We start from the raw sequence: 451087 nt of genomic DNA on the forward strand, positions 1-451087 counted from the left end.
GATGGGTAATGGGGCCCCACAGGCTTACTGATCCTAACCAAACTCCGAATACCGAGGAGTACTAGATGGCAGACACACTGCGGATGCTAACGTCCGTAGTGGAGAGGGAAACAACCCTGACCTACAGCTAAGGCCCCTAATTCATGGCTAAGTGGGAAAGCAGGTGAGACGTCCAAAACAACCAGGAGGTTGGCTTAGAAGCAGCCATCCTTTAAAGATAGCGTAACAGCTCACTGGTCTAAACAAGATGTCTTGCGGCGAAGATGTAACGGGGCTCAAGCCATGAGCCGAAGCTTAGGAGTGCGTATGCACTGGTAGCAGAGCGTAGTGTGACATAGTTCCACTCCTCTTTAGCACCGCTTGCGGTGTTTTGGAGGAACGGAGCTTTCGATGAAGCGGGCGCGTGAGCGATCCCGTGGAGAGATCACTAGTGAGAATGATGACATGAGTAGCGACAAACAGTGTGAGAGACACTGTCGCCGAAAGTCCAAGGGTTCCTGCTTAAAGTTAATCTGAGCAGGGTAAGCCGACCCCTAAGGCGAGGCCGAAAGGCGTAGTCGATGGGAACCAGGTTAATATTCCTGGGCCAGGAGGATGTGACGGATCATGAAGGTTGTTCACCCTTATCGGATTGGGTGGGCCGCTGATTGGTTCCTGGAAATAGCCCTCCATCAGATCGTACCCTAAACCAACACAGGTGGGCTGGTAGAGAATACCAAGGCGCTTGAGAGAACTACGTTGAAGGAACTCGGCAAAATACCTCCGTAAGTTCGCGAGAAGGAGGCCCAGTTTCTACGCAAGTATTGGCTGGGGGCACAAACCAGGGGGTGGCGACTGTTTACTAAAAACACAGGGCTCTGCGAAGTCGCAAGACGACGTATAGGGTCTGACGCCTGCCCGGTGCCTGAAGGTTAAAAGGAGAGGTGAGAGCCTTGAATTGAAGCCCAGGTAAACGGCGGCCGTAACTATAACGGTCCTAAGGTAGCGAAATTCCTTGTCGGGTAAGTTCCGACCTGCACGAATGGCGTAACGACTTCCCCGCTGTCTCCAACGTAGACTCAGCGAAATTGAATTGCCTGTCAAGATGCAGGCTTCCCGCGGTTAGACGGAAAGACCCCGTGCACCTTTACTACAGCTTCGCACTGGCATCAGGCACAGCATGTGCAGGATAGGTGGTAGGCTTTGAAGCAGGAACGCCAGTTTCTGTGGAGCCATCCTTGAGATACCACCCTTGTTCTGCTTGATGTCTAACCGCGGTCCGTTATCCGGATCCGGGACCCTGCGTGGTGGGTAGTTTGACTGGGGCGGTCGCCTCCTAAAGCGTAACGGAGGCGCGCGAAGGTTGGCTCAGAGCGGTCGGAAATCGCTCGTTGAGTGCAATGGCAGAAGCCAGCCTGACTGCGAGACTGACAAGTCGAGCAGAGTCGAAAGACGGCCATAGTGATCCGGTGGTCCCGAGTGGAAGGGCCATCGCTCAACGGATAAAAGGTACGCCGGGGATAACAGGCTGATACTGCCCAAGAGTCCATATCGACGGCAGTGTTTGGCACCTCGATGTCGGCTCATCTCATCCTGGGGCTGGAGCAGGTCCCAAGGGTACGGCTGTTCGCCGTTTAAAGAGGTACGTGAGCTGGGTTTAGAACGTCGTGAGACAGTTCGGTCCCTATCTGCCGTGGGTGTAGGATACTTGAGAGGAGTTGCCCCTAGTACGAGAGGACCGGGGTGAACGATCCACTGGTGGACCTGTTGTCGTGCCAACGGCAGTGCAGGGTAGCTATGATCGGACAGGATAACCGCTGAAGGCATCTAAGCGGGAAGCCCCCCTCAAAACAAGGTATCCCTGAGGGCCGTGGTAGACCACCACGTCGATAGGCCGGAGATGTAAGCGCAGCAATGCGTTCAGTTGACCGGTACTAATTGCCCGATAGGCTTGATTTGATCCAGTAGAAGCGAGATTTATCGCGGTGCGTGAAATCACGCACGCACCCTACGGACAAAAGCATACACACCAACATGCGTGTTTGACTTGGATTTCAGAGGTTTTTCTTGGTTTGGTGGTCATAGCGAGAGCAAAACACCCGGTCCCATCCCGAACCCGGCCGTTAAGTGCCTTAGCGCCGATGGTACTGCGTCTCAAGACGTGGGAGAGTAGGTCACTGCCAAACCTAGTAAAACCTCTGAGATGTATCTCTCTTACGATTTCTTCCCCAAACCAGCATCCTGACGCAAACGAGAGACGATGTCGCGTTTGAGCCTTTCGTCCGCGACGCATCGAAGTCGCGGATCAGCGCGACGTTTCACGTGCTCGGCCCTTTGTTGTAGCAAAGCGGCATTGGGGCGCGAGGATGAGCACTATTCCGACATCGGCGGATGACGCCCAACAGAACCGTCCGCTTGCGGGGATCCTGTTTCTGGTCCTGGCCTGCACGGTCTTTCCCGTTCAGGATGTGATCATCAAAAGCCTGAGTGACACCTTTGCAGTGCATCAGATCGTCTTTCTGCGCGGTGTCTTTGCCCTACCCCTGGTGGCGGTCATCGCGCATTTCGACGGGGGGTTGCGCCCGTTTCGGATTGGTCCGTTTTTTCTACAGATGGCGCGGGTAACATCGGCGTTCAGCTCTTACCTTTTTTATTACATGGCCTTGGCTACGCTCGGCATGGCCGAAACCGCATCCATCACCTTTTCAACTCCGATCTTCGTGACCGTCTTTGCCATGTTCTTTCTTGGTGAAAAAATCGGTGCTTTTCGTTGGTTCGCCGTGATCTTGGGTCTCACCGGGGTTGTGGTGATCGTACAGCCCGGGGCGGGGGTGTTCGATCCCGCGGCTGTCTTGGCATTGCTGGCGGCTGTTACCTACGCCATGTCTCTGATCCTGACACGCAAGATCGGCAACAGGGCCAAGGGTGGCTCGATGACGCTCTTCACCCTCTTTGTCTTTGTGATCTATGGAGGTTTGCTCGGACTGCTCTTCAGCAATGTCGAAGGCAGCTCGCCGCATCCCAGCTTTGCATTTCTCTATCGCGCCTGGATATGGCCGGAGCTATGGCATTGGTTTCTCTTTGCCGGACTTGGCTGTATCGCTGCCATCGGCTTCTTTTCACTCGCTCAGGCCTACCGGTTGGCCGAAGCGTCGGTGGTGACGCCTTTCGAATACACTTATCTGCCCTGGGCGATCCTCTGGGGGTTTCTTATCTTCGGCACCCTGCCCGACATGAACACATGGATCGGTCTCGTGATGATCGTCGGAGCTGGCCTGTTGATCGTTTTCCGCGAGGCCTCAAAAGGTCGGAAACTGGTTGTTAGGCGCGGTCTTGGTATCATGCGGCAGCGGTAGCTGCTTATCTCAGTCATCAGCCTGTCACACCCCCGTCGGCATCAAACGTCCAATTCCTCCACAAACCGCGCGTTCTCCTGGATGTACTGAAACCGCAGTTCCGGCTTTTTGCCCATCAGCCGTTCCACCAGATCGCCGGTTTCCCCCGGTTCGTCCTCGTCAATCGTCACCCGGATCAGCTTACGCGTGGCCGGGTCCATCGTGGTTTCCTTAAGGTCTTTCGCGTCCATCTCACCCAGCCCCTTGAAGCGGGACACGTCAATTTTTCCCTTTCCGCCCAGACCCTTGGCCAACCATTCGTCGCGCTCGACCTCATCGAGGCAATACTGCCGTTTCGCCCCTTGCGTCAGTCGGAACAGCGGCGGACAGGCGAGGTACAGATGCCCCGCATCAATCATCGGGCGCATTTGGGTAAAGAAGAACGTCATGAGAAGCGAGGCGATATGCGCCCCGTCGACATCGGCGTCGGTCATGATGATGACCTTGTCATAGCGCAGATCGTTGAGGTTGAACCGCGTGCCCAACCCCACGCCGAGCGCCTGTGTCAGATCGCTGATTTCTGCGTTCGAGCCAAGCTTGGACGACGCCGCACCCAGCACATTGAGGATCTTGCCGCGCAAAGGCAAAAGCGCCTGTGTCTTGCGGTCCCGCGCCATCTTGGCCGATCCGCCCGCACTATCGCCCTCTACGATGAAAAGTTCGGTCCCCTCGCGGGTCGCCGCAGAACAATCCACCAGCTTACCCGGAAGGCGCAGCTTTTTCGTGGCCGTCTTGCGCTGGGTCTCTTTCTCCTGCTTGCGGCGCAGACGCTCTTCGGCGCGCAGCACCAGAAAATCAAGGATCGCCCCGGCGGATTTGGTGTCGGACGCAAGCCAGTTGTCGAAATGATCTCGAACCGCATTCTCGACCAGTCTCTGTGCCTCTGTCGTGGCCAGGCGGTCCTTGGTCTGGCCGACAAACTCAGGCTCACGGATGAAACAGGACACAAGGGCACAGCCCCCGGTGATCAGATCGTCGCGGGTGATCTGCGCGGCTTTGCGGTTGTTCACCAGTTCTCCATACCCTTTGATCCCTTTCAGGACCGCCGCCCAGAACCCGGCCACATGCGTGCCGCCTTCGGGGGTGGGGACGGTGTTACAATAGCTTTGCAGGAACCCGTCGCGCGATGGGGTCCAGTTGATCGCCCATTCCACTTTGCCGGGCGTGCCGAAGCGCTCCTGAAAATCGACCGTGCCGGCAAAAGGTTCATCCGCATAGGTTGAGGCGGTGCCAAGCGTTTCCTTGAGATAGTCACTCAGCCCGCCAGGGAAGTGGAACGTAGCCTCAACCGGGGTCTCGCCATCATCGATCTCGGACTTCCAGCGGATTTCCACACCCGAAAACAGATAGGCCTTGGAGCGGATCGACTTGAAAAGCCGCGCGGGTTTGAAACGGTGATGCCCGAAAATCTGTTCGTCGGCATGAAAGGTAACCGTGGTGCCGCGCCGGTTGGGGGCCGCGCCAATCTCCTGCAGCGGGCCGAGAGGGATGCCGCGGGAAAACCGCTGCTCATAAAGCTTCCGGTCGCGCGCGACCTGCACGACCATGCTGTCCGAGAGCGCGTTGACCACCGAGGCCCCGACGCCATGCAGACCGCCGGACGTCTGATAAGCCTTGCCCGAAAATTTGCCCCCTGCATGCAGGGTGCACAGGATCACCTCCAGCGCGGATTTATCGGGAAACTTGGGATGCGGATCAATTGGAATGCCACGCCCGTTGTCGCGGATGGTGATCGCATAATCGGCGTGCAGTTCCACCTCGATCCGATTGGCATGGCCCGCAACGGCCTCGTCCATGGAGTTGTCCAGAACCTCGGCCACAAGGTGATGCAGCGCGCGCTCGTCGGTGCCGCCGATATACATGCCCGGGCGTTTGCGGACGGGCTCCAGCCCTTCCAGGACTTCGATTGAGGAGGCGTCGTAGTCGCCAGTCGCCTCTTGGGCTGTGAGGAGATCGTTCATACCGCTGCTCTTTTTTCTTTGATTGGCTGTATTATGGCAGCGTCGGTCCTGCGGATAAAGACCAAAGCGTATGTGCGCATTATTCCTCTCGCTTGCCGTGAATCGCGCTGATATGATTTCACCGATGCGCGTGGTTCTTCTTTTCTCCCTTCTGTTTGTCGTGTCCTGCGGGCGACCTCTGACCGAGGCGGAGAAAGCGTTTGCGACGGATATTCACGGGCAAAGCCTGGCCCCCGAGCGTGTGCGCTTCGTTAATGGGGCTCTGGTGGGTTCGGTCACGTATCAACGGCAGAAACGCCCGCGTCTGGCCTGCCGCGAGCGCATATTCCCTGAACCGACGTCGGACCTGGTGACCGTCGGACCCGCTGCAGTCGCGCTGCACAATCGGGTCTTTTACACCAAGCCGTTTTACCTTGAGGATTACATGGAGAACTACCCGCAAGAGATAGACCTCTATGCGGCCATGATCTTTGCCCACGAGATCACCCATGTCTGGCAATGGCAGAACCGGCGCAGCACGGGCTACTCCCCGCTGCGCGCGGGGAATGAACATCTGGTCAGCGACGATCCGTATCTTTTCGATATCACGACTGAGACGTCGTTTCTTGAATACGGATTTGAGCAACAGGCTGGAATCGTGGAAGAATATGTCTGCTGTGCCACGTTGGACCCGGACGCTCCGCGCACAAAGCGGCTGGAGAAACTCTTGCGGGGGGCCTTCCCGATGGGGCGCCTTGCCATGCCCAAGAAGGTGACCCTCCCATGGGACGAGGCAGAAACCAAGGGCATCTGCCGCTAGAGGCAATCTGCGTTAATTGGCCCCTTCGTAATCGTTGACATTGGGGGGCGTGCAGCCCGCAACACTGCCCAAACTCAGCACAACCACCAGTGCAATCCTGACATATGCCATAGAGCTTCTCCTTCTCAATGCGTGGCGCTGTCTGCAAATGTCTCGATAACAAGTGTATCACAGTTTCTTGGGCGGCGGTAATTTCCTTGCCGCGCCATGGCCTGCTCCCCTAGGATTGGACATGGGGTTCATCATCGATAACCAACTGATTTTCCTTACGCTGTTCTTCTTTGCGGGCTGCGTTGGAACGGCGGTTTTGCTGCGCCGACGGGCGGGACATCGCGCCTGGCTCATCGCTGATCTGATTTGGGTGGTTCTTGGAGGACTTGGCGCTCTCGGGGCTGTGCTCGCGGGTGTTTACAAAGCCGATAGCGGTCAGATCAACCGCCAGATCGACGTAGCCTATGCCGCCAGTGCCGCCTTTGACCGCGATGCGGCGCGATTTCGGTTGAGCTATTGCGAAGCCCCTCTGAGCGATCAAATCGTGATCTTGTGCGACAAGGCCGATTTTCTGGCGGCGTCCACCGCCGAGAACGCCGATTTGCCGCTTTTCATCGCGATCACCGGAGATGTGAGCCCTTTAAGCAGCCTGCGCCTCTTTGGAGGGGGCGAGGCGGCGCAGGAAATGATGAAAATGGCTGATGCCTTCGATCCCGAGCAGTTTCTGGTGTTCACCGCGCGCAATGAGGAAACGGACAAAGCGCTTCAAGAGATCCGGTCGGATCATCCTCAGATAGCGGCCGATTTCAACATATTGGCGTCGAGTTACGAAGCTCTGATCGCACAGGTGGCCAAGCTTAAAGACGAGTGGGAGTTTCTTCAGGCGAATGCCTATATCCTGCTCATTCAGATCATCGCACTTTGCCTGGTGAGCTTTGCCGCCCCGTTCCGGCTTGGCAAATCGGTTGTGGATATCAGGGACCGCTGAGACTTACTCCTGAATGCTCTCCAGATAGGCAAGCAGGGCCGCCAGGGGGCGCGGTGTCGGGGTGAGTACGCCGTCGCCCACATCCAGCGGAATCGTGTCCCCCTCCAGCAGAAGGCCGAACTCGGGCATTTCCTGTCCGGGCAGGCCGGTCCGGTCATATCCGTCGATGACAGACAAGACCCGTGCCCTTGGAAAGCTTCCGTCTTGAGACAATTGCGTCAGGTCTGACGGCGCGGGGTCAAGCGATGCTGCCCAAGGGCCATCGCCCTTTCCCGATGTGCCATGACACTGCACGCAATTCTCGGCAAAAAGCCGTGCGCCTTCGGGGGCTTCAGGCATGGATGTTTCCGTGCAGGCTATCGCCACAAGGCCAAAGCCAGCCAAAAGGGCAAAGGGGGTTCGGGTCATGCGCGCGCCTCCGGGATTTTCTCCAAGGGTAAATCCATCGCCGCACCCGGCGCAACCGGGAAACCGATTTGAGCTGTTCAGGCCAGCTTGCCCGCCAATGCGTCATCGATGAGTTGCACGGTTTCCTTCACGCCATAAAGCGCGATGAACCCACCAAAGCGCGGGCCCTGGCTGGCCCCCAGAAGCACCTCGTACAGGGCCTTGAACCAATCCCGCAACGGATCGAACCGGTCGCGCCCCACCGCATAAACGATGGATTGCAACGCTTCGTCATCGGCGGGTCCGTCATAACTGGCCAGCTCGCCGCGCAAGGCTTCCAGTGCCTCGCGCTCGGCATCCGTCGGTGCGCGATAGGCTTTGGTTGGCGCGACGAAATCCTCGTAATACTTCACCGCAAAGCCCGCGGCGGCATCCATGTCGGGGTTGGTCTCGGGGCTGGCGTCGGGCGCATAGCGCTGGATGAACCCCCAAAGCGTTTCCTTGTCATGGGCGTGACTGACCGACGCGAGGTTGAGCAGCATCGAGAAGGGCACAACCATATGGCTCTCGGGCACATCGCCGCCATGGATATGCCAGACCGGGTTGTTCACCTGCGCCTTGGCATCCTGCGTGGGGAAGGCGCGCAATTGCTGATGATACTCGTCCACCGCCTTCGGGATCACGTCAAAATGCATCCGCTTGGCGGTTTTCGGCTTTTGATACATGAAATAGCTGAGGCTTTCGGTCGCCGCATAGGTCAGCCATTCGTCGATGCTCACCCCGTTGCCGGAGGATTTTGAGATCTTCTGCCCGTTCTCGTCGAGGAAAAGCTCATAGGTGAAATGCTCGGGCGGGCGGTGGCCCAGCACCCGGCAGATACCGTCATAGATCGGCGTGTTGGTCGAGTGGTCCTTGCCATACATCTCGAAATCCACACCCAGCGCCGCCCAGCGGGCGCCGAAGTCGGGCTTCCATTGCAGTTTCACATGGCCGCCGGTCACGGGCACGGTCCACTCCTTGCCATCCTCGTCGTCAAAGGTGATCGTGCCGTCCTTGGCGTTCACCTCTTTCATCGGCACATACAGAACCCGGCCCGTTTCGGGATGCATCGGCAGGAAGATCGAATAGGTCTGCTGACGCTCCTCCCGCAGGGATTTCAGCATGATCTTCATGATATCGTCATAGCGCTCGGCTGCGCGCAGAAGCACGTCGTCGAACTGACCCGACGCATAGAACTCTGTGGCCGAGATGAACTCATATTCAAAGCCGAACGTATCGAGGAACCGGCGCAGCATCGCATTGTTGTGATGCCCGAAGCTTTCGAACTCCTCGAACGGGTCCGGCACCGAGGTGAGCGGCAGTTGCAGATAGGGCTTGAGTGCCTCTGGGTTGGGGACGTTGCCGGGCACCTTGCGCATCCCGTCAAGATCGTCCGAGAAACAGATCAGCTTGGTCGGGATGTCACTGATCAGCTCGAACGCGCGCTTGATCATCGTGGTGCGCGCCACCTCGCCGAATGTGCCGATATGCGGCAGGCCGGAGGGGCCATAGCCCGTCTCGAACAGCACGTAACCTTTCTCGGGCGGCGCTTTTTCGAACCGTTTGAGCACGCGGCGCGCCTCTTCAAAAGGCCAGGCTTTCGAGGTCAGGGCTGCGTCGCGAATATCGGACATCGGGAGGTCTCCGGGTTGCGCCCCGGCATTTGTCGCGCAGGGCTTCCGCTTCCTATTGCTCACGGGGGGCGCAGTCAATATTCTGCACCGCAACACGGCTTACCAAAAGGACGCAGCATGACCGATCAGCAGCCCCACCCGCTCAGCCCGCAGGATTGCCTGGTGGCCGTGATGATCGCCGTGTCAGCCTCGGATGAGAACATTCGCACGGCCGAACTGGTCAAGATCGAGGTTGCGGTGAACAATCTGCCGATTTTCGCAGATTATGACGTGGACCGGATGAATATGGCTGCCCAGACAGTGTTTGATCTTTTCGCGGTCGAAGACGGGCTTGATGCGCTCTTTGGCCTCATTCGGGACAATCTGCCAGAGCATCTCTACGAAACGGCTTACGCTCTGGCATGCGACGTTGCCGCCGCCGATGGCACTCTGCAAGAAACAGAACTGCGCCTGCTGGAAGAAATCCGTTACGAGTTGAACATCGATCGTCTGCATGCCGCGGCCATCGAACGTGGCGCTCGCGCACGGCACATCGCCGGATGACCCGGCGTCTCCTGGCAGTTTTGACCCTGCTCGCGTCAGCGGGACATGGCCAGGCCGGGGAGGTGAATGTCCAGATTGATCTTTCAGATCAGCAGATGGTGGTCCAGGTCGACAGTGTCAAAAGCTATGTCTGGCCGGTCTCGACCGCCCGCCCGGGCAAGTGCACACCGGTGGGCACCTACAAGGTGCAGTCGATGAAACGGATGCATTATTCGACGCTCTACAACAACGCGCCGATGCCCTGGTCGATCTTCTTCCATGGCAATTACGCCATTCATGGCACCACGCAGACCGATCAGCTTGGCAGCCCTGCCTCGGCGGGGTGTGTGCGTTTGCACCCCGAAAACGCGGAAACCCTTTTCAATCTGGTTCTTGAAAACGGGCGTGACCTTACGGTTATTGAGATAGCCGAATAACCGGGCTGCTATCACCGGATACCGCGGCGGCGCAATTTCCTAGTTTCCATCCGCTGAGAATCCCTTACAAATTGGAGCCGCAGAAAAAGGGGAGGGCGGTGATATGCGCTGCGTTTTCGTCAATATCAGATGCAAGCCGGGCACGTCCTACAAGGTGGCCGAGGAAATCGCGCTGCGGGAGATTCACTCCGAGCTTTATTCGGTCTCCGGCCCTTTCGATCTTTTGCTAAAGCTTTACATTCCTGCCGATGCAGATGTGGGTCATTTCATCAATGAGAACGTGGCCACGATCGATGGGATAGAACGAACCGAGACGACGCTGACTTTCAAAGCTTTCTGAGGCCAGCCAAAACGACAAAAACCTAGGGAGATGACGATGAAACTGAAAACATGGATTGCGGCCGCAGGCCTTGCCGGGATGGCCAGCATGGGGCTGGCCGACGGGCATGGTGGAATGGTCAAGGTGGGCATGATCACCACGCTGTCGGGCGGTGGCGCGGGCCTTGGCATCGACGTGCGCGACGGATTCCTACTGGCGGCCAAGATGGCGGGCAATGATCACCTGGAGATCGTCGTCGAAGATGACCAGCGCAAGCCGGACATCGCGGTGCAACTGGCCGACAAGATGATCCAGTCGGAAAAGGTGGATGTGCTGACCGGTATCATCTGGTCCAACCTGGCGATGGCGGTGGTGCCTGCCGCGACGGCTCAGGGCAAGATCTATCTCAGCCCCAATGCCGGGCCGTCGGCGCTGGCGGGCAAGGGCTGTCACCCGAATTACTTCAATGTCGCCTGGCAGAATGACAACCTGCATGAGGCCGCCGGTGGCTATGCCAATGATGCGGGCTTCAAGAACAGCTTCATCCTCGCACCGAACTACCCGGCCGGTCAGGATGCGCTTACCGGTTACAAACGCACCTATCAGGGCGAGCTGGCCGGTGAGATCTTCACCAAGCTCGGTCAGACCGACTATGCCGCCGAGATCGCGCAGATCCGTGCCTCGGGCGCAGACAGCGTGTTCTTCTTCCTGCCGGGCGGTATGGGCATTTCATTCCTCAAACAATATGCCGATAGCGGTCTGGACCTGCCGGTGGTTGGCCCCGCCTTCAGCTTCGATCAGGGCATCCTGCAAGCGGTGGGTGATGCCGCGATGGGCGTGAAAAACACCAGCCAGTGGAACAAGGACATCGACAATGCGGCCAACAAGGCCTTTGTCGAGGCGTTCCAGGCCGAGTATGGCCGCCTGCCGTCGCTTTATGCCTCTCAGGGTTATGACACGGCCAACCTGCTGCTGAGCGCCATGGCCAAGGCCGACATCAAGGATCAGGACGCCTTCCTTGCCGCTCTGAAAGAAGCGGATTTCGAAAGCGTCCGTGGTGATTTCGCCTTCGCGGCCAATAACCACCCGATTCAGGACATCTATGTGCGCGAAGTGATCAAGGAAGGTGACGTCTTCACCAACAAGATCATCGGCACAGCACTGGAGGACCACTCCAACGTTTATGTCGACGAGTGCAAGATGTAAGCAACGCGTAGCGAAAGCTCTGCCCGTCCCGGACCTGATCCGGGACCTCCATCACGATCAAGAGGTCCCGGGTCACGCCCGGGACGGGTGTTTTCAAGGCCAGCCAAATGACCTTTATCCTCTTTATCGAGCAGCTTCTGAACGGGCTTCAGTTCGGTGTCATGCTGTTTCTGATGGCCGCCGGGCTGACGCTGGTCTTTGGCGTGATGGGGTTGATCAACCTCGCGCACGGCTCCCTCTATATGGTGGGTGCTTTTGCGGCGGCGGCGGTGGCGGGCTGGTCAGGCTCCTTCCTTCTGGGGCTTGCCGCGGCGCTCGCAGCAGCGGCGGCCGCAGGCGCTCTGGTCGAGATGCTCGTCATCCGGCGGCTCTATGACCGCGACCATCTCGATCAGGTGCTTGCCACTTTCGCGCTGATCCTGATCTTTTCCGAGGGCACCCGCTATATCTTCGGGTCCTTCCCGCTCTTTCTCGATATTCCCGACGCCCTGTCGGGCCCGGTGATCCTTCCTGGCGGGATCGCCTACCCGGCTTACCGTCTCGCGATTATCGTCACCGGCCTTGTCATCGCGGCGGGGCTTTTCCTGCTGATTGCGCGCACGCGGCTGGGGGTGCGCATCCGCGCAGGAGAGGCCGACCGCGAGATGATCGCGGCCCTGGGCGTGGATATCTCCAGGCTCTACACCATCGTTTTTGCCCTCGGCGCGGCGCTGGCAGGCCTTGCGGGCGCGCTTGTGGGTGCGATCCAGTCCGTGCAGGTCGGAATGGGCGAGCCTGTGCTGATCCTTGCCTTCGTGGTGATCGTCATCGGTGGGATCGGTTCGATCAAGGGCGCGCTAATCGGGTCTGTCCTCGTCGGGCTCACCGATACGATGGGCAAGCTCCTTTTGCCTGCGCTGTTCGGCCTGTTCATGGACAACTCTTCTGCCCAGGCCACGGGCTCGGCCATTGCGTCGATGCTGATCTACATCCTGATGGCGCTGGTGCTGATCTGGCGGCCACAGGGCCTGTTCGGAGCACGCGCATGAATCGCGAAGGCCTGATCAACGCAGCTCTCTTTCTGGGCCTGCTCGCCGTGCCGCTCTGGGCCTATGCGGCCGATGAGCCGTTTACCATCACGCTCGCGACCAAGGTCGCCATCCTCGCCCTGGCGGGGGTTGGCCTGAATATCGCGCTGGGCCTGGGCGGGCTGGTCAGCCTTGGCCATGCCGCGTTTTTCGGGCTGGGCGGCTACGCGATGGGCGTTCTTGCCAGCCATGCACAGGATTACTCCGCCCTCATGGAGTGGCCGTTTGTGATCGAGGGCACGAAGTCCATGCCGGTCATCTGGCTTGTGGCGGTCCTCGTTTCGGCGCTCGCGGCGCTTGCCATCGGCGCGCTCTCGCTGCGCACATCGGGGGTGTATTTCATCATGATCACCCTCGCGTTCGGGCAGATGTTCTATTACCTCTCGATCAGCTGGCCCGCCTATGGTGGTGAGGATGGTCTGTCGATCTATGTTCGCAATGGCTTTCCGGGGCTCAACACGCTCGATCCGATCCAGTTCTTCGGCATCTGCTTTGCCCTGCTGGCGCTGGCGCTCTGGCTCAATGCGCGCCTGGCGCGCTCGCCTTTCGGGCTGGCGCTCAACGCGGCGCGACAGGTCCCCATGCGGGTTGAAACCGTGGGGCTCAGCCCGTTTCGGCTGCGCCTGATCGCCTTTACCATTTCCGGGGCTATCACCGGGCTTGCGGGCGCGCTTTTTGCCGATCTCAACCGTTTTGTCAGCCCCACAATGTTCAGCTGGCACACCAGTGGCGAGATCATGATCTTCATCATCCTTGGAGGGGTCGGGCGGCTTTACGGCCCGGTGGCGGGTGCCGCGCTCTATATCACGCTGGAGCATGTCCTTGGGGGGCTGAGCGAGTTCTGGCATGTCTACCTTGGCCTGCTGCTGTTGCTCGTCGTTCTCTTTGCACGCGGCGGGTTGATCGGGCTTCTGGCCGGACGGAAGGTGGCGCATGACTGAATCGGTTCTCAGCACGTTTGGCATCACCAAGCGCTTTGGCGCCGTGACGGCGTGCGACGGTGTGACGCTCGATCTGCGGCCGGGCGAAATCCATGCGATCATCGGCCCCAATGGCGCGGGGAAATCCACGCTGATCGCGCAGATCTGCGGCGGGCTCCGGCCGGATGAAGGACGGGTTTCGTTTCTCGGACAGGACGTCACCGCGCTCAGTACCCGCAAACGTGCACAGATGGGCCTTGGCCGCACGTTCCAGATCTCGGCTTTGGCGATGGAAGATACGGTTCTGCAAAATGCCGTTCTGGGCGCATTGGGGGCCCGGGGCGGGGCGCTGGGCCTGTTGCGCCCGGTGCTGGGTGATGCGGACCTGCGCGCGCGTGCCCTGCATGCCCTGGAACGCGCGGGCCTTGCCGATCAGGCGCGCACCCGCACCGCAGAGCTGTCTCACGGGCAGCGGCGTCAGCTGGAAGTGGCCGTCGCCCTGACGCTGGAGCCCCGTGCTTTCGTTATGGATGAACCGATGGCGGGCATGGGCAGCGAAGGGTCGGCGCAGCTGACGCAGTTTCTGTCGGACCTGCGCGCCGAGGCTCCGATCCTGCTGGTCGAGCATGATATGGATGCCGTCTTTGCCCTTGCGGACCGGCTGAGCGTGCTGGTCTACGGCAAGATCATCGCGACCGGGACGGTGGATGAAATCCGCCGCAACCCGGAGGTGCAGACCGCCTATCTGGGAGAACAGGCATGAGCCTTCTGGAGGTGGAGAATCTCGCCGTTCGCTATGGGGCAAGCCAGGCGCTGTTCGACGTCTCTCTGACGCTGGGCGAGGGCGAAGTGCTGGCCCTTCTGGGGCGCAATGGCATGGGCAAGACCACGACCATCAAGGCGATCTGCCGCATGTTGCCTCTGGCGGGCGGCTCGGTCCGCTTTGCCGGGCAGGAGATGTCGCGCCTGCCGTCGCATCGCGCGGCGCGGCTTGGTGTGGGGCTGGTGCCCGAAGGACGACGTTGTTTTCCCAATCTCACGGTGTTGGAAAACCTCACCGCCGCCGCCCGCCCTGGGCATTGGGACGCAGCGCGCGTTGGCGCACTTTTCCCACGGCTGACGGAACGGGCGGACCAGATGGCGGCAACCCTTTCGGGAGGAGAGCAGCAGATGCTGGCGATTGCCCGCGCGCTCATGACCAACCCTCGGCTTCTGATCCTCGATGAAGCGACAGAAGGTCTTGCCCCCATCGTCCGTCAGGAGATCTGGGCGGCTATCGGCACCCTGAAGGAGCAAACCGGCCTGTCGATCCTGCTTGTCGACAAATCGCTTTCCGAATTGAAGCGCCTTGCAGACAGGGCCGTGATCCTGCAACGCGGCGCAAGCGTCTGGTCGGGCGCGTTCGCCGCGCTCGATCACACGACATCCGCGCGCTATATCGGCGTTTGATCCGGGGCTGACATATCGGGGAAAATTGGTTGCGGGGGTAGGATTTGAACCTACGACCTTCAGGTTATGAGCCTGACGAGCTACCGGGCTGCTCCACCCCGCGCCAATTCAGGTGGCCTATGTAGAGGCGGGGAAATGAGTCTGCAATGCCAAAAGCACAGATTTTTGGCAAAAAATTTCTTCCGCTTGATATTGCGGGTCACTCCCACCAGGGGCCGTGATGTTTGCCCTCTTCGCCCAGCCGCTCAAAGCCGTGATGACCGAAGAAATCTCGCTGCGCCTGGATGATATTGGCGGTGCCAAAGCCCTGACGCATCGTGTCATACCAAGACAGCGCTGCACCGAGCGCAGGCACCGCATGGCCTCCGGTGACCGCAGCAGCGACAACCTCGCGCAGCGCCGGGATGCAAGCTGCGAGCCTTTGGGCGAAATGTTCTGACAGGATAAGCTGACCGGCGGGCAGATCACCACGGAACGCTGCGGATATGTCGTCAAGCATCGCTGACCGGATGATACATCCCGCGCGCCAGATCTCGGCGATACGCGCGTAGTCGAGCGGCCAGTCATACTCATCCGCCGCGGCTTCAAGCAGTCGAAAGCCCTGCGCATAACCCAGGATGCGGGCCGCGGTGAAGGCGTCAGCCATAGTGCCCGAGCCCAATGCAATGCCGCCGCGCGCACCGCCAAGGATGGCTTCGGCCACCTGACGCGTGTCCTTCTCCGAGGACCAGCTGCGCGCGCCCACGGCGGCCTCGATCAAGTTGGCCGACTGTCCGAGGCGCACCGCTTCTACGACCGTCCAGCGCCCAGTGCCCTTCTGACCTGCGGCATCCTTGATCACATCGACCATCGGATGCCCTGTTTTCGGGTCGTCATATTGCAGCGCCTTGCCCGTGATCTCGATCAGGTAGGATTTCAGCGGTCCGCGGTCCCATTCGGAAAACATCTGGCCGATTTCCTGTGGCGTCCAGGCCGCGCCATTGCGCAACAGGCCATAAATCTCTGCAATCACCTGCATCTCGGCATATTCGATGCCGTTATGCACGGTTTTGACGAAATGCCCCGCCCCGTCCGGGCCAAGGTGATCGACACAGGGATCGCCCTCGAAGGTCGCGGCAATGGCGCGCAGGATCGGGCCGAGCTGCGCCCAGCTATGCGACGTTCCTCCTACCATCATCGACGGTCCATGCCGCGCGCCCGCCTCGCCGCCCGAGACCCCCATGCCGACAAAATGCAGGTCCCGTTCGGCAAGGGCGGCGGCGCGGCGGCGGGTGTCATGAAAATTGGCGTTGCCGCCGTCAATGATCGTGTCGCCCGGCTCAAGCAGGGGGGTGACGGCGTCGATCATCATGTCCATCGGCTTGCCCGAGGGGATCATGAAGAGGATCACACGGGGGGTCGTCAGCCCCTGCACGAATGCCTCCAGTTCATCATGAGGGTGCAGCTTCGCGGCCAGATCACCCGCTTCGGCCATGAAGGGCGCAATCCACTCCGTCTCGCGGTTGGTAACGGCGACGTCAAACCCGTGCTCGGCCATGTTCAGTGCCAATGCGCTGCCCATCGTGCCAAGCCCGTACACGCCGATCTGTGCTGTGCTCATCCGCTGCCCCTGCTGGCTCCGTCAAAGCTGTAGCCTAGCGGATCACCGGGCAGGTGCAAGCGCGTGGAGTGCCGCCCTCAGACAGTGGCCCCCTTGCGGCGTATGGCGCAGCCGAGGCACCCTGCGGCAACCCCCACGAGGATCGAGATGACAAGCTCGACCGTGGTCACGTTGGCGAAGGACATATCTGCAAAGACCAGCGTTTCCACAACGCCGACAAGCCCGCCGATCAGCGCGGCCAGCCAGAGCTGCCGCGTCATCATGCCGAAGGCGAGCCCGAGGATGCCCGGCAGGCTCAGGATATTTCCGCCGATGGTTCCGAGTAGTTCAAGCATGGCTCTTCCTCGCCTCTATTGGCTGTTGTTGTCCAGGTAGGACTGGATGTCATTGCCCGGAAGGCTTGCGGCGTCGAGATCCTTGCCCCGCTCTGCGTCATAGGCTTCCAGGATCTTGTTGTATTCCTCCTGATAGCCCTCAGGAAGTTTATGGGCGATGCCCTGATGGCAGTCGATGCAGGTCATGCCCTCATCCAGCGCGCGCTGGTGCTCATTCGCGGCGCGATCTTCCTGAAGCGTGAAGTCCATATATTCGAAACTGTGGCAGTTGCGGCATTCGCGGCTGTCGGATTTTTTCATCTTCGTCCAGACGATTGAGGCCATATGCAACCTGCGGTCCTCATATTTCTCGCGGGTCGAGATGCTGCCGATGGCTTCGTGATACACGTCTTTCACGGCCATGATCTTGGCCTTGACCTTGTGATCCCACTCTTTTGGTACGTGACAGTCGGCGCAGACGGCCCGCACCCCGGAATCATTGTTGTAGTGGACGGTCTCGCGGTACTCGCCCAGATTGGTCTCCATCGTGTGGCACGAGACACAGAATTCTTCGGAGTTGGTCATTTCCAGCGTCCAGTGGAAGCCACCCCAGAACAGGATCCCGGCGAGAAAGCCCGTAATCAGGGTGAAGCCAACGCTCAGCGCGGCCACAGGGCCCCAGAACCAGTCCCAGAGGCGGCGAAGTCGGCCACGGTTTTCAGGCGAATCGGCCATGTCATATGCTCCTTGCTTGGGCTTGGGTCAGCGGGAAACGGAAGGCTCAAAGAGGTTCTCAACCAGCGCGGGCGCATCCGCCTGCGGCACGTGACATTGATTGCAGAAGTACCGCGTCCCGGCGATGTGATCGAGTTCGTTGCCTTCCCGGTCGAGATAATGGGTCATCGACAGGGTGGGGGCGTTGCGCTCTCCGGCCTTGGTCCAGTCATGACAGGCCAGGCATTGGTTGGTACGCAGGTCAATCTGGTACTGGTCGATCGAATGCGGGATCAGCGGCGGCTGCTGGCGATAGTTACGCTGCATCCGGTCGTCGATCGTGTCATGGATCTTGTCGACGGCCACAGGCTCGCTCACCTCTGCGCCCCGCAGGGTGCTCAGACCGGCGGATTGCGCCCATGCGAGAGAGCCGCAGACGAGAGCGGATGCGGCGATTGCCAATCCCAACTTGATTTTATGTGTCATCGAATGACCTCCTTTTGCGCGCTCATGCGGTTTGGGGATCCGGCGCTGGTGTGTGGTGATCGGATGGCTCGGCGAGTGTGTCGTCGAACCGGTGAGTGAAAGAGAAAACATTCTCGCTGCACACATCGATGCAGCGGCCGCAATTGGTGCAATCCGGCGCAAGGATCAGCGGTGTGTCACCATCTTTGCCCTTCAGGGCCGGGCTGATCACATGCATTTCCGGGCAGACGGCATAGCAATCCATGCAGTCGTCGCAGGCGGCGCGGGCCTTGGCGCTGACCCGGACCACGCTTTTGCTGCCAACGAGGCCATAGAAGGCCCCGACAGGGCACAGATGCCCGCACCATCCGTGGCGCGCCATCAGTGTATCAAACAGGAAAATCGCCAGCACCATGGCCCAGGTGAACCCCATGCCAAACAGAATACCCCGATGCAGCATCGTCACCGGGTTGACCACCTCCCAGGCGATGGTCCCGGTGATCGCCGAGACGATCAGCGCTGCCGCCAGCACCCAGAGCCGCGTACTGCGCTTGGGTTGCCAGCCTTTGGGCAGGTTCAGGCGGCGGTGCAGCCAGTTGGCCGCATCCGTGACCGGGTTGATCGGGCAGACCCAGGAGCAATAGGTGCGCCCTCCCAGCAGCGCATAGGCCGCCACCACGATCAGCGCGCCGATGATTGCCGTCATCTCGGGCCAGTGACCCGCGACGAGGCTTTGCAGAAACACCAGCGGATCGGTCAGCGGCAAGGTGCCCAGGGTCAGCGACCCCGCAAGCGTTCCTTCGACGATCCAGAGGCCGAACCATGGACCTGCCACGAACAAGGCGAGAAAACCGAGCTGGCTCGCCCGGCGCAGCAGCAAAAAGCGATGCGCGCCGATCCAGCCCTTGCGAGCGATGGCCTCCTGGCCGACGAGGAGCGCTTCTTTGCTCATTGGCTCACCTCCGGCAGTTTGAAGCTCGGCTCAAAGCCGCCGGGCGCGGCGAGGTTGTCAGTGCCCGGGCCGGGCAAGCGGTCAGGCAGGTCAATAAGCCCATCCACCAGCGGCGCACCGCGGGCGTCTTTTTCTTCCCAGCCTTTGCGGTAATGCTCGGCCGCCTCGGCACGGGCGAGCCGCTGCGGCAAGACCTTGATCGCCGCCTCGGGCAGCACACAGCTTTTCTCGCACATCCCGCAGCCGGTGCAGCGGTCCGCATGCACCACCGGCAAAAAGATCGCGTGATGCCCGGAGCGTTCGTTATGCGACAGCTCCAGTGTAATCGCTTCGTCGATCACCGGGCAGACACGGTAACACACATCGCACCGCAGCCCGAGCACATTCAGGCAGTTTTCCTGATCCACCAGAACCGCGATGCCCATCTTGGCATCGTCGATATTGTCGAGCGCGGGGTCGAGCGCCCCGGTGGGGCAGGCGGCAACGCAGGGGATATCATCACACATCTCGCAGGGCACATCCCGTGCGGTGAAATAAGGCGTGCCGGTGGCCGGGCCATCCTCGCCCAGTTCGGCCAGCACCAGCGTGTCATAGGGGCAGTCGCGCACGCACAGCCCGCAGCGGATGCAAGCGGCGAGGAAATCCTCCTCGGGCAAGGCGCCGGGTGGGCGCAGCGCCTCGGCGGGCAGCGCCCGCGCATCCTGCACAAGATAGGCCAGCCCCGTCCCCGCGAGCGCGCAGCCGCCGACCGCGCGCGCGGTATCCGTCAGGAACCGGCGGCGGGCGGCAGAGCTGGGTGCATTGGGCTTGGACATAGCGGCCTCTTTGGTCCGATCAGGCGCGCGTCACCTTGCAGGCGCATTTCTTGAAGTCGGTCTCCTTCGAGATCGGGCAGGTGGCATCGAGCGTCAGCTTGTTGGTCAGCTGCCCCTCGTCGAACCACGGCATATAGACGAGGCCCTTCGGCACCTTGTTGCGTCCGCGCGTCTCGACCCGGGTAAAGATCTCGCCACGGCGCGTGGTCACGGCGATCTCCTGGCCCCGGCGCAACCCGCGCTCCTTCGCATCCTCGGGGTGCATGTAGAGTACGGCAGACGGATAGGCGCGGTGCAGTTCTGGCACACGGCGCGTCATCGAGCCCGAATGCCAATGCTCCAGCACACGCCCGGTGCAGAACCACAGGTCATATTCGTCATCCGGCACCTCGGCGGCAGGCTCGTAGGGGGCAAAGATGATATTCGCCTTGCCATCCTTCTTGCCATAGAACTTCACGCCCGCGCCTTCGGGCACATACGGGTCGTAGCCTTCGCGGAAGCGATAGAGCGTTTCCTTGCCGTCCACCACTGGCCAGCGCAGCCCGCGCGCGTTGTGATAAACGTCAAACTCCGCCAGGTCATGCGCATGGCCCCGGCCAAAGTCGGCATATTCCTCAAACAGGCCCTTCTGCACGTAATAGCCAAAATGCTCGGATTCGTCGTTGTCAAAGCCCTCGGCGGTGTCCGACAACGGGTACTTGTCCACCACGCCATTGGTAAAGAGCACCTCATAGAGCGTCTTGCCCGCAAGCTCCGGCTTCTTGGCGATCAACTCCTCGCCCCAGGCTTCTTCGACAGTGAAGCGCTTGGAGAACTCCATGACCTGCCACACGTCCGAGCGCGCTTCGCCCGGCGCTTTCACCTGCTGGCGCCAGAACTGTGTGCGCCGCTCGGCATTGCCATAGGCGCCTTCCTTCTCGACCCACATAGCGGTGGGCAGGATCAGGTCTGCCGAGATGGCGGTGACGGTCGGATAGGGGTCCGACACGGTGATGAAGTTGTCGGGGTTGCGATAGCCGGGCAGGCCCTCTTCGTTCATGTTGGGCGCGGCCTGCATGTTGTTGGTGCATTGCACCCAATAGGCATTCAGATCGCCATCTTTCAGCTTGCGGTGTTGCAGCACGGCGTGAAAGCCCGGCTTGCCTGGGATCGTGCCTTCGGGGATGTTCCAGGCGGTCTCGCAAATCTTGCGGTGCTCCTCGTTCATCACCACCATGTCGGCGGGCAGGCGGTGGGCGAAGGTGCCGACCTCGCGTGCGGTGCCACATGCCGAGGGCTGCCCGGTCAGCGAGAAGGGCGAGTTGCCCGGCTCGGCAATTTTGCCCGTCAGCAGGTGCACGTTGTACATCAGCGAGTTGACCCAAGAGCCGCGTGTGTGCTGGTTGAAGCCCATGGTCCAGAGGCTCATCACCTTGCGGTTCGGATCGGCATATTGCTTGGCCAGCCGCTCCAGCTGCTCGGCCGGGACGCCGGACAGCTCCGACACCTTCTCGAGCGTGTATTCGCTGACCGCTTCGGCATATTCCTCGAACGTGATCGGCGTCAGCTTGCCATGCTTGCCATCATGGGCCGGGTTGGCGGCTGCTTGCTCCAGCGGATTGTTGGGGCGCAGGCCATAGCCGATATCGGTGGCGGTTTTGGTGATGTTGACGTGGTTCTTGACGAACTCCTCGTTCACAGCACCGTTCTGGATGATGTAATTGGCAATGTAGTTGAGGATCGCGAGGTCGGTTTGCGGGGCAAAGATCATGCCGTTATCCGCCAGCTCAAACGACCGGTGCGTAAAGGTCGAGAGCACATGCACCTCGCAACCGGGTTTGGTCAGACGCGTGTCGGTCAGGCGCGACCACAGGATCGGGTGCATTTCGGCCATGTTGGAGCCCCAGAGCACGAAGGTGTCCGCGTGCTCAAGATCGTCATAGCAGCCCATCGGCTCATCGATGCCGAAGGTCCGGATAAAGGCGGCCACTGCGGAGGCCATGCAATGCCGGGCGTTGGGGTCGATATTGTTTGACCGCAGCCCCGCCTTCATGAACTTGGCGGCGGCATAGCCTTCCCACACGGTCCACTGGCCCGAGCCGAACATACCCACCGAAGTCGGTCCTTTCTTGGCCATGGCCTCTTTCCACTTGGCGGCCATCACGTCGAAGGCTTCGTCCCACGAGACTTCCTCGAACTCGCCGTTCTTGTCGTAGACGCCATTCGATTTGCGCAGGAGCGGCTTGGTCAGGCGGTCTTCGCCATACATGATCTTGGACAGGAAATAGCCCTTGATGCAGTTGAGCCCGCGGTTGACCGGCGCATCCGGGTCGCCCTGCGTGGCCACGACGCGGCCGTCCTTGGTGCCCACAAGAACCGAGCAGCCTGTTCCGCAGAAACGGCAGGCAGCCTTGTCCCAGCGGATGCCCTGAACCTGTGCCGTGGCGGCGGTGGGGGTGGCCATGGGGATGCCAGCAGCGGCGGCGGTGGTGGCGGCGGCGGTGGCCTTGAGGAAAGTGCGGCGCGATTCAGATACGGTCATGGGTCAGGCCTCTGGCTGTTTGCGGGTGTTGGGGGATGGGGCGCACCGGGTCATCGGCGCGCTCCTCGAAATGATGGAAGCTCAGCGTGATCGAGAGCATGCCCGGCAGCTTGTGCAGGGCGACAATGGTCTCGGAGGCAAATTTCTCCTCCGTGTCCTCGACGACGATGACAAACCGGCCATCTTCGCTCTCGGCGTGGATTTCAACGCCCGGCGTGGTCTCCATCGCCGCGCGGGCGACAGCCTCCTGTCCGGGGGCGATGTGGATCAGACATCCGCAGATGTTCATGCGACGGGCTCCTTTGCAGGTTGCTCTTCGGGGGAAACGGTGATGGTGCCGACAGGGCAGGCCGCGACGCAGGCGCCACAGCCGGTGCAGGCCGCGGCATCGACATTGATCGCGCCCACAGGCCCGGCGCGCAGATCGAAGCGGAGCGCTTCGGTCTCACAGAAATCGCTGCAAGCGCGGCAGGAAACCCCTTGGGTCAAAAGGCACGCGCTGCCGATTTCAGCGGTCAGCGTCCAGGGCATCTCGGTGATGTCAAAGAAGACGTCTTCGCCACAGGCGTTGGCGCAATCGGCGCAGAACGTGCATTCACCGCGGGTGAAATCCAGGCCGGGCGTGCCTGCGGGACCGGGAATGAGGATGGCTTCGGGGCAGGCGCGGATGCAATCGCCGCAGGAGGTGCAGCTTTCGCGCACACGGGCTTCGGTTGTCCAAGGCGGGCGCTGCACATGCCTCTTGCGGGAAAGAAAACCGCGGCGCCCGAGGGAAGCTGAGAGAAGCGGCGCCTGGGTCATGACCGCGCCTTTCGCACACAGAACGATCGCGCGCGCATAATGGGATCATGAGTTGCGCCTTCAGAGATGATTGAGCGAATCATCTTTGCTGGGTCCTCCTACCTCGCTGTTCCGAGGCTAGGACTCTGATCCGTTAGAAACCTTGACCTAAGTCAACAAAACGCGATTCCACCGCCAAAGCTTCGCGGTGGGGTGGAATCGTTTTTGTTTACAGAGGGTTGCGCGCAGATTGGCAGGCGTGACGTTTGCGCGCAGGCCGTTCGGGATCAGACGCCGAGGCACCAGCGCATGATCGCCTTTTGCGCATGCAGGCGGTTCTCGGCCTCGTCGAAGATCACCGAATGCGGCCCGTCCATCACCGCACTTGTGGCCTCATCCTCGCGATGCGCGGGCAGGCAATGCATGAACAGCGCGTCCGGCTTGGCATGCGACATCAGCTCTTCGTTCACCTGATAGGGGCGCAGCATGTTGTGACGCCGTTCCTTGGTGGACTGGCTGTCATGCATGGAAACCCAGGTGTCGGTGACGACAAGGTCAGCTCCTTCCACCGCCTTGACCGGATCACGCTCGATGGTCACGCGGCTTCCGGCCTTGCGCGCCAGCCCCATGAACTCATCCTCGGGATCAAGCTGCGTTGGGCCGGTAAAGGTGAAATCGAAGCCGAACTGCCCTGCGGCGTGCAGGAAAGAGGCGCACACATTGTTGCCGTCCCCCGACCAGACAACCTTCTTGCCCTTGATCGGTCCGCGATGCTCCTCATAAGTCATCACATCGGCCATGATCTGACAGGGGTGGGTGCGGTCAGTGAGGCCGTTGATCACCGGCACATCGGCATATTCGGCCATTTCCAGAAGCACGCTTTCGTCAAAGGTGCGGATCATGATCAGGTCGACATAGCGGCTCATCACGCGGGCGGTATCGGCGATCGTCTCACCATGGCCGAGCTGCATGTCCGCGCCCGAAAGCAGCATCGTCTCCCCGCCCATCTGGCGCACGCCCACGTCAAAGCTGACGCGCGTACGGGTCGACGGTTTCTCGAAGATCAGCGCAACCATGCGGCCTTTGAGCGGCTGCTCATCATCCGCTGCACCCCGGCTGCGCCCGTCGCGTGCGGATTTCATCGCGCGGGCCGTGTCGATGATGCTCCGCAGGTCGGCAGGGTCGGTTTTGTGTATGTCGAGGAAATGCGTCATGGTGTTTGCTTTCTGGCGGGCGTCGGGTTGTGAGTATTTGGGGAACAATGAAAGATCATGCGGCGCTGACCTGTCGGGCGGCGGTATCGAGGCGTTTGAGCGCCTCGGCCACCTCTTCCTCGCTGATCGTGAGCGGCGGCAGCAGACGCAGCACGTTGTCGGCCGCAGGCACGGTGATAAGCAGGGCGTCATAGGCCGCGGTCAGCACGTCGGTATTCGGAGCCTTGCATTTCAAGCCCAGCATCAGTCCGGTGCCGCGCACGCTGTCGAAGACCTCGGGGTGACTGGCAACAAGTCCTTCCAACCCTTGCCGCAGAAGCCCGGCCGTGCGGTTCACCTGCGCAAGGAACGCAGGGTCGGCCACGTGATCCATCACAGCACAACCCACGGCACAGCCCAGAGGGTTGCCGCCATAGGTGGAGCCGTGGGTGCCGGCCGTCATGCCCGAGGCGGCGTGTTCGGTGGCCAGCACCGCGCCAAGCGGGAAGCCCCCGCCGATGCCCTTGGCCACCATCATGATATCGGGCTCGATCCCGGCCCATTCATGCGCAAAGAGGCGGCCGGTGCGGCCCATGCCGCATTGCACCTCGTCGAGGATCAGCAACAGGCCATGTTCGTCACACAGATCGCGCAGGCCTTTCAGGCACTGGTCGGGCAGGGGGCGGATGCCGCCTTCGCCCTGCACCGGTTCGATCAGGATCGCGGCGGTTTTGTCGGTGATGGCGGCGGTGAGTGCGTCATGATCGTTCCACGGCAGATGCACGAAACCGGGCAGGAGCGGGCCAAAGCCCTTGGTCATCTTTTCCGATCCAGCCGCGGAAATCCCCGCCGAGGAGCGGCCATGGAAAGACCCCTCGAACGTGATGATCTCCACCCGCTCCGGCTGACCCGCCTCGAAAAAATGCTTGCGGGTCATCTTCACCGCCAGCTCACAGCTTTCGGTGCCGGAATTGGTGAAGAAGACCGTATCGGCAAATGTCGCCTCAACCAGTTTGTCCGCGAGCGCCTGCTGTTGCGGGATGTGATAGAGGTTTGACGTGTGCCACAGCGCCTGGGCCTGGTCGGTCAGCGCCTTCACCAGCGCCGGGTGCGCATGGCCGAGCGCGTTCACCGCGATACCGGCGCCAAGGTCGAGGAAACGTCGCCCATCGGCCTCGATCAGCCAGGAGCCTTCGCCCTTGACAAATGTCAGGGGCGCGCGCGCATAGGTGGGCAAGACAGACGGGATCATGTCGCTCTTCCTTCTGGTCAGAAGCCTTGTGAGTGCCGCAAGGGCAGGCAGGTGTCAATGAGAGAGGGGGCGGTGCCGTGGCACCAGGGATCAAAAGCGGGACGTCAGGCGCTGAGGCGTCGGCGTCGGGGGCAGGGATATGCGTGCGTTTTGATCATGAGTGACCTGTTAACGGGGATTTCCCTGAAACGAAAGAGGTAATCTCGCGGCGATACGCCTACTCCGCGGGTTCAGGCTCGGGTGTCCTTGCGACCGTCGCAGGGCCGACCTTCAGCCGGGCCTGACCCAGACGGGGATGCAGGCGCGTCGCCAGCCAGCCGGTAAGCAGCAAGGCTACCCCGCCCGCAGCAAAGATCGCGCTCAGGGGCGCGACCAGCAGCACCAGCCAGGCAAGACCCGGCGTGGCGATGCCCGACACGTCGCGAAAGCTGGAATAGATTGCGGACATTTCGGTGCGTTCGGACGGCTTGACCGCCAGCAGGAACGGCAGGCCCGCCGAGATGTCGAGAAGGATCAGGTAGAACGACCCGACAAAAAGCAGCAAAACCGCCACCCACGGGGTGCCCGCAAACACCGTGGCGGCACAAAATGACAGCCCGCCCAGCACAAAACCCAGCCTGACCGCGTAGCGTACCGATCGCCGCTGCATCCAGCGCAGCATCAGCGGCGTGACCAGCAGCATCCCGTTGGAGACGGACAGGGCGATCCCGCCAAGGGTCTCTCCCAGGCCGCTTTTGACCGCGAAGATCGGCAGATAGACAACATAGACCCACCACCCGCAACTGCGGATGACCGCAAAGATCCAGCCGGCAACCAGACGCGGCTGGGCAAAGAACCGGGGAAGATAGGACAGCGGGTTGACCGGGGGGGTTCTGCTTCTGGTGATCAGCTTGCCGTTGCCCAGGCGCATCCACAGGAACACGCCCAGCATGGCCGTAGCCGCGGCTGCCGAGATCAGGAATGGCAGCGGCCGCCAGATGCCCAGCAGGAACACCCCCAGCACCGGGCCAACCGTCCAGCCAAGCGCCCCGTAGAACATGCGCGACGTTTCGCAGCGTCCTAGCTCGCTGCGCGCGATATAGTCCAGCACATAGGCGTTGAAACACACAAACAGCATTACCGTCGCCACGGTGATGGCGGTCAGCGCCGGGACGATCAGCGTGCTTTGCGTGGCGGCTGTAATCGCCCCGCCCGCGAAGAGCAGCGTACCGGTGATGTAGATGTGCCTGCGTGCGATGAAACGCGCCGCGAACGGCACCATCAGCCCGGCGGCGAGCGACAAAAGCCCGATCAGGAAATAGGTGCGGGAAACCGCCACAGCATCGCCAAGGGTGCGGTACATCTCGATCGGAAAGACCGAGACGAGGATGCCGCGGGCAATCGCCTCGGTTCCCGACAGGCTCGCGAAGCCCCGGACGCTCGGGGTCGGAGCGTGGCGCAGCCATTCTGGGATACGGCGTTCGTGCATGGGTCATCCGGAAACATCAGACCCCGAACGTACCCCGCCCGGATCACGCCGACTCTCCCGGAAACGACCCAAGGTCGCTTTTGACTCATGGAGCGGCATTTGGATGCGAACACGTCTTGTGTTTGCAGGCGGTGTCGCTAGGTTCGGCGGGCAATTCAGAGGATCAGACCCCCATGACACGCCCCACGAACCGCGCTCTGTCTCCAGCGACCAGACTGGCCCAGGCTCTGCGCTTTGTGGACGAGGCGAGCGGCGCGATCATCCCGGCCATTCATCCGTCGGCGACCTATGCGCGCGACGCGGATCACAACCTGCGCACAGGGCTGATCTATCGCCGCGACGGCAACCCGACGACCGAACTGGCCGAGCGTATCATCTGCGACATGGAAGGCGCGGCCGAGACGATGCTGTTTTCGACGGGTATGTCCGCCGCGCTAGCCGTGATCGAACATCTTCCGGCCGGGGCGCATGTCGTGGTGCCCGATGTCATGTATTATGGGGTACTTGGCCAGTTTCAGACCTATGAGGCCAAGGGCCGCCTGGACGTGAGCTATTACAGCGCTGGCGATCTGTCTGACATGCGCGCGCTTATGCGCCATGGCGAGACCGCGCTGGTCTGGGCCGAGACACCCAACAACCCGAATTGGGACGTGACAGACATTCCGGCCGCCGCCGAGATCGCCCATGCCGTAGGCGCCAGGCTGGTGACGGATTGCACCGCGACGCCACCCCCGTTCGTGCGGGCGCTCAATCTGGGCGCGGATATCTCCTTTCATTCGGCGACGAAATATCTCAACGGGCATTCGGATATCACCGGCGGCGTGCTTTCGGTCAGGGAAACAGGCGCGCATTGGGACGAGCTTCTCAAGGTGCGCAACAGTCAGGGCACCGTCCTCAATACCTGGGATGCGTATATGCTGATCCGGGGCATGCGCACGCTGATGCTGCGCTATGAACGCTGCACCGAGAACGCGCTTGCCGTGGCGCGGCATCTGGAGGGGCATCCGGGGGTTGAAAAGGTGATGTATCCCGGCCTGCCGTCGCATCCCGACCACGAGATCGCCAAACGTCAGACCGGCGGGGCCTATGGCGGGATGTTGTCGATCCTTGTGAAAGGCAACGAGCAAACGGCGATCGACGTGGTCCGCGCCTGCGAGGTGTTCTATCCGGCCACCTCCCTGGGTGGTGTGGAGAGCCTGATCGAGCATCGCAAGACCGTCTCGGGCGACGGCTTTCCGGTGCATCCCTGCCTCCTGCGGCTCAGCATCGGGATCGAGGATGCAGGCGATCTGATCGCCGATCTGGATCAGGCGCTGGAGCGTGCCGGGGCAGGGTGAACCGGCCCCTCTCCTGACCCGCGCGCGGCGGCCTGACTTGCCCAATCGGATTTGACCAGCGCTCGGATTCTGCGCAGGACCGGCCATCCCGACCGACGACGCGTATTTGGCGAGGATGGGGGCGTTGATCCGCAGTGGCCCGCCTGGACAAACCGCCAGTCTCAGTCCTCTCGCTTGATCGAGCCCACTTTGCTGTATTACGTTGGGTAAACCGTATCAGCCGCATTGTCCGGAGGCCCCATGACACCTGATCCGCAGACCAGCCGCCAGATTGCACAAGCGCATTGCGACGCCTGGAGCAGCCGCAACCCGCAAGCGGTTGCCGACCGGTACGCAAAGGATGCGACCATGAGCATGAACCATGGCGAACCGATGACCAGCCAGGCCGAAATCGCGGACATGGCCGCTGGCTTCATGGCCGACTTTCCCGATCTGGTCCTGACCCTCGATACCGTTTTGGTCGCAGATCGCCACATGGTCTATGCCTGGACCTTCGAAGGCCACCACACGGAGACGGGCAATCATGTGAAGTTCTCCGGGTGGGAAGAATGGGACCTGGACGAGAATCTCAAGGTCACCAAGTCACTGGGCTGGTATGACGGCGCCGATTACGAACGCCAAGTCACAGGCGAATGACACTTACCTCCAGAGGGCCGCGGCCCGTGCGCGCCATCGTTTACGGGGTCGGGGAGATGGGGTCGATCGTCACCCGTCTTCTTGTGGAGCGCGGTGTCGAGATCGCCGGCGCCATCGGACGCAGCACAACGAAGGTCGGTCGGGATCTGGGTGAGGTGGCGGGCCTTGGACGACGGCTTGGCATTCCGGTCGAAGCCGATGCCGCGGCGGTTCTTGGCCGTGGCGCGGATATCGCGATCGTCTGTGTCGGCAGCTATCTTGAGACGATGTTCCCGCATTTCGCAGCCTGCCTTGAGAACGGAATTAATGTTGTCACCATCGAGGAAGAAACAGTCTTCCCCTGGACAAGCGCGCCGGCGAGGGCACAGTAACTCGACGCGCTCGCCAGGGCCAATGGCGTCACGCTCGCCGCGTCTGGCGCGCAGGACGTGTTCTGGCTGAATCAGATCACCACCCTGCTGGGCGCAGCACATCGCATCGAACGTGTCGAGGGCCACAGCGTCTGGAATGTCGATGACTACGGTCCCGAGGTGGCACGGCATCTGTGCATCGGCATGCCACGCGCGGATTTCGAACGGCATGTAGCTGAAAACGGTTGGCCTGAATTCGTGGCGCGCCAGACACTTGAAGCGATGATTGCTCGTTTGGGCCTGTCTGTTGACCGGATCAGTTCGAGTGTGACGCCACTCGTCGCCGATGTTGCCGTCGATTGTCGGGCGCTCAAGACCCGGGTCGCCGTCGGCAGCCTGATCGGCACCGTCGATACAACGACAGTCACCACCAGCGAAGGCCCAAGTTTCGAGTTCAGGATGGAGGGCCGGATTCACCGGAACGGCGAAACGGACAGCAACACCTGGCGTATTGTTGGCGAGCCCGATCTGCACTTGCGTAATGACAATGTTCCGACGCGATTTATCACCTGTTCGACAATGGTGAACCGGATTGTCGATGTTATACAGGCGCCTCCTGGCTTGATCTCGCTGGACAAGCTGAACGCCCCGTCTTTCCGCCATACAATCGCAGTCTGACCTGGCCGCGCCGCCCGTTCCACAGGCCGTTTGTCCTTTACGGACCGGCCAGATGACGTAACGGCCCGCTTGCGCCCTGCTTCTCCAATTTGTCAAACTGCCGCGCATGAGGACGCCGCCATGCCCCTGAGTATCCTTTTGCCCATGGTGATCTTCGGCATTGCCGGGATCGCCCTTCTGTTGCATCTGCTGGGCCTGTCGCGCCCGGCCGTTCTGGGCAGTGTGGCAGAGGCCCGGGCCGCCTGGCTCCGGGAATTCCCTGAGGATTGGCCGACCCGCATTCTGCTCAGCCATGACAATCACGCCGCCCTGATCGACACCCCGCAGGGCCACGGTATTGTCTGGCCGATGGGCGCGGACACCACGGCGCGCTATCTGAAAGGGGCCGGGATCACCCGCACCGGGACCGGGCTGCGGATTGATCTGCCTGACTATACCGCGCCGCATATCCTGCTGCAGCTCGATGCTGAAGAACTGAACCAGTGGCCCGGCCTGATGGAGACCAGCGCATGACCGATATGCTGACTTATCCGGATGTCACGCAGCTTGCCGTGCCCTTCTTCATCGCGGCGATCCTGATCGAGCTGACCTGGATCATCATCAAGGGCAAAGGCGGGCGATACGAGACGCGCGATGCCGTGACCTCTCTCATCATGGGGGCGGGCAATGTGGCCTCCACGATCCTGCTTGGCTTCATTGCCTACGGCTTCTTCATGCTGCTGTGGCGAATCACGCCGCTTGATCTGGGCACGTCGGTTTGGGTGATCCTGCTCTGTTTCGTGCTCGATGACCTGCGGTATTACTGGGTGCATCGCTTCGGGCACCGCATCCGCTGGGTCTGGGCCTCTCATGTGAACCACCATTCCTCACAGCATTACAACCTGACCACGGCGCTTCGGCAGACCTGGACCGGTACGTTCACCTTCATGATGATCATCCGCGCGCCGCTGATCCTTCTGGGGTTTCACCCGGCCATGGTGCTGTTCTGCGGCGGGCTGAACCTGATCTATCAGTTCTGGATCCATACCGAAGCCATTGGCCGTATGCCGCGCTGGTTCGAGGCAGTGATGAACACGCCCTCGCACCACCGGGTGCATCACGGCCGCAATGCGCGCTACCTCGATGCCAATTACGCGGGCGTTTTCATCATCTGGGACAAGATGTTCGGCACCTTCGTGCCCGAGCTTGAGCGCGAGAAGGTGGAATATGGCCTTGTGCGCAATCTCGGCACGTTCAATCCCATCCGGGTGGCATTTCACGAATGGGTCGGGATCTGGCGCGATGTCACGCAGCCGGGGCTGAGCTGGCGCGACCGGCTGAATTATTGCATCCAGCCGCCGGGCTGGAGCCATGACGGCAGCCGCGACACCTCGGAGACGATCAAGCGCAAGCATCTTGCCGCCCACCCCGAAGAGGCCGGGACGCCGGGCTTCAAGGTCTGATAACGTATCGCTCCCTTCAGGGAGGTGCGTGAAATCACGCACCCTACGGCGGATCCTGCGTGTGTTTCCTCTGGACAGCCCGGGCGCTGAGTGGCATTGATTTGATCAAATTCCCGACATTCCGGAGACCTGTCCCATGAAAGACGACAATTTTCTGCGTGAAATGAATGCCCGCCACCTGTGGCACCCGATGGGGCACCCCGGTGAAGCCCAGGTAAACGCCCCCAAGATCATCAAAAGCGCCGAAGGCGTCGGCATCACAGATATCGACGGACATCGGGTGATCGACGCCGTGGGCGGGCTTTGGTGCGTGAACCTGGGCTATTCCAACGATGTGGTGAAACAGGCCATCTCGGATCAACTGTTTCAGCTGCCCTATTATTCCTCCTTCGCCGGAACGACGAACCCGCCCGCCATCGAGGCGTCTTATGCGGTGCAGGACTTCTTTGCCGAAGACGGGATGACCCGGGTCTTCTTTACTTCCGGCGGCTCGGACGCGGTCGATACCGCCCTGCGCATGGCCCGGCAATATCACCGCCTTCGCGGCGAGCCGACACGCACCAAGTTCATCAGCCTCAAGAAGGGCTATCACGGTACCCATTGGGGCGGTGCGTCGGTGAATGGCAACAACCGGTTCCGCATTACTTATGAGCCGCTGTTGCCCGGCTGCTACCACTTGCCCAGCCCCTACACCTATCGCAACCCGTTCCATGAGACGGACCCGGCCAAGCTGGCGCAGAATATCGCGGCAGCGTTCGAGGATGAGATCGCCTTCCAGGATCCGTCCACCATCGCCGCCTTTATCATGGAGCCGATCCAGGGCGCGGGCGGCGTGATCGTGCCTGATCCGAGCTTCATGAAACTGATGCGCGAGGTTTGCGACCGGCATGGTATCCTGATGATCTCGGACGAGGTGATCTGTGGCTTTGGCCGTACCGGCGACTGGACCGGCGCGCGGCATTGGGGGGTGAAGCCCGACATGATGACCATCGCCAAGGGCATCACTTCGGGGTATTTCCCGGTGGGCGGCGTGCTGGTGGGCGACAAGGTGGCCGATGTGTTCGAGAACGCCCCTGCCGCCGATGGCGCCATCTGGACCGGCTACACGTATTCTGCACATCCCGTGGGCGCGGCGGGTGTGGTGGCCTGCCTGAGCGAGACACTGCGCCTGGATACCAAGACCAACGCCGCGGCGCGTGGAACGCAGCTTTATGAGGGCGTGTGCAAACTGGCCGAGAAATACGACATCATCGGTGATGTGCGCGGCGGGCATGGGCTGATGACCGGGATCGAGCTGGTCTCGGACCGCGCCGCCAAGACGCCGATGGACAATGACACGATGAAGCGCATCCACCAGGCGACCTATGAGGCGGGTACGATGGTCCGGCTTGGCGCGCATAACATCCTGATGTCGCCGCCGCTGGTGATCTCCGAGGCTGAGGTGGATCAGATCATCGCCTCGCTGGACGCAGGTTTCGCCGCTGCGTGACGCTCTTCGGGCCCTGACGCGCCCGCTTCGCGAAGCCGCCTGTCAGGGCGGATGAGCGGCTGCAATGAAAAAAGGGCCGGTGAGACACCGGCCCTTTCGCGTTTTTACAAAGGCATCAGTGGAACTTCTTGATTTCCCCTGATTTCAGCCGCGAAAGATAGCTGTCCAGCTCGCGCTTGACGATCGGCATCAGGAAGTAGAGCCCGATGATGTTGACCACCGCCATCGCAAAGATCGCCGCATCCGAGAAGTCGATCACCGGGCCCAGGTTGGCCGCCGCGCCGATCACCACGAAGATGCAGAAGATCACCTTGAACACGAGCTCCTTGGTCTTGCCCTCGCCGAAAAGGTAGGTCCACGCCTTCAACCCGTAATAGGACCAGCTGATCATCGTGGAGAAGGCAAACAGGATCACCGCCAGAGCCAGCACATAGGGGAACCAGCTGATCGCGCTGCCAAAGGCCGCCGAGGTCAGGCTGACGCCCGAATTGCCATCCACCGTCGCAATCGCGCTCCCGGCTTCGTTGAGCATGTAGAGACCGGTTTGCTCGTCGATCAGAAGCTGCTGGGTAATGATGATCACCAGCGCGGTCATCGTACAGATCACCACCGTGTCGATGAACGGCTCCAGAAGCGACACAAAGCCTTCGGTGATCGGCTCTTTCGTGCGTACCGCCGAGTGGGCGATGGCGGCAGAACCCACGCCCGCCTCGTTCGAGAAGGCCGCCCGCTTGAAGCCCTGGATCAGCGCGCCGACCATGCCCCCGGCCACACCGAGACCGGTAAAGGCGCCCTCAAAGATCTGGCCGAAGGCCCAGCTGATCTTGTCGACATTCATCAGAATGATGATCAGGGCCGCGGCCACATACATGATGCCCATAAAGGGCACGACCTTCTCCGTCACCTTGGCGATGGACTTGAGCCCCCCCACGATCACGGCAAAAACGACAGCCGCAAAGATGATGCCGGTGATCCAGCCCGGATACTCGCCGACAATTCCCGAAATCTGCTGATGCGCCTGGTTGGCCTGGAACATGTTGCCCCCGCCCAACGCGCCGAGGATACAGAAGATCGAAAACAGGATCGCCAGGATCCGCCCGCCCGGCAGGCCGCGCTCGGCAAAGCCCTTGGTCAGGTAATACATCGGACCACCCGAAACCGTGCCGTCCTCGTATTCATTGCGATACTTCACGCCCAGCGTACATTCGGTGAACTTGGAGGCCATGCCCATCAGACCCGCCAGGATCATCCAGAAGGTCGCGCCCGGTCCGCCAATGCCAACGGCCACCGCCACACCGGCGATGTTGCCCAGGCCCACCGTTCCGGAAAGGGCCGTGGCCAGCGCCTGGAAGTGGCTGACTTCCCCGGCGTCATTGGGATCCGAATAATCGCCCTTGACCAGCGAGATCGAGTGCGGGAACGCCCGGAACTGGATGAAGGCGAAGTAGAGAGTGAAGACCGTCGCCGCGATCACCAGCCAGGCCACGATCCACGGGAAAGACGTCCCGGGAAAGGGGCTGAAGATGAAGCTGACGAACCAGCCTGTCGAACTGGCGAACAACTGGTTGACCTTCTCGTCGACCGATTGCGCCAGAGCGGGAGCTGCAAGCAGGCTCAGTACGCCTGCGGAGGCCGCCGCATGTGTGAGTTTGCGGAACATATGATGACTATCCCTGTTCTGTTTTTCGTTATGTTAAGGAACAACGGTGCAAGGCACCGGCGCGCATTGCACAAGGGCACTGGCAACCGTGCCGAAGACCCTCGCGCTCAGAGACGATTCGCCGTCGCGCCCGACAAAGATCTGAGATCCGCCGCATTCTTCGGTGATGTCGCAGAGCACATCGGCGATCTTGCCGTATCTGATCGCGGTTTCGATCTCGACGCCCTTGCCCGAGACAGCCGCTACAACTGGCTTCATCAGCGCGGTTTCGGCTCGCTCCAACTCTTCCTTGCGGCGCTTGTGCCGTTCCTCCAGCTCGGTCGGCGTGAGAAACGAGTAAGGCGACCATTCGAGCACATGGGCAATCATGATTGACCCGCCCTGCGCGGCGGCCCGCTCGATCGCGAAATCGAGCGCACGGCGCGCGCCATCGCTGCCGTCATACCCGACGACGAATTTTCCGGACATGTTTATCCTCCCTTTGGGTTCAGCGCGTTTCAGCGCCCTGCAATCATACCTCAGGTTGCGAAGCAAAAGATTCTTAACTTTGTTGATGTTCGGAAATTTTTCGGAAATACTTGGGTTATAGCCGACATTAACAGGAAAATTTACAATGGATCGAATTGATCAAAAAATTCTTTCTATCCTCCAGCGGGATGGCCAAACGTCGATGTCGCGACTTTCCGAGATGGTGGGCCTGTCGCTGTCGGCCTGCCACCGGCGGGTAAAGATCCTCGAAAACGATGGCTTGATCTCGCACTATGCTGCCCGGCTCAACCGGCGCGCCCTGGGGCTGGAGGTGCAGGTGTTCATCGAGGTCAAACTGATGTCGCAGCGCCGCCATGACATCGAGGCGTTCGAAGCGGCGATCGCACAGATGGACGATGTGCTTGAATGCCACCTGATTTCAGGCGAGTTTGACTATCTGATCCGCGTCGCCGCGCGCAACACGAGCGATTACGAAGCGCTCTATCGCAACCGGCTCTCTGATATTCCTTCCGTGGCGCAGATGAAAACCCTGCTCAGCCTGTCCACCGTGAAGGAGTTCAAGGGCTATAATCTCGAGACGCTGGCCTGATGCCGACGCTCTGCGCATTTGGTTCGAGGGGTCGGAACGCCCTCAGCCGAACCCTTTCCAGAAGTCCTGCATTTTCTGGGCCATTTCATCCCATGCCTTGTCCGCGCGGTCCTTCATCTCGGCCCATTGTGCCATCTGCGCCTTGCGGGCTTCTTCGAATTTCTTTTCCATCTCGTCGCGCTGCTTGCGCATGGTCTCGATCTGTTCGGCGAACTTCTCCTGGCCTTCGGCCTGCATCTCTCGGGCCTTGGCGGTCATCTCATCGAAATTCGCTTTCCATTCGTCCATCTGCGCCTTGAATTGCGCCTCCCAGTCGATCTTGTCACCCATGGCACTCTCCCATTTTCAAGCGGTCTGAAGCTCAAGCCTATCACAATCGCCGGATTTTGCACCTTGCGAAAGATCAGGCCGCTCCCCAGCCGCCGCCTCCGGGTGTGAACATGCCAAACACGGCGCCTATGGGCAGGTCGATCTCGTCATTGCCTGCCATGTCGCGGCGGGTGCCGTCGGGCAGCTCGGCCCAGTTGACCCCTGTCGCCCCCGGCGCGCCCCCCTGCACGCCGAAGGGCGGGATGATCCGGTGAGAGCACAGCGTCGTGACGGTGACCGGGGCCAGGAACCGCATCCGCCGGTGTACCCCATGCCCGCCGCGCCAGCGCCCCGCGCCGCCTGAGCCCGCACGAATCCCAAACTCCTCCAGCCGCACCGGAAAGCGTTTTTCCAGGATCTCGGGGTCGGTCATGCGGGTGTTGGTCATGTGGCTCTGAATGGCGTCACACCCATCAAAGCCGGGCCCCGCGCCCGTGCCGCCCGCGATCGTCTCGTAATTCTGGAAATCGTCATTGCCCCAGACAAAATTGTTCATCGTGGCCTGCGATCCGGCAATCACTCCCAACGCGCCATAAAGGGCGTTGCAGGTGGCCTGACTCACCTCCGTATTCCCGGCAATAACCGCCGCCGGATAGACCGGGCGCAGCATCGAGCCTTCCGGCACAACGATCTTGAGCGGCTTCAGGCACCCCTGGTTGAGCGGGATATCCGCCCCCACCATGGTCCGGAACACATAAAGCACCACCGCGTCGCAGATCGAGCGCGGTGCATTGTAATTGCCCTTGTTCTGCGGCGAGGTGCCCGTGAAATCAATCGTGGCCGAGCGGTCAGCATGATCCACGCTCACCTTCACCTCGATCGTGCTGCCGATATCCATCGGATAGCTGAACTGCCCGTCGCGCAGCCGGTCGATGACGCGGCGCACACTCTCTTCGGCATTGTCCTGCACATGGCCCATATAGGCGCGCACCACGTCGATACCGTAGGCCTCCACCACCTTCAGAAGCTCCTGCCGCCCGGTCTCGTTCGCGGCGACCTGCGCCTTCAGATCGGCCATGTTCTGCGCGATGTTGCGGCACGGGTAGCGACAGGACCCAAGCACCTCTTCGGCCATCCGTTCCAGCAGAACGCCCTGATCCACCAGCTTGACGTTGTCGATCAGCACGCCTTCCTCGTCGATATGTGTGCTGTCAGGCGGGGCGCTGCCCGGGGTGCGCCCGCCAATATCGGCATGGTGCCCGCGCGAGCCCAGCCAGAAGGCGGGGGTATCGCCCACAAAGACCGGCGTGATCACCGTCACATCGGGCAGGTGCGTGCCGCCGTTATAGGGCGAGTTGAGCATATAGGCGTCGCCGGGCTGCACATCCGGGTTAAGCCGCATGATGGTTTTGACGCTGTCGGACATCGACCCCAGATGCACCGGCACATGCGGGGCATTCGCCACCAGATCGCCCTGATCGTCGAATATGGCGCAGGAAAAATCGAGCCGCTCCTTGATGTTCACCGACCAGGAGGTGTTGGCCAGCGTCGCCCCCATCTGGTCGGCCACCGACATGAAGAGATTGTTGAACACTTCCAGAAGCACCGGGTCAGCTTTGGTGCCCGCCGCCTGCGCGCGCGCCTTGGCCTCCAGCCGCTCCAGCAGCAGATTGCCCATCGCGTCGATCCGCGCGGCCCAGCCCGGCTCGATCACGTTGGTGCCGGTGGCCTCGGTGATCACCGCCGGGCCGGTGACCTGTTGCGCCGGATCGAGCGCATCACGTTCATAAAGCGGCACATCGCGCCAGCCGTCCTCGACATGCATGGGGATATGCGCCTTGGGGGTTCCGTCCCCACCCGGCAGCGCGGCGGCCGGGGCCTGCCCGGTCTGTCCCACCGCTTCCACGCTGAGCATCTCGAACCACACCGCGCGCTCGGGGCTGTGAAAGCCAAAGCGTTGCTGATGCGCCGCCTCAAAGGCGCGAAGCATCTCTTCCTGGGTGCCGAACGGCACCTCCAGCGCCTGATGCGACCCGTCATAGCGCAGATGCGCGCGCGGCAGGGGGGTGATATCGGCGATGCCCTGACTTTCCACCTCTGCCCGCGCCTCGGCAGTGATCTTCTCCAGGGCGGCTTGAGCACCCGCCACGTCCTGCAAAGGCGCGTCATGCTGCACCTCGCGCAGCGCCCGCACCTCCGCGAGGCCCATGCCATAGGCGCTGAGAACCCCGGCATGCGGGTGAATGAGCACCCGCGTCATGCCCAGCGTATCGGCGATCAGACAGGCATGTTGCCCGCCCGCCCCGCCAAAGCATTGCAGCGTATAGCGGGTCACGTCATGCCCGCGCTGAACCGAGATTTTCTTGATCGCATTGGCCATGTTGTCCACGGCAATCCGCAGGAAACCTTCGGCCATTTCCTCGGGGCTGCGGCGCGCCTCGCCGGTCTCTTGCGTGACCGTCTCGGCAAGGGCCGAGAATTTCGCACGGACCACCTCGGCATCAAGCGGCTCATTCCCGTCGGGGCCAAAGACATGCGGGAAATGCGCGGGGTTCAGCTTGCCCAGCATCACGTTGCAATCGGTCACCGTCAGCGGTCCGCCCCGGCGATAGCAGGCCGGACCCGGATCGGCGCCGGCACTTTCGGGGCCGACCTGAAAGCGGCCATCCTCGAATTTGCAGATCGACCCGCCGCCCGCGGCCACGGTATGAATATCCATCATCGGTGCGCGCATCCGCACGCCCGCGACCTCAGTCTCGAAGCTGCGTTCGTAATCGCCCGCGTAATGGCTCACATCCGTGCTGGTGCCGCCCATGTCAAACCCGATCAACCGGTCATGCCCTGCCGCCTCGCCGGTCTTGACCATACCGACGATCCCGCCCGCCGGGCCGGAAAGGATCGCATCCTTGCCCTGGAAAAGCTGCGCATCGGTCAGACCGCCGGAGGATTGCATGAACAAGAGCGCCTCGCAGGCGCGGCCAAGGTCCAAGGCACCGGCCACCTGATCCACATAGCGCCGCAGGATGGGCGAGAGATAGGCATCGACCACCGTGGTGTCGCCCCTTCCCACCAGCTTGGCGAGGCGCGAGACCTCGGCGGAGGTCGAGACCTGGGTAAACCCGATCTCACGGGCGAGGGCCGCCACTTGGCTCTCATGCACCGGGTTGAGGTAAGCATGCAGGCCCGCGATGGCCACCGCCCGGATGCCGGTGTCGTAGGCTGCCTGCAACCGCTCCCGCGCGGCCCCCTGATCAAGGGGGACAAGCACCTCGCCTTCGGCATCCAGACGCTCGATCATCTCGGCCACGTCCTCGTAGAGCAGGTCGGGCCGCCTGATCTCCAGATCAAACAGGCGCGGGCGGGTCTGATAACCGATCTCCAGCAGATCGCGAAACCCTTGGGTGATCATCAGCAAGACGCGCTCGCCCTTGCGCTCCAGCAGGGCGTTGGTGGCCACGGTGGTGCCCATCTTGACCGCGCGAATGACCCCGTCGGCAAAATCGCCATCCTCTCCCATCAGATCGCGAATGCCCTGAACGGCGGCATCGGCATAGCGTTCCGGGTTCTCCGATAACAACTTTTGAGTCAGGACCTCACCGCCCGGCGTCAGCCCCACGATATCGGTGAAAGTACCGCCCCGGTCGATCCAGAATTCCCACGCGCCGCTCATATGCCTTGCTCCTTTGTCTTGCGTCGCCACGTTTGGTGCTATGGTGCGGAAAGTCAACGATAGGGACATTGAAATTGTCCGCCTTATTCGCTCATATGCACCTGTCACAACCCCAAGGATGCACCCATGGACCTGCGCCCGCTTTCCCCTGATTTTGCCGTCTCGCCCCAGATCATGCCCGAGGATGTCGCCGCGATTGCCGAGGCCGGTTTCAAATCCATCATGTGCAACCGCCCCGATGGCGAGGAATGGGGTCAGCCTGATGTCGCCGCGATCTCGGAGGCGGCTGAAAAAGCCGGGCTCGAACTGCGCTGGGTGCCGATCATCTCGGGCATGGTCGGGCGTGATGAGGTGCAGGCTTTCGACGCTGCCATGCAGGAGTTGCCCGCACCTGTCCTGGCCTATTGCCGGACCGGGACGCGCTGCACGATGATGTGGACGATCGTGCAACACGGGCGGATGCCGGACGCGGATATTCTCAAGGCCACGTCCGGGGCAGGCTATGACATGGCCGGGCTTCTGGGCCAGCTCTCGCAGCAAGGATGACCGACTGGGTCGCGCTGGGCCGGGAGGCGGGCGCCTTTCTGGGCTATCTCGTTCGTGACGGGGCCGTTGACGGACCCGCCCGCGCAGCTTCGGAGGCCGAGGTGCTGCGCGCCTTAGGGGCAGAGGGTGCGCCCCTGCGCCGGATCGGAGAGGGGACAGCCACGCGCCTGCCCGCCCGGATTATCCCCCAAACCGCAGGCGACCTGTCCGTGTTGGAGCAGGAGACCCCGCCGGATGTGATCAGCGCCTGGGTGCGGCTCTGGGTGATCGGCCTGCGGGCCGAACGACCCAACTGGGACGGGGTGATCTGCGCGTTTCAGGGCGATGTGGTGCACTGGCTGCACGTCTCTGCGGATGAGATTGTCAGCTCGCAAAGCAGCCTGACGCCGCGCTTGGCGACAGCGTTGGACGTGTCCGGGGCCGCGCCGGACCCCGAGGCGGTCGCGGAGGGCCTGAGCCGTCCCGAGCGGCTGGCACAATGGATGCGCACGGCAGAGGTTACAGGCCGGGCGGACTGCGCGCTTGGCGCGCTGATCGGCGCCGAGCTGGCGGCGATGCGGGCCTATTGGCTCGGGCAGCAGGTGATGGTGATCGGCGACAGCCCCTTGGTGCCGGGTTATGCCGCCGCATTGCAGGTGCAAGGCGTGCCCTGTGAGCGTTCAGCCCCGGCGCAATGGATAACGCCCGGCTTGCTGGCACTCGCGGCGGTCGGGTGAAGCCCCGCTCTACAGGGTTTCGAAATGAATGACGAACCGCGCCCCGTGGTCGGACGGGGCCAGTGTGATGTCGCCCCCCGCGGCCTCAAGCATGGTGCGCACGATAGCCAGACCCATCCCCGTGCCGTCGGCGCTGCGCCGGGTGGTAAAGAACGGATCGAACACCCGGGCCTGATTGCCGGGGGCGATACCCGAACCGTTGTCGCTGACCGTAAGCGTCGCTCCCTCAGCCTGCAGATGCATGAGGTCCGCGCCATGCGCCGCCGCATTGCCCGCCAGATGCCCCAGCACCGCATCCAGCGCCTCGGCGTCAATCGGCAGGCTGGCCTCGCCCTCGAGCTCCACCGCCAGGCCCGGCGGACGCTCCAGCCGGGCCACCGCGTCTGAAACCCGCACCGGCCCGCGCCCCACCGGCTCGCGCGCCACCGCCAGGCGGCGCAGCGCATCGAGCAACTCCTGCAGGCGGCGCGAGCTGTGCTGGATCGTGGCCACCAGCGCCTCTCGGTCGGCCTCGTCGGCATCCTCCAACAGCTCGGCTGCGCCGATCAGGCTGGTCAGGGGTGATTTCAGCTCGTGGGTGACGTGATTGGTATAGGCGCGCAGCCCTGCCTCGCGGTCCTGCAGCGTCGTCTCCATCTCCAGCATGGCCTGGCCCAGGGCCGAGATCTCCGGTGTGCCGAAATGCGGCGGCAAGGGGGTGTCGTCGCGCCCGTCGCGCACCGCTTCGGCATGGGCGGTGAGCGCGTAAACCGGGCGCAGCACCAGCCGCCACAGCAAAAACCCCAGGATCAGGGTGGAGATCAGGGCGACCACGAAGAACAGCAATGTCGTCTCGCCCCAGCCAAGGATGAACCCGGCCAGCTTGAAATAGCCGATCCCGATCATCGGCAGCGTCAGGAACGCCGCCAGCGTCCCGCCAATGACCAGGGCCAGAGGCGGGCGCCATTTCTGCCTTATCCGGGGGCGCATGAACCCATCCTGATGCCAACGCCATGCACCGTCTCGATCGCCGCCTCGCACCCCGCATCGGCAAGCTTTGACCGCAGGTTGCGAAGGTGACTGTCCAGCGTGCGTTCTGAGACATGGATATGCGGGCCATAGACCGCATCGGTCAGTTGCGCCTTGGTGGCGACATGCTCCGGATGGCGCATCAGATGTTCCAGAAGCGCCATCTCGCGCCCCGTCAGGGTGATGCTGGTGCTGTCAAAGCTGCACAGATGCCGCGCCGGATCGAGCCTGAGCGCCCCGTGGCTCATCACCGGCCCATTGCCTGCGCCGCCACGCCCTTCGCTCCGCTTCAGGATGGCGCGGATGCGGGCGATCAGTTCGCGCGGCGAGAAGGGCTTGGTCACGTAATCGTCGCCGCCCAGCTCGAAGCCGAGAATGCGGTCGATCTCTTCGTCCCGCGCGGTCAGGAAAAGCACCGGCGTGTCGTTACCCTCGCCCCGCAGGCGGCGGCAGAGCTCCAGCCCGTCCATCTCGGGCATCCCGATATCGAGCACGATCAGGTCTGCCCGGCCGTTTCGCGCCTTGGCCAGCCCCTCGGCCCCGTCGCCCGCCTCGGCCACCGCATGCCCGGCTTTCTTCAGCGCGATGCGCAGCACATCGCGGATCTGCGGATCATCGTCGATGATCAGGATATCGGCCATCTCACAGCTCCGCCTTTGCCGCGCTCATCTCGCCAAGGCTACGCAGAACGCGCCAGTCGCGAAAGCCCCATTCGCGCCAGTCGGTGATCAGCGGCGCACGCGGTGTGAGGGAATTGTCGCAAAGTTCCGGCGCATGACGGCGGATCTCGGGCAGGGCCGCCGGACCAAGCTGGCAGATATAGATCGGGTCTCGGGGAACGTCATGGGTAAGGTTGTAACGGGCGATGGCCTGGTCGAAGCTCGCGAACATGGCCAGATAGAGCGTCACAAGCCCAAGCACCGCGCAGCGCGTCAGAAGCCATGCGGCAGAGTGATGCTGCCGCACCTGCCAGAAGGTGAGGCACAGGCCCAGGGCAACCACGCCCATCCAGATCCCCGCCGACAGACGCAGACGCGTGAGGCCATAGACCTCGACATAAAGGTCAAGCCGCATCATCGACGACACGACCAGAAGCACCGTTTGCAGGATCCACACCATCAGCGCCGCGCGCAAGGCGGTGTCGGTGCCGGTGAAGGGCCGTGCGGCAAGGGCAAAAGCCCCGGCCAGCAGCGCCGTGATCAGCAGCGGATAAGCCCCGCGATGGGCATAGGTGGCATAGCTCATGCCATCGGGCAAAGCGGCCCCGCCCCAGAGATAGACGGCATCAAGCCCGCTCTACACCGCAAAGAGCGCATTGAACAGGATCAACGAACGCCGCACCGCGTCGGGGTTGAAGATGCCGGGCAGGCGACGGGGGCCATAGACCTCTCGGCGTGCGGCAGGGGTGAGCCGCTGGCGCAGCGCAGGCAGCCGCAGGAAGGGCGCAAGGCAAAGCGCCGCGCCGACCCAGAAACCGACACGTCCGGCATCCGGCAGGCGCAGCTCCCGGGCGTGGTCCAGCCAGTGCCGGGCGATCGGATTCGCCTCGATCAGCAGGCTCATGAACACGACCCCCGCGCCCAGGGGCAAGGCCCAGCCGAGAACCAGCTTGTCCAGCCGGTTGGGCAGCGTGCCGCCGCTGGGCATTGTCCGGGTGAGGGCGCGGGCCGTATCAGCGAGCGCCGAGAACGGGCCATAGGCGGCGAGGCGCAGCGCCCCAAGGACGGCCATGCGCAGACCTTGCCAGCCGCCCATGGCGATCCATGCCCCACCGGTCAATAGCCCGGCCAGCCAGAACAGGACGGACAGCACCTGTGCCTGCTCCAGCACGGGCAGACCAAGCACAACCCCGAGTATCACACCGCCCCAGCCGCGCCCCTCCGCCATGACAAGCGCGGCCAGCAGCACCACGGCGCCGAATACAAAAAGCGACAGGCCCGGTGCCACCCCCCACAAAAGCGCATCGGCCAGCGCCACAAGCGCCAGAAGCAGCAGCGGCCGCTCCATTCGCGCGCGGTTGCCAGGGGCGTCCTTGCCCGGCGGGGCAGGCGGGCGTTTGACCGGGCCATCCATCCACCATCCATCCTGCTGGATCGAAATGGGCACGCCACGTACGAGAAAGGTTTTCATGGATCTGCTCCTTCACTGTTCCTTGTCCTCGGACACAGCGATAGATCCCTCAGGTGCAGCACCACCTGAGCCTTTCAGCAGTTTTTGTGCAGATCGCTCTTTTCCGCCCCGCCCGGCCCGAGCCTGTCTTGGAAAAGGCCGGTCAGGAGGTGCCGGATCGCGCCGAAAGCCGACAGGTCAGAGACGCGCGCCCACGCGCAACCCTTCCAGCACCGCCTCTTCCACCGTGCGCGGGCTGAGTGCATCGCCAATCATGTGCACTTCTCCCGGCCAATTGGCCACAGCCTGCGCAAGCACCGTTTCCGACCGGTGGCCCAGGGCGGCAACGGTTGTGTCCACACCGTCGAACACCACCGGCTCGCCACTCAGCGTATGCTGGAAATAGGCGCTGTCTTCATCCACCCCGTAAAGCCGCGTGTAGGGGGTGATCTCCACCCCCAGCCGGTGCAGCTCGCCCAGCCAGGCATCCCGCGCATATTGCGGAATGCTCTGGCCCGCCGTCATCCCGTTCACCGCCAGCCGCACATGACAACCATCGCGCGCCAACTTCTCGGCGATCCCCAGCCCGATCCAGTCACAGCGCCAGTCGGCGATCACCACGCGTGAGCCGACATTGGCCGTGCCCTGCAGCACGGCCCAGGGCTCGACCACATGCGCCTCCTCCGCACCTTCGATAGCCGGCATATAAGGCGTGGCCCCGGTGGCGAGGATCAGCGCGTCAGGCGCTTCGCTGTCAATCACCTCGCGCGTCACCACCGCGTTGAGCCTGATGCGCACCCCCGCCTGTTCCGCCTCGCGTGTCAGGTTCGGCGTCACCCCGCCAAACTCCGCCCGCCCGGGCAGCATTTGCGCCAGGTTGACCTGTCCGCCCAGCGTGGCATGCGCCTCGTAAAGCGTGACCTCATGCCCGCGCGCCGCCGCCACTGCTGCGGCCTTCAGCCCGGCAGGCCCGCCACCCACGACCATCACCCGGCGCGGCGTCTCGGTTTTTGGCAAATCCCCGAACTCCAGCTCCCGGCCCGTCTCCGGGTGCTGAATGCAGGAGATCGGCACGCCGTTCAGCATGTGACCGATACAGGCCTGATTGCAGGCGACACAGGCGCGGATATCGTCAAGCCGCCCCTCGCGGGCCTTCTGCGGCATCAGCGGGTCGGCAATCATCGCCCGGGTCATGCCGCACATATCGGCCTGCCCGCTGCTCAGCACGCTTTCGGCAATCTGCGGCTGGTTGATCCGCCCCGCGACGAAAACAGGCAGATCGACCTGCGCCCGGATCGCAGCGGCCAGCGGCGCGGTATAGGCGGCCCCATAAGCCATCGGCGGCACGATATGGGTGGAGCCCGCAAGGCTCGATGATGTCCCGGCGGTCACGTTGAGATAATCCAGCACACCGAGAGACGCCAACGCCCTGGCGATCTCGACCATCTCCGCGCCTTCCAGCCCGTCATGCCCCTTCTCGTCGCCGGACAGGCGAATGCCAAGGATCATCTTGTCACCGATACGCTCGCGCACCGCCGCCAGACTCTCGGCCACGAACCGCAGGCGATTGTCGAAACTGCCGCCATACGCATCCGTCCGGTGATTGAGGCGCGGGTTCAGGAACTGGCTCAGCAAATACCCGTGCGAGGCCACCACCTCGACCCCATCCAACCCCGCCTTGCGCAGCCGCGCCGCCGCATCGCCAAAGCCTGCGATGATGTCCTGCACCATGCTGACCGGCATCTCGCGCGGCATAACATGGAAGCGCTCATTGGGGATGGCCGAGGGCGCATGCGCCACGGCATGGGTGCCATCGGCGGCCATCGGCATTTCACGGCCCGGATGGGTGAGTTGACCAAAGACCATGGCGCCATGCGGCTGGCACGCTTCGGCAATGCGCCGGTACCCCGGGATGCAGGCATCGTCATAGGCGCGGATCGCCGGGCGGCCACTATCGCCCGAGGCATGCGCCCGCGCCGCCTCGATAATGATCAGCGCTGCCCCTCCCTTGGCCCGGGCCTCGTGATAGGCCACCATCCGGTCCGTCGGCACACCGTCCTGCAGCATCACCGTCATATGACCTGTGGAAAAGATGCGGTTGCGAAATGTACGCCCGCGTATGGTCAGCGGTGACAGAAGCGTGGGCAGTGTCATTCGGTCCCCTCGGCAGAAGCCTCGTCCCGGGCCTTTTGCAACGCCTCCCGCTGGCGCGCCTTGCTGGCGGCACGCGCGTCGCAGGTGGTGCACTCATAGTCCTCTGCCAGGTCCGGCGCGGGTGGAAGCGTCTCGCGGCGCAGCATGATCGCGGCATAGCCACCTCCCGCCAGCACCGCGAGGCCCACCGCCAGAACGAGCCGCCGCGCGGTCATGCCGTTCCGGTCTCCAGATAATGCTGCATCGGCGCGGTGCTGTTGGCCTCGCCCTTCAGTTCCGCCTCGATAAAGGCAATCGCCGCGTGCTCATGGTCTGTCAGGATTTTCAGGACCGGCACGTCCTCTGCCGGGGCCATAGCCTCCAGCGCCTCGAACTCGTCGATATATCCCGGAAACTCCACCTGCCATTTGCGAAGGAAGTGCAGGAAATCACCGGGACTGTCGGCGGCCATCTTGCGCCCCGACGCGGCCAGCGCCTCGCGAGAGGCAGGGGCCAGATCGTATTTCTGCAAGAGCGGCTCCACCGCGGCGGCGGCATAGGTCTCTACCTCGGCGACCATCTCCATCTTGCGCCGCTCCTCCGGGTCGCTCAGCCGCTCGGCAATGGCATAGAAATACGCCTCGCCCTCGACCTCCTCCTCGTAATAGCGCGTCAGCGTATCGAGGTATTCCTTGGTTGGCGTGCTCATGTCATTCCTCCCTCAAATGCGCGCCCTCGGGCGTCTCGCCTACATCGACGCGGTCATGTTTCAGCGGCTCGTCCGGATCCGGCGCATTGTCCAACTCGCGGGCATAGCGGTGGCCGGCATAGGTGGCCGCCGCGACAATCGCCGGGGCCTCGCAATCGCCGATCCGTTTCAGCGTAAAGGGCAGGCGGTCGGCATCCCCTTCAACGCTGGTCATCAGATCCTGATAAAGCGCATCCACCGGCGCGCGCGCGGTGACCATCACAACCGCAGCGACATCCAGCGTGGTGTTCTCACCGGAAAACACATCGGCCAGGGTCGCGGTCTTGCCGTCGAACAAGGTCAGCTCTTGTGCCAGCGCAAAGCGCACCCCCATCCCCGCCAGATGGCGGCGCACCCTCCAGCGTTCCGAGGTTTTGCCCGCCCATTCCGACACGCTCTCCGACGGGCTTGCCAGCGTGACCGCGTTGCCATTGGCCACCAGCGCCTCGGCGATCACGCCGCCCATGTAATAGCCATCCTCGTCATAGACGAGCACATCGCCCTCGGGCATCCGGCCCGCCATGATATCGTCGGGCGTGAGGATCAGCGGCTCGCTGCCCGGTGCGGCAATATCGACATAGACTTCGCCATTATAGCGGTCCCGCCGCCAGCGTGCCCCGGTGGCGATGGCCACATGATCGGCCCCCACCTCCATCACCTCCTCCACGCCCATCCGGCTATCGAGAAAGACCTCCACATTCACCATTTCCTGAAGCTGCTGGAGCCGGTAATCGCGCACGCGGGCATATTCAGACATCCCCGGAAGGGCGCTCTCGCGGCTCACCCGCCCGCCCAGTTCGGTCGTGGCTTCGGCCAGCATCACCCGATAGCCGCGTTGCCCCAGTGCCCGTGCCGCCTCCAGACCCGCAGGCCCTGCGCCGACGATCAGCACCGAACTGTCGCTGCCCGCCGGCTCGATCCGCTCCGGGTGCCAGCCCTTGCGCCATTCCTCGCCCATGGTCGGGTTCTGCGTGCAGCGGATCGGCGTGCCGGTGCTGTCTCCCGAATAGCAGATGTTGCAACCGATACATTCGCGGATCGCGCTCAGGTCACCTTCTTCGATCTTCTTCGGCAGGAACGGATCGGCAATCGACGGGCGCGCCGCTCCGATGAAATCCACCACCCCGCGCCGGATCTGGCTCACCATCGCATCGGGCGAGGTAAAGCGGCCTACCGTCACCACCGGCTTGGTCGTCATGGACTTCACGAAATCCATGTAGGGCTCCAATGACCCCTCTTTGATAAAGCGCGACACGCCCATCTCAAGGCTGTAATCGGCGATGTTGATATCCCACAGGTCAGGCAGTTCGGCCATCATCTCGAACATCTCGCGCCGCTCGCCGTGGATCGGCTGGCCATCCTTGCCCACCTGTTCATCCGCCGCCCAGCGGACTGCGACGGCACAGCGGTCGCCCACCGCCTCCTTGGTGTCCTCGATCAACTCCCGGATCAGCCTTGTGCGGTTCTCCAGGCGTCCGCCATACTCATCGCCCCGCGTGTTGATCCTCGGGTTCAGGAAGTTCGACAGAAGGTAGGTATGCGTGCAGTAGACATAAACGATGTCAAACCCCGCGTCGCGCGCTCTGAGCGCCGCGTTGCGGTGCCAGCGGCGCAGGTTGCGGATGTCCGTGCGGTCCATCGCGCGGGTCTGGAACGGGTGGCCCACCGCATTCGGAACCGATTGCAGGTCCATCGACACCTCGCGTGTCATCAGGTTGGCGGTTCGGTGACCGCCATACCACAGCTCTGCCCCCGCCAGCGCGCCATGCTCATGCACCGCATCGGTCATCAGCCGGTGGGCGCGAATATCGCTGTCATTCCAAAGCGCGGCCGAGGGTGTCGGCAGATCGTCCGAGCTGGGGTGGATCGAGTTATATTCGGTACACACCACCCCCCATCCGCCTTCGGCCTTGACCCGGCGCATCTCGGCCAGGGTGCGCGGGCGCAGATGGCCCATGCCGGTGCAATGCGGCACTTGGTAGAACCGGTTTTTCGCTGTGACCGGGCCGATCTGCATCGGTTCAAAGAGGATATCGTATCGCGGATCGCGGTCGTGGGTATCGCGGGGCATCTCAGGCACCTCTCGGGAAATCGTCGGACAGCTCGGAAATTTCACGCAGGAAGGGCACGCCATCGCTGGCAGGCGCACCCAGCTCCCGCGCGGCAAGGTGGCCCGCATAAACCGCCGCCGCGATCGTGCCTGGGACAAGGCAATCACCGACCCTGCTGAGTGACGGCAGCCGCGCTTCCCGCAGCACGTCATAGAGATCATCCACCGGCTGCCGCATGGTCACGAGCAAGGCAGAGCCGCAGTCGAGTTCGCGCTCGGCCCCGGTATAGCCACAGGCCACCACCGCTTTGTCGCGGCTGACCTGCTCAACGGTGTGCGAGGTCATCACCCGCACGCCCATTTCCATCAGACGCGCCTGAATCACATGCTGTTCCAAAGTGTTATGCGTCCAGGCCGACACCTCGGCGGCGGGCGTGACCAGCGTCACCTCCACCCCTGCGCCGCGCAGCTTTTCGGCCATCAGCCCGCCCATGTAGTAATGATCGTCGTCAAAGATCACCACCGGGCCATCGACCTCGACACCGGCAAATACATCGTCAGGTGTAAGGATCGTAGCCCCATCCTCGATACGCATGCCCTGCGGGTGCGCCCGGCCGATCCCGTCGCGGTCCCAGAGCGAGCCGGTGGCCAGGATCACGTGATCGGCACCGAACTCGGCAATCGCCTGCGCGTCCATAGGACTGTTGGTATAGGCGTTCACATTGGCCATCTGGCTGATCATGTAGGTCCGGTGATCCACCACGCGGCCCCATTCCGCCAGCCCGGGCAGGCGCCGTTCATGCACCAGCCTGCCGCCCATCTCCTCACCCGCCTCGGCCAGCGTGACGCCATAGCCCCGCTGTCCCAGCGCCCGCGCCGCCTCCAGCCCCGCAGGCCCTGCGCCCACGATCAGCACGGTATCGTCGGCATGTTTGCGGGGCATCCGGTCCGGGTGCCAGCCGCGCCGCCATTCCTCGCCCATGGTGGGGTTCTGGGTGCAGCGCATCGGTGTGAAACTGTGATCCCCCGAGACGCAGATATTGCAGCCGATACATTCGCGGATTTCCTCGATCCGCCCCTCTTCGATCTTCTTGGGCAGGAACGGATCGGCAATCGACGGCCGCGCCGCGCCGATGAAATCCAGTTGCCCGCCCTTGACCAACGAGACCATCGCATCGGGCGAGGTATAGCGGCCCACCCCCACCACGGGCTTGGTGGTCACGGATTTGACGAAAGACACATAGTCGTCCTGATACCCCGACGCCTTGAACCGCGAGGTGGCGCTGTCATGCTCCCAGCCCGAGATGTTCACATCCCACAGATCCGGTTCCTCCGCGACCATCTCGATCAGCTCTCGCCCTTCTCCGTCAGAGGTAAAACCCACATCCCCCAACAGCTCATCCACCGCAAAGCGCACGGCCACCGCCATCGTATCGCCCACCGCGTCCTTGGTATCTGCCAGGATCTCGCGGAACAGGCGCGAGCGGTTTTCAAGCGAGCCGCCATATTCATCCGACCGCCGGTTCCTGTAAGGCGACAGGAAATGCGACATCGTACTGAGCTGGTGCCCGATATAGACATAGACAAGGTCATAGCCCGCGCGTTTCGCCCGCAACGCGGCGTCGCGGTGCCAGCGGCGCAGGTTGCGTATATCCTCGCGGTCCATCGCTCGGGCCTGGATCGGGTCGCATGCGGCGATCGGTATGGCCGACGGCGCCATCACCGGCATCCGGGAGAACTTGTTGGCGGCCATCATCCCGGCATGGTTCAGCTCGATCCCCGCCAGACTGCCGAACTCGTGAATGCCGTCACACATGCGCGCATGAATGGGAATGTCGCGGTCATCCCAAAGCCGCCCCCCGGACCAGGGCGAATGATCGGCGGAGGGGTGGATTTCCACCTCTTCGGTACAGACCACAGCCCAGCCGCCCTCGGCCTTGGTGCGGCGCATCGCGGCCATGGATGACGGATAAACCCGCCCCATCCCGTTGCAATGCGGCACTTGATAAAACCGGTTGCGCGCCGTCACCGGGCCGATCTTCACCGGCTCGAAAAGTACATCATATCGTGGGTCTCGGGTCATGGGTCAGTCCTTCGCCAGTTCCGGCAATTCGCGGCGGAACGGCACGCCTTGCGCGGGCGGCTCTCCCAGCTCGCGCGCATAGCGGTGGCCCGCATAAACCGCCATCGCAATGGTGCCGGGGGCCAGACAATCGCCGATCCGCATCAGCGAGGCGGGCGCGTCTTCGCGCGCGATGAGCGCCTGATACAGCTCGTCCTGCGCCTCGCGCATGGTCACCGGGATCACCGTGCCAGCGGCCAGATCACGCTGCGCCCCGGTATAGATGCAGGACAGCGTCACATGATCCGCCCCGATCCTGGTGAGCGTGTGCAGCGGGATGATCTGCACGCCCAGCTCCATCAGCCGCGCCTGGATGAACCCCTGCTCCATCGTGTTATGCGTCCAGTGCGACACATCCGAGGCCGGTGTCACATAGCTCACCTCATGCCCCGCCACGCGCAGTTTTTCCGCCAGGGCGCCGGCCATGTAATAATGCTCATCGTCAAAGATCACGACTGGCCCCTCGGGGGCAGCCCCCGCCATGATCTCATCTGGCGACATCACCCGCGCGCCTGCCTCCGCCGGGATCGGATAGCCGTGACTGCGCCCGATGCCGGACGTCGCCCATTTGGCACCAGTGGCCAGCACCACATGGTCAGCCCCGAATTCCAGCACCTGATCGGCGGTCAGCCTGCTGTCCAGATACACCCCGACATTGGCCATCTGGCTGATCTGATACTCCCGGTAATCCGCCACCCGCCGCCAGGCCGACAGCCCCGGAAGCTGGCTTTCCACCGCCACACGCCCGCCAACGGTGTTGCCGCCCTCGGCCAGCGTCACCTCATACCCCCGCTGCCCCAGCGCCCGCGCGGCCTCCAGTCCGGCCGGGCCTGCGCCCACGATCAACACGCTCTCTTCCGCATGGCGCGGCGCGATGCGCTCCGGGTGCCAGCCCTTGCGCCATTCCTCGCCCATCGTCGGGTTCTGCGTGCAGCGCAGCGGCACGTGGATGAAATCCGCCGTCACGCAGATATTGCAACCGATACATTCGCGAATGTCCTCGATCCGCCCTTCCTCCACCTTCTTCGGCAGGAACGGGTCGGCGATCGATGGCCGTGCCGCGCCAATGAGGTCGAGCTTGCCCGACTTGATCAGCGACACCATCGTGTCGGGCGAGGTGAAGCGGCCCACGCCCACCACGGGCTTGGTCGTCACGGATTTCACGAAAGAGGTATAATCGGTCTGGAAACTCTCCTCGGAAAACCGTGACGGCTTGCTGTCCTCTTCCCAGGTCGAGACATTGACATCCCACAGGTCGGGGATCTCGGCCAGCATCTCGATGATGTCGCGCCCCTCCGCCTCGCAGGAAATCCCGTCAGAGCCCATCAGTTCATCCACCGCCAGCCGGACGGCCACGCAACAGGTATCGCCGATGGCATCCTTGGTGTCCTCCAGGCATTCGCGCAAAAGGCGCACGCGGTTTTCCAGTGACCCGCCATATTCGTCCATCCGGTCATTGCGCCTGCGTGACAGGAAATGCATGAGCGTCGTCATGTCATGCCCGGCATAGAGATAGACCACGTCAAACCCCGCCGCCTTCGACCGTCGCGCCGCGTCGACATGCATTTTCCGGAACGCCCTGATATCGGCCTTGTCCATGGCGCGGGCCTGGATCGGCTCGGGCATGTCCACGGGCCGCGCGCTCGGCCCCATCGGCACTTCGCGGCTGTAGTTATTGGCCGCCCCCATGCCCAGATGCGCCGGTTCTATCCCCGCCAGCGCGCCATGCGCATGCACTTTCTCGACCATCTTCGCGAGGATCGGAATATCGGCATCGTCCCAGAGCCGCCCCTCGATATATCCCGCCAGCTCCGATGTGTGGCTGATCTCCACCTCCTCGGTACAGACCACACCCCAGCCGCCCTCGGCCTTTACGCCGCGCATCTCGGCCATCGACGAGGGATAGGCATAGCCCATCCCATTGCAATGCGGCACTTGATAGAACCGGTTGGGCGCCGTCACAGGCCCCAGCTTCACCGGCTCGAACAGGATGTCGTAACGCGGGTCTCTTGGCATGGATCAGCCTTTGCAGGATTGGTCTGTCGGTGAAGGGAAATGCTTCGGGAAAGTGGCGGCGAAATACTCCCGCAGCCGCGCCTTGGCATGTTCGCGGGTGAAGTCCTTGGGGTAGATCAGGATATTCAGGCAAAAGCCGTCATAAAGCCCTTCCAGCGTCTCGGCGACATGTTCGGCATCCACATTCGCGTAACCGCCTTCGGCAATGATCTGCTCGCACAGATCGCGCGAGATTTCCCAGCGCTCTTCGTCGATCTCCGACATGATCTTGCGATAGGAAGCGCGATACCCCGCCTCGCCATAAAAGCCGAACCAGACCGCCAGCTTCTTGCGGTTGCAGATGCTGGGATGAAAATGCGCGTCGCCAATGGCCATCAGCTTGGCCTCGGGGGTCAGGTCTGCATTCGCCGCCGACTTCTGCCAGTGATCGCGATGCTCCCGCGCAAGATAGCGCAGGGTTTCCTCGAACAGGTTTTCCTTGTTCTGGAAGTGAAAGTTCACGATGCCCAGCGACAGACCGGCAAAGCCGGTGACCGTGGTCATGGTGGTGCCCGAAATGCCGTGCTTGGCGATCGACGTGATGGTCGCCTCGATCAGCTGCTGACGCCGCACCTCTTTTGATGCGGTGCGCCCGACAGTCCTGTTCGTCTTTGCGGCCTTGGCCGTCACTTCGGTCATATTCCGGTGCCTTCTTTCCGGTTTGGCGTTAGATGAACGCTCCGCGCCGCTCAGGTATCGGCGAGCAGAACCATGGCGTCGTTATTCCAGCTCAGCCAGACGGGCCGCGCGCTCTCGGCATTGATCCCGTCCACACGCTCGCGGTTCTGTGCCGAAACGGCGACGGGCTTGTCCTGGCCGGGGATCGAGACATAGAAATGGCTCCGTTCGCCCAGATAGGCCGCGTTTTCCAGCGTGCCCTGGATGGCGTTTTCGGCCCCCTCGGGCCTGTCATCGCTCAGCCGCAGTTTCTCGGGGCGAATGGCCACCTGCACCTGCGCCGCATTGGCAAAATCCTGCCCCCGCGTCAGGGCCGTCACCTCGCCCAGCCCGCTGGCCTTGACCGGCACATGCTGCGCCCCCGAGGTGGCGGCCGTCACCGTGGCATCGAAGAAATTCATCGTCCCGATGAATGACGCAACCTGGCGGCTCTGCGGCAACTCATAGAGCCCCGTCGGCGTATCAAGCTGAAGCACCTTGCCGCCCGACATCACCGCGATCCGGTCCGAGAGCGTCAGCGCCTCCTCCTGGTCATGGGTCACGAACACGAAGGTGATCCCCACCGTCCGCTGCAACGCGCGCAGCTCAAGCTGCATCTGTTCGCGCAGCTGCTTGTCAAGCGCGCCAAGCGGCTCGTCCAGAAGCAGCACCTTGGGCCGCAGGATCAGCGCACGCGCCAGCGCGATCCGCTGCCGCTGCCCGCCCGACAGCTCATTGGCCTTGCGGTCGCCGTAATCCGGCAGCTTGATGAGCTCCAGCATCTCGTCGACCATCTCATAGCGCTTGGCCTTGCTGAGCTTCTGCTTGCGCAGCCCATAGGCGATGTTGTCGCGCACGTTCAGATGCGGAAAAATCGCGTAGCTCTGGAAAACCATGTTGACCGGGCGCTGGTGCGGCGGCACCTCCGACATGGCCTGCCCGTCGATATAGATCTCGCCGTTTGTCGGGTTCTCGAACCCCGCCAGCATCCGCAGAAGCGTTGTCTTGCCGCAGCCCGACGACCCCAGCAGCGAGAAGAACTCGGCATGGCCGATATCCACGCTCACATTGTCGACGGCCTGGAATTTGCCGAAATACTTGTCGACATTCTGGATGGAAATGAAGGCGTCACCACTCATATTCAGCGCTCCCCTTTGACGCCGCCAAAGGCCGCGTCGCGATTGATCCATTGCCCGACGAAAACGATGATGAACGAGGCGACGATAATCATCGAAGACAGCGCCAGCACCGACGGGAACTCCTGCGGGAACCGCAGTTGACCCCAGATATACATGGGCAAGGTCGGGTCTGTTCCGGTCAGGAAAAAGGCCATGATGAACTCATCGAACGAAACCGTGAAAGTCAGAAGCAGGCTCGCCAGGATACCGGGAAAGACGATCGGGAAGGTCACCCGCCAGAAGGTCCACCACCCGTTCTCGCCCAGATCAGCCGAGGCCTCTTCCACCGATTGATCAAACCCCTCGAAGCGCGGCAGCAGCGTCGCGATGGAGAAAGGCAGACAGATGATGATATGGCCAACCGTCACCGTGTAGAGCGACAGCGGCACGCCCATCTGGCTGAACAGCACCAGAAGCGCCACGCCAAAGATAATCCCCGGCACCACCAGCGGCAGCATGATGAAGCCCACCAGCGGCCCCTTGCCGGGGATGCGGTAGCGGGTGATCGCCTTGGCGGCGAAAATGCCCAGCGTGGTCGAGAAGACCGCAGTTGCAATCCCCACCTTGACCGAATTCATCAGTGCGGCCCAGACGGGCTCCCGCGACATCAGCTCTCCGTACCATTTCAGCGTGAAGCCCTCGATCGGGAACTTCACGTAGATCGAGTCGTTGAAACTGAAGAGCGGCAGGAACAGCACCGGCACGTAAAGGAAGATCAGGAAGAAGATCGCATAGATCTGTAACGGCCGGTTCGGGCGGTTGATATACGAGACGTCTTTGCTCATGTCAGTCGATCCTTCACCAGCTTGGTGAGCACAAGGAAGACCAGCGCAATCGCCGCGATGGTCAGCATCAGGATGATCGCCAGCGTCGCCCCCATCGGCCAGTTGTTGACCGGGCCGAATTGCAGCTGGATGAGGTTCCCGATCATCAGCCCATCCGGCCCGCCCAGCAGCGCCGGCGTGATATAGTCACCCGTGGTGGGGATGAAGATCAGCAGGCAGGCCGAGATGATCCCGGGCATCGACAGCGGCAGGGTGATGCGCAGGAACCGCGCCACCGGCCCGTCGCCAAGGTCTGTCGCGGCCTCAAGCAGCGATTTGTCGATTTTCTCAAGCGACACATACATCGGCAGGATCGCAAAGGCCGCCCAGGCATGCGCCAGCGTGATGATCACGGCATCGGTTGAATAGAGCAGAAACTCCAGCGGCGCCTCGATCAGCCCCAGCCCCATCAGCGCCGAGTTGATCACGCCCTCATAGCCCAGCACCACTTTCCACGCGAAAACCCGCAGCAGGTAGCTGGTCCAGAAGGGCAGGGTCATCAGAACGATCCACATCATCTTGTTGCGATGCACATGGAAGGCGACGTAGTAGGCCATCGGATAGGACAGCACCACCGTGGCCACCGTGGCCCATCCCGAAACCATCAGTGACCGCGACAGCAGCGCGCCATAAAGGGGCTGTTCGGCAGCGGTCTGGTAATTGTTGAGCGTCAGCGATGTGTCAAAGCCAAAGCCGACAGCGGTCCAGAGGCTGATTGTGATCAGAATTCCGAAAGGGATGATGATCCCGATGATCAGAACGAACAGCGTGGGAGACAGAAGGCTAAAACCCTTGAGCGTGTCGCTTTGATTGAAACGCGCCTTCCAGCTGCGCTTGGTCTGCGTTCGGTCCTCGCCCGGCGGGGCGTCGTTTGCGGTTGCGTCTGCCATGGCGGTCCGTCCCTCTCGTCACACACGCCGCACCTGCCCGCTCCTTCGAACGGGGCCGGGTCAGGCGGCTCGGATAAGCTGAAAAAGGCAGCCGCGCGGAGCGGCTGCCTCTGGGTCGTCGGGGATCAGAACCCGGCCTTGATCTGTTCGAACAGGGCGTTCATCTTCGATTCCCACTCCTGCGTCTGCGGCTTCTGGAAGTGGCCGGACCCGAGGATATCCGTCGGGTTCTTGCTGAGCCCGAGACCGACGAGGGTCTCCTCGTCGAAATGGTCGAAGGTGTTTTTGTTTGAGTGGCCATAGCCATAGTCGTTGACCATGAACTTGCCCGATTCCACGCTCAGAAGGCTGTCGATCACGTCATAGGCGCGGTCGACATTGGGCGCGTCCTTGTGGATCATCAGGCCGCAGACCCAGGTCAGCGCGCCCTCCTTCGGGTTGGCAAACTTCACCGGCACGCCTTCCGCCGCCAGCGTCACGGCCGACGAGTTCCAGGTCATCGCCGCGACCAGCTCGCCCGAGGCCAGCGCCTGCTCAAGCGAGGTCGTGTCATCGGTATAAACCCGGATATGCGGGCGCTGGGCGCGCATGATTTCGGCGATCTTCTCGAAGGCTTCGTCGCTGTCGATATTGTCAAAGCTGATACCGGCCTTGATCGCCCCGACCCACCAGGCATCCGCCCCGGCGCCAAGGCTGCCCAGACGGCCCGAATAGCGCTCGTCCCACAGCATGTCCCAGCTTTCCTCGCCATCCAGCTCGACAAGGTCGGTCCGGTAGGTGATCGAGGTCGAGCCCCAGTCAAACGGCACCATCCAGAGGTTGTCGCCATCCTGGTTGCCCTCAAGCTGCGTCAGCTCGGGGATGATGTCGGCGCCATGCGCCAGGCGCGACACGTCAACCGACTGGAACAGGCCGGTGGCCGCCCAACGCGGCACCGCCTGGTTACAAGGGTGCGAGACATCCACGACGAACCCGCCGCGCATCTTGGTCAGCGCCTCTTCGGAGGCCCCGAAAATCGCGAAATTCGGCAATGCGCCGTTCTTTGTCTGATACTCCCCGAACAGCTCGGGAATATCATAACCGCCCCAGGTAAAATACGTGGCCTGGTCCCCGTCCGAGGCGTGCGCCATCTTGCTCAGAGGCACCGTGGCCATACCCACGCCCGCCGCCATCAGCGACCGCGTAAACGCACGGCGGCTCATCTTGCCTTCTTTCACCGCACCCAATTGGTCGAGTACATCCATGTTTTCGTCTCCCTGTGTCTGGCCGACAATCCGGCCTCCTGTTGAGCGCATCCTTTCCGGATTGCGCAAATTTTTATGGCCCTCTCCGGGGCCGATTATGTCACCTCATCCCCTCGCCTTTCGGCGGATTTATGAGCATTCACTGAATGAGTATTCAATGAATGGGTTGATTTCGCCCGCGTGTCAAGAAGACTGTGAACAAGAATCACCTGACAAATGACAGCACTGCTTTCTTCATCTTGGAAAGAAAAAAGATGCCCCACACGCTATCCGGGAATCTGCCGCGCCGCACATTTTTCAGGGGTCTTGCGGCCCTGACCCTGCTCAGTTCTGCTGCGCGGGCCTTGCCAAGCGCGCCGGACGTGGTCGTTGTCGGTGCCGGGATCGCCGGGCTTCAGGCCGCCCACACCTTGCAGGCGGCGGGCCATTCCGTGGCGCTGGTCGAGGCGGCGGGCCGCATCGGCGGGCGCGCCTATACCGAGAGCGACACCTTTGGCGTCCCCTTTGACCACGGCTGTAGCTGGATCAACGCGGGCCATGTCAATCCGTTCACCGCCATTGCCAGGCGCGACGGCTTCACCCTGCTCGATCACAGCTCGGCCAACAGCTCCTATTTCGTCGATGACGCAGCTGCAGATGCCGAGCAGCGCCGGGCCTATGATGCCGCCTGGGGCGCTGTCGAACAGGCGCTGACGGCGGCGGGCCAGGCAGGGCTTGATGTTCCGGCGTCAACGGTCATGCCGCAGGGCAACCCCGATATCGGCGTCGCGCAAAGCTGGACCGGGCCGATGGACTGGGGGGTCGATTTCGATGACCTCTCGACGCAGGACTGGTGGACCTCCGAAGGCGGCGATCCGAGTTTTCTGGTGAAGGAGGGGCTGGGTGCCGTTGTGGCGCATCACTTCCGCGACATCCCCGTTGCGCTCAACACGCCGGTCACCGCCATCGACTGGAGCGGGCAGGGGGTGTCCGTGACCACGCCGCAAGGCACGATCAACGCCCGAGCCTGCATCGTGACCGTCTCCACGGGCGTGCTGAACGCAGGCGGGATCCGCTTCACACCAGAGCTGCCCGCCGAAACAGGTCAGGCCATCGCCGATCTGCCGATGGGTCTGCTGGCCAAGATCACCCTTCTGTTCGACGGCACGCGGCTGGGCTTCGCGCCCAATGCCTGGCTTGATTACCGGGTGCCGCGCGAGATGGCGACACCGGCCTGTTTCTTCCTCACCTGGCCGTTCGGTTTCAACTACATGGTCGGCTTTGTCGGCGGACGTTTCGGCTGGGAGCTTTCGGCAGCAGGGGAGGCGGCGGCGATCGACTTCGCCCTCGGAGAGCTGGAGCGTATGGTCGGCTCGGACGCGCGCAAGCACTTCGTCAAGGGCCACCTGACCCCCTGGGCCAGCAACCCCCACACCCTTGGGGCCTATGCCGCGGCGCGCCCGGGCCGGTACGGCGCGCGCGAGGTTCTGGCGCGCCCGCTGGCTGAAAAACTCTGGTTCGCCGGAGAGGCGACGGGCATGCCCTACGTGGCGCTCTGCAACGGCGCCTATCAGGCGGGCGAGGCGGCGGCCAGGGCGCTCTCCGCGTCAGCCGCCCTGCGCTGATCCGGGCTGCGGGTTGAGCAGTTCTGCCAGACCCGGATGCGGAAACTGCCGCGGCAGGGTAACCGCATAAAACGGCTCGACAATGCCCAGCTCGAACGGCGCGGTGGCCACCCGTCCGCTGGCGATCTCATCGGCCAGAACAACCGACGGCGCCACCGCCACACCTGCCCCCTCGCGGGTCAGCAGGCGAACCATGGCCATATCGTCCACATCGGCGGCGATCCGCGGGCTCAGCCCCAGCCGCGTGACCAGTTCCTCGAACCCCGCCCGCACGGTGCTTTCCGTCGGCAGGATCAGCGGCTCTTCGCGCAACAGCGCCTCCAGACTGTCGTGGCGCATCCGCTCCGGAACGCCATGCAACTGCACCTCCTGCTGGGCCATGCGCTGCGCGGCAAAGGCCGTGCCGGACCGGGCGGGAGGGATTTCGGTGCTCAGCACCACGTCAAGCTCCATCTCTTCGAGATCCTGCAACAGGCGCGCATTGCCGCCCGACTTCAGGATCAGCGGATAGGTGCCCGCCGCCAGAAGGGGCTGCAGAAATCCAAGCTGAAAGTTACGTGACAGGGTCGAAAGCGCGCCCACGCGCATCGGCGGGCGCGCGGTGCCCGCCTGTTCCAGCGTCGCCAGAAGCTCCTGGCCCGCACCAAAGATCCGGTCCGCATGGGCCAGTGCAATCCGCCCGGCTTCGGTCAGTTGCAGGCGCCGCCCCACCCGGTCGAACAGCGCATGGCCCAGCCGCTCTTCAAGCTGTTTGATCTGAATCGACAAGGCGGACTGCGACAGGTTCAGCCGTTCCGCCGCCTGGCCCAGATGCCCCTGATGGGCCACCTCACGAAAATACCGCAGATGATGATAGTTCAGCCGGTCCATATTTCTATTATATAGAACAAAACGGCCACATAAATATATTTTTATTTATCTATAGGCTGGCATAGCACAGGGCAACCCAGATTTGAGGAGCCTGTCTCATGGACATCGTCATGACCATCGCCACCACCGTCGTGGAACAGCTGCAAAAGCCAACCCTGGCGTTTCTTATCGCCGGGATGTTGCTGGCGTCGCTCGGCAGCAAATTCGAAGTGCCCGAACCGGTCTACAAGTTCATCGTCATCCTGCTTCTGCTCAAGGTTGGCATGGGGGCGGGGATCTCGGTGCGCGAAGCGGACCTGATGTCGCTGCTGGTGCCGGCCCTCGGTGCGGGCGTGGTGGGCATCCTGATTGTCCTGATCGGCAGCCGGACCCTGGTGCGCCTGCGGGGGGTCTCCGAGCTGGACGGGCTGGCAACTGTCGGGCTTTTCGGGGCGGTCTCTGCCTCGACACTGGCGGCGGGCATGGCGGTGCTCGATGATCAGCAGCTCTATTACGAAGGCTTCATCGGTGCGCTTTATCCCTTCATGGACATTGCCGCCCTTGTCACGGCCATCGTTCTGGCCAAGCTGGCGCAGGCGCGCAAGGCCACGGCCATCCAGAGTGTTGGCGGCACAGGCGGCGCTGCGCTCGCCGGGGGGCCTGCGGGCGGCGTCGGCGGCAGCGCCCCGATCGGCGGCATGGACAAGGGCCTGCTTGGCGGCATCCTCACCGATACATTCCGCAGCCCGGCCATTTCGGCACTGGTGATCGGCCTTGCGCTGGGCATGTTCTCGCAACCTGACAGTGTCTACAAAAGCTTCTACGAGCCTCTGTTCCGGGGTCTGCTTTCGGTGCTCATGCTCATCATGGGGATGGAAGCCTGGTCACGCCTGTCGGAGCTGCGCAAGGTGGCCCACGCCTATGTGCTCTATGCCCTGACAGCCCCGCTGGTGCATGGCCTTCTGGGCTTTGGTGCCGGGCTTGTCGCCCACCATTTCACCGGGTTCTCCGCGGGCGGCGTGGTGCTTTTGTCGATCATGGCGGCGTCCAGTTCGGATATCTCCGGCCCGCCCACCATGCGCGGCGCTTTGCCCGAGGCCAACAGCTCGGCCTATGTGGGCGCGTCCACCGGGCTTGGCACGCCGGTCGCCATCCTCAGTATCCCGGTCTGGATCGCGCTGGCGGAGATGGTGATCGGGTTCTGAGCGGACAATGTCACGGACATGGGGCAGGGGCGGTCTTCGGGCGGCCCCTGTCGTGTTTTGGCAGGAACCGGCGCCCGCCTGTCGCAATCCGTCTGGACAGGCCCGCACCCCGCTCCTAGCGTCGCGCCATGACCCGCGACCGTACCCTCCTTGGCATCCTCTGCATGATCGGCTTTGCCACCATCGCCCCGGTGATGGATGCCTTCGCCAAGGCCACGCCCGCCTATATCCCGGTGATGCAGATCCTGGCCTTCCGCTTCGGCATTCAGGCGCTGGCCCTGCTGCCCATGGCGGCGGGGATGCGGCTCATGCACCGCCCCGCGGCGCGTGAATGCGGCCTGCACCTCGTGCGCGCGCTGCTCATCGTGGTGGCCACCGGGCTTTTCTTTGCCGCGATCCGCTTCATGCCCATCGCCAATGCGCTGGCGATCTTCTTTGTCGCGCCGTTCATCATCACCCTGCTCGGCGGGGTGCTTCTGGGCGAAGAGGTGGGCCCGCGCCGCCTTGTCGCCTGCGCCATCGGCTTCGCCGGGGCGCTGCTGGTGATCCAGCCCAGCTTCGAAGACCTCGGGCTCGTCGCGCTCTTTCCACTTGGCACTGCGCTCTGCTTTGCCTTCTACATGATCATGACCCGCCGCATGGCGACACGCATTCACCCGATTGCGCTGCAAGGGTACACGGCCTTCGCCGCCTGCCTGATCATCCTGCCGCTCCTGACCGCCTTCAACGGCACCGGCAACGCGCTTCTCGATCCGGCAATGCCGCACGGCCTCGCGGTCTGGACCCTGCTTGGCGTCGGCATAGTCTCGACCATCTCGCATCTGTTCATCAGCTTCGCGCTTCGGCTGGCGCCGGCCGCCACCATCGCGCCGCTGCAATACCTTGAGATCGTGGCGGCCACTGTCCTGGGCTATACCGTCTTCGGGGATTTCCCCGATGCGCTCACCTGGCTTGGCATCGCGGTCATCGTCGGCTCGGGGCTCTATGTTTTCATGCGCGAGCGGGCGCTACAGAAGCGCACCATACCGCCCACTTCGGCGGTCTGATCAGGGCCAATGCGCCGTTGTCCGGCGCAGCGCCTCGACCACCGGTTCCAATGTATGTTCCGGCAGGATCACCAGCATTTTCGGCGCGGTCACGCTCAGTTGCACAGGCCCGCGCGCACGGTTCGACGTGCCGACCCGCCCGTCAGGCGCAAAATTCAGCCCGCCGATCTCCCATTCCAGCCCGTCGGAAACCCCTTCGACCGCCCCCATCGGAAACAGCGAAACGGTCGTGCCCGCCTCCAGCGGCAGCAAGCAGCCGGGAGGGGCCAGAAACACCAGTTCCTCGCGCCCCAGCAAGAGACAGCGCTGCGCCGGGTGGCGCACCAGGGTGTTGTAACAGGCAAGCTGATGATCCAGCCGGTCGCCCGAAAAGCCGATCCCGATCACAAGCGGCGCGCTGACATTGCGCAGGCATTTGTCAAAATCAGTGCTGTCCTGCTCGTCGATCCGGTGCAGGCTCGCCTCTGGCAACGCCGCACAGCTTGCTTCACTGATCGAGTCGAAATCGCCGATCACAGCCTCGGGCCTCAGCCCATGCGCCAGCGCCGCATCCGCCCCCCCATCGGCGGCTACGACATACGGGGCCAGCGCCAGCGCCCGCCGGGCCATATCTTGGTCAAAGGTCGCCCCGCCGATGAGCGTGACTGTTTCCTCTGTGTTAACAATCAAGCGATTTCTCCATGATTATTGGCAATTTGGCAAAGAGAGCCTTATTTTAACCACGAAATGATACGCTAAAATTCTCAGAATCGGGCCGCTTTCGACGCGTCCAGCATGGTAAACAAGGCTTTGCGGGCAAAGCTAAAGCGAGCATTGGAATGATTAACAACAGCAAAATCCTCACAGTCTCTTATGGGACGTTTTCGTGCACTCTGGAAGGGTTTGACGACAGTTTCGGCACGATGAAGGCTATTGCGGAGTATTTCCGTGATCTGGCTGCGGATGACCGGTATTTCGGCGCGGAACCACCGACGCCCGATGCCGAGATGCTGGCCCGGATCGCCGAGCGCGAGATCGCGCGCCGTGTGCAGGCCCATGAGGATGGCGGCAAGATCGTGCTGCGCGCCTCAGAGCCGACCGCTCCGGCCGCGCTTCAGGCGGACCCGGTTGAGCAGGCTCCGCAGGCCGAAGCGCCCGCGCCCGCGCCCGCGGCTCCTGCAGAGGCTCCGCGCTTTACCGCCCCGATGCCCGCGCCGGGCGCTCCCATTGCTGAGCCCGTTGCAGAGCAGCCGGCCCCCGCCGCGGCGCAACCATTCGCCCCCGCGGATCAGCCCACCGAACAGACCGCCGAACAGACCCAGGCGGAAGATGCGGCGGAAGAAGCTGTGTCCGACGCGGATTTCACCGCCAATATCGCCGCGCTCACCGCCAAAGACGAGGCCGAGGCAACCGATGCGCAGGCCGAGGTGGACGTCGAAGATGCGCAGAGCGAACCGGAAGAGGCCGAAACGCCCGAGGCCGAAGTCGCAGACGCCGAGGAACCGACCGACGAGATCTACACCGAGATGGCCGAGGCGGATATGCCCGCAGCGGACTCCCTTGCTGATGAGGCCGGGGACGACGCGTCTGACATGCCTGCCGCACTGGCCGAAGACATGCCGGAAACGGCCGCTGAACCCATCATGCCCGAACCTGTTCAGGCGTTTGAAAAGACAGAAGAAATTACCCATCCAGATCCCGACAGCGTCGCCGCGAAACTGCGTCGTATCCGCTCTGTCGTGGCCCAGTCCGAGCAGGGCTATGGTGACACCGAGTATACCGAGGACGAGCATGCGCAGGACTTCCTGGACGACACTGCTGCGGATCTCGATGCCGCCCTTGCCGTCGATGACGCCGCCGAGCTGAGCGCCGCAAGCGCCGAGGAAGAGGCAGCGGCACGGGACGCAGCCGAAGCCGAGGCCGCAAAGGCCATGTTCGCCAACATCGCCGCTCAGGCTGAGGCTGAGGCGGAGGCCGAGGCGGAGCTTGAAGCAGAGGTTGAAGCGGAGCTTGAAACAGAGGTCGAAGCGGAGGTTGAAGCCGAGCTTGAGCCCGAGGCGGAGCCTGCTGCCCCCGAAACCCTCATCGAAGAGGCCGAAGAGGACAGCACCGTCGAGGACACGCTTGCGCAGCTTCTGGCCGACGCCATGCCCGAGGACACCGACGAAGAGGGTGACGAGGACACGGCCGAAGCCGAGGACGACATCGACAACGTGGCCGAGCGTCCGCTGGATGCACGCGTCGTCAAGATGAAGCGCAGCGTGCTCGAAGAGGCTATGGCCTCCGGCGAGCTGGCCGAGGAAGAGACCGCCGCAACAGAGACCGGCGAAGATACCGTCAACCTGTTCACCGACGAAGCCGGGGACGATATCGAAAACGCGCTTTCGCCCGAAGAAGAAGCGGAACTTCAGCGTGAGCTTGCACAGGTCGAAGCCGATTTCGCCTCGGATGCCGACATGCAGGACGAGGACGACCTTGCCGCCGAAACCGAGGATCAGCCCGAGGCGGCGGCCGAGCTGGATGATGACGATGACGACATGCTCGACGTCGCCGAAGACGACCTGCAAGAGGCGCTTGACGATGCCTCGACCACCGCGGCACGCGGCGTTGACCGGCTTCAGGCGGTTGAAAAGACGTCGGATGTCTCGCGTATCTTTGAGCAGGCGGACAGCCAGCTCGACGCGCCCGATTCAAGCGCGCGCCGCACGGCGATCCAGCACCTGCGTGCCGCCGTTGCCGCAACCCGCGCCGATCAGAATGCCGGCGTGGATATCTCGAACGACAAGGATGACAGCGCCTATCGCTCTGATCTGGCCGACATGGTGCGCCCACGCCGCCCCAGCGCCAGCGGCAGCCATCGGTCCGAACGGCCGGGCATGGAGCGTCCGGCACCGCTGAAACTGGTCGCCGAACAACGGATCGACACGCCGCGCGATCCCGTGCAGCCGCGTCGCATCCGCACCTCGGACATCGCCGAGGAAGCGATGGAGGCCGTTGGCGACGGTGCCGGTGGATTTGCCGAGTTCGCCGAGGAAATGGGCGCAGGTTCGCTGCCCGAACTGCTCGAAGCCGCCGCCGCCTATATGGCCGATGTGGAAGGCCGCCCGCAGTTCTCGCGTCCGATGCTCATGGGCAAGCTCAAAGAGGTCGAAGGCGAAAGCTTCTCGCGCGAAGACGGGCTGCGGTCCTTCGGCCAATTGCTGCGCCAGGGCAAGCTGCAAAAGCTGCAGGGCGGGCGCTTCGCCGTCACGGACGAGACGGAATTCCGCGCCGAGACCCGCAACGCGGGCTGATCGCCGGACACACCTGATTGAAAGACGCCGGTCCCTCGGGGCCGGCGTTTTTTATGGCTCAGTTCGGCCGCAGCCCACCATAGCTGTGCAGCCGCACCTGCTCGGGCGCTTCGCGGTACTTCTTCACGAACCACTTTTTCATCAGGGTCACGTTGGAAAACCCGCAAGCCACCGAAATCTCGTTCATCGGCATCGAGGTCTGCGCCATGAGGTTGCGCGCCCGGTCCAGCCGCAGATCGCGGTAGACCTTCAGCGGCGTCTGCCGCAGCAACTCGCGAAACCCGCGTTCCAGCTTGCGCGGGGACACATCCAGAAGCCCCGCGATCTGCCCCACGGTCAGCGTATCCTCCAGGTGCTCCAGCATGAGCGTCAGCGCCTCGCCGATCACCGGATCGCCCTGCGCCATGCGGGTATAGCGCCAGTGTTCTCCGGCCATGTTCGGGCTTGCCTGCGCATCCGTCAGGCCCAGGTATTTCGACAGGGCGGCGCGGGTGAACTCTCCGTCGCGCGCGCCGATCAGCTCCACCATCATCCGGATCGCCGCTGTCGGGCTGATCGCCGAGCTGAGCGATTTGTGATGACAGGTCGCGGCCTCCACCATGTCGAGGCCGGGCGCCGTTTCCATCACGCCGGGCTGAAAATTGGGATGCACCGACAGTTGCTTTGCGCCCAGCACCCCCGCGCCCAGCGGCACGAACACCGCCGAGCCCACCACGCAGAGCCGCGCGGCATTGCGGATCGAGCCTCGCAACGCGCTCAGCCGGTCAGAGGCGGGCCGCCAGGGCATTTCAGTTCCGCCGATCAGCACCAGGGTCTGTTCCGGGCTGCACGCAGGCCCGTCCAGTGAATCGAGCGCCACCTCGCCCTGCAGATGCTCCCAGCGATAAACCTCTTCGCCAAGCAGCCGGTTGGCCGAACGCAGGACATCGATACAGGCTTCGGCGGCAAAACCGACCCGCTCATCCTGGCTGAGAAACACGAAATCCGAGGACAGGCTACGCTGATTTTGCAGCGGGGCCACGAATGTGGGGCGTGTTGGCTCTAGGTTTTCAAGATACATGTCTGATCTTCCTTTCCCTGGCTCTCACGGGTCCCTGGTCCGCTCGAAGTTTCCGGTTAGCTCGCGTTTTTAATTGATGTTTCAATGGCATGCAGGAATGTCCCCGCTGAGGAACTGGCCGATAGCAGCAGCCAGCCTTCCGCCCCGGTGCGGATGATCACCACGCCCAGATGCTCCATCACCGTGCGCTGTGCTGCATCCACGGCAAAGGCGGCATCATGCAGATCAAGCGGGCAAATCCGCTCCAGCGCACGCACGGCCCCGGGGCCGTTCAGCTCCAGCGCGCACCACACATCGGTCTGATCGGTGGTATAGGCCGCGCCTTTCAGCCGCTCGGCCACCACGCGCTCGGCATCCGGCGTCGCATGGGTGAACATCACCATCGCCAGATCCGGCGAAAGCCGCATCAGCCGCGCACCGTCCTTGGCTTTGGCCGACATGCCCACCTCGGGCAGCGCCACGCCATAGGCCGCTTTCACCGCCTTCCCGGCCGCCGCTTCGCCGCCCAGCGGCAAGGCGATGGACACCAGCGCCACATCGGCGGGCGCTGAGAGGCGCATGTCGCCATAGTCATGATCCACGCCCGCAAGGGGCGGCTCGGCTGTCAATCTAAACTCAGGCACGAAGACGCTCCCCCTCTGGGTCAATGAAATGGGCCGAGCAGATTTCCACCTCCATCTCGGTCCCGTGCACGGGGCTGACCGCGCGCACGATCTCGCCCATGCGCGTATCACCCGCCTTGATGAAACCAAGCCCGATGGAATGGCCCAGGATCGGCGAATAGGCGACCGAGGTCATCCAACCCTGATCATTGGCCATCGTGGCCTCGGCATTGCGGTTGATAAAGTGCGATCCGGCAATCAGCTTCACCGATTTGTCCACCGGCTTGAAGCCCACCAGCTTGATCGCATCCTCGCGCAGCATCTCGGGCCGCTGGCTCAGGACATTGCCGATGCATTCCTTCTTCTGGCTGACCATCCGGCCCATGCCAAGGTTATACGCCGAGGTCTGACCGTTCAGCTCATTGCCCGCGGCATGGCCCTTTTCGATGCGCATCACACCCAGGGCTTCGGTTCCATACGGCACCGCATCGTATTCGGCACCGGCCTCCATCAGCACACCCATCATCGCATTGCCATAGCGCGCAGGCACGGCGATCTCATAGGCCAGCTCGCCGGAGAAGCTGATCCGGAACAGCCGCGCGGGCATCCCGCCACACACCGTTACTTCGCCGCAGGCCATGAAGGGGAACGCCTCGTTGCTCAGGTCGTGCTCTGCGTCCACCACCTTGCGCAGCAGGTTCCGCGCATTGGGGCCTGCCACGGCAAACTGCGCCCAGCCATCGGTGGTCGAGATCAGGTGCACATCCATGTTCGGCCACAGGCATTGCCGCGCAAATTCCAGCCGCCGGAACACAAGCACCGCGTTGGCGGTCGTGGTGGTCATCACGTAATGGTTCTCGCCCATCCGCGCGGTGGTGCCATCGTCATAGCAAATGCCATCCTCGCGCAGCATGATCCCGTACCGCACCTTGCCCACGTCGAGCTTGGCAAACCCATTGGCATAGACCTTGTTGAGGAAGGCGGCGGCATCCTTGCCCTGAATGTCGATCTTGCCCAGCGTGGTCACGTCGCAAATCCCGACCGACCCGCGGGTCATCTCCACCTCGCGGTCAACGCTGTCGCGCCAGCCCTTTTCGCCCTCCCGCGCATACCATTGCGCCCTCAGCCAGTTGCCAACCTCTACAAAGGTCGCACCATTGGCCTCGGCCCACTTATGCGAGGGCGTGAGGCGATAGGGACGGAAATCCTTGCCACGCGCCCGGCCTCCCAGCGCGCCCATCGGCACAGGTGTGTAGGGCGGGCGGAAGATCGTCGTGCCCACTTCGGGGATGGTCTTGCCAGCTTCCTCGGCCAGAATGGCCAGCCCCGAGATGTTCGAGGTCTTGCCCTGATCGGTGGCCATACCCATCGTCGTGTAGCGCTTGAGCAGCTCGACGGACCGGAACCCTTCGGTATTGGCCAGCTTCACATCCTTCACGGTCACATCGTTTTGCAGATCGACCCAGGCGCGTTTCTTGCTGGCCTTCACATGCCAGAAGGCGGCGCAGTCGCGCGGCTCGTCCTCGGCCTCAGGCAGATCTGCCTTGGCCGGGGTGATCCCGATCGCCTCCAGCTGCGCGCTGGCCTGCGCCTGACCCTCGGCCAAAGCGGCGGCGAGCGTCATGGAGCCATTGGCGGCGCCCGCCACGGCCATGCCCACCGGCAGCGTGCCGCCGGGCACAAAGGCACAGAGGTCATCGCGCCATTCCGGCCGCCCGCGCTGGTGACAGGTCAGGTGCACATTGGGGTTCCACCCGCCCGAAACAGCAAGGCAATCACAGGGGATAACCTGCCCATCGGTCAGCGCAACGGACTTCAGCCCCTTGCGCCCCACCGTGTCCATCACCGCAGCGTTCCGGATATGCCGTGCGCCGGGCACGTCACAGACCGCCGCCTTGTCACGGCTGTCGATAATGGCCACCACATGCACGCCCTTGGCGGCCAGGTCCTGCGCCGTGCGCCAGCCATCGTCGTTGTTGGTGAACACAGCCACTTCGCGCCCCGGTGTGGCGCCGAAACGGTTGACATAGGCGCGCACGGCCGATGCCATCATCACGCCAGGCCGGTCATTATTGCCAAAGGCGATGGGTCGCTCGGTGGCCCCGCCCGCCAGCACGGCGCGCTTGGAATAGATCCGCCACAGGATCTGCCTGGGCTTGCCGTCGGAACTGGCCAGATGATCGGTGCAGCGCTCCAGCGCGCCATAAATACCGTGGTCATATGCGCCATAGACGGTGGTGCGGGTCATCAGCCGCACATTGTCCATCGCAGACAGCTCCGCCACAGTCTGCGTCGCCCAATCGGCCCCGCTCTGGCCGGACACCTCCAGCGTTTCGGCATTCAGCCGTCCGCCGGGGCGGAAATCCTCATCCGCCAGGATCACCCGCGCGCCCGACCGCGCCGCCTGCACTGCCGCGCTCAGCCCCGCAGGCCCGGCCCCGATCACCAACAGATCGCAATGCAGGAAGCCCTTGTCATAGATATCCGGGTCTTCCTTCATGCTCAGCCGCCCAAGGCCCGCAGAAGAGCGAATGATCGGCTCGTAAACGCTTTCCCAGAACTTCCGCGGCCACATGAAGGTCTTGTAATAGAACCCGGCACTCAGGAAGGGCGACAGGAAATCGGTCACCGCCATCAGGTCATATTCCAGCGGCCCGCGATGGTTCTGGCTGGTGGCGCGCAGCCCGTCGAAAAGCTCGGTCACCGTGGCGCGCGTGTTCGGCTCCTGATGGGCACCGGTGCGCAGCTGCACCAGAGCGTTGGGCTCTTCGCTGCCTGCGGTGAAGATGCCGCGCGGGCGGTGATACTTGAACGACCGGCCCACCAGCTTCACGCCATTGGCGATGAGTGCCGAGGCCAGGGTGTCGCCCGGATGCGCTTTCATCCATTTGTCGTTGAAGGAAAAGCTGATCTCTTCGCTGCGGTCGATCTGACCGCCGTCGATACGGTGTGACTGGCTCATTTGTCGCGCCCCCGGGAGCGGGCCACGTCGCGGGCCATCTCCACCTTCGAGATTTCATGGGTAAGCGTGTTGCGGGTGATCACCAGCCAGGACCGGTCGCCCTGCTCGTGATACCACAGCTCCTGATGTTCGCCTGCGGGGTTGTCGCGCAGATAGCCATATTCGACGAATTGCGCCATCGCATCCTCGGCCTGCCAATCGGGCCGGTCCATCATGCAGGCATCGCCCAGATACACGAACTCGGCGGCATCGCGGGGGCCAAGAAGCGGGTGATTGATAATCATGTCTCGATCCTCCTCAATGCAGGTTGGGCTGGTTGCCCTGACCTTTTTCGTCGATCAGGTTGCCGGTCATGAACCGGTCCAGCCGCATTTGCGCGGCGACCGGGTGTGGCTCGTCCTTGGCCAGCAGATGCGCATAGCAATACCCGCTTGCCGGCGTCGCCTTGAAGCCGCCATAGCACCAGCCGCCATTGAAATAGAGGCCCTCGATATGGGTCTTGTCGATGAAGGGCGTGCCGTCCATCGACATGTCCATCACCCCGCCCCAGCTGCGCAGCAGACGCGCGCGGCCGATCATCGGCATGATCGCCATACCGCCCTCGGCCACATCCTCGACCACCGGCAGGTTGCCGCGCTGGGCATAGGTGTTGTACCCGTCGATATCGCCACCAAACACAAGCCCGCCCTTATCGGACTGGCTCACATAAAAATGGCCCGCGCCAAAGGTTATCACCCCAGGGAGAACAGGTTTTAACCCTTCGCTGACGAAGGCCTGAAGAACATGAGATTCAATCGGCAGGCGCATCCCTGCGAGGGCGGCCACCCGGCCGGACGAGCCGGCCACGCACATCGCCACCTTGCGCGCACGAATCGCGCCGCGCGTGGTCTGAACGCCCCGGCAGACACCGTTCTCGATGTCGATCCCGGTGACTTCGCAATTCTGGATGATGTCCACGCCCCGGCTGTCGGCCCCGCGCGCATAGCCCCAGGCCACCGCGTCATGCCGCGCCGTGCCGCCGCGCCGCTGATAAAGGCCCCCCTTGATCGGGAACCGCGCATTGTCGAAGTTGAGGAACGGCAGCTCGCGCCGCAGCTGTGCTTCATCGGCCAGCTCGGCATCCGCCCCGCTGAGGAACATCGCATTGCCGCGCCGCACGAAGGCGTCCCGCTGCGCGTCGGAATGAAACAGGTTCAGGATCGAGCGCTGTGAGACCATCGAGTTATAGTTCGTGTCCTGCTCCAGGTTTTCCCAAAGCTTCATCGACATCTCATAGAAGGGCTGGTTGCCGGGCAGCAGATAGTTCGACCGGATGATCGTCGTGTTCCGTCCGATATTGCCTGAGCCAAGCCAGCCTTTCTCCAGCACCGCCACGTTGCGCATGCCGAACTCTTTGGAGAGGTAATAGGCCGTCGACAGCCCATGCCCACCGCCGCCGATGATAATGATATCATATTCCGGCTTCGGATCCGGCTCGCGCCAGGCGGCTTTCCACCCCTTGTTGCCGGTCAGGCCTTCCTTGAATATCCTGAATGCCGAATAACGCATGTAGCTCAGTCCCCGCAGATGGTGTTCCCGAACCATTGCTGGACAAATGCGAATCGACTTCCTCAAAATAGTCGGTTAGATGTCTGTTATGGACACGATTGGTACAAATCCAGCCGAACGCCGTATCGGCATCCTCGTGATCCCCGGATTCGCGGTCATGTCCTACGCCTCGCTGGTCGAGCCGATGCGCGCGGCCAACCTTCTGGGGCGGCGCAGCCTCTACCGGATGATCAATATCGGACTGACGGGCGAGCCCATTCCAAGCTCCGGCGCTGCGGTGGTGATGCCCCAGGCGCAGGTGGGTGATGACCTGCGCCTTGATACGCTTTTTGTCGTCGCGGGCGGTGACCCGACAGGCTTCAGCGACAAACGCACCTTCGCCTGGCTTTCCCGCCAGGCCCGCGCAGGCGTACAGATCGGCGGGGTGTCGGGCGGGCCGATCATCCTCGCCAATGCCGGGCTGATGAGCGGGCGGCGCATGACCGTGCACTGGGAACACGCCGAGGCGCTGGCCGAAATCTCGCCGCATCTTCTGATCGAGCGGACGCTCTTTGTGATCGACCGTGACCGCGTGACGTGCGCGGGCGGCACTGCGCCCATGGACCTGATGCACGCGCTCATCTCACAGCATCACGGCGTGCCCTTCGCGCGGCTTGTCTCCGACTGGTTCATGCATACCGAAATCCGCCCTTCAGCGGGGCCGCAGCGCGGCGGGCTCGTGGCCCGCGTGGGCAGCACCAACGCCGCCATTCTCGATGCCGTCCGCGCGATGGAGGCGCATGTGGCCGAACCGCTCGCGCTGACCGATCTTGCCCAGATCGCGGGCCTCTCCCCGCGTCAGCTCAACCGGCTCTTCACCGAAAAACTGGGCCGCTCGACAATGCGCTATTACCGCGACCTGCGGTTGGAGGCGGCACAGAACCTCCTGGCCAATTCACCCCTGTCCCTGACCGAGATCGCGATGGCCACCGGCTTCGCCTCGCCGTCGCATTTCTCCCGCGTCTATGCCGAAAGCTATGGCAAACCGCCTTCTGTCGGCCGCTGAAATGCCTGCCCTGGACCTGATCCGGGGCCGCCTGCTCATTCAGCTTGCGCGTTGAACACAAACAGGGCTTCGCCGTTGATCTTGTACTCGTTGATCAGCGTCCTGGCCGTCTCCGAGGTCAGCCACCCCTCCAGTGTCTTTGCCGCCTCGGCCTTTACATGCCCGTGTTTCTCGGGGTTCACGGGGATATAGGCATATTGATTGAACAGCACCGGATCGCCCGCGAACAGCAGCGCCAACTCGCCCTTGTTCCCGAAATTGAGCCAGCTCGCCCGGTCCGACATGATATAGGCATTCAGGCCCGACGCCGTGTTCAGGCTCGCCCCCATCCCGGCACCGACGGCGTTATACCACGCCCCGAAACTCTCGGGATCCAGATCAGCCGCCGCCCAGAGCGACAGCTCTTTCTTGTGGGTTCCGCTATCGTCCCCACGGCTCACAAAGGGCACCTCAGTCCCGGCAATCCTGCGCAGGGCATCCGCCGCGCTTTCAGCCCCGGCAATCCCGGCGCCATCCGCCATGGGCCCGATGAAAACGAAATCGTTATACATGATCTCGCGCCGATGCGTGCCATGCCTGGCCTCGACAAAGGCCATCTCGGCCGCCTTGGAATGCACCAGGATCGCATCGACATCGCCCGCCTCGCCCAGCCGCAGCGCCTGACCCGTGCCCACCACCAGCAATTGCACCTCTAGCCCCGTCTCTTCAAGGATCGCAGGCAGCAGAACATCCGACAGTCCGGAATTGTGGAAGCTTGTCGTCACCGCCATCTTCATGGTTTCGGCCTGCGCGGAAACGGCCCAGATCACCGCTGACAGGATTGCAAAAAGGCGTTTCATTCCAAGATGTCTCCCTCAAGAAAGGCTCTGGCTTCTGGCGTGCTGGGATTGGCAAAGAAATCCTCTGCCGGCGCGGTCGCATTTACAGCGCCACCCAAGAGGAAAACCACATCGCTTGCAAGCCGTTTCGCCTGTCCGATGTTGTGGGTCGTCATGATGATCCGCGTCCCGTCCGCCTGCGCCTGCTGCAAAAGCGTCTCGAACTCCCGGGTGGACCGCCCGTCGAGATTGGCACAAGGCTCATCCAGAAAGACAACACTCGGGTGCCGGATCAGCGCGCGCCCCAGTGCCAGCTTCTGTTTTTCGCCGCCCGACAGGCGCGGGGCAGGGCGCTCCAGCGCATCGCCCAGCCCGATCCGGCCCGCCCATTTCTCGACGCGCCGCGCGATCTCGGCCTTGCCCACCCCGCTCAGGCGCAGCGGATAGGCCAGGTTCTCGGCCACCGTCCGGCGCAGCATGATCGGCGTCTGAAACACATAGGCCTGGCTCTGGCGTGCCTCCTCCTCGGGCAGGGACCAGTGCAGACGCCCGCCGCTCAGCCGCTCCACCCCGTGCAGCACCTTCAACAGCGTCGTCTTGCCCGCGCCATTGGGGCCAAGCACCATGGTCACACCGGCCACCCCCAGCTCCAGGCTGACCGGCCCCAGAATCACCTTGCCGCGCCGCTTCACCAGCCCGTCGGTCAGGGTCATGCTCATCGGCCGGATCACCAGCGCCCCTCCCTTTCGGTGCGCGACAGCGCGTGAATGCCAAAGTTCACCGCCACCGCCAGCGCGATCAGCAAAAAGCCCAGCCCCAGTGCCAGCGCGAAATCGCCCTTGCCGGTCTCAAGCGCGATGGCCGTGGTCAGCACCCGCGTGGCATGGTCGATATTACCCCCCACGATCATGATCGCGCCGACCTCGCCAATTGCCCGGCCAAAGCCTGCAAGGGCGGCGGTCAGCAGTGTACGCCGCCCATCCCAGATCAGCGTCGCCACCCTCTGCCGCTTGGTGGTGTTAAGCGAGATCAGCAGGTCATGATATTCTGCCCAAAGCTCGCGCATCGCCTGATGGGTGATCGAGGCAATCAGCGGCGTGATGATGATCACCTGCGCGATGATCATCGCCGTCGGCGTGAACAAGAGGCCAAAAACACCAAACGGCCCCGACCGGCTGAGCAGCAGATAAACGATCAGCCCGACCACCACCGGCGGCAGCCCCATCAGCGCGTTGAGCACCGCAATCGTCGCGCGCCGGTGCTTAAAGCGCCGCACCGCCAGCCAGGTGCCGAAGGGCAGGGCGATGCAGGACGCGATCACCAGCGCCGTCAGGCTCACCTGCAATGACCGCAGCGTGATTTCCACCAGATCCCTGTCCAGCGTCACGATCAGCCAAAAGGCTTGGGTAAGGCCGGCCCAGATCTCATTCATCGCGATGCTATCCTTGCCGGCAGGGGGCGTTTAGTCGAGACGCACCGAAGACGGGCTCGACGTGCGGTCCTGCGACGAGAAGCCCATATTGTCGAGAATGACGTTCGATCCCACCGCGATCACGGCAATGGCCACAAAGGCGCTCAGCATGGCTTTCATGTCTTACTCTCCCCCCGGGGCCGTGGCCTGTCGCAGATAGGCGATCAGGTCCTCCCGGTCCTTTGATTTCACGATACGCTGCATTGGCATCTTCGTGCCAGGTATATAATGGTCCGGACCCTCGTCGAACAAGGCATCAATCGTCTCCTCGTTCCAGATGATCTCGGACCCTTCCAGAATATCCGAATAGGTATAATCCGCCACCGTCCCCGCGCGGCGGCCAAAAAGCTTGTGCAGGCTTGGCCCCGCCTTGCGCGCGCTGCCCTCGGTCAGCGTGTGACAGATCGAGCATTTGCGCTTGAACTGCCGCTCGCCATTCGGAAGCTCCTCGGGGTTTTCCAGGAAGCTGCGCGTCTCGGCGGACATCTGACCGTGCTCGTCCATCGTCTCCACCGGCCAGGAATAGAGAATATCCTCGATCCCGCCCGCATGGATGTTCTGCCCATCCGGCGAAAAGGCCAGCGCCCAGATCGGGCCGTTGCGCGCGGCGCGAAAGTCGCGGGTGATGCGGCGCGCTTCGGTGTCGATCACCATGATATAGCCCTGCCCGTCACCGGCCGCCAATTGCGCGGTGCCGGGGTGGTAATCCATCGACAGGATCGGGCGGCGCTCCAGCGTGAAATCGGCGATCTGCTCGCCCGAGGCAATGTCGATCATCCGCGTGCCGCCATCGACGGCGCCATAGGCGATCCAGCCCTCCGCCTCGTTCAGACTCAGCGTGTTGACCCCGAATCCGTGCTTCACCAGCCGCCGCTTTTCCTGCCCGGTGGCCACATCCCAGATGCGGATCGTCCCATCCACCGAGGCCGAGTAAAGCAGGCTGGCGTCGGCGCTGAACACCACATCGTTCACGCCCTTCTCATGCCCGCGCAAAAACACAGGCTCACCGCCCGCCAGAGGCCAGAGCCCGACCGTCGCATCCCAGCTCGCCGAGGCGAGCCATGCGCCATCCGCCGACATATCCAGCGCCGTGATCTTGGCGGTATGCGCGCCGATCTCGCGGGCCGCGCCGGTGGCGGCCTCCCAGCCCCAGAGCGTGAAATCATCGCCGCCGGCAAACACCGCCCCGTTGCCGGGGATCAGCACCGTGTTGACGGCCGCGCGATTACCCTCAAGCCAGCGCGGCACCGCGCCCTCCCACAGCCCGACCGAATTGTCGAAACTCGCCGTGGCGATCTGGCCCGTGGGGGACACGGCAATATCCATGATCGGCCCGCCATGGCCCTTCAGGGTAAAGAACTCCTGCGCGGGCGCGGGCCCGGCCAGCGCCAGGGCTATCGCAAGCGCCGTGCGCATCTATTCGGCAGGGGTGGCCCCGTCGGGCGCCGTGCCCTTGGCCTTGTCATCGCGCGCCGCCATCGCCTCCTCGGCCCAGATCGAATGGTGCTCGCGGGCCCATTGTTCCTCGACCTCGCCGGTGCCCATGGCATCAAAGGCCCCCTCCATGCCGATCGAGCCGATATAGATATGCGCCAGAATGATCACCATCAGCGCAAAGCTGACAATCGCGTGCCACGCCTGGGCAAGCTGCATCTCCTCATGCGGGGCAAGCACCGTGTTCAGTTCGCCCAGCCCCAGCAGGGCCGAGATGCCAAAGGCGTTCATCTTCTCGAAAGTTCCGGCGAACAGATTGATCTCGAACGGGAAGAGCAGGGCAAGACCGGTCAGCGAGATCGACCCGCCCAGCACGATGCAGGACCAGAAAATCAGCTTTTGCCCGGCGTTGAATTTCTTCGCGGGCGGGTGCGCGTCGGTGAAGATCCCGCCGCCCTTCAGCGCCCAGTTGATATCGGTTCGGTCGGGCAGGTTGTGGATCACCCACATCACGAAGATCATGATCAGCCCCAGGATAAAGGCCCAGGCCACGTTGTTATGCACCCATTTCGAGGCCACCGCGATGGTCGAAAAGGCGTCGTGACCGAAGGCCGGGATCAGCACCTTGCGCCCAAAGAGCGAAATCAGCCCGGTGATGCCAAGCACGATGAACGAGCCCGCCAGAAGCCAGTGCCCGAACCGCTCGACCGACTTGAACCGCGTAACCGTCCGCCCGGTCTTTTCACCGCCGATCCTGATCTTGCCTCGGATCACATAGAACAGCAGCAGCGCCAGAAGTGTGCCCAGCATCGCATAACCGCCATAGGTGGCCAGCGGCCCTTCGCGGAACTGCAGCCACTTCATGCCGCCATCCTGCACCAGAACCGTCGCCGCCGGGCCGCGCACCTGGCTGGTGATATCGGCACTGTCAAAGCGGATGCCGCGCCACAGATCCGGGTCCGACGCGCCGCCCAGCGTGCCAAGCTGCTCGGTCATGGCGGCGGCACTGTCCGGATCGCCCGTTACCGAGCTGCGAAAGGAATTATCCACCTTCTCGCCGCGCTGGCGGGCCATGATGTCCTCCAGCGTCTGCGCGCCGCCAGTGGCCGACCGGTCCGGCGCGGCAGCGCCATCGGCGGCCTCCTGCGCCAGGGCAGGGGTCATCAGGAACACGGTGAGCAGCAGGGCGATCAGGGCGCGAAACATGTCATGTCCTCGAAGTTGTCAATCAGGTCGATGTGTCGGTCAGGTCGAACGGTTTGCATCTAACCTCGGCAAGATTAGGTGAAAAACGTTCTGCCATCAAACGGTTGAGCGGAACGGCCCGAAAAGGGTTTTTGAAAAAGGGCGACCCTGCCAGAGCCGCCCTCTTCCGTGTCCGTCAGCAGGGCGTATCAGCCGCCCTTCTGGTCATAGGCCGTGCCCCAGCCCCAGGCGCCGGAGCCGAAGCCACGGGCCACCACGCGCTCGCGGTAGATGCCCGAGACGACGTCGCCGTCACCCGCCAGCAGCGCCTTGGTGGCACACATCTCGGCGCAGATGGGCAGCTTGCCCTCGGCGATCCGGTTGCGGCCATATTTGGCGAACTCGGCGGTGGAGTGGTTCTCTTCCGGGCCACCGGCGCAGAAGGTGCACTTGTCCATCTTGCCGCGCGATCCGAAATTGCCGGCCTGCGGGAATTGCGGCGCACCGAACGGGCACGCATAGAAGCAATACCCGCACCCGATGCACAGGTCTTTGGAGTGCAGGACGACGCCTTCTTCGTTCTGATAGAAGCAGTCGACCGGGCACACCGCCATGCAGGGCGCGTCCGAACAGTGCATGCACGCGACCGAGATCGACCGCTCCCCCGGCTTGCCGTCATTGATGGTGACGACCTTCCGGCGGTTGATGCCCCAGGGCACCTCATGCTCGTTCTTACAGGCCGTGACGCAGGCATTGCATTCAATGCAGCGTTCGGCGTCTACGAGAAACTTTGCTCTTGCAGCCATGTTTACGTTCTCCTCACGCTGTCCAGATTTTGCAGAGAGTGGCTTTCGTCTCCTGCATCTGGGTCACTGAATCATAGCCATAGGTCTGTGCCGTGTTGGTACTTTCACCCAGCACATAGGGGTCGGCGCCATCGGGATACTTGCTCCTCTGGTCCTCGCCCTGGAAATGGCCGCCGAAGTGGAACGGCATGAAGGCCACGCCTTCGCCGACCCGTTCGGTCACCATGGCCATCACCTTGACCTTGCCGCCTTCGGGGCCTTCCACCCAGACCTGCGCGCCGTCCCGGATGCCAAGGTTGTTGGCGTCGCGGGTGTTGATCTCGACGAACATGTCCTGTTGCAGCTCTGCGAGCCACGGGTTCGAGCGGGTCTCGTCCCCGCCGCCCTCATACTCCACCAGACGCCCCGAGGTCAGGATGATCGGGTAATCCTTCGAGAAGTCCTGCTTCTGGATCGAGGCATACATGGTCGGAAGGCGATAGAACTTCCGGTCCTCGTATGTCGGGTAATCCTCCACAAGATCGCGGCGGTTGGTATAGAGCGGCTCGCGATGGATCGGCACCGGATCCGGGAAGGTCCAGACCACGGCGCGGGCCTTGGCGTTGCCGAAGGGCGCGCATTCATGCGCGATGGCCACCCGCTGTATGCCGCCCGAAAGGTCGGTCTTCCAGTTGGTCTTTTCGCCCGCCACCGCGTCGATCGCGGCGCGCTCCTCGTCGGTCAGCTCGCTGTCCCAACCGAGGTCCATCAGCATCTGCATGGTGAACTCAGGGTAGCCATCCTGAATGTCCGACCCGGCCGAATAGACCCCTTCGGCCAGCAGGTTGTCGCCGTCCCGTTCAACGCCGAAACGCGCACGGAAGGTCAGACCGCCCTCCGAGACAGGCTTGGACATGTCATAGAGGTTCGGCGTGCCCGGATGCTTCATCTCCGGCGTGCCCCAGCAGGGCCACGGCATCCCGTAATAGTCGCCATCCGCGGGGCCGCCATTGGCGCGCAGCGTCGTTTTGTCAAACGTGTGCTGGTTGGCCATGTGCAGCTTGATCCGCTCCGGGCTCTGGCCGGTATAGCCCACCGTCCACATGCCGCGGTTGAACTCGCGGGTGATGCTTTCGACCACGGGCGTTTCTTCGTCTTCCATCTCGATATTGCGGAAGAGACGATCGGCCCAGCCGAACTTGTTGGCGAACTTGGCCATGATGACCTCATCGGGCTTGCTCTCAAAGAGCGGCTCGATGATGCGGTCGCGCCACTGGATCGACCGGTTCGACGCCGTGACAGAACCACGGGTTTCGAACTGCGTACAGGCGGGCAGCAGGTAAACGCCATCCGTCCGGTCATGCAGCACCGCCGACACGGTCGGGAACGGATCGACCACGACGAGCATGTCGAGCTTCTCCATCGCCGTCTTCATTTCGGTCATCCGGGTCTGCGAGTTGGGCGCGTGGCCCCAGAGCACCATGGCCCGAACATTGTTGGGCTGATCCATGTTCCCGGCATCTTCCAGGATACCGTCGATCCAGCGCGACACGGGGATACCCGTCAGGTTCTGGAGCGACTTGTCCTTGCCCTCTGCGTCCTTGATCATGTCGAACTGACCGGCAAGCCAGTCACCATCTTCCCCCCAGACGCGGGCCCAATGCGCCCAGGCGCCTTTCGACAGGCCGTAATAGCCGGGCAGGGTGTGGCTCAGAACACCGAGGTCCGTGGCGCCCTGCACGTTGTCATGGCCGCGGAAGATGTTGGTGCCGCCGCCCGACGTGCCCATGTTGCCAAGGGCCAGCTGCAGCACACAATACGCACGGGTGTTGTTGTTTCCGCTGGTATGCTGCGTGCCACCCATGCACCAGATCACGGTGCCGGGGCGGTTATTCGCCAGCGTCCGCGCCACGCGGCGCAGCTGCGAACCGGGGGTGCCGGTCACACGCTCGACTTCCTCAGGGTTCCACTTGGCCACTTCGGTCTTGATCTGGTCCATGCCCCACACGCGGGTGCGGATGAATTCCTGATCTTCCCAGCCATTCTCGAAGATGTGCCACAGGATGCCCCAGATCAGCGCCACATCGGTGCCGGGGCGGAATCGGACATATTCATCGGCATGTGCCGCGGTACGCGTGAAGCGCGGGTCGCACACGATCAGCGGCGCGTTGTTCTGCTCTTTCGCTTTCAGAACATGCAGCAGCGAGACGGGGTGCGCCTCCGCCGGGTTGCCGCCGATGATGAAGATGGCCTTGGAATTGTGGATGTCATTGTACGAGTTGGTCATCGCACCATAGCCCCAGGTGTTGGCAACGCCGGCCACCGTGGTGGAGTGACAGATCCGGGCCTGGTGATCCACGTTGTTCGTGCCCCAGTAGGCGGCGAACTTGCGGAACAGATAGGCCTGCTCGTTATTGTGCTTCGCCGAGCCCAGCCAATAGACGCTGTCCGGCCCGCTTTCCTCGCGGATTTTCATCATGCCGTCGCCGATCTCGTCGATCGCCTGCTCCCAGCTGATGCGCTTCCACTCACCACCCTCTTTCTTCATCGGGTACTTGAGCCGGCGCTCGCCATGGGCGTGCTCGCGGACGGCGGCCCCTTTGGCGCAGTGGGCGCCCAGGTTGAACGGGCTGTCCCAGCCCGGCTCCTGGCCTGTCCAGACGCCATTGCTGACTTCGGCGATGACTGTGCAGCCAACCGAGCAGTGCGTACAGACGGATTTGACCAGATCAACCGCGCCGCTCGCGGCGGTTGCGGCATTGGCCTGGGTGACAGAGCCGCCCGTGGCCGAAATGGCAGCCAGGCCACCAATGGCCAGGCCCGAGCCGCGCAGAAACGCGCGGCGGTCGACGGATTTTTCCGCCACATCAGACAGGATACCGGTCCGCTGGGGGCGTCGCGCAACCCCATTGGTCTTTTTCCTAAGCATGTTCGTTCTCCCTTGCTGCCTCCAAAAAGGTGGCTGGGTGTTTCAATGACCTCGGCGCAGTCGGGCGTCTCGCAACCAGTCGCGCCAGGCGTCGGGATGACCGGGCCCTAGAAGCGGGCGCTGTCGAGATAAGCGCGGGTATGCGCGGTGTCCTGCATCTTGTCCGATGACAGGTCGACGGGGCTTGCCTCCGCCGTATCGCTGCTTGCGGCCAGGGCCACGGCAGCCACCGGCGCGGTCGTTCCGGCCAGTTTCAGGAAATCGCGGCGGCTCGCACCTTCGCTTTTTTCACTCATGGGATGTCTCCCTCCTCCTATTGTGGCGGGCATCCCCGCCGGTGATGTGCGGCAGCTACCCCGCAGTCAGTCTGAACGCTTCGCGCTCAATCTCCATAAACGCCTTGCCCACGCTGCCGAGCGAGGCATAGAGGACCGAATTCTTCGCGCCTTCGAGGTCGCTGAAAAAGTGGCCCGCCCAGGGGGCGATATGTTTGTTGAAAAACAGTTTCTGATCGTCCAGCGGCGCAGGCTTGCCAAACCGGCCCACGATCATCCCGCCCATCATTTCCATGAGCGAGGCGATGTTGTCCTCGGGCTCGAACACATTCGCGGCCCGGGTGATGCCCCGCGCCGCCATATCCGTCCGCAGCACCGCCAGCGGCTTTTCGTTCAGGAACCCGGTCAGGTAATAGCTCGCATAAGGCAGAAGCTCTCCCCGGCCCAGCCCGATAAAGAGCGCGTTGAACTCGCTCTCCACCTTCTTCGGCTTCGTCACCCGGGCCACCCGCGACAACGCGCCGATGGCCTGGCCCAGGTCGCTCTCGTCTCCGCTCAGCCCGGCGCATTGATCCAGCAATAGCTGATCCGGCGGCGCCGACAGCATCAGCCCAAGGAAATTGTAAAGATCGGCGCGCAGCCGGTCTTCCTGTGCGATCTGGATGTCTTCAGCAGCGCTCACGCGGTCTCCTCGGTTCTGAACTTCATGCGGCGCGGGCGCGCAAACTCGACGCCCTCTGCGCTCGTTTCTTCTGTCTCGATGTCACTTTCCGTTCCGGGGGTGGCGGTCTCGGCCTCTGCCTCTGCCTCATCGGCCATCGCCAGGGCAGGGGTCTCGTCCTCCGTCTCCTCCAGCGGGGCGGCTTCGGCGATGCGGGCCTTTTCTTCGGCCTGCCGTGCCATCTCCTCAACATGTTTGAGCATGCCCTTGCCCACCTGATAGGCGGTCTGCATGTTCTCGATCACGTTGGCCCCGTCGGTAAAATCCTCACCGTAATCGACCAGGCTGTCGACATTGGCCAGCACCGGGTTCGACCGCCACAGCACGCGCAGCGCCCGGCGGCGGATGCGGTCCGGCACGGCCTTGGCCATGAACCGGCTGAAATCGTCGCCCGCGCTCAGGCTCTCGGGGTCGGGCAGATCAAGTTCGGCCAGAATCTCCTCGTCGGTCTTTTCCTCCAGCCGCGCCTGTTCCTCGGCCAGTGCGCGCGCCTCCAGCGCGGCCTTCTCGGCCTGCTCCTCGGCGGCCACCGCGGCCCGGCGCCGCGACCAGAGAGTACCCGCGCCGCTCAATGCACCTGCTCCCGGCGGCTCGGCGCGCGATAGACATCGGCCACCTGCCGGATCCGCGCGTCACCGATCCCGTCTTCCTTCAGGTCGATCCGCTTCTTGTCGCGCTTGCGTTTGACAAACACCTCTTCCTCGTGATGCGCCTCGGCAAAGTCGCGCACCCAGGCGATCAGCCCCTCGGGCATCGGCACCTTTTCGACCTGCTCTTCGCCGGTGTCGGCGTAATCCTGCGCCTCAAAAGGCGAGGCGGTGACCAGCGTGATATCCAGCGGCGCATCGCCCTCCTCGGCGTCGCGCATCACCACGTAGATCGCGGGTACCTCTGCGGACAGCCCCTGAAGATAGGCTTCGGTATCTGTGCGATACAGCTCCAGCGTCAGCGTCGCGGCGTGGTATTCCACCGCATCGCCCTCGCGGCGCAATTCTTTCCAGCTGGCCTCGCCCGCACCGGGCAGAACCGCCACCGCTTTCCACACGTGGCGCGCCCAACGGGTGACCCCCGGCATACGCCGGATCACAACGCCGAGCGGCATCGAGATGGAACGTGTCGCGGTCGTGGTCAAGACATCCCCAGGCAAAGATTACTCATCCGCTCATATTTCTGCCCCAGGCAGGGTCTTTCTCAAAGTGTTTTTTGCCACTTCGGCGATCACAAATTTGCCCTTCTGCGGTGCGGCGAAACTGACTAAAAAAGTCGGATTTTCCGCAGGTCAATATACATTGGCATACCAAGAGGATCGGGCGCAGGTGGACTTTGCTGGCGCAGCATGCCGTCGCCGCAGTTGCACCCTTGCCCGGGCCGCCAAAACGGGTTTACGAGCTACGTTTTTGTTGCATAGCGTCGCAAAAACGCCATGTCAGGTCGCAGAGATTCGGCGTGGCGCAGGGAGAATGAGATGACCAAGAAACTGGTTTTGTGCGACTGCCTCGGCAGTCAGTCGCTCAATGCACAGACGCTTTCGCAGAGCACCGGGATGACCTGCTCGCGCCTCTATTCGGGCCTGTGCATGCACGAGATCGACAGTGCCGCGAAAGAGCTTGCAAGCGGCGATGTGATCGTCGCCTGTCAGCAGGAGCGTGCGCGCTTCGAGGAACTTGCCGAAGAGATCGGCGCCGACATGCCGGGCTTTGTCGATCTGCGTGACCGCGCAGGCTGGGGCGAAGGCGACACAACGCCCAAAATGGCAGCGCTGGCCGCCGAGGCCGCCCTGCCCATGCCGCTGGAGAAATCGGTCGATGTCCTGTCCGAGGGCACCTGCCTCATTCTGGGCGGGCAGGAGGCCTTGCAGGCGGCCTCAGATCTGGCCGAGGTGCTGGCCGTCACAGTGCTCATGCCCGACGCCGAAAACCTGCCCGTGGATCGCCGGTTTGACGTGGTTGTCGGCCGGTTGCGCCAGGCCCGTGGCAGCCTGGGCGATTTCGAGGTGAAATTCGATACCCTGCAAGAGGTGATCCCCGGCGGCCGCGGTGATTTTTCCCTTACAGATCCGAAAGATGGCGCAATATCAGGCTGTGACATCATCCTTGATCTGACAGGCGGCACACCGCTCTTTCCGGCCCCGGAAAAGCGCGAGGGATACCTGCGCGCGGACCCCTCTCGCGCGCCCTCCGTGGCCCGCGTGGTGTTTGACGCGGCACAGCTCATCGGCACGTTCGAAAAGCCGCTTTATGTCCGGCTGGAGCCCTCTCTCTGCGCCCATTCCCGGGCCGAGAAACCCGCCTGCTCGCGCTGTCTCAACCTGTGTCCCACCGGGGCGATCACCTCCGCCGGAGACCATGTCTCGGTGGACCCGATGATCTGCGCGGGCTGCGGTGCCTGTTCGGCGGTCTGCCCCTCCGGTGCGATCAGCTATGACGCGCCGCCGGTCGATACGATTTTCCGCCGTCTCGACACGCTCGCCGGCACCTACCGCAAGGCGGGCGGAACCGCGCCGCGCCTTCTGGTGCATGACGCCCCGCACGGGCAAGAGATGATCTCTCTTCTGGCCCGTTTCGGGGCGGGTCTGCCCGCCGATGTGATCCCGCTCGAAGTCGCGGCTCTTGCAGGCTTCGGCCATGCCGAGATGCTGGCGGCGCTGGCCACGGGCTTTGCCGATGTCAGCATCCTGCTCTCGCCCGGGACCGAACGCGATGTGGTCGAGGCGCAGGCGGCGCTGACCCATGCCGTGGCCGGGGCCGCGTCGGTGACGCTTCTGGACATGGCCGATCCGGACGCTCTGGGCGCCGCGCTGCGTCAGGACGCGCCCCAGCCGCCCGCCCATGACCCGATCCTGCCCATCGGCACCCGCCGCCAGGTCGCGCGTCTTTCCGCCCGGACGCTGGCGCCCGCGGCCGAGGTGATCGACCTGCCCGAGGGCGCCCCCTATGGTGCGGTGCTCGTCGATACCGATGCCTGTACGCTCTGCCTGAGCTGCGTGTCGCTCTGCCCCTCCGGAGCGCTGGGCGAGAACGAGGACATGCCGCAGCTGCGCTTTCAGGAGGACGCCTGCCTGCAATGCGGGCTCTGCGCCAATATCTGCCCGGAAAAGGCCATCACCCTGAAGCCGCAACTCAACCTTACCGATGCGGCGCTCAGCCAGGTCGTGCTGCACGAGGAAGAGCCCTTTGCCTGTATCGAATGCGGCGCGCTGTTCGGGGTGAAATCCACCATTGAGCGGATCACCGAGAAGCTTGCGGGCCAGCATTGGATGTTCGACAAGCCCGACGCGGTGAAGATGATCCAGATGTGCGAGAACTGCCGCATCCAGGCGCAGTTTCATTCCACGGATAACCCGTTCCAGGGGGGCGAGCGGCCCGCGGTACGCACGACGGCGGATTACCTGTCAAAACGCAAGGATCACTGAGCGCGCCCAATTTCTGATACAGAAATTGGTCAAGAAAATGTGCATTTTCTTGCGGCTCAGGTGTCGGGCTGGCGCGCATCCTCCGCGGCCCAGTCATCGATCCATCCTGCGCCAAGTGCCTCGATCAGCGGCTGCAGCTCCGCCTCATAGCGCCGCCATTTGCCCATTGCCCCGGCCGATATCGGCGCGCGGGCCTGGGTCAGCGAGGCGGTTCCGATTGCCCCGTCCCGTGCTTCGGGATGCAGGCAATTAACCTCCCAGCCAAGGCCCAGATGGCCAAGCATCGCCCGCACCTGCGCTTCGGGTTCCGTGACCAGCGCCGCGTAGGATTGCCGCCGAAACGCCGCCCCCAGCCGCGCCTCGTACAGCACCGCGGCCCGTGCGGCGCAGCGGGTCATATGGCCAATGCTTTCCAACGTCCTGGAAAACGGATGCGCTGCGTGAAAATTGGTCACGAAATTCGACAGGCCCACATCCAGCGGATGCCGCGACAGCATGACAAACCGCGCCCCCGGCAGGATGCGCGAGGCAAAGCCCAGCTGAAAGAGGTTGAGCGGTGTCTTGTCCAAGATCACACCCGGAAGACCATCCGGAAAACATGCCGCGCAGCGCTCAAGATAGCGCGCGCCCAGCCGGGCGGCCTGCGCATCATCGGTGCGCGCGACCCAATCCCATGCCCCGGCCCCGCCCAGCGTCGCGCGGTGCTCAGCCAGCACATCGCCTAGGGCGCTGCTTTCCCCGATGCTCCCGGTTTCGGGGTGGCGCAGCAGGATGCTCTCGACCAGTGTCGTTCCCGACCGCGGCATCCCGCAGACAAAGACAACGCGCGGCGCATCCTCCGCCGTGCCGCAGGGGGCAAAACCATCGCCCGGCACCTGACTGAGCCCGCTGACCAGCGCCTCGACCGCGTCCCGGTCGTAGCGTCCGGGCGACAGGGCCTTGGCCCGTGCGAAATTGTGAAACGTCGCGCGCGTCTGGCCCGCGGCCTCCTCGATCCGGCCCAGGGCGTTATAGGCGGTGGCCCGCGCGCCGCGCTCCGCCTTGCGGTCCCGTGCGATCTGGCGCAGGCGTTTTACCCGCGCGCTGCCCCGGTCAAACGGCGCAATACGGTTGAGTGCGGCCAGCGCGTTCACCTCGCGCGGGGCCAGCGTCAGAACCTCCTCGAACGCGGCCTTTGCCTTGGGCATATCGCCAAGCGACAGCGCCATCGCCCAAGCTTGCCCCAGGCCGCCGCGTCGCGCCCCAGATCCCGCGCCACGATCTCGGTCAGGTGCAGCGCGGTGCGGTGATCGCCCAGATGCCAGTAACAGCCCGCCATGTCATCGAGAAGCCCCGCCTCCTCCGGCATCACCTTGACCAGTTGCACAAGCTGGGCCAGCGCATCCTTGTAGGCCCCGCGCGCCATCTGCCCCCGGACAGCCCCGCGCAGCGCCGCATATCCCGTGACCTGCGCTTTCTCAAAGCGGGGTTTTGTCCCCATGCGTCCGTCACCTCATGCCGTTTGTCCGGCCTTGAGTTACGCATGTATTCCTGAAGAACTCGCTAAGCTCACTCGGTCTGAAACGCCCCGCCCGCATCGACCATGCCGCCCAGGTCCGCCGGGGCGATGGCGCTGACAAAGGCGGTGATCGCCTGCAACTCGTCAAGCGTCACTTCGATCGGCGCGATCGGCGACGGCAGGTTCTCCGGAAACGGGTCGGTCACTCCGGGGATCTGGGTGAAGGCCGGGTGCGGCTTCAACAGATAGAACCCCTCGAACCGCGCCAGCCAGTCGGGGAAGGTCCGCATCAGGGCAAAACTGGGGGTCGAGCCGATGGCGCTCATCCGGTTCTTCTCGCCCACCACATGACACCGCCCGCATTGCCGCAGGCTCACCTCCTCGCCCAGCACCGCATCGCCGGTCAGCACCACCTCCGTGACCACCTCCTCCACCGCGACATCCGCCGAGAACAGCGCCACGCCTTCGGGGGCAAAGCCCTCCACCGTGCGCTTGCCCACATCCGAGGTCAGCCAGTCCGCAAAGGTCTGCGCATCCGCATCCTCTCCATGACTGAGATGCCAGATCACCTCGCCTTGCCGGAACACCGCCATCCCTTGCGTGCCCAGCGTCGCCTCCGCCGCGTCCTCGGCAAGGGTGATCCGGATTCCGGTCTTGAGCGAGAAACGCGGCAGAATGTGCTTGAGCAGACCGGTCTCGACCAGCGCCTCAGGCACGGCCAGAGTCAGCGCCTTGTCCTGTGCGGTGGCGATCCCCGGCAGGGCAAAGACCAGCATCGCCGCGATGACCTTCAGTTTTCTCCACATTTTCATCGCCGCCCTCGCCTTGCTCAGGTTGCATTGGAGCGTAAGGGCGCTAAGGTCCGGGCGTCAACGATGAATGACAACCAACAGGGAGCCGACCATGAGCGACGATTTCAACATGTCGATGCGTAAATTTCTCAAGCAGGTGGGCGTGACCTCGCAGCAGGCCATCGAAGAGGCCCTGCGCGATGCGGGCGATACCTCCGGCAAGACCTATCAGGCGAAAGTCGTCCTGACGGTGGACGGGCTCGATCTTGAGCATACCGTCACCGGCACGCTGAGCGGGTCGTAAATGGCGCTCTCTCGGGAGGAGGTGCTGGCCTGCCTGAAGGAGGTCAAAGACCCTTCGGGCACGGATATGGTAAGCGCCGGTCTGGTCCGCGCGCTCAATGTCGAGGGCGCGGCGGTGCGCTTCGTGATGGAGGTGGCCCGGCCCGAGCCCTACATGGCCGTCAAGGACGAGGCCGAAGCCAAGCTCAGGGCGCTGGGGGCGGAAACCGTCGCCATTGTCATGACCGCCCATTCCGACAAGGCCCCGCCGGATCTCAAGCCACAGAAAAAGGCCGAACCGAAGGGCCCCGAGAAGATCCCCGGCGTCGACCGCATCATCGCCATCGCGTCGGGCAAGGGCGGGGTGGGCAAATCCACCGTCTCGGCCAATCTCGCCTGCGCTCTGGCCGCCGAAGGCCGCCGCGTGGGCCTTCTGGATGCCGATGTCTATGGCCCCTCGCAGCCGCGCATGCTGGGCGTCTCGGGCCGCCCGCAAAGCCCCGATGGCAAGATCATCCTGCCGCTCCGGAACTACGGCGTCACGATGATGTCGATCGGGCTGATGACAAACGACGATCAGGCCGTTGTCTGGCGCGGGCCGATGCTGATGGGCGCGTTGCAACAGATGATGATGCAGGTGCAATGGGGGGCTCTGGACGTGCTGCTTGTGGACCTGCCGCCCGGCACCGGCGATGTGCAGATGACGCTGGCGCAAAAGGCCGAGGTCACCGGGGCGATCATCGTCTCCACCCCCCAGGACGTGGCCCTTCTGGACGCGCGCAAGGGGATCGACATGTTCAAGCAACTGGGTACGCCCATTGTCGGCATGATCGAGAACATGAGCACGCATATCTGCTCGGCCTGCGGCCATGAGGAGCACGTCTTCGGCCATGGCGGCGTGGCAGCAGAGGCCGAAAAGCTGGGCGTCCCGCTTCTGGCCGAGATCCCGCTGCATCTCGATATCCGCCTCGCGGCCGATGGGGGCGCGCCGATTGTCGTGTCCAAACCCGACAGCGCCCAGGCGCAGGGTTTCCGGCAGGTGGCGCGCAAGCTGATCGAGGCAGGCAAGGCATGAGCGACCCCAGCTTCCCGCCGCTTTTCTCCGGCCAGCCCGTCGAAGGGGCGATCGACCCCTTTGACAAAGCGCTGGCCGAGGCCGCCCGCGGCTGCGAAGCGGGGCTCGTGGTCTACAATCTCGGGGCCAATAGCTTGCGCGCGGCCATCGTCTTTGCGCCCGAGCAACCGCTCGAAGACGCCATCATCGTCCTGCCGGTCTGTGCCGTGGGGTTCCAGAACGCGCTGGGTGCGCTGGCCCCGCCCGAAGTGGCGGTGCATCTGGAATGGTCCGGCGGCCTGCGTGTCAACGGCGCGTCTTGCGGGCGCCTGCGCGTGGCGGCGTCGGACAGGGATCCAAAGGCCGAACCGAACTGGATCGTGATCGGCCTCGACCTGCCGCTCTGGCCCGAAAACGACGACCCGGGCAGCACGCCTGATGTCACCTCGCTCTATGCCGAGGGCTGCTCGGAGGTCGAACCGGCCCGCCTGCTGGAGGCCTGGGTCAAGCACACGCTCGTGGGCCTCAACCGCTGGAGCGACGACGGCGTCGCCCCGCTGCACCGCGAATGGCGCGGCCTCGCGCATGACATGGGCGAGACGGTGGAGGTGGCAGGCCACAAGGGCATCTTCATGGGCGTCGATGAACGCTTCGGCATGCTCCTGCGCGATGACGACACCACCCATCTGATCCCGCTCACATATCTTCTGGAGGACGGCTGAGCCATGAAACTCGCCCGCGCGATCCATTTCGACGAAAGCGACATGAACGTCTATCACTCGCCCGCCCGCACCGGCGAATGGTGCATTTCCGGCGGGTTCGAGTTTTCCGACTGGACCGAGGACGACCTCGTCGGCAAGGCGCGGCAGGCTTTCTCAAACGGCTGGCTCGGGGTGGAAACCTTCGGGCGCACCACCTTTGTCGCCGTGACACAGATCGAACCGTCCGAGCTGGAAACGCTGACCGACATGCTCGCCCGGCATTTCGTTACCCTCTATGGCGCGCCCTCGATAGAGGCCGCCCGTCCCGTTGCCGCCGAGGAGCTGCGCCATATGGCCGAGCTCTGCGACGAGCACGACCCCAACACCGTGATGACCGTCGCCCGCGAGCTGACCGACGCGGGCGTGCGCGAAGCCTACCGCCTGATCGAACAGCGCGAGGCAGGGCTTGAACAATTCGCCATTCACGGCTCACTCGACGACTGAGCCGCCCCTGAAGGAGACCCCCGCATGCATATCCTTGTGTTGCAACATGAACGTGTCGAACATCCCGCCGTGTTCCGGCAGTTTCTGGCCGAAGACGGCCACAGCTACGACGCCATCGAACTTGACGAAGGCGAAGCGCTGCCCGACAGCATGGACGGCTATGACGCGCTCTGGGTCATGGGCGGGCCGATGGATACCTGGCAGGAGGACATCCATCCCTGGCTGAAGGATGAAAAAGAGTTCATCCGCTCGGCGGTCGCGGAACAGGGCGTGCCCTATCTGGGCTTCTGCCTGGGCCATCAGCTTCTGGCCGAGGCGCTGGGCGGCTCGGTCGGCCCGTCCGAGACGCCCGAGATCGGCGTGCTGGAGGTGCAACTGACCGAGGCAGGGGCTGCGGGCGTGTTCTTCGACGGGCTGCCGGAACGGTTCGAATGCCTGCAATGGCATTCTGCAGAGGTGAAAACCCTGCCCGAGGGCGCCGAGATTCTGGCCACCTCACCCGATTGCGCCGTGCAGGCGATGCGCTGGCAGACCCGCGCCTATTCCATGCAGTTCCATATCGAGATCGAGGCCGACACGGTGCACGCCTGGAACAACATACCGGAATACGCGGGCGCTCTGGACAAGGCCATCGGGGCTGACAAGGTCGCCGCACTCGACGCGGCCTGTGCCGCGCGCATGAAGACGTTCAACGATATGGCCGAACGGCTCTATATCAACTGGCTTCAGGCAACATCGCGCAGGTGAAAAGATTATTCGTACGAATAATCTTAGTATAAGAAAATTCGTACGAATTTTCTCAGGTCTCCGACGCACGGGTCAGCGACAGACGCGCCGTTTCCAGGTGTTCCTTCATGATATTCGCGGCCCGCTCCGGCTCGCGGGTGCGGATCGCGTTCAGGATCTGGCGGTGCTGGGCATTATAGGTGTTGATGGTCTGCTCATCGAGCGTCAGGTGCCGCATTCGGGTCCAGTCATCCTGGCCGCGCACATCTCCGATCCGGTCGATGATCCAGATCAAGAGCCCGTTGCGCGTGGAGTTGACCAGGGCATGATGAAAGGCCGTATCGGCCTCGGAAAACCCCATCGGGTCTTCCACGCTCGCTTCCATCCGCGTGCACAGCTCTTCCATCACGTCAAAATCGGTGCGCCGCCCGTGCAGCACCGCCAGCCGACAGATATGCGGCTCCAGCGCAAAGCGCGTGTCCATCAGCTCCAGCGGCGTCGCATTCTCGATCGCCGATGACGGCGGGGTCTCGGGCTTGTGCGCCACATAGGTGCCGCTGCCCGGGCGAATGTCCACATACCCCTCTTCCGCCAGCCGGTTCAGCGCCTTGCGCACCGTCCCCCTTGCCGCGCCATAGGATTCGGCCAGAAGCCGCTCCGGTGGCAGGCGATCATGCAACTGCATGTTCCCCTTGGAAATTTCCCGCCGGATCAGCGCGGCGATGTCAGCGGCCCCCAGTTTGGGGTCAGTGTCAGGCATGCCGCGCTCCCTTCGAATGTGGACCAAATATAAACCAATAATGCGCTAACGCAGAAATTTTCAAGCACATTGGATCAAAAGCGGTTGACTTTTGGCGCGTCTCCGGGAAATCCTTTCCCCAACGACACCCACCCAGCATGAAGATTCGGTCTTTCATGCGTGATACGGCAGGAAAACACGTCGAAATGCTGCAAGCTGATCCCAGAAACCATCCAGTCATGATGTCAGGTATACAACCTGACCATGCATCTGGAAAGGTTTGGTTCAGCTTTTCTAGACCAATTCTGACCAACCCGTGCAGCACCCTGCACGCCTCGTTTCCCCCCGACCCGGCGAAGTTGCTCCTCGCCACCCCGGGGCAATACCGCATGCGGAGCATTTAATCTCAACAGCCGCGAAGGGGCTTAAGACCCTAGACGGCAAAACGATCAGGGAGAGTAAAATTGGCTACAGATCTTGAGAAGTTTGTCGAAGCGCCGGGACGCGCCGAGAAGATCAAGCAGGTCCGCGAGATGATCGATGCGAAAGGCATCGAATATCTCTACCTGCAATTCGTCTCGGTCACCGGCAAGATCATGGGCAAGGGCATCCCGGCGGATCACTGGGAAAGCGTCGCGATGAAGGGCTTCCAGCTCGTTTATGGCGCGACCGTTAACCTCTTTACCGACCGCGCCGGCAACTACCTGGGCTACGGCCCCGAGGCCGCCGAGCTGGTCGGCATCCCCGAGCCCGAGACCTTCATGCAGCTGCCCTGGGCACCGCAGATCGGCCGCTTCTACTGCACGCTCTTCCGCAACCGCGAGGAAAAGGAAAATCCGGGTGGCTACCTGACGTCCGATTGCCGCGGCAACCTGCGCCGCATGCACGAGGATTTCAAAGCCAAGCACGGCCGCTCCCTGCGCATCGGCACCGAGCCAGAGATGATGTGGCTCAAGTTCGACGAGAACGGCAAGCCGAAAGACGGCTATTCCAAACCGTACTGCTACCATATCGACCAGTTCGAATCGCTGCGTCCGGTCTCCATGCAGGTGATCAAATACGCCCGCATGATGGGCCTCGACATGATCCAGGGCGACCACGAGGATGCGCCCGGCCAGCTTGAGCTGAACTGGATGTTCGATGACGTGCTGCGCAATGCCGACCGTCTGACCACCTACCGTCAGATCTGTGCCCAGGTGGCGCGTGAAAACGGCATTTTCGCCTGCTTCATGACCAAGCCCTTCATGGGTGTGTCGGCCTCGGGCTGCCACCACAACATGTCGCTCTGGCGTGGGGGTGAGGATCAGTTCGTCAAATGCGGCAACAACCCCGATGACCTGCCCGGCATGCGCGAGAACTACATGTATGTCAAAGGCGGCGAGAACACCTTCATGCCCGACGATGACGATCCGCAAATGCCCGGCAAGGAAGGGCTCGAGGCGATCGGCGGCGTGGTTCACCACCTCCAGGCGCTCACCGCCGTGGGCTGCTCGACGGTCAACTCCTACCGCCGCCTGTGGGATACGGGCTTCTGGGCACCGGTCTTTGCCGACTGGGGCTTCCAGAACCGCACCACCGGTCTGCGCGTCTCGGCTCCGGGCCGGTTCGAATACCGCTCGGTGGACAGCATGGTGAACCCCTACCTGATGGGCACCACCCTGCTGGCGGCCATGGATGACGGCATCGACAACCAGCTCGATCCGGGCGAACCCGAAGAGCGCAACATCTACGAGGCCATCAAGGCCGGCAAGCAGGTCAAGAAACTGCCGATGTCCCTGGGCGAGGCGCTCGAATTCCTGGAAAACAGCGAAGTCGTGCAACGCGGCATGCCGGGCGAGATGTACCGCCTGTTCCACGAGTACAAATACGACGAGTACGCGCGGTTCATGTCCACCGTCACCGATTGGGACAACGACACCTACATGGAATGTCTGCCCTGAGGCATTCCGTTCCCTGGCGGCGGGTGTCTCTTCCACCCGCCGCCGATTTGAAAATGAACAACTGAACCTGAAACCCTGAAGGAGGCGCTTTCGACATGTGCGGAATTGCTGGATTGATTCACAAGGGCAAGAGCTCATCGGTCGGGTCTGAAATGACCGCGATGCTGCAGGCGCTCAAACACCGGGGGCCGGACAGCACGGGTTATGCTGTCTATGGCACCCCCACCGAAGGCGACTATATCATGCGCCTTAAAGTGGCCGAAGCCGAGGACATGGAAAAGGGCCGCGGCATTCACCAGGTCATCAAGGACCGGATCGCCGCGGTCGAGGAAATCCTCGCCGAGCATGGCGCCAAGATCAAATCGAAGGACGCGCCCCGCGAATATTCGCTGCGCTACGTGATCACCCATTCCGGTGACACCGGCGAGATGGCCGCGCATATCGAGGAAACCGAAGGCGTTGAGATCCTCTCGATGGGCAACGGCCTTGAGCTGATCAAGGACCTGGGCGACGCCTCCGTGGTGTCCGCCGCTTACGGGCTGAACGACTTCCAGGGCACGCACGCCATCGGCCACACCCGCATGGCGACCGAATCGGACGTCGACATCAAGTCGGCCCACCCCTACTGGGCCTTCCCCTATAACGACGTCAGCGTCGTGCATAACGGCCAGATCACCAACTACTGGATCATGCGCCGCGAGATGGAGCGCAAGGGCCACCGGTTCATGTCGAACTGTGACTCCGAGCTTCTGGCGGTCTACACCGCGCATAACCTCGCCAATGGCGTCAGCCTTGAGGAAAGCCTGCGCCGCTCCATTCAGGAGATCGACGGGGTGTTCACCTATCTGGTGGCCACCAAGGATCAGCTCGGCATGGCCAAGGACACGATGGCCGCCAAGCCACTCGTGCTCTACGAAAGCGACGACCTGATCGCCATGGCCTCCGAAGAGGTGGCGATCCGCGCGATCCTTCCCCAGGAAATCGACACATATGACCCTTACGACGAGGAGGTCCGGGTATGGCAAGCCTGAGCGACGCAGAACTCAATGCAATGACCCAGGAAGAGCGCGCCAAAGCGCTCGGAATGACAACCGAACAGCTCACCGGCAAGTCACTCTATATCGAGTTTGATGAAGATGCCGAAGATCGGTTCACCTACCCCTGGGCCCCCGATGTCGATTTCAACAAACGGACCGAAATCGACACCGACAACATGACCACCACCGAGGTGAACTCGAAGATCCGCGACCTGATGGCCGAGGGTTATGGCACCATCGTGCTCAAGAACCCGCGCGGCAAGCACTCGCTTGGCGTCGGCATCCTGAGCCGCCTGAACCTGATCATCGAAGGCTCCACCGGATATTTCGGTGTCGGCCTGATCGACGGGCCGAACGTGCGCATCAACGGCCGCGTCGGCTGGTCCTGTGCCGAGAACATGATGTCGGGCACCGTGGTGGTCGAGAAAAACGCAGGCTCCACCTTCGGGGCGGCCATGCGTGGCGGCGACCTGGTCTGCAAGGGCTCGGTCGGCTCGCGCACAGGCATCGACCAGAAGGGCGGCACGATCATCGTCGGCGGTGACGTGGGCGCGCTCACGGGCTTCATGATGCAGCGGGGCCGGATGGTCATCTGCGGCAACGCGGGCAAGAACCTGGGCGACTCGATGTATGACGGCACGATCTATGTCGGCGGCGAAATCAAATCCTTCGGGGTGGATGCCGTGACCGCCGAGCTTACCGATCTCGACAAGGCCTGGCTGACGCGCAAGCTGACGCAATACGGCCTGATGCCGGAAAAAGGTGTGGATCACTTCACCAAGGTCGTCGCGGGCAAACAGCTCTGGAACTACGACAACCTCGAGCCGAACGAGAAGAAACTCATCCTGTAAGGTGCGTGCAAGCACACACCCTACCCATACATCGTAGGGTGCGTGATTTCACGCACCTCCCGACGAAAGGAAAACACCATGGCTGACGGAGATCTGCCCAAAAAACCCGCCCTGGCGCGCGATGTGAACCGCATCGGCGACAGTTTCATCTTCCCGCCGCGTGTGATGGACGACATCCACATCAAATCCGAGCTTGGCCGCTACCGGATGCGGGGCTTCTCGCTGTTCAAGAAAATCCCGCACTGGGATGACCTGACCTTCCTGCCCGGCACGCTGACGCGTTTCGTCATCGAAGGCTACCGCGAGAAATGCGAAACCAAGACGGTGATCGGCCCCCGCGCCAAGAAGCCGCTTGAGCTCGATATCCCGGTCTATATCACCGGCATGAGCTTCGGCGCTCTCTCGTATGAGGCCAAGACGGCGCTCGCGCGTGGCGCCACCATGGCCGGAACCGCCACCTGCTCCGGCGAAGGCGGGATGATCCCGGACGAGCGCCGCTACAGCTCGAAATGGTTCTACCAGTGCATTCAGTCGCGCTATGGCTTCAACCCGAACCACCTGGTTCTGGCGGATGGCTGCGAATTCTTCATCGGCCAGGGCTGTAAAGTGGGCCTCGGCGGTCACCTGATGGGTCAGAAAGTGACCGACCAGGTTGCCGAGATGCGCTCGCTTCCCGCCGGCATCGACCAGCGCTCGCCTGCCCGTCACCCCGACTGGCTCGGCCCGGACGACCTCGCCCTGAAGATCGAGGAAATCCGCGAAGCGACCGACTGGCAGATCCCGATCCAGCTCAAGCTGGGCGCGTCCCGCGTCTATGATGACGTCCGCATGGCCGTGAAATGCGACCCGGACAGCATCTATATCGACGGTATGGAAGGCGGCACAGGCGCCGGTCCGCACCTTGCCACCGAAGACACCGGTGTGCCGGGCATGGCCGCGATCCGTCAGGCCCGCAAGGCCATCGACGATCTGGGCAAGCGCGGCGAGATCACGCTGGTCTACGCGGGTGGTATCCGCAACGGGGCCGACGTGGCCAAGGCGATTGCCCTGGGCGCAGATGCCATCGCGATCGGCCACTCGGCCATGATGGCGCTGAACTGCAACAAGGACATCCCCGAGGCCAACTATCCCGAGGAAATCGGGGCCGAGCCGGGCTATTGCTACCACTGCCACACCGGGCGCTGCCCCGTGGGCGTGGCCACGCAGGACCCCAAGCTGCGCGAGCGGCTTGACCCGGATGCGGCGGCGGAACGTGTGTACAACTTCCTGCACACGCTCACCATCGAAGCGCAGCTTTTCGCGCGGGCCTGTGGTAAGACCTACCTGCACAGCCTGGAGCCCGAAGACCTCGCGGCTCTGACGATGGAAGCCTCGGCCATGGCGGGTGTTCCCCTTGCGGGCACCAACCACACCGTTGGCGTCGAAGACTATCACCACCTGTGATGGTGCGTGCAAGCACGCACCCTACGGCAAGATGTAGGGTGCGTGATCTCACGCACCTCCCGAAAGGAGAAAACAAATGGCTGGAACACAGTATCGCGGCTCCGAGATCAAGGACGTCAACCAGTTCCTGAATGACGCCGACGGCCTCGAATCCGAACGTGAAAAAGAAATCGGTCAGCATATCGGCTACCGCTACGACGTGAACCTGGTGCCGGATTACGACCGCCTCACCCCCTTCCTGGCGAAATACATGGAAGTGATGGGCTGGGACGATCTCAACTGGCTCGAAGATGTCCATATGGGCTATGAGGAAGGCGCCGCCGCCGTCTTCGACCGGAACAACAACGGTTGGGTGCGGGTGCCTGAATCGGTCGAACTGCCGGACAACCAGCAGGATCGCGACATGATCGCGCGGGAGTTTCTGATCAAGTTTCAGATGTCCGACCGTCACCCGCTGGTCTCGCTGCGCAAGGCCTATATGAAGTTCGGCCGCTAAGGCCGCATGACACATGCCGCGCCCGCTTGATATCGCCTGCCTTCAGACCCGGCCCATGCCCGACATGGGTTCGGCTCTGGACGAGGCCCTGCCGCTGGCCCGCTCAGCGGTGCAGGCGGGCGCGGATATCCTCTTTCTGCCCGAATATTGCGGCGGGCTGAAAACCGAAGGAGCGGCGGTCACGCCCCCCTCCGCCCCGCAATCCGATCACCTCTTTCTTCAGGAGTTCCAGAGCTTCGCCCGTGAAAAACGGGTCTGGGTCAATCTTGGCTCCATCGCCGTGGATGCCCCCGACGGGCGGGTGATCAACCGCGGCGTGATGATCGACGATCAGGGCGCCATCCGCGGCACCTATGACAAGATCAACATGTTCGACATCCAGCTTTCGGACACCGAAGTGTATCGCGAAAGCGCCTATGTCAGCCCGGGCCACCGGGCGGTGATCCACGACACACCCTTCGCCCGGATCGGCCACACGATCTGTTACGACCTGCGCTTTCCGGATCTGTTCCGCGCGCTGGCCCAGGCGGGGGCCGAGATCATCATCTGCCCCGCCGCCTTCACCAGGAAAACCGGCGAGGCGCATTGGCATGTGCTCAACCGCGCGCGCGCCATCGAAAACACCTGCTTTGTCATCTCCCCCTGCGCAATCGGCCCCGTGCCCGGCGGCGGCGAAAGCTATGGCCATTCGCTCGTGGTCAGCCCCTGGGGCGACGTGATCAGCGATGGCGGAACGCTCCCGGGCGTGGTACAGGCCCGGATCGACCTCGATATGGTCGCCGAGACCGCCGCGCGCATCCCGAGCCTCAGCCATGACCGCGCGTTCTCGCTGGCCAGTGACACGGACAGGAGCGTTGCATGAGTTCTATCGCCACCCAACTCGGCCAGAGCTATTCTGACCACCCCTTGCGACTGACCTTCCTCAAGTGGCAATGCCGGGTGCGACAGCTCAACATGCGCGAGGCCGATGGCCGTCCCGATGACGCGATCATGCCCGCCGTCCATCTCGACGGCGCGGATGAGCCTCTGGGCCATATCATAACGGTCATGAACAAATCTCCCGGTTATTCGGTGACGCCAGAGCTGGAGCATATGGCGCGGAAAACCCATGACCCGGCGCAGCGCCGCGACGCCGCGCTCAAGTTCCTTTCGGCTTCCTACTATCAGAAGGCCGCCGAGTTTTCGGATATACTGACCGCCACCTTCCCCCCTGGCTCAGACGGGGCGGCCACGATCCGGCGCGCCAAGAGCTGCCGGCTCGTGTTCGAGGCCTATGCCCAGCGGTTCGATCTCTCCTGCAAGGTCTGGAAACTGGCGCAGCATAACCTGCTCTACCAGGCCACGATGGCCCATAACCGGCTCTTCAACCCCGCCTTGCCCCCCGACACGATCGTGCTCGGGTTTGAACCGGACTGGAGCGCCAGCAGCAGCGACGCGCCGCGCTAGGGACAGCCGCGCCCAGATTTTTCGTACGAAAAATCTCAATCCAAGAAAATTCGTACGAATTTTCTTGGCGTCCCCATGTGTCTGATGCTGGCATTGCAAACACATTTCGGCTAACATCGAAGCATGAAAGATGGCCCCGATATATCCCGTGTCGCGTCGCTGATCGGCGATCCCGCGCGCGCCAACATTCTGTCCGCGCTCACCAGCGGCAAGGCCCTGACAGCCACCGAACTTGCGCAAGAGGCCGGGGTCACGGTTCAGACCGCCTCGTCGCATCTGGCCAAACTGGCCGAGGGCGGGCTGATCACGCCGCGGAAATCCGGGCGGCACAAGTATTTCTCGCTTGCCTCCGAAGAGGTGGCTCATGTGCTCGAAGCGCTCATGGGGCTCGCCGCCGGGGCAGGGCATCTGCGCCGCCGCCCCGGTCCCCGTGACCCGGCGCTGCGTCAGGCGCGGGTCTGCTACAACCATCTTGCCGGAGATCTCGGCGTACAGCTTTATGACAGCATGCGCGCGCGCGGTTTTCTCGCCTCTGCCGATGACGTGCTGACACTCACCGGCCCTGGCGCACAGTTCGTCACCTCTCTGGGCCTCGACATTGCATCGCTGCCATCGCCGCGCAGCCCGATGTGCCGACCCTGCCTCGACTGGTCCGAACGCCGCACGCATCTGGCGGGTCGTCTCGGACGTGGTCTCTTCGCCCATATGGTCGGGCTTGGGTGGATGACGCGCGAAAAGAACAGCCGCGTGGTGGTGCTGTCCGATTCCGGCCGTGCGGCTTTTCACGCGGCGTTTCCGGTGTCTTGAACATCGCTGAAATCGGCAGGGTCGGTTAATTTTTGACCAAACGGTCGGGATTGTACAATTCACCGGGGTGTTTTGTATAAACTGTACAAAATTCGGGTTCCCGACGCTCAGGCCAGATTGCACAGCCAATAGGTCCAGTCTACGATCCGCCGCATGGCGATTTCGGTTGAAACCTTCTTTCTAGATCCCAACGCGCAGGGCACGTTGCAATCGAAGATTCAGCAGATGATCGCGCAGGGGATACTGTCGGGGCGTTTCTCCAAAGGCGAGAAACTGCCCAGCTCACGCAGACTGGCGCGGCATCTGGGTGTCAGCCGGATCACCGTGACCCTGGCCTATACCGAACTTCTGGCCAATGATTACCTCGAAGCGAGAGACCGATCGGGCTACTATGTCTCTGAAAACGCTCCGGAACCTCCGCAGTTTGCCCCGCAACCTCCGGGCCAGGACATGGTGGATTGGTCGCGCGCGATCGGTCGTCGTTTCACCGGTGGGGCCACACCCGAGAAGCCGCAGAACTGGAGCAGCTACCGCTATCCGTTCATCTATGGGCAGGTCGATGCGTCGCTCTTTGATCATGCCAACTGGCGGCTCTGCGCGCTGCAGGCGCTGGGTCAGAAGGACTTTCAGGCGCTGACCACGGATTACTACGATCAGGATGACCCCAAACTGATCGAGTTTATTGCACGTCACACCCTGCCGCGTCGCGGGATTCTGGCGCAACCTGATGAAATCCTTATCACAATGGGCGCTCAGAACGCGCTTTGGCTGACCGCGCAGGTGCTCCTCACCCAACGCCGGATGGCCGTGGCCGAAGACCCTTGCTATCCTGCCCTGCGCGATATTCTGACCCAGACGCGCTGTCATCTGACCGCTGTTTCGGTGGATGGCGACGGGCTCCCGCCCGAGGCCCTCCCGGACCATGCCGATGTGATCTTTACCACACCCAGCCATCAATGCCCGACCAATGCCACCATGCCCCTGACCCGGCGCAAGGCCTTGTTGAAAAAGGCGCGGGACATGGACGCCTTGATTGTCGAGGATGATTATGAATTCGAAATTTCCTTCCTCGGCGCGCCCTCACCCGCACTCAAATCGCTCGATACCGACGGCCGGGTGATCTATGTCGGCAGTTTCTCCAAGTCGATTTTTCCAGGCCTGCGCCTTGGCTACCTTGTTGGTTCAAAACAGTTTATTCGCGAAGCACGGGCCTTGCGCGCGTCCGTGCTCAGGCACCCGCCCGGCCATATCCAGCGCACGGCGTCCTATTTTCTCAGCCTCGGGCATTACGACAGCCTCATTCGCCGGATGGGCCAGGTGTTTGCCCGCCGCCGCGCCGTGATGGAAGAGGCGCTGGCGGCGAGCGGGCTCAGCGTGGCCGGGCGCGGCGTTTTCGGCGGCAGTTCGATCTGGATGCGTGCGCCCGAAGGGGTGGATATGCAACTGGCCGCCGCAAAGCTGCGTGACCGGGGTGTGCTGATCGAGCCGGGCGCCGCCTTCTTCCACCGGGATGATCCGCCACGCAATTTCTACCGTCTCGCCTATTCCTCGATCTCCTCGGACCGCATCGCCGCTGGTGTGGAACTGATCGCTAACACATTGAAAGAATGTGAGTAAATCTGGGATGATTCCAGATTGCAGCGACGGACGATCTGGCCTTATTTTTCGCTCAATCTGGCCCTAGTGAGCCACACGGGGTTGCCATAGGTTCCCGGCAATCAGGCCGAGGATTCTCCGGCCGTCAGCGCTGAGGGAGACCCGACCGATGAAAATGACCACCGAAGAAGCCTTTGTGAAAACTCTGCAACGCCACGGCATCGAACATGCCTTCGGCATTATCGGTTCGGCCTTCATGCCGATTTCCGACATTTTCCCCAAGGCCGGCATCACCTTCTGGGACTGCGCCCATGAGGGGTCCGGCGGGATGATGGCCGACGGATACACCCGTGCGACCGGCAAGATGTCGATGATGATCGCCCAGAATGGACCGGGGATCGCCAACTTTGTAACTGCCGTGAAAACCGCTTACTGGAACCACACCCCGCTTCTGCTGGTCACTCCGCAGGCGGCCAACAAAACAATGGGGCAGGGGGGTTTTCAGGAAATCGAGCAGATGAACATGTTTGCCGATTGCGTGGCCTACCAGGAAGAGGTGCGCGACCCGACCCGTGTGGCCGAAGTGCTGAACCGGGTGATCCTGAACGCCAAGCGCGCCTGCGCGCCTGCACAGATCAACATGCCCCGCGATTTCTGGACCCAGGTTGTTGATATCGACCTGCCCGAAGTGGTCGAGTTCGAACGCCCCAGCGGCGGCGAGACGGCCCTGGACGAGGCGGCCAAGCTCTTGTCCGAGGCCAAATTCCCGGTGATCCTGAACGGCGCCGGTGTCGTGCTGGGCAATGCCATCGAGGATTCGCGTATCCTGGCCGAGCGGCTCGATGCCCCGGTTTGCGTGGGCTATCAGCACAATGACGCCTTCCCCGGATCGCACCCTCTGTTTGCGGGGCCGCTGGGCTACAATGGCTCCAAGGCAGGGATGCAGCTTATCGCGCAGGCCGATGTGGTGCTGTGCCTTGGCACCCGGCTCAACCCGTTCTCGACCTTGCCCGGCTACGGCATCGACTATTGGCCGAAAGAGGCCAAGATCATCCAGGTCGATATCAACCCCGATCGGATCGGCCTGACCAAGAAGGTGAGCGTAGGCATCATCGGCGATGCCAAGAAAGTGGCCAATTCGCTGCTGGAGCGGCTGTCGGACGACGCGGGCGATGCAGGCCGTGAAGAGCGCAAGGCCCTGATTGCCAAGACAAAATCCGCCTGGGCGCAGGAGCTCACCTCGATGGATCACGAAGAGGATGATCCTGGCACCACCTGGAACGAGCGCGCCCGTGCGGCCAAGCCCGACTGGCTGAGCCCGCGCAAGGCGTGGCGGGCGATTCAGGCGGCCTTGCCGAAAGAGGCGATCATCAGCTCCGACATCGGCAACAACTGCGCAATCGGCAACGCGTACCCGTCCTTCGAAGCAGGTCGGAAATACCTCGCCCCCGGCCTGTTCGGTCCTTGCGGCTATGGTCTGCCGTCGGTTGTGGGTGCCAAGATCGGCTGCCCGGATGTTCCGGTTGTGGGCTTCTCGGGTGACGGCGCCTTTGGCATTGCCGTGACCGAACTGACCGCCATTGGCCGTCCCGAATGGCCCGCGATCACGCAGATCGTGTTCCGCAACTATCAGTGGGGTGCGGAAAAGCGCAACTCGACCCTGTGGTATGACGACAACTTCGTCGGTACCGAGCTTGACGATCAGGTGTCCTATGCAGGCATCGCCAAGGCTTGCGGGCTGCAAGGCGTGGTGGCGCGCACCTCCGAAGAGCTGACCGAGGCGCTGAACCAGGCGATCAAGGATCAGATGGAGCATGGCAAAACCACGCTCATCGAAGCCATGATCAACCAGGAACTGGGCGAGCCCTTCCGCCGCGACGCCATGAAGAAACCGGTCGAAGTGGCCGGTATCTCGGCAGAGGATATGCGCCCGCAACAGGTCGTCTGATCTGAAGTGACCCGCCCCCGCGCATATGGGGGCGGGTCGCCGTGCTCTTGCCAAATCACCATGCAGATGATGGAACTGCAGCTATGATTGAAAGAGCACCATTTCCCTTCCTGGCCGAGACAAAGGCCGATGTTCCCCAAAACCTGCTGACCCTTGCGCGGGGTCTGCCCGTTCCGCGCGTGGCACTTGTAAACGCCGGAAGCCCCTTGCCGCTCAGAGGCCTGCGCGAGGCGACCGAAGCCGGGCTGGCCGAGCCGATCCTGATCGGGGATGAGGTCAAGATCCGCGCTGCCGCAGAGGAGATCGGCTGGGATATCGGCGGGCTCAGGCTGGTCCATGCGCCGCATGCCGCCGCTTCGGTTGAAGCCGCCCGGATGGGGCGCGAAGGCGAGGCGGACAGTATCATGAAAGGCCAGGTGCATACCTCGACCTTCCTCAAGGGGTTGTTGCCCAGTGCCGCCGGGCTGCGCGACAAAGGTGTGCGCTGTGGCCATGTGTTTCATATCACGGCCCCCGGTTCGGAACGGCCCCTGCTGCTGACCGATGGCGCGCTGAATGTCGACCCGACGATCGAGACGCGTCAGGCGTGTTTGACCCATGCGGTCGGGCTGGCGCAGCGGCTGGGAGTGGCGCGGCCCAAGGCGGCGATCCTGTCGGCGAATGAAGACCCTATTCCTTCGCTGAAAAACTCCATGGAAGCCGCCGAAATCGCCGCTTGGGCCAAGACCGCCCTGCCGCAGGCCGAAGTCGCCGGGCCGATGGCGCTCGACCTGATCTTCTCGAAGGCCGCGGCGGCGGTGAAGAACTATGACAGCCCCGTCGCGGGCGATGCCGATGTCATGCTCGTGCCCAACATCACCACGGGCAATGCGCTCTTTAAGCTGATGATGCTTGGCATGGGGTGCTGCTGCGCCGGGATTGTGCTGGGGGCGAAAGTGCCGATCCTGCTAACCTCGCGCTCTCAGGCCGCACCTGCGCGCATCGCGTCGGCCGCGCTTGGAGTGGTGGCCTGCGGAGAGCCTGCATGATCCTTGTCATCAATGCCGGGTCGTCCTCGATCAAGTTCGCCGTTTTCGATGCACAGCTGGTCGAGCAGATCGACGGGATGGCCGAAGGGATCGGCTCCTCCCCCCGGCTGAAGATCGCCGGACAGGCTCAGTCGGCGGCGTTTGCCGACCATGACGGCGCGTTGCGGGCCATTCTGGACGCCCTGGCCGAACAGGGCTGGCCGCTGGAGCGCTTCGACGCGGCGGCGCACCGGGTGGTGCATGGCGGGGTGGAGATATCGCGCCCCGTTGCGGTGACGCCCGAGGTGATCGAAGTAATCGAGGCCTGCGCCGAGCTTGCGCCCTTGCACAACCCCAACAACCTGGCGGGTATTCAGACGCTGCAACGGCTCGCGCCCGATCTGCCGCAATTCGCCAGCTTCGACACGGCGTTTCACGGCACCAACCCGGAGGTGGCGCAGCGCTATGCGATCCCAGAGGTGCCCGAGACCCGCGGTATCCGGCGCTATGGGTTTCACGGGCAAAGCTATGCCTGGATCGTGCGGCACCTGCCACAGATGACAGACGCCGCGCTGCCTGCACGGCTTCTGGCCTTTCACCTGGGCAATGGCGCATCGATCTGCGCCATACGGGACGGCGTGTCGGTGGCCACGTCCATGGGCTATTCGCCCACCGAAGGACTGACCATGGGAACCCGATCGGGCACGATAGACCCCAAGGCGGTGATCGATCTGGTGGATCGGTTTGGAGAAACCAAGAGGGCCTTTGGATTTCTCAATGATGAAAGCGGGCTGAAAGGGCTGTCGGGCGGCATTTCCGACATGCGCGCTTTGCTGGCCAGCGACGCGCCCGAGGCGGCGTTTGCCGTAGAGCATTTCTGCTATTGGGCGCGGCGACACGCAGGTTCGCTGATTGCTGCGATGGAGGGATGCGACGGGGTCGTTTTTACGGGCGGGATTGGTGAGAATGCAGCACAGGTGCGCGCGCGGATTCTGAGCGGGCTGACCTGGCTGGGCCTTGCGCTTGACCACGAAGCCAACGCTCGGAACGCGCCGCGGCTCCATGCAACCGGCTCGGCGGTGCGGGTCTGGATCGTCAAAGCCGAAGAGGAACGCATGATCGCCGCGGATGCCCTGTCCCTGCTGGGCGCAGCGGCCAAGAAAATGTGACATTTTCTTGTAATTTTCTGTGTCAGAAAATTGGGCCGGTGCGCCCGTTCAGCCGCCGCGCACCGTATCAATCATAAGCTGCACATTGTCCGGGTCCGCATCCGGCGTGATCCCGTGCCCCAGATTAAAGATATGCGGCCCGCCCGAGAAGGCGTCAACGATGGCGCGGGTTTCGCGCACCAGAGCATCCCCGCCCGTCACCATATGCGACGAGGCCAGATTGCCCTGCACACAGCCATCGACCTGCACGTGCTTGGCGGCCCATTCGGGGCTGACCGAATTGTCCAGTGCGATACAATCCGCCCCGGTTGCCTTGGCAAACCCGACATATTTCTCGCCGCCTTCGCGCGGGAAGGCGATGACGGGGATGCCGGGATGTCTGGCCTTGAGGGCCGTGATGATCTCGCGCGCGGGGTCCAGCGCGTAGCGATCAAAGTCCTCGCCCTTGAGCGAACCGGCCCAGCTGTCAAAGAGCTTCACGCATTCCGCCCCTGCGTCGATCTGCACTGAGAGATACTCGATCGTCGCCGCCGTGATCCGGGTCATGAGCGCCTCGAACACCTCCCTGTGTTGATCCTTGAGCGCATGGGCCGGGCCCTGGTCGGGCGTCCCGCGCCCGGCGATCATGTAGGTGGCCACGGTCCAGGGCGCACCGGCAAAACCGATCAGAGTGGTCTCGGCGGGCAGTGCACCGGCAAGGTTTCGCACGGTCTGATAGATGGGGTTCAAGGTCTCGTGAATGTCATCGGTCGGTTTGAGCGCCTCGACCCCCGCCATGTCGGTGATCGTGCTCAGCCGGGGGCCTTCGCCGGTCACGAACCACAGATCGGCGCCAAGCGCCTGCGGCACAAGCAGAATATCGGCAAAGAGGATTGCCGCGTCAAAACCATAGCGGCGGATCGGCTGGAGCGTCACCTCGGTGGCGAGGTCACTGTTGTAGCACAAGGACAGGAAATCCCCCGCCTCGGCCCGCGTGGCGCGGTACTCGGGCAGGTAGCGCCCGGCCTGGCGCATCATCCAGATCGGCGGAACATCCTGTGTCTCGCCTGCCAGTGCTCTCAGGATCGTCTTTTGCCCGGTCATGTCATCCTCCGTTTACACGTGTGGTGTCGCCCTTCGCACGGGATGTCAAGCACAGCACGGCTTGCCTTGCGCAATTCACCGATTTAGACGGTAATCATGACAGTTGATCTTCCCTCTCCCGACGCCCCGCTCAAGCTTGGCACACGCGGCTCGCCTCTGGCGCTGGCGCAAGCCCATGAAACCCGTGACCGGCTCATGCGTGCCCATGATCTGCCCGATGAGGCGTTCGAGATCGTAGTGATCAAGACGACCGGCGACAACCGGTCGCTGATCGATACCGATACGCCGCTGAAAGAACTGGGCGGCAAGGGGCTTTTTACCCGCGAGATCGAGCAGGCGCTGCTGGAGGGCGGGATCGACATCGCGATCCATTCGATGAAGGACATGCCGGTGTTGCAGCCCGAGGGGCTGCTGCTCGATTGCTACCTGCCGCGTGAGGATGTGCGCGATGCGTTTGTTTCACCCGGGGCGGCCACGCTGAAGGCGCTGCCCGCAGGCAGCCTGGTCGGCACCTCGTCGCTGCGTCGGCGCGCGCAGGTGATGGCGGCCTATCCGCATCTGAAAGTGGTGGAGTTTCGCGGCAATGTGCAGACCCGGTTGAAGAAGCTCGAAGACGGCGTTGCGGCCTGCACGTTCTTGGCCATGGCCGGGCTGAACCGTCTGGGCTGTGCGGATGTGGCCCGCGCGGCGATTGCCCCCGAAGAGATGCTGCCAGCCGTGGCGCAGGGCGCCATCGGGATTGAACGGCGCGCAGATGACACGCGCGTGGCGGCACTGCTGGAGCCGCTGCATGACAGGCCGACCGGTGAGAGACTGGCGGCAGAACGGGCGTTTCTGGCCGCCCTCGACGGCTCTTGCGAGACGCCCATCGCCGGGCTTGCGGAGCTGGATGGGGGCACGCTCCGGCTGCGCGGAGAAATCCTTCGCCCCGATGGCAGCGAAGTGCTGCGCGATGACCGGACCGCACCGGTGGAGGATGGGGCGGAGCTGGGTCGGGCGATGGCGGCAGACTTGCTCGCGCAGGCCGGTCCCGGTTTCTTCGACTGGCGGGGCTGAGCGCCTGAGAAAATTCGTACGAATTTTCTTGCGCCCGGCGATCAGGTTTCGGGAAGCAGTTTTCCCGGGTTCAGGATTCCCCTTGGATCGAGCGCGGTCTTGATTGCCCGCATGGCGGCGATTGCCTCGGGGGATTTGCGCCGCGCCATCGAGGATTTCTTCATCAGCCCGATCCCATGCTCAGCGGAAAAGCTGCCGCCGAGAGCCATGGCCGTGTCCTCTACCGCTTCATAGATTGCCGAATGCACCGCTGGATCGTCGGTGCTGGGCCAACCGTTGAAATGCAGGTTGCCGTCCCCCAGATGCGCGACCGACAGGATGGTGATATCGGGGTCGAGTGCGCGGGCGCGGGCATCGAGCGTGTCCACGAGTGTTTGCATCTTGTCGAGCGGTACCGCGATGTCATGGTCGATCGACGGCGTATGCAGACGGGCGACCTCGGCGACCGCCTCGCGCCGGGCCCACATCTCAGCCCGCTGCGCTTCGTTCTGGGCGACAACCGCGTCACGCACCAGACCGGCCTCGAACATCTCGGCCAGGATCGTCTCAAGCTGTGCGACCACGGGGATGGTGCCATCGGGCAGCGGGGTGGCATCGCGCGCGGCAATAGCCCCGATCTCGACCATGATATTGATGTCATGCGCCTCATCGAACGGCGCGCGCGCCTCGGGAAACCGCTTCATATGCGCCTTGATATAGGTGCCGGGCATGTATTCGAACGCCTCCACGGCGCGCCCGGTTTCCGCCTGCAGGCGGTTCAGAAGCACCAGCGCCTGATCGATCGAAGGCGCGGCGACCATGGCCGTGGCATAGGCCAGCGGCTTCGGTGCAAGCTTGAGCACGGCGGCGGTGATCACCCCCAGCGTGCCCTCGGCCCCGATCATCAGGTGGCGCAGGTCATAGCCCGAGTTGTCCTTGTGCAGCTCGCTCATCAGGTCCATCACCTCGCCGGTCGGCAGGACCACTTCCAGCCCGAGACACAGATCGCGTGTACTGCCATAGCGGACCACGTTGGAGCCGCCCGCATTGGTGCTGAGCGCCCCGCCGATCCGCGCGGAGCCGCGCGCGCCAAAGGTGAGCGGGAAGATCAGCCCATGTGCCTCGGCAGCGGCGTGAATGTCCGACAGGATCGCACCGGCCTCGACAATGGCGACGCGCGCCTCGGGGCGGATCTCACGGATGGCTGACATCCGCTCCAGCGACAGCATGATGGCCCCGTCGCCCGAGGTGGCCCCGGTCAGCCCGGTATTGCCGCTGATCGGCACCACCGGGGTTCCGGTCTCGTTGGCCCACTTGAGAGTGGCGGCCACCTGCGCGGTGTCACGCGGTTTGACCACCGCCAGCGGGGTCCAGTGATAGGCGTCCATCCAGTCGCGCGAATAGGGCGACATGTCCGGCCCGGTCAGAACCTGCTCGGCGCCAAGGCGCGCGATGAGAAGAGAGACGATATCAGTCATGGACGCCAGTCTGGGGCAGTTTGTGGGCCGCTTCAAGCGGGCCGATGTGCCCGAGGATATTTAATCAATGCACCCCATCGGACACGCTGGTGCTCAGAAAGTCCCGAAGGGTTTTGGCGGCAGGGCTTTCGGCGCGTGCCTTTGACCAGGCGATGCCGACATCCATTGTGGGGACGTCCACCTCCAACCCGCGTGTTTCAAGGCGCTGACCCTCGAGCGACCAGGGCCGATACACCATGTCCGACAGGATGGTGACCCCCATTCCGGCCGCGACCATGGAGCGGATCGCCTCGATCGACGCGGTGCGAAAACTGATATTTGGCTTGAGCCCGTGGCGTGTCCAGTAAGAGCCGGCGGTTTGCGCGGCCTCGTCGACGGTGAGCATGATATAGGGCTCTCGCGCGACATCAGCGAGCGAAACCGACGGCGCCGACAGCAGACCGTGCCCGGGCGGCAGCCAGAGCCTGCGCCGCGACCGAAACAGGGTCTCGTAAGCGATGTCTTTCTTGTTGCGCAGGTTCGAGACCAGAATCACGGCCATATCCAGATCGCCCTCGACCAGGCGATGCTCGATCGCGTTGCGCGGCAGTTCGACCAATTCGATCTCGATCTGCGGATAACTGCGTAAAAAACGGGCATGGTGGCGCGGCATGAAATACCCCGCCACCGTGTAGGTCAGCCCGACCTTGAGCCGCCCTTCCGCCCCGGACTCCACCCGCAGGGGCGATTGTGTCGCCTCGTTCACGGCGGCGATGATGTTGCGCGCATGACTGAGAAAGCGCGCACCCTCGGCGGTCAGGTACACCCCCTTGGCGACACGAGAAAATAGTTTGACACCAAGGGTTTCCTCCAATTGCTTGATCGCTGTGGTGACGGCGGATTGCGAGATATTCAGCTCTTTCGCGGCTAGGGAAACCTGCCCGAAATCCGCCGCGGCGATAAAGTATCGCGCTTGCCTGACCGAAATTGACATGACCGGAGCCTCCGAAGGAATACCGTCATCATTATCAATTTTTCAGATATTAAGAAAACATATTTTTAATTTGAAATACACACGGCCGTTGTCATTCTGTCTCATCACAAGCGCCGATCGGACGCGGCGCATACGCAGGACAGGGGGAGCACATGGCACTGCCGGTTACGCTGAATTGCGACATGGGCGAGGCGTTCGGCCTCTACAAGATGGGCGATGACGAAGCGCTTATGCCCCTGATCAACGTGGCCAATGTGGCCTGTGGCTTTCACGCCTCGGACTTCAATCACATGCGGACGACGGTACAGCTCGCTCGCCGTCACGGGGTCCGGGTCGGGGCGCATCCCTCGCTGCCTGACCTTCAGGGGTTTGGCCGCCGCGAGATGGCAATGACCCGCGAGGAAATGGCCAATTGCGTGATCTACCAGATCGGCGCGCTCAAGGGGTTTCTGGATGCGGATGGCATGACGCTGAGCCATATCAAACCGCACGGCACGCTTTATGGCATGGCCGGGCGGCTGGAGCATATCGCGCATGCCATCTGCGATGCGGCGGACGTGTTCGAAGTGCCGATCATGGGCATGGCGGGCACGCTGCATGAAGAGATCTATACCGCGCGCGGGCATCGCTTCATCGCCGAGTTCTATGCGGATCTGGATTACAATGACGAGGGCGGGCTGATCATCACCCGCGAGCATGACGCCAAGGATGCGGCCGAAGCAGGCGCACGCTGTTTGCGGGCCATCACCGACGGCAAGGTGCAGAGCGTGGGCGGCGTGGACCTGCCGACCAAGGCCGAAACGATCTGCGTGCATTCCGACACCCCGAACGCCGTCGAGATCGCCAGCGCCGTGCGCGCGGCCATCGCCGACCATATCGAACAGAAAGAGGAGAGCTGAGCCATGGCTACCGAAGAGATCAAATCGCCCCTGCCCGGGGTTTTCTATCGCCGCCCCTCGCCGGACGATCCGCCGTACAAAGACGTCGGGGACAGCGTCGCCCCAGGCGATGTGATCGGGCTGATCGAGGTGATGAAAAGCTTTCACGAGGTCAAGGCCGACAAGGCGGGCAAGATCACGCGCTTCGTGCTGGAAAACGAAGATGCGGTGATGGCCGGTCAGACGCTTGCCGAGATCGAGGTCTGAGGGGGCGCTTATGCCGATCCGGTCGCTCTTCATAGCCAACCGAGGCGAGATCGCCGTGCGCATCATCCGCGCGGCGCGCGAGCTGGGGATCGAGACGATCCAGGCGTATTCGGACGCCGACGAAAGCTCGCTGGCCGTGCAGATCGCGGACCGCGCTGTGAATGTCGGCCCGCCGCATGCGACGAAATCCTATCTCAGGGTGGACGGTATGGTGCAGGCGGCCAGGGACGCGGGCGCGGATGCGGTGCATCCCGGCTATGGGTTTTTGGCCGAGAATGCGGAGTTTGCCGACGCCGTTGTGGCCGCGGGAATGACATTTGTCGGGCCCGACGGCGATATGATCCGCATGATGGGCGACAAGGTCAGCGCCCGGCAGGCGGCCATTCGGGCGGGCGTGCCGGTGGTGCCCGGCAGCGAAGGGCGGATTGACGACCCCGACGCGGCGCGCGCGCTGGCCGAGGAGATCGGGTTTCCGGTGATGATCAAGGCCGCGGCGGGCGGTGGCGGGCGCGGTATTCGCATCGCCGACGACATGGCTGCGTTCGAGGCCGAACTGCCCAAGGCGCGGGCCGAGGCCGAGGCGGCCTTTGGCGATGGCGGGCTCTATATCGAGAAGGTCATCGGGCAGGCACGGCATATCGAGGTGCAGGTGCTGGGCGACGGCGAAAATGTCGTGCATTGCTATGAACGCGAATGCTCCTTGCAGCGGCGGCGGCAGAAGGTGTGGGAAGAGGCGCCGGCGGCCTGTCTGAACGATGCCGTGCGCGCCAAGCTGTGCGACAGCGCCGTGGCGCTCGCCAAGGCGGTCAACTATCAGGGCGCGGGCACGGTTGAATATCTCTATGACGATGCGACCGAGGAATTCTATTTCATCGAGATGAACACCCGCATCCAGGTCGAGCATCCCTGCTCGGAATGGATCACGGGGCTTGATCTTGTGGCCGAAATGATCCGCATCGCGGGCGGCGGCAAGCTGCGCCATGCGCAATCCGATATCGAAGCGCGCGGTCATGCCATTGAGGTGCGGCTCAATGCCGAGGATCCGGCGAATAACTTCATGCCCTTCCCGGGCCTTGTGGGTGACTTGCGCCTGCCCGGCGGGCCGGGCGTGCGGTTCGATTCAATGCTCTATTCGGGCTACGCGATCCCGCCGTTCTACGACTCGCTGCTGGGCAAGCTCATTGTCTGGGCCGAGACCCGCGACGAGGCGATCACGAGGCTCGATTCCGCTCTGAGCGAGCTGACCATCGAGGGCGTCAAGACGACCGCCCCGCTCTTTCGTGCGCTGGCGGCCGACGCCACCGTCCGCGAGGGAGACTTTCACACGAAATGGCTTGAGGGCTGGCTGACAGACAATGCCGCCCGGCTGACCTGACCGATAGGAGAGGCACACCATGAAGACAAGATATTCATTTGGCGGGGACGAGCACATCTTCGTCGAAGTGGACGAGGAAATGTCGCTCGACGCGTTTTTCAAAAGCCTGTCGATGACCAATGCCGTGCGCGAGAGCCAGATCAGGGGCGTGACCGAGGTCTGCCCGGCGAACGCGTCGTTTCAGGTGAAGTTTGACCCGGATGTGATCCATCCCGACGATATGCTGAAGGAAATCCAGTCGCTTGAGGCGGCCGCGGAAAAGGCGGATTCGGTGATCAAGACGCGGATCGTGGAAATCCCCGTCTATTATCAGGACCCGTGGACCCATGAGACGCTGATGCGCTTCCGCGAGAGGCACCAGGACCCCAACAGCACGGATATCGAATATGCCGCGTCGATCAACGGATATGGCAGCGTCGATGATTTCATCAAGGCGCATTCCGGCTCGCCGTGGTTCGTCTCGATGGTGGGCTTTGTGGCGGGTCTGCCCTTCCTCTATCAGATGGTGGACCGGCCCCGGCAGATCGAGGTGCCCAAATACCTGCGCCCGCGCACGGATACGCCCAAGCTGACCGTGGGCTATGGCGGGTGTTTCTCCTGCATCTATTCGGTGCGTGGCGCGGGGGGCTATCAGATGTTCGGCGTGACGCCGATGCCGATCTACGACCCGCAGCAGGAGATCAGCTATCTGCGCGAGTTCATGTGCTTCTTCAACCCGGGCGATATCGTCAAATGGAAGCCGATCAACCGCGATGAATATGACGCGGCGGTTGAGGACGTGGATGCGGGCCGCTTCATGCCGCGCATGGCGGATGTGACCTTCGATCTTGAGAAATTCAACGCGGACAATGACGGCTATAACGCCAAGCTGGAGGAGGCACTCAATGGGCATTAAGGTACATAATCCCGGGCTGGCCACCACGATTCAGGATTTGGGGCGTCCCGGTTATTTTCACCTCGGCATTCCGATCTCGGGCGCGATGGACCGCTTTGCGATGCGCGCCGCCAACATGCTCGTGGGCAATGATGAAGGTGCTGCCGGGCTTGAGGCGGTGTTCATGGGGCCGGAGCTGGAGTTCACGTCGGACGCGACCGTGGCCGTGACCGGGGCCGATATTCCGATCAAGCTGGATGGCGAGGAACAGCCTGGCTGGTCGTCGATTGCGGTCAAGGCCGGGCAGGTTCTGAGCTTTGATTTCTTGCGGGCAGGCGCGCGGGCCTATATCGCCGTCTCGGGCGGGATCACGGTGCCGGAATATCTCGGCAGCCGCTCGACCTATGCCATCGGGGCGCTGGGCGGCTTCGAAGGCCGGGCAATTGCGGCGGGCGATGAGCTGCCCACGGGCGACGATGCCGGGCCGGGCGGCGGCCGCACGGTGCCGGTGGAGTTACGGCGCGGCCCGGGCAACCCGGCAGAGCTGCGGGTGCTTCCGGGGCTTTACTGGCACCGGATCACGGAGACCGCCCAAAAGAACTTCTTTGATGATGAATGGAAGGTCGCCCCCGAGGCAGACCGCATGGGTTATCGGTTCCGCGGCGGACGGCATCTGGATTTTGTCGAGCGGGAACAACCGTTTGGCGCAGGATCGGACCCGTCGAACATCGTCGATGGCTGCTATTCCTACGGCTCTATTCAGGTGCCGGGCGGGACCGAGCCCATTGTGCTGCACCGCGATGCGGTGTCGGGCGGCGGGTACTTCATGCTCGGCACGGTGATCTCGGCCGATATGGACCTCATCGGGCAGTTGCAGCCCAACACGCCGTCCAAATTTGTGCGGGTGGATATGGACACGGCCCTGCAGGCGCGGCGCGACAGGCATGGCCTGCTCGACAAGCTGCGCGCGGCGCTGGACTGAACAAAGGGAGAGATAACATGACGACACTTGCAAACACGGCGATCCCGGGGCTGAACACCTCCCTCGCGCGCCAGGCGATCACGGTCCTGCTCGGCGCTGCGCTCCTGACCATCTCGGCCAAGGTTCAGGTGCCGTTCTGGCCCGTGCCGATGACCTTGCAGACGCTGGCCGTCCTGCTGATCGGGGCCGCCCTCGGCTGGCGTCTGGCCGGGGCCACAGTCCTGACATACCTGGCGCAGGGGGCCATGGGCCTGCCCGTTTTCGCCTCCGGTGCGGGTCTGGCCTATATGGCCGGGCCGACAGGCGGGTATCTGGCGGGGTTCCTGCTGGGCGCGGTTGCCGTGGGCTGGCTCTGTGAGAGGGGCATGGGCCGGAGTGTTGGTACGACCCTCATCGCCTTTGGTGCAGGTCTTGGCCTCATCTACGGGCTGGGCGTGCTGTGGCTGACCGCTTTCATGGGGCTGGGCAAGGCGATCGCGGTGGGTGTGACGCCCTTCCTGCCCGCTGAAGCGCTCAAACTGGCGCTGGCCTGTATCCTGCTGCCTGCCGCCTGGAAACTGGTGAAACGCCTCTAGCCCCTGGTCCGGGCCTGCTGGCGGAAGTCCTTGGGGGAGACACCGACATGCCTGCGAAACGCACGCGAGAACTGCGTCTGGTCGGAGAACCCGTGAGCATAGGCGATCTCGGCGATGGTGCGCTGGTTGGCGGGGTCTTTCAGGGCTTGCTGGCAGGCCGAGATGCGCTGATCCCTGATCCACTGGCTGACGGTCTGGTTGGTGTCGCGAAAAATCTCGTGCATGTACCGCACGGAAATACCGCAGGCCGCCGCGATCTGTTCCGGCGCAAGGTCGGGATCCGACAGGCGCGCGCGGATGGCTTGTTCGATCCGCGTCAGATGCGCCACCCGCACCGCCGAGCGACCAGAGGTGAGCGTGCGCGCGTCGTTTTCCACCGCGAGCACCAGAAGATCGATCAACTGACTGCCGACGGTGGCGCGCGCCTCTTCGTTCAGGCTTTCCACCCGCGAGGGGATATGCGCCAGCATATCGGCAAAAAGCCCGCCCGCCCCGTTGCCTGCATCAAACTGCATCGAGCAGAAGCGGCCCGGTGCGCGCAGCCGCCCGCCCAGAACCTTGTCGGAAACCTTGAGCACCCAGAGGCTATTTTCCTCTGCGTGGGAAAATTCATAGGGCTCATGGCTGCGTTCCAGAATGAAACCGCCCGGGTTACAGGTCACATCCTTACCGCTCTGGGAAAAGAACACCTCGGATCGGGCGGGAACGGTAATCAGATACTCCTCGTCCTGCGCGGCCCGCATGTGCTTGGGCAGGCGCCGGTAGCTCAGCGGTTTGGACACCAGCCGCGACAGCGACAGCGCGCCGAGGGTCCAGCTTTTCAGCTCGCCTTCGAAGCGCTCGGAATCCTTGAAGCTGAGATCCAGCGGGAAGTAGGTATTCGCAATCGTCTCGTGCCAGTGCCGCGAGCGGCTGGCGGGTGTGATGCCCTTGGTGGTGACGATACGATCCATCTTTCTCCCTTTGCACCGAGCCTAGGGCAGGGCGCGCGCTCTGGCAAATGTAACCGTCCCCTATGCGCTGAGCGTCAAGTTTTTGCGCGCTCGGTGCCAAGACCGCCTGGCAGGATGCCTTCTAAGCTCGTCCGATCAACGATGCGCCACGGCGTGCGAATGGGAGGAATGCATTCATGACGGCCAAGTCAAAGAAGAAGCCCGTAAAGTCAAAGAAGAAGGTCAAGGTGGACCCGATCACCCTGTCGGTGGTGCGCGGGGTGCTGGAGACAACGCAGCGGGAGATGACGCTGTCGCTGGAGAAAACCGCGCGGTCGAGCGTGTTCAATCTCGCGCATGACTATTCCACGTCACTGTTCAATCACACGCCCGAGATGATCCTGCAGGGGCAGGACATCCCCATTCACCTCGGCTCTCTGATCCCGGCCATGAAGGCGACGGCGGCCTATTTCGGGGATGACGTGCATGAGGGCGATCTGATCCTGCAGAACGACCCGACCTATGGCGGCGGGCACTCGATCGACACCTGCATGTACAAGCCCGTGTTCTGGGAAGGCGAGCTGGTCTTCTGGACCGTGTGCAAAGGCCACCTGACGGATATCGGCGGGCCGGTGCCTGCGGGCTATAACCCCGACGCCAAAGAGATTTACGCCGAGGGTCTGCGTATCCCGCCGATCAAGATCTGGGACAAGGGTGTGCCGCGCAAGGACATCCTGAACATGCTTCTGACAAACATGCGCGCGCGACGCGATCAGGAAGGCGATTTCAACGCCCTGATCGGGGCCTGCCAGGTGGGCGAGCGCAACCTGCTGGCGCTGATCGAGAAATACGGGTTGGAACAGGTGCAGGCCTGTATCGACGAGCTTCTGGACATGGCCGAGAAGCAGATGCGCAGCCTGATCAAATCCGTGCCCAACGGCACCTATGAAGGCACCGCCGTGCTGGAGGATGCGGGCCACGGGTTTGGCGATATGGACATCAACGCCAAGGTCACGATCAAGGGCGACAATTGTCATATCGAGATTAATTCGCCGCCGCAGGTGCCCTATTTCATCAACTCCTACGAGGGCAATTCCTATTCGGGCGTGTACCTGGGCCTGATGATGTTCGCGCAGCTTCCGCCGCCTTATAACGAGGGGCTGTATCGCTGTGTGACGGTGGATATGGGGCCGCATGGCACGCTGTGTAATGCCAAGGAACCCGCCCCGCATATGAACTGTACCACCACGCCGATGGAAACACTCACGGACGCCGTTCGGCTGGCCTTCGAACAGGCGGTGCCCTCGAAAGTGGCCGCCTCCTGGGGCCATGCCAACGGGCTGAACATCGCCGGGTGGGACAAGCGCCATGACGAGGAATACGTGACCATGGTGCTGGCCACGATCATTTCGGGCGCGGGTGCCACGCCGCAACAGGATGGCTGGCATGCCTGCGGGCCGGAATGCTGCTTTGGCGCGCTGACCTCGGGTGATGTTGAGCTGCTGGAATATTCCTATCCGATCATCATCCACAATTATTCGCTGATGACCGACAGTGGCGGTGCCGGCAAGTATCGTGGCGGGTCGGGCACGGCCTGGAAGGTCGAGCCGATGAACGATGACATGACCTTCATCATGTTCGGCGAGGGCCGCCGCATTCCGGCCATGGGGGCGGCAGGCGCGGAAAGCACCATGATCCCGCCCAAAGTCGGCAGCATGGACATTTACCGCGATGGCGAGGTCAAGACGCTGCGCGACAACGTCATTGACGTGATCAAGCCCGGTGAATGGGTGATGAACCGCAACCCCGGCGGGGGCGGCTATGGGAACCCGATGGAACGCGCCATCGACAAGGTGGTGTGGGACGTCAAGAACAACCTGGTGTCAATCAAGGGAGCAAAGGAGGATTACGGCGTCGTCTTCAAGGATGAAGAGACATTGGAGGTGGACATGAAGGCCACGGAGAAGCTGCGCAAGAAGAGCGCGGCCTGAGGCTCATGATCCAAACGCAATCCAACATATTCATCCGAGAAAGAGAGATAACCCATGCGTACTGAATACAGACTTGGCATCGACGCCGGCGGCACCTTCACCGATTTCGTTCTGGCCGACAAATCCGGCAAGGTGAAACTCTACAAGGCGCTCAGCACCCCAGCTGACCCGACACTGGCGATCAAGAACGGCCTGGCGCTGATGTCCGAAGATACCGGCATGAGCGCAGAAGAGATCGTTTCGAAATGTGACCTCTGCATCAACGGCACCACGGTGGGCCTGAACGCGCTTATCCAGCACAAGGGCGGCAAGACCGGCCTGATCTGCACCAAGGGCCATGAGGACAGTATCGAGATCCGTCTTGGCCACAAGGAAGACGGCTATCGTTATGACCCGGAATATCCGCCCGCGGTCATGCTGGTGCCGCGCTATCTGCGCTGCGGCGTGGACGAGCGGGTGCTGTCAAATGGCGATGTGCGCACGCCAATGAACGAGGACGACGTGCGCGCGGCCTGCGAGCTGTTCCTGAAGGAGGGTGTCGAGACCGTGGCGATCAGCTTTGTCTGGTCGGTGCTGGAGCCCTCGCACGAGCGCCGCGCGGCCGAGATCGTGCGGGAAATGATGCCCGATGCGATCCTGACCGTGGGGTCCGAACTGTACCCGCAGGTGCGCGAATATACCCGCACCTCGACGGCGGTGACGAACGCCTATCTGGCCCCGATCATGAAGAAATACGTGGATGCGGTGGATGCCTATTTCCGCAAGCTGGGCGCGCGTTATCCGGTGCGTTACTTCCAGTCCAATGGCGGGCTGGCCATCGGTCAGGCGATGACGGACCGGTCGGTCTATGCGATCAACTCCGGGCCTGCCTCGGCCCCGACAGCGGGTCTGGCCGTGGCCGCGCCTTTCAAGGAAAAGAACGTGATCACCTGCGATATGGGGGGTACGTCCTTTGACATCACGCTGACCAAGGGCGGGGTGACCAACCTCAACAAGAATATCGACTTTCTGCGCTATCGGATCGGTGTGCCGATGATCCAGGTGGAAACCCTGGGCGCGGGTGGCGGCTCGATCGGCTGGATTGACGAGATGGGCCTGTTGCAGATGGGCCCGCAATCGGCCGGCGCCGATCCGGGGCCTGCCTGTTACGATCAGGGTGGCGAACATCCCACCGTGTCGGACGCAAACCTGGTGCTGGGCTATCTCAACCCGGACGGGTTGGTGGGGGGTCGCCTGCCGCTTGATGCCAAGAAGGCGCGCCAGGCGATCAAGACACATGTCGCCGACCCGCTGGGCATCTCGCCCGAAAAGGCCGCCTATGGCATGTACACAATCGTCAACAACAACATGGTCAACGGCATTCGCCGCGTGTCGGTGGAACGTGGCTATGACCCGCGCGACTTCGTGCTTGTCGGGGCAGGCGGGGCCACGGCGGCGCATATCACTGCCATCGCCGAGGAGATGGGGATCGGGACGATCATCCTGCCCAAGCTGGCCTCGGGGCTCTGCGCCTATGGTCAGATCATCTCGGACGTGAAGTACAACTACATGGCCACCGCGCCGCTGAGGCTCGACAATGCCAAGGCCTATGCCCAGATCAACAAACTCTACAAGCAGATCGAGAAACAGGGCCGCGACCATCTGAAAAAGGACGGGTTCAAGGCCGGGCAGATCCGCGCCGAACGCTCCATCGAGATGCGCTATGTGGGCCAGGTGCACGAATGCACGGTCGAGATTGGCAATTTCGAGATCAACTCGAAAACCGTCGATCAGGTGATCGAAGCCTTCCACGCCCGTCACGAGCAGCTCTACACCTATTCGGAGCGTCACAACACGATCGAAGTGGTGAATATCGAAAGCACGCTCTACGGCGCGGTGGATAAGCCCAAACAGGCCAAGATCGGCAAGGGGGCCTCGCCCGACAAGGCGATGAAAGGCCACCGCAAAGCGATCTTTGACGCCTCGGGCAAGGCCGGGAAAACACCGGTCTACGATGGCGGAATGCTGGGCGCCGGGGCCACGATCAAGGGGCCTGCCGTGATCGAGGAAGAGACCACAACCATCGTCGTGATCCCCGGCTGGAGCGCCAAGCTCGATGCCAGCGGGTCTTACGTGATCACCAGAAAGAAGCGCTGAGGAGGGGCCATGTCACATCTTTTGCAGGCACAGAATGTCTCGGTCTCGTTTGACGGGCTGCATGCGCTGTCAAACGTCAACCTTGATATTCCGCCTGCGAAAGTGTCGGGGCTGATCGGGCCCAATGGCGCGGGCAAGACGACGCTGGTCAATGTGCTGACCGGGTTTCAGGCGCCGACACAAGGAACGGTCCGTCATGACGGGCAGGATGTGTCGGGCATGCCCGCGCACAAGCTGCGCCGCCTTGGTGTGGCGCGGACGTTCCAGGGCGGGCGGCTGTTCAAGGAGCTCAGCGTTCTCGACAATCTGGAAGTGACGGGCGTGGGTCTTGGCCTCAGCCGCCGGGCCGCGGCGGCGCGGGCGGTGGAAATGCTCGACTGGGTCGGGATCACGCCACTGATGCAGCTTACGGCCGGGTCGCTTCCCTACACCGACGAGCGACGCGTCGGCATTGCCCGCGCGCTGATGCTGGAGCCGAAGTTCCTGCTGCTGGATGAACCGGCGGCCGGCATGTCGGCGCATGAGGCGGATGAGCTTTCCGAGCTGATCGGGCGGATCGTGGCCGAGATCGGCTGTGGCGTCCTGCTGATCGAGCACAATATCGGGCTGGTGTTGAAAACCTGCGCACATATCCATGTGCTCGATTCAGGCGAGATGATCGACGAGGGCGACCCCGCGCATATCAAATCCAGCGAGAAGGTGCTGCACGCCTATATGGGCACGCAGGCCGATATCGAAGGCGATGTGGAGGCGGCGCTATGAGCCTGCTCAACGTTGACAATATCACCGTGCGCTATGGCCGCCTGACGGCGTTGCGCAATTTCAGCCTGAGCATGGAGCAGGGCGAGACGCTGTTTGTTACCGGACCAAACGGCGCGGGCAAATCAACCCTGCTCAAGGCGATTGCGGGCGTTGTGGCTCCGGCGGAGGGCCGTATCGGCTTTCAGGGGCAGAAGGTGGACGGCAACCCACCGGAAAACATCGCGCGGCTAGGCCTGTCGATGGTGCCCGAAGGACGGCATGTTTTTGGCGCGCTCAGCATTGAGGAAAACCTGATCCTCGGGGCCGGTATGCGCAAGAACCCCGCCCAGGCCAAAAAGACGCTGGCAGAGGTCTATGAGATGTTCCCGGTGCTGGCCGAGCGCAAGGACAGTCATGCGGGCGTGCTTTCGGGCGGGCAGCAGCAGATGCTGGTGATCGGCCGTGCGCTGATGACCGAGCCGCAACTGGTGGCGATTGACGAGCCGTCGCTGGGCCTTGCCCCAAAGATCATTGACCAGGTGTACGAGACCCTCACGCGGCTGCGTGACGAGCGGGGGCTGAGCCTGCTGATTGTCGAGCAATCCACCACCCGCGCCGTCATGGCAGGCGGACGCATGGTGATGCTGCGCTCGGGCGAGAAGGTGCTGGAAGGCGATGCGCGTGAGTTGTCGAAGGGCGACGCGCTCAACGCCGCCTATTTCGGATTTGAGGAGCATTGAGACGATGACAGCGACCCTTCAAATCCTCTTCGATGCGCTCAGCGTGGGGAGCATCTATGCCCTCGGCGCACTGGGCATCGCGCTGATCTTTGGCGTGATGCGCCTCGTCAACTTTGCCCATGGCGACTACATCGCGTTTTGCGTTTTCGTCATGCTCTGGCCTTCGCTGGATGTGGTCAGCATCGTCTTTCTGGGCAAACTGCCGTGGTATCTCCTGATCCCGGTGATCCTCGCCGTAGGGGCGGGCCTCTCGATCCTGTCCGAGATTCTTGTGTTCCGGCGGCTGAGAAATGCCAATCCGGCGACGATGATGATCGCGTCCTTCGCCTTGGGTTTTGTGATCCATCACGTCCTGCTGATGTTCTATTCCAGCCGTCCCAAAGCCATCAACCTGTGGTCCAACCTGTCGCTGCCGGTCGAGATCGCGGGCGCGCGCATTCCGCTTTTGCAGGTGATCACCATCATCATGACGATCGTGATCCTGCTGGCGCTGGTGGCCTTCCTGCGGCGCACGCAGTTCGGTGTTGAGATGCGCGCGGCGGCAGAAGATTTCACCATGGCCCGTATCCTGGGGGTCAAGGCGAACCGGGTGATCCTGGCGGCGTTCGGCGTATCCGGTGCGCTGGCGGGATGTATCGCGCTGATCCTCGCCACGCAGACCGGGGTCGCGGATATCAACATGGGTCTTCCGGTGATGCTGGTGGCGTTCGTGGCCACGGTCATTGGCGGGCTGGGGAGCCTGCATGGCGCGGTGATCGCCGGATTCCTGATTGGCGGCGTGTCGGTTCTGTTGCAGGTCTTCCTGCCGCTTGAAGCGCGGCCTTTCCGCGATGCGTTCGTCTATTCGGCGGTTATTGCCAGCCTGCTCTGGCGGCCGCAGGGCCTGTTTGCGCCCAAATCCTCGAAGGAGCGGGTGTGATGAGCCAGACCAAACACCCCTCCGTTCTGGCCCAGACCTTCCCGACGCCGGTAATCCTGATCGGTCTTCTGCTGGTCATTGCCGGGCTGACCTCGGGTTTCGGCTCCAACATCTTCGGCCGCACGATCACCGAGATGTTCATATCGGTGACGCTGGTGGTGGGCATGTTCACCTTCATCGGCAATTCCGGCGTGATCAGCTTTGGGCATGCGGGGTTCATGTGTATCGGGGCCTATGCCTCGGCCTGGCTGACGATCCCGCCGATGATGAAGAAAGTGCTGTTGCCCGGCCTCACGCCGATGCTGGCCAATGCGGAGTTCGCGCTGATCCTTTCACTGATCGTTTCGGCCCTTTTTGCCGGGCTGATCGCCTTTGTGGTCGGGGCGATCCTGATGCGTCTTTCGGGGATTGCGGCATCGATTGCCACCTTTGCCATGCTGGCCGTGATCAACACGATCTATGCCAACTGGGGGCCTGTGACCGGCGGGACAAGCTCGGTCGTGGGCATCCCGGCGAAGACGGGTGTCTGGCTGTCTTTCGGCGGAGCCACGGCAGCGATTGTCCTGGCATATCTCTATGGCATCTCGCGCTCGGGCCTGGCCTTGCGCGCTGGGCGTGACGAACACGTGGCCGCCGCGGCTTCGGGCGTGAATATCTACCGTGAGCGGCTGATCGCTTTCACGCTTTCCGGAGTGATCTGCGGGATGGCCGGTGTGCTTTATGCGCATTTCCTCGGCGTGGTGAACCCGGATGCCTTCTATCTGGGTGTGACGTTCATTTCGCTGTCGATGCTGGTGGTGGGCGGCATGAGCTCATTGTCGGGGGCGGTGATCGGCGTGGTGCTCATCTCTACCATCATCCAGCTCCTGCGCTGGGGGGAAAAAGGCATATCCGTTGGCGAAGGCACCATCTCTCTGCCCAACGGCATTCAGGAGATCGTCATCGGTATCGTGATGATCGTCATTTTGATGTTCCGCCCATCGGGCCTGATCGGCGCGCGAGAGTTGACGTGGCGCAGAAGCAGGCCTTCGACGGGCCGATCCACCGGCGGGGTGCCAGACCAGACCTGACCCCGCCAAAACGCAACCAAGACCAACAACAAACGATAACTCGGAGGTACCTTATGAAACTCACATCCACATTCACAAGCCTGGCGCTTGGCGCAGGGCTGGCGCTGACCAGCGCCCCGGCCCTGGCGGACGATCATGAGATCGTCATCGGTATGGCCACGGCGCAATCGGGCTGGATGCAGGCCTATGACAAGCCCGCCCGCGAGGCGGCTCTGATCCGCATTCAGGAAATCAACGATGCGGGCGGCCTGATGGGCAAGCAGATCCGCGTGGTTGAGGCCGACACCAAGACAGACCGCGCCGAAGGGGCCAAGGCCGGGCTTGAGGTGCTCGATGGCGGGGCCGAGATGGTCGTCGTCTCCTGCGACTATGACTTTGGGGCGCCGGCCGCTCTGGCGGCACAGGCGGCGGGCAAGATCTCGTTCTTCCTGTGCGCGGAATCGATCAAGGCGGGCATTCCCGGCGTGGGGCCTGACAGCTTCTCGGCCTCGGTTCTTGCCGCGGTGCAGGGCGCCACGATGGCCGAATGGGCCTATAACAAGAAAGAGGCGCGCAGCTTCTACGTGCTGCTCGACACCTGGATCGAGTACAACAAAGGGATCTGCGACGGGTTCGACTGGATGGCACCGCGCCTTGACGGGGCCGAAGTGGTCGGGCGCGACAGCTTTGTGAACGACGATGCCTCGGTCGCGGCACAGATCACGCGGATCAAATCGCTTCCCGAAGAGCCCGATGCGATCATGCTGTGTTCGGTGATGCCGGGCGCGCCCTCGGTGATCAAACAGATCCGTGCGGCGGGGATCAACTCGATGATCCTCAACGGCTCGGGGGTCGACGGCAGCTACTGGCTGGATTCCGTGCCCGGCCTGTCCAACTTCTACGTTCCGGTGCAGGGCTCGGTGCATGGCGATGACCCCGATCCGGCGGTCGAGGCGTTCAACGTCAAATACGAGGAAATGTTCGGCGCGCGTCCGGCCACGCAATACACCTATCCCGGTTACGTTCTGATCGACGTGTGGGCCAAGGCTGTGGAACGTGCAGGCACCACCGAAACCAAGGCCGTGGTGGCCGAGCTTGAGAAGATGGACAACGAGCCCACGCTCTTTGGCCCGCGCACCTTTACCTCGGACCTGCACCATCAGAACTCGGCGCGCTATCACATTGTCGAAGTGAACGATGGCACACCCGCCGTGGTCGACAGCTGGACCATCAGCGAGCCGGTGCCGATGGAGGCGCTGCTGAAGTAAGTCAGCGCTGAGTGAAAAACGAAACAGCCGCCGGGAGACTGGCGGCTGTTTTTCTGTTTCCGCACCCCGGGTCAGGTCCCGGAGGGGCGGTCAGTTATCCAGTGAGCTGATCTGGTGCCGGGCCTGATCGAGCCATTCGGGGCTGATTTCAACCCCCCAGCCGGGTGCGTCGGCCACGGTCGCCTTGCCATCGGTGATCACATAAGGGTCATGGGTGAACAGCCCTTGTTGCCAAGGGTAGTAGTCCAGGCCCTCAATGGAAAACTCCAGATACTTGCCCGCATTGGGAATGGCGCGCAGAAGGTGCATGGTAAAAAGCGTGACCAGCGACAGGTTCGCGGCGTGGGGCGTGATCGGCAGGCCCGACGGCTCGGCCATCTTGCAAACGCGTAGTGTCCGGCTGATCCCGCCAAGATAGAGCACATCGGGTTGCAGCACATCGACGATACGCCCCTCGATCATGCCGCGCCAGTTGGCCATCATGCAATCCTGCTCGCCGCCGGTCACGTCGATGTCGAGCGCATCGGTGACCTGCTTGGTCTGTTCGAACTCCCAGTAGGGGCAGGGTTCCTCGTAATGCGAGATGCCATTGTCCTGCAGCATCCGGCCCACCTCGATCGCCTTGGGCGGCGAGTAGCAGGAATTGGCATCGACCAGCAGCGCCATCTCATCCTCCATCGCCGCGCGCATGGTGGGCACGATTTCTTCGGTGCGGCCGGGCCATTCATCCTGATCGCGGCCCACCTCGGCCCCGATGCGGAACTTGAACGCATCAAAGCCGAGCTCCTGCCGCAACCGCTTGAGCCGCTCGGCCTCGTCTTTCGGCGTGATGTCGCGCTTCATCGAAGAGCCATAGGCGCGGACTTGTCCCGGACTGCCGCCGATGAGCGAGCAGACCGGCTTGCCCTCGCGCCTGCCGATAAGATCCCACAAGGCCGTGTCCAACCCGCCCATCGCCCGGCGCAGGTAAGAGCCGGGGAACTTGTGTTCGCGGTCGCGGACAAGATCGGTGATGGCGTCAATATCGTCTGTGTCCATCCCGAGCGCATAAGGCGCCACCTGCCGGTGCAGCACCTGGGCGGTGATATCGGCATAATAAGGTGCCACCTGCCCCCAGCCCTGCCTGCCATCTTCGGCGGTCACACGGGTAAAGCAGATATACTCGGTGGTGAAGGTTTCGATTGCTGTGATTTTCATGGCACCGTTCCGGACGTTGATCCGGCGTTGACGATAGAGGTGAATTGGTCGCACATTAATATCCATTGTGGCAGCAGTGCTAGACCAATTTTGGAGGTGCCGTGAAACGCAAAGCGGGGATATTACTGTCTTCGATCCATTTGGATCGGACGGCGAACAAAGGTATCGGCGTGCAGCTATACATGGCGTTGCGCGATGTGTTGCTGTCCGGGGCGCTCAAGCCCGGTGACCGGCTTCCGGCAAGCCGAACCCTGGCCAAGGAGGCGGGCGTTTCGCGCACCACGGTGATTGATGCGGTGGATCGGCTGGTCTCCGAAGGGATGCTGGTGTCGCGGGTCGGGGCCGGAACATTCGTGAGCGAAACCCTTGAAAGCCAGCGCCCGGCTCCGGTGCAGTTCGGACAGCCCACCGCACCCAGAAAAAGGCCGCGGCTGGCCTATTCCATCACGCAATCGGCGGAAAACTACGCGCCGCGGGCCTGGCTGCCGCATAATTCCCGGGCGTTTGTCACGGCCTTGCCGGCGCTCGATGCGTTTCCGCAGGCGCAATGGGCCCGCTTGATGGCGCGGCATTTGCGCGGTGATCGGGATTCGGTGATGGGTTATGGCCAACCGCAGGGGTTGCAGGCTCTGCGCAGCGCAATTGCGTCCCATCTGGGAACGGCGCGCGGGATCAATTGCCATGCCGATCAGGTCTTCGTGACTTCGGGCGCGCAACATGCCTTTGCGCTGATCGGGCAGATGTTCGTCAATGCGGGCGATCAGGTCTGGCACGAAAACCCAGGCGCCAAGGGCGCGCGCAACGCATTGGTGGCGACCGGCGCGCAGCTTGTCCCGATCTCGATTGATGAGAACGGTCTTAACGTCGCAGAAGGGCTTGAAAAAGCACCGCATTTCAGGCTGGCCTTTGCCACGCCTTCACATCAGCAACCCTTGGGGGTGGTGATGTCTCTGGCCCGGCGCTTTGATCTTCTGAAGGCGGCGGTGGATGCGCAGGCGCTGGTTGTCGAAGATGACTATGACGGCGAATTTCATTTCGGAACGCGGCCCCAGCCCACGTTGAAAAGCATCGATACACATGGCCGGGTGCTTTATGTCGGCACCTTCTCCAAAACGCTGTTCCCGTCGCTACGCCTGGGCTTCATCGTCGTCCCCGAGCGCATGATCGAAGTGTTTGACGAGGTCTTCGCCTCCTGGGTGTCAGGGCCGGCGACAGTTACCCAGGCGGTCGTTGCCGACTTCATGCAGGAGGGGCATTTCGCAACCCATATCCGGATGATGCGCCGGTTGTACAAGGCGCGCTATGAGGCGTTGATCGAAGCAAGCGCGGCCCTTCCAGACACAATCCGGATACAGCCGGCCGACAGCGGTTTTCACACCGTCGCCTATGTCGATCCCGCGGTGGATGTTCAGGACCTGGTAGCACAGGCCAGCACCCAACGGATCACGCTGACCTCCTTTGATGGATATTGCCTGGCTCCGATCGACAAGAAGGGCGTTGTTTTCGGTTTCGGGTCGGTGCAGCCTGACGATATCCGATCCGGACTCGCAAAGATCGCCGCCTTGCCCGCGTTGCAGGTTTAGGTCAGGGAAAATTGGACTGCCAAAAAAAACACAATGGATATGAGTTGCAGTCCAATATACTCCTAGTTTGATGGCTCGTATTCATGCGCGTTTGACGGGGAGGCGCAAAGAGGATTCGGATGAATAGCCCTGCGTTTCAAGATATTCTCCAGCATTCCTACTGGTTGGACGAGCTTGTTCCGGCGGCGTCGTCCGCCGCGCCTTTGCCTGACCGGGTTGACGTCCTGATCATCGGATCGGGCTACACCGGGTTGAACGCGGCGATCGAGACGGCACGCGGCGGGCGCTCCACGCTGGTGATTGATGCGGGCGATCCCGGTTATGGATGCAGCACGCGCAATGGCGGGCAGATCAGCCCGTCGATCAAGCCTTCCCTGGCGGCGCTGACACGGAAATACGGAGAAGACCGCGCCCGCGCGATCCGGGGCGAGGGGACGACCTCGCTCTACTGGATCGAGGAGCGGGTAAAGGCCGAAGGGATCGAGTGCGATTTCCGCCGTAACGGGCGCTATCACGCCGCGCATACGCCGCAGCATTATGAGGCCCTCGCGCGGGAGTTGGAGACATTACGCAAAACCGAAGGGGTCGCCTGTCATATGGTGCCCAGATCGGAGCAGCGCAGCGAGATGGGCTCGGACGTGTATTTTGGCGGGGCGGTTTATGAAGAGCATGCCTCGGTTCATCCGGCGAAGTTTCACCGTGGCCTTTTGCGCGTGGCGCAGGAGGCGGGGGCAGAGGTTCAGGGGCAGACAGCCGCCACCGCGATCGAGCGCAATTCCAGCGGTTTCAAGGTGCGCACGGCGCGGGGAGTGGTATCCGCGCGCGATGTGATCGTGGCGACCAATGGGTATACCACCGGGCTGACCCCCTGGATGCAACGCCGTGTCATCCCGATTGCCAGCAACATCATCGCGACCGAGGACCTGCCAGAGGAACTGGTCGACAAGCTGATGCCGCGCGACAGGGTCTATAGTGACAGCTGCAAGGTGGTCTATTACTTCCGGGCCTCGCCCGACCGGCGGCGGATCGTCTTTGGCGGACGTGTGGCGGCGCGTGAGATCGCTTTGCCCGATGGCGCGGCGCGGCTCTACGAAAAGATGTGCCAGACCTTTCCCGATCTGCGTGCCTATGGCCTGACGCATACCTGGTCCGGCACGGTGGCATATACCTTTGACGAACTGGCGCATACCGGGGTTCATGACGGGGTGCATTATGCAATGGGCTATTGCGGCTCGGGTGTGGCGATGGCCAGCTATCTGGGGATGCGAACGGGTCAGAAAGTGCTTGGCCTTGCCGAAGGGCAAACCGCCTTTGACCGGCTCACCCATCCGACACGTCCGCTTTATACCGGCAAGCCCTGGTTCCTGCCTGCGGCGATTGCCTGGTACCGATGGAAAGACATGAAGCAGCACGAACGCGCCCTGGCTTCGGCCTGACTGGCGCATCAGCGGGGCGATGCCGACACGCCCTGCGGCAAACCAATGTTCGGCAATTTGAGGACCGTCCATAAAGGGCGGCGGAACCAACTAAGGGAGAAAATAGATGAAAAGAACATCATTTCTGACACTGGGCGCGGCGCTTCTGGCGACCTCGGCCCTGGCGATGGACAAGACAGTGACCATTGCCTCATGGGGCGGATCCTATCAGGAGGCACAATCCAAAGCCCTGTTTGAACCGGCGGCGGCCAACACCGGCATCGAGGTCAAGCAGGAGACCTATGGCGGCATGTCCGATGTGCGCCTGCAGGTCAGTTCGGGTCAGGTGACGCTTGATATCGTGGCGTCGGGCTCCGGCTCTGCGGCACGCGCGGCGGCGGAGGGCCTTCTGGAGAAGCTCGACTATAGCGTGATCGACGTGTCGACCTTCTATGACGGGCTCTATACCGATTACTGTGTTGGCGGCGACGTGTTCTCGACCGTGTTTGCCTACAACACCGAAACCTATGGCGAGGATGGGCCGAAAACCTGGGCCGATTTCTTCGACACCGAGAAATTCCCCGGCACCCGCGCTTATCGCGGCAAGGTTGCCGGCGCGCTGGAGCCTGCGCTCATGGCCGACGGGGTGCCGCCCGAGCAGGTCTATGAGGTTCTCGGCAGTGAAGAAGGCATTGAGCGCGCGATCAACAAGATCCGCGAGCTGAAGCCGAGCATCTCGGTCTTCTGGACCTCCGGCGCGCAGCATGCGCAGCTGATGAAGGACGGTGAGGTGGATATGTCGACCGGCTGGAATGGCCGTTTTGACAACGCGGCCAAGGATGGTGCGCAACTGAGCTATGGCTATGACGGGGCGCTTTTGGACTATGACTGCTTCGCCGTTCCGAAAGGCGCGCCGAACAAGGATGTCGCGATGGAATTCCTGAACGAGATTTCCAAGCCCGAGTATCAGGACGATCTGCCCAAGTGGATCACCTATGGCCCGACCAACCGTGCGGCCTATGAAACCGGTGAAATCACGGCCGAAGTCGCGGCATCCCTGCCGTCCTCGCCCGAGAACGCCGCCAAGCAGCTGCCCGTCTCGCTGGAATGGTATGCCGAATGGGAAACCATTGCCGCCGAGATGTATCAAGAGATGCTGACCGAGTGATCGGCATTATAACCTGACCTTGTTGCGGGCCGCCCGATTGTGGCCCGCAGCCCAGAATACCAAGGATTTTGATGTGAGCGATCAGGCCAAGGGCGCACTGCCGATCACCGTGCGCAACGTGACCAAGACTTATGGGCCCGTCTTTGCCCTCGACGACGTTTCGCTGGAGGTGCAAAGCGGAGAGTTTCTGACCCTGCTCGGACCTTCGGGGTCGGGCAAGACGACGCTCCTCATGGTGCTCGCAGGCTTCACGCGCCCCGACCGGGGCAGTCTGAAGTTCGGCGATGAAGAGGTGATCCGCACCCCGCCGCATCTGCGCAATGTGGGAATGACATTTCAGAGCTATGCGCTGTTCCCGCATATGACCGTGGCGGGCAATGTGGGGTATCCGCTCAAGCTGAGGGGGGTGCCCAAACCCGAGATGGCCCGGCGGATCGAGCAGGCGTTGGAGATCGTGCAACTGGGCGGTTTCGGTGACCGGCGGATCGATCAGCTTTCGGGCGGACAGAAACAGCGCGTGGCGCTGGCGCGCTCCATCGTGTTCGAGCCGCGGATCCTGCTGATGGACGAGCCGCTTTCGGCGCTCGACAAGAAGCTGCGTGACCAGATGCAGATCGAGCTGCGGCATATGCATGAACAGTTGGGTATGACGACGGTCTATGTGACGCATGACCAGCGCGAGGCGCTCACCATGTCCGACAGGATCGCGGTGGTGAACCACGGCCGGATCATGCAGCTGGCCACCCCCCGCGACCTTTATGAGCGCCCGGCAAACCGTTTTGTCGCGGATTTCATCGGGGAAAGCACCTTCCTTCCCGTGACGCGTCAGGGTGGGGCTGTGCATCTGGGGGATATGCCGCTGAAGACGGAGAACCCGGTGCCCGATGCCGCCGAATTGCTGCTTATGGTGCGGCCGGAACGTATTCAACTGCTGACCGGGGCACCGTCTGACGACATGAACGTGCTGACCGGAACGGCGACCGAGGTGGTCTATCAGGGCGACAGTTTCGTGCTTTATGCACGCCTGCCCAGCGGGGATCAGATTGCCCTGCGCGGCGCGGTGCGCTCGGGCACGGTGCAGGCTCTTCCGGCGGTCGGCGATGAGGTGACGCTGGGCCTTGCGGCCTCTGACACGGTGGTAATCGACGGGGCGGCGGCCTGAGATGGCCGCGACCGACATGAACGCCGCCGGGCTGCGCCGGGACGAACGGCTGGAAAGGCTTAAGCTCTTCGGCCTCAGCTCGCCCGCGCTGATCCTCGTCCTGATTATCCTGGTGCTTCCGGTGGGTTGGCTGTTCTATGTCAGCTTTGTCGGCGCGAATGGCGAATTCAGCCTTGAGAATTACGAGCGCATGATCAAGCGGAAGTCCTACATCCGCATTTTCATGACCACCTTTCAGGTGAGCCTTCTGACCACGGCGCTTTGCATCCTGATCGGCTATCCCCTGGCCTATTTCCTGTCGCAACTGCCGCGACGCCTGGCCAACTTGTGCCTGATCACCGTGCTTTTGCCGTTCTGGACCTCGCTTCTGGTACGGACCTATTCCTGGCTGGTGCTGCTGCAAAAGCGCGGGCTGGTCAATGAATGGGCGATTGGCATGGGGCTTTGGGACGAGCCGATCAAGATCGTGCACAACATGACCGGTACGCTCATCGGAATGGTGCATATCATGCTGCCTTTCCTGATTTTGCCGGTCTATGGCGCGATGCGCGCGATCAACCAGGACTATATGAAGGCCGCGGCCAATCTGGGCGCCAGCCCCCGGCGGGCCTTCTGGAATGTATTCTTCCCGCTCAGCACGCCGGGGCTTTTTGCCGGGTCGCTGATGGTGTTCATCCTGTGCCTCGGGTTCTTTGTCACGCCGGCCGTGTTGGGCGGTGGCAAGGTGATCATGGTGTCGATGAAGATCGTGTCGAATATCGAGCTTTTCGTGAACTGGGGGGCGGCGAGCGCGCTGGGCGTGGTGCTTCTGGTGGCGACGATGGTGATCCTCTGGGTGGCCTCGAAGTTTCTCAGGCTTGAGCAGATCACGAGCGGAGGAGGGCACTGATGTTGCGCTGGTTCCGGTCCCCCGCCACCGAGACGCAGGTCACCCATGGTCAGCGGCTCTGGCTTTATGTCTTTGCCGTGATCACCATGATCCTGCTGGTGTTGCCGACGCTGATCGTGATCCCGATGTCCTTCTCGGAAAGCCAGTATCTTGAGTTTCCGCCCGAGACATGGTCGACCCGCTGGTATCAGCATTACTTCAATTCGTCCGAATGGATGCTGGCGACGAAAACATCCTTCAAGGCGGCTTTCCTGACCATGCTGGTGGCCACACCGATCGGGGTGCTTGCGGCCTATGGGCTGCATGCGTCCAACGTGCGTTTCATCAGGGTGGCCTTTGTCCTTCTGATCACGCCGATGATGGTGCCCGTGGTGCTTGTGGCGATCGGGGCGTTTTACGCCTATGTGAAGCTGCAGATCCTTTACACGATGACCGGTCTCGTGCTCGCTCATACGGTTCTGGCGCTGCCGCTGGTCGTGATCGTTACAGGCTCTGCGCTGAAGAGTTTTGACATGAGCCAGGAGGCGGCGGCGCGCAGCCTCGGCGCGCCAAGGTGGAAGGCGTTTCTGACCGTGACCCTGCCGCAGATCCGCTTTGCGGTGATTACCTCGGCCTTGCTGGCCTTTCTCACCTCCTTCGACGAAGTGATCGTGGCCATGTTCGTCTCGGGCGGGGACAACCCGACCCTCACGCGCAACATGTTCAACGCGCTGCGCGATCAGATCGACCCGACGATTGCCTCCATCTCTACCATCATGATCGCAGTGACAACGTTGATGATGGTGCTGGCGCAGATTTTCGGACGTGATAAAAACGCCGAAAAATAGGAGAGCGCGCGATGTTCGAGGCGCGGATGGCGCGGCTGCGCGAAAATCTGGCGGATGCCGGGATCGACGTTGCCCTGATCACCGATGATGACAATGTCTATTACCTGACCGGGTATTACGACTATCTGCATATGGAATTTGGCCGACCCACGATCCTTGTGGTTCCGCGGGACGGGCCGACGCTTCTGATCACGCCGACGATTGACCTCAACTCCGCCGAGGCCCATGCGCGGGTGGACCGGATCGCCGCCTGGAATGACGGTATGGGGGCGGAATGGCGCGCGGAACTGCCAGGGGTGGTTGACGCCTCTTCAGTCATAGGTATCGAACCCGATCACATGCCGCCTCTGGTGCGTCGCTATGTGGACGATCTTGTGCCGCGCGAGGCGATCCGGACAGTCACGCCGATCCTGACGGATATGCGCATGATCAAATCAGCCGAGGAATTGCAGCTGGCGCGCCATGCGGGCCAGGTGGCTACCGCAATGATGCAGGCCGGGCGCGAGGCGATCGGCGATGGCGTGCCGGAATATGAGGTGGCGCTGGCCACGTCTCAGGCCGGGACACGTAAGGCGGCCGCGCTTTTGAATGCACATTACGCGCCGGGGGATATGTCTCCCAATATGCATTTCCTTCAGATCATGGCCTCGGGTGAGGCGATCACCCGCACGCATCACCGCGCCAGCACACGGGTGATGCGGCAGGGCGAGCCGGTGTTTCTGTGTTTCTGCGGAATGACCAATTTCCACCGTTTCAAGCTGGGCTTCGACCGAACGTTCTGGATCGGAGAGCCGGATTCTGCGCAGGTGGCGGTCTACGAGGTCGCTGTGGAAAGTCAGAAAGCCGCGCTTAAGGCGCTGCGCCCCGGCGTGACCGCCGAAAGCGTGCATGCGGCCTATGCCGAGGTGATCCAGGGCGCGGGCTATGAATATCCGTTTCGATGCGGCCGCGCGACGGGCTTCAGTTTTCTGGAGTCGCCGCAGCTCGTGACCGGGGACAGCACGGTTCTGCGGCCCGGGATGGTGCTGGCCGTCGATGGTTCGGTGAGTACACAGAGTTTCCGGGCTCAGGTCGGGGACAGTTTCATTCTGACCGAAGACGGATATGAGCAGATCACGCATCACGGCAAAACACTTGACGAGGTGGTTCTTTAGCGGCCTGCGGACGGCAGCCGAGATTTTTCGTACGAAAAATCTTCACTCAGAAAATTCGTACGAATTTTCTAGCTACCCGCCGTGCCCTTGAAATTTGGCAAGCGGCATATCCTATGCTGATTGAATGCGCGAAAGGCCGGATAAGTGCAGACAGTTTGAATTGTGTTGCTCGTGCGGGCCGCGCTGAGAAGGCGCTCGTCTCCCTGGCGACCGGAGCGATGGCGCTGAGTTCGGTTTTCGCCGCCACCAACGCGCTGCTCATCGGGCCCTCACGTGCCCGCCTCGCGAGGCCGCCTGTCAGGGCGGATGAGCGGTCAGAGTTCCCGCCCCGCCTTGCGCTCTCCCCAAAGCAAGGTCGCACTCGCCCCAAGCCAGGTCAGTGGCCTGGGTGGCAACCGCCGGGGGGCGTCCTGCGCCATCACCTCATCGAGTAACTCGGAGGGTATCCCGGAGGCCAGCTCGGCCATCAACTTGCCGTGCAGCGTGCCCTTGGCCGTACCCAGACCATTCTGACAACAGGCCGAATACAGCCCCTCATCCAGTTCTCCCAGGGCAGGCACATTATTCCAGCTCAGGCAGAGGCGCCCGCCCCAGCGATACTCCATGCCCACACCGCGCAGCATCGGGAAACGCGCGGCAAAGGCGCGGTCATGATCGCGGCCCACCGTGGCGATGCGCGCCTTGCTCACCTCCATCGACGGGTCGCATGTAAACCTGTTTCGGATGATGATCCGGTCTCCGCCCGTGCCGCTGATCCGCCGAACCGTCGTGCCCATCGGGTCTGCGGGGGTCACGCCCCAGATGCTTTGCCCGCCCAGCCGCGCACATTCCTCTGCGCTCAGGGCCCTGGTCATCGACGCGTAGGTGAAGACATGCAGCAGCTGGCCCATGAGTCGGCCAAAGCTGTTGAGGTGGCCGTTGACCGCGAGGATCACAGCGGGCGCGCTCACCGATCCTTTGGGTGTATGGGCTTGCCACGTGCCATTGCGTTCAAGTCGCTGCACGGGGGAATTTTCATAGAGCATCACCCGGTTGGAGGACAGCCCCTCCGCCACCCCGCGCACGAACATTGCCGGGTGGATTATCGCCGTGCCCGGTGTGTAGAGCCCGCTTTGATAATACTCCGTCCCGGTCATTTCGCGCATGTCTTCAGCGTCCAGCATCTGATGCGCCTCTCCCAAGGCGCTCAGGTGTCGGGCATAGTCGAGATTGTGCCGTTGGCCCACCTCGCCTGCCGCCGCATTGGTCTTGCCCGACAAAGCGAAGGCTTCACCGCTCAGCCCATATTCGGCGGCCATATCGGCGGCAAAGGCAATGGCCGCGCGGTTTGCGCGGGTCTGGGCCTTGTCCGCCTCGATCGCGCCGCCGTAATCGTTCGAGGCCAGATCATGCGGCAGATCGATCATGAAACCGGAATTGCGTCCCGCCGGTCCCTCTCCGACGCGGGTGGCATCAAGACACACGATCCGGTCGCGCGGGTGCAGTTGGGCCAGCCGCCGCGTCGCCGCCAGCCCGGCAAACCCAGCGCCGATGACGAGCCAGTCGGCGGTGATATTCTCTTCCAGCGCCTGCGCGGGCGGGGCAGGCGGCAGGATTGCGTTCCACCCGGTCACGCCGGGGTCTCGGGGCAGGCGGGTGACTTTCATGGCAGGCTGAGCTGGGCCATGCGCCCGCCGTCGATGGTATAAATCTGACCTGTCACAAAGCTTGCGTCATCGGAGGCGAGCCAGCAGATGAACCGGGCCACTTCCTCGGGCGCGCCGGTGCGGCGGACCGGGTGAATGCGCCCGATTTCTGCGCGAAAGCGGTCCGGGTCGCCAAGGCTTTCGATAAACGCCACATTCAACGGTGTATCGATCCAGCCCGGCGCCACGGCATTACAGCGTACGCCCTCCGGCCCGTGATCCACCGCGACGGCACGCGTGAGGCCATGCAGACCGGCTTTGGAGGCGCAATACGCCGGGTGCCGCGGGTTCGAGCCCAGCCCCTCGATAGACCCGACATTGACGATGGACCCACCGCCCTTGCGGAGCAACGGCATGGCTTCGCGGATCAGCAGGAAGGGCGCGGTAAGATTGACCTGCAACTGGGTGTACCAGTCGTCGAGCGATGTTTCCTCGACCGTGCCCTCGCGCATCACACCGGCATTGTTGATCAGGATATCGAGCTGCCCGGCCCGCTCTGCGATCTCGGCCAGCACCGCCTCGGGGGCGGCAGGATCGCTGAAATCGGCGATGATAGGCTCATGTTCCGAGGCTCCGCGCTGCGCCGTAAAGACCCGAGCGCCGCCGTCTGCCAGCATTGCCGCGGTGGCCTGTCCCATGCCCGAAGACGCGCCTGTCACCAGCGCCACCTTTCCCGCGAACCGGCTCATATCACGGGTTTCCCGCCATTCACCTCAACGAGCGCGCCGCACATATAGCGCGCCGCATCCGAAGCCAGAAAGAGGATCACATCCGCGATCTCCTCCGGCTCGGCAATATGACCCAGAGGCACAGAGGCGTTGAGCTCTTCAATCGCGCGGTCCGGATCGAAGCCGCGCTTTTCGAACCCCGAGCGCAGCATGGGCGTGTTGACTTCGTTCGGGCAAACCGCATTCACCCGGATGCCCTGATGTGCGTGATCCCGGCCAAGGCATTGGGTGAGCGACGCCAGCGCGGCTTTGGACATCACATAGAGCGGATGGTTCGGACCCGGCCGCACCCCCCAGCAGGAGGAGGTGTTGACAATCGCGCCGCCTCCCGTCTCGGCCATCAGCGGGATTGCGGCCCGGCAAAGGCGAAAGGGCGCTTCAACATTCACACCCATCGTGAGGGCATAATCTGCGTCTGAGGTCTCGGTGATATCGCCCCGCGTAATCACGCCCGCATTGTTGCACAGGATATCGAGCCCGCCGAGCGCCTCAGCCGCGCGTCCGGGCAGCCCGTCGCAAAAAGACCCATCGAGCAGATCGCCATCCAGATGCGCCTCTGCCGCCACTGAACTGCTGTCGCGGTCAGTCACGGCCACATGTGCCCCTTCGGCGCGGAGCATGGCCACCACGGCCTGTCCGATGCCGCCCGCTGCGCCCGTCACAAGCGCGCGTTTGCCGTCAAATCTCATGATCCACCTCATATCTGATCGGCAGCCGGATCGCCCCGGTGTTGCCACTATCGGGCAGCCATTCGGGCACACCGTCATACTCGATCGTCCTGAAGGACCGGCGCAGCGCCGCGAGCGCACTGGCAATGTCTGTTCGGGCAACGAAATGGCCGATGCAATGATGAGCGCCGCCACCAAAGCTGAAATGCTTCTTGCGTTTGGCGTTGATATCAAAGCTGGGATTTCCGCAGATCGCCGGGTCGCGCGCGGAGGCATGCATCAGCAAATGCACCACGGTGCCCCTGGGAATGATCAGGCCATCCATCTCCACGTCATCGGTCGCCTCGCGGGTGGCCCAGGTCGTTGTCGGTCGGGCGCGCAGGAATTCCTCGATGGCGGGTGCGATCAGGTTGTCGTCCGCGCGCAGCGCCGCCCACTGATCGGGGTGCTCAATGAAAAGGGACAAACCCAGACCCAGAAGCGCCTTTGTCGTATCCACCCCGCCGAAGATCGAAATGACAATCGTATTGCGCAGCTCGTCTTCGGTGCAATCGCCGTTGGCGTCGAAATTGGCCACCATGCGCGCCACATAGCTTGTGTCGTCCTGTCCTTTGCGAACGCGCTCCACCAGTTGCCCGGCGAGTTCGAACAGCCGTTCGCAGGCTGCATTGAACCGGGCTTCGTACGCTTTGGCGCCCACGCCCATGGCGAGGCCGAGGTCCGAGGCGTTCTCAGCCACGATACGCCAGTCGCAGCGGTCCATGCCGAGCAGGGTGGCGATGGCCTGACCGGCGAAGGGCATGCCGAACTCCGAGGCAAACTCACAGCGGGTCTTGCCGCGCAGCCCGGCGCAGAGGTCTTCGGCGATGTCGTCGAAAGCGGGCTTGAGCGACAGCACGAAGTCCTCGCTCAGAGCGGGCACCGCCAAGGCGCGCAGCCGTTTATGTGCTTGCCCTTCCTGTCCAATCACAGAGGCGCGCCAGAAATCTGCGAACGGGCCGTCAATCCCCACTGTATCCGGCCAGTTATGACTGCCTTGCCGAAAGCGCCGGTCGCGCAGGATGCGGCCGACCTGCGTATAGCGCGTGACGGCAAGGCCGAAGGGCGTACGTGCGCACCAATGCGCCTCGCGCGCGGCAATCACTTCGGGGCCGCGCGTTGAGAACTGCGGGTCGGCAAAATCAAGATAGGGCAGGGGATCGTTTGTCATTTTACCCTCCAAAAGATGCAACAGGTGTACCGAACTGCTCGGGGTCGATCATGAGGCCCAGGCCCGGCCCATCGGGGAGGGCGATGTGGCCCGCCTCGACGATAACACCGCCCTTTGCGCAGTAATGCCCGTCGATATAGGGCGCGGCAATCCAGACACCGTCCAGCAGGTGTGGGCTGACGGTGGCCCCGACATGCGTGCAGGCGGCGGCGATGATATCTCCGCCCCAGCTGTCATCGCAGGTATGGGGCAGGGCGCGGGCGGCGCAGATATCGCGCAGCGTGGTCATGGGGTGCAGGCCGCCAATCCGCGTCAGCTTCATGCCGAAGCCGTCGACCAGGTTGTCGCCAACCACATCCAGCACGGTGGCGAGATCGGCGGCGCTTTCATCCATATAGAGCGGATGGTGCAGTTTAGGTCGAAGCTGCTTGAGGTCCGCGATGCGCGGGCAGGGCTGTTCGATGATCAGGGGGAGATCGCGGCACGCCTCGCTGAGCCTGATGGCATCGCGCAGGGTCAGCCCCCGGTTGGCATCGACGACGAGCGGCACCCGGCCGCGCGTGACCTCCCAGACCTTGCGGATTGTTTCAATATCGGTCTCCACCGCACGCCCGCCGATCTTGAGCTGGAGCCTTGGGTAGCCCTCGGCCAGTCTCTCACCCGCGCGCCGCGCGGTCTTGTCAGGGCTGGAAAGCCCGAGCGCGTAGTAGGAGGGCAGCCGGGTTCGCGCCACGCCGCCCAGAAGCTGAGCCACAGAGAGGCCAAGCGCCTTGCCGATGAGATCATGCGCGGCAATGTCCACCGCCGCTTTGGCATAGCTATGCCCTGCCAGACGCGCATCCATCGCCCGGTGCAGCGTAAGCGGGGCCAGGTCCACCCCGATCATCCCGTCGCCCATTGCCTCAAGTGCCGCGCGCGCCCCGCGCCCATGCGCCTCGGCATAGGTCGGACCAAGCGGGCAGGTCTCGCCCCAGCCCTCGTGGCCGTCCTCCGAGATCAGCCGCACGAGGGTGCTGTCGAGTGCGCGCACCTCTTGATTGGCCATCGTATAGGGGCCGTCTTTTACCGGCAGTTCATGCTGGTAGATATGCAGCTCCTTGAGGCGCATCAGAGCTCCTGATTGAGCGCGTCGGCGGCCGGGATCTCGCGCTCGCGCCGCGCGATATAGTCGAGCAGGGCCTCGTTGACGCCCGCGTCGAGCTTTGGTTCCTCGTAAGCGTCCAGCAGGTTTCGCGTGTACGTCAGGGCCCGCTCATTGACCTCGATGCCGCCCTCCGCCTGCCATTGCTCGATCGAGTTGTTGTCAAACAGCTCGGGCATGAAAAACGCGCGCTGGAAATTCTCCAGCGTATGCGGGTGGCCAAGGTAATGCCCGCCCGGGCCAATATCGGCCACAGCCGCCAATGCCTCGTCAAAATCATCCCAGCGGATACCTTCGGCCATGCGGTAAGCCATCGCGCATTGCTCCGCATCGACGACGAACTTGGCCATGGAACAATGCATGCCCGCCTCGTTCCATCCCGCCGAATGCCACATGTAGTTGGTCCCGGCCATTTGCAGAGCCATCAGGGTTGTGGCGCTCTCATAACCCGCCTGTGCGTCAAAGGTCTTGGCCCCGCCCAGCGTGTTGGAGGACCGCCACGGCACACGGTAGAATCGCGCCATTTGCCCGATCATCAGGTTCATGAGGGAGATTTCAGGCGTCCCCGCCATCGGGGCGCCGGATTTCATGCTCACGGTGCTCAAATAGTGGCCGTAAATCGCAGGACAGCCCTTGCGCACCACCTGCGTGTAGGCCAGCGCGCTGAGCGCCTCGGCATTGAGCTGCGCCACGGTGGGCGCGACGGAGGCGGGCGTATTGGCCCCGCCCAGCACGAAGGGCGAGCAGAGCACAGGCTGATTGCGCTTGTTGAAGGCGCGCATGGCCCCCAGCATGGTTTCGTCCCAGACGAGCGGTGAATTGCCATTGCAATTGCCGGTGCAGACGGGGTGATCCTCCAGAAACGCCTCGCCGAACAGAATGGCGCACATCTCCATCACGTCCTCGGCGTTCTTGGGCGAGGTGGTCATGCCCATGAAGGTCTTGTCGGAATGCTTCATCGACGAATAAGTGATGCGCAGGTGCCGCTGGCTGATCGGGTGATCATAAGGTTCCACGATATGATGCGCCGAGCTGTGCATCGCCGGGAGCATATGGCTCAGCTTGTGGAAATTCGCGAGGTCGGCGAGCGTCGGGTTGCGGCGCACGTCGTCAAGATCGCGCAGATAGGGCGCGCCGGTCATCGGCACAAAGATCGCGTGATTCCGGCCGAAGGGCAGGTTATTGGCCGGGTTCCGGGCGTGATAGGTGAAGGTTTCGGGGATGGTCTTGATCAGCTCGCGCACCAGCCCCCGGTCCAGGTGCACCCGGTCCCCATCCCGCACATCCGCCCCGGCGCGTTTCCAGTCAGCGATGGCGATGTCGTCGCGGAAGACCACGCCGACATTTTCCAGAATATCCATCGATGCGGCGTCAATCCGCTCGATCTCCTCCTGGCTCATCGGCTCGGTCAGCGGAAGGCCCCGCTTGAGTGCCGGTAGCATGGTGAAATCCCGCGTTTGCCTTGCCTGTTTGCGTGCTCCGCGCCCCCGGCGCATGGTCCCTACGGCGTCTACACTCATATTCATCGTCCCAAGATGCGAGAGAGAATGCCACGCTTGGGCAGGCTCTCCTTGATAAACCCTTCAAACCCGAGCGGCACGGTTTGCACGATCATGCCGGTGGGGTCGTCTCCGTTTTCGGTCACCTGCGCGATGACCGAGGCCGTGGCACTTTGCTGCGCTAGATCGCGCAGCATCTCGCCTGCAATGAGGTCCAGCTTGCGCGCCTGTTTGAACGCGGCGAACTGGCTGGTCTTGGTCAGGCGCTGATCCCTGAAATGCCCGTCGGGGCTGGTGACCAGCACCTTCACACCGGTGGGGCCGTTCTGATCAAGCTGCACCTTGCAGGCCATTTCCGAGACCATATCGAGCAGCAGAAGCTGCCTAGGGTCGCGCGTCATCGGCGCGGCGCGGGATAAGGTCGCCTTGGCCGCGATCTGCACCTCTTGCGGCGTATAGGATATCTGAAAGTAGTTACCCCAATCAGCGTTCACCCCACATCATCCCCGTCTTTCGGATCGCTCAGGTCGATCCAGATGGTCTTGAGCTGGGTGAACTGGTCATGGGCGTGGATGGAATTGTCGCGCCCGCCAAAGCCCGACTGTTTGTAGCCCCCGAATGGCGTGGAGATATCGCCCTCGCCATAGCAGTTCACCGTGACCGTGCCCGCTTTGATCTCGCGCGCGGCGCGGATGGCGGTGCGTACGTTGGCGGTGAAGACCGCCGCGGCAAGGCCGTAGCTTGTGTCATTGGCGAGCTGGATGGCTTCCTCGGTCGAGGCCACTTCAATCACGCTCAGGACCGGGCCGAAGATCTCTTCGCGCGCCCGCTTATCGGAGGCTTTGACCTCATAGACGGTCGGCTCCACGAAATTACCCTTGGCTTTGCCGCCCGCCAGCGCCTTGCCCTTGAGATAGCCCGTTACCTTCTTGCAGTGATCGGCATCCACCAGCGCGCCCAGGTGATTGGCGGGGTCCAGCGGGTCGCCCGTCTTCCAGTCGCGCAGACGGGCCAGAACCCGCTCCATCAGCGGCGCCTTGACAGCCTTGTGCACGATCAGCCGCGAGGAGGCGGAGCAGTTCTCGCCCATGTTCCAGAAGGCGGCGTTGACCACATGTTCGGCCACGTGATCCAGGTTCTCGGCATCCTCCAGCACCACCGCCGGGTTCTTGCCGCCACATTCCAACGTGACCTCTTTCATGTTGCTGTCCGCCGCATAGCGCAGGAAGCGTTTGCCGGTCTCGGTGGAGCCGGTAAAGCTGACCATGTCCACGCCCATATGCAGGCCCAGCGGTTCGCCCACGCTTGGCCCGTCACCGGGCAGCACCTGCAACACCCCGCGCGGCACACCGGCCATATGAGCCACCTCGGCCAGGCGCAGCGCCGTGAGCGAGGTTTGCTCCGCCGGTTTGACGATCACCGAATTGCCTGCCGCCAGCGCCGGGCCGATCTTCCACGCCATCATCAGCAGGGGGAAGTTCCACGGCAGCACGGCGGCGACCACGCCGAGAGGTTCCCTCACGATCATCGAGAGTGCATCATCGCCAGCGGGCGCTGTCTGGTCATAAATCTTGTCGATCAGCTCGGCATGCCACTTGATCGTGTGGATCGTCTCGGGGATGTCGATCAACTGGCAATCGCGCACCGGCTTGCCACTATCAAGGCTCTCCATCACCGCGAACTCGTGCTTGCGGCGCGTGATCAGCTTGCACAGGCGGATAAGCACGTCCTTGCGTTCGGACGGGTGCGCGCGGGACCACTCGCCCCGGTCGAACGCCTCGCGCGCTTTTTGGACGGCAAAATCCACATCCGCCGCCGCTGCTGTGCTGATCTTTGTGATCACCTTCCCGGTCGCCGGGTTCACTGTTTCCATCATCGGGCCCGCGCCCTTGCGGAACTTGCCATCGACAAAGGGTGTCTTGGGAAGGTCCAGATCGGCGGCAATGGCCTTGTATTCATCATGTGTCAGCAGATCGCTCATTTACCCTCTCCTTCGATGGCGGCGATGGCGGTATCCAGCGTGCGGATCACCTCTTCGAGCGCGCGCTTGTCGTCCTTGTTCAGCGGGTGCAGGGGCCTGAGCGGCGGGCCCGCATTGATCCCGCGCAGGGTCAGCCCGTGCTTGATGCATTGGATGAACTTGCCGCCCTGTTCGAGCACCCGCATCAGCGGCATCATCGCGCTCATGATGGCGCGACCCTTGGTGAAATCGCCCTCCAGCACGCAGGCACGGTAAAGCGCCACATGCGCCTGAGGGGCGAAATTGGACCCGGCACAAACCCAGCCGCGTGCGCCCCAGGCGAAAAACTCCAGCGCCTGATCGTCCATGCCGCACAGCAGGCCCAGATGAGGATAATCACGCGCAATCATGTGCAGGCGGTTGATGTCGCCCGAGCTTTCCTTGATCCCGCAGAAATTGGGTGAGCGGCCGAGGCGGTCCAGCGTGTCCTCGTCCATGTTTACACCCATCCGGCCGGGATAGTTGTAGAGCATCACGGGCATATCCACCGCACGATCGATGGCCAGCGCGTGCAGGGCGATCTCGCGGCCCGTGGGCACGGAATAGGGCGGGGTGGCCACGAGGATGGCATCGGCACCGACCTCCTTGGCCATTCTGGCATATGCGATGCTGTCCTCGGTGCGCAGCGCCCCGGTGCCCACGCAATATGGCACACGCCCCTTGATCAGATCCTTGATCCGTCGCGCGAGGAAGGCGCGGGTTTCAAAATCCTGCGCATAATATTCGCCCGTGGTCCCGGCGCTGATGATGCCATGCACACCGCCCTCGATGAGATGCTCCACCGTCTCGGCCAAAGCCTCTTCGTTGACGCTGAAATCCTCGTGCACGGGCGTGACGATGGGCGTCCATATGCCTTCAAATTGCATCGGTTCTGTCCTTCGGTATGGCGATCTCGATCGGCAGCGGATCGGGGCGCACGAAGCGCTCCAACCGGTCGCGAGAGAGATTCCAGTGGTCGATTGTCAGGCCCACCGCATATTCGGCATCCTGCCGGGCGATGGCGTCGATCATGGCGTCGTGCTGTTCTATCGCGAGGGTCACGCGCCGGGCGTCTTCGTCGGAGGTGGGGCGATAGAAGGTCTGGCTGAGCCGGGTGTGGTCGATCAGCATGCGCATGAGCGCGGTGAGCAGATAGGGATTGTGGGACATGCGCCCGATCTGCTCGTGAAAATGGTGGTTGAGCAGGGCGGCTTTACCGGCGTCCCCGGCCTCGGCAGCCTCGCGAAACTTCGCCTGGGTCCGGCGCAGAGGCGCCAGTTCCGCCTCTCTGCGGTTCTCGGCGGCAAGACGCGCGATATTGGCATAGATCAGCGGGGCGGTCTGAAAGAACATCCGCATGGTGCCGAGGTCCATCGAGGCCACGCGTGTGGCGCGGTTCTGCTCTTGCGTGAGATAGCCCTCACCGGCAAGACGTTGAAAAATCTCACGTATCGGTGTGCGTGACAGGCCGTATTCTTCGCAGAGCGCAGCCTCGTCCAGCTCGGAGCCGGGGACGATTGCCTGTGTCAGGATGCGCATGCGCAGGTCTTCGATACAGCGGGATTTGCGGTCTTTGGACATGAGAAAGGCTGACTCGGTGAATTTATACAATTTGTATACAGCAGGTATACGTGAGTCGGTCAATCGTTTTCTTCGGAAACAAAAAACCCGCCTCCGGGTGGGGAGGCGGGTTTGACAGGGTCGGAAGGTGCGTGAAATCACGCACCCTACGGCTTTAGCCGAACACCTTGGTCAGGGCCTTGTCGGTGGCCGAGACAATCTCGTCGATATCGTCCTTGGTGGCGATGAGCGCCGGGCTGTAGCAGAGCGTGTTGTTGAAGCCGGGGATCGACCGGTTGGTCACGCCGATAATCACGCCTTGCGCCATGCAGTCGGCCACGACCGCCTGTGCCATTTTCTCATCCACCGGTTCCTTGCTGGTGCGGTCGGCCACCAGTTCGGCCCCGAGAAACAGACCCTTGCCGCGCACATCGCCAATCACCGCGTGCTTGTCCTGAAGCGCGCGAAGCTGGTCGATCATGTAGTCGCCCATCTTGGTAGTGTTCTCCAGAAGGCCTTCTTCCTCGATAATGGCGATGTTTTCCAGCGCTGCCGCCGGGCCCGCGGTACAGCCGCCAAAGGTCGAGATATCGCGGAAATAGTTCAGCGGATCGGTGGTGTCGTCACGGAACATCTCGAACACTTTTTCGTTGGTCACGCAGCAGGCAATCGCCGCATAGCCCGAGGCCACGCCTTTCGCCATGGTGACGAAATCGGGCTCCACACCATAGTGCTGATACCCGAACCATTCGGTCCCGGTGCGGCCCACGCCACAGACCACCTCGTCGATATGCAGCAGGATGTCGTACTTGCGGCACAGTTCCTGCACGCGCGGCCAGTAGCCCTCGGGCGCGGGGATGACGCCGCCACCAGCGGTCACCGGCTCAAGGCAGAGTGCGCCCACGGTGTCCGGCCCTTCCGCCTTGATCACCTCTTCGATCGCGTTCACCGCCGCCTCGGCATAGGCCTCGCCGGTCAGGTTCCACTGCGCGCGGTATTCCATACAATGCGGCACCCGGATGAAGCCCGGTGCGAAGGGGCCATATTGCGCGCCACGCTCATCCTGCCCACCGGCGGACATCGTGGCCAGGGTCGAGCCGTGGTAATCGCGGTCGCGGTAGAGGATCTTGTATTTCTTGCCGCCATAGCGCTTGTGCGAAATCTGGCGAACCATCTTGAAGGCTTTCTCATTCGCCTCCGAGCCGGAATTGGTGAAGTAGACGCGGCTCATGCCAGGCATCTTGCTGATCAGCTTTTCCGAGAAGAGCGCGCCGGGGATCGAGCCGGTGGAGCCCGCGAAATAGGGCAGCTGGATCAGCTGGTCGCGCACGGCATTGGCGATCCGTTCGCGGCCATAGCCGACATTGACCGTCCAGACCCCGCCGGAGACGGCATCGAGGTGCTCCTTGCCCTTCTGGTCCCAAACGCGCATGCCGCGGCCCTCGACGATGATCCGCGGGTCGGCCTTCGGGTCTGTGCCGGTCCAGGGGGCGTGCTGGATCAGATGATGCCAGACATGGGCGCGGTCGGCCTCGACCACTTGAGTGATGTCGTTGTTAAGAACCTTGCCGTCCATCGGGTTGCTCCATCAGCTAGCGCCCGCGTCAGAAACGGGCCATGGGGAATCGGGAATGATCAGCACGTATCATCGGGCCAGAGAGAGCGCGTTGATAGGTCCAGTGGCGTTTTATAGGTAAGTCCAGCGCGCCGCGCATCTGGCTTATTGGCCGACCGCGTCAGGCGCGGTCATAGCCTTTCTTCTGGGCCTGGTAGAGCTGCGCATAGAGGCCTTGGCCGCTGAGCAACTGGTCGTGCTTGCCCTGATCGACCAACTGGCCGTCTTCGAGCACGAAGATCCGGTCCGCATCCGAAATCGATGACAGCCGGTGCGCCACAACGATGGTGGTCTTGCCTTTGGTCAGCCGGTCGAGCGCTGTCTTGATCCGCTCCTCGGTGGCCTGGTCGAGCGCGCTGGTGGCCTCGTCCAGCAGCAGGATCGGCGCATCTCGCAGGAAGGCGCGTGCAATGGCGATCCGCTGTTTTTGCCCGCCGGAGAGCTGTGCGCCCTTCGGACCGACACTGGCATCGCCGCGCGCGCGGATCAGATCGGCAATCTCGGCATCCTCCGCCGCGCGCCAGATCTCATCGTCGCTGGCGTCAGGATTGACATACCGGATATTGTCCCAGATTGACGCGTTGAAGATCACGATATCCTGCGCCACCACCGAAAACGCGCCGCGCAGGCTCGCGACCTTGAGCTTGTCGATGGGTTGGCCTCCGATGCTGATCTGTCCGGCCTGCACATCGTAAAGCCGCGACAGCAGCGACAGGATGGTCGTCTTGCCGGACCCGGTGGAGCCGACAATAGCCGAGACCTTGCCACCCTCGAAGGTCATGTTCAGCCCCTCGAACAGCGGTTGCTCCGGGCTGTAGGAGAACGCCACATCCCGCAGGACGATATCACCGCCGGTGTTGAACCGGTCCGCCGCATCCGGGGCGTCGGTGATGCTTGGTGTTTCCTTGTAGAGCCCTCTGATCTTGTCGAGCAGAATGAGATTGGCCTGTAGTCCGCCGAAGAACTGCGCCAGAAGGCGGGCGGGGTCAAAGATCATGACCATACCCAGCAGGAAGGTGATGATACCAGCCCCGTCCACGTCAAACTCGGGGCTGAGCACCATGTAGCCGCCACCGCCGATAACCAGAACATAGACAATGGCCGAGCTGAGATCGATCGACGGCATCGCCAGGGACTGGGTCATCTGCACACGGGTGATCATCTTGCGGATCCGCTCGGTCTCGCGCATCAGCCTCTTGGTCTCGACCGCTTCCTGGCTGGCGATTTTGACGGTACGCATGCCATTCACCGTCTCCTCGATCCCGTTCATGTAATCGGCCTGGGCCTCTTCCACCTCGTTCTGACCGCGTTTCACCCGGTCTGAGATGACGTTCATGATCCAGATAACGAAGGGCAGCACCACCACGGCCGAGGTGAAAAGGATCGGGTTTTTCCAGATCAGGTAGGCCGCAACGATGATGACGGTAATCGCATCGCGGACGGCATTGGCCACGGACAATGCGACAAAGACCCCCAGAAGCTGGGTCTGGGTGACGACCTTGAGGATAATCTCGCCCGATTTCGTGCGCTCGAAATAGGCTAGATCAAGCGACATCAGATGCCCGATGAGGTCGCGGCGCATCTCGTAGATGGCGGAGTTCGAGACCCAGACCGTGACAAGCGGGACAAGATACGACATCGCCCCGCGCACGAAAAAAAGGCCAAAGACGATGGCGCAAACCCAGATAAGGTCACGCATCGAACCGCTCTCGAAGATCACGCGCAGCCCGTTTTCCGTGTTCGACAGGAATTGCTGATAGACCAACCCCTGGATGAGCAGCATGAAAAGCACGAGGACAAGCCAGGGCGCCTTGCTCTTGAGATAGCGCTGCCAGAACCAGCGGATATTGTCGCGGTCCTGCGCGGAATAGAGCGGTCCGCGCTTGGATTTTCTTGCTTTGCTCATCAGGGCCTGCGGCGCTTTCGATCGTTTTGGCTGCTCTTAACGGGTTTGGCAGGCACAGTCATGTGAAAAGCTTTGCTGCGTCGACCCCAGATTTTTCGTACGAAAAATCTCGGCATGAGAAAATTCGTACGAATTTTCTTGGTCGGCGATTTACGACGCGCGTCTGACTGCATCGACCACGCTGCCCAGAACGGAGTCGAGCAAAGCTGGGTCCATCGCTTCGCCCATCACCCGGATCAGCGGTTCTGTCCCTGATTTTCGGATCAAGAGCCGCCCGTTGCTGCCAAGGGCTTCTTCGCCAGCGGAAATCGCGGCCTGTACCTCATCCGTTTCAAGAGGCTCCTTTCCGGGCTGATAGCGCAGGTTGATCAGCTTTTGCGGCACCGGTTCAAAAACCCGCGCCAACTCGCTCGCCTTCTTGCCGGTTTCCACCATCCCGGCCAGAAACTGCAGCGCTGCGATCAGGCCGTCACCGGTTGTGGCATAGTCGGTCATCACGATATGTCCCGATTGCTCGCCGCCCAGCGAATGGCCGCCCTCGCGCATGGCTTCCACCACATAGCGGTCGCCGACCGCAGTGCGCTTGAGTGCGATACCACGCGCCTCCAGATGCCGCTCAAGGCCCAGGTTGGACATCACCGTGGCCACCAGAGTGCCCCCCGCAAGCCGTCCCTCATCGGCCCAGCGGCCTGCGATCAGCCCCATGATCTGATCGCCATCGGCCACATTGCCGCGCTCGTCGATGATCACCACCCGGTCGGCGTCGCCATCCAGGCAGATGCCGATATCAGCGCGGGTCTCCACCACTTTTGCCGCTGCGGTTTCCGGGTGGGTCGAGCCGCAATTCTTGTTGATATTGAATCCGTTGGGATCCACGCCCACCGGGATCACCTCGGCACCGAGTTCCCATAGCACCTCCGGGGCGGTGCGATAGGCGGCGCCGTTGGCACAGTCGATCACGATACGCAGGCCATCCAGCCGACGGCGATAGGGAAAGGTCGTCTTGGCATATTCCACATAGCGGCCTCGGGCATCCTCGATCCGCTTGGCACGGCCGATATTCTCGGGCGCGGCCAGGCTTACGCCGTTACGCATTAGCTCCTCGATCGCCTCTTCGGCCTCATCAGAAAGCTTGAACCCGTCAGGGCCGAAGAACTTGATCCCGTTATCCGTGGCCTGGTTGTGACTGGCCGAGATCATCACCCCTACATCCGCACGCAGAGAATGGGTGAGATAGCCGATCGCCGGTGTCGGGACCGGCCCCAGCAGAAAGACGTTCATCCCCGTCGATGTAAAACCGGCCGTCAGCGCGTTTTCGATCATGTAACCGGACAGTCGCGTGTCCTTGCCGATGACGACGCGATGTTCCTGCTTGTCACGGCGGAAATACCGCCCGGCGGCCGTGGCCAGCTTCAGCGCCAACTCCGCCGTCATCGGCCAGCTATTGGCCTGCCCGCGCACGCCGTCCGTGCCAAAGAGTTTGTCACCCATCGTCTTGCCCTCACACCGTTACACCCGGTTTTGCCCTGCATATCGCCAAGCTTGGGGCCTGTCCAATAGGCCTTTGCGGCAGCCAGGCGTTGACCTGCGGCCCTTAACGGCGCATTACGATAGGCAAAGAGCCAGATAAAAAGAGCAGGCACCATGAAAATTGCGATGATCGGCACCGGGTATGTGGGGCTTGTCTCGGGCGTATGTTTCTCCGATTTCGGGCATGATGTCGTCTGCGTCGACAAGGACCCCGAGAAGATCGCGATGCTGGAACGCGGCAACGTGCCGATCTATGAGCCGGGCCTCGAGGCGCTGATGGTCAAGAATGTAGAGGCCGGGCGTCTGTCCTTCACGCTTGATCTCGCGGCGGCCATCGAGGGTGCCGAGGCGGTCTTTATCGCGGTCGGCACGCCCACACGACGCGGCGATGGTCACGCGGATCTGACATATGTGATGGCCGCTGCGGAAGAGATCGCGCAACTCGCCAAGGATTACCTTGTTATCGTCACCAAATCGACAGTCCCTGTCGGAACCAACCGGCAGGTCAAGCATACGGTGCGAAAGGCGAACCCCGAGCTTGATTTCGATGTGGCCTCGAACCCGGAATTCCTGCGTGAAGGGGCGGCCATCGAGGATTTCATGAAGCCCGACAGGGTGGTCGTCGGCGTGCAGTCCGAACGTGCGGCTGAGGTCATGGCCGATATCTATCGCCCGCTATACCTGCGCGACTTTCCCATCGTGACGACCGATCTGGAAAGCGCGGAGATGATCAAATACGCGGCCAATGCCTTTCTGGCCACGAAGATCACCTTCATCAACGAAATAGCGGCCCTGTGCGAACGAACCGGGGCCAACGTGAAACAGGTGAGCCACGGGATCGGTCTTGACGGGCGCATTGGCAACAAGTTCCTGCATGCGGGTCCGGGATATGGCGGCAGCTGTTTTCCCAAGGATACCAAGGCGCTTGCACGGATCGGGCAGGAGGTGGGCCTGCCGATGCAGATCACCGAGACGGTGATTTCGGTCAATGAGGGTATCAAGCGGCGGATGATCGACAAGCTTCTGGACCTGTGTGACGGAAGCTTCAATGGCAAGACGATCGGCGTGCTTGGTGTGACCTTCAAGCCCAACACGGACGACATGCGAGATGCCCCCGCGCTGACGATTATTCCGGCGCTCTTGGGGGGCGGGGCCAAGGTCCGCGTGACCGATCCGCAGGGCCGCCATGAGGGAGAAGCTCTCTTGCCGGGCGTACATTGGGTCGAGGATGCCTATAAAGCCTCGCATAACGCCGATCTGCTGGTCATCCTGACCGAGTGGAACGAGTTTCGCGCGCTCGATCTGAAGCGGATCGCCCGCAAGATGGCGACGCCGAGGCTGGCGGACCTGCGCAACATCTACTCGGCCAGGGACGCCAAGCGCGCCGGGTTTGTCGCGTATGAGAGCGTGGGCCGCGCCCCGTTTCGCCGTAAGCCAACCGGCAACGCGGACTGACCGCCCGGGCCAAACCACGAGGATCCTTCCATGAACAAACCGAGCTGGCTTGAGGGTGTCATTACCGCTGACAGCATTGCCCGTGTCCTGCGTTATTGCCTGATACCGGCACTTGTCTTCTACCTGATCGCGCTGGCGGTCATGTCCGCATCCGGGTTCAACATGATCGAGATCCTGCGCGATCCGGCGCAGCAGACAGGTCAATCCGCCTTTCTCGGTGCGGTGTCGACCCTTGGCACCTGGCTCTGGCTCTCGGCGGCGGTGTTCTGTCTCTTTCGCGTGGCCTCCGGTGCAGCCCCGCTTGAACCGGACCACCGCAGTTTACTGAAACTCGCGGGCGGGTTTTCCTTCTTTCTCGCGCTTGACGATTTCTTCCTGATCCATGACCGCTATATCACCGAAGGTATCCTGATCCCGGCCTACGCGCTCTTTCTGGCCTATCTGATCAAGCGCTTCTGGGCGCTGATCCGAAAGATGGACGGGCTGGCCTTCCTGAGCGCGGGAACGATGCTCTTTTTCTCGGTGCTGGTCGATGCTGTGCAGGAAATCCTGCCCATCCCCTACGGCGCCAGCCAGGCGCTGGAAGAAGGGTTCAAATTCCTCGGGGCGGCGGCCTGGGCCTTCACCTGCTATCGCCTGGCGGCATGGGGGTTGCAACGCCGCTGAGGCGCGTGACCTGAACCAAGAAGAGGCGTGCCCGGTTACTCGGGCAGGACCTTGATGCGGTCGATCTGCCAGATGCTTCGGGAATAGTAGGTTTCCGACTGGTAGCGCGGATCGGCGTCGAATGGATAAACCAGCCAGAGAGGCCCCTTGTCGCGCGTGCTCATCGCCTGCCCGTCCATCCGGTAGGCGATCAATGCGGCACTGTCCTGTGCCTCCTCCACGGGGATCTCGATCATGTAATCGTTGATGGCGATCAGTTCGAGCGTGCCCGAGGTGATGCCTTCCGCCTCAAGCAGCCGCGCCAGCGCGACACCTTCAAAGACCACTTCGCCATCGGTCCATATGGTCGAGGTGGTGAAACCGGTCTCACCCAGATCGGTCAGATCCCGTAGGCTGAATTGACTGGAGGTTTCGGCGCCGTCAATCAGGTGGCAGATTTTGAGCACAGCCTGATCCTGCGCCCCGGCATGTGCAGCCCCGATGGTCAGGAGCAGGGCAGTCAGAACGACTGCCGGAAATCCAAGAAGGGTGCTCCTGCTCATCACAATGTCCACTGCATCTGTTAAATAGGCCCGATTCCAGTGATGTCACATCGGATCAGGCGCGTCACCTGACCGAAAGTATAGGAAGATGATGCGAAAAGCATGGCTGACAAGCCCCCGTCAGACCCGCAACTGCTGTTCCACCAGCGCCACCCAGAAAGAGGAGCCGGGCACAAGCGTCGCGTCGTTGAAGTCGTAATCGGCAGAGTGCAGCGGTCTTGCATGTGCCCCCGTGGTGCCGTTGCCCATCAGAATGAACGCCCCCGGAACCGCTGCCGCCATATGGGCGAAATCCTCCGAGAACAGCTTGGGCGGGCAGTCGGCATCCACAGCATCGGTGATTTGCCGGGCCGCCTGTTCGACGGCGCGCACCGGGGCCGCGGCGTTGATCGTGGGGTCGAAAATCGTCTCGTAACTGACATGCGCGGTCACGCCATGCGCCTGCGCGATCCCCTCTGCGATTTGCCGCATCCCTGCTTCGATGGCCGTATTCGTCTTTGGTGTGAGCGCGCGGGCATCGCCGCTGAGCGTGGCCTGTCCGGGCAGGACGTTGCGGCGCCCATCGGTGACGAATTCCGTCACCGACACAACGCCGTTCTGCGCCGGGTCGAGCTTGCGCGACACGATGGTTTGCAGCGCGCCCACGAGTTCGGCCCCGACGGTGATCGCATCCACCCCCATATGCGGCAGCGCCGCGTGCCCGCCCTGGCCGGTGACGCGGATCTCGAACAGGCTTTCCGAGGCGGTGATCGGCCCGACACGGGTGGCGAATGCGCCGGCCTCCATCCCGGGCAGGTTATGGATCGCATAGACCTCGTCCATTTCGAACCGTTCGGTCAGCCCATCGTTGAGCATCGCCTGCGCGCCAGTACCGAACTCCTCATCAGGTTGAAAGATGAACTGCACCCGACCGTTGAAATCCCCCTGCTCGGAGAGATATTTGGCAGCACCCAGCAGCATTGTCATATGCCCGTCATGGCCGCAGGCATGCATCTTTCCGGGGTGTTCTGACCGATGGGCAAAACCGTTTGCCTCTGTAATGGGCAGCGCGTCGAGCTCTGCACGCAGGCCGATCGAGCGGGTACCGTTGCCACGCGTCAGAACGCCGACCACCCCGCTGCGCCCCACGCCCTCATGCACCTCCAGGCCAAACTCGCGCAGGCGCTCGGCCACGAAACCGGCGGTTTGCGGCACGTCAAGCTGCAGCTCGGGGCGACGGTGCAGCGCATGTCGCCAGGCCGTCATCTGATCTTTGAGCGGTGCGGTTTTCATATCGACCTCCAGGGTTGGCGCCACTCTTGCCAAGATCGTGCGTCGGTACAAGGCTTAAGGGATATGGTCATTTGCCGGAATACCGGCCTATCCTGCGGCGAAGCTGAGGAGGGGAGCGATGAAAACAGCACTTGTGACCGGGGCCGCGCGCGGGATCGGGCTGGCCACGGCCCGGCAGTTTCTCGAACAGGGTTGGCGTGTGATTCTGCTTGACCGGGACGTCCCCGCGCTGACTGAGGCGGCAAAGGGGCTTGACCATGGGCAACCCTGCATCTGTGATGTGTCCCGGCCCGAAGAGGTGCAGGCGATGCTGGCCGAACATTTCCCCGATGGTACAGAGCTTCATGCGCTGGTGAACAACGCGGGTGTCGCGGATTTCGGCCCGATCGAGGAAACGGATTTCGACCGCTGGCGGCGAGTCATGGAGACCAACCTCGACGGGGTTTTCCTGATGAGTCAGGCCTGCACACCGGCCTTGCGCGCAGGACGGGGGGCGATCGTCAACATCGCGTCGATTTCCGGGCTGCGCGCCAGCACCTTGCGCGTGGCCTACGGCACCTCGAAGGCGGGTGTGATGCATCTGACGCAACAGCAGGCGGTCGAACTTGGCGAATACGGCGTGCGCGCCAATTGCGTCTGCCCCGGTCCGGTGGCGACCAAGCTGGCGATGGCTGTGCACAGCCCTGAGATCATCGCCGCCTATCACGACGCCCTGCCGCTCAACCGCTATGGCACCGAGGATGAGATTGCCGCGATGATCACCTTCCTGTGCTCCGAAAAGGCCAGTTTCGTCACCGGACAGATCATCTCGGTCGATGGTGGCTTCGAGGCCACGGGCATCGGCCTGCCCGCCTTGAGAGAAGAGGCATGAGCGCTCCGCGCGAGATCATCGAGGCCGGAGCCGTTGACCTGCCCGCGCTGATGGCGCTCTATCCGCTGGCCTTTCCCGGAGAGGACCTGACAGGGCTGCTCAGCGCGCTGAACCCCGGCAAGGCACCCGTCCTGTCGCTTCTGGCACAGCAGGACGATCAGGTTATCGGGCATATCCTTTTTACCCGATTTGATCATGGGGGCGGGGCACTTCTGGGGCCTCTGGCCGTGCATCCCGCACAGCAGCGTCGCGGTCTTGGCGCTAAGCTGGTGCGCGATGGTCTTGCGCGGCTCAAGGCAGAGGGCACGCGACAGGTGCTGGTGCTGGGCGATCCGGGATATTACGGCCGCTTCGGCTTTCGCCGCGAAAGCCGGGTTCTGCCGCCCTATCCGCTGCCGCGAGAATGGCAGGATGCCTGGCAGTCACTGGATTTGGCCGCGCCACCGCTGGAACCTGGGCAAATCAGCCTGCCGGATGCCTGGATGCACCCCGACCTGTGGGCGCCGTGATCCCCTTGACCGGAGTGGCCGCTGCGATGGCGGAACCGGGTCAGAGAGGGGTGATCAGAATGGCACGGAAATCATTGACATTGGTCAGCGTCGGCCCCGGCACGACCTGATCGTCAAGGGCCGCAAAGAAGCTGTGCGCGTCATTCTCCGCAAGCGCAGCGGCCGGGTCGATGCCACGGCTTTGAGCTTTACCGAGTGTGCCGGGGCCGATCACCGCGCCGGCCACCTCGGCGGCCCCATCCACGCCATCGGTATCGCAGGCAATGGCATGAATGCCCGCCGCACCATCCAGCGCCAGGGCCAGGGCCAGCGCATATTCGGCATTTGGACCGCCGATGCCGTTGCCGGTGCGGGTCACGGTCAACTCGCCGCCCGAGAGCAACAGCAACGGTGCTGTCAGATCCGCCTGCCGCCTCAGCGCCTCATCAGCATGCGCGCGTGCGACGTCGCGGGCCTCGCCTTCGATCGCATCGCCCAGGATTACCGCCCTGACCCCGGCCTCATCGGCCATCTCCGCGGCGGCCGCGAGTGATTGCGACGGGGCGGCATAAACGACGTTTTCCACCTTGCTCAGACGCAAGTCATCAGGCGGGATCGGGTTACCACCGGCCTCAAGAAAGGCACGAATAGACGGCGCGGGTTCAACCCCCCAGCGCTTGAGCGAGGCCAAGGCACGCGCTGCATCGCCCGGATCGCCCACGGTCGGGCCGCTGGCAATATCGCCCGGATCATCCCCTGGCACATCCGAGATCATCAGCGCCAGCATCCGCGACGGATAGGCCGCCACGGCCAGCTTGCCGCCCTTGACCGCCGAGATCTGTTTACGAATACCGTTGATCTCTCCAATCGGTGCCCCGCTGGCCAGAAGCGCGTTGGTCAGCGCCTGCTTTTCCGCCAGCGTGATATCGGCCGCAGGTGCGCAGAGCAGCGCCGAGCCGCCCCCCGAGATCAGCGCCAGAACAAAATCATCCGGTCCGGTCGTCTCCAGCAGCCGCAACATGCGCTGGGTCGCGACCTGTCCGGCGGCATCGGGGACCGGGTGCGCGGCTTCAACGATCTCGATCCCTTCGCAGGGCCGCGCATAACCGTACCGGGTGATCACCAGCCCTTCGCAGGGGCCATAGGCGGCCTCCACCGCTTCGGCCATCCGTGCCGATGCCTTGCCCGCGCCCACCACCACAAGTCGGCCGTCAGGCTTGGGGGGCAGGGCACCGGCGAGACTGCGCATCGGGTCGGCCACTTCCACAGCGCGATCAAAGAGCGCGCGCAGGAGTTGAGAGGGGTCATGCATGGCGGGGTCTCCGGGCGGTATGCGTCCCTGTTAGCGGGGTTTGGCGCTAACATAGCGCGGAATTGCGACATCTGAGAAGCCGAATGCGAGGCTTGGCGCCCGCATTCCACATCCTTCGGGCAGGGGCGCAACGGCGGCTCAGCTTGACAAACACGCCCGCCCAAGCGACAGACGCGGCCATGATGATGACCGCACTTCAGGTGGCCCTTGGGGGCGCGATCGGGGCTGTGCTGCGCTTTGGCGTCGGCGTGGCGGTGATGCGCTTTGCCTCGCCCGGCTTTCCGGTGGCGATCATCGGTGTGAATATCCTGGGCTCGTTCCTGATGGGGCTTTTCGTTATCTATTCTATCCAGAAAGGTCTGGGCCATCTCAATCCTCTGGTGATGACCGGCCTGCTTGGCGGGTTCACCACCTTCTCCGCGTTCTCGCTGGAGGCGTTTACGCTTTATGATGAGGGCCAGGCCGCGCAGGCCGCGCTATACGTGGTACTGTCGGTTGCAGGCTCTCTGCTGGCGCTGGCGCTTGGCGTCTGGCTGGCCCGGGCGGTGTTTGCATGAGCGGCGTGCAGACCCAGACCGTCAGCGCCGATGACGCGGGTCAAAGGCTCGACCGCTGGCTCCGGCGGCTGTTCCCGCATGTGAGCCAGGGCCGGATCGAGAAGATGTGCCGCAAGGGAGAGCTGCGCGTGGACGGTGGCCGGGTGAAAGCCTCGACCCGGCTGGAAGAGGGCCAGAGCGTGCGCATCCCGCCACTGCCCGACACGGTCGAGGCACGGCCCCGCACGCAGACCCGGATCACCGAGGCCGACGCCCGGATGATGCGCGATGCGATCCTCTACAAGGATGACCATATCATCGCCATCAACAAACCGCCCGGCCTGCCCACACAGGGCGGCTCCAAACAGACGCGGCATGTGGACGGGCTGGCCGAGGCGCTGAGGTTCGACCTCGATGAAAAGCCACGGCTCGTGCACCGGCTCGACAAGGACACGTCGGGCGTGCTGCTGCTGGCCCGCACCCGCAAGATGGCGTCTGCCCTCACTGCTGCCATGCGCCACCGCGAGACGCGCAAGATCTATTGGGCGGTGGTGGCCGGCGTGCCGACACCCTATCTGGGCGAGATCAAGTATGGGCTCGTGAAGGCCCCCGGGCGCGGGGCGAAAGGCGAGGGTGAAAAGATGATCTGCGTTCACCCGCGCGAGGTGGAGAGCACGCCGGGCGCCAAGCGCGCGGTCACGCAATATGCCACGCTCTACCGGGTGGCCAGCCGCGCCGCCTGGGTGGCGATGGAGCCCATTACCGGGCGGACCCATCAGCTTCGCGCGCATATGGCCGAGATCGGCCATCCGATCATCGGGGATGGCAAATATGGTGGCTCGGGACAGGAAAACCTGGGCGATGGCTGGGGCGCGCAGCTGGGGGGCATCATCTCTCACAAGCTGCACCTGCATGCGCGCAGTTTTACCTTTGAGCACCCGGAGACGCGCCGCCCAGTGACCATCACCGCCGATCTGCCACCGCATATGGCACATACGTTCGAGACATTGGGGTGGACGCCGGATCTGGCAGCCGATGACCCCTTCGAGGCGCTGACATGAGCCGCCTGCGCCTTGTGGTGTTCGACGTGGACGGCACACTGGTCGACAGCCAGGGCGATATCCTGTCGGCCATGGGCGAAGCGTTTGAACGTGCCGGTCTCGACGTGCCATCGCGTGACGTGGTGTTGTCCATCGTCGGCCTTTCGCTTGATGTGGCCATCCCCCGCCTGGCCCCCGATGCGGATGCCGCGACACAGGCGCGGATGGTCGACTGGTACAAGGATGCCTATATCCGTCTGCGCGCCGCCGGGGGGGTCGAAGCCTCCTCGCCGCTTTACCCGCATGCGCGCGAGGTGCTGGAGGCCCTGCACCGGCAGCCCGAGATTCTGCTTGGCGTGGCGACGGGCAAATCGCGGCGCGGGCTTGATAAACTGCTCGATGGGCACGGCTTGCGCCCTTTCTTTATGACCCAGCAAGTCAGTGACCATCACCCGTCAAAGCCGCATCCGTCGATGTTGATGGCCGCCCTGTCGGAGACCGGCGTTGATCCCGGTGACGCGGTGATGATCGGCGATACGAGCTTTGATATGGACATGGGCCGGGCGGCGGGCATGGGGGCGATCGGTGTGAGCTGGGGCTATCACGACCGCGCCGCGCTGCGGGCAGCGGACCGGATCGTGGATGACTTTCGTGCCTTGCCCGCAGTGCTCGAAGAGCTTTGGGAGCCTGCGACATGAGTGAATGGAAAGCAAAACGGTTCTGGGACGCGGCCAGCGTGGAAGAGGTCGACGGCGGCTTTACCGTCAGGCTCGATGGCCGTCCGGTCAAGACGCCTGCAAAGGCACCTCTGGTGGTGCCGACACAGGCGCTTGCCGCATGTATCGCCGCCGAATGGGATGCGCAGGAGGGCGAGGTCAATCCCACCAACATGCCCTTCACCCGCTCGGCCAATGCTGCCATCGACAAAGTGACGCAACAGCACGCCGAAGTGGCCGATCTGATCGCTGCTTATGGCGATGCGGATCTCACTTGTTACCGGGCTGATTCGCCCGCTGAACTTGTCGCGCGGCAGGCCCAAGCCTGGGATCCCCTGATCGAATGGATACATCAGCGCCATGGCGTGCGGCTGGTTCCGGTATCGGGGGTCATGCATCAGCCGCAGGACATCCGGGCGCTCGAACGCCTCAGCGCGCAGACACATGCGCTCGATGCCTTCGCGCTCACCGCGTTTCACGACCTTGTCGGCATGTCCGGCTCTTTGGTTATTGGGTTTGCAGCGCTTGAAAATCTGCACCCGGCCGAACATCTCTGGGCACTCAGCCGGATAGACGAGACCTATCAGGAAGAGCTTTGGGGCAAGGATGAAGAGGCCAGCGAGTTGGCGGCCAAGAAACAATCGGACTTTCTTCACGCCAAGGCGTTTTATGATCTTTCGCGCCCGATTTGACTTAAAATAAACGTTTATTACCCTACGTAAACATAGCGCCTCCGCCATCGTTTTTCGTGCGGTTGGGGTTGACCTTTATTGATGAATCTCCACAATCGGGTGCGCACTGGCGGGAAAACCCGCTCAGAGTATCGCTCCGGCTCCTCACTCGGGCCGACACGAACCGCCCTCGATAGGGTGGATAATCAGGAAGAGGTAAAAATGAAAAAAACCGTATTTTTTGGCGCGCTGACCGTCGCCGGCCTGGCGGCTGGTGTCGCTGCTGCGGGGACGCTGGATGACGTCAAGGCTCGTGGCAAGCTGAACTGTGGCGTGACCACTGGCCTGGTCGGCTTTGCCGCACCGGACGCAAACGGTAACTGGGATGGCTTCGACGTCGGCGTCTGCCGCGCCGTTGCAGCCGCTGTTCTGGGTGATCCGCAAGCGGTCGAATTTGTGCCCACCACCGGCAAGACCCGCTTCACCGCACTCGCCTCGGGCGAGATCGACATGCTGGCCCGGAACACCACCTGGACGTTCAGCCGTGACGTTGACCTCAAGTTCGAATTCGTCGGCATCAACTACTATGACGGCCAGGGCTTCATGGTTCCCAAGGATCTGGGTGTGAGCTCGGCCAAGGAACTGGACGGCGCAACCGTCTGCATCCAGACCGGCACCACCACCGAGCTGAACCTCGCGGACTTCTTCCGCGCCAACGGCATCAGCTATGAGCCGGTTCCGATCGAAACCAACGCCGAAGCCCAGCAGCAATACCTGGCTGGTGCCTGTGACGTTTACACCACTGACGCGTCGGGCCTTGCCGCAACGCGCGCTGCCTTCGAAGATCCGGCAGGTCACGTTCTGCTGCCCGAAATCATCTCGAAAGAGCCGCTGGGCCCGCTGGTCCGCCACGGCGACAACGAGTGGGGTGACGTGGTTCGCTGGACCCTGAACGCCCTGATCGCAGCCGAAGAGCTGGGTGTGACCTCGGCCAATATCGGTGAGATGTCGGCTGCCGCTGGCAACAACCCCGAGATCAACCGTCTGATGGGCACCGAAGGCAACCTGGGCGAGATGCTCGGCCTCGATGCTGACTGGGCCGTCAAAGCCATCTCTGCTGGTGGCAACTACGGCGAGATCTTCGAGAAGAACATCGGTGAGAACACTCCGGTCGGTCTGGCCCGTGGCCTGAACGCCCAGTGGACCGATGGCGGCCTGCTCTACGCACCGCCCTTCCGCTAAGACCTAATGCAAGAGGGCGCGGTTTACACCGCGCCCTTTTCGCCTCTACCCATAACTAAAAAAATGCCCACCGCTGTGCCTCCACGGTGCAGAACGGATAAAAACACCGGGCTGTAAAACGGGGATCTCTGATGACAACACTGACCGACCCTCCACAGGAGTCGTTCCGCCTGTCCATGCTGTTGAACGATACGCGCTATCGTTCCTATACTTTCCAATTCATCGCTCTGGTTTGCGTCATCGGCCTTGTGGCCTATCTCGCGTCGAACCTCGTGGCGAACCTCCGGGCGGCAGGCCTGAACATCTCATACGAGTTCCTCGGCGAACCCGCGGGATACGACATCAACCAGCGTTTGATCGAATATGACAGCCAGTCGAGCCATTGGCGCGCCTCGGTCGTGGGCATTCTCAACACGCTTCTCGTGGCCTTCCTGGCCTGTGTTACGGCGACGATCCTCGGCGTCTTTGCCGGGGTGCTGCGGCTCAGCCACAACTGGCTTATCCGCAAACTCATGGCGATCTATGTCGAGGCATTCCGCAACGTGCCGGTGCTGATCTGGATCATCATCATTTTCACGATCATGACGGCGGTGCTGCCGTCGCCGCGGGCGTTCCGGGGCGATGATGCCGAAGCATCAATGCTTTTTGACGCCTTCGCCTTTACCAATCGCGGGGTGTACGTACCCAAGCCGATCCTGGACTCGGGTGGCTGGATCGTGGTGATCACCTTCCTTCTGTCGGTCATCGGTGTCTTTGCCTATCGTCGCTACGCGACCAAGCTGCTCTTCGACACTGGTAAGTTGCTGCCAATGGGATGGCCTTCGCTGGCAATCCTTTTTGTACCGTCGCTGCTGATCTTCTTCATTCTGGGCCGCCCGATCGGCCTTGAGTATCCCGAGCTCAAAGGCTTCAACTTCGCCGGTGGTATCAATGTCCGTGGCTCACTGATTGCCCTTTGGTTCGCACTCGCGATCTATACCGGCGCTTTTATCGCCGAGAACGTGCGGGCGGGCATCCAGGCGATCTCAAAAGGTCAGACAGAGGCCGCGGCCTCTCTGGGCCTGCGTCCGGGGCGGATCATGAACCTGGTGATCCTGCCGCAAGCGTTGCGGGTCATCATCCCGCCGCTGATCTCGCAATATCTCAACATCACCAAGAACAGCTCTCTGGCGATTGCAGTTGGGTACATGGACATTACCGGAACCTTGGGGGGCATCACGCTCAACCAGACAGGCCGGGCAATCGAGTGTGTGCTACTCCTGATGGCCTTCTATCTGACCATCTCGTTGGGGATTTCAGCGCTGATGAACGTCTATAACAACTCGATCAAGCTGAAGGAGCGGTAAGATGTCAGATACTCAAACCAACTCCATCGCTTATGTCCGCGACACCATGTTGCCCGAGGCCGAACCTCCGGCGACCGAGCGCGGGCTGATCAAGTGGGGCCGGGAAAACCTCTTTGCCGATGTTCCCAACGCGATCCTGACCATCATCTCCGCGATTGTGATCTACAAACTTCTGGTCGGCCTCATGCCCTGGTTGCTGAATGGCATCTGGAACGCGCCGTCGATCCGCGATTGCCGCGAGATGCTGGACGGGGCGACGGGCGGCTGCTTCGCCGTTCTCACCGAACGCTGGAATCAGCTTCTCTTCGGGTTCAAATACCCGTCCGAGGAATACTGGCGGCCCACACTGGCCTTTGTGCTGCTTTTCCTGGCCGCGGCTCCGGTGATGTTCTTCAAGTATCTGCCGCGTCAGATGCTGGCATTCACCGCCGTTTACCCGTTCCTCGCCTACTATCTCATCTGGGGGGGCACGATCTGGGTGCCGATCTTTGCGGCTCTCGGCTTTGTCGCGGGCTACGTGGCCTGGACCAAACTGGTTAACCGCTCCTTCGCCGCGGGTTTCTTCGGCGCGATTGTCGCAGCCATGGTGGCCTGGTGGATCGGCGGGATGCTGTCGGACGCATTGGCACCCGAGAACCCATTCCTGCCTGCCGTGCCCTCGCGGGACATGGGCGGCTTCATGCTGAACATGATCCTCGGGACGGTCTGTGTGTCGCTGTCGCTGCCGCTGGGCATCGCCCTGGCGCTGGGGCGGCAATCGGACATGCCGATCATCAAGTGGATCTGCGTGATCTTCATCGAGTTCATCCGCGGTGTGCCGCTGATCACGCTGCTCTTTGTTGCCAACGTGGTACTGGCCTACTTCCTGCCGCCGGGCACGACCTTTGACCTGATCCTGCGCGTGATCATCATGATCACCATGTTCTCGGCGGCCTATATCGCCGAGGTGATCCGGGGGGGGCTCGCCGCTCTGCCGCGCGGTCAGTACGAGGCGGCCGATAGCCTGGGGCTCGATTATCCGCAGGCCATGCGGCTGATCATCCTGCCGCAGGCGCTGAAGATCTCGATCCCGGGCATCGTGAACGTGGCCGTGGGCCTGTTCAAGGACACGGTGCTTGTCTCGGTCATTTCCATGTTCGACCTTCTGGGCATGATCCGGGGTCCGATCCTGGCCTCGACCGAATGGAACGGCGTCTACTGGGAGCTGTTCGGTTTTGCCGCCGTGCTCTTCTTCGTCGTCTGCTACGGCATCTCGCAATACTCACAATGGCTGGAGCGCGAGCTTCAGACCGATCATCGTTAAGGAGGCTCAGACATGGCCGAAACAGCAACGCAAATGCAGGTCTCTGACGAGGTCGCCATTCAGATCGAAGGCATGAACAAGTGGTACGGATCGTTCCACGTTCTGCGGGATATCAACCTGACGGTGCAGCGGGGCGAGAGGATCGTCATCGCCGGGCCGTCCGGCTCGGGCAAATCCACGCTGATCCGCTGCATCAACGCTCTGGAAGAGCACCAGCAAGGCAAGATCATCGTCGATGGCACGCTGCTCAGCTCGGACATCAAGAATATCGACACGATCCGGTCCGAGGTCGGCATGGTGTTTCAGCACTTCAACCTTTTCCCGCATCTGACCATTCTGGAAAACTGCACGCTCGCCCCGATCTGGGTCCGCAAGACGCCCAAACGCGAGGCCGAGGAAGTGGCGATGCATTTCCTCGAAAAGGTGAAAATCCCCGAGCAGGCCGATAAATATCCCGGTCAGCTTTCGGGTGGTCAGCAGCAGCGGGTGGCGATCGCGCGCTCGCTTTGCATGCGCCCGCGGATCATGCTCTTTGACGAGCCCACCTCGGCGCTTGACCCGGAGATGATCAAAGAGGTGCTCGACACGATGGTGGAACTGGCCGAAGAAGGCATGACCATGCTTTGCGTGACCCACGAGATGGGTTTTGCCCGTCAGGTGGCAAACCGCGTGATCTTCATGGACCAGGGCCAGATCGTGGAGCAGAACGAACCGGAAGAGTTCTTCAACAATCCGAAGTCGGACCGTACCAAGCTCTTCCTCAGCCAGATTCTGGGTCACTGAGGCATTCTTGCCCCGGGCCTGCTCCGGGGTTGTACCGAAATCGGCGCTCCGCTCTAACCGGCGGGGCGCTTTTTCATAGCCATACCCGCTGTCGTGCCTTCAAGACCTGTACCCGGGTGCGCAGTTCGTCGCTGATCGCACCCTCGCGCGGCGCATCGCGCAGGGTCTCGACCAGGTGGTCCGGCGGCGCAGCGGGGCGCCGGGACCAGCTTAACCCGGCCAGCACCGCGCGGGCCCGCTCGGGCAGGCGGTCCGGGGGCTCTTTGCCGTTCAGCACCGCCCAAACCCCGGCCCACAAACGTCCGACCGTCCAGGGGTTATAGCCCCCGCCGCCAAGCACAAGAACGCGCGGCGACATCTCTTTCAGCCGCGCCACCGCGCGCCAATGGCTGTTGTTGGACAGCTCCAGCCGCGCCAGTGGGTCTTCGGCCACCGCATCTGCCCCGCACTGGATCACGATGGCCTGGGGGCGGGCCCCCTGGACCGCCGGAAGGATCACCTCCTCCAGCGCCAGGGCAAACCCTGCATCCTGCGTCCCGCGCGGCAAAGGCAGGTTGATCGCCTGGCCACCGGCCCGGTCCTCCAACGCGCCGGTAAAGGGCCAGCGGCGCTCTTCATGGGTTGAGATCATCAGCACGCGCGCGTCGCCGTCGAAGGCCGCCGCCACCCCGTCGCAATGATGCGCGTCGATATCGACATAGGCAACGCGGGTCAGCCCCTGCGCCAGAAAGGCCCTGATCGCCAGCACCGGATCGTTGAGATAGCAAAACCCGCCGGCATGATCCGGCATGCCATGATGCGTCCCTCCGCCGGGGTTGAACACGATCCCGCCCTGCGTCAGCAACTCCGTGGCCAGAAGCGAGCCGCCCGCCGCCGTGGCGGGCCTGCGAAACATCTCGGGAAAGATGGGGTTGGACAAGGTCCCGATGTGATGCCGCGCCCGCGCCGCCTCTGTCACGCTGCCGGACCGTTCAGCTTCCTGCAAGGCGGCGATATAGGCCGGGGTATGCCATGCGGTCAGCGCCGACGGTTTGGCGCGGGGCGAGACCCGGAACTGCCCGTCAGGCAGCCAGCCCAGGGCGCGCACCAGGTCTGTCACCACCGGCACGCGCGGGATGCTCAGCGGATGGCGCGCGCCATAGCTGGAGCCGCGATAGATCTCGGAACCAATGAACAGGGGCGCATCCATCCCGCGACAGGGCCGCGCCTCAGCCGGTCAATTCGCGCGGAATGACGAACTCCCGCACGGAACCTGTGCCGGGATCAAGATCGGCCCACCGGTCAATGTCAAACTCGGCAACCAGCGTGGCGCAGGTGGGGTAATCGTAGAAACGGGCATGGTTTGGCGGGGTCTGCACCAGATCATGGGCGAACCCCGCGATACCGGGGTTGTGCCCCAGCATCAGGACGGTCTCTCCGCTTGCCCCTTTCAGCTCGGTCAGCAACCGCGCCTCGCTGGCATGATAGAGCGCATCGGTAAAGATCGCGTCGCAGGCGACCCCGAGCCGGGCAAAGGTTTCCCGCGTGCGCACCGCCGACGAGATCAGCGCCTGATCCGGCAGGATACTCTTGATCCGCAGCCATTCACCCAAAGCCTTGGCCGAGACGCGCCCGCGCCCGTTCAGGGGCCGCTCATGGTCGTCCAGCAGCGGATCGTTCCAGTCGGATTTGGCATGGCGCATCAGGATCAGGGTCTTGATCATAGAAAGGCTTTCATGTGAAAGGCGGATTGTGCCTCGACCCTGCCATAGCTCTGGCTCAGGGGACAAGCACGGCGCACGGCGCAGCCGCGGGACAGGCAGTCATTTCCGTCGCGCAGCAGGTCCGCTTTGCAGGCGGCCACGTCATAGGACGGACCGGAAAGTGCATCGACCGGGCAGGCGCTGCGGCAGGGCTGACCCTCGCAGCTGTCGCAGGGCCGGGGCAGGGTGGGCGGCAGCGCCATCCGGACCTCGAATGCGAGCGCGCCGCGATAGGATACCATCAGCCCCGCGCGGTCATGCACCAGCAACCCCACGGGCGATTGATGCGCGCGTCCGCTATCCCGGGCCCAGCGAATGAAGGGCTGATAGGGCGGCCCGCCAAAGGGAAAGAGCGGGGCCGCGCCCAGAGACTCGGCAAGGGCGGTGATGACCCGCTCGGACCATCTGTCCAAAGGGTCTTCTGCTCCGTCGTTAAATTCAGGCGAGGCGGAAAAGCCTGCCCAGAACCCCGGTTCGTCCGGGCCGAGCAGAACAATGGTTTGGACCGCTTCCGGCAACCCATCCTCAGGCGTGGGGTGCAGCATGCCAAAGATGCTCAGGCCATGTGGGCTGGCCGCCGCGTTGATCCTTTCCGGCGTCATTTGCGCATGAAGGGCAGCCAGAGCGCCCAGCCCAGTCGTGACGGACGGTCGTCCTGCCATTCCAGCCCGATGGTCATCCTGTCATGCCCCCCCTCGGGCTGGGCAATATATGTGCCGAAAAGCCTGTCCCAGATCGACAGGGCAAAGCCATAATTGCTGTCATGCTCGTGGCGGTGAACCGAATGGTGCACGCGGTGCATATCGGGCGTGACCAGCAACCGGCGCAGAACCGCATCAAGCCAGAGCGGCAGGCGGATATTGGCATGGTTGAACATGGCCGTGCCGTTCAGGATGATCTCGAACAGGATGATCCCAAGCGCGGGCGGGCCGAGCAGGTAGACAAGGCCGATCTTGAGGATCATGGACAGCGCAATCTCGACCGGGTGGAAGCGGATGGCCGTGGTCACGTCGATATCGCGGTCGGCATGATGGACGCGGTGGATACGCCACAGCAGCGGAATCTTGTGGGTGATGAGGTGCTGTGCCCAGATCGCGAAGTCGAAGATCAGAACGGTGAGAATGACGGCCCCCCATAATGGAAGATCAAGCGCATTCATCAGGCCCCAGCCTTGCGCCTGGGCATCGATCGCCGCCCCGACAGCAAGCAGAGGAAGAGCCACGGCCATGAGCCGAAGCGTCAGCGTGTCGAGGATCACAATGGCCCAATTGGTCAGCCAGCGGGTCTGGCGCGGCTGGGTGCGGATCCGGCGGGGGGCAAGGGCCTCGATCACCGCAAACAGCGCGAAGAGCCCGAGAAAGACGCCAAGCCTGATGAGCGTTTCGTTTTCCATGACAGGAAGCCTAGCTCAAGAGGCCGCGCGCGCAAGGCGTGATCACGCGCGAATGATCGAGCCCGCGCCGTGATCCGTGAAAAGCTCCAGCAGGCAGGCATTGGGCGCGCGCCCGTCCAGGATCACCGCCGCCCGAACTCCGCCTTCGATGGCGGTCAGGCAGGTCTCGGTCTTGGGGATCATGCCGCCCGCGATGGTGCCATCCTCGGTCATCTGTCGGATCTGGTCGGCGCTGAGTTCGGTCACCACCTCTCCGGCCGCGTTGCGCACACCGTCGATATCCGTGAGCAGCAGAAGCCGGTCGGCCTTGAGCGCCGCCGCGATGGCACCGGCGGCGGTGTCGCCGTTGATGTTGAAGGTCTCGCCATTCTTGCCCGCGCCCAAGGGGGCGATGACCGGGATCGCGTCATCCCGAAAGAGCGTGTGCAGGATGCCGGGGTCCACCTCCGAGGGCGTGCCGACAAGGCCGAGATCGGGGTTGGTCGGTGTGCAGGTGATCAGGTTGGCATCTTTGCCCGACAGGCCCACGGCCTTGCCGCCCTGACCGTTTATGGCTTGAACGATACGCTTGTTGACGCGGCCCGACAGGACCATTTCGACCACTTCCATCGTGGCCTCATCGGTCACGCGCTTGCCATTCACGAACTCGGACTGGATATCGAGCTTGCCGAGCATCTCGTTGATCATCGGACCGCCGCCATGGACCACAACAGGGTTCACGCCCACCTGCCGCAACAGCACCATGTCGCGGGCGAATGTATCCATCGCGGTGTCATCGCCCATGGCGTGGCCGCCGAACTTGATGACGACAATGGCCCCGTCATAGCGTTGCAGGTAGGGCAGCGCCTCGGAGAGCGTGCGGGCGGTGGCGATCCAGTCGCGGTTCATCTTGCGTATCTTCATTGCTGTTCCCTCGGATGGGCGTCACGTAATCCAATTGCGCGCTGACGCGCAAGACCATACCTGACCCCCCTCCTGGCCTCCCCCTCGTGGGGGAGGAAGCGGGACGCGGGCCGACCCCGTCAGATCAGCGCGGCGATGGTGGCCCGCAGGGTGGGGATGCCGTCACCCTTTTCGCTGGAGGTGAGGATCAGCTCGGGAAAGGCCGCGGTGTGGTTTTGCAGGCGTTTGCGGGTCTGGGCCAGGGTCTTTTCAAGCGTGGTGGCGTTGATCTTGTCCGCCTTGGTCAGCACCACCTGGAAGGTCACTGCGGCGCTGTCGAGAAGGCTCATGATCTCTTCGTCCACCGCCTTGATCCCGTGGCGTGCATCGATCAGCACGAAAGCGCGGCGGAGCGTCGGGCGGCCAGAGAGGTATTGTTTCAACAGCCGCTGCCATTTTTCCACCACTGCCACCGGCGCATTGGCAAACCCATAGCCGGGCAGATCGACGAGGTAGCGCTCGTCGCCCAGGGTGAAGAAATTGATCTCTTGCGTGCGACCGGGTGTGTTGGACGCCCGCGCGATGGCCTTGCGGCCGGTCAGAGCGTTGATCAGAGATGACTTGCCCACGTTCGAGCGCCCGGCAAAGCACACTTCAATCCGGTCGGCAGGAGGCAGGCCCGGCATCGCCACGACGCCTTTGAGAAACTCTACCGGTCCGGCGAAGAGCTTGCGCGCGGCCTCTGCCTGCTCCGGTTCGGGCGGCTCGGCAATGGGAAAGGGCAGCTCGATCATAGCAGGGTCACCTCGTCTCCGACCTGGATCCGGCCCGCGCGTGATACGACGGCGTAGATGCCGAAATCCTGGTGGCCGAAATCGGAATTGAGCGTGCCAAGCGTGTCAAGATCTCGTTCACCCGTGGCAGGGTTGGCCGTGGTGGCGAGGCAGCGTTCGATGGGTTCGCAGACTGTCATTTCGGCAGAGCCGATACGCAGGGTGCGATTTTCCCAGCTCAGTTCTTCCCAGGGGGAAAATCCGTCGAAATGGATGTTGCAGCGCCAGCGCAGGGGCGAGATGTCAGTCCCCATCCGGGCCTCAAGATCGGCATGGCTGGCGAGGTTGATCAGGCTTATGGAGGGATAATCAGTATCCGTCATACCGCGTGACGGGACGCGGTGGATCATGGCCGATTGCGCGCGGTTCTCAGGCATGAGCGGGCGCACCCAGTCCAGGAACCGCTCGGTCTCGTGATCCGGATCGAAGGTCAGATCCGGGCGGTCCGGGTGGCTCAGGGTCACTGTGCCCGCGGCCTCGTCGCTCACCGCAGTGATCGCCATCAGTGCAGGCACTTTTGATCCGCGCGAATAGTTCACGCAGGGCGCCCACGCCTTGCCGTCGGTCTGCGCGCCTGCATGGGCGACGGCCCAGCGTCGGTCCCACGGGATCGTCTGCCCTTCGTTCAGCGTGACCGAGGTCACCGCCTCGCGCCCATGGCCCTTGATCGGGTGCCGCCAGAGCGCGCGAACCTCTGCCATCACTTCTTGTCCGGCTTGGCGCCGCGTTTGAAGCCCGACATGATGTTGCCGAACACGTCCGGCTTATAGCCTTGGCTACGCATGATCAGATATTGCTGAATGAAGGTGATCGTGTTGTTCGCGATCCAGTAGAGCACCAGCCCGCTCGCAAAGCTGCCCAGCATGAACATGAACACCCAGGGCATCCAGGCGAGGATCATCTTCTGCGTCGGGTCCGTGGGGGCCGGGTTCAGCTTCTGTTGCAGCCACATCGAGATCCCAAGGACCAGCGGCATGATCCCGATGAACAGCAGATGCAGGATCGAGCCGGTTTCCGGCGCGGCCCAGGGCAGGATACCCCAGAAGTTGAAGATCGATGACGGATCGGGCGCCGAAAGGTCCTTGATCCAGCCGATCCAGGGCGCATGACGCAGCTCCAGCGTGACAAAGATCACCTTGTAGAGCGAGAAGAAGATCGGGATCTGTAAGAGGATCGGCAGACAGCCCGAGGCCGGGTTTACCTTTTCCTTCTTGTAGAGCGCCATCATCTCCTGCTGCATTTTCTGGCGGTCGTCGCCGACACGCTCCTTGATGGCTTCCATTTGCGGCTGCAGCTCTTTCATTTTGGCCATGGAGACGTAGGATTTGTACGCAAGCGGCAGGAGCAGCGCCTTGATCAGCAGTGTCAGACCAATGATGGCCCAGCCCATATTGCCAATGAGCGCGTTGAGCCAATGCAGCACCGCAAAGATCGGCTTCGTCAGGAAGAAGAACCAGCCCCAGTCGATCGAGTCGAGGAAGCGCTCAACGCCCTCTTCGTTCTGGTAGTGGCGGATTGCCTCCCATTCCTTGGCGCCCGCAAACAGGCGGGTGTCGGCGCTGATCGTCTCGCCAGGGGCGACGGTCTGTGTCGGCAGGACAGTTTCCGTCTGATAGATGTTGCGGCGCGGGTCGAATTTCTTGACCGCCTTGAATGCGCTGCCCGGCTCGGGGATCAGCGTGGTCATCCAGTAATGATCGGTGAAGCCGGTCCAGCCATTTTCGGCGACCTGGACCACCTGCGCCTGAGCGCCCTCCCGCGGGTTGAATTCATAGTCGGCGACGTCGTCGTAATCCACCTCGGACAGCTCGCCGTCATGCATGGCGATGAGGCCCTCGTGCAGGATGAAGAAATTCTTCATATCCTGCGGAACCCCGTGACGCGCGAGAATGCCGTACGGGGCAAGAGACACAGGCGCGCCGCCGGTGTTTTCCACTGTCTGCGTGACCGAGAACATGTAGCGGTCATCGACGCTGATCTCGCGGCGGAAGGTGAGGCCCGCGCCATTGTCCCAGGCCAGGGTGACCGGGGTTTCCGGGCTCAGGCTCTTGCCGCTTTCAACCGACCAGATCGTATTCGCACCGGGCACCTGTTCGTGGGTCAGGCCGTTGCCGGGGGCCCAGCCATAGAGCGCGTAATAGGGTGTTTCGCTGCCCACGGGCGACAGCAGCGTGACGATGTCGGAGCCTGGCTCAAGCGTTTCGCGGTAGTTCTTGAGCGACAGTTCGTCGATCCGCCCGCCCTGAAGCGAGATCGTACCTTGCAGGCGCGGGGTGTCGATGGCCACGCGCGGCGCATCGGGGGCGGCGTCCGCCTCGGCGGTTTGCGCGGGGGTTGCCTCTGTCGTGCCGTCGGCGGCGGTGGGTGTCGTGGCCACGGCGGGATCGTTGCTTTCGGCGGTTGCCTCGGTGGCGGACACATCCTGCGGGGTCGGTTCCGGCGGTGGGAACACGACGAACCAGATCAGGATCACGAGGAAGCTGAGCGCTGTCGCAAGAATGAGGTTTTTATTCTGATCGTCCATCGCCGCGTGGCCATTTCCTGTTATCCGCTGTTCCAGCGGTTCAACAGAGTGCGGATCAAAAGGTCAAGGGGGGAAAGGTGCTATTCCTGCGGCGAATGGCGTCTTGCACGCGCGATCAGCCAAATTTCCGCCCGACGATCGGGGGTGTCTTGAGTTTGGTGGCATGGCTGTGGATCCACGCAGCGGTTTTGTCGAACGGCATGGGCCGCCCGATGCCGAAGCCCTGAACATGGCCGCAGCCAAGCTGCGCCAGCATCGTGTGTTCGCCCGCTGTCTCGACACCCTCGGCCAATGTGGCGAGATTGAGCCGCTCCGCCATCAGCAGGATCGCCGAGACCATGCGTTGCTGATCGTGATCCTGGTCCACCTTCATCACGAAGGAGCGGTCGATCTTGATCCGTTGAACCGCGAAGCGGCGAATCGAGGAGATCGAGGCATGACCGGTCCCGAAATCATCCAGGTCAATCACGCAGCCCAGTGCCGACAACCCGTTGATGTTACGCGCCACCGTGTCATCGGGGGAGGTGGCGACGACCGTTTCCAGGATCTCGACCACCAGCCGTTCCGGCGTCAGATCGAACCGGTCCAGTTCCCACTCGACCTTTTCCATCAGCCGCGGATTGCGAAGCTCCGCAGGAGAGAAATTCACCCCCACATGCGGGACATCGATCCCTTGCATATCCCATGAGGTCAGGGCGTTGAGCGCATGATAAAGCACCACTTCGCCCAACCGTTCCATGCGCGCGCTCTGTTCCAGAACAGGCATGAACTCCGCCGGCGAGATAACGCCGCGTTCGGGGTGCATCCAGCGGGCCAGCGCCTCAAATCCGGTAACCTTGCCATCATCCGTCGAGATCTGAGGCTGAAACCAGGGCTGAATCTGCCCGCTTTCCATGGCACGGGTTACTTCGTCACTCTGAATGATCGCACAACTGGCAAGCTCGCGCATGCCGGAGGTATAGCAGCGAATTGCAGAAGGCCCATGGCACCGCGCGTCCTGAAGGGCCAGCCGCGCCGCCCCGGCAAGGGATTTTCCGGAGATATCGACAATCTGGGTGCTGATGCAAAACCCGACGCAGGCCGAGACATAGACTGTGGTGGCATCCAGCGCGATCGGCTCTTCCACCGCGGCCTGCATGCGCACCGCCAGTTGCAGCCCCACATCCAGATCGAGCCGCCGCACCGGAGCCACGGAAACTGCGATGCAGGCGTCGTTCAACATGAACACCGAGTCGCGATTGCGCACGATCGAGCACAGCCGTTCATAGGTCCGTTCCGAAACTCGCTGAGCCGCGTCCCTGCCGAACCGCTCGACAATCGCGTCGTAATCGTCAATCTCGACGAGGATGCAAGCCGCCTTGAGCAGTTTCCCGCGCGCCTGGCGCATGTGTTTGTCAAGTGTTTCATGCAGGATGTCCATCCCGACAAACCCGTCTGTTTCATGCGTGGGCACAATCGCCCGCCGCAGACGACCAGAAAGAGCGAGGCTCAACGGGAGAAGGATCGCACAGGCGACCAGAACCGGTTCGCCCCCTAGCCAGAACCCCGCCAGAATCAATGCCGGAAGAAGGGCATAGATGTGCGGACCGGGAAGATATTGAAGCAAGGGATCCTTTATTTTGCTCGTCAAATGTATCGGCGGCAGACGCATGCTGGATCCTCGAAGTGATGATCTGACCTTAGTTGCGCATTCTCAACGAGCGCTTAACACGCACGTGCCGCGGGCGGAGAATTTGATAAAATTTTATGTTTCCGCGCTTTCTGGCGCTCAGTCGCCGTCCTGTGGCAGATCACGCATCAGCGCTGCGAAATCCTGCAGCTTCGTGTCAAGCAGATGTGTTGGCCGTACATTCATAAGCGCACGGAACATAACTTGCCGCCGTCCGGGCGCGTTTGCCTCCCAGCCATCGAGGATCTGTTTGACCTGCTGGCGTTGCAACCCGTCCTGCGAGCCGCACAAATCGCAGGGAATGATCGGATAGTTCATCGCGCGGGCAAACTTCTCGCAATCGGCCTCGGCCACATGCGCCAGCGGGCGATAGACAAACAGATCGCCCTCTTCGTTGACCAGCTTCGGCGGCATCGTGGCCAGCCGCCCGCCGTGGAACAAGTTCATGAAAAACGTCTCAAGAATATCGTCCCGGTGATGGCCCAGAACCACCGCTGAACAGCCTTCTTCCCGGGCAATCCGGTACAGGTTGCCGCGGCGCAGACGCGAGCACAAAGCGCAATAGGTCCGGCCCTGGGGCACCTTGTCGACCACGATGGAATAGGTGTCCTGATATTCGATCCGGTGCGGCACCTGCATCCGTTCCAGAAACTCCGGCAGCACCGTTGCCGGAAAGCCGGGCTGCCCCTGATCGAGATTGCAGGCCAGAATATCCACCGGCAGCATGCCGCGCCATTTCAGCTCATAAAGCGCGGCCAGAAGCGTATAGCTGTCCTTGCCGCCCGACAGGCAGACCAGCCAACGCGCGTCGCGTTCGACCATGCCATACTGGTCCACGGCCTCGCGGACATTCTTGATGATCCGCTTGCGCAGTTTCTTGAATTCGGTGGTCTTGGGCGCGCCGTGAAACAGCGGGTGGATATCGTCGAGATCGTCAAGCATGTGCAGTGCTCACAGCATATGGCCGGATTTGGCGGCCTTGGTGGCAAGATAGGCCTCGTTATGCGGGTTTTCTCCCACGTGCAACGGCACACGCTCGGCCACGTCGATGCCATGGGCGCGCATCATGTCGATCTTGGCCGGGTTATTGGTCATGAGACGGACCGAGGAAAACCCGAGGCGTCGCAGAATATCCGCGCCGATCCGAAAGTCGCGCTCGTCATCCTCAAACCCCAGCCGGTGATTGGCCTCCACCGTGTCAAACCCCTGGTCCTGCAGCGAGTAGGCTCGCATCTTGTTGGCCAGGCCGATGCCGCGCCCCTCCTGATTGAGATAGAGCAGCACACCCGCGCCTTCCGCCCCCATCTGCGCCAGCGCCCCGCGCAATTGTGGGCCGCAGTCGCATTTGAGCGAGCCCATCAGATCGCCGGTGAAACAGGCCGAATGCAGCCGGGCAAGGACCGGTTTGGCGCGGTCCGGGCGGCCAATCTCGACCGCATAATGCTCCTCGCCGCCATCCTCGGGGCGAAAGACATGCAACCGTCCCGCTTCGGAAACCTGCAGGGGCAGGCGTGCGCTCACGACCGAATGCATCGGGCTGGCCTCGGTCAGTTGCGGGGTTGCTTCGGCTACCTGGATAATGGTCAGCCGTTCGGCTCCGCCAAATGCCTCTCCATCCTCCACCGGCATCAGCACCGCGGCCGGCAGCAGCCGGGCGGATTTGACGAGTTGCAGCGCCAGCCGGGCGAGGTCGGCCGTCCCGTCGCGCGCGGTCATCAGCGGGCCTTTCATCGGCGCGTTCAGATCATCAGCCGGATCGGCCACGCTCAGGATCCAGCCAAGCCCCACGTCATCCGGAATATGCACGCGCGCCAGATCGCCGTCATAGGCACGGGCCTTCAGGGTTTCGGCCCGCCGTGCGGTGATCGCCAGAACGGGCCCGCCGGGCAGGGCGCGCAGGTCGCGCAGCCGCGCGTCGCTCAACGTCTCCGCCGCGACGACAAGCATGGCCTCCGAAGGGCCTTGCAGCACCACGGGCACGCCCATGCGCAAATCGGCACGGGCACGGGCGATCGTTTCGGTGATGTCGGGGGCCAGACTCATATTCGACCTTCACGGGGCAGTGTTCGGCTGATCCTCTACAGGGTTTCTGCAACAAAGTGAAACATTTGGTCGCGGTGCAACACAGGGCCGTGAGAAGACTGTAGCACATCTTGAGAATTGCGTGAGGCGGGACAATCTCCAGTCAAACGCAACCGATGGATGGAACCCAGCCATGGCACAGCTCAAGAAGATTCTTCTGGTCGACGATGATGAAGACCTGCGCGAGGCGCTCAGCGAGCAATTGGTGATGACCGAGGATTTCGACGTGTTCGAGGCCGGCAACGGCGCGGACGCCATGGCGAAGGTCAAGGACGGCATCTATGACCTGGTGATCCTCGATGTGGGTCTGCCCGACACGGATGGTCGCGAGCTTTGCCGACTGATGCGCAAGCAGGGCGTGAAGGCCCCGGTGATGATGCTCACCGGGCATGATGGCGATGCCGATACGATCCTGGGCCTCGATGCCGGCGCCAATGATTATGTCACAAAGCCGTTCAAGTTTCCCGTGCTCCTGGCCCGTATCCGCGCGCAGCTGCGTCAGCACGAACAATCCGAGGACGCGATTTTCCAGCTTGGGCCGTATACGTTCAAACCGGCGATGAAGATGCTCATAACCGAGGATGACAAGAAGATCCGCCTGACCGAGAAGGAAACCAATATCCTCAAGTTCCTCTACCGCTCGACCGATGGCGTCGTGGCGCGTGATGTGCTCTTGCACGAGGTCTGGGGATATAACGCGGGCGTGACCACTCACACGCTGGAAACCCACATTTACCGTCTGCGCCAGAAGATCGAGCCCGAGCCTTCCAATGCGCGCCTTTTGGTCACAGAGAGCGGAGGCTATCGCCTCTTGGCGTAAAGTTTTGACTTAGATCAATGCTGAAAGAGAATCAGTTCTCTAAAAGGTTGATCATACCCGTGCATATGCGGGCAATCATATGCACCTCCCTGTTGGACTGACCCCGGTATCTACCGGGGTCTTTTTTTGCCCGTCTTTGTGCGGGAATGAGCGAATTGCGACATGCGGGTCGCCTTTTGCCAAGACTCGCACCGCTTCGCCGACGACCATGGCGCGTCCGTACCCAACAGCGCGAGTTGCCTTGACCCAGGCCCTGATCCCCAATCACGGCGATGATGCCGGCCACGCCCTGCGCGGCAATATCACCTGTGTCATGGCGGTGTTGTTTTTCGCGGCCGGGTTTCCGGCAGCGGAAATCTTGCTGGAAAATTGGGGGCCGATCTCTCTGATCACGGTGCGCTGTATGCTGGCATGTCTTCTGCTCGTGCCGATCTGGCTCTGGGTGGATGGCTGGCGCAGGGTGGCCCAAGCCCCCTGGCTGCGTGGCCTTGGGATCGGGGCGCTCGGCTTTGGCACCGGTACGATCATTCTGCTGGTGGTCCAGGACTGGACCGATCCGGTCACGGCGGTCCTCGTGGCCGCGACCATGCCGGTAAGCGCGGTGGCGCTTGAAGTCTTGCTCGATGCGCGCAGGCTGACCCGGAACTTCCTGATCGGCTTGGCGCTGGTCCTGCTTGGCGGATTGCTGGCCACAGGGGCCGATCTGCGCCAGGGGCAATATGGCAGCGGCCTTTTGTTCGGACTTCTGGCCTCGATGCTCTTTGCCTGGGGCTCCCGGCAGACGGTCAAGGGCCTGCCCGAGATATCGACCATCGGGCAGACCACGATCACGCTGATCGGTGCGATGATGTTTTGCCTCGCCACCTATGACGTTTTCCTTGTCTTCGGCCTGCCCGGAACACATGCCGCCCCGCTTGACCTTACCGGATGGTCGATGCTGTTCATCTATGCCTGGGGCGCGATGGCAATCAGTCAGATTTTCTGGATCTTCGGTGTCGCGCGGATGGGGGTGGGCATCGCGTCGTTTCATCTGAACGCCGCGCCGTTTTACGTCATGCTGATCCTGGTTGTGATGGGCGGCGCATGGGAGTGGCAGCGCGTGTTCGGCGCGGCCATTCTCGGGCTTGGCGTGATCCTTGCGCAGCGCCGCCGACCTGTCCCGTTGCCGGGCCGATAGCGCAGGAAACCGGTTGCACCTCGCGGGTCCGCATGGGCATGCTCTGCCAAAGCGATTCAAGGAACCCGCCCATGCCCTTCACTCTCGCCACCTGGAACATCAATTCGGTCCGCCTGAGGGCGCCCATCGTGTGCAAGCTCTTGAGCGAGGAGGCCCCCGATGTGCTCTGTCTGCAGGAATGCAAAAGCCCGGTTGATAAAATCCCGGTCGAGGATTTCGCCGCCCTCGGCTATACCCATATGATCGCCCGCGGGCAAAAGGGCTATAACGGCGTCGCTATCCTGTCGCGCCTGCCGATCGAGGAGGTCGGGTCAGAGGATTTCGCCAGCCTCGGCCATGCCCGCCACATCGCCGGGCGGCTGGAGAACGGCACGGTCATTCATAACTTCTATGTGCCCGCTGGTGGCGATGTGCCGGACCGCGAGGTGAACGAGAAATTTGGGCAGAAGCTCGACTACCTGACCGAGATGCGCGACTGGTTCCATTCCGACAAACCCCAGAAATCCATCCTCGTGGGCGATCTCAATATTGCCCCGCGCGAGGATGACGTCTGGTCTCACAAGCAGCTTCTGAAAGTGGTCAGCCACACGCCCATCGAGGTGGAGCATCTGGCTGAGACGCGGGATGCGGGCGGCTGGGTCGATGTCACCCGCGCCGACATCCCCGATGGCCAGCTCTATAGCTGGTGGAGCTACCGCGCCCGTGACTGGGACGCCGCCGACAAGGGCCGCAGGCTCGATCATATCTGGGCCACGCCCGATATCTCGAACGCCGCCCATTCCAGCCGCATCCTGCGTGCCGCGCGCGGATGGGACAAGCCGTCGGACCACGCGCCGGTCTTTGCGACATTCGATCTGTGATGGCATCCCGCAACCCTCTTGCACCCGGTCGCAAATGACCGAAGCCGGGCAGTCCTTTCGCGCCGCCGAGGCCGCCATTGCACAAGCCCTCGCGGATCGGAGTGACACGCTTGACCTCAACGCGCCGGAGTTTCGCGAGCTTGCAGTGCTGCCCCCCTCGATCAGCCAGCTTACCGGGCTTCGCGTGATCGAACTCGACTACACCAAGGTGGCCGATATCTCCGCTTTGCGGCCGCTCACCGGCCTTCGTCATCTATTCCTTGAATGGGTCCCGGTGCGCGATCTTACCCCGCTTTCGGGAATGACCGGCCTGACGCGGCTGACCCTCGGGAACAGTCATGTCGAGGATATTCGCCCGCTGCGTGCCCTCTCTGCGCTGGAGTTGCTCACGCTCAACAACACCGGCGTGTCGGACCTGACGCCGCTCGTCGGGCTGGACCACCTCACCACCCTCAGGATCGAAGAGACCCCCATAGATGATCTGACCCCGCTACTGCGTCTGCCGGGCCTTTGGGACGGGACGGGTGTGCACGGTCTGGGTTTTGCCGGATGCGCGGCGGCGCGGGACACTCCGGAACTGGCCGCGATCGCCTGCATAGAGGACCATGCCGCCCGCGCGGCCGCCTTGCGCAAGTATCTGGAAGCGGCGCAAGGGCAGGATTGACACCAGGAGAAGCGCGCCGCCATTCAGCGCTTCCTCTAGACTTCCCCCGATGCCTCACCCATATAGCGGTGAACACAGTTAAAGGAGCGGTGCCATGCTTGAACTCGGTGGACAAACCCAGGCAGCGGGCGATCTGATCAAGGACGTTTCCGAAGCCGACTTCATGACGGAGGTCGTCGAGGCCTCGCAATCGGTGCCGGTGATCGTGGATTTCTGGGCCCCTTGGTGCGGCCCGTGCAAGACGCTCGGCCCCGCGCTGGAGGCGGCGGTCACCCGTGCCAAGGGTGCCGTGAAGATGGCCAAGGTCAATGTCGATGAAAACCAGATGATCGCGGGCCAGATGCGGGTGCAGTCTATCCCCACGGTCTATGCTTTCTGGCAGGGCCAGCCGATTGACGGCTTTCAGGGCGCGTTGCCGCCTTCGGAAATCGACAACTTCGTGGCCAAGGTCGTCGACGCCGCGGGGGGTGATGCCAGCGGCGGGCTCGATGAGGCGATCGAGGCGGCCGAGCAAATGCTCGACGAAGGTGCGGCGTCCGATGCTGCCCAGACCTTTGCCGCGATCCTGCAGGAGGAGCCTGCGAACGCCAAAGCCTATGGCGGCATGGTCCGCGCCTATATTGCCATGGACGACCTTGAACAGGCCGAAGCGATCCTGAACGGCGCCCCCGCCGAGATCAGTGCAGCCCCTGAACTGGAGGCGGCCCATGCGCAGCTGCAACTCGCCCGCCAGGCGCAGGATGCAGGCCCCGTGGCCGAGCTGCGCGCCGCCGTCGAGGCCGATCCGGACAACCACCAGGCCCGGTTCGATCTGGCTCAGGCGCTTGCCGCCAATGGCCAGAACGAGGAGGCGGTGGGCGAACTGCTGGAGCTTTTCCGGCGCGACCGGGAATGGAATGACGGCGCGGCCAAGACCCAGCTCTTCACCCTGTTCGATGCCCTCAAGCCGAATGATCCCGTGGTCCTGAACGGACGGCGCAAACTCAGCTCGATGATATTTGCCTGACCGGGCAAACAGCCTAGCTTAAGCGTCATGTTCAACCTCGCCGATCTTCCCGATGTGATCCCGGTCTTTCCGTTGCCCGGGGCGCTTTTGCTGCCGCGCTCGCGTCTGCCGCTGCATCTTTTCGAGCCGCGTTATCTGGCCATGTTCGAGGACGTGCTGAAAACCCCGCAGCGCCTGATCGGGATGATCCAGCCCAATACCGTGCCGGGCCGTGACGTGAACGGGTTGCACCTGATCGGCTGTGCCGGCCGCGTGACGCAGTTTTCCGAAACCGAGGATGGCCGCTACATGATCACCCTCTCAGGCGTGTCACGATTCCGCATCATGGAAGAGGTCGACGGCTTCACCCCCTATCGCCGCGCGCAGGTCTCCTGGGGCGGGTTCGAACGCGACCTCGGTCCGGCAGATGAGGATAGGGGCTTTGACCGGCCCGCCTTCTTGAACCTTCTGGGCCGCTACTTCGCGGCCCGGGAGCTTCAAACCGATTGGGACAGCCTCAAAGAAGCCGATGACGAGTTGCTGATCAACTCGCTGTCGATGCTGCTGGGGTTTGAGCCCGAGGACAAACAGGCGCTGCTGGAGGCCCCGTCGCTGACCACGCGCCGCGAGACGCTGGTGACGCTCATCGAGTTTGCGCTGCGTTCGGGCGAAGGCAGTGAAGAGGTGATGCAATGATCGGTGACGCAAAGGGATTTGACCGGCGCATGCTGGAGGCACTGATCTGCCCGGTGACACAGGGCCCTCTTGAATATGATGCCGAGGCGCAGGAATTGATCAGTCGCTCGGCCAATCTCGCATTCCCTATCCGAAACGGCATTCCCGTGATGCTCGTTGACGAGGCGCGCACGCTGGCGTGAGCCGGTCGTACTAGAGCGAAGGTCTGCTCTGCGGACCTTCCAGACATTCGCTGCGGCTGCGCCAAGGTCGGCTCTGGAGGAACGACTGCGTCAAGAGCGGCGGTTGTTGGCTGAAGTGGAGAATGCAACTGCCGGGCGAACGAGATCGTTGTTTTAGCCGTTAAGCCCGCAAATTGAGCTTTGACAGCTTCGGGTGACAGATCGGTCGTCGGGCGGCCCGCAAAATGATCCTACCCATTTCTCCGAGGATGGTGATCAAACCTCACGGTTCTACATCATCTGTTGAGCTGGGTGTCTGCCAGTCTGCGAAGCTCATTTTCTGGCTGGCTTCGACATCCACCAAACGAATTTCCGTTTTCGAAAAAATCAGTTGTTTGTTGATCTTGGGAAAGTGGGCGATGTCGAACCCTGAACTTTCGCCGCCCATCAGATACACAAGGTCGTCGTCGAATGGATTGGTTAGATGATGTGGCGGACCGTACGGCGCGGGGAAAGCCATCATGTCGCCCGGACCGACTTCGATCGTATCTTCTCCGATCTCTGCGCGACCATGACCTGACAGGATGACCAGGAACTCTTCATCCCGCTCATGGCGATGAAATAGAAAGCTTTCTTTGCCAGGAGGCACGCGCGCGACGTAGAGGGCCAGACGCTGCAATCCGAAAATCGGTGCCAGGCGCCTCAGGAAAACGTCCGAAGCGGGATTCAGCGGATGCCGAATGTGCACTTCTTCTAACGATTGGACGGCCGCAGCCGAAAGATGGTTGGCAGTACTGGTCTGCGAGGCCACCGCATTAGCCTCCCTTGACCGACTTCATCGCCCATGCCCGCGCGGTCAATCGCACGGGGCCGCCTTGATCGAGCTTCTCTACAAGGCGTGCCTTCAGGGCTTTACGGTGCTCATCCGAAAGGCTCATGCAGTAGCCGGGCGCCGGGCCCGCACCCAAGGTGAACGGGTGCCAGAACGCTTCGAAATCGGGAAACTCGGTGACGATCTCGATTGGGGCGATTTCGGCATCTGCAAGACCGGCATCCGAACACAATTGGCCCAAACCCTTGGCCGTACAGAAAGGAAACCGCGCACCTTCGTCCAACTCAGACGCCTTTGGATCGAGTGAGGCTGCCGCCTTCCAGAAAGCGTCAATGAACCCTATTCCTCCACCTGGATAATCCCAGACATAGAAAGACAGGATGCCGCCCGGTCTAAGAACACGCTGCATCTCAATAAGGCCTTCACGACGATCGGGAACGAAGTTCAGGACAAGCGCTGACGTGACGATATCGAGGCTTCCATCTTCTACGGGTAGGTTCTGTGCCGTGGCCTGCTTAAAGCTTGCCCGAGTGTCATCGATCGTCTCGCGGGCGTGATTGACAAAGCTCTCGGACGCGTCGGTTGCAAGGATCGAATTCGGCTCATAACCCTGCAATATCGCCGAGGTCAGGGCACCTGTTCCGCAACCGATTTCCAGCCAATCGGCCGACTTTTTCGGTTCAAGCCAGATCAGGAATTCTTTCGCGACCATCCGGCTCCATCGGCCCATATAGTGTTCATAGCTTTGGCCCGCACTCCAAGAGTCGAAATCTGATTGTGTCGGCATCTTAACCCCCCAGAGACAGCGGAACGCGACGTTGAAATCGCAAGCCTTGCATCACTACTATACCACAAAACTGCTTCTAAGTCCGCAACTTGCCCGAAGCCGACCGTTTAGCACTTTTGTCTTACAATCTGAGCATGTTTCTGACGGGCCGCGTATCAAAAACCTTCTTTTTTTTGTAACTCCCGGAAATGCGACCGAAATCAATCAAAAATATTTTGTCACAAACCCTTGGCAAAACTCACTGTGGTTTTGTCATGTTTTTGGCCGCATCCGAGGAGCGGACGTTGGCGTAACGTGCAGCATCTAGTACGTTGGGCTCGACGCAGTCATCCCGACCTCATTGCAGAGCATCGCCTTTAGATAAAACCACCGGACACGGAGGCTGTCCGGCCCGGCGGTCATGGCGTCTTTGGGCGCGCTTACTGAGCCTCGTTCAGCACAGACATGCCGCGCAGAATATCAATGGCATATGCCAGTTGATAATCGTCTTCGCGCAGCTTGGCGGCCTGTTCGGCCTTTTCGCGGTCCTCTTCGATCTGGCGGATCTCATCCTCGCTCAGGCTGTCATTGCCAAGGCTGCCGCGCAGATCGGCTTCTGAACGGTCGAAACGGTTATCAGGCTCGTCACTCTCTTCGGTATTGGCCGGGCGGCGGGGTTGTTCCACAAGGATATCCGGCGATACGCCAAGCGCCTGGATCGACCGGCCCGACGGTGTGTAGTAGCGCGCCGTCGTCAGGCGCATCGCGCCATCCCCGCGCAGCGGCATCACCGTCTGCACCGAGCCTTTGCCGAAGCTTTTCGTCCCCACGACCACCGCGCGGCGGTGATCCTGCAACGCGCCCGCCACGATCTCCGAGGCCGAGGCCGACCCGCCATTGATCAGCACCACCATGGGTTTGCCATTGGCCAGATCGCCGGGTTCGGCATTGAACCGGTCACCATCTTCGGGGTTGCGGCCCCGGGTGCTGACGATCTCGCCTTTTTCAAGGAAGGCATCCGAGACCTTGATCGCCTGCGTGAGCAGCCCGCCCGGGTTGTTGCGCAGGTCGAGCACGATGCCATTGATGGCGTCCATTCCGCCGGCTTCTTCCACCTGCTCTTCGAGCGAGCTGGCAAGGTTGCGATAGGTCTGGTCGTTGAAGGTGGTCACCCGCAGGATCACGGTGTTCTGCTCGGTCCGTGCGCGCACGGCCGTCAGTTTGATCGTGTCGCGGATGATCGAGACGTCAAACGGCTCGCCCTCGCCCTCGCGCACCACGGTGATGACAATCTCGCTGCCCACCGGGCCGCGCATCATGTCCACCGCCTCGTCCAGGGTCAGGCCCAGAACGCTCTCGTTGTCCACATGGGTGATGAAATCCCCGGCTTCGATCCCGGCCTCGTCGGCGGGGGTGCCGTCGATGGGAGAGACAACCTTCACGAAACCCTCTTCCTGGGTGACTTCGATCCCCAGCCCGCCAAATTCGCCGCGGGTCTGCACCCGCATATCAGCGGCGTCATCGGGCGAAAGATAGCTCGAATGCGGATCGAGAGAGGTGAGCATGCCGTTGATCGCGGCTTCGATCAGTTCACCCTCGTCCACCTCTTCCACATACTGGGCGCGGATCCGCTCAAAGATATCGCCGAAAAGGTCGAGCTGTTCGTACACATTCGTCGCCTTGGCCGATTCCTGCGCGAGCAGGGGGGCGGCCACCTGGGTCGAGACAATCAAGCCGGTCAGTGATCCAGCCGCCGCAGCCATCAGGAATTTCTTCATCTCTCAGTCGTCCTTCTCGGTTTGGAACCACGCCTCGGGGTTCACCGGGATATTGTCTTCTCTGACCTCTATATAGAGGGTTTCGGTCTGGGCGGCACCCGTCTCGTTGCTGATTTGCGACAAAATTGCGCCATCCCCCGCGCCATCGCCGCCCATCAGGCCAACCGGGCTCCCGCCTGGCAGAACCTCGCCGATCTTACCATAGACCACGGCAAGCCCCGCGAACACCATCAGAAGTCCCGACTGCGGCTCCAGGATGATCACATTGCCGTAATCCAGAAGCGGCCCCTGATAGCGCACCGTGGCGGCGGCAGGGGTAGTGACAAGCGCGTGCGGACGTGTGGCCATGACGATGCCGGGCCGTGCGATGCCCGCGGCGTCCCGCTCGTCCGCGCGGCGCAGGATACTGCCGCGCACCGGCAGGGGCAGCGTGCCCTTGCGCTCGACCACGCCCGGCAGGCTGCCGGGCGCCTCGTCAATGGCGATCTCGTTCAGGCCGCTGGCAAAACCTTCGAGCGTTTCGGTGGAGGCAATAAGCAACGCGGTCTTTGTCGGATCCTCTGTAAAGCGTCGCGGCAGTTCCGCCCGGTCGGCAATCGCCTGGCTGAGCGCGGTGCGGGCCTGCTGCGCACCGTTCAACCCCTGCTGAAGCTTGTCCGCTGCGGTCTGCTGCAACAGGCGCAGGGTGCTCACTTCCTGAAGCTGTGCGCGCAATCTGGCGGCCTTCTGCTCGAGCGCGGGCGTCACATCCGCCAGGATCATGCCCGAGCGCGCCGTCCCCACCGGTCCTGTCGGATGCAGCAGGAAAACCGGGGCAGGGGCCGACCCGATGCTTTGCAAAACACCCAACAGTCTGGCGATGTCTTCTTCCTGGGCCGCCAGTTCGCGCGCCAGCGTCTCTTCGCGGATCGCGGCGCGGCGCAATCCCTCGCGCACGGCCTGCAACCCGTCTTCATAGGCATGCACGGTCTCGGTCAGTGCCTTGACACGATTACGCGCGCTCTTGGCCTGATCCAGGGCCTGGGCCGCCGCGTTCAGCCGATCTGCCGCCGCGCGCGCCGCTTCGCCCGGATCGCCCTGAGCCAGCGCGAGGCCAGGCAGGCAGAACAGGCAAAGGGCGAGCCATTTCATTGGATCAGGCTCTTGCCGGTCATTTCAGGCGGCTGCTCCAGCCCCATGAGCTGCAAGAGCGTCGGGGCCAGATCCGCCAGGCGTCCGGAGCCAAGCTTTGCCCCTTCCGGTCCGCCAATCAGGATTACCGGCACCGGGTTGGTGGTATGCGCCGTGTGCGGTCCACCGGTTTCAGGGTCGATCATGGTCTCGCAATTGCCGTGATCCGCCGTCACGATCATCGCGCCGCCAACCTCTTCAAGCGCGGCCACGACGCGGCCCAGCCCTTGGTCCACGGCCTCACAGGCCCGCATTGCCGCCTGCAGATCACCGGTATGGCCCACCATGTCGGGGTTGGCATAGTTCACCACGATCAGATCATATTCTTCCCCGATGGCGGCCACGAAATGCGCGGTTACCTCTTCAGCGCTCATCTCGGGCTGCAAATCATAGGTCGCCACCTTGGGCGACGGGGCTACAAAGCGGTCCTCGCCCGGCACAGGCTCTTCCTTGCCGCCATTGAGAAAGAAGGTCACATGCGGGTATTTCTCGGTCTCGGCCAGGTGAAACTGCGTCAGCCCGTGGGCCGAGACCCATTCGGCCAGCGTGTTGCGGATATCGCGCGCCGGAAAGACCGTGTCCATCCATGCGTTATGTTCGCGCGAATATTCCACCATGCCAAGCACCGCCGCCCAGTCCGGGCGGGCGCCCGGGTTGAAGCCTTCGAACTCCGGCTCGGCAATGGCGCGCAGGATTTCGCGCGCACGGTCGGCGCGGAAATTGAGGCAGAACACCCCGTCGCCCGCTGCTGCGCCGACATAATCACCGATCAGTGTGGGCGAGATGAACTCATCGGTTTCCGACCGTGCATAGGCGTTGCGCACCGCGATCTCGGGCGTGTCACAACGCGGGCCGCGTCCCAGGATCATCGTGTCATAGGCTTCGCGGACCCGTTTCCAGCGGTTGTCGCGGTCCATGGCGAAGTAGCGGCCGGACACCGTGCCGATCCGCACGGGCTCCGGCAGACGTTCGGCCAGCACTCCCAGATAGGTCAGCGCACTTTTCGGGGCCACGTCGCGGCCATCGGTCATCGCATGCAGCACGACCGGCACGCCTTCGTCGGTCAACGCCTTCGCGGCGGCAACAATATGGTCGATATGCCCGTGCACCCCGCCATCCGAGATAAGCCCGAGCAAATGCGCCGTTCCACCCGAGGACTTGAGTTTGGCGATGAAACCCTGCAGTGCCATGTTGCTGAAAAAGCTGCCATCCTCGATGGCGAGGTCGATCTGCCCGAGGTCCATCGCCACCACCCGGCCTGCGCCGATATTGGTGTGGCCCACTTCCGAATTGCCCATCTGCCCGGTCGGCAGGCCCACATCCGGGCCATGGGTGATCAGCGTGTTGTTGGGGCAGGTCGCCATCAGCCGGTCAAACACAGGGGTGTCGGCCAATACCGGGGCATTGGCGGTGCTGTCCTCACTGAGGCCCCATCCATCCAGGATGCACAAGACAACGGGTTTGGGCGTGCTCAACTCTTGCTCCTGCCTGCGTTGCAGGGTGTCTATCGTCTAACGCGGCAAGGGTGAAGGCAGGGTAGCGGTAACATTATCGGATTGTTTGCGTCCTATGGTCGCTCAGACCCGGTGATAGGGGCTGCCCGCGAGTATCGACGCCGCGCGATAGAGCTGTTCGGCCAGCATCACCCGCACCAGCATGTGGGGCCAGACCATACGCCCGAAGCTCAGATTGAAATCCGCCCGTGTGCGCAGCTCCTTATCCAGCCCGTCCGCGCCGCCGATGACAAAGGCCAGATCGCCAACGCCATCGTCGCGCCAGCGGCCGATCTGATCGGCAAACTCGGGGGAGCTGAGTGTTTTGCCCCGCTCATCCAGGGCGACCAGCGTGGCCCCATCCGGCACCGCGCGAAGCAAAAGCTCGGCCTCTCCGGCCATGCCTTTGCCTTTCTTGTCCTCCACCTCGCGCAACTCCGCCCAGGTCAGGCCAAGCGGCCTGCCGGTGCGGTCGAAACGGGTCAGGTAATCATCGATCAGCGCGGCTTCGGGCCCGGCGCGCAACCGGCCTACGGCACAGATATGGACACGCATTCAGACGGGTTTGGCGGCGGCTTCGGCCCCCGGTAGCCACATCTTCTCAAGCTGGTAGAATTCGCGCACCTCGGGGCGGAAGATGTGCACGATCACATCGCCCGTATCCAGAAGCACCCAGTCGCCTGCATCCTTGCCTTCGATCTTGGCCTGCACGTTGAGCTCGGTCTTGAGCCGCTGTGCCAGCTTTTCCGACATGGCCGTGACCTGCCTGGTCGACCGGCCCGAGCAGATCACCATGTAATCGCCAATCGCCGATTTTCCGCGCAGGTCGATCTGCACGATCTCTTCGGCCTTGTCGTCGGTCAGTGAAGAAAGGATGCGCGCCAGCTGTGTGTCGCTATCAGCGCGTGGTTCGGGCATCACGGACGCCCCCATTTCAGCGGCCCCGGCCGCGTCAGCGGTAAAAGACAGGACAGTGTCTCCTCCATTTGCACACCGTTCAGGCCCCGGTGCTGGGCGTATACCCAAGGTAGCAAGCGCAATATGACATTTCAATGTCACCATTATCTAAAGATCGCTGCATGGTAGAAAATTGCCACTCTCCGTTTGCTCCAGAAACTCCGAGATCGGCAGATCCTTGATCAGGGGCATAGGTGTTCCGCCGTCCTCCAGCGCCAGATCGACATTGACGGGCGCGTCGGGATCGAGCGTATCCCCGGACAAACACGGCGTCATCGCGACGCTCAGCGTGCCCGAGGCGGCACGGCCCACCTCCGCCTTCCACTGCCTCATTTCGGCCTGCAGCATGCGCATCGGGGCAAGATCAGCCTCGGCGATGCGATAAACCCGCGTGCCATCGGGCAACTGGCGGGCATCCAGGACATATTCCGCCGAAAGGCGCTCACCGGTGTCGGATCGTGTCCCGCCGAAGCCAAGTTTGGCCGATCCTGCCGGAAGCTCGACGCCTTCAGGAATGTCCAGATAGATAGTGAAATCGGCCGGGTCCGCTGTCAGCGGGCTCATGCTGCCCAGCCGCGCAGCCGTGGACATATCGACATATCCACACGCGGAAAGGGCCAAAACTGCGATTGCGGGGGCTGGTAAAGTGCAACGGGTCATACGAATCTCCTTTGACGTAGAAAAATTAATGTAATACAATAAAAAATGATTCTGCTATAGTTAAAATGTGAGGCCCAATGTCACAGCTTTCTTCGCGCACTTGCCGGGTTTCTTTCTGGTTGGGTGTCAGTTGTTACGCCGCAATCGCCCTTATGCTGGGCTACGCGCTGTTCGCGCTCCTGACGCCTGATTTTCTGGTGACCCAGGCGATCGACAAAATCTTTCATGAACCCGTCACCTGGACGATCGGGCCGCTTGCACGCATCCTGCTTCTCGTCCTTGGACTGGTGACGCTTTCCGCGGTGCTCTACACGCTTTGGCACACGGCCCGTCTGTTCAGCCTCTACAGCACCGGAGAGGCGATATCGGCGACCACGTCCGAGACGATCAGCCGGATCGGCATCGGCCTGCTGGCACAAGCAGCGATGTCTTTCTTCGGCACGACACTGACAGGGCTGATCCTGAGCATCGGCGCACCCGAGGGGCGGGGCATCCTCGTCATCGCGATCAAGGGACCCGAGATCGGCTTTGCCCTGGCGGGCGGGCTGATGATGCTGATCGGGCTTGTGATGCTCCAGGCGGTCGAGGCGGTGCGCGAAAACCGCGAGTTCGTCTGATGCGGATCGTCGTTCGCCTCGATGTCATGCTGGCGCTGCGCAAGATGAAATCGCGCGAACTCTCCGAGCGGGTCGGGATCACCGAACAGAATATCAGCCTGCTGAAATCCGGGAAGGTGAAGGGCATCCGCTTTGAAACGCTCGCACGTATTTGTGAGGTGCTGGACTGCCAGCCGGGGGATCTTCTGGAGGCGGAAGAGGGCTAGCTCGCCTCCTCCTTCTCGCCCTCGTCTCCCAGCAGCCGCACTTCACGCTGCGGGAAGGGGATCGAGATCCCATGCTCCTGAAACGCATCCCAAAGCGCGAGGTACACATTACCCCGGATATTGGTCAGCCCGCCGGTTGGGTCCGTAATCCAGAAGCGCAGGATATAATCGACCGAGCTGTCGCCAAACCCGACGATATGACAGACCGGCGCCTTGAAACTTAGCACCCGTTCCACGCCCTGCGCGGCCTCGATCGCAATCTTGCGCACGAGGTGCGGGTCGCAGCCGTAAGACGTGCCAAAATAGATATCGAGCCGCACGAAATCATTGGAGTGCGACCAGTTCACCACCTGCCCGGTGATCAGGTCCTCATTCGGAATAAGATACTCGCGCCCGTCGCGCGTGACCACGCTGACATACCGCGCGCCCAAGCTGTTGATCCAGCCGAACGTGTCGCCAAGGCTGATCACATCGCCGGGTTTGATCGACTTGTCCAGCAGGATGATTATCCCCGACACCAGGTTCGACACCACCTTTTGCAGACCGAAGCCGAGGCCGACACCGATCGCCCCGGACAGCACCGCGAGCCCGGTCAGGTCCACCCCCACGGCACGCAGCCCGATGAAAAAGGCCATGCCATACAGAATGACTTGCAGGAACTTGACCACCAGCACCTGCATCGAGGGGGATATTTCGGTGTTCTTCTTGATCCGGCTTGAGGTCGTGGTGGACACGAACCGCGCCAGCATGAACAGCGCACCGATCACGAAAACAGCCTGCAGCACGATCCAGAGCGAGATCCGCGTCTCGCCCAGATGCACGGCGGCGCTATCGAGCAGCCTTTGCACGTCCTCGGTGATGCCCAGGATGCTCAGCGTCACCCAGGCCCAGCCCGCATAACGCACCACCGTGCGCAGAAAACCATTGCTGATCAGGCGGGTAATGACCGCGATGACCAGCCAGGCCATGGCAAGCTGCGCCGAAACCCCAAGCAGGTAAGACCGGCTTGGCCAGGTCACCTCGCGCATGATCCAGACCAGCGGCCACATCAGCAGGACAAAGAAAATCAGCGACAATCGCCGGTGCAGAAGCACACCGAAACGCATCTTCCATTTCGGCCAGCCCTCGCGCCCGCGCAGCCAGTCATGCAGGCGCGGGCCCACAACCTTCGTGGCGAGCCAGGCCAGAACGACCACACCAAGGATCATCGCCACCTGATAGGCGTTCCAGGGGCGCATCAGCCCCTGGGCAAAGTCCACCCCCTCCTGCCAGAGGTCCAGCGCGATATCCTGCGCCTCGGCCGCCGGTTCCGGGGCCGGTTCGGGCGTGGCGGCTCCTGCCGCTTGGGTTGAGACGTCTTCCTGTTCCATTGCTCCGCAGACTGGCACGGGCCTTCGTCCGCAACAAGCCCGCACTGGACATGGGCGGCAGTTTTGGGTTCACAATCGGGTTCAGTCGAAAGGAGTCCCCTATGACCACTGCCTTGCTCACCCATCCCGATTGCCTCAAGCATGTGACCCCTGACGGCCACCCGGAACGGGTTGCCCGGCTCGACGCGGTCCTGTCGGCACTGGAGGGCAAGGACCTGCTGCGGATCGAGGCGCCTTTGGGTGACGAGGCGCATATCGAGCGGGTCCATCCGCGCGCGCATATCGATCACGTCAAGGCGTCCGAACCCGATGCGGGGCAGGTGCCTCTGGATGCCGATACCTGGATGTCACCGGGCTCCTACGCGGCGGCGCTGCGCGGCGTTGGCGGCGCTGTGAGGGCCGTGGATATGGTGCTGGGTGGTGAGGTGCAGAATGCGTTTTCGGCATGCCGCCCGCCCGGCCACCACGCCGAAACCGCCAAAACCATGGGGTTTTGCCTGTTCGGCAATGTCGCCATCGCTGCCAAACACGCGCTTGAGCATCACGGGCTCAGCCGCGTCGCGGTGGTCGATTTCGACGTGCATCACGGCAACGGTACGCAAGACCTGCTTGAGAGCGATCCGCGCGCGCTGTTCATATCCAGCCATCAATACCCGCTCTGGCCCGGCACCGGCCACCCGAGCGAAACCGGCGTCGACAATAACGTGCTCAATGTCCCTTTGGCCCCGGGCACCGACGGCCGCCAGATCCGCGCCGAGATGGAGGCGAAAATCCTGCCCAGGCTGGCGGAGTTCGCGCCCGAGCTTCTTCTGGTGTCCGCCGGGTTCGACGCCCACCGCGCCGATCCGCTGGCGGGGCTCAACTGGGAGACGGAGGATTTCGCCTGGATCACCGAACAGCTCTGCGACGTGGCGGAGGCCCATTGCGATGGCAGGCTCGTCTCCTGTCTGGAAGGCGGATATGACCTTGCGGCGCTGGCCGAGGCCACGGCGCGGCATGTGGATATTCTGATCGCGCGCGGTCAGGCCGTGTGAAAGGCGCGCTTGGTGTAGCGTTTGCGCGCAGCACTCTCCGCCAGAAGCCAATCGGCGACCACATCGCGCTCGGCATGGCGCGATGCCCCCTTGCGCCTCAGCAGGTAATAACCGGAGCGCGTGCGCACATGGGCCTCATCCAGCGGCCGCACCAGCGCGCCGGTATTCAGATGCCGGTCCACCAGATGCCCCCAGCCAAGCGCAACCCCCAGCCCGTCAATCGCCGCATGCACCGCCAGAGGATAGGTATTCACGGATGTCGAATGCTTGATCTGATCGGGATCGGCCCCCGTGCGCTCCAGCCAGGTCCGCCAGTTCATCCATTCCGTATGACGTGTGCTCACCTCGATCAGATTGTGTGACACAAGCTCTGCAACATCCGCGATCCGGCGGTAATTCTCCAGATAACTTGGCGCACACACCGGAAAGATCGTTTCGCCAAAAAGCCGCTTGGCCTCATAGCCGGGCCAGTCGCCATCGCCGCGCAGAATGATCAGGTCGAACTCGTCCGACAGGCATTCCTCGTCAATATCCGACGACACGAGGTTGATCGCGATATTCTGATTGGCCTCGTGAAACTGGGTCATCCGCGGCATCAGCCACAGCGACGCCACCGAGTTGGTCGCCGACAGCCGCACCGACGAGGGGTTCTTCTTGCCCAGGATATCCTCGGACAGTTTCGCGATGGATTGCAGAGGGCCGCGAATGCCCTGCAACAACACGCGCCCCTGATCGGTCAGCCGCACGGACCGGTGCCCGCGCACGAAAAGTGTGCAGTCGTAATGCAGCTCCAGCAGCTTGATCTTCCGGCTGATCGCGGTTTCGCTCACGTTCATTTCCTTGGCGGCAGCGGCGAAGCTCTCCAGCTCTGCGGCCACCTCAAAGGCGAGCAGATAATCGAGTCGGGGCAGAATGGTGCGGTTCTTCAGCATCACGTGCAGGCGGTTGGCGGGGCACCCGTAAAGTTAAGCCTTCCCGCGGGTTTTGCCAAACTTTTTTTTGGGCAAAGGATAACCAAATTAGATTCTGAAATATGCAGAGCCTTTGTCATACTCAACTCACCAAAAAAGGTCCGGTCTGACATCGGACACATGAAATGGGGAGAAGTATGAAAGCCAAACTCTTGATGACGGCAGCCGCCGTGAGCTTTGCCACCGCCAGCTTCGCAGATGACAGCTCGGATCCGATCGTGATCCCGATTCACAACTGGTCGAGCCAGATTGTGATGAGCCACGTTGTCGGCCAGATCTTCGAAGGCATGGGCAACAATGTCGAGTTCGTCACCACGGACAGCCAGGCCGTCTACGAATCGGTCCGCCTTGGCGATGTCACGCTGGAGCTGGAAGTTTGGGAAGGGGCCTTTGGCGCGTCCTTCCGCACCGCTCTGGAAAAAGGCGGTCTGCATGACGCCGGCGACCACAACGCCGTCACCCGAGAAGACTGGTGGTATCCGATGTGGACCAAGGACGCCTGCCCGGGTCTGCCGAGCTGGGAAGCGCTGAACGACTGTGCCGAACTTTTCGCCACGGCCGAGACGGGCGACAAGGGCCTGTTCCTCGACGGGCCCGTGGACTGGCTGAAGCACGGTAAGGAACGTGCTGAGGCGCTGGGTCTGAACTACGTCGTGAAAAACGCCGGGTCGGCCGCTGCTCTCTGGGCGCATATCTCGGCTGCCGAGGCCGACAAGAAGCCGATCCTGGTGTTCAACTGGACGCCGAACTTCGCCGAAGCCGTGTGGCCGGGTGAATTCGTCGAATTCCCGAAATGGGAAGACGGCTGTGACACCGACCCGTCCGTTGGCCCGAACCCGGATGCGCTGCATGATTGCGGCAACCCGGCGGATGGCTACCTGAAGAAAGCGGCCTGGGACGGCATGCCCGACAAATGGCCGAACGCCTATGCGGTTCTGAAGGAGATTTCCTTCACCAACGCGCAGATCGCCGAAATGGCGCGTCTCGTCGACGTTGAGGAAATGGAGCCCGAAGAGGCCGCCGAGGTCTGGCTGGAAGAAAACGAAGATGTCTGGAAAGGGTGGCTGCCGGAAGGCGCCAGCTAATCCGACCTGATTTTGATCCCCCTGTCCGGCTTGCGCCGGGCAGGGGTCTTCGAACGAAACAAACAATTATCTTTACCCGCCTTTTCTCGTGCTCCTGTCTGTGGTGTGCGACCAGCGGGTTGCCTGAGGACACCAGCCCCCCATGAACAGCGACCGTCCCGTCATTTCCTGCAAGAACGTCTGGAAACTCTTTGGACCCAACCCCCGCCGTTATCTGGCCGGGATGCCCAAAGGGCACAGCTACGAGGACATTCGTGCCGATGGCTACATCGCCGGGGTTAAGGATGTGACGCTGGATGTCGCCAAGGGCGAGATGCTGGTGATCATGGGCCTTTCAGGCTCGGGCAAATCCACTCTTGTACGCTGTTTCTCGCGCCTGCACGACATCACCGGCGGCACGATTGAAATCGACGGACAGGACATCATGGCCCTGCCGGAAAAAGAACTGATCGAGCTGCGCCGCTCCAAGATGGGCATGGTGTTCCAGTCTTTCGGCCTCTTGCCGCACCGCACAGTGCTTGAGAATGTGGCCTTTCCGCTGGAGATGCGCGGCCAGGACAAGCACGCCCGGCGCGCCCGCGCGCTGGAAGTGATCAAACTCGTCGGTCTTGAGGGCCGCGAAGAGTATTTCCCCCGCGAGCTTTCGGGTGGCCAACAGCAGCGCGTCGGCATCGCCCGCAGCCTCGCCATCGAGCCCGATATCTGGTTCCTGGACGAGCCGTTTTCCGCTCTTGACCCGCTTATCCGCCGCGAGATGCAGGACGAGTTCCTGCGCCTTCAGGACATGCTGGGCAAGACCATCGTCTTCATCACCCACGATTTCGACGAAGCCCTGCGCCTCGCGGACCGCATCGCCATCATGAAGGACGGTGCGGTCGAGCAATGCGACACGCCTGACAAGATCGTGCTCAATCCAATGACGCCCTATGTCAAGAAATTCACCGAGGAGATCGACAAGGCCCATGTGGTGCACGCCAATGTGCTGGCTGGCCCGATCAACGGCGCGGCCGTTGAGGGCGACCCCATCCCCGGCCATCTGACCATCCACCAGCTTGCCCGACGCCTTGTGAACGACAGCCGCGATCTGCTCCCCGTGGCTGACAAATCCGGCACCGTTACCGGTGTGATGGAACGGCAAAAGGCGCTCGACGTGCTCCTGGGAGACGAGAAGAATGGCTGATATCGCCGCCTCCCACGTCAATGACCAGGGCCAGGGGCTGACCCGCACCCGCGTGTTGCAGATCATACTGGCGGCGGCGCTCATTCTGACCGCGGCCAAGCCGATCCTGCCCGACTTCCTCATTCGCCTGCCCGAAGCCTGGATTCCACCCTTCGCGCAATGGCTCGACGTGTTCTTCGAATTCATCAAGGGCGATATCGAAACCGGCCGCCCCGGCCTGGTGCACGTCACGCGCTGGTTCGCCGAGGGGCCGCTCGATTTCATGCTGGGCGTGACTGCCAACCTTCTGGAAGGCAAACACCGCTGGCCTTATTTCGAAGACCCGATCCCGTGGTCGGCCATTGCCGCGCTCGCTGCGGTCGTCGGCTACTATCTCGGCGGCTGGAAACTGGCGCTTCTGGCTGGTGGGACGTTCCTTTGGACCGCGCTCATGGGCCAGTGGAAACTGACGATGCAGACGCTCTCGGTGCTGGCTGTCGCCGCCCCCCTGGGCTTCATCATCGGCCTTGTCATCGGTATTGCCGCGTGGAAATGGCGCGCCTTTGACAACGCGATCAAACCCGCCCTTGCGGTGATGCAGACGCTGCCCTTCTACACCTACCTTCTGCCTGCCGTGATCTTCTTCAAAGTGGGGCCCACCGCGGGCGCCATCGCCACCACGATCTATGCCACCCCGCCCATGGTCCTTATGACCACGATCGGCCTCAGAAAGGTCTCGCCCGAGATCGTCGAAGCGGGCAAGATGTCCGGCTGCACGCGCTGGCAGATGCTGACCCGCGTTTTCCTGCCCTCGGCCCGCACCGAGATCCTTGTTGGTGTGAACCAGGTGATCATGCTCTGCCTGGCCATGGTCGTTCTGACCGCCTTCATCGGCATGCCCGGCCTGGGCGGCAAGCTCCTGGCGATGATGAACAGCTTCAAGCTGGGCCGCTCCTTCGAGATCGGGATCACCATCGTTCTGGTGGCGATCATGCTCGACCGGCTGTCAAAGGCCTGGGTGGTCAAACAGCCCGAGCATTTCGAAAAAGGCACCCCCTGGCTCATCCGCTACAAATATTCGGTTCTGGCGGTTGTCGCCTTTGTTGGGTTTTTCGTGGCGGCCCAGTTCGTCGATATCCTCAACGAAGTCGGCCGCAAGCAATCGCTCTCCATGGGGCGCGAGATCGACGCTGTGATCCGCGGTTTCCTCGATCTGGGCTGGGTCAAGGCCTCGACCGAATTCATCCGCTACATCCTGAACGTCTGGGTGCTGATCCCGTTCCGTGACATGCTGCTCTTTATCCCGACCCCGGCCTTTATCCTCTTCGTGGTGGCCTTTGCCTACGGGGTGGGCGGCAAGCGCCCGGCGATCTTTGCAGCGATCTTCTTCTCGCTGGTGGCCCTGTCGGGCTGGTGGGACCGCTCGATCATCACCCTCTATTCGGTGATCTCGGCGGTGTTCATCTCGATGCTCATCGGCATTCCCGTCGGCATCATCGCCACGCGCCACGATGTCTGGGCGGAGCGCATCCTGCTCGCTTGCGACACCGCGCAGACCTTTCCCAGCTTCATCTACCTTCTGCCCGCGATCATGCTCTTCGGGATCACCGACACCACCGTTGTGCTGTCCATCGTGATCTTCACCACCGTGCCGCTGACCCGTTACACGATCGAGGGCTTGCGCAACGTGCCGGTGGAACTGACCGAGGCGGCGGACATGGCGGGATGTTCCCGCTGGCAAAAGCTCACTTCGGTGCAGCTTCCGCTCGCCATGCCGACGATGGCCGTGGGGTTCAACCAGGCGCTGATGTTCGCCTTCTTCATGGTCATCATCGCCGCCTTCATCGGCACGCAGGATCTGGGCCAGGAATTGCAGCGCACGCTTGCCGGCACCGACCTGGGTAAAAACTTCGTTCTGGGTATCAACGTCTCGCTGATGGCGCTGACCTTTGACCTCGCTGTCATCAGCTGGGCCAATGCCCGCAAGAAAGCACTGGGGCTCTGACATGGGAAAACTGGCTGACTTCCGCACCGTGGGGAACTTCGACCCCAAGCATTTCGAACTGATGGAAATGGAGGGCCTGCCCGGCGAAAAGGTGTACTGGCGCAATATCTCCTATGATCGCGAGACGGGGCAGGGCAGTTATCTGATGATCATGGAGCCCGGCACGCGCTGCAACCCGCACCGCCATAACGGCCCGGAAGAATTCTATGTGATCGAGGGCGATCTGGTGGATTGCGACGGCTTTGCCTATGGCGCGGGGGATTTCGTGTCGCTTGCCGGAGGGTCCGAGCATTTCAGCATTTCGCACACGGGCTGCAAGCTGGTGGTCACCCATCGCGGCCCGGTCGACGACATGAGCCTGGAAGAGCTTGAGGCCTCGTCATGAACAAACCGCAGACGATCACCCCGGTGTTCGAGACGCCCTATGAACGCGCCGGGGTCATCACCCCGGGCCTGCCGATCCTGCCGCATGGCACCGAACGGCACCCGGTGCCCGGCGGCGGCTCGCGCGCTGTGCCGGTCTACAAGGGCGATGAGATTTCCGTGCTCGACCGCGATGGTCTGCAACCCGGCGAACTGGTGTTCTTCACCCCTGACGGCACCTCGGATGCGGGCATGCTGGGCGCCCGCGCAGCCGGGCCTGCCAACGGGGTGATCTCGGTGCTGGCCAATGGCTCCCGCTCTGGCGCCAAGGTCGCCAAGGCGCTCGACAGCGCCGGGTTCGATCTGGGCCGGGCCGAGGCGATCCGCATATTCCCCGACGGCTCGCGCCCCGGCGACATGGAGACGTTTCACGCAAGCTGCGACGGGCTGCTGATCGTGGCCGCGCCAGGCGGCATGATGCACCCCGGCGAACAGAACCCGCCGACCGAACTGATCCTCTATATCCGCCGGGCCGACCCAAACGCGGGCAAAGAGGATATCGGCCCGCCCGACCCGCTGGCCGATCCGCTTGTGGATATCAACATCCAGCCGGGCGAGGCTAAAAGCTATGAGGTCAAAAAGGGCCAGTTCATCCAGATCCTGGATGTAAAGGGGCGCGAATGCTCGGATTTTCAGGCCTTCTCCCTGCGCGCCCTCGACAAGGGGCTGGAGCGCGAGATCGACCCGACCACGACCCGCTCCCTGATGGGCAATCTCTATCCCGCGCCGGGTATCTTCTCCAAATACTGGTCCTCGGATCAGGAGCCGCTCGTTGAGATCATCCAGGACACCTGCGGGCGGCATGACACGTTTGGCCTTGCCTGTACCGCGCGCTATTACGACGATCTGGGCTATCCGGGTCATGTGAACTGTTCCGAGAACATGAACACGGACCTCGCCCAATACGGCATTCGCCCGCGTGGCGGCTGGCCTGCGATCAACTTTTTCTTCAACACCATGCTGGACGACACCAACGCCATCGGCATGAACGACCCGTGGTCGCGGCCCGGCGATTATGTGTTGTTGCAGGCGCTGACGGATATGATCTGTGTCTCCACCGCCTGCCCTTGTGACGTGGACCCGGCCAATGGCTGGAACCCGACCGATATCCAGGTCCGCACCTATGGCGCGGGCGAAGACTTCAGCCGCTCCGTCGGCTACAGAAAATCAGCGGAGGCCGACTTGGAAGAGACCAAGAAAACCGGATTTCATGACTGTTTTGCGCGCCATACGCGCGATTTCGTGGAATATGCAGGCTACTGGCTGCCCAATCAGATGACCAACCATGGCGCGCTGGCCGAATACTGGGCCTGCCGCGAGAAGGCCGCGATCATGGACCTCTCACCGCTTCGGAAATACGAGGTGACGGGGCCGGATGCCGAAAAACTCATGCAGTATTGCGTAACCCGCAACGTCAAGAAGCTCGCCGTCGGACAGCTCACCTACACGGCGATGTGTTACGAGCATGGCGGCATGATCGACGACGGCACGCTGTTCCGGCTGGGTGAGGAAAACTTCCGCTGGATCGGCGGCAATGACACCTCCGGGCTCTGGCTGCAGGAACAGGGGCGCAAACTGGGGCTCAATGTCTGGGTGCGCAGCTCCACCGACCAGTTGCATAACGTGGCCATTCAGGGCCCGCTAAGCCGCGATATACTTCGCGAGGTGCTCTGGACCGCCCCCACCAACCCCACGGTGGACGAGCTTGGCATGTTCCGCTTCTGCGTGGCGCGGCTCGGCGATGTGGCGGGCATTCCGGTGGTGCTGGGCCGGGCAGGATATTCGGGCGAGCTGGGCTATGAGGTCTTCTGCCACCCGAAACATGCGGTTGAGGTGTTCGACGCCATCTGGAAAGTGGGCGAACCGATGGGGCTGACGCCCTTTGGCCTCGCCGCGCTCGACATGGTTCGGATCGAGGCCGGGCTGATCTTTGCCGGCTCCGAGTTCGACGACCAAACCGACCCGTTCGAAGCGGGCATTGGCTTTACGGTGCCTCTTAAGACGAAAGAGGATGATTTCATCGGTCGGGCAGCACTTGAAGAGCGCAAGGCGCATCCGCATCGCAAGCTTGTCGGGCTTGAGGTGGAGGGTGGCATCGTCGCCAGCCCCGGCGATTGCGTGCGCATCGGCAAGGCGCAGGTGGGCGAGATCACCTCTGCCATGAAGTCCCCCATACTGGGCAAGAACATCGCGCTGGCGCGCGTGTCGGTAACGCATTCCGAGCCGGGCACCGAGATCGAGATTGGCCAGCTCGACGGGCTGCAGAAGCGGCTCCGGGCCCGCGTCGTGCCCTATCCGCATTTCGACCCGACCAAGGAACGCGTGAAGGGCAATTACGAAAAAGAGCTGGTGCCGGGCGAATAGGCCGAGCCGGAGCGGTGCGTGAGATCACGCACCCTACGGACGGGCATTGCGCTTGGGTAAAAACCGTGCCACGCATCCGCTGACCAGACCTGAACGGACCCGATGCGCGCCGGATTGACCCTCCTTTTGCTGGCCTATGTGCTCAGCCAGTTTTTCCGCGCCTTCCTCGCGGTTCTCAGCGGCGTGCTGGAGACAGATCTTGGTTCCACACCGGATGATCTCTCGGCTGCGTCCGGCCTGTGGTTCCTGACCTTCGCCGCCATGCAGATCCCTGTGGGCGCCGCGCTCGACCGGATCGGCCCGCGCCGCACGGCGGCGGTGCTTCTACTGATCGGCGGGGGCGGGGGGGCCGTGCTCTTTGGTCTGGCCGCCTCGGCTTTGCATATCAAGCTTGCCATGGCGTTGATCGGCGTCGGCTGCGCGCCGGTTCTGATGGCCTCCTACTACATTTTCGCGCGCCAGTTTCCGCCCGCGCAATTCGCCACTCTGGCCGCGCTCATGGTGGGCGCAGGCTCGGTGGGCAATCTCATTGCCGCCTATCCGATGGCCTGGGCGGCGGAAAGCTTCGGCTGGCGCGCTTCGCTCTTCGGGCTGGCCAGTATCTCTATCGCCGTGGCTCTGGGCATTCTGGCGCTTGTGCGGGATCCGCCTCCGCTGGAGGCCGACACCAAGGGCTCGCTGCTCGATCTTTTGCGCATGCCGGCGCTCTGGCTGATCTTCCCGATGATCTTTGTCAGCTACGCCCCGGCGGCGGCCATTCGCGGGCTCTGGATCGGGCCCTATCTGAGTGACACGTTTGGCCTCACCACCGCGCAGATCGGCCAGGCCACGCTGATCATGGGGATGGCGATGATCCTTGGCGCACTGGCCTATGGCCCGCTCGACCGGCTGCTTGGCACACGCAAATGGGTGGTCTTCGGCGGCAGCGCGGCCTGCCTCGCGGCGCTTCTGGGGCTGATCCTCCTTGGCCCTTCCGGTGCGGCGCTTTCCATTGCCCTCTGTGCGGCTGTGGGCTTTTTCGGGATCAGCTATCCGGTGGTCATGGCCCATGGCCGCAGCCTCATTCCGCCACATCTGACAGGCCGGGGTGTGACCCTGCTCAACCTTTTCAGCATCGGCGGGGCAGGGGTGGTGCAATATGCCTCGGGGCCTCTGCATGTGGCGGCGGGTGGCGGGGCGGCGGGCTACACGATGGTCTTTGGCTTCTTCGCTGCACTCCTGGCGCTGGGCATGGTGATCTACCTCTTTTCCAGCGACAAGGTGGGCTGAGGGCCATCCGCGCGCCGATCTGCCGCGGCCTGCGCGCATAAGTCCCTTTCCCCGGGCGCGCGATAGGTTTAAGAGGCCGCAGCCAACCCTGTAAGATGGAGTCAAGAAGATGGGTTATCGAGTCGCCGTCGTCGGTGCCACGGGTAACGTGGGCCGCGAAATGCTGAACATCCTGGCCGAGCGCCAGTTCCCCGCCGATGAGGTGGTGGCCCTTGCCAGCCGCCGCAGCCTCGGCACCGAAGTCAGCTATGGCGATACAACCCTGAAGACCAAGGACCTTGAGGCGTTCGACTTCACCGGATGGGATATCGCGCTGTTTGCCATCGGCTCGGACGCGACCAAAACCTACGCGCCCAAGGCCGCCAAAGCGGGTTGCGTCGTGATCGACAACTCGTCTCTCTACCGCTACGACCCGGATATTCCGCTGGTCGTGCCCGAGGTGAACCCCGAGGCGGTTGAGCAATATACCAACCGCAACATCATCGCCAACCCCAACTGCTCGACTGCGCAGATGGTGGTGGCGCTGAAGCCGCTGCATGATCGCGCGACGATCAAGCGCGTGGTGGTCAGCACCTATCAATCGGTGTCCGGTGCCGGCAAGGAAGGCATTGACGAGCTCTGGGATCAGACCAAGGCGGTCTATAACCCGACCTCCGAAGTCCCGCCCTCCAAGTTCCAGAAACAGATCGCCTTCAACGTGATCCCGCATATCGACGTCTTCATGGAGGATGGCTCCACCAAGGAAGAGTGGAAGATGGTGGCGGAAACCAAGAAGATCGTGGATCCGTCGATCAAGGTCACGGCCACCTGCGTGCGCGTGCCGGTCTTTGTGGGCCATTCCGAGGCGGTGAATATCGAGTTCGAGGAGTTCCTCGACGAGGACGAGGCCCGTGACATCCTGCGTGAGGCGCCGGGCATCATGGTGATCGACAAGCGCGAAGCGGGTGGCTACGTGACGCCGGTGGAATGCGTGGGCGACTATGCCACCTTCATCAGCCGCATCCGCCAGGACAGCACGATCGAGAACGGTCTGAACCTGTGGTGCGTCTCCGACAACCTGCGCAAAGGCGCGGCTTTGAACGCAGTGCAGATTGCCGAAACGCTTGGCGCGCGCTGCCTGAAGAAAGGCTGAGGTTGGTTTAAACTTGGTCGATGACCTGAAGGTCAGGCGCGTCTTCGGGCGCGCCTTTCGTTTTGGACGAAAGGAATTTTTCCTCTAGCCAGGTATGCGCTTGACCGGGAAAGGGGGCTGCAAATCGGCGCATGAGACGCGAATAGCTGAACCCCAGTTCGGATGCCTTGCAAAGCCGCGTGTCCTGTGGCCATCGGTGTAGGGCCAATCCTCCACCTGCGGCGCGCAGGACATAGCCTTTTGCCTTCAACCGTTGATCCAGGTCGCCCCAATCCTGGCTCAACGCCAGATCGCTTGCGAGGCGCGCACGTAAGGGCGCGATGAGCTGCTCGTCCGCCCTGACAGGCGGCCTCGCATTGTGGTGGCGCGAAATTTCCCGCGCCAGCAGATCGCGTACCATTTGTCCAAGGGTCACATCCCTCTCACGCGCAATCGCCGCGGCCGCGTGGAGCATCTCGACGCTGAGTTTCAATTGCATCCGTTCCATGCCGCAACCTCAGCAGATCAAGGTTACCAAAGCGTGAATCCGGACATTCCCAAGAAAATGTCTTGCACCCGCCAAGAAACCCGGCCGACACTGCGTCTTATTCCCAAAAGGAGTTTGCCCCATGATGCGTTTCTTCGCCCTTTGCCTGACCCTCACCAGCCCCGTCGCCCTCTTTGCCGGGGATATTCCTGTTTCCAGCATGGTTAGCGCGGCCACGCTTTACCCCGAAGGCGCGACCATCACGCGTGAGGCGGCGTTCGACGCTCCGGCGGGCGAACATCGGCTGATCCTGACCGATCTGCCCGAAAGCACCCCGCTGGAAAGCATTCGTGTCGCAGTAGAGGGGGCCACCATGGGCAGCCTGACCCTGCGCGAGGATTACGTGCCGCCGCGTACCGACGGGCCCGGCGCCGCCATTGAGGCCGCAGAGGCCGAAGTGGACCGCCAGGAAATCAGGCTGTCGCAAGCACAGGCCGATATACAGGCCATCCGGCTTGAGGCCGATGCCGCGCGCGCGCGCGCTGCCTTCCTGCGGCAACTGGGCGAGGGCGAAGGCGTGGCCGCGCTCGATACCGCCGCGCTGCGCGATCTGCTGGGCATGATCGGAGAGGAGACCCTGACCGCTCTGCAAACGGCGCATGAGGCCGAGAGGCGCGCCGATCTCGCGGCGCGCGACCTGAAAGACATCGAGGAAGAGCTGGAACAGGCCCGCCAGGCCCTGCGCGCCCTCGTGCCCGAAGACGAGGAACGCGCCCTGCTGGCGGTAACGATTACATCGCCGGAACCGACAAGCGGCAGACTGGTGATCACCTACAACACCTACGACTCCCTTTGGTTGCCGGTCTATGACCTCAAGCTGGACCGCGCCGATGAGGTGCTGACCTTCGAGCGCGGTGCTTTCGTGGCGCAGGGAACGGGGGAGAACTGGATCAATGTGGCCCTCACCCTCTCCACCGTCCGGCCGACTGAACGTATCGCGCCCTGGGAGGTCGGCCCGCATCTTCGCAGGATCTATGATCCCGAGGAAGAAGCCCGCGCCCGAGCGCGGGCCGTGGCGGAAACCGACGCCATGCTCGGGGCAGTTGGCGGCGCGATGGAAGAACCATACATCGCTCCTGCTGTTGAGGCGGCTATGTCGGCCGATTTTGACGGTCTCGCGGTCACCTACACCTATCCGCAGCCCGTATCGCTGGCCTCCGGCGCCGATTACCTGCGCCTCGCTCTCGACACGCTCGAGACGGATGTCGAGATCAAGGCCCGCGCCGTGCCGCTCAATGAGGATGTGGCCTATCTCACCGCCGAACTCACCAACGATATGAATGAGCTGATCCTGCCTACACACCTTGCCAATTTCTATCTCGACGGGCGGTTCATGGGGCAAAGCCATCTTGAGATGATCCCCGCCGGGGCCGATGCCGATATCGCCTTCGGTCCGATCGACGGGCTGCGCCTCACCCGCACTGTGCTGAACCGCAACGAGGGCGATCGCGGCATGCTCAGCCGCTCTACCGAACAGGTCGAGGAGGTGCGCATCGAGATCGAGAACCTGACCGGCACGGGCTGGGATGTCGACCTTATCGACCGCGTGCCCTATTCCGAACAGGAGGATCTCGAGATCACCTGGTCGGCCGACCCGATGCCCGACGAACAGGATATCGACGGCAAACGCGGCGTAATGGAATGGGAGCTCTACGTGGGCGCGGATGAGACCTCGACCGTCACCCTCTCGCATCAGATGGAATGGCCCGAAGGCCAGGCCCTGCGCTGAGCGGTCCGACCTCTGCTCCCAACACCCCGTCAGCGGGCGCGGATAACCTCAATTCGTGCCCGGTCCTTTCCCGACCGTAGAGTGGGGTTTATCCCACCCAAACCCTCAGAACCGCTCTGCCCGCAGCACCTGGCAATCGGTGATGCTGACCACGCCGATATGCCGTTTGACCACGGCAAAGGCGGCATCAAGCAGATCGTCCAGCCGCTCGGCGCGGATGATGCACACGACCTGCACCATGCCCGTGCCCCGGCTCACCTGTCCGGCCCGGCTCCACGCGCCCGACCGGCCCGAGCCGCCCAGCACCGGCAGGACGGTATAGCCGGTGACGCCTGCCTTTTCCAACGCATCCGTCAGGCGCGATTGCATCACCGCTTCGATGGTGATTTCCACCCGTTTTGCATCATGGGTCTGCATGTCTCAGCCTCCGGTCACAGCAGTGGCAATCGCCAGATAGAGCGGGATGCCAATGGTCAGGTTGAAAGGGAAGGTCACGCCCAGCGACAGCGTCAGGTAGATCGACGGGTTGGCCTCGGGCAGGGCCACGCGCATCGCGGCGGGCACGGCGATATAGCTGGCCGACGCCGCCAGCACCATCAGCAGGGCTGCACCGCCCGTGGACAGGCCCAGCAACAGGGCAAAACCCAGCCCGAACAGCGAGCCAACCACCGGCATCAGCAGGCCAAAGCCGATACTGCCCACATTGAGCGCCTTGCGCCCCTCGCGCATTCCGCGCCCCGCGACCAGGCCCATATCCAGCAGGAACAGGCACAGCACGCCCTTGAACGGCGCGACGATAAAGCTTGAGATTTCCTCAAGCCCCTCCGGCCCTGTTGCCCAGCCGATGAAGAAGGACCCCACCAGCAGAACGATCGAGCCATTCAGCAGGATTTCCCGCCAGAGCCCCGCATCCATCCGGCCCTCGCCATTTTCGGATTTCTCCCCGCGCGTGATCAGCCAGAGCGCCGACAGGATCGCGGGTGCCTCCATCGCGGCGGCCACGGCCACCATATAGCCCTCCGCGCTCAGCCCCCGGCTTTCCAGCACCGAGGTGGCGGCGACAAAGGTCACAATCGAGATCGAGCCGTAATGGCCCGCCACGGCGGCCGCGTTGAGCCGGTCCATGCCCGACAACATCCTCAGCAGGGCAAACGCCACTATCGGTAACAGCGCCGACAGGGCCACACCGGCCAGAAGGGTCGTGCCCAGCGTGAGGTCCACGCCATGATCGGCCACGCTGACCCCGCCTTTGAAACCGATGGCGAACAGCAGGTAGATCGACAGCGCCTTCGCCGCCGCCTCCGGCACCGACAGGTCCGATCGCGCCAGCGACGCAGCCAGCCCCAGCGCAAATGAAAGCACGATCGGCGAAAGCAGATTGTCTGCGGCAAGCGCAAAAATATCGGTCATTATCTGATCTGTCCCTTGTCGCGTTTGCCCCTGTATGTACTGGGGCGCCGCTTTGCGGAAAAGGGCAGATACGCCTCAGGCCCGGAAAATCCGCTCACAGAAGCCCTCCACGCGCCTAGATGGGTACGAAGTCGTCCGCCTCTGCGCTGTAATGCTCCACCTCGCCCTCGCCGATGTCATGCCAGAGCCCGTGCACCGACAGGTTGCCCTCGGCAATCGCATCGCGCACGAACGGGAAGGACATCAGGTTTTCCAGCGACACGATCACCGCCTGTTTTTCCAGCGCACGGGTGCGGGTCTCAGGGTCTTTGATATCTTTCACCCGCTCATAGCCAGGGCGCAGAATATCCATCCAGCGCCCGACGAAGCTCGACGAATCCTCCAACTCCGGCGCCTTCCCGTCGCACATATCCTCGCAGCCCTTCACGCCGCCGCAATTGGAATGTCCCAGCACGATCACATGCGCCACCTTGAGCGAGGTCACCGCATATTCCACCGCCGCCGAAGTCCCGTGCTGCGCCCCGTCCGGTTCAAACGGCGGCACCAGGTTGGCAATGTTGCGATGCAGGAAGAACTCGCCCTGATCCGCCCCGAAAATCGCGGTCACATGCACCCGGCTGTCACAGCAGCAGATCACCATCGCGCGCGGATGCTGGCCTTCATGGGCAAGGTGGCGATACCAGGCCTGATTGTCTTTGTAGCGCGTTGCTTTCCAGCCTTGATAGCGCTGGATCAGATAACCGGGGAGGGGGCGGACCCTTTGCATGTTCTGACCTCATCCGTTGGGGGCGATCCATTTGATAATCCCAATTCGCTGAAATTTCGAGAGATAAAATTGCCGCGCCGCAAGGATTTGGGAAGAGGTACGAACCTAGTCTGCGCGCGGGTCACGGGACCGGGATCAATTCGGGTGAGTCGTAGGGTGAGAGCGTGGAACAGGTAACATTATTGGAACAGCGTGAGGCGGTGAAACTCGATTCAAACCGTCTCGAAGAGCTGTTTTTGCTATTGGGCGAGGCCAGTGCCGAAGATGTGGTCTGCCGCGCGCTGGAGGAGCTGGCCGCGCGCCTGTCGCATACCGAGCGGTGCTACCGCGAGCTCAGGTTCGACGACATGCGCAAATCGGCCCGCTCGCTGATTGCCATAGCCGAGCAGATCGGGATGCAGATGCTGGCCAATGTGGCGCAGGACGTCACCCGCTGCATCGACCATGGCGACGGCACGGCGCTTTCGGCCACGCTCTCGCGGCTCTTGCGGGTGGGCGAATGCTCCCTGTCGGAGATCTGGGATTTGCAGGACCTCACGATTTGAGGGGTTGCGGGCGGTGCTGGGGCGGCTAGGCTCTGGCGCGACACATTTGTATCGAGGCCCGCCCCCATGTCCCTGAAATTCGCCGATAACACGGCCGACGCCATTCCGCTTCACGTCATCGCACAGGACGCGCTTGAGGACTGGCTTGCGGATCAACCCGCACCGGTGACATCCTGGGTGCAGGCCACAGGCTTTACCGCCGCCCTTGGCAGCGCGCTTGCCATCCCCGATGCCGATGGGGCTGTCTCCATGGCCCTTGTCGGCTATGGCGATGCGGCCCGGCGCGCGCGGGGCCGTTTCCATGTTGCCGGCGCAGTGCCCGGCCTGCCGAAAGGCACCTACCGTCTGCACGGTCTGCCCGCCGATCAGGCTGAGGTGGAGGCTCTGGGCTGGCTGCTGACCGGCTACGCCTTCGACCGCTACAAGGATCAGAAACCGCCCGAGGCGCGGCTCATCGCGCCCGAAGGTGTCGATGCCGCCCGGCTGGAGGTCATCGCCGCCGGAGAGGCGCTGACCCGCGATCTGATCAACACGCCTGCCTCCGACATGGGACCGGTCGACCTCGAAGCCGCCTGCGCCGATCTGGCCCAAAGCCACGGCGCCACCATCGAGGTGATCCGTGGCGAGGACCTTCTGAAGCAGAATTTCCCGATGATCCACACCGTTGGCCGCGCGTCTGCCCAGGCCCCCCGGCTCATTGACCTGCGCTGGGGTGATGCGGGGCCCAAACTCACTTTGGTGGGCAAGGGGGTGTGTTTCGATACCGGCGGGCTGAATTTGAAACCCGGTGCCTCTATGGGCCTGATGAAAAAGGATATGGGCGGCGCCGCCACCGTGCTGGGCCTTGCGCATATGATCATGGCGCTGGGGCTGGAGGTGCAACTGCGCGTGTTGATCCCGGCGGTGGAGAACTCCGTCAGCTCTGACGCCTTCCGCCCCGGTGACATCCTCACCGCGCGCAATGGCCTCACCGTCGAGATCAACAACACCGATGCCGAGGGCCGCCTCGTTCTGGCCGATGCGCTGGCGCTGGGGGCTGAGGACGCGCCTGACCTGATGATCTCCATGGCCACCCTGACCGGGGCGGCACGTGTGGCCGTCGGCCCGGACCTCGCGCCCTATTACGCCGACGATCCCGCCCTCGTGAGCGCGTTGGAGACGGCCGCGGCACAAGTGGCCGACCCGGTCTGGCGCCTGCCGTTTTACGCCCCATATGAGGCGATGATCGAGCCGGGCATCGCCGATCTCGACAACGCGCCCAAAGGCGGCTTTGCCGGGTCCATCACCGCCGCGCTTTTCCTGCGCCGCTTCGCCGGTGACACGCGGTACATGCATTTCGACATTTACGGCTGGTCACCCGACGCCAAGCCCGCCCGCCCCAGAGGCGGCGTCGGCATGGGCGCGCGGGCGCTTTTGGCGGCACTGCCTGAGGTGCTGAAATGACAGACCGTCGGCGGCTTCGCGCCAACGAGCACGTCGCGCATGAAAGCCTGAAAGGCCAGATCGAATCCGATTGTTTTGTCAAAGGCGAAGAGCGTCAGGTCGGTGTCGCAACACTGCCGATCTTCAGTCATCACGTTTCAAATCCTGACGCGGCGCGTGATCGCGAGTTGATCATGGGCGATCGGTTTGTCGTGCTGGAAGAGGATGAACGCTGCGCTTTCGGATTTGCCGAAAAGGACGGATATGTCGGATATGTGGGCAGCCATGCTTTGGCAGTGCCAGAGCCGCTGACGCATATGGTGATTGCGCCGCGAAGCTACAGAAAATTCACGCCCGGTCTGAAATCCACCTCTCGGAGCTTTCACCTGCCATTCGGGGCTCGGCTTGTGGTGACGGATGAAAACGATGGCTGGTCCGAGGTGGTTCTGCACCGCTCGGACAAGCGCCCGCAAGGGCATCTGTTTTATGTGCCGTCTGTGCATCTGGCCCCCCTGCCGGTCAAATTTCCGGATCCGGTTGGCGTTGCTGACAAGTTTCTTGGCACCCCGTATCTCTGGGGCGGCAATTCATCCTTCGGCATCGACTGCTCGGGTTTGGTGCAGGCGGCCTGCCTCGCCTGCGGTATGCCATGCCCCGGTGACAGCGACATGCAGGAGGCCGAGCTGGGCCACCACCTGCCCGAAGATGCCCCCCTTGAACGCGGCGATCTGCTCTTCTGGAAAGGCCATGTCGCCTGGGTTGCGGACCCCGACACGCTGATCCATGCCAACGCCTTTCATATGGCGGTGGCCTATGAACCGCTCCAAGATGCGGTCAAACGAATCGAGGCACAGGGCGACGGCCCCGTGACCGCGCGCAAACGTCTGGGAGGACCCACATGAGCGATCCATTCTTTCACCCCGTCTCGGGCTTCGACCTGCCGCGCTTTGCCGGTGTGCCGACCTTCATGCGCCTGCCGCATGTGCCGCTGGAGCATGAGCGGCTGAGCGATGTTCAGATCGGCCTCATTGGGGTGCCCTGGGATTCAGGCACCACCAACCGCCCCGGCCCGCGCCACGGGCCGCGCCAGCTGCGGGATGCGTCGACCATGATGCGCGCGCAACATGCCGTTTCGGGGATGCGCCCCTTCGAGGCCGCAAATTGCGCTGATCTGGGTGATGTTGGCCCGAACCCCGCGGATATCCTCGACTCGATGGAGCGGATCACCAGCTTTTACAACCGCGTTATCTCAGCAGGTATCCTGCCGCTCACGGCGGGCGGCGATCACCTCACCTCGCTGCCCGTGCTGCGCGCGGTGGCCAAGAAGGATCCGGTCGGCATGATCCATTTCGACAGCCATACGGACCTCTTTCACAGCTATTTTGGTGGGACGATGTACACCCACGGCACCCCCTTCCGCCGCGCGGTGGAGGAGGGGCTTCTGGACCCCAAGCGCGTCGTGCAGATCGGCCTGCGTGGCACGATGTATGACACCGAGGACCGCGATTTTGCCGCCGCCAACGGTATTCGCCTGATCCTGGTCGAAGAGTTCCACGCCCGCGGCGTCGAGGACGTGATGGCCGAGGCCCGCGAGATCGTCGGGCAGGGCGACACTTACATCAGCTATGATATCGACTTCGTCGACCCAACCTTCGCCCCCGGCACCGGCACGCCCGAGGTGGGCGGGCCCAACTCCTATCAGGCGCTGCAGGTCTGCCGCGAATTGGAAGGGGTGAAGATCGTCGGCGCCGATATGGTCGAGGTTTCGCCGCCCTTCGACCCGTCGGGCGGCACCGCCTTCCTGGGGGTGTCGATCATGTACGAACTTCTCTGCGTGATGGCCGGACAGGTGGCGCGCAGCGACTGACCGGGAAGGTGCGTGAGATCACGCACCCTACGACTGATACAAAGAACAGGAGGCCATCTTGGCCAATGACACGCCGCTTCTTGCCGTTCTGATCGACGCCGATAACACCTCGCCCAAACATGCCGGACCGCTCTTTGACGAGATCGCCGGGATGGGCGAGGCGAGCGTGCGCCGCTGTTATGGCGATTTCTCGTCGCAACAGATGAGCGGCTGGAGCAAGGTGCAGGCCGAGTTTGGCCTCGTCCCGCATCACCAGCCCGCCAACACGGTGGGCAAGAACGCCTCCGACATCGCCCTTGTGATCGACGCGATGGATCTGATGCATTCGGGCCGGTTCGACGGTTTCGTGCTGGTCAGTTCCGACAGTGATTTCACGCGTCTTGCCAGCCGCATCCGCGAGCAGGGTCTGGATGTGTTCGGCATCGGTGCGCGCAAAACGCCCGAGGCCTTCCGCAAGGCGTGCAAGCGGTTCATCTATCTGGAAAACCTCGGGGACACCCCGAAAGACGAAGCCACCGGCAAGCCGCAGAAAGCGAACCTGACCGAGGCGCGCGACCTGCTTTTGCGCGCCATGGACAGCATCGACCAGGACAGCGAATGGTATGCGTTGGGCCGTCTTGGTCAGCAGGTCACCACCGCCAATCCCGACTTCGACACCCGCACCTATGGCAAGAAGAAACTGTCGGAGCTCGTGACCGAGATCAAGGTGCTGGAGACCCGCCGCGAGGGCAATCAGCTCATGGTGCGCCGGGTGGATTGAGCCCGCGCGACCCGGGTGGGCGGCGAACACTGTTCCAGATTTCTGGTGCGAGATGGAAAACCATCCCGTTTCCCGGTCAGTAGAGCCGCAAAAGCGGAACACACCTTTTCCTCGCGCCGCTTCCTGATTACGTTCCCCCGCAACGTCACACTCACCTTGGGAGGCCCCACATGGCTACTCGCACCACCAATGGCCGCGGCAAACGGTATGACAGCGTTCTCGAAACGATCGGCGACACGCCCACCATCCGGGTGAACAACCTCGCCCCCGACGGCGTGGAGCTTTACGTCAAGGCCGAGGCGTTCAATCCCGGTGCCTCAGTCAAGGACCGGCTGGCGATCAGCATCATCGAAGCAGCTGAACGCGACGGGCGGCTCAAGCCCGGGCAAACCGTGGTCGAGGCCACAAGCGGGAACACCGGCATCGGCCTTGCCATGGTCTGTGCGCAGAAGGGTTATCCGCTGGTCATCACCATGGTCGAGACCTTCTCCATCGAACGCCGCCGCCTGATGCGGATGCTGGGCGCGAAGGTCGTGCTCACCCCTAAGGCCGAAAAGGGCTTTGGCATGTACCGCAAGGCGGTGGAGCTGGCAGAGGCCAATGGCTGGTTCCTTGCCAGCCAGTTCGAAACCGAGGCGAATGCCGATATCCACGAGGCGACCACCGCGCGCGAGATCGTGGCCGATTTCGAAGGCTCGCGGCTTGATTACGTGGTTACGGGCTATGGCACCGGCGGCACCGTGTCAGGCATTGGCCGGGTGTTGCGCCGTGAACGCCCCGAGACCAAGATCATCCTCTCGGAACCCGCCAATGCCGCCATCGTCAGCAGCGGCACCCCGCAAGAGCGCAACGACGCACATCAGCCCGCGGCCAGCCACCCGGCGTTCGAGCCGCACCCGATTCAGGGCTGGACCCCCGATTTCATCCCGCATGTTCTGCAAGAGGCGATCGACGGCGGCTATTATGACGAGCTGATCCCCGTCTCGGGCCCTGACGGCATCAAATGCGCGCGTGACCTTGCGGCGAAGGAGGGCATTTTCACCGGCGTCTCGGGCGGTTCCACCTTTGCCGTCTCTCTCGAGATCGCCAGGAAGGCCGAGCCGGGCACGGTTATCCTCTGCATGCTGCCCGACACTGGTGAGCGGTATTTGTCCACTCCGCTTTTCGAGGGGATCGAAGAAGGCATGAACGACGAGGAAAAGGCCATTTCCGCCTCTACACCGGGCTACCAGCTCGGCTGAGTTTTGGCCGATGAAACTCTGTTTCGCGTCGCGTTGCTGTTTGGTGGTGATCCGAACTGTGCCCAAGCGCGTAGATGACCACTCCTGATGCGCGGTTGGGGAGGGGCTGGAAAGAGCCCTTTGCGGACACGTGATGTGTACGCATTGCGCGGAATCAAGGGCGAAGCCCGCCGCGCATCGCCGACGCGCCCCCACGCGGCGGCGATTGGGTTCAGCTTGGCGCATCACTCGCAATTCGTTCGGATGTGGCAGGGATAAAGTGCCCTGAATATCGGTTGGATCGCCCCCGCGCGCGTCGGCCATACGCGGCTCAGGGCCCGGAAAACCGAACGGCGGCTTCGTCCGCAAAGCAGCCATCCACAAAACCCACGCAACCCTCTCCAGAGTTTTTCCCACGAACACACAGGCAGGCACAGGCGTCTGTGCATCTGCGCACTTGCAACTGCGGGCCGGGTCGTTACCTGTTGAAGAGCTTTTCAGAAAGGACCACGCCGATGAGCGATCCAACCTATACCCCCCCGAAAGTCTGGACCTGGGACAAGGACAATGGCGGGGCCTTCGCCTCGACCAACCGGCCCATTGCCGGGCCCACCCATGACAAGGAGCTGCCGGTGGGCGACCACCCGTTCCAGCTCTATTCTCTGGGCACTCCCAACGGGCAGAAGGTCACGATCCTCTTCGAGGAGCTTCTGGAGGCCGGTCACGCGGCAGAGTATGACGCGTGGTATATCGACATCGGCGAGGGCGACCAGTTTGGCTCGGGCTTTGTCGAGGCGAATCCCAACTCGAAAATCCCCGCCCTGGTAGACCGCTCGGGCGATACCCCCCTGCGGGTGTTTGAAAGCGGCTCGATCCTGGTCCACCTGGCCGAGAAATTCGGCGCGTTCCTGCCCGCCAGCGGCCCGGGGCGCACCGAGGTGATGAACTGGCTGATGTGGCAGATGGGCAGCGCCCCCTTCCTGGGCGGCGGCTTCGGGCATTTCTATGTCTACGCGCCCGAGAAATACGAATATCCGATCAACCGCTATGCGATGGAAACCAAGCGTCAGCTCGATGTGCTTGACCGGCAACTGGCCAAGCGGCCGTTCATCGCGGGCGATGACTATTCCATCGCCGACATGGCGATCTGGCCCTGGTATGGCAATCTCGTGCTGGGCCGGGCCTATGGCGACGCGGCCACGTTCCTGAGCACGCAGGAGTATGAGCATGTGAACGCCTGGGCCCAAAAGATCGACGCGCGCCCGGGCGTGAAGCGCGGCCGTATCGTGAACCGCAAATCGACCGATACGGAGACCATGCTGCCCGAACGCCACGCAGCCTCCGACTTCGACGGCATCGTGTAGGGCGGGGTTTCACCCCACCATGGTCCGGAAGGTGAGGTAAACCCCCACCCTACGCCTTTTGCGGCAGGGCTTGCGCACATGCCTGTTTGCTCTGCCTGCAAGGCGCAAGCGGTCTTTCCCACCGTTCGCGCCTGCTGCTTTCCGCTTGCCGCATGGGCGGTGTCCTGCGACTCTCAAAACGGAGCCTTTAGCGCCGGAACCGCGTTTTCATGATCAGCAGCTTTACAGACCGCTGGCAGGCCAAATATGCCGAAACCCTGCTGGCGCAGGGCATGCGCGAAACCGGGCACCCACGCCCCCGCCTGACCTTTCGGCTGGCGGTGTGTTGGGTGCTCTCGGTCATCGTGCTGATATCGCCCCTCCTGGTGGGGGGCTTTGGCCTCGCGGTGATCTGGACCACCTTTCCCAGGGTCTTGCCCCTGATCATCGGGCTGATCCTGCTGGGTTTTGCCTATATCCTTCTGCCGCCGATCAACCGAAACCATGCACGCACCTATCGCCGCGAAGAACTGCCGACACTCTTCGCCTTGCTTGATCAGATCGCCGAACGTCTCGGCACCACTGCGCCGGATGGCGTCCATTTCGACACTGTGTTCAACGCCTATATGGGGCAATACCGGTCTGGTCTGTTCGGGCGGCAAGATTGGATCCTTGGCATTGGCCTGCCGCTCTGGGCGGCGGCCAGCGAGGCTGAGAAGCTGGCCATTCTCACCCATGAGCTTGGACACAAGGTCAATGACGATCCGCTGCGACAGGGCGCTTTCTTTCAGGCCAAGTCGGTCCTGACCACCTGGCAGGACACTTTCGAAATGCGGTCCGGCGACGCATTCGGCGGCGCCCTTGCCCAGCTCGTCTTTGCCGCATTTGTCAGCGGATATGATCGCGTGCTCAGCTGGTTCTCGTTTTTCGAATCGCAGCGCGCCGAGTACCGCGCCGATGCGGCCGCCGCGCGGGTCGCGGGACGCCAGGCCATGCAAAGCGCGCTCGTGACCCTCACGCGCTAGGACCTGAGCAACCGCGCCATGCTTGACCTCTACCCTTACCGGGACAACCAGAATGGCCGGATTTTCGACCATATGGGCCACGCGGTCAGCGAAGCCGACCCGGCCCTTGTCACCCGCTATCTCGACTTGGCTGCCGCCGAGAAACACCGGGTCGACAGCTCCCATCCGCCCACGACCCTGCGGCTTGCGTTCCTGGAGGCCCTGCCCGGTGGCTGGGATGCCGACCCGCTCGACGCGGCCCGATGTGGCTTTGAGAGCATCGCGGCAGAGATACAGCCGATCAAGGACGCTTTAGGCAAGGCATTGATGGAAGACCTTCATGAAACCGAGTTTGATCGCTAGTCCCGAAGGGCCACGGGGGAGTATCAACCCCACCCTACACCCCGCCGATTTAACCGGTGGCCCTTCCGGCATTGCGTGATACCTTGGTGACCCATGACACGGCCAGACCCACATATCACGCTCTTGCCCGGCGCGCCTCTGCGACTTGCCCGCTGCCACGAGGCCGAAGGGCCGGGGGCCACCGGCTTTGCCCTGGCTCTGGCCGCAATGCTTGACGGGCCGCTGCTCTGGATCGCGCAAAGCTGGACGCCGGAACAGCTCAACCCCGTGGGCATCAGCCGCTATATTGACCCTGCGCGTCTTCTGCTGGTCACCCCAAAGGATCAGGACGATGCCCTTGCCGTCGCCGAAGACGCCTTGCGCGCAGGGGCCGTCCGCCTCGTGATTGTCGAAGTCACCAAACCGCTCTCGCTTCTGGCTGGGCGCCGCCTGCAACTGGCCGCCGAAGCGGGGCGGACAACCGCGCTCTGTCTCATTCCCGAAGGTGCCGGCTCCAACGCCGCCGATACCCGCTGGCATTGCGCCCCGGTTTTCGACCCTGCGGACTCGACTCACGCGCGGTGGGAAATTATAAAGAACAAAAAAGGAACATTAGCCGCCTTTACCGTGCACTGGGATGAGCAAACGCGTCGTATCTCTCTGGTTTCCCCGCCTGGCCAGTGACCGGGCTCTGCGGGTGCGCCCTGTCTCCGGCCCCTTCGCTCTGACCCTGCACGAGCGTAACACCGAGCGGCTCTATTGCCTCAATTCGCAGGCCGGGGCGCAAGGGCTTTCCTGTGGCATGGGCCTTGCCGATGCCCGCGCCATCTGCCCTGATCTGCAAACCCGCCCGGCCGACCCGCCCGCCGATGCGCGTTTTCTGCGGATCCTTGCCCGCTGGGCCACGCGTTATTGTCCCTGGGTGGGGCTGGATGGGCGTGACGGGCTGTCGCTCGATATCACCGGCTCTGCGCATCTTGTCGGCGGCGAGGCGGCGCTGCTCGATGACCTGCACATGCGCCTCACCCGTGCAGGGCTGCATGTCCGTAGCGGCCTTGCGGACACCAGGGGCGCGGCCTGGGCCATCGCGCATTACGGCAAAGGCATCGCCCCGCCGGGTGCGGCACGCAGCAGCCTCACCGATCTGCCGGTTTCCGCCCTGCGCCTGCCAGAGGCCACCGTCATCGCCCTGCAACGGCTTGGACTGCGCACCATTGGCGAGCTGCTGGATCTGCCGCGCGCCAGCCTCACCCGCCGCTTTGGCCGCGACGTGGTGATGCGGCTCGAGCAGGCGCTGGGGGATCAGCCCGAACAGGTCTCGCCCCTGCCTGACCCGCCCCGCTTTGCCGCGCAGATGACATTGCCCGAGCCCATCGGCCTGACCGCCGATGTCATGGCCGGTACCGGGCGGCTGCTCGAACAGGTCTGCACCCGCCTTGCCGAGGCCGAGGCCGGCGCCCGCGCCCTGCGCCTCACCCTGCGCCGGGTCGACCAGGCCAGTTGCGAGGTCGAACTGCGCCTCGCCCGCCCCCTGCGTGACGCACGCCGCATCCTGCCGCTTTTCGAACGCGGGGTGAGCGCGGTGGACGCAGGTTTCGGCATCGACCAGCTCCGGCTGGAGGCCACCCGGGTCGACCCCCTCCCGGCGCAGCAGCTCAGCCCCCTGCGCTCCGCCGATCAGGACACGCTCAATGACCTGATCACCCGCATCGGCAGCCGCATCGGCCTCGACAATATCCGCCGCTTCCTGCCCGCCGACAGCCACATCCCCGAACGCGCCTTCCTCATCGCTCCCGCGGCCTATTCGGACCCCTCCGGCTCCTGGGTGGCCCTGCGCCCGCGCCCCCTGCGCCTCTTTGCGCCCGAACCCATCGCAGGTCAGGGCCCGCGCCCGCCCCGCCGCTTCCGCTGGCGGCGCATGTCGCTCTCCACCGGCCGCGCCACCGGGCCGGAACGCATCGCCCCCGAATGGTGGCTCTCCGACGAAAGCTGGCGCACAGGGATGCGCGACTACTGGCAGGTCGAAACCCGCCAGGGCCGCCGCCTCTGGATGTATTACACTCCGCAATCCCCCGGCTGGTTCGTACAGGGAGAGTTCGCATGACCTCCCCTTTCATTGTTCCTCAAATACTCAAATCCCCCACTTGCCACAAACACCTCCACCGGCCATATCGCGTAGCACCCGCCACAGACCCCGAGGACGACGCAAAGCGGAGGACGAGAAACAGAGCGTGCGCCTTGCGCACACCTTCGGATCAGACGGGGATGTCATGAGCTACGCCGAGCTCTGCGTCACCTCCAACTTCTCCTTCCTGCGCGGTTCCTCGCATCCCGAAGAGCTGGTGGCGCGCGCCGCCGAACTGGGGCTTCACGCCATCGCCATCACCGACCGCAATTCGCTCGCCGGTGTGGTCCGCGCCTATGCGGCCCTGCGGGAGTTGCAGCGCGCGCTTTCCGAGGCCATCCCGGTACGCTCAACCGTGCAGGTGGACAGCTCTTCGCGCCAGCAGGCTGGCGCGCCTCGCGACGTGCCGCGCCCTGAGACGGCCCGCCTGCCGCGTCTGATCGTGGGTTGCCGCCTCGTCTTGCGCGACAGCCCGGTTCACTGGCTTGCCCTGCCGCGCGACCGCGCCGCCTATGCGCGGCTCACCCGGCTTCTGACCCTCGGCAAACGCCGGGCCGAGAAGGGGGCATGCCATCTTGAGCTGTGCGATCTGCTGGAGCACGGCACCGGCATGATCCTCATCGCCCTGCCGCAAAAGCCCCCCGGCGACAGCGGCGTGCTGAGCCATTTGCGCAAGGCACAGCGCCGTTTTCCGGGCCATGTCTTTCTTGGGGCTGCCCCGCGCTATGACGGCTCGGATGCGGCGTATCTCGAAGCCTGCACGCTGCTTGCGCGCAAGGCCTCCGCGCCGATGGTGGCGGTGGGCGATGTGCTGATGCACCGCGCGGCCCGCCGCCAGCTCGCCGATGTGCTCACCTGCCTGCGCGAGGGGATCACGATCGACACGATCGGCACCCGGGCGCTGCCCAATGCCGAGCGCCGCCTCAAGGGCTATGCCGATATGATCCGTGTCTTCCGCGACCACCCCGGCGCGCTGCGCCGCTCGGTCGAGATTGCCGACCGATGCAGCTTCTGCCTGAGCGAGCTCAGCTATGACTACCCCGACGAGAGCGCCGAGGGAGAGACCCCGCAGGAGCGGCTGGAACGGCTGGCCGGGGAGGGGCTGAGCCGCCGCTATCCGCAGGGTGCGCCCGAGCGGGTGCGGGTGATGATGACGGGCGAATTGCAGATCGTCGAAAAGCTGGGCTTCGCCGCCTATTTCCTCACCGTGCATGACATCGTGAAGTTTGCCCGCAGCCGCGGCATCCTCTGTCAGGGGCGCGGCTCGGCGGCCAATTCGATCCTCTGTTACCTCCTCGGCATCACCGATGTCGGGCCCGAGGTGATCTCGATGGTCTTTGCCCGCTTCGTCTCGGAGCATCGCGGCGAGCCGCCCGATATCGACGTGGATTTCGAACATGAGCGCCGCGAGGAGGTGATCCAGCATATCTATGAAAAATACGGCCGCCACCGCGCCGGGCTTTGTGCGACGGTGATCCATTTCCGCTCGCGTGCCGCGATCCGCGAGGTGGGCAAGGTGATGGGCCTCTCCCAGGATGTGACGGCCGGTCTCTCGGGCCAGATCTGGGGCATGTCGAGCAGTGGCGCGGACCCCGCGCGCATCCGCGAACTGGGGCTCGACCCGGATGACCGGCGGCTGGCGCAGACCATCCGGCTTATCGGCGAGATCATCGGCTTTCCGCGCCATTTGTCCCAACATGTCGGCGGCTTTGTCATCACCCGGGGGCGGCTGGATGAGCTCTGCCCCATCGAGAACGCGGCGATGGAGGACCGCACGGTGATCGAATGGGACAAGGACGATATCGACACGCTTGGCATTCTCAAGATCGACGTTTTGGGCCTCGGCATGCTGACCTGTATCCGCAAGGCCTTTGCCCTGCTTGAGGAGCATGAGAAACAGATGCTTTCCATCGCCACCGTGCCGCAGGCCGACACGGCGACCTATGACATGCTCTGCCGCGCCGATGCGGTGGGGGTGTTCCAGGTCGAAAGCCGCGCGCAGATGAACTTCCTGCCGCGCATGCGCCCGCGCGAGTTTTACGATCTGGTGATTGAGGTGGCCATCGTGCGCCCGGGGCCCATTCAGGGCGGCATGGTGCAACCCTATATCAAGCGGCGGCAGGGGCTGGAGAAGGTGACATTTCCGTCGCGTGCGCTCGAAGGCGTGCTGGGCAAGACGCTGGGAGTGCCGCTGTTTCAGGAGCAGGCCATGCAGATCGCCGTGGTGGCCGCCGGATTCACCCCCGAAGAGGCCGACCGCCTGCGCCGCTCCATCGCCACCTTCCGGCGCATGGGCACGATCAGCAAATTCCGTGACCAGTTCCTCGCCGGTATGCTGAAAAACGGCTATTCCCCCGAGTTTGCCGAAAGCTGCTTCACCCAGATCGAGGGCTTTGCCGATTACGGCTTTCCCGAAAGCCACGCGGCGGCCTTTGCCATGCTGGTCTATGTCTCGTCCTGGCTCAAATGCCACCATCCGGGCGTCTTTGCCTGTGCCTTGCTCAATTCGCAGCCGATGGGGTTTTATGCGCCTGCCCAGATCGTGCGGGATCTGCGCGAGCACGGCGTGGAGGTGCGCCCCGTCTGCGTCAATGCCAGTGGCTGGGACAATGCGCTGGAACGGCGCGCCGACGGGGCGCTGGCGCTGCGGCTGGGGTTCCGGCAGATCAAGGGGTTCCGCGAGGAGGATGCAGGCTGGATCGTCGCGGCGCGCGGCAATGGCTATCGCGATCCGCAAGGTCTGTGGTTGCGCGCGGGCGTGGCCCCTGCCGCGCTGGAGCGGCTGGCCGAGGCCGATGCCTTCACCGATATGGGCCTCACCCGGCGCGACGCGCTCTGGCAGATCAAGGCGTTGCGCGCGCCGGCACCCTTGCCCTTGTTCAACGACCCCATCGAGGGCGAGGGGATTGTGGAGCCCGAGGTGATCCTGCCCGCGATGCAGCTGGGCGAGGAGGTGGTGGAGGATTACGTGGCGCTGCGCCTCAGCCTGCGCGCGCATCCGATGGAGCTTTTGCGGCCCGCCATGCCGGGGCTTTTGCCCCATGCAGAGCTGATCAGCGCGCCGCTGGGCGGGGCGACGGTGTGCGGGCTGGTGATCACCCGGCAGCGGCCCGGGACAGCCTCGGGCGTGATCTTCCTGACGCTGGAGGATGAGACGGGGGTGGCCAATGTGGTCGTGTGGCCAAAGGTTTATGAGCGCTTCCGCCGTGCGGTGATGGGGGGGCGGCTGTTACGCGTCACGGGCTATCTGCAGCGCGAAGGGCAGGTGGTGCATCTGATCGCGCAAAAGGTCGAGGATATGTCAGGCCGACTGGCGGATCTGGGCCATCCGCTGGAGGATGCGGTGGGCGTGACGCGCCCCGGTGCCGATGAGGCCCCGCGCCCCGGTCCTGTCCGCCCGTCTGCAAGGCACCCGCGCGAACAGGCGAAAAAGCTCTTTCCAAGCCGGGATTTTCATTGACGCGGCCCTGATCCGATTGTGCGCGGTTCCCGCGCGCCGGTTTGTCTCGTCCTCCGCCTTTGGCGTCGTCCTCGGGGCGGGTGGAGAGGCGACGCTTTATGCGGAGGGAGGGCGTGTGGCGGGCCGGGCCCCCGGCGGGAGTATTTTAACCAGGAAGACGGAGGGGCTCAGGCGCGCCCGGCCTCGGCAGAGAGGGCCAGCGCGTCGATGCCCAGCGTTTTGAGCGCGGCCTCCCATTTGGTCGCGTCTGCCTCGTCAAAGACCAGCGCGGGATCGGCATCGCAGGTCAGCCAGCCGTTCTGCGCGATCTCGCCTTCGAGCTGCCCTGGCCCCCAGCCCGCATACCCCAGCGCAATCAGGGCTTTCAGCGGGCCGCGCCCCTGCGCGAGATCTTCGAGAATGTCCATCGTCGCGGTCATGGCAAAGCGCGCATCGACGTCCAGGGTCGAGATGGAGCTGTGATAGCCGCGCTCATGCAGCACGAAGCCGCGCCCGCTTTCCACCGGGCCGCCGAAATGCACCGGGCGGTTGAACATCTCCGCGCCGATCGAGATCGAAAGCTGCTCCAGCAGGTCCCTCAGATGCAGATCACCCGTCGGTTTGTTGAGGATCAGCCCCATCGCCCCGTCCGGGGAATGCGCGCACATGAAGACCACCGAATGCGCGAAACGGGGGTCGCCCATGCCGGGCATGGCAATCAGGAGCTTGCCGGTCAGGTCGATTTCGTCGCTCACGCGCCTGGTGTCCTTTGTCACTGCTCCTTTCACAATGGGGGCGCTGCGCCACTTGTGCAAGGGCAGGCGGCACGCGATCCTCGCCCAAACGTGACTTGGCATTTCAATGCAAACCAGCCATCTGGAAGGAATGATGACAAAGATACGCATGATGCTGGGCCTGATTCTGGGTCTTGCGGCACCTGTCGCCCAGGCCGGGCCGCTGGACGATGCGCTTGAGGCGCGGATTCTGCCTGGCTGGCGCATGGCCAACGGGCAGCACATGGCCGCGGTCGAGCTGCACATGGCCCCGGGCTGGAAGACCTATTGGCGCGCACCGGGCGATGCGGGTATTCCGCCCCGGTTTGACTGGCGCGGCTCGCGCAATCTGGGCGCGGTGGAACCGGTCTGGCCCACGCCCATCGTGATCGATCAGGGCGGCGTGCAGGTGATCGGCTACAAGGATCGGGTGATCCTGCCAATGCGCATCAGCCCCGAACGTGCGGGCAAGCCGGTACAGCTCAAGGCCAGCATCGATCTGGGGGTGTGCAAGGATGTCTGCGTGCCGATTACCCTGTCTCTCTCCGAAGCTCTGCCATCGAACGTCAGCAAACCCGACCCGCATATCACCGCGGCCATGGCCGACCGCCCCTATGCGCCCTCAGAGGCGGGTGTCGGGCAGGTGCGCTGCGACGTGTCGCCCATCGAGGACGGGCTGCGCCTGAGCGCGTCGGTCGCCATGCCCTCTGCCGGAGGCACCGAAGTGATGGTGGTGGAACTGGACAACCCGCAGATCTGGGTCAGCCAGGGCGATGCCCGACGCAACGGCGGGCGGCTGAACGCCGAGGCCGAGCTTTACCATGTGGACGGCCGGGCCTTCGCGCTCGATCGGTCCGCCGTGCGGATCACCGTGATCGGATCGAACTACGCGGTGGATATTCAGGGCTGTTCGGCGGGCTGAGACCGGCTGAGCCAGTGGCGCAGTCCGAGAACCGCAAACAGCCCCAGACTGATCGCCGCCGCGCCACCTGAGAACAGCACGAACCCTGCCGCCATCGGGTCTGACAGGGGCAACAGCCCGCTCAGGGCAGGTGGCAACGCTCCGGTAAAGATCACCTGGCCCATCGTTGCCGCCAGCCAGCCGAGCACCATCGCCAGCCCGGCACCAAGGGCGACCCGCACCGGCCCGGCGCGAAACCGCAGGCCCCGGCGCAGCGCCCGGATCATGCGGGCCACGTCACTCTGCATCGCCACCAGCGCCGGCACCATCAGCAGCACCAGGATCAGGCCAAAGCCCAGCCCATAGACCAGGGTGATCACCGTCGGCTTGAGAAACTGCGCCTGCTGCGACCGCTCGAACAGAAGCGGCGCAAGGCCCAGCACCGTGGTCAGCGTGGTCAGCAGCACGGGCCTGAGCCGGTCTGCCGCCGCGTCTATGATCGAGGGGATCAGGCCGCGATCCTTGGCATAGTCGTCAATCGTGGTGACCAGCACGATCGAGTCGTTGATGATGATCCCGGTCATCCCCAGGATACCCACGACCGAGAACATGCTCAGCGGTACATCCCATTGGTAATGCCCATAGATCGTCCCGACGAGTCCAAAGGGAATGATTGCCATCACAACCACAGGCCGGGTCCAGCTGGCAAAGACCCAGGCCAGCACCAGATAGATCCCCAGCAGCGTCAGCGTCAGCCCAAGCCGCGCGTCGTTGAGAAAATCATCCTCCTGCTCGCTCAGCCCCGAAAGACGCCACTCGACCTTCTGTTCGCTGGCGATGGTGGGCAAGATCTCTTCTTCCAGCGCCTGCGAAATGGCCGCGGCGCGCGCCGGATCGTCCTCGGCGATATCGCCGGTCACACTGATCAGGCGCAGCCCGTTCTCGCGCCGCACGGTGGAAAACCCGGTGCGCCGGTCCACGCTGACAATATCGGCCAGCGGGACGTATGCTCCGGCAGGCGTGCGCAACTGCATCCGCTCCAGGAAATCGGCGGTCAGCTCGCCCTCGGGCAGTTCCACCCGGATCGCGGCACTGCGCGGGCCCAGCGGATAGGTCGCCGCCTCGATCCCGCCCAGACGCGCCCGCAACACACGCCCCAGAGCGTCAATGGAAAAGCCAAGCGCCTGACCTTGCGGGGTCAGCTCCAGGATCAGCTCTTCCTTGTCATAGGCAAGGTTGTCTTCGACCGCCGACACCTCCGGAAAGCGCAGCAGCGCCGTTTTCAGCGCCTCCGAGGCGGCCTTCAGATCCTCCGCGCTCGCTCCGAAGAACTGCACATCAAGCGCATCTCCCCCCGGCCCCGACCGCCAGCCGCGGAAGCTGACCGTTTCGGCCAGCGGATGCTGGCGCACACGCTCCTGCAACTCTCCGACAAAGGCAAAGCTGGAATAGGGGCGCAGGTCGGCGTCGATCAGCTCGATCGATATCCCGCCCAGCAGGTCCGGGTCCTTGTTGTCCGCGCCCGACAGGCCGCGCCCGGCATTGCCGCCAATCTCGGCGATGACGAAATCAATCGGATTGGTCCCGTAACGCTCGGCATATTCCGCGCCCAGCTCTTCGGTTGCGCGCTGCATCTCGCGCATCATGGCCAGCGTGTCCGAGCGCTTGGCCGATGGCGCCATGATGAAATTTCCGGTGACGCTGCCGCGCTCGGGCGCGTTGAAAAACCGCCATTGCACATCGCCCTTGATAAACAGAGCCGCCTGGCTGGCCAGCACCAGCAGCAGACCGGCAAAGACCGGGTAGCGCGCCCAGATGACCCCGGCGATGAACGGCCGGAAAAGCCCCTCGCGCACCCGGCTAAAGCCAATGTCCACCCCGCGCGAGACCATGTCGACCCCGTGCCGGGACATGGCGAGAATGGCGCGCGTGCGCTGTGCCGGCGACAGGAACCAGAAGGACAGGATCAGCAGGACAATCCCACCACCCGCCGCGACAGCCGCATTCTGAAGCGTCAGCATATCGGCGTCGGCAAGCCATCCCAGCTGTGTCAGCCCCAGCACCCCACCGGCGAAAAACAACCCTGAAAACAGCGCGGTGACCAGCATCATCGAAAACATCGCCAGCCCCGCCCGCAGGCGGCTGAAACCCGCAGGGGCGCGCGGCTTCAGCGCATGCGACATATGATGCGGCAGGATCAGGAAACACTCCACCAGGCTGGCCACCAGCACGGCGATGACCGTGAACGGCATGTCGATGATCAGATCGCCAAACCGCCCGCCGATGAAGGTGAGGCCAAAAAAGGCGATCAGCGTGGTCAGCGTCGCGGAAAAGACCGGCAGCGCCATGCGTTGCGCCGCGCGTTCCGAGGCTTCCGACGGGCTCTCCTTCAGCTTGCGATAGCGCGCATCGGCATGCTCGCCCACCACGATCGCGTCATCCACCACGATCCCCAGCGTGATGATCAGCGCAAAGAGCGAGACCATGTTGATGGTCAGCCCGCCCACATACATCAGCGCAATCGCCGCCAGCATCGCCACCGGAATCCCCGCCGCGACCCAGAACGCCGTGCGCACGTTGAGGAACAGAAACAGCAGCGTGATCACCAGTCCGAGCCCCATCAGCCCGTTGTCGAGCAGGATGTTGAGCCGCCCTGAAATGGCCTCGGCCCGTTCCCGGATCAGCCGGACCTCCACCCCCTCGGGCAGGGTTTCCTCCATCTGGTCGGCGACCTCCTGCACCCGCCGCTGAATGCGGATGGCATCGCCCTGTTCACTGCGGTCCACCCGGATCGAGATGGCCGGCTGTTCGCCCACGAAATACCGGCGCTCCCGGGTGATCCCTTCTAGCCGCACCGTGGCAATATCGCCGATCGTCAGTTTCGAGCCATCGGGGTTGGAGCGCAGAACAATCCCGCTCAGTTCTGTCGGCTCGCGTTTTTCCACGCCGGTGCGCACCCTTGTGTCGGCCCCGCTGATGTCGCCCGCGGGGTCCGCATCCACCTCCTCGGCGATGGCGGTGGCAATCTCTCGCATGGTGATGTCATGCGAAATCAGGTTGGTCGACGGGACTTCCACGATGGTTTCGGGGGCCGCGACGCCGCGGATCGTGGTGCGCGTGACCCCGGCATTGAACAGCCGTGTCACCAGTTCATCGGCAAACAGGCCAAGCTGGTCGGCGCTCACCGGTCCGGTGATCACCAGGTCGGTCACCCGGTCGCGCCAGGCGCCGCGCTGCACTTCAGGCTCCTCGGCATCTTCGGGCAGGGTCGTGATCTGGTCGAGGGCGGCCTCCACATCGGCCAGCCCTTCGCTCATGTCCCAGCCCGGCTCGAACTCCAGCGAGATACTGGCGCGCCCTTCATTGCTGCTTGAGATCGACGCATTGACCCCGTTCACCGCCAAGAGGACCGGCTCGACCACCTGCATGATCGCGCGGTCCACATCTTCGGCCCCGGCGCCTTCCCATAAGATATTGATCGCCACCCGGTCGACGATCACATCGGGAAAGAATTGCGCCCGCATCTTCGGGATGGCCGCAAGCCCGAGCACGATCATCAGCACCAGAAGCAGGTTTGCCGCCGTGCGATGACGGGTGAAATAGGACAGCAGCCCGCCGGCCGAGCTGGGAAGCGCGCGCGCCATACCCTAGCCGCCGATCCGGCGTTCAAGCCGCTGCACGGTCTGCGCGGGCACCTGCGCCTTGGTCAGCTCATCCAGCAGGCTGGATTTGTCGTCGGGCGACATCTCCGCATCGCTCTCCACATAGGCAATCAGCCGCGCGCGGCGATCCTCGCTCAGCTCCAGCATCGCGGTGTCCGAGGGGGCGGCGTTGACTTCGGTGCGGTCCTCGTTGAGCAGGCGCACCTTGATCCCCTTGCCCAGCAGTGGCGAGCGGTCGGTCACCACGCGCTGCCCTTCCAACCCTTCGCCGCGCACCAGGATGTCATCGCCCTGACGGCGCAGGAGCGTCACCGGCAGCGCATCCAGCCGGTCTTCGGCATCCACCGTCAGCACCGTGCCATCGGCACCCAGCGCCGAAGAGGGCAGGCGCACCACCTCCGCCAGCGCGGGCTCCTCGATGCGCACGGTCACGAAGTCGCCGGGCTTCATCCCGCCGGGGCGGCTCATGCGCGCAAACAGCAGTCGGCCGGTCTGGCCATCCCCCACCGCCGCGCTGTCGCGGCTGATCACCGCATCCGTGGTCAGCTCAAGCCCGAACGCGTCCATGGTCACGCCCACCGGCGCCGCGATAAGCTGTCCTGCCTCGTCCAGAAGGCGCGCATATTGTGCCGTGGAAATGCGAAAGGCCACTTCCAGCGCATCCGGGTCGATCAGGCGGCCAAGCTGCTCATTGGCACTGACCAGCCGCCCCTCCACCACCGACACATCCGCCAGCGTGCCGCTGAATCCGGCCTTGATCTCGGTTTCCGCCAGGCGGCGCTGGGCCTCGGCCAGGGCGATCCGGCTGCGCGCCAGGCGGGTTGCCGCCTGATTGACCCGCGCCTCGGCCTGCGCCACGGCCTGCCGCGCGTTCAGAACGGTCTGACGCGCCTGTGCCGCGGCAAGCTCGGCGGTCTCGACCGTTGCAGTCGTACCGACCCCGCGCGCCTCAAGGTCGATCTGGCGCTGAAATGCGTTCTGGCGCAGCTCCGCCTGCTCCATCGCCGCCGCCAGCTCGTCCTGCGCCAGGATAAGGCCGCGATCGGCTTCGCCAATCTCGAACTGCGCGTCCAGAAGGTCGCTCTCGGCCCGGTCCAGCGCCGATTGCGCATCCGCCGGATCGACCCGGGCAAGAAGCTGCCCCGCCTTCACCTGTCCGCCTTCCTCGAACGCCTCCGAAAGCTCGACAAGCGTTCCGCCCGATCTCGCGCGTAGCTCCAGCTCCCGGCGGCTCTGGACCTCTCCAAAGGCCGTCAACACCGGCCGGATCGTCTCCAGCTTCGCCTCGGCCACATTCACCGCAAAGATCCGCTCGCGGCGTTCCGGCATTCTCGGCTCGGCATTGAGCCGTTCATCGACCGCGGAGAACACCATTTGCCCGGCATAGGCCATCAGCCCCAGGGTGAGGCTGAGCAGGAACAATCCGGTAAGGCTTTGGCGCAGGAAGCGCATGGCATCTGACCCTTTGAGCGGCCCGGTCCGGGGCCTTGCCGTTAATCTATACCGCAGAGGAAAAATGCCAAGCGGTCAGTGTTTTACGCAGGTCGGCGCTATTTCCGTCGCAGATGTTCGTCAAGCCTCGGCATGATCTCGACAAAGTTGCAGGGCCGGTGGCGGTAATCCAGCTGCCATTTGAGGATTTCGTCCCAGGCGTCCTTGCAGGCGCCGGGACTGCCCGGCAGGGCAAAAAGATACGTGCCGCCCGCCACGCCCCCCGTCGCCCGCGACTGCACCGCTGAGGTGCCGATCTTGGCCATGCTGACATGGGTAAAGACCGTCCCGAACGCCTCGATCTCCTTTTCATAGACATCGCGATGCGCCTCGACCGTCACATCCCGGCCGGTCAGGCCCGTGCCGCCGGTCGAGATCACCACATCCACCTCGGGATCCGCCACCCAGGCCCGCAATTGCGCTGCAATATCAGTGCGTTCATCGCGGACGATGCTCCGCGCGACCAGAGTATGCCCGGCCTCCTGCAACCGGCCGACCAGCACATCGCCCGAGCGGTCCTCGGCCAGCTCGCGGGTATCGCTCACCGTCAGAACGGCGATACGCACGGGGATGAACTCTTTGCTTTCGTCAATGCGGGACATGGCGCTCCTCAGGGTAGTTTAACGTTAAACCAATTTGGCGTGGGGCCAAGATTGACCACCTCCGTGGCCCCGATCCGGCCGCGCATGCCCCAGCTGTCATGGATATGGCCGCAAACCGCAAGGCGCGGTTGCAGCCGGTTGATGGCTCCGGCAATCGCTGCTGAGCCCACAGACAGCCCGGTCGAGGTGACATCGGCAATGCCCTTGGGCGGCGAATGGGTCACGAGGATATCCGCCGCCTCGCACCGCCCGAGCATGATTTCGGCATCCGCCTCCGTCATGTCGCAGGACCACTCGCCAAAAGGCGTCACCGGAATACCATAGCCCAGCCCGAACAGCCTGAGCCCGCCGATCTCGCAGCCGGTGCCATGCAGCAGAATCGCCTGCGCCGGACAGACAGCGGCCAGTTCATCGGCGCTTTCGGCATTGCCCGGCACGATCACCATCGGGGCCGTGATCCGGCTCAGCAGGTCCATCGCCTCAGCCAGCCCCTGCCGCATGTTGCAGAAATCTCCGGCTCCGATCACCAGATCGGCCTTGGCGCTCGCCTCAACCAGCAGCGCCGCCCGCCTGTGCGAATGATGCAGGTCGGAAAAGGCGAGGATCTTCATGCGCGTTCCCGCAGCCGCGCCTGCAGGCTCAGCAAATCCGCCCAGGCCTCGCGTTTCGCGGCCGGGTTGCGCAACAGGTAGGCGGGGTGAAACATCGGCAGGCAGGGTGTGCCATAGGCCTCGGCCCACTGCCCGCGCAGCCGGGTAATGCCGCGTTTTCCCAGCCCCGCCTGACACGAGATATTGCCCATTAAAACAATGAGTTCAGGCTTCACCAGCGCCACATGCCGCTCCACGAAGGGCTTGAGCATGGCGATCTCCTCGGGCTTCGGGTCGCGGTTCTGCGGCGGCCGCCAGGGCAGCACGTTGGTGATATAGACGGCCCTGTCGCCCGGCTCCGTGCGGCCCATGCCAATCGCGGCAAACATCTTGTCCAGAAGCTGCCCGGCCCGGCCCACAAACGGCTTGCCCTGAATATCCTCATCGCGCCCCGGCGCCTCGCCGATGATCATCACCCGCGCGCGCGCGTCGCCATCGGCAAAGACCAGATTGCGCGCCCCGCGCTTCAGCTCGCAATGCTCAAAGCTGGCCATCGCCGCCTGCAACCCGGCCAGATCCGCGGCACCTTCGGCCAGGCTGCGCGCCTCGGCCACCGCATCCACCGCAGGCTCCACCGCGGCCGCCGCAACCGGCGCCGCCGCCACAGCCTGCTTCACCGGGGCCTTGTCCTGCAGCTCATAGCGATTGATCGGCGCATCGCAAATCGCCTCCGTCGCCCCCAACTCGATCTGCCAATCGAGCAGCGCACGCGCGGTATGAGGGTCAAGGGTCGATTCCATGCGATGCAATCTAGCCTTGCGGCGCGGCAAGGGAAAGCACGGCTGATCTTGCCCCGCCCGCAAACCAAACCTATAACGCGCCAGACCAAGGCGGAGGCGGCATGACCTATTCACATCCTCACCTGCTCGGGATCGAGCCCCTCTCCCCGCCCGATATCACCGCCATTCTCGATCTCGCCGATCAATATGTCGATCTCAACCGCCGTGAGGTGAAACATGGTGACGCTCTGTCGGGCCTCACCCAGATCAACATGTTCTTCGAAAACTCCACCCGCACCCAGGCCAGTTTCGAACTGGCGGGCAAACGGCTGGGCGCAGATGTGATGAGCATGGCGATGCAGGCGAGCTCGATCAAGAAGGGCGAGACGCTGATCGACACGGCGCTGACGCTCAACGCCATGCATCCTGACCTGCTGATCGTGCGGCACCCGCAATCGGGGGCGGTGGATCTCTTGGCCCAGAAGGTCAACTGCGCGGTGCTCAACGCCGGTGACGGGCGGCACGAACACCCCACCCAGGCGCTGCTCGATGCGCTGACCATCCGCCGCGCCAAGGGCCGTCTGCACCGCCTTTCCATCGCGATCTGCGGCGATATCGCCCATTCCCGCGTGGCGCGGTCCAACATCCTGCTCCTGGGCAAGATGGAAAACCGCGTGCGCCTCATCGGCCCGCCCACGCTGATGCCCTCGGGCATTGCCGAGTTCGGCGTCGAGGTGTTCGAGGATATGGAGGAAGGGTTGCGCGACGTCGATGTCGTGATGATGCTCCGGCTTCAGAAAGAGCGCATGGATGGCGGCTTCATCCCGTCCGAGCGCGAATATTACCACCGCTACGGGCTCGATGCCGAAAAGCTGAGCCATGCCAAGCCGGATGCGATCGTCATGCACCCCGGTCCGATGAACCGCGGCGTCGAGATTGATGGGGAACTGGCTGACGATATCAACCGCTCGGTCATTCAGGAACAGGTCGAGATGGGCGTGGCCGTGCGCATGGCCGCGATGGACCTGCTGGCACGCAACCTCAGAGCGCGGCGGCAGGCCGAGGCGGCGGTGATGGTGTGAGCGACCGCTTTGACATATCCGCCAGCGAACGCGGGCTGGTGCGGCTCTTCGCGCTCGACCTTCCCGGTGAGGAGGTCGGCAAACTGCGCGAGGCTGATCTGGCCGCCATGCTGGGGGTTTCTGCGCTCGATATCGACCAGGTCGATCTCTTTTCCACCAGGGATCTCACCGGCCTGGGCCTCAGCGGGTACATGACCGAGGGTCTGGGCATCCCCGAGGCCGAGATCGCCCCCGACCGTGCCCGGCTCGATGCGCTCACCGGGCATCTGATGGTCGTGCGCTCCGCCGCCTTTCAGGGCGCGGCTGTCACGCTCACACCAAGGGCGCCACTGCGCTGGATCGGCACCTATACCGAAGAGAAGAGCCCGGTGAAGTTTGAGCCGCTCCCCTCCGCCGCGGCCGAGGGCCAAGTGGCCCCCACTGCCAAACCGCGCCCCTCCGATGCGGCCATGTCCGGCCGGGTCGCCATGGTCGCGCTCCTTGTGATCGCGGTGATCACCCTGGCCATGGTTCTGGTGGCCGCCTCATGACCGACAGCACCAGCTACGCCTTGCATCCTACGTCCGAGCTTGCGCCGGGGGAACAGGTGCTGACCTCGTTCCAGGCCGATCGCGGCACCTATATCCGCGATCATGCCTGGATGGCCGCCCTCGGCATGGCGGGCGGTATGCTCGTCCTCTGGGCGCTCGGCAATGCGCATGTCTGGACCGGGGCCGTGGGCGGGCTGGCGGCGATTGCCCTGCGCGGCTGGTATGTCGCCTCGGACGAGCTGGGCGTGCGCTGGGATCTGACCAATCAGCGGCTTCTGGGTCCGCAGACCCGCGCCATTGCGCTTGAGAATATCGCCCAGGTGCGCACCCTGGGCAGCGCCGTTCAGGTGATCAGCCGCACGGGCGAGAAATATCTGCTCAAGTATCAGGCAGACGCCAAATCCGTGCGCGCCCAGATCGAGGCCGGGGCCGGAGGGGCCGATGACTGACCAGAGCCCCAACACAGCTCAGCGCACCAAGCGCATCCGCATCCCGCAGGAGGCAGCGGCATGACCAAAATTCTTTTCACCAATGCCCGCCTGATCGACCCCGAACACGGCACCGACACACCCGGCTGGCTGCTGACCGACGGCGGCCGGATCAGCGCCACCGGCAGCGAGGCCGACACGCCAGAGGCGGACGAGCGGCACGATTGCAACGGCGCCTGCCTTGCGCCGGGCATCGTCGATATCGGCGTCAAGGTCTGCGAGCCGGGCGAGCGGCACAAGGAAAGCTACCGCTCTGCCGGGCTGGCGGCGGCCAGGGGCGGGGTCACCACGATGATCACCCGGCCCGACACGCTGCCTGCTGTGGACACGCCCGAGGTGTTGTCCTTCGCCCTGCGCCGCGCCAACGAGGCCGCCCCGGTCAACGTCCTGCCCATGGCCGCCCTCACCAAGGGCCGGGAAGGCAGGGAAATGACCGAAATCGGCTTTCTGATGGATGCCGGTGCTGTGGCCTTCACCGATTGCGATCATGTGATCACCAACACCAAGGTATTCTCCCGTGCGCTCAGCTATGCCCGCAGTCTGGGCGCGCTCGTCGTGGGCCATCCGCAAGAGCCGGGGCTGAGCGCCGGGGCGGCGGCCACCTCGGGCAAGTTCGCCTCGCTGCGCGGCCTGCCCGCTGTTTCGCCCATGGCCGAACGCATGGGGCTCGACCGTGACATTGCCCTGCTGGAGATGACCGGGGCCGCCTATCACGCCGATCAGATCACCACCGCCCGTGCTCTGCCCGCTCTGGAACGCGCCAAACGCAACGGGCTCAATATCACCGCGGGCACCTCGATCCACCACCTCACGCTCAACGAGTTGGACGTCGCCAATTACCGCACCTTCTTCAAGGTCAAGCCGCCCTTGCGGGCCGAGGACGACCGCCAGGCCATCATCGCCGCCCTGCGCGACGGGCTGATCGACGTGATCTCGTCGATGCACACCCCGCAGGACGAGGAAAGCAAACGCCTGCCCTTCGAGGAGGCCGCCTCCGGTGCGGTCGCGCTCGAAACGCTCCTACCCGCCGCCCTGCGGCTCTACCACTCGGGCGATCTTACGCTGGCGCAGCTTTTCCGTGCGCTGTCGCTCAACCCCGCCCGGCGGCTGGGGCTCAGCGCGGGTCGCCTTACCCCCGGCGCGCCCGCCGATCTTCTGCTTTTCAACCCTGACACCCCCTTTGTGCTCGACCGCTTCACGCTTCTGTCGAAATCCAAGAACACCCCGTTTGACGGCGCGCGGATGCAGGGTAAGGTTCTGGCCACCTATGTCGCCGGACGCAGCGTTTATGAGGCCCCCTGATGCCAGTGCTTGAAACCCCGCTTTTCCTGCTGCTGGTCTGGGCCGTGGCGGGCTATCTGATCGGCTCGGTCTCTGGCGGCATGGCGATGAGCCGGGTCTTCGGCCTCGGCAATCTGCGCGAGATCGGCTCGGGCAATATCGGCGCCACCAATGTGCTGCGCACCGGCAACAAATCCGCCGCCGCCGCGACGCTGCTCATCGACGCGGCCAAGGGCGCGCTGGTGGCGCTGCTGGCCTGGGCGATCTCGGGCGAGGATGCCGCGCAAGTGGCCGGGTTCATGGCCTTTCTTGGCCATTGCTACCCGATCTGGCTGGGCTTCAAGGGCGGCAAGGGCGTGGCGACATTCCTTGGCCTTTTGCTGGCGCTGGCCTGGCCGGTCGGGCTGGCCTGCTGCGCGACATGGCTCGCGGTGGCGGCGGCAACCCGCATCTCGTCCTTCGCGGCGATCTTTACCGCAGCGGTCAGCACGATCTGGATGGTCTTTCTCGGTCAGAGCCAGATGCTCGGCGTGGGCATCCTGCTGACGCTTCTGGTCTTCTGGCGCCACCGCGAGAATATCGCCCGCCTGCGCGCCGGGACCGAACCCAGGATCGGACAGAAATGACCACCGCCTTTCTGGCGGCGTTCGATGCGCTGCCACTGGGGAGCTTTACCGGCAGCTGTGCCGGGCGGCGATATGTGGTGACGCGCTCGGATTTCTCGGGCGGGGCCGCGCAGAAACTCGTGGCCGAAGAACTGGGCGGCGCGGATTACATCAGCCTCAACCTTTACCGACTGGCCTCCGGCGCGCGGCTCAAACCCTGCGAGATGCCCGAGGCGAAAGTCGTGGATTTCGTTCTCAACCTGCGCGCCGACTGACGGCCGGGCCGCGTTTTCTGCACAGAAAACGCCCTCGAAAATGTTCATTTTCGATCCCGGAATTTGTGCAAATTCCGCGCGCGCCCGGCGCTAGGCCTTGCCTGCCGCGTTCAGCGCCTGCGCCTTCAATGCCTCATAGAAGGGCAGATGATGCTCCAGACAGTCCAGCATGCGCGGATGCGTCTTTGCCATGGCTTCGAAATCCGCCCGCTGTTTCGCAACATCAGCCGCACTCAGCGGCCTGATCCCCGACGCGTTCGACACATCGCCATGCCAGCCCTCAACATGATCCCAATCCTCGGGCGCCGGGGTCTGCCAGTCAAAGGCGCGCTCGCGAAATGGCAACCCGATGATCTGCCACCAGGCGGTCATCATCCCGCGCGTGTCGCCGCGCACGTCATCGGCCTCCAGGATGACCGGTGCTTCTCCGCGTGTGACCAGGGCGTTGTAATGACGAAACTGCGCCTCGAGCCCGATCTCTTCCATCGTCGCATCCGGGTCGAGCTTGAAATAGGACAGGATCGAGGCCACCGGGTTACGGATCAGAAAGCTGTTGGTCAGCCGCGCCGAGAATTCCGCGTCTTCCAGCACCTGCTCATAGACGTAAAAGCTCATATCCTTGAAAAACACCGGCCCTGTCTCTGCGCGCCGCATAAGCATATCGCGGATCTCGGTATAGCTCTGGGGCTGATCCTCCTGCATGTCGAACATCGGAAACTGGCGCACCTGCCTGTGCACGTAATAATCATACATGAACGGCTCATGCGCACAGTCCAGATCGCCACGTTCGCGCATCACGCGCTCCATCGCCGTGGACATCGAACGCGGGTGCGACCAGAGCGCGAAAATGGGGTGCATGGGCGGGGCTCCTGATGCGGCTTTCTCCTCAGCTTAGGCAAATTGATCCTCACTGAAAAGTGCAGCGCCGATTGCCCCTCTGCCTTGACACCCCGGGTCCGCTTCGTCACCAAGGCCACACGGCAAGAGCGCAGGAGGCCCGCATGTCCATACCTCAATCCGGTGGCGGCCCCATCGAAGATCATTCCCAGCTCGCGGGGTATCTCGAAGCCGGGTGCAAACCCAGGGACGACTGGCGCATCGGCACCGAGCACGAGAAATTCGGCTATTGCAAGGATACGCTCAGGCCCATTCCCTATGCGGGCGAGCGCTCGGTTCTGGCGGTGCTCGAAGGGTTGCGCGACGGCCATGGCTGGGCCCCGGTGGAAGAGGCGGGCAAGCTCATCGGGCTGGAGAAGGACGGCGCCAATGTCAGCCTCGAGCCGGGCGGGCAGCTTGAGCTCTCGGGCGCACCGCTGGAGACCATCCACCAGACCTGCGACGAGGTGAACCAGCACCTTGCCGATGTGAAGGACATTGCCGACAAGGTCGGCGTGGGCTTCATCGGGCTTGGCGCGGCCCCGATCTGGACCCATGAGGACATGCCCCTCATGCCCAAGGGCCGGTACAAGCTGATGGACGCCTATATGCAAAAGGTCGGCACCATGGGCCGGTCGATGATGCGGCGGACCTGCACCGTGCAGGTCAATCTCGATTTCGGGTCCGAGGCGGACATGGTGCAAAAGCTGCGCATCGCGCTGGCGCTGCAACCCGTGGCCACCGCCCTCTTTGCCAACTCGCCCTTTTTCGAGGGCAAGCCCAACGGGCATAAATCCTGGCGCTCCCGCGTCTGGCGCGATCTCGATGCGGATCGTACCGGCATGCTGCCTTTCGTTTTCGAGGACGGCTTCGGCTTCGAGGCCTATGCCGAGTTCGCGCTCGATGTGCCGATGTATTTTGTTTATCGCGATGGTGAATATATCGACGCGCTGGGCATGTCCTTCCGCGACTTCCTGCGTGGCGAGCTGCCGGCCCTGCCGGGTGAGAAGCCGACGCTGTCGGACTGGGCCGATCACCTGACCACGATCTTCCCCGAGGCGCGGATCAAGAAATTCATGGAAATGCGCGGCGCCGATGGCGGCCCGTGGCGCAGGCTCTGCGCACTGCCCGCCTTCTGGACCGGACTGATGTATGACCAGAGCGCGCTCGATGCGGCCTGGGACATCTGCAAGGGCTGGGATGCGGAAACCCGCGAGGGCCTGCGCGTCGCGGCCTCGGAACAGGCGCTACAGGCCGAGGTTGGCGGCATCCGCATGCACGACCTCGCGCGCGAGGTGCTCAACATCTCCGAGGCAGGTCTGAAGGCCCGGGCGCGCCCCGGCGCGGGTGGCATGGTCCCGGACGAGACCCATTTCCTCAACGCCCTGCGCGAAAGCATCGACAGCGGCAAGGTGCCTGCCGATGAGCTGCTCGATCACTATCACGGCGATTGGAACGGCGATCTTACGCGTATCTACTCTGAGTTCTCTTACTGACGCAGGATGAGGCGCCCCAACACACGCCAGACATGCGCTTCGGTGTCATCCTCCGCCTGACCTGCGTTTCGCCCCCCACCGCTGCGCGCAGGGATCGCCGTGAGATGTCCACCCAAATCCGGCCGCGGTCGGTTGGGCCTTAACAAATCCCGAATTTTGTACAAAACAGGGGGTGATTTTGTACAAAACGTACAAAACTCCAGAAAGGCTGACCTCGCATGAAAATCGCCACCGCCGCCTATCCGCTCGACCCGCTCCGCTCCTGGGCCGATTATGCCGCCAAGATCGAGGCTTGGGTCGCTGACGCGGCCGGGCAGGGGGCTGAATTGCTTCTCTTTCCCGAATATGCCGCGATGGAGCTTGCGGCCCTCGACGGTGCCGATGTGGCCGCCGATGTGGAACGCTCGCTCCACGCTGTTTCGGCCCGGATCGGGGATGCGGATGATCTGCATGCCGATCTGGCTGCAAAGCATAAGGTCCATATCAGCGCAGGCTCCGCCCCGGTCTTCGACGGCACCCTCGGAAACCGCCCGGTGAACCGTCAGCGTCTCTTTTCGCCCACCGGCGGGCGCGGCTTTCAGGACAAGCAGATCATGACCCGCTTTGAGCGTGCACCGATGGATATGCTGCCCTGTGGCCCCCTCAAACTCTTTGACACAAGTCTTGGAAAGATCGGCATCCTGATCTGCTATGACAGTGAATTTCCTTTGCTCGGCAGAAGCTTAGCAGAGGCTGAGCTGCTGCTTGTCCCGTCCTGTACCGAAGCGCTTTCGGGCTATTGGCGGGTGCGGATCGGCGCGATGGCCCGCGCATTGGAAAACCAATGCGTCACGGTCATGTCTTCGCTCACCGGTCCCGGCAACTGGTGCGAGGCCGTGGGCGACACCACCGGCATGGGCGGCGTTTTCGGCCCGCCCGATACCGGGTTTCCGCCCAGCGGCGTCATTGCCGAAGGCACGCTGAACCACCCCGGCTGGACCGTTGCCGAGGTCGATCCGGCCGCCGTTGCCCATGTCCGCGCCGACGGCCAGGTGCTCAATCGCCGCCACTGGGACGAACAGCCCGCACCGGGTCACAGCGTCACATCTGAGCGATTGGGATGATAATTTCCTTGAAAAACTGCGCGAATAGCGCCATTTAGGCGCCATCCGGCCCCATCTCGGGGCCTGCAACACAGGAGAGACCATGGCCAAGGAAGATACGCTCGAATTTCCCGGTGTCGTGAAGGAACTCCTGCCGAATGCGACGTTCCGGGTCGAGCTTGAAAACGGCCATGAGATCATCGCACATACGGCAGGCAAGATGCGCAAGAACCGCATCCGTGTTCTGGCTGGCGACAAGGTGCAAGTTGAGATGACCCCCTATGATCTGACCAAGGGTCGGATCAATTACCGCTTCAAGTGAAACGGGTTTAACCCGTTGTAACTTATGAAGTTTATCCTCGGATCAGGCAGCCCGCGCCGACAGGAATTGTTGGCGCAGATTGGTGTTGTGGCTGACGATATCCGCCCGCCTGATATTGATGAAACCCCGCTGAAAGGGGAGCTGCCGCGCCCCTATTGCATCCGCATGGCGCGCGAAAAGGCCGCGGCCGTTAAGGCTGACCCGGACGATATCGTTCTGACCGCCGACACCACCGTGGCGCTCGGTCGGCGCATTCTCGGCAAGCCCGAGAACGAGGCCGAAGCCAAAGTGTTCCTGCGGGCCATGTCAGGCCGCCGGCACAAGGTGATCACCGCCGTGGCCCTGCGCCGGGCAGAGCAGCTCTGGGAGCGGGATGTTGTGACGGTTGTCAAAATGAAATCTCTTTCAGATCAAGAGCTTGACTGCTATATCGCCACAGGCGACTGGCGCGGAAAAGCCGGGGCTTATGGCATTCAGGGCCCGGCTGGCGCGCTGATTCCCTGGATTCAGGGGTCGTTTACCGCCGTTGTGGGTCTTCCGCTTGCCGAGACGGCAAATCTCCTGCAGGCCGCAGGCTATCCGCTCCATGAGGCTCGTCCATGAAAAACCGGCAAATCGCCCTTGATCACCTCGGTGAGACCGAAGCCGCGGCCCTTCTCGTCGATGGCCGCCTGCAGGACTTTCTGATCGACACGGATCAGCCACGCCCCGGAACGATCTATCGTGCCACCGCGACCCGCCCTTTGAAAGGGCAGGGGGGGATGTTCGTCACCACTCCGGATGGCCCCGGATTTCTGCGCCAGGTCAAAGGCTTGTCCCCCGGACAGCCAATCCTCTGCCAGGTGACGGGCTATGCTGAGCCGGGCAAGGCGCTCCCTGTTACGGCGCGGCTTCTGTTCAAGAGCCGCTATGCGATTGTCACGCCCGAGGCGCCGGGGCTGAATATCTCGCGCAGTATCCGCGATGACGATCGGCGCGACGCGCTCCTGGAGATCGCCCATGAGGAAATGGCCGGCAGCGATATGGGCCTGATCCTGCGGTCGTCATGCGCCGAGGCCGACGCGGACGACATTGCCGAAGATATCCGTGCGATGCATTCCATGGCGCAGGCGGTGCTTGCAGATGCAACCGGCGATGCCGAGCTGCTGGCCGAGGGTGACGGCCCGCACGCGCTGGCCTGGCGGGAATGGGTGGAACCTGCTGAAATCGCAACGCAATCCGGCAGCTTTGAGGCGCTGGGCGTGCTGGACCAGCTTGACGAGCTGGGCAGTGATCTCGTGCGACTGGGGTCGGGGGCGATGTATATTGAACCCACGCGCGCGCTCATTGCCGTGGATGTAAACACGGGCGGTGACACCTCTCCCGCCGCTGGGCTCAAGGTCAACCTGGCCGCAGCGAAGGAACTGCCCCGGCAATTGCGGTTGCGTGGCCTGGGCGGGCAGATCACCCTCGATCTGGCGCCGATGGTCAAGAAAGACCGCCGCGCCTTCGAAAGCGCGCTGCGCACCGCGTTCAAGGCTGATCATGTCGAAACGGCCCTTGTCGGCTGGACGCCTTTGGGCCATTTTGAGCTGCAACGCAAACGCGATCGCCTGCCGCTGAAGGGAAGATTGGCATGAGTTGCCCGATCTGTAGCAAACCGACGGAAACGGCCTTTCGCCCGTTCTGCTCCAAGCGCTGCGCCGATGTGGATCTGGGAAAGTGGCTGGGCGGAGACTATGCCGTTGCCTCGACCGACCCGGAAGATTTCGAGAAGGCGCTTGAAGAGATCGAGCGCCTGCCGCCCGAGGTCGACAAACTGCATTGAAAAAAGTGTCAAACCCCTCTGGACAGGGACATTTCCCTCGCCTAGAACGCCAGCACCCGAACGCCCCCGTGCGTTCACCCGTGCCCGGGTAGCTCAGGGGTAGAGCAGTGGATTGAAAATCCTCGTGTCGGTGGTTCGATTCCGCCCCCGGGCACCATTCAATTATATGATATTGCTCGATATTCATTTCCGAGACTTTCATGGTTTGACAGGTTTCTGGAAGGGTTTGACAACTTTTGATCTGCGTTCGTTCTCCTTTTCCAGCGTCTCCATCTTTATCCGGTTGCGGTCCGCTAGGTTCGCAGACCGGGAGTAGTGGCGGGCCATAGACGGGGTTTTCTGCCCGAGCAGGTCTGCAATCTGGCGTTCCTCAAGCCCCGCCTCACGTAGCGTCGTGGCCACCGTATGCCGCAGCCCCTTGAGGGTCAGGCCGGGTTGAACAGCTTCCTCGGCTTCCAGCTTCTTCTTGAAGCGGTGCCAGACCGTCGAAAAGCCGTTATACGTCCAAGGCCTCCCAGCGGACGTTGCAAGGATCGTCACCGCGTCGTGGATCGGTGCTGCGTCTAGAGCCTTTTGCAGCGTTGGGCCGATGGGAATGGCAACCTCTTCGCCGGTCTTGCCCCGGAAGCCCCAGATCGTGTCGGCGTCGATTTGGCGACGGGTCAGCTTGAGTGCATCGGACGGATCAAGGCCAGTGTTCATGATCAGCGCGACCGCCGCCCGGACGTGGGGCGCGGCCCTTTCCAGCACGACGGCACGTTCCTCAACCGTCCAGGGCCGGTTGGCATAGGGCCGATCCTTCGGACGCGGCTTGGGAATGACGTCCGCTGCATAGTCTCGATCGATCAATCCTTTCGGAATGACATGGCGGAAAACTTGGCTCAGGACGGTGCGGACCATGTTTGCCCGCCGCCAGCCGATCTTGCGCGCCGCCTTGTCATGGATGCCCGACACAAGTGGCGTGGTGATTGCGGAAACCGGCGTGTCGCGGATCGGGTGCAGGAAATCAGCGCATTTGCGATAGTCGCGCTTTGTGGCATCTGCCAGATTGCCAAAGTGCTCAGTCTGGAAATAGGTATTTAACAATCCACCAAGAGTGCCGGGCTTGGGGGCCTGCGCTTTCTTCGTCTCAGCAATAGCCGCAATGCGGGCGCATTCTGCGAAAAACTCAGCCGATCCCAGCGGTGTCTTTTCCAGGTTAATCTTGTGGCCCGTGGCGCGATGATAGCAGCGCCGTTTTCCGTGCCGGTCATTGAAAATCTTGAAACCCTTTACCCTGATTTGCGTCATTACAACTTCCCAAGAATGGCTTCTTGCGTGGCCATCTCAGCTCCTTCCTTCATCGTATCAATCCAGCGGTCCAAGTCGCGCTTGTCCCATGACTTAGTGCCCAAGCGAATTTCGAGCGGTTGCACCGGGCAAGTTGTCTTGAAGTATTTGATGGGTAGGCCGGTGTATGCCGCTGCCTCTGTCTGGCTCAGCAAACGCTTTTCAAGGACGCAGATGTTTAGGTTTGCATTAGCCATTAGTGTGGTCTCGCGATTTTGGCAGCCATGCCATACTCCGCCAAGAAGTGTGGGTCGTGGGCGTGTTGCCTGCAAAGGTCATGCGCCCGCCTCTATATTGGAGCCTGAATGCAGGTCTTGGCCGACGCGATACTCCTGAACCGCGGCGTCAACCTCCGCTTCATTCCAATATACGCGACGGCCCATTTTCATTGGTGCTGGCAAGCGGCCGAGTTTCACGTCACGATACAAGCTGGTCCGTGACCGACCGCCGAGTTTCGCAGATAGCTGTTCGAAGTTGATGAAGTTCATTCTGACGCTCCATGTTCCGTCATGGAGCATCAAAGCATAGATTGCCTTAGCAGTGCTATACACTCAGAATAAATTTGAACGTACATCGAGGGCACGCAAGATCACTTCTTACTCTTATCGCCGGGAATGTGGTTCAGCGGATGAACTTGTGGGTGCATCTTTAAGATAGCCCCGACGTGCGGGGGAACGTCATCGCTTTCTATTCCAAACAAGCTGCTTTCGTGTCCCCGTAGTCCCAAGTCTATTTCGACCTCCCAGCGACCCCAAGGGACTGGCGGTTTGCGCCCTGAACGATCCCGCCGAATTGTCTGGCTGGCCGCCTCGAAGTCTGTATCCTTCAGCCCTTCTCTGGCATACCGCAAAGCATCCAGATATCCTCCTCCGGGCCATTGAATCAGGTCTTCGAACCATAGCTTGATCGTCTTCCGTGGCATCCATTTGTAAAGGAATGGGAGCCTCTGCCAGGCGCGGACGTACTGGTAGGCAGAAGCGCGAACGGTTTGGCGAAAGCTAGTCTTTAGACCTGTGAGATAGAGTTGCTCGGGATCGTGCAACCCGTCAATCTTGCCGCAGAGGAGCTTTGCATATCGATCACTGAAAGTGTGATGAGCCCATGCTGGCAGTGGAGCCAGCCCGTCTCTGGATGCCTTGAGGGCTTGGAGCGGCGCGAGCAAGTCTCCTTTGTCAAAGCAATTTTGAAGTGCCTTTAGTGTTGCTTCGCCACCCCAGGGGATTTCAATCTTCTGACCGTTTTGCACTTCTTGTCCTTACCGCCACCTTACCGGCAGCGTCACTGCGTTTCGAATCGCTTGGGTTCATTATCGACGAGCGCCGGAGGCACGCAAACACTCACGGAGGCAATCGTCAGTTCCTTTCTTCCATCGCCAAGACATGCCGCTACATTTTTTGCACTTCGTGCATCAACGTCTTCATCATAATGAGCGCGGTGATGGCAGTTGGGGCAGATGGCAATGACATATCGCGGGTCATCCGGCCCGCCATCAGTCATATGGCGGATGGGGTAGGCTCCCAAGTACGGTTGACCTTTGGGAGTTATGAACGGAGCGGGTGCCCGGCAGTGCTCGCAATGCCCATCGTCGCGTGCGGACACATAGTCCCTCAAAGCTTTGCTGCGCTCGAATAGGGTCGTAGTTCTGGTTTCTTGAATTGGAGCGGCTTCAGCAGCCGCCAGAGCGCGGCGACATGGCTCGTCTTGGGGCCGGGGGCGGGCGGAGCGGTTTCATCGGCCTCAGCAGCTTCTGCCAGGCCCCCCATGCCATCTGATTTCCCTCCCTCCCCCTTTTCATTATCGCTTACTTAAGTGTTTCTTTGTCGGCATTCGACTTTCTTGCTTTTCTAGCAGTAGAGCATCAGAAACCAACCTTGGTGCACTGGTTGTTTCACGTGTCGTCTTTGCTTGGTAGTAGGCAGCTGGAGTATCGGTGAACTAAAGTTCACTTCGGGGTTTGCTGCCACCCAATCTTTATCATTCTTAGCGCGCCTCAGAGCCGCTCGATGCGCTTTCTATCACTTGCTGGGAAGAGTAAGACCATGCGGTAATCCGGACGGCCGCGCGGCCCGGTTTCAGGCCAATTGTCAGGATGCGGCTTCTATGTGGTCCGCAAATATCCGCAATGCCGCCGCCGCCGCATCTCGTTCATACCGCGCTTGCAGCGTATGGTCATTGACCTGCATTAGGGCTCTAATTTGGTGCGCATCACCAGCCTCACATGCGGCAACAGCTTGTTCGATGATTTCGATGAAGTTTGTTGGGTGGGTCATAGATTGATCCCGTGGGTTCTATGCCGGGTTTTTCCCGCCATTCCTGCTAAATCTTAAATGATTTCCTGCCGATTTGTAAAAAAAATCCTATTAACCTATTGTTATTAATTGTTTAAATGAGGTTCAGGATTTCCCATTTTAATCTTTGAGATAACCATCATCCTTACCTATATAGATGGTCTCCGACAAACTCGGGACGATGCACAGCGACCAAATCGCGGTGCACTCAAGTTCACTGATCCCGTTTGGCCCCAACACCGGACGTTCGTGCAAGGGGCAGTGAATTCACACCCAGAGCCCACAGCGGAAGTAATGATTCCTCGCTGCGCGCGCGCGCAGCACGGAAATTGCTGCGGGCACTTGGATTTTGGCGCGCGAAGGCGGCGGTGAAACCGGCCATTCATTCGGGCTGCTACTAAGTTTGGAGCACAAACCCGCGGGTGGCAGGCCAGATACAATCAGGATTGCGAGTAGCATTCCAACGTCAGCGCGGTGCTGATGCTTGGGTTAGGAGGGCGGCAAGGAGGGCAAATCATGCCTCGATTCCAACTTCCTGCTGTTACCCCGAAACGTAAAACCTGGAACAAGGGGCGGATCGTCGGCCAGAAGCGACCGCTGCTACCAAAACAGGTTTGGGCCATCCGAGCGCGACTGGAGCTGGCGAACAACCTTCGCGATCTGGCGCTATTTAACGTTGCCATCGACAGCAAGCTACGTGGATGTGATCTGGTCAGGCTCTCTGTGGTCGATCTGGTCAAAGAAGATCGCGTCCGAGAACGTGTTTCGGTCATTCAGAGCAAAACCAAGCGGCCTGTTCAGTTTGAACTGACGGAAAACACAAGGGAAACTGTCTTGGCTTGGGTCAAGTCACCCGAGATGTTGGCCTGCTCGTTCATGTTTCCCAGCCGCTTCCACGATCGACCGCATATCTCAACCCGTCAATATGGCCGGTTGGTGCACGATTGGGTGTCGTCGATTGGTCTGGAACCAAGCGGATACGGAACGCATTCGCTTCGCCGAACCAAAGCTGCTGAGATCTATCGAAAAACAGGTAACCTGCGCGCAGTTCAGCTCTTGCTAGGACACACAAAGGTCGACAGCACGGTGCGCTACTTGGGAGTTGAACTCGAAGATGCGCTGAGTATCGCCGAAAATATTGACCTTTAGGCATTGGGTGAGCGGCTGATGCCGCTCGCCTTTGCGGGCCGACCCGCTGCAAGCATCAGGTTTGACGTAAAATGACCAGCGCCGCCAAAATCTATTTGGCGTCCGCTCGCCATAACCATCCCGGACCAGATAAAGTCGGGTGAATTGGCTGCCAGCTCCAAGTGGGCAATCACTCAGACGGCCAACCCTTTTAGCTCAAGTAGCGATACGGATGGCGGCGCAAAGTTCGGGGTGCAGAATCCAGTTCCCCGGTTTCTCTTCGTGTCCGGAAACACCGCGAGAACCAATTAACGCCATTCCATCACAACTGGTTGAAGGCACCTTGGAACCTGACTCTGAAGACAAATATCCAGCAATCGTTCGACCCGCGCTTGCTAGAGCCTTTCTTGCCGAGATAGTGGACTTGTAGCTGCCCGCATTCGCGATCCTCTCCTCTGTCAACCCATCTGCTTCCGCCAGTGACAACGCCATCAACATGGCGCCCTGCGGTTTTGTCAGCTTTACAGTGTTGAGGGCCTCAACGTATTCGTCGGATGTTGGTACCTGTGTCCCGGTGCTTTGATCTGTCCTGCGGTCCTCGCTCCTGCGGATATCACGCGCGTCGATGGCGGAATGCAACGCGGCGATTGCGGCCTCTTCAGTCTCACCAGTTGCCTCGGCAATCAGACCGCGTGCCTTTGTTGGTGGCATTGGGAATGCCCGGGCCATGTATACACCCGCGATATAACCGGACTTGATCTGATATCTACCATACTCGCCCACACGGATCGTCGCAGCGGCTTCTTTCTTGGGCTCCTTGGCCTTCGATTTCTTGGACATACCCTTGAAGATGCCACGCCCCGCATCTGATCTGTTTGGCGCTGTGTAAACTGACATTGGCTGGTCTCCTGAGGATGGCAAGTCACAACGCCAGTTCGGTGGTTACCGATCCGGGCAATGGAACTGCTGCGTTAGTCGGTGGAAGAAAACTAAGAAACAAATGGCCGTCGGGCGATGGGACGCTCCAAAGGAGCGCCCCGTTGCATAATTCAGGCGAGCGCGATGTTGGTTGCGCTTTCGCGGCCATCGCGGCCGGACTCGACGTCGAAGGTCACCTTCTGATCGTCGTTCAGGGTGGTCATGCCCGACTTCTCGAGTGCGGAGATGTGCAAGAACACATCCTTTCCACCTGTGTCAGGTGCAATGAAGCCGAAGCCTTTGGTGGTGTTGAACCATTTCACTGTGCCGTTGGCCATGTGAATTTTCCTTATTTGATCGCTGCCCGCGACATGCGGCAGCCCGGCTTCTTACAACAGTGTCTAGCGCTGTGAGCCGGTAAAGGAAAACAGAGGGTCGAATGGAGTTCAGTAGCTATATATATGTGGTGGCCTCCCGGCTGAGTTACAAGGTGCGGGCCAACTGATCGCCAGTATTTCCTTTGCCAAATGAGCTTTTATCCCCTAAAGATCACAAGCTGCTGGATACCCTGGCAGCCAGAAAAGGAAAGCCGTAATGTCGTTCAACGACTTGGCGAAGAATGAGGCCGCCGAAAAAAAGGCCTCGCAAGAAAAAGATACGAAATCGCAGACTGCAACTAAACGACCTTCTGAAGCAAAGACCGAGCCCACCGACCCAAAAACGGGTTGAAAGGCTGAGCATTTAGGCTTCTCTTATCCAGCGTAAGAGGGTCGGCGTTACAAGCGTTGCGAAAGGTTGCCGCCAAGAACGATCCCATTGATCAGCTTGGCGGTTACCGTATGTAATTTTCGCTCTAATTCTGGACCTTGGGCATTTTCGTGGGTGGCTGCCGCATCGCGGAGAATGCCGACAATCTCGCGCTCCGGCAGCAGATTGCTGTCTTGCAAGGCAAGTAGGAGGGCCTCGCAAATCGAGAAGGCTGCCATGCCTGCGGGGTCTTGTGGGTCTGACATCGGGCATTCCTCTTTCGTTCGTTCTATTACGGCCGAGTTGGGACTTGATCGTCCTAAACTCACAAAGAGTTTGGTATCCCGTACTGATCGAAAGCAGTCTCGGCGCCGAATTCTTCTATGAGTACCCGCCGGTTCGGGAGGGACCGATATGAACATCAAAGCCAGTCCACTCACCCAAAAGCTTTCTGCGTTCGTTGCACTGTCGGAGACTGAACTGGTCGTTCTTGAACGCTTGCACCAGAGAAGGAAGTCTTTCTCAGCAGGGCGCGATTTGGTTCACCAAGGCCAATCCGAACAGGCGGCCTACATCCTGGCGTCGGGTTGGGTCGTTTCTTACAAGATCCAGCCTGACGGGTCGCGGCAGATTGTTGATTTCCAGATACCGGGGGATTTTCTGGGGCTGCGCAGCGTTCTTTTGCACACATCAGATCATGGGATCGAACCCATCGTCGATATCGAGGCTGCGGAAGTTCTGGTGAGCGATCTTCTGCAAGCCTTCGCAGAGACACCCCGGCTGGCCACAGCCGTTCTCTGGGCCGTGTCGCGCGACGAAGCGATGGTTGTCGAACATCTGGTTGGGCTGGGGCGGCGCAATGCGGATGCGCGCATGGCGCATTTCCTGCTGGAACTTGGCGTGAGACTGTCACTTGTCGGTATGGGAAGTCGGCAAGGCTATGCCTGTCCGCTCACACAGTATCATCTGGGGGATGCGTTGGGGTTAAGTGCTATCCACGTCAACCGCGTCCTTCGCAAACTCCGCGAAGGCGGGCTCGTCTCGTTTCAGAGCGGGCTGGTCACGTTCGATGACTACGAGGGGCTGGTTGCGTTGGCGGATTTCGATCCGGCCTATCTCGATCAGTCACGGCCTCTTTTGCCGTGAAAAAGCCGCCCTAAGTTTGGGCGGCCCTGTCGTCTTTTCACAGGCCATACCGACATTACATCAAGGCGCGGCTCGCTTGCTTGAGCTCGTTGTGGGCCTCTTCGTCGTTTTCGGCTTCATGTGCCTTTTCAGCGGCCTGATAGTGCTTCAGCGCTGCGGCCTTCTTGGGGCCTTCGGGTGCCTTGTCCCAGGCAGCCTTGACGGAAGCCATGTGTTTCACGGTCTGGTTTTCCTCAGTTTGGTTTTCTACACTCATGGAATTGTCCTTTCCTGGACGGTCCGAGAATAAGAGGCGCAGAATGCATACAGTTCTATTGAGGAACTGCATGTGCCCCGCGCCTCTGAGCTACTCGGAAATAACCACCATGACTTTCGGTGGGTTGGTTCACCTAACCGGTTTCTCGGTGTCCTTGCACTGACGCAGGTTAGCCCGTCTGAGCCAGATAGAAGAACCACGTTAGAACCACGAATCCAACGAGGGCCATCGTTGTCCATGAGATCGATATTTTAGGAGAGTTGTTGGTGCCTGCTTCGCATGGTTTCGAAACGCGAAGCGGCGCGCGTTTTGGCAGCAGTAAAACCAGCTTCGCCGCTCTGCCCTCGCTTGCCAAAGCCAGCGCCGGAATATCGGTAATCGCTTCAAAATGCGTTGTCAGCCGAACTTGCGCGTCCTCCCGAGCCAAACGTGCAAGCTCACGCGCCTCGGTCCACGGCTCGAGGTCAAGGCGTGCAAGAGCTGACAAGACCGTCACGGCTGCACCGGTTCGGTCCTCCCCCAATTCCGCGAAGAGGAAGGCATCGTAGTCACTGCCATCTGGGTGAAGGACGTCTGAGGCGGACATGGGTTTCCTTTCGGCGTTAGATTGAGGCGAAGACTTGCACGGAGGTGTCTGAAGCCGCGAAACGGCTTTACCTCTTACCCTGACAGTAAAGAACCGGACGGGGGCTAACCTCGATCAGCTTCATCCCGCGCGGGTTCGGATAGTGTGCACTCAATTGCCTTGCCTTGGCGTTCTTTTCGACGTTCGCCACGACGGCGACGGCGGAAAGTCCAGCATCTTTTCAATGGAGACCCGGGATGTTCATGCGTTCGACCAGATCGATGGTGACGTTATCAAATGACTTCACAATTGGCGAAAGCCAGCAGGAGCTTCCGGCCGGAACGTATGAAATCGTTGTTGAGGAAGAACTAATACAAGGCCTCAGCTTCGAGGCTTACCGGCGCACCGCGACTTACCTGATGGTCCGGGGACGCGGCAGCAATGCGGGTCAAACGACGATGCAAATGACCACAAACGAGGAACTCGAACATGCGATGGCATGTGATCGAGCCCTCTCCGAAACCACCAATGACAGCGAAGCGGCGCTTTCCCCGCAAAAGGACACGACATGACAACACCTGAATGGCTGAAACCCGGCATCTACGGCGCGCTTCTTGGCGCGGCGTTTGTCGGCATCGTTGGATTTTCCTGGGGCGGCTGGATGACCGGTGGCGGCGCAGAGGAGATGGCCAACAAGATGGCGAAAGAGGAAGTGATCGCGGCGCTTGTGCCCTTGTGCCTCGATATGTCCCGCACCGACAATGAACGCGTTGCAAAACTGGCTACGATCCGCGAGGCATCGTCATTCAAGCGGCGTGAAGCTGTTATGGAAACCGGCTGGGTGACGATGCCCGGAACAGATGGCCCGAACCGCGATCTGGCACAGGCATGCATCGAAGGTCTCGACCTTGATGCATCGTAATGACCTAAAACTGTCGCCTGTTTCGTCCAAGAGCGCCTTAGGCGTGCTCGCCACGGTGTTTTTCACGGAATTCCTTGCGCTCGCCTTTGTCGCGTTCATCGCGATCGGATCGCCGTCTTTCGCCCAATCTCAATCGGCCCCGATGCCCGCGAATGCGCGGCCCAAAAGCTATGGCGAGGGATGGGAGTGTGATCGTGGATACCGGCGTGACGGCGATGCGTGTCTTGCCATCATCGTTCCGGAGAACGCCTATGCCACCAACCGGACCTATGGCAAGGGCTGGGAGTGTCTGCACGGATTTCAGGAGGTCGATGACGCGGCTTGTTTTGAGGTCGTCGTTCCCGAAGGCGGCTATCTCGACCCGTCGGGACAAAGATGGAGCTGCCTTCGTGGCTACATGAAGGTCGACGACATTTGCATCGAAGTCGTTGTGCCGGACAATGCGTATCTGTCGGCTGACTCTTATGGCGCCGCTTGGCTTTGCAACCGTGGCTACCAGATCGAAGGCGACACATGCGTCGCAATCGCGGTCCCGGAGAACGCCTTTCTGAATGGCTCCGGATACGGGCAGCCCTGGACATGTGAGCGGGGCTACTTCGAACGCGATGACACCTGCGAGGCTGTTGTCGTCCCGGAGAATGCTTATTTCGACGATGCAAGCTATGGCCCAGGCTGGAAGTGTAATCGCGGCTTTGCAGAGTCCGACGGCGGCTGCACAGAGATCGACCTCCCCGAAAATGCGCATCTCAACCGATCGGGAAACGGGTGGGAGTGCCATAGGAATTTTCAGCGCTCGCGAGGGCGTTGCGTCCTGAACGACTAGCGCTCGCAATCCAAATTGAAACACGGCTCACCCGCCCGAATGCTTCATGTGATCGGACCCGGGAAAACCCGCTCGGCAAAGGAATAATCATGGAAACGGACAATGCAGAAAACACGATGACAAGGCTGTCAAGCATGGGGCCGCAAGCCCCGCTTGACCTGTCCGCTTCCCGTCGATCTCACACCAGCAAAGAAGTAACAAAAGGGGTGCCCACAGCGATTGTCTATTGCGAGGGGAACTTCGGGCAGATCGACGGGAAAACCGCAAACGGGCTTGTCCGTCACAGCCAAGCCTACCGCATTCTTTCGGTCATAGACAGCAGACTTGAAGGGCGCGACAGCGGGCAAGTGCTGGACAATGTGAGTAACGGCATCCCCGTCCTTGAAGATATTGAGGCTGCGATTGCGCGTGAAGCAAGTATCCCAGACACGTTGATCTATGGGATGGCCCCCTCTAAAGGGAAGATGTCACCGACTGATCGAGAGATCGTGCTGGATGCCATCGCGCTCGGCATGAACATCGTCAGCGGTCTCCACGAATACCTTGGCGATGATCCCGAGATTTCAAACGCCGCTGATGCGGCCAACGTGACGATCCGAGATATTCGCAAACCCCGACCAAGCAAGGACATGCGTCTTTTTGACGGATGCGTGTCCGAGGGGAAGGCAATCCGCATTGCCGTACTCGGAACGGATTGTGCAATTGGCAAGCGGACGACAGCGACCATTCTGGCCAGGGAACTGAACGCGCGTGGTATCAAGACCGTCCTCGTCGGCACCGGCCAGACGGGATTTATGCAGGGCGCAAAATACGGCATCGCCATGGACGCCGTGCCACCGCAGTTTTGCTGCGGGGAACTTGAACGCGTGATTGTCGCGGCGTCTCGCGGCGACGAACCCGATGTCATCCTGATCGAAGGACAAGGTGCGCTCAGCCACCCGGCTTTTTGCACGTCAGCATTCATTCTTCGCGGCGGCCAGCCGCACGGTGTTGTACTTCAACATGCGCCCAAACGCGCTCATCGCTGCGACTTTCCCGGCATGCCGATGCCCGGGCCGAGAAGCGAAATCGCCCTCATCGAAGCTTTTGCTGACACTCGGGTGATTGGTATCACACTCAATCACGAGGCGATGACGGGCACCGAGGTCGATCGTGCAATCGACAGTCTTTCACGGGATCTTGGCATTCCGGTGACGGACGCGCTGACCCGGCCGGAAGTGCACCTGGGCGACATGGTCTTGGCCGCCTTTCCGCAGTTGCGGCCCGCACCTCTCGCGGCCGCGGAATGACCTCGCCGCGAGTGGAAATTGATCTGGGCAAGATCCAGGCTAACGCGCGATGTCTCGTCCGCCGCCTTGGCGACCGTGGAATCTCGGTCACCGGCGTGACCAAGGCCGTCTGCGGGCATCCTGACGTGGCCGAGGCGATGCTGGACGGTGGCGTTGTCGGTCTGGCCGACGCCCGCATCGCAAACCTCTTTCGGATGCGGACCGCGGGGATCAATTACCCAATTTCGATGATCCGCGCGCCGCTGCTGAGCGAGATGAAAGACGTCATCCAGCATTGTGACGCGAGCTACAACACTGAGATCGACACGATCCTGAAGCTTGGCGCAGCCGCAAAGAAACTGGGTACCTCGCACAATCTAATACTGATGATCGAAACGGGGGATATGCGCGAAGGCATTTTACAAGAGAACCTTAATAACTTCGTCACTCGGGTTATCGCCACACCCGGTGTTGCACTCAAAGGCATTGCTGCAAATTTCGCCTGCATGGGCAACGTGGTACCGACAGGCCGCGACATGGCCATGCTCTCGCGACTGGCAACTCAGGTCAAAGGTGCCTGCGGACCTTTGGTAGAGCTTGTGTCAGGCGGCGGCTCGGCCAATTTGCCATGGGCACTAGGCGAAGGTTCGACCGGGCGGGTCAACAACCTGCGACTGGGTGAGGCGATCCTGTTGGGCACCGACCCTGTGACAGGGCAACCGATCACTGGACTTCATACGGACGCGTTTACCCTGTTTGCCGAGGTGATCGAAACAAGGGTCAAACCGAGCGCAAGACCACATGCGTCAATTGCTCCGGAGCTTGGGATGCTCAAATTGGTTCAGAGTGATGCCTACAGAACGCGTATTATACTTGCTGTCGGACAGCAGGACACCGACGCTAGCGGTCTTACATTTCCTCCAGGAATTGCATTTATCGGCGCGACCAGCGATCACACCGTTATCGGCACATCCAATTCCACCATGTCCGTCGGCTCCGAGATGAAAATGGGCATGAACTATGGCGCCCTCACGCGGGCGATGAGCGCCCCAGATGTCGCAAAGATTGTTCATTGCAAGAAAATGATGAGGGGAAGTTCCCGAAATCGAGAGTCCCACTCTGTCTTGACACTAGTTTGACCTCCAAAAGATCGACCCGGAGCCTTTGAACGTCATATCTCGCCAACTTGTTTTACACCGCGCCATAGTAAAACGACCGGTCAATACACATATAAAAATAAGCCGCATTCAAGATTTCGAGCCTGTTCGGGGCCCGGGAATTCCTGCGGAGAATCCCAGAAAGGATGAAGAACATGTCTTTCAAAGACCTGACGACCAGAGCTGCTGCCGCACTGAAATCCAAACCTGCGGAACCGTCGAAAAAAGAACCGGCAATCAAGGCGCCGGACACTGCCGCGAAACCGGGTTCTCCGGGTCCGAAAAAAACCTGAAGCAGGCACCCGAAGAGGCTGTTTTTGCTCAATGTCGTGAAAAACTGCTCAATTGAAAGGATCAAACGCAATGGACGACCAAACAGCCAAGACCGTCGCGGTTTTTGACCGGCCTTTCAAACTTCCCGGCTTCGACGAAACGCTTCCCGCCGGTGAGTATGATATAGAGACAGAACTCGCCTCACCACCTGATCACAAGGACCCTCAAGCCTGGAAGGCCTCTGTCGTGGTCCATCTGCATCCACGCCTGTCCCATCCGGGATTGACGCGAAGCCTTTCTGTGTCTCTGGTCGATCTCGACCATGCCCGCGCGAAAGACAAAAAGTCCGGCAAGGACCTCTCACAGGTCTTTCTCGAAGAGATGCTGGCCGATCCGATGGTGCAACTCGTCATGCAGGCAGACGGGGTGTCCGAGGCGCAATTGCGCCATCTCTACTCGGGAACCCGGACGACAAAGACAGACAAGGATGTCCTCGATACCAAGACTGAAACCGGAACCGAACAGAAGCGGTTGCCGGACCGTTCGAAAATTCATGACGCCGAAAACGAAGGGATGCCATGCCGACCGCGCATGTCATCCGTTTCCGATTGACCTTGAAAGCGTAATTTCAGGGGCCAAATGAACGCGAGGATCTGATGCGATCAAAAGTCGAAGACACCCTGATGGATCGCCCCATCCGCGCGGTCGGCGATGTGCCGAAGCTGCGATTTTGCTTGCGTTGTGATGCTTCGTTCTGGAGCGAAGGCTTCGGCCAGCGCATCTGTGCAAGAGGCAAAGGTACGACAGCATGGCGCGCGGCAGTGCCCGAAGGCGTCAGCAAAGGTCGCTCTCGCTCCGGCGGTCGGTCGACTTAGGTCTGCTGCATGCCGACGATCACGATCGCACACACGACCACCTATCGTTATCGCGCCGCCGTGGTCCTTGGACCGCACAGGCTGATGTTGCGTCCTCGTGAAACGCGGGACCTCGCATTGACGGCTTTCGATCTTGAAATCACGCCGAAGGCCCGCATCGACTGGTCCCACGATGTCGCCGGAAACGCTATTGCCATCGCCAACTTTGATGTCACGACGGATGGGCTTTCGATCCGGTCCCACACGACCGCTGTCCTCACCGCGCCCGACTGGCCTGTCTTCCCGATTGCGGCCTCTGCGACGTCCTACCCGTTCCTTTACTCCACCGAAGACTGGACAGATCTCGGGGCGCTTTCTGCGCCACAATACCAAGACCACGAAGGGCGCTTGTCAAACTGGGTCGAACAATTCGTGATGCGCAGGCCAACGGATACGCTGTCGCTTTTAAAGGACATCAGCAATGGCATCACAGCTCAAATCGCATATGAGATCCGCGAGAGCGAAGGCACGCAAGGACCACTCGAAACCATCGACCGGGGCTACGGTTCGTGTCGCGACTTTGCGGTCCTCTTTGCCGAGGCTATCCGAACGCTGGGATTCGGGGCTCGTCTGGTGTCCGGCTACCTCTACGACCCCAGTGATGATCGACGCGGATCTGCTGGCTCGGGTTCTACGCATGCATGGGTCGAAGTCTTCGTTCCCGGGGCCGGTTGGATCCCGTTCGACCCAACGAACAGGTCAGTAGGGTCGGCCAACCTGATCCCGGTGGCCGTTGCGCGGAACATATCACAGGTCGCTCCGGTAACCGGCAGCTTCCAGGGAGAAGGTAACGATCTGCTCTCGATGGAGGTGGTTGTGCGTGTTGAGGATCAGTGATTACGCTGGTAAGAACTGGACATCCATTCGCCGACTATCATGCGGCGTTCGGACGGTTTGTCCGGGTGCCATTTTTGGTAGGGCAAAAGACCGCTTCGGCGAAAATGGCTGCAACGCGGCGAAACGTATGTCGCAGATGCGAGCGGTTTCTGCGTCAGCGAAAGCTGCAAGAGAATAAGTCCGCTTTGTCCGCGACTTTCTCGTTCGTTTGCGGCGTAGCGAACGGTCGCGTCTCCCAGACTCGCCGTTCGTGGATCGTGCCGCGAAGGTGCAGGCCGAGCCCAAAGCCGACCTTAAAGTGAAGGGCAAGTTTGCGGCAGATCGATGCGCGGAACGTCAAGTTGACCATTCTCTTCTTCTAGAGATGGAGCGAATCGCGCATGATCCGACACAGCCCCTCGCTGCGCGGATCACGGTGATCTGCTCCCCTTGGAGTCCGCGTTTATAAGTTAGCTCTGTTCAGGGTTTGGTCCTCTCTTGACCGCTGGTGATACTCCCACGGAGTGAGCCCGTCGAGGCTCGAGTGTGGTCGGTGATGATTGTAGTCTTTGCGCCATGCCGCAATCATGCGGCAGGCATGGCGCAAAGACGGGAACAGGTGTTCGTTGAGGCATTCTTCACGCATCCGCCCGTTGAAGCTTTCGACCAGGCCGTTTTGCATTGGCTTGCCGGGTGCGATGTAATGCCAATCGACTTTGCGGTCTTCCTGCCATTTCAGTATGGCGTTCGACGTGAGTTCGGTCCCGTTGTCGCTGACCACAAGGCAAGGGTGACCGCGCAGCTCTGCGATCCGATCCAGCTCACGGGCGACACGCGTACCGCCGATGGATGTGTCCACCACGGCGGCCAAGCATTCCCGGCTGAAGTCATCGATGACGTTCAACACGCGGAACCGTCGCCCATCCTCAAGTGCGTCCGACATGAAGTCGAGCGACCAACGTTGGTTTGGGCCTTGGGGGATCGCCATGGGCGTCCTGGTGCCCACTGCGCGCTTGCGTCCGCCCCGTTTACGAACAGTTAACCCTTCTTCGCGGTAGAGCCGGTACAGTTTCTTCCAGTTCACCTCCCAGCCTTCACGCTTCAGCAGGATATGTAGGCGGCGATATCCGAACCGACGCCGCTCAGAGGCCAGTTCTTTCATCCTTGTGCGCAACACGGTGTCCGCCGGACGCTTCGACGTCCGGCGATATACACGTGGATCGATCCCGGCCAACGCACAGGCGCGCCTCTGATTGTAACCCTTAGTCTTCATCGCCCAGTCCACAGCATTCCTCCTCGAACCGGGCCTCAGAAGTTTTTTCCGAGCATCTCTTTCAGCGTCGCCACATCCATCATCTGCTTGGCCAGCATCTTTTTCAGCTTGGCATTCTCACTTTCCAGCGTCTTCAAACGCCGCGCATCGGACACTTCCATGCCGCCATACTTCGACCGCCATTTGTAGAAAGTCGCATCGCTGATCCCATGCCTGCGGCACAGCTCCTTCGCACCAAGACCGGCCTGATGCTCCTTCAGAATGCCAATGATCTGCTCTTCGCTGAAACGGCTTCTCTTCATCGTCTGTCTCCTCAGTTGGAGAACAGGTTAACCAAAATTCGAGGACTTTTCAGGGGAGCAGGTCACCTGCAACCTCTCCGTTTGTCAGACGCAGGACAGTTATATCGAAGCGTTTAGCATCGGCGTCCTTCAAGGCATCCCTTCGTTTTTGAATCCCCGTTAGATGAACCGATCCATCTATCTCGACCGCCAACCGAATTTCTGGAAAGTAGAAGTCTACGATCCACTTCCCGCTTATAATGTGTTCTCTTACGAACTTTCCGCGCAGCACACCGTTGTTCAGTTCATTTAGAAATCGAAGAAATTCTCTCTCCGCCGGCGTCGGGTTGGCGCGCCGATAGTCGGCATATTTCTCTATGTGACTGCGTTGAAAAACATGGTCGTGGAAGTTCTTTTCACCGATGACGTATACTCGCCGACCAGTTTGCGCTGCCGGAAGTTTTTTGACCTTCTTTGTGCCCTTGGCGAAGGTCTGCTTTCCTTCGCGTCGCGCGAACCATGCCTCCTGGAGTAGCCCCCTGAAAGTGGTCCACCAACTGGGATAGATTATCCCGCAAATTGGAGGATCAGCGATGGCTGGAAAACGAGAGAAGCCCGAAGAGATTGTTTCGAAGCTTCGACAGGTTGAAGTTCTGCAGGGGCAAGGCGCGACGATTGTCGAGGCAGTGCGCCAAATCGGCGTGACGCAACAGACGTTCTATCGATGGCGAAAGCTCTATGGCGGGATGCAGCGGTCTCAGCTTGCCCGTCTGAAAGAGCTGGAGAAAGAGAACCAAAGGCTGCGTCGAGCGGTGTCCGATTTGACCTTGGATAAGCTCATCCTGACGGAAGCCGCAAAGGGAAACTTCTGAGCCCTTCGCGTCGCCGGAAATGCGTCGACCATGTGCGGCAGGAGCTTGGCGTGTCTGAACGCCGCGCCTGCCGCGCACTTGGGCAGCATCGATCGACGCAGCGCAAGGTCCCCCAAGGCCGTGCTGATGAAGCGCGATTGACCGACGACATCATTGAGCTGGCCGACCAGTACGGGCGCTATGGGTATCGCATGGTCACTGGTTTGCTGAACAACGCTGGGTGGTGTGTGAATCATAAGCGGGTTGAACGGATATGGCGGCGTGAAGGGCTGAAGGTTCCACAGAAACAGAAGAAGAAAGGGCGGCTTTGGCTGAACGACGGATCATGCGTGCGTCTCAGGCCCGAACGACCGAACCACGTTTGGTCCTATGACTTCGTGCAGGATCGAACCGCTGATGGGCGCGTCTATCGAACGCTCAACATCATCGACGAATACACCAGGGAGGCGCTGATGATCCGCGTCGATCGCAAACTCAACTCAACCGATGTGCTGGATGCACTGACCGACCTGTTCATCCTGCGTGGCCCGCCGGAGTGGATAAGATCCGACAACGGACCAGAATTTATCGCTCAGAAGGTGCGAGACTGGATCGCCGCCGTCGGAGCAAAAACGGCCTACATCGAACCAGGGTCGCCTTGGGAGAATGGATATTGCGAAAGCTTCAACGCCCGTTTCCGCGACGAGCTACTCAACGGCGAAATCTTCTATACCTTACGCGAGGCTCAAATCCTGATCGAGCAATGGCGCGTCCACTACAGCACGGTCAGACCCCACAGCGCATTGGGTTACCGCCCACCCGCGCCCAAAAGCATCGTTCCAATGGACCAGAGGCCCACGATGCACTAACAATTAAACCGGACCACCCGAAGGGGGCACGCCACGCTCGGGATTACCCGAGGTTGATCTGAAGTTCGAGCTTGCCGAACTTGTCATGATAGATCCCCCAGAAGTTCTGGGTGATATCGGAATAACGGTCATGGACGGCGCGTATTTCTCGACCATGCCCTATCCGCCCCAAGGTTGCTATTCGCTCAGCCATGTGCGCTACACGCCCCAGATCCGCTGGCAATCCAGTGAGTATCCGGTCTCACCCTACGAAGTGCTCGAGCGCGCACAACGGCCGTCCTATGCACGCCAGATGATAGCAGATTCCCAGCGCTACTTGCCTTGCATGGCGCAAAGCGTAGAGCGCGGTTCGATCTTCGAGGCGAAAGCAATTCCTACAGCCTCAAAAATCAGTGATTCTCGTCCGATCATATTTCACAAGGGACATTCCGACAGCCGGGTCACCACCGTTCTGGGCGGGAAAATCGACAATATCTATGACCTGTTCAGCGCAATTCGGGAAAACCTTCCGGAGTGTGCGGCGGCTCATGGCCGACTGGTCGTCGGGCGGCAGGCTGTATGAGCGGGCTTGGCCAGTACACGCTTTTTTTCTTCGTCAGCCTAATGGGCTTGTGCATTGATGTCGCGATAGCTTGGCTTGTTCACACGATGGCCGGGGTCGCCCTTCCGCTTGCGGCGCTGATCGGTTTCAGCGTGGCCGCGGCCTTCAATTATGTGCAGCACGCGCGCTGGACCTTTTCTGGATCGCGCCGGAGCCTTCGGGGATTCACGGCCTACCTGGCGCTGCAGACGGTGGCGGCCGGTCTGCGTATCGCGCTGGTGGCATGGTTCGAATTGGTGCCCGCGCTGGCACCATATCCGCTGATCACTCTAATCGCAGCAACCGCAGTGACGTTCCTTGTCAATTTCGCGCTGTCGCTCACCCTGATCTTCCGTCCCGCTCGGAATGAAGTGACTGAACAGGATAACGAATGAGTTCTACCTCAAACACACCGCCTTCGGATAGCAGACGGGACTGGCAATTACCGGCGCACGAAATCACTGTCTTTGGGCCCAAGCAGGCAGATTACGCGCTCGTGATCCCAGTCATCAATGAGGGAGAAAAGATTCGCAACCAACTGCGCGAGTTCGAGGCGGTCCAGCCACCGGTGGATCTGGTAGTCGCGGATGGCGGATCGACCGACGGGTCGCTCAACGATGGTATTCTGGATCAGGTCGGCGCGCGTGCGTTGCTGACCAAGACGGGGTCGGGCAAACTGAGCGCCCAATTGCGCATGGCTTATGCATGGTGTCTTGACGAGGGCTATTCCGGAATCGTCACGATGGACGGAAATGGCAAGGACCGGGTCGACCAAGTGCATCGCTTCGTGACCGCCCTGAAAGATGGCGCAGATTACGCGCAAGGTTCACGTTACGCCACCGGCGGTCGGGCAATGAACACGCCGCTGGACCGGGAATTGGGAAACCGGTTCGTGCATGCGCCAATTCTCAGCCTTGCTGGCGGTAAGCGGCTGACCGACACGACCAACGGCTTTCGGGCCTATTCGTGGTGCTTCTTGCTTGACCCGAAAGTGGCACCATTTCGTGAGGTCTTTTCCAATTATGAATTGCTGTTCTATTTGACCAAACGTGCCGGTCAGCTTGGCTACGCCGTCACGGAGGTTCCAGTGGACCGCAGCTATCCGGATGCCGGACCGACTCCGACAAAGATATCCGGCTTCAGGGCACGCTGGACGATCCTGTGCCAGACCCTGGCCGCCGCTTGCGGCCGTTACGACCCCTAACACTGCGTACAGGTCATTGCCCGCAAAAAGCAAACGATGAGTATGGACGTGACGATCACCATGTTAAAATTCAGGATAACTGGGTCCCTGCCCCTGGGGCCCGAACTCAGTGAATCTCAAAGTGTCTGACCTCAGCACCATTCTTGAAAGAAATTCTTTCTAGTTCATATGTAAGCAAATGACAGCTTCGTCTGCACAGTGTGAGTGCGTCCTTGGCAGCATTGTGCAGTCGCAGATAATGTCTCCTGTGACGGACCGCGCTGCAGCATCGGAGACTTGAGTTGGATGTCGGCTCAGGCGCAACGTCTTTGAGTGCATTAAGTTGTTTTGCAACCGGGAAGCGCAAGTGCAGGCGTAACGGCATGTTGTCGCCGGTTGACCATGAGCAAACGCAGCTCAAACTGGAAAAGGCAGGTGTCCAGGATGCTTGGGGCATCCCACCGACCCCACAACGCCGACAGAGCTGTCGCGGGGCCGGGGGAATGGTTTAGGCGGGTGTGAACATGTCTTTGAACTGCTCGCGCAGCTCTTTCTTCTGAACCTTTCCCATGGTGTTGCGGGGCAGTTCGGGAAGCACGACCAATCGTTGAGGATGTTTGAACCGTGCAAGCGACCCGCTGATGTTCTTCTTGATACTTTCAAGATCGAGATCGCCCTGATTGTCGGCAACAAGGACGCCGACCACCGTTTCGCCGAAATCAGGGTGGGGAACGCCGATGACCGCGCTTTCGAGGACACCCGGTTCATCGTCAAGAAGCAGTTCGATCTCTTTGGGGTAAATGTTGTAGCCGCCCGAGATGATCAGGTCCTTGTTGCGCCCGACGATGTGCAGATAGCCGTCTTCGTCGACCCGGCCCAGATCGCCCGTGATGAAGAAGCCGTCTTCGCGCAGTTCTTCGGCGGTTTTCTCGGGCATCTGCCAGTAGCCTTTGAAGACATTCGGCCCGCGCACCTCAATCTCGCCAATCTCGCCCTGCGGCAGCGTCTTGCCGGTTTTGCTATCGGTGATCTTGACCTCGACACCGGGCAGCGGAAACCCGACCGTTCCTGCCCGGCGCTCGCCATCATAGGGGTTTGAGGTGTTCATGTTGGTCTCGGTCATGCCGTAGCGTTCCAGGATTCGGTGACCGGTGCGGGCCTCAAACTGGGTGTGCGTTTCCGCCAGCAACGGTGCGCTTCCCGAAATGAAAAGGCGCATGTGTTGGGCAAGCTCGCGGGTGAACCGCGGATCGTCCAGAAGCCGTGTGTAGAAGGTGGGAACGCCCATCATCGTGGTGGCCTGTGGCATCAGGTCCAGCATCACATCGAGGTCGAATTTGGGCATGAAGAGCATCTTGCCACCCGCGAGAAGCGAAATATTCGTCGCCACAAAAAGCCCGTGGGTGTGGAAGATCGGCAGCGCATGCAGCAGGGCGTCCTTGTCCGTGAAACGCCATTCTTTGGTGAGCGCCTCGCAGTTTGACAAAAGGTTGCCCTGGGTCAGCATTGCGCCCTTGGAGCGCCCTGTTGTCCCGGAAGTATAGAGGAAAGCGGCAAGGTCGTCCTGGCTGCGGTCGACGGTCTTGAACGACACGGGCATGTCATGCGCGCGGCTCGTAAAGGTGCCGCTGCCGTCGGCATTCATCGTCTCCAACACAGCGCCGCAGGCTTGGGCGATCGGGGTCAGCGCCTCGAAGCGATTGGAATCGCACAGGATCAATTGGGCACCGCTGTTTTCGGCGAAGTATGAAACTTCATCCGCGGTGTAGGCGGTGTTCAATGGCAGAAAGACAATGCCTGCCTGAGCGCAAGCGGCGTAGACCGCAAGCGCCTGCGGAGATTTGGCAATCTGCACGGCGACGCGGTCACCGGGCTTTACCCCGAGTTCCATCAGCAGATTGGCATATTGCGCCGCCATCTGAAGGAATGCGTCGTGGGTGATCACGGTGCCATCAGGCAGTTGCAGGAATGTGGTGGATTTGCCCTGATGTTGTCCGAAGAGGGTGTCGTAGAGAGGATTTGTCATCTTCAGTCTCCTGCGCTTTTGGCGATCACGGTGGCGCTCAGGGCCTTTACAGCGTCCGAGGCAACGACGGTTTTTTCACCAACGAATTGTTCGTGGTTTTGGGAAATCTGGGACAGATCGTAAAGGTAATTGACCATCGTCCCGCCGGATTGCCGTCGGCCATTTTCCGAGATATCCGCATCGGAATGCACGGCATGGACCAATGCGCCGTTTCCAAGGTGAAACCGTGCAACCGGATCATAGGGCATTCCGTCAGGTCGCTTGGCGTCCAAAAGGTAATGGGCCGCCAGTGCCCGCGCGTCGGCCGGTGTATCAGCAGTCAAGCCAGCATGGTCCAGCCAGCGGTTTAATCCGGGAATGGGCGACAGGGTGACGAAGGTGGTCAGCCCCGAAAGTTCTTTGGACAGGTCCGATACGACCTGTTTGATCAGCGAATTGCCGAAGGAGATTCCGGCCAAACCCGCCTGGCAATTCGAGATCGAATAGAAAACGGCCGTATCGGCGTCATGCGCGTCGATGGGCATGCGGTCATCGGCAAGCAGATCCTGGATTGAATTCGGAATGCCCTTGGTCAGGGCCACTTCCACAAAGATCAGCGGCTCATCGGCCATGGCCGGATGGAAGAACCCGAAACACCGCCGGTCTGCCGGTTTCAGACGCCGCCGCAGATCATCCCAGCTGTCGATTGCATGCACAGCCTCATACGCGATGATCTTATCGAGAATGTCCGCGGGACTTTCCCAGTTGATCGGCCGCAGCACAAGGAAGCCGCGATTGAACCAGGACGAAAAGAGGTGCTTGAGGTCCACATCCAGAGGTTCGAGGTTGGGATTATCCCTTGTTATCGACAGCAGATCCTTGCGCATGGCCACCAGTTTGCCGGTGGCCCCCGGCACCTGATTGAGACGGCGTGTCAGTTCCTGGCGTTTCGGCTCACAGGCAGAGGCGAAGGCGCGATAAGTCGCCTTGCTCGGGTTGTCCTTGTAGCTCTGGAGCGTTGCCGTGACATCGTCGGGGTCGATCTCCAGCTCATGGGTCATGAACTCGAAGAACGCCTTTTTCTCGGGCTCCGACATCTCCGCGTAACGATCGAGGATGTTGCGGGCCAGAGTGACACCCGAAACCTCGCCGTGGCTCGTCAACAGGGCCTTGCAAAGCTCCGTCGTCGTTCTGTCGTCAACCTCGGCGGAGAGGGCCTTGCGATACCGCCGCTCGAAGACCGTTGAGAGAAGATCGCCAAAGTAGCTCATATCGCCTGTCCCATGATCACATCGGGCAACCAGGTTGCAAGACCCGGGAAGAAGCAGAGCAGGATGATCGCAATCACCATGCAGGCCACGAAAGGAAGTGAGCCTTTGAGGATGGTCTTGAGCGAGATATCCGGTGCGATGCCGTTGATCACGTAGAGGTTCAGACCCACCGGTGGCGAGATCAATCCGATCTCCATGTTGATCGTCAGAACGACCGCGAACCAGATCGGGTCAAAACCCGCGGCGGTGATGATCGGCAACAATATGGGGGCGGCCATCAGGATCACGGCAACCGGGGGCAGGAAGAACCCGGCCACCAGCAGGAACAGCATGACAAACCCCATCAGCACCCAGCGGTTCACATCCAGCGTGCCGATCCACTCGGCAATCGCCTGGGTAATGAACAGGCTGGAGAGCATGTAGGAAAACACCCCGGCAGCGGCGATGATGAACATGATCATCACGCTTTCCTTGGTACTGTCGCGCAGCACCACCCAGAGATCCTTTGGGTTCCACAGCTTGTAGATGATCATCGCGATCAGCAGGCACAGCAGAGTACCCACGGCCGCAGTTTCAGACGGTGTCGCGATACCGCCATACATCGCATAGAGAACACCGATGATGATCGCCAGGAACGGCAGAACACGGGGCAGGATCTCGAACTTTTCTTTCCAGGTATAGATACGGGCGGCCAGCAGCGCTTTGTCGCCCGACTTCCAGGTCGAGTAGAGCGACCAGAGCATGAAGAGCAGAACCAGAAGCAGCCCCGGGATCACACCGGCCAGGAACAGACGACCGATGGAGGTTTCCGTGGCGATGCCATAGACAATCATCGTCACCGAGGGCGGGATCAGGATGCCAAGCGTGCCACCGGCGGCGATGGAGCCTGCGGCGACGCCATCCGGATAGCCGCGTTTGCGCATTTCAGGAATGCCCATTTTGCCAATTGCGGCACAGGTCGCGGGGCTGGAGCCGGACATTGCCGCAAAGAGCGCACAAGCCCCAAGGTTCGAGATCACAAGCCCACCCGGCACGCGGGTCAGCCAGCGCTCCAGAGCCTCATAGAGATCTGCCCCGGCGCGGGTCGACGCGATGGACGAGCCCATGATGATGAACATCGGAATGGCCAAAAGTGCAAAATTGTCGAGCTTGCCGAACAGGATTTCAGGGATCAGTTCCAGAGAGCGCAATCCGTCGAACACAAGCAGGAAGCCGGATGAAACGATCAGCAATCCCAGGGCGACTGAGACCCCCGAGAAGAGCACCATGATTGTCGCAATGGCAACTATGCCGCCAAGTAGGATCGGGTCCATCACACGTCCTCCAGACCAAAGGGGGTGTCGATTTTGAGAAGGACGGCCACCAGGTCAGCGATCAACTGAAGCAGGAACAGCCCGAAGCCAATGGGAATAGACAGATAAGGGATCCACAGCCGCACACCCCAGACCGTGTCGGATTTCCAGTTCCGCTCATAGGTCAGGTGCCAATGCTCATAGCCGTAGAAAAGCACAACCGATACAATCGCAATCGAGAGCGTCATCGTAAGCAGGTACATGTAAAACCTGGCACGCTTGGGCAGTGATAGCGGGATCAGATCAACGTTCACATGACCCCGAAGAAGCTGCACATAGGGCAGTCCGATCAGAGTGGCCCCAATCGCGAGGTAAATAACCGCCTCTGTTTGCCACACGGTCGATTGGTTCAGAACGAACCGGACGAAGATCATCTGGCAGGTGATGGCGACAGCGGCGACAATCATGGCGGCCGAGCACCATCCTGCCAGTGTCGAAAGGGCTGCAATCGTGCGAAGAAACCGATTGTTCCCGGTGCGCGCGGCAACAGCAGAGCTTTGGCCAGCCATGTCAGCTTTCCTTCTGGTAACTAAAGTTTTTTGCGAAAGATCAGGGGGTGGCCGCCACACTCAGGCGACCACCTGGCGAAAGGTCACTCGACGGCGAGTGCCATATCGAGAAGCTTTTGCCCGTCGGGAACGTCTTCGACGAATTGCTTGTAAGAGGTTTCCTTCGCCAGCGCACGCCATGCGTCGAAATCTTCTGCTGACATCTGAGCGATCTCAACGCCCGCTTCCTTGAAGACCTCCACGGACGCGGCATCCTGTTTCTTGGCTTCTTCAAGATAGTAGGCTTCCGCCTTTTCCGCCGCGGCGAGAAGCGCGGTCTGCTGCTCTTCCGTCAGCCCTTCGAAGGTCGATTTGTTCATCAAAAGCGGCTGATACATGAACCACAGGGCCACATCCTCGGTCGCCGGTGTGTAGCATGCCACTTGTTCGTAAATCCGGTAAGACACGAACGAAGACGACGACGTGTTGGCGGCGTTCAGAATGCCCGTTTGCATGGCGTTGTAGATTTCCGAGGACGCCATCGATGTGATCGACGCACCGGCGCCAGCCAGCATTTGTTCGAATGCCTTGCCTGCCGCGCGGGTCTGAAGGCCTTCAATATCGGCAGGTTTGGTAATGCATTTGTCTTTGCCGACAAAGCCACCGGCGAGATAGCCGTGCACCAGGACCATGACATCGTCCTCAGCCATCTTCTCTTCGAGCGCTTGCATATAGGGAGAGTTGCTCAACCGCGCCGCGTGATCGTGGTTTTTCACAAGGCCCGGCATCAGCGTCAGATTGAACGCGGGCTGCTGGCCGCCGGCATAGCTGAGCGGAAGAACGGTCATGTCAAGCTGGCCGCGGCTGAGCGGACGGTACTGCTCGCGCGGTTTGAAGAGGGACTTGGAGCCAAAAATCTTGATCTCGAGGTCAACACCAGCCGCGGCCACTTCGTCGGCAACGATCTGTGCGACCTGGTGGCGGATATCCTTGTTTGACCACTGGTGCGACAGGCGCAGCTCCGTTGCATTCGCGACGGTGGCAAGCCCCATCGCTGCGACCATGGCCACGGTCGTTAGGATTTTCGTTTTCATAGGTTCCTCCCTTTGATGATTCGGCACAGATGTGTCGAAAAGATGGGGCACCATCGCGCATGATGTATTTTGCGTCAAGTTTTTTGTATACAAGATGAATGATCTTGCGTTCATTTGGTGGACTGTGGTATGTGATCGGCATGAGCCTGAAACGTGCAGATCAAATTGCCGATGCCCTGGAGCATCTTGTCTTCGCTGGAGAATTCAGCGATGGCGAACGTCTTGATGAGATCAGGTTGGCTGATCATTTCAACGTTTCGCGCACGCCCATCCGGGAAGCTCTTCAACGTTTGGTATTGTCCGGCATGGCCGAGCAGATCCCCCGGCGGGGAGTGTTCGTTCGGCAACCCGGTCCTGTTGAACTTCTGGAAATGTTCGAAACCATGGCAGAGCTTGAAGCCGCCTGCGGACGTTTTGCAGCAGCACGAATGACGGATGAGGGCCTGGAGCGGCTGGTTCGCGCCAATGAGGGCTGCAAGACGGCCATCGAACACGAAGACACAGACGGCTATTATGCGGAAAACGAGGTGTTCCATCAGGAAATCTATCGCGGGTCCGCGAATTCCTTCCTGCAAAACGAGGCCACCCGCCTGCAAAACCGGCTGAAACCCTACCGCCGTGTTCAACTGAGGTTTCGTGGGCGCATGTCGCAATCACTCGACGAGCACAGCGCCATCATTGACGCGATCAAGGCAGGAGACAGCGAACTCGCTGCCAGCACCCTTCGTAGCCATGTCACGGTACAGGGCGAGAAGTTTCAGCAGTTGATGGCGGGCTTGAAGCAGTAGATTGAGCTGAGAAACAACGCCCCGTCCCGGCCCCGTAGCGAGGATCGAAGAGGCGTCCTGATCAAATACCTTCTGCACAACCGGCATTTGTCATCTTGAAGGTAGGGCGGCAGGCCAAAAAATCCGGGCATCGCAACGCCTTAAAGGTGCAATTCCCGGTGAAAATCTTGTTGTAAAGGCCATGCCGCCGCAATTTCATCCGAAATGAGGCGTATTCCCACCATATCTCTGTGTGAGTGTTAACCAAGCAGTTCGTAACACAGGCATTGTGCGGTTCGGATCATGGCAATTCTTGATGTTTTTCTTCCAGCCGCGTCGGGTCGCGAACCCGATGACAGGCTGCTTCAGAATCTCAAGGACTACACGTCGATTTCGTTTGCCTTGATTTGGCAGCGCCAGGCAATTTTTATTGCCGCCTCGTTGCTGACCGCCTTCTACTTCGATGCTGCGAATGCCGCTGTTTTCTACTGCACGATCGTGTTCTGCGAAATTCAGGACATCGTGATCGCACGGCGCGTCAAACGGCTTGAGCCGCACGAGCATGAGGCGATCCGAACCAACTTCATATGGATCATGCTCAACACGATGCTGAGCTCGGGCGCAATTTGCCTTTATGCGGTATCGGTTGCCCTGAAACAGGACACAGGCGGGCATTTTACGCCGCTCTTCTTCCTGTTTGCTGCCGCTCTCTTTGCGGCGATGAACAACCACCAACTGGTTAAGGTTCTGACACTCCGTCTTGCGATGTACGGGATATCCTTCCTGTTTATCGTGTGTTTCGATATCTGGGTGACACGGCCGAGCCTTGAGTCAGAGCTGTGGCTGCAATTCTTCACGATTGTCTTCGTGATGTACTTCCTGATCGACTGCTCGATTGTCTATCTCAAACTCTATCGCAAGAACCTGGCGCAGCTCGAAGCCTTGCGGCAGGAGCACGAGCTTACCAAGGCGGCCTATGTCGCCAAGACGCAGTTTATCTCGACGGTCAGCCATGAGCTGCGTACGCCGCTCACCTCGATCAAGGGCTCGCTGGATCTGATCAATTGCGGTGCCTTGGGAGAGGTGCCGGAGAAGATGAAAACCGTGGTGGACATCGCCACCAAGAACAGCGAACGGCTTTCGAACCTGATCGACGACGTGCTGGATGTACAGAAGATCGAAGCGGGCGAGATGTCATATAGCTTCAAGATACTGGACGTACGCGATTTGGTAGAAGACGCTGTGGCCAGCAATGAGGGCTATGCCGCCAGGTATAACGTGACCCTGGAATACGATCCGCTGGGAGAGGCGCCGCTTCTGATCGAAGGCGACGAAAAACGCCTGATGCAGGTGATGTCCAACATGATCTCAAACGCCGCGAAGTTTTCGCATGAAGGTGGAACGGTCACCGTCGGATGCCGACAGCAGAATGGCAAGATCCGTATCTTCGTACAGGATCGCGGTTATGGCATTCCCGCAGGCTGCGAGGACAAGGTATTCGATCGGTTCAGTCAGGTGGATTCGTCCGACCGCAGATCGGTCTCGGGAAGCGGCCTGGGCATGAACATCTCCAAAGAGATCGTCGATCACCACAAGGGCAACATCGCCTATGACAGCACGCTTGGCGAAGGGACCACTTTCTATGTCGAGTTTCCCGAGGTGCTGAAGTTCAACTGAGGTCGGCCTTCAGAGGGGTTTCGCGTTCAGAATCATCGGACCTTCGGGGCGCATCGTGAAGGTGAGCACCGGCCGCGGGATCGGGATATCGGACAGCGAAAACGCGATGTTGCGCAGCACACTGGCCATGAGAACCATGATTTCCGTTTCCGCATATTGCGCGCCAATACAGACCCTGGGGCCATCGCCGAACGGAATGAACTGGCCACGCGGATAGGTCGTGTTGAGAAAACGGTCGGCCTTGTAGGCATCTGGCGCATCCCAAAGCTGATCGTTGCGATGAAGCGAATAGACCGGGAAAAAGAGCGCATCGCCCTTCTTGAAGGTGATGCCCTTGATGGTCAGGGTCTCAGCGGCGTCGCGTGCAAAGAACGCGGCAGAAGGATAAAGCCGCAGGGTCTCACGGATATGAGCGCGCAGGAGCTTCATCTCCTGAACATTTTCGAAGGTGATCGGATCGGTTGGATTGATCGACCGGATCTCGTCCCGAATAGCGCCCTGCACATCGGGGTTCAGCGCGAGCAGATAATAGCCCCAGGCCAGCGCATTGGCGGATGTTTCATGCCCTGCGACCACAAAGGTGAGCAGGTTGTCGACCGTCGTTTCGATATCCTCGAAATCCTCTTGAAGCGCCGCGATCATGAGATCGAGGAAATCCAGCGGGATGGGCCTGTTTTCCGCACGGCGGTTCTCGATCACTTGCCGGGCCAGCTTGCGCATATCCGTGACCGGGCGCTTGCTTTCAAGCCATTTCCTGCGCGGGATCCATTTGGGCAGCTGCATCAGATCGAAGAGTGAAATCGAGGAAATATATTCGAAATAGTTCTTGAGGCCTGCACGGATTTCCGCGGCGGACACCTCCTCGTTCCCCGAAAAGATCACGCGTGAAATATTGGTGAGCGTCGAGGCAGGTGCCATCTGGGTGACATCGACATGCCCCTCACCCTGTGCCAGTGACGCCGCCACCTCAAGGCCGGTTTCAGCGAAATGCTGGGCCAGCATGGGCAGGTTCCGGGCGGCAAAAAGAGGAGAGTACCGCTTGCGCTGTTGCTTCCACTTCTCGCCCTCGGACAGGATCAGCCCATTCCCGACGGCCGAGCCGATGATGTCTTTGGTGAACTTCGCCTTTGGAAACGACCGTCCCGCTCCGACAAGGAGCTCGGTGATGATCGCGGGGTCGCAAAGATAGTGAATATTGAGCGGGCCACGCAGATAGGTTTGGTGAAGGGTCTCGGCCGGAATGACCTCAAGCATGTTGCGGCCGGCGAGCCGCGCAAATTCCAGCAAGCCGACAGGTTCTGTCGCCAGCTTTGCCGCAATTGGCGCTGCATCGCTGGATAACGTTTGGTTCATCGCCCGGGGCCTCAGTTGAATTCTGAAACAAGATGCGCCTCGTGGCTCGGTCATGCTTGAGCGCGGCACGGCACGCCTGACAAAGCCCGGAGTCACAGGGGAACTCGTTAATCGTAATCCAAATCGAGTCTGGAGAGCCGCGGTCACGTTTCCCCAAAGTCATAGTTAGTAGACGCCGCCAAAGAAGCGGCGCAATTGAGTGGTGATAAAAAGGTTAACGACCTGCGACCACTAGAGCAAGACCAGCAGGACGACAGATCAAAGATATTGCTGGGACGACCCGGTAGGGCTCACCGGTGCATCATGAAGTTCTCTTCGCCATAAAGCTCGTTCAGCACCGTTTCATAGATGCTTCTCTGATCCTTTGCATGCGCGGATTGCGCCGCGTTCAGCTCATAGGCTTCGGCGTTCTGTTCGGCCTTGCACAGCTCATTCTCAAGCTGCTGAACTGCAGTGACCGCTTTCTGGACCGCATTTGCGGCTCCGGTGCGGGACAGCACACGCAGGCCCACAGGATTGCCGACGAGAACTTCGATCCGGTCATCGCTGATATGCTGACGGATCTGCGCCCCCAGATATTCACCGAGATTGTTCGAACTGACGATGAAATCCGAAACCTTCCGTCCGTGGATGATCAACAGGAAAACACCGCCTCCCCGATAGGAGAAGACGCAATCGAGATCGCTGATCGCGCTTTGGATACCGTGAGCCATTTCCCGGATCACTGAGCGAAAACCGGAACAGCCGGCCAGATCGTAGAACAGCTTGGCGTCATGCAGCATGATCGAAATCGCCTGCGAGCTGAACAGCTTGCGTCGCGCCAGTTGTGCAACGTAGTTGTCAAACTCGATATAGCGCAGCGACTGCTTCACACCTTCCAGCGAGAGCGGATCCTCGAAATTGAACTCGCGTTCCTGCGCCCAGCCACGATCGGGGCCAAGGCGGTGCTGTTCTTTCACTTCGGCCTTGCGGCGCGCCTCGACCTGCGCATGAGCGCGCTTGATCCGGCTGCGCAGCTCCAGAAAGTCAAAGGGCTTGTTGACGTAGTCCGACGCGCCTTCCAGGAAGGCGTGGTCGATGTATTTGCGGTCACTCATTGCCGTCAGCATCAGGATGGGCGTATCGGCATATTCCGGCAATATACGGATTTGCTTGAGAAGCTCGATTCCGTCCATTTCCGGCATTTGGATATCAAGCAGGAAACAGTCAAACGGCTTCTCGGAATCCATCACCCATTCAAGAGCGTCGGCTGCCGAACTCGCGATTTCCACATTGTAGTTCTCAAGCGTTTCCAGCGCGGTCTTCACCAGCTCGAGAATGCTCAGTTCGTCGTCCACGACAAGGATTCTGAACGCGGTGCGATCTGCCGCATTCTCCTCGAGTTTCTCCAGAAACCGGTCTTTCTGCTTCACTATATCTTGCATGCCCTTGCCCATCCATCGGGAGTTTGGACATCTTTTATCGCTGATAACTGTGCGGAATTTGAGGCGAAATTAATACGGATTTACAGCGTTTTAGTCGAAATAGGTCTAAATTTTGGCAGTGTTGAAAAAGCGGAAACAACTTGTTCCGGTTCGCAAACAGCGTCGGTGTGGCTGTCTGAAGCCCCGATAAAGGTTAAAGCGTGAAGTTCCGGGCTTCGAAAAGCACCGATTGACTGCTCGTGCCATCAATGGAAAACCGTGTGCCGATCGGTGTGGCCGAGACGCCGATCCGCCGTGCCCAGCGAGACCAGATCGCAGGCACCACGCCGAGGATATAGGACCCTCCGTTTTCCACCGCGGTCTGGCTCATCGACCGAAAGAGAAGCGCCTGAACCTTCAGGCGCTCTGTCGCGGGGACGGCATCGGTTATGAAAAACCGGGTCGCCTCCCAGACGTTGTGCTCCACCGGGGCCGGAAAAAACAGGATATCCGTGGGCAGATCTTCAAGCAGTCCAAGCTGCGCATCGCGCAGCATGTAACTGTAAATACCGCATTTTGCAGTGGTTGGCAGCATACGCACGCCGCCCAGGATCTGGCCAAACTGGTGCAGGATGACCCAGCGCGCGAAGGGGGTGTCGTACTGGTCGAACTCCATCCCGTCGGCCTCGGACACACTCCAGTCAAACTTGTCAATGAAGATGGATTTTCGCGCTTCAAGGTAGCGGGTGAGCAGCGTACCATGCTCGTGCATGTTGCGAAAGCACAGCGTATCCGTACTGATCCGGTCAACCGTATCAGTTTTTCGGTAATCCAGGTGCGCATTGTTACTAGTTACTTTTGGCCTAGGCTCGCTGTTGCGAACGTCGGCAGAAATTTTATGAGCGCGTAACGTTTCGTGGGTACTGGCCTCTGCCTGAAAAGGCAGCCACGTGCGGTTCATACCTGCTCGCTATGCTATTTGTTACTGCCTTATTCTTGCCATTTTTCGAGGAATCTTGTCCACCTGCGCAATGATCTTTCGCGCAGTTGGTCCCATAAATGTGACCAACTGATCCAAAAATGTCGCAACACCGGGAGGGTTGCGCTTAAAATATCGGGATGTAAGCGACTCGGTGTACCGAGATCAGCACGCCTGGCTGGCTTTTTGTCGTCCGTAGACGGTTTTCCAATGCGCCATCGCCGACGTGACGCTGGAAACAGGAAGGGCCGCCACGATCAGATCGCGCCCGTCCGAGACCACAAGGGCCTGAACATCGGTCGAGATGGGAAAAGCCGCAAGGTTAGGGCTCGGCCGGTCCAGTTGGCGATGCCCGTTTCTCGCCGCGTGTTCGGCCCGGATTTTTTGCTCAAGCGCGGTGAGGCATTTGAAAAGCTCCGGGTCCGGGGCATGCGCCACCGGCTCACTGTCGCCGGCGTGGAAGATCCACCCCTGCGAAACCGGATGCACAGTCTTCAGGAACGCCTTCAGGCGGTTCTTGAAGTAAGGTGTTTCGCTGAACTCGGTCAGATGCCGTGCCGAGCAGGCGTCGCTGCCGGTCGAGACATTGCTCGCGCGGCCCATCAATCTCAGCACAAGAAGCTCAGATCGGGCGCTGAGCGCCCTGAGTGCCCGCGCATAGGTATTGGCCACGGCTTCGGGTGTGGCCTCCGTGCCCGCCTCTGTTTCGACCTTTCGGCCTTCGATAACGAGCGAAAGCAGACGGCGATTGGACGCGATCATGGTTGCAACTTTACGCTCTCCTGAAAACAGGGCGTAGCGCCGTGGCAGGACGGTTTCATCAATCTCGCGCGCCAGGCCCTCGATCAGGTCCTTGAACCCGGAGGCCGAGAGGCTGGCCTCGCCAAGGAGCATCTCGTCCGGCAGCGTTAACCGCTCCACCACCGCGCGCAGGCGATGAGCCATCACGCGGTCTTCCGATTTGAGGGCTTTGGATGTCCCATGCATCAGGCCGCCCTCGACATCTCAAGCAAAAGGCGCTGCGCCGCGCGAACGATCAGCGGCACATCTGCGGCGGTGTCGCAGACGCAGCAAATCACGTCCGAATCCTGTGTGATCGACCGCACGAAGATGCGCACCTCGTCCGGTGTCGCGACAACAACCAGGTCATTGCCCGCGCAGACAAAGTCGGACAGGGCAAAGTTGAAGTCCGCCTGATGCAGGATTTCTTCCAGATACTCGTGTTTGTAGGGTTTGGATGCGCTGGTGCGCAGGGCAAGCCCGCTCGACAATTCCCCAAAAGAGACAAGTGTGCATCCTGGCACACTCTGGCGGAGTTCATCCAAACGATCCGAAAGACTCATTCAGCCCTCCTTTGGGGCGTCCCTTTCAAGTCAGGTTAACCAGATCACCCGGCGCCGGGCGCGTGGTGCGTCCCCTCATTTCCGTCAACACGCGCACGCGCTTGGGCACCACGCTGGTGGCCCCATAGTCCGCAGGGGCTTGCGCGGGTGTTTCAGGCTGCTGCTCAGCCTTGGTATGATCGGCGGTTTCGGACGGTTCCTCCACCGGTGCGGGTTGTATCTCCATAGGCTCGGCTGACCGGGGCTTGGGGTTGGGGTTCACCAGATATTCAACCAGGATGTCGATGAAATCCGCAGCCCCGCTGGCTGTCCATTTCACCTCATCTTCGCCTGCGGCGATGGCATCGGTGATCGACAGTGGGAACACATGCCGGAACTGGCCTTCGGTTTCCTTGCGCACGCGCATCAGAACCCGCTCCAGGTCGCGCTCCGAGCGCAGCTTGTCGACCTGTGTCACAACGAGAATATTGTCACCATTGGTACGCGCGGAAATGTCCTCCCAGGTGGCCGCTTCGGACTGCCGCCAGGCCTGCGTGGCCTGAGTGCACCAGACAACGCTGTCCACTTCATCCATCACCGACATCCACACATCCGACGACATGTTCGGATCGGAAATACCGGGCATGTCGATCAGATCACAGATTTCCAGCGTTTCCGAAGGATTGTAGAGCTTGATCATCCTCGTGTCTTCGATCCGCACCTGATCGATGTCCTCGATGTCGATCGGGGTTTCGGTCCCGTCATGGCCGACGGCGAAAGCCGCGCTCTTGCCGTGGGTGATCCAGACCGGCGGCAGGCGCGTTGCGGTCACCTTGACCGGAACCGGGGCATCGCCGAGAAGAAGCTTTGACAACGTGCTTTTGCCGGCGCTGAATTCACCGATCAGCGCAAGGCGCGTTTTGTGGGGAGGCAGCCCCATGCTGGCGTTTGCGTTCTCCAAGGTCGTCTCCTTCGTCATCGGGCGTAGCGGCGCAGGGTGTCGAGCACATCATCCAGGCGCTGACTGTGACGTGCGTGATCGGTTGTGTTGAACAGCTCCTGAGCGCCGCTTTTGCGGTGCTGACCTGAAATCAGGTCGTTCAGAATAGCGCCCTGCTCCTGCAGGAAGTGTTCCAGTTCGACACTCAGCGCCTTGCGGATATCTGCTGTCTGGACGTCCTTCATCTGGGTCATGAAGTCTTCGGTTTCGGCGCTGATCAGCTTGCGGAACTGCTTGGCAAAGGCTTTGTAACCACGTGTGCGCCTCCACCACATGCTCCACCATTTGTCATTGAAGTCGAGGGCGATGGTCTGCCCCAGAGCCACCGGAGACGGGATCTGAGGGACATCGGGCGCGGCAATCTCAATCCCTTCGACCGCCGGTCCGAAGCCCCGATACAAGAGCATCGCCACGTCGCCCAGGGCCTTGTCATAGATGTCTTCGGCGGTTTTGCGTGCCTTGTTCCCCATCGAGGAATAGGCCGAACGCAACAGGATGCGCAGCCCCGCTGGGTCGTATTCCCAGACATGCTCTTCGCCCCTGTTCTCCAGATGGCCAAGCAGGGAATGTGTCGCCCGTTCGATGAAAGTGGCATGCGCCCGGTCAGCCCGGTCATGATAATGCGCGAAAAGCTCCGAAAGGCTCTCTTCCAACATACCGAGACTGCTGCGTTGCACTTCGTCAAAGGCGCTGCGGATCTCGTGCATGGAGATGTCCGAGGTGAAGTTGTCGCCCTGAACAATGGCGCTGCGTACGGCCTTCTGAGAGGTTGCAATCGCCACGGCGGACGCGGCGATCTTCTTCAGAACCGGTTGCCCGAGGCTTGCGACGGTCTGTTCGGACAAGGCCCGCATGAGGCGTGGCAGCCCGGACATTTCCCAGATCAGTTCCTCTGCGGGCTCCTCGATCAGCGTGGAGCCGAGCACAGCCTTGGTCAGCGAGAGCAGCGCATCGGCGCTTGTCTCGTGCATTCCGTCGATCTCGCCGGTCAGAACCTTGTTTGCCCAGTAGGCGCTGCCAAAAATGATCTCGGCATTTTCCGGGCCGTTATGCGTCTTCAGCGTTTCGCGAATGCTGGCTTCGATCTCGACCATCTGGCTTTCGGGATTGGAAAGCTCGTCGATACGGTTCACAAAGATGATCACCTCGCGCGATTTGAGGTTGGTGATCATGCGGATCAGGGCCATATCGACCGAGGTCAGGGCCTGCGCGGCAGAAAGCACCACCACACAGATGCGGCTGTCGCGGACTGCCTTGATCGTGACCATCTCGCGCATCATGAAGGTGTCGTTCACCCCCGGCGTGTCGCGGATGCACATCCGATAGGGGACAGTCTGGCAATTCAGGTAGAGCTCGGCAGAGCGGGTGATATCCGCAAAGCGTCCTTGCTCATCAATGGCCGGGTTTGGCGAGTCGACGTCGAAATCATCGCCCAGACAGATGTAACGCTCCAGGAGATTTTTGTCGAAATAGCTGTATTCATGCTCCTGACCCATGAGCAGTTCAAAGTGCCGCCCCAGCTTCTTGCGCGATTTTTCACGCATGGCGCTGATCTGTTCATGGATTTTGGTAAGCTCGCTTTCGGCACCGGCGCGATCTGCCAATTCACCGAGCCGCCCGCCCTTTGTCGTCAGCCGGTCCCACTCGTCTTCGGTCATGAACTGGAACTTGGCGCCGGTCTCGGCGCGTTCCTCGGCAGGGGTCAGGTGCAAAGAGGTCACCACCGATGTCCAGGGGTTGACGTCCGACGGCAGCAAATCGGCCCAGCCCGCCATGGCGTTGATCAACGCGGTCTTGCCCGCCTTGACCTGACCGAGCACGGTGACACTCGGCTCGAAGGAGGTCAGCTCCTTTTGCAGCCTGCGGAGGGATTTGCGCGAGTCTGAACCGGTGATTTGTTCAAGTTGCTTGAGCGCAAGCTCAAGCTCCTGCGCGTCGCTGGCGAAGGCGGCAAGCGTCTCCATACCCGCCCGGAGGCGGCTCGGGCCCGATGACGAACGGATCTCAGTCGCGGGATCAAACTTCACTTCGACGTTCATTCAACACCTGTTTTCCTTGGCCTACCGGGGCGGCATGCTCCCAACCTCAAACCGTTTACGCACTACAACTTAAGGCAGAAATGGCATCCGATTGTGGTGATAGTTTGGCAGCTGTGAGGGTAAATCTTGATAGAATCCGAGATCATCCAGCAAGCTTTTGGGACAGCTCTTTGCGCAATTGCAGCATCAGAGTAACCGCATCCAGAGCCGCATCCTCGCTGCGTTCAAGCTGGAACAGCATGAGCATTTCCTCACCGTCCTGAATATCGTCCTGAACGGCCTGTTGCAGGGGATCGCCCTGCGACGCAGACTGCAACAGTTCCGACACGGATTGCATCGCTTCGGAACAATCCGACAACAGCAGGTCCGTGTCGACATCCTCATGCTCATCCATCTCTCTGAGCATGCGCATGGAATGCTGCTGAAGCAGGTCCACGGCCTCGGTCAACATTTCGAATGCTTCGGCGTTGCACTCAAACTCGACTGTATCGAAATCGCTTTCCGCCGTACTGCTTGGCAGGGCAACCAAAGTCGCGGTGGACGGAGGAGTAATCTCTTGTTTTTCCTCTTGAATTTCCGTTGTCGTGTGAGCCGTGTGCGGCATGCGCATCGCCAGACGATCCATGAAAATCCGGGCCTGATCGTAATCGGCGTTCCGGCCCTGGCGCACCTGACGCGACAGCAGTTCCATCAGTTGTTTGCCGCCACTTGACGCCCATAGGTCTTCATTCACTCTGTCCGAGCAGGTCTGTGCGGTGATCCCCTGAATGGTCGCCACCGGATAGAGGCCAAGAAATTCCTCCGCCACGATTGGGTCGAGCCGGTCAATGATATCGCCCAGCATGCCCCGCATCAGCTGCTGATCCGCCATAGTCAGAACGAGAAGACTGTGATCTTTCATATTGTCGGGGACGCTGGACCAGAGAGCCTGTTCTTCCTCTCCGAAATCCTGGCTGCACCACACGATCACATCCGCCCGATCAACAACGGCGTTCAGTGCCGCGCGTTTCTCAGCAAGGTCGCCAGTAAGGCCTATTTCGATGAATTCGTTTGAACTCAGCCTCTCGTCAGGTAATTCCTGTCGTATGCGCCGCGCATCCGACGGGCATGTGCAGTTTTTCAGGATACCCGCAACGGTCGAAACGGAGCCATCTTCGCGCGTGATGATCACCTGTTCGGTTTCGCCATAGGCAAGCTCGATCATCGGCGCGGTGACATCATGGCCCAGCGCCGGCCGACCTGACATCATTTCGATCAGCGCGGATTTGCCGGTTCCCTCAAATCCCGTCACCACGACCTGTACCGGCTTCGTGAGATGGTCGAGCAGACGTGCGCCCCAGCGGTCATAGGGATGCGGGAGTTGCCCACCATCCAGAACCTGCCCGAGACGGTCGATCACCGGGTCGATTTTCTTCGCAAAACTCATCGAATTACTCCGGCTATCACTGGACGGCTGTCTTTTTCCTGCGTGTGACCCGCGCGAGAATGGTGATGGTCTCGGTTTTCCCATCGCCAATTCTGTTCAGTGTGTGGGTCTCGCTTGGGGGCGTGATCACACCACCTTCGGGTAAGAGCTTGATCACGCAGATCGACAGATTGTCCTGATCAGGATCGTCGAGTTTCTGGATTTCCTTGGTAAGCGCCGCGCTGATCTGTTCGGCGGTCGATTTTTGCTGAAACCTCAACACGCCTTCGATCTGGGCCTCAGAGATAAACTGAATGCCGTCGCTTGCCGCGATGAGAATGTCCCCTTCTTTCAGCTGCATAGGGCTGGAGGGACAGTCAACTTGCGCGATCTCGCCGCCGATCAGGACGGAGGTCAGGCAGCTCTGATCCGGGTAGTTCTGCGCCTCTTCGCGATCCATGATGCCGGACGCAACGAGATACTCGATCTGCGAACAGAGCGCATGGTTCTCGTTCAGGCGCGTCAGCCTGCCGTCGCGGAACAGGTAGAGCGGGGAATCCCCCACAGAGACCCAATAGAGCCGATCCTCGATCAGCACCGGAGCGAGCAGCGTCGACCCCATCCCATGCGATTGCGCGTGTTCATGGGCGTAATGCCCCACGCATTGGTTGGCATGGGCCGCCGCGCCTTTGAGGACGTCTCCGATAGAGTGTTCGAGCTGTTCGGGATCACTCGATTTCAGCTTCAACTCGCTGAAAACTTCGGTCACGACGATCTTGCTGGCCATGTCGCCGGCCGCATGGCCGCCCATCCCGTCGGCCAAGACGACAAATCCGAACGCCTGGCCACTGGGAAAATCCGACGCAAGCGCGTCTTCCTGGCGCTCCCTACGCCCAATATCAATGGACATCGCGGTATCGTAGCTGAGATTAGCCATGCGCAGCACGCGCCTGATCCGGGGAGGTATTTTTCTCCCAAGAGAAATCAGGTCCACAGAGCGGCACGAAGCGCAGAACGGTCTCACCGATGGTGATGTGATCCCCGGCCGACAATTCTTCCGTGCTCAGAATGGGGCGATCGTTGCGACGCACGATGTTGGCCTTGCCGCAATGCCCGATGAAGAAGCTTTGCTGGCGCGGATCGTAGGCGATGGAGGCATGCGCCTCGCGCGAAATGCTGTTGTCGCCGAAGTCGAGGCAGACGGTCTGGTCTTTACCGCGCCCGATATTGCTGACCCCGTTGAAAAGGGAGAAGGCCGAACCGCGCCCTTCGCCTTCCACGACGATCAGCCAGCCCACGGGGAAGCTTACGAATGCCGCCGGTTCGGCCTCAGCGCTATTCTTGATCGGGTCGATCTCGTCGCCCATCGACGTATTGAAGCCAAGCAGCCGGGTCTTGACGCGTCCGTGTCGGCTCATACCGCGGCCCGGTGCGGGTTTGGGCACTTCCACACCCCCGGTTGCCACCTGAGCAGGGTGCGGCTGCACCGGGTCCGGGGTCTCTGCGCGATACTGCGGCGCTTCGGTCGGCCGGGCAGGGGCGGGTTCTGCAATATGCCCTTGCGTTTCAGGAGCCGGGTCCCTCACCGGGTCGGCCGCCGGGGCGTCCTGTGGCGCCTGCGGGGTTGTGTTGAGCTCCCGGAAGACATTCCGCAAGGATTGTTCAGACTCGCGTTCCTGATCCGGGGTGAGCGCACGCGCTTCAGGGACAAATGCGCTGAGATCCATTTCCTCGTCATCCTCATCGTCGGTCTCGTCCTCGACGTCGAGAGAGTAGGCTTTCCCCAGCACAAGTTTGCTGGGCCGCTGCGATGGCTCGGCATCCGTCGGCGTCGACGGCTGATCCACCTGGACGGGTTCAGAGGTCAGATCGGGTTCAGGCATCTGGTCGAGCTCAGAGTCTTCATCGGACTCAGATACTTGATCGGGCTCGACAGCGAAGGGATCGTCCTCATCTGCAAAGAAAGCAGCAAATTCATCGTCAGACTGCGCATCTGCGGGGATGTCGGCGCTGGCTTCGTCAAAGGATGTGAACGGCTCCTGCGACAGCACCTCGTCTTCCTGGGGTGTGTCCAGCGGCGCGGGCTCTGGCTCGGGCTGGCTGATCGCCCGTGCCCCCATCTGGCGCTTCTCGCTGATGATATCCCGAATTAACTTCATGCTGCTTCCTTTCAGTTCTGGGCCATTGCGGCCGAACGTTGTCTCAAACCTGTGAGTCTATGGAGAACACGGAGAAGGCCCGGCTCCGACTTTTTCTGACTTGCCTCTTCCGAGCCCGGCTTGTTATCCGGTGTCTCGCGCTTATTTGATGTCCGTTTTGACATTTTGTCTTGTTCTTTCAGCCACTTATCGATGTCATCAATGGGCTGGCCGAAAATATCCACCAGGGGATGCGGCTCTTCTTCGACGATCTCTTCCTTGACCATCGCTTTTTTGACATCGCCGGGAAGCCCGGGCTCTACCTTGCTGTTGGTGTCTTCGACCAGCGACGAAATCTTCGCAATCAGATCCGGCGTCAGTTCAGCTTCGGGATTGGACGCCTGCGCAACGTTCTGCGCGGACTTATTGGCCTCGGCATCCATCTTGGTCGCAATCTTGTCAGCGTCCTGTGCGTCGAAGGCCATTGCGATGGGCGAAACCACCACATGCGAGCCGGGATTGTCGAGCACTTCGAGCCATTCGCCGACCGTCTGGAAGCGATCCTTCTGCGCCAGCGACAATGCCTTGTCGATTGCGCTCAGGAAGGATTTGTCGAACGACCAGTTCCCCGCGACCAGCGGCTTGTAGGGGTCTGGGTTCTCTGCGGTCAGGGCCGCGACACGCTTCTGGCAGTCGGGCGGCGCGAAACCGGTGATCAGGTGATAGAAGGTAGCCCCGACCGAGTAGATATCGCTGGACGGGCGCTGCTTGCCATCGGTGTAGTAGAATTCGTGCGGGGAATATCCATCCTTCACCGACATGACCGTCGAAAGCGCACGCGTCTGACGGGCGGCTTCTTCACGCGCAGCGCCGAAGTCGATCAGCGTAAGCTTGTCATTTGCGTCCAGAAGAATGTTGTCCGGAGAAATGTCGCGGTGCAGCATGCCCAGTTCATGAACATGCGCAAGCGCCGTCAGGGTGTCGCGCAGAAGCTGTTCCACCCGGGCATCGGTCAGGCGGCCGGGATCGATATCCAGCATGCTGAGCAGGTCCATGCCGTCGATATAATCCATCGCGATATAGGCCGTGTTGTTCTCCTGGAACACCTGGTGGACCTTCACGATATTCGGGTGGTCGAACTTGGCCATACGCAGGGCTTCGCGCAGAAAATTGCGAATGACGTTCTGATACTGTTCCTGATAGGCCGGTTTGCGCGGACGGACCTCACCATTGATCCGGCGGCAGACGGAGCTTGGAAAGCATTCCTTGATCACGACTTTGCGTTCAAGGCTGTCCTTGGCCAGATAGGTCATGCCGAACCCGCCATCAATCATGTGATGTTCGATGATGTACTGCCCGTACAAAAGGCTGTGGCCCGGCGCGAGGTCGTCGGTTTCAGCATCGCTCAGATTGGTGGCATTATGGTGCACGAAAGCTTCCCCAAAGGCTCGGTATGAAACAGTAGAAAACGCGGCACTGGTGAACAGTCGCTTTTAGGTTGCTGGAAGAATGTGCTCAAAACATGGCCAGAATTGTCCAAAGAGTCGGCAATTGTCGAAGATTGACCAATGTTCGCGTGATGCAAAAGCGACGTGGCCGACAGATGCCAGCCAAGTTGAACAGTCACAAATTGTGCAAGGGAACGGCCCTATCGCCTCCGTCTGAAAGGTGCCAGGGACCGGGCGGTTTTCTTTCAGGCAGCAAGCCGTTCAGGCAGTTTCGGAGCGGCGAAGTCTCTGAGGGTCGTATAGACGAGCAATGTAGCACCGACCGGCGGGGTATAGATCAGCATCGTGGCCCCGAGCGCATAAATCGTCAGGCGCTTCTGCAGGGAAATCTCGTCTTCTTCCATACCGTCCATCAGGATCTCTTCGCGGGTCTCCACGATCTCGGGCAGTTTTTCAGCCGCCGGGACAATCGCGGTCTTGGGCAATGTCGCATCGAGCACGATATCGCGGGTCAGCGCGCGCGTGCGGCGCTGCGGCTGTTCGTCGGTATTGTCGGCTTCCATGAACTTCGTGGCCGTGTCTCCCATTTCGAGAATTTCGGCGACGGTGCAGACGAGGTCCATGTCGACCGGTTGTGTCGCATCAGCCTGGAATACCGTGTCGAACTGCAGATAGCTTTCCAAGTGGCTGATCAGCACGTCGCGGACAAACTCGCAGGTTTCCCGCGGAACGAGAATATTGCCGCCTTCCGTGGTATGCCCCACGGCAAAGACAAGCACGCAGTGCTCGCTGTCGCAGCGCGCTGGCAGCCAGCCAAGCAGAACGCGCAGGCTGTCACGCTCGATCACGGCGACATTATCGCCCAACCAGGTCGAGCAGCACTTTGTCATACCATACGGCTGGAAGCTGGAGTCGAGATCGCCGACGATCGTCCGAAAGAGCGCGGGCGACGGCGCGTTAAATTCGAGGGCCGCAATGGTCCCGTAAAACTGCTTGCTCATTTTTACCTCCTGCACTGCCGATGATGCTCAGCCCTAAATGGCCTGCAGAAAATGTCGAAAATTGGCCGGAATTGGGTTTGAGGAGTGGCAAAGGCCGGGATAGGCAATCTCTCGCCTATTGCGTGTGCTGCATTGGTGGGCGATCTGCCTTTGCCTGAATCGCATAGTGTCATGTCCGCACTTGATCGCGCTGATGCCAGCGCGATCAATCGGCGCTCTGATACAGACGTTCAGGGCTCAGCGCGGCCAGTAAACCCGGGGCAAACCCGCTCTCGCCCTGCAAACACAGGTCGCGCGTCAGGGCGGCCAGGGCCGGGGCGGTCTGGATCCCGTAGCCCCCTTGCCCGGCGAGCCAGAAAAAGCCGGGCGCATCCGGCGCGAAGCCCGCCACCGGGCTGCGATCCGAAACGAAGCTGCGCAAGCCCGCCCAGCTGTGGGTGGGGCGCACAACGGGAATATCCACCATCTGCTCGAAACGGTACAGGCCTTCGGCCAGAACCATATCGTCCGGCCAGGCGTCCTGAGGTGCGAGAGGGTCCTCGTCGGCAGGGGAAATCATCAGCGCGGCACCGCTGGGCTTGGCATACCATGTTTCGCTGATTGAGCCGAACAGAGGCCAGGCCGCCACTTGCACACCGTCTGGCACGGGCATCATCACTGCCGAACGGCGCATCGGTTGCAGCCCGATCGGCCGCACCCCCGCAAGGGAAGCCACCTCGTCGGCCCAGGCGCCGGCGGCATTGATCACGATGGCCGCGCTATGCGTGTTTTGCGTGGTTTCGACACGCCAGCCCTCTGCCTCGCGCGTGATCGACTGCACCTTTTCACCGGTCAGCACGGCGCCGCCCCGCGCGCGCAACTGTCGCGCATAGCTTTGCAGCAGCAGATCCACGTCGATATCCTGGGCATCGCGTTCGATGATCGCGCCCGCGATCCGTTCGGTCCTGAGCACCGGCACCAGCGCCTGCGCCTCGTCCGGCGTCAGGCGTTCGATACCCGTCGTGCCTTCCAGATAGGCGTCAAGCGTGTCCATCTCTTCGGCTTGCGCGACCAGCAATTCGCCCCGCGGTGACAGAAACGAAACGCCACTGTCCCGGCCTGAAAGAACCGGATAAGCCGCCGCATTCAGGGCGCGCAGCGTGGCGTTGCCGTAGTTCAGGATAAAGATCGCCGCCGAACGCCCGGTGGAATGCATGCCGATATGCGGCTCGGCTTCCAAAACGGTGACGCGGGCCTCCTCGGCCAGAAGGGCCGCGGCACTGATACCCGCCATGCCGCCGCCGATCACGAGGATATCAGGATGCGCGCTCATGCGTCCTGAAACCCGGTGAGCGTGGCAGTCAGGTTTTCCGAGAGCGCATCGGACAGATAGCCGCCTTCCTGCACAAAAAGCGTCGGCAGTTTCGCACCAGCGATTGCCGCCCCGATCCGGGCAAAGCCGGGGGTGGTCACGGCAAGACCCTGGAAGGGGTCGTCGATATGCGCGTCGAGCCCAAGCGCCACGACAAGCGCATCGCAGCCATAGGCGTGAATGCGGGTAAGAGCCGTCTCAAGGGTTGCGAGAAAGTCGTCGTCACCCGTGCCACGCGCCAGCGGCAGGTTCAGGTTGTAGCCCAGTCCGCGCCCCTCGCCGCGCTCCTGCGCGTGGCCCCAGAAGAACGGGTAGAACCGCGCAGGGTCGGCATGAATCGAAACAGTGAGCACATCGTCTCGGGCATAGAACATGCCTTGAGTGCCATTGCCGTGATGCACATCCACATCGAGGATCGCCGGTCGTCGGCCAAGGCTGCGCAGGCGTTCTGCGGCGATACCCGCATTGTTGAGAAAGCAGAACCCCCCGGCAAGATCGGCAAAGGCATGATGGCCCGGCGGACGCGTCAGCACATAGGCCGACTTTCCGTCCCCGGCGATATGATCGGCCCCGGCAATGGCCGATTGTGCCGACCAATAGGCCGCCTCCCATGTATGCGCGGCGATGGGGCAGGCGGTGTCGGCCTGGTGATACCCGGCCTGACCGACTGCGGATTTCGGGTAACCGTCGCTGCGTCGCGCGGGGTGGATGTTCGGGATCACCTCCGGCCCGGCCCCGTCGATCCTCTGCCAGCGGGCGTGGATCGTTTGCAGAAATGCCAGATATTCGGGGGTGTGGACGGCCGCGATGGGGGCAAGCCCCGTCTCATCAGGGTCAGTGATCACGCAGCCGGCCGCCTCGGCCCCGGCCAGAAGCCGGTTTATCCTCTCGGGCTGTTCGGGATTTGGCTTGATCGCACCATTGGCCATGAAATGCTGTGGATCATGTTTGCGCTGTCGGGTGTCGAAGAAGGCTTTCATGCGATGTCCTCTGGTTGCGCCGGTCCTTTGCCGAGAGTGGTCCCCCCGGTTTGGCGCATGACCGTGCGGATGCCAAGGGTCCATTTGTCGGGCGGGTTGACTGCGTTGCCCCTCCGGTGGCCTGTGGCAATCCCCCGCGCTGCGCTCATGCGGGCCAGAATGGTTATGGATCCAGAAAACCATGGCCCATGCCGCGCAAGGCGCGACCGGCACGCGCAGGCGCTCGGCAAAACGCGTCGTGATCTGCAATGCCGTCACAGCCCTTTTGCCTTCCGGTTGATGCGGGCCTTGGCCGTTGCCGCAAAACCGCAGCGATGCGACCGGGTGATGACAGACAAAGATTCGGGCTTCCCAAGGGTACATGCCGGATATAGAAGCGGTCCTGCTTCGGTCCGGGTGTCACAGCCCGGTGAAAAGGGAACTATGGTGCGGCTCTCCGACGGGCCAAGGCCATGACTGCCCCCGCAACTGTAAGCGGCGAGCGAAGCCGGATTACGTCACTGCCACTGATCAAGAAGTGGTGGGAAGACCCGGCCAAGCTGTGACCCGCAAGTCAGGAGACCTGCCGAGGTGATCACCCTGTTCATACGCGGGGCGCGTTATGGGCAACGGTTCTTCCGTAGTGGTGGCACAACTCACCGTCTACGGGAGCTTTCTGTCTTCCGGTGACATCGCAAAACCAAACGTCCCATGCGGGACACCGGAGACCGATATGACCCACCGTCTCACCACAGCCACGTTGCTGGCCTCTTCCACCATTCTTGGCGGCGCCGCCTTCGCGCAGGAACCGTTCGATCTTGGCACGCTGGTGCTTTCGGCCAGCCTGAGCCCGGTCGACGCTTCCAGCACCGGCACCTCTGTCGATGTGCTGGAAGGCGACGACGCAGGCGCCAACGATACGACCGTGCTCGACCGTCTGACGCGCCTGCCGGGTGTATCCTCCACCTCCAATGGCGGGCTTGGTGCGCTGGCCGGGATCAGTATCCGTGGCCTACCGTCGCGCTATGTCGGCGTGCGGATTGACGGGATTGACGTGCTTGATCCGTCGGGCACGCAAAACCAGTTCAACTTTGGCGGCTTCACCGGCGCGGGCGTGGGCCGGGTCGAGCTGCTGCGCGGGTCGCAATCGGCGCTTTACGGCTCGGAGGCGATTGGTGGGGTGATCAATATCACCTCCTGGCGTCCCGAAGAGCTGGGCTTTTCCGGTGTGGCGCAGATCGAGGCGGGCAGCTTCGAGACCTATTCCGGCAGCTTCAGCGTTGGCGCCCGCTCTGAAAACGGATTTGTCGCCCTCAGCTATGGCCGGGTCGAATCCGAAGGTATATCGGCACAAAGCTTCAACCCCGAAAAGGATGGCTTTGAGCAAAGCACGCTGAACCTGAGCGCCGAATATGACGTGAATGACATGCTGACCTTCGGCGGCTCGGTCTACTACCGGACCGGCGATATCGAGTTCGACCGCTCCAGCTTCACCAATGATGCCAGCGGTGAGATTTCTTCGGAAGAGCTGGGCGCACGGGTGTACACACGGCTGGTGACCGGCACTATCACCCATGAGCTGAGCTACAGTTATTTCGACATCGACCGGAAAGATCCCGGCGGGTTCACCACGCGCTTCCAGGGCGAGCGGCAGACGCTGTCCTATCTCGGCACCGCGGAGCTGAGCGAGATGGTCACGGTCAATTTCGGGGTGGATTACTCCGAAGAGGATATCAACTCGGGCGTCACTGTGGGTAGCGAAGACAACACCTCGGTTATGGCCGAGCTGCTCTATCGGCCCACCGATCAGATCGACCTGTCTTTCGCGCTGCGCCACGATGACAACTCCGATTTCGGCGGCGAGACGACCGGCCGGTTCGCGGCGGCGTTCCGGGTCACCGACGAGGTGACGATCCGCGCCGCGGCCGGCACGGGATATCGCGCGCCGTCGCTCTATGAACGGTTCAGCGCCTTTGGCGATCCGGCATTGCAGCCGGAAACAAGCCTCAGCTACGAACTGGGCGTTGAGAAAACCTATGGCGAGCGCGGGTTTGTCAAAGCCACGCTGTTTCATGCCGAGATCGACGATCTGATTGATTTCGACCCGGCGGCGGTGGCCTGTGGCAGCGGTTTCGGCTGCTATAACCAGGTGCCGGGCACGACCACGTCGAAGGGGATCGAGCTGTCGGGGGAATATGCCCTTTCACCGATGCTGACGCTGTTTGGGGCCTACACCTATACCGATGCCAAGACCAACGGTGTGCGCCTGACCCGGACGCCCAAGCATGACGCGGTGATCGGACTGAATGCCGATTTCACCGACCGTTTCTCGGGCTATGTGGACGTGCGCCACGTGGCCGATGTCGTTCCCAGCGCCTTTGCGCCGGCGAACAACAAAGTAGGGGATTATACGCTGGTGGGGGCGGGTCTGTCCTATGATGTGACCGACAGGGCCGAGCTGTACCTGCGGGTCGAAAACCTGTTTGATGAAAGCTATGAGACCGCAGGGGGCTTCAACCAGCCGGGTCGCGCGGCCTATGTCGGGCTTCGTGCGAATTTCTGAGGCCATATGCCGGGCCGCGCGCGCCCTCGTGGCGGGCGCGGCCGTGGCGCTTGCGGGCCCGGTTTGGTCCGACGCACCTGAGCGGGTCGTTTCGATCAATCTCTGCACCGATCAGCTTGCCATGTTGCTGGCGGGGCAGGGGCAGTTGCATTCGGTCTCGCGCATCGCGTCGGATCGCAATGTATCGCCCATGGCCGACGAGGCCGCGCGCTATCTGACCAATTACGGTCAGGCCGAAGAGGTTTACATGATGCAGCCCGATCTGGTGCTGGCCGGGCGCTTCACTCCTGCCGCGACGGTGGAGATGCTCGAAGGCTTGGGTATCGAGGTCGTGATCTTTGACATCACCAAATCCATCGACGGGGTGCGCGAACAGATCCTCAAGATGGGCGAGGTCCTGCATCGGGAGGAGGCCGCCGCGGCCTTGCTGGCCGAGTTCGACGCGCGGCGCGCCGTGCTTGAGGAGCAGGGCGGCGCACGGCCGAGCGCGATGCTCTACTACGCCAATGGCTACACCTCGGGCACGGAAACGCTGGCCAATGAGATCCTCGAACTGGCCGGGTTTTCCAACGCGGCGATTGCCGCAGGCTATAACTGGGGCCAGAAAATGCCACTGGAGGTACTGGCGCTGACAGATCCCGATCTTGTGATCACCTCTCAGCCCTATCCGGGCGGGTCGCGGGCCGAGGATGTGATGGCGCATCCGGTGGTGCGGGCGATGAAGGCCGGGCGGGCGAACAGCACGATGGCCGATAGTGACTGGGTCTGCGGTACGCCTTTCGTGCTGCGCGCGGCGGAAAAACTGGCGGCGCTGCGGCGCGAGATGACAGGGGCCGCGCAATGACCCGCTTGCTGCTCGGGCTGGGCCTGTTGGTTGCGCTGCTCTTTGCGGGCTCGCTGCTTATCGGCCCCGCGCGGATCGGGCTGGGCGAGAGCCTGAGCGCGCTGTTGCAGGGCGGGGAACATCCCGTTGCTCTGGTCATGCGCGAGGTGCGTCTGCCGCGCGCCCTTCTGGCGGTGATGATTGGCGCCAGCCTTGGCCTTGCGGGGGCGGCGATGCAGGGCTATCTGCGCAACCCCCTGGCCGAGCCGGGGCTGATCGGGGTCTCGGGATCGGCCGCTTTGGGCGCGGTCCTGGCGATTCAAACCGGATTCGCCGCCAGTTTCGCCCTTGCCCTGCCCATGACAGCGCTTTTGGGGGCGTTCGGGGGTGTTTTGCTGGTCATGCTGCTGGCCGGGCCCAGGGGCACCTCTCTGACGCTCATACTGGCGGGGATCGCGGTTTCGGCGCTGGCGGCCGCTCTTACGTCGCTGGTGCTCAACCTGTCGCCCAACCCGTTTGCCGCCTCCGAGATCGTGTTCTGGATGATGGGATCGCTTGCCGACCGGTCGATGACCCATGTCTGGCTGGCTCTGCCGTTCATGCTGGTGGGGGTTGGATTGCTTCTGAGCCTCGGGCGCGGTCTGAACGCGCTGACGCTGGGCGAGGACGCCGCACAGGCGATGGGTGTGGGTCTGCGTGGCCTGCGCTTGCGCCTTGTCATTGGCACGGCCTGCGTCGTGGGGGCGGGGACCGCAGTGGCGGGTGCGATCGGCTTTGTCGGTCTGGTGGTGCCGCATGTCCTGCGTCCGCTGGTGGGGGCACAGCCCTCGCGCCTTCTGTGGAGTTCTGCGCTGGGCGGGGCGGCGATGCTGCTGGCCGCTGACATTGCCGTGCGGATGATCCTGCCGGACCGGGATCTGAAGCTGGGTGTGCTGACGGCGCTGGTGGGCGCGCCCTTGTTCCTGCACCTGATCCTCAAGCTGAGGAGGGAGCGGATATGACCGGGCTGACTCTCTCCAACCTGACGGTGCGTCTGCAGGGCCGGGCGGTTTTCGAAGATGTGAGCCTGCACATCGGCGCGGGCGAATGCGTGGGGCTGATCGGCCCCAATGGCGCGGGCAAGACGACGCTCATGCGGGCCGCGCTTGGTCTGTTGCCGCATGAGGGGCACAGCTCGCTCAGTGCGCTTCCTGCATCCGAGCGCGCACGGCAGGCCGCCTGGATGCCGCAGGCGCGCGAGATTGCCTGGCCTGTGACCGTAGAGACGGTGGTGAGCCTTGGCCGGATGCCGCACCGGGACGGACCGACGCGCGACCGCGAGGCGGTGGATGCCGCCTTGAGAGAGATGGAGCTGACCGCGATGCGGGACCGTCCAGCGACACAGCTGTCCGGCGGAGAGCAGGCCCGGGTGCTGATCGCCCGCGCCCTGGCGCAGGATACGCCGCTTCTGATGGCGGACGAGCCGATCGCCGGGCTGGATCCGGCACACCAGATGGCCACAATGGAAACCTTTGAGCGTCTGGCGGGGCAGGGCAAGTCGGTCCTGGTCTCGCTGCATGACCTGGGGCTTGCCGTGCGCCATTGTACCCGGCTGGTCCTGCTGGGGCAGGGGCGTCTGGTGGCGGACGGCCCCCCTCAGGAGGTGCTGACGCCCGCGCGCCTGGCCGAGGTGTTCGGCATTCGCGCCATCTTTGAGCAGACGGAAAACGGGCTGGTCTATCAACCGCTTGAGGTGATCCGATGATCCGTCTCACGCTCGAACGGCCCTGGCTTGATGTGGCCTTCGAGACCGAAATGCCGGTGCTGAGCTGGGCCATCAACCGGCCCGGTTTGGTGCGCGCGCAGCGCATCCTGTGGCGCGAGGTGCGCAATGCCGATCTGCCGGTGGATCTGGATGTGGAGGCGTGGCTGGCCTCTGAGTTGAAGGCGCGCGGGGCAGGGGACGCAGTGACCTTCCTGACCTCCCGCGATATCCGTGCCTATACCGAGAGCACGGCGACAGTAGAGGACGTGACCGCGCGGGCCATCGCGACGGTGGGCTTTTCCAATGCCGAGCGGGTGGGTCACAGGATCGACCGCTCGGGCAAGGATTGGGGGACGGTGAACGTGGCTCTGTGCCTGAGCGAGGGCCTGACCGAGGCCGCGCGGCTTGAGACGATGAGTATCGTGGTTCAGGCCCGTACAGCGGCTATCGTTGACGCTTCGGTGCGCCTGCCGCCGGGGCTTGCCACCGGGACGGGCACGGATTGCGCCGCCGTTGCCGCCCCCGAAGGTCAGGCACAATATGCCGGTTTGCACACCGCTATCGGAGAAGCAGTGGGCCGGGCCGTCTATGACGCGGTATGGGAAGGGGCGCAGGACTGGATCGCAAGCAACCGGACAGGCGATATCGCCAACGGTTGAGCGGCGTCAAACGGGCAGGCGCGGCGCGCTGCTGTCGCGGGACCAGACCAGAACGGGCGCCCCGCCTTTGCGTTTCATCTGTGCCAGCATATGTTCGGTGCGCATGCCAGGCAGGCTCGAAAACGCGTCAAACAGCCGATCCGCGCCTTCGGCGTTGACAGGAATGTAGAGATCAGGCTGCCCCTGTTGCGACAAAGACCAATGCGCCGGGTGGCCAGTCGGGTCGAGCGTGATCCGGCTGACTTCCGACAGTGCAACCGCGCCCCCCGTGAGCGGGCCGAAATAAGCGATCTGACCTTCTGTCACCTGCACAACGCCGGGCCCCTGACCCGCGAGGCGGAAGCGGCCTCGCTGCATACCGGCCAGCATCAATCCGATCCCGGCGGCGCTTATCACCCATCCGATCCAGGCGACCGCGCCCTGTGTTCCAAGCGCCCACCACAGCCCCAGCGCGGTGCATCCCGCTCCCAGCATCGCTTCGCGCCAGCGCTGGAGCCACTGGCGGGCTTCGGGACGAACGAAGCTCATGAGCCGTCCCTGTCAAGCGGATGCCAGGGCATGGGCGCCATCTCGGACGATCCGCGCGGGCGTGTGTCGTAAGGGGCGGTGATTGGTTCGAACGCCATGTCGGTGAAATCCCGGATCAGGGTCAGCTCCTGTCCGCGCCGCCGCCAGAGCTTGCCGCCCTTGGTATCGTATTTCGAAAGATCCGGATGCTGGCCTGGTGTCGTTTGATGCGCGCGTAGGGCTTTGGCTTTGCTCAGCCTTACGCACGCGCCCTTGGGCGTGCGCAGCCCGGACGGGCATTCGGCACTCGGTTCGACGCGGGACAGTCGGCTCAGCCCGGTGGCCTGGCCGATGATGTCCTTGTCACCGTCCGCCACATATCGGGTGGTGTCGATGAAAACACCCCCACCGCCCCAGGTATCGCCCTGCGGGAAAAGTGCGAGGGCGGTGAAGTAGGGAGGACGAGAAATAGCGGTATAGCTGCCTTTCGCCTCCGATCCCCAACGCCCGTCGAGAGCGAAATAAATGAAATGCCGCCCATCCGGGCTGATGTCGCACCGTTCCGCATAGACCTTGTGTTTGAGCCATTGGCCGTCCTCGAACCTGTCGGTGTCGCGGTCCCACAGGATCATGCGAAAGGTCTTGGATGGACCTTGCCGCAGGATCACGGCCTGGCTGTTCTCTGTCGCGAAGAAGAGATGCAGGCGGCAATAGGGCTCGGTGTTCATCGCCAGTCTCCCAAGGCCTGCTGCCACATCGTCATGGCCGCCACGGCGGCGGTGTCGGCGCGCAGGATGCGGGGGCCGAGCCGGACGGCGTGGGCTTGGGGCATTCCCGCGAGGCGGGTGCGCTCGGCTTCGGAAAAACCGCCTTCGGGGCCGATGAGAATGGCCCAGGGTGCACCGGTCGGAGCCGAGGCGAGGCCGCCTGAGAGGGCGGACGAGCCACCCGCAAGTGCTTCGTCGCAGAACATCAGCTGCCGCTCGCCGGGCCAGGCCGACAGAAACGCGTCGAGCCTTTGCAATTCGGCCACTTCAGGCACGAAGCTGCCGCCGCATTGCTCGGCGGCCTCGATGGCGTGGGCCTGAAGCCGGTCACGGCGGATACGTTCGGCGTTGGTAAAATCGGTTTGCACCGGGCAGATGCGCCGCGCGCCCATCTCGGCCGCTTTCTCGACGATGAAATCGGTGCGGGCCTTCTTGATCGGCGCGAATACAAGCCACAGATCGGGCGGCATGTCCTGCGGGCGGGTCTGCTCATCGGCCCTGAGCAGGCCGCCTCGCTTGCCGGCCTCCACCACGTCCGCCCGCCATTCACCGGCCTGGCCGTTGAACAGCAGCACGGCATCCCCCGCGCGCAGTCGCATCACCCCGAAAAGATAATGCGCCTGCTCGCGGGTCAGAGGAACCGATTGCCCTTCCCCCAGCGGGTGCTCTACATAAAGCCTGATTTTCGCAACTGCCATGGGGCCAGTTTATGACCGACGCAGAGCAGACGCCAGAGGCCACAGCGGGCCGGGTTGCCGATGCGCCCCCGGACAATTGGGTGGACCGTTACGCCCCTGTCGCAACACGCCCCTATCTGCGGCTGAGCCGCGCCGACCGGCCTATCGGCACCTGGCTGTTGCTTCTGCCCTGCTGGTGGGGGCTGTTGCTGGCGATGCTGCATACCGGGCGGGCAGGCTGGCACGACCTTTGGATTTTCGTCGGCTGCGCCATCGGGGCGTTCCTGATGCGCGGAGCGGGGTGCACCTGGAACGACTACACTGACCGGCATATCGACGGACAGGTGGCGCGCACCGCGTCGCGGCCCATTCCTTCGGGGCAGGTGAGCGCAAAAATGGCGCTTGTCTGGATGGTGGGTCAGGCGCTTGTGGCCTTCGGGATCCTGCTGACGTTCAACTGGGCTGCGATCGGGTTGGGGGTTCTGTCGCTGGTCCCGGTCTGCGTCTATCCCTTTGCCAAGCGGTTTACCTGGTGGCCGCAGGTCTTTCTCGGGCTGGCCTTCAACTGGGGCGCGCTGTTTGCCTGGACGGCGCATACCGGCAGTCTTGGCTGGCCTGCTGTATTCCTCTACCTCGCGGGGATTGCCTGGACGCTGTTTTATGACACGATTTATGCCCATCAGGACGCGGAAGATGACGCGTTGATCGGGGTGAAATCCACAGCGCTCCTGTTTGGCAGTGATACGGCGCGCTGGCTGCGCCGGTTCCTGGTGGTGACGGTTTTGCTGATGGCTGTCGCGGTGATCCTTGCCGGCAAGGGCGGGCACCCTTTCGCCGTTCTGCTGGCCCTGCTTGGTCCCTGGGCGCTTGGGGCGCATCTGATGTGGCAGCTCGCGCGGCTCGATACCGAGAACATGCCCTTGCTCATAAGGCTCTTTCGTTCCAATCGCGACGCGGGCCTGCTGCCCCTGCCATTTTTCGCCATCGCGATGTTGCTGTGATTGCACTCATGAGCGCCACGGCCTAAACAGGTCGTCGGGTGCAACAAACCGCGATCCAGCTTATGCGTTTATCTTCGATTTTTGCCATCGCTGCCGCCTTCTTTGGCGCTGCGGTGCTGTGTCTGGTTGCGGCACAATTCTCGGTCACGGTGATTGAGGATACCTCCCGTCAGGGTGTGCGGGACAAGCTCGATGCCGAGGGCCTGCCCTGGGCCGAGGTGGATGCCGACGGGCTGCAGGTTTTTCTTGCGGGCACCGCGCCCACCGAGGCCACCCGCTTCAAGGCGCTTTCCGTTGCCGGGACGGTGGTGGATGCGGCCAGGCTGATTGACCAGATGCTGGTGGAAGACAGCGCGCAAATCGCGCCGCCACGGTTTTCGGTGGAAATCCTGCGCAATGATAGTGGTGTGTCCCTGATCGGCCTCGTGCCCGTCAGCACGGACCGCGATGCGCTTGTGGCCGATATTCGCAAGGCATCGGGCGACGGGCAGGTGTCGGACCTTCTTGAAGTGGCAGATTATCCGCATTCCGACACCTGGGAAGATGCGCTGCGTTATGCGGTGAAGTCTCTCAAGAATCTGCCGCGCAGCAAAATCTCGGTCGATGCCGAGCGGGTTGAGATCACCGCGATGACGGACAGCCCCGAGGAAAAACGTGCCCGCGAGATCGAGCTGGCGCGGTCCGTTCCCGAAAATCTGCGCCTGGCGCTGAACATCTCGGCGCCGCGCCCGGTGATCACGCCTTTCACGCTGCGGTATGTCTACGAGAATGATCTGGGTCGATTCGATGCCTGCGCCGTGGACACCGAAGAGGCACGGGCGATGATCATGTCCGCCGCCTCGGGGGCCGGGCTGATCGAGCGGCCCGAATGTGTTATCGGCTTGGGTGTTCCCTCACCCAAATGGGGCCAGGCGGTGTCCCTCGCGATAAAAGCTCTCGGTGATCTGGGCGGCGGCAGTGTGACGTTTTCAGATGCCGACATTTCGCTCGAGGCTCTGCAAGGCACCGATCAAGGTGCATTCGACAGCGTCGTCGGACAGCTTGAAAACGCGCTTCCGGATGTCTTCGCCCTGCACGCGGTCCTGCCGCCGCCCCCTGACAATTCGGCCCCCGAAGTGCCTGAATTCGTTGCCACGCTTTCGCCCGAAGGTCTGGTACAGATCCGTGGCCGCGTGGGCAGCGATGTGATGCGTGAAACCGCCGACAGCTTTGCCAAGGCGCGGTTCAGCTCAAGCGCGGTGCATACCACGGCGCGGGTGGTAGACGGTTTGCCCGAGGATTGGCCGCTACGGGTGCTCGCCGGGCTGGAGGCGTTGTCATACCTGTCCAACGGGGCGGTGACTGTCACCCCCGACGAGCTGCGCGTGACCGGCAGTACCGGGCGGCGCGATGCCGGCTCGATGATCGCGGGGATCCTCTCTGATCAACTGGGCGAAGGCGAGCGATACGATATTGACGTGACCTATCAAAAAGAGCTCGATCCGGTGCTTGGCATTCCGACGCCGGACGAGTGCGAGGAGATGCTTGCCGAAGTGCAGCGCGGCCGCAAGATCACCTTCGAACCTGGGTCCGCCACGATCGATGCCAACGGGGCGGCCATTATGGATGATATCGCGGCGATCCTCAAAAGATGTGGCGAGCTGCGCATGGAGATCGGCGGCCATACCGACAGCCAGGGGCGCGAGATCATGAATGAACAACTCAGCCTTGATCGTGCCCGGTCTGTGCTGGATGAGTTGCGCGCCCGCCGCGTGCTGACCTCACGCATTACTGCCAAGGGATATGGGGAAAGTCAGCCGATTGCCAATAACGGCACCGAAGAGGGCCGCGAGGCCAATCGCCGGATTGAATTCAAGCTGATCCGTCCGAAGCCGGTCACCGAAGAAGAAACAACGCTTGAAAGCCTGGCCCAACCCGTAGAAGAAGAGGAAGAAGGCAGTGCCGTGGTTGTGACGCAGACGGAAGAAGACAGCACCGATGAACAGAACTGAGTTTATCATCGCGACGGCCATCGTCCTCTTTGTGGCCTTCTGTCTGGGCTGGTTCGCCAATTGGCTGGTGCATCGTTTCATCCGCGTCTCGGGCTCGGATGTGGGCGAGCTGGAGCGCATGGCGCAGGAGCTGCACGAAGCCGAAGAGACCCGTGATCAGGCGATCACCTATCTGCAGCAGCGGGAGGCGGAGTTGACCAACCAGCTAAGCCAGACTGAGGCCGAGCTGGCCGCCACGATGGAGGGATTGCGCGAGGCCCGGTATGAGGCCGAGCAGATGCGCTCCGAACTTGAGAATCGCCGCGCCGGGTGAGCGTGGTCATCTGACCGTCAGCCCTGTCGCCTCGGGCGTGCGTGTCCAGTTCTCCAGAACCTCCAGAAAAACCGAAACCAGCTTGCGTGGATGCCTCATGGCGTGCCCTGCAAGAAGGTGCAGCCCGGGCAATTCCGGCTCCAGCGGGATTGCCACCAGATTATCGCCACCATAGCTGATTGCCGTGCGCGGCCGCATCGACAGGACCGCCAGCCCGGCCCCGGCCCCCACAAGGCTGCGCACCATTTCCGTGCTGTCCGCGCGGGCGGCGATCCGGGGCCTTAGGCCGCGCTGGCGAAACAGGCCTTCCATGTAAGGCCGTGCCAGCGGGCGGTCGAGCTGGATCAGAGGATACTCGGCCACCTGTTCAAGCCTGGCATGTGTCGCCCCGGTGATCGGATGGCCTTCAGGTGCCAGCACATAAGGCGGCAGATCAAGCAGCGTCTGCACGCTGATCCCCGGGCGCAGGTCATGCCCGGCAAAGAGGATGACATCGAGCTGACCCGCCAGCAGCGCCTCTTGCGCGCTGTCATTGTCATGTTCATGCAGATCGACATTCAGCTCCGGGTTCTGAGCCATCAGCGGTCGTAGAAGCGACGGCAGGAAGGCGGGTGCGACGGGCGCGTAATAGCCGATGCGCAACGTGCCGCTCAGGCTGTGGGTCAGTGCCCTGCCTTCGTCGAGAATGGTGCTGTAGTCGTCCAGCAGGGCGCGAAAGCGCGCCGCCATCTCGCGCCCTTCCACCGTGGCCGCGATCCCACGGGCACGGGTACGGATCAGCAATGTCGTGCCGAATTCGGCCTCCACCTGATCGAGCGCGGCAGACACAGCCGATGCCGCCACATTCAGGGCATCGGCGGCCTTGCTGATCGAGCCATGTTCGACCACGGCGGCAAAGGCCCGAAGGGTCTTGAGCGACAGCCGGAGTGGATGGGACATGCGAATACCTCTGAATTTTAGAGGAATATGCAATATAATTTCTGTTTTTCCAAGGAATAGTCCTGTGGCAGGGTTTGACAGGATTCATGAGGAAGATGACCCGATGAGCGATGCCTCGCAGAAATCTCAGACGATACCTGGCTGGAACCACATCCCGGATGTGCCGATCCAGACCTCTCCGTTTTTCAGCTGGCCGCCGGACCCGGCGCGCATGGGCCGCTGGCTTGCGGTGCGCTGGCTCAGTTTCACCGAAAACCTGCTGATCCTTTCCGTTGCGCTTGTCACATACAGCTTCTTTCAGCCCGCGCTTGAGACAATGGCGAGCCTGCACTGGAGCTGGATCGCTGCCATCTGGGCGCGCAACATCGTGCTGATGAGCCTCGTCGCGGGCGGGCTGCACTGGTATTTCTACATGCGGCGCGGTCAGGGTGAGCGGCTGAAGTATGACAAACGGGCGCTGATGGTGAAGGGCCGCCAGTTCACCTTTGGCGGACAGGTGCGTGACAATATGTTCTGGACCCTGGCCAGCGGCGTGACCGTCTGGACCGCGTATGAGGTATTGATGTTCCACCTGATGGCGCGCGGGGCGATCCCTGTGCTCCTCCCGTCGGAGCATCCGGTCTGGTTTGTCCTCTGGTTCATCCTGACGCCGGTATGGCTGTCGTTTCATTTTTATTGGATCCACCGGATCCTGCACTGGGGTCCGCTTTACCGGTTGGCGCATGCGCTGCACCATCGCAACGTGAATGTCGGGCCCTGGTCCGGCATGTCGATGCATCCGGTGGAGCATATCGGTTTTCTATCGCCGGTGCTCATTCACCTCATCCTGCCTGCGCATCCGCTGCATATTCTTTTCATGATGCAACACCTGTGCCTGCGCGCCTCCACCTCTCACACGGGCTATGAGAAGCTCTTGTTCGGCGAACGCGCCGATCTGGCGTTGGGCACCTTTCATCACCAGATGCACCATCGCTATTTCGAGGTGAATTACGGCAATCTCGAAATGCCCTGGGACAAATGGTTTGGAACATTTCACGATGGCACCGCAGAGGCCCATGAACGCCTGAAAGAACGGCGCGGCAGGGCCGGTTAACGGCGCGGTTTGGCGCGTAGAGTGGGGTCGGCCTCGGTCGGGTCCTCGGGCCAGGGGTGTTTGGGATAACGCCCGCGCATGTCCTTGCGCACATCCGCATAAGAGCTGGCCCAGAATCCCGGCAGGTCGAGCGTGGTCTGCACCGGTCGCCCGGCCGGCGACAGAAGCGTGACGCGCAACGGCGTGCGGCCAACGCAGGGATGTGTTGTCTGGCCGAACATTTCCTGAAGGCGCAAGGAAATCTCGGGATGCTCGCCCGCATAATCGATCGGGATCTTTCGCCCCAGGGGCGTGGTGAAATGCGCGGGAGCGGCGGCGTCCAGCGCCTGCATCTCCTCCCAGCTCAGCCGCGCACGCAGGGCGTCGAGCATATCGAAACGCCGCCAGTCCTGCGCCGTCTTGATGTTCGGCAAATAGGGCAGGAGCCACTGCTCAGCGCTGTCCAGCAAGGCCGCCTCGGACATATCGGGCAATGCCCCGCCCGCGTTGCGCACCAGGGTCACACGGGCGGCGAAGCGGCGCGCGGCGTCTGACCAGTTGAGACCCAGATCACGCACCCCGTCGAGCATGGCGCGGGCGACATCTTCGCCCGGCGCGTCCTTCCAGATGCGATCGTCCAGCACCAGCGCCCCGAAACGCTCCTGTCTGCGGGCTTCCACACGGCGCTCGCGCTTGTCCCAGATACAAAGCTGTGTCCAGGCGATCTGGTCGGCATAAAGCCCGCGCAGCTCGGATTCGCTCAGGGCGATGGCCTGTCGAATGCGGGCTTCACGGCTGTCTCCATCCAGATCGGTGACCACGATCAGCCGGGTGGCGCAAAGCGGGTCGGCCTCGGGCAGCATCGCCCCTTTGCCCCCGGACAGAACATAGCGCGGCGCCTCTCCGGGACGGCGCAGTCCAACGCGATCAGGATAGGCCAGCGCGGCCATCTCGGCCGCACTCATCGCGCCCTTACGTGCGCGCCTCGTCTGTCCGGCAAGGCGGCGGGCCTCATCGCGGATGCGCCCGAGCGCGCCCCGGTTGGCAGGCCAGGGGTGGCGGTCGGCATAGGCGCGCGGATCCGCCAGCACCCCAAGGCGCAAAGTCAGATCCACCGGCGCGCCACGCGCAAGCGGATCGCGATCCGCCAAAAGGGCCGCGAGAGGGGCCGCATCCGGTCCGGCGAGGCTCAGCATATGCGCCAGGCGCGGATGTAGCGGCAGGGCGGCCAGTGACCGGCCATGCGCGGTGATCCGGTTTGTTTCATCAAGCGCACCGAGCATCCGCAGGAGGCTCTGCGCCTCCGCATAACTGCCCGGATTGGGCGGTGTCAGCAACGGCAACGCCTCGGGTGCGGCACCCCAGAGCGCCAGATCCAGCGCCAGCCCCGCCAGATCCGCCGCTTCAATCTCGGCGGGAGGATGCGCCGCGATAGCCCCCTCGGAAGCCCTTGTCCAGAGCCGGTAGCAAACGCCTTCGGCCAAGCGCCCAGCCCGGCCCGCGCGCTGGGTGGCCTCGGCCCGTGTCACGGCTTCGGTGACCAGCCGCGACATGCCGGAGCCGGGGTCGAACCGCGCCCGCCGCGCCTTGCCGCCATCGACCACCACGCGAATGTCCTGAATGGTCAGGGATGTCTCGGCGATCGCCGTGGCGAGCACGATCTTGCGCGCGTCGCTGTCGGGTTGGATCGCCGCCCGTTGCTCGGCAAAGGGCATCGCCCCATAGAGCGGGCGCAGGCGGCAGTCGCTTGGCAGGCGGTCGCGCAGGAGCGCCTCCGTCCGGCGAATCTCGCCTTCGCCCGGAAGGAATACGAGAATGCCGCCTTCGGTCTCAGCCGCCGCGCGGATCACCAGATCGGCGAGGGCCTGCTCAAAACGGCTGTCCCGGTGCAGTGGACGGTCGAGCCAGCGCATCTCTACCGGGTAACTGCGCCCCTGCGAAGTGACGACCGGGGCCTGCATCAGTTCGGCGACCGGAGCGGTGTCAAGCGTCGCCGACATGACGAGAAGGCGCAGATCGTCACGCAGCGCCCCGGCGATCTCAAGACACAGCGCGAGGCCAAGATCAGCATTCAGCGATCGTTCGTGAAACTCGTCGAAGATCACCGCACCAATGCCCGAAAGCTCCGGGTCTGACTGGATCATCCGGGTCAGAATACCTTCGGTCACCACCTCGATACGTGTCCCGGGGCCGGTCTTTGCCTCGCCCCGGATGCGATATCCTACCGTGTCGCCCACCGGTTCGCCCAGCGTGTGTGCCATCCGCTCGGCAGCGGCCCGTGCCGCCAGTCGGCGGGGCTCCAGCATCAGGATGCGCCCGTCCGTCTCATCTGCCTTCAGCATTTCCAAAGGCACGACCGTCGTCTTGCCCGCGCCCGGCGGGGCCTGCAGAACCGCACGACCCGCTTGGCGCAGTGTCTCGATCAGGTCCGGGATCACGTCATGGATTGGCAGGGTGTCCGTCATGCAAAGCGTTATCGGGCAGGCGCGCGCCTTTGACCAGCCTTGCGTGCCCCCGGCGGCCAATGTCCGAGGCGTCCCGGAACAGGGTGCCTGTTACGGAAGTTTGAGATGGCGTATTTGAGGAACGGTGAAAGCAGGGCAGGGGCGCAACGGCTCTGGACATTGGCGGTGTGGCCAAGGCATGTAGGCAGGCGCAGATCAAAGGACGGGTGGCGATGGATATCGAGCAGCTGAGCGAGCGAATTCTGGCGGGTGAGCGCCGGGCCCTGGCACGGGCGATCACGCTCATCGAAAGCAGCCGCGCCGACCACCGGGCGCAGGCGGCGGAGCTGCTTGAGCGCCTGAAGGGGGTCGGCCGACACGCCATTCGCATCGGGTTGAGCGGGACGCCCGGGGTCGGCAAATCCACCTTTATCGAAAGCTTTGGCTCGATGCTGACGGGGCAGGGTCTGCGCGTGGCTGTGCTGGCGGTAGACCCGAGTTCGGCCCGTTCGGGCGGGTCGATCCTGGGCGACAAGACCCGGATGGACCGGTTGAGCCGAGATCCGAACGCCTTCATTCGGCCCTCTCCGAGCCAGTCGCATCTGGGCGGCGTTGCCCGGCGCTCGCGCGAGGCGGTGGCCCTGTGCGAAGCTGCGGGATTTGACGTGGTGCTGATCGAAACGGTGGGTGTGGGCCAGTCCGAAACCGTGGTGGCCGAGATGTCGGACCTCTTCATTCTGCTGCTCGCGCCCGCGGGCGGCGATGAATTGCAGGGGGTCAAGCGCGGCATCATGGAGATGGCCGATATCATCCTGGTCAACAAGGCGGATGGAGACCTCAAGGCGGCGGCAACGCGGACCTGCGCGGATTATGCCGGCGCGTTGAGGCTGTTGCGCAAGCGGCCGCAGGATCCCGAAGGTTTCCCCAAGGCGATGACGGTCTCGGCGCTGGAAGAAGACGGCTTGCAGCGGGCCTGGGACGAGATGCAGGCGCTTGTCGGCTGGCGGCGTGAGGCCGGGTTTTTCGATGGGCGACGCGCAGACCAGGCGCGCTATTGGTTCGAGCAGGAGCTGCGCCAGGCTTTGCTGGCGAAGCTGGAAACACCGGAAGCCAAGGCCGAAATGGCGCGGCTCGGGGAGGCGGTGGCCAGCGGCGAGGCAACCCCGGCTGTGGCGGCGCGGCAACTCCTGAGTGGGCTGGGTCTCGAAGACGGGTGACAGGTTGATCCGGTCGCGCTATCAGAAACGTACTCAGTGACGGAGGGAACACATATGTTTTACGGGATCTGGCACCCAGCCATCTAAGGCAGCAGGCCCCGTATGGGCGGCTGTCTTACACACAGCTCACGCCCTTAATATGTCTCCCAGTTTTCCGCCCGAAAGGCGACCGTCATGTATAAATTCTTTGAAAACCTGATCAATCCGTTTGCGCGTTTCCCTGAGGAGACGCCCCCTCGCACGCTCTGGGCCTATCTCAAGACGCAGTATGGCCCGTTCCGCAAATACATGGGGTTCATGGCGCTGAGCGGGATCATCGTGGCGCTGATGGAAACGGGGCTGATCTTCTATTCGGGCCGGGTGATTGACCTTCTGGCGGCAAACTCGCCTGACACCCTGATCGCCCGTCACGGGCTGGAGCTTCTGATCGCGGCACTGCTGATCCTGTTTCTGCGCCCGGCGCTGATCGGCCTTAACCACCTGCTGCTGGAGCAGACGCTCGCTTCCAACATGCAGGAGCAGGTGCGCTGGCGGGCGCATAAACACCTGTTGGGGCAATCCTCGGGCTTTTTCCAGAACGAGTTCGCGGGACGGCTGACCAACCGGGTGATGCAACTGGGCGAAGCGGTGGAAGACAGCACCTACATGGCCTTCGAGGGGATCTGGTACTCGATCACCTACGTGCTGGGCGCGGCGGTCATTCTGGCCGGGGTGCATCCGATCCTGGCGCTGCCTCTGCTGGGCTGGGTGGTTCTTTATGCCATTTACACGCGCTATATTGCACGGCGCGTCGGCGTGGCGAGCGAGAAGTGGTCCGATGCGCGTTCGATGGTGACGGCGCGCGTGGTCGACGCTTATTCGAATATCGAGACGATCAAGCTTTTTGCCGATGAGGGCACCGAGGAGGGCTATGTGCTGTCCGCGATGAAACGCCTGCGGCTGCGCTACCAGCGTTTTCTGCGGCTGATGACCGAGCTGAACTTCGGGCTCAACATCATCAACGGCGTGCTGATCCTGAGCATGATGGTTCCGGCGATCTGGCTCTGGTCGCAGGGTGTGGTGAGCGTGGGCGAGGTGGCCGCGGCCTCGGCGCTGACCATCCGTCTGAACGGCATGTCGGGCTGGATCATGTGGGTCACGATCCGGCTTTTCGAACATGCCGGTGTGATCCGCGAGGCCCTGCGGTCTGTGGCGACACCGCATGACGTGGTCGATGCCGAAGATGCCAGGCGGCTGGAGGTGACAGACGCGCGGATCGAGTTTCGCGGTATAACGCACCATTACGGGCGAGGGCGCGGCGGGTTGGACAATGTGTCATTGACCATCGAGCCCGGTCAGAAGGTCGGTCTCGTCGGGCGCTCGGGGGCGGGCAAATCGAGCCTCGTCAACCTGCTTCTGAGGTTCCGCGATGCCGAAGCGGGGCAAATTCTGATCGACGGTCAGGATGTCGCCCGTGTCACGCAAACCTCGCTGCGTCAGGCGATTGGAATGGTCAGTCAGGACAGCTCTCTCCTACACCGGTCGATCCGGGCCAATATCCTCTATGGCCGGGCGGAGGCGGATGAGGCGGCGATGGTCGAGGCGGCGCGCCGGGCCGAGGCGCATGAGTTCATCCTGGATCTGGAGGACAGCGCGGGGCGCCGGGGCTATGCCGCCCATGTGGGCGAGCGCGGCGTGAAGCTCTCGGGCGGGCAACGGCAGCGGGTCTCGATTGCGCGGGTGATCCTTAAGGACGCGCCGATCCTGGTGCTGGACGAGGCCACCTCGGCGCTCGACAGCGAGGTAGAGGCGGCGATCCAAGACACGCTGTTCGGTCTGATGGAAGGCAAGACGGTGATCGCCATTGCCCACCGGCTGAGCACGATTGCGCAGATGGACCGGATCGTGGTGATGGATCAGGGACGGATCGTGGAGGACGGCCCGCACGAGGCGTTGCTGGCGCATGAGGGCGTCTATGCCAGTCTCTGGGCGCGGCAATCGGGCGGGTTTCTGGGGGATGACGTGGCGGACGGTGCGTGAGATCACGCACCCTACAAACCTGATCCGTAGGGTGCGTGGTTCCACGCACCTGCGTCAGAACCGATCGAGCAGTCGGCGCAGGTAATTGCGTTCCACTTCAGGGCGCTCGCCTTCGCCCGAACGGCGGCGGATTTCGTCAAGCAACTCGCGCGCGCGGCGATACACATCCTCGCCCTGCAACAGCTCGTCCTGTGTGCCGACCTGCCCGCCCCGGCCCGGGATACGGCCCAGCGGGTCGGATTGCTGATCACCGAACTGGCCCAGGGCCTGCCCTTGTCCGCCTTGCGTCTCGTTGTTTTCCGCGAGTGCCTCGCCCAGGTTTCGCATCCCCTCGCGCAGGGCTTCCATCGCCTCGGATTGCCGGTCGATCGCCTCGGCCATATCATTGCCGCGCAGCGCCTCCTCGGCGCCGTCCATCGCCCGGCCGGCCCGGTCGAGCGCGTCACGCGCCGCCTCTCCGGCTTCCGAGCCGCCGCCAGGCAGGGAATCGCGTTGGGCATCCAGACGGCGCCGTAAAGCTTCCTGACGATCCGCGAGGCTACCTTCGCTATCTCCGGCCAGCGGGTCGCCGCGCCCGCCGCGCTGCTGACCTTCGCCTTCCCCTTGCCCGTCGAGCCCTTCATGCTGCTGGCCCTGACCCTGTCCGCCGCTGCGGCCCTGATTGCCCTGGCTTTCTCCTGCCTGCGCATTGGGATTGAACTGTTCCTGCAGGTCGCGGAAGGCCTGGTCCGACAGCCCCTGCTGATCGCGCAGCGTTTCCGCCAGCCCCTCCATCGCCTGCTGGCCGGGGCTTTCGCCGCCCTGGCCCTGCTGACCTTCGGTCACGCGCAGGTTTTCCATCATCTCCTGGAACTCTTCCAGCGCCTGCTGGGCCTCGGCCATGCGACCCTGTTCCATGAGCTCCTGAATGCGGTCCATCATGTCCTGCAGATCCTGACTGTCCATGCGCATCATGTTCTCAGTCAGCTCGCGATTGTCTGGCTCATCGGTCTCGCGCTGGGCCTGCTGGGATTTCTGCCGCAGGTAATCCTGCGTGGCATCGCGCAGTTCCTGCATCAGCTGGGCGATCTCCTCGTCGGTGGCTCCTCGCTTGATGGCTTCGCTCAGCCGCTCCTGCGCCTCGCGCATGCGCTCCAGCGCATCGCCGATATCACCGTCTTCCAGCAGCACGGCAAGATCCCACAGCGCCTCGGCGATCTCGGCCTGTGTTTCATCTGCCAGGCTGCCATGGCTCACCAGCGTATCCAGCCGCCGCATGATCACCCGCAGCTTGAGATAGGCCGTGTCAGACCGGAACAGCCCCGGCTCGGGCGCATGGCTGATGGCGCGCAGCATCTGCACCACCCGCCTGCCGTTGGATTTGGTCCAGAGCAGATCGCGGCGCTGCTCGATGATCGAGGCCGCCACCGGGTCGAAAAACCTACGGGCGGGCAGTTTCATCGACTCTGGCGCGCTTTGCCCCAACTGTCCGGCATCGTCGGACACCTCCAGCGTCAGCATCACCGGCAGGTGCGCCCAGGCGTGCTGCGACAGGTTCTCGATGAGCGTTTCAACGAATTCAGACCGGTCGCCCGCCACCGGCATCGGCAGGGTCAGCTCGATCGGGTCGCGCGGGTCGGGATCCGCCGAAAGCCCATAGCGACGGTCCACGGCACCCAGATCAAGGGTGAACCGCGCAGTGCCGCCGGTGACGCCATAGTCATCCTCGGCGCGGAAGGGCTGACTCATCTGACCGTCAAAGGTGGTCTTCATCCCATCGCTGAGGATTTCCGCAGTGGGGGCAGCGTCAGGCAGGGCTGTGACCTGCCAGCTCTCGCCATTCGGCCCGTCAATGCGCATTTCGCCATCCCGGGTGATGTCAAAGCTCTGATCCGGGTCCGTGGCCGCACCCACATCTTCGGTCCGGCCCGAGACGGTTTCGGACAGGCTGAGCGCGCCGACCTGACCATAAAAGCGCAGGGTGACGCGACTGCCGACAGGCGCTTCGATGGTCCCGTCAAGATCATTGAGATAAAGGCTTGGACGACCGGTATAGGCGGGCGGTTCGATCCAGCCTTCCCAGGTAGCTGTATCGGCAAGCGCCGCGCCGCTGCCGCCCGGCCCCATCTCGGTCACCGACCCCACGCGCCAGACCGATCCGAACATCAACGCGACCAGCAATCCCAGCAGAGCCACATAGCGCAGGCCGAATACGTCCTTGCGCGACAGCTTCAGATCGGGCTCGACCGCGCGCGCCTCGGCGGCTTTGCGTTCCATCCGTGCCAGATGCGCCCGCCAGAGCGCACGCGATGCGTGGTCCCCCGCGCCGATCACCTGCCGGTCCGATAGCGCGGTAAGCGGATGCCCCGGCAGCGCCGCATCGAGCCGTGCCAGCGCTTCGGCGCGTCTGGGCCACCGGAACTTCAGCAATCCTTGCCCGGCGAAGACGGCAAACAAAACAACGACCGCCACCAACAGCGCCCAGACGATATCGACCGGCACCATCTCGTGCAGGCCCAGCATCAGCACCCCGGCGACCGCTGCGCACAACGTCCAGAGCGGCCAGAAGGCATGCACCAGCCGCTCGGCGATCATCCCGGCCCAGGTCAGGGTCAGCGGAACGCGCAGACGCGTCAGAAGTGGGCCAAGGGATGTGGGCTCGATTGCCATGCACCGTTCCTGTCTGAGGCCCGGTTGGCGGAACTGCCTAGAGCCACGCAGGGATGGTATCGCGATTTATGATCTCGTCAAAGGTCGGACGCGCGCGAATGACGGCAAATTGATGCTCATTCACCAGAACCTCGGGGATGAGCGGGCGGGTATTGTACTCGCTCGACATCACGGCGCCATAGGCCCCGGCGCTGCGAAAGGCGACCAGATCGCCCTCGGCCAGCGGCGGCATCAGGCGCTGCTTGGCAAAAGTGTCGCCCGATTCGCAGACCGGTCCGACGATATCGAAGGGCTGTTGTTCGACACCGGCCGCGGGTTCCATCACCGGGATGATATCATGATGCGCATCATACATGGCCGGGCGGATCAGATCATTCATCGCACCGTCCAGGATCAGAAAATCACGCCCCTCACCCGACTTCACATAGATCACACGGCTGACCATGATGCCCGCGTTTCCGGCCACCAGGCGGCCTGGCTCGATCTCGATCTCACAGCCCAGATGGCCCAGCTCCTCGCGAATGAGCGCACCATATTCGGTCGGCAGGGGTGGGGCCTCGTTGGACCGGGTATAGGGAATCCCCAGCCCCCCGCCCAGATCGAGACGGCGAATGTCATGCCCTTCGGCGCGTAGCATTTCCGTCACCTCGGCCACCTTTCGATAGGCCTGGGCGTATGGCTCAAGCTCGGTGATCTGGCTGCCGATATGCACGTCGATGCCGACCACATCCAGCCCCGGAAGCGAGGCGGCCAGAGCATAGACCTCTTTGGCGCGGGAGATCGGAATGCCAAACTTGTTTTCCGATTTGCCCGTGGCAATCTTGGCATGGGTCTTGGCGTCCACGTCGGGGTTCACGCGGATGGTGATCGGGGCCTTGGTGCCCATCTCGGAGGCCACGGCGCTGAGTGCCGCCATCTCTGGCTCGCTCTCCACGTTGAACTGGCGGATGCCACCGGCGAGGGCCGCCTGCATTTCCTCGCGGGTCTTGCCCACGCCCGAAAAGACGATCCGGTCGCCCGGCACACCAGCGGCGCGGGCGCGTGCATATTCCCCGCCCGAAACCACGTCCATGCCCGCACCCAGGGCGGCCAGCGTCTTGAGAATCGCCTGATTGGACGCGGCTTTCATCGCGTAGCAAACGAGGTGATCCATGCCCTGAAGGGCCTCGTCAAAGAGCCGGTAATGGCGAGTCAGCGTCGCGGTGGAATAACAATAAAACGGCGTGCCCACCTCCGCCGCGATCTCGGCGATGGGGACGTCTTCGGCGTGAAGCTGGCCGTCTTTGTAAAGAAAATGATCCATGAAACGCCCTTACGGCGAACACCCCGGAGGATCAATCCCAAATGGCGTCTGTCATCATGAGGGAGAGCGCCCTTGCACAACCGTTCTGATCGGCGTTCCAAAGATTTCGGCATCGGGAGCGAAACCATCCCTCAGCATGCCTGTGCTGGCATCCATCCCGCTTGTTGGCAGGTCTCCGTCATCGCTTTGGGTGGGAGGAAATCCAAAGCAGTCAGAAGAGGTGCCGGAACGCGCGGCTCTTGCGGCCAATCATGACATTCAGCACCGAACCGCCCCCATCCCATCCCAGCTCCGTATTCTGGGCAGGAAATGGCCGAGTGTCAGCCGGTTCGCAGACGCAGGAAAAGATAGAGCGGGAGGCCACAGCTGACGCCAATGCAAAACGTTGCAGGAATGGCCAGAAGCCGCAGCCAGTCGCGTTCCCGCACTGTCTCCCAGATCACCCAGACGGTCAGGGCCACGGCGGCAATGGTCAGATCCCAAACCAGCCCGCTGCTGGCCGGGTTTACATGCCAGGCATCCACCATGCCCATCAGGTCAAACCCGTTTGTCCCGAACCATTGCAGGAAGTAATACATCGGATGGATGGCGCCCCAGACCGCCAGTGCCAGAAACAGCCAGCGCATTCAGAGCCCCAGTGTCAGCGACACATTGCCCGAGCTTGCCGTCACCGAAGTCGCTGTGCTGACATCGCCGCTGCTGTTGATGCCGATTGTGGTGTTCACAGTGGGCCGCTCCGGTTCCCCATCAGCGCCGCAAGCGGCCAGAAGGGCCAGGACCGCAAGAGCAGGCAGGTGTTTCATCCCAACATCTCCTTCCACCGGGCGATCTGCGCCCGCACCTGTACGGGGGCCGTGCCGCCATAGCTGGTGCGTGAGGCGACGGAATTCTCGACCCCCAGCACATCAAAGATAGTGCGATCAATGCCGTTATGCACCTCTTGCATCTGCTCAAGGGTCAGATCGGGCAAATCACAGCCCTGTTTCTCGGCCAGGGCGACAAGCGTGCCTGTTACGTGATGCGCCTCGCGGAAGGGTAGGCCAAGCACCCGCACCAGCCAGTCGGCGAGGTCCGTCGCCGTGGAAAAGCCCGAGCCCGCCGCCGCGGCCAAAGCCTCGCGGTTCGCGGACATGTCGCGCACCATCCCGTCCATCGCCGCCAGCGCCAGCATCAGGTTGTCGGCGGCGTCGAACACCTGTTCCTTGTCTTCCTGCATGTCCTTGGAATAGGTCAGAGGCAGCCCCTTCATCACCGTCATCAGCGCCACATTGGCCCCGAAGATACGCCCGATCTTGGCGCGGATCAGTTCGGCGGCGTCCGGGTTCTTCTTCTGCGGCATGATCGAGGATCCGGTGGAAAACCGGTCGGACAGGGTGACAAAGCGGAACTGGGCCGAGGACCAGATCACCAGCTCTTCGGCAAAACGGCTGAGATGCATGGCACAGATGCTGGCTGCGCTGAGAAACTCCAGCGCGAAATCGCGGTCGCTGACCGCATCGAGGCTGTTGGCGGAGGGCCGGTCAAAGCCCAGCTCTCGCGCGGTCATCTCCCGGTCGATGGGAAAGGACGTGCCCGCCAGTGCCGCAGCCCCCAGGGGGCATTCGTTCATCCGCGCTCGGGCGTCGCGCACTCGGCTGAGGTCGCGCCCGAACATCTCGACATAGGCCATCATGTGATGCCCCCAGGTAACCGGCTGCGCGGTCTGCAGATGAGTGAAGCCAGGCATGACCCAATCGGCGCCGGCCTCGGCCTGCGCCAGAAGGGCCCGCATCAAAGAACGCAACGCGCCCTCGGTCGCATCCAGTTGATCACGCACCCAAAGCTTGAAGTCGGTGGCCACCTGGTCATTCCGCGACCGGCCCGTATGCAGACGCCCCGCAGGTTCTCCGATCAACTCTTTCAGGCGCGCCTCGACGTTCATGTGGATATCTTCCAGCGCCGTGGAAAACGCAAATTCACCGCGTTCGATCTCTGACAAGACCGTGAGGAGGCCTTCCCTCATCGCCTCGGCGTCACTATCACTGACAATGCCCGTGGCCGCCAACATGGCGGCATGGGCTCTGGAGCCGACGATGTCCTGCGCCGCCAGCCGCTTGTCAAACCCGATCGAGGCGTTAATTGCCTCCATGATCGCGTCAGGCCCGGCGGCAAAGCGGCCGCCCCACATCTGGTTCGAGGTTTTGTTGCTCATGGTCCGGCCCTTGAAGGAGGGAAAATGAAAAAGCTGTCGCTCGTCCTTTATATGGCCCTCGGGCTTTGTGCAAACGCCGCCCTCGCCGATATGTCGGACGTGGCCGCCCTGCGCGAGGGGGACATGAAAAAGCTGGTGCTTCACGACGCGCCCAAAGCCTCCGGCACCGCCGCCTTCACCGGCGCGGATGGCAGCGAGATGACGCTGGCCGACTATCAGGGCAAGCATATCCTGCTGAACTTCTGGGCCACATGGTGCGCGCCTTGCCGCAAGGAAATGCCGATGCTGTCCGAATTGCAGGCCGAACTGGGCGGCGACGCGTTCGAGGTGGTGACGTTGGCCACGGGCCGAAACGCCCCCCAGGCAATGAAAAAGTTTTTTGACGAGATCGGCGTCGACAACCTGCCACTGCATCGCGACCCCAAACAGCAGGTCGCCCGCCAGATGGGGGTGTTCGGCCTTCCGGTCACGGTGATCCTGGACCCCGACGGTCAAGAGATCGCGCGGCTCACGGGCGATGCCGACTGGAGCTCGGACAGCGCCAAGGCCATTCTCGCCGCCCTGATTGGCGGCGAGGGCTAGGGCAGGGTTCAGATCGATCAGCGTGAGCTGTTCTCGGGCGATGTCACATCCGGCAGGGTCGGCAGGTCTATCAGGTTTTTTGTCGGCGCCTCCGCAGGCCCGACAGGTTCAAGGGCGTCGGCATCTGGCCAGAAGGTCGGCACGTCCGGGAATGACGAGACAGCCCAGATCGGGCTGGCGAGTGTGCCGCTGAGGGCGATGATCGCGATGGTGCGGAAAAGTGTGGGGTGCATGGGAAACTCCATTTTGGCTGTGATGTGCCAAAGATGGAGATCAGAGTTCGCCCGCGCGCGCCGATTTCGAAATCAGCCCTTATAGTTCGGAATCAACGCGATTTAAGCAGGAATCGACCGGTCATCCGATACCATGCGCCGGAAATCGCGCGGTGAGGTGCCGGTCATTGCGCGGAACGCTTTGTTGAAAGGCCCCAGTGACGCAAAGCCCACATCATAGGCGATCTCCAGTATCGTCTTCTGCGCGTTCTCTGGCGCGCTCAGGGCCGCCTTCGCCGCGGCAATACGGTATCCATTCACGAAGGCCGGGAAATTGCGATAGCCCAGATCGCGGTTGATCGCGTGGCGCAGCCGGTGTTCGGGAACACCGAGTTCCTCCGCCATCTCGCCAATGGTCAGCCCTTCGCGGCGCCAGAGCTCGCCCTGCATGGCGGTATCGATCTGTTCTAAAAGATATGTGTCCACCAGGTCCACCGGCTCGGGGGTGTGGCGTGGGCGCGGGGCGCTCTCTTCTGTCCACAGGCTGCCACCGGGGCGCAGCGCCCAATAAGCAAAGACGATTTCAAAGATCAAAAGCGCAAGCGCCATGACTGTCGGTGCCCAAAAGGGCTGATCGTCGAAGGAATAGACGGTGTAGAAGACGGTCTTGAGCACGCCGAAGGCGCACACGAAGCCGATGAACACCACGCGAAAACTGCGCCGGTTCTCCATCAGGTCGCCCTTGGCCGAGCGCAAGACCACCAGAAGCAGGGCCAGGAAAAGCACAATGGACAGCACCAGATGCGCTGTGCCGACTCCATTGGGCACAAAGCACAGGGCGGTGATCACCCCCGCCAGAAGATAAAGCGGGCCGCCCACGTCGCGCCGTTCTTGCCCGTCAAGAAAGATTTCCAGCACGAACCACGTGAGGGCGGGCCACATGAAATGCGAAAGAAAGAGCGCCGGATCGATCGCCTCGGGCGCCCAGGCCGCGCTGATCCCCTGTTCCCTGGTCAGCATCCCCGTCAGAGCCAGGGACAACGCACCCAAAGGCAGCGATTTGCGCCGCGTTCGCGCATTCGACACCAGAATGGCGAAGGTCAGAACAGAAATTCCGATCACACCCCCGCGGATCATCAGGTCAATATCTGCCAGCATGTCACGCTCCTCTCGCGCGAGAGTATACACGCTTCAAGACGAAACATGTCTGGTCGATTTCTGTGAGATGCTGAAATTTCAAGGAATCGACGGGTTTTTCAGCCAGAAACCGCTGCAAATTTGACCGCATGCCGTTTTGGCCGCAGAGTGAAACGAAACAGTAAGTCGAGGGGACAGGATGGAAACCGTGGCCTTCACAACTGAAATGGCCGTCGTGATGGCCGCTCTGGCCTTTACCATCTTTCTCTTTGTCTCTGAAATGATCCGCGTCGATCTCGCCGCCATCCTGGTGCTCGTGATCATCGGCATCCTGAGCTACGTGCCGGGGCTGGAGAATATGGCGGATGTAAACCACCTGTTTGACGGGTTCGCCTCCAATGCGGTGATTTCCATTATCGCGGTGATGATCGTGGGGGCGGGGCTCGACAAGACGGGGATCATGAACAAGGTTGCCGCCAAGATCCTCAAATATGGCGGATCGACCGAGCCGCGTGTGGTGCCGATCGTGTCGGGCACGGTCGGGTTCATCTCGTCCTTTCTGCAAAACGTGGGGGCGGCGGCGCTGTTTTTACCTGTGGTCAGCCGCATCTCGGCGCGGACCGGGATCCCGCTGTCGCGCCTGCTCATGCCGATGGGCTTTTGCGCCATCCTGGGGGGTACGATGACGATGGTCGGCTCCTCGCCGCTTATCCTGCTCAACGATCTGATCGCCAGTGCCAACCGCACCTTGCCCGCCGATCAGCAGATGGAGCCTTTTGGCCTCTTCTCGGTCACCCCTGTCGGGGCTGTGCTGGTGCTGTCGGGGATCGCCTATTTCATGCTTCTTGGCCGGTTCGTCCTGCCTGGCAGCGGCAAGAAGGTCGATGCCTCGGCGGGGCAGGGCACATCGGATTACCTGCACCGGGTCTATGGGCTGACCGCGGATGTCTATGAGGTGGATGTCCCTGCCGACAATGCGCTGGTGGGCAAGCAACTGGCGGATATCAACCTCGACAATCATCTCTACATTATCTCGACCTTTTATCGGGGCAAGGTGTCGATGGTGCAGATCCTGACCGCCGAGATCGCCGCCCCTTGCCGCCTGGCCATCATCGGCAAACAAGACGAGGTGCGCCGTTTCTGCGATGAAAACGGGCTGCATCTGCGCCCCGAACTCGATGTCTTTGCCGAGGAATTCGCCCCCACCAATGCCGGGATTGCCGAGGTGGTGATCCCGCCGGACAGCCGGGTGATCGGCCAGTCCCCGCGCGATTTGCTCCTGCGCAAGACAACCGGCCTCAGCCTGCTGGCGATCCACCGGGGCGAGGAAACGCTGAGCCATGTTGAGACCGAGGATCACACCCCCACGGCCATCGGCCTTGTGCCGTTTCAGGCGGGCGACATGCTGGTTGCGCATACGCGGTGGGATATGCTGACCCGGCTCAAGCAGAACCGTGATTTCGTGGTGGTGACATCGGATTTCCCGCAAGAAGAATTGCGCCCCAACAAGGTGGGCTATGCGCTCTTCTTCTTTCTTGTGTCGCTGTCGATGATCCTGTTCACGGATGTGCGCCTGTCGCTGTGCCTGCTGACCGGGGCAGTTGGCATGCTGCTGAGCAAGGTTCTGAGCATCGACGAAGCCTATCGCGCGGTGGGCTGGAACACGGTTTTCCTGCTGGCGAGCCTTATCCCACTGGGACAGGCGGTGCAGAACACGGGCACGGCCGAGTGGATCGCGCAGATGATCCTGCTGGCGCTTGACGGGTGGCCCATCTGGGCCTTGCAGGTGGGTGTCGCGATCCTGGCGACGGGCTTTTCACTGGTGATGTCCAATGTGGGCGCGACGGTGCTTCTGGTGCCGCTGGCGGTGTCTATCGCGGTGGCAGCCGGGGGCAACCCGGCAATCTTTGCGTTGACGGTGGCGATCTCCACCTCCAATTCCTTCATTATCCCGACCCACCAGGTGAATGCGCTGATCATGGGCCCTGCTGGTTACAAGGTGACGGATTTCATCCGCTCCGGCGGAATCATGACGGTCATCTTCCTTGTCGTCTCGATGGTGATGCTCAACCTCGTGTTCTGAGCCCAGCGTCATCTGCGACAATATATCCGACCAAAATTGTCGGATTGACTTTTCCGATAAAATCACTCAGAAATGAGTCACCGTCAAGCCACCCCGCTCTGAGCGCTGGGGAAGCCCGACACGTCAACACGGTGAGGACTTCCAAAATGCAGCAACATTCCGAGATGGCGCGCTCTTTTCCGCCAGTTTCTTCCCGGCTATGCCAGACCCGCGCGGACGCCCTTGAGGCGCTCGGCACCGGGGCACCGCCCGAAGGCATCGCGGTGGAATGGCTTCTGGATCAGGCAGACCAACGCGGGGGGCAGTGACATGAGCTTTCACGCAACCCCGATCAGGCAGCCTCAGGCCAAAACACTGCCCGCCTATGATGCGCGCGACCTGACTGATGGCGGTGATCTGGCGCAGATCGTGCTGGATGGACAAATCTACACCCTGCGGATCACCCGCGCGGGCAAGCTGATCCTGACCAAATGATGCGCTTCGACCACAGCCGCGGCGGCACGCCCGTTGGGCTTTTGGCCGAGCTTGATGGCCTGGAGGCGACCATCGTTCGGTATTTCAGGCTCTGGCGCGATGGTCCGCGCTCTCAGGCGCAGGTCTGGAAGGACTTTGCCAGCGGGCTTGGCAGGGCAGAGGGGCAAAGCGCGCTGCAAAGCTTCGACGAGCTTTGCGGCCTGATCACCCGCCATGGCCGCCGGGCCCTGATCAGCCACAGGATCGAATGCGCTTGCCTGGGAGCCGACGAATCGTGCTTTGCCAATTTCATTGCCAGCGCTGCGGAGGGCGACCGCGAGGACGCCATGTTGATCGCGACCCTGCTGGTGCGTCCGGACATGGCCCCGATCGTGACAGCGCTGGCCACAGATGTGGGCATGGCGCTCAAGCGTATGCAGCTTGGCGCAGCGCGTGCCGCCGATCTACGGCAACCGGCACCGGCATTGCTTCACTGAGGATCGCGCGATGATCGTCTGCCAGTGCCAGAGCATATCCGACAAGGACATCCACGCCACGATCGACTGGATGCGCGCCTCGGACGCGCAGGCGATCATCACGCCCGGCAAAATCTACCATGCGCTGGGCAAGGCGGCGGATTGCGGCGGCTGCATGCCGCTGTTCCTCGCAACCATGCGGTCAAACACCAACACGGAAGTGCCCGTGCATCTGCGCGGGCTTAAACTTGGCTCTGGCCGCGATCAAAGAAAGGAAAGCGGAAATGGACGGCGATAAGAAAGTCATTGAATACCTGAATGCGGCTTTGCGCAGCGAATTGACCGCCGTGAGCCAATACTGGCTGCACTACCGGCTGCAGGACGATTGGGGTCTTGGTCACATGGCCAAGAAATCGCGCGAGGAAAGTATCGAGGAGATGCACCATGCGGACAAGCTGATCGCCCGCATCCTGTTTCTCGGAGGTCACCCGAACCTGCAAAAGCTCGATGCGCTGCGAATCGGCGAGACGCCGAAAGAGACGCTCGAATGCGACCTTGCCGCCGAACATGAGGCTCGCACGCTTTACGCCGAGGCGCGCCAATACTGCGAGAGCGTGGGCGATTTCGTCTCGAAGAACCTGTTTGAAGAGCTGATGACCGACGAAGAAGGTCATATCGACTTCCTCGAAACCCAGCTTGATCTCGTTGCCAAGCTTGGCGAGGAGAAATATGCACAGCTTAACGCCACACCGATGGATGAAGCAGAGTAGCGCCCGGATGCGCAAGCGTGCCGGTTCGGCACAGATAACGCGCCGAATCCCTTGACGCCCCGCGCCAGAGCGCCTAAAGACCGCAAACGGAATTCGGGGCGCTGCCTGTGGCGGTGCCCGTTTGTATTGAAAAGGGCCCTTCGCGCCCTCACCGAAGACGAGGATGACCCCATGTCGCGCCGCTGCGAACTGACCGGAAAAGGCCCGATGGTTGGCAATAACTCCAGCCACGCCAACAACAAGACCAAGCGTCGGTATCTGCCGAACCTGAATGATGTGACCCTGCAGTCCGAAACGCTGGGCCGTGGCATCAAGCTGCGCATCTCGGCGCATGCGCTGCGCTCGGTCGATCACCGTGGCGGGCTCGACGCCTTCCTGGCCAAAGCCAAGGATGACGAGCTGTCGGCAAACGCGCTGAAAGTGAAAAAAGAGATTGCCAAGGCCCAGGCTGCAAACGCCTGATCGCCAGATCGGTTTCTGATGGTTTGAACAGCCCTGCCAGCTTTGGCGGGGCTGTTTCCTTTTGTCGCGTTTCACGCACATCGCGGGGGTCTAAACTGCGCGCATGACATCGCGGACACGCCCCTTTCTGGCCGGTCTTCTGGCTGCCCTGCTCGTCCTGACCGGACAGAGCATGGCCGTGGCGCGTGGCCTGCCGGGGCCGTCCGGGCAGATGGTGATCTGCACGGGGACCGGTCCGGTCATGGTTTCGGTAGATGCGGACGGCGCGCCGGTTGGCACGCCTCATATCTGCCCCGACGCGGCGCTGAGCCTGATACAGGCCGCGTTTGACAGCCCCGTCCCTTCGCGGCCCGTGACCCTGGCCCCGCTGGCCTACGTCACCCCCGCAAAAGAGTCGTCGCAAGGGCAGGACTTCCGGCAGGCTCAGGCCCGTGGCCCCCCGCGCATGGCCTGACCCCTTTCAACGACCCTTTCCAATCTGACGACTTAAAAGGAGAGACGCGATGTCTTTCAAAACATCTCTTTTCGCGGGGCTGGGGGCCCTGCTGATCGCCACTCAGGCCTGGGCCGGAGAGATCGAAATCCATGACCCCTATGCGCGCGCCTCTTCACCGACGGCAAGCTCGGGCGCGGCGTTCATGATGATCCACAACAACGGCACCGAAGACGACCGGCTGGTATCGGTGGCCTCGCCCGTGGCCAAGCGGGTCGAACTGCACACCCATGAAGAAGATGCCAACGGCGTGATGTCCATGCGTCATGTCGAGGACGGCTTTGCAGTGCCTGCCGGGGGCATGATCATGCTACAGCGCGGGGGCCATCATGTGATGTTCATGGGGCTGAACACACCCTTTGAACAGGGCAACACGGTTCCCCTGACGCTTGTCTTTGAAAAATCAGGCGAGATGGAAATCGAGGTGCCGGTCGATCTGGAGCGCAAGGATGCAGGAGCGCACGGTCACGGCCAGTCGAACTGAGGCGCTGTTCCCATAACCACATGCAATGGACGGGCGCGCCGCACGGGCGCGCCCTTTTATGTGTTCAGAACGCGATCCACCCAGGCGGGTACGACCTGCGTCGCCGGGCCATAATGCGTCTCCGCAAAGTCCCGGCTGTTGCTTGACGGCTCCAGGTTCAGCTCGACCGTCACCGCCCCCAGCCGTCCGCAGTGCTGGGCATAGGCCGCCGCCGGATAGACCTGCCCCGAGGTGCCGATGGAAACGAACATATCCGCCTCGGTCAGGGCCGGGTCGATGACGTCCATGTGATAGGGTATTTCACCGAACCAGACCACATCGGGCCGCGTTGCCGGGGCGCGGCAAGCGGGGCAGGGGTCCTGCGCGTGCATCACCACGGGAGCAGGCCAGCGATGACCGCAGCTGTGGCACAGCGCGCCCGCCAACTCTCCATGCATGTGCAGCACGTTGCGGCTGCCTGCCCGCTCATGCAGATCATCCACATTCTGCGTGATGAGTGTCACCTCGCCCCTATGCTCGGCCTCAAGGCGTGCCAGTGCCTGATGCGCGGCGTTCGGTCTGGCCCCGGTCGCCTGTGCGCGACGGGCATTGTAAAAATCATGTACAAGTGCGGGATTGCGGGCAAACCCTTCGGGTGTTGCGACATCCTCGACCGCATGCTGCGCCCACAGGCCGCCTTCGTCACGGAAAGTGCCCAGCCCGCTTTCGGCAGAAATGCCAGCCCCTGTGAGAATCACAATCTTATTCATGCCGCAGTTTCGCTATCCTTTTGCTTTAGGCGGTCCGTATGGTTACAACTCTGACCATAAGACGCACGATCAATATAGTTTACAAATCATGTTCCAAGATTCGACGCCTGTTTTCGAATTTCGCGGCCCTTTAGGTATTCCCGTTCAGATCGGCAGTTCACTGGCGCTTCTGGTGGCGTTCTATCTGTTTGTGGCGGGGGCAAACCTCTTTTCCGCGCTGATCATCGTCATGATGTTGCTTGCCGCGATCTTTCTGCATGAGCTGGGCCATGCCTGGGCCAGCGAAGTGCAGGGCGTGCCTGTGCGCCGGATCGTGCTCTATGGTGGCGGTGGGTTTTGCGAAAACAAGCGCTCGGCCACCGCATACGAGCAGGAATTCATCGTCGTGATGGGCCCCATCGTGAACCTCGCGCTCTGGGCGCTCTGTTCGCTCGGGGCCTACTGGCTCTGGGAGGGGATCATCGCCGATGGCAGTTTCGTACAGATCGGCCGGAACGCGCCCATCGACCCCCGGATCACTCTGGCACAGCACCTGGAGCTGTTCGCAATGATCAACGGATTTCTGGCGGTGTTCAACCTGATCCCGGTTCAGCCGCTCGATGGGGGCAAACTTTTGCACCTCATCCTGTTGCGGCTGACCCACGCCGAAGCCGCGATGAAGATCACTGGCCGGATCGGGCTGATCCTGTCTGTGCTGTGGATCCCGGGGCTGATCTTCTTTTATGGCATGGGATGGTGGATCCTGTTCTTCATACCCTCGATCCCGCTGCATTTCGCGATGGCGCGCGGCCGGTTGGCATAATGCGTGTCCTGTTCGTCTGCCTTGGGAATATCTGCCGCTCACCGGCGGCAGAAGGGGTGTTTCGCGAACTGGCTCGCGAGGTTGAGACAGACAGCGCCGGTACAGGGGGCTGGCATGTCGGCGAGCCGCCCTATGGCCCGATGCAAGATGCGGCCCGCAAGCGGGGTTATGACCTGAGCGACCTGCGGGCGCGGCAGTTCGGGCGTGCGGATTTCGACCGGTTCGACCTGATCATCGCGATGGATGCCTCCAACCTGGCGGATATCGAGCGCCAACGCCCGGAACACAGCACCACCCCCGTGCGCCTGTTCACCGACTATGCCCCTGGCTCAGGCATGGATCACGTGCCCGATCCCTATTACACCCGCGATTTCGACGGGGCGCTGGACCTGATCGAAGCGGCCGCAAGGGGCCTCCGAGCCAGCCTTTGAACGGCGTTCTTCGGAAAATCCGAAGCGGTGGTTCGTGCGCAGGAAAAACAGGGCGCTGAGCCCTCTGCAAAGCTTGCCGGAGTATCGAAATCGGGCACATGTGGTAGAGAAGGAGAGCCACGCCATGCCCATCACCCCCCTAAAATCCTCCGCAGGTCAGCCGCCTCAGGCGCTGGCAGATATCGCCGATACTGTGCAGATCATGCTGGCCCGCATCAGGCAGGGCGGCGCGCAGGTCGCTCTTGAATATGCGCATCAGCTCGATGGCTGGCAGGGAGAGGTGGCTGTATCGCGCGCTCAGATCGACGCCGCGGTGGCCCGCGTGCCGCAGGCTTTGAAGGACGACATCACCTGGGCGCATGACAACATCTCCCGCTTTGCCGAGGCGCAGCGGGCCACCGCGCAGGACATGCAGGTGGAACTGCGCCCTGGATTGATTGCGGGGCAGAAACAGATCCCGCTGGGTGCTGCGGGCTGCTATGTCCCCGGAGGGCGCTATACGCATATCGCCAGCGCGCTGATGTCCATCGGCACCGCGCGGGTGGCCGGGGTCAAGGACATCACAGCCGTATCGCCCCCCAATGGCGCGGCGGGTATCCCCGATGAGATGCTTTTCGCCATGGACCTTGCAGGTGCATCGCGCATCCTCACCCTGGGGGGGGTGCAGGGTGTGGCAGCCATGGCCTATGGCCTTTTTGGCGCGCCTGCGGCGGATATCCTTGTGGGTCCGGGCAATGCCTATGTGGCCGAGGCCAAGCGGCAGCTTTTTGGGCCGATCGGCATCGACATGTTCGCAGGTCCGACTGACAGCCTCGTCCTGGCCGATCACACGGCAGACCCGGAGGTTGTGGCGGTGGACCTCGTCGGCCAGGCCGAGCATGGGGCGACAAGCCCCGTCTGGCTGGCCACCACGCACCGTCCGCTGGCCGAGGCCGTGCTGCGGATCGTGCCCGATCTCATCGCCGATCTGCCCGAACCCAACCGCAGCGCCGCCGCAACAGCCTGGGCCGATCTGGCCGAAGTGGTCGTCTGCGACACGCGCGAGGAAATGGCGCAATATGCCGATGCCAAAGCGCCGGAGCATCTGCACGTGCAGGCCGATGATCTGCCCTGGTGGCGCGACCGTCTTTTTGCCTATGGCTCGCTCTTTCTCGGTGAGCAGACGACCGTGGCCTTTGGCGACAAGGCTGCAGGCCCGAACCATGTGCTGCCCACGTCCGGCGCGGCACGCTATACCGGGGGGCTGAGCGTGCACAAGTTTCTCAAAACGGTGACCTGGCAACAGGTTGACGACCGCGCTTTGCCTGAACTGGCGCGGGTCAGTGCCGCGATCAGCCGCGAAGAACGCATGGAAGGGCATGCCCGCAGTGCCGATATCCGGCTGACCCGCCTCAGCCCGACCCCCAAACTGGCGGCGAACACCTAACCGGAGGCGCCGACCAGTGCCATGACGTCCGCCCAGGCGGCGCGGGTCGTCTCTGTTCCGTCGGTCCGCGCACGGATGATGCGGATTGTCAGCGGTGTCGACGGCAGCTCCCCGGTCAGGTCCTCCAATTCGCCAAGGGCCAATGCTTCCTGGGCCATGGATTTGGGCAGCCAGCCGATCCCCAGCCCCTGCCGAAGGAATTGCAGCACCGCCGGGGTCAGCCCCGTCTCGGCCACGATGCGTGTTCGCAATCCGCGCATCAGGCCCGGCAGGATATGCACGCGCATCACTTCGCCCAGGTGGATATTGGCCGGATAGCTGATCAGCGGCAGCTCGCCCGCGTCCAGTGCCGCCCGAAGGCCGGGCGCGGCGCGCAGATTGGCCACCGGAATCAACAGGTCATTGCCGAAGGTGATCTTGTCAAACAGCCGCTCATCGAACTGCAGCGCATCTTCGGGCGTCTCATAGATCAACCCGAAATCCACCTCCTGCCGAAGCAACATCTGGTGGCATTCGCTGCGGGTGCCGGAGCGGATCCGCATCTCGGCCCGCCGCGTCTGGCCCAGATGCCGCAGAAGCCGGGGTGAGACCGTGGTGGTCAGCGCGTGCTGACACCCAAGGGTCAGCTGCGTTTCATTCCGCGCGGCGTTGTCCGCCAGTTTCAGCCGCAATTCCCGAAAACGTCGCGCCGCATCGCGCAGGTCCACCTCAAGCTTTTGGACATGCGGCAGCAGCGTCACCGGTTTGCGTGCCCGGTCAAAAAGCGCGCACCCCAGTGTTTCTTCCATCGTCCGGATGCGCCGCGTGAACGCGGATGGTGTCAGAAATCGCCGCTCCGCTGCCGCGTGGAACGATCCGGTATCGAGAACCGCGAGGATATCCTCAATCCATTCGAGTTTCACCTGAACCTCATAACTTGCGAGATATTCAATATACTATCTTCATTTCGAATTTGATGGCGAGTGAATTTTGTGTTTCTTTCACCTTCAGTCATTTTACCCCTAATCGGAGCCGTCCCATGAACCTCGCCAAATTCCCCCGTGTTCGCCTGGCCCACCTGGCCACCCCGCTAGAGCCCATGCCGCGCCTTTCCGAGGCGCTGGGTGGTCCGGAAATCTGGATCAAGCGCGACGATTGCACCGGTCTGAGCACCGGCGGCAACAAAACCCGCAAACTTGAGTTCCTCATGGCCGAAGCGGTCGCACAGGGTGCCGACATGGTGATGACCCAGGGCGCCACGCAATCTAACCACGCCCGCCAGACAGCCGCCGCCGCGGTCAAGCTGGGCATGGCCTGCCACATCCTGCTCGAGGACCGGACGGGCTATAACTATGACAACTACAAGTACAACGGGAACGTGCTGCTCGATCATCTGCATGGTGCGACGATGGAACATCGCGGGCCCGATCTGGATATGAATGCCGAAATGGAAGCGGTGGCCGACAAGAAACGCGCCGAAGGGGTGAATGTTTACACCATCCCCGGCGGCGGATCGAACGCCACGGGCGCGCTGGGCTATGTGAACTGCGCGTTTGAATTGCTGCACCAGTTTGTCGACATGGGCCTGAACGTGGACCATATCGTGCACGCCACCGGCTCGGCCGGCACGCAGGCCGGGTTGATCACCGGCCTCAAGGCGATGAACGCGAACATCCCGCTTCTGGGTATCGGCGTGCGCGCGCCCAAGCCCAAGCAGGAAGAGAACGTCTATAACCTCGCCGTCAAGACCGCCGAAAAGCTGGGCTGCCCCGGTGTGGTGGCGCGCGAGGACGTGGTGGCCAACACCGACTATGTCGGCCCCGGCTATGGCATCCCCGCCGATGACACGCTCGAGGCGATCGACCTCTTTGCCAAGACCGAAGCCATCCTGCTCGACCCGGTCTACTCCGCAAAGGGCGCTGCCGGTCTGATTGACCTCTGCCGCAAGGGGCATTTCAAGAAGGGCGAGAAGGTCGTCTTCCTGCATACCGGCGGGGCGATTGGCCTGACCGGCTATAGCCACTGCTTCAACGTCGCCGGATGAGACCGGTCGGCATTCTGGGGGGGATGGGGCCGGAGGCTACCGTTCTTCTGATGCAAAAGCTGCTGGCCGCCGTGCCCGCGCATGACGATGCGGACCATGTGCCTGTCATCGTGCATCAGAACCCCCAGGTGCCAAGCCGTATCGCGGCGTTGATCGAAGGTACGGGCGAGGACCCGGGGCCGACGTTGGCCCGCATGGCGCGGGACTTGCAGGCGGCGGGGGCCAAGGCGCTCGCCATGCCCTGCAACACCGCGCATCACTACGCACCGGCGGTGGAGGCGGCGACCGACCTGCCGTTTCTCAACATGATTACCCTGACCGCGACGGCGCTGAGCGCATGTGGCGCCCGACGTGTGGGCATGCTCGCGTCGCCTGCCACACGGCTCGTGGGCGTGTTTGACGAGGCGTTCGCGGCGCAAGGGCTTGACCCCGTCTGGCGCGAGGAAGAGGGGCTGTTGCAGGTGATCCGCGCGGTCAAGGCCGGAGCGGGAGAGGCCGAAACCGGCCCGGCCCTCCGCCGGGAGGCCGAAGCGCTTCTTTCCGCGGGGGCCGATCACCTTCTGGTGGCCTGTACGGAGCTTTCTTTGCTGACCGGCTATCTTCCGGACGGGGCGGCACACAGCGATAGCCTTGACTGTCTGGTTGGCGCGATTGTGTCCTTCGCCAAGTCCCCGCCCGAGGTGTGATCCGGGAGCTGCCACGCACCTGAGAGCGCGGGCCAGGCCCCGAAAAGAGGGTTAGCCGCCGTCGTTCGACTGCCGTTTAACCCCCGCCCATCAGGCCGCTCACCAAGCCATCAAGCCAGGCGCGCCCGTGATCGACAAGCGCCACATAGCTGCTCAATGCGCCTTCGAGCGCCGGTACGGATCTGGCCAGCTGCGGTGCAAACATGTACAGAAGCAGCCCGATCACCGCCAGAAGCAAGACCGTGTTGAACCCGCGCCGGAAACCGCTTTTGCTGGTGGGCACGGTCGGCTCAACCTCAGTGTGGTCAACCGGCTGAACGCTGCTTTCTTCGCGGTCAGAGCTGAGCGACGAGTTGATTTCGTCGATGTCAGGCAAGAGGTTGCGCCGTGTGCCCGGGTCCAGATCGGGACGCTCGGGCGTTTCATCCTCCGGCTCTCCGCGGAGCCGGGCCATCCGGGCCTGCGCTTCGCGGTTGCGCTTTTCGATCTCGTCTTCATGGCTGTCGAGCCCCAGATCGGGCTGGGTTTCAAGCCCACCGGACTCCTGCTCGCGCGCCGCGCGCTCCCGGTCGGCCTCTTCGCGCAGGACATCGCGCACTTCTGCGTCGAGTTCACGGCGGGACGGAGGGGGTGGTGCGCTTTCTTCTTCTGGCGCTGTCTCTGGTTCTGGTTCCGCCTCAGGCTCAGGCTCAGGCTCAGGCTCGGGCGGGGGGGATACATCCCAGCTTTCCGTCGTTTCGGACGGTTCGGCGTCTTCGGGCATGTGATCAGGGTGATGCTGAAACCAGGTATCCCCGCAATTGGAGCATTGCACATCGCGCCCCGTTTCCGGGATCACCTCGTCCGGAACCTCATACTGAGCTTCGCAATTCGGGCATGTAAGCCTCATCTTGCCACCCGTCCCCTACTGCCGTTTTTTGCTTCTTTCTTTATGCGTAGCATAGGCCGGATCATGTTAGGGGAAAAGAGCAAAGAAATCAGGCGCGGATCATGATTGCACATATGTGTCCTCTGAGGCATTAGGGTTTTGGAGACCGGGGGACGGCGCGTGATCGATCTTGAGAATGTGGCCTATAGCTATGGCGGAGGTGAGCTGCTGAGTGAGATATCGCTCAAGCTGGCGCCTGGCTCTTTTCATTTTCTCACCGGTCCGTCGGGCTCGGGCAAGACCACATTGCTCAAGCTTTGCTATGGTGCGCTGATGCCCACGGCGGGACATATCAGGCTGTTCGACGAGGATCTGCGCAGCATGGAGCGCGACGATATCGCGCTGGTCCGCCGCCGGATCGGCGTGGTGCATCAGGATTGCCAGTTTCTCGACCATCTGCCGCTCGCTGACAATCTGGCCCTGCCGCTGATGGTGTCGGGGCGCGATCTGCTTGCCGAGCAGGCCAACCTTAAGGAACTGATGGGCTGGGTGGGTCTGACGGCGCGCGCCGATGCCCTGCCACCAGAGCTTTCGGGAGGCGAGAGGCAGCGCGCCGCACTGGCGCGGGCGGTCATCATGTCGCCTGATGTCATTCTGGCCGATGAGCCAACAGGCAATGTCGACTGGGAGATGTCCCAACGCCTGCTTCGGCTTCTGGTCGAGCTTAACCGGATGGGCAAGACGATCATGATCGCCACCCATGACCTCGCCCTTATTCGCGCCGCCAAGTCGCATGTGCAGGCGCGCGTGCTGCGGATCTCGAACCGGCGTGTGCAGTTGGCGGGGGCAGATCTGTGATGCGGCCCGATTTCAGCACCCTTACCGATTTGCTTATGGGCGATGCGCAGGCGGATCGGGTTGTCCCGCCCACTGGCTTCACCGCCACGCTGACGTTGTTCAGTGCAGCGGCCATGGCGTTTCTTGCGGTCTTTGCGCTGGCGCTGTCGATGGCGACGGGGCGATTGGCGGACCGCTGGGGTGATGAGCTGGCGCGCAGCTCGACCATTCGGATCTCGGCCCCGGCCGATCAGATGGCCGCTCAGACCGCCGCTGTTCTCAGGGTCCTTGAGACGACCAGCGGTGTCGCGTCGGCCCGCGCCCTGGAGACAGCCGAGCAGCAGGCGCTGCTGGAGCCCTGGTTTGGCCCTGATCTGCCGCTCGATGCGCTGCCGATCCCACAGCTGATCGAGGTCATCGAAGATCAGAGCGGCTTTGACGCCGACGGGTTGCGTCTGCGCCTTCAGGCGGAAGTGCCCGGTGCGGTGCTTGACGATCACACACGCTGGCGCAGGCCGCTTGTGCGCGCGGCCGAGAGGCTGCGGGCGCTCGGCTGGGTGTCGATCCTGCTCATTGGGGCGGCGACGGCAGCGATGATCACGCTGGCGGCCAATGCGGCGCTTGCCGCGAATGAACAGGTGATCAAGGTGCTGCGCCTTGTCGGGGCACGTGACGGCTATATCGCGCAGGCATTCGTGCGCCGCTTCACGATCCGCGCGCTGCTCGGGGCCACCATCGGCACGCTTCTGGCCTCGATTGCGCTTGCGCTTCTGCCATCCGCACAGGCCGAAGGTGGATTTCTGACAGGGCTCGGCTTTCAGGGCTGGCACTGGCTGTGGCCGTTTGTCGTGCCGCCACTCGCTGCGGCAGTGGCCTTTGCGGCCACACGAACCGCCGCACGCAAAACGCTTAAGGACATGCCATGAAAGACGCGGTGCAATGGATCCGCTCACTGCTTTTTGTGGGGCAGGCTTATTTCATGATGCTGCCGCTCGGGCTGCTTTTCCTGCCCTGGGCTCTTGTCAGTCGAAAGGGCGCCTTGACCGCCTGCAAGAGCTGGTGCGTCTGGATCCGCTGGACCGCGTCCTGGATGGTGGGCCTGCGGACCGAAGTGCGGGGCACACCGCCCGCCGACGAGGTGATGATCGCCGCAAAGCATCAGTCATTTCTCGACATCATCCTGATTTTCCACAGCGTGCCCGCCGGCAAGTTCATCATGAAGCGCGAATTGCTCAAGGCCCCGATCCTCGGGCAATATGCGCTTGGGATCGGATGCGTACCGGTGGATCGCGGCAAGCGCAGCCAGGCGATCAAGAAGATGGTGGCCGATGTGGCCAAGGGCAAGCAGCAGCCGGGGCAGTTGATCATCTACCCGCAGGGCACGCGTATCCCGCCCGGCGTCTCGGCGCCCTACAAGATCGGCACCGGCGTGCTTTATGACGAGTTGGGACAGGATTGCGTACCGGTTGCCACCAATGTGGGCCTGTTCTGGCCCAAGCGCGGCATCATGCGGCGGCCCGGGCTTGCGGTGGTGGAGTTCCTGCCGCGGATCAAGGCAGGGCTCGACAAGGAAGATTTCATGGCCCGGCTGGAGGACGAGGTGGAAACGGCCTCTGACCGGCTGATGCGCGAGGCGGGCTTTGATACGCCAGACCGCTGATGCGCTCGGGCCTCTGAGAGCAAGACAACCGCCTATTCGGTGACGACGGCCCCCTGCAGATGCCATGATGCGATACCTCTAAATTGCCTTTTTTCCTTCTTACTAAAGCGCTGTTCGAACGTGAGTGTGGCCCATCCCGGAACGCACGAGTAACAGGCGAAAATGAGCTATCTTACGGATTTATTGGTTCTTTATACGGTCTATCTGACGAATTTCTTCGATTTCCTGTGGGACCCGAATGAACGCATCTTCGCAATGTATCTGCTCGCGGCGGTGCCATTTGCCTATTTTGCCTATCGTACGCACAAATATCATAAGGCGCAGTCCGCGGGCGGATTTCTTAGCTTTCTGTTTCCGCGTGAAGTCTGGTCTCATCCCTCGGCCTGGCTGGATCTTCGCTATTTCCTGTTTCACAAATGCATCGGGCATTTCTTTTTCTTTGTCGCGCTGACCGGTTGTACCGCCTGGGCATTTGCGCTGGTGACTGGGGGTATGAACCTGGCCGATATGGCCACAGAGGGCGATGCACATCGCGGCAGCTCGGATTATCTGATCGCCCTGGCCTATATGCTGGTGTTCTTCATCGTGATGGATTTCCTCGGGTTCTTCGTCCACTTCCTGCAACACAAAATTCCGATCCTCTGGGAGTTTCACAAAGTGCATCACAGCGCTGAAGTGATGCACCCCGTTTCCAATTTCCGGGAGCATCCGGTCGACAACATTGCCTATATCACCACCATTGGATGCGGCCATGGCATCATGGTTGGTCTGGCCGTGCTCTGGCTCGGGTATATTCCCAGCATGCCCGCGGTCTTCGGGGTGCCGGTCATGATGTTCCTGTTCAATATCTTCGGCTACAATCTGCGCCATTCCCATGTCTGGCTGCGCTGGCCCGGCGTCTGGTCAAAGATCCTGCCATCGCCCGCGCATCATCATGTGCATCACAGCTGTCATCCGGACCATTTTGACAAAAATTTCGCGTTCATGTTCCCGCTATGGGACGTGCTCTTTGGCACCTATACGATGCCCGAGGACAATCGGGATGTGAAGTTTGGCGTGGCCGGCATGAAATCGGGTGAGATGGATACCTGTGTCAAGCTCTACGTCATTCCGTTTAAGAAGGCCTTTCGGCGGCTTCGCAAGAAGCTACGTGGCACGCCTCAGAGGGTGCTGCCACCTGCTGAATAAGCCCAAGCCACCAAGAGAAGCCACCAATAGCGCAGAGTCTTGCAACTTGCATGCAGGCATGGCGGCGCAGGCATCAGAAGGGGCTGGCCTCGGAGGTTAACGTATTCTCATCCAATCCCTGTCAAACATGTCGGACAGGTGCGTCTGTCCGGAAAGCGACATGGAGAGTACACGAAATCTGATGCGGGCGATTACGCCGGTTTTGGTGCTGGCCGCACCGGCCCTGGCCCTGAGGTTGTTTTCCGACTATTTCGACGCCCCCCATTTGCAGCCTCTTGGCCTCACGAAAGAGAATGTCGCGTCGGTGGAGCGCGCGCATGATGGCACCGGCTTTGCGACGGTCGATGTCCATGTGGACTGGGGCCGGGACTGGGACGGGGCACTGACACAGGCGCGGTTGAGGCAAAGGCTCGTCGCGACTCTGGAGGCGCAGACAAGCTACTACCATATCATGTTCAGCGACGTGCCGGGCCGGGACATTTCCGTCAGGTTCGAGGTTGGTCCGAACAGATACGGCCCGTTTCCACCAAGTCAGATTCCGGCCGGTATCACCTCGGCGATCATGGCGCTGAGAATGACCAACGGCCCTGAAAAGTAAGAAGGCCGCGCATGAGTGATCAATCACGCGCGGCCGACCGGTTCTCGTAAGCCTCGGGGCGGGGTCATGGCCCCCGCGTCACCGGTCAGGCGTGAATTGCACCGTCGCCGCAGGCCAGAGCAGCCTCGCGCACAGCTTCGGAATAGGTCGGATGCGCATGACAGGTCAGCGCAAGATCCTCGGCCGAGGCGCCAAACTCCATCGCGACGCAGATCTCGTGAATAAGATCCCCCGCCGCCGGGCCGATGATATGCGCACCCAGAATGCGATCCGTCTCCTTGTCGGCCAGAAGTTTGACAAACCCTTCTCCGGCAAACACCGCCTTCGCACGGCCATTGCCCATGAAGGAGAATTTGCCAACCTTATAGGCGCGTCCTGCTGCCTTGAGGCTCTCTTCGGTCTCGCCCACATTGGACACTTCGGGGTGGGTATAGATGACACCCGGGATCACGCCATAATTCACATGGCCATGTTTGCCTGCGATGACCTCTGCGGCGGCCATGCCCTCATCCTCGGCTTTATGGGCCAGCATCGGCCCCTCAATCGCATCGCCAATGGCATAAATGCCCTTCACATTGGTCTGCCAATGGGCGTTTGTCCTGATCTGGCCGCGCTCGGTCATCTCGACGCCAAGCGCCTCCAGTCCCAGCCCGTCAGTGTAAGGTTTGCGACCCGTGGCGACCAGTACGCAATCGGCATCAAGCTGGTGCTCGCTGTCATCCTTGCGCAGCTTGTAATTCACCTTGGCTTTGGTCTTGCTCGCCTCCACCGACTGTACGGCGGCCCCCATGATGAAGCTCAGCCCCTGCTTTTTCAGGATGCGCTGGAAGTTCTTCTGCACTTCGCCATCCATGCCCGGTGTGATTGCATCGAGGAACTCGACCACCGTCACCTCGCTGCCCAGACGCGCATAGACCGAGCCCAGCTCCAGCCCGATGACACCGGCCCCGATCACAACCAGTTTCTTCGGCACCTTGCCCAGTTCCAGCGCGCCGGTGGAGGTGACGACGACCTTCTCATCCACCTCGACATTCGGCAGCGATGACGGCTCGGATCCTGACGCGATGATGATGTTCTTGGCCTCGTGCACCTCGTCACCGACCTTGACCTTGCCCGCCTCGGGGATCGACCCCCAGCCCTTCAGCCAGTCGATCTTGTTCTTCTTGAACAGAAACTCGATGCCTTTCGTGTTCTGGCCGATGACATCGTCTTTATAGGCCAGCATCTGTTTCCAATCGACCGATGGCGCTTTGCCCTTCAGGCCCATCTTGGCAAAGTTGTGCTCGGCCTCGTGCAATTGGTGAGAGGCATGCAGCAGCGCCTTGGAGGGGATGCACCCCACATTGAGGCAGGTGCCGCCCAGCGTCTCGCGGCCCTCGACACAGGCGGTTTTCAGCCCCAGCTGCGCGCAGCGGATCGCGGCCACATAGCCGCCGGGGCCTGCGCCGATGACGATAACGTCGTAATTAGCCATGGTAGTCTCCTCGTGTCAGCTGCCCGCGGTGGCGGTTGGGCCAGGTCGGGCAAGTCTATGAAATTTCGGGCGCGCCGTCATCTGCGGGGCGCCGGTTTGAGGGTGAAAGGGTCATCCGGGTTGTAGGGTCTTGGCTCGGGCGGAAAGGGTGTTTCCGTGCCAGGCACAAGCCAGCGCTGGCCCGTGATGCCGCGCATTTCCTGCTCGGTCAGAGGGCCGTAGGCTATCGCGGCGCGCTCGTTGGTCCAGACCACGGTGCCATCCTCCGGACAGGTGAGCTGGGCCAGACCGTCTTCGGTTTCGGCCTTGATGAACGGCCCCTCCTCGCGGAACTGGCGGTAGGGCACATCGCCTTTGCGCGTGCTGGGGCCCTTGCCGATAACGATGACGACATGCCCGACAAAGCCGCATATCGGGCAACTCAGTGGCGTGGGAGGGGTCCGATACGCCATAACTCAGACCAGCGCGGCGAGCAGCATGAGCGCGGTGGCGAGAAACCCAACCGCCCATATCGCCGAGCGCCACGGCACCCAGCCAAAGACATAGGCGGGGATATATGCGATCCGCGCGGCGAGATAGGCAAAGGCACAGGCGGCGGTGAACCCGGTGGACTGGCCCGAGACGGCGATGACGAGGCAGGCGATTGAAAAAAGGATCAACCCCTCGAAATGGTTGTTGAGCGCGCGGTGAATGCGCCCTGCCTTGCCGGTCAGCACGACAGGCTCGTCCCGCGGCTTCAGCGCCTTCTTCGTTCCCGCCTGGGCCTGCCCCGCCACGGAATAAAGGCAAAGCTGGCCCACCTGCAGGAGGGCGGCAAGAGCGAGGGCGGTAAGCTCGGGGGTCATGTGTCCACCTTGGCGGTTGTGTGAAACCCCACCCTGCGCAGTGTACGCAGGGCAGGGTGGTCCCCAACCTTTTACAGGTCCATCAGCAACCGGCGCGGGTCTTCCAGAGCATCCTTGACCCGCACGAGGAAGGTCACGGCGCCTTTGCCGTCCACGATCCGGTGGTCGTAGCTGAGCGCCAGATACATCATCGGGCGCGCGACGATCTCGCCATTCACCACCATCGGGCGCTGCTGGATCTTGTGCATCCCCAGGATCCCCGATTGCGGCGGGTTCAGGATGGGCGAGGACATGAGCGAGCCGTAGACACCACCGTTAGAGATGGTGAACGTCCCGCCCTGCATCTCGGCCATGCTCAGCTTGCCGTCGCGGGCGCGGGCGCCTTTCTCGGCGATCTGCTTTTCGATTTCGGCAAAGCTCATCGAATCCGCGTCACGAATGACCGGCACGACAAGGCCGGTGGGCGTGCCCGCCGCGATGCCCATATGCACGAAGTTCTTATAGACGATATCCGTGCCGTCGATCTCGGCATTCACCTCAGGCACTTCCTTCAGCGCATGCACGCAGGCCTTGGTGAAGAAGGACATGAAGCCCAGTTTCACACCGTGTTTCTTGACGAACTCGTCCTTGTACTGATTGCGCAGGGCCATCACCTCGGTCATGTCCACCTCGTTATAGGTGGTCAGCATGGCGGCGGTGTTCTGGCTGTCCTTGAGGCGGCGCGCGATGGTCTGGCGCAGGCGGGTCATCTTGACCCGTTCCTCACGCGCGGCATCATCAGCAGAGACCGGCGCGCGCGGGGCCTGGGCGGGTGCCGCGGCGGGGGCGGGCGCATTGGCCACCGCAGCAGCAGCCTTGGCCACGTCTTCCTTCATCACCCGGCCATCGCGGCCCGAACCTTGCACCTGATCGGCGCTGAGCCCCGCTTCGGCCATGGCTTTCTTGGCGGAAGGCGCATCCTCCACATCCTTGCCAGCAGCGGGCGGCGTGTATTGTTCGCCATCGGCCACGGCCTCATTACCTTCGGGTTGCGGGCGTTCGGCCGGTTCCACCGCGCCATCCGCACCGCCTGACATCACCGCGAGTTTGCCACCGGCTTTGACGGTGTCGCCTTCTCCGGCAAGGATTTCAGTAAGCGTGCCGGCGCTCGGCGCGGGGACTTCGACCGACACCTTGTCGGTTTCCAGCTCACAGAGCATTTCATCGGCAGCGACGCTGTCACCCACCTTCTTGAACCAGGTGGAAACGGTCGCCTCGGTCACGCTTTCGCCCAGTGTCGGCACCATCACATCGACCGATGCCCCCGAAGAGGCGGGCGCTTCATCGGCATCTTTCTGGGGGGCCTTGGCAGGTTCGGCGCCCGCGCTGTCACCCTCGGAAATGGTGGCCAGCAGGGCATCCACCCCAACGGTTGACCCCTCGGCCGCGACGATCTCGCCCATGACGCCGGCCGCGGGGGCGGGCACTTCGACGGTGACCTTGTCGGTTTCCAGCTCACAGAGCATTTCATCAGCCGCCACGGCATCGCCCGGCTTCTTGAACCATGTGGCCACCGTCGCTTCGGTCACGGATTCGCCCAGAGTGGGGACGCGAACTTCGATAGACATAAGTTATTTCCCTTCGATCGTCAGCGCGGCATCCACCAGCGCTTCTTGTTGTTGCTTGTGAGCGGAGGCCAGGCCCGTCGCGGGCGAGGCAGCGGCGGCGCGTCCGGCATAGACGGGCCGCGTGTGTTTGGCTTTGATGCGGCCCAGCACCCATTCCAGATTGGGCTCGATGAAGGACCAAGCCCCCTGGTTCTTGGGCTCTTCCTGACACCAGACCATTTCGGCCTGTTTGAAACGGCTCAGTTCCTTCACCGCCGACTGTGCCGGGAACGGATAAAACTGCTCGAAACGCATCAGATAGATGTCGTCGATGCCTCGCTTATCTCGCTCTTCCAGCAGGTCGAAATAGACCTTGCCCGCGCACATCACGACGCGCTTGATCTTTTTATCCTCCACCAACTGGTTGTCGGAGTTGCCATATTCCGCATCGTCCCATAGCACCCGGTGGAAGCTGGAGCCGGTGGTGAACTCATCCGCCTTCGAGATGCACATCTTGTGGCGCAAGAGCGACTTCGGCGTCATCAGGATCAGCGGCTTGCGGAAGGTACGGTGCAGCTGGCGGCGCAGGATGTGGAAATAGTTGGCCGGGGTGGTGCAGTTGGCCACGATCCAGTTGTCCTGCCCGCACATGGTCAGAAAACGCTCAAGCCGGGCCGAGCTGTGTTCCGGCCCTTGCCCCTCAAAGCCATGCGGCAACAGGCAAACCAGCCCCGACATGCGCAGCCATTTGCTTTCGCCCGAGCTGATGAACTGATCGAACATGATCTGTGCCCCGTTGGCGAAATCACCAAACTGCGCTTCCCACAGGGTCAACGCGTTGGGCTCGGCCAGCGTATAACCATATTCGAAGCCCAGAACGGCATACTCCGAGAGCATCGAGTCGATGACCTCATACTGCGCCTGGCCCGCGCGGATATTGTTGAGCGGATAATACCGTTCTTCGGTGTCCTGGTTGATCAGCCCGGAATGCCGCTGGCTGAATGTGCCGCGGGTACAGTCCTGCCCTGCCAGCCTGACCGGGAAGCCCTCGGTCAGCAGGGAGCCAAAGGCCAGCGCCTCGGCCGTGGCCCAGTCGAACCCCTCGCCGGTCTCAAACATCTTGGCCTTGGTATCCAAAAGGCGCGCCACCGTTTTGTGGAGCGGGAAGCCGTCGGGTGCCGTGCTCAGCGCGCGGCCGACTTCGGCCAGCGTTTCCGGTTTGATCGCCGTCTCGCCGCGCTGATAATCCTCGTCCTTGCGGTCGAGGTGGGACCACTTGCCATCCAGCCAGTCGGCCTTGTTCGGACGATAATCCTTCCCGGCCTCGAATTCATCGGCAAGAAAGGCCTGGAACTGGGTCTTCATATCCTCGATTTCGCCTTCGGGGATCAGACCATCCTTGACCAGACGATCGGTGTAGAGCGCGAGCGTGGTCTTCTGCGTCTTGATCTTTTTGTACATGATCGGGTTGGTAAACATAGGCTCGTCGCCTTCGTTATGACCAAACCTGCGATAGCAGATCATGTCGATCACCACGTCCTTGTGGAACTTCTGGCGAAACTCCGTCGCCACCTTGGCGGCATGCACCACAGCCTCCGGGTCGTCGCCATTAACGTGGAAAATAGGGGCCTCCACCATCAGCGCGATATCCGTCGGGTACGGGGAGGAGCGGCTGAAATGCGGAGCCGTGGTAAAACCGATCTGGTTGTTCACCACGATATGCATCGTGCCGCCGGTTTTGTGGCCCTTCAGCCCCGAGAGGCCGAAACACTCGGCCACGACACCTTGCCCGGCAAAGGCCGCGTCGCCATGCAGCAGCACGGGCAGCACCTTGATGCGTTCCTCGTCATTCATCTGGTCCTGCTTGGCGCGGACCTTGCCCAGAACAACCGGGTTGACCGCTTCCAGGTGTGACGGGTTGGCCGTCAGGCTCAGGTGTACCCTGTTGCCGTCAAACTCGCGGTCCGAGCTGGCGCCCAGATGATATTTCACGTCGCCTGAGCCATCCACATCCTCGGGTTTGAAGCTGCCGCCCTGAAACTCGTTGAAAATCGCGCGGTAGGGCTTGCCCATCACGTTGGCCAGCACACTCAGGCGGCCGCGGTGCGGCATGCCGATGACGATCTCTTCGACGCCCAACTGCCCGCCGCGTTTGATCACCTGCTCCATGGCGGGGATCAGGCTTTCGCCGCCATCCAGGCCAAAGCGCTTGGTGCCCATATATTTGACATGCAGGTATTTTTCGAAGCCTTCGGCCTCGACCATCTTTTTCAGGATCGCCTTGCGCCCTTCCCGGGTAAAGCGGATTTCCTTGTCATAGCCCTCGATGCGCTCTTTGAGCCAGGCGCTCTCCTCAGGGTCGGAAATATGCATGTATTGCAGTGCAAAGGTGCCGCAATAGGTGCGCCGAACGATGTCCAGGATCTCACGGATCGAGGCAATTTCCAGCCCCAGCACATTGTCGATGAAAATCGGCCGGTCCATGTCGGCCTCGGTGAAGCCGTAGGATTTGGGGTCAAGCTCGGGCCGGTGCGGCATCTCACGCAGGCCCAACGGGTCCAGATCCGCCGCCAGATGGCCCCGGATCCGGTAGGCGCGGATCAGCATCAGCGCGCGCACGGAATCAAGCACCGCGCGTTTGACCGCTTCTTCCGTGACCTTCACACCGGCCTCTGCGGCCTTGGCCTCAATCTTCTTGGCCGCTGCCTTGGCTTCCACTTCGGGCGGGTATTCGCCGGTCAGCGCGGCGGTCAGGTCATCGGCAGGCTGCGGCGGCCAGTCGCCCCGCGCCCAGGACGGCCCAGCCGCCTCGCGTTTGACCTCGACCTCGCCATCGCCGAGCTGTGCAAAGAAGCTGCGCCAGGCCTCATCAACCGCGTTCGGGTCATTGGCATAGCGCGCATAAAGCTGCTCCAGATATTCCGCATTATGCCCCTGCATGAAGGAGGACGCGTGAAACTGGTCGTTGGGGGATTGGTCGGTCATGATTTCAGATCCCTGTTGGGGAAAACGATGTAGGGCGGGGGTTACCCCGCCGCTGTGTAGGCCGGGGATATCCCCGGCCGAACAGGTTGCGTTGCCGGATCACCCGATCGCTTCCAGCATCGCCTCACCAAGGCCCGCGGGGCTCTCGGAAACAACGATACCCGCTGAACGCATGGCTTCGATCTTGTCCTCGGCGCCGCCCTTGCCACCGGCGACGATGGCCCCGGCATGGCCCATGCGGCGGCCCGGAGGCGCCGTGCGGCCCGCGATGAAGCCTGCGACCGGCTTGGAGCGGCCTTTCTTGGCTTCGTCCTTGAGGAATTGCGCGGCCTCCTCCTCGGCGCTGCCGCCGATCTCGCCGATCATGATGATCGACTGGGTTTCGTCATCGGCCAGGAACCACTCCAGCACGTCGATATGCTCGGTGCCTTTGATCGGGTCGCCGCCAATGCCCACACAAGTGGATTGGCCAAGGCCCGCGGCAGAGGTCTGTGCCACGGCCTCATAGGTCAGCGTACCTGAGCGGCTGACCACACCACAGGACCCGCGCTTGTGGATATGGCCGGGCATGATGCCCATCTTGCAGGCGTCCGGCGTGATGATGCCGGGGCAGTTGGGGCCGATCAGGGTCGAGCTTGACCCTTCCAGCGCGCGCTTCACACGCATCATGTCAAGCACCGGAATGCCTTCGGTGATGCACACGATCAGCGGCATCTCGGCGTCGATGGCTTCAAGGATCGAGTCCGCCGCGAAGGGGGGCGGGACGTAGATCACGCTCGCGTTTGCGCCGGTCTCATGCATCGCTTCATGCACCGAGTTGTAGACCGGCAGCTCCAGATGCGTGCTGCCGCCCTTGCCGGGGGTGACCCCGCCGACCATCTTGGTGCCATAGGCGATTGCCTGTTCAGTGTGGAATGTGCCCTGCGAGCCGGTGAGGCCCTGACAGATCACTTTGGTATTTTCGTCTACGAGGACTGCCATGTTGTTGGCTCCTTTGTAGGGTGCGTGATTTCACGCACCTGTTATTCGGGATGGTGCGTGAAATCACGCACCCTACGCATTATCCTTTGACGGCGGCCACGATCTTCTCGGCGCCGTCCTTGAGGTCGTCGGCGGCGATCACATCCACGTCGGAATTGTTGATGATCGCCTTGCCTTCTTCCACGTTGGTGCCTTCGAGGCGGACAACGAGGGGCACTTGCAAACCAACCTCTTTCACCGCCGCCACAACGCCCTCAGCGATCACATCGCAGCGCATGATGCCGCCGAAGATGTTCACGAGGATGCCTTTGACTTGCGGGTCGGAGGTGATGATCTTGAACGCCTCTGTCACCTTCTCCTTGGTGGCGCCGCCGCCCACGTCAAGGAAGTTGGCAGGCTCCGAGCCGTAAAGCTTGATGATATCCATCGTCGCCATGGCCAGACCCGCGCCGTTGACCATGCAGCCGATCTCGCCATCCAGCGCGATGTAGTTGAGGTCATACTTGGAGGCTTCCAGCTCCTTGGGATCTTCCTCGGTCGTGTCGCGCAGCTCCATGATGTCGCGGTGGCGATAGATGGCATTGCCGTCAAAACCCATCTTGGCATCAAGGCACTTGAGGTCACCCGCGTCGGTGATGATCAGCGGGTTGATCTCCAGCATCTCCATGTCCTTTTCCAGGAACATCTTGTAGAGCGTGCCCATCAGTTGAACGCATTGCTTCACCTGCTTGCCTTCCAGCCCAAGGTTGAAGGCGATGCGGCGGCCGTGAAACGCCTGATAGCCGGTGGCCGGGTCAATCGAGAAACTGAGGATCTTGTCCGGCGTGGACGCGGCCACTTCCTCGATATCCATGCCACCCTCGGTCGAGCAGACAAAGCTGATCCGGCTGGAACCGCGATCGACCAGCAGGGCGAGGTAGAACTCTTTCTCGATACCCGAGCCGTCTTCGATATAGATGCGGTTCACCTGCTTGCCCGCAGGGCCGGTCTGTTTCGTGACCAGCGTGCGGCCCAGCATGCGCTTGGCTTCCTCAGCGGCTTCCTCAACCGATTTCGCGAGGCGCACACCGCCCGCGTCGCCGGCACCGGCTTCCTTGAATTTGCCCTTGCCGCGGCCACCTGCGTGGATCTGCGCCTTGACCACCCAGAGGGGGCCGTCGAGTTCACCGGCGGCGGTCTTGGCCTCCTCGGCGCGAAGCACGACGCGGCCATCGGAGACCGGGGCGCCGTAAGAGCGAAGCAAAGCCTTCGCCTGATATTCATGGATATTCATGAAACTGTCCCGTTTTGATGCGTTCAACAACAGGTCATTCCATGACATTCAGGTTAAAAAAATGATTTTCCGCATTCTGCGGCGTTTTGCACCTGTTTTTCCGACATTTGTGATCACGGCCCCAAAACGTGTGATCACAAATAAGTTGCGGGCAGCAATCTATGGATTTCAAAAGGAATCACGAGCGATTCGAAAATGTATGCAATCGCATACCTAGGGGGCGAGCGCTCCTGGTTTCGATCAACCGGCAAAGAAAAATGCGCGCCCGTTTCAGGGCGCGCATTCCTGGATCACTTTAATGGCCGTATCAGGCCAGCGAGCTGTCGATGCCTTTGCAAGCCTCGACAAGGCCCTTCACCGCGTCGACAGATTTGTCGAACATGGCCTGCTCATCCTTGTTCATCTTGATCGCGACGACGCGCTCGATCCCACCGGCACCGATCACAGTGGGCACACCCACGTAGAACCCGTCGAGCCCATAGGCACCGTCCACATAGGCCGCACAGGGCAGCACGCGCTTCTGGTCCTTGAGATAGGCTTCGGCCATTTCGATCGCCGAGGTGGCGGGCGCATAGAAGGCCGAGCCGGTTTTCAGCAGGCCAACGATCTCGGCGCCGCCGTCACGGGTACGCTGAACGATGGCGTCCAGCTTGTCCTGCGTGGTCCAGCCCATCTCAACCAGATCGGGCAGCGGGATACCCGCCACGGTCGAATACCGCACCAGCGGCACCATCGTGTCGCCATGCCCGCCAAGGACGAAGGCAGTGACGTCTTTCATGCTGACATCAAATTCCAGGCTCAGGAAGTGACGGAACCGCGCACTGTCGAGCACACCGGCCATGCCGCAAACCTTTTCATGCGGCAGGCCCGAGAATTCGCGCAGGGCCCAGACCATCGCGTCAAGCGGGTTGGTGATGCAGATGACAAAGGCGTTCGGCGCGTGATCGCGGATGCCTTCGCCCACGGATTTCATGACCTTGAGGTTGATGCCCAGAAGGTCATCGCGGCTCATGCCCGGCTTGCGCGGCACGCCAGCGGTGACGATGCAGACGTCCGCGCCCGCAATATCCGCATAATCCTGCGTGCCCTTGAGGCGCGCGTCAAAGCCCTCGGAGGGGCCGGATTCTGCAATATCGAGCGCCTTGCCTTCCGGCACACCTTCGGCAATGTCGAAGAGAACGACGTCGCCGAGTTCCTTAAGGGCTGCAAGATGGGCGAGCGTGCCCCCGATCTGACCTGCGCCGATCAGCGCAATCTTGGGTCTGGCCATGGATTTATACTCCGATCCAGTGGAAATTGGCCCTGTGCGTAGTCCCAAATCGGGGGTCGTGCAAGTGTGCTGCAGTGCGGCATAACGGAACATCTCGGGGGACAGGCGTTGCCCGTTCGCGCTAACGCGCAAAGGTTGCAAGGGGTTGCAGGCGATGGTGCTGGTCACAATGGAGCCGGGCGTGATGCTTCTGATGGCCTTTGCGGTGGTCTTTGCCGGGGTCTCGAAAGGCGGATTTGGCTCTGGCGCGGCCTTTGCCAGCGCTGCGATTCTGGCATTGGTCATGGATCCGGGGGCAGCGCTGGCGCTGATGCTGCCGCTCCTGATGCTGATCGATCTGGTGACGCTCCCGCCCTTTTGGCGGCGCTGGAGCTGGTCCGAGACGCGTGTTCTGGTCCTCGGCGCGGTGCCCGGTGTCGCGCTTGGTGCGATCCTGCTCAACTGGGCGAACGCAGATATCTTGCGCCTGCTGATCGGGGTGATCGCAATGGCCTTTGTCGTCTGGCAGGCCGCCACGCGTGGGGGCTGGATCGCGCCGGGCAAACGGGGCATGCCGCTCTGGGGTGGATGGCTCGCCGGGAGTGTCGCCGGGTTTACCAGCTTCATCAGTCACGCCGGAGGCCCGGTGGCGGCCGTCTATCTGCTCGCTCGGGGCTTGGGTAAGACGCCGTATCAGGCCACGACGGTTCTCGTTTTTGGTCTGATCAACCTGCTCAAGATCGGCCCCTATGCGGCAATGGGGCTGATCACGGCGCAGACGTTGACGCTCTCAGCGCTGCTGGTTCCCTTTGCCCTTATCGGGGCTTGGCTGGGGGTGAAGGCGCATTTCCTGGTGTCGGAGCGCGCCTTCTTTGCACTGACCTACGTGCTTCTCACTATCACTGGCGCACGGCTCATCTATATGGCGCTGATGTAGCCGGTGTTCAGGCGTCGCTGTCGCCCGCGGGCAACGCTTCGGCCAGTTCTTCGAAGGCCTGACCCGCCGCCACAAGGCAGGTGATCCCGTTGACGGATGTCACGGTGATCGTCCAGGTGCCGGTCTCGTCCGAGGCAAAAACCTCCACCACCGCGTTATTCGCGCCCAGCCCCATGGATTGCCGGGACTCGCCATACTTCGTGGCCAGCCGCTCCACCACGACCTCGCGCGGGGCGCAGTTGGGCGCGGTTTGCGCATTGGCCGGGTAGGCAACCAGCACGGCCAGCGCGGCAGTGCCAATCATCGTCAAATGTGTCATGTCATTCACCCTTGCTTGGTTACGGGTCCCTGCCAAGGAAGGGTTTAACCTTGCCGGACAGTCCGTCAAAACGCGGTTAATGCGTAGCCCGGTCGCGCGAATTGCGTGTAGTTTCTGCACTGCGGCGAGAAAGGGGTTGAACAATTCGGGCGATAAGTGGCATTCCTGCGCAAGATTATTTCAATCCGCGACTCACAGACGGAGCTTTCCATGGACAGACAATCTCGCCCCTATCGTTCGGTGCTCTATATCCCCGGCTCCATGGACCGGGCGCTGGAAAAGGCGCGCAGCCTGGCCGCGGATGCGATCATCTTCGATCTGGAAGACGCCGTGGCACCGGATGCAAAGGCGACTGCGCGCGAGACGCTGGCGGCCGCACTCCGGCAGGGCGGCTATGGCAAACGGTTCAAGATTGTACGCATCAACGCGCTGACCACCGCCTGGGGGCTGGATGACGTCACCACCCTGCGCGATGCAGGCGCGGATGCGATCCTGTTGCCCAAGGTCAATTCGGCCTCGGATATCGACAGCCTGGCCGATCTGCTCGGGCCCGATATGCCGATCTGGGTGATGATGGAAACACCCGTGAGCGTCTTCAACGCCCGCGAGATTGCATCGCACCGGCAGGTGGAAGGGCTTGTGACGGGAACCAATGACCTGACCAAGGATCTTGGCTGCCGGGTGCGCGCCGACCGCCTGCCGCTGATGACGGCTCTGCAGACCATCGTGATGGCGGCCCGTGCGGCCCGGATCGTGGCGATCGATGGGGTCTACAACCGGTTCCGCGATGGCGAGGGCCTCAAGCATGAATGCGAGCAGGGCCGGGACCTGGGCTTTGACGGCAAGACGCTGATCCATCCCAGCCAGATCGAAGTCACCAATGCCGAGTTCTCGCCCACACAATCCGAGATTGACCTTGCCAGGCGGCAGATCGCCGCCTTTGAGGAAAGCATGGCCTCGGGCAAGGGCATCGCTGTGGTGGATGGTAATATCGTTGAAAATCTGCATGTGATGGCTGCACAGAAAATCCTCGCCAAGGCCAAGGCCGTGGCGGAAATGGCCGAAGAAGAGGAGTAAGCCTGATGCCCCTTTTGATCCTGGGTCTGATCCTGTGGTTCGCCGCGCATCTGTTCAAGCGGATCGCCCCGGAGCGCCGCGCCGCGATGGGTGACAAGGGGCGCGGGCCGATTGCGCTTGCCCTGCTGATCAGCCTTGTGCTGATGGTGATCGGCTACCGCATGGCCGACACGGCCGTGTTCTGGGGCCGCAGCCCGGCGATGGTCGGCATCAACAACCTTCTGATGATCCTCTCGGTCTATATGTTTGCCGCCGCCGGGGCCAAGACGGCGCTTGCGCGCAAGATGCGCCACCCGATGCTGGGTGCTGTGAAGGTCTGGGCGCTGGCGCATTTGCTGGTCAACGGCGATGTGGCATCGATCGTGCTGTTCGGCGGGTTGCTGGCCTGGGCGGTGGTCGAGATGATCGCGATCAACCGGGCCGAGCCTGAATGGACCCGCCCCGCGCCTGCACCGCAATCGAAGGAAATCACCGCCATCGTCGCCACGGTGATCGTCTATGCCGTCGCCGTGGGTATCCACTACGCGCTTGGCTATCCGACCTTCGGGTGACGCAATGAAACTCTACCGCTTTCTCAGCGCGGACGACACATCGGCATTCTGCCACAAGGTCACCCAGGCGCTCAACAAGGGCTGGGCGCTGCATGGCAGCCCGACCTACGCCTTTGATGCCGCCAATGGCGTGATGCGCTGCGGGCAGGCGGTAGTGAAAGAGGTGGAGGGCACCTATTCGCCCGACATGAAACTAGGAGAGCAGTAAGATGGCCAAGACCAATCCGGGCCGGTTTTTCGAAGATTACACCGTGGGCGAGACGATCCATCATGCGGTGCCGCGCACAGTCTCGGGCGGGGAACGCGCGCTCTATCATGCGCTTTATCCCGCGCGTCATGCTCTTTATTCATCCGATGAATTTGCCCGTGGTTGCGGCCTGCCCGGCAGCCCGCTGGACGATATTGCGGCCTTCCACGTGGTATTCGGCAAAACGGTACCCGACATCTCGCTCAATGCGCTGGCCAATCTGGGCTATGCCGAGGGGCGCTGGCTGAAGCCGGTTTATGCGGGCGATACCATCCGGTCCACGTCGGAGGTCATCGGGGTCAAGCAGAACTCCAACGGCAAAAGTGGCGTCGTCTGGGTGCGCACGCGAGGGTTTAACCAGCGTGACGAGGTGGTGATCGAATATTGCCGCTGGGCGATGGTACGCAAGCGCGACCCCGAGACCCCGGCACCCGAGGCGGTGATCCCGGACCTGGCCAAGGTGGTGGGTCCGGCCGAACTGGTGATCCCCGAAGGTCTCGATTTTTCGAACTATGACTTTACCCTCGCGGGAGAGCCGCATCGCTGTGGCGATTACGAGATTGGCGAAACGATCGATCATGTGGATGGCGTGACTGTGGAAGAAGCCGAGCACATGATGGCCACGCGCCTGTGGCAGAACACGGCCAAGGTGCATTTCGACACCGGCTCGCGGCCTGATGGTCAGCGGTTGATCTATGGCGGGCATGTGATTTCAATGGCCCGCACGCTCAGCTTCAACGGTTTGGCGAATGCGCAGATCGTTGCCGGCCTGAACGGTGGTACCCATGCCAACCCCTACTATGCGGGCGATACGATCAAGGCCTGGTCGGAAGTGCTGGACAAGGCCGAGACCCCCGCGCCGGGTGTCGGCGCTATCCGGTTGCGGCTTGTGGCCACCAAGGGCGGTGCGCCGTTCGAGCTCAAGGGTGAGGATGGCAAATACCTGCCTCATGTGATGCTTGATCTTGATTACTGGGCGCTGATGCCGGTCTGATCCACCCGATCCAAAGGAATGCGCTGGCGCGCATGCCGGTTCGTCTCGTCGTCCTTACGTCCTCCTCGGGGCGGGTACGGAGGTGACGCCATTGACCTGGTGTCAGTGCGGGCCGCGCGGTGGGGTTTGAGTATTTTGCCAAGAAGAAGCGGGAAAAGCACCTGTTGCCCCGGCTCATCAATATCGGCATTATGTGGCGTCGAGGGAGATAGTGCCATGCGCAAGTTTCTGGTGGTGCTCGATGACAGCACCGAATGTCTGAACGCGATGCGCTTTGCGGCGATGCGGGCAGCGCATACGAATGCCGGGGTGGAGATCCTCGCGGTGATACCGCCCGACGAATTCAACCATTGGATCGGCGTCAGCGACCTCATGCGCGAGGAGGCGCGGGAGCGCATTCAGGCGCATTTCGAGGTATTTGCCAAGTGGATGCGTGACAAGCAGGGCGTGGACCCGGAGCTTGTCATCCGCGAGGGCGAGCCGGTGGATGAGATCATGGCGCAGGTCAAGGACGACCCCGAGATCGGCGTGCTGGTTCTGGGTGCCGGGACCGGGCGCAAGGGGCCGGGGCCTTTGGTGACACAGCTGTCCAAGAACTCCGGCAGCCTGCCTATTCCGGTGACCATCGTGCCGGGCGATCTCAGCAAGGAGCGGCTGGAAGCGATCACCTGAGCGGGCGCAGTTTAGAATCGTTCCAAACCTTGACTTGAGGCGCCGTGAAGCGCATATCCTTGAGACAAGCGAAAGGGGTGCCCGATGTTCATTCAGACCGAATCCACGCCCAACCCGGCGACGTTGAAATTTCTGCCTGGCCAGACTGTTCTGGAAGCGGGCACAGCCGATTTTCCGACCGCGGAAGGCGCAGAGAAATCCCCCCTAGCAGAGCGCATCTTCAAGGTGCAGGGCGTCACGGGCGTTTTCTTCGGCAATGATTTCGTGACCGTCACCAAGGGGGACGACGCGGAATGGGACCACATGAAGCCTGCGATCCTGGGGGCTATCATGGAGCATTTCCAATCGGGCAAGCCGGTGATGATCGGTGATGCAGCCGGCTCCTCCGGTCATGCCGACCACGACGGCGAGGATGCCGAGATTGTGGGCCAGATCAAAGAGTTGCTGGATACTCGCGTGCGCCCGGCCGTGGCGCAGGATGGCGGCGACATCACCTTCCACGGGTTCGAACGCGGCGTGGTCTATCTGCATATGCAAGGCGCCTGCGCGGGTTGTCCGTCCTCGACCATCACGCTGAAGATGGGGATCGAGAACCTCTTGCGCCACTATATCCCGGAAGTGACTGAGGTGCGCCCGGTTGGCGTCTGACCCGCTGGTTCTGGCGTTTGACACATCGGCCGCGCATTGCGCGGCCGCTTTGCTGTTGGACCAACGGGTGGTGACCCGGGTTGAGGAGATGGGGCGCGGACAGGCCGAGCGGCTTGTGCCGATGCTCGAAGAACTGTTGCAGAACGAAGGTGCCGACTGGTCCGATATCCAACGCCTCGGTGTTGGCACCGGGCCGGGGAACTTTACCGGCATTCGCATTTCCGTCTCTCTGGCGCGCGGTCTGTCGCTGAGCCTTGGTGTGCCCGCCATCGGCGTGTCGGGGCTCGACGCTCTCCGGGCTGTTTCTACACAAGACATGGCAGCCATTCCCGGCCCGCGCGACACGGCCTATGTGCAGATCGGCGATGAGGCCCCGGCCATCCTGCCGCGTGACGAAGTGCCGGTCGGCGCAGAGTGGCTGACTGACCCGGCTCGCCTTGTCACCTCTATTGCAGAGCTTGCAGCCAAGGCTCCGGCAGATGCCCCGGCTCCGGCTCCACTCTATCTCAAGCCCGCAGATGCCGCACCCGCGCGCGATGCCCCCCCGGTGATCCTGGATGACGCCTGAGGTGCTGGCAGCGCTGCATTCCCGCGCCTTTGCAGGGCAGGGGCGGGGCTGGTCGGCGCAGGAGTTTGGCGACCTTCTGGCCGCGCCTCATGTCTTCTGCGTGACCTCGGACGCGGGTTTCGCGCTGGGCCGTGCCCTTGCGGGCGAGGCGGAGCTTCTGACTCTGGCTGTAGACCCCGCAGAGCAGCGCGCCGGACATGGCGCAGCCCTCTTGAGCGCCTTTGAGGACGAGGCCGCAATTCGCGGCGCCTCCCGCGCTTTTCTGGACGTCTCGGCACAGAACACTGCCGCCCTCGCGCTCTACCGGCGCGCCAGGTATCATGAGGTCGCACGGCGCGCAGGATATTACCACTGTCCCGGTGGCGGCACTGCCGATGCGCTGATCCTGGCCAAAGACCTGCCCTGACGTGAGGTTGCCGCGGATCAGCTATTGACCTCCTCCCTCCGGTGCAGGCTTACTTGTTGCCAATAAACGCCTCCGCAACGGATTGATACATCCGCAAGAGGGGCCAACCATCAGGGAGAAAAATCATGAGTTTCCTCAAAACCGTTTCCACCAGTCTCGCGGCTTTGGCCCTTGGCGCGGGGGCCGCTCTGGCCGACCCGGCGCTGATCTTCGATCTGGGCGGCAAGTTTGACAAATCGTTCAACGAAAGCGCCCATAACGGGGCACAGCGCTGGGCCGAAGAGACCGGCGGCAGCTATAACGAGGTCGAGCTGCAATCGGAGGCACAGCGCGAGCAGGCGCTGCGCCGTTTTGCCGAAGCCGGTAACAACCCCATTGTCATGGTCGGCTTTGCCTTTGGCGACGCACTGGGCGAGGTGGCGGCCGACTATCCCGACACCAAGTTTGCCATCATCGACATGGTTGTGGATCAACCTAATGTGCGCTCGGTCGTGTTCAATGAGCATGAGGGCAGCTACCTCGTTGGTATGATGGCGGGCCTTGCCTCGGACAGCGGCACGGTGGGCTTTATCGGCGGGATGGACATCCCGCTTATTCGCAAATTCGCCTGTGGCTATGTGCAGGGGGTGAAGGCCGCCAATGCCGATGCGACCGTGATCCAGAACATGACCGGCACGACCCCCGCCGCCTGGAATGACCCGGTGAAGGGGTCTGAACTGACCAAAGCGCAGATCAGCCAGGGTGCCGATGTGGTCTATGCTGCGGCGGGAGGCACCGGTGTGGGGGTGCTCCAGACCGCCGCCGACGAGGGCATCCTGTCCATCGGCGTGGACAGCAACCAGAACTACCTGCATCCCGGCAAGGTTCTGACCTCCATGGTCAAACGCGTGGACAATGCAGTGTATGAGGCCATGAAGGCCGGACCGGATATGGAAACCGGGTTCAATGTCATGGGCCTCGGCAATGGCGGCATCGCCTATGCGCTGGACGAACATAACGCCAGCCTGGTCAATGATGACATGAAGGCAATGGTCGATGAAGCGTCCGCCAAGATCGGCTCGGGCGAGCTGACGGTGCATGACTACATGTCGGACAATACCTGCCCGGTGGAGTGATGCGCATACCGCAGGATGCGGCGGGCCAGGGGCAGAATGTTGCCCCGGCCATCGAACTGCGCGGGATTTCCAAAGCCTTCGGCCCGGTGCAGGCCAACAAGGACATTTCCATCCGGGTCATGCCCGGCACCATTCATGGCATCATTGGCGAGAATGGCGCGGGCAAGTCCACTCTGATGTCCATTCTCTACGGCTTTTATCGCGCGGACCGGGGCGAGATCCTGATCCGCGGCACCCCTGTCAGCATCCCCGACAGCCAGGCCGCGATAGGCCACGGCATCGGCATGGTGTTCCAGCATTTCAAATTGGTCGAGCCCTTCACGGTGCTTGAAAACGTGATTCTCGGCGCGGAGGACGGCGGGCTATTGCGCCCGAGCCTCGCCAAGGCGCGGGCCGAATTGAAGCGGCTGGCGGATGAGTATGAGCTGCACGTGGACCCGGATGCGCGGATCAGCGATATCGGCGTGGGCATGCAACAGCGCGTGGAAATCCTGAAAGCGCTCTACCGGCAGGCGGATATCCTCATCCTCGACGAGCCCACCGGCGTGCTGACCCCGGCCGAGGCGGATCAGCTCTTTCGCATCCTCGACCGGCTGCGGGATGAGGGCAAGACGATCATCCTGATCACCCATAAACTGCGCGAAATCATGGAGATCACCGACACCGTCTCGGTCATGCGACGGGGTGAAATGACCGCCACCGTGGCCACGTCCGAAACCAGCCCCGAGCATCTGGCCGAGCTGATGGTGGGGCGCAAGGTCTTGCTTCGGGTGGACAAAGCCCCCGCCAATCCGGGTGCAACCGTGCTGGAAATCGAAGGGTTGCGCGTGGTGGACAGCCAGGGCGTGGCGCGGCTCAAAGGGATCGACCTGACGGTGCGGGCAGGCGAAATCCTCGGCCTTGCCGGTGTCGCGGGCAACGGTCAGTCGGAGCTTCTGGAGGTGCTGGGCGGCACCCGCGCGGCGACGGGGCAGATCCGCCTGAATGGACAGCCCATCGACCTTACCGGGCGATACTCCGACGGGCGTTCCCGCCGGGCGCACGGCATCGCCCACGTACCCGAGGACCGCCAGCGCGACGGGCTGATCATGGATTTCACCGCCTGGGAAAATACGATCTTCGGCTATCACCGCGATGGCGACGGGCTGTTGATGGAGACCCGTGCGCTGCGCGAGGAGGCGGCGGCCAAGATGGAACGGTTCGACGTGCGCCCGCCCGATGCCTCCCTCCCCGCCAAGAGCTTTTCGGGGGGCAACCAGCAAAAGATCGTGCTCGCCCGCGAGATCGAGCGCAACCCGGATCTGCTTCTCGTAGGTCAGCCCACCCGTGGGGTCGATATCGGGGCGATCGAGTTCATCCACCAGCAGATCGTGGCCCTGCGCGACGCTGGCAAGGCGGTGCTGTTGGTGAGTGTGGAACTGGAAGAAATCCTGTCGCTCGCCGACCGCGTCGCGGTGATGTTCGACGGGCAGATCATGGGTGAGCGGCTGCCTGGCGAGACCGACGAGACCGAGCTGGGTCTTTTGATGGCGGGCGTCACCGGTCAGCCCGACGACCCCTTTGCCGCCGTCGAGGCCGCGCAATTCGCCCAGGCGCGAGAGCATGGGGAACATCATGGATAGAATGCCACCCTGGGCCGATGCGCTTCTTGTGCCGCTCATTTCACTCGTACTGGCGGCGCTGATCAGCGCCCTTGTCATCCTCGGCATCGGCGAAGACCCGATTGCCGCGGTCAAGCTGATGATCACCGGCGCTCTCGGCTCTTCCTATGGCTGGGGCTATACGCTCTATTATGCGACCAATTTCATCTTTACCGGGCTTGCCTTTGCCGTGGCCAGCCATGCGGGGCTGTTCAATATCGGTTCGGAAGGGCAGGCGATGCTTGGCGGTCTGGGTGTGGCGATCATCTGCCTGCTGTTGCCCTGGCCTCATTGGGCGCTGGCCCTGCCTGCGGCGATCCTGGGGGCTGCGCTGTTCGGGGCGCTCTGGGCACTGATCCCGGCCTGGTTGCAAGCGAAACGCGGCAGCCACATCGTCATCACCACGATCATGTTCAACTTCATCGCGGCGGCGTTTCTCAACTACATGCTTGTCAATATCCTGCGCCCCGAAGGCTCCATGGACCCGGCCACCGCGCGGTTTCCCACCGGCGCGCACCTGCCCACACTGCACGAAATGCTGAGCCCGCTGGGCATCGCTTTTTCCAAATCGGCCCCGGCCAATATCAGCCTGTTTATTGCGCTTCTTGCCTGCCTGCTGGTCTGGCTGCTGATCTGGCGCACCCGGTTGGGCTTTGAGATCCGCAGCCTTGGCAAATCCGAAAGCGCCTCACGCTATGCCGGGATCTCGCCGACACGGATCATCATCATCGCGATGCTGATTTCCGGCGCGCTCTCGGGGTGCATGGCGATCAACAACGTCATGGGCGAGGCCGAGCGGCTTGTCCTCAACGCCACAGAAGGCGCTGGCTTCATCGGCATCGCCGTGGCGCTGATGGGGCGCAATCATCCGCTTGGTGTACTCATGGCCGCCCTGCTCTTTGGCTTTCTCTATCAGGGCGGAGCGGAGCTGGCCCTTTGGACATCAATCCCGCGTGAGCTGATCGTGGTAATCCAGGCGCTTGTCATCCTCTTCACCGGCGCGCTCGATAACATGGTGCGCATGCCGCTTGAGCGCCTCTTCCTGGCGCGGCGCAGGGGGCGGGGCACATGAGACGCAATCATAGTTCGATCTGTGGCGAAGCGTTTGTTCTCGACCGGGCACTCCCCCGGCGTCATGCTCGTTTGCATCACCTTGCAAACTGGAGCATCACACCATGACCGATATTGCCCCTTACCTCCCCGGCATTCTCGCCGCCTATGCCATCCTCGCTGTCGGGGCCGCGTCGCCCGGTCCTGCGGTTGCCATGCTTCTGGGGATCTCCTCAGGGCAGGGGCGTGCGCCGGCACTGGTCACCTGCCTTGGAATCGCGACCGGGAGCGCCACGATCAACGTCCTCACAATGCTCGGCGTCGGCCTGCTGATCTCGCAGGCGGCCTGGGCCATGACACTGCTGAAGCTGGTTGGCTCGGCCTATCTTCTCTGGCTCGCCTGGGGTGCTTTCCGCAAGGCCCTGAACCCGCCGCAGGTGCAGGCCATTTCGGTGACACGCCAGCCTGCTCCTCAGCTTTTCGCCAAGGGCTACCTCTTGCAAGTCACCAACCCCAAGGCCATCGCCTTCTGGCTGGCGATTGCCGCCATTGGAGCCGTCGAAGGGGCTGAGCTGCCGATTATCGCAGTGTTCGTACTGGGGGCCTGGCTGCTCTCCTTCACGCTGCACGGCGCCTGGGCCGTTTTCCTGTCGTCGGGGCCGGTTCGTGCGGCCTATGCCTCCGGACGGGGGTGGATCGAAGGGGCGCTTGGGGCGTTCTTCACCTTCGCCGCCTTCAAGATCGCCACGTCGGAAAGCTGAGCACATGGACCTCGCCACCCTCCTCCAGGTCCTCGACAGCACGGTGCGGCTGGCCACGCCGCTTTTATTGGCGTGTCTCGCGGGGCTGTTCAGCGAACGGGCGGGGATCTTTGACATCGGGCTGGAAGGCAAGATGCTGATGGCGGCCTTTTTCTCGGCCGCTATCGCCTTTGTCACCGGCTCGGTCTGGTTGGGCCTGTTGGCGGGGATCGCAGGCTCGCTGGCGCTGAGCGCCTTGCACGGTCTGGCCTCCATCACCTTCCGCGGCAATCAGCTGATCTCGGGCGTGGCGATCAATTTCCTTGCTGCCGGCATGACCGTGCTCATTGCCCAAAGCTGGTTCAAGGAAGGCGGGCGCACGCCCTCGCTGATGGGCGGGGCCCGCTTCGAGCCGATCACCCTGCCGCTGGCTGAGACCCTTCAGAAAATACCAGTGCTCGGCCCGGTCTATTACGAGCTTATCTCTGGTCATACGCTGTTGGTCTATCTTGCAATCGCCTGTGTGCCCGCCTCGTGGTGGTTGCTTTATCGCACCCGCTTTGGCCTGCGCCTGCGCGCGGTGGGCGAGAACCCGGCAGCTGTGGATACGGCGGGTATCTCCGTCGTCAGGCTCCGCTTTGCGGCCGTGGCCATTTGCGGTGTCCTGTGCGGGATTGCCGGGGCCTACCTCGCTACCGCCCTGCAAGCGGGCTTCGTCAAGGACATGACCGCCGGGCGCGGCTTCATCGCGCTGGCGGCGCTGATCTTCGCCAAATGGCGGCCCTGGCATGCGCTGTGGGCGACGCTGCTCTTTGGCCTCCTTCAAGCCATCGCCCTGCGCTATCAGAACATTGAACTGAGCGGCGTGACAATTCCGGTGCAGCTCATGGATGCGCTGCCCTATATCCTGACCGTGATCATCCTCGCAGGCTTTGTCGGCAAGGCCATCCCGCCGCGTGCCGGGGGAGAACCCTACGTCAAGGAACGCTAGGGACCTTCGGGTTTCACGAAACATGAGTCCAGATAACACAAAGTGATCAGACCTGGCGTGGTTTGGCCCTATGCTGCGCTTGCCAAGTGACCCGTGCAGCGGCTAGGAAATTACATGCAAATCTACCTCCCCATAGCCGAGGTTTCGGTCAACGCGTTCCTTCTGCTCGGGCTGGGGGGGCTGGTCGGCATTCTTTCGGGCATGTTTGGCGTGGGCGGTGGCTTCCTCATGACGCCGCTTCTCTTCTTCATCGGCATCCCGCCCGCCGTGGCCGTCGCCACCGAAGCCAATCAGATCGTTGCCTCCTCCTTTTCCGGCGTGCTTGCGCATCTCAGGCGAAAGACGGTGGATCTCCGAATGGGCACGGTGCTGCTCATCGGGGGCCTGATCGGGGCCGCGCTGGGTGTCATCGTCTTCAACTATCTCAAATCGCTGGGCCAGGTCGATCTGCTGGTCAAGCTTTGCTACGTGGTGTTCCTTGGGATCATCGGCGCGATGATGTTTGTCGAAAGCCTCAATGCGATCCGCAACACCCGTAAGGGCACACCGCCCAAACGCAAGAAACACGGCTGGGTGCATGGCCTGCCCTTCAAGATGCGGTTCCGCACTTCGGGGCTTTATATCAGCGTGATCCCCCCGGTGCTGGTGGGGATCAGCGTCGGCATTCTGGCGGCCATCATGGGCGTCGGCGGCGGCTTCATCATGGTTCCGGCGATGATCTATATCCTGGGTATGCCGACCAAGGTCGTGGTGGGCACCTCTCTTTTCCAGATCATCTTTGTCACCGGTTTCACCACCATGCTGCATGCCACCACCAACTACACGGTGGATATCGCCCTCGCGGTGCTGTTGCTTGTGGGCGGGGTGATCGGTGCGCAGATCGGAACACGCATCGGGGTCAAGATGAAGGCCGAGCAGCTCCGTATTCTGCTGGCGATCATGGTGCTTGCGGTCTGTGGCAAGCTGGCGCTCGACCTGCTGATCATGCCGTCCGAGCTCTACTCCATCGCTGCCGAGGGAGGCCACTGATGCGCCGCCTCGCCGCTCTCCTGGCTGTGCTGGTCCTGCCCCTGGGCGTCCAGGCCGAGGAGGTGGTGCTGGGTCTCAGCAGCGACAAGGTGGCGATCACGTCCAACTTTGACGGCTCCGATATCCTTGTCTTCGGGGCGGTGAAACGTGAAAAGGCCATCCCCGACGTGCCGCTCGATGTGGTCGTGTCGATCAAGGGCCCGTCCGAGCCGATGACCGTGCGCCGCAAGGAGCGCCGCTTTGGCATCTGGGTCAACACCCAAGCGGTTGAAATCGACGCCGCGCCCAGCTTCTATGCAGTGTCCACCACCGGCCCTTTGTCCGAAGTGCTCTCGAATGTCGAAGACCTGCGCCACAGGGTGTCGATCGGCCGGGCAATCCGCGCCGTTGGGGCCACCGGACAGACCGAAGATGTGCAGGCCTTCACTGACGCGGTGATCCGCATCCACAAGGCCAATGACACGTATCAGGTGCAGGAAGGCGGCGTGGTGCTGGACGAGCAGACGCTTTTCCGCACCAAGATCACCCTGCCGTCGAACCTGACCGAAGGCGATTACCTCACCCGTATCTTCCTCACCCGCGAAGGCAAGGTGGTGTCCAGTTTCGAAACCGTGATCGACGTGCGCAAGGTGGGTCTGGAGCGCTGGCTGTTCACCATGTCGCGCGAACAGCCGTTTCTCTATGGGCTGATGTCCCTGGCGATCGCCATCTTTGCCGGTTGGGGCGCGTCAGCGGCATTCCAGTTGTTGCGCCGGGGCTGACTTACGTCTTTGGTTTTGCCTCGGCCATGATGGCGGTCATGCGTGTCTCAAGTTCCTCTGCCCACTCTGCCTGCCGCTCACGGATCATTCCGACATAAGCGTCATTTTCGTGCGCCGGAATGGTGGGGTCATAATGCTCAGCCGCAGCCAACATACCTTTGCGATCCACGTCGTTGAAGGCCTCCGCCATTCGCGTCGCCTGATCCCGGCTATACCCCAGGGCCTCAATCGCTGAACGGCCCAACCGCAGAGAACTGTCATAGGATTCGCGGATGATATCGCGACAGCCTATGTACCAAAGGTCATAGACATGGTTTCGGTCGACCGCGCGCGCCACGATATGCACGTCGGGATAGGTGTGCTGCACATATTCCACCAGCTCGGTGATCTGGTCCTTGTCATCAATCGCCACCACCAAAAGCTTGGCCTCGGCGATGCCCGCCGCACTCAACAGGTCGGGCCGCGTCGCATCACCGAAATAGGCCTGTACGCCGAAGGCCTTGAGCATCTCCAATTGCTTTGAACTGAAATCAATCACCGTCGGGTTCAGCCCGGCACCACGGAGCATACGGCTGACGATCCCACCAACGCGGCCATGCCCGGCGATAATGATATCGCTGCTTTCCTCAATCACATCCATTTCCCGCTCTTCGGCGGCGGAATAACGTGGCGCGATGAGCCGGTCATAGACAATGAAAAGCGCCGGAGTCAGCAGCATCGACAGCGCCACGATCAAGAGCAGTCGGTCAGCCAGCTCTGCCGGGATGACCGCGCTGGCCACGGTGAACGACAACAGGACGAAACCGAACTCACCCGCTTGCGCGAGGCCCAGGCTGAAAAGCCAGCGATCCGTGCCACCAAGCCCGAAGAGGATGGCCAGGCCATAGAGCACCGTCACTTTGAGCAGGATCAGGCCCAATGTGAGCGCAACGATCTGCGCGAGATTGTCAAACAGCAGACCAAAGTTGATCCCGGCCCCGACGGTCATGAAGAACAACCCCAGAAGCAAGCCTTTGAACGGGTCGATATCGCTTTCTAACTCGTGGCGGTATTCGCTATTGGCCAGCACCACCCCGGCCAGGAAGGTCCCAAGGGCAGGGGAGAGGCCAACGAGGGACATCAGCAGGGCGATCCCGATGACCATCATCAAGGCGGTGGCGACAAAGAGTTCACGCAGTTGCGCCCCTGCGATGAATCTGAAGATGGGGCCGGTGAGATAAGAGCCCGCTCCCACGACCGCCGCAATCGCACCGAGAGTGACCAGCGCCGTGGCCCAGCCCGGAAGACCGGCGACAAGGCTCAGAGTCGCGCCGTGATGATCCTCGCCATTATGCGCAGCTTCCGCGTGCGAGAGCGCCTCCTGCAGCTCCGGCAGCGCCAGCAGGGGGATCAGTGCCAGCATCGGGATAACGGCGATATCCTGAAACAGCAGGACCGAAAAGCTTGCCTGCCCGCCATCTGATTTCATCAGGCCCTTTTCACCCAGGGTCTGCAGCACGATCGCGGTAGAAGAGAGCGCTAGAACAAGGCCAATGGCCAGGGCTATGGTCCAGGGTTGCCCCATCAGCATCGCTGCGGCCATGACAGCCAAAGCCGTCAGGCCCACCTGGCCGCCGCCCAGCCCCAGAAGGCGCGCACGCATCGACCAGAGCAGTTTTGGCTCAAGCTCCAGCCCGACGAGAAAAAGCATCATGACGACGCCGAACTCGGCAAAATGCTGGATCGAGATCACATCGACATGCAGCAGCGCCAGCACCGGGCTGATCACTATCCCGGCGATGAGATAGCCCAGCACCGAGCCTAGTCCAAGCCGGGAGGCAATTGGAACCGATACCACCCCGGCAATCAGAAAGATGAAGGCAAGCAGAAGGAAATCGGTCATGGTCCAGGCCCTACCAGGCGTTTTTCGAAAAACCTGAGACACAGCTTTTCTCGAAACGCCGCGAAGCATTCAGTTACTGCGCGCGTTTCGCCTTGAGGAATGTCTCGGGTTCAAGGTGAAACGCTTCAGCGGATCAGCTTCGAAGCATCGCAGAGACAGCAATCGAATAAAAGCGATCGGCGTGTTTTTTGGCCGAATTGTCAGCTCTTCCGGAGGATTGGGCACATGTCATCGGGCAAAAGAAAACCCCGGCCGCTCAGGACCGGGGTTTTCCCTGTTCAGGCTGGCACAAGGCTCAGCTTGTCTTCTTGCCCTTGACCGGGGCCCAGAGGCGCTTGTTGGTCAGGTACAGCAGCACCGACAGCACCGTGAGGAAGATCACGCCCGTCAGGCCCGCCTGCTTGCGCGCCATCATCTTCGGCTCGGCGGCCCACATCAGGAAGGCCGAGACATCCTTGGAGATGTGGCTCAGATCGGTGTCGTGACCGTCGGCAAATTCCACATCATCTCCATAGAGCGGCGGGGCCATGGCGATCCAGCCGCCGGGGAAGGCCTTGTTCTCATAGAGGGTCACACCGGCTTCTTCCTTTTCCTCACCGGTATAGCCGGTCAGGAGCGAGTAGATGTATTCCGGTCCGCCCATGCCCTTGAAGAGCTGGTTCATGCCGGTGCCATAAGGCCCGTGGAACCCCGCGCGGGCCTTTGCCATCAGGCTCAGGTCCGGAGCGTTCTCCAGTGCCGAACCGGGGAAGTGATCCGTCGGTTTGGCCGGGCGGGTGTCGTCGATCTCGGCGTCGAACACCTCGAAGTTCTGCTCCGCATAGGCGCGCACCTGATCTTCGGGCAGGTGCGGACCGCCCTCATCGGCGAGCGTACGGATGGGCACATATTGCAGCCCGTGGCACGCCGCGCAGATTTCGGTATAGACCTGAAGACCGCGTTGCAGCTGGTTCTGGTCGAACTTGCCAAACGGCCCCTCGAAGGAGAAGTCCACGTCCTTGACGTAGCCCGCTCCTCCTGCGGCCAGAGCCCCGCCTGCCGAAAGGGTCAGGGCAGTGACAGCGGCGATGCTGAGTTTCTTAAACATATCCCTTGTCCTTTCTTACTCGGCCGGCGTTTCGGCTTTGCCGTAATGGGCCTTGAAGTCGTCTTCGATCGTCTCGGGCTGGGCATCCGGCTTCTCGATGACACCCAGAAGCGGGAGGATCACCAGGAAGTAGAAGAACCAGTACGCCGACGCGATCAGCGAGAAGGTCGCATAAGGCTCTTCCGCCGGCATGGCACCCAGCCACATCAGGACGACGAAGTCGATGACCAGCAGCCAGAACCACCATTTGAACATCGGGCGATACCGGCCCGAGCGGACACGCGAGGTGTCGAGCCAGGGCGCCAGAGCCATCACCGCGATGGCACCGAACATCGCCAGCACACCGAAGAACTTGGCGTCGATGATGCCGCCGGTGATCCAGCTGGCAAACATCACCACCCAGACGTCGCCGGTGAAGGCACGCAGGATCGCGTAGAAGGGCAGGAAGTACCATTCCGGCACGATATGCGCAGGGGTGACCAGCGCGTTGGCCTCGATGTAGTTATCCGGGTGGCCCAGATAGTTCGGCATGAAGCCCACGATGGCAAAGAACACCACCAGGATCACCGCCAGGGCAAAGAGGTCCTTGATGACGAAATAGGGCCAGAAGGGCACTGTGTCTTTCTCGGCCTCGGCCTTGGAGCCGCGACGCACATCGACACCGGTCGGGTTGTTGTTGCCCGTGGTGTGGAACGCCCAGATATGCAGCGCCACCAGTGCGGCAATCACGAAGGGCAGCAGATAGTGCAGCGAGAAGAAGCGGTTCAGCGTAGCGTTATCCACCGCCGGGCCGCCCAGCAGCCAGGTTTGCAGAGCGTCGCCAATGAACGGGATCGCGCCAAAGAGGCCGGTGATCACGGTGGCCCCCCAGAAGGACATTTGCCCCCAGGGCAGCACGTAGCCCATGAAGGCCGTGCCCATCATCAGCAGGTAAATCAGCATACCGATGATCCAGGTGATCTCGCGCGGCGCCTTGTAGGAGCCATAGTAGAGACCGCGGAAGATATGCAGATATACCGCAAAGAAGAACAGCGATGCGCCATTCATATGCAGGTAGCGGATGAAATGCCCGCCATTCACGTTGCGCATGATATGCTCGATCGACGCAAAGGCGTAATCGACATGCGGTGTGTAATGCATCACCAGAACGACGCCGGTGATGATCTGCAACGCAAGGCAGAAGGTGAGGACAATCCCCCAGATCCACATCCAGTTCAGGTTCTTAGGAGTGGGGATCATCAATGTGTCATACAGAAGCCCGACAATCGGCAGACGGCTGTGCAGCCACTTCTCGCCGTTCGACTTGGGCTCGTAATGATCGTGTGGAATTCCGGCCATTGCGCGTTTCCTTATCCCAGTTTGATCGTCGATTCGTCGACGAATTCAGCCAGCGGAACCGGCAGGTTTTCAGGGGCGGGCCCTTTGCGGATTCGTCCCGACGTGTCGTAATGCGAGCCGTGGCAGGGGCAGAACCAGCCGCCAAACTCGCCCGCGTCGTTAAGAGGCACACATCCCAGGTGGGTGCAGACCCCCATCTGAACCAGCCATTCGCCGCTCTCATCCAGGGCGCGGTTGGCGTCCGTGGCGGGCACATCGCCGTCAATATTGTTGTTGCGCGCGATCGGATCGGGCAGCGTGCTCACGTCCACATCGTTGGCCGCGGCAATGTCTTCTTCGGTACGGCGGCGGATAAACACCGGTTTTCCAAGCCATTTTACCGTGATCTGGGTGCCGGGCTGGATCGCCGAGACATCCACACGGATCGAGCTCAGCGCCTGCACGTCGGCCGACGGGTTCATCTGATGAACGAGAGGCCAGACAGCGGCCCCGGTGGCAATGACACCTGCGCCGCCAGTGGCGTAGTAGAGAAAGTCTCTGCGGGTGCCTTCGTGATCTTCTGCGTGGGACACGAGGTATTCTCCATTCTAAAGCCGCAAGGGCCTCATGACATTAGAGGTCGCACCCGGGGGCGCAACCGATCCGCCGCCGTGTTTATCCTCGCGAAGCCCCCCCGTAAAGTGCGCAATGTCGCCGAAGTGAAGAGGGCGCGCTTGTGTCGCGCTTGAGCGCACGCGGCAGCGGGTGTATGCACAGTGTAGAGCAGAGCAAACACATCTCAAGGACCGTCCCATGACCCGGATTATGACCGCCGCAAGCGCCCTGATTATTGGGCTTGCCGTTCCCGCCGCCGCAGAAATGGAGCTGAGCTTCTATCTTGGTGTCCAGGAGTTGAGCGACAGTTCCGGATCCGGGGTTCTGCCCGGTGGTGCGCCGATCAGCCGCAACTTCAACTGGGAAGGCAACTCGCTGGAGGCTCCGATCTACTACGGTGCGCGCGCGATCTGGTGGACGCCCTCGGATATCGGATTCGGTCTGGAAGGCACGCATACCAAGGCTTATGCCTCAAGCGCCGACAAGGCCGCCATCGGCGTCAGCCGGTTCGAGCTGAGCGATGGGCACAACATCATCACCGCCAATGTGATGAAACGCTGGCCCGATGCGTTTGCGGCAAAGCTGACGCCCTATGTGGGCGCCGGGATCGGGGTCGCCATCCCGCATGTGGACGCGCAGGTGCTTGGCGCCGCCAACCGCACCTTCGACTATGAATTCACCGGTCCGGCCGTGCGCGGCATCGCGGGCATGAAATATGACATCAACGACAGATGGGCGGTCTTCGGCGAATATCAGTTCACCTGGTCGGACAATGATATCACGATCGACGCGGACCCCACCGTGCCGGGCCAGACCAATGGCAAGCTCAACACCGAGCTTCTGACCCACGCCATCAATATCGGGATCGCCTACCGGTTCTGAACCGCTTGGAATGACGGGGTCAAGCCCAGCCCGTTACCAGGATGCGGTGCGCAAGTGCCGCGTCCGGATAGCGTGCGGATCGTTTTGGAGGTAGCCTGTTCTAGGCACCCAAAATCGAAGGACGCGAGTCATGCACCCCACAGAAAAAATTGTTCGCCAGTTTCATGAATCATGGGGCATGCGCGATCCTGATCGCGGTGCGGAAATCATTTCGGAAGATTGCGAATTTGAAGATGTCGCTCGCCAGGAAAAACTGAACGGCAAGGAGGCGTATAAGGACGACTATTACCGATGGCGGGAAGCGTTCCCAGATGGTCTTTGCGAAGTTGAGAACGTCATTGTCAGCCAATGCGGAGAATGGGCAACGGTTGAGTTCCGCAATACAGGTATTCATGCTGGCGTCCTGCGCTCCAGTCTGGGAGATTTCCCACCAACCGGAAAGAAAGCCGAAGTTCGCTACTGTTCCGTGATGAGAGTAAAAGACGGAATGGTGGTCGAAGGCCGGGATTACTACGACAGTGCAACGATTGCCCGCCAGTTGGGGCTGATTGATTGACGCAGAAGTGTGTCGCCGCAAACCCGAGATCTCACTTGAGGCGACACGCGCGCCACACCTGAATGAATCGCGCCAGAGTTTATCGCGCCAGGTTTTGATAAGCCTCGCGTGAAGACAACCGCGCATTCATGCCCATCTCTCGGCCTGTTCCCAAAGAGAAGCGGACATTCATTCGCGTCCAGCAAGTATACGCTCCGTCCCGCAAACCGGACCAGCCGCCCCTATTCCGGGGCTGTCGCCTTCATGCTCTCGCGCTCGGCGAACACCGCATACCAGTCATCCAGCGCGTCATTGCCCTTGCGCCAGCCACGCGCCCCGTGGCGGAAATCGAGATAGCCAAGCGCACAGCCCACCGCGATATGGCTCATGTCCATCGGCCCTGCGAGGTGGCTCATCCAGCGCGCGTTGATCGCCGCGACCGAGCGCGTGATCTTCTCCCACTGGGCATCGACCCAGCCGTCAAACACCTTCTCTTCGGGCCGCACCCGGTGCTCGTAAACCATCAGCACGCCGGCCTCCATGATCGCATCCGCCGTGGCCTCCAGCGTCAGCGTTTCCCAAAGCCGCGCTTGCGGGTACATCCCCGCGTCCGCCCGTGCATCCAGATAGCGGGTGATCACCCGGCTGTCATAAAGCGCAGGCCCGTCGGGGCGAATGAGCGCCGGGATCTTGCCCACCGGGTTGGCCGCGGCCAGCTCTGGCGGGGTCGCCACCGGCGTGGCCGCCACCTCGACCACCTCCACATCCTCGCTCTGCCCGGTCTCGTGCAAAAGCACGCGAACTTTGCGCACGAAGGGCGACGGCCCGGCTGAAATCAGTTGCATCATTGGCTTTCCTCCATTGCAGCCCGCATCAGGGCGGCGACTAGCGCTGTCTCCTGTCCGATGCCGTACCCGTCCACATGATCCGCCGCCGCCAGTCGCGCGGCATCCGGCTTGTTCTGGTTCAGCTTCCAGGTGCTGTGCACGCTCTCCACCTGCATGACACAGGGCACGATCTGGCGCATCATCTTTTCCATCACACCCGGTGTCATCTTGGCGCTTTTCCACGGTATCTTGGGGCGCAACCGCTCCTCGAAAAATGCCGATTGCCGGTCAAGCAGATCACGCATGACCTCCTGCGGCTGCGGGCTGATCTCTCCCACCAGATGCACGGCGATGTAGTTCCAGGTCGGCACCTGATCCGCGATCCCGTACCAATCGGGCGAGATGTAGCTATGCGGCCCCTGCACGGCGAGCCTTGCGGACAAGGCGCGCTCGGACAGTGCCCGCGCGATGGGGTTCGACCGCACCAGGTGAAACTCCGCCCGACGCCCGTCATCGCTCAGCAGGAACGGGATGTGACTGACCAGCGGCGCCTCGTCTGCCGGTGCCGTGGTCAGCAGGCCAAAGGCGCTTTCCCTCGCATAGTCAAGAGCGCGCTGATCAGGGTTTTGCCGAAAAACAGGGTTCGGGTGCATCTGCGCCGCTCCTCAGCCCCGCCCGATATAGGGCATCTTGGTGGCCATCACGGTCATGAACTGCACATTCGCCTCGGGTGGCAGCTCGGCCATATGCAACACAGACCGCGCTGCATGAGAGACGTCCATCGTGTGCATATCGGGCTGCCTGGCCTTAAGGTCCGCGACCAGCTCGCTTTCTGCATTGCCGATGTCGATCTGCCCACAGGCGATATCGAACGCGCGGCCATCAAGGCTGAGGCTGCGGGTCATGCCGGTAATCGCATGTTTCGACGTGGTATAGCAGACCGATCCGGGCCTTGGATTATGGGCCGAGATCGACCCGTTATTGATGATCCGCCCCCCCTGTGGGTCCTGCCTGCGCATCTGGGCAAAGGCGAGCTGTGCTGCGATGAACATGCCGCGGATGTTCACATCCAGCACCTGCTCGAACCCGTCCAGTGGCACCTCGTCAATCGGGCCGGCGGGGCCGAAAATTCCGGCATTGTTGAACAGAACATCAAGCCGCCCGGCCTCGGCGGCAAAACTCTCAAACGCGGCGCGCATCGCGGTGGCATCGGTCACGTCGCAGGGCAGGGCGGTCGCCTCTGCATTGACATCTGTTATTTCCCGCAACCTGTCTTCGCGCCGGGCGATCAGCCCCACGCGCCAGCCCGCCTCCAGAAAGACCTCCGCCGTGGCCCTGCCTATGCCCGAGCTCGCCCCGGTGATGATAATGGTCTTCATGTCTCGGTCTCCAGTTCGAGCGGCGCAGGGGCTGCGCGCAAATCCTCCACGCTTAGCGGGGCGGTGGGTTTCGACAGCCGGTTACGGACCACCCAATGCAGCCGTTCCTCGGCCCGGGTAATGGCCACATAGGCCAGCCTCTTCCACAAGGGTTGCCCGGCTTCCGAGCGACCCATGCGGGCGGCGGCGTAAATGTCGGGCGCAAAGACCTGCACGTCGCGCCACTGGCTGCCCTGTGCCTTGTGGATCGTCACCGCCGCCCCATGCAGAAACGTCGCTCCCATGCGCGCGGCAAAGGGGATGAACGGCTCTTCCTCATCGGGCTTCTCGATCTTCACGATGCTCGCCGCACTCACCTGCGGGTCTTCGGCCCCCATCACGTGCAGGCGGCTGAATCCCGGCTTGCGTCCCGGGCCGAGATAGATCACCTGCGCGCCCTTGATCAGCCCGCGCGCCTCCAGGTCGAGCCGTTTCTTGCGGTGCTTCAGTGGAAGTTCGATCCCGTCGCAAATCAGCGGCTCCCCTTCCAGAAGCTCCGTATCGGGCGCGCCGTGCACCGCGCGAAAGGCGTTGATCAGCCGGATACGCGTCGCATTGCGCCACACCAGCACGGGCGAGCGCGCCATCAGGTCCACCTCCACCCGCTGCGCCATGACCACGCGGTCGTCACGCCCGGCCGCCTCTTCGACCAGCCGCTCGAAGGCGTAAAAATCCACCTCCGGATCGGCCAGCGCGTGGGCAAGATCCAGAATGGGGTTATCCGCGTCCTGCCGATGTACCCGGCTCAGCTCCAGCTTGGCGGGGACAGGGAGTGTGTCGAACACCATCCCGCCGCCTTCGCCTTTCACCGGCGGCAGCTGCGCCGGATCGCCAAAGAGCAGCAGGGTCGGAAAAATCTCCTGCAAATCCTCGAACTGCTTCTGATCCAGCATCGAAGCCTCATCGACAAACCCCACATCCAGCGGCTCTTCCCGCCGTTTCCAGCCGGTGATGAAGTCCGAACCGCGCAGGCCCGCCGCCGCCAGCGCGCCTGGGATCGACTTGTTGGACTGGTAAAACGCATGCGCCCGGTCCAGCGCCAGCTCCGTCAACCCTTCGATCACGGGCCGCTCACCTTGCCCCGCCAGCCACTCGGCGATGCGCTCGTATTCGGGGTCATAGACGGGGGTATAGAGAATACGGTGAATCGTGGTGGCCGGCACACCCCGGGTCCGCAGCACGCTTGCGGCCTTGTTGGTGGGGGCCAGAATGGCCAGTGTCCGGCTGTCCTTGCGCCGCCGTCCCTCCCAGTCGCCCGAGACAATCTCAACCCCCGCCTGCTCCAGCGCGCGGTAAAGCTCGGCCAAAAGCAGGGTCTTGCCCGATCCCGCCTTGCCGATCACCGCCAGCGTGGCCGATTTGCCCTCGCGCGGTGGGGTCAGCAGGCTGTCATCCAGATCAATACCCGACAGGCGCAACATCTCGGCGATGCGGTCATGGGCCTCGGCCTGATCGTGGGAGTAGATGACGGGGGTCTGCGACATGGCGCGACCCTATCGGGTTTCCTGCAGGGTTTGAAACACCGATTTTTCACCAAGGAGAATCGCCTGCCCTGAGAGTGGGCCCGATCGCGATCTTGGGCACAAGGGCTCCCCTCCTGGATGCTCAGATTGATAAAAAAATTAACCCCGCGTAAACTTTACTCAGGGCGTCGTTTTGCTGCGCCATTTACCTATGCTGCTTGTTTACTTTTTTGGGGAGAAAACCAAATGAAAACCACCTATTTACTTTTCGGACTTCTGGCTCTTGGGACCGCCGCACCTGCATGGGCTGATCAAGTGTTTACCGATGACGTGGTTATTTCGGGCCCGGATGCAGCCCCCGGTCGACTCTGCGTCGGAGAAGATTGCGCCGATGGCGAGACCTTTCCAAGCGGCACCTTCGACGGTGTCATCAAGATGAGCGCCAACAACAACATCATCGATTTCAACGACACGTCCGGGTCCAGCTTTCCAGACCGGGACTGGCGCATTCAGGCCAATGAAACCTCTGGGACAGAGGCGTTTTTTATCGAGGACATGACCGAAGGCAGTAAACCATTCTACATCACGGGTTCTGCACCATCGAACGCGCTTTTCATCGCGGCGGATGGCGATATCGGCCTGGGCACGACCCTGCCCGGCGAAGAGCTGCACGTGACCGGCGCCAGCCCGAACCTGAGGCTCGAAGACACGAGTTCACCCTTCTACACTTGGGATGTTGGAGGAAATCAAGGTGTTTTCTTCGTCGAGGATGTCACCGCCATTACGTTCCCCTTCCGGATTTTTGCCGGGGCGCCGGACGGCAGCTTTGCCATTACAAGTTCAGGTAATGTCGGCCTCGGACTGACAAGCGCGAGCACTGGGTTGCATGTAAAGAAATCCGACGGCACAGGCGCGATCCTCGTCGAAGAGTCCAGCGCCGGCACCCTCGGCCAGTTGACCCTGCGCAATAACGGGATCACGTTTTTCACGCTTGAGGACACGTCCATCGCTGACGTGGACAATTCGGGCCGCAAATGGAACTTCCAGAACCAGGCAGGCACGTTCCGGGTCACGACAGCCCCCGGGGGCCCCGGCGTAATCGAGATGATCCTGACCCCTGCGGGCGACATGACCATCGAAGGGGCGCTGACCCAGAACTCGGACAAGAACAAGAAAATGGCGATTGAGCCGGTGGACCCTGCCGCAATCCTTCAGAAAGTGGCCGAATTGCCCGTCTCAAGCTGGATGTACAAGGACAATGCTGACCTTGGCATCCGCCATATCGGCCCGATGGCGCAGGATTTCCACGCGGCCTTCGGGGTTGGTGCAAGTGAGACAGGGATTTCCTCGCTCGACACCTCCGGCGTGGCGCTCGCGGCCATTCAGGCGCTCGCGCAAGAGGTGGCTGCTCTGGAGACGCTTGAGGAACAGAACGCGGCGCTGCTGGACACCGTTGCGGCGCTCACCGCGCGGATCGAGGCGCTTGAAAGCAACTAAGCCGCACTCGGAGGGAGCTTCGGGCGCAATTTTGCGCAGCTTGTGAAAAAATGAAGCTCTGTTAACTTTTAGCTTGGCAGGTGCGGGCAGGCCGTCAAACACCATCCTGCCGCCCTCGCTTTTCACCAGTGGCAACTGCGCCATTCACCTATCGTGTTTGTTTACTTTTTTGGGGAGAAAACCAAATGGAATCCGCCTATTTACTTTCCGGATTCCTGACGCTCGGCATGGCAGTGCCTGCCCTTGCCGATCAGGTGATCAATGATGACCTGATCGTTAGAGACGATGCTTGCTTCGGTGTCAGCTGCGTCGACGGTGAAAGTTTTCCCAATTATTGGCAGCTTAAGCTTGATTCAGTCACACCCACCCTGGTCTTCGAAGATTCGACCACGAGTCCTACAAGCTTGCATGACTGGCAGCTTCAGGCCAATTCGGGCGATATCAACGGGTTCTATTTGCATAACCTGGATACGGGTAGCGATCCCTTCACGATCCTTGGCAACGCGCCATCAGACTCACTTTTCATCGCGGCGGATGGCGATATCGGGCTTGGTACAGCACTGCCCGAAGCAGATCTGCATCTTTCGGCGAGTGTGCCGAGCATTATTTTTGAGGCCACCAATTCATCTGCAAAATGGAATCTGAATATCGGTAGTTTCGGTGTTTCTTTTTTGGATGCCGCCAATAGTAGCAACGAACCATTGCTCATCGAAAACGGAGCGCCAACTGAAACGATTGTTGCCCGTGCGACTGGCGATGTTGGGTTTGGCGTTTTCTCTCCAGAGACGGGGCTGCATGTGCAACGCAACGATGGCAAAGGCGCGATCCTGATCGAAGAGACCAGCGCGGGCACGCTGGGCCAGATGAGCCTTCGCAACAACGGCATCACCTTTTTCACGCTGGAGGACACGTCCATCGCTGACGTGGACAATTCGGGCCGCAAGTGGAACTTCCAGAACCAGGCCGGCACGTTCCGGGTCACGACAGCCCCCGGGGGCCCCGGCGAGATCGAGATGATCCTGACGCCCGCGGGTGACATGACCATCGAAGGGGCGCTGACCCAGAACTCGGACAAGAACAAGAAAATGGCGATCGAGCCGGTGGACCCTGCCGCCATCCTTCAGAAAGTGGCCGAATTGCCTGTCTCAAGCTGGATGTACAAGGACAATGCTGACCTCGGGATCCGCCATATCGGCCCGATGGCGCAGGATTTCCACGCGGCCTTCGGTGTGGGCGCGTCCGAGACGGGCATTTCCTCGCTCGACACCTCGGGCGTCGCACTGGCGGCCATTCAGGCGCTTGAGGCGCAGAATGCTGCTTTGACATCGCGCGTCGAACAGCTGACCGATCGTTTGGTGGAGCTGGAGCGGCAGCTTCATGACTGACCTTTCGGGGGGCGTCGGCTCATGTTCCGGTGCGACCGGTGCGGCGCCTCTCGACAGACCGCAGTTTCCAAAGCGGCCCGCACCGGGGACCGTTGCCAAATCCGGCACCTTTCCCATATCGCAATTTTATCACCGTGAGATCAGTCGCAAACTTTTTTAAGCCAAGAAGGAAGTTCAACATGCCATGCAGAATGTACTCTCATTTGTTCACCGTGGCTATCGGTCTCGGGATCGGTTTCACCCTGTCTTCTTCCGCCCGGGCTGATCAGGTGATCGCCGATGACCTGATCGTCAGCGACTCGAGCATTGGCCGCATCTGCGTCGGTGGCGATTGCGCCAATGGGGAATCATTCCCGACCTCCATCGATGGCGTTATCAAGATGAGCGCAAATAGAAACATCATCGATTTCATCGACACGTCCGGCTCCACTTTCCCGGATCGGGACTGGCGCATTCAGGCCAATGAAAACGAAGGCGCCGAGGCGTTCTTTATTCAGGACCTGACCAGGAACAGCACACCATTCTACATCATTGGCGGCGCGCCAACGAACGCAGTTTTCATCGCGCAGAATGGCAATATCGGGATGGGGACCACTCTTCCGGAAGGGGACCTGCATGTTCTCGGAGCTCTGCCGAGATTCTATCTAGAAGCCACATCTGGCCAAAAATGGAATATGAATATTGGGTCCTTTGGCTTCGTTCTGAACGACTCCGCCTCTGCCCCACAGAACGATGTGCTACTGATCGAGAACGGAACGCCCAGGTACGCGCTGACTATGCGTTCCTCCGGCAATGTCGGGCTTGGCACATTTAGCCCAAGCTCGGGATTGCATCTCCTTCGAGACAACGGGAAGGGTGCGATCCTGATCGAAGAGACCAGCGCCGGCACGCTTGGCCAGATGACCCTTCGCAACAACGGGATCACGTTTTTCACGCTAGAGGACACGTCCATCGCGGACGTGGACAACTCGGGCCGCAAGTGGAACTTCCAGAACCAGAACGGCACGTTCCGCGTCACCACCGCCCCCGGGGGCCCCGGCGAGATCGAGATGATCCTGACCCCTGCCGGTGACATGACCATCGAGGGCGCGCTGACGCAGAACTCCGACAAGCACAAGAAAATGGCGATCGAGCCGGTGGACCCCGGTGAGATCCTTCAGAAAGTGGCCGAATTGCCCGTCTCAAGCTGGATGTACAAGGACAATGCTGATCTCGGGATCCGCCATATCGGCCCGATGGCGCAGGATTTCCACGCGGCTTTCGGCGTGGGCGCGTCCGAGACGGGCATTTCCTCGCTCGACACCTCCGGCGTGGCGCTCGCGGCCATTCAGGCGCTGGAGGCGCAGAATGCGGCGCTGGAGGAACGGCTGGCGGCGCAGGAAGCGAGGGCGCAGCTTCAACACGATTTGATCGAGCAGTTGCTCCAGCGGCTGGCCGACTTTGAAAACAACGGCGGGCGCCCCTGACGCAGGTGTGACCCGCGTCAGGTCACCAGCAATTCGTCCTGCGCTTTCGCGCCCAGACTGCGCCGGACCCATAGTTGCGACAGCTCAGGGGATATCCCGGCGCGCCGCGCCACCCGTTGGCGTGCCTCTTCGGTGAAGCTCCAGAGCCCCACGCTGATCCGGTCCAGGCCGGTCCCTTCGCTGCCGATGATCTCGGGTTCCGAGCCGATGGCGCGATAGATGCGCTCCATACGCGCGTCGAACACGCCAACATAATGCGTAATGCCGAAGTGCCGCATGACTTCACCACCGGCCAGCATCAGCGCAGCCGCCACGCGCGGCTCGGCCTGACGCGACAGGCAGAACCGTGTGCATTCCCAAATCGCGCGGTCCTCGATTATGCGGCCCCGCAACAGATGCGCGAAGTGATCCGCGACCATGGTCGACCCGGTGGTCGGCAGCAGCCGCATCGAACCGCCATGACCGCCATCGCGGTTCTGCCAGAGCACGTAAAGCGGGTTCAGCGCGTCATAGGCATCACGCTCCTGCCCGTTTGCGTCCACCTCGACATCCCAATTCAGCCTTGTCTTGAACTGATCCGCCCGATCCCGGAACATCCCCTCTTGCAGCTTTGGAAAGTCGCCCAACGCCCGCGCATGGATATATCGCAACATGAAAGGCCCCCTTGCCTGCTGCCATCGGCAACAGGGGTAGGGGCAGGGGGTTAATGCAGCTTAAGACCTGCGTACGGTGCCCGGGTTATATCCGCACGATGCCGCGCGTCACCGCCTTCGCGACCGCATGCACCGTATTGCTGGCAGCAAGCTTGTTGCGGGCACTTTCGATATAGACGCGCAGCGTGTGTTCCGAAATCGACAGCGTTTCGGCAACCTGCGCACGGCTATAGCCCATCGCCAGCAGGGTCAGCGCGTCCACTTCGCGCGGGCTCAGGGTCTTGGCCTTTTCGCGGGTTCGGTCCGGTTCGAACTCCAGCGCCTTTTTGTTGAAATCATGAGCAATGAGGATCATGTCGCGGCGATAATCGCGGATAAACTCCTCCCAGGCCGCGTCGTCGCAGCTATGGTTGACCGAGAAAAGTGCGAATTGTCCGTTCGGCCCGCGCACTGGCACGGAATATCCCTGGTTGCCCAACCCGTGGACCTGCGCGTCCTTCATGAAGGCGATGACGGGTTTTGATGTCCAGTCCAGCCGCTTCCAGTCAACGGGATGAAAGCGCTGGAAACACCCGTTGATCACCGGGTCGATGCGCAGATAATCCTGTTCGAGGTAACGTTGGACCCAGACCGGGTCGTAGGTGCCACAGCCATACTGATCGCCCGTGGAACTGACCCAGTGATAGACCATGTGATCGACGCGATAATGATCGCGGAGGTCTTCGATAACAGCTTGCAGATCCGCCGGTTCAGAGGCGTTCTCGAGAGTGCTCAGCAAAGATTCCAGCCGAAGCTGCGGCACACTCACCATGTGTCGGCACGTCCTCCCTGGTCATTGCCAATTCACCCAAGGCGATCAGCCTTGTGTCGTCCAGTTGTTCGGCCAAGTCACTCATCCCGTTTTGCTGGGCGAATGTCTTGAGGTCTGACAAAACGTCGAGAATCCAATCGTTTTGCATGGTATACTCTCTTTAGCGTTGGTTAACGAAAGGTTAACACCAGTATAGCGTGTGTCGCTTTGAAAACCTATTCGCGCTTTCATACTCCCCATAAATAGCGGGTAAAACGCGACATAAGTCATTGAAATATAACAATTTGACTTAAAAAGATGTATGCTCGCGTCATGTTTTCAGGACAACGCGAGCATACGAAAAAAACGGCAGAGAAAGATCAGGATTTCGCCGCGTCCAGCACGTCCTCAACCGTGCGCAGGCCGGTCTTGGGCGCCTGCACCAGCACCGACATGTTCCCCGGCTTGTGCTCGTTACGCAGCATTTTCATATGTGCCTGCGGCAGCTCATCCCACGGGAACACTTCCGACATGCACGGATCGAGCCTGCGCTCCAGCATCAGCTTGTTGGCGCTGGCGGCTTGCTTGAGATGGGCAAAGTGGCTGCCTTGCAGGCGCTTTTGGTGCATCCACATGTAACGCACGTCGAAGGTGCAGTTGAACCCGGTCGTCCCGGCACAGATCACAACCATGCCGCCCTTCTTGCAGACAAAGGTCGAGACCGGGAAAGTTGCTTCGCCCGGGTGCTCGAACACCATGTCGACGTTCACACCTTTGCCGGTAATGTCCCAGATCGCCTTGCCGAACTTGCGCACTTCCTTGAACCACTCGGCATATTCCGGCGTGTTCACCTTGGGAAGCTGACCCCAGCAGTTGAAATCCTTGCGGTTGATCACGCCCTTCGCGCCAAGGTCCATGACAAACTCGCGCTTGTCCTCTTCGCTGATCACGCCGATCGCGTTTGCACCCGCCGTGTTGATCAACTGGATCGCGTAAGAGCCAAGCCCCCCCGACGCGCCCCAGACCAGAACGTTCTGACCGGGCTTCAGGTCATGCGGCTCGTGGCCAAACAGCATCCGGTAGGCGGTGGCCAGCGTCAGCGTATAACACGCCGCCTCTTCCCAGGTCAGGTGCTTGGGCCGCGGCATCAGCTGCTGGGCCTGCACATTGGTGAACTGCGCAAAGGAGCCATCGGGCGTCTCATAACCCCAGATCCGCTGGGTCGGGGAATACATCGGGTCGCCGCCGTTGCACTCCTCGTCATCGCCGTCATCCTGGTTGCAGTGGATGACCACCTCGTCGCCCACTTTCCAGCGCTTCACCTTGTCGCCAACAGCCCAGACAATGCCCGACGCGTCCGAGCCCGCAATATGGTAGGGCTTGCCGTGTCCGTCAAACGGGCTGATCGGCTGACCGAGGGCAGCCCAGACGCCGTTGTAGTTGACCCCGGCGGCCATCACCAGAACCAGCACCTCATGGCTGTCGAGCACCGGCACATCGACCACTTCCACCTGCATCGCGGTGTCGGGTTCGCCATGACGTTCGCGGCGGATGGCCCAGGCATACATCTGCTTGGGCACATAACCCAGCGGCGGCAGTTCCCCGACCTCGTAGAGGTCTTTTTCGGGTGCGTCGTAAGGGGCGATCCCCGTGTCGGTATCCAGAGCCATGATGAGCCTCCTTGTTGCATTTTGCCGCGTTGCAGAATCGCGGGGTTTCCCTGAAATATCCACGGCCACGCAACAATGCAATGCCAAAGACGCCTGTTTTGTAATTTTATAACCTTGCAGTTGCAGAAAGTCGCGCCTTATGCGCTGCGGTCGCGAAAGAGATGGGCGATCGAGTTGGCATAATACTCCAGCAGCGGGCGCTCCTGCGCGACGATGCTCACCCCGTCCGGCGTATCCTCGACAAGCCCGCGTTTGCGCAACATGCGCAGGCCGACCTCGGCGGTATACTGTATATCCCCGCGCGCCAGGTGCACATGCGCCTCCGGGGCCTCTGCCATCGCTGCCTGCATGAGATCATCCAGCCGGTCCTCGGGCACCGGCGCGTCGGCCTCCAGCAAAATCCGCGCCACCAGCGGTGTCGGCAGCACCGGCACTTCGGCGCCGATCTTTTCCATCAGCACGCGGCCCAGGTCCTTTACGTCGCCCCGCGGATGCGTCTTGCGAAACTCCGAAAGCGCCACCGGCGCGCCGAAACTGACCGAGGCATAGCCTTGCCGGTGATACCGCCCCGTCAGGCGCAGCCAGTTCTGCTTGAGAAACCAGAACGCCACGACACTGATCCGGGCCCGGAACCGCCGCTCGCCCTTCTGGCCTGCGCTGACCAGGATACGGTCTTCCAGCACGCGGTCGTAATTCAGCGCCACCGGGATGAACACCACATCCCGGGCCCCCTCGCGCTCGCGCCCGTCCACCACATATTTCAGCAGTCCCAGCTTGGGCGGGGCCAGCGCACCATCAAGGCTCAGCCCGCCCTCGGGAAAGATTGCCTGCGTGACACCGCCATCGGTGGCCATTTGCACATAGCGCTCCAGCACCCGGCGATAGAGGTCATTGCGCGATTTGCGGCGGATAAAATACGCCCCCATCGCCTTGATCAGCTTTGACAGCGGCCACACCCGCGCCCATTCGCCCACCGCATAGGACAGCGCCGAGCGTTCGGCGGCAAGCCAGGTGACCAGCACATAATCCATGTTGGACCGGTGGTTCATCACGAAGATCACCGTGGCGTCCTTGTCCACGTTCCGCAGCGCATCTTCCGAGAAATGCCCCAGCCGCACGCGGTAAAAGGATTGGCTTAGCAGCTTGGCGAGCCGGATCGCAATGCCGAAATACGCCGTGGCGGAAAAGCCCGGTACGATCTCGCGGGCATAGCGTTTGGCCTGCTCGAAGGCCACGTTTTCCGGGATGCCTTCGGCCTTGGCATGGTCCGCCACCGCCTGTGTCACCATCGGGTCATAGATCAGCCGCTGGATCATGTCATAGCGCCGGGCCAGCTTGAACGGCTCGATCGGCCGTTCCAGCCGCTCATTGAGCCGGGCAACAGCCTTCTCCATGCGCCGCCGGAAGAACCAGCGCACCGATGGAAACAGAAAATGCGAGGCGAAGGTGACCGCCGCAAACGCCACCAGCAGGACGAGCGCCCAGAGGGGCATGTACACGGTCTGACCCATAAGCCCCTTTAGCAGAGTTTACCCTGCGGGGAAAAGGGGATGATGCCGCAACGCAGCGAATTGACATTGGTATAATCTTGCCGGTATCAATCGCGCGACGAAACAAAATTACGCATTCTGATTCACGAGGCCCGATATGTCGCAGACGCAGAAAGACCGCCCGGATGGTAAGTCCGATCGCCAAGCCGATCGTCCGTGGCTGATCCGCACCTATGCCGGACACTCCACCGCCAAGGCGTCGAACGCATTGTACCGGGCGAATCTGGCAAAAGGGCAGACCGGCCTTTCCGTGGCGTTCGATCTGCCCACCCAGACAGGCTATGACAGCGATCATGAACTGGCGCGCGGCGAAGTGGGCAAGGTCGGCGTGCCGATCTGCCATCTGGGCGACATGCGCACGCTGTTCGAAGAGATCCCGCTGGATCAGATGAACACCTCGATGACGATCAACGCCACCGCCCCCTGGCTACTGGCGCTCTATATCGCCGTGGCCGAAGAGCAGGGCGCGGATGTCACCGCCCTGCAAGGCACGGTGCAGAATGATCTGATCAAGGAATATCTCAGCCGCGGCACTTATATCTGCCCGCCCAAACCGTCGCTCAAGCTGATCGGCGATGTGGCCGAGTACTGCTATACCAATGTGCCCAAATGGAACCCGATGAACGTCTGTTCCTACCATTTGCAAGAGGCCGGTGCGACACCCGAGCAGGAACTGGCCTTCGCACTCGCCACCGCCATCGCCGTACTGGACGAGCTGAAAACGCGGGTCGAGCCAGAGGATTTCCCGGCGCTGGCCGGGCGGATCAGCTTCTTCGTCAATGCCGGCATCCGCTTTGTCACCGAAATGTGCAAGATGCGTGCCTTCGTGGACCTGTGGGACGAAATCCTGCAAACCCGCTACGGCGTGGAAAACCCGAAATTCCGCCGCTTCCGCTACGGCGTTCAGGTCAACTCTCTCGGCCTGACCGAGCAGCAGCCCGAGAACAACGTCTACCGCATTCTGATCGAGATGCTGGCCGTGACGCTGTCGAAAAAGGCCCGTGCCCGCGCCGTGCAACTGCCCGCCTGGAACGAGGCTCTGGGCCTGCCGCGCCCCTGGGATCAGCAATGGTCGATGCGCATGCAGCAGATCCTGGCCTATGAGACTGATCTTCTGGAGTTTGACGATCTCTTCGACGGCAACCCGGCGGTGGATGCCAAGGTCGAGGCGTTGAAAGACGGCGCGCGCCATGAACTGGCCAACCTTGAAAGCATGGGCGGGGCCGTGGGCGCGATCGAATACATGAAGTCACGGCTGGTGGACAGCAATGCCGAACGTCTGGGCCGGATCGAGGCCAATGAAACCGTCGTGGTCGGCGTGAACAGATGGACCGAAGGAGAGCCGTCGCCGCTACAGACCGAGGATGGCGGGATCATGGTGGTGGACCCGGCGGTGGAGCAGGAACAGATCGACCGCCTGAACGCCTGGAAGGCCGAGCGCGATGATGCCGCGGTCAAGGCGGCGCTTGCGGCCTTGCGCGACGCGGCGGAGACCGGCGAAAACGTCATGCCCGCCTCGATTGCGGCGGCCAAGGCCGGGGTCACCACCGGCGAATGGGCCGGGCAGATGCGCCAGGTTCATGGCGAATATCGCGGCCCCACCGGCGTGTCGGCGAACCCCTCGAACAAGACCGAGGGGCTCGACGAGATCCGCGATGCGGTGGATGCGGTCAGTGACCGCCTGGGCAAGCGCCTGAAGTTCCTCGTCGGCAAACCCGGCCTTGACGGGCACTCAAACGGGGCCGAGCAGATTGCCTTCCGCGCCCGCGACTGCGGGATGGATATCGCCTATGAAGGTATCCGCCTGACGCCTGAGCAGATCGTGAGCGCGGCCAGGGAAGACGGCGCGCATGTGGTGGGCCTGTCGATCCTGTCGGGCTCGCACATTCCGCTGGTCGAGGACCTGATGGGCCGGATGCGCGAGGCGGGGCTGGGCGATGTGCCGGTGATCGTCGGCGGGATCATCCCCGACGATGACGCCGCCCGTCTGCGCGAAATGGGCGTGGCGCGGGTCTATACGCCGAAAGATTTCGAGCTGAACACGATCATGATGGATATCGTGACGCTGGCCGATCCGCAGGCTGTCGCCGCGGAGTAAGCTGTTTCGGCCCTGACGGGCCGATCCCGCAACAGGAAGCGGCCCCTTGCGGGGCCGCACGAAGAGGGGGGCAGCCCCTGCGGGGCTGGGATCACTCGCTGGCTGTTTCCGCCTTCGTGGCCTCTGCCGCCGCCTGCGCTTCGGCGGCTTTCTGCGCCTCTCTGGCTCTGGCGGCCTCTGCCTGCTGCTTCTCGAAGGCCGCTTTCTGCGCGCGCATCACCTCGACTTGCGCGCTGATGCGTGTGGCCAGTTCCGGGCTGGTCTGCGCGAGCTTGGAAATCCCAAGATATTCCTGCGGCGTGATCCCGCGCACCTTGTCGACCAGCTGGATTGCCACACGATCGGCCTCGGCACGCAGTTCATTCTGCGCCTCTTCGCTTTCGGCATTGCCGATCTTGGAGGTGTACTCCTGGCGCAGGGTTTCAAGCGCAATGGCCGCTTTCACAAAGGCTTCGATCTGATCGTCGGTTACGTTTTCGACGGTGATCGGGGCCGCCTCCTGCGCGCTCAGCACGATGGGAATGGTGGTCAACCCAAGGGCCACGAGGCTGGCGATGAGAAACTGCTTAAGGGTCACGCGATCTGCTCCAATGTCTTTATATCGGCGCCATGTTGCGCCTGTTCTCCTCCCCACATGGGGTGTTTTGACCCCAATATCAAACGCTTTGCCGCAATATGGCAGGCCTTGTGGCCATAATCCGCTGGCCATTACCCCGGATTCTTCGCAAACTCGCCTGGTCAATTTCCCGGGAGGCATCCGATGAGCATCACAATCCGCCCGATCCGCTCCGAGGACGAAGCCCAGTGGCGCGCGCTCTGGACGGCCTATCTGGAGTTTTACGAGGCCACCGTGCCCGAAGAGGTTTATCAGACCACGTTTCAGCGGCTGCTGAGCGCGGATCATCCGGATCAGAACGGGTTTCTTGCGGTGCAGGGCGACACGCCCGTGGGCCTCGTGCATTACATCTATCATGCGCATAACTGGCGGGTGGATCAGGTCTGTTATCTGCAGGATCTCTATGCCGATCCTGCGGTGCGCGGCACCGGTGTGGGCCGCAAACTGATCGAGGCGGTTTACGCCCAGGCCGATGCCGACGGCCGTCCCTCGGTCTATTGGATGACGCAGGATTTCAACCACACCGCGCGGCAGCTCTATGACCGGATCGCCACTCTGACGCCCTTCATCAAATACGCGCGGAGCTGAGGCGATGACCATCCATATCGGCGCCAAACCGGGCGAGATCGCCGACACCGTTCTGATGCCCGGGGATCCGATGCGCGCGAAATGGGTGGCTGAAACATTTCTCGAGGACGCGCGGCAGGTCAACGAGGTGCGCGGCATGCTGGGCTTTACCGGTACATGGCACGGCCACCGCGTGAGCGTGCAGGGCTCCGGCATGGGCATGGCGTCGCTCAGCATATACGCCAATGAGCTGATCCGGGATTATGACGCCACCACGCTGATCCGCATCGGGTCCTGCGGCGGCATGCAGCCGCATGTGGCGCTGCGCGACGTGGTGCTGGCGGCGACGGCATCCTCCATATCCACCCCGTCCTCGACCATCCTGCGCGAGGTGAACTATGCCCCCTGCGCCGATTTCGGCCTGTTGCGCGACGCGGCGGCCAGAGCCGATGCGATGGACGTGCCAACCCATGTCGGCGGGATCTATTCGTCTGACACCTTCTATGATGAGCGCCCGGACCTGAACGCCGAAATGGTCCGCCACGGTATCCTCGCGGTCGAGATGGAAGCCGCCGAGCTCTACACGGTTGCCGCCCGCCACGGCGCGCGGGCCTTGGCGGTCCTGACCGTGTCCGACCATCTCGAAACCGGCGAGGCGCTCAGCAGCGCGGACCGCGAACGCAGCTTCTCTGACATGATCGAAATTGCTCTCAGCGCCGCCTTTGGCTCTTAAGGATATCTGGCCTGCGGCGGGAGTGTTTTTGCCAGGAAGAAAAGCATGCTGCTTCTCCCGGGCCGAACTCCTCCGGGGGTTTGGGGGCAGCGCCCCCATGTACAACAAAAAAGAGCGTGGCGCAGCCACTCAATCGGATCACGCCGGTCACGCGGTGGCCCGCTCGGCCCCCTGCGTAATCGCATCGCGCAGCTTCTTCTCCAGTGATTTCTGCTTGGCCTCGGAATAGAATTTCAGGCCGAACATATCCTTGACATAGAACGTGTCCACCACCTGCTCGCCATAGGTCGCGATCACCGCCGAGTTGATATAGACGTTGTTGTTGGCCAGCGTCCGCGTCAGGTCATAAAGCAGCCCCGGCCGGTCGCGGGTATCCACCTCGATGATGGTGTAAATCTCCGAGCCGTCATTGTCGAAGGTGATATGCGTCGGCACGCGGAAAGCGCGCTCGCGTTTCTTGATCTTGTCGCGATCCTTGATCGCCTCGCCCGCCACCACCTCGCCCTTGAGCGTCTTGTGAATCATCTGGCGCAGGCGCGGCAGGCGGGCCGCCTCATAGGGGCGGCCTTCGGCGTCCTGGATCCAGAAGGCGGCGGTGGCGAACCCGTCTTTGGACGTATAGGTGCGCGCGTCCACCACATTCGCCCCGACCAGCGCCAGCGCGCCGGCCAGCCGCGAAAAAATACCGGGGTGATCGGCAAGAGCGAAACAGGCGCGGGTCGCATCCCGGTCCTCGTCAACCGCAAGATCGATCGCGATCTCATCCTCTTCAAGCTCCCTCAGGAGCCGGGCAAAGACCTCGTGCGCCGTCACATGCAGCCCCTGCCAATAGGGCGGGTAATGCCGTGCCGTCTCCACTTTGAGATCCCTGGAATCCCAGTCCGACAGCGCCTCGCGCAGGTTGCGCTTGGCCTCCGAGCCGCGCTGCTCGCGGTTGAGCGCCTCCAGACCGCCTTCCATGGCGCGCCGCGTCTGCCGGTACAGCGCCCGGATCAGCGAGGCTTTCCAGTTGTTCCAGGTGTCCGGCCCCACGCCGCGAATGTCACAGACCGTCAGCACGCACAGCAGATCGAGCCGCTCTTTCGTCTGCACCGCCTTCGCGAAATCACGCACCGTGCGAGGGTCGGCAATGTCACGCTTCTGGGCCATGTCCGACATGAGCAGATGATAGCGGATCAGCCATTCCACCGTGTCCACCTCGGCCGGTTTCAGCCCCAGCCGCGGCGCAACCTTGCGGGCGATCTGCGCGCCCAACATCGAATGATCTTCCTCTCGTCCCTTGCCGATATCGTGCAGCAAAAGGGCGACATAGAGCACCCGCCGGTTCACCCCTTCCTTGAGGATGGTCGAGGCCACGGGCAGCTCTTCCACCAGCTCCTCGCGCTCGATCTGCGCCAGCTGGCTGATACATTGAATGATATGCTCGTCGACGGTGTAGTGGTGATACATGTTGAACTGCATCATCGCCACGATCGGCTCGAACTCGGGGATAAAGGCCGACAACACCCCAAGCTCGTTCATCCGGCGCAAGGCGCGCTCGGGGTTGCCGTGCTTGAGCATCAGGTCCAGGAACAGCTTCTGCGCCTCGGGATCGTTGCGCATTTCATCGTCGATGAGGTGCAGGTTGGCCGTCACCAGTCGCATCGCGTCCGGATGGATCAGCATGCCCGTGCGCAACCCTTCCTCGTAGAGCCGCAGAAGGTTCAGCCGGTCCTTCAGAAAGCTCGTGGGCCGCTCGATGGCCAGCCGCCCATGCACTTCCTTGTAGCCCGGCTTGAGCTTTTTCTTGCGGCTGAACAGCCGCTCCAGCAGGGGGGCGGATTTGACATGCTGCGCCTCCAGCTTGGTCAGGAAGATGCGCGTCAGGTCGCCCACCACCGTGGCATGGCGGAAATATTCCTGCATGAAATGTTCGACTGCCCGGCGTCCGGCGATGTCCACATAGCCCATGCGCTCGGCCACCTCGACCTGCATGTCGAAACTGAGCTGATCGTTGGGCCGCTTGGTGGCCAGGTGCAGATGACAGCGCACCGCCCAGAGGAAATTATGCGCCTTGGCAAAGGTGCTGTATTCCTCTTCCGTGAAGACCCCCAGCCGCACCAGTTCGGCGGTGTCATCCACCTGGTAGATATATTTCGCGATCCAGAACAGCGATTGCAGATCGCGCAGCCCGCCCTTGCCTTCCTTCACATTGGGCTCGACCATATAGCGCTGGTTGCCCTGCTTGATATGGCGCGCCTCGCGCTCGGAAAGCTTGGCCTCGATGAACTCGCGCTCGGTACCCTTGAACAGATCCTTGCGCAGCGTCTTGTTGAGCTTTTCCGACAGGCTCGCCTCGCCCGCGAGAAACCGGTTTTCCAACAGAGCGGTGCGAATGGTGAAATCCTCGCGCGCAAGGCGGATGCAATCGGGGATCGTGCGGCTGGAATGGCCCACCTTCAGGCGCAGGTCCCACAGCATGTAGAGCATGCTTTCGATCACGCTCTCGGCCCAGGGGGTGATCTTGTAAGGCGTCAGGAACAGCAGATCGACATCCGATTCCGGCGCCATCTCGCCGCGCCCGTACCCGCCCACAGCCGTTACCGCGATGCGCTCGGCCTCGGTCGGGTTGGGCAACGGGTGCAAGACACGCGTCGCCAGATCGAGCACGGTCAGGATCAGACAGTCGGTCAGCCAGCTGTAAGACGCGGTCGCCGCGACCGCTTCAAGGGGATGCGTGCCCAGTGCCGCGGCAATCGCCTCGCGTCCGCGCGTCTGCGCCTCGCGCAGCACCTGCACCATCTCCCGGCGCAGGGCCACATGGTCGCCCTCATGCGCGGCTTCGGCCTGGGCCATGGCCTCGGCCATCGCCGCACGGTCAAAGATATCCTCCGCCGGGCAGATCAGATGTTCAGGATCAACCATTGGCGTGGTGTCGCACCCCTATCAGAACCCGGCCCCGCCAAAGCTCTTCGGGGCGTTCTCCAGAATGACAACCTGCTGATTGCGGATCGTGGCAATGGCCAGCCCGCGCTCGGTCGTGCCGTCGGGACGGAAGCGGAAAACCCCGTTCACCCCCTGGAAGCCCGCCGATTGCGTCAGTGAGGACTTGCTCAGCGCGTCGCGCTTCCCGGTCTTGACCAGGGCGCCGATCGCGGCAATCCCATCATAGGCCAGCCCGGCAATGTCATGTGGCTGCTCGCCATTGGCCGCGGCAAAACGATTGGCGAACTGGGCCGCGCGGGCCGGATCCGGCATGGCGAACCAGCCGTTCTGCAACCCCGGAAGATCGCGGGTCTGCGGCGGAACATCCCACCGCGCAAGGCCGATATACTGCATCGTTGCGGGGCCAAGCCCGGCCTCCGGCAGCATCTGGCTGAACAGAGGCAGCGCGCCCGCCGCATTGGCGGTCATGAAAATCGCATCCGCATTCCCGCTGGCGGCGGCCGATCTGATCCTCGGCACTGCATTCACCACGCCGTCTTGCGAGAATTCATAGCTCACCGCGCCGGTCACGGACCCGCCATGACGCGCAACCGCCTGTTCGATGGCCTGTTTGCCAAGCTGTCCGGCCAGGTTGCTGGAATAGACGGTGAGAATCCGGGACTTGCCCTGACGTGTGGCATAGGCAGCCAGCCGATCGGCGGTGTTATCGAAGGTTTGCCCCAGAACAAAGAGGTTGCCTCCCGCGATCGTCGGATTGTTGGAGAAGGCCAGCACGTTGACGTTCCTGTTGGCCACCGCGACGGCCACGGCATTGGCCGATTCCGCATGCAGCGGGCCAATGATGATCTTGGCTCCGTCGGCGACCGCGTTTAGCGCGGCTTCCTGTGCGCGGGCGGCACTGCCCGCCGTGCCATAGACCCGCAGGTCGATCTGCACACCCTGCAGATCGGCCACCGCCAGACGCGCTGCGCGCTCCAGGTCGCGGGCCAGTTTCTGCTCCTGCGGGCTGGCGGCCCCGTGCGGCACCAGAAGCGCCACGGCAACTGCCGCGCCTGGCGCCGTGGCCCCGTTGCCGCCGCCAAGGCTGACCGGCTGACAGGCGGCCACAAGCCACATCGCGGTGAAGATCATGAAGAGGCGGCCAGCGGCCTTGCGGGCGCGTTGAAAAGCGGCAAACATGGGTACGGTCTACTCCCTGAGCATGGCGGGATCGCCCCGCCGTTCATTGAGCCGCAATAATAAACGTCACACAGGGCGGGTCCAGAGGTGAATCCCAGAACCGAGAAACTCAAGCCGGGTTTGTACCTGATCGCGACGCCGCTTGGCACCGCGCGCGACATCACGCTGCGTGCGCTCGACCTGCTGGCCTCGGCGGATATGCTGGTGGCCGAAGACACGCGCAGCTTGCGCAAGCTGATGGATATTCATGGTATAGCTGTACGTGACCGCGCGATGCTGTCCTACCACGACCACAACGGCGATCGTGTGCGGCCCCGTATCCTGCAGGCATTGGCAGAGGGTCAGGCGGTTCTCTATGCCTCCGAAGCGGGCACGCCCATGGTCGCGGATCCGGGGTTTGACCTCGCGCGCGCGGCGGTGGCCGAGGGCTATGCTCTGGTCTCCGCTCCGGGCCCGTCCGCGGCAATCACGGCGCTCACGCTCTCGGGCCTGCCCACCGACCAGTTTCATTTTGCGGGGTTTCTGCCCAACAGCGCCTCCCGGCGGAAATCCGCGCTCACCGCGCTCGCTTCGGTGCCGGGGACGCTGATCTTTTACGAATCGCCCAAGCGTGTGGCGGCGATGCTGAAGGATGCGGCCGCCGTGCTGGGACAGACGCGCCCGGCAGCGCTCTGCCGGGAACTGACCAAGAAATTCGAAGAGGTCTTGCGCGATGATCTGGGGGCGCTGGCGGGCGAAGCTGCCAGCCGAAGCTTCAAGGGCGAGATTGTTGTGCTGATTGGCGACGCCCCGAAACGGTCTGTTAATTCCGAGGAGATAGACTCAGCCCTCAGGACGGCGCTTGCAGAACATTCCGTGCGCGATGCGGCTGATCTGATCGCGCAGCAACTGGGTGTGCCCCGCCGCAAGATCTATCAGCGGGCGCTGGCGATCGAAAAGGAGAGATAGTGCAACATTTCAACCCGCATTCCGCATTTGCCTGCCCGGTTGAGCCTCGCCGCCTGCGCGGCAAGAGCAACTATTTATCGGGCCTTGCTGCCGAGTCGGCCGTGCGGCGTCGGTACGAAACAACCGGCGCGGTGCTTGCCGCGGAACGTTGGCGCGGGCAGGGCGGTGAGATCGACCTGATCTTTCTTGAGGGCGACGTGATCGTTTTTGTCGAGGTCAAGAAGGGCCCGAGTTTCGAGTGGGCGCTGACGCGCTTGTCGGAGGCGCAGATGATGCGCATTCACCGCAGCGCCGCGGAATTTCTTGGCACCACGCCCCGGGGACAGCTCAGCGAGGTCCGGTTCGACCTCGCGCTGGTGGACCAGAGCGGTGCGGTGCAGGTGATGGAAAACGCTTTCGGCCATTTCTGAATTGCACCGCGCCCGTCCATGCCCCATGTAGGTGAACACCAAGACATGAGGAGGGACGCCCGTGAAAATCGCCTTTCAGATGGACCCGATCGGCCCGATCGACATCAACGCCGACAGCACGTTCCGCCTCATGGAGGAGGCGCAGGCGCGCGGGCACGAGCTATTCTATTACACACCTGACAAGCTGGCCTATGATCAGGGCCGGGTAACGGCGCGGGGCTGGCCTGTGACCGTCCAGCGCGTCAAGGGCGATCACTACACCCTGGGCGAGGCGCAGGAGGTCGATCTGGCCGACTACGACGTGGTCTGGCTGCGCCAGGACCCGCCTTTCGACATGTTCTACATCACCACCACCCATATCCTGCAGCGGCTCTCGCCCGGCACGCTGGTGGTGAATGATCCGTTCTGGGTCCGCAACTACCCCGAGAAGCTGCTGATCCTCGATTTCCCCGACCTCATGCCGCCCACCGCCATCGCCCGCGACATCGAGACCATCCGTGCCTTCCGCGCCCGGCATGGCGACATCATTCTCAAGCCGCTCTATGGCAATGGCGGAGCGGGGGTCTTCCACCTGCCCGAATCCGACCGCAACCTGAATTCACTGCATGAGCTTTTTACCGGTTTCTCCCGTGAGCCGCTCATCGCACAGAAATTCCTGCCCGATATCGCCAAGGGCGACAAACGTGTGATCCTGGTCGATGGCGACCCCGTGGGGGCGATCAACCGCGTGCCGGCCAAGGGCGAGACGCGTTCCAACATGCATGTGGGCGGGCGGCCCGAAAAAATCGCGCTCAGCGACCGGGACCGCGAGATTTGCGCCCGCATCGGCCCGCTTCTGAAGGAAAAGGGCCAGGTCTTCGTCGGGATCGACGTGATCGGCGATTACCTGACCGAGATCAACGTGACCTCGCCCACCGGCATTCAGGAACTTGAGCGTTTCGACGGCACCAATGTCGCCGCGCGTATCTGGGAGGTGATCGAGGCCAAGCGGTCATGAGCTGGATCAGACCGGGCCTCAACCTCTATCTGCGGCTCACCGAGAAGCCGCACCTCGCCCGCGCCAGGGACCCCGGGAAGCTGCGCCGCTCGTTCGAGCTGAAGTCGCGGATTTTTTTCCGAAGCCCGTGGGGCACCAGCACTGTCGCGCAAACCGTGGCCGGGGTCAGTTGCCTGCATGTCACCACGCCGGGCTCGGACACGACCGGGCCGCTGATACTTTACCTGCATGGCGGCGGCTATATTTTCGGCTCACCGAGCACCCACAAGGCGATGCTGGCGCAGCTTTGCAAACGCACCGGCCTCGCCGCACTGCTGCCTGATTATCGCAAGGCGCCGGAGCACCCTTTCCCGGGGGCGGTCGAGGATGCCGTGGCGGTCTATCGCGCCGTGGCCGACCACCCCGGCGGTGTGGTGATCGGCGGCGACAGCGCCGGCGGCGGCCTGACCCTGGCGCTCAATCTCGAAATTCTGCGCCTCGGCCTGCCGAAACCCCTGGGCAGTTTCTGCCTGTCGCCCCTGACCGACCTGAGCTTCACAAGCGCCTCGGTGCGCGACAATGACGCGTGTGATGTGGTTCTGCCCGCTTCGATGGCGCCGACGATGGCCGAAATGTACCTGCGCGAGGCTGATCCGTGTCAGCCGCTCGCCTCACCGCTCAACGGTGATTTCACCGGCGCGCCGCCCGCCTGGATTTCTGTCGGGACGACCGAGATCCTGCTTGATGACAGCACGAGGATGGCCGAGCGCCTGCGCGCGCAAGGGGTGCCGACCGAGCTTGTTGTCGAACAGGATTTGCCCCATGTCTGGCCGCTGTTCCACACGCTTTTGCCCGAGGCGCGAGCCACGCTCGACCAGCTGGCGGGCTGGATCAGGTCTCTGCCGCCACGCTCAGCCGATAGCTGATCGCCTCGGCCACATGGTGCCGCTCCACCCCGTCTGATCCATCCAGATCGGCGATGGTTCGTGCCACCCGCAACACCCGGTGATACCCCCGCGCCGAGAGGCCGAACCGTTCCGCCACCTTGGTGAGCAGCGCGCGGCCCTCCGCATCCGGGGTCGCCACCTCCTCCAGCGCCTCTCCTTCGGCGTCGGCATTCTGATACATGCCCGGTCGTGCCTCATACCTTGCCTCCTGCAGCGCGCGGGCGGCCAAGACCCGCCCCGCGACCTCGGCCGAGCTGTCGCCCGAAGCAGGCAGATCGAGGTCTGAGAAAGCCACGGGCGGAACATCGACACGCAGGTCGAACCGGTCCATAAGCGGGCCGGAAATCCGGCCCAGGTAATCCTCACCACAGAGCGGCGCGCGTGAACAGGCGCGGTTCGGATCGCTGAGATGTCCGCATTTGCAGGGGTTCGCCGCCGCCATGAGCATAAACCGGCAGGGGTATTTCACATGCGCATTGGCGCGCGCAACCATCACCTCGCCGGTCTCAATGGGTTGGCGCAGCGTCTCCAGTACGGTGCGGGGAAACTCGGGAAACTCATCCATGAAAAGCACGCCATTATGCGCAAGGCTGATCTCACCGGGCTGGGCGCGCCGCCCGCCGCCGACAATTGCGGCCATCGAGGCGGTGTGATGCGGCTCTCGAAAGGGGCGCGCGCGGTTGATCCCGCCTTCGTCCAGAAGACCGGCGAGCGAGTGGATCATCGAGGTCTCCAGCGCCTCCCGTGCGGTGAGCGGCGGCAGGATGCCAGGCAGCCGCGCGGCCAGCATGGATTTGCCCGAGCCGGGCGGGCCGATCATCATCATGTGATGCCGCCCGGCGGCTGCGATCTCCAGCGCCCGCTTGGCGCGTTCCTGTCCCTTGACGTCGCGCAGGTCGCGGCTTGTATCGGCGGCGATCACCTCGCCGGGCTCGGCGGGGGGCAGGGGGGACTGCCCGGTATAGTGCCGCACAACATCCGCCAGATTGGCCGCGCCCAGCACCCGCACCGCGCCGACCCAGGCCGCCTCGGCGCCCGACGCCTTGGGGCAGAGCAGCGTGCGGTCCTCCTCGGCGGCGGCCATGGCGGCGGGGAGCGCGCCGACCACCGGCACCAGCGCACCATCGAGCGACAGCTCGCCCAGCGCGCAGGCTTCCTCCACGGCGTCCCTGGGGATGATCTCCAGCGCGGCCAGCAACGCCAGCGCGATCGGCAGGTCGAAATGACTGCCCTCTTTCGGCATGTCCGCCGGGCTGAGATTGATGGTGATCCGCTTGGAGGGAAGGGCGATCGCCATCGAACTCAGCGCCGTGCGCACCCGGTCGCGCGCCTCCGAAACGGCCTTGTCGGGTAGGCCCACGACCGAAAAGGCGGGCAGGCCCGGCGTGACGGCGCATTGCACCTCCACGGGCTTTGCCTCGACCCCCTCGAAGGCCACGGTGTAGGCTTTGGCGACCATCCGCGCCCCTTTCGTTCAGAATGGTTAACGCTACGGCCAAATCGGTTGATGAATGGTTAATCTCTTGTGTTGGATTTGAGTATTTTTGCCACAAAGAAGGGAGAAGGCCGCGCCATACACGCCAGGCTGCGCAAAAAATGTGATTCACGTTTGCGGCGAAAGGCTTTAGGGATCAGGCATCTTTCCGGCGCAAAGGCCCGTTTATGAAACCCGTGCGATTGCTCTCCAGTATCCTGACCGTGGGCGGCTGGACCCTCATGAGCCGCATCCTTGGCTTTGTGCGCGATGTGCTGATCGCGAGCTTTCTGGGCCCCGGCGCGGCGATGGATGCGTTTGTGGCCGCGTTCCGGCTCCCCAATATGTTCCGCCGGTTCTTTGCCGAGGGCGCGTTCAACGCCGCCTTCGTACCGATGTATTCCAAGCGGCTGGAAGGCGGGGAGGATCCGCATGGCTTTGCCTCGCTGGCCTTCAGCGGTCTGGCGCTGGTGTTGCTGGCTCTGACCGGGCTTGCCATGGTCTTCATGCCGGCGCTGGTCTGGGCCACCGCAGAAGGCTTCTCGGGCGATGTGCGGTTTGACATGACCGTCGGGTTCGGGCGCATCGTCTTTCCCTATATCCTGTTCATTTCGCTGGCGGCGCTGCTTTCGGGCGCCCTGAACGCGGCCGGGCATTTCGCGGCGGCCGCAGCGGCACCGGTGCTGCTCAACGTGATGCTCGTCGCGGCGATGTCGGCGGCCTGGTATATGGGCGGTGCGGTGGTGACGGCCCTCGTCTGGACCATCCCCTTTGCAGGGGTGGCGCAAATGGTGTTGGTCTGGGTGGCGGCCAAACGCGCGGGGCTGCATATCGGCCTCGTGCGCCCGCGCTGGACGCCCGAGATGGCACAGCTTGTGCGCATCGCGATCCCCGCGGCGCTGGCGGGCGGGGTGATGCAGATCAACCTGCTGGTGGGTCAGCAGGTGGCGTCGAATTACGACAAGGCGATCAGCTGGCTTTACTCCGCCGACCGGCTCTATCAGTTGCCGCTGGGTGTGGTGGGCATTGCTGTTGCGATCGTGCTGCTGCCCGACCTGTCGCGGCGGCTGAAGGCCGAGGATCACAAGGGCGCGCGCGAGGCGTTTTCCCGCGCGGGCGAGATTTCACTGGCCCTGACCATTCCCTCTGCCGTGGCACTGATGGTGATCCCGATCCCGCTCGTCTCGGTACTGTTCGAGCGCGGCGCCTTCGGTGTGGATGACACGGCAGCAACCGCGCTGGCGGTGGCGATCTACGGTCTCGGCCTGCCGGCCTTCGTGCTGCAAAAGATCCTGCAACCGGTTTATTTCGCGCGTGAGGATACCAGAACGCCGTTTCACTATGCGGTCGTGGCCATGGTGATCAACGCGGTGCTGGCGGTGGGACTGGCCTTTGTCATCGGCTGGGTCGCGGCGGCGATTGCCACCACGCTGGCCGGCTGGGCCATGGTCTGGCTTCTGGCGCGTGGCGCGCGCCGTTTCGGTGAGGACGCCCGCTTTGACGCGCGCTTCCGGTCGCGGCTCTGGCGGATCGTGCTGGCCTCGGCGCTGATGGGCGGGGTGCTGTGGATGGTGGGGCTGGCCCTCAACCCGTTTATCCTGGTGCCCGGGCTACGCTGGGTGGCGCTGCTGGTGCTGATCGCGATCGGCGCGGGCAGCTATTTCCTCGCCGGGCGGCTCTTTGGCGCGTTCCGCAAGGGCGAGCTGCGCGAGGCGTTCCGGCGCTGAGGCCGCTCTTCCGGCCCTGACGTGCCGGCCTCGCGAGGCGCCCACGCAAGGGGGCGACGAGCGGCTTACTGATGGCGCATCTTTTCGCGCAGCTTGGCGAAGCCGCCGGGGCTGAGCACGAAAGAGGCAAGGAACCCGGCCACAAACCCGCCAATATCGGCCAGCCAGTCGCCATTGCTGCCGAACAACAGTCCGAAGATAAGCTGGATCACCAGCAGAAACCCGATGAGCGTGAACGCGCGGTATTGCTGTGCGCCCATCTGCCCCAGCTTCAACCACATCAGATAGGTGAACCCGCCGATCAGCCCGTAAACCCCCGGAAACGCCCCGACCAACCAGGGCGTGCCCCCGGCGAGCAGACCATAGACCACGGCCCCCGCCGCAAGCGAAATCAGAAACAGCGCCAGCGTCGCAAACTGGTTGAACACATCGCCCACGAACTTGCCCAGCGCCAGCAGCATCGCACCCGCGAAAAGCGCATGGGTAAACGTCCCATGCACGAATCCGTAGCTCACAAAGCGGATCAGATGCTCCCGCGGATAGACCCCGTTGGCCAGCATCCAGTCCATAACATCGGTGTTGAACCCGTAGCTCTGGATCGCATTGTTGCGCCATCCGACCGCCTCCGGTCCGCCCAGCATGCCGCGCGCGCCCAGGGAAAAGGCCGCCTCCACCACTATGATCACCAGAAACAGCGCCAGAACCACAGGCGGGATCGGATTGACGGGGGCGTGATACTCGGGATCGCTGCTCATGCACGTGCCTCTGCTTGACGGGGCCTTGCCCTACCGTTACGCGAGGCGCACGAAGAAATCCAGACGGAGAGAGCCATGAGTGAGGTGGTCCACACACCCCGCGTCTTTTCAGGGATCCAGCCCTCGGGCGGGTTGACCCTGGGCAATTACCTGGGCGCGATGAAGCGCTTTGTCGACATGCAGGAGGACGTGGCCGAGACGATCTATTGCATGGTCGATATGCACGCGATCACCGTCTGGCAGGATCCCGACAAGCTGGCCCGTGCCACGCGCGAGCTCTGCGCCGGCTATATTGCCAGCGGGCTTGACCCCGACAAGTCCATCCTCTTCAACCAGTCCCAGGTGGCCGAGCACGCGCAACTGGCCTGGATCTTCAACTGTGTCGCCCGCATGGGCTGGATGCAGCGCATGACCCAGTTCAAGGACAAGGCGGGCAAGAACGCGCAGAACGCCTCGCTCGGCCTCTTCGCCTACCCGGCGCTGATGGCGGCGGACATTCTGGTTTACCACACCACCCATGTGCCGGTGGGCGAGGACCAGAAACAGCATCTGGAGCTGACCCGCGACATCGCCATGAAGTTCAACCACGACTATGGCGTCGATTTCTTCCCGCTGACCGAGCCGGTGATCGAAGGGGCGGCGACGCGCGTGATGAGCCTCCGCGACGGGTCCAAGAAGATGTCCAAGTCCGACCCCTCGGACATGTCGCGCATCAACCTCACCGACGATGCCGAAACGATCGCCAAGAAAATCCGCAAGGCCAAGACCGACCCCGAGCCGCTGCCCTCCGAGGCCGAGGGGCTTGAGGACCGGCCCGAGGCGCGCAACCTGGTGAATATCTACGCCGCCCTCAGTGACCAGAGCGTCGAGGCGGTGATGCGCGAGGTGGGCGGCAAGGCGTTTTCCGAGTTTAAGCCGATGCTGGCGGACCTGGCGGTTGCGAAGATGGCCCCGATTTCGGGCGAAATGGCAAAGCTGATGCAGGACCAGGCCGAGATTGACCGCATCCTCGCCGACGGCGCAGATCGCGCGCGGGCGATTGCCGCGCCGATCCTCAAGAAAACCTATGAGATTGTCGGCATGGTGGGTGCCTGACCCACACCCGCGCGCCGGGGCCACCGGCGCGCGGATCATCGCATCATCCTGCCGATCGTCCTGCGCGGACCGCCCGTCAAATATCTTGCGTGTCTCGTGGTCATCTGCTCTCGTTTCCTGGAACAGAACGGAGCGGAGCGATGCAGGATCAGGGGCTTCAATGGGGCGTGACCGCGCAAACCGGCGTGCTGACCGATGTTCTGCTCGGCAAACCCGATCATTTCCGCTGGGTGCCGCTCAATTCCATCTCTGCCGTGACCTTCGCCAATATGGAGCAGATGGGGCACCGCTTCGATACGCAACGCGCGCAGGCGCAGCATGCCCGCATGGTCGAGGTTTACGAGCAAAACGGCGTCAACGTGCATTTCGTCGAGGCGGATGAGGGGCTGCCATCGTCGGTCTTCACCCGCGACAGCAGCTTCATGACCCCCTGGGGGGCCGTGATCACCTCGATCCAGACGCCGCCGCGCCGCCGTGACTATGCCGTGGCCAGCCAGTTCTATCATGATGCCGGTATCCCGATCTGGAAATGGGTGACCGCCGGACATTTCGAGGGCGGCGATTTCGTGATCCTCAAGCCGGGCGTGGCGCTGCTGGGCTGGTCCGGCGATCGCTCTACCAGCGACGGGGCCGAGCAGGTGGCCGGCTGGCTGCGCGACAAGGGCTGGGAGGTGCTGATCACGCCCATCCCGCCCCAATTCGTCCATATGGATGCGGTCGTCGTGATGCTGGAAAAGGGGCTCGCGCTGGTCTGCGAGGACGCATTACAGCCTTATGCCCTGGACTACATCAAGGACCGCCACGGGATCGAGGTGATCCAGGTGGCCTATGCCGATTGCGTGAAACTCGGCGGCAATATCGTCTCGCTTGGCAATCGCCGTGTGCTGTCGATGAGCCATAACGTCAACGTCAACCGACAGCTCGAAGAGCGCGGGTTTACCGTCACGGCGATTGATTATGACATGTTCGCTCTGGGCGGCGGGGGGGTGCATTGCTCCTGCCATGAATTGCATCGCATACCCGAGTAATGTGCGTTTTCGCACGATCCGGGGTCAATTAAGCGGAATTGCGCGCCTGCGCCGAGTGGTTAGATTGGGCGCAACAGATTATGGAGCCCCGAAATGACCCAACCCGTTCATCCGGCCGCCAGCATCGGCCATGTGCATCTCAAAGTGTCCGACCTCGACCGCGCCATCGGCTTCTATTCCGGTGTGCTGGGCTTTGAGTTACAACAGAAATTCGGCAGCGGCGCCGCTTTCCTCTCGGCGGGCGGCTATCACCACCATATCGGCCTGAATACCTGGGAATCTCGGGGCGGCACCGCCCCGCCAAAGGGGCATACCGGGCTCTATCACACCGCCTTTCTCTATCCCGACCGCGCGCAGCTTGCCGATGCGGTGCGCCGCGTGGTCAATGCAGGCTACCCCATCGAAGGGGCTGCCGATCATGGCGTGAGCGAGGCCGTCTATCTCTCGGATCCCGACGGCAACGGCGTCGAGCTCTACCGCGACCGTGCGCCCGACGAGTGGCCGCGCGATGCGGACGGCGCACTTGCCATGTTCAACGCTCCGCTCGACGTGGCCGCCTTGCTTGCCGAAGCCCCCTGACCGTCTGGACCTTACCGGTTCTTGCTCCTAGGGTGCGGGCAAGCAGGGAGAGCAAAGATGGCAACCGGCACCAATATACGCACCTATTTTAACGGGTCCTGGCATGATGGGGATGTGCCGCTGATGAAAGCGGCGGATCACGGCATGTGGCTCGGCAGCAACGTGTTTGATGGCGCGCGGTTCGCGAACGGGCTAACCCCCGATCTCGATAAACACTGCGCGCGGGTCAACGCCTCGGCCGAGGCGCTGATGGTCACACCGACCGTCAGCGCCGGCGACATGGTCGAGATCGTGCGCGAAGGGCTCAAATCCTATGCGCCCGATGCCGCTGTCTATATTCGCCCGATGTACTGGGCCGTCGAGGGCGGCATGTCGGCCATCGTGCCGAAAGAGGGAGGCGAGACCGGCTTTGCCATCTGCCTCGAAGAGATCCCGATGGCCGCACCCACCGCGTCGGCCACGCTGACACGTACCCGCTTTCGCCGCCCGGTGCTGGAGGATGCGGTGGTCAATGCCAAGGCCGCCTGCCTTTATCCCAACAATGCGCGCATGCTTGCCGAGGCGCGTGACAAGGGATTCACCAATGCGCTGGTCACGGACGCTCTGGGCAATGTGGCCGAGGCGGCCACCGCCAACGTCTTCGCGGTCAAGGATGGCGAGGTGTTCACACCGGTGCCCAACGGCACCTTCCTCGCCGGGATCACCCGGGCACGGCATATCGAAAACCTGCGTGCCGATGGGGTGAAAGTGCATGAAACCGTCATGGGCTTTGCCGATTTCGAAGAGGCTGACGAGGTCTTTTTGTCGGGCAACATGATGAAGGTGACGCCGGTGACGGCGTTCGATGACCGCTCCTACCAGATTGGTCCGATCACCAACCGCGTGCGTGAGATGTACTGGGATTGGGCCGCCTCCACAGGCTGAGATTTTTCGTCGAAAAATCTCACATAGAAAATTCGCAGAATTTTCTTCGCAACGCGTGCTAGGACAGGCTCATGATCCGCGCGTTTGTCCTTGGCCTTCTGCTTGCCTCGCCCGCCCCGGCCTGCGAGGTGGCGCTCTTGCTGGCGGTGGATGTCTCGGGATCGGTGGATCGCGAGGAATACCGCACCCAGATGCAGGGCCTTGCCGACGGGCTGCGTGACAGCGCCGTCTCCGAAGCGCTCGTCGCGGGCGAGGCGATGGTCAGTGTCGTGCAATGGACCGGCTCATCGCGCCAGGAGGTCACCGTGCCCTGGGCGCATATCACCAGTTTCGAGGCGCTCGACGCCTTCGCATCCCAGGTGGAAACCGCCCCGCGACGCTGGCGCAATTTTTCCACCGCCATCGGTGAGGCGCTGGATTTCTCGCTCAGCCAGTTCAGCGCGGCCCCCGCCTGCAAGAAACGGATCATCGACATCTCGGGCGATGGGTCGTCCAACGAAGGCCTGCTGCCGCGCGAGGTGCATCCGCGCCTGCGCGCCGCCGAGATCACGGTCAACGCGCTCGTCATCGAAGGCGCCGAGCCCCGCATGACCGAATATTTCTGGGAAAATGTGATCACCGGCCCCGGCGCCTTCGTGTTCACCGCCAACAGCTATGACGAATACCCCGCCCGCATGCGCCAGAAACTGCTGCGCGAGGTCACAAAACAGCTCTCGCTGAACCACCATGACGCTGCAACACGGCCCTAGAACCTCGCAGAATCGACCCGCGCGGGTGCACCTCTCTTCCTCTGTCATTTTGTGATCACAGTGAAATTTATGTGATCACAACACCCGTATTTGCGACAATTTGCCTGTTCCCGGAAGCGTTTGAAGCTCAGTTTTTGGCTGTGAATCCCCAGCATGTGCGTTAAACAAAGAGAAACGGGCCCAACCGGGATTGCTGCTGATCGGGGCCTGAACGGGAAAGGGACATTTCATGGCCGATGTGAACCGGGGCAATCGCCCGCTTTCACCGCATCTTACAATCTACCGCCCACAGCTGAACTCCGTCACGTCGATCCTCACCCGGATCACCGGCAACGCGCTTCTTCTGGGCGCTCTGCTGACCGTCTGGTGGTTTCTCGCCGCGGCGACTGGCTCGGCCTATTACGAGACGGTGGACGGGATCATCACCTCGTTCCTGGGGGATCTGATCATGTTCGGCTCGCTCTGGGCGCTGTGGTATCACACGCTCGCGGGGGTGCGGCACCTGATCTGGGACAACGCCATGATGCTTGACCTCGACAACGCGGAAAAGCTCGGCTGGGCGGTCGTCGGCGGCTCGGTGGTCCTGACCATCCTGACCGTGATCATCATCTGAGGAGGCCCGACACATGCGTTATCTGACCGACCGCAAACGCGCCGAGGGCATGGGCTCCGCCAAGGACGGGGTGCATCACTTCTGGGCGATGAAGATGAGCTCCGTCGCGCTGCTGATCCTCGTGCCGCTTTTCGTCTTCACCTTCGGCCCCATGCTGGGCGAGCCGCATGCCGATGTGCTGGCCTATTTCGGGCGGCCCTTCCCGGCCATTGTCGCGGCGCTGACCATCGTCGTGGGTTTCAAGCATTTCCGCGATGGCGCGCAGGTGATGATCGAGGATTACGTGCACGGCACCCGGCAGAAACTGGCGATCATCCTTGTCGCCTGCCTCAGCTATGGCGCCATGGCCACGGGCCTTTTCGCCATCGCCAAGATTGCCCTTTAAGACCGGAGTAAAGACAAATGGCTGCTTACGAATACGAGACGCATGACTATGACGTCGTGGTCGTCGGGGCTGGCGGGGCTGGCCTCCGGGCAACGCTGGGCATGGCCGAGCAGGGCCTGCGCACCGCCTGCGTGACCAAGGTTTTCCCGACCCGCTCCCATACCGTCGCTGCGCAGGGCGGCATCGCCGCGTCGCTGGGCAATATGGGCCCCGACAGCTGGCAATGGCATATGTATGACACGGTCAAGGGCTCCGACTGGCTGGGCGATACCGACGCGATGGAATATCTCGCCCGCGAGGCCCCCAAGGCGGTCTATGAGCTGGAACATTACGGCGTGCCGTTTTCGCGCACCGAAGAAGGTAAGATCTATCAGCGCCCCTTCGGCGGCCATACCACCGAATTTGGCGAAGGCCCGCCGGTGCAGCGCACCTGTGCCGCTGCCGACCGCACCGGCCACGCCATCCTGCACACGCTGTATGGCCAGTCGCTCAAGAACAACGCCGAGTTCTATATCGAATATTTCGCCATCGACCTGATCATGTCCGATGACGGCACCTGCACCGGCGTTGTCTGCTGGAAGCTGGATGATGGCACGATGCATGTCTTCAACGCCAAGATGGTCGTGCTGGCCACCGGCGGCTATGGCCGTGCCTATTTCAGCGCCACCAGCGCCCATACCTGCACCGGCGATGGCGGCGGTATGGTGGCGCGCGCGGGCCTGCCGCTTCAGGATATGGAATTTGTGCAGTTCCACCCTACCGGCATCTATGGCTCGGGCTGCCTGATCACCGAAGGCGCGCGCGGCGAAGGCGGGTACCTGACCAACTCCGAAGGCGAACGGTTCATGGAGCGCTACGCGCCCAACTACAAGGACCTCGCCCCGCGTGACTATGTCAGCCGCTCGATGACCATGGAAATCCGCGAAGGCCGGGGCGTGGGCGCGAATGGCGACCACATCCACCTGAACCTCAGCCACCTTCCGCCCGAGGCGCTGCAACTGCGCCTGCCGGGTATCTCCGAAAGCGCGCGCATCTTTGCGGGCGTCGATGTCACCAAGGAACCGATCCCGGTTCTGCCCACGGTGCATTACAACATGGGCGGCATTCCCACGAATTACTGGGGCGAGGTGCTGAATCCCACCAAGAAAGACCCGACCGCCGTCGTGCCCGGTCTCATGGCCGTGGGCGAGGCGGGCTGTGCCTCGGTGCACGGGGCGAACCGGCTGGGCTCGAACTCTCTGATCGACCTTGTCGTGTTTGGCCGCGCCGCGGCGATCCGCGCGGGTAAGGTGGTCGACCGCGACAGTGCGGTGCCTGCCACCAACACCGCCCAGGTCGACAAGGCGCTCGACCGGTTCGACGGGCTGCGCCATGCCGACGGCGCGACCCCCACCGCCGATCTGCGGCTGGAGATGCAACGCTGCATGCAGGAAGACGCCGCCGTGTTCCGCACCTCCAAGACGCTCGCTGAAGGGGTCAAGAAGATGGACGCCATCGCCGCCAAGATGGGCGATCTGAAGGTCACGGACCGGTCCCTTGTTTGGAACTCAGACCTGATGGAAACGCTGGAGCTGACCAACCTCATGCCCAACGCGCTCGCCACGATCTGCGGTGCCGAGGCCCGCAAGGAAAGCCGCGGCGCCCATGCGCATGAGGATTTCACTACCCGCGACGATGAAAACTGGCGCGTGCACACGGTCGCCCGCGTCGATGGCAAAAAGGTCGATCTCAGCTATCGCCCGATCATCGAGGCCCCGCTGACCTCCGAGAAGGAAGGCGGCATCAGCCTCAAGAAAATCGCCCCGAAGGAGCGGACATTCTGATGACCAAGATACGCCCCGCCAAACAGACGGTCCTCACAGCCTGCGGGCTGTCCCTCGTGCTGACGCTTGGCGCGTGCGATATCCTGATGAAGCCCAAACCGGCCGATATCGTGGCACAGTGCAAGGCCGAGGTCGCGCCTCCGGGCACCTACGAATACGAGGAAGGCCCGGGCCTGCCGGTGATCCGCGCTGTCGAAGACGGCACCGAAGCGGGCGCCGAAAGCTTCAATGCCTGTATCCGGCAGAAAGCCGTCGCTGCCGGCCTCATCTCCTCACCCAATTCCCGCGCGGGCAACGTGATCTGCCCGGATGGCGCGGCCACGATCTATGGCGGCGCAACCTATTGCATCGGAACGAATTAAGGCCAATCCTGTCTGAAGAGCAGCCGAAGCAATGGTAAAACGATAAGAGGGTAGGGAACGAGCATGATGTTAAAGCGCAAATTGAGGCGCGAAGTGGGGATCCAGTCCGACCCGGGTTACCCTCAGCTTGGCATGCATCATTACCTGCCCTACCTCGAAGGGATGCACGCCGAGCTAAAGCCGGACGTGTATTTCGAGATCGGAACGGAAAGCGGCGCCAGCCTGGGATTTGCCCATTGCACCTCCATCGCGGTCGACCCGGTGTTCCGTCTTGACACGGATGTGGCCAAGAACAAGCCCGAGCTGCACCTCTATCAGGGCACAAGCGATGACTTCTTCGCCTCGGGTATGCTTGACCGTCTCGGCTTGAAAATAGACTTCGCCTTTCTCGATGGCATGCACCTGTTCGAATTCCTTCTGCGGGATTTCATGAACACGGAAAAATACATGAGCCCCGACGGCGTGATGACGATCCACGATTGTGTACCCTACAATGCCCTCGTGGCCGAACGGGAATGGGACAAAGACAAGACATCAAGCTGGACAGGCGATGTATGGAAGTTGCTGCCCGTCCTGCGCGAGTATCGCCCGGACCTTTCGGTTGAGGTGCTGGACCTTGCGCCAACCGGTCTGGTCAAGATCTCTGGCTTCGATCCGGACAATACGGTGCTCAGCGACAAATACGAAGAGCTTGTCCAGGACTACCAGAACCTGAGCATCGAACAGTTCGGATTGGACAGATTTTGCGAAGCCGTGGACCTGCAAAGACTGTCCGCACAGCTTCAGACACCCAGCATCGTTCCGGATCAGCGTATCTTCAGCACCTGGGAAGAGCCCGAGCGCGCGGCAAAGGCCTCTCGCAACATCGCACTTAAGACCGCCGTTCCCAACGCTCGTCAAAAGGAAGTCTGGGGCGACTACCATTTTGCCCGCGGTCTGGCCGACGCCTTCCTCAGGCTTGGGCATTGCGTGAAAATCGACTCGGTGCGCGAATGGTACAAGGACGCCGGTAAAAGCGATCTGGACATCGTTCTTTTCGGTACCGAAGTCTACACCCCGACCGGTGACACGCCGATGATCGGATGGGTTCTTTATCCCGGCCGGGAAGAAGAGGATCTGACCGGGGGGTTCGACCGTGCCGCGCATATGTATTTCGCCTCTCCCGCGGCAGCGTCCGAATTCAACGCCAGCAAGCAAAACTGCACCGGCGAGGTGCTTTGGCAATGCTTCGATCCCAAGCTGATGTACCCGCCGGATCGTCCTGCCGACGAGGGAATGGTCTTTGTCGGCAGCAATCACTATCACCAGTTCGGCCCCCGGCAGATCGTTGAATACGCGGTCCAGAATCCCTGGACATTCAAACTCTGGGGCAAGGCATGGAAGCGGCATCCCGCCAAAGCCTGGCTTCAAGATCAGTATCTGCCCAACGCGCGCCTTGGTGATGTGTATCGTGACGCCCGCATCGTGCTATGCGATCACATGCCCTCCATGAGCAGGGATGGATACGTCTCTAACCGTATTTTCGATGCGCTCGCCTGCGGTGCTGCGGTCATCAGCGATCCTGTCGAAAATATGCCAGCCGATTTCGATAAGTTTGTGCATTGCGTCAGCAGCCAGGATGAATTCGACGCCGCACTCAGCGAAATCCGCGCAGAAGGCGCCACCCGCAGAAAGGCGCGGATGAGCTTTGCCAAGGACATGCATCGCCGCCACAGTTTCGATGAGCGAGCCAAACAAATCCTCGAGAAGGGCGCCGCCCTTTCGCTGTTTTGAAACGGACAACAAGGATATGACGAAGCTCACTCGACACGATTTTAGTTGGCCTCCCGGCGGTGCCACACGGTGCCCCGCCCGAGCCGATGGAGTATGAGCTGATGCGCCGCTTTTGCCGTCTTGCCTTCATCCTGCTGCCCGTCGCCCTCTCGGCCTGCGGGGCTGCGAACAAGGCCGCCGATGCCATCGCCCGTGATCAGGCGAAATCGGTGGTGAATGGCGTGGTCGAGGCCAGATTGCCGGGGGTGAATACCGCTCCCGTCACCGACTGCATCATCGATGCCGCGTCGGCGTCCGAAATCCTGTCCATCGCCGGGGCCTCCGTAACCGGCGTGAGCGACAACACGGTCAATCTGGTGCTGGAAATTTCCCAGCGCCCGAAATCCGTGAAATGTATTGCAGAAAACAGCCTGACCCTGCTGGGCGGGCTGACGTGAGGAGAGAGACATGGTTGAACTGACACTCCCCAAGAATTCCCGCATGACGACGGGCAAGACCTGGCCCAAGCCCGAAGGGGCCTCCAACTTGCGCAAGTTCCAGATTTATCGCTGGAACCCCGATGACGGACAAAACCCGCGCGTCGACACCTACTTCGTCGATCTGGACGATTGCGGCCCGATGATCCTGGACGCGCTCATCTACATCAAGACCAAGATCGACCCGACATTGACCTTCCGCCGCTCCTGCCGCGAAGGCATCTGCGGCTCTTGTGCCATGAATATCGACGGGATCAACACGCTGGCTTGCATCTACGGCATGGATGAGGTGAAGGGCGATGTGAAAATCTATCCGCTGCCGCATATGCCGGTGGTCAAGGACCTCATTCCCGACCTGACCCATTTCTACGCCCAGCACGCCAGTATCATGCCCTGGCTGGAAACCAAGACGAACCGCCCCGCGAAAGAGTGGAAACAGTCGATCGAGGACCGCTCCAAGCTCGACGGGCTTTATGAATGCGTCATGTGCGCGTCCTGCTCCACCTCCTGCCCGAGCTATTGGTGGAACGGTGACCGCTACCTCGGCCCAGCCGCGCTTTTGCATGCCTATCGCTGGATCATCGACAGCCGTGACGAGGCCACGGGCGAACGCCTGGACGACCTGAACGACCCGTTCAAGCTTTACCGCTGCCACACGATCATGAACTGCGCCAAGACCTGTCCGAAGGGTCTGAACCCGGCCAAGGCCATTGCCGAGATCAAGAAGATGATGGTGGAACGCGCGGTCTGATCCCGCGTGGCCGCCTTTCCGGTGATCGCTGAGCAATCCGGCGGGGTCGCCCCGTCCGAGCTCATGGTGTTCGGAGAGCGCAATTCCGGCACCAACCTTGTGCATGCGCTGCTGACGCGCAACCTGCCCGCCCTGGCCGACAGCCCCGGTGACCGCATCGGTAAATATGGCTTCTGTTACGGCTGGAAACACGGCTTTCCGCAGATGCTCGCGGCCCCCGATACCTGCCTTGCCGTCGCTGTCTTTCGCCACCCCGAAACCTGGGTGCGCTCCATGCATGCGCGGCCCTGGCATGCTCTCCCCGGCTTGCGCGACCTGCCGTTCGAAGACTTCCTGCGCGCGGAATGGGTCTCGCGCGTGGATGAGGCGAATTTCGGCGTGACGCGTGACGACCCGCGCGCGCTGGCGGAACTGCACTATGACCGCCACCCCCTGACCGGCGCGCGCTTTGCCAATCTCGCGCAGTTGCGCAATGCCAAGACCCAGGGCTTTTTGTCTCTGCCCGCGCGCTTTGCCAATTGCCTGCTGGTCCGCACTGAGGATGTGCAGGCCGCCCCCGAGGCGCTGGTGGAGCATGTCGCCAAGGCTTATGGCCTCGCCCGCCTGCCCGCGTTCCAGCCGGTTACCGAACGGCGGGGCAAACCCGCCGACGGGGCCTTCACGCCCGAACCCCGTGCGCCGCTGTCCGAGGCCGACCGCGCCTTCCTCTGGCAGGAACTCGACGGCGACCAAGAGGGCCGGCTCGGCTATCGCCCCAGCGCATAAGGCCCGCCCCGACGCGATCCGGAGCCTCTGCGCCCGCCTGCAACTTGCGCAAAATCTGCACAATCACGCAGCCTTCCCCTGCACATCCCTCTGCGCAAATCGGTCCTGACATGGCTTAAGAGAAAGGACCTTTCCCATGATCAGATCCCTTGGTTTGCGCTTTTTCATTGTCGGGCTGCTTATCCTGCTCATGTTCATCCCCGTGCTTTTCGTCGGCGACATCATCGACGCCCGCGCCGACTACAACCGTGAAACGCGCAGCTCTGTCGGTCAGGAATGGGGCGGGCGGCAGTTGCTCTCTGGCCCGGTCCTCATCATCCCGGTACAGGAAACCGTCGTGGTGCGCGAAAAGCGCGAGGTGCTCGACCCCGAAACCGGCATCCAGAAGCTCGACGCAGATGACAATCCGGTCTATCGCTTCGTCGATGTCGAGCGCACCCTGAACCGCGCGCCGGTCTATCTCTACCCGGACAGGTTCGAGGCCGAGATCGACACCACCACCCAGGAGCGACACCGCGGTATCTTCACCGTGCCGGTCTATTCGGCCGAGGCGGTGCTGGAGTTCGATTTCCCCACCGAAGCAGCGGTGGAGGCGCTGATCAATGACGAGCGGCTGATCTGGGATGCGGCCGAGCTGCACCTGTCCGTCACCTCCAACCGGGCCTTGCGCGGGGCCGCAACCCTTGAGGCAGGGCAGACCGAGCTTCAGATGGAACCGCGCGCCATCAATGACGAACGCATTGGCGGGGTCCGCGCGCCCACAGGCGACCCGCGCCGCCATGACGGCTATCGGCTCAGCCTGGATTTCAACGGGGCCGAAACGCTTTCCATCGCCCCGGTGGGCCGTGACAGTACGGTCCGCTTCAGTTCGGACTGGGCGCATCCCAGCTTCTTCGGGGCCTTCCTGCCCGATGGGCATGACATCTCCGAAACGGGGTTCTCCGCCACCTGGTCGATCCCCCACCTCGCGCGCCCGCTGCCCCAGCTCAGCCGCGAAAGCCAGGACTGGAGCGCGCGCCAATCCACCAGCTTCGGCGTGGACCTTTATCAACCCAATGATTTCTATCAGAAAAGTTATCGCGCGGCGCGCTATGGCATCCTCTTCATCGGGCTCACCTTCCTCACGATCTTCCTGATCGAAGGTCAGACCAAGCGCCCGACGCATCCGGTGCAATACATCCTTGTCGGTCTGGCGCAATCGGCCTTTTTCCTGCTGATGCTGGCCCTGGCCGAGCAGATGGGCTTTGCCATCGCCTATCTTGTCGCGGCATCGGCCACCGTGGGGCTGATCACCGCCTTCGGCGCGCTGGCCCTGCAATTGGGCAAGCGCACGCTGGTGCTCGGGCTTCTGCTCTCCGCGCTTTACGGGGTGCTCTACCTGATCCTGCGCTCGGCGGATTATGCGCTGCTGGCAGGGTCGGTGCTGACCTTCGCCGCCATCGCGGGCACCATGTTCGCCACCCGCAACGAGAACTGGTACGGCGCTCCGAAAGACCCGGGCCAGCGCCGCGGCTGGTTCGTGCGCAAACCCGCCCCCGCCGCGCCTCAGCCGGACCCGTCCGCGTCAGCCGCCGCGCCCTCGCAGGGCACCCATCCCCAGGGCTGACGCACCGCGCCCCCTCCGCCAGTCCATCCCGGCCTGACCTTGCAGCAGGCCCCTGGCGGAGGGGGTCTTTACAACCGGCCGTGACTTGTGCCCTCTGGTCCAAACCCACAGGAGCCCCGCCATGCAAGAACCCGCCGATGCCGATGCCCGCCGCGCCATTGCGCCGGTGATCTGCTACCCGAATGACACGCTGCCCGTGCCCGACCTCGCTCTCTATCGCCGCGCGATGCAAAGCGCCGAAAAGGTCAGTGAGGTTCTGGTGCCTGCGCGTGAAGCGGCCTGCTTTCGCGTGGCCGCCGGGCAGATCTTCCGCATCTCCTCGGTCGAAGGCCCCCAGGTGGGCGACCTGAACCTGTGGAATGCCCATGACCTCTCGGAACGCTTCTATTCCGGCAAATCCCGCGCGCTGCATGGCACCCATCTGACCACCGGCGAACGGATGTGGTCCTCCTTTCCTCATCTGCGGCCAATGGCGACGATCATCGAGGACAGCCTTGGCTGGTATGGGATGGATGCCTATGGCGGCTCGGTGCATGACGTGATCGGCACCCGCTGCGATCCCTATACCGGCAATCTGCTGGCTGGTTCGCAGTATCATCATTGCTGCCATTCCAACCTGATCCGCGCCCTGGCCGATGAGACGGGGATGAGCCTTGCCGAGGCCGAGCCTCATGTGCACGACGTGCTCAACGTCTTCATGTGCACCGGTTTTACCCGCGACACCGGCCAGTATTTCATGAAGGCAAGCCCCGTGCGCCCCGGCGATCACCTTGATTTCTTTGCCGAGATCGACCTCCTCGGCGCGCTCAGCGCCTGCCCGGGCGGCGATTGCTCATCCGAACATTCCTCCGATACCGCCGCCTGTCATCCGCTGCTGGTCGAGGTCTTCGCCCCGGCCGAGGGGGTGCTGGACGGCTGGAACAGCCCGCCCGTCAACGGCTACGACCGCAGCCACGGGCGCTGACCTCCTCGGCGAGACGCGCACGCAAGAGCGCGGCGAGCGGCCCGCCTCAGCCCCGCGCCAGCGCCATGAAGGCAGGCCAGGCTTCGGGGTCGGCCACGGTCTTGTCCCGGCAGAACGGGTTGCAGAAGCCGTAGATCACACCGTCCAAGTCCAGGAAATCCGTCACCGGATCGCCGGAATAGGGGCAGGCCTCGTTCACCGATGGCCCCGCCGTCACCGCTTTGGCTGCAAGCCGCGCAGGGCCAGGCCAGTCCACGGTCGCGTAGGGTTTCGCATATCGCTCCAGCGTCGCCCCATGCGCCAGCCCCATCGCCCGCCAGCGGCGAAACGCCCCGTCGTTCAGATGCGCCTCCACATAGGCCTGCGCGCTCTCCGATACAGCCAGCCCATAGCCCGCGATCCGCGCCGCAACCGGCGCATAGAACGCATCGGCCACCGAATACGCCCCGCAGAGCCACGGCCCCTCGGGCCGACACAGCTCTCGCGCGTAATCCCACAGATATTCCAACCGCCGCAGGTCCGCCTCGACCTCGGCGCTCGGTGCGACACCGGTATAGGCCAGTCGCATGTTCATCGGGCAATCCCCGCGCAGCGCGCCAAAGCCCGAATGCATTTCCGCCGCCAGATACCGAGCCATCGCGCGCGCCTTCGGGTCCTCGGGCCACAACCCCGCCTCGGGGTGACGGCTGGCCAGTTCCTCGGCCATCGCCAGGCTGTCGCCCACCACCGTCCCGTCCGGCGTGCGCATCGCCGGCACCAGCCGGATCGGTGCCCAGCCCGGGGCCTGTTCGGTCACGCTGCCTTCGGCAAAGGCCACGCGCTCGACCCGCCGCGATATCCCGAAACGTTCAAACAAGAGCCAGCCGCGCAGGCTCCACGAAGAATAGGCGTAATCGCCAATCAGAAGGTCATAAGTCATGGCGCCACGCTAGCCGCGCCCGGCACATCCGCCTAACGCCAAATTGTGCGGATCTGCATCACGGACAGTGATTGATGCCGCGCACCTGCCACCCCTCCGGCCCGTGTGCGATCGTCGTCACCGATAGCGTGTCGATCTTGTGCGCCAGCACATCGTCGGCGGCCACGCCAAGCGCCCGCTGCACCTGTGTCAGGATCACCCCGAAATGTGCGACCGCCACGATATCCGCCCCGGCATGGGCCGCGGTGATTGCCTCGACCACCCGCGCCACACGTGCCGCGGCCATGTTCCAGCTTTCCCCGCCTGGGGCCACCACGTCGCCCGGGGTCTCCCAAAAGGCGCGGCTCAGCTCCGGGTGGGTGGCGGCCACCTCGCTGTGATGCTTGCCGTCCCACTCGCCAAAGTGAAATTCCCTCAGATCGGCATGGTGGGGCAGGCGGGTGCGGCCTGCCTCCAGCACATCCGCCGTCGTCACCGCGCGGATCAGGTCCGACGAGATCAGCAGCGCCTCGCGCGGCAGATGCGCATCCAGCCGGGCAATCGCCGCCGCGTCCGACAGATCCGCAGGCACATCGCGCCAGCCGGTGAAGTTTTTCTCATGGGTGGGGCCGTGACGCACCCAGTGCCATGTGGTCATGGCAATTCGCCCTTGAGCACCTGAGGCAGCCCCGCGATCACATTGACAACCAGCCCGGCCTTGGCCGCGAGCTTCTGGTTCAGCTTGCCCTGCTCCTCGCGAAACCGGCGTGCCAGCGCGTTCTCGGGCACCACGCTCGCACCCACCTCATTGGACACGATCACCACCGGCGCAGGGCAGAGCGCCAGCCCCGCCATCAGTCCGGCCTCGGCCTCCGCCAGGTCCGCCTCGGCCAGAAGCTGATTGCTCAGCCACATCGTCGCGCAATCAAACAGGACGCAGGTGTCGCCGCTGATCGTCGCCAGAGCCCGGCCCACATCCATCGGCTCCTCGATCGTGTGCCACCCCGGCCCGCGCGCCTCGCGATGGGCGGCCAGCTTCAGCCGCATTTCCTCATCATGCGCCTGCGCCGTGGCAAGATAGACCCGGTTGCGCCCCGTGCCACTCACCAAACCTTCGGCAAAGGCTGATTTTCCCGATGCTGCTCCTCCTAAAACAAGCGTCAATCCTGGCAACATCGCAATAATTGCACCTCTTTTTGATCCGGTTTGATTGGGCCTGCGTATCACTGCGTGAGAGACTGAAAAAGACATAAAAAATTCTGCTCAATGCCTGGGAGGGCCATATGCCACTGGACGCACCACAGGAATTTTCACTGTCACGCACCGCCATGAAGGCGGAGCTTCTCGATGCCGAGACTGAGCTGAAACTGGCCTATGCCTGGCGCGATCACCGTGATGAAGAAGCGCTGCACCGGCTGATCAAGGCCTATATGCGCCTGGCGATTTCCATGGCCGCCAAATTCAAGCGCTACGGCGCCCCGATGAACGATCTCATCCAGGAGGCGGGCCTTGGCCTGATGAAGGCCGCCGACAAGTTCGACCCCGACCGCGGCGTGCGCTTCTCGACCTATGCTGTGTGGTGGATCAAGGCCAGCGTGCAGGACTATGTGATGCGCAACTGGTCGATGGTGCGCACCGGCTCGACTTCGGCGCAGAAATCGTTGTTCTTCAACATGCGCCGCGTGCAGGCCCAGCTTGAGCGCGAGGCCTTCGCCCAGGGCGAAGAACTGGACCGGCATCAGCTGCGCGAGATGATCGCCCAGGAAGTGGGTGTGCCCCTGCGGGATGTCGAGATGATGGAAGGCCGCCTCTCCGGTTCCGACTTCTCGCTCAACGCCACTCAATCGAGCGAGGACGAGGGCCGCGAATGGCTCGACACGCTCGAAGACGAAGGCCCGCGCGGCGATCAGATGGTCGAGGAAGATCACGATCTCGGCACCCTTCGCGGCTGGCTCGGCGAAGCCATGGGCAAGCTCAACGACCGCGAACGCTTCATCATTCGTGAGCGCAAGCTGCGCGACGAGCCGCGCACGCTTGAAAGCCTCGGCGAAGAGCTGAAGCTGAGCAAGGAGCGCGTGCGTCAGCTCGAAGCGGCGGCCTATGTGAAAATGCGCAAGCATCTTGAACGCCACGGCTCCGAGGTGCACAACCTGTTGGCATGATCGCCCGTCTTGCCGCCGCCCTTGTTGCAATCGCCCCTCTCGCCCAGGCGCAGGATGTCCTGATCCTGGGCGAGGTGCATGATAACCCCGCTCATCATCTCGCGCAGGCCGCCGAAGTGGAAGCACTGTCCCCGTCGGCGATTGTCTTTGAAATGCTGACCGCCGCGCAGGCGGATGGCGCGGTGATGCCACAGGTCGCAGATGCCGATGCCTTGTCGGCGCATCTGAACTGGGGCGACAGCGGCTGGCCTGACTTCTCCATGTATCACCCGATCTTCACCGCCGCCCCCGGTGCACGGATTTTTGGCGCAGGCGTGAGCCGTGAGGCCGCCTTTGCCGCGATTGGCTCCGGGATCGCCGAGGCCTTTGCCGGGGATGCCTCGGCCTACGGGCTGGATCAGCCCTTGCCCGAAGATCAGCAAGAGGCTCGCGAAGAGCTGCAATTCCAGGCCCATTGCGAAGCCCTGCCGCGCGATATCCTGCCCGGCATGGTCGCCGTGCAACGCCTGCGCGACGCCGAGCTGGCGCGGGTGACCCTGACAGCCCTTGAGGCGACAGGCGGACCGGTGGCGGTGATCACCGGCAACGGCCATGCGCGGCGCGACTGGGGCATGCCGGTTTACCTCGAACGCGTGGCGCCCGGGCTTGAGGTGGTCGTGATCGGCCAGACCGAGGATAACGACCCGCTGCGCGGCACGTTCGACAAGGTGCTTACGGCCCCCTCCATCGATCGGCCCGATCCCTGCGAGGCGTTCAGGTAGCTCGTCGGCCCTTTCAGGCCGCCTCGCGAGGCCGGCACGTAAGAGCCGGAAGAGCAGCCCCTTGTCACCGCCTCAGCCAGATCATACTCTCCCAGCGTTTACTCAGGGACAGGTGTCATGCTCGCCTCCAAACGTATCCTTCTGATCATCGGCGGCGGCATCGCGGCGTTCAAATCGCTCGATCTGATCCGCCGCCTGCGCGAACGTGGCGCCGCTGTGACGCCCGTTCTGACCCGTGCCGGAGAAGAGTTCGTCAAGCCGCTCTCGGTCTCGGCCCTGGCCGGGCTCAAGGTGTTTCGCGACCTCTTCGATCTCACCGACGAGGCCGAGATGGGCCATATCGAACTCAGCCGTTCGGCCGACCTGATCGTGGTTGCCCCCGCCACCGCCGATTTGATGGCCAAGATGGCCCAGGGCCATGCCGATGATCTCGCCTCGACGCTGCTGCTGGCCACCGACACACCCGTGCTGGTCGCCCCCGCCATGAACGTGCGCATGTGGGCGCATCCTGCCACCCAGCGCAACATCGCCACCTTGCGCGGCGACGGCGTGCGCTTCGTCGGCCCAAACGAAGGCGACATGGCCTGTGGCGAATACGGCCCCGGTCGCATGTCCGAGCCTTTGGAAATTGTCGCCGCCGTCGAGGCCGCTCTGGCCGATGGGCCGCTCCGGGGCAAGCGCATCCTCGTCACTTCCGGCCCCACGCATGAACCGATCGACCCCGTGCGCTATATCGCCAACCGCTCCTCGGGGGCGCAGGGCACCGCGATTGCCCGGGCACTTGCCGCGCTCGGGGCCGAGGTGATCTTTGTCACCGGACCCGCGGATATCCCTCCTCCGGACGGGGTGGAGGTGGTCCGCGTGGAGACCGCGCGCGAGATGCTGGAGGCGGTGCAGGGCGGCTTGCCCGCCGATGCCGCCATCTTTGCCGCTGCGGTGGCCGACTGGCGCGTGGCCTCGGCCTCGGCCTCGAAGATGAAGAAGACCAAGGGCGGTTTGCCGCAGCTGGATTTCGCGGAGAACCCTGACATTCTGGCCACCGTGTCACAGATGACGAAAGGCCGGCCCGGTCTGGTGGTGGGTTTTGCCGCCGAGACCGACGACGTGGTGGAAAACGCCACCGCCAAGCGCCAGCGCAAGGGCTGCGACTGGATCCTCGCCAACGATGTGAGTGCCGGGACGGGGATCATGGGCGGGTCGGAAAACGCGGTGACGCTGATCTCGGCGGATGGGGCCGAGGATTGGCCGCGCATGTCGAAGGACGAGGTGGCCGCCCGGCTGGCCGAGCGGATCGCGCAGGCGCTGGGCGGGGGATTTTGAGTATTTTGGGAACAATGAAAGGGCAGGGGTGGTCAGGATAGACTGCGTTTGGGACCAGGGGGCCGATTGCTCGCTGGGGCTGCCCTGCTATGAGAGCGCAGGGGCGGCGGGGGCCGATCTGCGGGCGAATTTCCCCGAGGCAGAGCGCGATGGTGTTGAGCTCAGACCGGGGGAGCGCGCGCTGGTGCCCACGGGGCTTCGGCTGGCTATTCCGGCAGGGTATGAGGTGCAGCTGAGGCCACGTTCGGGGCTGGCGCTCAAACACGGGATCACGCTGCCCAACAGCCCCGGCACGATCGATGCCGATTATCGCGGGCCGCTGGGCGTGATCGTGATGAACGCAGGCGATCAGCCATTTCACATCGCGCATGGGATGCGCATCGCGCAGATGGTTGTTGCCCCCGTTGTGCAGGCGCGCCTGCAGCTTGTCGAGGTGCTGGACGACACCGCGCGCGGCGCGGGCGGCTTTGGCTCGACCGGGGTTGGCTGAGCATGGCGCTGGTTCTGATCCTGATGGCCGCACTTTGGGGCCTTGGCGCGCTGCTGGGCACGCCCCGGCGGATGCGCTGGATCATGATCGGCGTGCTCTGGGCGGCGGTGGTGGCGCTGCATCTGGCGCTGCCCGAGGGCCACGCCCTGCGCATGGCCACGGGCGAAAGTGCGGCGCGCTGGCTGATCCTCGGCGGCTTTGCCTCGCTCTTCCTGGCCTATCGCGCCGGGCTCAGGCGGGTGCGCCAGACCGCCGAAGCACGCCAGGCCCCGCCCGAACCGGACGGCCCGTTCGCCAATGCCGAGCTGGAGCGCTATGCCCGCCATATCATCCTGCGTGAGATCGGCGGACCAGGGCAGAAGGCCCTGAAAGAAGCGCGCGTGCTGGTGATCGGGGCCGGGGGGCTGGGTTCGCCCGCCTGCCTCTATCTGGCGGCGGCGGGTGTGGGCACCATTGGCGTGATCGACGACGATGTGGTCGATGCGTCGAACCTGCAACGTCAGATCATCCACACCGATGCCCGCGTGAACCAGCCCAAGGTCCACTCGGCCGCCAAGGCCATGCAGGCGCTCAACCCCTTCGTGGCGGTCAAGACCTATCAGCGGCGCCTCTCCCCCGAGATCGCGACCGAGCTTTTTGCGGAGTATGATCTGATCCTAGACGGCACGGATAATTTCACCACCCGCTACCTTGCCAATGCCGCCGCGGTCCAGGCGGGCAAGCCTCTGATTTCCGGCGCTTTGTCGCAATGGGAGGGCCAGATCAGCGTGTTCGACCCTGCGCGCGGCACCCCTTGTTATCAATGCATCTTTCCCGAAGCGCCCGCACCCGGCCTTGCGCCGTCCTGTGCCGAGGCCGGTGTGATCGGCCCCTTGCCGGGCGTCATCGGCTCGATGATGGCGGTGGAGGCGGTCAAGGTGATCGCAGGGGCCGGCGCGCCGCTTTATGGCGAGATGCTGATTTACGACGCACTTTATGGCGAGACGCGCAAACTGACGCTCAAGCCCCGCGCCGATTGCCCCATTTGCGCGACAACCTCTGATTGAACCCCTGCCATATACGCCTATCTCTTAGGCAAAGGAGAGCCACATGACCAACCCCTTGTTGCAGGACTGGGATACCCCCTTTGATCTTGCCCCGTTCGATGCGGTCGAAGACGCGCATTTTGCCCCCGCATTTAAGACCGCGCTGGAGCAGGCCCGCGCCGAGATCACGGCGATTGCCGACACTCCCGAACCGCCCAGCTTTGCCAACACGATCGAGGCGCTCGAAGCCTCCGGCAAGGCGCTCGACAAGGTGCTCGCGGTGTTCTTCTCGGTTGCCGGGGCCGACAGCAACCCGGCGCGGCAGGCGCTCCAGCGCGAGTTTGGCCCCGAACTGGCGCGGTTTTCCTCGGATATGACCTCTAACGCTGCCCTCTTTGCCCGGATCGAAACCCTTTGGGAGGCGCGCGACAGCCTCGATCTGACGCCAGAGCAACAGCGCCTGCTGATGCTGACCCACCGCCGCTTTCGCAGGGCCGGCGCCGCGCTGACCGGCGCCCAAGAGGCCCGCATGCGCGAGATCATGGCGCGCCTCGCTGAACTGGGCACGGCGTTCACGCAAAATCTGCTGGCCGATGAGGCGGGCTGGCACATGGCGCTCTCGGAGGCGGATCTTGAGGGCCTGCCCGAGTTCGTGGTGTCGGCCGCCCGTGCGGCGGGCGAGGAACTGGGCCAGCCGGGCCCTGTCATCACCCTTTCGCGTTCGCTCATCGTGCCGTTTCTGCAATTCTCCCCGCGCCGCGACCTGCGCGAAAAAGCGTTCCGCGCGTGGGAGGCCCGTGGGGCCGGCGGCGGGGAGACCGATAACCGCGCCATCGCCGCCGAAACGCTGGCCTTGCGGCAGGAACGCGCCGCCCTTCTGGGCTACAAGAGCTTTGCCGATTTCAAGCTCGAAACCGAAATGGCCAGAACGCCAGCGGCGGTGCGCGATCTGCTCATGGCGGTCTGGACGCCCGCCCGCGCCCGCGCCGAGGCCGATGCGCGTATCCTCACCGAGATGATGCATGCCGACGGCATCAATGAGGATCTCGCCCCGTGGGACTGGCGCTATTACGCCGAAAAACGCCGCCGCGCGGAGTTCGACCTCGATGAGGCCGAGCTGAAGCCCTATCTGCAGCTTGATCGCATGATCGAAGCCGCCTTCGCCTGCGCCAACCGGCTCTTTGGGCTGGAGTTCAGGCGCATTGACGTGCCGCTCTACCACCCCGATTGCCGCGCCTGGGAGGTGACCCGTGAAGGCCGACATGTGGCCGTGTTCATCGGCGATTATTTCGCGCGCGCCTCCAAACGGTCGGGGGCCTGGTGCTCCTCCATGCGCGGGCAGGCCAGGACACCCCAAGTGCAGGGCCCGGTGGTGATCAATGTCTGCAACTTCGCCAAGGGCAGTCCGGCCCTGCTCAGCTATGACGACGCGCGCACGTTGTTTCACGAGTTTGGCCATGCGCTGCATCACCTTCTGTCGAATGTGACCTATGAGAGCCTGTCGGGCACATCGGTGGCGCGCGACTTTGTCGAGCTGCCCAGCCAGCTTTACGAGCATTGGCTCGAAGTCCCCGAAGTGCTGGCCGAATTTGCCACCCATGCCGAAACCGGCGAGGCGATGCCGCAGGCGATGCTCGACAAGGTGCTCAAGGCCGCCACGTTCGACATGGGGTTCCAGACGGTCGAATATGTCGCCTCCGCTCTGGTGGATCTGGCGTTTCACGACGGTGCCGCCCCCGCGGACCCGATGGCGAAACAGGCCGAGGTGCTAGAGGCGATCGGCATGCCCGCCGCCATCCGCATGCGCCACGCCACGCCGCAATTCGCCCATGTCTTCTCGGGCGATGGCTATTCCTCGGGCTATTACAGCTATATGTGGTCTGAGGTGATGGATGCCGACGCCTTCGCCGCCTTCGAAGAAGCGGGCGATGCGTTTGACCCGGCCACCGCGCAACGGCTGGAGGAACATATCCTCTCGACCGGCGGCTCGGTCGAGGCCGATGCGCTCTACACCGCGTTCCGGGGCCGGTTGCCGGGGGTCGAGGCGTTGCTCAGGGGGCGCGGTCTGGCGGCTTGAAGGCCGCAAGGCTGAGAGCGGCGACAAGGGCAAAGCCGCTCGCCAGCATCAGCGCCAGCCCATAGCCCCCGCGCCAGTCATACAGCGCACCGGCCAGCCACGGCCCGGCCAGCCCGGCCGCACCCCAGGCGGTAAAGACCCGGCCGTAAATCGCGGCGCTCTGGCCCATGCCATAAAGCTTGGCAATGACGGCAGGGGTGGCCGCGATTGTGCCGCCATAGGCAAAGCCGACAAGGCCGAGGGCAAGAAAGACGCCGCCACCGCGCGGCCCAAGGGCCAGCGCCGCAAGCGTCACGCCGGTCAGCAGCACCAGCCCGACAAGGACACGTCTCGGGCCGGTCCCGTCAGCCAGACGCCCGCCCGCAAGGCTGCCCGCCAGATTGCACAGGGCAATGATCGCCGGAGCCATCCAGCCTGCCTGCCCGGGATGCATGGCCTCGGCAATACCGGCCGCATGGCCGATCACCATCAGCCCGGCCAGCACCCCGCCGAAATAACCCAGCCAAAGCAGCGGCAGCCCCGTGTTACGGGTCCCGGCGGCAGGGGCCGCGCCGGTCTGAAACCGGATGCCGCTGCGCCGAAGCAACAGCACGCTCACCCCGCCCGCGCCAATCAGCGCCAGCGCCAGCACCGTCATTGCCCCGCCGAACCCCGTGCGTACCAATGCGGCCTCGAATACCCCCGGCGCCAGCACGGCACCCAGAGCATAGGCCGCCGTGACCACCCCCATGGCCAGCCCCTCGCGCCCCGGATTGGCCTGTGCGGCCAGTTGCAGGCCAAAGCCATAGCCCAGCCCGTTGGCGGCCCCGAAGATCACGCCGTAACCCAGGTAGAGCAGCGCCAGCGACCCGCCCCACCCGGCCAGCAGCGCACCCGTCGCCGCCCCGCCACAGGCCAGTATCATAAGCGTTGCGGGGGCTGCCCGGGCATAGAGCCGCGGCCCCGCCAGAACGACAAGGGTCAGGCAGACCAGCGCCAGCGAATAGCCCAGCGACAGGGCGGAACGGCCCGTGCCGAACTGCACTTCCAGCGGCACCAGAAAGACCGAATAGGCATGCACCGTGCCCAGAACCATCGCCACCAGCGCGGTGGCAACAAGAACGGGCAGGCCAGAGAAGGATGGGGTCATCGGGTATACTTTCCGCAAACCCCTCCTTCATAGCAGGTTGATCCGCCACGCGAAGCCCCCGTTTTCTGACCAGAAAACGAGCTCGAAAATGATCATTTTCGATCCCGGAATTTGTGCAAATTCCGAACCCGCTCAGATCGTCTGGTCGTACTCGCCCACCAAAGGCTCGGTGCGGATCACCGCGTCGATATCGGCGAAAATCGCCCGCATTTCCGACTCGCTTTCCGAACTTTCACAGACCACCACGAGGTTCGGCGTATTGGACGAGGCCCGTACCAGCCCCCAGCTGCCATTGTCGAGGATCACCCGCGCGCCGTTCACCGTCACCACCTCCTTGATGGCCCGCCCCGCGACCGGCTCACCGGCCTCATGCTTGGTGACCAGCTTCTCCACCAGCCGCTCCAGCACCTGGTATTTCTCCTCGTCGGCGCAATAGGGGCTCATCGTCGGCGTCGCCCAGGTCTGCGGCAAGGCGCGGCGCAGGTCGCTCATCGACATCTCGGGGTTGCGGTCCATCAGCTTGCAGATCTCCACCGCCACCCGCATCCCGCAATCGTAGCCGCGCCCCACCGGCTCGGCCAGAAAGTAATGCCCTGACTTCTCAAACCCCGCCAGCGCGCCGATCTCCTTCACGCGCCGCTTCATATGGCTGTGGCCCGTCTTCCAGTAATCCGCCTTGGCCCCCTGCGCCTGCAACTCCGGGTCCGAGGCAAACAAGCCGGTCGATTTCACATCCGCCACGAAGGTGCTGCCGGGATAGAGCTTCGACAGATCGCGGGCCATGATGACGCCCACCTTGTCGGCAAAGATCTCCTCGCCCTCGTCATCGACAACGCCGCAACGGTCGCCATCGCCGTCGAACCCCAGCGCGAAATCGGCACCTGACGCCGTCACCGAAGCGGCCATGTCATGCAGCATTTCCATCGCCTCGGGGTTGGGGTTGTAGTGCGGAAACGTGTAATCCAGCTCGTTATGCGAGGGCACCACCTCCACCCCCAGCCGCTCAAACAGCTCGGGCGCAAAGGCGCTGGCCGTGCCATTGCCCGTGGCGCAGACAACCTTGAGCTTGCGGGTCATTCTGAAATCCCCCACGAGGTCGTCAAGATACGCCTCGCGCACCCCGTCGACAAACTCATACCCGCCGCCCTCGCGCGCCACGCCTGCGCCGGTCAGAACAATGTCGCGCAGCTCGGCCATCTCGTCGGGGCCGTGGGTCAGGGGGCGGTCAAAGCCCATCTTCACCCCGGTCCAGCCATTGGGGTTATGCGAGGCCGTGACCATCGCCACCGCAGGCACATCAAGATGAAACTGGCTGAAATAGGCCATGGGCGACAGCGCCGGGCCAATATCCTTGACCCGGATACCCGCCTGCATCAGCCCGATGATCAGCGCGTGTTTGATCGACTGCGAATAGTCGCGATAATCGTTGCCTACGGCAATCACCGGAGCAATGCCCCGCTTGTGCATCTGCGTGCCAAGGCCCAGCCCCAGCGCCGTCATCCCCGCCAGGTTGATGTCATCGGGGTATTTCCACCGCGCGTCATATTCGCGGAATCCTGTGGGGGCGATCATCGCATCGCGCAGGAATTCCCAGGTATTCGGCGTCGATTGGGGCAGGGGCTTTTTCACTGTCAGGGTCTTTCTTATCGTTGTTTACACACGCACCGGGTTGGCCTTGGCCAGCCGGTCAAACTGCATCAGAAGGTCAATCAGGCCGGGCATGTCCTCCAGCCGGATCATGTTGGGGCCATCGCATGGCGCATGGTCGGGGTCCTGATGGGTTTCGGCGAAAACGGCGGCCACGCCCGTGGCCACTGCCGCACGCGCCAGCACCGGGGCAAATTCGCGTTGCCCACCGGACGCACCGCCAAGCCCGCCGGGCTGGGCCACCGCATGTGTGGCATCCATCACGACAGGGTAACCGGTGCGCGCCATTTCGGGCAGCGATTGCATATCGACGACGAGACGGTTGTAGCCAAAGCTCACCCCGCGCTCGGTCAGCAATATCTTCTCATTCCCGGTGCTTTCGATCTTGGCCACGACATTGGGCATGTCCCACGGCGCCAGGAATTGTCCCTTTTTCACGTTGATCACGGCCCCTGTTTCTCCGGCGGCCAGCAACAGCGCTGTCTGACGGCAGAGAAAGGCCGGGATCTGCAACACATCGCAGACCTCCGCCACGGGCGCGCATTGCTCTTTTTCGTGGATATCGGTGAGCACCGGCACGCCGATGGCCTCCTTCACCGATTGCAGAACCTTCAACCCTGCCTCCAGCCCCAGCGGCGGCGCCGCGTTCAGCGACGTTCGGTTCGCCTTGTCAAACGAACCCTTGAAGACATATTGCGCCCCCGCCGCATCGCAGGCTTCTTTCATGCGCCCGGCAATCATCTGCGCATGATCCGCACTTTCCAACTGGCACGGGCCGGCAATCAGGGTCAGGGGCTGGTCATTGCCAACCGTCAGCCCTGCAAACTCCACCTGTTTCATCTTAGCTTGAGACCTGTTCTCTGAGGATCGACGCTGTGAGTGACAGCATCAGGTAGATACCGGCAAAGATCAGGAAGGCAAGGATCGTGTTCTCGAACGCCCTGGGATAGGACGAATCCTGACTGGGCAGGGGCTTCACGCTGACGGTCAGATAGCGCACCTGCTTGTTCGCCTCGATCTCGCTCTGCCGCTTGGTCTCAAGGGCGGCCTGCAGCACCAGGTCGGCGGTGGCAAGGTCGGCCTGCGCGATCTGGATATCCGCCGCCTGGCTGGCCAGCGACGTGTTGCCCTCGGTGGCCTCGGTCAGCCGGGCATTCTGTTTTTCATACTCCGCGCGCAGAACGGCGATCTCGCTGCGCAGCGCGTCCAGCTTCGACTGGTTCGGGCGAGAGTTGTTGAGCTGGATGTTGAGCGCCAGCTCCTTTTCCTGCATTTGCAGCTCGACCGAGCTGATCAACTGCCGGATGGCCGCGATTTCGCCGCCGGGGTCCAGAATGGTCCCCTCCTGCAAACGTACCAGCCGCTCCTGCGCCGCGCGCCGCTCGGCCTTGGCCTCTTCCAGGCTTTCGATGGCGGTCTTCACCGCGTCCTGGCGCTTTTCCTGGCTCAGCTCATCCACCCGCTCCTCGGCATAGGCGATCAGGCGCTCCGAGAAGAGCGCCGAGATCTCCGGGTCCGCCGTGGCCACCTCCATCCGGATCACGCCTTCGGTCGGGTCATAACCCAGGGTCACGTATTTCTTGTAAAGCTTGTGCGCCGCCTCGTTGGAGGCATCCGGCGACAGCCTCTGGATCGGGTCGATGAAGCTCTGGCTGAAATGCTGGCGAAAGCCCAGATCGGAATCGAGCCTGAGCATGGCATCCTTGCTTTCCAGATAGCTCTGCGTCGCAATCGCGTCCTGCCCGGTGGCGAACTGGCTGGGCAAGAGCCCACCAAGCCCGCCGGCCCCCCCGCCCGAACCGTCAGCGGTCAGGATCAGGAACTCCGAATGGGTCGAATACATCGGCGTCGCGATCTTGTAATAGTAAAAGCCCACGATCATGGTCGGCAGCAGCACGAAGGCCGCAAGCCGCGACAGGAGCAGCATCAGCTTGCGGCGACGGCGGCGGCCGATATCGCGCTGGATCTCCATGATCTCCGCCGCGCGCCGGTCGGCGGGGCTCACCTCGGTCGAGGGCAGGCCCGCCTTGCCCACCGGCACGGTCTGCGGCAACTGCACCTTGCCCTGCTTGGCGCTCTCGGCCTCGGCCATCGGCGCTTCCAGCCCGTCATCGCCGTCATCGGCGACCAGTTCCAGAATATTGGCACGCTGGAACGGGTCGATCCCCTTGGCGCGCAGCAGGCGCACCGCATCGAAATCCGAGGTCGGCGCCAGCCCCTGTTTCTGCGCCATCCGCCGTGCCATGCGCAACTGTCGGCCTGTCAGCCCCTCCTTGCGGATGGCGTCGATGCTCTGGCTGGCCGAGGCCATCTCCGCCGGGCTGCTCACCTGTCCCTCATGCGGGGCATCCGGGGCGGCGTCCTCATGCGCAGGCGCGGCACCGGACGGTGCGGCACCGGCACTTGGCGTCGTGCGCCGGATGCGAAACTTCTTAGCCTTGGGTTTCGTAGTCATAGAGCTGCTTTGCCTCTTCCAAGGTATCAAACATATACAATTTGCCGCCCATCAGAACGGCCGCCTCGCGCGCGAACTTCTCCAGCGTCGCAGGCTGGTGCGACACGATGATCACCGTGGTGGTGCGCAGCCGCTCGCGCAGGATCTCTCCGGCCTTGCGGTTGAACTCCACATCGGTGGATCCCGGCATGCCTTCGTCGATCAGGTAGATATCAAACTCCAGCGCCAGCATCAGCGCAAAGGTGAAGCGCGCCCGCATCCCCGAGGAATAGGTGCCCAGCGGCTGGTCGAAATATTCGCCCAGGTTGCACATCCAGCGGCAATAGGCCTCCACATAATCCGGATCGAGCCCATAGAGCCGGGCGATGTAGCGCGAGTTTTCCATCGCCGAGATCTTGTTGACCACCCCGCCCATGAAGCCCAGAGGAAACGAGATGCGGCAGCCGCGGCGGATCTCGCCCTCATCGGGTTTTTCCAGCCCCGCCATCATGTTGATCAATGTGGTCTTGCCGGTGCCATTGGGGGCCAGAATGCCAAGCGACCGCCCCAGCTCGACCCGGAATGACACTTTTTCAAGGATCACCTTGCGCTGGGTGCCTGTCCAGAAGGACTTGCTCACATTGTCGAACTCGAGCATTCAAACGCTCCGAAACTGCTCTTCACCCTCTTTAGCGGGGCTTTCTTAAGGCCAGATTAGCCATGCTTGTCCGTATTATGTCGGATCGCAGCGCGATTTACCAACAAATCAGGGCAATATTATGCCCATTCCTCAAAATTTTAAGAGAACGTGCCGCTTCTGCCGTAGGGTGCGTGATCTCACGCACCTTCCGCCGCGCCCGTCACGCCACCGTCTGCCATACAAGCCCGGCCAGAACCGCGCCCAGCATCGCATAGCCGATATAGGCCGCAAAGACCCGCGGCTTCACCAGCGCCCAGACCGCGATGGCCGCCGGAATGCAGCTCACCCCGCCCGCGATGACAAAGCTCATGGCGGCCCCTTGCGTCATCCCTTGCGTCAGCAGCGCATCCACCAGCGGCACGGCGGCATAGCCATTGAGGTAAGCCGGTGCGCCCACCAGCGCGCCCAGGATGATCGGGCCCACGCCCTCGCCCCCCAGCACCTGCGCGACCCATTCGGCGGGGACATACTGCAGCATCAGCGCCTCGATTACATAGGCCAGCGCCAGCCATTTCAGCAGGAACGCCCCGTTGTCCAGCGCGCTGGCCTTGAACGCCTCCCGGCGCGGGGCCTCGCCCCAGAACCGCCAGACCGGCGTGCCTTCAAACGGCTTTTTCACCCCGCAGCAGCCGCCCACCTGTGGCTTTTCCCTGAGCGGATCGGCAAAGACGGGCGAGGTCGCGGTCAGCATCGTCGCAAAGCCGCCCATCAGCCCGATCCCGATCGCCGCTGCCGTCTTGGCGATGGCAAACTCCCAGCCCAGCGTGCCGGAGGTGATCAGAAACATCGCCGGGTCCATCAGCGGCGAGGCCAGCCAGAACGCCATGACCGCGCCCAGGGGCGCACCAAGCGCCAGCATCGCGGCGATGAACGGGATCACCTCGCAACTGCAAAAGGGCGACAAACCCCCCAGTAGCGCCGCCAGCACGATCATCCGCGCCTGCCGTCCCTCAAACGCCCTGGCCAGCAGCGTCTCGGCCCCCGTCGCCTTGAGATAGGCCACCGCCAGAACCGCGAACACGATGAAGGGGGCGGTGTGCAAAAGCGCAGCGGTCCCGAACGTGATCGTCGGCCAGAGTTGCGGCGTGTCGAACACGGCCACGGCAAGCAGGATCAGCACCAGCACCGCCCAGGCCTTGTCGATCTTCCAGTTGCGCGGGGACGGGTGGTGGATGTCAGCCATGGGTATGCTCCGTATCAGGGCAGTCCGCGCAGCATTCGCGCAGCAGGAATTCCGACAGCTGGCGCAGCTCGTCATAGGCCACCGCCGCGCAGATGATCGACCGGCCCTTGCGCTCCTGCCGGACCAGCCCGGCCTGTGTCAGGATCTTCATGTGATGGGTCAGGGTCGAGCCGCTCACACCGCAGCGTTCGCCCAGCGTTCCGATCCGCAGCCCCTCGGGCCCGGCGCGCACAAGGGTGCGCAGCACGCTCAGGCGCTGTTCCGAGCCGAGCGCGGCAAAGGTCGAGGCCGCAAGGGCCAGGTCGAGATCGGGACTCACTGTCTGTTTCATATTTCTAGAATTATCGAAATGAATGGCTGACGCAAGCTTTATTTCGAGAAACATCGAAATGACAACGGGGAAGGGTTAACAACTCGTTGATTTTGTACAAAACAGGGGGGTATTTTGTACAAAACGTACAAAATTCTCATGCCTCAGATTGCCGATCAGATCCGCGCCTGCCGCCTTTGTGCGGACCGCTTCGCCGCGACCCACACGGCCCATGAGCCGCGCCCCGTTGCGTGGTTTCGCTCCTCCGCGCGGGTGCTGATCGCCGGGCAGGCGCCGGGGATGCGGGTGCATCAATCCGGTGTGCCTTTCGATGACCCGTCCGGCGACCGTCTGCGCGACTGGATGGGCGTGAAACCTGCTGATTTCTATGACAAATCCCGCGTGGCCATCGTGCCTATGGCGTTTTGTTTCCCCGGTTATGACGCCAAGGGCTCGGATCTGCCCCCGCCGCCGATCTGTCGCAGGACATGGCAGGCGGATGTCATGCAACACCTTGAAAAGGTTGAGCTAACCCTGCTTGTCGGTGGATATGCGCACAAACATCACCTGCGCGTCAAAACCTCCGTCACCGCCACTGTCGCGGCCTGGCGCGACCATGCGCCACGGGTCTTTGTCTTGCCGCACCCCTCCTGGCGCAATACCGCTTGGCTCAGGAAAAACCCGTGGTTCGAGACCGAGCTTTTGCCGGTCCTCCGTGATCAGGTGCGAAAGGTGCTAAATGGTTGAAAAGACACGACTTGACGCCGCTTTCCTGGCTTCGGAATCTGCGCCCGAAGACGATGCCGCGCGGCTGGCCTTCTTCGAGCAACTGGCCGCATCCGAACTCTTTCTTCTGCTGGAAGGCGAGGCCGAGGGCGACAAGGTGACGCCGCAAACCTTTGAAATGCAGAATGAAACTTTTGTCCTCGTGTTCGACCTCGAGACCCGCCTGACCGCGCTGGCCCAAGGCCCCGCCCCCTATGCCGCCCTCTCCGGGCGCGCGCTCGCTGCCATGCTCGCCCCGCAACGCCTTGGCATCGCGCTGAATATCGACGTCGCCCCATCCTCGAGTTTCATTCTCGCCGAAGAGGTCGCATGGCTCAACGACATGCTCTCCCACGCCCCTCAGGAACTTCGGCAATCGGTTGAAAAAATGTTTTCTCCCAAGGGCTTGCCCGAGGCATTGCTGACCGCGCTCGACGCACGACTGGCGTCTGCGACGGGGCTGGCGCATTCTGCCTATCTGGTGGGTGTGGCGTATGACAGCGGCGCGCAGGGTCATCTGATCGGGTTCATCGACGCGCTGCCCGGGGCCGAGCCCGCACTGGCGCAGGCCATATCCGAGGTGCTGACCTTTTCGGGCCTTGAAGCCGCCGCGCTCGATGTGGCGTTCTTTGCGGCAAGCGATGGCGTCACGCCGCGATTGGCCCGGCACGGGCTACGCTTCGACCTGCCTCAACCGGCCCCGGCGCATATGCCGGAAACCCCGGGCATGAACCCGGACAAACCGCCAAAGCTGAGATAATTCAATAGCCTGCGTCGCGGTCGACCAGGAAAAGCATCGGCTCTCCGGCCTCGTTCCGCCGCACGTTCTCGGCAATCACTTCAGAGGAGGTCCGGGCCCGGGTCTCGGCGGCGATATGGGGGGTGACGGTCACGCGCGGATGCGCCCAATAGGGATGATCCTGCGGGAGCGGCTCCACACGGAACACATCCAGCGTGGCATGGCTGATCTGGCCGCTGTCGAGGGCGGAAAGAAGCGCCTCATCGTCAATCAACGGACCGCGGCCCGGATTGATGATCACAGCACCTTTCGCCATGAGATCAAGGGTTTGTGCGTTGATCACATTCTCCGTTTCGGATGTGAAGGGCAATAGCAGCACCACGATCTCGGCCCCCGTCAGGGCCTCTTGCAGCCCGTCCTCACCCGCCAGGCACCTGATCCCGTCGATCTGTTTCTGCGCCCGGCTCCAGCCGGTCACGTCAAAGCCGAGGCTCGCCAGAGTCTCGGCACAGATACGGCCCAATGCCCCGAGGCCCAGCACGGTCACCTTCCGCTCCTCTGCCAGCGGCGGGACGACAGGCTCCCATCGTGCCTCACGGTTGAGGATGTCGCGGTCCATGCCCAGATGATGACGCAGCACATGGCCCGTCACCCATTCGCGCATCCCTTGCGCCAGACCGTGATCGACCATGCGCGTCAGCGGCATTGTAAGTGTCTTGTTACCAACGACTTTCTCCACCCCGGCCCAGAGGCTCAGCACTGCCTTGGCGCGGGTGTAGGGCGTGAAATCCTGCACCGGGCCGTTGGGCGCATAAACGATGTAATCGACCTCTGCGGGGGGCAGATCATCGCGGATGACCGCGTCAAGCCCCGCCTCCTGGAAGGCACGGCTCAATGTCGGGCGGTATTCGTCCCAACGGTCGGGGCGACCGGCGAAAAGGATATTGAGCGCCATCACTTACCTCGGTTTGTGAACATGGGCGGATTGGACAAGGCCGAACCCGATCATCAGCACGAGCATGGCCGAACCGCCATAGCTGACCAGCGGCAGGGGTACGCCCACCACCGGCGCAAGGCCCATGACCATCGACATATTGACCGCGAAAAACAGGAAGAAGGTCGCCGCCATGCCAAGCGTCATCAGCGACGAAAAACGATCCTTGTTGGCCAGCGCCGTCGAGATGCAGAAGACCAGGATCAGCACATAAAGCCCCAGAAGGGACACGCCGCCGATGAAGCCAAACTCTTCGGCCAGTGTGGTAAAGATGAAATCGGTGTGCTTTTCCGGCAGAAAGTTCAGCCGTGACTGGGTGCCCTGCATGAAGCCCCGCCCGGTCCAGCCGCCGGAACCCAGGGCAATCTTGGACTGGGTGATGTGATAGCCCGCGCCAAGCGGGTCGCTGGACGGATCGAGAAACGTGTCAATACGCCGGAACTGATAATCGGCCAGCATCTGCCAGTCGGTGCCGCGGCTTTGGAACACGGCTGTGATCAGGGCCACGACAGCGGCAATGACCACGGCGAAATAGGCCCAGTGCACCCCTGCGATGAACATCATCACGCCGCCTGCCGCCAGAAGAAGGATCGACGTGCCAAGGTCGGGCTGACGCAGCACCATCGCCACGGGAAGCAGGATCATCAGGACCGGAGCCAGCACCCAGAGCGGACGTGACACCTTGGACATGGGCAACCAGTCGTAATAGGCGGCCAGCAGCATGACGAGGGTGATCTTGGTCAGCTCCGAGGGTTGCAGACGCATGAAACCAAGGTCGATCCAGCGCTGCGCACCCATCCCGACAGAGCCGATAAGCTCTACCAGCAGCAAAAGCGCGAGCGAGCCCAGATAGGCCACCACCGCCATGTTGCGCCAGAACCAGATCGGCACCATGGCGACGAACAGCATCAGCGCCAGCCCCATGCCAAACCGTTTCATCTGGGGCTCGGCCCAGGGCGAGAAGGAGCCGCCCGCCACCGAATAGAGCATCAGGAAGCCCACCGACGCCACGGCGCAGAGCAGGATGGTCAGCGGCCAGTTGAGATAAAGCACCTTGCGCAGCCCGGTGGGCGTGTGCTGAACGGTATATTCAAGATAGCTCATGCGCGGTCGCTTCCGTCGCCCTCGCGTTCCACCATCTCCCGGCGCAGACGTTCCTGCTGGGCCCGGATACGGCCCCGGTCCTTGGACGGGTAGGCGGAGAGCGGCGGGTCTTCGCCATAGAGCGCCTGAAGCGTGATGTCGCGGGCGATGGGCGCGGCTGCGGTGGAGCCGCCGCCGCCATGTTCAACCACCACCGCCACGGCGATTTTCGGGTTGTCGTAGGGCGCGAAATTGACAAACAGAGCATGATCTCGCTGCTCCCACGGCACTTCGGCATTGTTGACCACTGCCGAGCGCACCTGCGAGGTGCCGGTCTTGCCCGCCATCTGCATCGTCTCGACCGCGATCCGGCTGCCGTAAGCCGTGCCCCGGCGCGAATTGGACACGGCAAACATCGCCTTGCGGATGGCGCGCAGGTTGTTTTCGTTCAGGCCCATATCGGTGCCATAGCCAGTGGGTTGCTCCACCCCGTCGATGCTCTTGATCAGCCGCGGGCTGACCGAGCGCCCGGTGGCCAGCCGCGCCGTCATCACCGCCAGTTGCAGCGGCGAGGCCAGCACATAGCCTTGCCCGATCGAGGCGTTCACGCTGTCGCCAATGCGCCATTCGGCATCGCGCACTTCGCGTTTCCACGCCTTGGTAGGGGCCAGCCCCTTGGCCACCGAGGTCATCGGCAGGTCGTGGCTGACACCGATGCCCAGCCTCTTGGCCATTTCGGAGATGTTTTCGATGCCGGTTTTCAGCGCCAGCTCGTAATAATACACATCGCAGCTTTCGCGCAGGGAGGTGTGCAGGTTCATGTTGCCATGACCCGCCCGTTTCCAGCAGTGAAAGCGCCGGTCGCTCACCTCAAGGTGACCGGGACAGCGCACCGTATCATCGGGGTGAATATCGCCATTTTCCAGCGCGGCCAGCGCGGTGATCATCTTGTAGGTGGAACCGGGCGGATAGACGCCTTGCACCGCTTTGTTGGGCAGCGGGCGATACTTGTTGTCCAGAAGCGCCTTGTAATCGGCGACCGAGATGCCGCGCACAAAGAGGTTGGGATCGAAACTGGGGGCCGAGACGCAAGCCAGCAGATCGCCATTCTCGCAATCCATCACCACGGCAGCGGCGCTTTCTTCCTTGAGCCGGGCGTGGGCATAGGCCTGAAGATCGCTGTCGATGCTGATCTGAAAGTCCGATCCGGCATGGCCCTCGACGCGGTCAAGTTCCCGCATGACGCGGCCCGCGGCGTTGACCTCGACCCGCTTGGTGCCTTCCTTGCCGCGCAACACGTCCTCGCGCTGCGCCTCCAGCCCGATCTTGCCCACCTGAAACCGCGGGATACGCAAAAGCTGCTCGGGCGCGTTGATCCGCTCAAGGTCCTTGTCGCTGACCGGGCCGACATAGCCGACGATATGCGCGAAGTGATCCCGCTGCGGATAGCGCCGTGACAGCCCCACCTCGGGCGTGACGCCGGGCAGGGCAGGGGCATTGACCGCCACCCGGCTCAGGTCGTCCCAGCTGATCCGGTCGGCGATGGTCACCGGCGTGTCGCCGCGCAGTTTCTTGAGATCGGCCAGCGCCTCTTCGAGCTCTTCGGGGTCAAGCTCCACAAGCTTTGCCAGCCGTTCGATCACGGCCTCCACATCGCCTGCCTGCTCGCGCACCATGGTGATGCGATAGCTTGGCGTGTTCTCGGCCACCACCCGGCCATTGCGGTCAAAGATACGGCCCCGGGCGGGCGGGATCAGCCGGATATTGATCCGGTTCTCATCGGCCAGCAGGCGAAATTCATCGGCCTGTTCCACCTGCATATAGCGCATGCGAAAGGCCAGCAGCGTGGCAAACCCCGCCATGCCCCCGCCCAGGATCAGACCCCGGCGGGTGATCCGGCGCTGGCTTTCGGCGTTATCGCGGGTCGGGCGTCTCATGAGCGGCTCATCAGGGCATCCACATCGCCCGGCGTCTGCTTGCGCACGCCAAAGACGATTTGCGAGATATAGACCACAATCGGATAGGTGGCGAGGGTCATGACCAGCTGCATCAGGCTCAGACCAAGCGCGGGGCGGTCCACCATCAGGATGCCGAGAGTGATCTGATTGGCCAGCGTCATCATCGTCAGAGTGGCCGATACCGTGGCCCATTCGGCGGCAAAGGTCAGGTCGCGCAGGCCCGGCGCGCGGGAGCGCAGCGTTTCGGTGCCGATCACCACCAGCGCCGCCCAGAGCCCGGGCGGAAGCTGAAACAGAAGCCCGGTGAGAAAGAACACCAGCGCGATCAGCGAAACCGGCACGAATTCGGGCCGCCGCAGCACCCAGGCGCAGGTCAGCACGAGAATGAGGTCAGGCCCCGCCCAGCTGCTCGGCGCGGTGTTGAGCGGCAGCAACGCAAAAAAGGCCAGCAGCGTGCAAAGTGCCAGATAAAGCGCGCGCATCATCCAGGCGCGGGTTTGCGGGCTGTCAACCATCGGCCGCCTCCGCATCGGTGCTGACCTCGGCGGGCGTGTCGGGCGCGATCAGCCCGCCCTGATCGGTGATCGCCGGACGGCCGTAATTGCGCAGCACACGCAGGAATTCCAGCCGTTCATAATCGGCGGCCAGCCGCACGCGGATGCGTCCGTTCGGATCCTTGGCAATCTGCCCGATGGCGAGGCCGGGCGGAAACACTCCGCCGTCTCCGCTGGTCAGCACGCGGTCGCCTGCCCGCACCTGGTCGAGATCCTCGATGAAATCCACCGGCGGCGCGGCGGTGTTGTCGCCCACCACAAGCGCGGTTTGCCCCGATGGCTGGATCGTCACGGGCACGCGGCTGGATGTGTCGGTCAGAAGCACCACGCGGGCAGTTCTTTCGCCCACGCCCGAGGTGCGCCCGACCAGGCCGAGCCCGTCCATCGCCGCCCAGCCATCGACGATCCCGTCGCGCGCGCCCACATTGATCAGCACCGATTGCCGGAAGGGCGAGCCGCTATCGGCCATCACGACGCCGGTGATGAAGGTCAGGCGCGGGTCAAGCTGCACGTTGTTCAGGTCGAGAAGGCGCGCGTTTTCCTGCTCCAGCTGAAGAGCGGCTTCCTTCCAGGCTTTCATCTGCTGCAACTCGCGGCGAAGCTCCTGGTTTTGCTGGTAAATCCTCTGGTAGCTCTGGAAATCGCGCAGGATGTTGATCGCCCCCGTGACCGGCGCCATGGCCCATTCGAAATTGGGCACCACCGCGTCCACCACCTGCGCGCGGAACCGCTCGACACGCGGGCTGTCGATCCGCCAGACAAGGAACAGGCCCAGCAGGCACAGCAAAAGAACCCCCGTCAGCAAGCGCTTCAGCGGGCCGGAATAGTCGCTACCCTGGTTACGGTCCTTGGCCAATCGTTCCCCTTTGCGTGCAAGGGTTCACGCTTTAGCTGTCGTAGTCAATCGCGTGGCGCAATTGTTTCTCGAACTCCAGCGCCTTGCCGGTGCCGAGCGCCACGCAGTTGAGGCTGTCATCGGCGATGGACACGGCCAGCCCGGTCTGTTCGCGCAGCGCCAGGTCCAGATCGCCCAGAAGAGCCCCGCCACCGGTCAGCATCACGCCACGATCCACGATGTCGGCGGCCAGATCGGGCGGGGTGGCTTCCAGTGCGGTCATGACGGCCTCGCAGATCTGCTGCACCGGCTCGGCCAGCGCCTCGGCCACCTGGGCCTGGCTGATCTCGGTTTCCTTGGGCACACCATTCAGAAGGTCGCGGCCCCGGATCTGCATCGAGGTGCCGCGCCCGTCGTCGGGCATGCGCGCGGTGCCGATGGAGGTCTTGATCCGCTCCGCCGTGCTTTCGCCCACCAGAAGGTTCTGTTGGCGGCGCAGGTAATTGATGATCGCCTCATCCATGCGGTCTCCGCCGACGCGAACCGAACGGGCATAGACGATATCGCCAAGGCTCAGAACCGCCACTTCCGTGGTCCCGCCGCCGATATCGACGACCATATTGCCTGTGGGGTCGGTGATGGGCATGCCGGCACCGATGGCCGCTGCAATCGGTTCGGCGATCAGACCCGCGCGGCGCGCACCTGCGGCCAACACGGACGACCGAATGGCGCGTTTTTCCACCGGGGTGGCCCCATGCGGCACGCAGACGATGATCTTGGGCTTGGAAAAGGTCGAGCGTTTGTGAACCTTGCGGATGAAATGCTTGATCATCGCCTCGGCAGTGTCGAAATCCGCGATCACCCCTTCGCGCATGGGACGAATTGCCTCAATGCTGCCGGGGGTGCGGCCCAGCATCAGCTTGGCATCTTCGCCCACGGCAAGCACTTTTTTCACGCCGTCCTTGACGTGATAGGCCACAACCGACGGCTCGCTCAGGATCACGCCGCGCCCTTTGACATAGACGAGCGTGTTTGCCGTTCCCAGATCAATGGCCATATCGGATGAGATAAGGCCCGGAATTCGTTGCAAAATCGACATGATCGGCGGCGTCCTGTGACGAAATAGTGTGACGGCTCGCGACTCTCTGAAGAGGCAAGCCGAGGCCCTTATAGTTTGCGTTTCAGGGCGGTGAAAGGGGCAGTTTCACGCAGATAAGCATCAAACTGCCACTTGGCTGGTCGGTCGGGGGCGGCGGTCGCGATGTTAACGATGTCTTTACCTTTGCATGGATCGGCGCGGTCCGGCGGCGTATTTTTGACCGGCGGAACGTGAAGGAGGGACAGGCGGGATGGACCCGGTGCGATTTTTGCTGAGCACAACAGTGGCCCTCATGGCCGGGTGCAGCACGGTACCCAATGGCCCGGTAGCGCGCAGCTATGACCTGAGCTTTGTGCATCCTGCGCCTCATGCCAGTTACATCCAGGTCACGCCCGGATCCCCGGGCGCAGCTCTGCCCGCCCCGCAAGAGATCACCAGCCGCGACTTTGCCCTCTATCTGCGTGCAAACACAGGCTGCACGGTGGATGCGGCCCGCCGCGCCTCGGTGATTGGCAGTCACACCGTACCGGCAGGCTACATGGTGCCCATCGCCTGCCCCTGATTCACCCCTGATCCAAAGGCGTCACGACGCCCCTTGTCAGCCGAACGGGTTGGAACATATAGTGAACAAATGGTTCAGATGTCCCTCGATAAGAAGCTGGCAATCCTGTCGGATGCGGCCAAGTATGACGCCTCCTGTGCGTCCTCAGGCTCCACGCGGCGCGACTCGCGGGGTGGCAAAAGCCTTGGGTCGAACGAGGGCAGCGGCATTTGCCATGCCTATGCCCCCGACGGGCGCTGCATCAGCCTGCTCAAGATCCTGATGACCAATTTCTGCATCTATGACTGCGCCTATTGCATCAACCGCGTGTCTTCGAATGTGAAACGCGCCCGCTTCACCGTCGATGAGGTGGTGCGGCTCACCATCGAGTTCTATCGGCGCAACTATATCGAGGGGCTGTTCTTGTCATCCGGCATCATCCGGTCGCCCGACGCCACGATGGCCGACATGGTCGAGATTGCCCGTAAACTGCGCGAAGAGGAAAATTTTCGCGGCTATATCCACCTCAAGACGATCCCCGACGCGGCGCCTGAACTGATCGAACAGGCCGGCCGCCATGCCGACCGTCTGTCGATCAATGTGGAACTGCCGACCGATGCTGCGATCAGGCGGCATGCGCCCGAGAAAAACCCCGAGCAGATCCGCCGCGCCATGGCCGATATGCGTCTGCGCAAAGAGGCGGCGAAGGACCGCACCCATACCGGCCGCCGACCGCCGCGCTTTGCCCCTGCGGGACAATCCACGCAGATGATCATCGGGGCAGATGGCTCGACCGACGCGACCATTCTGGGTCAGTCCACCCGGCTTTACTCCAGTTACAAGCTCAAGCGGGTCTATTACTCGGCCTTTTCTCCGATCCCCGACAGCTCTGCCAAGCTGCCGCTGATCCGCCCGCCCTTGCAGCGCGAACACCGGCTGTATCAGGCCGATTGGCTGCTCAGGTTCTACGGGTTCGATGTGACCGAAATCACCGCCGTCACACCGGACGGCAACCTTGACCTTGAGATCGACCCGAAACTCGCCTGGGCCTTGCAGCATCGCGGTCTGTTTCCGCTCGACGTGAACCGCGCCAGCCGGGAGATGCTCCTGCGGGTGCCGGGTTTCGGGGTCAAGACGGTCAACCGTATCCTGACGACCCGCCGCCACCGCGCGCTACGGTATGAGGACCTTCTGCGCATGGGAGCGGGGATGAAGAAGGCCAGGGCATTTGTGACCGCACAGGGCTGGACGCCGGGGGCGCTGACCGACACCGCCGATCTGCGCGCGCGATTTGTCCCGCCGCCCGAGCAACTCACGCTGTTCTGATGCAGCGCGTCTCGGTCCCCAAGATCGGCGCCTGGGAGGCATGGCGTGACGCGGCGCGGGAGATGCTCGGGGCCGGTGTGCCGCCTGAAGAGGCGGACTGGGGCGATGAGGACCGTCCGCGCGGGTTGTTCGATGCGCCCGCCACGCAGAGGCCAGCCACCGCCATGACCGTGCCGCGTGGGTTTCTGAGCCTTGCCCGGTCCGTCGTGTGGCATTCGGACCCGAGCCGTTTCGCCCGGCTCTATGCCTTTCTGTGGCGGCTGCGAGACGCCCCGCAACTCATGCAGGACAGGGGTGATGCGGACCTGGCGAAGCTCAGGCAGATGGAAAAGAACGTGCATCGCTGCCAGCACAAGATGAAGGCTTTTGTCCGCTTTCGCGAGATCGGGGACCCGGCCGCAGCGCGCCGGTCCTTTGCGGCCTGGTTCGAGCCCACGCATCACACGGTCGAGCCAACTGCCGCGTTTTTCGTGCGGCGTTTCGGCGATATGGATTGGCGGATCCTCACGCCAGATGTCTGCGCGATATTCGAGGACGGGACGCTGCGCCTTGAGGAGGGACGAGCGCGCCCCGATCTGCCGCCCGATGCCAGCGAGGCGCTCTGGGTCACCTATTTCCGCAACATCTTCAATCCGGCCCGGCTCAAGGTGCAGGCGATGCAATCGGAAATGCCGCGCAAATACTGGCGCAACATGCCCGAGGCGGCCGCGATTCCGGAGCTGATCGCCACCGCCCCGGCGCGGGCCCGCGCGATGCAGGCGGCTGCACCGTCCCTGCCGTCCATGCGCGCCGGAAAGGTACAGGCGCAACTGGCTGAACACGCCTCGGCCTGGACGGGGCGCGCCGACGGTCTGCCCGCGGCGATCCACGCCTGCACCCGCTGCGCCCTGGACAGATGCGCGACCCAGGCCGTACCGGGCGAGGGGCCATTGGATGCGCGCCTGATGATCGTGGGCGAACAACCCGGCGATATGGAAGACCTTCAGGGTCGGCCGTTCGTGGGTCCGGCGGGGCAGGTGTTTGACCGGGTGGCGGAGGAGGTTGGGCTGGAGCGGCGCATGATCTATGTGACCAATGCCGTGAAACACTTCAAATTCACCGCGCGAGGCAAGCGCCGCCTGCATCAGCGGCCCAATATGAGCGAGGTCAGGCACTGCAAATGGTGGCTCGACGCCGAGCGGCGCCTGATCCGGCCAAAACTGATTCTCGCCATGGGGGCGACGGCGGCGCTGGCGCTGACCGGAACGGGCGGGGACATGCTCTCGCGTCGCGGCCGTTTGGAATGCACCCCCGACGGGATGCCGGTCCTGCTCACCCTGCATCCGTCTTACCTTCTGCGCGTGCCGGACGCCGCGCACCGGACCGCAGCAATGGCACATTTCCGCGCCGACCTGGCCCAGGCGCGCGACCTTGTGCGTTCGCCTTGATTTCGCTGAAAGGGGATGGTGCTGCTGGGGAGGATTGAACTCCCGACCTCACCCTTACCAAGGGTGCGCTCTACCACTGAGCTACAGCAGCAGCGTTGTGGCGGGGTGATTAGACGCAAAACACCGCTGGTGCAAGGGCTAACTGGACCCTTTTTGCGACCTCCTGTAGAGAGAGGGCATGACAAAAACCACCACGCCCAAACCAAAGCCGAAACAGGCAGCGAGCCGCGAAGACCGCCTGAAGGCGGCGCTCAAGGCGAACATGGCGCGGCGCAAGGCGCAGGCGCGGGCGAGAGCGGGTGCCGATAAAGCCCCGGACGAGGAAAAAAGGTAGAGCAGATGGACAGTATTATCGTAACCGGCAACGGGCCGCTCAATGGGCAGATCCCCATTGCCGGGGCCAAGAATGCCTGCCTGACCCTGATGCCGGCCACGCTTCTGAGCGAAGAGCCGCTGACGCTCACCAACGCGCCGCGCCTGTCGGATATCAAGACGATGACCGAGCTTCTGCAGTCTCTGGGCGCGGAAGTGACCTCGATGCAGGACGGGCAGGTGCTGGCCATGTCCTCGCATGACCTCAGCAACCACGTCGCCGATTATGACATCGTTCGCAAGATGCGCGCCTCCAACCTGGTGCTGGGGCCGATGCTGGCGCGGCTGGGTCATGCGGTCGTGTCGCTGCCGGGGGGCTGTGCGATTGGGGCACGGCCGATGGACCTGCATATCGAGGCGCTGACCGCACTGGGGGCCGAGATCGAATTGAAAGACGGCTATCTTCATGCCAACGCCCCCGGGGGCCTGAAGGGGGCCGTGCACGAGATGCGCTTTGCCTCCGTCGGCGCGACCGAGAATGTGCTGATGGCGGCGACTCTGGCCAAGGGCACCACGGTGCTTAAGAACGCCGCGCGCGAGCCCGAGATCGTGGATCTTGCGGATTGCCTGCGCAAGATGGGCGCCCAGATCGAGGGCGACGGCACCTCCGAGATCACCATTCAGGGTGTGGACCGGCTGCACGGGGCGACGCATCCTGTCGTCACCGACCGGATCGAGCTGGGCACCTATATGCTGGCCCCGGCCATTTGCGGCGGCGAGGTCGAATGCCTGGGCGGACGGATCGAGCTGGTGGGCGCCTTCTGTGAGAAGCTGGATGAGGCAGGCATCAAGGTTGAAGAGACAGAGAAGGGCCTGAAAGTTTCGCGCCATAACGGCCGGGTAAAGGCCGTGAATGTGACGACAGAACCGTTTCCCGGCTTTCCCACCGATCTGCAGGCGCAGATGATGGCGCTGATGTGCACCGCTGAGGGGACAAGCGTTCTGGAGGAAAAGATCTTTGAGAATCGGTTCATGCATGCGCCCGAACTGATGCGCATGGGCGCCCAGATCGAGGTACATGGCGGAACGGCGACGGTGACAGGTGTGGAACAGCTCAAAGGCGCGCCTGTGATGGCCACCGATCTGCGCGCATCGGTGTCGCTGATCCTTGCGGGGCTTGCTGCCGAGGGTGAGACGATCGTGAACCGTGTCTATCACCTTGATCGCGGCTATGAGCGGGTCGAGGAAAAGCTGAGCAATCTCGGCGCCAGGATCGAACGGGTATCGGGCTCATGAACGAAGACGCACGGTTTGAGGACGGGCAGGAGAAGCCCCTGAACCTTGGCGCGATGGATGCCGAGGATCTCGCGGTGATCTCTTCGCTGGCGCAGGATGCCGTCTTTCCGATCACCGAGATGACGTGGCGCACCGGCCAAAGGCGGTTTGCGGTGCTGCTCAATCGCTTCCGCTGGGAAGACGAGGCGCGTGGACGGCACGGGCCTGAACGGGCACAGGCAGTGCTGGTGATCGACAATGTCCTGCGCGTGGCCAGCCAGGGGGTGGACCGCTCTGATGCGGATCTGATCCTGTCGTTGCTGAGCGTGACGTTTGAGCCCGGCGAAGACGCTAGCGGCCATGTGCTCCTGACGCTTGCGGGCGACGGGGCTATCCGGCTGGATGTCGAGGCGCTGGAGGTGACACTGAAAGATGTCACGCGCCCCTACAAGGCGACCTCGGGCAAGGTGCCTGCACACAAACCCTGATCCTTGCAGAACACTTAAGGCGGCGCATCCGGCCGCAAAGATGCAGGGCTGCGATGCAAAGCACCTTCAGCCCTGCGCAGAAACGGCGTCTTGCGCCACGATCATGGTGCAAACGGGGCGCAAGACAGGGTCACGCCCTTGTTGTCATTCCTGAATGGACTCCAGGTAATAGGCGATTGACAGGATGCGGCCGCGGACGATGGCTTCGGCCCCGTACTCTCCGGCTGCGTCCACCGACTTGGAGAAACGATCCCCCCATACAGGCATCGGATACCCGTGCCCGCGTGTCCCCTGACGCCCGTCAATCGTGTGAATGACCTCAAGCATCGGGAACTTTCCCTCATTGTTGGCTGCAAGCTTTGTCAATGCCGGTACGTCGACCGTCATCAACTCTGCCAGTGGCCCCTGACCCATTCCGGACTCGCCATGACAACTTGCACAGTTGTTCATGTACTCCATTTTGCCGAAATCATCTGCAATGGCGGGGGTAAAGGTCAGAACGCCAAGGCAGATACTCGTAACCATCGTTTTCATATCAGTCATAATATCCTCCCAGACTGACGATCGCGCGTTGCATCGGGACTTGCCCGATACCTGTATTATATTCAGAAACCTCGATATATGTATTGATGGAGATCAATATCTTCCGGGTGCACGAACCGGTCACAGCTCCCTGCTTGTGGCTACCCCGTGAACGATTTATGCGGTGGTCGTGAAGGAGAGCCGTCATGCCTGTCTATCTCGACGCCACAGATGCCGATTTCGAAGCGCAGTTCACCGCCCTTCTGAGCGCCAAGCGCGAGGATGCCCCGGATGTGGACGAGGCCGTGGCCGCCATCATCGCCGATGTGCAGGCGCGGGGCGATGCCGCGGTGATCGAACTGACCGAGCGGTTTGACCGGCTGCGCCTCACGCCCCAGACCCTGCGTTATACCGAGGCCGAGGTGGACACGCTGATCGCGCTGGTCCCGGATGAGGAACGCGCGGCGCTGGAACTGGCCGCCGAACGCATCCGCGCCTATCACGCCCGCCAGATGCCCGCCGATGAAAGCTGGACCGATGAGGCCGGCGCCACTCTGGGCTGGCGCTGGACCCCGGTATCGGCCGCGGGACTTTATGTGCCGGGCGGGCTGGCGTCTTACCCGTCCTCGGTTCTGATGAACGCCATTCCGGCCAAGGTGGCGGGCGTGCCGCGCCTTGCCATTACCGTGCCCACACCGGACGGGCAGGCCAACCCGCTGGTGTTGCTGGCGGCGCGCCTTTCCGGCGTGGATGAGATTTACCGGATCGGCGGCGCACAGGCGATTGCCGCCCTTGCCTATGGCACGGAAAGCATCGCGCCCGTGGACAAGATCACCGGACCGGGCAATGCCTTTGTCGCCGCCGCCAAACGCCGGGTGTTCGGCAAGGTGGGGATCGACATGATCGCGGGGCCCTCAGAGATCCTGGTGATTGCCGACGCCGACAACAACCCGGACTGGATCGCTCTCGACCTGCTCAGCCAGGCCGAACATGACGAAAGTGCGCAATCGATCCTGATCACCGACAGCCCCGAGTTTGCCCGGGCTGTGGATGCCTCCGTGTCCAGATATCTCGAAACGCTGGAGCGGCGGCAGATTGCCGGGGCGTCCTGGCGTGACAATGGCGCGATCATCACCGTGCCGGACCTGAGCACCGCCGCCGCCTTGTCGAACCGCGTCGCGCCCGAGCATCTGGAGCTCTGCTTGGCCGATGCGGACGGGTTGAGCCAAAAGATCACCCATGCCGGGGCGATCTTTCTCGGGGCGTGGACGCCCGAAGCCATTGGCGATTATGTCGGCGGGCCCAACCACGTGTTGCCTACCGCGCGTTCGGCCCGGTTCAGCTCGGGCCTGAACGTGATGGAATTCCTCAAGCGCACGACGCTCGCCCGCATGACGCCGGCCGCGCTGCGCGCCATCGGCCCCGCGGCCGAGGTGCTGGCGCGCTCGGAAAGCCTGGAGGCGCACGGTCTGAGCGTGACGGCACGGCTGAAGCATCTGAACGAGTAGGGGCGGCTCGTGGCCCGCGCGCCACGTACGCCCCCTGAGCATTCAAGCCGCATTGCCCAGACCCGCGCCCTGCGCTAGGCAGGTCTCACTTTGCGAAAGAGACTGCCATGACCCGCATTTGCCATATCGAGCTTGACGACGCCAACCTGCCGCCTCCCACGCCGGAGATCGAACAGGAGCGCAAGGTCGCCATGTATGACCTGATGGAGGAGAACAGCTTCTCCCTGCCCAAGCGCGACGACCGTGTTGTGCCAGATGGCCCCTATCGGGTCGGCCTGTCGATCCGTGACAAACGGCTGGTCTTCGACATCCGCACCGAGAACGATGATCCTGCGGCGGAGTTTCACCTCTCGCTCAGCCCGTTCCGGCAGGTGGTCAAGGATTACTGGGCGATCTGCGAAAGCTATTTCGATGCGGTCAAGAACATGCCACCCAGCCAGATCGAAACGATCGACATGGCCCGGCGCGGCATCCACAACGAGGGCGCGCGCATTCTCGAAGAGCGTCTTGAAGGCAAGGCCGAGATTGACAACGATACCGCGCGCCGCCTCTTTACGCTGATCTGTGTGCTGCATTTCGGCGGATGAGCATGGCGGACGACCTTCCTCAGTCTATCCTCTTCTGCTGCGATCATAACGCCGTGCGGTCGCCCATGGCCGAGGGGATCATGAAGAAGTTCTATGGCACCGGCACCTATGTGCAATCCGCCGGGGTCAAGTCGGACATGGATATCGACGGGTTTTCCGTCACGGTCTGCCGGGAAATCGGGGTCGAGCTGGAGCGTCACCGGACGCGGTCCTTCGACGAAATGGAACAATGGGGCGATGATCTCAGCTCGTTCGACCTTGTGGTGGCGCTCAGCCCCGCCAGCCAGCGCCGGGCGCTGGAGCTGACCCGGATTTTCCACCTCGACGTGATTTACTGGCCAATCATGGACCCGACGGGTCTCGGTGAAACGCGTGAGGCGAAACTTTCGGCCTATCGCCAGACGCGGGACCAGATTATTGGTCATCTCGTGGCCAAGTGGGGCGAGCCGAGGGAGGCTGAATAATGGACGTGATCAACCGCTATTACGCTGCATTCAACGCAGGCGATATCAACGGAATGCTGGACTGTCTGGCCGAGGATGTGGTGCACCATGTCAATGAGGGCCAGACGCGCGAGGGCAAAGAGAAGTTTCGTGCCTTTTGCGAGCATATGAACCGGTGCTATCGTGAAAACCTCACCGATATCGTTGTGTTTTCGGCCGAAGGCGGAACACGCGCGGCGGCGGAGTTCACCGTCAACGGCACCTATTTGCAGACCGATGACGGCTTGCCCGAGGCGCGCGGGCAAACCTACAAATTGCCGGGCGGCTCGTTCTTCTCGCTGCGTGACGGACAGATCACCCGCGTTGTCACCTATTACAACCTCGCGGACTGGACCGCACAGGTCTCGTGATTCGAACCGAGCGGCTGACCGGCACGGCGCTTCTGGATGCGCTTGACGATCTGGCCGCGCTTCGGATCGAGGTGTTCCGGGTCTTTCCTTACCTCTACGACGGCGATCTCGATTATGAACGCCGCTATCTCGAAACCTACCGGCAATCGGATGATGCGATCCTTGTCGCGGCCTTTGACGGTGCGCGGCTGGTGGGCGCCTCGACCGGTACGCCGATGGTGCAGCATGCCGAGGATTTCGCCGTCGCGCTCTCGCATCAGCCGGTGCCGCTCGATCGGATTTTCTATTGCGCCGAAAGCGTGCTTCTTCCCGAATATCGCGGTCAGGGCGTTGGCCATGCCTTTTTCGATGCGCGCGAGGCGCATGCCCGCGCCTTGGGCCTGACCCATTCGGCCTTTTGCGGCGTGGTCCGTCCGGCGGATCACCCGCTTCGTCCGGTGGGATATGCCCCGCTCGATGCGTTCTGGCGCAAGCGCGGCTACGCGCCGGTGCCGGGGGCGGTGGCCAGCTATCGCTGGAAGGATATCGACCAGCCCGGCGAAACCGACCACCCTCTGCAATTCTGGATGCGGGCGCTCTGATCCGGGCTGCTGCGTCCGTTCGGGACCGCCTGTCAGCATCCACCGGACCGGCGCGGGGGGGGGGCGAGCCTCCATGCCTTTCCCGGGGATTGATCCTAAATGTGGGATCAATGTGACGGTACATACGCTTTCGGGAAAATTTGTTTACCAGGGGGTTCCCAGGGTGATTCGGGTTTGTTAACCTTTCGGTAATAAAAAAAATAAAGGCAGGCATACAGGCAATGAAAACGGGCTTTCGTGGCACGTTTGTCATCTCCTGGTCGCAGACGGAAGTGGACGGTTTCGAGGCCGCCCCGGTCCAATCTCTGGATGTGGGTGCGGCGTGGTCCTGGCGCGGTGAGTTGGTGCGCGTCGACGGGCCGCGTGAGTTTCTGCGACTTGAGAATGCAGACGGAGAAGAAAACAGCCGCAAACGGGCGGCGCGCATCGTGCGGCGACTGGTCGGCGCGGCGCGGACGAATTCGACAGATATCCAGAACATTCAGGTCGAGGATCCGCTGATGGATAGCGGCTTTGTCGTGACCGACGGAGCACAGAGCTATACGGTCACGCTGATCGAGGTGGGCGGCAACGCTCCGCCGCTTCTGATGTTCATGGACGATATCCCCCCGCGGAATACGGAAATGTGGGTGGTGCACCACAGCCTTCAGGCGCAGCAGAAGAACTCGACCGGGCCGGAAACCGGCGGGGTGATCTGTTTTACCCCCGGCACCCGGATCGAGACACCGGACGGGCCGCGCCTCGTCGAGGAACTGCGCGAAGGGGATTATGTGCAGTCCAAGGACAATGGCGCGCAGGAAATCCAGTGGATCGGCAGTCGGCGGATGACTGGCGCGCGCCTCTTTGCCATGCCCAAGCTGCGCCCTATTCGCATCCGCGCGGGCGCATTGGGCGTCGAGCGGCCGGATGAGGAACTGCTGGTCAGCCCCGAACACCGGATGCTGATCAAGGGCGAGGTGGCGCAGGCGCTGTTCAACACGCCCGAGGTGCTGGTCTCGGCCAAGGATCTGATCAACTCCGGCACCATCACGGTGGATATGGCGGTGCGCGAGATCACCTATATTCACATCCTTTTGCCGCAACATCAGATTCTCTGGGCCAATGGCGTGGAGACCGAAAGCTTCCACCCTGCAAGCACGGCACTCAGCACGCTGGACGAGCAGGACCGCAAGCGCCTGATCGGGCTCTATCCGCAGCTCGAATATGAGCCGCATATCTATGGCGGTTTTGCCCGGCGGAACCTGAGCGCGTCGGAGGCGGCGATCCTGACCCACGAGGCCGCCTGAGCCCAAAGCAGGCGCGACGGCAACATTGTGACGGAAAGGTGCGTGAGATCACGCACCCTACCACTGTGTTCTGGTTGACACGCTCCAAAACCCCTGTATAAGCGCGGCTTCATTGGTGTTGGTGGCCCCCGCAAGGGGATGCCTGTCAGGCCTTGTTTGCCAAAGGACAACGCCCTTCAAACCCGCTGCAACCCTGACGATGCAGCATCATACGAAGGAGATCAGCCGTGACCAAACGCACGTCTGCCAAGTACAAAATCGACCGCCGGATGGGTGAAAACATCTGGGGCCGTCCCAAATCCCCGGTCAATCGCCGCGAAAGCGCCCCCGGTCAGCACGGTGCCCGCCGCAAGGGCAAGATGTCGGACTTCGGTCTGCAGCTGCGCGCCAAGCAGAAGCTGAAAGGCTACTACGGCGACCTGACCGAAAAGCAATTCAAGCGCATCTATGCCGAAGCCGCCCGTGTGAAAGGTGACACCGGCGAGAACCTGATCGGTCTGCTGGAGCGCCGTCTGGACGCCGTCGTCTACCGCGCCAAATTCGTGCCGACCATGTTCGCCGCACGCCAGTTCGTGAACCACGGCCATGTCCGTGTGAACGGCCAGAAGGTCAACATCCCCTCCTACCGTGTGAAAGAGGGTGACGTGATCGAAGTGCGCAACCGGTCCAAGCAACTGGCCGTGCTGCTGGAAGCCGTGCAACTGGCCGAGCGCGACGTGCCCGATTACATCGAAGCCGACCATTCCAAGATGACCGCCACCTTCGTCCGCACACCGGGCCTGGGCGACGTGCCCTATCCGGTGATGATGGAACCGAACCTCGTCATCGAATTCTACGCGCAGAACTAAGTCTTCTGCATCACGCAAAGAGGCCGCGACGGGACACCGCCGCGGCCTTTTTCGTTTCCCTATGGCCAAGGCGAAACCCCACCGCTAAAACCCGACCGGGGGAGAGAACCTATGACCAAGATCACACCGCAACCGGGCATTCTCGACATCGCGCTCTATCAGGGGGGCGCCTCCTCGGTCGAGGGGATTTCGAACGTGACAAAACTCAGTTCGAACGAGAACCCGTTCGGCCCCTCCGAGGCGGCCAAAAAGGCCTATCAGCAGCTTGCGTTTGAGCTGCATCGCTACCCCAGTTCGGATCACGGCTCGCTGCGCCAGGCGATCGGCGAGGTTCACGGTGTCGACCCGGACCGCGTGATCTGTGGCGCGGGCAGTGACGAGATCATCGCCTTTCTCTGTCAGGCCTATGCCGGGCCGGGCGATGAGGTGATCCATACCGAGCACGGCTTTGCCATGTATCGCATCTCGGCGCTGGCTGCAGGGGCGACGCCGGTGGAGGTGCGCGAGCGTGAGCGGGTCACCGACGTCGACGCGATCCTGGCCGCCTGTACCGAGCGCACCAAGCTGGTCTTCGTGGCCAACCCGAACAACCCCACCGGCTCCATGGTGGGCGAGAGCGAGCTTGCGCGGCTGGCACGCGGCTTGCCCGAGCAGGCGCTTCTGGTAATCGACGGGGCCTATGCCGAATATGTCGAGGGCTACGATGGCGGCGCGGCCCTGGTGGAGGCGCGCGACAACGTGGTCATGACCCGCACCTTTTCCAAGATTTACGGGCTTGGCGCGCTGCGTATCGGTTGGGGCTATGGCCCGGCCCATGTGATCGACGTGCTGCACCGCGTGCGCGGGCCCTTTAACGTGAGCCAGCCCGCGCTGGCCGCCGCCGAAGCGGCGGTGCGCGATGTGACATGGACGGCCAAGTGCCGGGATGACAACACGCGCCTGCGCGCCTGGCTGGCCGAGGCGCTGGCCGAGCATGGGGTGCCTTCCGACACCTCCACCGCCAATTTCATCCTCGCCCGCTTTGCCAGCCAGGAGGAGGCCGAGGCCTGTGACGACTATCTCCAGTCCGAAGGCGTGATCGTGCGCCGTGTGGCGGGATACAAGCTGCCCAACTGTCTGCGTATCACGGTGGGGGACGAGGCCGGCTGTCGCCGCGTGGCCCATGCGGTGGGCAAGTTCATGGAGCAGGCGCGATGACACAGATTTACGACCGCGTGGCGCTGATCGGGCTGGGGCTGATCGCGTCGTCGATGTTCTGGGCGATGAAGCGCGGGGGGCTGGCCGGCGAGGTGACCGGATTTGCCCGCTCTGCCGAGACCCGCAATGTGGCGCGCGAAATCGGCCTGTGCGACCGGGTCTGCGAAAGCGCGGCCGAAGCGGTTGAGGGGGCGGACCTTGTGGTGCTCTGTGTCCCGGTGGGGGTCATGGGTGCTGTGGCGGCCGAGATTGCGCCTGCCCTCAAGCCCGGCGCGACCGTCTCCGACGTGGGCTCGGTCAAGCGCGCGGTGATCGACGCGGTGGCGCCGCATCTGCCGGATCATGTGGATTTCGTGCCCGCCCATCCGCTGGCAGGAACCGAGCATTCCGGGCCGCGTTCGGGTTTTGCCGAACTGTTTGACTACCGCTTTACCCTGATTGTCCCCCAGGAGGGGGCGGATCGTGCGGCGGTGGAGCGGCTGACCGCGCTGTGGCAGGGCATGGGTGCCCTGACCGAGGAAATGGAGGCCGATCACCACGATCTGGTGCTGGCTGTCACCTCTCACGCGCCGCATCTCATCGCCTACACGATGGTGGGCGTGGCCGACGATCTGCGCCGCGTCACTGACAGTGAAGTGATCAAATACTCTGCCGCCGGCTTTCGCGACTTTACCCGCATCGCAGCCAGCGATCCGACCATGTGGCGCGATGTGTTCCTGAACAACAAGGACGCGACCCTGGAAATCCTCGGGCGCTTCACCGAAGAGCTGTTTGCCCTGCAACGCGCCATTCGCATGGAGGATGGCGACCACCTGCATGCCTATTTCACGCGGACACGGGCCATTCGCCGTGGTATCATCGAGGCCGGGCAGGACACGGATGCGCCCGATTTTGGACGTGTGAAAAAGGGCGGTTGAATGCGAGTGATATGGATTATCCCATTGATTTTGATGGGATGTTCTGCGGTCGACACCGTGCGTGACCGCCTTCGTAGCGAGCCCGGATCGGCCCATTTCTCTGCCGAGGGATCAATCTGCGGCGTGCCTGCGATCAAGGGTGAAGTGATCGGTGACGTGCCGGGCCAGGGGGGCTGTGGGGTCGAGAATGCGGTCCGCGTGACCTCGGTCAGCGGGATCACGCTCAGCCAGGCGTCGACGATGAATTGCAAGACGGCCAAGGCGCTGAACAGCTGGGTGAGCGGATCGGCGATGCCGACGATCGGGAAGAAAGGCGGTGGGCTGAGTTCGCTCAAGGTTGCGGCGCATTACGTTTGCCGAACCCGCAATCACAAGCGGGGTGCACGTTTGTCAGAACATGCCAGAGGCAATGCGATTGATATATCCGCATTTCAATTGGCCAATGGCGATGCATTGACGGTGAGCGACGATTGGGGCGGCGGCAAACGGGGGCGCATCATGAAGCAGTTGCACGCGTCGGCCTGCGGTCCGTTCGGGACGGTTCTGGGTCCGAAATCGGATCGGTACCATCAAAATCACTTCCATCTGGATACCGCGAGTTATCGCGGCGGCCCTTACTGCAAGTAACAGATTTTTCGTACGAAAAATCTCAATCTGAGAAAATTCGTACGAATTTTCTTGGCGCGGGTCACCGCAGGCGCAACACCGGGGCTGGCCCTATCGGCACGGGTCCGAGGAACACCCGGCCCCGGGCGAACTCAAGCGGCAGGTCGAGCGTATTCGGGTTTCCCGCCAGTTGCGACAAGAGCCCCAGACCATCGCGCAGCGATCCTGCCAGCCCCTCAGGCACTGCCCCGGACGCCACGCCCAGATCGAGGATGTCGCGCCAGTTACGGGCCTTTACGGTCAGGCGGCCTGTCGGCATGCCCGCCTCATCCACGCTCAGATCACCGGCGACCAAAAGCTCCAGTTGCCCCCAGCGCGCCTCCGCCAGCCGCAGCTTGATCTTGCGCGGCTGCGGGCGGGCGCGCTCGATCGCGAAACGGTCCCAGGGCGCATCGAAGGTGACGGTCATATCGACAGTGAGCGCATCCAGCGTTTCGGGCAAAGTCCCGCGCGGGTCGATTTGCGTGCGCCAGCGCAGGGCGGGCGCGAACCCGTCGGCGGCGAGCCCCAGCCGGTAGTTTGGCTCCGGATCGACCGCAACGCGCTCTGCCGCGAGGGTGAGCCTGGTCAGCTCAGCACTGTGATTGGCGTCTTCCCGGGTAATGGCCAGATCATCCGCGGTCAGTGTCAGCCGTTCCAGCGTCAACTCGGAATTCGGCATCAGGATCAGGCTCGCGCGCATATCGGTGCTGGCCAGCTCGAACCGGTCATAGGGTGTGGCCAGCTGTTGTGCGGGGGGCCATATGGCGATCACATGATTGGGCCGGTAGCTCAGCGCCAGGATCTGAAGGAATTTCGCCGACCAGGCAAGCCCGGTGGCCGGGTCGGCCAGCTCGATATCGCTGAGCGTGGTATCGATCCGGTTTGGGTACCCCTGCACCGTGATCTCGGAGGTTTCGGCCACCCATCCTTCGGCGCGGCGCTCGTCAAGCCAGCGTGCGAGCCCCGCCTGCACCCCGCTTGAAGCCATATACCAGTAGCCCGACCAACCCAGGGTCGCCAGCAGGATCACCGCCAGGAGCACACGCATCTTTTCGCCTCTTTCGCGTCATTTCGACATGGTGTTTATAGGGCGTATCGGACAAGGAACAGCAAAATGACGATGTGGGTCTTCGGCTACGGCTCTTTGGTGTGGAACCCCGGTTTTGAGGTGGCAGAGCGTGTGCTGGCCACCTTGCCGGGCTATGCGCGCAGCTTCTGCATGCGCTCGATTCACCATCGCGGCACCGAGGAAAACCCGGGCCTGGTGCTGGCTCTGGATGAATGCGTCAAGTCGCGTTGCGACGGGGTCGCGCTGGGCGTGGCCGACCACGCGCGCGAGGACGTGCTGGCCTATCTGCGCGAGCGTGAGCTGATCTCCTCGGCCTATCTGGAAAAGATGCTGCAGGTCACGCTTCGTGACGGGCGGCAGGTCGAGGCGGTCACCTATGTGGTCGATGCCGATCATGTGCAATATTGCGGCGGGCTCGATCTGGAAGAACAGGCGCGGATCATAGCGCGCGCCCATGGCGGGCGCGGGCCCAACACCGAATACCTTTACAACACCGCGTCGCATCTGGCGGAGCTGGGTATCGACGATCCCGATCTCAACTGGCTGACCCGGCGGGTGAAGTCGCTGGAAGAGTGAGGCGCAGGCAGCGCCCCGGCGGCATCGAGTGCGGATCTCAGGCCACTCGGCTCTTGGCTTGGCGCGTCAAGCGGATTAGGGTTAGCCGCAACAAAACCAGAGCCGGGAGCCGTCCCTGATGGACCAGCCGGACCGCGAGGTCGAGCCGCAGTTTTCCCACCCTGTCCGCCAGATCGTGCTGATGCTGATCGTGCTGGGGCTGACGGGTGCGGGCGCTTTCCTGGCGCTTCCGCGCGTGTTGCCGGTGTTTCAGGCCAATCCGTGGCTCAACGGGTTCATCCTGTTTGTCTTTGTGATTGGCGTGGTCGCCTGTTTCTGGCAGGTCTTTCAGCTTTTTGCCTCGATCCGCTGGATCGAAGGATTTGCCGCACAGACCCCGGGCCATGATCAGATTGCGGCCCCGCAACTGCTGGCCCCCCTCGCCACGTTGCTGAGGCAGCGCGGCAAGCGGATGCAGATTGCCTCGACCTCGGCGCGGTCCATCCTCGATTCCGTTGCTCAACGGATCGACGAGGCGCGGGAGATTACCCGCTATATCGTCAACATGCTGATTTTTCTTGGCCTTCTCGGCACGTTCTATGGCCTCGCCACGACCGTTCCCGCCGTGGTCGACACGATCCGCAGCCTGGCCCCGCAAGAGGGCGAAGGCGGCGTGGAAGTGTTCAACCGGCTGATGACCGGGCTGGAGGCGCAGCTGGGCGGCATGGGCGTGGCCTTTGCCTCGTCGCTTCTGGGGCTGGCGGGCTCGCTTGTCGTGGGCCTGCTGGAACTTTTTGCGGGGCACGGGCAGAACCGGTTTTACCGCGAGCTTGAGGAATGGATGTCGACCATCACCCGCGTTGGTTTCTCGTCGGGCGATGGTGATGGCAGCGGCGAGGGGGCCATGGTCGCAGGCGTGCTTGACCATATGGCCGAGCAGATGGACAGCCTGCAACAGATGCTCACCCAGTCGGATGTGAGCCGCGCCATGGTGGATGAAAAGCTGGGCGTTCTGGCCGACAGCATCGAGCGGTTGACCCACCGCATGGGCGAGGCGAACCCGGTGAACGCAGCCCTCCTGCGGGTGGCCGAAGGGCAGGAACGGCTATTGGACAAACTTGACCGCGACCCGGTGGGCGATGCCGGGCTCGATGCGGAAAGCCGCATGCGCCTGCGCTCGATCGATGTGCAGATGTTGCGCATTCTTGAGGAAATCAGTGCCGGGCGACAGGAAACCATGACCGAGCTGCGCACCGACCTGAACGCGCTCAGCAAAATCTTCAGCCAGATCGCCAACGCCCAGAGAGGCCGCACGCCCCGCCGCGAGCCCCCGAAAGAGGGCTAGGTCATGGCCCTGTCCCGACGCACCGGCACACGGTTTCAGGCCTCGATCTGGCCGGGGTTCGTGGATGCGATGACGGGTCTCCTGCTGGTGCTGATGTTCGTTCTGACCATCTTCATGGTGGTGCAGTTTGTCCTGCGCGAAACGATCTCGGGTCAGGAAAGCAAGCTCGATGCGCTCTCCGCCGAGGTGGCGGCCCTGGCCGAGGCGCTGGGTCTGGAACAGGACCGCTCTGCCTCGTTGAATCAAAGGGTGGGTGAGTTGACCGCGACCCTTGGGGATGCACGGGACGCGCAGGCCCAGCAGGCGGCGCTGATTGCGGCGCTCACCGCCGAGCGCGATGCACAGGCAGGCCGGATCGCCAGTTTCGAGGAACAGGTGGCCAGTCTGCTCGCAGAGCGTGACGCGGCCCTGGGCGATGTGGCCGATCTGGAAGGGCGCAATGCCGAGCTTTTGTCCGAGCAGGAGGCGCTGAACCTCGCATTGGCGGGGCTGCGCGATGAGATTGACGCCCAGACAGAAGTGGCGCGACTGGCGGCGGCGCGTCGCGAAGCGCTTGAGGCTCTGATCGCCGATCTGCGCCGCGACAATGCCGAAGGACAAGCCGCCGTGGCGGCGCTGGAAACGCAGCTCAGCGAAGAGGAGGCCGCCCGGCTGGCCGAAGCCGCAGCCGCCGAGGCGCTGCGCGAAAAACTTCAAAGCGCCGATGCAGAGCTGACCGCAATGACGCTGGCCCTCGAAGAGCAGCGCCGCGAGGCCGAGGAAACGCTGGCGCTTCTGGCGGCCGCCCGTGCAGCCGGGGAGGACCTCAACGCGCAGCTTGCCGCGGCGCTTCTGGCCCGTGAGGACGCCGACAACACGATCACCGCGTTACGCAGTGATCTGGAGTCGGCGCTCGAAGGGCAGGGCGCGACGACAGCGACCCTGACCGAAACGCAATCGGCCCTGTCCGAGACCCAAACGACCCTGACCGAAACCCAGGCCGCGCTTGCCGAGGTCCAGGCCGAGTTGGCGGCTGCCAGGAACCGTATTGCCGAGCTTCTGGCGGCGAACCAGTCGCTTGAGACGGCAAATCTGAGTGCCGAAGAAGTGCGCGACCAGCTTGCGGCGACCCTCGCGGCCAAGCTTGCGGCGGAGCAATCCGCCGATGCGGCCCTGACCGAGGCCGAAGAGCGCGCCGCATTGCTGGCTCAGGCGCGGGCGGCGCTGGCGGATCAGTCCGAAATCGCTTCGGAGGCGCAGGCCCAGCAGGAATTGCTCAATCAACAGGTGGCCGCCCTGCGCACCCAGCTTGGCCAGCTTCAGGCGCTTCTGGATGATGCCAAGGTGCGCGAGGCCGCCACCGAGGTGCAGTTGCAAAGCCTGGGCAATGAACTCAACACCGCGCTCGCCCGTGTGGCCGCCGAAGAGCGCCGCCGCGCGCAGTTGGAAGAAGAAAAGCGCAAGCTGCTGGAGCAGGAAAAGGCCAATCTGGAGAAATTCCGTTCCGAGTTTTTTGGCCGGTTGCGCGATGTCCTGGGCGCGCAGGAGGGTGTTCGGATCGTGGGCGACCGGTTTGTGTTCTCCTCCGAAGTGCTGTTCCCCCCCGGAGAGGCGAACCTGTCAGAGGCGGGCCAGCGCGAGATCGCCAAGGTGGCGAATATTCTCGGCAATGTCGCAGGAGATATCCCGCCCGAGATCAACTGGGTCCTGCAAGTCGATGGTCATACCGACAATGTCCCGGTGATCCAGGGCGCGCGTTTTGCCGACAATTGGGAACTGAGCCAGGCCCGTGCTCTCTCGGTCGTGCGTTTCATGGTCGAGAGCTTGGGCATCCCGCCGGGCAGGCTCTCGGCCAATGGGTTCGGAGAGTATCAGCCGATTAACCGCGCCGACACGCCCGAAGCGCGGGCGCAGAACCGGCGGATCGAGCTGAAATTCACTGAGAAGTAACCTCGATATCCGCATGCCGCCAGGCGATCAGTTCGCCCGCGCGCGTCAGGCGCGCGATCCCGCGATACGCACCTTCGGGCCAGCCTCCGGGCGGGGCTTTGCGCCCAAACGCCTTGAACTGCGAGGCGTTTGGGGATTTCAGAACCTCGCTATGCGAGAATATCTCGCCCTCCGGCCCGTCAGCGGACAGGGTCAGCACATCTCCTGTTTGGGCGTGATGGAAATGGCCATATAGCACCAGCGGCTCGGACGGGTGCGCCGTATCGGCCCGCGCCGCACCTGATTTGACCGCGTCGAAGCTGGGCACGCCCGTGGCCATCCCGGCGGTGATAAACCCGGTTTGATGATAGATCGGCGTTTCGGCCCAGAGACCGGGGCCATCGGGGGCGCCGCATCGGGTGGTGTGCTCGGGCGCGAACGGGTCGATCACCACGCCATCCCTGAGCACCCCGATATGCAGATGAGGGATATTCGTCAGCCCGCTCAGACCCACCAGGCCGATCTGCTGACCCGCGTCGACCCTGTCTCCGCTGCGCACCGCGACAGAGCCCTTTTTCAAATGGCAATAGAGCGTTTGCCAGCCATCGCCGTGATCAATTCGTACAGCATTGCCGCAGCCCTGCTTGCTGATCTCGGCACGGGTCTCGGCGGTGACGGCGACATCCTCCATCCCGTCGCGCATGGCCGACACCACGCCGGGTGCTGCCGCCCGCACGGCCACGCCCGCGCTGATCATGGCGAAATCCCTTAGCACGATATCCGTGCCGCGATGCCCATCGCGGGATTTGAGCCCGCAGGTGTAATCTGCCTGACCCGGCCCCGGGTCGGCATCGACATAATCCTCGATATAGCAGGTCTGCCCCTGCACACAGTCGAGTGGCCAAACGAGTTCAGGCGGCCCGGCAGGGGCCGCCTGTGTCGTCATCGCCAATGCGGCAATGAAAAGAGGTGCGCGCATCAATCCGCGGTGAGCAGCGGAGGCTTTTTCTTGCCGGTGATACGCGGGCGTTCGGGGCCTTCGAGCTTGAGGTCGATCTTGCCGTCCTTCACGCCCACTTTCACCAGCCCACCCTTGGCGAGCTTGCCAAAGAGCAACTCTTCGGCCAGCGGCTTCTTGATATGCTCCTGGATGACGCGGGCCAGCGGGCGCGCGCCCATCTTGTCGTCATAGCCCTTGTCAGCCAGCCATTCGGCGGCGGGCCGGGTCAACTCAATGGTCACGTTGCGGTCCATCAGCTGTGCCTCAAGCTGAAGCACGAACTTCTCGACCACCTGCAGGATCACATCCTTCGGCAGCGGCGCGAAACTGATCACCGCATCCAGACGGTTGCGGAATTCCGGCGTGAACGTCCGCTCGATGGCGGCGGTATCCTCGCCCTCGCGGCGGTCACGGCCAAAGCCGATGGCCGATTTCGCCTGTTCGGCGGCACCCGCATTGGAGGTCATGATCAGCACGACATTGCGGAAATTCACCGTGCGCCCGTTATGGTCGGTCAGGTTGCCGTGATCCATCACCTGCAGAAGGATGTTGAACACATCCGGGTGCGCCTTCTCGATCTCGTCGAGCAGCAGCACGCAATGCGGATGCTGGTCCACGCCATCGGTCAGCAGGCCCCCCTGATCAAACCCCACATAGCCCGGAGGCGCGCCGATCAGACGCGAAACGGCATGTTTCTCCATGTATTCCGACATATCGAAGCGCAGCAGTTCCACGCCCAGCGTGTCGGCCAATTGCTTGGCGACCTCGGTCTTGCCCACGCCGGTCGGCCCGGCAAAGAGATAGTTGCCGATGGGTTTTTCCGGCTCGCGCAGGCCCGCACGCGCCAGCTTGATCGCGCTGGCGAGGCTTTCGATGGCCTTGTCCTGACCAAAGACCACCCGTTTTAGCGATTTCTCCAGGTCCTTGAGAACCTCGGCATCGTCCTTGGAGACGTTTTTCGGAGGAATGCGGGCGATCTTGGCCACAACCTCTTCGATCTCCTTGGTGCCGATGGATTTGCGGCGCTTCGAGGCGGCCACAAGATGCTGTGCCGCACCGGCCTCGTCGATCACGTCGATGGCCTTGTCGGGCAGCTTGCGGTCATTGATATAGCGCGCGGACAGGTCCACGGCGGATTTGATCGCGTCATTGGTGTATTTGACCGAGTGATGATCTTCGAAATAGGGCTTGAGGCCCTTGAGGATCTTCACCGCGTCCTCGACCGTCGGCTCCACCACGTCGATCTTCTGGAACCGGCGGGACAGCGCGCGGTCCTTTTCGAAATGCTGGCGGAATTCCTTGAACGTGGTCGACCCCATGCAGCGCAGTTTGCCACCTTGCAGCGCGGGCTTGAGCAGGTTGGAGGCATCCATCGCCCCGCCGCTGGTGGCGCCGGCGCCAATGACGGTGTGAATCTCGTCAATAAAAAGTACCGCATCGGGGTGATCTTCCAATTCGGTCACCACGGCCTTCAGCCGCTCCTCGAAATCGCCGCGATAGCGGGTTCCGGCCAGAAGCGCGCCCATATCGAGCGAGAAAATAGTCGTTTTCGACAGCACTTGCGGGGTTTCGCCCTGCACGATCTTGTGTGCGAGCCCCTCGGCGATGGCGGTCTTGCCGACACCGGGATCGCCCACCAGAAGCGGGTTGTTCTTGCGGCGGCGGCACAGCACCTGAATACAGCGCTCCACCTCCTCATCGCGCCCGATCAGCGGGTCGATGTCGCCGGAGCGGGATTTTTCATTGAGATCAACGCAGTATTTCGCCAGCGCACTTTCGCCCGCTTCGATCGCATCGCTGTCCTGACCGGAGTTCGCGGCGCTCTCTTCCTCGTTGGTGCCTGTGACCGGGCGGCTTTCGCCGAAGGCCGGGTTCTTGGCCACGCCGTGGGCGATGAAATTCACCGCGTCATAGCGGGTCATGTCCTGTTCCTGAAGGAAGTAAGCGGCGTTGGATTCACGCTCCGCAAAGATGGCGACCAGCACATTGGCCCCCGTCACCTCTGTGCGGCCCGAGCTCTGGACATGGATCGCGGCGCGCTGGATCACGCGCTGGAAGGCCGCCGTCGGCACTGCCTCGGACCCTTCGATATCCGTGACCAGGTTAGCGAGATCGTCGTCGATGAACTCGACCAGCGTATTGCGCAGCTCTTCGGTGTCGACATTGCAGGCCTTCATCACCCGGCTTGCGTCGGGTTCGTCCACCAGCGCCAGAAGCAGATGCTCCAGCGTTGCAAACTCGTGCTGGCGGGCATTGGCCAGCGCCAGAGCAGCATGAATTGCCTGTTCGAGAGTATTTGAGAATGAAGGCACGTCTTGGTGCTCCTTCCTGATCTTGGCTGCTCCTGATGGATCAACCTTGGCCTCTTATTCTTAAAGTTTGGTCGATATCGTCCTTGCTTCAAGTTTTTTTTCGGGTTCCGCGTTCACATTTGATGGCAATTGTGCCGTTTTCGTTTCTCCAGACGGTCAGAACCTGTCCTTACGGGCCCGGATTTCGGCGAAAACGTCAACCGGATCAGCGCCTTGCATACCCAGCCCGGCCTGTATGTCCGGATCGGAGGCGCGCAAGAAAGGATTTGTGGCCATTTCGTCTGACAAGCGGGAAGGCACGGTGGCCTCTCCCCGGGCGCGGGCCTCATGCACCGCGTCTGCTCTAGAGATAAGTTGCGCATTGCCAGGATCAATGGTGAGCGCGAATTTGGCGTTGCTTGCGGTGTATTCATGGCCCGAGCAAACAATCGTGTCGCCAGGCAAGGCGGCGAGTTTGCTCAGAGAGCCATGCATCTGCGCCGCGGTGCCTTCGAACAGCCGGCCGCATCCAAGGGCCATCAAGCTGTCGGCGGTGAAAACAAGGCGGCTTTCGGGGAAATGAAAGGCGATATGGCCGACGGTATGGCCCGACACGTCGATCACATGCCCGGTTTCGCCGCCGACCGTGATCGTGTCGCCTTCGCTCACCGCCTGGTCGAGCGTGGGCAGGCGATGGGCATCCGCCGCCGCACCGATGACCCTGGCCGGGGCCTTCGCCAACAGCTCCGGCACGCCATCGATATGATCGTAATGGTGATGGGTCAGCAGGATGTGACTCAGCGTCCACCCTTTGTTTTCAAGGGCTTGCAGGATCGGTCCTGCCTCGGGCACGTCGATCGCGGCGGTCTCGCCACTCTGCGCGTCGTGGATCAGGTAGGCATAATTGTCCGACAGGCAGGGAATGGTCACGAGTTCGAGCGTCATAGTATTTTCCCATTTGTCTGTTCCTGTTAGGCTCAGACTGTCTGAACTTGGCCGGGACTGCAATGTATCTCGACGTGCAAGACCTGAGGAACTTCTATTACCGCAGTGCGCTGGGGCGCGCGGCGCAGAAAACCGTGCGCGAGGAGGTGCTCAAGCTCTGGCCCGAGGCGAAGGGGCAAACAGTTGCCGGGTTTGGCTTTGCGGTGCCGTTTCTGCGCCCTTACCTGGCGGATGCGCGCCGGGTGATAGGGCTGATGCCGGGGCCGCAGGGCGTGATCGGCTGGCCGCAGGGGATGCCCAATGTGGCCGTTCTGGTGGAAGAGGTGATGTGGCCGCTGGAAACGGGGCATGTCGATAAACTCCTTTTGATTCATGGACTTGAGTCGACAGAACAGCCCTCGGCCCTGCTTGAGGAATGCTGGCGTGTGCTGGGGCCGGGGGGCTCTGCACTTTTCATCGTTCCCAACAGGGCCGGGCTGTGGTCGCGCGCGGAAAAGACGCCGTTCGGGCACGGGCGGCCCTACACGCAAACCCAGCTCGAAAACCAGCTCAAGGCGCATAATTTCCTTCCGGAACGGCACCTTACCACGCTTTATCAACCCCCCTCGGAGCGGCGTTTCTGGCGCAAGACGGCGGGTATGTGGGAGAGCCTGGGCGGCAAGCTGAGCGTGGTGGCGGCGGGCGGTGTCCTGCTGGTCGAGGCCAGCAAGCGGGTGCAGGCGCCCACCGGGCCCGGGCTACGCGAAACGGTGCGCAAGCCGCTGGACGTTCTGCGGCCGAAACCCGAGGCCAAGCCGGTCTGAATTCTGTACGTTTTGTACAAAATCACCCCCTGTTTTGTACGTTTTGTACAATTCGTACAATTTGTACATTTATGCCCGGGACGCCCGGTAACGGCGCAGCTGGCCCGGCAATAGCCCCGCGACGATCCCCAGCCCATCGGCCCAGAGATCGGCCCATTCGCCCGAGCGGCCGACCTGCGGCTGGACGATCTCGATGGCACCGCCAAAGGCGAAGGCCACCAGCGCGAGACCCAGCGCCCAGCGGGGCCGGACCCATCCGAGCGGCAGCACGAGGCTGAAGAAGGCCAGCGCGTGCATCTGCTTGTCGGTCAGCGGCAGGGGCGGACCGGGCGGGCCGGGGGGCATCAGGGTGCCATAGGCGATGACGCCGCCGATCAGCGCGGTGAGCAGAGTGGCGATCAGAAGAGGCGGACGCATGGGCAGGGGCTCGGACGCAAGAGGACATTCTGGACCGCAGGCCCTACAAGCGTTTAGATACGGTGTCACGCGCAGTTTTTCCCCAGAGCCTGCGCAGAATGCGAGGGGGTGGGGTAGGGATGACACAAAGCGAACCATTTGACACCTCCACCCATGAAGAGATGGGGCTTATGCAGGGCTTTCCGCCGCCGCCGGACAAGCGGGTGACGCAGGCGGACGGGTTTTTCGCAGCCCCGCAGAACCGCTGGGCCTATCAGAACATGCGCAGCCTGTGGCCGAGCCGGGAGATTGCGCCGGGTTCAACGCCCCGGGCGCTGCCGCGCAAGATCGATCCGGGGCTGAGCCGCATCGAGGTTGCGCGCGAGGATGGCAGCAAGGCGGATTTTGCCACCTATCTGCGCCAGAGCTTCACCGACAGTTTCACGGTGATCAAGGATGGTGCGGTGGTGCATCAGACGATGATGAACGGCATGACGCCGCACCAGCCGCATATTATGTTCAGTTGCACCAAGTCCTTTGTCGGTCTGCTGACGCTCATGGCGGTCGAACAGGGGCAGATGGATGAGGCGGCGCTGCTGAGTGCCTATGTGCCGGAGGGGGCGAACGGTGGCGCGTTTGACGGGGTCACGCTGGGCCAGGCGCTCGATATGACGAACGCGGTCGATTATGACGAGGACTATGCCAATCCGCAGGCGTCCATTCACGACTATCTGCATGTCTTCGGCACCGGGCAGCCGGGGCCGCGCCCGGGGCTTTGTGACTATCTTCTGAGCCTCGGTGCCGAAACCAGCCGGGCGCATGGGGCCGAGTTTCATTATGCGACGCCGGTGACGGACATGGTGGCCTGGGCGTTGAGCCGGGCGACGGGGCAGAGCTTTACCGATCTGATGAGCGGGCAGCTCTGGCAGCCCTGCGGCATGGCCGGGCCGGATTACATCCTGGTGGATGGGCAGGGGGCGCCGTTCACGGGTGGCGGTCTGAATGCCACGGCCGACGACATGACCCGCTTTGCCGCGATGATCCTGGCGGGGGGCCGCGTGGGCAATACGCAGGTGGTGCCGGAGGCGGTGATCGCGGAGCTTGAGGCCGGCGGCTCGGAAGCCGCCTTCGAGGCGGGCGGCGAGGCGACGGGGCGGATGCAGGAAGGCGGATGGAGCTATCGCGCGCAATGGTGGGTGCGCCGACAGGCGGGGCACGAGGCGATCCTGGCGATCGGGGTGCATGGGCAATATATCTACGTGGACCGCCCGCGCGGGGTGGCGATCGTGAAACAGTCGAGTCAGCCGCTCTCGTCCGATCCGTATTTCAGCACCTATAACCTGAACGCCTTCGACGCGGTGGTGGAGCGGCTGAGTTGACAGGGCCGCGGCGGGGGCTCGTCCGGCCCTGACGTGCCGGCCTCGCCTCGGGCCGGGCCACGGATTTGGCGGCCAAGGGGGCAGTTCCGCCGCCGTTCCGCAGTGGTTGCGCTAACGATATTTCAAGGAATCGCAAAAATCCGACCGAAAACGGGCGTTTTTCTTCGCTTCAAAACGGCGCATTCGGTCGCAGTCACGTTAACTAATTGAAAGCATGTGTTTTTCTCTCGTCACATGCTTTCCCCAACTGTCTTGCTAGGTGCGCAAGGCTCTGTTACACCCCGCTCGGATTTTGGTGTTTGCGTGAAAACAACGCCATGAAACGCCCCCGGTGGGTGCGCGCGTGCGCGCCGCGAGAACCGGGGCCAGACAATCGGAAGGGTGGACGTGTCCGAACCAGCTTCGATCTCCTCCGGCATCGCCGAGCGCTATGCCACCGCCATTTTCGAGATTTCGAAAGAGAGCAAATCTCTGCCGAAACTTGAAGCCAACCTCACCGATCTTGCCTCTGCCCTCGCCGACAGCCCCGAGCTGCGCGACCTGATTTCGAGCCCGGTGGTGAGCCGTGCCGATCAGGGGGCCGCGATTGCCGCGATTGGCAAGAAGATGGGCCTTGAGACGGTCCTGCAGAACGGCCTTGCGCTGATGGCTGAAAAGCGTCGTCTTTTCGTGCTGCCGCAGCTCATCGCCCAACTGCGCGGCATGATCGCCGAGGACAAGGGTGAAGTGACCGCCGATGTGGTCAGCGCCACGGAACTGACGAAGGCGCAGGCCGACAAGCTTGCGAAGACGCTGAAGGCCCGCGTGG

Annotated in this window: 446 protein-coding genes, 3 tRNA genes, 2 rRNA genes, 1 pseudogene and 1 riboswitch (2 of these 453 only partly in view); of the genes and pseudogenes, 245 read left to right on the forward strand and 207 right to left on the reverse strand. The window is 62.4% G+C overall.

The window, feature by feature from the left end:
- The 3 genes from EI983_RS01240 to EI983_RS01250 form a co-directional block, all read left to right on the forward strand.
- Positions 1-1938: ribosomal RNA gene (locus tag EI983_RS01240) — 23S ribosomal RNA — on the forward strand; it begins 1512 nt to the left of the window's first position.
- Positions 1939-2050: 112 nt separating this feature from the next.
- Positions 2051-2165: ribosomal RNA gene (rrf, locus tag EI983_RS01245) — 5S ribosomal RNA — on the forward strand.
- Positions 2166-2345: 180 nt separating this feature from the next.
- Complete coding sequence (locus tag EI983_RS01250; RefSeq protein ID WP_157705473.1) at positions 2346-3335, forward strand: DMT family transporter; 990 nt, start codon at positions 2346-2348, stop codon at positions 3333-3335.
- Positions 3336-3376: 41 nt separating this feature from the next.
- Here EI983_RS01250 and parE read toward each other — a convergent pair whose 3' ends face one another.
- Positions 3377-5335, reverse strand: a complete 1959-nt coding sequence (gene parE / locus EI983_RS01255) for a DNA topoisomerase IV subunit B (protein WP_157705474.1) — start codon at positions 5333-5335, stop codon at positions 3377-3379.
- Between the two features lie 124 nt (positions 5336-5459).
- Here parE and EI983_RS01260 point away from each other — a divergent pair, with 124 nt between their 5' ends.
- The gene (locus EI983_RS01260; protein WP_157705475.1) at positions 5460-6134 is read left to right on the forward strand and encodes a hypothetical protein; all 675 of its coding nucleotides are present in this window, start codon (positions 5460-5462) and stop codon (positions 6132-6134) included.
- 232 nt (positions 6135-6366) lie between these two features.
- Positions 6367-7113 (forward strand): hypothetical protein, encoded by a 747-nt coding sequence (locus tag EI983_RS01265; RefSeq protein WP_157705476.1) that lies wholly within the window; start codon positions 6367-6369, stop codon positions 7111-7113.
- Between the two features lie 3 nt (positions 7114-7116).
- Here the strand turns inward: EI983_RS01265 and EI983_RS01270 are convergent, their stop codons facing one another.
- Positions 7117-7521, reverse strand: coding sequence for a c-type cytochrome (locus EI983_RS01270; protein ID WP_157705477.1), 405 nt, complete (start codon positions 7519-7521; stop codon positions 7117-7119).
- 77 nt (positions 7522-7598) lie between these two features.
- Complete coding sequence (locus EI983_RS01275; RefSeq protein WP_157705478.1) at positions 7599-9173, reverse strand: lysine--tRNA ligase; 1575 nt, start codon at positions 9171-9173, stop codon at positions 7599-7601.
- 117 nt (positions 9174-9290) lie between these two features.
- Between EI983_RS01275 and EI983_RS01280 the strand changes: the two genes are divergently transcribed.
- The 8 genes from EI983_RS01280 (at position 9291) to EI983_RS01315 (ending at position 15093) form a co-directional block, all read left to right on the forward strand.
- Positions 9291-9716, forward strand: a complete 426-nt coding sequence (locus EI983_RS01280; protein ID WP_157705479.1) for a tellurite resistance TerB family protein — start codon at positions 9291-9293, stop codon at positions 9714-9716.
- Positions 9713-10132 carry a L,D-transpeptidase gene (locus EI983_RS01285; protein WP_157705480.1) on the forward strand — a complete coding sequence of 140 codons (420 nt, stop codon included), beginning with the start codon at positions 9713-9715 and terminating at the stop codon, positions 10130-10132. The genes EI983_RS01280 and EI983_RS01285 overlap by 4 nt, the downstream gene beginning before the upstream one ends.
- 103 nt (positions 10133-10235) lie before the next feature.
- Positions 10236-10472 (forward strand): Lrp/AsnC ligand binding domain-containing protein, encoded by a 237-nt coding sequence (locus EI983_RS01290; RefSeq protein WP_157705481.1) that lies wholly within the window; start codon positions 10236-10238, stop codon positions 10470-10472.
- A gap of 36 nt (positions 10473-10508) precedes the next feature.
- The gene (locus EI983_RS01295; RefSeq protein WP_157705482.1) at positions 10509-11657 is read left to right on the forward strand and encodes an ABC transporter substrate-binding protein; all 1149 of its coding nucleotides are present in this window, start codon (positions 10509-10511) and stop codon (positions 11655-11657) included.
- A 107-nt stretch (positions 11658-11764) separates the two neighbouring features.
- Positions 11765-12685 (forward strand): branched-chain amino acid ABC transporter permease, encoded by a 921-nt coding sequence (locus EI983_RS01300; RefSeq protein ID WP_157705483.1) that lies wholly within the window; start codon positions 11765-11767, stop codon positions 12683-12685.
- Positions 12682-13665, forward strand: a complete 984-nt coding sequence (locus EI983_RS01305; RefSeq protein ID WP_157705484.1) for a branched-chain amino acid ABC transporter permease — start codon at positions 12682-12684, stop codon at positions 13663-13665. Before EI983_RS01300 ends, EI983_RS01305 begins: the two co-directional genes overlap by 4 nt.
- Positions 13658-14407, forward strand: coding sequence for an ABC transporter ATP-binding protein (locus EI983_RS01310; protein WP_157705485.1), 750 nt, complete (start codon positions 13658-13660; stop codon positions 14405-14407). Before EI983_RS01305 ends, EI983_RS01310 begins: the two co-directional genes overlap by 8 nt.
- On the forward strand, positions 14404-15093 hold the full coding sequence (locus EI983_RS01315) for an ABC transporter ATP-binding protein (protein ID WP_157705486.1): 690 nt from the start codon (positions 14404-14406) through the stop codon (positions 15091-15093). The genes EI983_RS01310 and EI983_RS01315 overlap by 4 nt, the downstream gene beginning before the upstream one ends.
- A gap of 26 nt (positions 15094-15119) precedes the next feature.
- Here the strand turns inward: EI983_RS01315 and EI983_RS01320 are convergent.
- The 13 genes from EI983_RS01320 to EI983_RS01380 form a co-directional block, all read right to left on the reverse strand.
- Positions 15120-15196, reverse strand: a tRNA-Met gene (locus EI983_RS01320).
- Positions 15197-15292: 96 nt separating this feature from the next.
- The gene (gene gndA, locus EI983_RS01325) at positions 15293-16693 is read right to left on the reverse strand and encodes an NADP-dependent phosphogluconate dehydrogenase (protein WP_157705487.1); all 1401 of its coding nucleotides are present in this window, start codon (positions 16691-16693) and stop codon (positions 15293-15295) included.
- Between the two features lie 77 nt (positions 16694-16770).
- Positions 16771-17028: a hypothetical protein gene (locus EI983_RS01330; RefSeq protein WP_157705488.1), complete on the reverse strand. Its 258-nt coding sequence runs from the start codon at positions 17026-17028 to the stop codon at positions 16771-16773.
- A 15-nt stretch (positions 17029-17043) separates the two neighbouring features.
- The gene (locus EI983_RS01335; RefSeq protein WP_157705489.1) at positions 17044-17742 is read right to left on the reverse strand and encodes a NapC/NirT family cytochrome c; all 699 of its coding nucleotides are present in this window, start codon (positions 17740-17742) and stop codon (positions 17044-17046) included.
- Between the two features lie 27 nt (positions 17743-17769).
- Positions 17770-18207, reverse strand: a complete 438-nt coding sequence (locus EI983_RS01340; RefSeq protein ID WP_157705490.1) for a nitrate reductase cytochrome c-type subunit — start codon at positions 18205-18207, stop codon at positions 17770-17772.
- 22 nt (positions 18208-18229) lie between these two features.
- Entirely contained in the window at positions 18230-19138 is a 909-nt protein-coding gene (gene napH / locus EI983_RS01345) for a quinol dehydrogenase ferredoxin subunit NapH (RefSeq protein WP_157705491.1), read from the reverse strand.
- Entirely contained in the window at positions 19135-19953 is an 819-nt protein-coding gene (napG, locus tag EI983_RS01350; protein ID WP_157705492.1) for a ferredoxin-type protein NapG, read from the reverse strand. The genes napH and napG overlap by 4 nt, the downstream gene beginning before the upstream one ends.
- A 19-nt stretch (positions 19954-19972) precedes the next feature.
- Complete coding sequence (gene napA, locus EI983_RS01355) at positions 19973-22474, reverse strand: nitrate reductase catalytic subunit NapA (protein ID WP_157705493.1); 2502 nt, start codon at positions 22472-22474, stop codon at positions 19973-19975.
- The gene (locus EI983_RS01360; RefSeq protein ID WP_157705494.1) at positions 22461-22763 is read right to left on the reverse strand and encodes a chaperone NapD; all 303 of its coding nucleotides are present in this window, start codon (positions 22761-22763) and stop codon (positions 22461-22463) included. Before EI983_RS01360 ends, napA begins: the two co-directional genes overlap by 14 nt.
- Positions 22760-23209: a ferredoxin-type protein NapF gene (gene napF / locus EI983_RS01365; protein ID WP_157705495.1), complete on the reverse strand. Its 450-nt coding sequence runs from the start codon at positions 23207-23209 to the stop codon at positions 22760-22762. Before napF ends, EI983_RS01360 begins: the two co-directional genes overlap by 4 nt.
- A gap of 332 nt (positions 23210-23541) precedes the next feature.
- Positions 23542-24468 carry an ornithine carbamoyltransferase gene (argF, locus tag EI983_RS01370; protein WP_157705496.1) on the reverse strand — a complete coding sequence of 309 codons (927 nt, stop codon included), beginning with the start codon at positions 24466-24468 and terminating at the stop codon, positions 23542-23544.
- Between the two features lie 55 nt (positions 24469-24523).
- Complete coding sequence (locus EI983_RS01375) at positions 24524-25699, reverse strand: aspartate aminotransferase family protein (RefSeq protein ID WP_157705497.1); 1176 nt, start codon at positions 25697-25699, stop codon at positions 24524-24526.
- Between the two features lie 217 nt (positions 25700-25916).
- A complete protein-coding gene (locus EI983_RS01380) occupies positions 25917-27167 on the reverse strand; it encodes an MFS transporter (protein ID WP_157705498.1) in 1251 nt (416 codons plus the stop codon).
- Between the two features lie 173 nt (positions 27168-27340).
- Here EI983_RS01380 and EI983_RS01385 point away from each other — a divergent pair, with 173 nt between their 5' ends.
- From EI983_RS01385 to EI983_RS01415, 7 genes are all read left to right on the forward strand, one after another.
- Positions 27341-28504, forward strand: a complete 1164-nt coding sequence (locus tag EI983_RS01385; RefSeq protein WP_157705499.1) for a trans-sulfuration enzyme family protein — start codon at positions 27341-27343, stop codon at positions 28502-28504.
- A 240-nt stretch (positions 28505-28744) separates the two neighbouring features.
- On the forward strand, positions 28745-29140 hold the full coding sequence (locus tag EI983_RS01390; RefSeq protein ID WP_157705500.1) for a DUF1348 family protein: 396 nt from the start codon (positions 28745-28747) through the stop codon (positions 29138-29140).
- A 26-nt stretch (positions 29141-29166) separates the two neighbouring features.
- A complete protein-coding gene (locus EI983_RS01395; protein ID WP_198389357.1) occupies positions 29167-29511 on the forward strand; it encodes a hypothetical protein in 345 nt (114 codons plus the stop codon).
- A 57-nt stretch (positions 29512-29568) separates the two neighbouring features.
- On the forward strand, positions 29569-30168 hold the full coding sequence (locus tag EI983_RS01400; RefSeq protein WP_157705502.1) for a hypothetical protein: 600 nt from the start codon (positions 29569-29571) through the stop codon (positions 30166-30168).
- 120 nt (positions 30169-30288) lie between these two features.
- Positions 30289-30681 carry an MBL fold metallo-hydrolase gene (locus tag EI983_RS01405; RefSeq protein WP_157705503.1) on the forward strand — a complete coding sequence of 131 codons (393 nt, stop codon included), beginning with the start codon at positions 30289-30291 and terminating at the stop codon, positions 30679-30681.
- Positions 30678-31610, forward strand: a complete 933-nt coding sequence (locus tag EI983_RS01410) for a sterol desaturase family protein (protein ID WP_157705504.1) — start codon at positions 30678-30680, stop codon at positions 31608-31610. The genes EI983_RS01405 and EI983_RS01410 overlap by 4 nt, the downstream gene beginning before the upstream one ends.
- 136 nt (positions 31611-31746) lie before the next feature.
- A complete protein-coding gene (locus tag EI983_RS01415; protein WP_157705505.1) occupies positions 31747-33099 on the forward strand; it encodes an aminotransferase class III-fold pyridoxal phosphate-dependent enzyme in 1353 nt (450 codons plus the stop codon).
- A gap of 115 nt (positions 33100-33214) precedes the next feature.
- Here EI983_RS01415 and EI983_RS01420 read toward each other — a convergent pair whose 3' ends face one another.
- Both EI983_RS01420 and EI983_RS01425 read right to left on the reverse strand, forming a co-directional pair.
- Complete coding sequence (locus EI983_RS01420; protein ID WP_157705506.1) at positions 33215-34759, reverse strand: alanine/glycine:cation symporter family protein; 1545 nt, start codon at positions 34757-34759, stop codon at positions 33215-33217.
- A 33-nt stretch (positions 34760-34792) separates the two neighbouring features.
- Entirely contained in the window at positions 34793-35227 is a 435-nt protein-coding gene (locus EI983_RS01425) for a universal stress protein (protein ID WP_157705507.1), read from the reverse strand.
- A 202-nt stretch (positions 35228-35429) separates the two neighbouring features.
- Here EI983_RS01425 and EI983_RS01430 point away from each other — a divergent pair, with 202 nt between their 5' ends.
- Complete coding sequence (locus EI983_RS01430) at positions 35430-35837, forward strand: Lrp/AsnC family transcriptional regulator (protein ID WP_246162235.1); 408 nt, start codon at positions 35430-35432, stop codon at positions 35835-35837.
- A 42-nt stretch (positions 35838-35879) separates the two neighbouring features.
- On the opposite strand, the gene EI983_RS01435 is transcribed toward EI983_RS01430, so the two are convergent.
- Positions 35880-36167, reverse strand: a complete 288-nt coding sequence (locus EI983_RS01435) for a sll1863 family stress response protein (protein WP_157705509.1) — start codon at positions 36165-36167, stop codon at positions 35880-35882.
- A gap of 73 nt (positions 36168-36240) precedes the next feature.
- The gene (locus EI983_RS01440; protein ID WP_157705510.1) at positions 36241-39816 is read right to left on the reverse strand and encodes a hydantoinase B/oxoprolinase family protein; all 3576 of its coding nucleotides are present in this window, start codon (positions 39814-39816) and stop codon (positions 36241-36243) included.
- A gap of 126 nt (positions 39817-39942) precedes the next feature.
- Between EI983_RS01440 and EI983_RS01445 the strand changes: the two genes are divergently transcribed.
- Both EI983_RS01445 and EI983_RS01450 read left to right on the forward strand, forming a co-directional pair.
- On the forward strand, positions 39943-40362 hold the full coding sequence (locus EI983_RS01445) for a protein tyrosine phosphatase family protein (protein WP_157705511.1): 420 nt from the start codon (positions 39943-39945) through the stop codon (positions 40360-40362).
- Positions 40359-41078 carry a 2-dehydro-3-deoxygalactonokinase gene (locus tag EI983_RS01450; RefSeq protein WP_157705512.1) on the forward strand — a complete coding sequence of 240 codons (720 nt, stop codon included), beginning with the start codon at positions 40359-40361 and terminating at the stop codon, positions 41076-41078. The genes EI983_RS01445 and EI983_RS01450 overlap by 4 nt, the downstream gene beginning before the upstream one ends.
- A 9-nt stretch (positions 41079-41087) precedes the next feature.
- On the opposite strand, the gene EI983_RS01455 is transcribed toward EI983_RS01450, so the two are convergent.
- From EI983_RS01455 to EI983_RS01525, 14 genes and pseudogenes are all read right to left on the reverse strand, one after another.
- The gene (locus EI983_RS01455; protein ID WP_157705513.1) at positions 41088-42047 is read right to left on the reverse strand and encodes a sensor histidine kinase; all 960 of its coding nucleotides are present in this window, start codon (positions 42045-42047) and stop codon (positions 41088-41090) included.
- Entirely contained in the window at positions 42032-42727 is a 696-nt protein-coding gene (locus EI983_RS01460; RefSeq protein ID WP_157705514.1) for a response regulator transcription factor, read from the reverse strand. The genes EI983_RS01455 and EI983_RS01460 overlap by 16 nt, the downstream gene beginning before the upstream one ends.
- Position 42728: 1 nt before the next feature.
- Positions 42729-44216 (reverse strand): annotated as a pseudogene (locus EI983_RS19485) (DUF4153 domain-containing protein).
- 177 nt (positions 44217-44393) lie between these two features.
- The gene (locus EI983_RS01475) at positions 44394-46349 is read right to left on the reverse strand and encodes an oxidoreductase (RefSeq protein ID WP_157705517.1); all 1956 of its coding nucleotides are present in this window, start codon (positions 46347-46349) and stop codon (positions 44394-44396) included.
- Complete coding sequence (locus EI983_RS01480; protein WP_157705518.1) at positions 46346-46564, reverse strand: hypothetical protein; 219 nt, start codon at positions 46562-46564, stop codon at positions 46346-46348. Before EI983_RS01480 ends, EI983_RS01475 begins: the two co-directional genes overlap by 4 nt.
- Positions 46561-47037, reverse strand: coding sequence for a hypothetical protein (locus tag EI983_RS01485; protein ID WP_157705519.1), 477 nt, complete (start codon positions 47035-47037; stop codon positions 46561-46563). Before EI983_RS01485 ends, EI983_RS01480 begins: the two co-directional genes overlap by 4 nt.
- 1 nt (position 47038) lies before the next feature.
- Entirely contained in the window at positions 47039-49147 is a 2109-nt protein-coding gene (locus EI983_RS01490; RefSeq protein WP_157705520.1) for an oxidoreductase, read from the reverse strand.
- Between the two features lies 1 nt (position 49148).
- Positions 49149-51209 carry an oxidoreductase gene (locus EI983_RS01495; RefSeq protein ID WP_157705521.1) on the reverse strand — a complete coding sequence of 687 codons (2061 nt, stop codon included), beginning with the start codon at positions 51207-51209 and terminating at the stop codon, positions 49149-49151.
- Positions 51210-51212: 3 nt separating this feature from the next.
- Positions 51213-53264, reverse strand: coding sequence for an oxidoreductase (locus EI983_RS01500; RefSeq protein WP_157705522.1), 2052 nt, complete (start codon positions 53262-53264; stop codon positions 51213-51215).
- A gap of 3 nt (positions 53265-53267) precedes the next feature.
- A complete protein-coding gene (locus tag EI983_RS01505) occupies positions 53268-53942 on the reverse strand; it encodes a TetR family transcriptional regulator C-terminal domain-containing protein (protein ID WP_157705523.1) in 675 nt (224 codons plus the stop codon).
- A 50-nt stretch (positions 53943-53992) separates the two neighbouring features.
- Positions 53993-55099 carry an ABC transporter ATP-binding protein gene (locus EI983_RS01510; RefSeq protein WP_157705524.1) on the reverse strand — a complete coding sequence of 369 codons (1107 nt, stop codon included), beginning with the start codon at positions 55097-55099 and terminating at the stop codon, positions 53993-53995.
- Between the two features lie 2 nt (positions 55100-55101).
- Complete coding sequence (locus EI983_RS01515; RefSeq protein ID WP_157705525.1) at positions 55102-55923, reverse strand: ABC transporter permease; 822 nt, start codon at positions 55921-55923, stop codon at positions 55102-55104.
- On the reverse strand, positions 55920-56852 hold the full coding sequence (locus EI983_RS01520) for an ABC transporter permease (protein WP_157705526.1): 933 nt from the start codon (positions 56850-56852) through the stop codon (positions 55920-55922). The genes EI983_RS01515 and EI983_RS01520 overlap by 4 nt, the downstream gene beginning before the upstream one ends.
- Positions 56853-56977: 125 nt before the next feature.
- Entirely contained in the window at positions 56978-58096 is a 1119-nt protein-coding gene (locus EI983_RS01525) for an ABC transporter substrate-binding protein (RefSeq protein WP_157705527.1), read from the reverse strand.
- Between the two features lie 254 nt (positions 58097-58350).
- On the opposite strand from EI983_RS01525, the gene EI983_RS01530 reads away from it, so the two are divergent.
- Positions 58351-59700 (forward strand): flavin monoamine oxidase family protein, encoded by a 1350-nt coding sequence (locus tag EI983_RS01530; protein ID WP_157705528.1) that lies wholly within the window; start codon positions 58351-58353, stop codon positions 59698-59700.
- Here EI983_RS01530 and EI983_RS01535 read toward each other — a convergent pair.
- Positions 59683-60570 (reverse strand): LysR family transcriptional regulator, encoded by an 888-nt coding sequence (locus tag EI983_RS01535; protein WP_157705529.1) that lies wholly within the window; start codon positions 60568-60570, stop codon positions 59683-59685. The two genes, EI983_RS01530 and EI983_RS01535, sit on opposite strands and share 18 nt — an antisense overlap.
- 98 nt (positions 60571-60668) lie before the next feature.
- Here EI983_RS01535 and EI983_RS01540 point away from each other — a divergent pair, with 98 nt between their 5' ends.
- Both EI983_RS01540 and EI983_RS01545 read left to right on the forward strand, forming a co-directional pair.
- The gene (locus EI983_RS01540) at positions 60669-61754 is read left to right on the forward strand and encodes a sodium-dependent bicarbonate transport family permease (RefSeq protein WP_157705530.1); all 1086 of its coding nucleotides are present in this window, start codon (positions 60669-60671) and stop codon (positions 61752-61754) included.
- A gap of 128 nt (positions 61755-61882) precedes the next feature.
- Positions 61883-62800: a DMT family transporter gene (locus EI983_RS01545; protein WP_157705531.1), complete on the forward strand. Its 918-nt coding sequence runs from the start codon at positions 61883-61885 to the stop codon at positions 62798-62800.
- On the opposite strand, the gene EI983_RS01550 is transcribed toward EI983_RS01545, so the two are convergent.
- On the reverse strand, positions 62801-63469 hold the full coding sequence (locus tag EI983_RS01550; protein ID WP_157705532.1) for a thiamine diphosphokinase: 669 nt from the start codon (positions 63467-63469) through the stop codon (positions 62801-62803).
- 149 nt (positions 63470-63618) lie between these two features.
- Here EI983_RS01550 and EI983_RS01555 point away from each other — a divergent pair, with 149 nt between their 5' ends.
- Positions 63619-66072: a hypothetical protein gene (locus tag EI983_RS01555; RefSeq protein WP_157705533.1), complete on the forward strand. Its 2454-nt coding sequence runs from the start codon at positions 63619-63621 to the stop codon at positions 66070-66072.
- A gap of 58 nt (positions 66073-66130) precedes the next feature.
- On the opposite strand, the gene EI983_RS01560 is transcribed toward EI983_RS01555, so the two are convergent.
- The 5 genes from EI983_RS01560 to EI983_RS01580 are packed head-to-tail and all read right to left on the reverse strand — an operon-like array spanning position 66131 to position 72244.
- Complete coding sequence (locus EI983_RS01560) at positions 66131-67132, reverse strand: helix-turn-helix domain-containing protein (RefSeq protein WP_157705534.1); 1002 nt, start codon at positions 67130-67132, stop codon at positions 66131-66133.
- A gap of 56 nt (positions 67133-67188) precedes the next feature.
- Positions 67189-67755, reverse strand: a complete 567-nt coding sequence (locus EI983_RS01565) for a sarcosine oxidase subunit gamma (protein WP_246162237.1) — start codon at positions 67753-67755, stop codon at positions 67189-67191.
- Positions 67748-70696, reverse strand: coding sequence for a sarcosine oxidase subunit alpha family protein (locus EI983_RS01570; RefSeq protein WP_157705535.1), 2949 nt, complete (start codon positions 70694-70696; stop codon positions 67748-67750). Before EI983_RS01570 ends, EI983_RS01565 begins: the two co-directional genes overlap by 8 nt.
- Entirely contained in the window at positions 70693-70980 is a 288-nt protein-coding gene (locus EI983_RS01575; RefSeq protein ID WP_157705536.1) for a sarcosine oxidase subunit delta, read from the reverse strand. The genes EI983_RS01570 and EI983_RS01575 overlap by 4 nt, the downstream gene beginning before the upstream one ends.
- A gap of 13 nt (positions 70981-70993) precedes the next feature.
- Entirely contained in the window at positions 70994-72244 is a 1251-nt protein-coding gene (locus EI983_RS01580) for a sarcosine oxidase subunit beta family protein (protein ID WP_157705537.1), read from the reverse strand.
- Between the two features lie 79 nt (positions 72245-72323).
- Between EI983_RS01580 and EI983_RS01585 the strand changes: the two genes are divergently transcribed.
- Positions 72324-73289, forward strand: a complete 966-nt coding sequence (locus EI983_RS01585; protein ID WP_157705538.1) for a GlxA family transcriptional regulator — start codon at positions 72324-72326, stop codon at positions 73287-73289.
- Between the two features lie 35 nt (positions 73290-73324).
- Here the strand turns inward: EI983_RS01585 and EI983_RS01590 are convergent, their stop codons facing one another.
- The 12 genes from EI983_RS01590 to EI983_RS01640 form a co-directional block, all read right to left on the reverse strand.
- Positions 73325-74128, reverse strand: coding sequence for an ABC transporter substrate-binding protein (locus EI983_RS01590; RefSeq protein WP_157705539.1), 804 nt, complete (start codon positions 74126-74128; stop codon positions 73325-73327).
- On the reverse strand, positions 74125-74826 hold the full coding sequence (locus EI983_RS01595; protein ID WP_157708948.1) for an ATP-binding cassette domain-containing protein: 702 nt from the start codon (positions 74824-74826) through the stop codon (positions 74125-74127). Before EI983_RS01595 ends, EI983_RS01590 begins: the two co-directional genes overlap by 4 nt.
- Before the next feature lie 8 nt (positions 74827-74834).
- Positions 74835-75539, reverse strand: coding sequence for an ABC transporter permease (locus EI983_RS01600; protein ID WP_157705540.1), 705 nt, complete (start codon positions 75537-75539; stop codon positions 74835-74837).
- A gap of 30 nt (positions 75540-75569) precedes the next feature.
- Complete coding sequence (locus EI983_RS19400; protein WP_281356449.1) at positions 75570-75698, reverse strand: hypothetical protein; 129 nt, start codon at positions 75696-75698, stop codon at positions 75570-75572.
- A 3-nt stretch (positions 75699-75701) separates the two neighbouring features.
- Positions 75702-76994: a c-type cytochrome gene (locus EI983_RS01605; RefSeq protein ID WP_157705541.1), complete on the reverse strand. Its 1293-nt coding sequence runs from the start codon at positions 76992-76994 to the stop codon at positions 75702-75704.
- On the reverse strand, positions 76995-78218 hold the full coding sequence (locus EI983_RS01610) for a formate dehydrogenase subunit gamma (RefSeq protein ID WP_157705542.1): 1224 nt from the start codon (positions 78216-78218) through the stop codon (positions 76995-76997).
- A gap of 188 nt (positions 78219-78406) precedes the next feature.
- Positions 78407-79003: a formate dehydrogenase FDH3 subunit beta gene (fdh3B, locus tag EI983_RS01615; RefSeq protein WP_157705543.1), complete on the reverse strand. Its 597-nt coding sequence runs from the start codon at positions 79001-79003 to the stop codon at positions 78407-78409.
- A 13-nt stretch (positions 79004-79016) separates the two neighbouring features.
- A complete protein-coding gene (locus EI983_RS01620) occupies positions 79017-81911 on the reverse strand; it encodes a formate dehydrogenase subunit alpha (RefSeq protein WP_157705544.1) in 2895 nt (964 codons plus the stop codon).
- A gap of 107 nt (positions 81912-82018) precedes the next feature.
- The gene (locus EI983_RS01625; RefSeq protein WP_157705545.1) at positions 82019-82207 is read right to left on the reverse strand and encodes a twin-arginine translocation signal domain-containing protein; all 189 of its coding nucleotides are present in this window, start codon (positions 82205-82207) and stop codon (positions 82019-82021) included.
- A 55-nt stretch (positions 82208-82262) separates the two neighbouring features.
- Positions 82263-82868 carry a TorD/DmsD family molecular chaperone gene (locus tag EI983_RS01630; RefSeq protein ID WP_157705546.1) on the reverse strand — a complete coding sequence of 202 codons (606 nt, stop codon included), beginning with the start codon at positions 82866-82868 and terminating at the stop codon, positions 82263-82265.
- A complete protein-coding gene (locus tag EI983_RS01635; protein WP_157705547.1) occupies positions 82865-83479 on the reverse strand; it encodes a DUF3306 domain-containing protein in 615 nt (204 codons plus the stop codon). The genes EI983_RS01630 and EI983_RS01635 overlap by 4 nt, the downstream gene beginning before the upstream one ends.
- Positions 83476-84009 carry a DUF3305 domain-containing protein gene (locus tag EI983_RS01640; protein ID WP_157705548.1) on the reverse strand — a complete coding sequence of 178 codons (534 nt, stop codon included), beginning with the start codon at positions 84007-84009 and terminating at the stop codon, positions 83476-83478. Before EI983_RS01640 ends, EI983_RS01635 begins: the two co-directional genes overlap by 4 nt.
- 363 nt (positions 84010-84372) lie before the next feature.
- On the opposite strand from EI983_RS01640, the gene EI983_RS01645 reads away from it, so the two are divergent.
- Positions 84373-86319 (forward strand): 4Fe-4S binding protein, encoded by a 1947-nt coding sequence (locus tag EI983_RS01645; RefSeq protein WP_157705549.1) that lies wholly within the window; start codon positions 84373-84375, stop codon positions 86317-86319.
- 56 nt (positions 86320-86375) lie between these two features.
- On the opposite strand, the gene EI983_RS01650 is transcribed toward EI983_RS01645, so the two are convergent.
- The 3 genes from EI983_RS01650 to EI983_RS01660 form a co-directional block, all read right to left on the reverse strand.
- A complete protein-coding gene (locus EI983_RS01650) occupies positions 86376-87527 on the reverse strand; it encodes a sulfotransferase family protein (protein ID WP_157705550.1) in 1152 nt (383 codons plus the stop codon).
- Positions 87470-87799, reverse strand: a complete 330-nt coding sequence (locus EI983_RS01655; RefSeq protein ID WP_157705551.1) for a hypothetical protein — start codon at positions 87797-87799, stop codon at positions 87470-87472. The genes EI983_RS01650 and EI983_RS01655 overlap by 58 nt, the downstream gene beginning before the upstream one ends.
- A gap of 68 nt (positions 87800-87867) precedes the next feature.
- Complete coding sequence (locus EI983_RS01660) at positions 87868-88629, reverse strand: substrate-binding domain-containing protein (protein ID WP_246162238.1); 762 nt, start codon at positions 88627-88629, stop codon at positions 87868-87870.
- Positions 88630-88720: 91 nt separating this feature from the next.
- Between EI983_RS01660 and EI983_RS01665 the strand changes: the two genes are divergently transcribed.
- Genes EI983_RS01665 through EI983_RS01685 form a run of 5 tightly spaced genes read left to right on the forward strand, consistent with a single transcriptional unit; the run spans position 88721 to position 91896 of the window.
- The gene (locus EI983_RS01665; RefSeq protein ID WP_157705552.1) at positions 88721-88912 is read left to right on the forward strand and encodes a DUF6494 family protein; all 192 of its coding nucleotides are present in this window, start codon (positions 88721-88723) and stop codon (positions 88910-88912) included.
- On the forward strand, positions 88913-89965 hold the full coding sequence (locus EI983_RS01670) for an Mrp/NBP35 family ATP-binding protein (protein ID WP_157705553.1): 1053 nt from the start codon (positions 88913-88915) through the stop codon (positions 89963-89965). It abuts the gene before it with no gap.
- A complete protein-coding gene (locus EI983_RS01675; protein WP_157705554.1) occupies positions 89962-90666 on the forward strand; it encodes a biotin/lipoate--protein ligase family protein in 705 nt (234 codons plus the stop codon). Before EI983_RS01670 ends, EI983_RS01675 begins: the two co-directional genes overlap by 4 nt.
- Positions 90667-90669: 3 nt before the next feature.
- A complete protein-coding gene (locus EI983_RS01680; protein ID WP_157705555.1) occupies positions 90670-91149 on the forward strand; it encodes a DUF6505 family protein in 480 nt (159 codons plus the stop codon).
- Positions 91150-91173: 24 nt separating this feature from the next.
- Positions 91174-91896 (forward strand): type 1 glutamine amidotransferase, encoded by a 723-nt coding sequence (locus tag EI983_RS01685; protein ID WP_157705556.1) that lies wholly within the window; start codon positions 91174-91176, stop codon positions 91894-91896.
- A gap of 52 nt (positions 91897-91948) precedes the next feature.
- On the opposite strand, the gene EI983_RS01690 is transcribed toward EI983_RS01685, so the two are convergent.
- A complete protein-coding gene (locus tag EI983_RS01690; protein ID WP_157705557.1) occupies positions 91949-92635 on the reverse strand; it encodes a FadR/GntR family transcriptional regulator in 687 nt (228 codons plus the stop codon).
- A gap of 443 nt (positions 92636-93078) precedes the next feature.
- Between EI983_RS01690 and EI983_RS01695 the strand changes: the two genes are divergently transcribed.
- The 12 genes from EI983_RS01695 to EI983_RS01750 all read left to right on the forward strand — a co-directional run bounded on the left by EI983_RS01695 (position 93079) and on the right by EI983_RS01750 (position 106354).
- The gene (locus EI983_RS01695; RefSeq protein WP_157705558.1) at positions 93079-94554 is read left to right on the forward strand and encodes a glutamine synthetase family protein; all 1476 of its coding nucleotides are present in this window, start codon (positions 93079-93081) and stop codon (positions 94552-94554) included.
- A gap of 95 nt (positions 94555-94649) precedes the next feature.
- Positions 94650-95585, forward strand: coding sequence for a class II glutamine amidotransferase domain-containing protein (locus EI983_RS01700; protein WP_157705559.1), 936 nt, complete (start codon positions 94650-94652; stop codon positions 95583-95585).
- Positions 95573-96442, forward strand: a complete 870-nt coding sequence (locus tag EI983_RS01705; RefSeq protein WP_157705560.1) for a GltB/FmdC/FwdC-like GXGXG domain-containing protein — start codon at positions 95573-95575, stop codon at positions 96440-96442. Before EI983_RS01700 ends, EI983_RS01705 begins: the two co-directional genes overlap by 13 nt.
- Positions 96443-96520: 78 nt before the next feature.
- Positions 96521-97885 carry an FMN-binding glutamate synthase family protein gene (locus EI983_RS01710; protein ID WP_157705561.1) on the forward strand — a complete coding sequence of 455 codons (1365 nt, stop codon included), beginning with the start codon at positions 96521-96523 and terminating at the stop codon, positions 97883-97885.
- 76 nt (positions 97886-97961) lie between these two features.
- Positions 97962-98381 carry a hypothetical protein gene (locus EI983_RS01715; protein ID WP_157705562.1) on the forward strand — a complete coding sequence of 140 codons (420 nt, stop codon included), beginning with the start codon at positions 97962-97964 and terminating at the stop codon, positions 98379-98381.
- Positions 98382-98394: 13 nt separating this feature from the next.
- The gene (locus EI983_RS01720; RefSeq protein ID WP_157705563.1) at positions 98395-99243 is read left to right on the forward strand and encodes a carbon-nitrogen hydrolase family protein; all 849 of its coding nucleotides are present in this window, start codon (positions 98395-98397) and stop codon (positions 99241-99243) included.
- The gene (locus EI983_RS01725; RefSeq protein ID WP_157705564.1) at positions 99240-99827 is read left to right on the forward strand and encodes a hypothetical protein; all 588 of its coding nucleotides are present in this window, start codon (positions 99240-99242) and stop codon (positions 99825-99827) included. The genes EI983_RS01720 and EI983_RS01725 overlap by 4 nt, the downstream gene beginning before the upstream one ends.
- Positions 99828-99950: 123 nt before the next feature.
- Positions 99951-100634 (forward strand): ArsR/SmtB family transcription factor, encoded by a 684-nt coding sequence (locus EI983_RS01730; RefSeq protein WP_157705565.1) that lies wholly within the window; start codon positions 99951-99953, stop codon positions 100632-100634.
- A gap of 153 nt (positions 100635-100787) precedes the next feature.
- Positions 100788-102251, forward strand: coding sequence for a MocR-like pyridoxine biosynthesis transcription factor PdxR (pdxR, locus tag EI983_RS01735; RefSeq protein ID WP_157705566.1), 1464 nt, complete (start codon positions 100788-100790; stop codon positions 102249-102251).
- Between the two features lie 148 nt (positions 102252-102399).
- On the forward strand, positions 102400-104178 hold the full coding sequence (xsc, locus tag EI983_RS01740; protein ID WP_157705567.1) for a sulfoacetaldehyde acetyltransferase: 1779 nt from the start codon (positions 102400-102402) through the stop codon (positions 104176-104178).
- An 83-nt stretch (positions 104179-104261) separates the two neighbouring features.
- Entirely contained in the window at positions 104262-105206 is a 945-nt protein-coding gene (locus EI983_RS01745; RefSeq protein ID WP_157705568.1) for a phosphate acyltransferase, read from the forward strand.
- Positions 105203-106354 (forward strand): acetate/propionate family kinase, encoded by a 1152-nt coding sequence (locus EI983_RS01750; protein WP_157705569.1) that lies wholly within the window; start codon positions 105203-105205, stop codon positions 106352-106354. The genes EI983_RS01745 and EI983_RS01750 overlap by 4 nt, the downstream gene beginning before the upstream one ends.
- A 48-nt stretch (positions 106355-106402) precedes the next feature.
- Here the strand turns inward: EI983_RS01750 and hemE are convergent, their stop codons facing one another.
- Positions 106403-107437, reverse strand: coding sequence for a uroporphyrinogen decarboxylase (gene hemE / locus EI983_RS01755; protein WP_157705570.1), 1035 nt, complete (start codon positions 107435-107437; stop codon positions 106403-106405).
- A 96-nt stretch (positions 107438-107533) separates the two neighbouring features.
- On the opposite strand from hemE, the gene hemC reads away from it, so the two are divergent.
- Complete coding sequence (gene hemC / locus EI983_RS01760; RefSeq protein ID WP_157705571.1) at positions 107534-108493, forward strand: hydroxymethylbilane synthase; 960 nt, start codon at positions 107534-107536, stop codon at positions 108491-108493.
- Between the two features lie 41 nt (positions 108494-108534).
- Here the strand turns inward: hemC and EI983_RS01765 are convergent, their stop codons facing one another.
- A complete protein-coding gene (locus tag EI983_RS01765) occupies positions 108535-109950 on the reverse strand; it encodes an FAD-binding oxidoreductase (RefSeq protein WP_157705572.1) in 1416 nt (471 codons plus the stop codon).
- 64 nt (positions 109951-110014) lie between these two features.
- A complete protein-coding gene (locus tag EI983_RS01770; protein WP_157705573.1) occupies positions 110015-110923 on the reverse strand; it encodes a LysR family transcriptional regulator in 909 nt (302 codons plus the stop codon).
- 152 nt (positions 110924-111075) lie between these two features.
- Between EI983_RS01770 and EI983_RS01775 the strand changes: the two genes are divergently transcribed.
- From EI983_RS01775 to EI983_RS01800, 6 genes are read left to right on the forward strand one after another with little or no spacing between them, the layout of a single operon-like run.
- The gene (locus EI983_RS01775; protein WP_198389358.1) at positions 111076-111822 is read left to right on the forward strand and encodes a LamB/YcsF family protein; all 747 of its coding nucleotides are present in this window, start codon (positions 111076-111078) and stop codon (positions 111820-111822) included.
- Between the two features lie 3 nt (positions 111823-111825).
- Positions 111826-112068: an acetyl-CoA carboxylase gene (locus EI983_RS01780; protein WP_157705574.1), complete on the forward strand. Its 243-nt coding sequence runs from the start codon at positions 111826-111828 to the stop codon at positions 112066-112068.
- A gap of 10 nt (positions 112069-112078) precedes the next feature.
- Positions 112079-113443, forward strand: coding sequence for an acetyl-CoA carboxylase biotin carboxylase subunit (locus EI983_RS01785; protein ID WP_157705575.1), 1365 nt, complete (start codon positions 112079-112081; stop codon positions 113441-113443).
- A gap of 19 nt (positions 113444-113462) precedes the next feature.
- Positions 113463-114338 (forward strand): 5-oxoprolinase subunit B family protein, encoded by an 876-nt coding sequence (locus EI983_RS01790; protein ID WP_157705576.1) that lies wholly within the window; start codon positions 113463-113465, stop codon positions 114336-114338.
- The gene (locus tag EI983_RS01795; protein WP_157705577.1) at positions 114328-115299 is read left to right on the forward strand and encodes a 5-oxoprolinase subunit C family protein; all 972 of its coding nucleotides are present in this window, start codon (positions 114328-114330) and stop codon (positions 115297-115299) included. The genes EI983_RS01790 and EI983_RS01795 overlap by 11 nt, the downstream gene beginning before the upstream one ends.
- Before the next feature lie 17 nt (positions 115300-115316).
- Positions 115317-115874, forward strand: coding sequence for a biotin transporter BioY (locus EI983_RS01800; RefSeq protein ID WP_157705578.1), 558 nt, complete (start codon positions 115317-115319; stop codon positions 115872-115874).
- Here EI983_RS01800 and EI983_RS01805 read toward each other — a convergent pair.
- Complete coding sequence (locus tag EI983_RS01805; RefSeq protein WP_157705579.1) at positions 115871-116827, reverse strand: AraC-like ligand-binding domain-containing protein; 957 nt, start codon at positions 116825-116827, stop codon at positions 115871-115873. The two genes, EI983_RS01800 and EI983_RS01805, sit on opposite strands and share 4 nt — an antisense overlap.
- Before the next feature lie 176 nt (positions 116828-117003).
- On the opposite strand from EI983_RS01805, the gene capB reads away from it, so the two are divergent.
- From capB to EI983_RS01840, 7 genes are read left to right on the forward strand one after another with little or no spacing between them, the layout of a single operon-like run.
- A complete protein-coding gene (gene capB / locus EI983_RS01810) occupies positions 117004-118797 on the forward strand; it encodes a caprolactamase subunit beta (protein WP_157705580.1) in 1794 nt (597 codons plus the stop codon).
- Between the two features lie 54 nt (positions 118798-118851).
- Positions 118852-120933 (forward strand): caprolactamase subunit alpha, encoded by a 2082-nt coding sequence (gene capA / locus EI983_RS01815; protein WP_157705581.1) that lies wholly within the window; start codon positions 118852-118854, stop codon positions 120931-120933.
- Positions 120934-120942: 9 nt separating this feature from the next.
- On the forward strand, positions 120943-121695 hold the full coding sequence (locus EI983_RS01820; protein WP_157705582.1) for an ABC transporter ATP-binding protein: 753 nt from the start codon (positions 120943-120945) through the stop codon (positions 121693-121695).
- Positions 121692-122414: an ABC transporter ATP-binding protein gene (locus tag EI983_RS01825; protein ID WP_157705583.1), complete on the forward strand. Its 723-nt coding sequence runs from the start codon at positions 121692-121694 to the stop codon at positions 122412-122414. Before EI983_RS01820 ends, EI983_RS01825 begins: the two co-directional genes overlap by 4 nt.
- A gap of 4 nt (positions 122415-122418) precedes the next feature.
- A complete protein-coding gene (locus EI983_RS01830; RefSeq protein WP_157705584.1) occupies positions 122419-123333 on the forward strand; it encodes a branched-chain amino acid ABC transporter permease in 915 nt (304 codons plus the stop codon).
- A complete protein-coding gene (locus EI983_RS01835; RefSeq protein WP_157705585.1) occupies positions 123333-124403 on the forward strand; it encodes a branched-chain amino acid ABC transporter permease in 1071 nt (356 codons plus the stop codon). Before EI983_RS01830 ends, EI983_RS01835 begins: the two co-directional genes overlap by 1 nt.
- A gap of 53 nt (positions 124404-124456) precedes the next feature.
- Complete coding sequence (locus tag EI983_RS01840) at positions 124457-125650, forward strand: ABC transporter substrate-binding protein (RefSeq protein ID WP_157705586.1); 1194 nt, start codon at positions 124457-124459, stop codon at positions 125648-125650.
- A gap of 90 nt (positions 125651-125740) precedes the next feature.
- Here EI983_RS01840 and EI983_RS01845 read toward each other — a convergent pair whose 3' ends face one another.
- A complete protein-coding gene (locus EI983_RS01845) occupies positions 125741-126847 on the reverse strand; it encodes a mandelate racemase/muconate lactonizing enzyme family protein (protein ID WP_157705587.1) in 1107 nt (368 codons plus the stop codon).
- A 182-nt stretch (positions 126848-127029) separates the two neighbouring features.
- On the opposite strand from EI983_RS01845, the gene pdxR (EI983_RS01850) reads away from it, so the two are divergent.
- The 7 genes from pdxR (EI983_RS01850) to EI983_RS01880 all read left to right on the forward strand — a co-directional run bounded on the left by pdxR (EI983_RS01850) (position 127030) and on the right by EI983_RS01880 (position 135045).
- Positions 127030-128430, forward strand: a complete 1401-nt coding sequence (gene pdxR / locus EI983_RS01850; RefSeq protein WP_246162239.1) for a MocR-like pyridoxine biosynthesis transcription factor PdxR — start codon at positions 127030-127032, stop codon at positions 128428-128430.
- 119 nt (positions 128431-128549) lie between these two features.
- A complete protein-coding gene (locus EI983_RS01855) occupies positions 128550-129866 on the forward strand; it encodes an NAD(P)/FAD-dependent oxidoreductase (RefSeq protein ID WP_157705589.1) in 1317 nt (438 codons plus the stop codon).
- A 106-nt stretch (positions 129867-129972) separates the two neighbouring features.
- Complete coding sequence (locus EI983_RS01860) at positions 129973-131013, forward strand: ABC transporter substrate-binding protein (protein ID WP_157705590.1); 1041 nt, start codon at positions 129973-129975, stop codon at positions 131011-131013.
- Positions 131014-131086: 73 nt separating this feature from the next.
- Positions 131087-132175 (forward strand): ABC transporter ATP-binding protein, encoded by a 1089-nt coding sequence (locus EI983_RS01865; protein ID WP_157705591.1) that lies wholly within the window; start codon positions 131087-131089, stop codon positions 132173-132175.
- Position 132176: 1 nt separating this feature from the next.
- On the forward strand, positions 132177-133064 hold the full coding sequence (locus tag EI983_RS01870; RefSeq protein ID WP_157705592.1) for an ABC transporter permease: 888 nt from the start codon (positions 132177-132179) through the stop codon (positions 133062-133064).
- The gene (locus EI983_RS01875; protein ID WP_157705593.1) at positions 133064-133891 is read left to right on the forward strand and encodes an ABC transporter permease; all 828 of its coding nucleotides are present in this window, start codon (positions 133064-133066) and stop codon (positions 133889-133891) included. The genes EI983_RS01870 and EI983_RS01875 overlap by 1 nt, the downstream gene beginning before the upstream one ends.
- Positions 133892-133902: 11 nt before the next feature.
- A complete protein-coding gene (locus tag EI983_RS01880; RefSeq protein ID WP_157705594.1) occupies positions 133903-135045 on the forward strand; it encodes a M24 family metallopeptidase in 1143 nt (380 codons plus the stop codon).
- A 314-nt stretch (positions 135046-135359) separates the two neighbouring features.
- Here the strand turns inward: EI983_RS01880 and EI983_RS01885 are convergent, their stop codons facing one another.
- From EI983_RS01885 to glmM, 13 genes are all read right to left on the reverse strand, one after another.
- Positions 135360-136691, reverse strand: coding sequence for an NAD(P)/FAD-dependent oxidoreductase (locus EI983_RS01885; RefSeq protein WP_157705595.1), 1332 nt, complete (start codon positions 136689-136691; stop codon positions 135360-135362).
- Positions 136688-137419: an SDR family NAD(P)-dependent oxidoreductase gene (locus EI983_RS01890; RefSeq protein ID WP_157705596.1), complete on the reverse strand. Its 732-nt coding sequence runs from the start codon at positions 137417-137419 to the stop codon at positions 136688-136690. Before EI983_RS01890 ends, EI983_RS01885 begins: the two co-directional genes overlap by 4 nt.
- Positions 137416-138147 (reverse strand): SDR family NAD(P)-dependent oxidoreductase, encoded by a 732-nt coding sequence (locus tag EI983_RS01895; RefSeq protein ID WP_157705597.1) that lies wholly within the window; start codon positions 138145-138147, stop codon positions 137416-137418. The genes EI983_RS01890 and EI983_RS01895 overlap by 4 nt, the downstream gene beginning before the upstream one ends.
- Complete coding sequence (locus EI983_RS01900; protein ID WP_157705598.1) at positions 138137-139336, reverse strand: cytochrome P450; 1200 nt, start codon at positions 139334-139336, stop codon at positions 138137-138139. The genes EI983_RS01895 and EI983_RS01900 overlap by 11 nt, the downstream gene beginning before the upstream one ends.
- A 1-nt stretch (position 139337) precedes the next feature.
- A complete protein-coding gene (locus EI983_RS01905) occupies positions 139338-140444 on the reverse strand; it encodes a mandelate racemase/muconate lactonizing enzyme family protein (RefSeq protein WP_157705599.1) in 1107 nt (368 codons plus the stop codon).
- On the reverse strand, positions 140444-141997 hold the full coding sequence (locus EI983_RS01910; protein WP_157705600.1) for a trimethylamine methyltransferase family protein: 1554 nt from the start codon (positions 141995-141997) through the stop codon (positions 140444-140446). Before EI983_RS01910 ends, EI983_RS01905 begins: the two co-directional genes overlap by 1 nt.
- A 2-nt stretch (positions 141998-141999) precedes the next feature.
- Positions 142000-142470 carry a hypothetical protein gene (locus tag EI983_RS01915; RefSeq protein ID WP_157705601.1) on the reverse strand — a complete coding sequence of 157 codons (471 nt, stop codon included), beginning with the start codon at positions 142468-142470 and terminating at the stop codon, positions 142000-142002.
- Complete coding sequence (locus EI983_RS01920; RefSeq protein WP_157705602.1) at positions 142467-143957, reverse strand: aldehyde dehydrogenase; 1491 nt, start codon at positions 143955-143957, stop codon at positions 142467-142469. Before EI983_RS01920 ends, EI983_RS01915 begins: the two co-directional genes overlap by 4 nt.
- Complete coding sequence (locus EI983_RS01925) at positions 143954-144862, reverse strand: dihydrodipicolinate synthase family protein (protein WP_157705603.1); 909 nt, start codon at positions 144860-144862, stop codon at positions 143954-143956. Before EI983_RS01925 ends, EI983_RS01920 begins: the two co-directional genes overlap by 4 nt.
- On the reverse strand, positions 144852-145556 hold the full coding sequence (locus EI983_RS01930) for a GntR family transcriptional regulator (protein WP_157705604.1): 705 nt from the start codon (positions 145554-145556) through the stop codon (positions 144852-144854). The genes EI983_RS01925 and EI983_RS01930 overlap by 11 nt, the downstream gene beginning before the upstream one ends.
- 154 nt (positions 145557-145710) lie before the next feature.
- Positions 145711-147111, reverse strand: coding sequence for an aminotransferase family protein (locus EI983_RS01935; RefSeq protein WP_157705605.1), 1401 nt, complete (start codon positions 147109-147111; stop codon positions 145711-145713).
- A gap of 160 nt (positions 147112-147271) precedes the next feature.
- Positions 147272-149056 (reverse strand): ABC transporter ATP-binding protein, encoded by a 1785-nt coding sequence (locus EI983_RS01940; protein ID WP_157705606.1) that lies wholly within the window; start codon positions 149054-149056, stop codon positions 147272-147274.
- A 150-nt stretch (positions 149057-149206) separates the two neighbouring features.
- Positions 149207-150547, reverse strand: a complete 1341-nt coding sequence (gene glmM / locus EI983_RS01945; protein WP_157705607.1) for a phosphoglucosamine mutase — start codon at positions 150545-150547, stop codon at positions 149207-149209.
- 153 nt (positions 150548-150700) lie between these two features.
- On the opposite strand from glmM, the gene EI983_RS01950 reads away from it, so the two are divergent.
- Positions 150701-152041, forward strand: coding sequence for a UDP-glucose dehydrogenase family protein (locus EI983_RS01950; RefSeq protein WP_157705608.1), 1341 nt, complete (start codon positions 150701-150703; stop codon positions 152039-152041).
- Positions 152042-152071: 30 nt separating this feature from the next.
- Entirely contained in the window at positions 152072-152707 is a 636-nt protein-coding gene (locus EI983_RS01955) for a hypothetical protein (protein ID WP_157705609.1), read from the forward strand.
- Positions 152708-152742: 35 nt separating this feature from the next.
- On the opposite strand, the gene EI983_RS01960 is transcribed toward EI983_RS01955, so the two are convergent.
- Together EI983_RS01960 and EI983_RS01965 are read right to left on the reverse strand one after the other, a co-directional pair.
- A complete protein-coding gene (locus tag EI983_RS01960) occupies positions 152743-153249 on the reverse strand; it encodes a putative pterin-binding protein (RefSeq protein WP_157705610.1) in 507 nt (168 codons plus the stop codon).
- Between the two features lie 120 nt (positions 153250-153369).
- Complete coding sequence (locus EI983_RS01965; RefSeq protein ID WP_157705611.1) at positions 153370-154521, reverse strand: amidohydrolase; 1152 nt, start codon at positions 154519-154521, stop codon at positions 153370-153372.
- Positions 154522-154639: 118 nt separating this feature from the next.
- On the opposite strand from EI983_RS01965, the gene EI983_RS01970 reads away from it, so the two are divergent.
- Both EI983_RS01970 and EI983_RS01975 read left to right on the forward strand, forming a co-directional pair.
- On the forward strand, positions 154640-155392 hold the full coding sequence (locus EI983_RS01970; RefSeq protein WP_157705612.1) for an SDR family NAD(P)-dependent oxidoreductase: 753 nt from the start codon (positions 154640-154642) through the stop codon (positions 155390-155392).
- Complete coding sequence (locus EI983_RS01975) at positions 155389-155901, forward strand: GNAT family N-acetyltransferase (RefSeq protein WP_157705613.1); 513 nt, start codon at positions 155389-155391, stop codon at positions 155899-155901. Before EI983_RS01970 ends, EI983_RS01975 begins: the two co-directional genes overlap by 4 nt.
- A 40-nt stretch (positions 155902-155941) precedes the next feature.
- Here EI983_RS01975 and EI983_RS01980 read toward each other — a convergent pair whose 3' ends face one another.
- Entirely contained in the window at positions 155942-157192 is a 1251-nt protein-coding gene (locus tag EI983_RS01980; protein WP_157705614.1) for a glycerate kinase type-2 family protein, read from the reverse strand.
- A gap of 179 nt (positions 157193-157371) precedes the next feature.
- On the opposite strand from EI983_RS01980, the gene crcB reads away from it, so the two are divergent.
- The 8 genes from crcB (at position 157372) to EI983_RS02020 (ending at position 164829) form a co-directional block, all read left to right on the forward strand.
- Positions 157372-157749, forward strand: a complete 378-nt coding sequence (crcB, locus tag EI983_RS01985; RefSeq protein WP_157705615.1) for a fluoride efflux transporter CrcB — start codon at positions 157372-157374, stop codon at positions 157747-157749.
- Entirely contained in the window at positions 157746-158789 is a 1044-nt protein-coding gene (locus tag EI983_RS01990; protein WP_157705616.1) for an RluA family pseudouridine synthase, read from the forward strand. The genes crcB and EI983_RS01990 overlap by 4 nt, the downstream gene beginning before the upstream one ends.
- Positions 158786-159466: an HAD-IA family hydrolase gene (locus EI983_RS01995; RefSeq protein WP_157705617.1), complete on the forward strand. Its 681-nt coding sequence runs from the start codon at positions 158786-158788 to the stop codon at positions 159464-159466. The genes EI983_RS01990 and EI983_RS01995 overlap by 4 nt, the downstream gene beginning before the upstream one ends.
- Complete coding sequence (locus tag EI983_RS02000; protein WP_157705618.1) at positions 159463-160176, forward strand: ATP12 family chaperone protein; 714 nt, start codon at positions 159463-159465, stop codon at positions 160174-160176. Before EI983_RS01995 ends, EI983_RS02000 begins: the two co-directional genes overlap by 4 nt.
- A 201-nt stretch (positions 160177-160377) precedes the next feature.
- Positions 160378-161397, forward strand: a complete 1020-nt coding sequence (locus tag EI983_RS02005) for an amino acid ABC transporter substrate-binding protein (protein ID WP_157705619.1) — start codon at positions 160378-160380, stop codon at positions 161395-161397.
- 131 nt (positions 161398-161528) lie between these two features.
- Positions 161529-162743 carry an amino acid ABC transporter permease gene (locus tag EI983_RS02010; protein WP_157705620.1) on the forward strand — a complete coding sequence of 405 codons (1215 nt, stop codon included), beginning with the start codon at positions 161529-161531 and terminating at the stop codon, positions 162741-162743.
- A gap of 1 nt (position 162744) precedes the next feature.
- Positions 162745-164046 carry an amino acid ABC transporter permease gene (locus tag EI983_RS02015; RefSeq protein WP_157705621.1) on the forward strand — a complete coding sequence of 434 codons (1302 nt, stop codon included), beginning with the start codon at positions 162745-162747 and terminating at the stop codon, positions 164044-164046.
- Between the two features lie 12 nt (positions 164047-164058).
- On the forward strand, positions 164059-164829 hold the full coding sequence (locus EI983_RS02020; protein ID WP_157705622.1) for an amino acid ABC transporter ATP-binding protein: 771 nt from the start codon (positions 164059-164061) through the stop codon (positions 164827-164829).
- Positions 164830-164902: 73 nt separating this feature from the next.
- Here EI983_RS02020 and EI983_RS02025 read toward each other — a convergent pair whose 3' ends face one another.
- The 11 genes from EI983_RS02025 to ribA all read right to left on the reverse strand — a co-directional run bounded on the left by EI983_RS02025 (position 164903) and on the right by ribA (position 175915).
- Complete coding sequence (locus EI983_RS02025; protein WP_157705623.1) at positions 164903-166018, reverse strand: acetoin utilization protein AcuC; 1116 nt, start codon at positions 166016-166018, stop codon at positions 164903-164905.
- A gap of 19 nt (positions 166019-166037) precedes the next feature.
- On the reverse strand, positions 166038-166532 hold the full coding sequence (locus EI983_RS02030) for a SixA phosphatase family protein (RefSeq protein WP_157705624.1): 495 nt from the start codon (positions 166530-166532) through the stop codon (positions 166038-166040).
- Positions 166529-167173 (reverse strand): ferredoxin, encoded by a 645-nt coding sequence (locus tag EI983_RS02035; protein WP_157705625.1) that lies wholly within the window; start codon positions 167171-167173, stop codon positions 166529-166531. Before EI983_RS02035 ends, EI983_RS02030 begins: the two co-directional genes overlap by 4 nt.
- Positions 167170-167964 carry a sterol desaturase family protein gene (locus EI983_RS02040; protein ID WP_157705626.1) on the reverse strand — a complete coding sequence of 265 codons (795 nt, stop codon included), beginning with the start codon at positions 167962-167964 and terminating at the stop codon, positions 167170-167172. Before EI983_RS02040 ends, EI983_RS02035 begins: the two co-directional genes overlap by 4 nt.
- 42 nt (positions 167965-168006) lie before the next feature.
- Entirely contained in the window at positions 168007-168867 is an 861-nt protein-coding gene (argB, locus tag EI983_RS02045; protein ID WP_157705627.1) for an acetylglutamate kinase, read from the reverse strand.
- A 119-nt stretch (positions 168868-168986) separates the two neighbouring features.
- Positions 168987-169640 (reverse strand): ribosome biogenesis GTP-binding protein YihA/YsxC, encoded by a 654-nt coding sequence (gene yihA, locus EI983_RS02050; protein WP_425500895.1) that lies wholly within the window; start codon positions 169638-169640, stop codon positions 168987-168989.
- On the reverse strand, positions 169637-170380 hold the full coding sequence (locus EI983_RS02055; RefSeq protein WP_157705628.1) for an MOSC domain-containing protein: 744 nt from the start codon (positions 170378-170380) through the stop codon (positions 169637-169639). Before EI983_RS02055 ends, yihA begins: the two co-directional genes overlap by 4 nt.
- A complete protein-coding gene (yidC, locus tag EI983_RS02060; protein ID WP_157705629.1) occupies positions 170380-172203 on the reverse strand; it encodes a membrane protein insertase YidC in 1824 nt (607 codons plus the stop codon). The genes EI983_RS02055 and yidC overlap by 1 nt, the downstream gene beginning before the upstream one ends.
- A 115-nt stretch (positions 172204-172318) precedes the next feature.
- Positions 172319-173809 (reverse strand): putative bifunctional diguanylate cyclase/phosphodiesterase, encoded by a 1491-nt coding sequence (locus EI983_RS02065; protein WP_246162240.1) that lies wholly within the window; start codon positions 173807-173809, stop codon positions 172319-172321.
- 162 nt (positions 173810-173971) lie between these two features.
- Positions 173972-174814, reverse strand: coding sequence for a tRNA 2-thiocytidine(32) synthetase TtcA (gene ttcA / locus EI983_RS02070; protein ID WP_157705631.1), 843 nt, complete (start codon positions 174812-174814; stop codon positions 173972-173974).
- Between the two features lie 9 nt (positions 174815-174823).
- Positions 174824-175915 carry a GTP cyclohydrolase II gene (gene ribA, locus EI983_RS02075; protein ID WP_157705632.1) on the reverse strand — a complete coding sequence of 364 codons (1092 nt, stop codon included), beginning with the start codon at positions 175913-175915 and terminating at the stop codon, positions 174824-174826.
- A 172-nt stretch (positions 175916-176087) separates the two neighbouring features.
- Here ribA and EI983_RS02080 point away from each other — a divergent pair, with 172 nt between their 5' ends.
- The 7 genes from EI983_RS02080 to EI983_RS02110 all read left to right on the forward strand — a co-directional run bounded on the left by EI983_RS02080 (position 176088) and on the right by EI983_RS02110 (position 181338).
- Positions 176088-176774 carry a response regulator transcription factor gene (locus EI983_RS02080; RefSeq protein WP_157705633.1) on the forward strand — a complete coding sequence of 229 codons (687 nt, stop codon included), beginning with the start codon at positions 176088-176090 and terminating at the stop codon, positions 176772-176774.
- Between the two features lie 241 nt (positions 176775-177015).
- Entirely contained in the window at positions 177016-177951 is a 936-nt protein-coding gene (locus EI983_RS02085; protein ID WP_157705634.1) for a DMT family transporter, read from the forward strand.
- 71 nt (positions 177952-178022) lie between these two features.
- Entirely contained in the window at positions 178023-178811 is a 789-nt protein-coding gene (locus tag EI983_RS02090; RefSeq protein WP_157705635.1) for an exodeoxyribonuclease III, read from the forward strand.
- Between the two features lie 34 nt (positions 178812-178845).
- Positions 178846-179475: a leucine-rich repeat domain-containing protein gene (locus tag EI983_RS02095; RefSeq protein WP_157705636.1), complete on the forward strand. Its 630-nt coding sequence runs from the start codon at positions 178846-178848 to the stop codon at positions 179473-179475.
- Between the two features lie 94 nt (positions 179476-179569).
- Positions 179570-180481: a thioredoxin family protein gene (locus tag EI983_RS02100; RefSeq protein WP_157705637.1), complete on the forward strand. Its 912-nt coding sequence runs from the start codon at positions 179570-179572 to the stop codon at positions 180479-180481.
- Positions 180482-180508: 27 nt separating this feature from the next.
- Positions 180509-181156 (forward strand): LON peptidase substrate-binding domain-containing protein, encoded by a 648-nt coding sequence (locus EI983_RS02105; protein WP_157705638.1) that lies wholly within the window; start codon positions 180509-180511, stop codon positions 181154-181156.
- The gene (locus tag EI983_RS02110) at positions 181153-181338 is read left to right on the forward strand and encodes a Trm112 family protein (protein WP_157705639.1); all 186 of its coding nucleotides are present in this window, start codon (positions 181153-181155) and stop codon (positions 181336-181338) included. Before EI983_RS02105 ends, EI983_RS02110 begins: the two co-directional genes overlap by 4 nt.
- 262 nt (positions 181339-181600) lie before the next feature.
- Here EI983_RS02110 and EI983_RS02115 read toward each other — a convergent pair whose 3' ends face one another.
- The 8 genes from EI983_RS02115 to EI983_RS02150 form a co-directional block, all read right to left on the reverse strand.
- Positions 181601-182128, reverse strand: coding sequence for a cupin domain-containing protein (locus tag EI983_RS02115; RefSeq protein WP_157705640.1), 528 nt, complete (start codon positions 182126-182128; stop codon positions 181601-181603).
- A gap of 4 nt (positions 182129-182132) precedes the next feature.
- Positions 182133-182861, reverse strand: coding sequence for a class I SAM-dependent methyltransferase (locus EI983_RS02120; protein ID WP_246162241.1), 729 nt, complete (start codon positions 182859-182861; stop codon positions 182133-182135).
- A gap of 494 nt (positions 182862-183355) precedes the next feature.
- Positions 183356-184693, reverse strand: a complete 1338-nt coding sequence (locus EI983_RS02125) for a S41 family peptidase (protein WP_157705642.1) — start codon at positions 184691-184693, stop codon at positions 183356-183358.
- 3 nt (positions 184694-184696) lie between these two features.
- Positions 184697-185824 carry a murein hydrolase activator EnvC family protein gene (locus EI983_RS02130; RefSeq protein WP_157705643.1) on the reverse strand — a complete coding sequence of 376 codons (1128 nt, stop codon included), beginning with the start codon at positions 185822-185824 and terminating at the stop codon, positions 184697-184699.
- Positions 185821-187338: a 2,3-bisphosphoglycerate-independent phosphoglycerate mutase gene (gpmI, locus tag EI983_RS02135; RefSeq protein WP_157705644.1), complete on the reverse strand. Its 1518-nt coding sequence runs from the start codon at positions 187336-187338 to the stop codon at positions 185821-185823. Before gpmI ends, EI983_RS02130 begins: the two co-directional genes overlap by 4 nt.
- 102 nt (positions 187339-187440) lie before the next feature.
- Positions 187441-187911: a 23S rRNA (pseudouridine(1915)-N(3))-methyltransferase RlmH gene (rlmH, locus tag EI983_RS02140; RefSeq protein ID WP_157705645.1), complete on the reverse strand. Its 471-nt coding sequence runs from the start codon at positions 187909-187911 to the stop codon at positions 187441-187443.
- On the reverse strand, positions 187912-188274 hold the full coding sequence (rsfS, locus tag EI983_RS02145) for a ribosome silencing factor (RefSeq protein ID WP_425500896.1): 363 nt from the start codon (positions 188272-188274) through the stop codon (positions 187912-187914).
- 147 nt (positions 188275-188421) lie between these two features.
- Positions 188422-188904, reverse strand: a complete 483-nt coding sequence (locus tag EI983_RS02150) for a hypothetical protein (RefSeq protein WP_198389359.1) — start codon at positions 188902-188904, stop codon at positions 188422-188424.
- Positions 188905-189050: 146 nt separating this feature from the next.
- On the opposite strand from EI983_RS02150, the gene EI983_RS02155 reads away from it, so the two are divergent.
- The gene (locus EI983_RS02155) at positions 189051-189590 is read left to right on the forward strand and encodes a hypothetical protein (protein ID WP_157705648.1); all 540 of its coding nucleotides are present in this window, start codon (positions 189051-189053) and stop codon (positions 189588-189590) included.
- The gene (locus EI983_RS02160; protein ID WP_157705649.1) at positions 189590-189796 is read left to right on the forward strand and encodes a helix-turn-helix domain-containing protein; all 207 of its coding nucleotides are present in this window, start codon (positions 189590-189592) and stop codon (positions 189794-189796) included. The genes EI983_RS02155 and EI983_RS02160 overlap by 1 nt, the downstream gene beginning before the upstream one ends.
- Here the strand turns inward: EI983_RS02160 and EI983_RS02165 are convergent.
- Positions 189793-191166, reverse strand: a complete 1374-nt coding sequence (locus EI983_RS02165; RefSeq protein ID WP_157705650.1) for a mechanosensitive ion channel family protein — start codon at positions 191164-191166, stop codon at positions 189793-189795. The genes EI983_RS02160 and EI983_RS02165 overlap by 4 nt on opposite strands.
- Positions 191167-191267: 101 nt before the next feature.
- Between EI983_RS02165 and EI983_RS02170 the strand changes: the two genes are divergently transcribed.
- Positions 191268-192200, forward strand: a complete 933-nt coding sequence (locus EI983_RS02170) for a histone deacetylase family protein (protein WP_157705651.1) — start codon at positions 191268-191270, stop codon at positions 192198-192200.
- Here the strand turns inward: EI983_RS02170 and EI983_RS02175 are convergent.
- Complete coding sequence (locus tag EI983_RS02175) at positions 192188-193132, reverse strand: LysR substrate-binding domain-containing protein (protein WP_157705652.1); 945 nt, start codon at positions 193130-193132, stop codon at positions 192188-192190. The genes EI983_RS02170 and EI983_RS02175 overlap by 13 nt on opposite strands.
- A gap of 176 nt (positions 193133-193308) precedes the next feature.
- Here EI983_RS02175 and EI983_RS02180 point away from each other — a divergent pair, with 176 nt between their 5' ends.
- The 7 genes from EI983_RS02180 (at position 193309) to EI983_RS02210 (ending at position 202608) form a co-directional block, all read left to right on the forward strand.
- Positions 193309-194256: an ABC transporter substrate-binding protein gene (locus tag EI983_RS02180; RefSeq protein ID WP_157705653.1), complete on the forward strand. Its 948-nt coding sequence runs from the start codon at positions 193309-193311 to the stop codon at positions 194254-194256.
- Between the two features lie 142 nt (positions 194257-194398).
- The gene (locus EI983_RS02185) at positions 194399-195436 is read left to right on the forward strand and encodes a quaternary amine ABC transporter ATP-binding protein (protein WP_157705654.1); all 1038 of its coding nucleotides are present in this window, start codon (positions 194399-194401) and stop codon (positions 195434-195436) included.
- Positions 195429-197420, forward strand: a complete 1992-nt coding sequence (locus EI983_RS02190; RefSeq protein WP_157705655.1) for an ABC transporter permease — start codon at positions 195429-195431, stop codon at positions 197418-197420. Before EI983_RS02185 ends, EI983_RS02190 begins: the two co-directional genes overlap by 8 nt.
- A gap of 1 nt (position 197421) precedes the next feature.
- A complete protein-coding gene (locus tag EI983_RS02195; RefSeq protein ID WP_157705656.1) occupies positions 197422-197805 on the forward strand; it encodes a cupin domain-containing protein in 384 nt (127 codons plus the stop codon).
- Positions 197802-200207 carry a trimethylamine N-oxide demethylase gene (locus EI983_RS02200; RefSeq protein WP_157705657.1) on the forward strand — a complete coding sequence of 802 codons (2406 nt, stop codon included), beginning with the start codon at positions 197802-197804 and terminating at the stop codon, positions 200205-200207. The genes EI983_RS02195 and EI983_RS02200 overlap by 4 nt, the downstream gene beginning before the upstream one ends.
- Before the next feature lie 102 nt (positions 200208-200309).
- On the forward strand, positions 200310-201476 hold the full coding sequence (locus EI983_RS02205; RefSeq protein WP_157705658.1) for an MFS transporter: 1167 nt from the start codon (positions 200310-200312) through the stop codon (positions 201474-201476).
- A gap of 109 nt (positions 201477-201585) precedes the next feature.
- Positions 201586-202608 (forward strand): aspartate-semialdehyde dehydrogenase, encoded by a 1023-nt coding sequence (locus EI983_RS02210; RefSeq protein WP_157705659.1) that lies wholly within the window; start codon positions 201586-201588, stop codon positions 202606-202608.
- Positions 202609-202615: 7 nt separating this feature from the next.
- Here the strand turns inward: EI983_RS02210 and EI983_RS02215 are convergent, their stop codons facing one another.
- Entirely contained in the window at positions 202616-203095 is a 480-nt protein-coding gene (locus EI983_RS02215; protein ID WP_157705660.1) for a relaxase family protein, read from the reverse strand.
- Positions 203096-203216: 121 nt separating this feature from the next.
- Between EI983_RS02215 and EI983_RS02220 the strand changes: the two genes are divergently transcribed.
- Complete coding sequence (locus tag EI983_RS02220) at positions 203217-204863, forward strand: DUF4139 domain-containing protein (RefSeq protein WP_246162243.1); 1647 nt, start codon at positions 203217-203219, stop codon at positions 204861-204863.
- Positions 204864-204968: 105 nt separating this feature from the next.
- Here EI983_RS02220 and EI983_RS02225 read toward each other — a convergent pair whose 3' ends face one another.
- From EI983_RS02225 to EI983_RS02235, 3 genes are all read right to left on the reverse strand, one after another.
- The gene (locus EI983_RS02225; RefSeq protein ID WP_157705661.1) at positions 204969-205280 is read right to left on the reverse strand and encodes a P-II family nitrogen regulator; all 312 of its coding nucleotides are present in this window, start codon (positions 205278-205280) and stop codon (positions 204969-204971) included.
- A gap of 3 nt (positions 205281-205283) precedes the next feature.
- Positions 205284-206273 (reverse strand): sodium-dependent bicarbonate transport family permease, encoded by a 990-nt coding sequence (locus EI983_RS02230; RefSeq protein WP_157705662.1) that lies wholly within the window; start codon positions 206271-206273, stop codon positions 205284-205286.
- 115 nt (positions 206274-206388) lie between these two features.
- Entirely contained in the window at positions 206389-207039 is a 651-nt protein-coding gene (locus EI983_RS02235) for a carbonic anhydrase (protein ID WP_157705663.1), read from the reverse strand.
- A 200-nt stretch (positions 207040-207239) separates the two neighbouring features.
- Here EI983_RS02235 and EI983_RS02240 point away from each other — a divergent pair, with 200 nt between their 5' ends.
- The 12 genes from EI983_RS02240 (at position 207240) to EI983_RS02295 (ending at position 221127) form a co-directional block, all read left to right on the forward strand.
- Positions 207240-207584: a hypothetical protein gene (locus EI983_RS02240; RefSeq protein WP_246162244.1), complete on the forward strand. Its 345-nt coding sequence runs from the start codon at positions 207240-207242 to the stop codon at positions 207582-207584.
- Positions 207585-207650: 66 nt separating this feature from the next.
- Entirely contained in the window at positions 207651-209027 is a 1377-nt protein-coding gene (locus tag EI983_RS02245) for a leucyl aminopeptidase family protein (RefSeq protein ID WP_157705665.1), read from the forward strand.
- Positions 209024-209908: a C40 family peptidase gene (locus tag EI983_RS02250; protein ID WP_157705666.1), complete on the forward strand. Its 885-nt coding sequence runs from the start codon at positions 209024-209026 to the stop codon at positions 209906-209908. Before EI983_RS02245 ends, EI983_RS02250 begins: the two co-directional genes overlap by 4 nt.
- Complete coding sequence (gene speB / locus EI983_RS02255) at positions 209905-210873, forward strand: agmatinase (protein WP_157705667.1); 969 nt, start codon at positions 209905-209907, stop codon at positions 210871-210873. The genes EI983_RS02250 and speB overlap by 4 nt, the downstream gene beginning before the upstream one ends.
- Before the next feature lie 58 nt (positions 210874-210931).
- A complete protein-coding gene (locus EI983_RS02260) occupies positions 210932-211633 on the forward strand; it encodes an NYN domain-containing protein (protein WP_157705668.1) in 702 nt (233 codons plus the stop codon).
- Between the two features lie 170 nt (positions 211634-211803).
- Positions 211804-212874 carry a cysteine synthase A gene (gene cysK / locus EI983_RS02265; RefSeq protein ID WP_157705669.1) on the forward strand — a complete coding sequence of 357 codons (1071 nt, stop codon included), beginning with the start codon at positions 211804-211806 and terminating at the stop codon, positions 212872-212874.
- Between the two features lie 494 nt (positions 212875-213368).
- The gene (yghU, locus tag EI983_RS02270) at positions 213369-214217 is read left to right on the forward strand and encodes a glutathione-dependent disulfide-bond oxidoreductase (RefSeq protein WP_157705670.1); all 849 of its coding nucleotides are present in this window, start codon (positions 213369-213371) and stop codon (positions 214215-214217) included.
- Between the two features lie 209 nt (positions 214218-214426).
- On the forward strand, positions 214427-215221 hold the full coding sequence (locus EI983_RS02275) for a M48 family metallopeptidase (protein WP_157705671.1): 795 nt from the start codon (positions 214427-214429) through the stop codon (positions 215219-215221).
- A gap of 18 nt (positions 215222-215239) precedes the next feature.
- Complete coding sequence (locus tag EI983_RS02280; protein ID WP_157705672.1) at positions 215240-215563, forward strand: M48 family metalloprotease; 324 nt, start codon at positions 215240-215242, stop codon at positions 215561-215563.
- A gap of 93 nt (positions 215564-215656) precedes the next feature.
- Positions 215657-216226: an ImuA family protein gene (locus EI983_RS02285; protein ID WP_157705673.1), complete on the forward strand. Its 570-nt coding sequence runs from the start codon at positions 215657-215659 to the stop codon at positions 216224-216226.
- Entirely contained in the window at positions 216180-217646 is a 1467-nt protein-coding gene (locus tag EI983_RS02290) for a Y-family DNA polymerase (RefSeq protein WP_157705674.1), read from the forward strand. Before EI983_RS02285 ends, EI983_RS02290 begins: the two co-directional genes overlap by 47 nt.
- Positions 217647-217812: 166 nt before the next feature.
- A complete protein-coding gene (locus EI983_RS02295) occupies positions 217813-221127 on the forward strand; it encodes an error-prone DNA polymerase (protein WP_157705675.1) in 3315 nt (1104 codons plus the stop codon).
- Between the two features lie 167 nt (positions 221128-221294).
- Here EI983_RS02295 and EI983_RS02300 read toward each other — a convergent pair whose 3' ends face one another.
- The gene (locus EI983_RS02300) at positions 221295-221819 is read right to left on the reverse strand and encodes a YqgE/AlgH family protein (protein WP_246162379.1); all 525 of its coding nucleotides are present in this window, start codon (positions 221817-221819) and stop codon (positions 221295-221297) included.
- Between the two features lie 175 nt (positions 221820-221994).
- Between EI983_RS02300 and EI983_RS02305 the strand changes: the two genes are divergently transcribed.
- Positions 221995-222801: a protein-disulfide reductase DsbD domain-containing protein gene (locus EI983_RS02305; RefSeq protein WP_343038623.1), complete on the forward strand. Its 807-nt coding sequence runs from the start codon at positions 221995-221997 to the stop codon at positions 222799-222801.
- Here the strand turns inward: EI983_RS02305 and EI983_RS02310 are convergent.
- From EI983_RS02310 to EI983_RS02330, 5 genes are all read right to left on the reverse strand, one after another.
- On the reverse strand, positions 222780-226424 hold the full coding sequence (locus EI983_RS02310; protein WP_157705677.1) for an efflux RND transporter permease subunit: 3645 nt from the start codon (positions 226422-226424) through the stop codon (positions 222780-222782). The two genes, EI983_RS02305 and EI983_RS02310, sit on opposite strands and share 22 nt — an antisense overlap.
- Before the next feature lie 3 nt (positions 226425-226427).
- A complete protein-coding gene (locus EI983_RS02315; protein WP_157705678.1) occupies positions 226428-227894 on the reverse strand; it encodes an efflux RND transporter periplasmic adaptor subunit in 1467 nt (488 codons plus the stop codon).
- A 98-nt stretch (positions 227895-227992) separates the two neighbouring features.
- A complete protein-coding gene (gene moaB, locus EI983_RS02320; protein ID WP_157705679.1) occupies positions 227993-228535 on the reverse strand; it encodes a molybdenum cofactor biosynthesis protein B in 543 nt (180 codons plus the stop codon).
- An 8-nt stretch (positions 228536-228543) separates the two neighbouring features.
- On the reverse strand, positions 228544-229146 hold the full coding sequence (locus EI983_RS02325) for a metallophosphoesterase family protein (protein ID WP_157705680.1): 603 nt from the start codon (positions 229144-229146) through the stop codon (positions 228544-228546).
- Positions 229143-229925 (reverse strand): uracil-DNA glycosylase, encoded by a 783-nt coding sequence (locus tag EI983_RS02330; RefSeq protein ID WP_157705681.1) that lies wholly within the window; start codon positions 229923-229925, stop codon positions 229143-229145. Before EI983_RS02330 ends, EI983_RS02325 begins: the two co-directional genes overlap by 4 nt.
- A gap of 101 nt (positions 229926-230026) precedes the next feature.
- Between EI983_RS02330 and EI983_RS02335 the strand changes: the two genes are divergently transcribed.
- From EI983_RS02335 to EI983_RS02360, 6 genes are read left to right on the forward strand one after another with little or no spacing between them, the layout of a single operon-like run.
- The gene (locus EI983_RS02335) at positions 230027-230986 is read left to right on the forward strand and encodes an aspartate carbamoyltransferase catalytic subunit (protein WP_157705682.1); all 960 of its coding nucleotides are present in this window, start codon (positions 230027-230029) and stop codon (positions 230984-230986) included.
- Positions 230983-231516 (forward strand): hypothetical protein, encoded by a 534-nt coding sequence (locus tag EI983_RS02340; RefSeq protein WP_157705683.1) that lies wholly within the window; start codon positions 230983-230985, stop codon positions 231514-231516. Before EI983_RS02335 ends, EI983_RS02340 begins: the two co-directional genes overlap by 4 nt.
- Positions 231513-231965 (forward strand): hypothetical protein, encoded by a 453-nt coding sequence (locus tag EI983_RS02345; protein ID WP_157705684.1) that lies wholly within the window; start codon positions 231513-231515, stop codon positions 231963-231965. The genes EI983_RS02340 and EI983_RS02345 overlap by 4 nt, the downstream gene beginning before the upstream one ends.
- Positions 231966-232025: 60 nt before the next feature.
- Entirely contained in the window at positions 232026-233306 is a 1281-nt protein-coding gene (gene pyrC, locus EI983_RS02350; protein ID WP_157705685.1) for a dihydroorotase, read from the forward strand.
- Entirely contained in the window at positions 233306-233911 is a 606-nt protein-coding gene (gene plsY / locus EI983_RS02355) for a glycerol-3-phosphate 1-O-acyltransferase PlsY (RefSeq protein WP_157705686.1), read from the forward strand. Before pyrC ends, plsY begins: the two co-directional genes overlap by 1 nt.
- On the forward strand, positions 233908-234165 hold the full coding sequence (locus EI983_RS02360) for a hypothetical protein (protein ID WP_157705687.1): 258 nt from the start codon (positions 233908-233910) through the stop codon (positions 234163-234165). The genes plsY and EI983_RS02360 overlap by 4 nt, the downstream gene beginning before the upstream one ends.
- A gap of 90 nt (positions 234166-234255) precedes the next feature.
- Here the strand turns inward: EI983_RS02360 and EI983_RS02365 are convergent, their stop codons facing one another.
- Entirely contained in the window at positions 234256-235023 is a 768-nt protein-coding gene (locus tag EI983_RS02365) for a sulfotransferase-like domain-containing protein (RefSeq protein WP_157705688.1), read from the reverse strand.
- A gap of 143 nt (positions 235024-235166) precedes the next feature.
- On the opposite strand from EI983_RS02365, the gene EI983_RS02370 reads away from it, so the two are divergent.
- The 7 genes from EI983_RS02370 (at position 235167) to EI983_RS02400 (ending at position 239905) form a co-directional block, all read left to right on the forward strand.
- Positions 235167-236537, forward strand: a complete 1371-nt coding sequence (locus EI983_RS02370; RefSeq protein ID WP_157705689.1) for a glutamate--cysteine ligase — start codon at positions 235167-235169, stop codon at positions 236535-236537.
- A gap of 218 nt (positions 236538-236755) precedes the next feature.
- Positions 236756-237640, forward strand: a complete 885-nt coding sequence (locus tag EI983_RS02375) for a carbon-nitrogen hydrolase family protein (protein ID WP_157705690.1) — start codon at positions 236756-236758, stop codon at positions 237638-237640.
- 82 nt (positions 237641-237722) lie between these two features.
- The gene (gene infA / locus EI983_RS02380) at positions 237723-237941 is read left to right on the forward strand and encodes a translation initiation factor IF-1 (RefSeq protein ID WP_005978431.1); all 219 of its coding nucleotides are present in this window, start codon (positions 237723-237725) and stop codon (positions 237939-237941) included.
- 24 nt (positions 237942-237965) lie between these two features.
- On the forward strand, positions 237966-238544 hold the full coding sequence (locus EI983_RS02385; RefSeq protein ID WP_157705691.1) for a Maf family protein: 579 nt from the start codon (positions 237966-237968) through the stop codon (positions 238542-238544).
- Positions 238541-239560 (forward strand): ribonuclease E/G, encoded by a 1020-nt coding sequence (locus EI983_RS02390; RefSeq protein WP_157705692.1) that lies wholly within the window; start codon positions 238541-238543, stop codon positions 239558-239560. The genes EI983_RS02385 and EI983_RS02390 overlap by 4 nt, the downstream gene beginning before the upstream one ends.
- Complete coding sequence (locus EI983_RS02395; RefSeq protein WP_157705693.1) at positions 239557-239748, forward strand: DNA gyrase inhibitor YacG; 192 nt, start codon at positions 239557-239559, stop codon at positions 239746-239748. The genes EI983_RS02390 and EI983_RS02395 overlap by 4 nt, the downstream gene beginning before the upstream one ends.
- Before the next feature lie 82 nt (positions 239749-239830).
- Positions 239831-239905: transfer RNA gene (locus EI983_RS02400), tRNA-Phe, on the forward strand.
- 41 nt (positions 239906-239946) lie between these two features.
- On the opposite strand, the gene EI983_RS02405 is transcribed toward EI983_RS02400, so the two are convergent.
- The 6 genes from EI983_RS02405 to EI983_RS02430 form a co-directional block, all read right to left on the reverse strand.
- On the reverse strand, positions 239947-241038 hold the full coding sequence (locus EI983_RS02405) for a tyrosine-type recombinase/integrase (protein WP_157705694.1): 1092 nt from the start codon (positions 241036-241038) through the stop codon (positions 239947-239949).
- Positions 241038-241274 carry a hypothetical protein gene (locus EI983_RS02410; protein WP_157705695.1) on the reverse strand — a complete coding sequence of 79 codons (237 nt, stop codon included), beginning with the start codon at positions 241272-241274 and terminating at the stop codon, positions 241038-241040. The genes EI983_RS02405 and EI983_RS02410 overlap by 1 nt, the downstream gene beginning before the upstream one ends.
- 78 nt (positions 241275-241352) lie before the next feature.
- Positions 241353-241565, reverse strand: a complete 213-nt coding sequence (locus EI983_RS02415; RefSeq protein WP_157705696.1) for a helix-turn-helix transcriptional regulator — start codon at positions 241563-241565, stop codon at positions 241353-241355.
- Positions 241566-241666: 101 nt separating this feature from the next.
- Positions 241667-242323: a hypothetical protein gene (locus EI983_RS02420; RefSeq protein WP_157705697.1), complete on the reverse strand. Its 657-nt coding sequence runs from the start codon at positions 242321-242323 to the stop codon at positions 241667-241669.
- 361 nt (positions 242324-242684) lie between these two features.
- On the reverse strand, positions 242685-242840 hold the full coding sequence (locus EI983_RS02425; RefSeq protein WP_157705698.1) for a hypothetical protein: 156 nt from the start codon (positions 242838-242840) through the stop codon (positions 242685-242687).
- 321 nt (positions 242841-243161) lie between these two features.
- Complete coding sequence (locus EI983_RS02430) at positions 243162-243347, reverse strand: hypothetical protein (protein ID WP_157705699.1); 186 nt, start codon at positions 243345-243347, stop codon at positions 243162-243164.
- Between the two features lie 534 nt (positions 243348-243881).
- On the opposite strand from EI983_RS02430, the gene EI983_RS02435 reads away from it, so the two are divergent.
- Positions 243882-244514 (forward strand): tyrosine-type recombinase/integrase, encoded by a 633-nt coding sequence (locus tag EI983_RS02435; protein WP_157705700.1) that lies wholly within the window; start codon positions 243882-243884, stop codon positions 244512-244514.
- A gap of 195 nt (positions 244515-244709) precedes the next feature.
- Here EI983_RS02435 and EI983_RS02440 read toward each other — a convergent pair whose 3' ends face one another.
- Positions 244710-245390, reverse strand: coding sequence for a hypothetical protein (locus tag EI983_RS02440; protein ID WP_157705701.1), 681 nt, complete (start codon positions 245388-245390; stop codon positions 244710-244712).
- 152 nt (positions 245391-245542) lie between these two features.
- Positions 245543-245749, reverse strand: coding sequence for a cold-shock protein (locus tag EI983_RS02445; protein WP_157705702.1), 207 nt, complete (start codon positions 245747-245749; stop codon positions 245543-245545).
- A 256-nt stretch (positions 245750-246005) separates the two neighbouring features.
- On the opposite strand from EI983_RS02445, the gene EI983_RS19405 reads away from it, so the two are divergent.
- Complete coding sequence (locus EI983_RS19405) at positions 246006-246140, forward strand: hypothetical protein (protein WP_281356451.1); 135 nt, start codon at positions 246006-246008, stop codon at positions 246138-246140.
- Between the two features lie 47 nt (positions 246141-246187).
- Here EI983_RS19405 and EI983_RS02450 read toward each other — a convergent pair whose 3' ends face one another.
- Entirely contained in the window at positions 246188-246424 is a 237-nt protein-coding gene (locus EI983_RS02450; RefSeq protein ID WP_157705703.1) for a hypothetical protein, read from the reverse strand.
- Between the two features lie 148 nt (positions 246425-246572).
- Here EI983_RS02450 and EI983_RS02455 point away from each other — a divergent pair, with 148 nt between their 5' ends.
- The gene (locus tag EI983_RS02455; RefSeq protein ID WP_157705704.1) at positions 246573-247304 is read left to right on the forward strand and encodes a Crp/Fnr family transcriptional regulator; all 732 of its coding nucleotides are present in this window, start codon (positions 246573-246575) and stop codon (positions 247302-247304) included.
- 55 nt (positions 247305-247359) lie between these two features.
- On the opposite strand, the gene EI983_RS02460 is transcribed toward EI983_RS02455, so the two are convergent.
- A complete protein-coding gene (locus EI983_RS02460) occupies positions 247360-247560 on the reverse strand; it encodes a hypothetical protein (protein WP_157705705.1) in 201 nt (66 codons plus the stop codon).
- 169 nt (positions 247561-247729) lie between these two features.
- Entirely contained in the window at positions 247730-248146 is a 417-nt protein-coding gene (locus EI983_RS02465; RefSeq protein ID WP_157705706.1) for a hypothetical protein, read from the reverse strand.
- 236 nt (positions 248147-248382) lie between these two features.
- Here EI983_RS02465 and EI983_RS02470 point away from each other — a divergent pair, with 236 nt between their 5' ends.
- From EI983_RS02470 to EI983_RS02505, 8 genes are all read left to right on the forward strand, one after another.
- Complete coding sequence (locus tag EI983_RS02470; RefSeq protein WP_198389361.1) at positions 248383-248697, forward strand: hypothetical protein; 315 nt, start codon at positions 248383-248385, stop codon at positions 248695-248697.
- Positions 248694-249047, forward strand: a complete 354-nt coding sequence (locus tag EI983_RS02475; protein ID WP_157705707.1) for a hypothetical protein — start codon at positions 248694-248696, stop codon at positions 249045-249047. Before EI983_RS02470 ends, EI983_RS02475 begins: the two co-directional genes overlap by 4 nt.
- The gene (locus EI983_RS02480; protein ID WP_246162245.1) at positions 248986-249870 is read left to right on the forward strand and encodes a hypothetical protein; all 885 of its coding nucleotides are present in this window, start codon (positions 248986-248988) and stop codon (positions 249868-249870) included. The genes EI983_RS02475 and EI983_RS02480 overlap by 62 nt, the downstream gene beginning before the upstream one ends.
- A gap of 89 nt (positions 249871-249959) precedes the next feature.
- Positions 249960-251159: an N-acetyltransferase DgcN family protein gene (locus tag EI983_RS02485; RefSeq protein ID WP_246162246.1), complete on the forward strand. Its 1200-nt coding sequence runs from the start codon at positions 249960-249962 to the stop codon at positions 251157-251159.
- Positions 251160-251170: 11 nt separating this feature from the next.
- A complete protein-coding gene (locus EI983_RS02490; RefSeq protein ID WP_157705708.1) occupies positions 251171-252277 on the forward strand; it encodes an alanine/ornithine racemase family PLP-dependent enzyme in 1107 nt (368 codons plus the stop codon).
- 173 nt (positions 252278-252450) lie between these two features.
- The gene (locus tag EI983_RS02495; protein WP_157705709.1) at positions 252451-252588 is read left to right on the forward strand and encodes a hypothetical protein; all 138 of its coding nucleotides are present in this window, start codon (positions 252451-252453) and stop codon (positions 252586-252588) included.
- 70 nt (positions 252589-252658) lie between these two features.
- Positions 252659-253180 (forward strand): hypothetical protein, encoded by a 522-nt coding sequence (locus EI983_RS02500; protein ID WP_157705710.1) that lies wholly within the window; start codon positions 252659-252661, stop codon positions 253178-253180.
- Between the two features lie 272 nt (positions 253181-253452).
- Entirely contained in the window at positions 253453-254319 is an 867-nt protein-coding gene (locus EI983_RS02505; protein WP_157705711.1) for a transglutaminase family protein, read from the forward strand.
- A gap of 442 nt (positions 254320-254761) precedes the next feature.
- Here EI983_RS02505 and EI983_RS02510 read toward each other — a convergent pair.
- Both EI983_RS02510 and EI983_RS19510 read right to left on the reverse strand, forming a co-directional pair.
- Positions 254762-255873, reverse strand: a protein-coding gene (locus EI983_RS02510; protein ID WP_157705712.1) for an IS3 family transposase whose coding sequence is annotated in 2 segments (ribosomal slippage) — positions 254762-255618 and positions 255618-255873 — 1113 coding nt in all. Because the reading frame shifts where the segments join, the coding sequence is not laid out codon by codon here.
- 49 nt (positions 255874-255922) lie between these two features.
- Positions 255923-256549, reverse strand: coding sequence for an endonuclease domain-containing protein (locus EI983_RS19510; RefSeq protein WP_157708957.1), 627 nt, complete (start codon positions 256547-256549; stop codon positions 255923-255925).
- Between EI983_RS19510 and EI983_RS02520 the strand changes: the two genes are divergently transcribed.
- The 4 genes from EI983_RS02520 (at position 256446) to EI983_RS02535 (ending at position 259356) form a co-directional block, all read left to right on the forward strand.
- Positions 256446-257572, forward strand: a protein-coding gene (locus tag EI983_RS02520; RefSeq protein WP_157705713.1) for an IS3 family transposase whose coding sequence is annotated in 2 segments (ribosomal slippage) — positions 256446-256710 and positions 256710-257572 — 1128 coding nt in all. Because the reading frame shifts where the segments join, the coding sequence is not laid out codon by codon here. The two genes, EI983_RS19510 and EI983_RS02520, sit on opposite strands and share 104 nt — an antisense overlap.
- An 85-nt stretch (positions 257573-257657) precedes the next feature.
- On the forward strand, positions 257658-258134 hold the full coding sequence (locus EI983_RS02525; RefSeq protein ID WP_157705714.1) for a hypothetical protein: 477 nt from the start codon (positions 257658-257660) through the stop codon (positions 258132-258134).
- Positions 258131-258547 (forward strand): GtrA family protein, encoded by a 417-nt coding sequence (locus tag EI983_RS02530; protein WP_157705715.1) that lies wholly within the window; start codon positions 258131-258133, stop codon positions 258545-258547. Before EI983_RS02525 ends, EI983_RS02530 begins: the two co-directional genes overlap by 4 nt.
- Positions 258544-259356 carry a glycosyltransferase family 2 protein gene (locus EI983_RS02535; protein WP_157705716.1) on the forward strand — a complete coding sequence of 271 codons (813 nt, stop codon included), beginning with the start codon at positions 258544-258546 and terminating at the stop codon, positions 259354-259356. The genes EI983_RS02530 and EI983_RS02535 overlap by 4 nt, the downstream gene beginning before the upstream one ends.
- A 487-nt stretch (positions 259357-259843) precedes the next feature.
- Here the strand turns inward: EI983_RS02535 and EI983_RS02540 are convergent, their stop codons facing one another.
- The 5 genes from EI983_RS02540 to dctP form a co-directional block, all read right to left on the reverse strand.
- Complete coding sequence (locus tag EI983_RS02540; RefSeq protein ID WP_157705717.1) at positions 259844-261361, reverse strand: malonate--CoA ligase; 1518 nt, start codon at positions 261359-261361, stop codon at positions 259844-259846.
- A gap of 2 nt (positions 261362-261363) precedes the next feature.
- Positions 261364-262611, reverse strand: a complete 1248-nt coding sequence (locus EI983_RS02545; protein ID WP_157705718.1) for a malonyl-CoA decarboxylase — start codon at positions 262609-262611, stop codon at positions 261364-261366.
- Complete coding sequence (locus EI983_RS02550) at positions 262608-263924, reverse strand: TRAP transporter large permease (protein ID WP_157705719.1); 1317 nt, start codon at positions 263922-263924, stop codon at positions 262608-262610. Before EI983_RS02550 ends, EI983_RS02545 begins: the two co-directional genes overlap by 4 nt.
- The gene (locus tag EI983_RS02555; RefSeq protein ID WP_157705720.1) at positions 263924-264472 is read right to left on the reverse strand and encodes a TRAP transporter small permease; all 549 of its coding nucleotides are present in this window, start codon (positions 264470-264472) and stop codon (positions 263924-263926) included. Before EI983_RS02555 ends, EI983_RS02550 begins: the two co-directional genes overlap by 1 nt.
- Before the next feature lie 83 nt (positions 264473-264555).
- Positions 264556-265545, reverse strand: a complete 990-nt coding sequence (gene dctP, locus EI983_RS02560; RefSeq protein WP_157705721.1) for a TRAP transporter substrate-binding protein DctP — start codon at positions 265543-265545, stop codon at positions 264556-264558.
- 140 nt (positions 265546-265685) lie between these two features.
- Between dctP and EI983_RS02565 the strand changes: the two genes are divergently transcribed.
- Together EI983_RS02565 and EI983_RS02570 are read left to right on the forward strand one after the other, a co-directional pair.
- On the forward strand, positions 265686-266333 hold the full coding sequence (locus EI983_RS02565) for a GntR family transcriptional regulator (protein WP_157708958.1): 648 nt from the start codon (positions 265686-265688) through the stop codon (positions 266331-266333).
- A gap of 282 nt (positions 266334-266615) precedes the next feature.
- Positions 266616-267989 carry a sensor histidine kinase gene (locus tag EI983_RS02570; protein ID WP_157705722.1) on the forward strand — a complete coding sequence of 458 codons (1374 nt, stop codon included), beginning with the start codon at positions 266616-266618 and terminating at the stop codon, positions 267987-267989.
- Between the two features lie 9 nt (positions 267990-267998).
- On the opposite strand, the gene EI983_RS02575 is transcribed toward EI983_RS02570, so the two are convergent.
- From EI983_RS02575 to EI983_RS02640, 14 genes are all read right to left on the reverse strand, one after another.
- Entirely contained in the window at positions 267999-269489 is a 1491-nt protein-coding gene (locus EI983_RS02575; protein WP_246162247.1) for a cytochrome P450, read from the reverse strand.
- 143 nt (positions 269490-269632) lie between these two features.
- Positions 269633-270766 (reverse strand): response regulator, encoded by a 1134-nt coding sequence (locus EI983_RS02580; protein ID WP_157705723.1) that lies wholly within the window; start codon positions 270764-270766, stop codon positions 269633-269635.
- Positions 270767-270959: 193 nt separating this feature from the next.
- Entirely contained in the window at positions 270960-271517 is a 558-nt protein-coding gene (locus EI983_RS02585; protein WP_157705724.1) for an acyl-homoserine-lactone synthase, read from the reverse strand.
- A 372-nt stretch (positions 271518-271889) separates the two neighbouring features.
- A complete protein-coding gene (locus EI983_RS02590) occupies positions 271890-272669 on the reverse strand; it encodes a hypothetical protein (protein WP_198389362.1) in 780 nt (259 codons plus the stop codon).
- 41 nt (positions 272670-272710) lie between these two features.
- Positions 272711-273067, reverse strand: a complete 357-nt coding sequence (locus tag EI983_RS02595) for a hypothetical protein (RefSeq protein ID WP_157705726.1) — start codon at positions 273065-273067, stop codon at positions 272711-272713.
- Between the two features lie 25 nt (positions 273068-273092).
- Entirely contained in the window at positions 273093-274007 is a 915-nt protein-coding gene (locus EI983_RS02600; protein WP_246162248.1) for a dynamin family protein, read from the reverse strand.
- A 14-nt stretch (positions 274008-274021) separates the two neighbouring features.
- Positions 274022-276085, reverse strand: a complete 2064-nt coding sequence (locus EI983_RS02605) for a dynamin family protein (protein ID WP_157705728.1) — start codon at positions 276083-276085, stop codon at positions 274022-274024.
- 142 nt (positions 276086-276227) lie between these two features.
- Positions 276228-277511: a hypothetical protein gene (locus EI983_RS02610; protein WP_157705729.1), complete on the reverse strand. Its 1284-nt coding sequence runs from the start codon at positions 277509-277511 to the stop codon at positions 276228-276230.
- 16 nt (positions 277512-277527) lie between these two features.
- Positions 277528-278427, reverse strand: coding sequence for a PP2C family protein-serine/threonine phosphatase (locus EI983_RS02615; protein ID WP_157708960.1), 900 nt, complete (start codon positions 278425-278427; stop codon positions 277528-277530).
- The gene (locus EI983_RS02620) at positions 278420-279649 is read right to left on the reverse strand and encodes an FHA domain-containing protein (protein ID WP_157705730.1); all 1230 of its coding nucleotides are present in this window, start codon (positions 279647-279649) and stop codon (positions 278420-278422) included. The genes EI983_RS02615 and EI983_RS02620 overlap by 8 nt, the downstream gene beginning before the upstream one ends.
- Before the next feature lie 11 nt (positions 279650-279660).
- Positions 279661-281058, reverse strand: coding sequence for a serine/threonine protein kinase (locus EI983_RS02625; protein ID WP_157705731.1), 1398 nt, complete (start codon positions 281056-281058; stop codon positions 279661-279663).
- 263 nt (positions 281059-281321) lie between these two features.
- The gene (locus EI983_RS02630) at positions 281322-282077 is read right to left on the reverse strand and encodes a hypothetical protein (RefSeq protein ID WP_157705732.1); all 756 of its coding nucleotides are present in this window, start codon (positions 282075-282077) and stop codon (positions 281322-281324) included.
- A gap of 205 nt (positions 282078-282282) precedes the next feature.
- Positions 282283-283389 carry an NAD(P)/FAD-dependent oxidoreductase gene (locus EI983_RS02635; protein WP_157705733.1) on the reverse strand — a complete coding sequence of 369 codons (1107 nt, stop codon included), beginning with the start codon at positions 283387-283389 and terminating at the stop codon, positions 282283-282285.
- Positions 283386-284408 (reverse strand): histone deacetylase family protein, encoded by a 1023-nt coding sequence (locus EI983_RS02640; protein ID WP_157705734.1) that lies wholly within the window; start codon positions 284406-284408, stop codon positions 283386-283388. The genes EI983_RS02635 and EI983_RS02640 overlap by 4 nt, the downstream gene beginning before the upstream one ends.
- 371 nt (positions 284409-284779) lie before the next feature.
- A riboswitch (cobalamin riboswitch) is annotated at positions 284780-284992 on the forward strand.
- Between the two features lie 128 nt (positions 284993-285120).
- Between EI983_RS02640 and EI983_RS02645 the strand changes: the two genes are divergently transcribed.
- The 5 genes from EI983_RS02645 to EI983_RS02665 are packed head-to-tail and all read left to right on the forward strand — an operon-like array spanning position 285121 to position 290176.
- Positions 285121-286950, forward strand: coding sequence for a TonB-dependent receptor plug domain-containing protein (locus tag EI983_RS02645; RefSeq protein ID WP_198389363.1), 1830 nt, complete (start codon positions 285121-285123; stop codon positions 286948-286950).
- Entirely contained in the window at positions 286937-287794 is an 858-nt protein-coding gene (locus EI983_RS02650) for an ABC transporter substrate-binding protein (protein ID WP_246162249.1), read from the forward strand. The genes EI983_RS02645 and EI983_RS02650 overlap by 14 nt, the downstream gene beginning before the upstream one ends.
- A complete protein-coding gene (locus EI983_RS02655; RefSeq protein ID WP_157705737.1) occupies positions 287791-288774 on the forward strand; it encodes a FecCD family ABC transporter permease in 984 nt (327 codons plus the stop codon). The genes EI983_RS02650 and EI983_RS02655 overlap by 4 nt, the downstream gene beginning before the upstream one ends.
- Positions 288771-289517 (forward strand): ABC transporter ATP-binding protein, encoded by a 747-nt coding sequence (locus EI983_RS02660; RefSeq protein WP_157705738.1) that lies wholly within the window; start codon positions 288771-288773, stop codon positions 289515-289517. The genes EI983_RS02655 and EI983_RS02660 overlap by 4 nt, the downstream gene beginning before the upstream one ends.
- A complete protein-coding gene (locus EI983_RS02665) occupies positions 289514-290176 on the forward strand; it encodes an adenosylcobinamide amidohydrolase (protein WP_157705739.1) in 663 nt (220 codons plus the stop codon). Before EI983_RS02660 ends, EI983_RS02665 begins: the two co-directional genes overlap by 4 nt.
- A gap of 6 nt (positions 290177-290182) precedes the next feature.
- Here EI983_RS02665 and EI983_RS02670 read toward each other — a convergent pair whose 3' ends face one another.
- The 3 genes from EI983_RS02670 to EI983_RS02680 are packed head-to-tail and all read right to left on the reverse strand — an operon-like array spanning position 290183 to position 292148.
- Positions 290183-290704 (reverse strand): hypothetical protein, encoded by a 522-nt coding sequence (locus EI983_RS02670; RefSeq protein WP_157705740.1) that lies wholly within the window; start codon positions 290702-290704, stop codon positions 290183-290185.
- Complete coding sequence (locus tag EI983_RS02675) at positions 290701-291411, reverse strand: hypothetical protein (RefSeq protein WP_157705741.1); 711 nt, start codon at positions 291409-291411, stop codon at positions 290701-290703. Before EI983_RS02675 ends, EI983_RS02670 begins: the two co-directional genes overlap by 4 nt.
- On the reverse strand, positions 291408-292148 hold the full coding sequence (locus tag EI983_RS02680; RefSeq protein WP_157705742.1) for a 16S rRNA (uracil(1498)-N(3))-methyltransferase: 741 nt from the start codon (positions 292146-292148) through the stop codon (positions 291408-291410). Before EI983_RS02680 ends, EI983_RS02675 begins: the two co-directional genes overlap by 4 nt.
- Before the next feature lie 11 nt (positions 292149-292159).
- Here EI983_RS02680 and ubiA point away from each other — a divergent pair, with 11 nt between their 5' ends.
- The 3 genes from ubiA to EI983_RS02695 all read left to right on the forward strand — a co-directional run bounded on the left by ubiA (position 292160) and on the right by EI983_RS02695 (position 295432).
- A complete protein-coding gene (ubiA, locus tag EI983_RS02685) occupies positions 292160-293128 on the forward strand; it encodes a 4-hydroxybenzoate octaprenyltransferase (protein ID WP_157705743.1) in 969 nt (322 codons plus the stop codon).
- 62 nt (positions 293129-293190) lie between these two features.
- Positions 293191-295119 (forward strand): OmpA family protein, encoded by a 1929-nt coding sequence (locus tag EI983_RS02690; protein WP_157705744.1) that lies wholly within the window; start codon positions 293191-293193, stop codon positions 295117-295119.
- Positions 295106-295432, forward strand: a complete 327-nt coding sequence (locus EI983_RS02695) for a hypothetical protein (protein ID WP_157705745.1) — start codon at positions 295106-295108, stop codon at positions 295430-295432. Before EI983_RS02690 ends, EI983_RS02695 begins: the two co-directional genes overlap by 14 nt.
- Positions 295433-295438: 6 nt before the next feature.
- Here EI983_RS02695 and EI983_RS02700 read toward each other — a convergent pair whose 3' ends face one another.
- A complete protein-coding gene (locus EI983_RS02700; RefSeq protein ID WP_157705746.1) occupies positions 295439-296371 on the reverse strand; it encodes a LysR family transcriptional regulator in 933 nt (310 codons plus the stop codon).
- 103 nt (positions 296372-296474) lie between these two features.
- On the opposite strand from EI983_RS02700, the gene EI983_RS02705 reads away from it, so the two are divergent.
- Positions 296475-297464, forward strand: coding sequence for a sterol desaturase family protein (locus EI983_RS02705; protein ID WP_157705747.1), 990 nt, complete (start codon positions 296475-296477; stop codon positions 297462-297464).
- Here EI983_RS02705 and hrpB read toward each other — a convergent pair.
- Entirely contained in the window at positions 297461-299908 is a 2448-nt protein-coding gene (hrpB, locus tag EI983_RS02710; protein WP_157705748.1) for an ATP-dependent helicase HrpB, read from the reverse strand. The genes EI983_RS02705 and hrpB overlap by 4 nt on opposite strands.
- Positions 299909-300120: 212 nt before the next feature.
- Between hrpB and meaB the strand changes: the two genes are divergently transcribed.
- Together meaB and EI983_RS02720 are read left to right on the forward strand one after the other, a co-directional pair.
- On the forward strand, positions 300121-301104 hold the full coding sequence (gene meaB / locus EI983_RS02715; protein ID WP_157705749.1) for a methylmalonyl Co-A mutase-associated GTPase MeaB: 984 nt from the start codon (positions 300121-300123) through the stop codon (positions 301102-301104).
- Positions 301105-301278: 174 nt separating this feature from the next.
- Entirely contained in the window at positions 301279-303123 is a 1845-nt protein-coding gene (locus tag EI983_RS02720; protein WP_157705750.1) for an ABC transporter ATP-binding protein, read from the forward strand.
- A gap of 54 nt (positions 303124-303177) precedes the next feature.
- Here EI983_RS02720 and EI983_RS02725 read toward each other — a convergent pair whose 3' ends face one another.
- From EI983_RS02725 to argH, 5 genes are all read right to left on the reverse strand, one after another.
- Positions 303178-305772: a TIGR02302 family protein gene (locus tag EI983_RS02725; protein ID WP_157705751.1), complete on the reverse strand. Its 2595-nt coding sequence runs from the start codon at positions 305770-305772 to the stop codon at positions 303178-303180.
- 37 nt (positions 305773-305809) lie between these two features.
- Complete coding sequence (gene lysA, locus EI983_RS02730; protein WP_157705752.1) at positions 305810-307075, reverse strand: diaminopimelate decarboxylase; 1266 nt, start codon at positions 307073-307075, stop codon at positions 305810-305812.
- Positions 307076-307395: 320 nt separating this feature from the next.
- Positions 307396-307701 (reverse strand): DUF2834 domain-containing protein, encoded by a 306-nt coding sequence (locus EI983_RS02735; protein WP_157705753.1) that lies wholly within the window; start codon positions 307699-307701, stop codon positions 307396-307398.
- Positions 307702-307878, reverse strand: coding sequence for a hypothetical protein (locus EI983_RS19185; protein WP_198389364.1), 177 nt, complete (start codon positions 307876-307878; stop codon positions 307702-307704). It lies immediately after the preceding gene.
- Entirely contained in the window at positions 307875-309266 is a 1392-nt protein-coding gene (gene argH / locus EI983_RS02740; RefSeq protein WP_157705754.1) for an argininosuccinate lyase, read from the reverse strand. The genes EI983_RS19185 and argH overlap by 4 nt, the downstream gene beginning before the upstream one ends.
- 24 nt (positions 309267-309290) lie before the next feature.
- Between argH and EI983_RS02745 the strand changes: the two genes are divergently transcribed.
- The gene (locus tag EI983_RS02745; RefSeq protein WP_157705755.1) at positions 309291-309848 is read left to right on the forward strand and encodes a TlpA family protein disulfide reductase; all 558 of its coding nucleotides are present in this window, start codon (positions 309291-309293) and stop codon (positions 309846-309848) included.
- 17 nt (positions 309849-309865) lie between these two features.
- Here the strand turns inward: EI983_RS02745 and EI983_RS02750 are convergent, their stop codons facing one another.
- Together EI983_RS02750 and EI983_RS02755 are read right to left on the reverse strand one after the other, a co-directional pair.
- Positions 309866-310081 carry a hypothetical protein gene (locus EI983_RS02750; protein ID WP_157705756.1) on the reverse strand — a complete coding sequence of 72 codons (216 nt, stop codon included), beginning with the start codon at positions 310079-310081 and terminating at the stop codon, positions 309866-309868.
- A 102-nt stretch (positions 310082-310183) separates the two neighbouring features.
- A complete protein-coding gene (locus EI983_RS02755; RefSeq protein ID WP_157705757.1) occupies positions 310184-311218 on the reverse strand; it encodes an AraC family transcriptional regulator in 1035 nt (344 codons plus the stop codon).
- Between the two features lie 178 nt (positions 311219-311396).
- Here EI983_RS02755 and EI983_RS02760 point away from each other — a divergent pair, with 178 nt between their 5' ends.
- The 9 genes from EI983_RS02760 to EI983_RS02800 all read left to right on the forward strand — a co-directional run bounded on the left by EI983_RS02760 (position 311397) and on the right by EI983_RS02800 (position 316418).
- Positions 311397-313280: an SLC13 family permease gene (locus tag EI983_RS02760; protein ID WP_157705758.1), complete on the forward strand. Its 1884-nt coding sequence runs from the start codon at positions 311397-311399 to the stop codon at positions 313278-313280.
- A gap of 146 nt (positions 313281-313426) precedes the next feature.
- The gene (locus EI983_RS02765) at positions 313427-313588 is read left to right on the forward strand and encodes a hypothetical protein (RefSeq protein WP_157705759.1); all 162 of its coding nucleotides are present in this window, start codon (positions 313427-313429) and stop codon (positions 313586-313588) included.
- Position 313589: 1 nt separating this feature from the next.
- Positions 313590-313754, forward strand: a complete 165-nt coding sequence (gene hemP, locus EI983_RS02770; RefSeq protein ID WP_157705760.1) for a hemin uptake protein HemP — start codon at positions 313590-313592, stop codon at positions 313752-313754.
- Positions 313751-314230 carry a hypothetical protein gene (locus EI983_RS02775; RefSeq protein ID WP_157705761.1) on the forward strand — a complete coding sequence of 160 codons (480 nt, stop codon included), beginning with the start codon at positions 313751-313753 and terminating at the stop codon, positions 314228-314230. Before hemP ends, EI983_RS02775 begins: the two co-directional genes overlap by 4 nt.
- 10 nt (positions 314231-314240) lie before the next feature.
- On the forward strand, positions 314241-314507 hold the full coding sequence (locus EI983_RS02780) for a (2Fe-2S)-binding protein (RefSeq protein WP_157705762.1): 267 nt from the start codon (positions 314241-314243) through the stop codon (positions 314505-314507).
- Positions 314494-314979: a bacterioferritin gene (gene bfr / locus EI983_RS02785; RefSeq protein WP_157705763.1), complete on the forward strand. Its 486-nt coding sequence runs from the start codon at positions 314494-314496 to the stop codon at positions 314977-314979. The genes EI983_RS02780 and bfr overlap by 14 nt, the downstream gene beginning before the upstream one ends.
- Before the next feature lie 171 nt (positions 314980-315150).
- Positions 315151-315441: a 50S ribosomal protein L28 gene (gene rpmB / locus EI983_RS02790; RefSeq protein ID WP_157705765.1), complete on the forward strand. Its 291-nt coding sequence runs from the start codon at positions 315151-315153 to the stop codon at positions 315439-315441.
- Between the two features lie 103 nt (positions 315442-315544).
- Complete coding sequence (locus tag EI983_RS02795) at positions 315545-315895, forward strand: hypothetical protein (protein ID WP_157705767.1); 351 nt, start codon at positions 315545-315547, stop codon at positions 315893-315895.
- Between the two features lie 49 nt (positions 315896-315944).
- Entirely contained in the window at positions 315945-316418 is a 474-nt protein-coding gene (locus EI983_RS02800) for a copper chaperone PCu(A)C (RefSeq protein WP_157705769.1), read from the forward strand.
- A 56-nt stretch (positions 316419-316474) separates the two neighbouring features.
- Here the strand turns inward: EI983_RS02800 and EI983_RS02805 are convergent, their stop codons facing one another.
- Positions 316475-317167 carry an NAD-dependent deacylase gene (locus EI983_RS02805; protein WP_157705771.1) on the reverse strand — a complete coding sequence of 231 codons (693 nt, stop codon included), beginning with the start codon at positions 317165-317167 and terminating at the stop codon, positions 316475-316477.
- A gap of 88 nt (positions 317168-317255) precedes the next feature.
- On the opposite strand from EI983_RS02805, the gene EI983_RS02810 reads away from it, so the two are divergent.
- From EI983_RS02810 to hisD (EI983_RS02820), 3 genes are all read left to right on the forward strand, one after another.
- Positions 317256-317969, forward strand: coding sequence for a site-2 protease family protein (locus tag EI983_RS02810; RefSeq protein WP_157705773.1), 714 nt, complete (start codon positions 317256-317258; stop codon positions 317967-317969).
- On the forward strand, positions 317969-318400 hold the full coding sequence (locus tag EI983_RS02815; RefSeq protein WP_157705775.1) for a low molecular weight protein-tyrosine-phosphatase: 432 nt from the start codon (positions 317969-317971) through the stop codon (positions 318398-318400). Before EI983_RS02810 ends, EI983_RS02815 begins: the two co-directional genes overlap by 1 nt.
- 124 nt (positions 318401-318524) lie before the next feature.
- Positions 318525-319826, forward strand: a complete 1302-nt coding sequence (gene hisD, locus EI983_RS02820; protein WP_157705777.1) for a histidinol dehydrogenase — start codon at positions 318525-318527, stop codon at positions 319824-319826.
- On the opposite strand, the gene EI983_RS02825 is transcribed toward hisD (EI983_RS02820), so the two are convergent.
- Positions 319823-320728, reverse strand: a complete 906-nt coding sequence (locus EI983_RS02825; protein WP_157705779.1) for a LysR family transcriptional regulator — start codon at positions 320726-320728, stop codon at positions 319823-319825. The two genes, hisD (EI983_RS02820) and EI983_RS02825, sit on opposite strands and share 4 nt — an antisense overlap.
- A 116-nt stretch (positions 320729-320844) precedes the next feature.
- On the opposite strand from EI983_RS02825, the gene cuyA reads away from it, so the two are divergent.
- Together cuyA and cuyB are read left to right on the forward strand one after the other, a co-directional pair.
- Complete coding sequence (cuyA, locus tag EI983_RS02830; RefSeq protein WP_157705781.1) at positions 320845-321849, forward strand: D-cysteate sulfo-lyase; 1005 nt, start codon at positions 320845-320847, stop codon at positions 321847-321849.
- Positions 321846-322535, forward strand: coding sequence for a cysteate racemase (gene cuyB, locus EI983_RS02835; protein WP_157705783.1), 690 nt, complete (start codon positions 321846-321848; stop codon positions 322533-322535). Before cuyA ends, cuyB begins: the two co-directional genes overlap by 4 nt.
- A 76-nt stretch (positions 322536-322611) precedes the next feature.
- Here cuyB and EI983_RS02840 read toward each other — a convergent pair whose 3' ends face one another.
- Positions 322612-323424, reverse strand: a complete 813-nt coding sequence (locus tag EI983_RS02840) for a zinc-ribbon domain-containing protein (protein WP_157705785.1) — start codon at positions 323422-323424, stop codon at positions 322612-322614.
- Between the two features lie 159 nt (positions 323425-323583).
- On the opposite strand from EI983_RS02840, the gene EI983_RS02845 reads away from it, so the two are divergent.
- The 5 genes from EI983_RS02845 (at position 323584) to EI983_RS02865 (ending at position 327686) form a co-directional block, all read left to right on the forward strand.
- Positions 323584-324261, forward strand: a complete 678-nt coding sequence (locus EI983_RS02845) for a cell division ATP-binding protein FtsE (protein ID WP_157705787.1) — start codon at positions 323584-323586, stop codon at positions 324259-324261.
- Positions 324261-325166: a cell division protein FtsX gene (locus EI983_RS02850; RefSeq protein ID WP_157708961.1), complete on the forward strand. Its 906-nt coding sequence runs from the start codon at positions 324261-324263 to the stop codon at positions 325164-325166. The genes EI983_RS02845 and EI983_RS02850 overlap by 1 nt, the downstream gene beginning before the upstream one ends.
- Positions 325163-325900: a lysophospholipid acyltransferase family protein gene (locus tag EI983_RS02855; RefSeq protein WP_157705789.1), complete on the forward strand. Its 738-nt coding sequence runs from the start codon at positions 325163-325165 to the stop codon at positions 325898-325900. The genes EI983_RS02850 and EI983_RS02855 overlap by 4 nt, the downstream gene beginning before the upstream one ends.
- Positions 325901-326062: 162 nt before the next feature.
- On the forward strand, positions 326063-327088 hold the full coding sequence (locus EI983_RS02860) for a sterol desaturase family protein (RefSeq protein ID WP_157705791.1): 1026 nt from the start codon (positions 326063-326065) through the stop codon (positions 327086-327088).
- A 160-nt stretch (positions 327089-327248) separates the two neighbouring features.
- Positions 327249-327686 (forward strand): hypothetical protein, encoded by a 438-nt coding sequence (locus EI983_RS02865; RefSeq protein ID WP_157705793.1) that lies wholly within the window; start codon positions 327249-327251, stop codon positions 327684-327686.
- Positions 327687-327771: 85 nt separating this feature from the next.
- On the opposite strand, the gene lpdA is transcribed toward EI983_RS02865, so the two are convergent.
- From lpdA to mdh, 8 genes are all read right to left on the reverse strand, one after another.
- Positions 327772-329160: a dihydrolipoyl dehydrogenase gene (gene lpdA, locus EI983_RS02870; RefSeq protein ID WP_157705795.1), complete on the reverse strand. Its 1389-nt coding sequence runs from the start codon at positions 329158-329160 to the stop codon at positions 327772-327774.
- 77 nt (positions 329161-329237) lie between these two features.
- Positions 329238-329612, reverse strand: coding sequence for a hypothetical protein (locus EI983_RS02875; protein WP_157705797.1), 375 nt, complete (start codon positions 329610-329612; stop codon positions 329238-329240).
- Positions 329613-329615: 3 nt separating this feature from the next.
- A complete protein-coding gene (locus EI983_RS02880) occupies positions 329616-330005 on the reverse strand; it encodes an MAPEG family protein (RefSeq protein ID WP_157705799.1) in 390 nt (129 codons plus the stop codon).
- Positions 330006-330076: 71 nt separating this feature from the next.
- A complete protein-coding gene (gene odhB / locus EI983_RS02885; protein ID WP_157705801.1) occupies positions 330077-331612 on the reverse strand; it encodes a 2-oxoglutarate dehydrogenase complex dihydrolipoyllysine-residue succinyltransferase in 1536 nt (511 codons plus the stop codon).
- Positions 331613-331615: 3 nt separating this feature from the next.
- Entirely contained in the window at positions 331616-334576 is a 2961-nt protein-coding gene (locus EI983_RS02890; RefSeq protein WP_157705803.1) for a 2-oxoglutarate dehydrogenase E1 component, read from the reverse strand.
- A gap of 99 nt (positions 334577-334675) precedes the next feature.
- The gene (gene sucD, locus EI983_RS02895) at positions 334676-335557 is read right to left on the reverse strand and encodes a succinate--CoA ligase subunit alpha (protein WP_157705805.1); all 882 of its coding nucleotides are present in this window, start codon (positions 335555-335557) and stop codon (positions 334676-334678) included.
- A 79-nt stretch (positions 335558-335636) separates the two neighbouring features.
- Positions 335637-336830 (reverse strand): ADP-forming succinate--CoA ligase subunit beta, encoded by a 1194-nt coding sequence (gene sucC / locus EI983_RS02900; RefSeq protein WP_157705806.1) that lies wholly within the window; start codon positions 336828-336830, stop codon positions 335637-335639.
- Between the two features lie 307 nt (positions 336831-337137).
- Positions 337138-338100, reverse strand: coding sequence for a malate dehydrogenase (gene mdh, locus EI983_RS02905; RefSeq protein WP_157705808.1), 963 nt, complete (start codon positions 338098-338100; stop codon positions 337138-337140).
- Positions 338101-338254: 154 nt separating this feature from the next.
- On the opposite strand from mdh, the gene EI983_RS02910 reads away from it, so the two are divergent.
- A complete protein-coding gene (locus EI983_RS02910) occupies positions 338255-339016 on the forward strand; it encodes a sulfite exporter TauE/SafE family protein (RefSeq protein WP_246162250.1) in 762 nt (253 codons plus the stop codon).
- Between the two features lie 7 nt (positions 339017-339023).
- Here the strand turns inward: EI983_RS02910 and EI983_RS02915 are convergent, their stop codons facing one another.
- Positions 339024-339335, reverse strand: coding sequence for a hypothetical protein (locus EI983_RS02915; protein ID WP_157705810.1), 312 nt, complete (start codon positions 339333-339335; stop codon positions 339024-339026).
- A gap of 210 nt (positions 339336-339545) precedes the next feature.
- Here EI983_RS02915 and EI983_RS02920 point away from each other — a divergent pair, with 210 nt between their 5' ends.
- From EI983_RS02920 to EI983_RS02990, 15 genes are all read left to right on the forward strand, one after another.
- The gene (locus EI983_RS02920) at positions 339546-340412 is read left to right on the forward strand and encodes an HpcH/HpaI aldolase/citrate lyase family protein (RefSeq protein WP_157705812.1); all 867 of its coding nucleotides are present in this window, start codon (positions 339546-339548) and stop codon (positions 340410-340412) included.
- A gap of 5 nt (positions 340413-340417) precedes the next feature.
- On the forward strand, positions 340418-340963 hold the full coding sequence (locus tag EI983_RS02925) for an NnrU family protein (protein WP_157705814.1): 546 nt from the start codon (positions 340418-340420) through the stop codon (positions 340961-340963).
- A gap of 4 nt (positions 340964-340967) precedes the next feature.
- Complete coding sequence (locus tag EI983_RS02930; protein WP_157705816.1) at positions 340968-341171, forward strand: DUF1737 domain-containing protein; 204 nt, start codon at positions 340968-340970, stop codon at positions 341169-341171.
- A 1-nt stretch (position 341172) separates the two neighbouring features.
- Positions 341173-342204, forward strand: coding sequence for a MaoC family dehydratase (locus EI983_RS02935; RefSeq protein ID WP_157705818.1), 1032 nt, complete (start codon positions 341173-341175; stop codon positions 342202-342204).
- Positions 342205-342420: 216 nt separating this feature from the next.
- Positions 342421-342876 carry a universal stress protein gene (locus EI983_RS02940; RefSeq protein WP_157705820.1) on the forward strand — a complete coding sequence of 152 codons (456 nt, stop codon included), beginning with the start codon at positions 342421-342423 and terminating at the stop codon, positions 342874-342876.
- A gap of 84 nt (positions 342877-342960) precedes the next feature.
- The gene (locus EI983_RS02945) at positions 342961-343524 is read left to right on the forward strand and encodes a NifU family protein (protein WP_157705822.1); all 564 of its coding nucleotides are present in this window, start codon (positions 342961-342963) and stop codon (positions 343522-343524) included.
- Positions 343514-344092, forward strand: coding sequence for a tRNA (adenosine(37)-N6)-threonylcarbamoyltransferase complex dimerization subunit type 1 TsaB (gene tsaB / locus EI983_RS02950; RefSeq protein ID WP_157705825.1), 579 nt, complete (start codon positions 343514-343516; stop codon positions 344090-344092). The genes EI983_RS02945 and tsaB overlap by 11 nt, the downstream gene beginning before the upstream one ends.
- Positions 344082-344498, forward strand: a complete 417-nt coding sequence (locus EI983_RS02955) for a GNAT family N-acetyltransferase (RefSeq protein ID WP_157705827.1) — start codon at positions 344082-344084, stop codon at positions 344496-344498. Before tsaB ends, EI983_RS02955 begins: the two co-directional genes overlap by 11 nt.
- 125 nt (positions 344499-344623) lie before the next feature.
- Positions 344624-345613 (forward strand): BMP family lipoprotein, encoded by a 990-nt coding sequence (locus EI983_RS02960; RefSeq protein WP_157705829.1) that lies wholly within the window; start codon positions 344624-344626, stop codon positions 345611-345613.
- The gene (locus EI983_RS02965) at positions 345613-347235 is read left to right on the forward strand and encodes an ABC transporter ATP-binding protein (protein WP_157705831.1); all 1623 of its coding nucleotides are present in this window, start codon (positions 345613-345615) and stop codon (positions 347233-347235) included. The genes EI983_RS02960 and EI983_RS02965 overlap by 1 nt, the downstream gene beginning before the upstream one ends.
- Positions 347228-348325, forward strand: coding sequence for an ABC transporter permease (locus EI983_RS02970; RefSeq protein WP_157705833.1), 1098 nt, complete (start codon positions 347228-347230; stop codon positions 348323-348325). The genes EI983_RS02965 and EI983_RS02970 overlap by 8 nt, the downstream gene beginning before the upstream one ends.
- Positions 348326-348428: 103 nt before the next feature.
- Entirely contained in the window at positions 348429-349064 is a 636-nt protein-coding gene (locus EI983_RS02975) for a LysE family translocator (RefSeq protein ID WP_157705835.1), read from the forward strand.
- Positions 349065-349068: 4 nt separating this feature from the next.
- Positions 349069-350034: an ABC transporter permease gene (locus EI983_RS02980; RefSeq protein ID WP_157705837.1), complete on the forward strand. Its 966-nt coding sequence runs from the start codon at positions 349069-349071 to the stop codon at positions 350032-350034.
- Between the two features lie 114 nt (positions 350035-350148).
- Positions 350149-351063, forward strand: coding sequence for a sulfite exporter TauE/SafE family protein (locus EI983_RS02985; RefSeq protein WP_157705839.1), 915 nt, complete (start codon positions 350149-350151; stop codon positions 351061-351063).
- Entirely contained in the window at positions 351060-351824 is a 765-nt protein-coding gene (locus EI983_RS02990; RefSeq protein WP_157708963.1) for a TIGR02186 family protein, read from the forward strand. Before EI983_RS02985 ends, EI983_RS02990 begins: the two co-directional genes overlap by 4 nt.
- Position 351825: 1 nt before the next feature.
- Here EI983_RS02990 and EI983_RS02995 read toward each other — a convergent pair whose 3' ends face one another.
- From EI983_RS02995 to petA, 4 genes are all read right to left on the reverse strand, one after another.
- Positions 351826-353706, reverse strand: a complete 1881-nt coding sequence (locus EI983_RS02995) for a cation:proton antiporter domain-containing protein (protein WP_157705841.1) — start codon at positions 353704-353706, stop codon at positions 351826-351828.
- 295 nt (positions 353707-354001) lie between these two features.
- On the reverse strand, positions 354002-354793 hold the full coding sequence (locus EI983_RS03000; protein WP_157705843.1) for a cytochrome c1: 792 nt from the start codon (positions 354791-354793) through the stop codon (positions 354002-354004).
- Positions 354794-354808: 15 nt separating this feature from the next.
- On the reverse strand, positions 354809-356131 hold the full coding sequence (petB, locus tag EI983_RS03005; protein ID WP_157705845.1) for a cytochrome b: 1323 nt from the start codon (positions 356129-356131) through the stop codon (positions 354809-354811).
- An 11-nt stretch (positions 356132-356142) separates the two neighbouring features.
- Positions 356143-356703 (reverse strand): ubiquinol-cytochrome c reductase iron-sulfur subunit, encoded by a 561-nt coding sequence (gene petA, locus EI983_RS03010; RefSeq protein ID WP_157705847.1) that lies wholly within the window; start codon positions 356701-356703, stop codon positions 356143-356145.
- Between the two features lie 220 nt (positions 356704-356923).
- Here petA and EI983_RS03015 point away from each other — a divergent pair, with 220 nt between their 5' ends.
- Entirely contained in the window at positions 356924-357607 is a 684-nt protein-coding gene (locus EI983_RS03015; protein ID WP_157705849.1) for an outer membrane protein, read from the forward strand.
- Between the two features lie 130 nt (positions 357608-357737).
- Complete coding sequence (locus tag EI983_RS03020) at positions 357738-358163, forward strand: ester cyclase (protein WP_157705851.1); 426 nt, start codon at positions 357738-357740, stop codon at positions 358161-358163.
- A 221-nt stretch (positions 358164-358384) separates the two neighbouring features.
- On the opposite strand, the gene EI983_RS03025 is transcribed toward EI983_RS03020, so the two are convergent.
- From EI983_RS03025 to EI983_RS03040, 4 genes are read right to left on the reverse strand one after another with little or no spacing between them, the layout of a single operon-like run.
- Complete coding sequence (locus EI983_RS03025) at positions 358385-358987, reverse strand: glutathione S-transferase (RefSeq protein WP_157705853.1); 603 nt, start codon at positions 358985-358987, stop codon at positions 358385-358387.
- Entirely contained in the window at positions 358987-359622 is a 636-nt protein-coding gene (locus tag EI983_RS03030; RefSeq protein ID WP_157705855.1) for an FMN-binding negative transcriptional regulator, read from the reverse strand. The genes EI983_RS03025 and EI983_RS03030 overlap by 1 nt, the downstream gene beginning before the upstream one ends.
- 12 nt (positions 359623-359634) lie before the next feature.
- A complete protein-coding gene (locus tag EI983_RS03035; protein WP_157705857.1) occupies positions 359635-360348 on the reverse strand; it encodes an SDR family oxidoreductase in 714 nt (237 codons plus the stop codon).
- Positions 360345-361871, reverse strand: a complete 1527-nt coding sequence (locus EI983_RS03040; RefSeq protein WP_157705859.1) for an ATP-dependent DNA helicase — start codon at positions 361869-361871, stop codon at positions 360345-360347. The genes EI983_RS03035 and EI983_RS03040 overlap by 4 nt, the downstream gene beginning before the upstream one ends.
- Positions 361872-362096: 225 nt before the next feature.
- On the opposite strand from EI983_RS03040, the gene EI983_RS03045 reads away from it, so the two are divergent.
- The 3 genes from EI983_RS03045 (at position 362097) to EI983_RS03055 (ending at position 366198) form a co-directional block, all read left to right on the forward strand.
- Positions 362097-363347, forward strand: coding sequence for a tail fiber domain-containing protein (locus EI983_RS03045; protein ID WP_157705861.1), 1251 nt, complete (start codon positions 362097-362099; stop codon positions 363345-363347).
- Positions 363348-363475: 128 nt separating this feature from the next.
- Positions 363476-364732, forward strand: a complete 1257-nt coding sequence (locus tag EI983_RS03050; protein WP_198389366.1) for a tail fiber domain-containing protein — start codon at positions 363476-363478, stop codon at positions 364730-364732.
- Positions 364733-364923: 191 nt separating this feature from the next.
- The gene (locus EI983_RS03055; RefSeq protein WP_157705865.1) at positions 364924-366198 is read left to right on the forward strand and encodes a tail fiber domain-containing protein; all 1275 of its coding nucleotides are present in this window, start codon (positions 364924-364926) and stop codon (positions 366196-366198) included.
- A 17-nt stretch (positions 366199-366215) separates the two neighbouring features.
- On the opposite strand, the gene EI983_RS03060 is transcribed toward EI983_RS03055, so the two are convergent.
- The 5 genes from EI983_RS03060 to EI983_RS03080 form a co-directional block, all read right to left on the reverse strand.
- Positions 366216-366851, reverse strand: coding sequence for an acyl-homoserine-lactone synthase (locus EI983_RS03060; RefSeq protein ID WP_157705867.1), 636 nt, complete (start codon positions 366849-366851; stop codon positions 366216-366218).
- Between the two features lie 85 nt (positions 366852-366936).
- Positions 366937-367662: a helix-turn-helix transcriptional regulator gene (locus EI983_RS03065; RefSeq protein WP_157705869.1), complete on the reverse strand. Its 726-nt coding sequence runs from the start codon at positions 367660-367662 to the stop codon at positions 366937-366939.
- Positions 367601-367810 (reverse strand): hypothetical protein, encoded by a 210-nt coding sequence (locus EI983_RS03070; protein WP_157705871.1) that lies wholly within the window; start codon positions 367808-367810, stop codon positions 367601-367603. Before EI983_RS03070 ends, EI983_RS03065 begins: the two co-directional genes overlap by 62 nt.
- A 211-nt stretch (positions 367811-368021) precedes the next feature.
- On the reverse strand, positions 368022-369311 hold the full coding sequence (gene ccrA / locus EI983_RS03075) for a crotonyl-CoA carboxylase/reductase (RefSeq protein WP_157705874.1): 1290 nt from the start codon (positions 369309-369311) through the stop codon (positions 368022-368024).
- Between the two features lie 137 nt (positions 369312-369448).
- Complete coding sequence (locus EI983_RS03080; RefSeq protein ID WP_157705876.1) at positions 369449-370822, reverse strand: 1-acyl-sn-glycerol-3-phosphate acyltransferase; 1374 nt, start codon at positions 370820-370822, stop codon at positions 369449-369451.
- Positions 370823-370958: 136 nt separating this feature from the next.
- On the opposite strand from EI983_RS03080, the gene EI983_RS03085 reads away from it, so the two are divergent.
- Positions 370959-372959: a protein meaA gene (locus tag EI983_RS03085; RefSeq protein WP_157705878.1), complete on the forward strand. Its 2001-nt coding sequence runs from the start codon at positions 370959-370961 to the stop codon at positions 372957-372959.
- Positions 372960-373050: 91 nt separating this feature from the next.
- Here EI983_RS03085 and EI983_RS03090 read toward each other — a convergent pair whose 3' ends face one another.
- Positions 373051-373536: a DUF4168 domain-containing protein gene (locus tag EI983_RS03090; RefSeq protein ID WP_157705880.1), complete on the reverse strand. Its 486-nt coding sequence runs from the start codon at positions 373534-373536 to the stop codon at positions 373051-373053.
- 183 nt (positions 373537-373719) lie between these two features.
- On the opposite strand from EI983_RS03090, the gene EI983_RS03095 reads away from it, so the two are divergent.
- Together EI983_RS03095 and deoD are read left to right on the forward strand one after the other, a co-directional pair.
- Positions 373720-374163: a GNAT family N-acetyltransferase gene (locus EI983_RS03095; RefSeq protein ID WP_157705882.1), complete on the forward strand. Its 444-nt coding sequence runs from the start codon at positions 373720-373722 to the stop codon at positions 374161-374163.
- Positions 374164-374167: 4 nt separating this feature from the next.
- Positions 374168-374875 carry a purine-nucleoside phosphorylase gene (gene deoD, locus EI983_RS03100; RefSeq protein ID WP_157705884.1) on the forward strand — a complete coding sequence of 236 codons (708 nt, stop codon included), beginning with the start codon at positions 374168-374170 and terminating at the stop codon, positions 374873-374875.
- A 147-nt stretch (positions 374876-375022) separates the two neighbouring features.
- Here the strand turns inward: deoD and EI983_RS03105 are convergent, their stop codons facing one another.
- Entirely contained in the window at positions 375023-377779 is a 2757-nt protein-coding gene (locus EI983_RS03105) for a [protein-PII] uridylyltransferase (protein WP_157705886.1), read from the reverse strand.
- Between the two features lie 21 nt (positions 377780-377800).
- Entirely contained in the window at positions 377801-378979 is a 1179-nt protein-coding gene (locus EI983_RS03110; RefSeq protein WP_157705888.1) for a penicillin-binding protein activator, read from the reverse strand.
- Positions 378980-379066: 87 nt separating this feature from the next.
- Between EI983_RS03110 and rsmI the strand changes: the two genes are divergently transcribed.
- The 4 genes from rsmI (at position 379067) to EI983_RS03130 (ending at position 382239) form a co-directional block, all read left to right on the forward strand.
- Positions 379067-379927, forward strand: a complete 861-nt coding sequence (rsmI, locus tag EI983_RS03115) for a 16S rRNA (cytidine(1402)-2'-O)-methyltransferase (RefSeq protein WP_157705890.1) — start codon at positions 379067-379069, stop codon at positions 379925-379927.
- A complete protein-coding gene (locus EI983_RS03120; RefSeq protein ID WP_157705892.1) occupies positions 379927-380337 on the forward strand; it encodes a YraN family protein in 411 nt (136 codons plus the stop codon). Before rsmI ends, EI983_RS03120 begins: the two co-directional genes overlap by 1 nt.
- 61 nt (positions 380338-380398) lie before the next feature.
- Entirely contained in the window at positions 380399-381334 is a 936-nt protein-coding gene (gshB, locus tag EI983_RS03125) for a glutathione synthase (RefSeq protein ID WP_157705894.1), read from the forward strand.
- Positions 381331-382239, forward strand: a complete 909-nt coding sequence (locus EI983_RS03130; RefSeq protein WP_157705896.1) for an alpha/beta hydrolase — start codon at positions 381331-381333, stop codon at positions 382237-382239. The genes gshB and EI983_RS03130 overlap by 4 nt, the downstream gene beginning before the upstream one ends.
- Here the strand turns inward: EI983_RS03130 and EI983_RS03135 are convergent.
- Complete coding sequence (locus EI983_RS03135) at positions 382205-383719, reverse strand: YifB family Mg chelatase-like AAA ATPase (protein WP_157705898.1); 1515 nt, start codon at positions 383717-383719, stop codon at positions 382205-382207. The genes EI983_RS03130 and EI983_RS03135 overlap by 35 nt on opposite strands.
- 203 nt (positions 383720-383922) lie before the next feature.
- Between EI983_RS03135 and murJ the strand changes: the two genes are divergently transcribed.
- A complete protein-coding gene (gene murJ, locus EI983_RS03140) occupies positions 383923-385461 on the forward strand; it encodes a murein biosynthesis integral membrane protein MurJ (RefSeq protein WP_157705900.1) in 1539 nt (512 codons plus the stop codon).
- 65 nt (positions 385462-385526) lie between these two features.
- Here the strand turns inward: murJ and EI983_RS03145 are convergent, their stop codons facing one another.
- A complete protein-coding gene (locus tag EI983_RS03145; RefSeq protein WP_157705902.1) occupies positions 385527-386216 on the reverse strand; it encodes a rhomboid family intramembrane serine protease in 690 nt (229 codons plus the stop codon).
- Positions 386217-386291: 75 nt separating this feature from the next.
- On the opposite strand from EI983_RS03145, the gene trpS reads away from it, so the two are divergent.
- The 15 genes from trpS (at position 386292) to EI983_RS03220 (ending at position 400109) form a co-directional block, all read left to right on the forward strand.
- Positions 386292-387311 (forward strand): tryptophan--tRNA ligase, encoded by a 1020-nt coding sequence (gene trpS / locus EI983_RS03150; protein WP_157705904.1) that lies wholly within the window; start codon positions 386292-386294, stop codon positions 387309-387311.
- Between the two features lie 140 nt (positions 387312-387451).
- Positions 387452-388339, forward strand: a complete 888-nt coding sequence (locus tag EI983_RS03155) for a dimethylarginine dimethylaminohydrolase family protein (protein WP_157705906.1) — start codon at positions 387452-387454, stop codon at positions 388337-388339.
- Positions 388340-388432: 93 nt separating this feature from the next.
- Positions 388433-388918, forward strand: a complete 486-nt coding sequence (locus EI983_RS03160) for a VOC family protein (protein ID WP_157705909.1) — start codon at positions 388433-388435, stop codon at positions 388916-388918.
- A 57-nt stretch (positions 388919-388975) separates the two neighbouring features.
- Positions 388976-389842, forward strand: coding sequence for a branched-chain amino acid aminotransferase (locus EI983_RS03165; RefSeq protein WP_157705912.1), 867 nt, complete (start codon positions 388976-388978; stop codon positions 389840-389842).
- Between the two features lie 71 nt (positions 389843-389913).
- A complete protein-coding gene (locus EI983_RS03170) occupies positions 389914-390591 on the forward strand; it encodes a DUF1194 domain-containing protein (protein WP_157705914.1) in 678 nt (225 codons plus the stop codon).
- Positions 390592-390820: 229 nt separating this feature from the next.
- Positions 390821-391204, forward strand: coding sequence for a succinate dehydrogenase, cytochrome b556 subunit (sdhC, locus tag EI983_RS03175; protein WP_157705915.1), 384 nt, complete (start codon positions 390821-390823; stop codon positions 391202-391204).
- Between the two features lie 13 nt (positions 391205-391217).
- Positions 391218-391589, forward strand: a complete 372-nt coding sequence (sdhD, locus tag EI983_RS03180; protein WP_157705917.1) for a succinate dehydrogenase, hydrophobic membrane anchor protein — start codon at positions 391218-391220, stop codon at positions 391587-391589.
- Positions 391590-391606: 17 nt separating this feature from the next.
- Positions 391607-393412: a succinate dehydrogenase flavoprotein subunit gene (gene sdhA / locus EI983_RS03185; RefSeq protein WP_157705919.1), complete on the forward strand. Its 1806-nt coding sequence runs from the start codon at positions 391607-391609 to the stop codon at positions 393410-393412.
- Positions 393412-393774 (forward strand): hypothetical protein, encoded by a 363-nt coding sequence (locus tag EI983_RS03190; RefSeq protein WP_157705921.1) that lies wholly within the window; start codon positions 393412-393414, stop codon positions 393772-393774. Before sdhA ends, EI983_RS03190 begins: the two co-directional genes overlap by 1 nt.
- Before the next feature lie 282 nt (positions 393775-394056).
- Positions 394057-395547 carry a glycosyltransferase family protein gene (locus EI983_RS03195; protein WP_157705922.1) on the forward strand — a complete coding sequence of 497 codons (1491 nt, stop codon included), beginning with the start codon at positions 394057-394059 and terminating at the stop codon, positions 395545-395547.
- A gap of 59 nt (positions 395548-395606) precedes the next feature.
- On the forward strand, positions 395607-395984 hold the full coding sequence (locus tag EI983_RS03200; RefSeq protein ID WP_246162251.1) for a succinate dehydrogenase: 378 nt from the start codon (positions 395607-395609) through the stop codon (positions 395982-395984).
- Between the two features lie 10 nt (positions 395985-395994).
- Entirely contained in the window at positions 395995-396774 is a 780-nt protein-coding gene (locus EI983_RS03205) for a succinate dehydrogenase iron-sulfur subunit (RefSeq protein ID WP_157705925.1), read from the forward strand.
- A 6-nt stretch (positions 396775-396780) separates the two neighbouring features.
- Entirely contained in the window at positions 396781-397539 is a 759-nt protein-coding gene (locus EI983_RS03210) for a hypothetical protein (RefSeq protein WP_157705928.1), read from the forward strand.
- A 136-nt stretch (positions 397540-397675) separates the two neighbouring features.
- Positions 397676-399145, forward strand: coding sequence for a cell envelope integrity protein CreD (gene creD, locus EI983_RS03215; protein WP_157705931.1), 1470 nt, complete (start codon positions 397676-397678; stop codon positions 399143-399145).
- A 121-nt stretch (positions 399146-399266) separates the two neighbouring features.
- The gene (locus EI983_RS03220) at positions 399267-400109 is read left to right on the forward strand and encodes an urea carboxylase-associated family protein (RefSeq protein ID WP_157705934.1); all 843 of its coding nucleotides are present in this window, start codon (positions 399267-399269) and stop codon (positions 400107-400109) included.
- Between the two features lie 46 nt (positions 400110-400155).
- Here EI983_RS03220 and EI983_RS03225 read toward each other — a convergent pair whose 3' ends face one another.
- From EI983_RS03225 to cobU, 3 genes are read right to left on the reverse strand one after another with little or no spacing between them, the layout of a single operon-like run.
- The gene (locus EI983_RS03225; RefSeq protein WP_157705938.1) at positions 400156-401028 is read right to left on the reverse strand and encodes a glutathione S-transferase; all 873 of its coding nucleotides are present in this window, start codon (positions 401026-401028) and stop codon (positions 400156-400158) included.
- Between the two features lie 58 nt (positions 401029-401086).
- Positions 401087-401665 carry a histidine phosphatase family protein gene (locus EI983_RS03230; protein WP_157705940.1) on the reverse strand — a complete coding sequence of 193 codons (579 nt, stop codon included), beginning with the start codon at positions 401663-401665 and terminating at the stop codon, positions 401087-401089.
- Positions 401662-402183 (reverse strand): bifunctional adenosylcobinamide kinase/adenosylcobinamide-phosphate guanylyltransferase, encoded by a 522-nt coding sequence (cobU, locus tag EI983_RS03235; protein ID WP_157705943.1) that lies wholly within the window; start codon positions 402181-402183, stop codon positions 401662-401664. Before cobU ends, EI983_RS03230 begins: the two co-directional genes overlap by 4 nt.
- A gap of 107 nt (positions 402184-402290) precedes the next feature.
- Here cobU and EI983_RS03240 point away from each other — a divergent pair, with 107 nt between their 5' ends.
- From EI983_RS03240 to EI983_RS03265, 6 genes are all read left to right on the forward strand, one after another.
- Positions 402291-403169 (forward strand): RNA polymerase factor sigma-32, encoded by an 879-nt coding sequence (locus EI983_RS03240; RefSeq protein ID WP_157705946.1) that lies wholly within the window; start codon positions 402291-402293, stop codon positions 403167-403169.
- On the forward strand, positions 403166-403930 hold the full coding sequence (locus EI983_RS03245) for a ChaN family lipoprotein (protein ID WP_157705949.1): 765 nt from the start codon (positions 403166-403168) through the stop codon (positions 403928-403930). The genes EI983_RS03240 and EI983_RS03245 overlap by 4 nt, the downstream gene beginning before the upstream one ends.
- 117 nt (positions 403931-404047) lie before the next feature.
- Positions 404048-405250, forward strand: a complete 1203-nt coding sequence (gene coaBC, locus EI983_RS03250; protein ID WP_157705954.1) for a bifunctional phosphopantothenoylcysteine decarboxylase/phosphopantothenate--cysteine ligase CoaBC — start codon at positions 404048-404050, stop codon at positions 405248-405250.
- Positions 405251-405278: 28 nt separating this feature from the next.
- The gene (dut, locus tag EI983_RS03255; RefSeq protein WP_246162252.1) at positions 405279-405740 is read left to right on the forward strand and encodes a dUTP diphosphatase; all 462 of its coding nucleotides are present in this window, start codon (positions 405279-405281) and stop codon (positions 405738-405740) included.
- A 2-nt stretch (positions 405741-405742) separates the two neighbouring features.
- Positions 405743-406786, forward strand: coding sequence for a HesA/MoeB/ThiF family protein (locus EI983_RS03260; RefSeq protein WP_157705960.1), 1044 nt, complete (start codon positions 405743-405745; stop codon positions 406784-406786).
- A 43-nt stretch (positions 406787-406829) separates the two neighbouring features.
- Positions 406830-408842 carry a M3 family metallopeptidase gene (locus tag EI983_RS03265; protein ID WP_157705963.1) on the forward strand — a complete coding sequence of 671 codons (2013 nt, stop codon included), beginning with the start codon at positions 406830-406832 and terminating at the stop codon, positions 408840-408842.
- On the opposite strand, the gene EI983_RS03270 is transcribed toward EI983_RS03265, so the two are convergent.
- From EI983_RS03270 to EI983_RS03300, 7 genes are all read right to left on the reverse strand, one after another.
- Complete coding sequence (locus EI983_RS03270) at positions 408817-409971, reverse strand: MFS transporter (protein WP_157705966.1); 1155 nt, start codon at positions 409969-409971, stop codon at positions 408817-408819. The two genes, EI983_RS03265 and EI983_RS03270, sit on opposite strands and share 26 nt — an antisense overlap.
- A gap of 132 nt (positions 409972-410103) precedes the next feature.
- Positions 410104-411600, reverse strand: coding sequence for a phosphomannomutase/phosphoglucomutase (locus EI983_RS03275; RefSeq protein ID WP_157705969.1), 1497 nt, complete (start codon positions 411598-411600; stop codon positions 410104-410106).
- A 24-nt stretch (positions 411601-411624) separates the two neighbouring features.
- Positions 411625-412458 (reverse strand): 3-deoxy-8-phosphooctulonate synthase, encoded by an 834-nt coding sequence (gene kdsA, locus EI983_RS03280; protein WP_157705972.1) that lies wholly within the window; start codon positions 412456-412458, stop codon positions 411625-411627.
- A gap of 1 nt (position 412459) precedes the next feature.
- The gene (locus EI983_RS03285) at positions 412460-414073 is read right to left on the reverse strand and encodes a KpsE/RkpR family capsule polysaccharide export protein (protein ID WP_157705975.1); all 1614 of its coding nucleotides are present in this window, start codon (positions 414071-414073) and stop codon (positions 412460-412462) included.
- Positions 414051-414710 (reverse strand): ABC transporter ATP-binding protein, encoded by a 660-nt coding sequence (locus EI983_RS03290; protein ID WP_157705978.1) that lies wholly within the window; start codon positions 414708-414710, stop codon positions 414051-414053. The genes EI983_RS03285 and EI983_RS03290 overlap by 23 nt, the downstream gene beginning before the upstream one ends.
- A gap of 202 nt (positions 414711-414912) precedes the next feature.
- The gene (locus tag EI983_RS03295; protein WP_157705980.1) at positions 414913-415935 is read right to left on the reverse strand and encodes a permease; all 1023 of its coding nucleotides are present in this window, start codon (positions 415933-415935) and stop codon (positions 414913-414915) included.
- On the reverse strand, positions 415928-416266 hold the full coding sequence (locus EI983_RS03300; RefSeq protein ID WP_157705982.1) for an ArsR/SmtB family transcription factor: 339 nt from the start codon (positions 416264-416266) through the stop codon (positions 415928-415930). Before EI983_RS03300 ends, EI983_RS03295 begins: the two co-directional genes overlap by 8 nt.
- Positions 416267-416404: 138 nt before the next feature.
- Between EI983_RS03300 and EI983_RS03305 the strand changes: the two genes are divergently transcribed.
- Positions 416405-416992 carry a uracil-DNA glycosylase family protein gene (locus EI983_RS03305; protein ID WP_157705984.1) on the forward strand — a complete coding sequence of 196 codons (588 nt, stop codon included), beginning with the start codon at positions 416405-416407 and terminating at the stop codon, positions 416990-416992.
- A complete protein-coding gene (locus EI983_RS03310; RefSeq protein WP_157705986.1) occupies positions 416985-417770 on the forward strand; it encodes an SseB family protein in 786 nt (261 codons plus the stop codon). The genes EI983_RS03305 and EI983_RS03310 overlap by 8 nt, the downstream gene beginning before the upstream one ends.
- A gap of 1 nt (position 417771) precedes the next feature.
- Here the strand turns inward: EI983_RS03310 and EI983_RS03315 are convergent, their stop codons facing one another.
- From EI983_RS03315 to EI983_RS03340, 6 genes are read right to left on the reverse strand one after another with little or no spacing between them, the layout of a single operon-like run.
- Positions 417772-418704 carry a 2-hydroxyacid dehydrogenase gene (locus tag EI983_RS03315; protein WP_157705988.1) on the reverse strand — a complete coding sequence of 311 codons (933 nt, stop codon included), beginning with the start codon at positions 418702-418704 and terminating at the stop codon, positions 417772-417774.
- A 3-nt stretch (positions 418705-418707) separates the two neighbouring features.
- Positions 418708-419847 carry a rod shape-determining protein RodA gene (gene rodA / locus EI983_RS03320; RefSeq protein WP_157705990.1) on the reverse strand — a complete coding sequence of 380 codons (1140 nt, stop codon included), beginning with the start codon at positions 419845-419847 and terminating at the stop codon, positions 418708-418710.
- Positions 419844-421763 (reverse strand): penicillin-binding protein 2, encoded by a 1920-nt coding sequence (mrdA, locus tag EI983_RS03325; protein WP_157705991.1) that lies wholly within the window; start codon positions 421761-421763, stop codon positions 419844-419846. The genes rodA and mrdA overlap by 4 nt, the downstream gene beginning before the upstream one ends.
- Positions 421760-422299, reverse strand: a complete 540-nt coding sequence (locus EI983_RS03330; RefSeq protein WP_157705993.1) for a rod shape-determining protein MreD — start codon at positions 422297-422299, stop codon at positions 421760-421762. Before EI983_RS03330 ends, mrdA begins: the two co-directional genes overlap by 4 nt.
- Complete coding sequence (gene mreC, locus EI983_RS03335) at positions 422292-423194, reverse strand: rod shape-determining protein MreC (protein WP_157705995.1); 903 nt, start codon at positions 423192-423194, stop codon at positions 422292-422294. The genes EI983_RS03330 and mreC overlap by 8 nt, the downstream gene beginning before the upstream one ends.
- A gap of 31 nt (positions 423195-423225) precedes the next feature.
- Entirely contained in the window at positions 423226-424230 is a 1005-nt protein-coding gene (locus EI983_RS03340; protein WP_425500902.1) for a rod shape-determining protein, read from the reverse strand.
- Between the two features lie 292 nt (positions 424231-424522).
- Between EI983_RS03340 and EI983_RS03345 the strand changes: the two genes are divergently transcribed.
- The 3 genes from EI983_RS03345 to EI983_RS03355 all read left to right on the forward strand — a co-directional run bounded on the left by EI983_RS03345 (position 424523) and on the right by EI983_RS03355 (position 427566).
- Positions 424523-424834, forward strand: coding sequence for a hypothetical protein (locus tag EI983_RS03345; protein WP_157705998.1), 312 nt, complete (start codon positions 424523-424525; stop codon positions 424832-424834).
- A 69-nt stretch (positions 424835-424903) separates the two neighbouring features.
- Positions 424904-426139, forward strand: coding sequence for a putative DNA modification/repair radical SAM protein (locus EI983_RS03350; RefSeq protein WP_157705999.1), 1236 nt, complete (start codon positions 424904-424906; stop codon positions 426137-426139).
- Positions 426139-427566, forward strand: a complete 1428-nt coding sequence (locus tag EI983_RS03355; protein WP_157706000.1) for a UdgX family uracil-DNA binding protein — start codon at positions 426139-426141, stop codon at positions 427564-427566. Before EI983_RS03350 ends, EI983_RS03355 begins: the two co-directional genes overlap by 1 nt.
- Positions 427567-427582: 16 nt before the next feature.
- Here EI983_RS03355 and EI983_RS03360 read toward each other — a convergent pair.
- Positions 427583-427657 (reverse strand) — tRNA-Thr (locus EI983_RS03360).
- An 87-nt stretch (positions 427658-427744) separates the two neighbouring features.
- On the opposite strand from EI983_RS03360, the gene EI983_RS19190 reads away from it, so the two are divergent.
- The 3 genes from EI983_RS19190 to EI983_RS03370 are packed head-to-tail and all read left to right on the forward strand — an operon-like array spanning position 427745 to position 429641.
- A complete protein-coding gene (locus EI983_RS19190; protein ID WP_198389367.1) occupies positions 427745-427900 on the forward strand; it encodes a hypothetical protein in 156 nt (51 codons plus the stop codon).
- 5 nt (positions 427901-427905) lie between these two features.
- Positions 427906-429174 carry a UDP-N-acetylglucosamine 1-carboxyvinyltransferase gene (murA, locus tag EI983_RS03365; RefSeq protein WP_157706001.1) on the forward strand — a complete coding sequence of 423 codons (1269 nt, stop codon included), beginning with the start codon at positions 427906-427908 and terminating at the stop codon, positions 429172-429174.
- A complete protein-coding gene (locus EI983_RS03370) occupies positions 429171-429641 on the forward strand; it encodes a DUF2948 family protein (protein WP_157706002.1) in 471 nt (156 codons plus the stop codon). Before murA ends, EI983_RS03370 begins: the two co-directional genes overlap by 4 nt.
- A gap of 144 nt (positions 429642-429785) precedes the next feature.
- Here the strand turns inward: EI983_RS03370 and EI983_RS03375 are convergent, their stop codons facing one another.
- Entirely contained in the window at positions 429786-430184 is a 399-nt protein-coding gene (locus EI983_RS03375) for a c-type cytochrome (protein WP_246162253.1), read from the reverse strand.
- Between the two features lie 185 nt (positions 430185-430369).
- On the opposite strand from EI983_RS03375, the gene hisD (EI983_RS03380) reads away from it, so the two are divergent.
- From hisD (EI983_RS03380) to EI983_RS03425, 10 genes are all read left to right on the forward strand, one after another.
- A complete protein-coding gene (hisD, locus tag EI983_RS03380) occupies positions 430370-431671 on the forward strand; it encodes a histidinol dehydrogenase (RefSeq protein WP_157706003.1) in 1302 nt (433 codons plus the stop codon).
- 107 nt (positions 431672-431778) lie between these two features.
- On the forward strand, positions 431779-432258 hold the full coding sequence (locus EI983_RS03385) for a UPF0262 family protein (protein ID WP_157706004.1): 480 nt from the start codon (positions 431779-431781) through the stop codon (positions 432256-432258).
- Positions 432259-432260: 2 nt separating this feature from the next.
- On the forward strand, positions 432261-432722 hold the full coding sequence (locus tag EI983_RS03390; RefSeq protein ID WP_157706005.1) for an arsenate-mycothiol transferase ArsC: 462 nt from the start codon (positions 432261-432263) through the stop codon (positions 432720-432722).
- Complete coding sequence (locus EI983_RS03395; protein WP_157706006.1) at positions 432722-433111, forward strand: ketosteroid isomerase-related protein; 390 nt, start codon at positions 432722-432724, stop codon at positions 433109-433111. Before EI983_RS03390 ends, EI983_RS03395 begins: the two co-directional genes overlap by 1 nt.
- The gene (locus EI983_RS03400) at positions 433111-433692 is read left to right on the forward strand and encodes a GNAT family N-acetyltransferase (protein WP_157708966.1); all 582 of its coding nucleotides are present in this window, start codon (positions 433111-433113) and stop codon (positions 433690-433692) included. Before EI983_RS03395 ends, EI983_RS03400 begins: the two co-directional genes overlap by 1 nt.
- A gap of 221 nt (positions 433693-433913) precedes the next feature.
- Positions 433914-434978, forward strand: coding sequence for a Hint domain-containing protein (locus EI983_RS03405; RefSeq protein ID WP_157706007.1), 1065 nt, complete (start codon positions 433914-433916; stop codon positions 434976-434978).
- A gap of 227 nt (positions 434979-435205) precedes the next feature.
- Positions 435206-435826 (forward strand): 30S ribosomal protein S4, encoded by a 621-nt coding sequence (gene rpsD, locus EI983_RS03410; protein WP_157706008.1) that lies wholly within the window; start codon positions 435206-435208, stop codon positions 435824-435826.
- 111 nt (positions 435827-435937) lie between these two features.
- A complete protein-coding gene (hisC, locus tag EI983_RS03415) occupies positions 435938-437023 on the forward strand; it encodes a histidinol-phosphate transaminase (RefSeq protein ID WP_157706009.1) in 1086 nt (361 codons plus the stop codon).
- On the forward strand, positions 437020-437940 hold the full coding sequence (locus EI983_RS03420) for a prephenate/arogenate dehydrogenase family protein (protein WP_157706010.1): 921 nt from the start codon (positions 437020-437022) through the stop codon (positions 437938-437940). The genes hisC and EI983_RS03420 overlap by 4 nt, the downstream gene beginning before the upstream one ends.
- Before the next feature lie 123 nt (positions 437941-438063).
- On the forward strand, positions 438064-438567 hold the full coding sequence (locus EI983_RS03425; RefSeq protein WP_246162255.1) for an extensin-like domain-containing protein: 504 nt from the start codon (positions 438064-438066) through the stop codon (positions 438565-438567).
- Between the two features lie 61 nt (positions 438568-438628).
- On the opposite strand, the gene EI983_RS03430 is transcribed toward EI983_RS03425, so the two are convergent.
- Positions 438629-439636: a DUF2125 domain-containing protein gene (locus EI983_RS03430; protein WP_157706012.1), complete on the reverse strand. Its 1008-nt coding sequence runs from the start codon at positions 439634-439636 to the stop codon at positions 438629-438631.
- A gap of 66 nt (positions 439637-439702) precedes the next feature.
- On the opposite strand from EI983_RS03430, the gene EI983_RS03435 reads away from it, so the two are divergent.
- The 3 genes from EI983_RS03435 to EI983_RS03445 all read left to right on the forward strand — a co-directional run bounded on the left by EI983_RS03435 (position 439703) and on the right by EI983_RS03445 (position 443486).
- Positions 439703-440233 carry a gamma-glutamylcyclotransferase gene (locus EI983_RS03435; protein ID WP_198389368.1) on the forward strand — a complete coding sequence of 177 codons (531 nt, stop codon included), beginning with the start codon at positions 439703-439705 and terminating at the stop codon, positions 440231-440233.
- A 118-nt stretch (positions 440234-440351) separates the two neighbouring features.
- On the forward strand, positions 440352-441557 hold the full coding sequence (locus EI983_RS03440) for a biopolymer transporter ExbB (RefSeq protein WP_157706013.1): 1206 nt from the start codon (positions 440352-440354) through the stop codon (positions 441555-441557).
- A 3-nt stretch (positions 441558-441560) separates the two neighbouring features.
- Positions 441561-443486 (forward strand): peptidoglycan -binding protein, encoded by a 1926-nt coding sequence (locus tag EI983_RS03445; RefSeq protein WP_157706014.1) that lies wholly within the window; start codon positions 441561-441563, stop codon positions 443484-443486.
- Here the strand turns inward: EI983_RS03445 and EI983_RS03450 are convergent.
- The 3 genes from EI983_RS03450 to gloB all read right to left on the reverse strand — a co-directional run bounded on the left by EI983_RS03450 (position 443473) and on the right by gloB (position 447701).
- Positions 443473-444444 (reverse strand): M23 family metallopeptidase, encoded by a 972-nt coding sequence (locus EI983_RS03450; protein ID WP_157706015.1) that lies wholly within the window; start codon positions 444442-444444, stop codon positions 443473-443475. The genes EI983_RS03445 and EI983_RS03450 overlap by 14 nt on opposite strands.
- Positions 444444-446777 (reverse strand): ATP-dependent Clp protease ATP-binding subunit ClpA, encoded by a 2334-nt coding sequence (clpA, locus tag EI983_RS03455; protein ID WP_157706016.1) that lies wholly within the window; start codon positions 446775-446777, stop codon positions 444444-444446. The genes EI983_RS03450 and clpA overlap by 1 nt, the downstream gene beginning before the upstream one ends.
- Before the next feature lie 156 nt (positions 446778-446933).
- Positions 446934-447701 carry a hydroxyacylglutathione hydrolase gene (gloB, locus tag EI983_RS03460; protein WP_157706017.1) on the reverse strand — a complete coding sequence of 256 codons (768 nt, stop codon included), beginning with the start codon at positions 447699-447701 and terminating at the stop codon, positions 446934-446936.
- Positions 447702-447763: 62 nt separating this feature from the next.
- Here gloB and EI983_RS03465 point away from each other — a divergent pair, with 62 nt between their 5' ends.
- Entirely contained in the window at positions 447764-448504 is a 741-nt protein-coding gene (locus EI983_RS03465) for a class I SAM-dependent methyltransferase (RefSeq protein ID WP_157706018.1), read from the forward strand.
- Positions 448505-448573: 69 nt separating this feature from the next.
- On the opposite strand, the gene EI983_RS03470 is transcribed toward EI983_RS03465, so the two are convergent.
- Complete coding sequence (locus EI983_RS03470) at positions 448574-448921, reverse strand: VanZ family protein (RefSeq protein ID WP_157706019.1); 348 nt, start codon at positions 448919-448921, stop codon at positions 448574-448576.
- 119 nt (positions 448922-449040) lie between these two features.
- Between EI983_RS03470 and EI983_RS03475 the strand changes: the two genes are divergently transcribed.
- Together EI983_RS03475 and EI983_RS03480 are read left to right on the forward strand one after the other, a co-directional pair.
- On the forward strand, positions 449041-450279 hold the full coding sequence (locus tag EI983_RS03475; protein ID WP_157706020.1) for a serine hydrolase domain-containing protein: 1239 nt from the start codon (positions 449041-449043) through the stop codon (positions 450277-450279).
- 387 nt (positions 450280-450666) lie between these two features.
- A protein-coding gene (locus tag EI983_RS03480) for a F0F1 ATP synthase subunit delta (protein WP_157706021.1) crosses the window boundary here: on the forward strand, positions 450667-451087 show its 5' portion. 140 nt of this gene lie beyond the right edge of the window; the window shows 421 of its 561 coding nt (coding positions 1-421); the start codon lies at positions 450667-450669; its stop codon lies off the right edge, out of view.

Source organism: Roseovarius faecimaris (assembly GCF_009762325.1).
GTDB lineage: Bacteria > Pseudomonadota > Alphaproteobacteria > Rhodobacterales > Rhodobacteraceae > Roseovarius > Roseovarius faecimaris.

Excerpts from the sequence above, each read along its gene's own strand:
- EI983_RS02580 (WP_157705723.1), bottom strand. The coding sequence starts at position 270,766 with ATGCAAGATATAGTGAAGCAGAAAGACCGGTTTCTGGAGAAACTCGAG.
- EI983_RS02540 (WP_157705717.1), bottom strand. The coding sequence starts at position 261,361 with ATGACAAATCCTCTCTACGACACCCTCTTCGGACAACATCAGGGCAAA.
- EI983_RS01280 (WP_157705479.1), top strand. The coding sequence starts at position 9,291 with ATGACCGATCAGCAGCCCCACCCGCTCAGCCCGCAGGATTGCCTGGTG.
- EI983_RS01835 (WP_157705585.1), top strand. The coding sequence starts at position 123,333 with ATGAGCCAGACCAAACACCCCTCCGTTCTGGCCCAGACCTTCCCGACG.
- EI983_RS01770 (WP_157705573.1), bottom strand. The coding sequence starts at position 110,923 with ATGTCAATTTCGGTCAGGCAAGCGCGATACTTTATCGCCGCGGCGGAT.
- EI983_RS19405 (WP_281356451.1), top strand. The coding sequence starts at position 246,006 with ATGTCGTTCAACGACTTGGCGAAGAATGAGGCCGCCGAAAAAAAGGCC.
- EI983_RS01650 (WP_157705550.1), bottom strand. The coding sequence starts at position 87,527 with ATGGCGCTGTCGCTTGGCGATATGCCCAAGGCAAAGGCCGCGTTCGAG.
- EI983_RS01860 (WP_157705590.1), top strand. The coding sequence starts at position 129,973 with ATGAAAAGAACATCATTTCTGACACTGGGCGCGGCGCTTCTGGCGACC.
- EI983_RS01715 (WP_157705562.1), top strand. The coding sequence starts at position 97,962 with ATGGCTGGAACACAGTATCGCGGCTCCGAGATCAAGGACGTCAACCAG.
- EI983_RS02850 (WP_157708961.1), top strand. The coding sequence starts at position 324,261 with ATGCGGCCCGATTTCAGCACCCTTACCGATTTGCTTATGGGCGATGCG.
- EI983_RS03405 (WP_157706007.1), top strand. The coding sequence starts at position 433,914 with ATGAAAACGGGCTTTCGTGGCACGTTTGTCATCTCCTGGTCGCAGACG.
- EI983_RS02335 (WP_157705682.1), top strand. The coding sequence starts at position 230,027 with ATGACCTATTCACATCCTCACCTGCTCGGGATCGAGCCCCTCTCCCCG.
- EI983_RS02890 (WP_157705803.1), bottom strand. The coding sequence starts at position 334,576 with ATGACCGACCAATCCCCCAACGACCAGTTTCACGCGTCCTCCTTCATG.
- EI983_RS02955 (WP_157705827.1), top strand. The coding sequence starts at position 344,082 with ATGACGCCTGAGGTGCTGGCAGCGCTGCATTCCCGCGCCTTTGCAGGG.
- fdh3B (WP_157705543.1), bottom strand. The coding sequence starts at position 79,003 with ATGGCTGCAAGAGCAAAGTTTCTCGTAGACGCCGAACGCTGCATTGAA.
- pdxR (WP_246162239.1), top strand. The coding sequence starts at position 127,030 with ATGGCGTTGCGCGATGTGTTGCTGTCCGGGGCGCTCAAGCCCGGTGAC.
- EI983_RS01460 (WP_157705514.1), bottom strand. The coding sequence starts at position 42,727 with ATGGCCGATATCCTGATCATCGACGATGATCCGCAGATCCGCGATGTG.
- EI983_RS02425 (WP_157705698.1), bottom strand. The coding sequence starts at position 242,840 with ATGGGGGGCCTGGCAGAAGCTGCTGAGGCCGATGAAACCGCTCCGCCC.
- EI983_RS02195 (WP_157705656.1), top strand. The coding sequence starts at position 197,422 with ATGGGAAAACTGGCTGACTTCCGCACCGTGGGGAACTTCGACCCCAAG.
- EI983_RS02875 (WP_157705797.1), bottom strand. The coding sequence starts at position 329,612 with ATGGCGTATCGGACCCCTCCCACGCCACTGAGTTGCCCGATATGCGGC.
- EI983_RS02275 (WP_157705671.1), top strand. The coding sequence starts at position 214,427 with ATGATCAGCAGCTTTACAGACCGCTGGCAGGCCAAATATGCCGAAACC.
- sucD (WP_157705805.1), bottom strand. The coding sequence starts at position 335,557 with ATGGCAGTCCTCGTAGACGAAAATACCAAAGTGATCTGTCAGGGCCTC.
- EI983_RS02795 (WP_157705767.1), top strand. The coding sequence starts at position 315,545 with ATGACATCGCGGACACGCCCCTTTCTGGCCGGTCTTCTGGCTGCCCTG.
- EI983_RS01965 (WP_157705611.1), bottom strand. The coding sequence starts at position 154,521 with ATGAAAACCGCACCGCTCAAAGATCAGATGACGGCCTGGCGACATGCG.
- EI983_RS02620 (WP_157705730.1), bottom strand. The coding sequence starts at position 279,649 with ATGAAGTTAATTCGGGATATCATCAGCGAGAAGCGCCAGATGGGGGCA.
- cobU (WP_157705943.1), bottom strand. The coding sequence starts at position 402,183 with ATGTTGCCAGGATTGACGCTTGTTTTAGGAGGAGCAGCATCGGGAAAA.
- EI983_RS01690 (WP_157705557.1), bottom strand. The coding sequence starts at position 92,635 with ATGCCTGACACTGACCCCAAACTGGGGGCCGCTGACATCGCCGCGCTG.
- EI983_RS01955 (WP_157705609.1), top strand. The coding sequence starts at position 152,072 with ATGAACAAACCGAGCTGGCTTGAGGGTGTCATTACCGCTGACAGCATT.
- EI983_RS01430 (WP_246162235.1), top strand. The coding sequence starts at position 35,430 with ATGTCGCGACTTTCCGAGATGGTGGGCCTGTCGCTGTCGGCCTGCCAC.
- EI983_RS01775 (WP_198389358.1), top strand. The coding sequence starts at position 111,076 with ATGGCACTGCCGGTTACGCTGAATTGCGACATGGGCGAGGCGTTCGGC.
- EI983_RS01820 (WP_157705582.1), top strand. The coding sequence starts at position 120,943 with ATGTCACATCTTTTGCAGGCACAGAATGTCTCGGTCTCGTTTGACGGG.
- EI983_RS02290 (WP_157705674.1), top strand. The coding sequence starts at position 216,180 with ATGAGCAAACGCGTCGTATCTCTCTGGTTTCCCCGCCTGGCCAGTGAC.
- EI983_RS01340 (WP_157705490.1), bottom strand. The coding sequence starts at position 18,207 with ATGACACATAAAATCAAGTTGGGATTGGCAATCGCCGCATCCGCTCTC.
- EI983_RS02530 (WP_157705715.1), top strand. The coding sequence starts at position 258,131 with ATGAGCGGGCTTGGCCAGTACACGCTTTTTTTCTTCGTCAGCCTAATG.
- EI983_RS02095 (WP_157705636.1), top strand. The coding sequence starts at position 178,846 with ATGACCGAAGCCGGGCAGTCCTTTCGCGCCGCCGAGGCCGCCATTGCA.
- EI983_RS02125 (WP_157705642.1), bottom strand. The coding sequence starts at position 184,693 with ATGAAGAAATTCCTGATGGCTGCGGCGGCTGGATCACTGACCGGCTTG.
- EI983_RS01995 (WP_157705617.1), top strand. The coding sequence starts at position 158,786 with ATGAGCCGCCTGCGCCTTGTGGTGTTCGACGTGGACGGCACACTGGTC.
- rsfS (WP_425500896.1), bottom strand. The coding sequence starts at position 188,274 with ATGCCCGAACCACGCGCTGATAGCGACACACAGCTGGCGCGCATCCTT.
- EI983_RS02360 (WP_157705687.1), top strand. The coding sequence starts at position 233,908 with ATGACCACCGCCTTTCTGGCGGCGTTCGATGCGCTGCCACTGGGGAGC.
- napA (WP_157705493.1), bottom strand. The coding sequence starts at position 22,474 with ATGACCGTATCTGAATCGCGCCGCACTTTCCTCAAGGCCACCGCCGCC.
- EI983_RS01685 (WP_157705556.1), top strand. The coding sequence starts at position 91,174 with ATGCATATCCTTGTGTTGCAACATGAACGTGTCGAACATCCCGCCGTG.
- EI983_RS02865 (WP_157705793.1), top strand. The coding sequence starts at position 327,249 with ATGGAGAGTACACGAAATCTGATGCGGGCGATTACGCCGGTTTTGGTG.
- EI983_RS02915 (WP_157705810.1), bottom strand. The coding sequence starts at position 339,335 with ATGACACATTTGACGATGATTGGCACTGCCGCGCTGGCCGTGCTGGTT.
- EI983_RS03420 (WP_157706010.1), top strand. The coding sequence starts at position 437,020 with ATGACACAGATTTACGACCGCGTGGCGCTGATCGGGCTGGGGCTGATC.
- EI983_RS02775 (WP_157705761.1), top strand. The coding sequence starts at position 313,751 with ATGATGCGCTTCGACCACAGCCGCGGCGGCACGCCCGTTGGGCTTTTG.
- EI983_RS03465 (WP_157706018.1), top strand. The coding sequence starts at position 447,764 with ATGTATCTCGACGTGCAAGACCTGAGGAACTTCTATTACCGCAGTGCG.
- EI983_RS01260 (WP_157705475.1), top strand. The coding sequence starts at position 5,460 with ATGCGCGTGGTTCTTCTTTTCTCCCTTCTGTTTGTCGTGTCCTGCGGG.
- EI983_RS02185 (WP_157705654.1), top strand. The coding sequence starts at position 194,399 with ATGAACAGCGACCGTCCCGTCATTTCCTGCAAGAACGTCTGGAAACTC.
- EI983_RS03165 (WP_157705912.1), top strand. The coding sequence starts at position 388,976 with ATGGCAACCGGCACCAATATACGCACCTATTTTAACGGGTCCTGGCAT.
- EI983_RS02665 (WP_157705739.1), top strand. The coding sequence starts at position 289,514 with ATGATCCGTCTCACGCTCGAACGGCCCTGGCTTGATGTGGCCTTCGAG.
- EI983_RS03105 (WP_157705886.1), bottom strand. The coding sequence starts at position 377,779 with ATGGTTGATCCTGAACATCTGATCTGCCCGGCGGAGGATATCTTTGAC.
- EI983_RS02190 (WP_157705655.1), top strand. The coding sequence starts at position 195,429 with ATGGCTGATATCGCCGCCTCCCACGTCAATGACCAGGGCCAGGGGCTG.
- argB (WP_157705627.1), bottom strand. The coding sequence starts at position 168,867 with ATGAAGATACGCAAGATGAACCGCGACTGGATCGCCACCGCCCGCACG.
- EI983_RS01620 (WP_157705544.1), bottom strand. The coding sequence starts at position 81,911 with ATGCTTAGGAAAAAGACCAATGGGGTTGCGCGACGCCCCCAGCGGACC.
- EI983_RS01870 (WP_157705592.1), top strand. The coding sequence starts at position 132,177 with ATGGCCGCGACCGACATGAACGCCGCCGGGCTGCGCCGGGACGAACGG.
- EI983_RS03445 (WP_157706014.1), top strand. The coding sequence starts at position 441,561 with ATGGCCCTGTCCCGACGCACCGGCACACGGTTTCAGGCCTCGATCTGG.
- EI983_RS02985 (WP_157705839.1), top strand. The coding sequence starts at position 350,149 with ATGCAAATCTACCTCCCCATAGCCGAGGTTTCGGTCAACGCGTTCCTT.
- cuyB (WP_157705783.1), top strand. The coding sequence starts at position 321,846 with ATGAGACCGGTCGGCATTCTGGGGGGGATGGGGCCGGAGGCTACCGTT.
- EI983_RS02805 (WP_157705771.1), bottom strand. The coding sequence starts at position 317,167 with ATGAATAAGATTGTGATTCTCACAGGGGCTGGCATTTCTGCCGAAAGC.
- EI983_RS02305 (WP_343038623.1), top strand. The coding sequence starts at position 221,995 with ATGACAAAGATACGCATGATGCTGGGCCTGATTCTGGGTCTTGCGGCA.
- EI983_RS02975 (WP_157705835.1), top strand. The coding sequence starts at position 348,429 with ATGACCGATATTGCCCCTTACCTCCCCGGCATTCTCGCCGCCTATGCC.
- EI983_RS03395 (WP_157706006.1), top strand. The coding sequence starts at position 432,722 with ATGGACGTGATCAACCGCTATTACGCTGCATTCAACGCAGGCGATATC.
- EI983_RS01665 (WP_157705552.1), top strand. The coding sequence starts at position 88,721 with ATGAGCGACGATTTCAACATGTCGATGCGTAAATTTCTCAAGCAGGTG.
- EI983_RS01415 (WP_157705505.1), top strand. The coding sequence starts at position 31,747 with ATGAAAGACGACAATTTTCTGCGTGAAATGAATGCCCGCCACCTGTGG.
- speB (WP_157705667.1), top strand. The coding sequence starts at position 209,905 with ATGAGCGATCCATTCTTTCACCCCGTCTCGGGCTTCGACCTGCCGCGC.
- dctP (WP_157705721.1), bottom strand. The coding sequence starts at position 265,545 with ATGAAAACGAAAATCCTAACGACCGTGGCCATGGTCGCAGCGATGGGG.
- EI983_RS01940 (WP_157705606.1), bottom strand. The coding sequence starts at position 149,056 with ATGAGCAAAGCAAGAAAATCCAAGCGCGGACCGCTCTATTCCGCGCAG.
- EI983_RS01920 (WP_157705602.1), bottom strand. The coding sequence starts at position 143,957 with ATGAGCGATCTGCTGACACATGATGAATACAAGGCCATTGCCGCCGAT.
- EI983_RS02405 (WP_157705694.1), bottom strand. The coding sequence starts at position 241,038 with ATGACGCAAATCAGGGTAAAGGGTTTCAAGATTTTCAATGACCGGCAC.
- EI983_RS02615 (WP_157708960.1), bottom strand. The coding sequence starts at position 278,427 with ATGGCTAATCTCAGCTACGATACCGCGATGTCCATTGATATTGGGCGT.
- glmM (WP_157705607.1), bottom strand. The coding sequence starts at position 150,547 with ATGGGTGACAAACTCTTTGGCACGGACGGCGTGCGCGGGCAGGCCAAT.
- EI983_RS02435 (WP_157705700.1), top strand. The coding sequence starts at position 243,882 with ATGCCTCGATTCCAACTTCCTGCTGTTACCCCGAAACGTAAAACCTGG.
- EI983_RS03145 (WP_157705902.1), bottom strand. The coding sequence starts at position 386,216 with ATGAGCAGCGATCCCGAGTATCACGCCCCCGTCAATCCGATCCCGCCT.
- hrpB (WP_157705748.1), bottom strand. The coding sequence starts at position 299,908 with ATGACGGACACCCTGCCAATCCATGACGTGATCCCGGACCTGATCGAG.
- EI983_RS02475 (WP_157705707.1), top strand. The coding sequence starts at position 248,694 with ATGACAACACCTGAATGGCTGAAACCCGGCATCTACGGCGCGCTTCTT.
- EI983_RS03260 (WP_157705960.1), top strand. The coding sequence starts at position 405,743 with ATGGCGCTGGTTCTGATCCTGATGGCCGCACTTTGGGGCCTTGGCGCG.
- EI983_RS01315 (WP_157705486.1), top strand. The coding sequence starts at position 14,404 with ATGAGCCTTCTGGAGGTGGAGAATCTCGCCGTTCGCTATGGGGCAAGC.
- EI983_RS02010 (WP_157705620.1), top strand. The coding sequence starts at position 161,529 with ATGACAACACTGACCGACCCTCCACAGGAGTCGTTCCGCCTGTCCATG.
- EI983_RS02635 (WP_157705733.1), bottom strand. The coding sequence starts at position 283,389 with ATGAGCGCGCATCCTGATATCCTCGTGATCGGCGGCGGCATGGCGGGT.
- rodA (WP_157705990.1), bottom strand. The coding sequence starts at position 419,847 with ATGAGCTATCTTGAATATACCGTTCAGCACACGCCCACCGGGCTGCGC.
- EI983_RS01800 (WP_157705578.1), top strand. The coding sequence starts at position 115,317 with ATGACGACACTTGCAAACACGGCGATCCCGGGGCTGAACACCTCCCTC.
- EI983_RS03190 (WP_157705921.1), top strand. The coding sequence starts at position 393,412 with ATGACCAAGATACGCCCCGCCAAACAGACGGTCCTCACAGCCTGCGGG.
- EI983_RS01905 (WP_157705599.1), bottom strand. The coding sequence starts at position 140,444 with ATGCGCCTCAAGGAGCTGCATATCTACCAGCATGAACTGCCGGTAAAA.
- EI983_RS03225 (WP_157705938.1), bottom strand. The coding sequence starts at position 401,028 with ATGACTTATGACCTTCTGATTGGCGATTACGCCTATTCTTCGTGGAGC.
- EI983_RS02585 (WP_157705724.1), bottom strand. The coding sequence starts at position 271,517 with ATGCACGAGCATGGTACGCTGCTCACCCGCTACCTTGAAGCGCGAAAA.
- hisD (WP_157706003.1), top strand. The coding sequence starts at position 430,370 with ATGCCTGTCTATCTCGACGCCACAGATGCCGATTTCGAAGCGCAGTTC.
- EI983_RS01890 (WP_157705596.1), bottom strand. The coding sequence starts at position 137,419 with ATGAGCCGGTTCGCGGGAAAGGTGGCGCTGGTGACAGGCGCGTCTTCG.
- EI983_RS02225 (WP_157705661.1), bottom strand. The coding sequence starts at position 205,280 with ATGCAGACCCATGATGCAAAACGGGTGGAAATCACCATCGAAGCGGTG.
- sdhC (WP_157705915.1), top strand. The coding sequence starts at position 390,821 with ATGGCCGATGTGAACCGGGGCAATCGCCCGCTTTCACCGCATCTTACA.
- EI983_RS01640 (WP_157705548.1), bottom strand. The coding sequence starts at position 84,009 with ATGCCGCTCGGCGTTGTGATCCGGCGTATGCCGGGGGTCACCCGTTGG.
- EI983_RS02110 (WP_157705639.1), top strand. The coding sequence starts at position 181,153 with ATGATCGGTGACGCAAAGGGATTTGACCGGCGCATGCTGGAGGCACTG.
- EI983_RS01720 (WP_157705563.1), top strand. The coding sequence starts at position 98,395 with ATGCCGCGCCCGCTTGATATCGCCTGCCTTCAGACCCGGCCCATGCCC.
- EI983_RS02750 (WP_157705756.1), bottom strand. The coding sequence starts at position 310,081 with ATGCACCCCACACTTTTCCGCACCATCGCGATCATCGCCCTCAGCGGC.
- EI983_RS03385 (WP_157706004.1), top strand. The coding sequence starts at position 431,779 with ATGACCCGCATTTGCCATATCGAGCTTGACGACGCCAACCTGCCGCCT.
- EI983_RS02480 (WP_246162245.1), top strand. The coding sequence starts at position 248,986 with ATGGCCCGAACCGCGATCTGGCACAGGCATGCATCGAAGGTCTCGACC.
- EI983_RS02590 (WP_198389362.1), bottom strand. The coding sequence starts at position 272,669 with ATGGCTCATCGCCTGCGCGCGGTGGTGGAGCGGTTAACGCTGCCGGAC.
- EI983_RS01790 (WP_157705576.1), top strand. The coding sequence starts at position 113,463 with ATGAAGACAAGATATTCATTTGGCGGGGACGAGCACATCTTCGTCGAA.
- EI983_RS01885 (WP_157705595.1), bottom strand. The coding sequence starts at position 136,691 with ATGAAAGTCACCCGCCTGCCCCGAGACCCCGGCGTGACCGGGTGGAAC.
- ribA (WP_157705632.1), bottom strand. The coding sequence starts at position 175,915 with ATGAGTCTGGCCCCCGACATCACCGAAACGATCGCCCGTGCCCGTGCC.
- EI983_RS01595 (WP_157708948.1), bottom strand. The coding sequence starts at position 74,826 with ATGAGCATGACCCTGACCGACGGGCTGGTGAAGCGGCGCGGCAAGGTG.
- EI983_RS03060 (WP_157705867.1), bottom strand. The coding sequence starts at position 366,851 with ATGTTGCGATATATCCATGCGCGGGCGTTGGGCGACTTTCCAAAGCTG.
- cuyA (WP_157705781.1), top strand. The coding sequence starts at position 320,845 with ATGAACCTCGCCAAATTCCCCCGTGTTCGCCTGGCCCACCTGGCCACC.
- EI983_RS02910 (WP_246162250.1), top strand. The coding sequence starts at position 338,255 with ATGGTGCTGGTCACAATGGAGCCGGGCGTGATGCTTCTGATGGCCTTT.
- EI983_RS03355 (WP_157706000.1), top strand. The coding sequence starts at position 426,139 with ATGCAGCGCGTCTCGGTCCCCAAGATCGGCGCCTGGGAGGCATGGCGT.
- EI983_RS01730 (WP_157705565.1), top strand. The coding sequence starts at position 99,951 with ATGAAAGATGGCCCCGATATATCCCGTGTCGCGTCGCTGATCGGCGAT.
- EI983_RS03155 (WP_157705906.1), top strand. The coding sequence starts at position 387,452 with ATGCAGGATCAGGGGCTTCAATGGGGCGTGACCGCGCAAACCGGCGTG.
- EI983_RS03435 (WP_198389368.1), top strand. The coding sequence starts at position 439,703 with ATGACGATGTGGGTCTTCGGCTACGGCTCTTTGGTGTGGAACCCCGGT.
- EI983_RS01830 (WP_157705584.1), top strand. The coding sequence starts at position 122,419 with ATGACAGCGACCCTTCAAATCCTCTTCGATGCGCTCAGCGTGGGGAGC.
- EI983_RS02165 (WP_157705650.1), bottom strand. The coding sequence starts at position 191,166 with ATGGAACAGGAAGACGTCTCAACCCAAGCGGCAGGAGCCGCCACGCCC.
- EI983_RS02345 (WP_157705684.1), top strand. The coding sequence starts at position 231,513 with ATGACCGACAGCACCAGCTACGCCTTGCATCCTACGTCCGAGCTTGCG.
- EI983_RS02965 (WP_157705831.1), top strand. The coding sequence starts at position 345,613 with ATGCGCATACCGCAGGATGCGGCGGGCCAGGGGCAGAATGTTGCCCCG.
- EI983_RS01655 (WP_157705551.1), bottom strand. The coding sequence starts at position 87,799 with ATGGGGACAAAACCCCGCTTTGAGAAAGCGCAGGTCACGGGATATGCG.
- EI983_RS02100 (WP_157705637.1), top strand. The coding sequence starts at position 179,570 with ATGCTTGAACTCGGTGGACAAACCCAGGCAGCGGGCGATCTGATCAAG.
- EI983_RS02670 (WP_157705740.1), bottom strand. The coding sequence starts at position 290,704 with ATGAGCTTCGTTCGTCCCGAAGCCCGCCAGTGGCTCCAGCGCTGGCGC.
- EI983_RS01705 (WP_157705560.1), top strand. The coding sequence starts at position 95,573 with ATGGCAAGCCTGAGCGACGCAGAACTCAATGCAATGACCCAGGAAGAG.
- EI983_RS02595 (WP_157705726.1), bottom strand. The coding sequence starts at position 273,067 with ATGAGTCTTTCGGATCGTTTGGATGAACTCCGCCAGAGTGTGCCAGGA.
- EI983_RS01540 (WP_157705530.1), top strand. The coding sequence starts at position 60,669 with ATGGACATCGTCATGACCATCGCCACCACCGTCGTGGAACAGCTGCAA.
- EI983_RS02370 (WP_157705689.1), top strand. The coding sequence starts at position 235,167 with ATGTCCATACCTCAATCCGGTGGCGGCCCCATCGAAGATCATTCCCAG.
- argF (WP_157705496.1), bottom strand. The coding sequence starts at position 24,468 with ATGACGCATTTCCTCGACATACACAAAACCGACCCTGCCGACCTGCGG.
- EI983_RS02940 (WP_157705820.1), top strand. The coding sequence starts at position 342,421 with ATGCGCAAGTTTCTGGTGGTGCTCGATGACAGCACCGAATGTCTGAAC.
- EI983_RS01605 (WP_157705541.1), bottom strand. The coding sequence starts at position 76,994 with ATGCGCACGGCGCTTGCGATAGCCCTGGCGCTGGCCGGGCCCGCGCCC.
- EI983_RS02245 (WP_157705665.1), top strand. The coding sequence starts at position 207,651 with ATGTCCCTGAAATTCGCCGATAACACGGCCGACGCCATTCCGCTTCAC.
- deoD (WP_157705884.1), top strand. The coding sequence starts at position 374,168 with ATGACCATCCATATCGGCGCCAAACCGGGCGAGATCGCCGACACCGTT.
- EI983_RS01270 (WP_157705477.1), bottom strand. The coding sequence starts at position 7,521 with ATGACCCGAACCCCCTTTGCCCTTTTGGCTGGCTTTGGCCTTGTGGCG.
- EI983_RS01360 (WP_157705494.1), bottom strand. The coding sequence starts at position 22,763 with ATGAACATCTGCGGATGTCTGATCCACATCGCCCCCGGACAGGAGGCT.
- EI983_RS02880 (WP_157705799.1), bottom strand. The coding sequence starts at position 330,005 with ATGACCCCCGAGCTTACCGCCCTCGCTCTTGCCGCCCTCCTGCAGGTG.
- EI983_RS03315 (WP_157705988.1), bottom strand. The coding sequence starts at position 418,704 with ATGGCGCTCAATATCCTTTTCGCCGGTCGCCCCGACCGTTGGGACGAA.
- EI983_RS01545 (WP_157705531.1), top strand. The coding sequence starts at position 61,883 with ATGACCCGCGACCGTACCCTCCTTGGCATCCTCTGCATGATCGGCTTT.
- hemC (WP_157705571.1), top strand. The coding sequence starts at position 107,534 with ATGACAGTTGATCTTCCCTCTCCCGACGCCCCGCTCAAGCTTGGCACA.
- plsY (WP_157705686.1), top strand. The coding sequence starts at position 233,306 with ATGCCAGTGCTTGAAACCCCGCTTTTCCTGCTGCTGGTCTGGGCCGTG.
- mdh (WP_157705808.1), bottom strand. The coding sequence starts at position 338,100 with ATGGCCAGACCCAAGATTGCGCTGATCGGCGCAGGTCAGATCGGGGGC.
- EI983_RS02175 (WP_157705652.1), bottom strand. The coding sequence starts at position 193,132 with ATGCTGAAGAACCGCACCATTCTGCCCCGACTCGATTATCTGCTCGCC.
- EI983_RS01420 (WP_157705506.1), bottom strand. The coding sequence starts at position 34,759 with ATGTTCCGCAAACTCACACATGCGGCGGCCTCCGCAGGCGTACTGAGC.
- EI983_RS01590 (WP_157705539.1), bottom strand. The coding sequence starts at position 74,128 with ATGAAACGCCTTTTTGCAATCCTGTCAGCGGTGATCTGGGCCGTTTCC.
- EI983_RS02860 (WP_157705791.1), top strand. The coding sequence starts at position 326,063 with ATGAGCTATCTTACGGATTTATTGGTTCTTTATACGGTCTATCTGACG.
- EI983_RS01265 (WP_157705476.1), top strand. The coding sequence starts at position 6,367 with ATGGGGTTCATCATCGATAACCAACTGATTTTCCTTACGCTGTTCTTC.
- EI983_RS01780 (WP_157705574.1), top strand. The coding sequence starts at position 111,826 with ATGGCTACCGAAGAGATCAAATCGCCCCTGCCCGGGGTTTTCTATCGC.
- EI983_RS02005 (WP_157705619.1), top strand. The coding sequence starts at position 160,378 with ATGAAAAAAACCGTATTTTTTGGCGCGCTGACCGTCGCCGGCCTGGCG.
- EI983_RS02500 (WP_157705710.1), top strand. The coding sequence starts at position 252,659 with ATGGACGACCAAACAGCCAAGACCGTCGCGGTTTTTGACCGGCCTTTC.
- EI983_RS01670 (WP_157705553.1), top strand. The coding sequence starts at position 88,913 with ATGGCGCTCTCTCGGGAGGAGGTGCTGGCCTGCCTGAAGGAGGTCAAA.
- EI983_RS03270 (WP_157705966.1), bottom strand. The coding sequence starts at position 409,971 with ATGACCCCATCCTTCTCTGGCCTGCCCGTTCTTGTTGCCACCGCGCTG.
- EI983_RS01625 (WP_157705545.1), bottom strand. The coding sequence starts at position 82,207 with ATGAGTGAAAAAAGCGAAGGTGCGAGCCGCCGCGATTTCCTGAAACTG.
- EI983_RS01380 (WP_157705498.1), bottom strand. The coding sequence starts at position 27,167 with ATGCACGAACGCCGTATCCCAGAATGGCTGCGCCACGCTCCGACCCCG.
- EI983_RS01875 (WP_157705593.1), top strand. The coding sequence starts at position 133,064 with ATGTTGCGCTGGTTCCGGTCCCCCGCCACCGAGACGCAGGTCACCCAT.
- cysK (WP_157705669.1), top strand. The coding sequence starts at position 211,804 with ATGGCTACTCGCACCACCAATGGCCGCGGCAAACGGTATGACAGCGTT.
- EI983_RS19190 (WP_198389367.1), top strand. The coding sequence starts at position 427,745 with ATGACAAAAACCACCACGCCCAAACCAAAGCCGAAACAGGCAGCGAGC.
- EI983_RS02365 (WP_157705688.1), bottom strand. The coding sequence starts at position 235,023 with ATGCACCCCATTTTCGCGCTCTGGTCGCACCCGCGTTCGATGTCCACG.
- EI983_RS01910 (WP_157705600.1), bottom strand. The coding sequence starts at position 141,997 with ATGAGTGTAGACGCCGTAGGGACCATGCGCCGGGGGCGCGGAGCACGC.
- EI983_RS02410 (WP_157705695.1), bottom strand. The coding sequence starts at position 241,274 with ATGGCTAATGCAAACCTAAACATCTGCGTCCTTGAAAAGCGTTTGCTG.
- EI983_RS01435 (WP_157705509.1), bottom strand. The coding sequence starts at position 36,167 with ATGGGTGACAAGATCGACTGGGAGGCGCAATTCAAGGCGCAGATGGAC.
- EI983_RS01490 (WP_157705520.1), bottom strand. The coding sequence starts at position 49,147 with ATGCCCCGCGATACCCACGACCGCGATCCGCGATACGATATCCTCTTT.
- EI983_RS02130 (WP_157705643.1), bottom strand. The coding sequence starts at position 185,824 with ATGAAATGGCTCGCCCTTTGCCTGTTCTGCCTGCCTGGCCTCGCGCTG.
- EI983_RS01935 (WP_157705605.1), bottom strand. The coding sequence starts at position 147,111 with ATGGACGGCAAGGTTCTTAACAACGACATCACTCAAGTGGTCGAGGCC.
- crcB (WP_157705615.1), top strand. The coding sequence starts at position 157,372 with ATGATGATGACCGCACTTCAGGTGGCCCTTGGGGGCGCGATCGGGGCT.
- EI983_RS02960 (WP_157705829.1), top strand. The coding sequence starts at position 344,624 with ATGAGTTTCCTCAAAACCGTTTCCACCAGTCTCGCGGCTTTGGCCCTT.
- EI983_RS02735 (WP_157705753.1), bottom strand. The coding sequence starts at position 307,701 with ATGCGCTGGCTGTTTCTGGCACTGGCGGTCTGGGGCGCCATCCATCCG.
- EI983_RS01950 (WP_157705608.1), top strand. The coding sequence starts at position 150,701 with ATGAAAATTGCGATGATCGGCACCGGGTATGTGGGGCTTGTCTCGGGC.
- EI983_RS01555 (WP_157705533.1), top strand. The coding sequence starts at position 63,619 with ATGATTAACAACAGCAAAATCCTCACAGTCTCTTATGGGACGTTTTCG.
- EI983_RS03310 (WP_157705986.1), top strand. The coding sequence starts at position 416,985 with ATGGTTGAAAAGACACGACTTGACGCCGCTTTCCTGGCTTCGGAATCT.
- EI983_RS01335 (WP_157705489.1), bottom strand. The coding sequence starts at position 17,742 with ATGGCCGATTCGCCTGAAAACCGTGGCCGACTTCGCCGCCTCTGGGAC.
- EI983_RS01710 (WP_157705561.1), top strand. The coding sequence starts at position 96,521 with ATGGCTGACGGAGATCTGCCCAAAAAACCCGCCCTGGCGCGCGATGTG.
- EI983_RS02280 (WP_157705672.1), top strand. The coding sequence starts at position 215,240 with ATGCTTGACCTCTACCCTTACCGGGACAACCAGAATGGCCGGATTTTC.
- EI983_RS02930 (WP_157705816.1), top strand. The coding sequence starts at position 340,968 with ATGAAACTCTACCGCTTTCTCAGCGCGGACGACACATCGGCATTCTGC.
- EI983_RS01500 (WP_157705522.1), bottom strand. The coding sequence starts at position 53,264 with ATGCCAAGAGACCCGCGTTACGACATCCTGTTCGAGCCGGTGAAGCTG.
- EI983_RS03450 (WP_157706015.1), bottom strand. The coding sequence starts at position 444,444 with ATGCGCGCACCTCTTTTCATTGCCGCATTGGCGATGACGACACAGGCG.
- EI983_RS02460 (WP_157705705.1), bottom strand. The coding sequence starts at position 247,560 with ATGAGTGTAGAAAACCAAACTGAGGAAAACCAGACCGTGAAACACATG.
- pdxR (WP_157705566.1), top strand. The coding sequence starts at position 100,788 with ATGGCGATTTCGGTTGAAACCTTCTTTCTAGATCCCAACGCGCAGGGC.
- EI983_RS02550 (WP_157705719.1), bottom strand. The coding sequence starts at position 263,924 with ATGGACCCGATCCTACTTGGCGGCATAGTTGCCATTGCGACAATCATG.
- argH (WP_157705754.1), bottom strand. The coding sequence starts at position 309,266 with ATGAGCAACAAAACCTCGAACCAGATGTGGGGCGGCCGCTTTGCCGCC.
- EI983_RS01610 (WP_157705542.1), bottom strand. The coding sequence starts at position 78,218 with ATGTTTCGCGCCCTGATCGCCCTGCTGCTCACCGTGTTCCTGATGACC.
- EI983_RS02300 (WP_246162379.1), bottom strand. The coding sequence starts at position 221,819 with ATGCCCGGCATGGGCGACCCCCGTTTCGCGCATTCGGTGGTCTTCATG.
- EI983_RS19185 (WP_198389364.1), bottom strand. The coding sequence starts at position 307,878 with ATGAAACACCTGCCTGCTCTTGCGGTCCTGGCCCTTCTGGCCGCTTGC.
- EI983_RS01305 (WP_157705484.1), top strand. The coding sequence starts at position 12,682 with ATGAATCGCGAAGGCCTGATCAACGCAGCTCTCTTTCTGGGCCTGCTC.
- EI983_RS03080 (WP_157705876.1), bottom strand. The coding sequence starts at position 370,822 with ATGGGTCAGACCGTGTACATGCCCCTCTGGGCGCTCGTCCTGCTGGTG.
- infA (WP_005978431.1), top strand. The coding sequence starts at position 237,723 with ATGGCCAAGGAAGATACGCTCGAATTTCCCGGTGTCGTGAAGGAACTC.
- EI983_RS02325 (WP_157705680.1), bottom strand. The coding sequence starts at position 229,146 with ATGAAGATCCTCGCCTTTTCCGACCTGCATCATTCGCACAGGCGGGCG.
- EI983_RS02205 (WP_157705658.1), top strand. The coding sequence starts at position 200,310 with ATGCGCGCCGGATTGACCCTCCTTTTGCTGGCCTATGTGCTCAGCCAG.
- EI983_RS03065 (WP_157705869.1), bottom strand. The coding sequence starts at position 367,662 with ATGGTGAGTGTGCCGCAGCTTCGGCTGGAATCTTTGCTGAGCACTCTC.
- EI983_RS01535 (WP_157705529.1), bottom strand. The coding sequence starts at position 60,570 with ATGGACCGGCTGAACTATCATCATCTGCGGTATTTTCGTGAGGTGGCC.
- EI983_RS02015 (WP_157705621.1), top strand. The coding sequence starts at position 162,745 with ATGTCAGATACTCAAACCAACTCCATCGCTTATGTCCGCGACACCATG.
- EI983_RS02780 (WP_157705762.1), top strand. The coding sequence starts at position 314,241 with ATGATCGTCTGCCAGTGCCAGAGCATATCCGACAAGGACATCCACGCC.
- EI983_RS02200 (WP_157705657.1), top strand. The coding sequence starts at position 197,802 with ATGAACAAACCGCAGACGATCACCCCGGTGTTCGAGACGCCCTATGAA.
- EI983_RS03340 (WP_425500902.1), bottom strand. The coding sequence starts at position 424,230 with ATGGCCATTGATCTGGGAACGGCAAACACGCTCGTCTATGTCAAAGGG.
- EI983_RS01390 (WP_157705500.1), top strand. The coding sequence starts at position 28,745 with ATGACACCTGATCCGCAGACCAGCCGCCAGATTGCACAAGCGCATTGC.
- EI983_RS02150 (WP_198389359.1), bottom strand. The coding sequence starts at position 188,904 with ATGTCCACGGCTGCGCGGCTGGGCAGCATGAGCCCGCTGACAGCGGAC.
- EI983_RS03040 (WP_157705859.1), bottom strand. The coding sequence starts at position 361,871 with ATGTCGCAGACCCCCGTCATCTACTCCCACGATCAGGCCGAGGCCCAT.
- EI983_RS02030 (WP_157705624.1), bottom strand. The coding sequence starts at position 166,532 with ATGATCAAGACCCTGATCCTGATGCGCCATGCCAAATCCGACTGGAAC.
- rlmH (WP_157705645.1), bottom strand. The coding sequence starts at position 187,911 with ATGCGTGTCCATATCTGTGCCGTAGGCCGGTTGCGCGCCGGGCCCGAA.
- coaBC (WP_157705954.1), top strand. The coding sequence starts at position 404,048 with ATGCTCGCCTCCAAACGTATCCTTCTGATCATCGGCGGCGGCATCGCG.
- EI983_RS02855 (WP_157705789.1), top strand. The coding sequence starts at position 325,163 with ATGAAAGACGCGGTGCAATGGATCCGCTCACTGCTTTTTGTGGGGCAG.
- EI983_RS01795 (WP_157705577.1), top strand. The coding sequence starts at position 114,328 with ATGGGCATTAAGGTACATAATCCCGGGCTGGCCACCACGATTCAGGAT.
- EI983_RS01700 (WP_157705559.1), top strand. The coding sequence starts at position 94,650 with ATGTGCGGAATTGCTGGATTGATTCACAAGGGCAAGAGCTCATCGGTC.
- EI983_RS02485 (WP_246162246.1), top strand. The coding sequence starts at position 249,960 with ATGGAAACGGACAATGCAGAAAACACGATGACAAGGCTGTCAAGCATG.
- EI983_RS02535 (WP_157705716.1), top strand. The coding sequence starts at position 258,544 with ATGAGTTCTACCTCAAACACACCGCCTTCGGATAGCAGACGGGACTGG.
- EI983_RS03440 (WP_157706013.1), top strand. The coding sequence starts at position 440,352 with ATGGACCAGCCGGACCGCGAGGTCGAGCCGCAGTTTTCCCACCCTGTC.
- EI983_RS03305 (WP_157705984.1), top strand. The coding sequence starts at position 416,405 with ATGCCTCAGATTGCCGATCAGATCCGCGCCTGCCGCCTTTGTGCGGAC.
- EI983_RS01975 (WP_157705613.1), top strand. The coding sequence starts at position 155,389 with ATGAGCGCTCCGCGCGAGATCATCGAGGCCGGAGCCGTTGACCTGCCC.
- EI983_RS01925 (WP_157705603.1), bottom strand. The coding sequence starts at position 144,862 with ATGCAATTTGAAGGCATATGGACGCCCATCGTCACGCCCGTGCACGAG.
- creD (WP_157705931.1), top strand. The coding sequence starts at position 397,676 with ATGATCAGATCCCTTGGTTTGCGCTTTTTCATTGTCGGGCTGCTTATC.
- EI983_RS02180 (WP_157705653.1), top strand. The coding sequence starts at position 193,309 with ATGAAAGCCAAACTCTTGATGACGGCAGCCGCCGTGAGCTTTGCCACC.
- EI983_RS02170 (WP_157705651.1), top strand. The coding sequence starts at position 191,268 with ATGACCACTGCCTTGCTCACCCATCCCGATTGCCTCAAGCATGTGACC.
- EI983_RS02080 (WP_157705633.1), top strand. The coding sequence starts at position 176,088 with ATGGCACAGCTCAAGAAGATTCTTCTGGTCGACGATGATGAAGACCTG.
- EI983_RS01895 (WP_157705597.1), bottom strand. The coding sequence starts at position 138,147 with ATGAGATTTGACGGCAAACGCGCGCTTGTGACGGGCGCAGCGGGCGGC.
- EI983_RS03095 (WP_157705882.1), top strand. The coding sequence starts at position 373,720 with ATGAGCATCACAATCCGCCCGATCCGCTCCGAGGACGAAGCCCAGTGG.
- EI983_RS02390 (WP_157705692.1), top strand. The coding sequence starts at position 238,541 with ATGAAAAACCGGCAAATCGCCCTTGATCACCTCGGTGAGACCGAAGCC.
- EI983_RS03430 (WP_157706012.1), bottom strand. The coding sequence starts at position 439,636 with ATGCGTGTGCTCCTGGCGGTGATCCTGCTGGCGACCCTGGGTTGGTCG.
- EI983_RS03345 (WP_157705998.1), top strand. The coding sequence starts at position 424,523 with ATGGACCCGGTGCGATTTTTGCTGAGCACAACAGTGGCCCTCATGGCC.
- EI983_RS03070 (WP_157705871.1), bottom strand. The coding sequence starts at position 367,810 with ATGCAAAACGATTGGATTCTCGACGTTTTGTCAGACCTCAAGACATTC.
- EI983_RS01300 (WP_157705483.1), top strand. The coding sequence starts at position 11,765 with ATGACCTTTATCCTCTTTATCGAGCAGCTTCTGAACGGGCTTCAGTTC.
- sdhA (WP_157705919.1), top strand. The coding sequence starts at position 391,607 with ATGGCTGCTTACGAATACGAGACGCATGACTATGACGTCGTGGTCGTC.
- EI983_RS01805 (WP_157705579.1), bottom strand. The coding sequence starts at position 116,827 with ATGGATCGTATCGTCACCACCAAGGGCATCACACCCGCCAGCCGCTCG.
- EI983_RS02555 (WP_157705720.1), bottom strand. The coding sequence starts at position 264,472 with ATGGCTGGCCAAAGCTCTGCTGTTGCCGCGCGCACCGGGAACAATCGG.
- capB (WP_157705580.1), top strand. The coding sequence starts at position 117,004 with ATGACGGCCAAGTCAAAGAAGAAGCCCGTAAAGTCAAAGAAGAAGGTC.
- EI983_RS01960 (WP_157705610.1), bottom strand. The coding sequence starts at position 153,249 with ATGAGCAGGAGCACCCTTCTTGGATTTCCGGCAGTCGTTCTGACTGCC.
- EI983_RS03470 (WP_157706019.1), bottom strand. The coding sequence starts at position 448,921 with ATGCGTCCGCCTCTTCTGATCGCCACTCTGCTCACCGCGCTGATCGGC.
- EI983_RS03015 (WP_157705849.1), top strand. The coding sequence starts at position 356,924 with ATGACCCGGATTATGACCGCCGCAAGCGCCCTGATTATTGGGCTTGCC.
- EI983_RS01485 (WP_157705519.1), bottom strand. The coding sequence starts at position 47,037 with ATGAGCACGCCAACCAAGGAATACCTCGATACGCTGACGCGCTATTAC.
- sdhD (WP_157705917.1), top strand. The coding sequence starts at position 391,218 with ATGCGTTATCTGACCGACCGCAAACGCGCCGAGGGCATGGGCTCCGCC.
- EI983_RS02440 (WP_157705701.1), bottom strand. The coding sequence starts at position 245,390 with ATGTCAGTTTACACAGCGCCAAACAGATCAGATGCGGGGCGTGGCATC.
- EI983_RS02755 (WP_157705757.1), bottom strand. The coding sequence starts at position 311,218 with ATGCTGGCAGATATTGACCTGATGATCCGCGGGGGTGTGATCGGAATT.
- capA (WP_157705581.1), top strand. The coding sequence starts at position 118,852 with ATGCGTACTGAATACAGACTTGGCATCGACGCCGGCGGCACCTTCACC.
- EI983_RS01530 (WP_157705528.1), top strand. The coding sequence starts at position 58,351 with ATGCCCCACACGCTATCCGGGAATCTGCCGCGCCGCACATTTTTCAGG.
- EI983_RS01385 (WP_157705499.1), top strand. The coding sequence starts at position 27,341 with ATGACACGCCCCACGAACCGCGCTCTGTCTCCAGCGACCAGACTGGCC.
- EI983_RS02385 (WP_157705691.1), top strand. The coding sequence starts at position 237,966 with ATGAAGTTTATCCTCGGATCAGGCAGCCCGCGCCGACAGGAATTGTTG.
- EI983_RS02705 (WP_157705747.1), top strand. The coding sequence starts at position 296,475 with ATGAGCGATGCCTCGCAGAAATCTCAGACGATACCTGGCTGGAACCAC.
- EI983_RS01570 (WP_157705535.1), bottom strand. The coding sequence starts at position 70,696 with ATGAGCCAGTCACACCGTATCGACGGCGGTCAGATCGACCGCAGCGAA.
- napG (WP_157705492.1), bottom strand. The coding sequence starts at position 19,953 with ATGTCCAAGCCCAATGCACCCAGCTCTGCCGCCCGCCGCCGGTTCCTG.
- EI983_RS01455 (WP_157705513.1), bottom strand. The coding sequence starts at position 42,047 with ATGCGCCCCCGGATAAGGCAGAAATGGCGCCCGCCTCTGGCCCTGGTC.
- EI983_RS03035 (WP_157705857.1), bottom strand. The coding sequence starts at position 360,348 with ATGAAGACCATTATCATCACCGGGGCGAGCTCGGGCATAGGCAGGGCC.
- EI983_RS01480 (WP_157705518.1), bottom strand. The coding sequence starts at position 46,564 with ATGACCGCGCGGCGGCTCGTTCTGGCGGTGGGCCTCGCGGTGCTGGCG.
- EI983_RS02250 (WP_157705666.1), top strand. The coding sequence starts at position 209,024 with ATGACAGACCGTCGGCGGCTTCGCGCCAACGAGCACGTCGCGCATGAA.
- EI983_RS02210 (WP_157705659.1), top strand. The coding sequence starts at position 201,586 with ATGGGTTATCGAGTCGCCGTCGTCGGTGCCACGGGTAACGTGGGCCGC.
- EI983_RS01585 (WP_157705538.1), top strand. The coding sequence starts at position 72,324 with ATGTCTGTTATGGACACGATTGGTACAAATCCAGCCGAACGCCGTATC.
- EI983_RS02160 (WP_157705649.1), top strand. The coding sequence starts at position 189,590 with ATGCGGATCGTCGTTCGCCTCGATGTCATGCTGGCGCTGCGCAAGATG.
- EI983_RS03375 (WP_246162253.1), bottom strand. The coding sequence starts at position 430,184 with ATGACTGATATGAAAACGATGGTTACGAGTATCTGCCTTGGCGTTCTG.
- EI983_RS02700 (WP_157705746.1), bottom strand. The coding sequence starts at position 296,371 with ATGTCCCATCCACTCCGGCTGTCGCTCAAGACCCTTCGGGCCTTTGCC.
- EI983_RS03130 (WP_157705896.1), top strand. The coding sequence starts at position 381,331 with ATGAGCTGGATCAGACCGGGCCTCAACCTCTATCTGCGGCTCACCGAG.
- bfr (WP_157705763.1), top strand. The coding sequence starts at position 314,494 with ATGGACGGCGATAAGAAAGTCATTGAATACCTGAATGCGGCTTTGCGC.
- EI983_RS01575 (WP_157705536.1), bottom strand. The coding sequence starts at position 70,980 with ATGATTATCAATCACCCGCTTCTTGGCCCCCGCGATGCCGCCGAGTTC.
- murJ (WP_157705900.1), top strand. The coding sequence starts at position 383,923 with ATGAAACCCGTGCGATTGCTCTCCAGTATCCTGACCGTGGGCGGCTGG.
- rpmB (WP_157705765.1), top strand. The coding sequence starts at position 315,151 with ATGTCGCGCCGCTGCGAACTGACCGGAAAAGGCCCGATGGTTGGCAAT.
- EI983_RS03135 (WP_157705898.1), bottom strand. The coding sequence starts at position 383,719 with ATGGTCGCCAAAGCCTACACCGTGGCCTTCGAGGGGGTCGAGGCAAAG.
- EI983_RS02040 (WP_157705626.1), bottom strand. The coding sequence starts at position 167,964 with ATGGAAAACGAAACGCTCATCAGGCTTGGCGTCTTTCTCGGGCTCTTC.
- EI983_RS02375 (WP_157705690.1), top strand. The coding sequence starts at position 236,756 with ATGAAAATCGCCACCGCCGCCTATCCGCTCGACCCGCTCCGCTCCTGG.
- EI983_RS02970 (WP_157705833.1), top strand. The coding sequence starts at position 347,228 with ATGGATAGAATGCCACCCTGGGCCGATGCGCTTCTTGTGCCGCTCATT.
- parE (WP_157705474.1), bottom strand. The coding sequence starts at position 5,335 with ATGAACGATCTCCTCACAGCCCAAGAGGCGACTGGCGACTACGACGCC.
- EI983_RS02395 (WP_157705693.1), top strand. The coding sequence starts at position 239,557 with ATGAGTTGCCCGATCTGTAGCAAACCGACGGAAACGGCCTTTCGCCCG.
- trpS (WP_157705904.1), top strand. The coding sequence starts at position 386,292 with ATGAGTGAGGTGGTCCACACACCCCGCGTCTTTTCAGGGATCCAGCCC.
- EI983_RS03230 (WP_157705940.1), bottom strand. The coding sequence starts at position 401,665 with ATGACCACATGGCACTGGGTGCGTCACGGCCCCACCCATGAGAAAAAC.
- EI983_RS01450 (WP_157705512.1), top strand. The coding sequence starts at position 40,359 with ATGACCGACTGGGTCGCGCTGGGCCGGGAGGCGGGCGCCTTTCTGGGC.
- EI983_RS01440 (WP_157705510.1), bottom strand. The coding sequence starts at position 39,816 with ATGAGCGGCGCGTGGGAATTCTGGATCGACCGGGGCGGTACTTTCACC.
- EI983_RS02690 (WP_157705744.1), top strand. The coding sequence starts at position 293,191 with ATGCGTTTATCTTCGATTTTTGCCATCGCTGCCGCCTTCTTTGGCGCT.
- EI983_RS03030 (WP_157705855.1), bottom strand. The coding sequence starts at position 359,622 with ATGCACCCGAACCCTGTTTTTCGGCAAAACCCTGATCAGCGCGCTCTT.
- EI983_RS01880 (WP_157705594.1), top strand. The coding sequence starts at position 133,903 with ATGTTCGAGGCGCGGATGGCGCGGCTGCGCGAAAATCTGGCGGATGCC.
- EI983_RS02980 (WP_157705837.1), top strand. The coding sequence starts at position 349,069 with ATGGACCTCGCCACCCTCCTCCAGGTCCTCGACAGCACGGTGCGGCTG.
- yghU (WP_157705670.1), top strand. The coding sequence starts at position 213,369 with ATGAGCGATCCAACCTATACCCCCCCGAAAGTCTGGACCTGGGACAAG.
- EI983_RS03220 (WP_157705934.1), top strand. The coding sequence starts at position 399,267 with ATGCAAGAACCCGCCGATGCCGATGCCCGCCGCGCCATTGCGCCGGTG.
- moaB (WP_157705679.1), bottom strand. The coding sequence starts at position 228,535 with ATGTCCCGCATTGACGAAAGCAAAGAGTTCATCCCCGTGCGTATCGCC.
- EI983_RS01900 (WP_157705598.1), bottom strand. The coding sequence starts at position 139,336 with ATGACAAACGATCCCCTGCCCTATCTTGATTTTGCCGACCCGCAGTTC.
- EI983_RS02525 (WP_157705714.1), top strand. The coding sequence starts at position 257,658 with ATGATAGATCCCCCAGAAGTTCTGGGTGATATCGGAATAACGGTCATG.
- EI983_RS02760 (WP_157705758.1), top strand. The coding sequence starts at position 311,397 with ATGGAAACCGTGGCCTTCACAACTGAAATGGCCGTCGTGATGGCCGCT.
- meaB (WP_157705749.1), top strand. The coding sequence starts at position 300,121 with ATGGATATCGAGCAGCTGAGCGAGCGAATTCTGGCGGGTGAGCGCCGG.
- EI983_RS02570 (WP_157705722.1), top strand. The coding sequence starts at position 266,616 with ATGGCAATTCTTGATGTTTTTCTTCCAGCCGCGTCGGGTCGCGAACCC.
- EI983_RS01295 (WP_157705482.1), top strand. The coding sequence starts at position 10,509 with ATGAAACTGAAAACATGGATTGCGGCCGCAGGCCTTGCCGGGATGGCC.
- EI983_RS02465 (WP_157705706.1), bottom strand. The coding sequence starts at position 248,146 with ATGTCCGCCTCAGACGTCCTTCACCCAGATGGCAGTGACTACGATGCC.
- lpdA (WP_157705795.1), bottom strand. The coding sequence starts at position 329,160 with ATGGCTAATTACGACGTTATCGTCATCGGCGCAGGCCCCGGCGGCTAT.
- EI983_RS02815 (WP_157705775.1), top strand. The coding sequence starts at position 317,969 with ATGCGTGTCCTGTTCGTCTGCCTTGGGAATATCTGCCGCTCACCGGCG.
- EI983_RS01410 (WP_157705504.1), top strand. The coding sequence starts at position 30,678 with ATGACCGATATGCTGACTTATCCGGATGTCACGCAGCTTGCCGTGCCC.
- EI983_RS02455 (WP_157705704.1), top strand. The coding sequence starts at position 246,573 with ATGAACATCAAAGCCAGTCCACTCACCCAAAAGCTTTCTGCGTTCGTT.
- EI983_RS01825 (WP_157705583.1), top strand. The coding sequence starts at position 121,692 with ATGAGCCTGCTCAACGTTGACAATATCACCGTGCGCTATGGCCGCCTG.
- EI983_RS03020 (WP_157705851.1), top strand. The coding sequence starts at position 357,738 with ATGCACCCCACAGAAAAAATTGTTCGCCAGTTTCATGAATCATGGGGC.
- EI983_RS03045 (WP_157705861.1), top strand. The coding sequence starts at position 362,097 with ATGAAAACCACCTATTTACTTTTCGGACTTCTGGCTCTTGGGACCGCC.
- EI983_RS01525 (WP_157705527.1), bottom strand. The coding sequence starts at position 58,096 with ATGGATGTACTCGACCAATTGGGTGCGGTGAAAGAAGGCAAGATGAGC.
- EI983_RS02415 (WP_157705696.1), bottom strand. The coding sequence starts at position 241,565 with ATGAACTTCATCAACTTCGAACAGCTATCTGCGAAACTCGGCGGTCGG.
- EI983_RS01475 (WP_157705517.1), bottom strand. The coding sequence starts at position 46,349 with ATGACACTGCCCACGCTTCTGTCACCGCTGACCATACGCGGGCGTACA.
- EI983_RS01980 (WP_157705614.1), bottom strand. The coding sequence starts at position 157,192 with ATGCATGACCCCTCTCAACTCCTGCGCGCGCTCTTTGATCGCGCTGTG.
- EI983_RS03265 (WP_157705963.1), top strand. The coding sequence starts at position 406,830 with ATGACCAACCCCTTGTTGCAGGACTGGGATACCCCCTTTGATCTTGCC.
- EI983_RS01785 (WP_157705575.1), top strand. The coding sequence starts at position 112,079 with ATGCCGATCCGGTCGCTCTTCATAGCCAACCGAGGCGAGATCGCCGTG.
- EI983_RS03350 (WP_157705999.1), top strand. The coding sequence starts at position 424,904 with ATGGTTCAGATGTCCCTCGATAAGAAGCTGGCAATCCTGTCGGATGCG.
- EI983_RS02810 (WP_157705773.1), top strand. The coding sequence starts at position 317,256 with ATGTTCCAAGATTCGACGCCTGTTTTCGAATTTCGCGGCCCTTTAGGT.
- EI983_RS03110 (WP_157705888.1), bottom strand. The coding sequence starts at position 378,979 with ATGTTTGCCGCTTTTCAACGCGCCCGCAAGGCCGCTGGCCGCCTCTTC.
- hisD (WP_157705777.1), top strand. The coding sequence starts at position 318,525 with ATGCCCATCACCCCCCTAAAATCCTCCGCAGGTCAGCCGCCTCAGGCG.
- EI983_RS01445 (WP_157705511.1), top strand. The coding sequence starts at position 39,943 with ATGGACCTGCGCCCGCTTTCCCCTGATTTTGCCGTCTCGCCCCAGATC.
- EI983_RS03475 (WP_157706020.1), top strand. The coding sequence starts at position 449,041 with ATGACACAAAGCGAACCATTTGACACCTCCACCCATGAAGAGATGGGG.
- EI983_RS02765 (WP_157705759.1), top strand. The coding sequence starts at position 313,427 with ATGCAGCAACATTCCGAGATGGCGCGCTCTTTTCCGCCAGTTTCTTCC.
- EI983_RS02605 (WP_157705728.1), bottom strand. The coding sequence starts at position 276,085 with ATGAACGTCGAAGTGAAGTTTGATCCCGCGACTGAGATCCGTTCGTCA.
- EI983_RS03170 (WP_157705914.1), top strand. The coding sequence starts at position 389,914 with ATGATCCGCGCGTTTGTCCTTGGCCTTCTGCTTGCCTCGCCCGCCCCG.
- EI983_RS03240 (WP_157705946.1), top strand. The coding sequence starts at position 402,291 with ATGCCACTGGACGCACCACAGGAATTTTCACTGTCACGCACCGCCATG.
- EI983_RS01250 (WP_157705473.1), top strand. The coding sequence starts at position 2,346 with ATGAGCACTATTCCGACATCGGCGGATGACGCCCAACAGAACCGTCCG.
- EI983_RS02925 (WP_157705814.1), top strand. The coding sequence starts at position 340,418 with ATGCCCCTTTTGATCCTGGGTCTGATCCTGTGGTTCGCCGCGCATCTG.
- yihA (WP_425500895.1), bottom strand. The coding sequence starts at position 169,640 with ATGATCGAGCTGCCCTTTCCCATTGCCGAGCCGCCCGAACCGGAGCAG.
- EI983_RS03370 (WP_157706002.1), top strand. The coding sequence starts at position 429,171 with ATGAACGAAGACGCACGGTTTGAGGACGGGCAGGAGAAGCCCCTGAAC.
- EI983_RS19400 (WP_281356449.1), bottom strand. The coding sequence starts at position 75,698 with ATGAAAGCCATGCTGAGCGCCTTTGTGGCCATTGCCGTGATCGCGGTG.
- EI983_RS01285 (WP_157705480.1), top strand. The coding sequence starts at position 9,713 with ATGACCCGGCGTCTCCTGGCAGTTTTGACCCTGCTCGCGTCAGCGGGA.
- EI983_RS02495 (WP_157705709.1), top strand. The coding sequence starts at position 252,451 with ATGTCTTTCAAAGACCTGACGACCAGAGCTGCTGCCGCACTGAAATCC.
- EI983_RS02105 (WP_157705638.1), top strand. The coding sequence starts at position 180,509 with ATGTTCAACCTCGCCGATCTTCCCGATGTGATCCCGGTCTTTCCGTTG.
- mrdA (WP_157705991.1), bottom strand. The coding sequence starts at position 421,763 with ATGAGACGCCCGACCCGCGATAACGCCGAAAGCCAGCGCCGGATCACC.
- EI983_RS01275 (WP_157705478.1), bottom strand. The coding sequence starts at position 9,173 with ATGTCCGATATTCGCGACGCAGCCCTGACCTCGAAAGCCTGGCCTTTT.
- hemP (WP_157705760.1), top strand. The coding sequence starts at position 313,590 with ATGAGCTTTCACGCAACCCCGATCAGGCAGCCTCAGGCCAAAACACTG.
- EI983_RS01405 (WP_157705503.1), top strand. The coding sequence starts at position 30,289 with ATGCCCCTGAGTATCCTTTTGCCCATGGTGATCTTCGGCATTGCCGGG.
- EI983_RS02640 (WP_157705734.1), bottom strand. The coding sequence starts at position 284,408 with ATGAAAGCCTTCTTCGACACCCGACAGCGCAAACATGATCCACAGCAT.
- EI983_RS01515 (WP_157705525.1), bottom strand. The coding sequence starts at position 55,923 with ATGAGCAAAGACGTCTCGTATATCAACCGCCCGAACCGGCCGTTACAG.
- ttcA (WP_157705631.1), bottom strand. The coding sequence starts at position 174,814 with ATGCTTGACGATCTCGACGATATCCACCCGCTGTTTCACGGCGCGCCC.
- EI983_RS01855 (WP_157705589.1), top strand. The coding sequence starts at position 128,550 with ATGAATAGCCCTGCGTTTCAAGATATTCTCCAGCATTCCTACTGGTTG.
- EI983_RS02675 (WP_157705741.1), bottom strand. The coding sequence starts at position 291,411 with ATGAACACCGAGCCCTATTGCCGCCTGCATCTCTTCTTCGCGACAGAG.
- EI983_RS01290 (WP_157705481.1), top strand. The coding sequence starts at position 10,236 with ATGCGCTGCGTTTTCGTCAATATCAGATGCAAGCCGGGCACGTCCTAC.
- EI983_RS02220 (WP_246162243.1), top strand. The coding sequence starts at position 203,217 with ATGATGCGTTTCTTCGCCCTTTGCCTGACCCTCACCAGCCCCGTCGCC.
- EI983_RS01845 (WP_157705587.1), bottom strand. The coding sequence starts at position 126,847 with ATGAAAATCACAGCAATCGAAACCTTCACCACCGAGTATATCTGCTTT.
- EI983_RS03160 (WP_157705909.1), top strand. The coding sequence starts at position 388,433 with ATGACCCAACCCGTTCATCCGGCCGCCAGCATCGGCCATGTGCATCTC.
- hemE (WP_157705570.1), bottom strand. The coding sequence starts at position 107,437 with ATGACCGGGCAAAAGACGATCCTGAGAGCACTGGCAGGCGAGACACAG.
- EI983_RS02155 (WP_157705648.1), top strand. The coding sequence starts at position 189,051 with ATGTCACAGCTTTCTTCGCGCACTTGCCGGGTTTCTTTCTGGTTGGGT.
- EI983_RS03025 (WP_157705853.1), bottom strand. The coding sequence starts at position 358,987 with ATGCAACTGATTTCAGCCGGGCCGTCGCCCTTCGTGCGCAAAGTTCGC.
- napH (WP_157705491.1), bottom strand. The coding sequence starts at position 19,138 with ATGAGCAAAGAAGCGCTCCTCGTCGGCCAGGAGGCCATCGCTCGCAAG.
- EI983_RS02935 (WP_157705818.1), top strand. The coding sequence starts at position 341,173 with ATGGCCAAGACCAATCCGGGCCGGTTTTTCGAAGATTACACCGTGGGC.
- EI983_RS02315 (WP_157705678.1), bottom strand. The coding sequence starts at position 227,894 with ATGCGCTTCCTGCGCCAAAGCCTTACCGGATTGTTCCTGCTCAGCCTC.
- hisC (WP_157706009.1), top strand. The coding sequence starts at position 435,938 with ATGACCAAGATCACACCGCAACCGGGCATTCTCGACATCGCGCTCTAT.
- ubiA (WP_157705743.1), top strand. The coding sequence starts at position 292,160 with ATGACCGACGCAGAGCAGACGCCAGAGGCCACAGCGGGCCGGGTTGCC.
- EI983_RS02745 (WP_157705755.1), top strand. The coding sequence starts at position 309,291 with ATGAAAAAGCTGTCGCTCGTCCTTTATATGGCCCTCGGGCTTTGTGCA.
- EI983_RS02660 (WP_157705738.1), top strand. The coding sequence starts at position 288,771 with ATGACCGGGCTGACTCTCTCCAACCTGACGGTGCGTCTGCAGGGCCGG.
- EI983_RS02310 (WP_157705677.1), bottom strand. The coding sequence starts at position 226,424 with ATGGCGCGCGCGCTTCCCAGCTCGGCCGGCGGGCTGCTGTCCTATTTC.
- EI983_RS01425 (WP_157705507.1), bottom strand. The coding sequence starts at position 35,227 with ATGTCCGGAAAATTCGTCGTCGGGTATGACGGCAGCGATGGCGCGCGC.
- EI983_RS02120 (WP_246162241.1), bottom strand. The coding sequence starts at position 182,861 with ATGGTCGCGAAAGAATTCCTGATCTGGCTTGAACCGAAAAAGTCGGCC.
- EI983_RS02230 (WP_157705662.1), bottom strand. The coding sequence starts at position 206,273 with ATGACCGATATTTTTGCGCTTGCCGCAGACAATCTGCTTTCGCCGATC.
- EI983_RS02055 (WP_157705628.1), bottom strand. The coding sequence starts at position 170,380 with ATGGCAGAGGTTCGCGCGCTCTGGCGGCACCCGATCAAGGGCCATGGG.
- EI983_RS03000 (WP_157705843.1), bottom strand. The coding sequence starts at position 354,793 with ATGTTTAAGAAACTCAGCATCGCCGCTGTCACTGCCCTGACCCTTTCG.
- EI983_RS03330 (WP_157705993.1), bottom strand. The coding sequence starts at position 422,299 with ATGGTTGACAGCCCGCAAACCCGCGCCTGGATGATGCGCGCGCTTTAT.
- EI983_RS02720 (WP_157705750.1), top strand. The coding sequence starts at position 301,279 with ATGTATAAATTCTTTGAAAACCTGATCAATCCGTTTGCGCGTTTCCCT.
- EI983_RS03285 (WP_157705975.1), bottom strand. The coding sequence starts at position 414,073 with ATGACTACGAAACCCAAGGCTAAGAAGTTTCGCATCCGGCGCACGACG.
- odhB (WP_157705801.1), bottom strand. The coding sequence starts at position 331,612 with ATGTCTATCGAAGTTCGCGTCCCCACTCTGGGCGAATCCGTGACCGAA.
- EI983_RS02725 (WP_157705751.1), bottom strand. The coding sequence starts at position 305,772 with ATGGCAATCGAGCCCACATCCCTTGGCCCACTTCTGACGCGTCTGCGC.
- EI983_RS01745 (WP_157705568.1), top strand. The coding sequence starts at position 104,262 with ATGATTGAAAGAGCACCATTTCCCTTCCTGGCCGAGACAAAGGCCGAT.
- gloB (WP_157706017.1), bottom strand. The coding sequence starts at position 447,701 with ATGACGCTCGAACTCGTGACCATTCCCTGCCTGTCGGACAATTATGCC.
- EI983_RS02025 (WP_157705623.1), bottom strand. The coding sequence starts at position 166,018 with ATGGATGCGCCCCTGTTCATTGGTTCCGAGATCTATCGCGGCTCCAGC.
- EI983_RS02430 (WP_157705699.1), bottom strand. The coding sequence starts at position 243,347 with ATGACCCACCCAACAAACTTCATCGAAATCATCGAACAAGCTGTTGCC.
- EI983_RS02630 (WP_157705732.1), bottom strand. The coding sequence starts at position 282,077 with ATGAGCAAGCAGTTTTACGGGACCATTGCGGCCCTCGAATTTAACGCG.
- EI983_RS01680 (WP_157705555.1), top strand. The coding sequence starts at position 90,670 with ATGAAACTCGCCCGCGCGATCCATTTCGACGAAAGCGACATGAACGTC.
- EI983_RS02090 (WP_157705635.1), top strand. The coding sequence starts at position 178,023 with ATGCCCTTCACTCTCGCCACCTGGAACATCAATTCGGTCCGCCTGAGG.
- EI983_RS02470 (WP_198389361.1), top strand. The coding sequence starts at position 248,383 with ATGTTCATGCGTTCGACCAGATCGATGGTGACGTTATCAAATGACTTC.
- EI983_RS03390 (WP_157706005.1), top strand. The coding sequence starts at position 432,261 with ATGGCGGACGACCTTCCTCAGTCTATCCTCTTCTGCTGCGATCATAAC.
- EI983_RS02505 (WP_157705711.1), top strand. The coding sequence starts at position 253,453 with ATGCCGACGATCACGATCGCACACACGACCACCTATCGTTATCGCGCC.
- EI983_RS03205 (WP_157705925.1), top strand. The coding sequence starts at position 395,995 with ATGGTTGAACTGACACTCCCCAAGAATTCCCGCATGACGACGGGCAAG.
- yidC (WP_157705629.1), bottom strand. The coding sequence starts at position 172,203 with ATGGACGATCAGAATAAAAACCTCATTCTTGCGACAGCGCTCAGCTTC.
- gndA (WP_157705487.1), bottom strand. The coding sequence starts at position 16,693 with ATGAGCACAGCACAGATCGGCGTGTACGGGCTTGGCACGATGGGCAGC.
- EI983_RS01765 (WP_157705572.1), bottom strand. The coding sequence starts at position 109,950 with ATGACTGATATCGTCTCTCTTCTCATCGCGCGCCTTGGCGCCGAGCAG.
- EI983_RS02680 (WP_157705742.1), bottom strand. The coding sequence starts at position 292,148 with ATGGCAGTTGCGAAAATCAGGCTTTATGTAGAGCACCCGCTGGGGGAA.
- EI983_RS02800 (WP_157705769.1), top strand. The coding sequence starts at position 315,945 with ATGTCTTTCAAAACATCTCTTTTCGCGGGGCTGGGGGCCCTGCTGATC.
- EI983_RS01675 (WP_157705554.1), top strand. The coding sequence starts at position 89,962 with ATGAGCGACCCCAGCTTCCCGCCGCTTTTCTCCGGCCAGCCCGTCGAA.
- EI983_RS02645 (WP_198389363.1), top strand. The coding sequence starts at position 285,121 with ATGACCCACCGTCTCACCACAGCCACGTTGCTGGCCTCTTCCACCATT.
- EI983_RS02035 (WP_157705625.1), bottom strand. The coding sequence starts at position 167,173 with ATGACGCCGGAAAGGATCAACGCGGCGGCCAGCCCACATGGCCTGAGC.
- EI983_RS01840 (WP_157705586.1), top strand. The coding sequence starts at position 124,457 with ATGAAACTCACATCCACATTCACAAGCCTGGCGCTTGGCGCAGGGCTG.
- pyrC (WP_157705685.1), top strand. The coding sequence starts at position 232,026 with ATGACCAAAATTCTTTTCACCAATGCCCGCCTGATCGACCCCGAACAC.
- EI983_RS02000 (WP_157705618.1), top strand. The coding sequence starts at position 159,463 with ATGAGTGAATGGAAAGCAAAACGGTTCTGGGACGCGGCCAGCGTGGAA.
- EI983_RS03295 (WP_157705980.1), bottom strand. The coding sequence starts at position 415,935 with ATGGCTGACATCCACCACCCGTCCCCGCGCAACTGGAAGATCGACAAG.
- murA (WP_157706001.1), top strand. The coding sequence starts at position 427,906 with ATGGACAGTATTATCGTAACCGGCAACGGGCCGCTCAATGGGCAGATC.
- sucC (WP_157705806.1), bottom strand. The coding sequence starts at position 336,830 with ATGAATATCCATGAATATCAGGCGAAGGCTTTGCTTCGCTCTTACGGC.
- EI983_RS01600 (WP_157705540.1), bottom strand. The coding sequence starts at position 75,539 with ATGAATGAGATCTGGGCCGGCCTTACCCAAGCCTTTTGGCTGATCGTG.
- EI983_RS02610 (WP_157705729.1), bottom strand. The coding sequence starts at position 277,511 with ATGAGTTTTGCGAAGAAAATCGACCCGGTGATCGACCGTCTCGGGCAG.
- EI983_RS02945 (WP_157705822.1), top strand. The coding sequence starts at position 342,961 with ATGTTCATTCAGACCGAATCCACGCCCAACCCGGCGACGTTGAAATTT.
- EI983_RS02330 (WP_157705681.1), bottom strand. The coding sequence starts at position 229,925 with ATGGAATCGACCCTTGACCCTCATACCGCGCGTGCGCTGCTCGATTGG.
- EI983_RS01645 (WP_157705549.1), top strand. The coding sequence starts at position 84,373 with ATGACCAAGAAACTGGTTTTGTGCGACTGCCTCGGCAGTCAGTCGCTC.
- EI983_RS02545 (WP_157705718.1), bottom strand. The coding sequence starts at position 262,611 with ATGAGCTACTTTGGCGATCTTCTCTCAACGGTCTTCGAGCGGCGGTAT.
- EI983_RS01495 (WP_157705521.1), bottom strand. The coding sequence starts at position 51,209 with ATGACCCGAGACCCACGATATGATGTACTTTTCGAGCCGGTGAAGATC.
- EI983_RS02920 (WP_157705812.1), top strand. The coding sequence starts at position 339,546 with ATGGACAGACAATCTCGCCCCTATCGTTCGGTGCTCTATATCCCCGGC.
- EI983_RS03290 (WP_157705978.1), bottom strand. The coding sequence starts at position 414,710 with ATGCTCGAGTTCGACAATGTGAGCAAGTCCTTCTGGACAGGCACCCAG.
- EI983_RS01660 (WP_246162238.1), bottom strand. The coding sequence starts at position 88,629 with ATGAAAATGTGGAGAAAACTGAAGGTCATCGCGGCGATGCTGGTCTTT.
- EI983_RS01930 (WP_157705604.1), bottom strand. The coding sequence starts at position 145,556 with ATGTCCAAAGACCGCAAATCCCGCTGTATCGAAGACCTGCGCATGCGC.
- ccrA (WP_157705874.1), bottom strand. The coding sequence starts at position 369,311 with ATGGCTCTGGATACCGACACGGGGATCGCCCCTTACGACGCACCCGAA.
- EI983_RS01375 (WP_157705497.1), bottom strand. The coding sequence starts at position 25,699 with ATGATCCCGTCTGTCTTGCCCACCTATGCGCGCGCGCCCCTGACATTT.
- EI983_RS02020 (WP_157705622.1), top strand. The coding sequence starts at position 164,059 with ATGGCCGAAACAGCAACGCAAATGCAGGTCTCTGACGAGGTCGCCATT.
- EI983_RS01580 (WP_157705537.1), bottom strand. The coding sequence starts at position 72,244 with ATGCGTTATTCGGCATTCAGGATATTCAAGGAAGGCCTGACCGGCAAC.
- EI983_RS01560 (WP_157705534.1), bottom strand. The coding sequence starts at position 67,132 with ATGTATCTTGAAAACCTAGAGCCAACACGCCCCACATTCGTGGCCCCG.
- EI983_RS03245 (WP_157705949.1), top strand. The coding sequence starts at position 403,166 with ATGATCGCCCGTCTTGCCGCCGCCCTTGTTGCAATCGCCCCTCTCGCC.
- kdsA (WP_157705972.1), bottom strand. The coding sequence starts at position 412,458 with ATGAAACAGGTGGAGTTTGCAGGGCTGACGGTTGGCAATGACCAGCCC.
- EI983_RS02695 (WP_157705745.1), top strand. The coding sequence starts at position 295,106 with ATGAACAGAACTGAGTTTATCATCGCGACGGCCATCGTCCTCTTTGTG.
- EI983_RS03055 (WP_157705865.1), top strand. The coding sequence starts at position 364,924 with ATGTACTCTCATTTGTTCACCGTGGCTATCGGTCTCGGGATCGGTTTC.
- xsc (WP_157705567.1), top strand. The coding sequence starts at position 102,400 with ATGAAAATGACCACCGAAGAAGCCTTTGTGAAAACTCTGCAACGCCAC.
- EI983_RS02450 (WP_157705703.1), bottom strand. The coding sequence starts at position 246,424 with ATGTCAGACCCACAAGACCCCGCAGGCATGGCAGCCTTCTCGATTTGC.
- EI983_RS02215 (WP_157705660.1), bottom strand. The coding sequence starts at position 203,095 with ATGGAACGGATGCAATTGAAACTCAGCGTCGAGATGCTCCACGCGGCC.
- EI983_RS01505 (WP_157705523.1), bottom strand. The coding sequence starts at position 53,942 with ATGACCGAAGTGACGGCCAAGGCCGCAAAGACGAACAGGACTGTCGGG.
- EI983_RS01330 (WP_157705488.1), bottom strand. The coding sequence starts at position 17,028 with ATGCTTGAACTACTCGGAACCATCGGCGGAAATATCCTGAGCCTGCCG.
- EI983_RS01725 (WP_157705564.1), top strand. The coding sequence starts at position 99,240 with ATGAGTTCTATCGCCACCCAACTCGGCCAGAGCTATTCTGACCACCCC.
- EI983_RS01520 (WP_157705526.1), bottom strand. The coding sequence starts at position 56,852 with ATGGCAGACGCAACCGCAAACGACGCCCCGCCGGGCGAGGACCGAACG.
- EI983_RS01310 (WP_157705485.1), top strand. The coding sequence starts at position 13,658 with ATGACTGAATCGGTTCTCAGCACGTTTGGCATCACCAAGCGCTTTGGC.
- EI983_RS02235 (WP_157705663.1), bottom strand. The coding sequence starts at position 207,039 with ATGCAAAGGGTCCGCCCCCTCCCCGGTTATCTGATCCAGCGCTATCAA.
- EI983_RS01750 (WP_157705569.1), top strand. The coding sequence starts at position 105,203 with ATGATCCTTGTCATCAATGCCGGGTCGTCCTCGATCAAGTTCGCCGTT.
- EI983_RS01990 (WP_157705616.1), top strand. The coding sequence starts at position 157,746 with ATGAGCGGCGTGCAGACCCAGACCGTCAGCGCCGATGACGCGGGTCAA.
- EI983_RS02840 (WP_157705785.1), bottom strand. The coding sequence starts at position 323,424 with ATGAGGCTTACATGCCCGAATTGCGAAGCTCAGTATGAGGTTCCGGAC.
- EI983_RS01970 (WP_157705612.1), top strand. The coding sequence starts at position 154,640 with ATGAAAACAGCACTTGTGACCGGGGCCGCGCGCGGGATCGGGCTGGCC.
- EI983_RS03085 (WP_157705878.1), top strand. The coding sequence starts at position 370,959 with ATGTCGCAGACGCAGAAAGACCGCCCGGATGGTAAGTCCGATCGCCAA.
- EI983_RS03300 (WP_157705982.1), bottom strand. The coding sequence starts at position 416,266 with ATGAAACAGACAGTGAGTCCCGATCTCGACCTGGCCCTTGCGGCCTCG.
- EI983_RS02995 (WP_157705841.1), bottom strand. The coding sequence starts at position 353,706 with ATGACCGATTTCCTTCTGCTTGCCTTCATCTTTCTGATTGCCGGGGTG.
- EI983_RS02445 (WP_157705702.1), bottom strand. The coding sequence starts at position 245,749 with ATGGCCAACGGCACAGTGAAATGGTTCAACACCACCAAAGGCTTCGGC.
- lysA (WP_157705752.1), bottom strand. The coding sequence starts at position 307,075 with ATGGATCATTTTCTTTACAAAGACGGCCAGCTTCACGCCGAAGACGTC.
- EI983_RS02285 (WP_157705673.1), top strand. The coding sequence starts at position 215,657 with ATGACACGGCCAGACCCACATATCACGCTCTTGCCCGGCGCGCCTCTG.
- EI983_RS02295 (WP_157705675.1), top strand. The coding sequence starts at position 217,813 with ATGAGCTACGCCGAGCTCTGCGTCACCTCCAACTTCTCCTTCCTGCGC.
- petB (WP_157705845.1), bottom strand. The coding sequence starts at position 356,131 with ATGGCCGGAATTCCACACGATCATTACGAGCCCAAGTCGAACGGCGAG.
- EI983_RS02655 (WP_157705737.1), top strand. The coding sequence starts at position 287,791 with ATGACCCGCTTGCTGCTCGGGCTGGGCCTGTTGGTTGCGCTGCTCTTT.
- EI983_RS02565 (WP_157708958.1), top strand. The coding sequence starts at position 265,686 with ATGAGCCTGAAACGTGCAGATCAAATTGCCGATGCCCTGGAGCATCTT.
- EI983_RS01510 (WP_157705524.1), bottom strand. The coding sequence starts at position 55,099 with ATGAGTGGTGACGCCTTCATTTCCATCCAGAATGTCGACAAGTATTTC.